Annotated in this window: 411 protein-coding genes, 5 pseudogenes and 2 riboswitches (1 of these 418 running past the window's edge); of the genes and pseudogenes, 226 read left to right on the top strand and 190 right to left on the bottom strand. The window is 63.5% G+C overall.

The window, feature by feature from the left end; all coding sequences use genetic code 11:
• The 4 genes from CN933_RS10805 to CN933_RS10820 form a co-directional block, all read left to right on the top strand.
• On the top strand, positions 1 to 127 hold the 3' end of the coding sequence (locus CN933_RS10805; RefSeq protein WP_102761478.1) for an MmgE/PrpD family protein. 1,241 nt of this gene lie to the left of the window's left edge; the window shows 127 of its 1,368 coding nt (coding positions 1,242-1,368); the start codon falls outside the window, past its left edge; its stop codon occupies positions 125 to 127.
• Positions 124 to 1,689, top strand: coding sequence for an ABC transporter substrate-binding protein (locus tag CN933_RS10810; RefSeq protein WP_102761479.1), 1,566 nt, complete (start codon positions 124 to 126; stop codon positions 1,687 to 1,689). The genes CN933_RS10805 and CN933_RS10810 overlap by 4 nt, the downstream gene beginning before the upstream one ends.
• 54 nt (positions 1,690 to 1,743) lie before the next feature.
• Positions 1,744 to 3,039, top strand: coding sequence for an NAD(P)/FAD-dependent oxidoreductase (locus CN933_RS10815; RefSeq protein ID WP_102761480.1), 1,296 nt, complete (start codon positions 1,744 to 1,746; stop codon positions 3,037 to 3,039).
• Between the two features lie 77 nt (positions 3,040 to 3,116).
• On the top strand, positions 3,117 to 3,485 hold the full coding sequence (locus tag CN933_RS10820; RefSeq protein ID WP_100670960.1) for a RidA family protein: 369 nt from the start codon (positions 3,117 to 3,119) through the stop codon (positions 3,483 to 3,485).
• Between the two features lie 60 nt (positions 3,486 to 3,545).
• On the opposite strand, the gene CN933_RS10825 is transcribed toward CN933_RS10820, so the two are convergent.
• Positions 3,546 to 4,925 (bottom strand): alanine/glycine:cation symporter family protein, encoded by a 1,380-nt coding sequence (locus tag CN933_RS10825; protein WP_102761481.1) that lies wholly within the window; start codon positions 4,923 to 4,925, stop codon positions 3,546 to 3,548.
• 206 nt (positions 4,926 to 5,131) lie between these two features.
• Between CN933_RS10825 and CN933_RS31475 the strand changes: the two genes are divergently transcribed.
• Entirely contained in the window at positions 5,132 to 5,389 is a 258-nt protein-coding gene (locus CN933_RS31475) for a hypothetical protein (protein ID WP_180980704.1), read from the top strand.
• A gap of 58 nt (positions 5,390 to 5,447) precedes the next feature.
• Here CN933_RS31475 and CN933_RS10830 read toward each other — a convergent pair whose 3' ends face one another.
• The gene (locus CN933_RS10830) at positions 5,448 to 5,657 is read right to left on the bottom strand and encodes a dodecin (protein WP_102761482.1); all 210 of its coding nucleotides are present in this window, start codon (positions 5,655 to 5,657) and stop codon (positions 5,448 to 5,450) included.
• A 263-nt stretch (positions 5,658 to 5,920) separates the two neighbouring features.
• Here CN933_RS10830 and CN933_RS10835 point away from each other — a divergent pair.
• Positions 5,921 to 6,491 (top strand): annotated as a pseudogene (locus tag CN933_RS10835) (dioxygenase family protein).
• A 103-nt stretch (positions 6,492 to 6,594) separates the two neighbouring features.
• Positions 6,595 to 7,041 carry a PPC domain-containing DNA-binding protein gene (locus CN933_RS10840; protein ID WP_018095982.1) on the top strand — a complete coding sequence of 149 codons (447 nt, stop codon included), beginning with the start codon at positions 6,595 to 6,597 and terminating at the stop codon, positions 7,039 to 7,041.
• Positions 7,042 to 7,044: 3 nt separating this feature from the next.
• Here the strand turns inward: CN933_RS10840 and CN933_RS10845 are convergent, their stop codons facing one another.
• The 11 genes from CN933_RS10845 to CN933_RS10905 form a co-directional block, all read right to left on the bottom strand.
• Entirely contained in the window at positions 7,045 to 7,230 is a 186-nt protein-coding gene (locus CN933_RS10845) for a hypothetical protein (protein ID WP_018095983.1), read from the bottom strand.
• Positions 7,231 to 7,406: 176 nt separating this feature from the next.
• Positions 7,407 to 7,805, bottom strand: a complete 399-nt coding sequence (locus CN933_RS10850; RefSeq protein ID WP_010974988.1) for a hypothetical protein — start codon at positions 7,803 to 7,805, stop codon at positions 7,407 to 7,409.
• A gap of 596 nt (positions 7,806 to 8,401) precedes the next feature.
• The gene (locus tag CN933_RS10865; protein WP_102761484.1) at positions 8,402 to 9,190 is read right to left on the bottom strand and encodes a class I SAM-dependent methyltransferase; all 789 of its coding nucleotides are present in this window, start codon (positions 9,188 to 9,190) and stop codon (positions 8,402 to 8,404) included.
• Positions 9,191 to 9,193: 3 nt separating this feature from the next.
• A complete protein-coding gene (locus CN933_RS10870) occupies positions 9,194 to 9,994 on the bottom strand; it encodes an ABC transporter ATP-binding protein (RefSeq protein ID WP_102761485.1) in 801 nt (266 codons plus the stop codon).
• Entirely contained in the window at positions 9,991 to 11,034 is a 1,044-nt protein-coding gene (locus CN933_RS10875) for a FecCD family ABC transporter permease (RefSeq protein ID WP_102761486.1), read from the bottom strand. The genes CN933_RS10870 and CN933_RS10875 overlap by 4 nt, the downstream gene beginning before the upstream one ends.
• Positions 11,031 to 12,098: an ABC transporter substrate-binding protein gene (locus CN933_RS10880; protein ID WP_102761487.1), complete on the bottom strand. Its 1,068-nt coding sequence runs from the start codon at positions 12,096 to 12,098 to the stop codon at positions 11,031 to 11,033. The genes CN933_RS10875 and CN933_RS10880 overlap by 4 nt, the downstream gene beginning before the upstream one ends.
• A 169-nt stretch (positions 12,099 to 12,267) precedes the next feature.
• Positions 12,268 to 12,497: riboswitch (cobalamin riboswitch) on the bottom strand.
• Positions 12,498 to 12,659: 162 nt separating this feature from the next.
• Entirely contained in the window at positions 12,660 to 13,034 is a 375-nt protein-coding gene (locus tag CN933_RS10885) for a DUF1850 domain-containing protein (protein ID WP_018095989.1), read from the bottom strand.
• Positions 13,031 to 15,145: a TRAP transporter permease gene (locus tag CN933_RS10890; RefSeq protein WP_102761488.1), complete on the bottom strand. Its 2,115-nt coding sequence runs from the start codon at positions 15,143 to 15,145 to the stop codon at positions 13,031 to 13,033. Before CN933_RS10890 ends, CN933_RS10885 begins: the two co-directional genes overlap by 4 nt.
• Positions 15,146 to 15,256: 111 nt before the next feature.
• Entirely contained in the window at positions 15,257 to 16,201 is a 945-nt protein-coding gene (locus CN933_RS10895; RefSeq protein ID WP_102761489.1) for a TAXI family TRAP transporter solute-binding subunit, read from the bottom strand.
• A gap of 256 nt (positions 16,202 to 16,457) precedes the next feature.
• On the bottom strand, positions 16,458 to 16,856 hold the full coding sequence (locus CN933_RS31480; protein WP_164866746.1) for a hypothetical protein: 399 nt from the start codon (positions 16,854 to 16,856) through the stop codon (positions 16,458 to 16,460).
• 544 nt (positions 16,857 to 17,400) lie between these two features.
• Positions 17,401 to 18,390: a GlxA family transcriptional regulator gene (locus CN933_RS10905; RefSeq protein ID WP_102761491.1), complete on the bottom strand. Its 990-nt coding sequence runs from the start codon at positions 18,388 to 18,390 to the stop codon at positions 17,401 to 17,403.
• Between the two features lie 148 nt (positions 18,391 to 18,538).
• Between CN933_RS10905 and CN933_RS10910 the strand changes: the two genes are divergently transcribed.
• Together CN933_RS10910 and CN933_RS10915 are read left to right on the top strand one after the other, a co-directional pair.
• Positions 18,539 to 19,366, top strand: a complete 828-nt coding sequence (locus tag CN933_RS10910) for an alpha/beta fold hydrolase (RefSeq protein ID WP_102761748.1) — start codon at positions 18,539 to 18,541, stop codon at positions 19,364 to 19,366.
• Between the two features lie 77 nt (positions 19,367 to 19,443).
• Positions 19,444 to 19,971 (top strand): hypothetical protein, encoded by a 528-nt coding sequence (locus tag CN933_RS10915; RefSeq protein ID WP_102761492.1) that lies wholly within the window; start codon positions 19,444 to 19,446, stop codon positions 19,969 to 19,971.
• 129 nt (positions 19,972 to 20,100) lie between these two features.
• Here CN933_RS10915 and CN933_RS10920 read toward each other — a convergent pair whose 3' ends face one another.
• The 3 genes from CN933_RS10920 to CN933_RS10930 form a co-directional block, all read right to left on the bottom strand.
• Entirely contained in the window at positions 20,101 to 22,062 is a 1,962-nt protein-coding gene (locus CN933_RS10920) for an elongation factor G (protein WP_102761493.1), read from the bottom strand.
• 119 nt (positions 22,063 to 22,181) lie between these two features.
• Positions 22,182 to 22,889, bottom strand: a complete 708-nt coding sequence (gene hutC / locus CN933_RS10925; protein ID WP_080636534.1) for a histidine utilization transcriptional repressor HutC — start codon at positions 22,887 to 22,889, stop codon at positions 22,182 to 22,184.
• Positions 22,890 to 23,057: 168 nt separating this feature from the next.
• Positions 23,058 to 23,246 (bottom strand): hypothetical protein, encoded by a 189-nt coding sequence (locus CN933_RS10930; RefSeq protein WP_102761494.1) that lies wholly within the window; start codon positions 23,244 to 23,246, stop codon positions 23,058 to 23,060.
• Between the two features lie 370 nt (positions 23,247 to 23,616).
• Between CN933_RS10930 and repA (CN933_RS10935) the strand changes: the two genes are divergently transcribed.
• The 3 genes from repA (CN933_RS10935) (at position 23,617) to repC (ending at position 27,284) form a co-directional block, all read left to right on the top strand.
• On the top strand, positions 23,617 to 24,810 hold the full coding sequence (repA, locus tag CN933_RS10935; protein ID WP_379942895.1) for a plasmid partitioning protein RepA: 1,194 nt from the start codon (positions 23,617 to 23,619) through the stop codon (positions 24,808 to 24,810).
• A 3-nt stretch (positions 24,811 to 24,813) separates the two neighbouring features.
• Positions 24,814 to 25,818 carry a plasmid partitioning protein RepB gene (gene repB / locus CN933_RS10940; RefSeq protein ID WP_102761496.1) on the top strand — a complete coding sequence of 335 codons (1,005 nt, stop codon included), beginning with the start codon at positions 24,814 to 24,816 and terminating at the stop codon, positions 25,816 to 25,818.
• A gap of 155 nt (positions 25,819 to 25,973) precedes the next feature.
• Positions 25,974 to 27,284: a plasmid replication protein RepC gene (gene repC, locus CN933_RS10945; protein WP_102761497.1), complete on the top strand. Its 1,311-nt coding sequence runs from the start codon at positions 25,974 to 25,976 to the stop codon at positions 27,282 to 27,284.
• Positions 27,285 to 27,744: 460 nt separating this feature from the next.
• On the opposite strand, the gene CN933_RS10950 is transcribed toward repC, so the two are convergent.
• Positions 27,745 to 28,584: a glycosyl transferase gene (locus CN933_RS10950; protein WP_102761498.1), complete on the bottom strand. Its 840-nt coding sequence runs from the start codon at positions 28,582 to 28,584 to the stop codon at positions 27,745 to 27,747.
• 376 nt (positions 28,585 to 28,960) lie between these two features.
• On the opposite strand from CN933_RS10950, the gene CN933_RS10955 reads away from it, so the two are divergent.
• On the top strand, positions 28,961 to 30,118 hold the full coding sequence (locus tag CN933_RS10955) for an RHE_PE00001 family protein (RefSeq protein ID WP_102761499.1): 1,158 nt from the start codon (positions 28,961 to 28,963) through the stop codon (positions 30,116 to 30,118).
• 23 nt (positions 30,119 to 30,141) lie between these two features.
• Here the strand turns inward: CN933_RS10955 and CN933_RS10960 are convergent, their stop codons facing one another.
• Positions 30,142 to 30,672: a hypothetical protein gene (locus CN933_RS10960; protein WP_102761749.1), complete on the bottom strand. Its 531-nt coding sequence runs from the start codon at positions 30,670 to 30,672 to the stop codon at positions 30,142 to 30,144.
• 188 nt (positions 30,673 to 30,860) lie between these two features.
• Positions 30,861 to 31,721 carry a DMT family transporter gene (locus CN933_RS10965; protein ID WP_102761500.1) on the bottom strand — a complete coding sequence of 287 codons (861 nt, stop codon included), beginning with the start codon at positions 31,719 to 31,721 and terminating at the stop codon, positions 30,861 to 30,863.
• An 81-nt stretch (positions 31,722 to 31,802) separates the two neighbouring features.
• On the opposite strand from CN933_RS10965, the gene CN933_RS10970 reads away from it, so the two are divergent.
• The gene (locus CN933_RS10970; protein ID WP_102761501.1) at positions 31,803 to 33,227 is read left to right on the top strand and encodes an aminotransferase-like domain-containing protein; all 1,425 of its coding nucleotides are present in this window, start codon (positions 31,803 to 31,805) and stop codon (positions 33,225 to 33,227) included.
• Between the two features lie 143 nt (positions 33,228 to 33,370).
• Here the strand turns inward: CN933_RS10970 and CN933_RS10975 are convergent, their stop codons facing one another.
• Both CN933_RS10975 and CN933_RS10980 read right to left on the bottom strand, forming a co-directional pair.
• Entirely contained in the window at positions 33,371 to 34,090 is a 720-nt protein-coding gene (locus tag CN933_RS10975) for a cytochrome c biogenesis CcdA family protein (RefSeq protein ID WP_102761502.1), read from the bottom strand.
• 3 nt (positions 34,091 to 34,093) lie between these two features.
• Positions 34,094 to 34,495, bottom strand: a complete 402-nt coding sequence (locus CN933_RS10980; protein WP_245425066.1) for a thioredoxin family protein — start codon at positions 34,493 to 34,495, stop codon at positions 34,094 to 34,096.
• 211 nt (positions 34,496 to 34,706) lie between these two features.
• Between CN933_RS10980 and CN933_RS10985 the strand changes: the two genes are divergently transcribed.
• A complete protein-coding gene (locus CN933_RS10985) occupies positions 34,707 to 35,159 on the top strand; it encodes a YHS domain-containing (seleno)protein (protein ID WP_102761504.1) in 453 nt (150 codons plus the stop codon).
• A gap of 15 nt (positions 35,160 to 35,174) precedes the next feature.
• Here the strand turns inward: CN933_RS10985 and CN933_RS10990 are convergent, their stop codons facing one another.
• Genes CN933_RS10990 through CN933_RS11000 form a run of 3 tightly spaced genes read right to left on the bottom strand, consistent with a single transcriptional unit; the run spans position 35,175 to position 39,234 of the window.
• Entirely contained in the window at positions 35,175 to 36,458 is a 1,284-nt protein-coding gene (locus tag CN933_RS10990; protein WP_018096018.1) for a CaiB/BaiF CoA transferase family protein, read from the bottom strand.
• A 9-nt stretch (positions 36,459 to 36,467) separates the two neighbouring features.
• Positions 36,468 to 37,625, bottom strand: a complete 1,158-nt coding sequence (locus CN933_RS10995; RefSeq protein ID WP_102761750.1) for an OpgC family protein — start codon at positions 37,623 to 37,625, stop codon at positions 36,468 to 36,470.
• Positions 37,603 to 39,234, bottom strand: a complete 1,632-nt coding sequence (locus CN933_RS11000; protein ID WP_102761505.1) for a thiamine pyrophosphate-binding protein — start codon at positions 39,232 to 39,234, stop codon at positions 37,603 to 37,605. The genes CN933_RS10995 and CN933_RS11000 overlap by 23 nt, the downstream gene beginning before the upstream one ends.
• 100 nt (positions 39,235 to 39,334) lie before the next feature.
• Here CN933_RS11000 and CN933_RS11005 point away from each other — a divergent pair, with 100 nt between their 5' ends.
• Positions 39,335 to 40,132 (top strand): CE1 family esterase, encoded by a 798-nt coding sequence (locus CN933_RS11005; RefSeq protein ID WP_102761506.1) that lies wholly within the window; start codon positions 39,335 to 39,337, stop codon positions 40,130 to 40,132.
• A gap of 17 nt (positions 40,133 to 40,149) precedes the next feature.
• Here CN933_RS11005 and CN933_RS11010 read toward each other — a convergent pair whose 3' ends face one another.
• The 8 genes from CN933_RS11010 to CN933_RS11045 form a co-directional block, all read right to left on the bottom strand.
• Positions 40,150 to 40,629 (bottom strand): hypothetical protein, encoded by a 480-nt coding sequence (locus CN933_RS11010; RefSeq protein WP_180980711.1) that lies wholly within the window; start codon positions 40,627 to 40,629, stop codon positions 40,150 to 40,152.
• Positions 40,630 to 40,694: 65 nt separating this feature from the next.
• On the bottom strand, positions 40,695 to 42,011 hold the full coding sequence (locus tag CN933_RS11015) for a tetratricopeptide repeat protein (RefSeq protein WP_102761507.1): 1,317 nt from the start codon (positions 42,009 to 42,011) through the stop codon (positions 40,695 to 40,697).
• The gene (locus CN933_RS11020; RefSeq protein WP_018096024.1) at positions 42,008 to 42,259 is read right to left on the bottom strand and encodes a hypothetical protein; all 252 of its coding nucleotides are present in this window, start codon (positions 42,257 to 42,259) and stop codon (positions 42,008 to 42,010) included. Before CN933_RS11020 ends, CN933_RS11015 begins: the two co-directional genes overlap by 4 nt.
• Positions 42,260 to 42,340: 81 nt before the next feature.
• Positions 42,341 to 43,018, bottom strand: a complete 678-nt coding sequence (locus CN933_RS11025; RefSeq protein ID WP_102761508.1) for an RNA polymerase sigma factor — start codon at positions 43,016 to 43,018, stop codon at positions 42,341 to 42,343.
• Positions 43,019 to 43,102: 84 nt separating this feature from the next.
• A complete protein-coding gene (locus CN933_RS11030; RefSeq protein WP_102761509.1) occupies positions 43,103 to 43,963 on the bottom strand; it encodes a shikimate dehydrogenase in 861 nt (286 codons plus the stop codon).
• Positions 43,964 to 44,045: 82 nt separating this feature from the next.
• Positions 44,046 to 45,062, bottom strand: a complete 1,017-nt coding sequence (locus CN933_RS11035; protein ID WP_102761510.1) for a TRAP transporter substrate-binding protein — start codon at positions 45,060 to 45,062, stop codon at positions 44,046 to 44,048.
• Between the two features lie 60 nt (positions 45,063 to 45,122).
• The gene (locus CN933_RS11040) at positions 45,123 to 46,403 is read right to left on the bottom strand and encodes a TRAP transporter large permease subunit (RefSeq protein WP_102761511.1); all 1,281 of its coding nucleotides are present in this window, start codon (positions 46,401 to 46,403) and stop codon (positions 45,123 to 45,125) included.
• Positions 46,404 to 46,413: 10 nt separating this feature from the next.
• A complete protein-coding gene (locus CN933_RS11045) occupies positions 46,414 to 46,977 on the bottom strand; it encodes a TRAP transporter small permease (RefSeq protein WP_102761512.1) in 564 nt (187 codons plus the stop codon).
• 296 nt (positions 46,978 to 47,273) lie between these two features.
• Between CN933_RS11045 and CN933_RS11050 the strand changes: the two genes are divergently transcribed.
• Together CN933_RS11050 and aztD are read left to right on the top strand one after the other, a co-directional pair.
• A complete protein-coding gene (locus CN933_RS11050) occupies positions 47,274 to 47,936 on the top strand; it encodes a TetR/AcrR family transcriptional regulator (protein ID WP_102761513.1) in 663 nt (220 codons plus the stop codon).
• Positions 47,937 to 48,159: 223 nt separating this feature from the next.
• The gene (gene aztD, locus CN933_RS11055) at positions 48,160 to 49,395 is read left to right on the top strand and encodes a zinc metallochaperone AztD (RefSeq protein WP_102761514.1); all 1,236 of its coding nucleotides are present in this window, start codon (positions 48,160 to 48,162) and stop codon (positions 49,393 to 49,395) included.
• Between the two features lie 23 nt (positions 49,396 to 49,418).
• Here the strand turns inward: aztD and CN933_RS11060 are convergent, their stop codons facing one another.
• The 4 genes from CN933_RS11060 to CN933_RS11080 form a co-directional block, all read right to left on the bottom strand.
• Positions 49,419 to 50,276, bottom strand: a complete 858-nt coding sequence (locus CN933_RS11060; RefSeq protein ID WP_018096032.1) for a sigma-70 family RNA polymerase sigma factor — start codon at positions 50,274 to 50,276, stop codon at positions 49,419 to 49,421.
• Positions 50,276 to 50,749: a carboxymuconolactone decarboxylase family protein gene (locus CN933_RS11065; protein ID WP_102761515.1), complete on the bottom strand. Its 474-nt coding sequence runs from the start codon at positions 50,747 to 50,749 to the stop codon at positions 50,276 to 50,278. Before CN933_RS11065 ends, CN933_RS11060 begins: the two co-directional genes overlap by 1 nt.
• 93 nt (positions 50,750 to 50,842) lie before the next feature.
• A complete protein-coding gene (locus tag CN933_RS11075; protein ID WP_102761516.1) occupies positions 50,843 to 51,316 on the bottom strand; it encodes a type II toxin-antitoxin system VapC family toxin in 474 nt (157 codons plus the stop codon).
• Positions 51,313 to 51,561 (bottom strand): type II toxin-antitoxin system Phd/YefM family antitoxin, encoded by a 249-nt coding sequence (locus tag CN933_RS11080; protein WP_102761517.1) that lies wholly within the window; start codon positions 51,559 to 51,561, stop codon positions 51,313 to 51,315. The genes CN933_RS11075 and CN933_RS11080 overlap by 4 nt, the downstream gene beginning before the upstream one ends.
• Before the next feature lie 292 nt (positions 51,562 to 51,853).
• Here CN933_RS11080 and CN933_RS11090 point away from each other — a divergent pair, with 292 nt between their 5' ends.
• Positions 51,854 to 52,828: a C45 family peptidase gene (locus CN933_RS11090; RefSeq protein ID WP_102761519.1), complete on the top strand. Its 975-nt coding sequence runs from the start codon at positions 51,854 to 51,856 to the stop codon at positions 52,826 to 52,828.
• Positions 52,829 to 52,873: 45 nt separating this feature from the next.
• Here the strand turns inward: CN933_RS11090 and CN933_RS11095 are convergent, their stop codons facing one another.
• From CN933_RS11095 to CN933_RS11110, 4 genes are all read right to left on the bottom strand, one after another.
• Positions 52,874 to 54,379 (bottom strand): tripartite tricarboxylate transporter permease, encoded by a 1,506-nt coding sequence (locus CN933_RS11095; protein WP_102761520.1) that lies wholly within the window; start codon positions 54,377 to 54,379, stop codon positions 52,874 to 52,876.
• Positions 54,380 to 54,391: 12 nt separating this feature from the next.
• A complete protein-coding gene (locus tag CN933_RS11100; protein ID WP_100671026.1) occupies positions 54,392 to 54,853 on the bottom strand; it encodes a tripartite tricarboxylate transporter TctB family protein in 462 nt (153 codons plus the stop codon).
• A 206-nt stretch (positions 54,854 to 55,059) separates the two neighbouring features.
• A complete protein-coding gene (locus tag CN933_RS11105; protein ID WP_102761521.1) occupies positions 55,060 to 56,037 on the bottom strand; it encodes a tripartite tricarboxylate transporter substrate binding protein BugD in 978 nt (325 codons plus the stop codon).
• Positions 56,038 to 56,270: 233 nt separating this feature from the next.
• Positions 56,271 to 57,101 carry a pseudouridine synthase gene (locus CN933_RS11110; protein ID WP_164866744.1) on the bottom strand — a complete coding sequence of 277 codons (831 nt, stop codon included), beginning with the start codon at positions 57,099 to 57,101 and terminating at the stop codon, positions 56,271 to 56,273.
• 147 nt (positions 57,102 to 57,248) lie between these two features.
• On the opposite strand from CN933_RS11110, the gene CN933_RS11115 reads away from it, so the two are divergent.
• Positions 57,249 to 60,866, top strand: coding sequence for a hydantoinase B/oxoprolinase family protein (locus CN933_RS11115; RefSeq protein WP_102761522.1), 3,618 nt, complete (start codon positions 57,249 to 57,251; stop codon positions 60,864 to 60,866).
• A gap of 138 nt (positions 60,867 to 61,004) precedes the next feature.
• Here the strand turns inward: CN933_RS11115 and CN933_RS11120 are convergent, their stop codons facing one another.
• Positions 61,005 to 61,571, bottom strand: coding sequence for a dienelactone hydrolase family protein (locus CN933_RS11120; RefSeq protein WP_102761523.1), 567 nt, complete (start codon positions 61,569 to 61,571; stop codon positions 61,005 to 61,007).
• Between the two features lie 532 nt (positions 61,572 to 62,103).
• Complete coding sequence (locus tag CN933_RS11130; protein ID WP_102761524.1) at positions 62,104 to 62,574, bottom strand: Lrp/AsnC family transcriptional regulator; 471 nt, start codon at positions 62,572 to 62,574, stop codon at positions 62,104 to 62,106.
• A gap of 116 nt (positions 62,575 to 62,690) precedes the next feature.
• On the opposite strand from CN933_RS11130, the gene CN933_RS11135 reads away from it, so the two are divergent.
• The 8 genes from CN933_RS11135 to CN933_RS11170 all read left to right on the top strand — a co-directional run bounded on the left by CN933_RS11135 (position 62,691) and on the right by CN933_RS11170 (position 73,003).
• Complete coding sequence (locus CN933_RS11135) at positions 62,691 to 64,769, top strand: dehydrogenase E1 component subunit alpha/beta (RefSeq protein ID WP_102761525.1); 2,079 nt, start codon at positions 62,691 to 62,693, stop codon at positions 64,767 to 64,769.
• Between the two features lie 2 nt (positions 64,770 to 64,771).
• Entirely contained in the window at positions 64,772 to 65,935 is a 1,164-nt protein-coding gene (locus CN933_RS11140; protein WP_102761526.1) for a dihydrolipoamide acetyltransferase family protein, read from the top strand.
• Positions 65,936 to 66,065: 130 nt separating this feature from the next.
• Positions 66,066 to 67,088, top strand: coding sequence for an ABC transporter substrate-binding protein (locus tag CN933_RS11145; RefSeq protein WP_018096043.1), 1,023 nt, complete (start codon positions 66,066 to 66,068; stop codon positions 67,086 to 67,088).
• A 169-nt stretch (positions 67,089 to 67,257) separates the two neighbouring features.
• Entirely contained in the window at positions 67,258 to 68,763 is a 1,506-nt protein-coding gene (locus tag CN933_RS11150) for a sugar ABC transporter ATP-binding protein (protein ID WP_102761527.1), read from the top strand.
• Complete coding sequence (locus tag CN933_RS11155; RefSeq protein ID WP_102761528.1) at positions 68,763 to 69,755, top strand: ABC transporter permease; 993 nt, start codon at positions 68,763 to 68,765, stop codon at positions 69,753 to 69,755. The genes CN933_RS11150 and CN933_RS11155 overlap by 1 nt, the downstream gene beginning before the upstream one ends.
• A complete protein-coding gene (locus CN933_RS11160; protein ID WP_018096046.1) occupies positions 69,752 to 70,708 on the top strand; it encodes an ABC transporter permease in 957 nt (318 codons plus the stop codon). Before CN933_RS11155 ends, CN933_RS11160 begins: the two co-directional genes overlap by 4 nt.
• Positions 70,705 to 71,706 (top strand): LacI family DNA-binding transcriptional regulator, encoded by a 1,002-nt coding sequence (locus tag CN933_RS11165; protein WP_102761529.1) that lies wholly within the window; start codon positions 70,705 to 70,707, stop codon positions 71,704 to 71,706. Before CN933_RS11160 ends, CN933_RS11165 begins: the two co-directional genes overlap by 4 nt.
• 52 nt (positions 71,707 to 71,758) lie before the next feature.
• Positions 71,759 to 73,003, top strand: coding sequence for a Gfo/Idh/MocA family protein (locus CN933_RS11170; RefSeq protein WP_102761530.1), 1,245 nt, complete (start codon positions 71,759 to 71,761; stop codon positions 73,001 to 73,003).
• A 143-nt stretch (positions 73,004 to 73,146) separates the two neighbouring features.
• On the opposite strand, the gene CN933_RS11175 is transcribed toward CN933_RS11170, so the two are convergent.
• Positions 73,147 to 74,373 carry an ROK family transcriptional regulator gene (locus CN933_RS11175; RefSeq protein WP_102761531.1) on the bottom strand — a complete coding sequence of 409 codons (1,227 nt, stop codon included), beginning with the start codon at positions 74,371 to 74,373 and terminating at the stop codon, positions 73,147 to 73,149.
• Between the two features lie 332 nt (positions 74,374 to 74,705).
• Between CN933_RS11175 and CN933_RS11180 the strand changes: the two genes are divergently transcribed.
• The 6 genes from CN933_RS11180 (at position 74,706) to CN933_RS11205 (ending at position 82,345) form a co-directional block, all read left to right on the top strand.
• Entirely contained in the window at positions 74,706 to 75,719 is a 1,014-nt protein-coding gene (locus CN933_RS11180) for a substrate-binding domain-containing protein (RefSeq protein ID WP_102761532.1), read from the top strand.
• 180 nt (positions 75,720 to 75,899) lie between these two features.
• Positions 75,900 to 76,799, top strand: coding sequence for an ABC transporter permease (locus CN933_RS11185; protein WP_245425067.1), 900 nt, complete (start codon positions 75,900 to 75,902; stop codon positions 76,797 to 76,799).
• Positions 76,799 to 77,584 carry an ATP-binding cassette domain-containing protein gene (locus CN933_RS11190; RefSeq protein WP_102761534.1) on the top strand — a complete coding sequence of 262 codons (786 nt, stop codon included), beginning with the start codon at positions 76,799 to 76,801 and terminating at the stop codon, positions 77,582 to 77,584. Before CN933_RS11185 ends, CN933_RS11190 begins: the two co-directional genes overlap by 1 nt.
• A 29-nt stretch (positions 77,585 to 77,613) precedes the next feature.
• Entirely contained in the window at positions 77,614 to 78,645 is a 1,032-nt protein-coding gene (locus tag CN933_RS11195; RefSeq protein ID WP_102761535.1) for a beta/alpha barrel domain-containing protein, read from the top strand.
• Positions 78,642 to 79,661: a carbohydrate kinase family protein gene (locus CN933_RS11200; RefSeq protein ID WP_102761536.1), complete on the top strand. Its 1,020-nt coding sequence runs from the start codon at positions 78,642 to 78,644 to the stop codon at positions 79,659 to 79,661. Before CN933_RS11195 ends, CN933_RS11200 begins: the two co-directional genes overlap by 4 nt.
• Positions 79,662 to 79,801: 140 nt before the next feature.
• Complete coding sequence (locus tag CN933_RS11205; protein WP_102761537.1) at positions 79,802 to 82,345, top strand: NAD-dependent epimerase/dehydratase family protein; 2,544 nt, start codon at positions 79,802 to 79,804, stop codon at positions 82,343 to 82,345.
• Between the two features lie 29 nt (positions 82,346 to 82,374).
• Here the strand turns inward: CN933_RS11205 and CN933_RS11210 are convergent.
• The 5 genes and pseudogenes from CN933_RS11210 to CN933_RS11230 form a co-directional block, all read right to left on the bottom strand.
• Positions 82,375 to 83,120, bottom strand: a pseudogene (locus CN933_RS11210) (ZIP family metal transporter).
• A gap of 28 nt (positions 83,121 to 83,148) precedes the next feature.
• Positions 83,149 to 84,228, bottom strand: a complete 1,080-nt coding sequence (locus tag CN933_RS11215) for an ATP-dependent DNA ligase (protein WP_102761538.1) — start codon at positions 84,226 to 84,228, stop codon at positions 83,149 to 83,151.
• A 25-nt stretch (positions 84,229 to 84,253) separates the two neighbouring features.
• Positions 84,254 to 86,371 carry a catalase gene (katE, locus tag CN933_RS11220; protein WP_102761539.1) on the bottom strand — a complete coding sequence of 706 codons (2,118 nt, stop codon included), beginning with the start codon at positions 86,369 to 86,371 and terminating at the stop codon, positions 84,254 to 84,256.
• 155 nt (positions 86,372 to 86,526) lie between these two features.
• Positions 86,527 to 87,483: a pyridoxamine 5'-phosphate oxidase family protein gene (locus CN933_RS11225; protein WP_102761540.1), complete on the bottom strand. Its 957-nt coding sequence runs from the start codon at positions 87,481 to 87,483 to the stop codon at positions 86,527 to 86,529.
• Between the two features lie 241 nt (positions 87,484 to 87,724).
• Positions 87,725 to 88,336: a glutathione S-transferase family protein gene (locus tag CN933_RS11230; RefSeq protein WP_102761753.1), complete on the bottom strand. Its 612-nt coding sequence runs from the start codon at positions 88,334 to 88,336 to the stop codon at positions 87,725 to 87,727.
• A gap of 114 nt (positions 88,337 to 88,450) precedes the next feature.
• Here CN933_RS11230 and CN933_RS11235 point away from each other — a divergent pair, with 114 nt between their 5' ends.
• Positions 88,451 to 89,356 carry a LysR family transcriptional regulator gene (locus tag CN933_RS11235; RefSeq protein WP_102761541.1) on the top strand — a complete coding sequence of 302 codons (906 nt, stop codon included), beginning with the start codon at positions 88,451 to 88,453 and terminating at the stop codon, positions 89,354 to 89,356.
• Between the two features lie 6 nt (positions 89,357 to 89,362).
• Here the strand turns inward: CN933_RS11235 and CN933_RS11240 are convergent, their stop codons facing one another.
• From CN933_RS11240 to CN933_RS11275, 8 genes are all read right to left on the bottom strand, one after another.
• A complete protein-coding gene (locus CN933_RS11240; protein ID WP_102761542.1) occupies positions 89,363 to 90,139 on the bottom strand; it encodes a pyrroline-5-carboxylate reductase in 777 nt (258 codons plus the stop codon).
• Between the two features lie 60 nt (positions 90,140 to 90,199).
• Positions 90,200 to 91,270: an ABC transporter ATP-binding protein gene (locus tag CN933_RS11245; protein ID WP_102761543.1), complete on the bottom strand. Its 1,071-nt coding sequence runs from the start codon at positions 91,268 to 91,270 to the stop codon at positions 90,200 to 90,202.
• Complete coding sequence (locus CN933_RS11250) at positions 91,267 to 93,531, bottom strand: glycoside hydrolase family 2 protein (RefSeq protein ID WP_102761754.1); 2,265 nt, start codon at positions 93,529 to 93,531, stop codon at positions 91,267 to 91,269. Before CN933_RS11250 ends, CN933_RS11245 begins: the two co-directional genes overlap by 4 nt.
• 8 nt (positions 93,532 to 93,539) lie before the next feature.
• Positions 93,540 to 94,358, bottom strand: coding sequence for a carbohydrate ABC transporter permease (locus CN933_RS11255; RefSeq protein ID WP_018096058.1), 819 nt, complete (start codon positions 94,356 to 94,358; stop codon positions 93,540 to 93,542).
• On the bottom strand, positions 94,355 to 95,251 hold the full coding sequence (locus CN933_RS11260) for a carbohydrate ABC transporter permease (protein ID WP_100671066.1): 897 nt from the start codon (positions 95,249 to 95,251) through the stop codon (positions 94,355 to 94,357). Before CN933_RS11260 ends, CN933_RS11255 begins: the two co-directional genes overlap by 4 nt.
• A 94-nt stretch (positions 95,252 to 95,345) precedes the next feature.
• On the bottom strand, positions 95,346 to 96,620 hold the full coding sequence (locus CN933_RS11265; protein WP_102761544.1) for an ABC transporter substrate-binding protein: 1,275 nt from the start codon (positions 96,618 to 96,620) through the stop codon (positions 95,346 to 95,348).
• A gap of 261 nt (positions 96,621 to 96,881) precedes the next feature.
• Entirely contained in the window at positions 96,882 to 97,940 is a 1,059-nt protein-coding gene (locus tag CN933_RS11270) for a LacI family DNA-binding transcriptional regulator (protein ID WP_102761545.1), read from the bottom strand.
• A gap of 71 nt (positions 97,941 to 98,011) precedes the next feature.
• Positions 98,012 to 98,953: an AraC family transcriptional regulator gene (locus CN933_RS11275; protein WP_102761546.1), complete on the bottom strand. Its 942-nt coding sequence runs from the start codon at positions 98,951 to 98,953 to the stop codon at positions 98,012 to 98,014.
• A gap of 195 nt (positions 98,954 to 99,148) precedes the next feature.
• Here CN933_RS11275 and CN933_RS11280 point away from each other — a divergent pair, with 195 nt between their 5' ends.
• From CN933_RS11280 to CN933_RS11350, 15 genes and pseudogenes are all read left to right on the top strand, one after another.
• Positions 99,149 to 100,621, top strand: a complete 1,473-nt coding sequence (locus CN933_RS11280) for an alpha-glucosidase/alpha-galactosidase (RefSeq protein ID WP_102761547.1) — start codon at positions 99,149 to 99,151, stop codon at positions 100,619 to 100,621.
• 288 nt (positions 100,622 to 100,909) lie between these two features.
• Positions 100,910 to 102,991: an ABC transporter substrate-binding protein gene (locus tag CN933_RS11285; protein ID WP_102761548.1), complete on the top strand. Its 2,082-nt coding sequence runs from the start codon at positions 100,910 to 100,912 to the stop codon at positions 102,989 to 102,991.
• A gap of 117 nt (positions 102,992 to 103,108) precedes the next feature.
• Positions 103,109 to 104,122: an ABC transporter permease gene (locus CN933_RS11290; protein ID WP_100671602.1), complete on the top strand. Its 1,014-nt coding sequence runs from the start codon at positions 103,109 to 103,111 to the stop codon at positions 104,120 to 104,122.
• Positions 104,119 to 105,246: an ABC transporter permease gene (locus CN933_RS11295; protein ID WP_102761549.1), complete on the top strand. Its 1,128-nt coding sequence runs from the start codon at positions 104,119 to 104,121 to the stop codon at positions 105,244 to 105,246. Before CN933_RS11290 ends, CN933_RS11295 begins: the two co-directional genes overlap by 4 nt.
• Positions 105,247 to 105,257: 11 nt before the next feature.
• A complete protein-coding gene (locus CN933_RS11300) occupies positions 105,258 to 106,928 on the top strand; it encodes an ABC transporter ATP-binding protein (RefSeq protein ID WP_018096067.1) in 1,671 nt (556 codons plus the stop codon).
• Between the two features lie 20 nt (positions 106,929 to 106,948).
• Entirely contained in the window at positions 106,949 to 108,322 is a 1,374-nt protein-coding gene (locus CN933_RS11305) for an alpha-glucosidase/alpha-galactosidase (protein ID WP_018096068.1), read from the top strand.
• Positions 108,323 to 108,629: 307 nt separating this feature from the next.
• Positions 108,630 to 109,144 (top strand): annotated as a pseudogene (locus CN933_RS11310) (DUF992 domain-containing protein).
• 191 nt (positions 109,145 to 109,335) lie between these two features.
• Positions 109,336 to 110,256 (top strand): phenylacetic acid degradation operon negative regulatory protein PaaX, encoded by a 921-nt coding sequence (paaX, locus tag CN933_RS11315; RefSeq protein WP_102761550.1) that lies wholly within the window; start codon positions 109,336 to 109,338, stop codon positions 110,254 to 110,256.
• Positions 110,257 to 110,460: 204 nt separating this feature from the next.
• Positions 110,461 to 111,459: a 1,2-phenylacetyl-CoA epoxidase subunit PaaA gene (paaA, locus tag CN933_RS11320; RefSeq protein ID WP_102761551.1), complete on the top strand. Its 999-nt coding sequence runs from the start codon at positions 110,461 to 110,463 to the stop codon at positions 111,457 to 111,459.
• A gap of 19 nt (positions 111,460 to 111,478) precedes the next feature.
• Positions 111,479 to 111,763, top strand: a complete 285-nt coding sequence (gene paaB, locus CN933_RS11325) for a 1,2-phenylacetyl-CoA epoxidase subunit PaaB (protein WP_100671085.1) — start codon at positions 111,479 to 111,481, stop codon at positions 111,761 to 111,763.
• Positions 111,763 to 112,548 carry a 1,2-phenylacetyl-CoA epoxidase subunit PaaC gene (gene paaC / locus CN933_RS11330; protein ID WP_102761552.1) on the top strand — a complete coding sequence of 262 codons (786 nt, stop codon included), beginning with the start codon at positions 111,763 to 111,765 and terminating at the stop codon, positions 112,546 to 112,548. Before paaB ends, paaC begins: the two co-directional genes overlap by 1 nt.
• Before the next feature lie 9 nt (positions 112,549 to 112,557).
• Positions 112,558 to 113,082 carry a 1,2-phenylacetyl-CoA epoxidase subunit PaaD gene (gene paaD / locus CN933_RS11335; protein ID WP_100671089.1) on the top strand — a complete coding sequence of 175 codons (525 nt, stop codon included), beginning with the start codon at positions 112,558 to 112,560 and terminating at the stop codon, positions 113,080 to 113,082.
• 23 nt (positions 113,083 to 113,105) lie between these two features.
• On the top strand, positions 113,106 to 114,182 hold the full coding sequence (gene paaE, locus CN933_RS11340) for a 1,2-phenylacetyl-CoA epoxidase subunit PaaE (RefSeq protein ID WP_102761553.1): 1,077 nt from the start codon (positions 113,106 to 113,108) through the stop codon (positions 114,180 to 114,182).
• A gap of 50 nt (positions 114,183 to 114,232) precedes the next feature.
• Positions 114,233 to 116,299, top strand: a complete 2,067-nt coding sequence (paaZ, locus tag CN933_RS11345; RefSeq protein ID WP_102761554.1) for a phenylacetic acid degradation bifunctional protein PaaZ — start codon at positions 114,233 to 114,235, stop codon at positions 116,297 to 116,299.
• A complete protein-coding gene (locus CN933_RS11350) occupies positions 116,299 to 116,799 on the top strand; it encodes an acyl-CoA thioesterase (RefSeq protein ID WP_018096076.1) in 501 nt (166 codons plus the stop codon). Before paaZ ends, CN933_RS11350 begins: the two co-directional genes overlap by 1 nt.
• Before the next feature lie 87 nt (positions 116,800 to 116,886).
• Here CN933_RS11350 and paaG read toward each other — a convergent pair whose 3' ends face one another.
• Positions 116,887 to 117,678: a 2-(1,2-epoxy-1,2-dihydrophenyl)acetyl-CoA isomerase PaaG gene (gene paaG / locus CN933_RS11355; RefSeq protein WP_102761555.1), complete on the bottom strand. Its 792-nt coding sequence runs from the start codon at positions 117,676 to 117,678 to the stop codon at positions 116,887 to 116,889.
• Positions 117,679 to 117,766: 88 nt separating this feature from the next.
• Between paaG and CN933_RS11360 the strand changes: the two genes are divergently transcribed.
• From CN933_RS11360 to CN933_RS11370, 3 genes are all read left to right on the top strand, one after another.
• Positions 117,767 to 119,083 carry a 3-hydroxyacyl-CoA dehydrogenase family protein gene (locus CN933_RS11360; protein ID WP_102761755.1) on the top strand — a complete coding sequence of 439 codons (1,317 nt, stop codon included), beginning with the start codon at positions 117,767 to 117,769 and terminating at the stop codon, positions 119,081 to 119,083.
• A 120-nt stretch (positions 119,084 to 119,203) separates the two neighbouring features.
• Positions 119,204 to 120,301, top strand: a complete 1,098-nt coding sequence (nspC, locus tag CN933_RS11365) for a carboxynorspermidine decarboxylase (protein WP_102761556.1) — start codon at positions 119,204 to 119,206, stop codon at positions 120,299 to 120,301.
• Between the two features lie 43 nt (positions 120,302 to 120,344).
• Positions 120,345 to 121,586, top strand: a complete 1,242-nt coding sequence (locus tag CN933_RS11370) for a saccharopine dehydrogenase family protein (RefSeq protein WP_100671101.1) — start codon at positions 120,345 to 120,347, stop codon at positions 121,584 to 121,586.
• A gap of 81 nt (positions 121,587 to 121,667) precedes the next feature.
• Here the strand turns inward: CN933_RS11370 and CN933_RS11375 are convergent, their stop codons facing one another.
• On the bottom strand, positions 121,668 to 122,495 hold the full coding sequence (locus tag CN933_RS11375) for an alpha/beta fold hydrolase (protein ID WP_102761557.1): 828 nt from the start codon (positions 122,493 to 122,495) through the stop codon (positions 121,668 to 121,670).
• Between the two features lie 81 nt (positions 122,496 to 122,576).
• The gene (locus CN933_RS11380) at positions 122,577 to 123,668 is read right to left on the bottom strand and encodes a helix-turn-helix transcriptional regulator (protein ID WP_180980706.1); all 1,092 of its coding nucleotides are present in this window, start codon (positions 123,666 to 123,668) and stop codon (positions 122,577 to 122,579) included.
• 392 nt (positions 123,669 to 124,060) lie between these two features.
• Here CN933_RS11380 and CN933_RS11385 point away from each other — a divergent pair, with 392 nt between their 5' ends.
• The 6 genes from CN933_RS11385 to CN933_RS11410 all read left to right on the top strand — a co-directional run bounded on the left by CN933_RS11385 (position 124,061) and on the right by CN933_RS11410 (position 131,215).
• The gene (locus CN933_RS11385) at positions 124,061 to 125,020 is read left to right on the top strand and encodes a LacI family DNA-binding transcriptional regulator (RefSeq protein ID WP_234841195.1); all 960 of its coding nucleotides are present in this window, start codon (positions 124,061 to 124,063) and stop codon (positions 125,018 to 125,020) included.
• 51 nt (positions 125,021 to 125,071) lie between these two features.
• Positions 125,072 to 126,307, top strand: coding sequence for an ABC transporter substrate-binding protein (locus CN933_RS11390; protein WP_102761560.1), 1,236 nt, complete (start codon positions 125,072 to 125,074; stop codon positions 126,305 to 126,307).
• Between the two features lie 90 nt (positions 126,308 to 126,397).
• A complete protein-coding gene (locus tag CN933_RS11395) occupies positions 126,398 to 127,315 on the top strand; it encodes a carbohydrate ABC transporter permease (protein WP_018096085.1) in 918 nt (305 codons plus the stop codon).
• Positions 127,312 to 128,175, top strand: coding sequence for a carbohydrate ABC transporter permease (locus CN933_RS11400; RefSeq protein ID WP_102761561.1), 864 nt, complete (start codon positions 127,312 to 127,314; stop codon positions 128,173 to 128,175). Before CN933_RS11395 ends, CN933_RS11400 begins: the two co-directional genes overlap by 4 nt.
• Positions 128,176 to 128,194: 19 nt before the next feature.
• Positions 128,195 to 130,117, top strand: coding sequence for a glycoside hydrolase family 127 protein (locus CN933_RS11405; protein WP_102761562.1), 1,923 nt, complete (start codon positions 128,195 to 128,197; stop codon positions 130,115 to 130,117).
• Between the two features lie 12 nt (positions 130,118 to 130,129).
• Positions 130,130 to 131,215, top strand: a complete 1,086-nt coding sequence (locus CN933_RS11410; protein ID WP_102761563.1) for an ABC transporter ATP-binding protein — start codon at positions 130,130 to 130,132, stop codon at positions 131,213 to 131,215.
• 266 nt (positions 131,216 to 131,481) lie between these two features.
• Here the strand turns inward: CN933_RS11410 and CN933_RS11415 are convergent, their stop codons facing one another.
• Positions 131,482 to 132,117, bottom strand: coding sequence for a DUF1062 domain-containing protein (locus CN933_RS11415; protein WP_102761564.1), 636 nt, complete (start codon positions 132,115 to 132,117; stop codon positions 131,482 to 131,484).
• A gap of 507 nt (positions 132,118 to 132,624) precedes the next feature.
• Here CN933_RS11415 and CN933_RS11425 point away from each other — a divergent pair.
• Together CN933_RS11425 and CN933_RS11430 are read left to right on the top strand one after the other, a co-directional pair.
• Positions 132,625 to 132,894: a CopG family ribbon-helix-helix protein gene (locus tag CN933_RS11425; protein WP_102761566.1), complete on the top strand. Its 270-nt coding sequence runs from the start codon at positions 132,625 to 132,627 to the stop codon at positions 132,892 to 132,894.
• Positions 132,891 to 133,199, top strand: coding sequence for a type II toxin-antitoxin system RelE/ParE family toxin (locus CN933_RS11430; RefSeq protein WP_018096091.1), 309 nt, complete (start codon positions 132,891 to 132,893; stop codon positions 133,197 to 133,199). The genes CN933_RS11425 and CN933_RS11430 overlap by 4 nt, the downstream gene beginning before the upstream one ends.
• A gap of 178 nt (positions 133,200 to 133,377) precedes the next feature.
• Here the strand turns inward: CN933_RS11430 and CN933_RS11435 are convergent, their stop codons facing one another.
• Entirely contained in the window at positions 133,378 to 134,364 is a 987-nt protein-coding gene (locus tag CN933_RS11435) for an AraC family transcriptional regulator (RefSeq protein ID WP_018096092.1), read from the bottom strand.
• Between the two features lie 75 nt (positions 134,365 to 134,439).
• Here CN933_RS11435 and CN933_RS11440 point away from each other — a divergent pair, with 75 nt between their 5' ends.
• Positions 134,440 to 135,645 (top strand): MFS transporter, encoded by a 1,206-nt coding sequence (locus tag CN933_RS11440; protein ID WP_102761567.1) that lies wholly within the window; start codon positions 134,440 to 134,442, stop codon positions 135,643 to 135,645.
• A 125-nt stretch (positions 135,646 to 135,770) separates the two neighbouring features.
• On the opposite strand, the gene CN933_RS11445 is transcribed toward CN933_RS11440, so the two are convergent.
• Genes CN933_RS11445 through thiC form a run of 5 tightly spaced genes read right to left on the bottom strand, consistent with a single transcriptional unit; the run spans position 135,771 to position 140,157 of the window.
• Positions 135,771 to 136,376 (bottom strand): thiamine phosphate synthase, encoded by a 606-nt coding sequence (locus CN933_RS11445; RefSeq protein WP_102761568.1) that lies wholly within the window; start codon positions 136,374 to 136,376, stop codon positions 135,771 to 135,773.
• Positions 136,373 to 137,146, bottom strand: coding sequence for a thiazole synthase (locus CN933_RS11450; RefSeq protein ID WP_102761569.1), 774 nt, complete (start codon positions 137,144 to 137,146; stop codon positions 136,373 to 136,375). Before CN933_RS11450 ends, CN933_RS11445 begins: the two co-directional genes overlap by 4 nt.
• 2 nt (positions 137,147 to 137,148) lie before the next feature.
• Positions 137,149 to 137,346, bottom strand: a complete 198-nt coding sequence (gene thiS, locus CN933_RS11455; RefSeq protein WP_102761570.1) for a sulfur carrier protein ThiS — start codon at positions 137,344 to 137,346, stop codon at positions 137,149 to 137,151.
• A complete protein-coding gene (thiO, locus tag CN933_RS11460) occupies positions 137,343 to 138,320 on the bottom strand; it encodes a glycine oxidase ThiO (protein WP_102761571.1) in 978 nt (325 codons plus the stop codon). Before thiO ends, thiS begins: the two co-directional genes overlap by 4 nt.
• A gap of 1 nt (position 138,321) precedes the next feature.
• The gene (gene thiC / locus CN933_RS11465; protein ID WP_102761572.1) at positions 138,322 to 140,157 is read right to left on the bottom strand and encodes a phosphomethylpyrimidine synthase ThiC; all 1,836 of its coding nucleotides are present in this window, start codon (positions 140,155 to 140,157) and stop codon (positions 138,322 to 138,324) included.
• 98 nt (positions 140,158 to 140,255) lie between these two features.
• Positions 140,256 to 140,367, bottom strand: a riboswitch (TPP riboswitch).
• A gap of 160 nt (positions 140,368 to 140,527) precedes the next feature.
• Here thiC and CN933_RS11470 point away from each other — a divergent pair.
• The gene (locus CN933_RS11470) at positions 140,528 to 142,570 is read left to right on the top strand and encodes an aq_1923 C-terminal domain (RefSeq protein ID WP_102761756.1); all 2,043 of its coding nucleotides are present in this window, start codon (positions 140,528 to 140,530) and stop codon (positions 142,568 to 142,570) included.
• 100 nt (positions 142,571 to 142,670) lie between these two features.
• Here the strand turns inward: CN933_RS11470 and dctD are convergent, their stop codons facing one another.
• Both dctD and CN933_RS11480 read right to left on the bottom strand, forming a co-directional pair.
• Positions 142,671 to 144,041: a C4-dicarboxylate transport transcriptional regulatory protein DctD gene (gene dctD, locus CN933_RS11475; protein WP_102761573.1), complete on the bottom strand. Its 1,371-nt coding sequence runs from the start codon at positions 144,039 to 144,041 to the stop codon at positions 142,671 to 142,673.
• Positions 144,042 to 144,044: 3 nt separating this feature from the next.
• A complete protein-coding gene (locus CN933_RS11480) occupies positions 144,045 to 145,910 on the bottom strand; it encodes a sensor histidine kinase (protein WP_102761574.1) in 1,866 nt (621 codons plus the stop codon).
• Positions 145,911 to 146,139: 229 nt separating this feature from the next.
• Between CN933_RS11480 and CN933_RS11485 the strand changes: the two genes are divergently transcribed.
• On the top strand, positions 146,140 to 147,465 hold the full coding sequence (locus CN933_RS11485; RefSeq protein ID WP_033047415.1) for a dicarboxylate/amino acid:cation symporter: 1,326 nt from the start codon (positions 146,140 to 146,142) through the stop codon (positions 147,463 to 147,465).
• A gap of 136 nt (positions 147,466 to 147,601) precedes the next feature.
• On the opposite strand, the gene CN933_RS11490 is transcribed toward CN933_RS11485, so the two are convergent.
• Positions 147,602 to 148,531, bottom strand: coding sequence for a response regulator transcription factor (locus CN933_RS11490; RefSeq protein ID WP_100671168.1), 930 nt, complete (start codon positions 148,529 to 148,531; stop codon positions 147,602 to 147,604).
• On the bottom strand, positions 148,518 to 151,898 hold the full coding sequence (locus CN933_RS11495) for a hybrid sensor histidine kinase/response regulator (protein WP_102761575.1): 3,381 nt from the start codon (positions 151,896 to 151,898) through the stop codon (positions 148,518 to 148,520). The genes CN933_RS11490 and CN933_RS11495 overlap by 14 nt, the downstream gene beginning before the upstream one ends.
• A 179-nt stretch (positions 151,899 to 152,077) precedes the next feature.
• Here CN933_RS11495 and CN933_RS11500 point away from each other — a divergent pair, with 179 nt between their 5' ends.
• The 9 genes from CN933_RS11500 to CN933_RS11540 all read left to right on the top strand — a co-directional run bounded on the left by CN933_RS11500 (position 152,078) and on the right by CN933_RS11540 (position 160,058).
• Entirely contained in the window at positions 152,078 to 152,416 is a 339-nt protein-coding gene (locus CN933_RS11500; RefSeq protein ID WP_102761576.1) for an ArsR/SmtB family transcription factor, read from the top strand.
• Between the two features lie 32 nt (positions 152,417 to 152,448).
• Positions 152,449 to 152,913, top strand: a complete 465-nt coding sequence (locus tag CN933_RS11505) for an SRPBCC family protein (protein WP_102761577.1) — start codon at positions 152,449 to 152,451, stop codon at positions 152,911 to 152,913.
• Entirely contained in the window at positions 152,910 to 153,359 is a 450-nt protein-coding gene (locus CN933_RS11510; protein WP_100671176.1) for a GFA family protein, read from the top strand. The genes CN933_RS11505 and CN933_RS11510 overlap by 4 nt, the downstream gene beginning before the upstream one ends.
• Before the next feature lie 211 nt (positions 153,360 to 153,570).
• Positions 153,571 to 154,863 (top strand): urea ABC transporter substrate-binding protein, encoded by a 1,293-nt coding sequence (urtA, locus tag CN933_RS11515; RefSeq protein WP_102761578.1) that lies wholly within the window; start codon positions 153,571 to 153,573, stop codon positions 154,861 to 154,863.
• A gap of 142 nt (positions 154,864 to 155,005) precedes the next feature.
• Positions 155,006 to 156,619 (top strand): urea ABC transporter permease subunit UrtB, encoded by a 1,614-nt coding sequence (gene urtB / locus CN933_RS11520; protein ID WP_102761579.1) that lies wholly within the window; start codon positions 155,006 to 155,008, stop codon positions 156,617 to 156,619.
• Entirely contained in the window at positions 156,616 to 157,791 is a 1,176-nt protein-coding gene (urtC, locus tag CN933_RS11525) for an urea ABC transporter permease subunit UrtC (RefSeq protein ID WP_102761580.1), read from the top strand. The genes urtB and urtC overlap by 4 nt, the downstream gene beginning before the upstream one ends.
• Before the next feature lie 5 nt (positions 157,792 to 157,796).
• Positions 157,797 to 158,549: an urea ABC transporter ATP-binding protein UrtD gene (urtD, locus tag CN933_RS11530; protein ID WP_102761757.1), complete on the top strand. Its 753-nt coding sequence runs from the start codon at positions 157,797 to 157,799 to the stop codon at positions 158,547 to 158,549.
• 18 nt (positions 158,550 to 158,567) lie between these two features.
• Positions 158,568 to 159,263: an urea ABC transporter ATP-binding subunit UrtE gene (gene urtE / locus CN933_RS11535; protein ID WP_100671186.1), complete on the top strand. Its 696-nt coding sequence runs from the start codon at positions 158,568 to 158,570 to the stop codon at positions 159,261 to 159,263.
• Positions 159,264 to 159,629: 366 nt separating this feature from the next.
• The gene (locus CN933_RS11540) at positions 159,630 to 160,058 is read left to right on the top strand and encodes a BRA0787 family protein (RefSeq protein ID WP_018096119.1); all 429 of its coding nucleotides are present in this window, start codon (positions 159,630 to 159,632) and stop codon (positions 160,056 to 160,058) included.
• 138 nt (positions 160,059 to 160,196) lie between these two features.
• Here CN933_RS11540 and repB (CN933_RS11545) read toward each other — a convergent pair whose 3' ends face one another.
• From repB (CN933_RS11545) to CN933_RS11555, 3 genes are all read right to left on the bottom strand, one after another.
• Positions 160,197 to 161,258, bottom strand: coding sequence for a plasmid partitioning protein RepB (repB, locus tag CN933_RS11545; RefSeq protein ID WP_018096120.1), 1,062 nt, complete (start codon positions 161,256 to 161,258; stop codon positions 160,197 to 160,199).
• A gap of 3 nt (positions 161,259 to 161,261) precedes the next feature.
• Entirely contained in the window at positions 161,262 to 162,521 is a 1,260-nt protein-coding gene (gene repA, locus CN933_RS11550; RefSeq protein WP_018096121.1) for a plasmid partitioning protein RepA, read from the bottom strand.
• Positions 162,522 to 162,667: 146 nt separating this feature from the next.
• The gene (locus CN933_RS11555; RefSeq protein ID WP_018096122.1) at positions 162,668 to 163,087 is read right to left on the bottom strand and encodes a DoxX family protein; all 420 of its coding nucleotides are present in this window, start codon (positions 163,085 to 163,087) and stop codon (positions 162,668 to 162,670) included.
• A gap of 328 nt (positions 163,088 to 163,415) precedes the next feature.
• On the opposite strand from CN933_RS11555, the gene CN933_RS11560 reads away from it, so the two are divergent.
• Entirely contained in the window at positions 163,416 to 166,268 is a 2,853-nt protein-coding gene (locus CN933_RS11560) for an FtsK/SpoIIIE domain-containing protein (protein ID WP_102761581.1), read from the top strand.
• 51 nt (positions 166,269 to 166,319) lie between these two features.
• Here CN933_RS11560 and CN933_RS11565 read toward each other — a convergent pair whose 3' ends face one another.
• The 3 genes from CN933_RS11565 to CN933_RS11575 form a co-directional block, all read right to left on the bottom strand.
• Complete coding sequence (locus tag CN933_RS11565; protein ID WP_102761582.1) at positions 166,320 to 166,637, bottom strand: cupredoxin domain-containing protein; 318 nt, start codon at positions 166,635 to 166,637, stop codon at positions 166,320 to 166,322.
• A gap of 7 nt (positions 166,638 to 166,644) precedes the next feature.
• A complete protein-coding gene (locus CN933_RS11570; protein WP_100671196.1) occupies positions 166,645 to 167,169 on the bottom strand; it encodes a DUF4142 domain-containing protein in 525 nt (174 codons plus the stop codon).
• Between the two features lie 77 nt (positions 167,170 to 167,246).
• On the bottom strand, positions 167,247 to 167,930 hold the full coding sequence (locus CN933_RS11575; RefSeq protein ID WP_018096126.1) for an RNA polymerase sigma factor: 684 nt from the start codon (positions 167,928 to 167,930) through the stop codon (positions 167,247 to 167,249).
• Positions 167,931 to 168,348: 418 nt separating this feature from the next.
• Here CN933_RS11575 and CN933_RS11580 point away from each other — a divergent pair, with 418 nt between their 5' ends.
• Positions 168,349 to 168,633, top strand: a complete 285-nt coding sequence (locus CN933_RS11580; protein ID WP_348627601.1) for an acylphosphatase — start codon at positions 168,349 to 168,351, stop codon at positions 168,631 to 168,633.
• Here CN933_RS11580 and pcaF read toward each other — a convergent pair whose 3' ends face one another.
• From pcaF to CN933_RS11595, 3 genes are read right to left on the bottom strand one after another with little or no spacing between them, the layout of a single operon-like run.
• A complete protein-coding gene (gene pcaF / locus CN933_RS11585) occupies positions 168,634 to 169,836 on the bottom strand; it encodes a 3-oxoadipyl-CoA thiolase (protein ID WP_102761584.1) in 1,203 nt (400 codons plus the stop codon). It lies immediately after the preceding gene.
• Positions 169,836 to 170,621, bottom strand: coding sequence for a CoA-transferase subunit beta (locus CN933_RS11590; RefSeq protein ID WP_018096129.1), 786 nt, complete (start codon positions 170,619 to 170,621; stop codon positions 169,836 to 169,838). Before CN933_RS11590 ends, pcaF begins: the two co-directional genes overlap by 1 nt.
• A gap of 14 nt (positions 170,622 to 170,635) precedes the next feature.
• Positions 170,636 to 171,496 (bottom strand): CoA transferase subunit A, encoded by an 861-nt coding sequence (locus tag CN933_RS11595; protein WP_102761585.1) that lies wholly within the window; start codon positions 171,494 to 171,496, stop codon positions 170,636 to 170,638.
• 130 nt (positions 171,497 to 171,626) lie between these two features.
• On the opposite strand from CN933_RS11595, the gene CN933_RS11600 reads away from it, so the two are divergent.
• Positions 171,627 to 172,382 (top strand): IclR family transcriptional regulator, encoded by a 756-nt coding sequence (locus CN933_RS11600; RefSeq protein ID WP_102761758.1) that lies wholly within the window; start codon positions 171,627 to 171,629, stop codon positions 172,380 to 172,382.
• 507 nt (positions 172,383 to 172,889) lie between these two features.
• Here CN933_RS11600 and ggt read toward each other — a convergent pair.
• Both ggt and CN933_RS11620 read right to left on the bottom strand, forming a co-directional pair.
• Positions 172,890 to 174,635 (bottom strand): gamma-glutamyltransferase, encoded by a 1,746-nt coding sequence (gene ggt, locus CN933_RS11615; protein WP_102761586.1) that lies wholly within the window; start codon positions 174,633 to 174,635, stop codon positions 172,890 to 172,892.
• Positions 174,636 to 174,842: 207 nt separating this feature from the next.
• A complete protein-coding gene (locus CN933_RS11620) occupies positions 174,843 to 175,523 on the bottom strand; it encodes a sulfite oxidase-like oxidoreductase (protein ID WP_419183643.1) in 681 nt (226 codons plus the stop codon).
• A 154-nt stretch (positions 175,524 to 175,677) separates the two neighbouring features.
• Between CN933_RS11620 and pobA the strand changes: the two genes are divergently transcribed.
• From pobA to CN933_RS11635, 3 genes are all read left to right on the top strand, one after another.
• Positions 175,678 to 176,850, top strand: coding sequence for a 4-hydroxybenzoate 3-monooxygenase (gene pobA, locus CN933_RS11625; RefSeq protein WP_102761587.1), 1,173 nt, complete (start codon positions 175,678 to 175,680; stop codon positions 176,848 to 176,850).
• A 90-nt stretch (positions 176,851 to 176,940) separates the two neighbouring features.
• Positions 176,941 to 177,861 (top strand): LysR family transcriptional regulator, encoded by a 921-nt coding sequence (locus CN933_RS11630; RefSeq protein WP_102761588.1) that lies wholly within the window; start codon positions 176,941 to 176,943, stop codon positions 177,859 to 177,861.
• Between the two features lie 145 nt (positions 177,862 to 178,006).
• Positions 178,007 to 179,896, top strand: a complete 1,890-nt coding sequence (locus CN933_RS11635; RefSeq protein ID WP_102761589.1) for a bifunctional sugar phosphate isomerase/epimerase/4-hydroxyphenylpyruvate dioxygenase family protein — start codon at positions 178,007 to 178,009, stop codon at positions 179,894 to 179,896.
• Positions 179,897 to 179,925: 29 nt separating this feature from the next.
• Here CN933_RS11635 and pcaQ read toward each other — a convergent pair whose 3' ends face one another.
• Complete coding sequence (gene pcaQ, locus CN933_RS11640) at positions 179,926 to 180,867, bottom strand: pca operon transcription factor PcaQ (protein ID WP_026168720.1); 942 nt, start codon at positions 180,865 to 180,867, stop codon at positions 179,926 to 179,928.
• Positions 180,868 to 180,960: 93 nt separating this feature from the next.
• On the opposite strand from pcaQ, the gene pcaD reads away from it, so the two are divergent.
• From pcaD to CN933_RS11665, 5 genes are all read left to right on the top strand, one after another.
• A complete protein-coding gene (gene pcaD / locus CN933_RS11645; RefSeq protein ID WP_102761590.1) occupies positions 180,961 to 181,767 on the top strand; it encodes a 3-oxoadipate enol-lactonase in 807 nt (268 codons plus the stop codon).
• Positions 181,764 to 182,171, top strand: coding sequence for a 4-carboxymuconolactone decarboxylase (pcaC, locus tag CN933_RS11650; protein WP_102761591.1), 408 nt, complete (start codon positions 181,764 to 181,766; stop codon positions 182,169 to 182,171). The genes pcaD and pcaC overlap by 4 nt, the downstream gene beginning before the upstream one ends.
• A gap of 18 nt (positions 182,172 to 182,189) precedes the next feature.
• A complete protein-coding gene (pcaH, locus tag CN933_RS11655; protein ID WP_102761592.1) occupies positions 182,190 to 182,951 on the top strand; it encodes a protocatechuate 3,4-dioxygenase subunit beta in 762 nt (253 codons plus the stop codon).
• A 10-nt stretch (positions 182,952 to 182,961) separates the two neighbouring features.
• On the top strand, positions 182,962 to 183,576 hold the full coding sequence (pcaG, locus tag CN933_RS11660; protein WP_102761593.1) for a protocatechuate 3,4-dioxygenase subunit alpha: 615 nt from the start codon (positions 182,962 to 182,964) through the stop codon (positions 183,574 to 183,576).
• Positions 183,577 to 183,658: 82 nt separating this feature from the next.
• Complete coding sequence (locus tag CN933_RS11665) at positions 183,659 to 184,714, top strand: 3-carboxy-cis,cis-muconate cycloisomerase (RefSeq protein ID WP_100671224.1); 1,056 nt, start codon at positions 183,659 to 183,661, stop codon at positions 184,712 to 184,714.
• Positions 184,715 to 184,724: 10 nt separating this feature from the next.
• On the opposite strand, the gene CN933_RS11670 is transcribed toward CN933_RS11665, so the two are convergent.
• Positions 184,725 to 187,346, bottom strand: coding sequence for a malto-oligosyltrehalose synthase (locus CN933_RS11670; RefSeq protein WP_102761594.1), 2,622 nt, complete (start codon positions 187,344 to 187,346; stop codon positions 184,725 to 184,727).
• Positions 187,347 to 187,526: 180 nt separating this feature from the next.
• On the opposite strand from CN933_RS11670, the gene msuE reads away from it, so the two are divergent.
• The 10 genes from msuE to CN933_RS11720 all read left to right on the top strand — a co-directional run bounded on the left by msuE (position 187,527) and on the right by CN933_RS11720 (position 197,047).
• Positions 187,527 to 188,084, top strand: coding sequence for an FMN reductase (gene msuE / locus CN933_RS11675; protein WP_102761595.1), 558 nt, complete (start codon positions 187,527 to 187,529; stop codon positions 188,082 to 188,084).
• Between the two features lie 84 nt (positions 188,085 to 188,168).
• Positions 188,169 to 189,518 carry an LLM class flavin-dependent oxidoreductase gene (locus CN933_RS11680; protein ID WP_102761596.1) on the top strand — a complete coding sequence of 450 codons (1,350 nt, stop codon included), beginning with the start codon at positions 188,169 to 188,171 and terminating at the stop codon, positions 189,516 to 189,518.
• A 16-nt stretch (positions 189,519 to 189,534) separates the two neighbouring features.
• A complete protein-coding gene (locus CN933_RS11685) occupies positions 189,535 to 190,380 on the top strand; it encodes an ABC transporter permease (protein ID WP_102761597.1) in 846 nt (281 codons plus the stop codon).
• A gap of 96 nt (positions 190,381 to 190,476) precedes the next feature.
• Positions 190,477 to 191,469 (top strand): ABC transporter substrate-binding protein, encoded by a 993-nt coding sequence (locus CN933_RS11690; RefSeq protein WP_102761598.1) that lies wholly within the window; start codon positions 190,477 to 190,479, stop codon positions 191,467 to 191,469.
• 10 nt (positions 191,470 to 191,479) lie between these two features.
• A complete protein-coding gene (locus tag CN933_RS11695; RefSeq protein WP_102761599.1) occupies positions 191,480 to 192,250 on the top strand; it encodes an ABC transporter ATP-binding protein in 771 nt (256 codons plus the stop codon).
• Positions 192,251 to 192,427: 177 nt separating this feature from the next.
• The gene (locus tag CN933_RS11700; protein ID WP_018096150.1) at positions 192,428 to 193,600 is read left to right on the top strand and encodes an ABC transporter substrate-binding protein; all 1,173 of its coding nucleotides are present in this window, start codon (positions 192,428 to 192,430) and stop codon (positions 193,598 to 193,600) included.
• Positions 193,601 to 193,726: 126 nt separating this feature from the next.
• Positions 193,727 to 194,590: a branched-chain amino acid ABC transporter permease gene (locus CN933_RS11705; protein WP_102761600.1), complete on the top strand. Its 864-nt coding sequence runs from the start codon at positions 193,727 to 193,729 to the stop codon at positions 194,588 to 194,590.
• 6 nt (positions 194,591 to 194,596) lie between these two features.
• The gene (locus tag CN933_RS11710; RefSeq protein WP_102761761.1) at positions 194,597 to 195,598 is read left to right on the top strand and encodes a branched-chain amino acid ABC transporter permease; all 1,002 of its coding nucleotides are present in this window, start codon (positions 194,597 to 194,599) and stop codon (positions 195,596 to 195,598) included.
• Complete coding sequence (locus tag CN933_RS11715; protein WP_102761760.1) at positions 195,595 to 196,359, top strand: ABC transporter ATP-binding protein; 765 nt, start codon at positions 195,595 to 195,597, stop codon at positions 196,357 to 196,359. The genes CN933_RS11710 and CN933_RS11715 overlap by 4 nt, the downstream gene beginning before the upstream one ends.
• Positions 196,340 to 197,047, top strand: a complete 708-nt coding sequence (locus CN933_RS11720; RefSeq protein ID WP_018096155.1) for an ABC transporter ATP-binding protein — start codon at positions 196,340 to 196,342, stop codon at positions 197,045 to 197,047. Before CN933_RS11715 ends, CN933_RS11720 begins: the two co-directional genes overlap by 20 nt.
• A gap of 42 nt (positions 197,048 to 197,089) precedes the next feature.
• Here the strand turns inward: CN933_RS11720 and CN933_RS11725 are convergent, their stop codons facing one another.
• The 3 genes from CN933_RS11725 to CN933_RS11735 form a co-directional block, all read right to left on the bottom strand.
• Entirely contained in the window at positions 197,090 to 197,689 is a 600-nt protein-coding gene (locus CN933_RS11725; RefSeq protein ID WP_234841193.1) for a hypothetical protein, read from the bottom strand.
• 489 nt (positions 197,690 to 198,178) lie between these two features.
• A complete protein-coding gene (locus CN933_RS11730; protein ID WP_102761602.1) occupies positions 198,179 to 200,128 on the bottom strand; it encodes a CHASE2 domain-containing protein in 1,950 nt (649 codons plus the stop codon).
• The gene (locus CN933_RS11735) at positions 200,128 to 203,745 is read right to left on the bottom strand and encodes a FecR domain-containing protein (protein ID WP_102761603.1); all 3,618 of its coding nucleotides are present in this window, start codon (positions 203,743 to 203,745) and stop codon (positions 200,128 to 200,130) included. Before CN933_RS11735 ends, CN933_RS11730 begins: the two co-directional genes overlap by 1 nt.
• Positions 203,746 to 203,873: 128 nt before the next feature.
• Between CN933_RS11735 and CN933_RS11740 the strand changes: the two genes are divergently transcribed.
• Positions 203,874 to 204,419, top strand: a complete 546-nt coding sequence (locus tag CN933_RS11740) for a Pycsar system effector family protein (protein ID WP_018096159.1) — start codon at positions 203,874 to 203,876, stop codon at positions 204,417 to 204,419.
• Positions 204,420 to 204,487: 68 nt separating this feature from the next.
• Here CN933_RS11740 and CN933_RS11745 read toward each other — a convergent pair whose 3' ends face one another.
• Positions 204,488 to 205,174 (bottom strand): GntR family transcriptional regulator, encoded by a 687-nt coding sequence (locus CN933_RS11745; protein ID WP_018096160.1) that lies wholly within the window; start codon positions 205,172 to 205,174, stop codon positions 204,488 to 204,490.
• 193 nt (positions 205,175 to 205,367) lie between these two features.
• Here CN933_RS11745 and CN933_RS11750 point away from each other — a divergent pair, with 193 nt between their 5' ends.
• The 6 genes from CN933_RS11750 to CN933_RS11775 all read left to right on the top strand — a co-directional run bounded on the left by CN933_RS11750 (position 205,368) and on the right by CN933_RS11775 (position 212,390).
• Positions 205,368 to 206,414 carry a 4-hydroxythreonine-4-phosphate dehydrogenase PdxA gene (locus CN933_RS11750; RefSeq protein ID WP_102761604.1) on the top strand — a complete coding sequence of 349 codons (1,047 nt, stop codon included), beginning with the start codon at positions 205,368 to 205,370 and terminating at the stop codon, positions 206,412 to 206,414.
• Between the two features lie 75 nt (positions 206,415 to 206,489).
• Positions 206,490 to 207,476: a tripartite tricarboxylate transporter substrate binding protein gene (locus CN933_RS11755; RefSeq protein WP_018096162.1), complete on the top strand. Its 987-nt coding sequence runs from the start codon at positions 206,490 to 206,492 to the stop codon at positions 207,474 to 207,476.
• Positions 207,477 to 207,581: 105 nt separating this feature from the next.
• Positions 207,582 to 208,082: a tripartite tricarboxylate transporter TctB family protein gene (locus CN933_RS11760; protein WP_026168722.1), complete on the top strand. Its 501-nt coding sequence runs from the start codon at positions 207,582 to 207,584 to the stop codon at positions 208,080 to 208,082.
• Between the two features lie 34 nt (positions 208,083 to 208,116).
• Positions 208,117 to 209,655 carry a tripartite tricarboxylate transporter permease gene (locus CN933_RS11765; protein ID WP_018096164.1) on the top strand — a complete coding sequence of 513 codons (1,539 nt, stop codon included), beginning with the start codon at positions 208,117 to 208,119 and terminating at the stop codon, positions 209,653 to 209,655.
• Positions 209,656 to 209,713: 58 nt separating this feature from the next.
• Positions 209,714 to 210,655, top strand: coding sequence for a sugar phosphate isomerase/epimerase family protein (locus tag CN933_RS11770; RefSeq protein WP_018096165.1), 942 nt, complete (start codon positions 209,714 to 209,716; stop codon positions 210,653 to 210,655).
• Between the two features lie 16 nt (positions 210,656 to 210,671).
• Positions 210,672 to 212,390 carry a dihydroxyacetone kinase family protein gene (locus CN933_RS11775; RefSeq protein WP_102761605.1) on the top strand — a complete coding sequence of 573 codons (1,719 nt, stop codon included), beginning with the start codon at positions 210,672 to 210,674 and terminating at the stop codon, positions 212,388 to 212,390.
• 106 nt (positions 212,391 to 212,496) lie between these two features.
• On the opposite strand, the gene CN933_RS11780 is transcribed toward CN933_RS11775, so the two are convergent.
• From CN933_RS11780 to phnG, 7 genes are read right to left on the bottom strand one after another with little or no spacing between them, the layout of a single operon-like run.
• The gene (locus CN933_RS11780; protein ID WP_018096167.1) at positions 212,497 to 213,111 is read right to left on the bottom strand and encodes a DapH/DapD/GlmU-related protein; all 615 of its coding nucleotides are present in this window, start codon (positions 213,109 to 213,111) and stop codon (positions 212,497 to 212,499) included.
• On the bottom strand, positions 213,108 to 213,815 hold the full coding sequence (gene phnL / locus CN933_RS11785; protein ID WP_018096168.1) for a phosphonate C-P lyase system protein PhnL: 708 nt from the start codon (positions 213,813 to 213,815) through the stop codon (positions 213,108 to 213,110). Before phnL ends, CN933_RS11780 begins: the two co-directional genes overlap by 4 nt.
• A 33-nt stretch (positions 213,816 to 213,848) precedes the next feature.
• A complete protein-coding gene (gene phnK, locus CN933_RS11790; RefSeq protein ID WP_011969858.1) occupies positions 213,849 to 214,625 on the bottom strand; it encodes a phosphonate C-P lyase system protein PhnK in 777 nt (258 codons plus the stop codon).
• Positions 214,622 to 215,515, bottom strand: coding sequence for an alpha-D-ribose 1-methylphosphonate 5-phosphate C-P-lyase PhnJ (locus tag CN933_RS11795; protein ID WP_018096169.1), 894 nt, complete (start codon positions 215,513 to 215,515; stop codon positions 214,622 to 214,624). Before CN933_RS11795 ends, phnK begins: the two co-directional genes overlap by 4 nt.
• On the bottom strand, positions 215,512 to 216,618 hold the full coding sequence (locus tag CN933_RS11800; protein WP_018096170.1) for a carbon-phosphorus lyase complex subunit: 1,107 nt from the start codon (positions 216,616 to 216,618) through the stop codon (positions 215,512 to 215,514). Before CN933_RS11800 ends, CN933_RS11795 begins: the two co-directional genes overlap by 4 nt.
• 4 nt (positions 216,619 to 216,622) lie before the next feature.
• A complete protein-coding gene (gene phnH, locus CN933_RS11805; protein ID WP_018096171.1) occupies positions 216,623 to 217,225 on the bottom strand; it encodes a phosphonate C-P lyase system protein PhnH in 603 nt (200 codons plus the stop codon).
• Positions 217,225 to 217,689 (bottom strand): phosphonate C-P lyase system protein PhnG, encoded by a 465-nt coding sequence (gene phnG, locus CN933_RS11810; RefSeq protein WP_164866742.1) that lies wholly within the window; start codon positions 217,687 to 217,689, stop codon positions 217,225 to 217,227. Before phnG ends, phnH begins: the two co-directional genes overlap by 1 nt.
• A gap of 125 nt (positions 217,690 to 217,814) precedes the next feature.
• Here phnG and phnF point away from each other — a divergent pair, with 125 nt between their 5' ends.
• Positions 217,815 to 218,549, top strand: coding sequence for a phosphonate metabolism transcriptional regulator PhnF (gene phnF / locus CN933_RS11815; protein WP_018096173.1), 735 nt, complete (start codon positions 217,815 to 217,817; stop codon positions 218,547 to 218,549).
• Positions 218,550 to 218,569: 20 nt separating this feature from the next.
• On the opposite strand, the gene scpA is transcribed toward phnF, so the two are convergent.
• From scpA to CN933_RS11830, 3 genes are all read right to left on the bottom strand, one after another.
• Positions 218,570 to 220,708: a methylmalonyl-CoA mutase gene (scpA, locus tag CN933_RS11820; protein ID WP_102761607.1), complete on the bottom strand. Its 2,139-nt coding sequence runs from the start codon at positions 220,706 to 220,708 to the stop codon at positions 218,570 to 218,572.
• Positions 220,709 to 220,931: 223 nt separating this feature from the next.
• Positions 220,932 to 222,944, bottom strand: a complete 2,013-nt coding sequence (locus CN933_RS11825; protein WP_102761608.1) for an acetyl-CoA carboxylase biotin carboxylase subunit — start codon at positions 222,942 to 222,944, stop codon at positions 220,932 to 220,934.
• Positions 222,945 to 222,956: 12 nt separating this feature from the next.
• Positions 222,957 to 224,489, bottom strand: a complete 1,533-nt coding sequence (locus tag CN933_RS11830; RefSeq protein ID WP_018096176.1) for an acyl-CoA carboxylase subunit beta — start codon at positions 224,487 to 224,489, stop codon at positions 222,957 to 222,959.
• A 151-nt stretch (positions 224,490 to 224,640) separates the two neighbouring features.
• Here CN933_RS11830 and CN933_RS11835 point away from each other — a divergent pair, with 151 nt between their 5' ends.
• The 4 genes from CN933_RS11835 (at position 224,641) to mmsB (ending at position 229,341) form a co-directional block, all read left to right on the top strand.
• On the top strand, positions 224,641 to 226,059 hold the full coding sequence (locus CN933_RS11835) for a helix-turn-helix domain-containing protein (RefSeq protein WP_018096177.1): 1,419 nt from the start codon (positions 224,641 to 224,643) through the stop codon (positions 226,057 to 226,059).
• Between the two features lie 123 nt (positions 226,060 to 226,182).
• On the top strand, positions 226,183 to 227,325 hold the full coding sequence (locus tag CN933_RS11840; protein ID WP_164866741.1) for an isobutyryl-CoA dehydrogenase: 1,143 nt from the start codon (positions 226,183 to 226,185) through the stop codon (positions 227,323 to 227,325).
• Between the two features lie 12 nt (positions 227,326 to 227,337).
• Positions 227,338 to 228,399 carry an enoyl-CoA hydratase/isomerase family protein gene (locus CN933_RS11845; RefSeq protein WP_018096179.1) on the top strand — a complete coding sequence of 354 codons (1,062 nt, stop codon included), beginning with the start codon at positions 227,338 to 227,340 and terminating at the stop codon, positions 228,397 to 228,399.
• Between the two features lie 45 nt (positions 228,400 to 228,444).
• Positions 228,445 to 229,341: a 3-hydroxyisobutyrate dehydrogenase gene (mmsB, locus tag CN933_RS11850; protein WP_018096180.1), complete on the top strand. Its 897-nt coding sequence runs from the start codon at positions 228,445 to 228,447 to the stop codon at positions 229,339 to 229,341.
• Between the two features lie 35 nt (positions 229,342 to 229,376).
• Here mmsB and CN933_RS11855 read toward each other — a convergent pair whose 3' ends face one another.
• Both CN933_RS11855 and CN933_RS11860 read right to left on the bottom strand, forming a co-directional pair.
• The gene (locus CN933_RS11855) at positions 229,377 to 230,126 is read right to left on the bottom strand and encodes an SDR family oxidoreductase (protein ID WP_018096181.1); all 750 of its coding nucleotides are present in this window, start codon (positions 230,124 to 230,126) and stop codon (positions 229,377 to 229,379) included.
• A 132-nt stretch (positions 230,127 to 230,258) separates the two neighbouring features.
• Positions 230,259 to 231,734, bottom strand: coding sequence for a mannitol dehydrogenase family protein (locus CN933_RS11860; RefSeq protein ID WP_018096182.1), 1,476 nt, complete (start codon positions 231,732 to 231,734; stop codon positions 230,259 to 230,261).
• 464 nt (positions 231,735 to 232,198) lie between these two features.
• Here CN933_RS11860 and CN933_RS11870 point away from each other — a divergent pair, with 464 nt between their 5' ends.
• Both CN933_RS11870 and CN933_RS11875 read left to right on the top strand, forming a co-directional pair.
• The gene (locus CN933_RS11870; RefSeq protein WP_018096185.1) at positions 232,199 to 233,263 is read left to right on the top strand and encodes a glycosyltransferase family 2 protein; all 1,065 of its coding nucleotides are present in this window, start codon (positions 232,199 to 232,201) and stop codon (positions 233,261 to 233,263) included.
• 147 nt (positions 233,264 to 233,410) lie between these two features.
• Positions 233,411 to 234,085, top strand: a complete 675-nt coding sequence (locus CN933_RS11875; RefSeq protein ID WP_102761610.1) for an HAD family hydrolase — start codon at positions 233,411 to 233,413, stop codon at positions 234,083 to 234,085.
• Positions 234,086 to 234,105: 20 nt separating this feature from the next.
• On the opposite strand, the gene CN933_RS11880 is transcribed toward CN933_RS11875, so the two are convergent.
• Positions 234,106 to 234,291 carry a DUF2735 domain-containing protein gene (locus CN933_RS11880; RefSeq protein WP_018096187.1) on the bottom strand — a complete coding sequence of 62 codons (186 nt, stop codon included), beginning with the start codon at positions 234,289 to 234,291 and terminating at the stop codon, positions 234,106 to 234,108.
• A 563-nt stretch (positions 234,292 to 234,854) separates the two neighbouring features.
• Here CN933_RS11880 and CN933_RS11885 point away from each other — a divergent pair.
• Entirely contained in the window at positions 234,855 to 235,889 is a 1,035-nt protein-coding gene (locus CN933_RS11885; protein ID WP_018096189.1) for a glutamine synthetase beta-grasp domain-containing protein, read from the top strand.
• A 478-nt stretch (positions 235,890 to 236,367) separates the two neighbouring features.
• Here the strand turns inward: CN933_RS11885 and CN933_RS11890 are convergent, their stop codons facing one another.
• The 5 genes from CN933_RS11890 to CN933_RS11910 all read right to left on the bottom strand — a co-directional run bounded on the left by CN933_RS11890 (position 236,368) and on the right by CN933_RS11910 (position 241,071).
• The gene (locus CN933_RS11890; RefSeq protein WP_018096190.1) at positions 236,368 to 236,532 is read right to left on the bottom strand and encodes a hypothetical protein; all 165 of its coding nucleotides are present in this window, start codon (positions 236,530 to 236,532) and stop codon (positions 236,368 to 236,370) included.
• 163 nt (positions 236,533 to 236,695) lie between these two features.
• Positions 236,696 to 238,213, bottom strand: a complete 1,518-nt coding sequence (locus tag CN933_RS11895) for a tripartite tricarboxylate transporter permease (RefSeq protein ID WP_018096191.1) — start codon at positions 238,211 to 238,213, stop codon at positions 236,696 to 236,698.
• Positions 238,214 to 238,336: 123 nt separating this feature from the next.
• On the bottom strand, positions 238,337 to 238,828 hold the full coding sequence (locus CN933_RS11900; RefSeq protein WP_018096192.1) for a tripartite tricarboxylate transporter TctB family protein: 492 nt from the start codon (positions 238,826 to 238,828) through the stop codon (positions 238,337 to 238,339).
• Entirely contained in the window at positions 238,825 to 239,769 is a 945-nt protein-coding gene (locus tag CN933_RS11905) for a Bug family tripartite tricarboxylate transporter substrate binding protein (protein WP_018096193.1), read from the bottom strand. The genes CN933_RS11900 and CN933_RS11905 overlap by 4 nt, the downstream gene beginning before the upstream one ends.
• A gap of 234 nt (positions 239,770 to 240,003) precedes the next feature.
• On the bottom strand, positions 240,004 to 241,071 hold the full coding sequence (locus tag CN933_RS11910) for an ABC transporter substrate-binding protein (protein WP_018096194.1): 1,068 nt from the start codon (positions 241,069 to 241,071) through the stop codon (positions 240,004 to 240,006).
• 77 nt (positions 241,072 to 241,148) lie between these two features.
• Between CN933_RS11910 and CN933_RS11915 the strand changes: the two genes are divergently transcribed.
• Both CN933_RS11915 and CN933_RS11920 read left to right on the top strand, forming a co-directional pair.
• A complete protein-coding gene (locus CN933_RS11915; protein WP_018096195.1) occupies positions 241,149 to 241,826 on the top strand; it encodes a response regulator in 678 nt (225 codons plus the stop codon).
• Positions 241,823 to 243,214: a sensor histidine kinase gene (locus CN933_RS11920; protein WP_018096196.1), complete on the top strand. Its 1,392-nt coding sequence runs from the start codon at positions 241,823 to 241,825 to the stop codon at positions 243,212 to 243,214. Before CN933_RS11915 ends, CN933_RS11920 begins: the two co-directional genes overlap by 4 nt.
• 148 nt (positions 243,215 to 243,362) lie before the next feature.
• On the opposite strand, the gene CN933_RS11925 is transcribed toward CN933_RS11920, so the two are convergent.
• From CN933_RS11925 to CN933_RS11935, 3 genes are all read right to left on the bottom strand, one after another.
• Positions 243,363 to 244,313: a substrate-binding domain-containing protein gene (locus CN933_RS11925; RefSeq protein ID WP_026168723.1), complete on the bottom strand. Its 951-nt coding sequence runs from the start codon at positions 244,311 to 244,313 to the stop codon at positions 243,363 to 243,365.
• Positions 244,314 to 244,378: 65 nt separating this feature from the next.
• The gene (locus CN933_RS11930; protein WP_018096198.1) at positions 244,379 to 245,389 is read right to left on the bottom strand and encodes an ABC transporter permease; all 1,011 of its coding nucleotides are present in this window, start codon (positions 245,387 to 245,389) and stop codon (positions 244,379 to 244,381) included.
• Positions 245,390 to 245,466: 77 nt separating this feature from the next.
• Positions 245,467 to 246,993, bottom strand: coding sequence for a sugar ABC transporter ATP-binding protein (locus CN933_RS11935; RefSeq protein ID WP_026168724.1), 1,527 nt, complete (start codon positions 246,991 to 246,993; stop codon positions 245,467 to 245,469).
• Between the two features lie 267 nt (positions 246,994 to 247,260).
• Here CN933_RS11935 and CN933_RS11940 point away from each other — a divergent pair, with 267 nt between their 5' ends.
• Positions 247,261 to 248,286, top strand: coding sequence for a LacI family DNA-binding transcriptional regulator (locus CN933_RS11940; RefSeq protein ID WP_018096200.1), 1,026 nt, complete (start codon positions 247,261 to 247,263; stop codon positions 248,284 to 248,286).
• A gap of 79 nt (positions 248,287 to 248,365) precedes the next feature.
• Here the strand turns inward: CN933_RS11940 and CN933_RS11945 are convergent, their stop codons facing one another.
• Entirely contained in the window at positions 248,366 to 249,262 is an 897-nt protein-coding gene (locus tag CN933_RS11945; protein WP_018096201.1) for a DMT family transporter, read from the bottom strand.
• Positions 249,263 to 249,430: 168 nt separating this feature from the next.
• Here CN933_RS11945 and CN933_RS11950 point away from each other — a divergent pair, with 168 nt between their 5' ends.
• Positions 249,431 to 250,321 carry a LysR family transcriptional regulator gene (locus tag CN933_RS11950; protein ID WP_026168725.1) on the top strand — a complete coding sequence of 297 codons (891 nt, stop codon included), beginning with the start codon at positions 249,431 to 249,433 and terminating at the stop codon, positions 250,319 to 250,321.
• Positions 250,322 to 250,424: 103 nt separating this feature from the next.
• A complete protein-coding gene (locus CN933_RS11955; RefSeq protein ID WP_102761611.1) occupies positions 250,425 to 250,913 on the top strand; it encodes a GNAT family N-acetyltransferase in 489 nt (162 codons plus the stop codon).
• Positions 250,914 to 251,320: 407 nt separating this feature from the next.
• On the opposite strand, the gene CN933_RS11960 is transcribed toward CN933_RS11955, so the two are convergent.
• From CN933_RS11960 to CN933_RS11990, 7 genes are all read right to left on the bottom strand, one after another.
• On the bottom strand, positions 251,321 to 252,346 hold the full coding sequence (locus CN933_RS11960) for an ABC transporter permease (RefSeq protein WP_018096205.1): 1,026 nt from the start codon (positions 252,344 to 252,346) through the stop codon (positions 251,321 to 251,323).
• Positions 252,347 to 252,438: 92 nt separating this feature from the next.
• Entirely contained in the window at positions 252,439 to 253,980 is a 1,542-nt protein-coding gene (locus tag CN933_RS11965) for a sugar ABC transporter ATP-binding protein (protein WP_026168727.1), read from the bottom strand.
• A gap of 131 nt (positions 253,981 to 254,111) precedes the next feature.
• On the bottom strand, positions 254,112 to 255,041 hold the full coding sequence (locus CN933_RS11970) for a sugar ABC transporter substrate-binding protein (RefSeq protein WP_100671316.1): 930 nt from the start codon (positions 255,039 to 255,041) through the stop codon (positions 254,112 to 254,114).
• Between the two features lie 239 nt (positions 255,042 to 255,280).
• Positions 255,281 to 256,093 carry a TIM barrel protein gene (locus tag CN933_RS11975; protein WP_102761612.1) on the bottom strand — a complete coding sequence of 271 codons (813 nt, stop codon included), beginning with the start codon at positions 256,091 to 256,093 and terminating at the stop codon, positions 255,281 to 255,283.
• A gap of 197 nt (positions 256,094 to 256,290) precedes the next feature.
• A complete protein-coding gene (locus CN933_RS11980) occupies positions 256,291 to 257,178 on the bottom strand; it encodes an NAD(P)-dependent oxidoreductase (protein WP_102761613.1) in 888 nt (295 codons plus the stop codon).
• Positions 257,179 to 257,350: 172 nt separating this feature from the next.
• Entirely contained in the window at positions 257,351 to 258,613 is a 1,263-nt protein-coding gene (locus tag CN933_RS11985) for a DUF2254 domain-containing protein (RefSeq protein WP_102761614.1), read from the bottom strand.
• Positions 258,614 to 258,832: 219 nt separating this feature from the next.
• Positions 258,833 to 259,390 (bottom strand): DNA-3-methyladenine glycosylase, encoded by a 558-nt coding sequence (locus CN933_RS11990; protein WP_102761615.1) that lies wholly within the window; start codon positions 259,388 to 259,390, stop codon positions 258,833 to 258,835.
• A 211-nt stretch (positions 259,391 to 259,601) separates the two neighbouring features.
• On the opposite strand from CN933_RS11990, the gene CN933_RS11995 reads away from it, so the two are divergent.
• Both CN933_RS11995 and CN933_RS12000 read left to right on the top strand, forming a co-directional pair.
• Complete coding sequence (locus CN933_RS11995; protein ID WP_102761616.1) at positions 259,602 to 260,153, top strand: methylated-DNA--[protein]-cysteine S-methyltransferase; 552 nt, start codon at positions 259,602 to 259,604, stop codon at positions 260,151 to 260,153.
• A gap of 1 nt (position 260,154) precedes the next feature.
• Complete coding sequence (locus tag CN933_RS12000) at positions 260,155 to 261,420, top strand: adenylate/guanylate cyclase domain-containing protein (protein ID WP_018096213.1); 1,266 nt, start codon at positions 260,155 to 260,157, stop codon at positions 261,418 to 261,420.
• A gap of 47 nt (positions 261,421 to 261,467) precedes the next feature.
• On the opposite strand, the gene CN933_RS12005 is transcribed toward CN933_RS12000, so the two are convergent.
• From CN933_RS12005 to glgA, 3 genes are all read right to left on the bottom strand, one after another.
• Entirely contained in the window at positions 261,468 to 262,244 is a 777-nt protein-coding gene (locus tag CN933_RS12005; RefSeq protein WP_102761617.1) for an ABC transporter substrate-binding protein, read from the bottom strand.
• 133 nt (positions 262,245 to 262,377) lie between these two features.
• On the bottom strand, positions 262,378 to 263,289 hold the full coding sequence (locus CN933_RS12010) for a DMT family transporter (RefSeq protein WP_026168730.1): 912 nt from the start codon (positions 263,287 to 263,289) through the stop codon (positions 262,378 to 262,380).
• A gap of 314 nt (positions 263,290 to 263,603) precedes the next feature.
• Positions 263,604 to 265,064 carry a glycogen synthase GlgA gene (gene glgA, locus CN933_RS12015; protein ID WP_102761618.1) on the bottom strand — a complete coding sequence of 487 codons (1,461 nt, stop codon included), beginning with the start codon at positions 265,062 to 265,064 and terminating at the stop codon, positions 263,604 to 263,606.
• Positions 265,065 to 265,386: 322 nt separating this feature from the next.
• On the opposite strand from glgA, the gene CN933_RS12020 reads away from it, so the two are divergent.
• On the top strand, positions 265,387 to 265,848 hold the full coding sequence (locus CN933_RS12020) for a YbhB/YbcL family Raf kinase inhibitor-like protein (protein WP_018096218.1): 462 nt from the start codon (positions 265,387 to 265,389) through the stop codon (positions 265,846 to 265,848).
• Positions 265,849 to 265,899: 51 nt separating this feature from the next.
• On the opposite strand, the gene CN933_RS12025 is transcribed toward CN933_RS12020, so the two are convergent.
• Positions 265,900 to 267,495 (bottom strand): winged helix-turn-helix domain-containing tetratricopeptide repeat protein, encoded by a 1,596-nt coding sequence (locus tag CN933_RS12025; protein ID WP_102761619.1) that lies wholly within the window; start codon positions 267,493 to 267,495, stop codon positions 265,900 to 265,902.
• Positions 267,496 to 267,750: 255 nt separating this feature from the next.
• On the opposite strand from CN933_RS12025, the gene CN933_RS12030 reads away from it, so the two are divergent.
• The 6 genes from CN933_RS12030 (at position 267,751) to CN933_RS12060 (ending at position 274,742) form a co-directional block, all read left to right on the top strand.
• A complete protein-coding gene (locus CN933_RS12030) occupies positions 267,751 to 268,503 on the top strand; it encodes an SDR family oxidoreductase (RefSeq protein WP_102761620.1) in 753 nt (250 codons plus the stop codon).
• 78 nt (positions 268,504 to 268,581) lie between these two features.
• Positions 268,582 to 268,995 carry a cupin domain-containing protein gene (locus CN933_RS12035; protein ID WP_102761621.1) on the top strand — a complete coding sequence of 138 codons (414 nt, stop codon included), beginning with the start codon at positions 268,582 to 268,584 and terminating at the stop codon, positions 268,993 to 268,995.
• An 87-nt stretch (positions 268,996 to 269,082) separates the two neighbouring features.
• Positions 269,083 to 270,180 (top strand): HlyD family secretion protein, encoded by a 1,098-nt coding sequence (locus CN933_RS12040; RefSeq protein WP_026168731.1) that lies wholly within the window; start codon positions 269,083 to 269,085, stop codon positions 270,178 to 270,180.
• Positions 270,177 to 271,829: an MFS transporter gene (locus CN933_RS12045; protein WP_102761622.1), complete on the top strand. Its 1,653-nt coding sequence runs from the start codon at positions 270,177 to 270,179 to the stop codon at positions 271,827 to 271,829. Before CN933_RS12040 ends, CN933_RS12045 begins: the two co-directional genes overlap by 4 nt.
• Before the next feature lie 151 nt (positions 271,830 to 271,980).
• Positions 271,981 to 273,675, top strand: a complete 1,695-nt coding sequence (locus CN933_RS12055) for a M20/M25/M40 family metallo-hydrolase (protein WP_102761623.1) — start codon at positions 271,981 to 271,983, stop codon at positions 273,673 to 273,675.
• Positions 273,676 to 273,935: 260 nt separating this feature from the next.
• Complete coding sequence (locus tag CN933_RS12060) at positions 273,936 to 274,742, top strand: glucose 1-dehydrogenase (protein WP_102761624.1); 807 nt, start codon at positions 273,936 to 273,938, stop codon at positions 274,740 to 274,742.
• 214 nt (positions 274,743 to 274,956) lie between these two features.
• On the opposite strand, the gene CN933_RS12065 is transcribed toward CN933_RS12060, so the two are convergent.
• The 14 genes from CN933_RS12065 to CN933_RS12130 all read right to left on the bottom strand — a co-directional run bounded on the left by CN933_RS12065 (position 274,957) and on the right by CN933_RS12130 (position 292,264).
• Positions 274,957 to 276,225: a TRAP transporter large permease gene (locus tag CN933_RS12065; RefSeq protein WP_018096226.1), complete on the bottom strand. Its 1,269-nt coding sequence runs from the start codon at positions 276,223 to 276,225 to the stop codon at positions 274,957 to 274,959.
• Positions 276,222 to 276,716 (bottom strand): TRAP transporter small permease, encoded by a 495-nt coding sequence (locus tag CN933_RS12070; RefSeq protein ID WP_102761625.1) that lies wholly within the window; start codon positions 276,714 to 276,716, stop codon positions 276,222 to 276,224. Before CN933_RS12070 ends, CN933_RS12065 begins: the two co-directional genes overlap by 4 nt.
• A gap of 76 nt (positions 276,717 to 276,792) precedes the next feature.
• Entirely contained in the window at positions 276,793 to 277,752 is a 960-nt protein-coding gene (locus CN933_RS12075) for a TRAP transporter substrate-binding protein (protein ID WP_102761626.1), read from the bottom strand.
• Between the two features lie 184 nt (positions 277,753 to 277,936).
• Positions 277,937 to 278,878 carry an ABC transporter permease gene (locus tag CN933_RS12080; RefSeq protein WP_102761627.1) on the bottom strand — a complete coding sequence of 314 codons (942 nt, stop codon included), beginning with the start codon at positions 278,876 to 278,878 and terminating at the stop codon, positions 277,937 to 277,939.
• On the bottom strand, positions 278,871 to 281,351 hold the full coding sequence (locus tag CN933_RS12085; RefSeq protein ID WP_102761628.1) for an ATP-binding cassette domain-containing protein: 2,481 nt from the start codon (positions 281,349 to 281,351) through the stop codon (positions 278,871 to 278,873). Before CN933_RS12085 ends, CN933_RS12080 begins: the two co-directional genes overlap by 8 nt.
• Positions 281,352 to 281,422: 71 nt before the next feature.
• Positions 281,423 to 282,463 (bottom strand): ABC transporter substrate-binding protein, encoded by a 1,041-nt coding sequence (locus tag CN933_RS12090; RefSeq protein ID WP_102761629.1) that lies wholly within the window; start codon positions 282,461 to 282,463, stop codon positions 281,423 to 281,425.
• A gap of 82 nt (positions 282,464 to 282,545) precedes the next feature.
• Entirely contained in the window at positions 282,546 to 283,847 is a 1,302-nt protein-coding gene (locus CN933_RS12095) for a four-carbon acid sugar kinase family protein (RefSeq protein WP_102761630.1), read from the bottom strand.
• Entirely contained in the window at positions 283,844 to 285,664 is a 1,821-nt protein-coding gene (gene apnL / locus CN933_RS12100) for a D-apionate lactonase (protein WP_020487490.1), read from the bottom strand. Before apnL ends, CN933_RS12095 begins: the two co-directional genes overlap by 4 nt.
• Positions 285,657 to 286,694 carry a Gfo/Idh/MocA family protein gene (locus tag CN933_RS12105; RefSeq protein WP_102761631.1) on the bottom strand — a complete coding sequence of 346 codons (1,038 nt, stop codon included), beginning with the start codon at positions 286,692 to 286,694 and terminating at the stop codon, positions 285,657 to 285,659. Before CN933_RS12105 ends, apnL begins: the two co-directional genes overlap by 8 nt.
• Before the next feature lie 11 nt (positions 286,695 to 286,705).
• Complete coding sequence (locus CN933_RS12110; RefSeq protein WP_102761632.1) at positions 286,706 to 287,533, bottom strand: phosphogluconate dehydrogenase C-terminal domain-containing protein; 828 nt, start codon at positions 287,531 to 287,533, stop codon at positions 286,706 to 286,708.
• 26 nt (positions 287,534 to 287,559) lie between these two features.
• On the bottom strand, positions 287,560 to 288,540 hold the full coding sequence (locus CN933_RS12115; RefSeq protein WP_102761633.1) for an ABC transporter permease: 981 nt from the start codon (positions 288,538 to 288,540) through the stop codon (positions 287,560 to 287,562).
• Complete coding sequence (locus CN933_RS12120) at positions 288,537 to 290,057, bottom strand: sugar ABC transporter ATP-binding protein (RefSeq protein WP_102761634.1); 1,521 nt, start codon at positions 290,055 to 290,057, stop codon at positions 288,537 to 288,539. Before CN933_RS12120 ends, CN933_RS12115 begins: the two co-directional genes overlap by 4 nt.
• Before the next feature lie 8 nt (positions 290,058 to 290,065).
• Complete coding sequence (locus tag CN933_RS12125; protein ID WP_127708106.1) at positions 290,066 to 291,103, bottom strand: ABC transporter permease; 1,038 nt, start codon at positions 291,101 to 291,103, stop codon at positions 290,066 to 290,068.
• A 153-nt stretch (positions 291,104 to 291,256) separates the two neighbouring features.
• On the bottom strand, positions 291,257 to 292,264 hold the full coding sequence (locus CN933_RS12130) for a sugar ABC transporter substrate-binding protein (RefSeq protein WP_164866740.1): 1,008 nt from the start codon (positions 292,262 to 292,264) through the stop codon (positions 291,257 to 291,259).
• A 191-nt stretch (positions 292,265 to 292,455) separates the two neighbouring features.
• On the opposite strand from CN933_RS12130, the gene nanR reads away from it, so the two are divergent.
• From nanR to CN933_RS12150, 4 genes are all read left to right on the top strand, one after another.
• Positions 292,456 to 293,169, top strand: a complete 714-nt coding sequence (gene nanR, locus CN933_RS12135; RefSeq protein WP_102761637.1) for a transcriptional regulator NanR — start codon at positions 292,456 to 292,458, stop codon at positions 293,167 to 293,169.
• Between the two features lie 107 nt (positions 293,170 to 293,276).
• Positions 293,277 to 294,563 carry a ribulose-bisphosphate carboxylase large subunit family protein gene (locus CN933_RS12140; protein WP_210204016.1) on the top strand — a complete coding sequence of 429 codons (1,287 nt, stop codon included), beginning with the start codon at positions 293,277 to 293,279 and terminating at the stop codon, positions 294,561 to 294,563.
• Between the two features lie 60 nt (positions 294,564 to 294,623).
• A complete protein-coding gene (locus CN933_RS12145; RefSeq protein WP_102761639.1) occupies positions 294,624 to 295,469 on the top strand; it encodes a phosphogluconate dehydrogenase C-terminal domain-containing protein in 846 nt (281 codons plus the stop codon).
• A gap of 59 nt (positions 295,470 to 295,528) precedes the next feature.
• Complete coding sequence (locus tag CN933_RS12150; protein WP_234841191.1) at positions 295,529 to 296,320, top strand: sugar phosphate isomerase/epimerase family protein; 792 nt, start codon at positions 295,529 to 295,531, stop codon at positions 296,318 to 296,320.
• 143 nt (positions 296,321 to 296,463) lie between these two features.
• Here the strand turns inward: CN933_RS12150 and xth are convergent, their stop codons facing one another.
• From xth to CN933_RS12180, 6 genes are all read right to left on the bottom strand, one after another.
• Complete coding sequence (xth, locus tag CN933_RS12155) at positions 296,464 to 297,237, bottom strand: exodeoxyribonuclease III (RefSeq protein WP_018096238.1); 774 nt, start codon at positions 297,235 to 297,237, stop codon at positions 296,464 to 296,466.
• A gap of 7 nt (positions 297,238 to 297,244) precedes the next feature.
• Positions 297,245 to 297,886 (bottom strand): alpha/beta hydrolase family protein, encoded by a 642-nt coding sequence (locus tag CN933_RS12160; protein ID WP_102761641.1) that lies wholly within the window; start codon positions 297,884 to 297,886, stop codon positions 297,245 to 297,247.
• Position 297,887: 1 nt separating this feature from the next.
• Positions 297,888 to 298,973 (bottom strand): tetratricopeptide repeat protein, encoded by a 1,086-nt coding sequence (locus CN933_RS12165; protein ID WP_018096240.1) that lies wholly within the window; start codon positions 298,971 to 298,973, stop codon positions 297,888 to 297,890.
• Positions 298,973 to 299,857, bottom strand: coding sequence for a non-homologous end joining protein Ku (ku, locus tag CN933_RS12170; RefSeq protein WP_018096241.1), 885 nt, complete (start codon positions 299,855 to 299,857; stop codon positions 298,973 to 298,975). Before ku (CN933_RS12170) ends, CN933_RS12165 begins: the two co-directional genes overlap by 1 nt.
• A 90-nt stretch (positions 299,858 to 299,947) precedes the next feature.
• The gene (gene ligD, locus CN933_RS12175; protein WP_102761642.1) at positions 299,948 to 302,404 is read right to left on the bottom strand and encodes a DNA ligase D; all 2,457 of its coding nucleotides are present in this window, start codon (positions 302,402 to 302,404) and stop codon (positions 299,948 to 299,950) included.
• Positions 302,405 to 302,441: 37 nt separating this feature from the next.
• Complete coding sequence (locus CN933_RS12180) at positions 302,442 to 303,278, bottom strand: bifunctional allantoicase/(S)-ureidoglycine aminohydrolase (protein WP_102761643.1); 837 nt, start codon at positions 303,276 to 303,278, stop codon at positions 302,442 to 302,444.
• Between the two features lie 133 nt (positions 303,279 to 303,411).
• On the opposite strand from CN933_RS12180, the gene CN933_RS12185 reads away from it, so the two are divergent.
• On the top strand, positions 303,412 to 304,305 hold the full coding sequence (locus tag CN933_RS12185) for a LysR family transcriptional regulator (protein ID WP_102761644.1): 894 nt from the start codon (positions 303,412 to 303,414) through the stop codon (positions 304,303 to 304,305).
• Between the two features lie 118 nt (positions 304,306 to 304,423).
• On the opposite strand, the gene CN933_RS12190 is transcribed toward CN933_RS12185, so the two are convergent.
• Positions 304,424 to 305,245 carry an IclR family transcriptional regulator gene (locus tag CN933_RS12190; protein WP_018096245.1) on the bottom strand — a complete coding sequence of 274 codons (822 nt, stop codon included), beginning with the start codon at positions 305,243 to 305,245 and terminating at the stop codon, positions 304,424 to 304,426.
• A gap of 169 nt (positions 305,246 to 305,414) precedes the next feature.
• Between CN933_RS12190 and gcl the strand changes: the two genes are divergently transcribed.
• The 7 genes from gcl to CN933_RS12225 all read left to right on the top strand — a co-directional run bounded on the left by gcl (position 305,415) and on the right by CN933_RS12225 (position 312,504).
• A complete protein-coding gene (gcl, locus tag CN933_RS12195; RefSeq protein ID WP_102761645.1) occupies positions 305,415 to 307,199 on the top strand; it encodes a glyoxylate carboligase in 1,785 nt (594 codons plus the stop codon).
• A 54-nt stretch (positions 307,200 to 307,253) separates the two neighbouring features.
• Positions 307,254 to 308,069 carry a hydroxypyruvate isomerase gene (hyi, locus tag CN933_RS12200; protein WP_102761646.1) on the top strand — a complete coding sequence of 272 codons (816 nt, stop codon included), beginning with the start codon at positions 307,254 to 307,256 and terminating at the stop codon, positions 308,067 to 308,069.
• Between the two features lie 5 nt (positions 308,070 to 308,074).
• Positions 308,075 to 308,959, top strand: a complete 885-nt coding sequence (locus CN933_RS12205) for a 2-hydroxy-3-oxopropionate reductase (protein WP_018096248.1) — start codon at positions 308,075 to 308,077, stop codon at positions 308,957 to 308,959.
• Between the two features lie 113 nt (positions 308,960 to 309,072).
• Entirely contained in the window at positions 309,073 to 310,341 is a 1,269-nt protein-coding gene (locus CN933_RS12210; RefSeq protein ID WP_102761647.1) for a glycerate kinase type-2 family protein, read from the top strand.
• 47 nt (positions 310,342 to 310,388) lie between these two features.
• Entirely contained in the window at positions 310,389 to 310,880 is a 492-nt protein-coding gene (locus tag CN933_RS12215; RefSeq protein ID WP_018096250.1) for an ureidoglycolate lyase, read from the top strand.
• 98 nt (positions 310,881 to 310,978) lie between these two features.
• The gene (locus tag CN933_RS12220; protein WP_102761648.1) at positions 310,979 to 311,902 is read left to right on the top strand and encodes a DUF930 domain-containing protein; all 924 of its coding nucleotides are present in this window, start codon (positions 310,979 to 310,981) and stop codon (positions 311,900 to 311,902) included.
• A gap of 26 nt (positions 311,903 to 311,928) precedes the next feature.
• A complete protein-coding gene (locus CN933_RS12225) occupies positions 311,929 to 312,504 on the top strand; it encodes a DUF1349 domain-containing protein (RefSeq protein ID WP_102761649.1) in 576 nt (191 codons plus the stop codon).
• Positions 312,505 to 312,538: 34 nt separating this feature from the next.
• Here the strand turns inward: CN933_RS12225 and CN933_RS12230 are convergent, their stop codons facing one another.
• The gene (locus CN933_RS12230) at positions 312,539 to 313,558 is read right to left on the bottom strand and encodes a LacI family DNA-binding transcriptional regulator (RefSeq protein ID WP_102761650.1); all 1,020 of its coding nucleotides are present in this window, start codon (positions 313,556 to 313,558) and stop codon (positions 312,539 to 312,541) included.
• A gap of 211 nt (positions 313,559 to 313,769) precedes the next feature.
• On the opposite strand from CN933_RS12230, the gene CN933_RS12235 reads away from it, so the two are divergent.
• The 3 genes from CN933_RS12235 to CN933_RS12245 are packed head-to-tail and all read left to right on the top strand — an operon-like array spanning position 313,770 to position 317,634.
• Entirely contained in the window at positions 313,770 to 315,350 is a 1,581-nt protein-coding gene (locus tag CN933_RS12235; protein WP_102761651.1) for a sugar ABC transporter ATP-binding protein, read from the top strand.
• Complete coding sequence (locus tag CN933_RS12240) at positions 315,347 to 316,669, top strand: ABC transporter permease (RefSeq protein ID WP_102761652.1); 1,323 nt, start codon at positions 315,347 to 315,349, stop codon at positions 316,667 to 316,669. The genes CN933_RS12235 and CN933_RS12240 overlap by 4 nt, the downstream gene beginning before the upstream one ends.
• Positions 316,666 to 317,634: a substrate-binding domain-containing protein gene (locus tag CN933_RS12245; protein WP_102761653.1), complete on the top strand. Its 969-nt coding sequence runs from the start codon at positions 316,666 to 316,668 to the stop codon at positions 317,632 to 317,634. The genes CN933_RS12240 and CN933_RS12245 overlap by 4 nt, the downstream gene beginning before the upstream one ends.
• Positions 317,635 to 317,749: 115 nt before the next feature.
• Here the strand turns inward: CN933_RS12245 and otnK are convergent, their stop codons facing one another.
• Genes otnK through ltnD form a run of 3 tightly spaced genes read right to left on the bottom strand, consistent with a single transcriptional unit; the run spans position 317,750 to position 320,724 of the window.
• Positions 317,750 to 319,027, bottom strand: coding sequence for a 3-oxo-tetronate kinase (otnK, locus tag CN933_RS12250; protein WP_018096257.1), 1,278 nt, complete (start codon positions 319,025 to 319,027; stop codon positions 317,750 to 317,752).
• A gap of 3 nt (positions 319,028 to 319,030) precedes the next feature.
• Positions 319,031 to 319,807 (bottom strand): 2-oxo-tetronate isomerase, encoded by a 777-nt coding sequence (gene otnI / locus CN933_RS12255; RefSeq protein ID WP_102761654.1) that lies wholly within the window; start codon positions 319,805 to 319,807, stop codon positions 319,031 to 319,033.
• An 11-nt stretch (positions 319,808 to 319,818) separates the two neighbouring features.
• Positions 319,819 to 320,724: an L-threonate dehydrogenase gene (gene ltnD, locus CN933_RS12260; RefSeq protein ID WP_102761655.1), complete on the bottom strand. Its 906-nt coding sequence runs from the start codon at positions 320,722 to 320,724 to the stop codon at positions 319,819 to 319,821.
• A gap of 142 nt (positions 320,725 to 320,866) precedes the next feature.
• Here ltnD and CN933_RS12265 point away from each other — a divergent pair, with 142 nt between their 5' ends.
• From CN933_RS12265 to CN933_RS12305, 9 genes are all read left to right on the top strand, one after another.
• Positions 320,867 to 321,871 carry a LacI family DNA-binding transcriptional regulator gene (locus CN933_RS12265; protein ID WP_102761656.1) on the top strand — a complete coding sequence of 335 codons (1,005 nt, stop codon included), beginning with the start codon at positions 320,867 to 320,869 and terminating at the stop codon, positions 321,869 to 321,871.
• 15 nt (positions 321,872 to 321,886) lie between these two features.
• Positions 321,887 to 322,564 carry a 3-oxo-tetronate 4-phosphate decarboxylase gene (gene otnC / locus CN933_RS12270; RefSeq protein ID WP_102761657.1) on the top strand — a complete coding sequence of 226 codons (678 nt, stop codon included), beginning with the start codon at positions 321,887 to 321,889 and terminating at the stop codon, positions 322,562 to 322,564.
• Positions 322,565 to 322,753: 189 nt separating this feature from the next.
• Positions 322,754 to 323,518: a FadR/GntR family transcriptional regulator gene (locus CN933_RS12275; RefSeq protein ID WP_102761658.1), complete on the top strand. Its 765-nt coding sequence runs from the start codon at positions 322,754 to 322,756 to the stop codon at positions 323,516 to 323,518.
• Positions 323,519 to 323,561: 43 nt separating this feature from the next.
• The gene (denD, locus tag CN933_RS12280; RefSeq protein ID WP_102761659.1) at positions 323,562 to 324,545 is read left to right on the top strand and encodes a D-erythronate dehydrogenase; all 984 of its coding nucleotides are present in this window, start codon (positions 323,562 to 323,564) and stop codon (positions 324,543 to 324,545) included.
• A 1-nt stretch (position 324,546) separates the two neighbouring features.
• Positions 324,547 to 325,323, top strand: coding sequence for an SDR family oxidoreductase (locus tag CN933_RS12285; RefSeq protein WP_102761660.1), 777 nt, complete (start codon positions 324,547 to 324,549; stop codon positions 325,321 to 325,323).
• Between the two features lie 84 nt (positions 325,324 to 325,407).
• On the top strand, positions 325,408 to 326,475 hold the full coding sequence (locus CN933_RS12290; protein WP_102761661.1) for an ABC transporter ATP-binding protein: 1,068 nt from the start codon (positions 325,408 to 325,410) through the stop codon (positions 326,473 to 326,475).
• 134 nt (positions 326,476 to 326,609) lie between these two features.
• Positions 326,610 to 327,914 carry an ABC transporter substrate-binding protein gene (locus CN933_RS12295; protein WP_102761662.1) on the top strand — a complete coding sequence of 435 codons (1,305 nt, stop codon included), beginning with the start codon at positions 326,610 to 326,612 and terminating at the stop codon, positions 327,912 to 327,914.
• Positions 327,915 to 328,003: 89 nt separating this feature from the next.
• On the top strand, positions 328,004 to 328,936 hold the full coding sequence (locus CN933_RS12300; RefSeq protein WP_010976183.1) for a carbohydrate ABC transporter permease: 933 nt from the start codon (positions 328,004 to 328,006) through the stop codon (positions 328,934 to 328,936).
• Positions 328,937 to 328,949: 13 nt separating this feature from the next.
• A complete protein-coding gene (locus CN933_RS12305) occupies positions 328,950 to 329,849 on the top strand; it encodes a carbohydrate ABC transporter permease (protein WP_003526374.1) in 900 nt (299 codons plus the stop codon).
• Between the two features lie 7 nt (positions 329,850 to 329,856).
• Here the strand turns inward: CN933_RS12305 and CN933_RS12310 are convergent, their stop codons facing one another.
• Positions 329,857 to 330,513: a DUF6064 family protein gene (locus CN933_RS12310; protein WP_102761663.1), complete on the bottom strand. Its 657-nt coding sequence runs from the start codon at positions 330,511 to 330,513 to the stop codon at positions 329,857 to 329,859.
• A 37-nt stretch (positions 330,514 to 330,550) separates the two neighbouring features.
• The gene (locus tag CN933_RS12315) at positions 330,551 to 331,465 is read right to left on the bottom strand and encodes an aldo/keto reductase (protein ID WP_102761664.1); all 915 of its coding nucleotides are present in this window, start codon (positions 331,463 to 331,465) and stop codon (positions 330,551 to 330,553) included.
• A gap of 310 nt (positions 331,466 to 331,775) precedes the next feature.
• Between CN933_RS12315 and CN933_RS31485 the strand changes: the two genes are divergently transcribed.
• Complete coding sequence (locus CN933_RS31485; protein ID WP_180980708.1) at positions 331,776 to 332,297, top strand: hypothetical protein; 522 nt, start codon at positions 331,776 to 331,778, stop codon at positions 332,295 to 332,297.
• 273 nt (positions 332,298 to 332,570) lie between these two features.
• Here CN933_RS31485 and CN933_RS32230 read toward each other — a convergent pair whose 3' ends face one another.
• Positions 332,571 to 332,693, bottom strand: coding sequence for a hypothetical protein (locus CN933_RS32230; protein WP_013850378.1), 123 nt, complete (start codon positions 332,691 to 332,693; stop codon positions 332,571 to 332,573).
• A 354-nt stretch (positions 332,694 to 333,047) separates the two neighbouring features.
• Here CN933_RS32230 and asnB point away from each other — a divergent pair, with 354 nt between their 5' ends.
• The 9 genes from asnB to CN933_RS12375 all read left to right on the top strand — a co-directional run bounded on the left by asnB (position 333,048) and on the right by CN933_RS12375 (position 341,986).
• Positions 333,048 to 334,985 (top strand): asparagine synthase (glutamine-hydrolyzing), encoded by a 1,938-nt coding sequence (gene asnB, locus CN933_RS12330; RefSeq protein WP_102761666.1) that lies wholly within the window; start codon positions 333,048 to 333,050, stop codon positions 334,983 to 334,985.
• 26 nt (positions 334,986 to 335,011) lie between these two features.
• Positions 335,012 to 335,278 (top strand): acyl carrier protein, encoded by a 267-nt coding sequence (locus CN933_RS12335; RefSeq protein ID WP_010976177.1) that lies wholly within the window; start codon positions 335,012 to 335,014, stop codon positions 335,276 to 335,278.
• A gap of 27 nt (positions 335,279 to 335,305) precedes the next feature.
• On the top strand, positions 335,306 to 336,853 hold the full coding sequence (locus tag CN933_RS12340; RefSeq protein ID WP_102761667.1) for a class I adenylate-forming enzyme family protein: 1,548 nt from the start codon (positions 335,306 to 335,308) through the stop codon (positions 336,851 to 336,853).
• Positions 336,850 to 337,854: an NAD(+) synthase gene (gene nadE / locus CN933_RS12345; protein ID WP_102761668.1), complete on the top strand. Its 1,005-nt coding sequence runs from the start codon at positions 336,850 to 336,852 to the stop codon at positions 337,852 to 337,854. The genes CN933_RS12340 and nadE overlap by 4 nt, the downstream gene beginning before the upstream one ends.
• 777 nt (positions 337,855 to 338,631) lie before the next feature.
• Positions 338,632 to 338,883, top strand: coding sequence for a YjiS-like domain-containing protein (locus tag CN933_RS12355; protein ID WP_102761669.1), 252 nt, complete (start codon positions 338,632 to 338,634; stop codon positions 338,881 to 338,883).
• Positions 338,884 to 339,204: 321 nt separating this feature from the next.
• Positions 339,205 to 339,954, top strand: coding sequence for a septum site-determining protein MinC (minC, locus tag CN933_RS12360; RefSeq protein WP_018099068.1), 750 nt, complete (start codon positions 339,205 to 339,207; stop codon positions 339,952 to 339,954).
• Between the two features lie 92 nt (positions 339,955 to 340,046).
• Complete coding sequence (gene minD, locus CN933_RS12365; RefSeq protein WP_003526353.1) at positions 340,047 to 340,862, top strand: septum site-determining protein MinD; 816 nt, start codon at positions 340,047 to 340,049, stop codon at positions 340,860 to 340,862.
• Complete coding sequence (minE, locus tag CN933_RS12370; protein ID WP_003526351.1) at positions 340,859 to 341,122, top strand: cell division topological specificity factor MinE; 264 nt, start codon at positions 340,859 to 340,861, stop codon at positions 341,120 to 341,122. Before minD ends, minE begins: the two co-directional genes overlap by 4 nt.
• A 390-nt stretch (positions 341,123 to 341,512) precedes the next feature.
• On the top strand, positions 341,513 to 341,986 hold the full coding sequence (locus CN933_RS12375; RefSeq protein WP_102761670.1) for a hypothetical protein: 474 nt from the start codon (positions 341,513 to 341,515) through the stop codon (positions 341,984 to 341,986).
• Here the strand turns inward: CN933_RS12375 and CN933_RS12380 are convergent.
• A complete protein-coding gene (locus CN933_RS12380; protein WP_102761671.1) occupies positions 341,976 to 342,635 on the bottom strand; it encodes a LuxR C-terminal-related transcriptional regulator in 660 nt (219 codons plus the stop codon). The genes CN933_RS12375 and CN933_RS12380 overlap by 11 nt on opposite strands.
• Positions 342,632 to 344,044 carry a sensor histidine kinase gene (locus tag CN933_RS12385; RefSeq protein ID WP_018099065.1) on the bottom strand — a complete coding sequence of 471 codons (1,413 nt, stop codon included), beginning with the start codon at positions 344,042 to 344,044 and terminating at the stop codon, positions 342,632 to 342,634. The genes CN933_RS12380 and CN933_RS12385 overlap by 4 nt, the downstream gene beginning before the upstream one ends.
• A gap of 275 nt (positions 344,045 to 344,319) precedes the next feature.
• On the opposite strand from CN933_RS12385, the gene CN933_RS12390 reads away from it, so the two are divergent.
• The 3 genes from CN933_RS12390 to CN933_RS12400 all read left to right on the top strand — a co-directional run bounded on the left by CN933_RS12390 (position 344,320) and on the right by CN933_RS12400 (position 346,836).
• Complete coding sequence (locus CN933_RS12390) at positions 344,320 to 345,078, top strand: hypothetical protein (RefSeq protein WP_102761672.1); 759 nt, start codon at positions 344,320 to 344,322, stop codon at positions 345,076 to 345,078.
• A 21-nt stretch (positions 345,079 to 345,099) separates the two neighbouring features.
• Complete coding sequence (locus tag CN933_RS12395) at positions 345,100 to 345,927, top strand: EAL domain-containing protein (RefSeq protein ID WP_102761673.1); 828 nt, start codon at positions 345,100 to 345,102, stop codon at positions 345,925 to 345,927.
• Between the two features lie 177 nt (positions 345,928 to 346,104).
• Positions 346,105 to 346,836, top strand: coding sequence for a L,D-transpeptidase (locus CN933_RS12400; protein WP_102761674.1), 732 nt, complete (start codon positions 346,105 to 346,107; stop codon positions 346,834 to 346,836).
• Positions 346,837 to 346,972: 136 nt separating this feature from the next.
• Here the strand turns inward: CN933_RS12400 and CN933_RS12405 are convergent, their stop codons facing one another.
• Together CN933_RS12405 and CN933_RS12410 are read right to left on the bottom strand one after the other, a co-directional pair.
• On the bottom strand, positions 346,973 to 348,094 hold the full coding sequence (locus tag CN933_RS12405) for a GNAT family protein (RefSeq protein ID WP_102761675.1): 1,122 nt from the start codon (positions 348,092 to 348,094) through the stop codon (positions 346,973 to 346,975).
• Complete coding sequence (locus CN933_RS12410; protein ID WP_026169049.1) at positions 348,091 to 348,825, bottom strand: N5-glutamine methyltransferase family protein; 735 nt, start codon at positions 348,823 to 348,825, stop codon at positions 348,091 to 348,093. Before CN933_RS12410 ends, CN933_RS12405 begins: the two co-directional genes overlap by 4 nt.
• A gap of 216 nt (positions 348,826 to 349,041) precedes the next feature.
• Between CN933_RS12410 and CN933_RS12415 the strand changes: the two genes are divergently transcribed.
• Positions 349,042 to 350,352, top strand: a complete 1,311-nt coding sequence (locus CN933_RS12415) for a lipopolysaccharide biosynthesis protein (protein ID WP_018099060.1) — start codon at positions 349,042 to 349,044, stop codon at positions 350,350 to 350,352.
• Positions 350,349 to 351,494, top strand: a complete 1,146-nt coding sequence (locus CN933_RS12420) for a hypothetical protein (RefSeq protein ID WP_018099059.1) — start codon at positions 350,349 to 350,351, stop codon at positions 351,492 to 351,494. The genes CN933_RS12415 and CN933_RS12420 overlap by 4 nt, the downstream gene beginning before the upstream one ends.
• Before the next feature lie 161 nt (positions 351,495 to 351,655).
• Here CN933_RS12420 and CN933_RS12430 read toward each other — a convergent pair whose 3' ends face one another.
• The gene (locus CN933_RS12430; protein ID WP_026169048.1) at positions 351,656 to 351,904 is read right to left on the bottom strand and encodes a FitA-like ribbon-helix-helix domain-containing protein; all 249 of its coding nucleotides are present in this window, start codon (positions 351,902 to 351,904) and stop codon (positions 351,656 to 351,658) included.
• Positions 351,905 to 352,075: 171 nt separating this feature from the next.
• On the opposite strand from CN933_RS12430, the gene CN933_RS12440 reads away from it, so the two are divergent.
• Complete coding sequence (locus tag CN933_RS12440) at positions 352,076 to 352,972, top strand: dihydrodipicolinate synthase family protein (protein WP_102761676.1); 897 nt, start codon at positions 352,076 to 352,078, stop codon at positions 352,970 to 352,972.
• Between the two features lie 52 nt (positions 352,973 to 353,024).
• On the opposite strand, the gene CN933_RS12445 is transcribed toward CN933_RS12440, so the two are convergent.
• On the bottom strand, positions 353,025 to 353,501 hold the full coding sequence (locus CN933_RS12445; RefSeq protein ID WP_018099057.1) for a LysE family translocator: 477 nt from the start codon (positions 353,499 to 353,501) through the stop codon (positions 353,025 to 353,027).
• Between the two features lie 379 nt (positions 353,502 to 353,880).
• Here CN933_RS12445 and CN933_RS12450 point away from each other — a divergent pair, with 379 nt between their 5' ends.
• The 8 genes from CN933_RS12450 (at position 353,881) to CN933_RS12485 (ending at position 363,841) form a co-directional block, all read left to right on the top strand.
• Positions 353,881 to 355,497 carry a GumC family protein gene (locus CN933_RS12450; protein ID WP_033047838.1) on the top strand — a complete coding sequence of 539 codons (1,617 nt, stop codon included), beginning with the start codon at positions 353,881 to 353,883 and terminating at the stop codon, positions 355,495 to 355,497.
• A gap of 12 nt (positions 355,498 to 355,509) precedes the next feature.
• Positions 355,510 to 356,841, top strand: coding sequence for an O-antigen ligase family protein (locus CN933_RS12455; protein ID WP_102761677.1), 1,332 nt, complete (start codon positions 355,510 to 355,512; stop codon positions 356,839 to 356,841).
• Positions 356,834 to 357,589 (top strand): polysaccharide deacetylase family protein, encoded by a 756-nt coding sequence (locus CN933_RS12460; RefSeq protein ID WP_102761678.1) that lies wholly within the window; start codon positions 356,834 to 356,836, stop codon positions 357,587 to 357,589. Before CN933_RS12455 ends, CN933_RS12460 begins: the two co-directional genes overlap by 8 nt.
• A 10-nt stretch (positions 357,590 to 357,599) precedes the next feature.
• Positions 357,600 to 358,829, top strand: a complete 1,230-nt coding sequence (locus CN933_RS12465) for a glycosyltransferase family 4 protein (protein WP_102761679.1) — start codon at positions 357,600 to 357,602, stop codon at positions 358,827 to 358,829.
• Positions 358,830 to 359,056: 227 nt separating this feature from the next.
• Positions 359,057 to 360,226 (top strand): glycosyltransferase family 4 protein, encoded by a 1,170-nt coding sequence (locus tag CN933_RS12470; RefSeq protein WP_102761680.1) that lies wholly within the window; start codon positions 359,057 to 359,059, stop codon positions 360,224 to 360,226.
• Complete coding sequence (locus CN933_RS12475; protein ID WP_102761681.1) at positions 360,223 to 360,612, top strand: hypothetical protein; 390 nt, start codon at positions 360,223 to 360,225, stop codon at positions 360,610 to 360,612. Before CN933_RS12470 ends, CN933_RS12475 begins: the two co-directional genes overlap by 4 nt.
• A gap of 29 nt (positions 360,613 to 360,641) precedes the next feature.
• Entirely contained in the window at positions 360,642 to 361,685 is a 1,044-nt protein-coding gene (locus CN933_RS12480) for a glycosyltransferase family 2 protein (RefSeq protein ID WP_102761682.1), read from the top strand.
• A complete protein-coding gene (locus CN933_RS12485) occupies positions 361,682 to 363,841 on the top strand; it encodes a glycoside hydrolase (RefSeq protein WP_102761683.1) in 2,160 nt (719 codons plus the stop codon). The genes CN933_RS12480 and CN933_RS12485 overlap by 4 nt, the downstream gene beginning before the upstream one ends.
• Positions 363,842 to 363,843: 2 nt before the next feature.
• Here CN933_RS12485 and CN933_RS12490 read toward each other — a convergent pair whose 3' ends face one another.
• The 3 genes and pseudogenes from CN933_RS12490 to CN933_RS32540 all read right to left on the bottom strand — a co-directional run bounded on the left by CN933_RS12490 (position 363,844) and on the right by CN933_RS32540 (position 370,041).
• Entirely contained in the window at positions 363,844 to 367,059 is a 3,216-nt protein-coding gene (locus CN933_RS12490; protein WP_102761684.1) for an efflux RND transporter permease subunit, read from the bottom strand.
• A gap of 3 nt (positions 367,060 to 367,062) precedes the next feature.
• Positions 367,063 to 368,181, bottom strand: coding sequence for an efflux RND transporter periplasmic adaptor subunit (locus tag CN933_RS12495; protein ID WP_102761685.1), 1,119 nt, complete (start codon positions 368,179 to 368,181; stop codon positions 367,063 to 367,065).
• 330 nt (positions 368,182 to 368,511) lie between these two features.
• Positions 368,512 to 370,041: pseudogene (locus CN933_RS32540) on the bottom strand (M10 family metallopeptidase).
• Positions 370,042 to 370,135: 94 nt separating this feature from the next.
• Between CN933_RS32540 and CN933_RS12510 the strand changes: the two are divergent.
• Positions 370,136 to 370,393: a hypothetical protein gene (locus CN933_RS12510; protein WP_164866823.1), complete on the top strand. Its 258-nt coding sequence runs from the start codon at positions 370,136 to 370,138 to the stop codon at positions 370,391 to 370,393.
• Positions 370,394 to 370,836: 443 nt separating this feature from the next.
• Here the strand turns inward: CN933_RS12510 and ocd are convergent, their stop codons facing one another.
• Positions 370,837 to 371,904, bottom strand: coding sequence for an ornithine cyclodeaminase (gene ocd / locus CN933_RS12525; protein WP_102761763.1), 1,068 nt, complete (start codon positions 371,902 to 371,904; stop codon positions 370,837 to 370,839).
• A gap of 126 nt (positions 371,905 to 372,030) precedes the next feature.
• On the opposite strand from ocd, the gene CN933_RS12530 reads away from it, so the two are divergent.
• The 3 genes from CN933_RS12530 (at position 372,031) to CN933_RS12540 (ending at position 373,971) form a co-directional block, all read left to right on the top strand.
• Complete coding sequence (locus tag CN933_RS12530) at positions 372,031 to 372,492, top strand: Lrp/AsnC family transcriptional regulator (protein ID WP_018099044.1); 462 nt, start codon at positions 372,031 to 372,033, stop codon at positions 372,490 to 372,492.
• Between the two features lie 76 nt (positions 372,493 to 372,568).
• Positions 372,569 to 373,189 (top strand): DUF922 domain-containing Zn-dependent protease, encoded by a 621-nt coding sequence (locus CN933_RS12535; protein ID WP_180980709.1) that lies wholly within the window; start codon positions 372,569 to 372,571, stop codon positions 373,187 to 373,189.
• Positions 373,190 to 373,431: 242 nt separating this feature from the next.
• Positions 373,432 to 373,971 (top strand): DUF992 domain-containing protein, encoded by a 540-nt coding sequence (locus tag CN933_RS12540; RefSeq protein ID WP_102761688.1) that lies wholly within the window; start codon positions 373,432 to 373,434, stop codon positions 373,969 to 373,971.
• Here the strand turns inward: CN933_RS12540 and CN933_RS12545 are convergent.
• From CN933_RS12545 to cyoA, 5 genes are all read right to left on the bottom strand, one after another.
• Positions 373,955 to 374,752 (bottom strand): SURF1 family protein, encoded by a 798-nt coding sequence (locus tag CN933_RS12545; protein WP_102761689.1) that lies wholly within the window; start codon positions 374,750 to 374,752, stop codon positions 373,955 to 373,957. The two genes, CN933_RS12540 and CN933_RS12545, sit on opposite strands and share 17 nt — an antisense overlap.
• 114 nt (positions 374,753 to 374,866) lie before the next feature.
• Positions 374,867 to 375,268, bottom strand: a complete 402-nt coding sequence (gene cyoD / locus CN933_RS12550) for a cytochrome o ubiquinol oxidase subunit IV (RefSeq protein WP_102761690.1) — start codon at positions 375,266 to 375,268, stop codon at positions 374,867 to 374,869.
• Positions 375,265 to 375,897: a cytochrome o ubiquinol oxidase subunit III gene (cyoC, locus tag CN933_RS12555; protein WP_102761691.1), complete on the bottom strand. Its 633-nt coding sequence runs from the start codon at positions 375,895 to 375,897 to the stop codon at positions 375,265 to 375,267. Before cyoC ends, cyoD begins: the two co-directional genes overlap by 4 nt.
• Positions 375,894 to 377,903, bottom strand: a complete 2,010-nt coding sequence (gene cyoB / locus CN933_RS12560; protein WP_102761692.1) for a cytochrome o ubiquinol oxidase subunit I — start codon at positions 377,901 to 377,903, stop codon at positions 375,894 to 375,896. The genes cyoC and cyoB overlap by 4 nt, the downstream gene beginning before the upstream one ends.
• A gap of 37 nt (positions 377,904 to 377,940) precedes the next feature.
• Entirely contained in the window at positions 377,941 to 379,101 is a 1,161-nt protein-coding gene (gene cyoA, locus CN933_RS12565; protein ID WP_102761693.1) for a ubiquinol oxidase subunit II, read from the bottom strand.
• A gap of 298 nt (positions 379,102 to 379,399) precedes the next feature.
• Between cyoA and CN933_RS12570 the strand changes: the two genes are divergently transcribed.
• The 3 genes from CN933_RS12570 to CN933_RS31495 all read left to right on the top strand — a co-directional run bounded on the left by CN933_RS12570 (position 379,400) and on the right by CN933_RS31495 (position 381,503).
• Complete coding sequence (locus CN933_RS12570; protein ID WP_102761694.1) at positions 379,400 to 380,740, top strand: MFS transporter; 1,341 nt, start codon at positions 379,400 to 379,402, stop codon at positions 380,738 to 380,740.
• 202 nt (positions 380,741 to 380,942) lie between these two features.
• Positions 380,943 to 381,131, top strand: a complete 189-nt coding sequence (locus CN933_RS12575; protein ID WP_003526298.1) for a DUF3008 family protein — start codon at positions 380,943 to 380,945, stop codon at positions 381,129 to 381,131.
• Positions 381,132 to 381,344: 213 nt separating this feature from the next.
• Positions 381,345 to 381,503, top strand: coding sequence for a hypothetical protein (locus CN933_RS31495; RefSeq protein ID WP_018099036.1), 159 nt, complete (start codon positions 381,345 to 381,347; stop codon positions 381,501 to 381,503).
• Positions 381,504 to 381,541: 38 nt separating this feature from the next.
• On the opposite strand, the gene CN933_RS12585 is transcribed toward CN933_RS31495, so the two are convergent.
• Positions 381,542 to 382,063, bottom strand: a complete 522-nt coding sequence (locus CN933_RS12585; protein ID WP_018099035.1) for a sigma-70 family RNA polymerase sigma factor — start codon at positions 382,061 to 382,063, stop codon at positions 381,542 to 381,544.
• A 232-nt stretch (positions 382,064 to 382,295) separates the two neighbouring features.
• On the opposite strand from CN933_RS12585, the gene CN933_RS12590 reads away from it, so the two are divergent.
• From CN933_RS12590 to CN933_RS12610, 4 genes are all read left to right on the top strand, one after another.
• Positions 382,296 to 382,577 carry a DUF1236 domain-containing protein gene (locus CN933_RS12590; RefSeq protein WP_018099034.1) on the top strand — a complete coding sequence of 94 codons (282 nt, stop codon included), beginning with the start codon at positions 382,296 to 382,298 and terminating at the stop codon, positions 382,575 to 382,577.
• A 132-nt stretch (positions 382,578 to 382,709) separates the two neighbouring features.
• On the top strand, positions 382,710 to 382,973 hold the full coding sequence (locus CN933_RS12595) for a hypothetical protein (protein WP_102761696.1): 264 nt from the start codon (positions 382,710 to 382,712) through the stop codon (positions 382,971 to 382,973).
• Between the two features lie 296 nt (positions 382,974 to 383,269).
• Positions 383,270 to 383,746, top strand: coding sequence for a CBS domain-containing protein (locus tag CN933_RS12605; protein WP_018099032.1), 477 nt, complete (start codon positions 383,270 to 383,272; stop codon positions 383,744 to 383,746).
• Positions 383,740 to 384,000 carry a DUF982 domain-containing protein gene (locus CN933_RS12610; RefSeq protein ID WP_018099031.1) on the top strand — a complete coding sequence of 87 codons (261 nt, stop codon included), beginning with the start codon at positions 383,740 to 383,742 and terminating at the stop codon, positions 383,998 to 384,000. Before CN933_RS12605 ends, CN933_RS12610 begins: the two co-directional genes overlap by 7 nt.
• A gap of 29 nt (positions 384,001 to 384,029) precedes the next feature.
• Here the strand turns inward: CN933_RS12610 and CN933_RS12615 are convergent, their stop codons facing one another.
• The 7 genes from CN933_RS12615 to CN933_RS31500 form a co-directional block, all read right to left on the bottom strand.
• Positions 384,030 to 384,332: a DUF6074 family protein gene (locus CN933_RS12615; RefSeq protein ID WP_018099030.1), complete on the bottom strand. Its 303-nt coding sequence runs from the start codon at positions 384,330 to 384,332 to the stop codon at positions 384,030 to 384,032.
• A 399-nt stretch (positions 384,333 to 384,731) separates the two neighbouring features.
• Positions 384,732 to 385,514 carry an SDR family oxidoreductase gene (locus tag CN933_RS12620; RefSeq protein WP_102761698.1) on the bottom strand — a complete coding sequence of 261 codons (783 nt, stop codon included), beginning with the start codon at positions 385,512 to 385,514 and terminating at the stop codon, positions 384,732 to 384,734.
• Entirely contained in the window at positions 385,511 to 385,882 is a 372-nt protein-coding gene (locus CN933_RS12625) for a hypothetical protein (RefSeq protein WP_164866837.1), read from the bottom strand. The genes CN933_RS12620 and CN933_RS12625 overlap by 4 nt, the downstream gene beginning before the upstream one ends.
• A 103-nt stretch (positions 385,883 to 385,985) precedes the next feature.
• Positions 385,986 to 386,408: a low affinity iron permease family protein gene (locus CN933_RS12630; RefSeq protein ID WP_102761700.1), complete on the bottom strand. Its 423-nt coding sequence runs from the start codon at positions 386,406 to 386,408 to the stop codon at positions 385,986 to 385,988.
• Between the two features lie 157 nt (positions 386,409 to 386,565).
• Positions 386,566 to 386,814 (bottom strand): DUF982 domain-containing protein, encoded by a 249-nt coding sequence (locus CN933_RS12635; protein ID WP_013850416.1) that lies wholly within the window; start codon positions 386,812 to 386,814, stop codon positions 386,566 to 386,568.
• Entirely contained in the window at positions 386,792 to 387,073 is a 282-nt protein-coding gene (locus CN933_RS12640) for a DUF982 domain-containing protein (RefSeq protein WP_003526277.1), read from the bottom strand. The genes CN933_RS12635 and CN933_RS12640 overlap by 23 nt, the downstream gene beginning before the upstream one ends.
• A 109-nt stretch (positions 387,074 to 387,182) precedes the next feature.
• Positions 387,183 to 387,434, bottom strand: a complete 252-nt coding sequence (locus CN933_RS31500) for a DUF982 domain-containing protein (RefSeq protein WP_180980712.1) — start codon at positions 387,432 to 387,434, stop codon at positions 387,183 to 387,185.
• 354 nt (positions 387,435 to 387,788) lie between these two features.
• Here CN933_RS31500 and CN933_RS12650 point away from each other — a divergent pair, with 354 nt between their 5' ends.
• The 4 genes from CN933_RS12650 (at position 387,789) to CN933_RS12665 (ending at position 392,759) form a co-directional block, all read left to right on the top strand.
• The gene (locus CN933_RS12650) at positions 387,789 to 388,886 is read left to right on the top strand and encodes a DUF475 domain-containing protein (RefSeq protein ID WP_018099027.1); all 1,098 of its coding nucleotides are present in this window, start codon (positions 387,789 to 387,791) and stop codon (positions 388,884 to 388,886) included.
• A 206-nt stretch (positions 388,887 to 389,092) separates the two neighbouring features.
• Entirely contained in the window at positions 389,093 to 389,437 is a 345-nt protein-coding gene (locus tag CN933_RS12655; protein ID WP_102761764.1) for a hypothetical protein, read from the top strand.
• Between the two features lie 257 nt (positions 389,438 to 389,694).
• Entirely contained in the window at positions 389,695 to 391,443 is a 1,749-nt protein-coding gene (locus tag CN933_RS12660; RefSeq protein WP_018099025.1) for a type I secretion system permease/ATPase, read from the top strand.
• Positions 391,440 to 392,759: an HlyD family type I secretion periplasmic adaptor subunit gene (locus CN933_RS12665; protein ID WP_102761702.1), complete on the top strand. Its 1,320-nt coding sequence runs from the start codon at positions 391,440 to 391,442 to the stop codon at positions 392,757 to 392,759. The genes CN933_RS12660 and CN933_RS12665 overlap by 4 nt, the downstream gene beginning before the upstream one ends.
• A 44-nt stretch (positions 392,760 to 392,803) precedes the next feature.
• Here the strand turns inward: CN933_RS12665 and CN933_RS12670 are convergent, their stop codons facing one another.
• Positions 392,804 to 393,577 (bottom strand): GntR family transcriptional regulator, encoded by a 774-nt coding sequence (locus CN933_RS12670; RefSeq protein WP_102761703.1) that lies wholly within the window; start codon positions 393,575 to 393,577, stop codon positions 392,804 to 392,806.
• Positions 393,578 to 393,789: 212 nt separating this feature from the next.
• Between CN933_RS12670 and CN933_RS12675 the strand changes: the two genes are divergently transcribed.
• The 10 genes from CN933_RS12675 (at position 393,790) to CN933_RS31505 (ending at position 403,198) form a co-directional block, all read left to right on the top strand.
• Entirely contained in the window at positions 393,790 to 395,175 is a 1,386-nt protein-coding gene (locus CN933_RS12675; RefSeq protein WP_102761704.1) for a 6-phospho-beta-glucosidase, read from the top strand.
• Positions 395,166 to 396,101, top strand: a complete 936-nt coding sequence (locus CN933_RS12680; RefSeq protein WP_102761705.1) for a carbohydrate kinase family protein — start codon at positions 395,166 to 395,168, stop codon at positions 396,099 to 396,101. Before CN933_RS12675 ends, CN933_RS12680 begins: the two co-directional genes overlap by 10 nt.
• A gap of 35 nt (positions 396,102 to 396,136) precedes the next feature.
• Positions 396,137 to 397,399 (top strand): ABC transporter substrate-binding protein, encoded by a 1,263-nt coding sequence (locus CN933_RS12685; RefSeq protein ID WP_102761706.1) that lies wholly within the window; start codon positions 396,137 to 396,139, stop codon positions 397,397 to 397,399.
• A gap of 90 nt (positions 397,400 to 397,489) precedes the next feature.
• Entirely contained in the window at positions 397,490 to 398,602 is a 1,113-nt protein-coding gene (locus CN933_RS12690) for an ABC transporter ATP-binding protein (protein ID WP_102761707.1), read from the top strand.
• Positions 398,599 to 399,492, top strand: coding sequence for a carbohydrate ABC transporter permease (locus tag CN933_RS12695; RefSeq protein WP_102761708.1), 894 nt, complete (start codon positions 398,599 to 398,601; stop codon positions 399,490 to 399,492). Before CN933_RS12690 ends, CN933_RS12695 begins: the two co-directional genes overlap by 4 nt.
• A 10-nt stretch (positions 399,493 to 399,502) precedes the next feature.
• A complete protein-coding gene (locus tag CN933_RS12700; RefSeq protein ID WP_102761709.1) occupies positions 399,503 to 400,378 on the top strand; it encodes a carbohydrate ABC transporter permease in 876 nt (291 codons plus the stop codon).
• A 144-nt stretch (positions 400,379 to 400,522) separates the two neighbouring features.
• Positions 400,523 to 400,960 (top strand): hypothetical protein, encoded by a 438-nt coding sequence (locus CN933_RS12705; protein ID WP_018099016.1) that lies wholly within the window; start codon positions 400,523 to 400,525, stop codon positions 400,958 to 400,960.
• A gap of 306 nt (positions 400,961 to 401,266) precedes the next feature.
• Positions 401,267 to 402,544 (top strand): DUF763 domain-containing protein, encoded by a 1,278-nt coding sequence (locus CN933_RS12710; protein ID WP_102761710.1) that lies wholly within the window; start codon positions 401,267 to 401,269, stop codon positions 402,542 to 402,544.
• A 130-nt stretch (positions 402,545 to 402,674) separates the two neighbouring features.
• Complete coding sequence (locus CN933_RS12715) at positions 402,675 to 402,944, top strand: hypothetical protein (protein WP_086017526.1); 270 nt, start codon at positions 402,675 to 402,677, stop codon at positions 402,942 to 402,944.
• Between the two features lie 77 nt (positions 402,945 to 403,021).
• Positions 403,022 to 403,198 carry a hypothetical protein gene (locus tag CN933_RS31505; protein WP_164866835.1) on the top strand — a complete coding sequence of 59 codons (177 nt, stop codon included), beginning with the start codon at positions 403,022 to 403,024 and terminating at the stop codon, positions 403,196 to 403,198.
• A 10-nt stretch (positions 403,199 to 403,208) separates the two neighbouring features.
• Here CN933_RS31505 and CN933_RS12720 read toward each other — a convergent pair whose 3' ends face one another.
• Positions 403,209 to 403,541, bottom strand: a complete 333-nt coding sequence (locus CN933_RS12720) for a hypothetical protein (protein ID WP_102761711.1) — start codon at positions 403,539 to 403,541, stop codon at positions 403,209 to 403,211.
• A 141-nt stretch (positions 403,542 to 403,682) separates the two neighbouring features.
• On the opposite strand from CN933_RS12720, the gene CN933_RS12725 reads away from it, so the two are divergent.
• Positions 403,683 to 403,898, top strand: a complete 216-nt coding sequence (locus tag CN933_RS12725; RefSeq protein WP_026169042.1) for a hypothetical protein — start codon at positions 403,683 to 403,685, stop codon at positions 403,896 to 403,898.
• Positions 403,899 to 403,915: 17 nt separating this feature from the next.
• Here CN933_RS12725 and CN933_RS12730 read toward each other — a convergent pair whose 3' ends face one another.
• Positions 403,916 to 404,455: a cupin domain-containing protein gene (locus CN933_RS12730; protein ID WP_102761712.1), complete on the bottom strand. Its 540-nt coding sequence runs from the start codon at positions 404,453 to 404,455 to the stop codon at positions 403,916 to 403,918.
• A gap of 140 nt (positions 404,456 to 404,595) precedes the next feature.
• Between CN933_RS12730 and CN933_RS12735 the strand changes: the two genes are divergently transcribed.
• Positions 404,596 to 405,318, top strand: a complete 723-nt coding sequence (locus CN933_RS12735) for a glutathione S-transferase (RefSeq protein ID WP_102761713.1) — start codon at positions 404,596 to 404,598, stop codon at positions 405,316 to 405,318.
• 3 nt (positions 405,319 to 405,321) lie between these two features.
• Here the strand turns inward: CN933_RS12735 and CN933_RS12740 are convergent, their stop codons facing one another.
• Together CN933_RS12740 and treZ are read right to left on the bottom strand one after the other, a co-directional pair.
• The gene (locus CN933_RS12740) at positions 405,322 to 405,963 is read right to left on the bottom strand and encodes a UdgX family uracil-DNA binding protein (protein WP_102761714.1); all 642 of its coding nucleotides are present in this window, start codon (positions 405,961 to 405,963) and stop codon (positions 405,322 to 405,324) included.
• Positions 405,964 to 406,049: 86 nt separating this feature from the next.
• Complete coding sequence (treZ, locus tag CN933_RS12745; protein ID WP_102761715.1) at positions 406,050 to 407,855, bottom strand: malto-oligosyltrehalose trehalohydrolase; 1,806 nt, start codon at positions 407,853 to 407,855, stop codon at positions 406,050 to 406,052.
• A gap of 142 nt (positions 407,856 to 407,997) precedes the next feature.
• On the opposite strand from treZ, the gene glgX reads away from it, so the two are divergent.
• Both glgX and CN933_RS12755 read left to right on the top strand, forming a co-directional pair.
• A complete protein-coding gene (glgX, locus tag CN933_RS12750) occupies positions 407,998 to 410,094 on the top strand; it encodes a glycogen debranching protein GlgX (protein ID WP_102761716.1) in 2,097 nt (698 codons plus the stop codon).
• The gene (locus CN933_RS12755) at positions 410,087 to 411,229 is read left to right on the top strand and encodes a DNA topoisomerase IB (RefSeq protein WP_102761717.1); all 1,143 of its coding nucleotides are present in this window, start codon (positions 410,087 to 410,089) and stop codon (positions 411,227 to 411,229) included. The genes glgX and CN933_RS12755 overlap by 8 nt, the downstream gene beginning before the upstream one ends.
• Positions 411,230 to 411,421: 192 nt before the next feature.
• Here the strand turns inward: CN933_RS12755 and CN933_RS12760 are convergent, their stop codons facing one another.
• Positions 411,422 to 412,159: a BON domain-containing protein gene (locus tag CN933_RS12760; RefSeq protein WP_102761718.1), complete on the bottom strand. Its 738-nt coding sequence runs from the start codon at positions 412,157 to 412,159 to the stop codon at positions 411,422 to 411,424.
• A 169-nt stretch (positions 412,160 to 412,328) separates the two neighbouring features.
• On the opposite strand from CN933_RS12760, the gene CN933_RS12765 reads away from it, so the two are divergent.
• From CN933_RS12765 to CN933_RS12780, 4 genes are all read left to right on the top strand, one after another.
• Entirely contained in the window at positions 412,329 to 412,493 is a 165-nt protein-coding gene (locus tag CN933_RS12765; protein ID WP_018099003.1) for a hypothetical protein, read from the top strand.
• Positions 412,494 to 412,587: 94 nt separating this feature from the next.
• A complete protein-coding gene (locus CN933_RS12770) occupies positions 412,588 to 412,887 on the top strand; it encodes a DUF2934 domain-containing protein (protein WP_102761719.1) in 300 nt (99 codons plus the stop codon).
• Positions 412,888 to 412,960: 73 nt separating this feature from the next.
• The gene (locus CN933_RS12775) at positions 412,961 to 413,401 is read left to right on the top strand and encodes a CBS domain-containing protein (RefSeq protein WP_010976090.1); all 441 of its coding nucleotides are present in this window, start codon (positions 412,961 to 412,963) and stop codon (positions 413,399 to 413,401) included.
• Between the two features lie 73 nt (positions 413,402 to 413,474).
• Positions 413,475 to 413,843 carry a hypothetical protein gene (locus tag CN933_RS12780; protein ID WP_018099001.1) on the top strand — a complete coding sequence of 123 codons (369 nt, stop codon included), beginning with the start codon at positions 413,475 to 413,477 and terminating at the stop codon, positions 413,841 to 413,843.
• Between the two features lie 111 nt (positions 413,844 to 413,954).
• Here CN933_RS12780 and CN933_RS12785 read toward each other — a convergent pair whose 3' ends face one another.
• On the bottom strand, positions 413,955 to 414,389 hold the full coding sequence (locus CN933_RS12785) for a DUF4168 domain-containing protein (RefSeq protein ID WP_100671545.1): 435 nt from the start codon (positions 414,387 to 414,389) through the stop codon (positions 413,955 to 413,957).
• Positions 414,390 to 414,696: 307 nt separating this feature from the next.
• Between CN933_RS12785 and CN933_RS12790 the strand changes: the two genes are divergently transcribed.
• The 5 genes from CN933_RS12790 (at position 414,697) to CN933_RS12810 (ending at position 419,342) form a co-directional block, all read left to right on the top strand.
• Positions 414,697 to 415,089 (top strand): RidA family protein, encoded by a 393-nt coding sequence (locus CN933_RS12790; protein WP_102761720.1) that lies wholly within the window; start codon positions 414,697 to 414,699, stop codon positions 415,087 to 415,089.
• Between the two features lie 135 nt (positions 415,090 to 415,224).
• The gene (locus tag CN933_RS12795) at positions 415,225 to 416,223 is read left to right on the top strand and encodes a TRAP transporter substrate-binding protein (protein ID WP_102761721.1); all 999 of its coding nucleotides are present in this window, start codon (positions 415,225 to 415,227) and stop codon (positions 416,221 to 416,223) included.
• A gap of 84 nt (positions 416,224 to 416,307) precedes the next feature.
• Positions 416,308 to 416,784, top strand: a complete 477-nt coding sequence (locus CN933_RS12800) for a TRAP transporter small permease (RefSeq protein ID WP_102761722.1) — start codon at positions 416,308 to 416,310, stop codon at positions 416,782 to 416,784.
• On the top strand, positions 416,781 to 418,061 hold the full coding sequence (locus CN933_RS12805; RefSeq protein ID WP_102761723.1) for a TRAP transporter large permease: 1,281 nt from the start codon (positions 416,781 to 416,783) through the stop codon (positions 418,059 to 418,061). The genes CN933_RS12800 and CN933_RS12805 overlap by 4 nt, the downstream gene beginning before the upstream one ends.
• Positions 418,062 to 418,097: 36 nt before the next feature.
• A complete protein-coding gene (locus CN933_RS12810; RefSeq protein WP_102761724.1) occupies positions 418,098 to 419,342 on the top strand; it encodes a Zn-dependent hydrolase in 1,245 nt (414 codons plus the stop codon).
• A 53-nt stretch (positions 419,343 to 419,395) separates the two neighbouring features.
• Here CN933_RS12810 and CN933_RS12815 read toward each other — a convergent pair whose 3' ends face one another.
• Entirely contained in the window at positions 419,396 to 420,316 is a 921-nt protein-coding gene (locus CN933_RS12815; protein ID WP_102761725.1) for a LysR family transcriptional regulator, read from the bottom strand.
• 158 nt (positions 420,317 to 420,474) lie between these two features.
• The gene (locus tag CN933_RS12820) at positions 420,475 to 421,284 is read right to left on the bottom strand and encodes a class I SAM-dependent methyltransferase (protein ID WP_102761726.1); all 810 of its coding nucleotides are present in this window, start codon (positions 421,282 to 421,284) and stop codon (positions 420,475 to 420,477) included.
• A 105-nt stretch (positions 421,285 to 421,389) separates the two neighbouring features.
• Here CN933_RS12820 and CN933_RS12825 point away from each other — a divergent pair, with 105 nt between their 5' ends.
• From CN933_RS12825 to CN933_RS12840, 4 genes are read left to right on the top strand one after another with little or no spacing between them, the layout of a single operon-like run.
• Positions 421,390 to 422,514, top strand: a complete 1,125-nt coding sequence (locus CN933_RS12825) for an ABC transporter substrate-binding protein (RefSeq protein ID WP_102761727.1) — start codon at positions 421,390 to 421,392, stop codon at positions 422,512 to 422,514.
• A gap of 53 nt (positions 422,515 to 422,567) precedes the next feature.
• Positions 422,568 to 423,704: an ABC transporter substrate-binding protein gene (locus tag CN933_RS12830; protein ID WP_102761728.1), complete on the top strand. Its 1,137-nt coding sequence runs from the start codon at positions 422,568 to 422,570 to the stop codon at positions 423,702 to 423,704.
• Positions 423,701 to 424,771, top strand: a complete 1,071-nt coding sequence (locus tag CN933_RS12835; protein ID WP_033047834.1) for a FecCD family ABC transporter permease — start codon at positions 423,701 to 423,703, stop codon at positions 424,769 to 424,771. The genes CN933_RS12830 and CN933_RS12835 overlap by 4 nt, the downstream gene beginning before the upstream one ends.
• Positions 424,765 to 425,526 (top strand): ABC transporter ATP-binding protein, encoded by a 762-nt coding sequence (locus tag CN933_RS12840; protein ID WP_018098989.1) that lies wholly within the window; start codon positions 424,765 to 424,767, stop codon positions 425,524 to 425,526. The genes CN933_RS12835 and CN933_RS12840 overlap by 7 nt, the downstream gene beginning before the upstream one ends.
• A 24-nt stretch (positions 425,527 to 425,550) precedes the next feature.
• Here CN933_RS12840 and rfbC read toward each other — a convergent pair whose 3' ends face one another.
• Positions 425,551 to 426,090, bottom strand: a complete 540-nt coding sequence (rfbC, locus tag CN933_RS12845) for a dTDP-4-dehydrorhamnose 3,5-epimerase (protein ID WP_102761729.1) — start codon at positions 426,088 to 426,090, stop codon at positions 425,551 to 425,553.
• A 201-nt stretch (positions 426,091 to 426,291) separates the two neighbouring features.
• Here rfbC and CN933_RS12850 point away from each other — a divergent pair, with 201 nt between their 5' ends.
• The 3 genes from CN933_RS12850 to CN933_RS12860 are packed head-to-tail and all read left to right on the top strand — an operon-like array spanning position 426,292 to position 428,400.
• On the top strand, positions 426,292 to 426,780 hold the full coding sequence (locus CN933_RS12850; protein ID WP_018098987.1) for an acyltransferase: 489 nt from the start codon (positions 426,292 to 426,294) through the stop codon (positions 426,778 to 426,780).
• The gene (locus CN933_RS12855; protein ID WP_102761730.1) at positions 426,780 to 427,622 is read left to right on the top strand and encodes an NAD-dependent epimerase/dehydratase family protein; all 843 of its coding nucleotides are present in this window, start codon (positions 426,780 to 426,782) and stop codon (positions 427,620 to 427,622) included. Before CN933_RS12850 ends, CN933_RS12855 begins: the two co-directional genes overlap by 1 nt.
• Before the next feature lies 1 nt (position 427,623).
• Entirely contained in the window at positions 427,624 to 428,400 is a 777-nt protein-coding gene (locus CN933_RS12860; RefSeq protein WP_102761731.1) for a cephalosporin hydroxylase family protein, read from the top strand.
• A 521-nt stretch (positions 428,401 to 428,921) separates the two neighbouring features.
• Here the strand turns inward: CN933_RS12860 and CN933_RS12865 are convergent.
• Genes CN933_RS12865 through rfbF form a run of 3 tightly spaced genes read right to left on the bottom strand, consistent with a single transcriptional unit; the run spans position 428,922 to position 431,995 of the window.
• On the bottom strand, positions 428,922 to 430,154 hold the full coding sequence (locus tag CN933_RS12865) for a class I SAM-dependent methyltransferase (protein ID WP_102761732.1): 1,233 nt from the start codon (positions 430,152 to 430,154) through the stop codon (positions 428,922 to 428,924).
• 6 nt (positions 430,155 to 430,160) lie between these two features.
• Entirely contained in the window at positions 430,161 to 431,231 is a 1,071-nt protein-coding gene (gene rfbG, locus CN933_RS12870) for a CDP-glucose 4,6-dehydratase (RefSeq protein ID WP_102761733.1), read from the bottom strand.
• Entirely contained in the window at positions 431,228 to 431,995 is a 768-nt protein-coding gene (rfbF, locus tag CN933_RS12875) for a glucose-1-phosphate cytidylyltransferase (RefSeq protein ID WP_026168955.1), read from the bottom strand. Before rfbF ends, rfbG begins: the two co-directional genes overlap by 4 nt.
• A gap of 242 nt (positions 431,996 to 432,237) precedes the next feature.
• Here rfbF and CN933_RS12880 point away from each other — a divergent pair, with 242 nt between their 5' ends.
• From CN933_RS12880 to CN933_RS12900, 5 genes are all read left to right on the top strand, one after another.
• Positions 432,238 to 433,677: an FAD-binding oxidoreductase gene (locus tag CN933_RS12880; protein ID WP_102761734.1), complete on the top strand. Its 1,440-nt coding sequence runs from the start codon at positions 432,238 to 432,240 to the stop codon at positions 433,675 to 433,677.
• A gap of 42 nt (positions 433,678 to 433,719) precedes the next feature.
• Complete coding sequence (locus CN933_RS12885) at positions 433,720 to 435,141, top strand: pyridoxal phosphate-dependent decarboxylase family protein (protein ID WP_102761735.1); 1,422 nt, start codon at positions 433,720 to 433,722, stop codon at positions 435,139 to 435,141.
• A gap of 168 nt (positions 435,142 to 435,309) precedes the next feature.
• Positions 435,310 to 435,777: an EF-hand domain-containing protein gene (locus tag CN933_RS12890; RefSeq protein WP_164866832.1), complete on the top strand. Its 468-nt coding sequence runs from the start codon at positions 435,310 to 435,312 to the stop codon at positions 435,775 to 435,777.
• Between the two features lie 81 nt (positions 435,778 to 435,858).
• A complete protein-coding gene (locus tag CN933_RS12895; RefSeq protein WP_102761737.1) occupies positions 435,859 to 436,224 on the top strand; it encodes a DUF488 domain-containing protein in 366 nt (121 codons plus the stop codon).
• A gap of 337 nt (positions 436,225 to 436,561) precedes the next feature.
• A complete protein-coding gene (locus tag CN933_RS12900) occupies positions 436,562 to 436,837 on the top strand; it encodes a hypothetical protein (RefSeq protein ID WP_018098276.1) in 276 nt (91 codons plus the stop codon).
• A gap of 332 nt (positions 436,838 to 437,169) precedes the next feature.
• Here the strand turns inward: CN933_RS12900 and CN933_RS12905 are convergent, their stop codons facing one another.
• A complete protein-coding gene (locus tag CN933_RS12905) occupies positions 437,170 to 437,970 on the bottom strand; it encodes a class I SAM-dependent methyltransferase (protein ID WP_018098277.1) in 801 nt (266 codons plus the stop codon).
• A gap of 336 nt (positions 437,971 to 438,306) precedes the next feature.
• Here CN933_RS12905 and CN933_RS12910 point away from each other — a divergent pair, with 336 nt between their 5' ends.
• The 4 genes from CN933_RS12910 to CN933_RS12925 all read left to right on the top strand — a co-directional run bounded on the left by CN933_RS12910 (position 438,307) and on the right by CN933_RS12925 (position 442,952).
• Positions 438,307 to 438,963 carry a hydrolase gene (locus CN933_RS12910; protein WP_146032664.1) on the top strand — a complete coding sequence of 219 codons (657 nt, stop codon included), beginning with the start codon at positions 438,307 to 438,309 and terminating at the stop codon, positions 438,961 to 438,963.
• 138 nt (positions 438,964 to 439,101) lie between these two features.
• Positions 439,102 to 439,350 (top strand): XapX domain-containing protein, encoded by a 249-nt coding sequence (locus CN933_RS12915; RefSeq protein ID WP_102761738.1) that lies wholly within the window; start codon positions 439,102 to 439,104, stop codon positions 439,348 to 439,350.
• Positions 439,347 to 441,284 carry an amidohydrolase gene (locus tag CN933_RS12920; RefSeq protein ID WP_102761739.1) on the top strand — a complete coding sequence of 646 codons (1,938 nt, stop codon included), beginning with the start codon at positions 439,347 to 439,349 and terminating at the stop codon, positions 441,282 to 441,284. The genes CN933_RS12915 and CN933_RS12920 overlap by 4 nt, the downstream gene beginning before the upstream one ends.
• A 78-nt stretch (positions 441,285 to 441,362) precedes the next feature.
• Positions 441,363 to 442,952: an MFS transporter gene (locus CN933_RS12925; protein WP_102761740.1), complete on the top strand. Its 1,590-nt coding sequence runs from the start codon at positions 441,363 to 441,365 to the stop codon at positions 442,950 to 442,952.
• A 45-nt stretch (positions 442,953 to 442,997) separates the two neighbouring features.
• Here CN933_RS12925 and CN933_RS12930 read toward each other — a convergent pair whose 3' ends face one another.
• From CN933_RS12930 to CN933_RS12945, 4 genes are all read right to left on the bottom strand, one after another.
• Positions 442,998 to 443,927 (bottom strand): LysR family transcriptional regulator, encoded by a 930-nt coding sequence (locus CN933_RS12930; RefSeq protein WP_102761741.1) that lies wholly within the window; start codon positions 443,925 to 443,927, stop codon positions 442,998 to 443,000.
• A gap of 215 nt (positions 443,928 to 444,142) precedes the next feature.
• Positions 444,143 to 444,961, bottom strand: coding sequence for a non-homologous end joining protein Ku (gene ku / locus CN933_RS12935; protein ID WP_018098283.1), 819 nt, complete (start codon positions 444,959 to 444,961; stop codon positions 444,143 to 444,145).
• 122 nt (positions 444,962 to 445,083) lie between these two features.
• The gene (gene ku, locus CN933_RS12940) at positions 445,084 to 445,968 is read right to left on the bottom strand and encodes a non-homologous end joining protein Ku (RefSeq protein WP_102761742.1); all 885 of its coding nucleotides are present in this window, start codon (positions 445,966 to 445,968) and stop codon (positions 445,084 to 445,086) included.
• A gap of 170 nt (positions 445,969 to 446,138) precedes the next feature.
• Positions 446,139 to 446,792, bottom strand: coding sequence for a hydrolase (locus CN933_RS12945; RefSeq protein WP_102761743.1), 654 nt, complete (start codon positions 446,790 to 446,792; stop codon positions 446,139 to 446,141).
• A 155-nt stretch (positions 446,793 to 446,947) separates the two neighbouring features.
• On the opposite strand from CN933_RS12945, the gene CN933_RS12950 reads away from it, so the two are divergent.
• Complete coding sequence (locus CN933_RS12950) at positions 446,948 to 447,841, top strand: LysR family transcriptional regulator (protein ID WP_102761744.1); 894 nt, start codon at positions 446,948 to 446,950, stop codon at positions 447,839 to 447,841.
• A gap of 80 nt (positions 447,842 to 447,921) precedes the next feature.
• On the opposite strand, the pseudogene CN933_RS12955 reads toward CN933_RS12950, so the two are convergent.
• Positions 447,922 to 448,036: pseudogene (locus CN933_RS12955) on the bottom strand (IS5/IS1182 family transposase); the annotation flags it as partial.

Here is a 448,036-nt window from a genome sequence, read left to right on the forward strand (position 1 = left end):
CGACATTCTCCCGGCACTCGACGGGATTCTGGACCATGGCTTTGGGCCGCTTTTCTCCGTGCTGAACCCTCGCCAATACAATCTGAACAAACGCAACATCATGCTAATCAAGGAGGTAGCGCAATGATGCAATTCAAGTTCCCGAGGGCTCTGGTCCTGGCGGCGATTATGGCTGGCAGCGCGCTCGCTCCCTTGCCGGCGATGGCCGCAAAGACGGAGCTCACTCTCGGCGCGGCAGCAGCCGACATCGGCAATCTCGATCCTCATTATTCGGCGAGCACCACCGACCGCACCTTGGTCGCCTGGATATTCGGCGGCCTGGTCCGCTTCGCTCCCGGCACGACCGACCCCGCCTCGATCGAACCGGACCTTGCCGAAAGCTGGGAATCCAGCCCCGACAAGCTGGTCTGGACCTTCAAACTGCGCAAGGGTGTCCAGTTCCACCACAACTATGGTGAAGTGACCGCCGAGGACGTCGTCTTCAGCCTGCAGAAGGCAGCGGATCCCGAGCGTTCGGCCTTCGCCACCGACTACGCCTCCTTCGACAAGATCGAGGCAGTCGATCCCTATACCGTACGCATCACGCTGAAGAACGCCATTCCGAGCGTGCTGGGTCCGTTGGCGAACTATGCCGGCGGCTTCATCGTCAGCAAGAAGGCCTACGAAGAACGGGCGGAGAGCTTCTCGCGCCGTCCGGTCGGTTTCGGTCCGTTCCAGCTCGACTCGATCGAGCCCGGCGTGGCCGTGCATTTCAGTGCCCACAAGGATTATTTCCGCGGCGCGCCGAAATTGACGAAGGTGACGTATCGCTTCCTCAATGCTGCGGCTGCGCGCGATCTGGCGTTCCTCGCCGGTGAAGTCGACGCGGCCACAGGGCTTGCGGACCCGAATTGGCTGAAACGCACCCTGGCGGTCGACGGCACCACCGTGGACATCTTCGATCCAGCCGAATTGACCGTGCTGCACATCAACACCAAGAAGGCGCCGTTCGACGACATCCGGGTCCGTCGTGCCTTGGCCCACGCCGTGGATCCGAGCCGTGTCGCCGCCTATCGCGGATCCGAATTCACCCGCGTGGGAAAGTCGGTCATTCCCTCGAACAATCTCGGCTACACCGAAGACAACGGCCTGGTAACCTTCGATGCGGAAAAGGCCAAGGCACTGCTTGCCGAGGCAGGCCATCCGGACGGCATCACGGTCAAGATGATCTCGAGCCAGCTGCCGAGCTATGAATCCTCGAACCAGATCCTTCAGGCTCAGCTTCGAGAGGCAGGCTTCAATCTCGAGCTGCAACCGGTCGAGCACGCCACCTGGCACCAGATGATCCGCCAGGACCTGAGCCCGCTCGTGACCTATGGCGCGGCTCGCTTCCCGGTAGCGGATGTCTATCTCAGCCAGTTCTTCCATTCGAACAGCGCCATCGGATCGCCCGCTGCCGTGACGAACTTCAGCCATTGCGACGTGGCCGACAAGCAGATCGAGGCAGCTCGTGTCGAAACCGATCCGGAAAAGCAGCTGGAGCTGTGGCACGAAGCACAGCGGCTGATCATCGAGGCGGTCTGCGGGGTTCCGATAACCGAGACCGCAGGTGTTTGGGCGCGGCGCAAGAACCTGGACTGGGGCTTCGACTTCAAGGGCTCGATGTCGCTCGGGCCGCTGGTGACCGAACTCACTCATTTCACGGAATAACAATCCACGGGCTGCGGGAAACCGCAGCCCAAATCATTGTGTGATGAACCCATCATGTCCAAAGAGATTTTCCCGATCTATTCCAGCCCATGCGGCTGGAACGCAATGCTCCCGAAGCGCACACCCCGCTCCCCGTTGCAGAGCGACCTTACCGTCGATTATGCGATCGTGGGTGCCGGCTACACCGGCCTGGCGATCGCACGCCGGCTCCGTGAACTCGATCCGCAGGCAAGGATTGCCGTGCTCGAGGCATCATCCGTCGGAGAAGGATCTTCGGCCCGCAATTCCGGTTTCACCGGGTCCGAAGTGCTGCCTCGCACCGCCACCCTTGCCGGCGCCGAGAAAGCGCGGCGTCAAACGGCTCTGATGAGGGAAGCCTTCGACTGGCTCAAAAGCATGATTGCAGGTGCCGGCATCGAATGCGAGCTGCAGAAAGTCGGATCGATCCGCGCTGCGGCGACGGAAGCCGGCGAGGCCTCGCTGAGACAGGTCGTCGAAGTCGCGAAAGCCAACGGAATAAGCCACACGGTGCTGGGGCGGAACGAAATAGCCGAGCGCATCGGATCGGATTATTACCGCTTCGGCCTCTACCTGAACGACACCTATTTGCTGCAACCGGCAGCCCTCATTCGCGGCCTGGCCGACTCCCTGCCGGACGGCATCGATCTATACGAAGATACGGCGGTCCAACGATTGAAGCGGAACGGCGGGAGCTGGGAGCTCCTGACCGATGGCGGCGTCGTGCGCGCGCGAAACGTCGCTCTCGCAAACAACGGGTTCATCCGGCGTTTCGGCTATCTCAAGCTCCGCATGACCACGATCTTTACCTATGCCGCGGTGACGTGCCCGGTCCCCGAGGCCGACCTCGGCCATCTCGGCCAGTCGCCGGCATGGGGTCTCCTGCCCTCTCATCGGCTTGGGACGACTTTGCGGCGTATCGGGCGCGACCGTCTCATGGTGCGCTCCCTTTATGCCCACGAGCACGAAGTGCCCGTGGAGGAGGCGTCGGCGAAGTTGCGCGACCGCTTTGTTCGGCGGTGGCCGGGTTTGGGCCATGTGGACCTGGAATATGTCTGGGGCGGCGCGACGGCGTTCACCATGAATGGCGCGCCGTGGTGGGGCAAGCTCGATGACGGCCTTTTCGCGTCCGGCGGTTGTAATGGCAGCGGGATAGCGAAAGGCACGATGCTCGGCCGGCATCTCGCCGAGCTGATGCTCGGCACCGGCGATCCGGCAAAGGTCAGCAGCGCGATGGGAACGGCCAGCCTGATCGCCCCCGAACCCTTCCGCAGCATTGGCTTCCAGATCGTCTCGGCGATCGAGAGCCGCAAAGCGGGCCTGGAAGCCTAGAAAGTTTGAACGACGCACTTCCGGACGGAAAGCCGATTCGCACTTTTCCTGGAAGTCCTCTAAGGGAAGAACCGATCATGAAAGTGGAACGATTTGACGTGAACGCACGCAGAAGCCGCCTCGTGAAATACAACGGCGTCTGTTACCTCTCCGGCCAGTTTTCCGACAATGCCGGTGACGTCGCCACCCAGACGCGGGAAACGCTGGCGAAGATCGACGAGTTGCTTGCACGCGCAGGCACGGACAAGTCACGCCTTCTGACCGCCGAAGTCTGGATTACCAGCATGGCCGATTTTGCCGCCATGGATGCGGTCTGGAAGGAATGGGTGGCGCCGCAGAATCCGCCAACCCGATGCTGCTGCGCCGTCGAGCTCGGCGACCCGGACATGCGGGTAGAGATCATGGTGACCGCAGCCTTCGGCGATGCGGAGGTGATGGAGCTTTAGAGCAAGCCAGCGCGCGTGCGGGAACGCTTTGCGAACCTTCCCGCACGCACGCTTGGCCAGCTAGCTCCGGCTGCGCGACGACGCTCCCGTGGCGGCGCCTTCTTCGGCAAAGTAGTCACGCGTCATTTGGGCGATGACCGGGGACAGGAGCAGCAACGAGATAAGGTTGGGAATAGCCATCAGTGCGTTCAGCGTGTCGGCCACCAGCCAGGCAAAGTCGAGGCTGAGGGTGGCGCCGAAGAACACCGCGACGGTCCACACGATGCGGAACGGTATCGCGCTCACGGTTCCGATCAGGTATTCCCAGCACTTCTCGGCATAATAGGCCCAGCCGAGGATCGTCGTGAAGGCGAACAATGCCAGCGAAATGGTCACGAGATAATTCCCATAGCCGGGCAGCGCCGCTTCGAAGGCCGCAGAACTCAGCACAGCTCCGGTTTCGCCCGAGGCCCAGACGCCCGACACCATGATCGCCAGACCTGTCAGGGTGCAGACGATGATCGTGTCGATGAACGTCCCCATCATGCCGATGACGCCGGAGAAAACGGGATTGGCGGTCGAGCCGGCAGCCTGTGCGATACCGGCGGTACCGAGGCCCGCCTCGTTCGAGAAGATGCCGCGCGCCACACCCATGCGGATCGCCATCAGTACAGTGGAGCCGAGGAAACCGCCGGTGGCCGCCGTGGGACTGAATGCCTGGGTGAAGATGGTGGCGATGGCCTCGGGGATGTTGCCGGCAAAGACGATCAGGACGACGACCACACAGGTGAGATAGAAGATCGCCATAAAGGGCACGACCTTCTCGGCCACCGCGCCGATGCGCTTGATGCCGCCGAGAATCACCGCACCCGTCAAGACGGTCATCACGATGCCGCTGATCCAGGTCTCGATGCCGAAGGCGTTGTCGACCGCACTGGCGATACCGTTGGCCTGGACCATGTTGCCGATACCGAAACCCGCCAGTCCGCCGAAGATGGCAAAGGCGGTGCCCAGCCATTGCCAGTGCTTCCCGAGCCCATTCTTGATGGCGAACATCGGTCCGCCGGCGTGTTCGCCTTTGTCGTCGACCTCGCGGTATTTCACCGCTACGACGACCTCGGCGTATTTCGTCGCCATTCCGACGAAGGCGGTAATCCACATCCAGAACAGCGCACCGGGTCCGCCCACCGCGATAGCGGTAGCGACGCCGGCGATGTTGCCCGTGCCGATGGTGGCCGAGAGCGCCGTCATCAGCGCGGCGTAGGGCGTAATCTCGCCTTCGGCGGCCCTCCCCGGCCTGCGGCTTTTCAAGATCATGCGGAAGCCGTAGCCCACTTTGCGGATCGGCATGAAGCCCAGGCGAAGCTGAAGATACAGACCGGTGCCAATGATCAGCACGATCATGGGCACGCCCCAAACGATGCCGTTGAGCCAGTTGAAAAATTGGTTGAGTGCTTCCACGAGACTGCTTTCCTCCCTGGTGCCTGTCTTTCCGCGAGCCTGCGCACGCCTGCGGCCTGACTAACTTCACCGACGAATATTGCAAGCCGTCTTGTTCATGGGCCACAGGCACCTTGATTCATTTCGATCGAGGACGCCTGGGTGTCCCCCGTCTGCGAACACGCAGGCGGTACCCGTGGAGCCGGTTCGTCAGGCGCGATAGGTACATGCAGGCCCCTCAGGAGCCGCGATCATACATAGAAGTCGAGGTTGGTGAATTTCATTGTTCGAATGCTTTTATTTATGAAATTGATGATGGCCGGCAGATCGGCATGGGAAAGCCGCGCGGCCGGCTCGAAGTTGTCAGGACTCGGCGCGCGAACATACATACCCATCCGGTTCAGCCGGCCTTCCCAGCGGCCACCACCCGCATCGCCGGCTTCCTCATCGGTGCCGGCGTCTCTTCTCCAATCGCAGGCAGTTGAAACCCGCAGAACAAGTCAGGGCGGAACGTCGAATCCCGCTCTCGGCGCCGCGCGCGCTTCAATCGTCGATGCGGAAGCCCACCTTCATCACCACCTGGTAATGCGCGATCTTGCCATTCACGATCTGGCCGCGGACCTGGTCCACTTCGAACCAGTCGAGATTCCGGGTCGTCTTCGAAGCACGCGAAATCGCGCCTTCGATGGCCTCGTCTATCGAGTTCGGCGAACTGCCGATCAGCTCGATCTTCTTGTAGACGTGCTCGCTCACGGTTTCCTCCTGAAGCTTCTAGGTTGATTCCAGGCTCGCCGGGTCTCCTTGTGGGGGCGGCAAGGGACGGCAGCGCGATCGCCGCCAGGGGCAATCATGCTCTCGTTCGGCGCGAACCGCCAGCGTTCGGGGAAAATCGGCCTGTGCCGCGCCAGGCGGCCGGCTGCCCTCGGAATGAAAAATGCTCTATGCTCGTGTCACTGGCCATGTCCGAACGCGACGCTCCGCCAAGGACGCGCGAACGCTCCACGAAGGAGGCGACCATGCTGCCGACCCGACGTTCCCTGCTGAGGGCGTTTCTGGCCTTGCCCGCCCTGCCCGTCGCCGATCGCGCAGCGACCCGCATTGCCGCTCACGCCCGCCTGCGACGACGATGACGACCTGACGCCCGCGCTGACGGCGGGCCCTTTCTACAAGCCCGATGCGCCGCTCAGGCACGAACTTTCCGGCGACGCCCCGAACGGCGAACGCATCACCATTGCCGGCTACGTGCTCGACGGCAATTGCCGGCCGATTGGCGGCAGTCTCGTCGAAATCTGGCATGCGGACGAAACCGGCGCCTACGATACACGCGGCTACAGGCTGCGGGGTCACCACATGACCGACGAACGCGGGCGATGGTGGTTCAGCACCATCGTCCCGGCACTCTATCCCGGCCGCACCCGTCACTATCATTTTCGGGTGCGCCGTCCCGGCGCGGTGGTCCTGACGACGCAACTCTTCTTCCCGAACGAACCTCAGAACGACCGTGATCACCTTTATACGCCGTCGCTGCTGCTTGACATTCGCGACACGGAGGACGGCAAGTTCGGGCGTTTCGATTTTGTAGCCTGACGCGCTCGCGGAGGTGACCGGCACGGGATGAACGATCCGGCGCTTCGCTGAATTCGGAACAGATCGCCGTCGTACAGGTTCGGGCGGAGACGAGGACGAATTGATGAAGCAGAAACTTTTGGCGCAAGACGCGAGCGAACGCACCTTCATTCTCATACTCGAGGAGGGCGACGAAGCATTCTCGGCCATTTCGGCCTTCGCAGCGCAGGCGGGCATCGCCGGCGCATCGGTGACGGCGATCGGCGCCTTCAGCAGCGCGACGGTGGGCTTCTTCCGTGTCGAAAGCAGAAATTACAGGAAGATCCCCGTAGCTGAGCAATCGGAAGTTCTGAGCGCGATCGGCGACATTGCCCGCGACGAAGCCGGCCGCCCGAGCCTGCATTTGCATGCGGTTCTGGGGTTGGAAGACGGGTCGACCCGTGGCGGGCACCTTCTGGAGGGTCGCGTCCGTCCGACCCTGGAGGTCATCATCCGCGAAAGCCCGACTGGATTGCGCCGGCGCAAGCGACCGGAACTCGGGATAGCGCTCATCGACCTCGACGCTGAATGAGGCTCAGCTTTTTGCGCTCGAATTGGGGTTGCGCTTGTCTTCCCGACTGATGTCGCCTTTCGAAGCCTTGGAACCGCCGCCCCATTCCTGAGCCTTGCGGGTCCCGTCGCCGCCAACGTGACCCGGTTGGTTCTTCTTGGCGGTGCCGCTTTCGCCCTTGGTCTTGGCACGGTTCGATTTGTGTTCCATCTCGGTGCTCCATTCCTTGTTTCTGGCCGGCACGCGCCGTCAACCTTCGACACGGAGACCGAACAAGCGAGAAACCGATCGGTTCCTCGCAAAGCATGCCGCCGCCGGATCTTCCGATTGCGGCAGGACTCTTTTCCAAGAGTCGCACATCGTCTCCGGCAGGAGGGGTGCAATTTTCACCAGGGCCGCCAGCCGCTTGACCAATAACGGCCCTTCAGATCGCTCAGCCGATCCTCGATATCGGCGATCAGGTCCTCGATGCGCGAGGAGCTTCGCGAATGCCAATAGGGCCGGCTGGTTCCTGCAATGAGCAGCCCCAGAAGACCGACTACGGCGAGCGCCGTCCAGGCGGGATGTTCCCTTGCCATCTCGCCGGCCCTGCGGCCCGTATCCGCGATGGCCCTGCCGGAATAGATGCCGAGATCGGAGAGCTTTTCGGTCAGCGCATTGACCTGCTCGCGCAACGATCTGACTTCCTCTTCCATGCTTGCCTGGTCCGGAACGCCTACCGATCCGTTCTTCGTATCGACCACGCCGCGCGGTATGGTGGATCCGAGTCGCTTTTCCTGTGCCATATGCTCATCCTCCGTGTCTGGGTCCCAACTTGTCAGAGACAGCAACCCGGAAACGGCGGCCGGGGGCCGGGAGTTCCTTTTGAGGGTGAAATTGGATCTGACGAGGGGCGAGCAGGCGGACCAGGCAACCGCGACTTTGGAGTGGGATGAGGAAAAGTGTATGCGGTTTTCCACCCGCATCCCGCGTCTCAACTTCATGGAACCGATCACGGTCATGTTCCGGGCCCCACCTGAAAGCATCGTGGCCTAAGGCCTGTCAAGATTCGGGCCACCCGCGGCGGCTTGTTTGATTTCCTGTGCTCGTCACTGGGATCCAGCCAGACCAGGTCCTTGGGCTGAAAGAGCGCTTCCCGCGCCGCGGACGCGGCGCTGCTCTCATCCCTGTGACGAGCACAGGGATGGGGGAGGAGAGATTGCAGCCCTCCGATAGGCCTCCTACAGCGCCGCGCGTCTTATGAGACGCGCAAATGTCGCTGTAGCACTTTGCAGCGGACGCACGGTCGGTACTCAAGGAGTTCAAGCGCATCGCCATGCGTTCCGACAAATCCGACCAGAGCTTCAACGCCATTGTCCATCCCGCGGCAGCCGTCATAAACTCAAAATGAATCTCCCGAAGGCCGCGAGCAGACGAGGAAGAACCTGCGGTAGAGGAATGTCCTCAGCCTGTTCCTGAGATCAGCATTCCTGCGCTGGGCCGCCGCGATCGGGCGGCGGGACGGCAACTCTATGTTCTGGAATCCCGCCTCTTCGATCAAGGGAAGAAGTCTTTCGACGGTGAGGCCATCGCCAAAGGGCAGACGCTCCATGATCTTTGCGTGGCGTTCGCTCATGGCGCCGTCGTAATGCGGGTCATGGCCGATGATCCGCTCGAGGGCAGCCACCGCGACAGACGCCAGACGGCCGAGTGGCGTCGGTTTCGACCAGTCCCCGTCGAAGACGAGCAGCCTTCCGCCCGGTTTCAGCAGGCGGAACCATTCGGCGAAAGCCTGCTCCGGCTCCGTCAGCGTCCAGACGAGATGCCGGCAGACCACGGCATCATAGGTCTCGTCCGGCTCCATCGTGTGCTCGGCATCGGCCAGAATGAAACGAACCCTTTCGTTCCCTGCGTGCTTGCGCCGCGCTACCGCGAGCATGGCCTCGGAGAAATCGAGCGCCGTCACTTCGTGGCCGAGCGAAAGGAGCACGTTGGTCACCTCCCCCGTCCCGCAGGCGAGTTCGAGAACCTTCAGCGGCCTCGCCCCGAGTGCGCTGCGCATCGCTGCCGCCCAGGCGTCGAGCTCCGGTCCCGGCGGGATGCGATGGCCGAAGGCGAGGTCGAACGTTTCCGACCGCTTCGACCAGTATTCGCGGATATCTTCCTTCAGGTGGTGGTTGCGCATGTCCATGGGTCAGGTTCCGACGGCGGAGATTGCGGCAAGCGGACGCGGGCGTCTGGCGCGATAGCGGATGGAGCAGCTTCCATCGAAGTCGTGCTCGACCTCGACTTCGATCCCGAACACCGCGCGGATGCGCTCGACCGTCAGTACCTCCCGCGGAGGCCCGAGCGCCACCAGCCGGCCGGCCTGCATCACCGCGATCCGGTCGCAGAACATAGCGGCGTGGTTGAGATCGTGGAGCGCTGCGACCACCGTCAGGGCCTGGCGGCGAACGAGGTCGAGCAGGCTGATCTGATGACCGATGTCGAGATGGTTGGTCGGCTCGTCGAGAAGCAGGATCTTCGATTGCTGCGCCAGCGCCCGAGCAATGTGCAGCCTTTGCCGCTCGCCGCCGGAGAGCGTGTGCCACAGGCGATCGGCAAGATGCGCCATATCCACGTTTTCGAGCGCCGCCTCGACGATCGCATCGTCCTCCGGCGACCAGGGCGAAAGCGGCCCGAGATAAGGCGTGCGGCCGAGCTCGACCGCCTGGCGCGCGGTGATCCTCTCGCCGGTGTCGGCCTGCTGCTCGACCAGAGCGAGCCTTTGCGCGACCGTGCGGCGTCCGAGCGTCCCGATCGGAGAACCGTCCAGTAGCACCTCCCCCTTCTTCGGCTTGCGGATGCCCGATATGAGCGACATCAGGCTCGTCTTGCCGGAACCGTTCGGGCCGATGATGCCGAGGAACTCTCCCGTCTCGACCGTGAGGGAAACCTCCTTCAGTATGTCCACCCCGCCGGCCGACCATGAAACCCCGCGCGCCGAAAGCGTCATGCGCGGTCCCTCCTTTGTCCGAGTATCAACGCGAAGGCCGGAGCGCCGACGAGCGCCGTGATCACGCCGATCGGCAGGACCTGGCCGGGAATGAGAACGCGCGACAGTATGTCCGCGAGGATCATGAACACGGCGCCGATGAGCGCCGCAGCCGGCAGCAGGACACCGTGACGGACGCCGACGAGCATGCGGGCCGCATGGGGGATGACGAGGCCGACGAAACCGATCGACCCGATGATGGATACCATCACCGCCGTCATCATCGCCGAGACGCCGACGAGCGCGAAATAGGTTCGCCTGACCGAGATGCCGAGCGAGGCGGCCGATTCCGACCCGAAGGTAAACGCGTCGAGGGGACGGGCATGCCAGAGACAGACGACGAGACCGAGAAGCGTCGCCGGCACGGCGAGCCAGGCATCCGGCCAGCGCACGCCCGAAAGGTTGCCAAGCAGCCAGAACATGATGCCGCGCGCCTGCTCGGCCGTGGCCGCCTTGGTGACGATGAAGGAGGTCAGTGCGTTGAAGAGCTGTGACCCCGCCACACCTGCCAGGATGATCGCCGCGGTGCCGCGGCCGGCCTTCACCGCCAGCAGGCTCACCAGGACGAAAGCGACCAGCGCGCCGATGAAGGCGCCGAGCGGCAGCGTCAGCATCCCGGCACCCACACCGAGGATGGCGACGCTGACCGCGCCTGTCGAGGCGCCGGCGGAGATGCCGAGAATATAGGGATCGGCGAGCGGATTGCGCAGCAGCGATTGCAGCACGGCTCCGGAGAGCGCAAGCGCCGCCCCGCAGGAAGCGGCCACGACCGCCCGGCTCAGTCGGTAGCTCCAGATGATGCCCTCGTCGATCGGGGCTAGCGGATAGCCGGCGTTCCACAGCCGATTCGCGACCGTCTGCGCAACGGTCTTGAACGGGATCGCCGTTTCGCCGATCGCAGCGCCCATCCAGAGTGCCGCGAACAGGATCACGAGCGCGGCGATGGCCGCGCCGACGCGTCCCGTCCCCGTTCGCCCGGCCAGGGTCAGCACGCGGCTCACTTGCCGAACCCACCCTTGGAAGCCGGCCCAGCCTTGGGCGCAAGTCCGGCCTCGGCGATGGCATCCGCCAGCGCTTCGATGCCTTCGATCGTGCGGATCGTCGGGTTCATCGCCTGCGCATCCATGTCGAACACATAGCCTTTGGCGACTGCCGGCATGAGGCTCGCCACGGGATCGGTCTTCAGGAATTCGAGTTTGGCGTCGAGGCTGTCGAGCGGGTAGCGTCGACGCTCCATGGAACCGGCAACGATCATGGTCGGCTCGGCCTTGGCGATGGTTTCCCAGCCGACCGTCGGCCATTCGTCCTCTGTGTCGATGATGTTTTCGATGCGGAGCGCCGCCATTATGTAGCCGGGTGCGCCGTTCCTGCCGGCGACATAGGGGTCGGCATCGGCAGCGCTGGAGAACCAGAAGACCGCCGAGAGTTTGTCCCCGGCCGAGGCGACCTTGGCGCGCGCCGCCTCTTCTCGGCTTTTCAGCTCGGCCACGACCTTCTCGCCCTTGTCCTGAACATCGTAAATCTGCGCCAGCTCGCGAATTTCCCGATAGACGAGATCCATGGTGAAGACCTGCCGGCGCACGCCGTCGCTCGCCGCCGAATTCTCCTTGCCGGTGCAATCCGAAGGCGATGTGTAGACCGGAATGCCGAGCTCCTCGAACTGCTCCGGCCGCGCGACCACGCCTTCCGGGCCGACCTGCCACTGAAATTGCACCGCCACCATGTCCGGCTTCTTGGCAAGCACGCTTTCGAAGCTCGGATCGTTGTCTGCCAGGCGCTCGACCTTGGCGTTGACCTCCTCGTAACCTTCAAGGACGGGGCCGACCCAGAGGGCGGTGCCGGCGACCCTGTCCGCAAGGCCGAGCAGATAGAGGATCTCGGTGCTGCTCTGGCCGATCGAGACGGTGCGCGTCGGCGTCTTGTCGAAGGTGATCTGCCGTCCACAGTTCTCGAGTGTCAGCGGATAGATCGTCTCGGCAGCGAAGGCGGGACGGTCAAGAGCCGCTGCGCCTGCGGAAAAGGTGATGAGACCGACAATGAGCGGTCGTTTCCAAAAGCTGTTCATGAATGGTCCCCGAATGTGAGGCCGCTATGCGGCCGTGATCGTCAGTCTGCCGATCGGGTTCGATCGGACGTGTGACGGCTGGATCTCGGGGAAACTGACGAAAGCGTGCGCCGCAAGGCGCGAAAGATGGTCATGGCTTGCTCCTGTTCCGGGCATCCCCGCCCGTGACGTTGGATCTGATTTGACGGCAGGTCTCCTGGCTCACGGACAGAAATCGCTCATCTGCCTTCCCGCGCAACGCGCAGTGGCTGGCGCCAGGGCGCCACGAGGATGAACGACGATCCGCTTACAGTTGCGGGGGCAGCCACGGTTTTGGTCCCTCTTGGGTCGTCCGCACCGTGTTCCCTATTAATCCCCTCCACCTCACGGGTAGGGGAACCGTCAGGCTCAGTTAATTTAGAATGCAGCCTCCGGTCAAGGTGAAACGCGACGCCGCTGCACAGGGGTTCAATATGTTATGTTATTACGCTCGTCAACAAAAAGTTATGTAATACCATTTCATAAGCGTACCGGACTGTTCCGATGAGCCTTCAACCGGTGCCGCCAGATCGGCATCGGCCATTATGGCTTTGGGCCATCGCATGGCCGCAGGACGATTGGTTCCCGGCTTTGCGCCGCGAGTTCGCGGCAGCCGCCGGTGTCGCAAAGCGTCCAGCCGGAGACGGTCGCTCCGGAGGCGGCCAGGACCAGCTCGGGAAGCGGCGGCAGGTCGGGCTTCCAGACCCACCAGCGGCCCTGGCGACGGGCATTGTCTCCCGGCTCCATTCCCGCCCCCGAACCCTGCACGCGCGCCTCCTCGAGAACGAGACCCTCGGCCGTGACGGCCCAACGCTCCTGCCATTCGGTCTTCTCGACCGAATGGGTCCAGCCGAGGGTGAAGACACCCGCAGCAACGGCGACAGCCTTGCCGCCGATGATGCAGGCAAGCGCGCTCATGCCGGTTTCGCCGTCTGCCGGCCAGCCTGGCGGGCGCGCCGCCAGATCACGAAGGCGAAGAGCGCGGAGAGTGCAAAGCCGACCTCATCGGTGATCGGCAGCGCCGCCAGCAACGTGAAGGCGGCCGCGGCCGCGAGCACCCGCTCGAAAACCCCGAGCCGGACTGCGGCGAAGCCCACCACGGCGGCACCCCAGAGCGCGATCGCCAGACCGGTCTTGACGACGATATAGGCGACGGCAACCGGATAGCCCACCGATGCGGCCATCGCGCCGCCATCCTGCAGCATCAGCGCCGGCGAATAAACGGCCATGAACGGGATGACGAAACCGGCCGCCGCCACCTTGATCGCCTGGATCGAGATCTTCAGCCCGCCTTCACGCGCGATCGGTGCTGCCGCGAAGCAGGCGAGCGCCACCGGAGGCGTCAGGTCGGCAAGAATCCCGAAATAGAAGACGAACATGTGGCTGACGATAAGCGGTACCCCGAGTTCCAGAAGCGCGGGCCCGGCGATCGATGAGGTGATGATGTAGTTCGGGATCGTCGGTATGCCCATGCCGAGCACGAGGCAGGTGACCATCGTCAGAAGCAGCGACAGAAACAGGCTTTTGCCCCCGACCGAGACGATGAACTGGCCGAAGGTATTGGCCGCTCCGGTCAGCGTCATCGTACCGATGATCACGCCGACGAGCGCGCAGGCGATCGCCACAGGAAGGGCCGTCTTCGCCCCTTCGGCAAGCGCGTCGCGACATATCACCAGGGTCTCCCGGCCGCCCTTCAGGAAGGCGTTGCCGGCAATCAGCAGCGCCAGCGCTGCGACGATCATGCCGATGCCGAACTGGAAGAAGGCGGCCGCCACCAGCCCGAGGCCGACCCAGAAGATGATGCGTATGAGACCGGCGGGAAGGCCGAGTACGAGCGAACTGCCGAGGATCAGAAGGCCGGTGAAGGCGAGGCCGACCGTACCGGCGAAAAGCGGCGTATAGCCGGAGAACAGCAGCCAGACGAGCGCGGCGAGCGGCAGGATCAGATGCCATTGTTCGAGGATTGCCGCCTTGGCCGAAGGCAGCTGGTCCTTGGGCAGGCCGAGCAGCCCGTGCTTGCCGGCTTCGAGATGGACGATCCAGAAGGCCGACGCGAAATAGAGGATCGCCGGTATGACCGCCGCCTTGACGATCTCGTAATATTCGACGCCGAGCGTCTCGGCCATGATGAAGGCGACCGCGCCCATGACAGGCGGCATGATCTGCCCGCCCATCGAGGCCGTTGCCTCGACGCCGCCTGCAAAGGCCGCCCGATAGCCGAACTTTTTCATCAGCGGGATGGTGAACTGCCCGGTCGTGACGACATTCGCGACGCCGGAACCCGAAATGGTGCCCATCAGGCCCGAAGAAATGATCGCCACCTTCGCGGCTCCGCCGCGCCTGTCGCCGACCAAACTCAACGAGACATCGTTGAAGAGCCGGATCATGCCGGCCTTTTCGAGGAAGGCGCCAAACAGGATGAAAAGGAAAATATAGGTCGAGGAGACGAAGGTCGGGATGCCGTAGATGCCTTCCGTGCCATAGGCCATATGGTCGATCACCTGCGAAAAGTCGTAGCCGCGGTGGTCGAACGGCGGCGGCAGATACTCACCCAAAAGGCAATAGGCCAGGAACACGCCGGAAATGATCGGCAGGGCCGGCCCCATCAGCGCCCAGGCCGCGGCAAAGACGACGGCGAGCGCGACCACCCCGAAGAAGATGTCGCGCGGCAGTGGATCGCCGGCACGCACCAAGAGTTCCGCATATTCGTAACACTGGTAGAAGGCGACCGCTGCGCCAAGGAAAGCAAGGCTCCAGGCGAAGATTTTTGCAACCGTGCCGCGGCCTGCGAGCGTCGCCAGCAGGGGAAAGACGAGAACCGTGACAAAGCCGACGTGCACCACGCGCACGATCTGGCTCGCGAAATCGACGAGATGCGCCGCGGTGGCGATCTGGAACACTGAAAAGGCAAGCGCGATGGCAAACAGGATCCGTCCGTCCCATGTCGCCGGAAACGCCCGGGTCAACGCGTCGTGCCGGTGCAGTTCGGCCGACGCAGTTGCGCTTTGTTCATTGGTATTGTGGATCATGATTCCTCCCCCGAATTCCTGAAGCCCGTCGCATTCAACCGAATTCCGCGACGCGCTTCAGGGTGTCTGCCTGTCGCCTTAAAACCGCTTTACGGTTTCGGGCGACATGGGTCAGAGCAGACCCTTTTCCTTATAGTAGCGCTCCGCCCCCGGATGCAGAGGAATAGGCATTCCCTTGAGCGCATCCTCGGTGCGGATATTCTCCGCCGCCTTGTGAGCCGCCGTCAGGGCGGGGATGTTCTCGAAGAGCTGCTTCGTCATCTGATAGGCGGTTTCGTCGGAAACCTCCGAATGGGTGACGAGAAAGTTGACGACGGCGACCGTCTGCACATCGCTGTCCTGCCCCTGGTAGGTGCCGGCGGGGACGGTCGCGGCGATGTAAGGCGCGCCGAGCTTGGTGGCGATCTCTTCGGGGACGGCGACCATCTGCACGTCGAGCGAGGTCGCCAGGTCCTTGAACGAAGAGACGCCGAGGCCGGCCGACTGCAGCGTCGCATCGAGCTGCCGGTTCTTCATCAGCTCCACCGATTCGGCGAAGGGCAGGTATTCGGTCTTGCCGAGGTCGTCATAACTCATGCCTGCGGCGCCGAGGATCGCCCGGGCATTCAATTCCGTGCCCGACTTCGGTGCGCCGACGGAAAGGCTCTTGCCCTTGAGATCGGCGACGGTCTTGATGCCCGACTCCTTCGACGCCATGATCTGGATATAGTTCGGATAGATGGCGGCGATACCGCGCAGCTTGTCGAGCGGTGCCTTGAAACCGGCATCCGTATTGCCTTCCCAGGCAAGCTTGACCGAATCGCCGAGCGAAAAGGCGATCTCGCCGCGCCCCTGCTGCAAGAGGTTGAGGTTCTCGACCGAAGCCTTGGTCGCCTGCACCTGCGTGCGTACGCCCTCGATCTTGTCGCCATAGATCTTCGAAAGCGCGACGCCGAGCGGGTAGTACACCCCGGAAGTGCCGCCAGTCAGGACGTTGATGAACTCGGCTGCGCCTGTCGAAGCCGCGGAAAGGGTGATGGACGCACTTGCGATCGCCGCGATGGCGGCGCGTTTCAATGTTCGATTCACAGAGATTCCTCCCAATCATTCAAATCTGGCGCGGAAGACCGTTCCTCCGGAAAGGGGCCGCGGCGTTACACTAGCAAGAGATCGGCTAACTCTAAATGATTGATTTTGTGGAAGCGCAATCGACAACTTCGCCGATGCGGGCGGATCTTGCCGGTGCCCCGCAGCAATCGGCGACAATCCGCCTTCCGCTGGCTTCGGACAAATTCCTGCGCAAGCGCCGCGCGTCCGGCGACGCGATACGATTTCAGCGGCGGCAGCTGTCGGCCGCGCGTCCCCTTGCAGCGGCGGCGATATTCGACCGAGCCGCTCCTCCCGTCAGGCCGCGTTTGCGTTGCAATGTCAGGCTCCAACCGTTTCCCCTGGCCTGCCAGCCTCCGGCGGCCGATTCCGAGCGGCCAACCGTGGCGTCCCGTCTTGCGGAGTGGGCTTTCAATCTAGATGCAATTTCTGCAGGGTCGATCAGGATCACCATCATGAAGCTGATCGGCGCGAGCACGTATGGGGGAATGCCTGTCGGTACGCTCGCGAAAACGGCGATCGACACGGCCACGATAATGCAGATCAGGTTCGTCAACGGGTGGGTGATCGTTCTGAAACAGGTTTCAGAGACAGTGTTGTTCCGTCCGTAGTCCGACAATGCCATGGGAGAGATCCATCGTTGAGTTGTTCCCCTGCCGAGATCACGATGACTTTAGGCCCCGTTGACCCAAAATCATGGAACGTGATCGTGCAAGGAGCCAGAGCAGAAATGCCGGCGGCAGACCGCACACTGTTCCGCTCCAGGCTCCCGCGGCGCGAATGCTGCAATATGTACCCTGAGACTCAGCTGGCAACGGGTCTAGGACCTTTGCCCTTAGGGGGTCGGACCAAGGTCCTATAGATGGGCGCGGATGGCACTCTAGCTTCCTGGCTTCCCACCTATACAAGGACCTAGATCTTTTCAGCGACACTTGAGGCGGGGCCTCGCCGCTTTGCGGGGTCCCGCTTGCGTCGTCAACCGAGGGCGGGAATCGTTTCGCAGACATGCGAGTGCCCGCGCAGGGGACGACGCGGGCACTGCAACAGGTTGGGGTCCTGAATGTCGCTGGGGGACAGAAGCGACACCTGTTAATTCTTCAGACGAAATTTTGTTCCGCAGCCGCGGGCGCGAAAAAGCGACGCCGGCACGCCGCCGTCCTGCGCGCAGACTATCCGGCAGCCGCTACGGCGAAACGGTGCCGGTAGTCGCCCGGCGACAGCCCGACGATGCGATGGAACAGCTTGCGGAAAGCTGCCGCATCCTCATAGCCGACGGTCCAGGCGATCTGTTCGACCGAGCGTTTGGTGAACTCCAGGAGCTCACGCGCCTTGCCGACGCGCAGATGCTGCGCATATTCGATCGGCTTCATACCTGTCGCCGCCTTGAAGCGGCGCAGGAACGTGCGCTCCTCCATCGCCACCACTTTGGCCATCTCCGCGACACTGACGGCGCGGGCCTCGCGCGCCTGCAGCCAATGCTGCACCTTGAGGATCGCCTCGTCGCCGTGATTGAGACGCGGCGAAAAGCTGGAATAGTGCCGCTGCTCGCGTCCGGCCGGATCGATGAGCAGGAAGCGCCCGGTCTCGACCGTCACCGTCGGACCGAACAGGCGGTCCACGAGGCGCATGCCGAGGTCCGTCCACGCCATGAGGCCGCCGGCTGTGATGATGTCGCCGTCCTCGATGACGATCTTGTCCGGATCGAGCCGGACGTCGGGGAAACGATCGCGGAAGGCGTTGGCGAACAGCCAGTGCGTCGTCGCCGGGCGACCCTTGAGCAGGCCCGTCGCCGCAAGCACGAAAGTCCCGCCGCAAGACGATGCCAGCGTCGCCCCCTGGGCATGCCGGTCGAGCAGCCAGCGCGCATAGGGCGCTGCCTCCTCTGCTTCCATCGGTCCCGTCAGCCGGCCGGGGACAAGCAGGATCTCCGGCGCCTCCCGGAACCCGAGTTCGGGATGGGTGTCGAAACATCGTGCAAGACAGCCGTCGTCCTGAAGCCGCCAGTGACTGACTCGCGCCACCGGTCCGCCGCGCTCGGCGGAGAATTGACCGGCTATGCCGATGAGATCCGTCATGCCGTGGACCATCGCCATCTGGCAACCCGGATAAAGCATGAGGCCGATCTCGGCTCTCGCTGGCAGTGCTCGTCCCTTCGCCATGTCGCCCCTCTTTGTCGGTTTCGGCCCGCCTAATGTCCGATCCGCCAATCCCGATCATTTCGCAATCGGCCTAAATCTTCAAGCACGGGGCGCGACAAGTAAGGCACCCCACCCGGCAGTCTTCCAACCCGCTGAAAGGATGAAGAAAATGGCTACGATCACCACCAGGGACGGCACCCGCATCTTCTACAAGGACTGGGGCTCGCGCAATGCTCAACCCGTCCTCTTCTCCCATGGCTGGCCGCTCACGGCCGACGTATGGGATGCGCAGATGGTCTTCTTTGCAAACAAGGGCTATCGCGTCATCGCCCACGACCGCCGCAGCCACGGCCGTTCTGACCAGGTCTGGGACAACAACACAATGGACCAGTACGCCGACGACCTTGCCGAACTGATCGAGGCGCTGGACTTGCGCAACGTGATCCTTGTCGGGCATTCGACAGGCGGCGGCGAGGTTACCCGCTACGTCGGCCGGCACGGCACCGGGCGCGTAGCGAAGGTGGCGCTGATCGGCGCGGTGCCGCCGCTCATGCTGAAAACCGAGGCCAACCCCGGCGGCCTGCCGATCGACGTCTTCGATGGCATTCGCAAGGGCACCTATGACGACCGCTCGCAATTCTTCAGGGATCTGACGATCCCCTTTTACGGCTACAATCGCGAGGGTGCCGCCATCTCGGAGGGAATCCGCGAGAGCTTCTGGCTGCAGGGCATGATGGGCGGCCTCAAGGGCCAGCTCGACAGCATCCGCGCCTTCTCGGAAAGCGACTTCAATGCCGACCTGGCGAAGTTCGACAAGCCGACCCTGGTCCTCCACGGCGACGACGACCAGATCGTGCCGATCGGCGCCTCTGCGCTTTCGACCGTCAAGATCGTCAAACATGCCGTGCTGAAGGTCTACGAGGGTGCCGATCATGGCCTGACGCAGACCTATCAGGACCGCTTCAACGCCGACCTGCTCGAATTCATCGAAGCTTGACTTCAACGCCGGCGAGGCGCGGCGGCGGTGCCGTCGCCCTCCCCCAGCTTCGTCCCCCTGCCTCCAGGAGATGCGCTATGATCCCCGGATTTTCCATCGAGACCCTTCTTGCCCTGCATGTCGCCGTCAGTCTGATTGGCATTGCGAGCGGCCTCGTCGCCCTGCCGGCGCTCGCCGCCGGCCGCTGGCTCGGCCATTGGCACGCAGTTTTCCTCGTCACCACCGCGGCCACCAGCATCACCGGCTTCCTCTTTCCCTTCAGTGGGATCACGCCCGCACTGGTGGTCGGGGCGATTTCCGTCCTCACTCTCGTCATCGCCTTTGCCGCGCTTTATGCCTTCACGCTCCGCGGCTGGGCGCGGCCGGCCTATGTGGTGAGCGCGACATTCGCGCTCTATCTCAACCTCTTCGTTCTTATCGTGCAGAGCTTCCTCAAGGTTCCGGTGCTGCAGCCGATGGCGCCGACGCAAACCGAGGCGCCCTTCGTCGCTGCGCAAGCCCTGTTGCTGGCGGCAAGCATGGTGCTCGGCGCAACGGCGGTCATCGGGTCGCGACGGGCGGCGTTGCCGCTGCCCGTGCGCCCGAGGTCCAGGAAAAGTGCGTAGCGGTTTTCCGTCGGCAGTGCGTAGTTTCAAAACGTTGGAGCGTTCGGTGTTTCAGGAAACACTGCAACGCTCCAGGCAAGGAATGACCCAACAAGCGCCGTATCGATACGGCGCGCTTCGTGCTGTCGGTCAATGCTCGCTGGCCGGCGTTCCGTGAGCGGTGACGATCGCCTGGGCTTCCTTGCCGTAGAGTTCCTCGAAATGATCGAAACTCTTGGAAAAATAGCCGATGCCCTGGGTGGCGGATCTGAGCGAGCGCGCCAGGTCGTCGAGCGCGCTGCCGGGTAGAAGGGCGCGGAAGATGTCCCAGCCTTTCGCCGCTTCGTCCCGATCGAAGCCCAGCACCTGGCCCTTCAACGAGGCAACGATCGGCACGAGACTTCCCGAATAGACCGACGGGACATGGATTTCGACGCGAAAGACCGGCTGCATCAGTACGGAGGCGGCCTGCGACAGCGCCTGCCGGACGCCAAGCTTGCCGGCCGTGCGGAACGCATATTCCGAGCTGTCGACCGAATGGTGCTGGCCGTCGGTGAGCAGCACGCCGACATCGATGACCTTGAAGCCGAGGGGTCCCTTCTCCATCGCCTCGCGTGCGCCCGCCTCGACCGCAGGGATGTAATTGCGCGGCACGGCACCACCCTTGACCGTCTCGGCAAAGGAAAATCCGTCGCCTCGCCCGTTCGGATGGACGCTGAGCTTCACATCCGCGAATTGCCCTGCCCCGCCGGTCTGCTTGCGATGGCGGTAATGAACGTCCGAGGACCTCGAAACGGTCTCCCGGTAGATCGGGCTCGGCGGCCGGTCGCTCACCTCGACATGGAAAACGTCCGACAACGTCCTGCAGACCTCGCGCAGGTGCACCGGGCCCTGGGCGCAAACGAGCTGCGCCCCTGTCCCCTCCTCCTGCATCACCTTCAGGCCGCGATCTGTCTCGGCGAGTTTCGCAAGGGTCTCGGAGAGCTTGGTCTCGTCGCGTTCGCTCGCCGGCACCAGTATCCGCTCGAGCATGGGGTTCGGGGGGGTCGTCCAGTCGGGCGGAGCGAGGGCGGCACCGGCCGTCAACAGCGAGGGGACCGGCAGGTGGTCGGATTTGACCGCTCCGAAGAGCTGGCCCGCTTCGGTCACACCCGAGCCGATGGGCCGGCCGCTTGCGGGATCCTGCAGAGCGCCGAGACTTCCGCCGCCCAGCGTCGCCCCCTGCTTCACTCCGTTCTGGAGAGCGCGGGCAAGAACCGTCTTGCCGACGCTCTGGCGATAATGGGCATGGAAACTGACCGCGAGGAGCGTCGCCTCGTCGACGCCGGCACCCGCGGCAAGGCGTTTTCTCAGCGCCTCAGCGCGCGGGGCCTCGTGGCGGAGCGCCTTCATCAGCCGCATCAGGCCGTTGCCGTGGCCGGCAGAGCCGAGGAGCACCGGAATGATCTTGTTTTCGTTCAGAACCCGTGTCGAGATCGAATAGATCGCGTCGCTGGCCGGCTCGCGGTCCTCGATGAGCTCTTCCAGCAGCCAATCGTCGAATTCCGAAAGGTGCTCGAGAAGCTCCGCGCGTGCCTCGTGTTCGCGCTCGACCGCGCTTTCGGGTATCTCGAAGAGAGAGGAAGGCTGTCCCTCGCGATAGCGCCAGGCCCGCTCCGAAATCAGGTCGCAGCTGCCGATGATCCTGTCGCCGTCGCGGATGGGAATCTGCCTCAGGATGAGCGGGCGGCTGCAGAAATCCTGCAGGGCGGCGACGATGTCCCTTATGCGCCCTCGCGGCTCGTCCATGCGGTTGATGAAGAGGATGCATGGCGTGCCGGACGCCTCGATCATGCGCAAGTAAGGGGCGGCGAGAACCGCCTCGTCCAGTATCGGCGAAACACAGAGAACACATGCGTCGCTCGCGAGCAGCGCATGCTGCGCATGCGCCAGGGCCTCGTTATTGCCGGGAACGTCGAGGGCGCACCAGGCCTCGCCGCCGAATTCGAATTCGGTGAGGCCCAGTCCATATGGCGTAACTGATTTTTTCGGCTCGCCTCCCAGCGAGCCCACCCTCTCCACGAGCGTGGATTTTCCGATCTGCGAAGGACCGAGTACAGTAAAGCAGCGCATCGGCGTTCCTCCCTCTGCCAGGATGACACTGCAGACAGGATGCCCTTCGACGAGCCAAAGCGCCAGAGATTGGTGCTTTTTCTTGCAAAAATTGCGCCGTTAGCAGGAATTGACGCGGTCTATGCGGGCGCGCTCGGCGCGAACTCCGCAATGAGCTCGTGGCGATCTCCGGGATAGGTGAGCAGCACGCTGGTGACCGGTACGCCGCCGCTCCAGGTCCGTCGCTCGATGACGAGACAGGCCGCGCCGACCGCCACTTCGAGCGCCTGGGCCGTCGGGCGGCTCGCCGCGACGGCCCTGATGCGATGTTCCGCGGTGCTCCAGGGCACTTTACCGAGCAGCCACGAGCCCGGGGCAGCGGTCTCGAAGGTCTCGGTCTCGGCTTCCGGCACCGCCGAAAGATTGATCAACCGCTCCTCGAGGCAGAAAACCCGGCCGCCGGCAAAATGGCGGCAGGTGATATCGAGAAGCCGGGACGAGAGAGGCAGATCGATGCGCCCCTCATCGCCGGCACGCATCTTGCGCACCGCTCGCTCGCCGAGGCGGTAGGCGTAGTCGAGCCCGAGGGACTGCACCTCCCGCTTGACGTCGTGAATTTCCATCACTGCGGATTGGACCTGCGGAAAGCTGACATAGCTTCCAGACTTGCGCCGCCGCTCGATCAGTCCCCGCTTCACGAGCTCGCTCAGGGCCTTGTTCACGGTCATTCGCGAACAGCCGTATTGCTCCGTGAGTTCGTGCTCGAAAGGAATGCGGTACCCCGGCGGCCAGTCGCCGGAAAGAATGTGGCCCTCGACCTCGCTCAGAATTTTCTGATGCAGCGACAGAGGCTGTTCCTGACGTTTTTCTTCGGTGTAGGCACGATTGCTGGAAATGGCGGGACCCTCGCTCGTAAACGACCCCGTACCTTACCCATTTCGCGCCAAGACGACAGCCCTCCCGCATGTTTCCCGACGCATCGTCGCTTCAAGAGAAGGACTTGCGGCAGAGGCGTTTCAATAGAAGAGGTGCCACGGCGCCAGGAAGGCGCGAGCCCACTCCCGATCCCCTTCGCCGTCACCCGGCGCGTTCTCCCGGTCGGGACGGTCGTTCGCCGGCTCCTTGCTCGCCAAGGGTTTGCGGGCCGCGCCGGTGCGCCGGGGTGGGACGAGGTAGCCGAGGGTCATTCCGCCGAGATAGAACATGCCTTATCCTTCTCTTATCCGACCTGCCGCGCTCGATCCTGTCACAATCCGGTCCACTGTCAATAGTCTACTAAAATTATGATCTATAGCGGCCCCGTGTGGGTTGCACAGTCAGGAGGAGATTTGCTCGACCGCTCGGTTGCGCGACGCTTCGCCAACGCAAGTGTCGGCCGGATCGGTCCGGCTGGGCTGCCGGCGAGTTGTCCGCGGACAACCAATGAACTGCCGGATGACAAAACTGCAGCGCTCCGGCAGCACAACCAAGCTTTTTGTTAAGCGTTTGTAAAATGGCAACGAATCGGCGCATAGTATAACTGCGCAGATCAGCTCTCATTGGGGAATTTTGCGCAGTTTTTGGAGAATAGGAATGTTGCAACAGAGAATCCAGAGCCTTGAGGAGCAGGAGCATCTGCCGTCGCTCTTGTCTGCCGACGCTCAGGAACTCGCACACCAGTTGCAGGAGCATCAGAAGAAGATCTTTTCTCCGTCGGCGCAAAAGACGATGCGGCTCTTCAGTCCGGCAGAGGCAGCGGCCTTCATCGGAATCGGCGAAGGTTATCTGCGCCAGATCGCCTCAGAAGGCCATGGCCCGCAGCCGCTGTCAAACGGCCGCCGCATGTATGCGATGGAGGACATCGACCGTATCCGCCGAGTCCTCGACGAAGGCAGCAAGACCGGAAAATATATTCCGCATCGCCGACCAGGCGAGAAGCTGCAGGTCATCTCCGTCATGAATTTCAAAGGCGGTTCAGGCAAGACGACGACATCCGCTCACCTCGCGCAGTATCTCGCCTTGCGCGGCTATCGGGTGCTGGCGATCGATCTCGATCCGCAGGCCTCCCTCTCCGCCCTCTTCGGCCATCAGCCGGAACTGGACGTCGGCGAAGGGGAAACGCTCTACGGCGCCATACGCTACGAGGCCCCCCGGCCGATCGCGGAGGTGGTTCGGTCGACCTATACCGCCAATCTTCACCTCATTCCGGGCAATCTCGAACTCATGGAATTCGAGCACGAGACTCCGAAGGCGATGATCGCGGGCTCCACCGAGACCATGTTCTTCGCGCGGATCGGCGAGGTGCTTTCCGAGATCGAGAGCTTCTACGACATCGTCGTCATCGACTGCCCGCCGCAGCTCGGCTTCCTGACCATGTCGGCGCTTTGCGCCGCGACCTCCGTGCTCATCACCGTGCACCCGCAGATGCTCGACGTCATGTCGATGTCCCAGTTCCTGTCGATGACGAGCGAGCTCATGGCCGTTGTCGAGAACGCCGGCGGGCGCACCAGCTATGACTGGATGCGCTATCTGGTCACGCGTTTCGAGCCGAACGACGGACCGCAGAGTCAGATGACCGGTTTCATGCGCGCGATCTTCGGTAACCGCATGCTGCAGAACGCGATGGTGAAATCGACTGCGATTTCCGACGCCGGCGTGACCAAGCAGACGCTCTATGAGGTGGAGCGCTCGCAATTCATACGCGGTACCTACGATCGGGCGATGGATTCGCTCTCCCTCGTCAATGCAGAGATCGAAGAGATGATCCGCAGGGTCTGGGGGAGGAAGTAACCGATGGCCCGCAAGAACCTGATCGGCATTTCCGACAGCCCCCTCTCCTCCGAAGACGGGGAGCGTCCGGCTGTCGGTCGTCCGATCGCGGGTCTTGCGCCCGCCCAGCGCTCCAATGGCCTCGTCGGCGGCATCACCAGATCCCTTTCGAACATCACCCAGAAGGTCGAACGAGCGGAGGAATTGGAGCGCCAGCTTGCCGAGGGGCACGCGATCGTCGAACTGGACCCGGAGCTGATCGATTCCTCGTTCATCATCGATAGGCTGGGTGTCGCCCCCGAGGTTCAGGCCATGCTGGTTCAGCAGATCCGGGACCACGGACAACAGGTTCCGATCCTCGTACGGCCGCATCCGGCGGAGAGCGGCCGATATCAGGTCGCCTACGGCCACAGGCGGCTTGCGGCATTGCGCGAGATCGGCACCAAGGTCAAGGCGGTCATCCGGAACCTGAACGACGAGCAGCTCGTCATTTCCCAGGGGCAGGAAAACAACGCCCGCACCGACCTCTCCTTCATAGAGCGGGCCTTATTCGCAACGCGTCTTGAAGATCGCGGCTTCTCGCGGGACACGATCATGTCGGCCCTCGGGGTGGACAAGGCGGCGCTCTCCAAGATGATTGCCGTCGTCCGCCGATTGCCGTTGGAGATCATCGAAGCCATCGGTGCCGCGCCGGGTTTCGGCAGGAGGCGGTGGATCGAACTCGCCGATCTCATCGACCGCGATGACTGGCGTCCGAAGGCATTGGATTTCATCGATGCGCCCGAGTTCAAGGCGCTGGAGAGCGATCAGCGTTTCGAAAAGCTGTTTGCCTTGCTGAGCCTCGCCAGGAAGCCCTCAAAGGCGGAAACCTGGATTGCTCCGGACAGGAGCCGCGCCGTGCGGATTCGTGAAACGGATGCGGAAACGACGCTGGCCTTCAGCAAGAAGGCGGCACCGGGCTTTGCAGAATTCGTGAGGAAGAGGCTTGAAGCGCTCTACCTCGAATATCAACGGGAAACAGGAGACTAAACAGAGCAAAAGAAAAAGGCTTCCGAACGACTAGCGCTGCGGAAACCCTTCTCTCGTGTAGCAACTAGAGAATCCCATTTCCGCGAATCAGTGTCAAGCATTTTTGACGTCGTTTCGGCGAACGAATTTCTTTTGCCTTGGAAAAGGTGAAGAAAATGGAACGTGGAAGTGTGACGACGCCCTTTGGGCGGCGGGCGATGACGCTTGGCATGCTCGCAAGTCAGATCGCCGCCGGCAACGTCCCGCCGGACCGGTCGGTGGACAAGTGGAAATTGTTTCGTTCTCTCTGTGAAGCGAAGACGGTGATCGGCGTGTCCGATCGTTCGCTTGCGGTGTTGAACGCCCTTTTGAGCTTCTATCCGGGAGCCGAGCTCTCGGCCGAAAATGGCCTCGTCGTTTTCCCCTCCAATGCGCAGCTCTCGCTCCGAACCCACGGAATGGCGGGCACCACGCTCCGCCGGCATCTTGCATGCCTCGTGGAATCGGGTCTGATCCTGCGGCGCGACAGCCCGAATGGTAAGCGTTACGCTCGAAGGAACCGCAATGGTGCGGTAGGCGAAGCCTTCGGATTCGACCTCTCCCCACTCGTAGCCCGGGCCGATGAGTTCAAAACCGCCGCTGCCGAACTTGCCGCAGCCAACCAGTATCACCGTCAGATGCGCGAAAGGTTGAGCCTCTGCCGGCGCGACATCGCCAAGCTGCTCGAGCTCCTCCGTGAATCTGGCGTGCCAGGCGGCTGGGAGCAGCAGCAGCGGCGATATGAAGAATTGTCTGCGCCTCTCTCGCGCAAGGCATCGGTCAGCGACGTCGAGGCCCTTCACGACGCTATGGCGGAAATTCGTGCCGATCTGTCCAATCAATTGGAAAAACTACTTAATTCGGAAAAAATGGATGCCAATGATCGCCATAATGGGCGGCACATACAGAATTCACATCCAGACTCTCAATTTGAATCTGAACCTGGCTTGGGAAAAGGCTCGGGGAAATTTCCGGCAAGCGCCCAAAGCTGCAAGGCGGATCCTGTAACGCCGAAGGCGAAGCTCTCGGAGGTCGCGACCCATGTCGATGTGCAGACCCCTGTCAGCCCGGCGCCTCCATCTCTGCCGATCTCCCGCCTCGCCCGGGAAGTTCCCCTGCCCGTCCTCCTATCCGCTTGCCCGCAGATCACCGATTACGGACCACAGGGCCGTATAACGACCTGGAAGGAGCTGCAGACCGCGGCAGTCGTCGTCAGGACCATGCTGAACGTGAGCACGGATGCCTATGACGATGCATGCACGGTCCTCGGCCAGGAAAATGCTGCGACCGTCATCGCCTGCATCCTGGAGAGAGCCGATTGCATAAGTTCGCCGGGCGGGTATCTTCGGGTTCTTACCGCGAGAGCGCGGTGCCAGGCTTTCTCTGTTGCTCCGATGGTTGCTGCACTGAGGCGCGCGCGAGGGCCAAGCATGCCGCTTGCCGGTTGACGCCTCTCGCTCAGCGGAGACCTATTAGCAGGGTCAAGCGCACTGCAGGATTTGTCTGTCGTAAGGTTGGGTCTGGCTTGCGACGCGGACCACTCGCGGTTGCCTTGACGCTCCAGATAGGGGAAACTCGCCTCAGTTGGGGATTCGCATTCGTTTTTGATTTACCGCCTTGGTGTCTGTTTCTTAACAATTTTGCTTCTATCGTAAGGTATTGGCGAACAAAGCGATAAATCGGCAGTGCGGAAGCTAAATCGCCAATAGGTTCCGTCACGCGGACGGCCTTATTTCGAGGGTTGGTGACCGCAACGACGGCGGCCAACCACCTCCCCTATTCTCCAGTCGATTGAACGTCGTGCGGGCGGCCAACCAACTCGGAAGCATGGCAACCGGCCATATGCAGGTGTCGATCCCTGCTGCCGTTTCCCCAGTTGACAGCTGTCAACAATGCGAACTTTGCCGCTCACTCGCGCCAGTGTTCCGCGACCCATGGGCTCGGGAGAATATAGTGCCGGAGGTAGCGGAACGGGCTCTTTTCTCTTCTGCCTGGAGAGAAGAGCCCGCGAATATGATCGATCGGCGTCGCCACCCGCCCCTTGTAGCCGAACTGACCGTCTATCGCATGTTGCGGCAGCAGACCACGCGGAAAAATAACCACGCGTGCATCCGCCGGCAGCTGTGGCGGCAGGAAGTAGTTCAAGGGGAATGGCCGCCGACAGTCCTGGCGGAAATGTAGAACGAAACGCCGCGGGAAGAATTTCGCACCTCCTGGCGCGTTGCGCGTCACGAAGCGTTGCTCGAATTCATATTCGTCCGCCACCTGTTGCGGGTCGGCGCGGAACTTCTCCTGCAATGGGACCAGCTTTCCGACGGGGAAGCGGAACAGCGACGTCTGCCCGAGACGCTCAAGCGGCGTCGTCTGATTGCGGGTCATCACGATATCATTGGGACCGCCGATCTCGAAAAACGCGTCGAGCGATCCGACGACCACCAGATCGAGGTCGAGAAAGAGTACCGGTCCCTTGAGGCTGCCGAGTTCCGGGCCCCACAGGCGCGCCTTGGGCCAGATTCCCTTGGTATTCACCGGCATCTCGACATCGAGCGGCGGAAGGTCCTCGCAGAGTATTTCCGACCGAAGGCCTTCCCTATTGTCGGTAAAACAGGTGAAGGTGAAAGGCGGCGTGATGTTGCGGGCGACCATCGCGAAGAGGCGGTTCACGAAAGGCGCGCCGTATTTCGTTCCCCAATTTATACAGATTACCTGCTTGACGCCGCCGGAAGCGGCGAGAATATCGGATACCATAGACGCTTGCCTTTTCCTTGTGTCTAACGGCGCATCCGCACAGCCGAGCTTTGCCGAGGGGCGATTTCCTCCGGTCCGGAACGCTCCCGCTGCGCAGACAGCCGTTACCTTGTGGAGTTCCGGGGCGGCGTCGGGAGACCCGCGATCAAGGCGCTCCACAGTGCCGGCCCGGAGTTGACAGCTGTCAACTCCATCAAGTTGGTTGGTCTTAGGCCGGTCTTAAGATCAACGCCGCCGGCGCGCAAGCGTCCTCGTGGACAGCGTGCGGGGAACAGATGTGAGCGGAGCACAATAGGGGTGGAAAACCTTCGAATAGCTGTGCCGGAACGAATGCGCGTGTTACCTTCCGTTTCACCGCCAACGCTTTGCTTTCAAAATGAGATATGAGATCCCTGATCCGCTCGATCCGGCGCTGCTGCCGGTCCTGATTGCCGCCGAAGACGGGCTCGCCCGGCTCGACGAGCGGGCAGGGCGTCATGCCGTCGCCGAGGGCTTTCGGGAGCGCGGCCAGTTTTTCGACGCGGCGGCGGCGCTTTGGGTCGCCGGTGAACTGGTCCATGTCGAGGACCTGGTTCTACACGATTCGCATATGGACGCGCGCGCTCCGTCGCACGAGCTGACCATCGCGCACGCGGTTCTGAGGGCGCGGCGACGATTGGATTTGGCCGATACCGACTGGGCCTTGTCGCCACCCGGGCTGAGCGCGTTGCGCGGCGAGGGGGGCCCGGCCGTCAGGCATGACTCCCCCGACACTTCGGCTTTCCGGGACGATCCGGACGAAACGGATGCACCCGACATGGCGGACGGTCCGATGGACAGCTCCCTTTCCGACGCATTCGCCGAGATCGATGCGGCGATCGCCCGGTCCGCGCGGTTGCTGGACATTCATGCTGGAAGCGCGGCCATGGCAGAACAGCCCGCAATCGAAACGCAGTCGCAAAGAGTAGAGCCGACGGGCCAACTCGGCCTGCTCTTCGATGACGACTGGGATGAGGCCGCCCGGCTCGACGCGTGGCGCGCCGTGCTGCCGGTTGCCGACCAACTGCCCGCCGCGCTTGGGGCTGCCGTTCTTTTCGATGCATGGGAGCGCATCGAGCCGTTGCGCCGGCAGCACTGGCTCGGCTCGCTTCTCGTCGGCGCCTATCTTCGATTTCGCGGCAAGGTCGGTTCGCACGTGCTCGCCTATAACACCGGCCTGAAGACGATCCGCCACGAGCGTCGACGCTCAAAGGACCGGCTGACGCGTCTCACCGGTTTTCTGGAGGCGATGTCCGCGGCGGCCGAACTCGGCATGAAGGAACTCGACCGTCTGTCGCTCGCCAGGACGCAGATGGAAATGCGGATCAAAGACCGCCGATCGAACAGCAATCTCCCGGGCCTGATCGAACTCGTTCTGTCGCGGCCGATCGTCTCCGCACCCCTGATCGCGCGCCATCTCGGGGTCACGCCGCGCGGCGCCCTCAATCTGGTGCGCGAACTCGGGGTACGCGAAATGACGGGCAGGGGGCGCTACCGCGGCTGGGGCGTGCTCTGAAAGAGCGAGGGGAAACGACCGCTTCAGCTCCGCCGCAGATTGAGCTCGCTCGTCACCACGCGTTTTCCTGTCGCCGGATCCACGTCGACAGTACTGAGGCGCATTCCGTTCTCGCCGCGTTTCTGCACGATGAGCGTCGCCCTGCGATCGCCGTTGACTTCCCTTGCCCAGGTGACGGTCAGATTGATGGCGTTGCCGCGGCGGCTCCCGGACAAGGCGGACCTTCCGCCTCTCGGGCCGACATAGATGCCGGTGTAGCGGGCGCCGTCGGATCGCAGATCCGCGCTGATCGAGCGCGACACCACGAGCAGGCCGCGGCAGGTTCCTCTCATGGCGAGGGCGGTGCCGGTCGCATCCGAGCTGAAATTGCACGAGACATTGATCGGTCCTCGGTCGATGCGAAGCAGCACCGTGCCGCCGCCGGTCCATCGACCCTCGAGCGAATTGAGAAAAGCCGCCTCGTCGGCGGGGGCAGCGCTCGTCTCCGAGGGAAGTATCCCCCCGACGAGCACGAGCCCTGCAAGCACGAACCGGGATATCTTCCGCCGCATCATCGTCATAGACCTCCCGTTCTGGAGCGGAATGAGGAAAAGGCACGCGGTCTTCCGCAGACTCGTCGCGCGACCGGTCCGAATGAAACGGCGGATCGCCGCGAAGGTTCCGGCGTGCCGTTATCGCAACAGTATCACCGATCGAGGGCTGCGGGCAGACGCCGGCCGACTTGAGGAACGGTCGCCGGAGGTCAGGCGAATTTTCTTGCGCCGGCAACGCAGGCGACGATGGCGACCGTCGCGGCGAGCATGCCCCAGCTCACGGATTCGCCGAGCAATGTCGAAGCCAACGCAAGACCGAAGAAGGGCTGCAGCAATTGCAACTGGCCGACCGCCACTATCCCTCCCAGCGCCAGGCCGCGATACCAGAAGATGAAGCCGATGAGCATGCTGAAGACGGAGACGTATCCGAAGCCGAGCCAGGAAGCGACGCTCGGTCCCGCAAGACTCGACGGCATGGTGGCGAGCATCAGGGCCGTCATGATCGGAAGGGAGAGGACGAGGGCCCAGGAAATGACCTGCCAGCCGCCGAGCCTGCGCGACAGCTTCGCACCCTCCGCGTAACCGAGCCCGCAGGCGACGATGGCGGCGAGCATCAGGAGATCTCCGATCGGCGAGGCGGAAAAGCCCTGCCGTGCCGCGAAGCCGACGACGATCGCGCTGCCGAGGCCGGAGAACACCCAGAAGGCGGGGCGTGGACGCTCGCCGCCGCGAAGCACGCCGAAAATCGCGGTTGCAAGCGGCAGAAGGCCGATGAAGACGATGGAATGGGCGGAGGTCACGTGACGCAGCGCAAGCGCCGTCAGAAGCGGGAAACCGACGACGACACCGAGCGAGATCACGGCCAGCGATGCGAGGTCTCCGCGGGCAGGTCGTCTTTCTCGGAACGCGAAGAGCAGACAGAAGGCGAGAAGTCCGGCGATCGTCGCCCGTGCCACGGTCAGGAAGATGGGGTCGAAGTCCATCACTGCGATGCGGGTCGCCGGCAACGAACCGCTGAAGATCACGACGCCGATCAAACCACTCATCCAGCCGCTTGCTGCCTTGTTCATACCTATGCTCCTTTTTCTTCGGTATCGGGCTGGATCGCTGGCCGTTCCAGAGACAGTAGGGTACAGTTGATAAGAACTGTCATGGAGAAAGAGCCAGTACGGATGCAGCTGAAAGCGACGAGTGCCGCTGGCGAAAGCCTGATCACCAGGGTGATGGGCACGGTGAAGCACCGGATAGCCGCGCGGAGTTTGACGCCCGGCGCGAGGCTCCCGTCCATCCGTTCCTTCGCTTTGACGATGAAAGTCTCCAAGTCCACGGTGGTCGAGGCCTATGAGCGCCTTCAGGCCGAAGGTGTGATCCGCTCGCGGCCGGGCTCGGGCTTCTTCGTAGCGGCGCCGCTCGCGCCGCTCACGCTTGCCGAGATCGGCCCGCGCGTGGACCGGGCCGTCGATCCCCTGTGGATCTCGCGCCAGGCCCTTGAGCCGGGGGAGGGGGTACTGAGGCCCGGATGCGGCTGGCTGCCGCCGCATTGGATGCCGGAGGAAGGATTACGGCGGGCGTTGCGGGGCATCGCCCGCGGCGCCGCCGCCACGCTCGTCGACTATGGTTCGCCACTCGGATTGCTGCCGCTGCGTCAGCTTCTGGCACGGCGCGTGGCGCAGCACGGCATAGAGGCGTCGCCCGATCAGATATTGCTCACCGAATCCGGCACGCAGGCGATCGATCTGCTTTGCCGTTTCCTGCTGAAGCCGGGGGATGCGGTGCTCGTCGACGATCCGTGTTATTTCAATTTCCACGCACTCCTCAGGGCGCATCAGGCAAAAATCGTCGGCGTTCCCTATACGCCCGGCGGGCCGGACATCGGCCGCTTCGCCGAAGCGCTCGCAGAGCACAAGCCGCGGCTCTACATCACCAATTCCGCCATTCACAATCCGACCGGCGCAATGCTGTCGCCGCTCGTCGGCCATCGTCTGCTCAAGCTTGCAGAGCAGGCCGGGCTGACGATCATCGAGGACGATATCTTCGCCGATTTCGAAGAGACGCCGGCGCCGCGCCTTGCGGCTTTCGACGGGCTCGAAAGGGTGGTGCACATAGGCAGCTTCTCGAAAACGCTGTCGGCGGCGGTGCGCTGCGGCTTCATCGTGGCGCCTCGCGGATGGGTGGAGGCGTTGACCGACCTCAAGATCGCCACGTGCTTCGGCGCCGCCGGCTTCTCCTCCGAACTGGTGCTGACGCTCCTGAAAGACGGCAGCTATCGCAAGCACATGGAGACGGTGCGTCAGCGCCTGGCAGGGGCGATGGCCGAGACTGCCCGAAGACTCGCCCGGATCGGGATCACGCCATGGATCGAGCCGCAAGCGGGCATGTTTCTCTGGTGCCGGCTGCCGGACGGCATCGATGCCGCAAAGCTAGCGAGGCAAGCGCTCGCCAGAGGCATCGTGCTCGCGCCGGGCAATGTCTTCAGTCATACGCAGACGGCCAGCGGGTTCTTGCGCTTCAATGTCGCCCAGTCGGAAGACGAGCGGCTTTTTCGCGAGCTTGCAGCACTCCTGGCCGCTGCGTAGATCACGATCATTCCAGGCACGTTCTAAGGCCTGTTGCGTCTCGTAAGACGCGCGGCGCTGTAGGAAAGTTTTCGGAGGCCTGCAGCCTCTCCTCGTTCAGTGACAAGCCCATGCCTGAACCGGAGAAACCGTGCAGGCCCCTGTCAGAAACGCGTGGTCAGGCTCGTGAGCCAGGCCGGGGAAGCCTCGACCAGCGCGGCCTCCAGCTGCTTGTCCACGCCTGTCAGGATGGCGATCCCGATCACCAGCAACACGGCGCCGAATACGGCTTTTGCGACCTTGCCAAAGCCCAGCATCCGGTCCCGCCAGCGGTTGAGGACCTCACGCGACAGCTGGCCGAGGAGCAATAGCGGCGCGGCGGCCCCAAGACCGAAGGCGGCCATGGTCAGGAAGACCTGAGTGAGGTTCTCGCCCCGCGCTGCCATCAGTGACGCGGCGCCGAGGGTCGGACCGACGCAGGGGCTCCAGACGGTGCCGAGCAAAAGGCCGACGACGAATTGGCCTCTCCAGCCATCGCCATGTTGACCACCGAAGCGGCGCTCGGTCCAATTGCCGATCGGCCCCGCTGCCGTAGCGAACCGGAGCTGCATCGAGGGAAGGATGAGGACGACGCCGAGGCCGATCATCAGCAACGCGCCGAACGAGCGGAAAAAGTCGAGGTCGAGCCCGATACCGAAGCCGAGCAAGGCGACGAACATCCCGATCGCCACGAAGGAGCCGGCCAGCCCTGCCGCAAGTGCAAGATGGCCATAGCGGTGCTTGCCGATGGCGGTCGCGAGCACGATAGGTACCAGTGGAAGAACGCAGGGCGACAGGATGGAAAGCACCCCTGCGATCGTCGCGAAAATCAGCGTTGAAATCATCGTTCAATTCGTCAATGCCGATCTGAACAATGTCTCGATCGAGGCCGGGTCGGTATCGCCGACCGAGCGGGCCGTCTCGGAAGCTCCCTTGAAGGCGATCAGCGTCGATTGGCGCTGTGCACCGAGCGCCTGCACGACGTCCTTCTGCTTGTCGAAATCCACCTTGAAGACCGTTACGTCCGAGAAATCGGGCGATGCGGCCAGCTTTTCGACAATTGGTTCCTGGGCGGCGCAGGTCGGGCACCAGCTCGCCCAGATATCGACGACGATCGGGTTACCCGCCTGCTGCGCCGCCTCGAAAGCCGTGGTTTCGAAGGGTTTCAGTTCGCCCGCGAATGCGGTCGCCGCGGTCAGGGCGACGAATGCGGTACCGGCAAACGCTGCCATGCGTGTGAAAGCTCTCATCTTTGATCTCCTCTCATGAGCCGCTACCCACGAAGCGGCCGCTGCCGAGCGGCGGCTCGGGAGGGGGAATGCCCCGAAGCGCCGTTCAGTGGATTCGACAGGCCATGGCGGGGAAACGTTACGCTTTGTGGAACACAAGATCGTGATCGGCGGCGGCGAAACGGCAAGCGGCTTTCGTTGGTCTCATCCTCGGAATTTCAGGAGGATATGCATGACAAATTTCCACTGCACGCGCGCCGTTGCCGCCGCCTGCCTGTCGCTCGCCCTTGCCGCTGCTCCCGCAGCGGCCGGGGAAATCTTCGAGCTGAACGGCGTGGCCATCTCGGGCTACGATCCGGTCAGCTATTTCTCATCCGGCGGGCCAACCAAGGGCTCGCCCGAAATCAACGCTGCCTACAAGGGTGCGACTTTCCATTTCGCGACGGCGGGCAACCGCACGCTCTTCATAGCGGAACCGGAGAAGTACCTGCCGCAATACGGCGGCTACTGCGCCTACGGCACCGCGCGCGGCTACAAGGCGCCCACCGAGCCACATGCATTCACGATCGTCGGTGGGAAACTCTACCTGAACTACGACGCGGCTATTCAGGACACCTGGCGTGAGGACAAGGCGGGCTACATCTCCAAGGCGGACCAGAACTGGCCCGCGGTCAAGGATCAGTAGGCTGGAGGAGGGCTGTCAGGAGCCCGTTCGGCGATCCGGCTCGATATCGCGGGGATGCGGGCGCGGCCTCCCTTCGCGGATCATCCCCCGGTCGCAGTGGGCCACGTCGCTGCCTTCGACCAGTCCGATGATTTCGGCGCGATGCTGGTCGAGATGCGGCGGAGGGTGCTGATAGGCAACCGGGGTCGCGGAAAGCTTCAGCGGATTGCCGAGGAGACGCACCGGCCGCCCGTCCTCCTGCTCCATGGTGATGACCATGTCCCGTGCCAATGTGTGCGGGTCGGCGAGTACTTCGTCGACACCGGCGACCTGCCCGGCAGGAACGCCCGCCTTCAGAAGGCGCTCGACCCAGACGTCCGCACCATCCGCCCGGAGCGCTTCAGTTATTATCTTCGCCAGGTCGTTCCGGTTTTCGACACGGTCGCAGTTGGCGCGGAAGCGGGCGTCGCAGCCCAGTTCCGGCAGGCCGATGGCGCGGCAGAAGCGCTTGAACTGCTCGTCGTTCCCGACGGCCACCGCGAGGTCACGATCGGCCGTGGGGAATGTCTGGTAGGGAGCGATGTTCGGGTGGGCATTTCCGATCCGCTCGGGTCGTTTCCCCGATACCAGATGGTTGGTGGCGGCGTTGATGAGCCAGGCGACCTGCGTGTCGTAGAGGGAAAGATCGATATATTGGCCCTCTCCCGTCGTCTCCTTATGCCGGAGCGCCGCCAGAATTCCGATCGTGGCGTACATTCCGCACATGACGTCGGCGATGCCCACGCCGACCTTCGTGGGCTGCCCTCCCTCTTCGTCCGGGTGTCCGGTAATGCTCATCATCCCGCCCATTGCCTGGATCAGGAAGTCGTATCCGGTCCTGTCCCGATAGGGGCCGGTCTGGCCGAATCCGGATATGGAGCACCAGACGAGGTCGGGTTTGATGCGCGCCATGTCCTCGTAGCCGATGCCGCGGCGGGCGAGGTCTCCCGGCTTGTAGTTCTCGATCACGACGTCCGAGATCGCCACGAGTTTTTTCACGAGTTCGACCTGGGCCTTGTCGGTAATGTCGATGGCAATCGATTTCTTGTTGCGGTTGGCGGAAAGGAAATAGGCGCTGAGGTCGCTATCCGCTCCTTCCGCGCCGGGCACGAAGGGAGGCCCCCAGCGCCGGGTATCGTCGCCGAAAACCGGCCTCTCCACCTTGATGACCTCGGCGCCGAGATCGCCCAGCAACTGCGTCGCCGTAGGCCCGGCGAGAATCCGCGAAAGATCGAGGACCCGAATACCGGCGAGTGCGCCTTTTTTGCTCTGTTCCACCATAAAACTCCTTCACGCCGTCCAGGGCGCCCGCTTGAACCAGGCCGCCACGTGGGCTGTCGCCACCAGAATTGCGAAACCGGCGAGATTGGCAGTCGCGACCGCCAAGGCGCCCCGCCCGGAATGGTCAAGCGCGATGCCGATGAGTTGGGCGACCACCATGCCCGTCATGAAGACCGGAAGGGATTGCTGGCCGACCCTGATCAGGATCGCGGTCAGCGGCCGGACCGCCGGATGATGAAGCCGCGCCCCCTTTTCGCCGACGACCAGCATGGCGATCTGCGCAAGGGCCAGAAAATGGACCAGCCGCAGGATACCGAAATCGGTCTTGCTCGTGAGCGGGCCGATCGCCTGCGCTACCTCCCGGAAGAAGGGCGAAGCCGAAAGGATCACATGCCAGGCGAAGGGAACGGTGACGACGACAAAGGCGACCGAAGCGATCAACAGCTTGCGGCTCCCGACCGGCAGCTTCACCGTCCCGCGCATGAGGAAAAAGCCGAGGAAGAAAATGAGCTGCCAGCCGAACGGGTCGAAGAACCAGGGACGGTCGCTCCAGGGCTCGGCCTGGAGGTGAGCGAGGCCGAACTGAGCCGACAGCCACAACGCCGCCATCAGGAAGAAGGGCAGCCAGGCGGCGACGCGCTCGGCGATGAGCATGACCGGCATCAGCGCCAGGATCACCATGTACATCGGCAGGATGTCGAAGTAGTTCGGCACATAGGTGAGCGTCATCAGGCCGATGAGCAGTGGTCCGGGATCTTCGAAGAAGCGGACGAGGTTGAGGCTCTGGATATAGGAGGTGCCGTCAGGCTTGTGCCCCGCCGCCGCCATGATGGTTGCAACCGTCAGGAAGACGGCGATATGCGCCCAATAGATCTGCCAGCACCGGTGAACCACGCGCGCGGTCAGGAGCCCGAAACCTTTCCGGTCGAACAATCTGCCGAAGGCGATCGCCGAGGCCATGCCCGAGAGGAAGACGAACATCTCGGTCGCGTCGGAAAAGCCGAAGCGCGCCGGTATCCAGAGCGCCCAGGGGTCGTTCGGCACATGCGCAAGAAGGATGATCAGCATGCCGATGCCACGGAAGACATCGAGCCGCGGATCGCGGGCGCGCTTGCCCGCAATGCCTGAAGCCGGCAGCGTCAGTTCAGAAGGCGTCTTGGTAAGCATCCGCATCAAACCGGCAACTGATGAGAGTGAAGGTCGAGCGGCTTTCGGCCGCCCCGAGTTCGCGCTGCAGGGCAGGGGCATCGTCGACATTGACGCCGTAACCGCCGAACCCCTCGGCAATCCTCGCAAAATCGGTCTGGCCGAGCGCGACGCCGGCGGGCGCGAGCCCGCTTGCCCGCTGCTTCAGGGCTATCAGGGCAAGGCTGCAGTCCTGGAAGACGACGACCGTCAGGGGAAGCGCCAGATCCCGGAGCGTCGCCAGCTCGCCGAGCCCCATCTCCAGGCCGCCGTCTCCCATGACCGCTATGACGCGTTGCGACGGATCGGCCACCTTCGCGCCGATCGCCAGCGGCAGCGCGGCGGCCATGGTGCAGAACCCCGCCGACTGCAGGAGCGAAAGCGGGCGCCGGCAGACCCATTTCTGGGAAAGGAGTATGCGGTGGGCGCCACTGTCCACCGTCACGAGGGCGTCTGATCCGGCCATTTCGTTCAGCGTTTCGATGATCGCATGCGGCCCCCATGCGCGAGGCGCGAGAAAGATGCGCTTCAGTTCGTTCGCGGCCCTTGCGGGTTCCTGTTCGGGCCATGACGGGTGGCCGGCAACCGTCTCCGCGAGCACTTGCACCGTTGCTGCCGTATCCGCAACGAAACGGGAGCCGCAGTGATGCATGGCATGGTTGGGGGCCGCTGCCGTCAGCTCGACGATGCGGGCGGAATCAGCTGCATCGAGCCAGCCGAGACGCATTTCGATCGGATCGTAGCCGACCATCAGGACGAGGTCGGCCTCGTTGAAAAGGGCGAGCAGGACCCGGTCCGCGGCGGGCGAGAGCCCGGCCGCACCGAGCGAAAGCGGGTGCGTCTCATCGATCAGGCCCTTGCCCTTGTAGGTTGTGACCACGGGGGCCTCGATCTTCTCCGCCAGAAGGCGGATGGCCTCTCCGGCTCCCTCGCGGGCGGCTTCGAAGCCGGCGAGGATGATCGGTCTGCGGGCCGCATCCAGGCATCTGGCAAGGCTTGCGACAGCCCCGTCGTCGGCGCCGACCGAGGGGCGGCGGACGGTCGGCGGCCCGACGATGCGAGGGGCTGGATCGTCCATTGCCGCTACCGCCGGTGAGAGGTCGAGATGCACCGGTCCCATCGGTTCCGCCCTCGCGATGGCGAGTGCACGCGCAACCGTGGAAGCGGCGCTCTCCGGCTCGACTTCGAAGCTTGCCTTGACGATCGGTCGGAGGAGAGCGGCGTGGTCTATCACCTGATGGGTGTAGCGCGCCCGGGTGGAGCGATCGACGACACCCGAGAGTACGACCAGCGGAACGCGTTCCTGCAGGGCGTCCGCAATGCCGTTGACTGCATTCGCAAGGCCCGGGCCGACCGTGGTGACCAGGATGCCGGGCGCGCCCCTCGCAAGGCCGGCGCCGGCAGCCATCGAGGCTGCTGCCGTCTCGTGGCGGGCCAGTTGAAAGCGAATGCCGGCTCTTTCCAGCGCGTCGACAAGCGTCACCACCTCGCCGCCCGGCATGCCGAAAGCATGCCGGGCGCCATGCGCGTGCAGGGTTGCGGCAATGGTGTCGGCTACTCTTGGAACTGGTCTTTCGCGGCTTTCACTCATGGGGTCGAATACCTCTCGCGACGACGTGAGCGGACGTGAAATTGTTGGTTCGCGGAAAAGGCGCTATGTCTGCGGCTGTCCCGCCGACGGAGATCAACGCATGCGCATCGCTCCCCCGGCCGTTCTGGCCGCAATCTGCTTTCTTACGACGGGAACCGGCGCCGTCGCCTGCGGAGGCTCGGTCCCATGCCCCGTCGAAGGCGGTTCTTACCGGATCGAAATGCCCGAGGGCGGCAAGCCCAAGGGCGCTTATGTCTTCTTCCACGGCTATCGCAGCTCCGCGGAACTGCAGATGCGGCATCGGGCGCTGGTCGACACCGCGCGCCGGCACGGCCTGGCCTTCGTCGCGGTGGACGGGGTGCAGGGAACCTGGTCGCATCCGAATGCGCCGGGGCACTATCGCAATGAAGCAGCCTTCGTGCGCCGGGTTCTCGACGACCTCGACAAGCGTTTCGATTTCGACCGTTCCAACACGCTGGTCGGTGGCTTCTCGCAAGGCGCCTCCATGGCCTGGTACAGCCTCTGCCGTTCCGGCGACCGGCTCGCAGGTGCCGTCACCTTTTCCGGCGTCTTCTGGAACCCGCTTCCGAAACCTGAGGACTGCGTACCGGACCTGCCGCCGATCATCCACTTCCATGGACGGCAGGATGGAACCTTCCCTCTCGCCGGAAAAGCGATCGGGAGGAGGTTCCATCAGGGAGATACGTTCAAAACCGTCGCTTTCGCGCGTGAGGCCGCCCGGTGCGAGGGAGATGTCGAGGCTATCGAAGTCGCCGACCTTTCCTGCACCGTGACCGTCGGCTGCGTTCGCGGAGAGGTGACGCTCTGCCTCTACGACGGGGGACATCAGGTGAGGCCGGAATATCTCGACAGGGGCCTGACACGACTCGGATTCTGAACCTTGGGCGCTGGTGGTCATTTCCCGCTCTCGCGCCAGTCGACCACAAAGGCGACGACGACGCCGAAGAGGAGGTGGCCGGCGAGCGACACCCAGGTCAGCGGTATGAAGCCGAGGAAGGCGGGAAGTCCGGCGATGAGGTGCGCCATCACGTAGAGCGCGAATATCCAGAGGCCGGTCCCGAAGCCGAGCGCGGTCAGGATCAGGGGCAGTCCGGGCAGAATGAGCCGCTGAAGCGGACGCGCGATGAAGAGATAGCCGATCGGATAGAAGACGACGCCGACGACCGCATGGATGGCTTCCGCCAGGAAACGGTTCTGGAAGCCGAAGACGCTCTGGACGAGAGCCGCCGGCTCGAGCGGGCCGCCGACCAGCATCGGCGTGATGACGCGCGCCCAGAACTCCCAGGCGAGATCGGCGGCAAGGCCGGCGAGAACGATGGTGGGGAGCAATCTTGCGGAAACTGTCGGGAAAAGCGCCCCCCGCCGGGCAGTCATCGTGTGCATGTCGGTATCTCCGATACTGGTGGGGTGAACAGGCGTCCTGTGTCACGGCTCTCGTTTCACAGGGAGGCATGGGTCTCGATGGAGCCCAGCAGCCGGTCCTCGACTTTGAGGTGGCGGCGCACGCTGCAGATGCGCGAGAATGCGGCTCTGTCGCCATTGGCACCGGCGGCCTTGGCAAGGGCGAGAACGAAGAAGTCGCGTTGCGCATTGCTGCCGCCGATCTTGGGCAGGTCGGCGAGGATCGCGTCGAGCGAGCGGCGATCCCTGCCCGTCGACAACCCCGCGATGATGCGGGCAAGGGGCAGCCCGACATCGGCCGCGACGCGCGCCTGCTCGCCGGTGCCTCTGGCCTTCAAGGCGAGTTCCTCGACCATCTCTCGCACGCTGTCGGTTTCGCCGAGGGCGACCAGGGCCGCGAGCGTGTGCAGGGCGGCAAAGACGAGAGTCGTGTCGCGGCGCCGGCTCAGCGCCGTCTCCGCCAGGTCCGACCAGCGCGATCCGACATCGACACCCGTCTGGCCGAGGCGCCAAAGAAGCGAAACGGCATTGGCCATGTCGCGGAAATCGTCGGTCTGCCGCGGGCGAACCTCGTCGTCGTAGATTCTCAGGACCTGATCATGATCGCCTTGCTCCAGATGCAGAAGCGCCAGATGCCAGGCCATGTGGAAGGAGAAATTGTTGCACCGGGTCCAGGACGCCCGGCCGTGTTCCAGCCAGTTTATCCCCTTCGCCGCCTCTCCGCGCATCTCGTAGACGTGCGACACGGCGTGGCGACCCCAGGCATCATCGGGCTCCAGTCCGACCGCTTGCCGGCCGACCTCCTCGGCCGCATCGTAGAAGCCGAGCTCTTCGAGCGCGAAAGCGTGGCAGCCGAGCATGAATCCGGCAGCCGGCGTGTCCGTGCTCCACTGCTCCATGACACGGGAACTGGCCGACAGCATGCCGGCAGCATCCCCCAGCATGAACCGCAGCGCATGGGAGATCTTGAACGGCAGAAACGTTGTCGCCCGTTCGGAAAACCCGTCATCGAGCAGTCTCGCCGCCTCGGAGAAGGAGCCGCCGACCGCTCTGTCCAGAGACTCGACGAGAATTCGCTCGTCACGCGTGCCGCCGTCACGGCTGGTCATCGCGCGCCTTGCGGCGATCAGCGCCTGACCCGCCGGCGCGACGAGTTCCGATCGGGCAAGGATCAGGCTTGCAAATCCCTTGAGCGCAAGCGCCGCCACATGCCCGGGATCTGCCTGCAGTGCCGCGTCGAGGGCGGCACCCGTCGTCGGACGGTGGGCAGCCAGGCCGTAGACGGCTTGCTCGAACGCGGTCTGCGCCTCTTCGCTCGTCGTGCTGGTGGAAAGATTGAAGGCATCCAGTCTCATCGCTTCGGCTCCTGTGCAGGACCTTCGCGATCAGGTGCAGTCAGGCCGAGCTTCGCATAGAGATCGCCTGGAACGTCGTCGTCCAGGCTGGCTGCGGCAAGCCTCGTGACGATCTTCATGCCCCGCACATAAGTGCGGCAATTTCGGCACTGCAGGAGATGCAGGGCGACCAGCAGATTGGTCCGCTTCGAGCCGTCCCGGCTGACGAAGTCGCTGGCAAGATCCGGTATTTCCCTGCATTTCAGCATATTGCTCGTCTCACGATGAAGAACCTGATCGGGTCCTTCCCGTGAGACCGGCGAACTGGCCGGACGTTACAGGACAGGGGGTCACGCTTTCGTGAGCGCTGTCCGGTCGCCGGTCAACTGCGTCTCGATCTCGTCGCGGATGCGCGTACGTGCCCGATGCAAAAGGGTCCGCTGGTTCTCGGGAGTAAGGTCCAGGAGGCGGCAGGTTTCCGCAGCGTCTGCCCCTTCGACGTCGCGCATCACCAGGACCGCCTTCTGGGCTGGCGGCAAGCGATCGATCATCTGCCGCACATGCTCCCAGAGATGGCGCCCGGCGACGATCCGCTCCGGCGTGAGACCATCGAAGGAGACCGGCGCCTCGCTCCAATGGCCGCTTTCGTCGAATCGGCTGCGCAGCGTCTGCTCCGGATCCCGCCCCGAGTCTTCCCCCTTTCCCAATGCGGCATAGCGGCTCTCGCGCTTCGCGTGGTTCTTCGCCTTGTTCAGGAGGATGGAAATGATCCAGGTGGAAAGGGCCGATCTGCCTTCGAAGGACCCCAGGTTGGCGATGACGGCGAGCCAGGTTTCCTGGGCGACTTCCTCCGCGACGGCCCGGTTCCTGACAATGCTGTCCGCCAGCCTGACCAAAGCACCGTGGTGCCGTGCAATCAGCTCACTCATCGCCTTCTGGTCTCCCCTGCGGAGGAGGCTCAGAAAATGCTCGTCTATGCTGAACTTGACGGCGAACGCCGCCGCCGATAACCAGAATGTAAGCCCCATCACAACCGCCCGTTGCCCCGTGCCTCCTTGAATGACACGCTACACAAGCCGGTCGTCAAATGAAACCTGCGTGACCGGGCGCCTTCAGCCGGTCATCGCCCTGAAGTGGCCGAGCATCCGCGCCGCGTCGGGTTCGAGCCCGGTGAACAGCCGAAACGCGCCGACCGCCTGGAACACCGCCATGCCACCGCCGTCGAGCGTTTTGCAGCCACGCCGCCGGGCCTCCCCGAGAAGCGCCGTTTCCAGCGGAAAATAGACGATCTCGGCGACCCAATGGCTTCGCGAAAGAAGCTCCGCGTCGAGCGGCAATCCGGGATATTTCGCCATGCCGGTCGGCGTCGCGTGGATGAGGCCGGCGGCATTTCCCATTTCCGAGGGGAGGTCGGTGCCGGCCGCCACCTCGGCTTTCGGAAAGAGAGGGGAGAGCATGCGGGCGAGCGCCTGCGCGCGGCCGGCCTCGCGGTCGAACACGACCAGCCGCTGCAAGCCGAGCGAGAGCGCGGCATAGGCCGTGGCGACGCCTGCTCCGCCGGCGCCGAGCTGCACAGCGCAGGAGAGGTCGGCATCCGGCAGGCCGCGCCGGAAGCCTTCGGCAAAACCCCACCAGTCCGTATTGTGGCCGTAGCGCCGTCCGCTTCTGAGGACCACCGTGTTGACGGCGCCGAGTTGCCGTGCCTCGGGGGCGAGCTCGTCGAGATAAGGAATGACCGCCTGCTTGCAGGGATGGGTGATATTGAGCCCGGCAACCCCCCGCCGCTCGGCGTCGGCGAGCAGGCGCGGCAGGTCCTTCTCGCTCGCCCCCAGCACGTTGAGATCGATCAGCTCATAATCGTAGCGAATGCCCTGCGCCGCACCTTCCGCCATGTGCATCGCCGGCGTCAGCGATGCCTGGATGCCCGCGCCGATCAGGCCCGCCTTCAAGGATCTCACAAGCGTTTCGGTCATGCGTCGGGTTCCGGTTGTTTCGGTTTTCGGCCGCGGCCACGGCGCGCCGGCCCGTCCGGTTGCGGGCGAACCGGCATGACGATCACTGGCCGCGGGCGGTGCCGATTTCCTTGAAGAGCGCCTCGACCGTCTCCTGGCCGATATCGGCACTGAACTTCTCGATCATCGGCTTGACGGCATCGCGCAGCTTCTGCGTTTCCTCGGGGCTCAGTTCGCTGACCTCCATCCCCGTCTTGCGGATCTCTTCGAGTGCTGCGGCATCCTGCTCGCGCGAGACCTTGCGCTGGAAGTCGCGCGCTTCGACGGCTGCCTGTTGCAGCACGGCCTTCTCCTCGTCATTGAGGCCGTCCCAGAACTTCTTGCTGACGAGCACGATCTGCGGATTGTACTGATGACGGGTGAGCGTCATGTACTTCTGCACCTCGTAGAATTTTGCGTTGATGATGTTGGCGGACGGATTCTCCTGGCCGTCGACCGTTCCCGTCTCGAGCGCGGTATAGAGCTCGGTATAGGGGAGCGGCACCGCATTGGCGCCGAGCGCGTTGAAAAGCTCGACCGGGATCGGCGACTGAATGGTGCGGATCTTCAGGCCCTTGATGTCTTCGAGCTTGGTCACCGGATGCCGGTTGTTGGTCAGGTTGCGGAAACCGAGCTCCCAATAGGCGAGGCCTACGAGCCCGGTGTCGGGCAGGCGTTCCATCAGGCCGGTGCCGAAGGGACCGTCCATCACCTTGTCCGCCTCCTCGCCGCTGTCGAACAGGAAGGGGAGGTCGACCGCGCCGAACTCCTTGACGTTGCTCGCCAGAATGCCGGCGTTCAGCACCGTCATCTCGATGACGCCGCCCTGCAGCGCCGAAACGGTCTGGACGTCGCCGCCGAGCGTCCCACCGGGGAAGAGCTTCACCTCGATTTTGCCGCCGCTCTTCTCCTTCACGAGCTCGGCGAATTTCTCCATGCCGGTCACCTGCGGATGACCCTTGTTGTTCGCCGAGGCGAATTTGACCGTCTGATCGCGGATTTCCGCGAATGCCGGGCCCGCCGTCATGAGTGCCAGTGGCACGGCCAGGCCCAATGCCATTTTGGTCAGTCTGTCGAACATGTTTTCCTCCCAGGTTGGGCCGGTATCGTGCCGGCCTTGTTGACAGTCGAAAATCGCGCGTCAGCGTCCGAACCAGGAGACCGGAACGGTCACCAGTTCAGGGAACAGGACGAGCAGGAAAAGAACGATCAGTTCCGCGAAGAGGAAGGGCATCACGCCCTTCATCAGATTCTCCATCGAAAGCTTCGACACGCCGCAGATGACGTTCAGGACGGTGCCGACCGGAGGGGTGATCAGGCCGATCGAGTTGTTGATGATGAAGAGCACGCCGAAATAGACCGGATCGATGCCCGCCTGCTTGATGACCGGCATCAGCACCGGCGTCATGATCAGGATCGTCGGCGTCATGTCCATCGCGGTGCCGACGATCACGATCAAGACCATGATCGCGATAAGCAGAGCCGTCTGGTTGCCCATCAGGGGTTCGAGGAGTGCGGCGAGCGCGCCGGGAACGTCGGCAACGGTGATCAGCCAGGCCGAAACCGCCGCGCAGGCGACGAGGAACATCACCACGGCGCTGATCTTGGCGGCCGAGACGAAGACGTGGAAGAGTTGCGCCGGCGCCAGTTCGCGATAGACGACCATCGAAACGAAGAGCGAATAGACGGCGGCGATGACACCCGCCTCCGTCGGGGTGAAGACGCCGAACTTCAGACCGACGATGATGATGACGGGCAGGAAAAGCGCCCAGAGGCTGTCGACGAAGGCCCTGAGCCGCAGCCTGCCGCTCTGCCGCGGCGGCAGTTCGAATTGCTCCTTGCGGGCGACGATCAGCCAGGTGATCGAAAGCGCCGCGGCGATCATCAGTCCCGGGAATATGCCGGCGAGGAAGAGTTTGGTGATGGAGACGCCGCCGACCACGCCGAAGAGGATGAAGCCGATCGAGGGCGGTATGATCGGGCCGATGATCGAGGCGGAGGCGATGAGCCCGCCGGCGCGCGCCGGGTCGTGGCCGCTTTTCAGCATCATCGGCAGAAGCAGCGCGCCGAGTGCGGCCGCATCGGCGACCGCCGAACCGGAAAGACTGGAGAGAATGCAGGCCGCGAAGATCGCGACGAAGCCGAGCCCGCCGCGGATATGGCCGACCATGGCCATGGCCAGTGCGACGATGCGACGGGAGAGGCCGCCCGTATTCATGACCTCGCCGGCAAGCAGGAAGAAGGGAACGGCCATCAGCGGGAAGCTGTCGGCACCGTTCAGCACGTTCTGCGCCACGATCTGGGCGTCGAAGAGGCCGAGATAGAGCATCAGCGCCACGCCGCTCAGGATGAGGGCGAAGGCGATCGGCACGCCGAGCGCCATGGGTCCGAGAAGGGCGCCGAGGAAGATGGATACGGTCATCGCCGCCTCCTCAATGCTTCGCCGAAAGCGGACCGATTGCGGGGGAAGAAATGTCGTCGAGTGCTGCTTTGTCCTCGCTGTCGCGTACGAGATCGGTCGTGGTCACGTCGATGCGGCCGGTCGCGATCGCGAAGGCATCGGCGAGCAGGATCAGGAAGGCCGGAATGCCGAAGGCGAGGCCCGCTCCGTAGAAGAAGGCCATGGAGATGCCGGTCGCCGGCGCGCCGACATGGAGGTTGATCAGCGTCTGGGTCCAGCTGCCGCTGATCACCAGCCAGATTGCGAAGAGCATCAGCGCGTGGCCGCAGAGCACGGCCGCCTTCGCGGCGCGCGGCGGCAGGCGCTTGATGAGCGAGTCGACGCCGAGATGGCCGTGCTCGCGCATGGCGACCACGGCGCCGAGAAAGGTGAGCCAGACGAAAAACATCCGCGACAGCTCCTCCGACACCGTTATTCCCTGGTTGAAGGCATAGCGCAGCACGACATTGCCGAAGACGAGGACGACCATGCCGGCAAGCAGCAGCGCGATCGTCACCTTCAACGCGAAGAAATAGAAATCGATGATGCGGCTCATCCGCTCCTCCCAAGCGACAGGCGAGCGACAGCGCAAGGCGCAGACCTGTCGCAGGCTTCTCCTCCCAACCAGGCGGTCGCCCGGAGCCTTCCACCACGCTCCTTCGTGGCGTTCGGCATGTCTCGTTGCAAAATGTACTAACTAGTTCGGAAAATCAATCCCGCGAGGTTGAAAGGGCTCGGCAAGGTGATATGTCTTGATCCATCGTTCGGGAGGTCCGTGGTTCGACCGCCGCCTCGCTTCGGCAATTGGATCGGTAAACGGCTTGAGGGAGAGCGGGGGGCAGCGCGGTGAAAATGGCGGAGCGGCAGGCAAACGGCAGGAAGAACGATCCGCAGCGGACGCAGGACGACATCCTCGAAGTCGCGACGGAGGAATTCTCCACCCATGGCCTCGCAGGCGCGCGCGTCGATCAGATCGCCGAGCGCACCCGCACTTCGAAGCGGATGATCTATTATTACTTCGGCAGCAAGGAAGCGCTCTATCTCGCCGTCCTCGAGCGGTCCTATCGCAAGATCCGCACGCTGGAGGCCGACCTGGAGCTTGCGAACCTGCCCCCGGAAGAGGCGCTTCGCACGCTGATCGCGACCACCTTCGACCATGACGAGGCCAATCCGGACTTCGTCCGTCTGGTCAGCATCGAAAACATCCATCGCGCCGCCCACATGCTGCGCTCCGATGCGATCCGCGACCTCAACGTCTCGGTGATCCAGATGATCGACGCAATCATCGAGCGCGGCCTCGGCGACGGGACCTTCCGCCGCAAGGCCGACCCGATCGACGTGCACATGCTGATCAGCGCCTTCTGCTTCTTCCGCGTGTCGAACCGCTACACCTTCGGCACGATCTTCCGCCGCGACTTGTCGGAGCCCGAGACGATCGCGCGGCATCGCACGATGATCGCCGATGCCGTGGTGAGCTATCTGAAGGGCGACGAGCCCGGCGCGGCGCGTCGCTAGATCCTCTCCGATTTCATTTCTGCGACCAGCAGGGGAACGAGGGCGAAAAGCATTCGCTTGTAACGTTCTCGGGATTGACAGGCACGGCTTTGGTAATGTTATTACGTCGCTATCGAGTAATGTAATAACATAGCGACTCCGGGAATATCCGCTGTGCGATAGGCCCGGCCGTGCCGACGGACTGCGCGGACGAAGACTGTTTCAAACAAAGAAAGGACCCCCCATGATATTGTCTCTCACCCGGGCCCGCCTGATGGCAGCAGTGGCGACCGCTTTCGTCCTGGCCGCACCCGGCGCACGCGCGGATGATCATGAGACGAAGGAGGCCTGGCGCCTGTTCGTCGCCGATCACACGCAGCCGGTGGTACGCGCCATCGACTTTTCGAACGGCAAGGAACTGGGCCGCTACGACACCAAGGGATATGCAGCCCTGACGGTCAGCGCATCCGGTCAGACGGTCTTCGCCGCGCAGTCGGAAAAGGACATCGTACACGTCATCAAGACCGGCATCGGGTTCTCGGATCATGGGGAGCATCGCGACCTGGAAGTCTCCGATGTGGCGCTTCTTCCGGTGGCGCTCGAGGGCAAGCGCCCCGCCCATGTGGTGCCGCATGACGATCACGCGATCATTTTCTACGATCGCGGCGGCAAGGCCGACATCGTCGATGAAGCCGCACTTCTCGAAGGCAAGGCGCAGGTCAGGACCATCGATACGACCAGGCCGCACCATGGTGTCGCCGTGAGCATGGGGCGCCACGTCCTCGTCTCGGTGCCGGACACGGAAATCGAGCCGAAGCCGGACGAACTGCCGCCGCGCGGCGGCGTGCGTGTGATCGACGAGAAGGGCGGGCAGATCGGCGAGATCAGCAAATGCACCGACCTGCATGGCGAGGCCACATCAGCCCGTCTCGTTGCCTTCGGCTGCAAGGAAGGGGTGCTCGTCGCCCGCCCCGGCGGTATCGACGGGCCGAAGCTCACAATGCTTCCCTACCCCTCGGATTTCCCGAAGGGTCACACCGGCACCCTGCTCGGAGGCAAGGCGATGCAGTTCTTCCTCGGCAATTACGGCGACGATAAAATCGTGCTCATCGATCCCGACAGCAGCGAACCGTATCGGCTGATCACGCTGCCGACCCGGCGTGTCGACTTCCTCCTGGATCCTGCAATGCCGGCCAATGCCTACATCCTGACGGAAGACGGCGACCTTCATGTGCTGGACGTGATCAAGGGGGAAATCCTCCGCAAGGGCAGGGTCACCGAGCCATACAGCAAGGACGGCCATTGGCGTGATCCGCGCCCGCGCCTGGCGGCAGCCGACGGCCAGATCGTGATCACCGACCCGCGACACGCGCTCCTCCGGGTGATCGATGCAGAGACTCTCAAGGAGACCCGCACGATCCCCATCGAAGGTCAGCCCTTTGCGATCGTCGCCGTCGGCGGTTCCGGCGCCTCGCACTGATTTCGAGCGCTTTCACGTCGGGCTCAGTGCAGGTGCCTCAGCTTGTCGGGGTTCCTTACGACATAGATCGCAGCGACTTTGCCGCCCTCGATATCGAGGGCGGTGGTCTGGATTTCGCCGTCGGCTTCCATCGTGATGAAGCCGGGCAGCCCGTTGACGAAACCGATGCGCAGCAGTTTCGAGCCGTTCGCCCGAAAAAGCGCAGCCAGCTTCTCATGGACCTTCATAACGGCATCAAAGCCGACGATCGGCATGATCGCTGCCGAGCGCTTGCCGCCGCCGTCCGCATGGATGCTGACATCGGCCGCGAGCATTGCGCCGAACGCGTTCATGTCCCCGCTGCGCGAGGCCTTGAAGAAGGCCTCCGCAAGCTGGAGGCCGCGCTCCTTCTCGACGTGAAAGCGAGGCCTTGCCTCCCGGACATGCGAGCGCGCGCGGGCGGCAAGCTGCCGGCAGGCGGCGGCGTCGCGCTGGATGGTCGCCGCGACCTCCTCGAAACCGAGCCCGAACACGTCGTGCAACAGGAACGCTGCCCGCTCGAGAGGGGACAACCGCTCCAGCGCCAGCATCAGCGGCAAGGTGACGTCTTCCTCTTCCTCCTCCTCCACGACGGGATCGGGAAGCCAAGGCCCCACATAGGTCTCGCGCTGGCGCCGAGCCGATTTCAGCTGATCGAGGCAGAGCCGGGTGACGGTGCGGCGCAGGAAGGCCTCCGGTTCGCGCACCGCGGCGCGGTCGGCCCCCATCCAGCGGATGAAGGCCTCCTGCACCATATCCTCGGCGTCGGCAACCGAGCCGAGCATGCGATAGGCGACGCGCATCAGCTTCGGACGCAGCGGGTCGAAACTCGCTGCCGCATCCGCTTGCGTAGCCTGTGTCATCAGGCGACCGCCTTCTCGGCGATTGTCTTCGCGGCTGCCGGTTCGACCCACAGGCCGAAGCCCACGGCGAGGCGGTTCCACCCGTTGATGACATTGATCATGAGCGTGAGCTTCACCTGCTCCTCCTGCGTGAACTCGGCCTTCAGCGCCTCATAGGCGGCGGCGTGAGTATGGCCCTCCGACAGCCGCGTCAAAGCTTCCGTCCAGGCGAGCGCAGCGCGCTCGCGGTCGGTATAGCACGGCGCCTCTCGCCATGCCGAGAGCAGGTAGATCCGCTGCTCGCTCTCGCCCTTGGCACGCGCCTCCGTCGTATGCATGTTGATGCAGTTTGCGCAACCGTTGATCTGCGAAGCGCGGATCTTGACGAGTTCGATAAGGCTCGACTCGAGGCTCGAAGCGATCGTGGTCGAGATGCTGAACCAGCTCTTCATCAGCGAAGGGGCGGCGGCAAAGGGATCAAGTCTGGCAGTCATGGTCGGTCTCCTTTTGTTGGTTCCGACACCATGACGAGACAGCATCCGCCGGTGTGACATCGATGCGAAATTTTTTGTGCGTGGACCGAACTTTTACTGTTCCAGCGAACCGCCGGAGTTCCTCGTATCGTCCGCCCCGGGAGCCATCACGCCAACCCCGAAGGGTTCGAAGTGCTTAAGATTCCTAGTGACCACGACCAGGTCATGGACTTTCGCTGTGCCGGCGATCAGCGCATCGGCCATGCCGGGACTGTGACCGGCCGCGACCGCGATTGCTTCCAGTTGGCCCGATATTGTGGAAACGGTCGTGTCGATCGACAGGATCCTGTCGTCGTAGGTCGACACAAGGCCGGAAAGCCAGAGCCGAAGACTTGCTCCTCTCGCCGTGGCTCCCTTCCGCTCGAGCAGGGCGACGCCCTTTTCGATTTCGTGAACTGTCACCACGGACAGGAATATCGTGCCTTCCGCATCGGCCGCCTCCAGCCAGCGGATAAAACCCTCCGGCACTGCCGGCTTGGATGGCGAGAACATCGAAATGACGTTCGTGTCGAGGAGATAACCGCTCACAGATCGACATCCCGGGATGGTGAACTGTTGCGTTCGAACTCACCGCCGGGAAACTTCTGGAGATGCGAGGCCAGGCTGGGCCGGATCCTGTTTAGGGCCTTGCGTGCAATCTCCGCTGCCGCAAGCGGAACCAGCGCTGCGACGGGCTTTCCGTGGCGGGTGATCGTTACGAACTCGCCGGCGATCGCCTCGTCTACATAGGCCGACAGGCCGGCCTTGGCATCTTTGAGGCTCACGGTCGACATGATTCCATCCCAGGCATATAGTCACATGTGACCATATATGCGCCTGCGGGCGGAGGAATTCAAGGCTCGATCTCGGGCTCGGCCCCGCGGCGGGAAGACGACGACGACGGCAACCGCGATCCTGATGGCCGAGAGGACAACACAGGTGCGATCGCGGCCGCCGAGCCGTGTGCGATAGGCGACGCGCGGAAGAACCGTCGCCGGTGCTTCGCTGGATGTCTCCCGCGGGCGGAAAGCGGGCAACAAGGCTGCGTTGCAAAGCCGCTCACTCCGTCCTTATACTCCTCCCGCTATGGAGAAGACCTTCGTCGCGGCGCAAGAGGAACGGCCTGGGGAAGCTTGGCTTTCGCGGTTTGCCGCCGGTCGAGCCGAGGCGGAGAGCTGGTATTTCGGGCGGGCCCGACGAGCATCGGGTCCAAGCGCCAAAGAATGTCGCGAGGCCTTACGGCAGTACATGCCGGAACTCGTTCCTCACTATGAGCACGCCTGCGCTCTCGTTGGAGATGATGAGGTTGCTCATCGGATGCTCAGTCACTTTCGACCCGCGCCGGATGCTTACGGCTGCAGTCAATCTGTCTGGCTCGGGGAAGGGGGCCCGGCACTGATCCGCAATTTCGACTATCCGCCGAGTGTCGCCTCCGATCGTTTCGAAATGACCCGGTGGTCCGGGTTGAAGGTGATCGCGAAGGCGCAACGCCCTTGGGGAGGCTGCGTGGATGGGATGAATGAGAAAGGACTGGCCGCAAGCGTTACTCTTGGGGGCGGACGTTCTCAGGGCAGGGGGTTCTCGATCATCCTCGTGATCCGCTACGTGCTGGAGACCTGTCAGCAGGTCGAGCAGGCTGTCAAAGCTCTATGCCGAATACCTGTGGCGCTCGCGCAGAACGTCACCGTACTGGATAGGGCCGGCAATTATGCCACTCTGTTCCTCGGACCGGGCCAGCGCCCGATCATTACGCGCCTGAAGGCATGCGCAAATCATCAGCGGGCGGCACGACCGTCATCATTCTCGGTGGCTCGACAGCAATTTATTCTGCAAGCACTAGAGGATCCTTCCATGTCGCTGGAGAAGCTGACGGATGGCTTCCTTCGGCCGCCGCTTTATTCCGTGAGCGGCTCCCATCCCACCCTCTACACAGCCGTCTATCGACCTGCAAAAGGCAGAGTAGATTATATCTGGCCGGGGAAACGCTGGTCTCAGCGTTTCGAGGATTTCCGGACAGGCGAATACACGCACACCTTCACCGATCGATTTCCCGGTCAGTGAGCGGGCGCATGGGGCCATGCGCCCGGTGCACCAGACCGATCCGGTTCAATCCTCCTCAACGAAGACCTGCTCGCGCTTTTTCTTGATGCTCGGCAGGAAGACGACGACGAGTACGGCGAGGGCGATGAGGAGCAGGGTCGCACTGATCGGCCGGGTGACGAAGGTCGTCGGGTCGCCGCGAGAGAGGATCATGGCGCGCCTGAGGTTTTCCTCGAGCAGGGGGCCGAGCACGAAGCCGAGGAGCAGCGGCGCCGGTTCGCAGCGCAGCTTCAGGAGCAGGTAGCCGACGAGGCCGAAGAAGGCGACGGCGTAGAGGTCGTAGACGTTGGAGTTGACGCTGTAGACCCCGATCGAGCAGAAGGCCATGATGATCGGGAAGAGCACGAAATAGGGGATCTTCAGGAGCTTCACCCAGAGGCCGATCAAGGGCAGGTTGAGGACCACCAGCATCAGGTTGCCGATCCACATCGAGGCGATGATGCCCCAGAAAAGCGCCGGCTGCTCCACCGCCACGTTCGGGCCGGGCACGATGCCCTGGATGATCATCGCACCGATCATCAGAGCCATCACCGGATTTGCCGGAATGCCGAGGGTGAGCAATGGGATGAACGAGGTTTGCGCGCCGGCATTGTTGGCGCTTTCAGGTCCGGCGACACCCGCGACCGCGCCGCGGCCGAATTCCTCCGGTCGGTCGGAGAGGCGCTTCTCCACCGTGTAGGAGGCGAAGGCGGCGAGGATCGCGCCGCCGCCGGGCAATACGCCGAGCGCCGAGCCGATGGCCGTGCCGCGCAGGACCGGCGCGGCCATCTGCCTGAAGTCCTCGCGCGTCGGCATCAGATCGGTGACCTTCGCCATCAGCACTTCGCGCGTCTTCTCGCTTTCGAGATTGCGGAGGATTTCGGCGATACCGAAGACGCCGACCGCCAGCGCCACGAAATTGAGGCCGTCCGAATATTCCCGGATGCCGAGGGTGAAGCGCGGCGTGCCGGTATAGATATCCGTGCCCACGAGGCCGAGAAGCAGGCCGAGCGCCACCATGGCAAGCGCCTTGATGACCGATCCGTGCGCAAGCGCGACCGAGGAGACGAGGCCGACGATCATCAGCGAGAAATATTCCGCCGCGCCGAACTCGAGCGCAATCTCCGTCAAAGGCGGCGCGAAGAGCGCGACCAGGAATGTCGAGACCGTGCCGGCGAAGAACGAGCCGAGCGCCGCGATCGCGAGCGCCGTGCCGGCGCGGCCCTTGCGCGCCATCTGATACCCGTCGATGGCGGTGACGGCAGACGAGGATTCGCCGGGCATGTTGATCAGGATCGCCGTGGTCGATCCGCCATATTGAGCGCCGTAATAGATGCCGGCGAGCATGATCAGCGAAGAGACCGGCTCAAGCTGGAAGGTAATCGGCAGCAGCATGGCGATGGTCGCGGTGGCGCCGATGCCGGGCAGCACGCCGATCAGGGTTCCGAGGAGTACGCCGATCAGGCAAAAGAGCAGGTTCGCCGGCGAGGCGGCTGTGGCGAAGCCGAGGGCAAGATTGCTGAAGAGTTCCATCGTCGCCGACTCCTAGAACCGGGTCCACGGGCCGAACCGCTCGAATGGCAGGTTGAGACCGTAGCTGAAGACGCCGACCGAAAAGATGGTCAAGGCAAGCGAGAGGGCGATCGCCCAGAGCGGCTTCATCCGGCTGGAGGCGAAACAGGCGATCAGCGCCGTGAAGAAGAGGGAGGGGACGAAGCCGAGGCCGCGCACCGTCAGCCCGAAGAAGATCGGCGCCGGCAGGATGAAGACGATGCCGCGGATGGCGATCGGCCCCATCGGCTCGCCGTGAACGCGCGCCGATTGCACCAGGATGATCAGGCCGAGCAGGATCAGCACGGCGGAGAGAACCAGCGGGAAATAGCCGGGGCCCATGCGGAAAGCAGTGCCGAGCTCGAGCCCGAGCGACTGCCAGGCGAAGAACAGCCCGACGGCCGTCAGAATGCCGCCGCACAGCGCGTTGGTCGTGTCGAAAGAGATGGATTTCATCGTTTCCCCATTATTTCCGTGTGCGCCGATCCCTTTTCCGAGGAGCGTGCCGCACCGGTTCTTGGCGAATATCTTCGCATGTTCTGCTGGCTGATGCATGTCGCCCGAAAGCGGGAAGCCGAGGCATCGCCTGTTGACAGCTGTCAACGCCGGTGCGGGCGCATCCTCGATAGGCGCCCGCACCGGATTGAAGGCCTGACGCGCGATCAGTCGGCGTACTGGCCGGCGGCCTCGATCACCGGCTTCCAGCGGGCGATCTCGCTTTCGAGCTTGGCCTTAAGCGCCGCCGGGGTTGCGTCGGCTTCGCTCGACGGCTCGGTGCCGAGCTCGCCGAAGCGGGCAACCACGTTCTCGTCCTTGAGTGCCTTCTGCAGCGACTTGGAGAGGCGGTCGGTGATTTCGGCCGGCGTGCCCTTCGGCGCATAGATGCCGTGCCAGATGCCGACCTGGAAGCCGGCAAGGCCCGCTTCCTCGGCGGTCGGCAGATCGGGGAAGATCTTGAGGCGCTGCGGCGAGGTCACCGCATAGGCCTTGATCGTGCCGCCCTGGATCTGCTTCGTCGTGTTCGTCGTCTGATCGCACATGATGTCGACCTGGCCGCCGAGCAGGTCGGTCATCGCCGGGCCGGTCCCTTTGTAGGGCACGGTCGTCAGCGGCGTTTCGATCGCGCTCATGAACATCATGCCGCAAAGATGCGACGCCGCGCCGATGCCGGCATTGGCGACCGTCACCGTGTCCTTGTTCGCCTTGACGTGTTCGATCAGGCCCTTGAGGTCGGTCGGCTCGAAATCCTTGCGGGCAACGATGGTCATCGGAACTTCGGTGACGAGGCCGACATATTCGAAGGCATTCAGCGTGTCATAGGCGAGCTTGCGATAGAGCGTCGCGCTGGTGGCCATGCCGATGTGGTGCAGAAGCAGCGTGTAGCCGTCCGGATCGGCCTGAGCGACGCGGCCGGCACCGAGCGTCCCGCCGGCGCCGCCGACATTCTCGACGATGATCTGCTGGCCGAGATCCTTCGACATGGACTCGGCGACGAGGCGGGCAACCGTATCGGTCGGGCCGCCGGCCGAGAACGGCACCACCATGGTGACCGTGCGCTCCGGATAGGTTTGGGCGTTCGCCGAAGCGGCCAAAAGGGAAACGGCGGCGGCTGCGCCCAGAAGCGCGTTAAGGATTTTCATCTTTTCCTCCCGGATGAAATTATCGACCAGCCGGCATGGTTCCTCCCGCCGGTTCTGGGTTCACCCATTAGCAAGCCGGATTTTAGCACAGACAACCGCTGCCCGACGCCGTTTCATGCATTTACCGACTATCGGCGCGTCAAATGGGTGGATTTGGAAACAAAAGCGCCTGTCGGTGGGTGGATTTCCGGACATCGAGCTTGCCGCGCCGGCAAGCCGGGGAAAGCCTCTCGTCAGAGCCCGGTGCGGTGTCTGAGATAAACTATCTCCGCCTCGGTCAGCGGCCGGCTTGCTCCCTTCGGCAGGTCGCCGAGGCGTATGTCGCCGATCGAGACGCGAAGGAGACGCAGGCACTCGAAGCCGAGCGCGTCGAGCATGCGGCGGATCTGGCGGTTGCGTCCTTCGTCAAGCTCCACCTCGATCCAGCTGTTCCTGTCTCCGCTTTTCAGGAGCTCGACCCGCACGGCGCGCAGCAGTTCGCCACCCTCCGTAACGCCTTCCAGCATCCGTGCGGCCATGGCCTCGCCGAAAATGCCGCGCACCTGAACATGGTATACCTTGCCGAGATGGGTCTCCGGATCGAGCAGTCGCTGCGCCAGAACCGTGTCGTTGGTGAAGAGCAGAAGCCCCTCGCTGGCCTTGTCGAGCCTGCCAACCGGCGAGAGGGACGGAACGTCGACATTGTCGAGGCAGCTGAAGACAGTCGGCCGTCCCTCGGGATCGTCGCGGGTGGTCACGAGGCCGCGCGGCTTGTTCAGCATGAGATAGACTCTGGCTTGCGCGGCAATGACGGTTCCGTCGACGGCGATTCTGTCCGTTTCGATGTCGACCCAATGGGAGAGATCCGTGATCTTCCGGCCGGCGACGCTGACACGCCCCTCGGCGATCAGCTTTTCGGCCTGCGTCCTCGAGCAGTAGCCGAGCTTCGAGAGCGCCCGGGCGAGCGTCACGCGCTTGCCGGGCAGTTCGCCGGCTTTCGCGCCTCCGATCCGCCTTTTCGCCGTAGGGTGGCGCTGTTTCACCGTTTCCGCCTCCGCGCTGTTGGATCGTGCCTCCTCTGACATAAATGGCGGTGGTAGGCCAGAGATCCGGCAGAGGTATCGGCTCCCTTTTCGGTGGTGGCGCGCCTCTTCTTCCCTTGCCTGCCGATCGTGGCCGGCTCATAAAAAGCGCCCATGGAAGCGGCGGGCAGATTTGTGGAGGAACTGGAGATGAGCGTGACGGGAGCTTGGGATTTCTGGGTGGATCGCGGCGGTACCTTCACCGACGTGGTCGGCCGCGATCCGGCGGGCGCCTTGCACGCGCTGAAGGTCCTTTCGGAAAATCCCGGCGCCTATCGCGATGCGGCGGTCCACGGCATCCGGCAGCATCTCGGCCTCGGCCCCCGCGATCCGGTTCCGGCGGGCGTGGTCGGCGAGGTCAGGATGGGCACCACGGTTGCCACCAATGCTTTGCTGGAGCGCAAGGGCGAGCGGCTGGCGCTCGTCACGACGCGCGGCTTCCGCGATGCGCTCAGGATCGGGTATCAGGAACGCAAGAAGATCTTCGCCACCGAAATCATCAAGCCCGAGGCGCTCTATTCGGAGATCGTCGAGCTCGACGAGCGGGTGCTCGCCGACGGCACGATCGAGCGGCCGCTCGACGAGGCGGCAGCGCGCCGGGCGCTCGAAGGCTTGAAAGCCAATGGCTACGGGGCGGTCGCTATCGTCCTGATGCACGCCTACAGATATCCCGCCCACGAGGCGATCGTCGCCCGCATCGCACGATCGATGGGATTCGAGCAGGTATCCGTCAGCCACGAGGTCTCGCCGCTCGTCAAATATGTCGGCCGTGGCGATACGACCGTGATCGACGCCTATCTCTCGCCCGTGCTCGGGCGCTATGTGGCGCAGGTTTCGGAAGAGCTGGACGTCGCCCGGTCCGGCGCCCGGCTCATGTTCATGATGTCGTCCGGCGGGCTTACGGCGGCAGAGATGTTCCAGGGCAAGGATGCGATCCTCTCGGGACCTGCGGGCGGTGTCGTCGGTCTGGCGCGGACGGGCGAGGCGGCCGGATTCGGCCGCGTGATCGGCTTCGACATGGGCGGAACCTCGACCGATGTCGCCCATTTCGACGGCGAGTACGAGCGCGCCTTCGAGACCGAGGTTGCCGGCGTGCGGGTGCGGGCGCCGATGATGCTGATCCACACGGTTGCCGCCGGCGGCGGCTCGGTCCTCCATTTCGACGGCGAGCGCTTCCGTGTCGGTCCGGATTCGGCCGGCGCCAATCCAGGTCCGGCCTGTTACCGCAACGGCGGACCGCTCGCCGTCACCGATGCGAATGTCATGCTCGGCAAGCTATTGCCGGAACACTTTCCGGCGATCTTCGGACCGGAACAGAATCTGCCGCTCGACGTGGAGACCGTGCGCGAGCGTTTCGTCGCGCTAGCGGCCGAGATCGGCGACGGGCGGAGCCCCGAGGACGTCGCCGACGGCTTCATCCGCATCGCGGTCGCCAACATGGTCGAGGCGATCAAGAAGATTTCCGTAAGCCGCGGCTATGACGTGACGCGCTATGCGCTCAACTGCTTCGGCGGCGCCGGCGGGCAACACGCCTGCCTGGTCGCCGACGCGCTCGGCATGAAGAGTATTCTCCTGCACCCGATGTCCGGGCTGCTCTCAGCCTATGGAATGGGCCTTGCCGATATTCGCGCAACGCGGCAGAAGGCGCTCGGGGCCGGTCTCGACGAGGCCGCACCGAGGGCGCTTGCCGCACTTGCCCGAACACTGCAATCGGAATGCCTGACGGAACTCGAGGCGCAGGGGATTTCCCGTGAGCGGATACGCACACATCTGCGCGCGCATATCCGCTATGCCGGAACCGACACGGTCCTGCCGGTGGAAGCGACCTTCCCGGATGAGGACGACCAGGCGCGGCTCCGCGGTGAATTCGAGCGTCTGCACAGGCGCCGCTTCGGATTCGTCGCCGAAAACAAGGCTCTGGTGATCGATGCGGTCGAGGTCGAAACGGTCGGCGGCGGGGCTGCGGAAATGGAAGCGGAAGGTCTTGCCGTGACGGCCGGAGATGTCGCCCCGAACCGGCGGACCCGCTTCTATTCGCAGGGTGCGTTTCACGACGCTCCGGTGGCGCTGCGTTCGCAAATCAGGCCCGGCCAGAAGCTCACCGGGCCCGCGATCATCATCGAAGCCAACCAGACGATCGTCGTCGAGGACGGCTGGCAGGCGGAACTGACGGCGAAAGACCATATCGTCCTTAGGCGGATCAAGGCGCTGCCCGAGCGCACCGCGATCGGCACGAAGGCCGATCCGGTCATGCTGGAGATCTTCAACAATCTCTTCATGTCGATTGCCGAGCAGATGGGGGTGACGCTGCAGAACACGGCCTATTCGGTCAACATCAAGGAGCGGCTCGATTTCTCCTGCGCGGTCTTCGACAACAGGGGAAATCTGGTCGCCAATGCGCCGCACATGCCGGTGCATCTGGGCTCCATGGACGCTTCGGTCGCGACCGCGATCCGTGAGAACCCGGTCATCCATCCCGGCGATGTGTTCCTGATCAATGCGCCCTACAACGGCGGCACGCATCTGCCGGACCTGACAGTATGCACGCCGGTCTTCGACGAGGAGGGCCACGAAATCCGCTTCTGGGTCGCAAGCCGCGGTCACCATGCGGATATCGGCGGTATCTCGCCGGGCTCGATGTCGCCGCTGGCCACCAATATCGAAGAGGAAGGCGTCTATATCGACAACTTCAAGCTCATCGACCGCGGCCGCTTCTGCGAGAACGAACTGGAGAGCCTCTTGAACGGAGCGCGCTATCCGGTGCGCAACATCCTCCAGAACGTCAACGATCTCAAGGCACAGGTCGCGGCCAACGAGAAGGGCGTGGCGGAACTCACGAAGATGATCGCGCAATTCGGAGAGGATGTGGTCGAGGCCTATATGGGTCACGTCCAGGACAATGCGGCCGAAAGCGTGCGCCGCGTGCTCGACCGATTGCCGGACGGCGAATTCTCCTACGAGATGGACCAGGGCTGCCGGATCGTCGTGAAGATCTCCATCGACCGCGAGAGCCGGGAAGCAACGGTCGACTTCACCGGAACGTCGCAACAGCGCTCGGATAATTTCAACGCGCCGGAGCCGGTGACGCGTGCCGCCGTGCTCTATGTCTTCCGGGTGCTGGTCGAGGCCGACATCCCGATGAATGCCGGCTGCCTGAGGCCTATCCGCATCGTCATTCCGCAAGGCACCATGCTTTCGCCGCGCTACCCAGCGGCGGTCGTCGCCGGCAATGTAGAGGTCAGTCAGGCGGTCACCAATTGCCTCTTCGGCGCGGTCGAGGCGCAGGCCGCCGCGCAGGGAACAATGAACAACCTGACTTTCGGAAACGCCGACTACCAGTATTACGAGACGATCTGCTCCGGCGCGCCGGCCGGCCCCGGCTATGACGGCGCCGATGCGGTTCACACGCACATGACCAATTCGCGCCTCACCGACCCGGAAATCCTGGAGACGCGCTTCCCGGTCGTGCTCGAAGACTTCCACATCCGCAAGGGCTCGGGCGGGCGCGGCAAGTGGTCGGCGGGCGACGGTACACAGAGGACGATCCGCGCGCGCGAGCGGCTGGATTTCGCGATCCTTTCCGGCCACCGCCGCATCCGGCCCTTCGGCCTGAAGGGCGGCGAGGCGGGGGAAACCGGCCGCAACTTTGTCCGCCGCAATGACGGCCGCATCGAAGAGCTGCCGGGCTCGGCTCATACGGTGCTCGAGGCGGGCGAGACTTTCACCGTCGTGACGCCGACGGGCGGAGGTTATGGGAAGGCTTCGTAACGTCAAAGCCTCACGGATCGCCCCTCTCTCCCGGTTATGACGGAAAGGGGATCCAAGAACGTGCGGCTTGCTCCTTACTCCCCGCCTGCGGGGAGAAAGTGGCGGTAGCCGGATGAGGGGCAGACTTCGAGTGTCCGCTCAAAGTGCTGCAAGGCAACGTTCGATGCGGCTCCAGGTGAGCCGGGCCGCCTCGGAGTCGTAATCGGCAAGCGTGGCGTCGGTATAAAGATGCCCGGCACCGGGATATATGAAGACTTCCAGTGCCACCGGCGTCCGCTCGGCATCAGCACGCCAGGCGGCGACCTCGTCTGCAGGCTCGAAGGTATCCGGGTCGGCGAGATGGACCTGCACCGGCAGCCCGCGACGTGCATTTGCCGGAATTTCGGCGATGCTGTGCAGAAAGAGAATTCCGGCCGCTTCGGGCCGCTTCGGCCACAGGCTGGCGGCGACAGCAGCGCCCATGGAAAAACCGCCGAGAACGGCATCGGCAGCCAGATCCGCGACCGCCCGCTCGGCGCGCTCGCAAAGGGTGCTCCAGCCGATCTCTTCCTTCAGGGCAAAGCCCTCCTCCATCGAGGAAGCAACCCGGCCTTCGTAGAGGTCGGGCGTGAACACCTCGTGGCCTGCGACAGTGAGGCGCTCGGCGACGCCCCTCTCGAACGGGCGCAGGCCATAGACGGAATGGAAAAGGATCACTGTCGTCACGGCACGGTTCCCTGGGCTGTTGGCGCAGGATGCACTTGATCACGCGGAGCCAGCGACGGCAACGGTGCATCCATGACCTGCAGTCCGTTTCGAAGAAGCGATGGCGGCGCCCCCGAGGGAGGAGAAAGGGCGCCGCCTGTCGGTCGACTCTTCGGGGAGGGGGGAGGGAATGACGAGCCGACCCTCTTACGCTTCCAGTCGCTTCGGGCAAAAGCGACCGCGTCTAACGTCTCGCCCGGCGGATGGTTCCGAGAAATCGTGACATGTGACGGGACGTTCGGCGCCGTAGACGGAAGAAGAGCGGGAATGCTCGAAGCGAGGGTCGCAGAGCGATACAGTTGGGGCTGGGGCGTCTTCGCTCTGCGACCCTCGCGCGCCCGGGCGGCAGTTGGGGCTTTCCGTTATCCCGAGAACGCGCAACCACCGGCATAGGTTATGGGAACTCGGCACGCAACGGTCCTAGGACCTATGGCCGGAAGCGTCGGACTAAGGTCTTAGAGCATTTCCAGGAAAAGGGCGCAGCTTCAATGATCTAGACGGGAACGGCAGTGGAGTATTTGACGCTCTTCAACGCGAAGTGAGACGACGAGTTCGCCACTGCCTCGTGGGTGAGGATGCCGCGCATCAGCAGGCGCTCGTAGTCGGCGACATCAGCAACGAGGACCCGTAGCAGGTAATCCCAGTCGCCCGACATGGAATAGCATTCGAGAACTTCCTCGTGGCTTTCCACGAAGCGTTCGAAATTTCGGCGCGCAACCGGATCATGGGACTTCATGCGCACCTGGCAGAAGACGTTCAATCCGCGTCCGACCATGTCGGGATTGACGAGGCTCACGGTCTTGACCAGCACCCCCGCCGTCTCGAGCGCCTTGATGCGCCGCCAGCAGGAGGCCGGCGAGGCACCGACCGCCTCCGCCAAGGCTGCATGGCTGATGTCGCCCCGGTCCTGGAGGATCCCCAGAATCTTTCGGTCGATCGCGTCGAGATTGAATGAATTCATCATGAATCCCTCGAATCCGAAACAGCTTCATCAAAGCCTAGCCAAAAAACGACCAGATTGAAACCGTTTTGCGCTTCGAGCGGCGTAGTCTTGATCTCGGAGGACTGGAGGAGACCCTGATGGCCCAGGCCGCACTCAAAAAAGACCGGCGCAACGCACCGGACGAGAGCATCGAATGGAAGAAGGTCGTGCAACTTCTGCTTCTGTCGCGCGCCCTCGACGAGATGGAAGAGCAGCGCCTGGTCCCGGAGAAGAAGGTCCTCTACCAATTTTCGGCCCGCGGGCATGACATGGCCCAGATTCTCCTGGGGCTTCACCTCACGGGCAGGCATGATGCGGCATGCGGCTATTATCGCTCGCGCCCGCTGCTGCTCGCGCTCGGCGTCGATCCGGCGGACGCGCTCGGCTCGGCGATGGGGCGCGCGGGCGGATATTCCGACGGCCGGGATATCGGTGTCGTTTTCAACTATCCCAACCCGCACGGCGCCTCCGCCCTGCCGATGTGCGGCGGCGTGGGCACCCAGTACACGCCGACGGCCGGCTGGGCGCAGGCGATCACCTATTTCAGCGAAGTTCTCGGAAAAGAGGAATATCGGAAGGATGTTGCCGTCGTGCTGGGCGGTGACGGTTCCGTTGCCTCCAACGGCTTCTGGTCCGCTCTGACGATCGCGACGACGCAGGGCCTGCCGCTGCTCTTCTATATCGAAGACAACGGCTTCGGCATCTCCGTTCCCTCGAGCTTCCAGACACCCGAAGGCAATATTGCCGGCAATCTCGCCGGCTGGAAAAACTTGACCGTTCTCGACGGCGACGGCTCGGATCCCGAAGAGGCCGCCCGGCTGACGAAGGGCGCCGTGGAACTGGTGCGCGAAGGGCGGATGCCGGTGCTGCTCAGGCTCGAGGTGCCGCGCCTCGAAGGGCACAGCGTCCAGGATACCCAGACCTACAAGAGCGAGGAGCTCGTCAGGAGCGAATGGGCACACGATCCTCTGCCGCGGTTGAGGGACTATCTCGTCCCCGCCCTGTTGAGTTCAGAGGAATGGAACGAAGCTGCGAGAGATGCGAAGGCTGCCGCCGAACGGGCGCGCATGGAGGCCGAATCCCGGCCGGTCGCCGACCCCGAAACCGTCACCAGCAATGTCTTCTTCGAAGGCCAGATGCAGGTCATGGGCGGACAGCACTCTGCCGGCTACCGTCCGCCGGAAACGACGGAAACCGCGACGGGCGACGGCCAGAGGATCAACATGGTGACGGCGATCCGCCGCACGCTTGATCACGAGATGTCGGTGAACGAGCGGGTCGTCCTCTTCGGCGAGGATATCGGCCCGAAGGGCGGCGTCCATGCCGTGACCCTCGGGCTGCAGGAGAAATACGGTACCGCCCGCGTCTTCGACACGTCGCTCTCGGAGGAGGGCATCATCGGCCGGGCGGTGGGCATGGCGCTCGCGGGGCTCGTGCCGGTGCCGGAAATCCAGTTCCGCAAATATGCCGAGCCCGCGATCGAGCAGCTCAACGATTGCGGCACGATCCGCTGGCGGACCAGCAACCGCTTCGCCGCCCCGATCGTCGTGCGGATGGCGGGGGGATTCTTCAAATGCGGCGATCCGTGGCACAGCCAGACGAACGAGGTCGCCTTCGTCCACCAGCCCGGCTGGAAGATCGCCGTTCCCTCCAATGCCGAGGACGCCGTCGGGCTCCTGCGCACCGCCTTGCGCGGCAACGACCCGGTGATTTTCTTCGAGCACCGGGCCATGCTCGACCATCCCTGGGCGCGGCGGCCCTATCCCGGCGATGCCTTCGCCCTGCCTTTCGGCAAGGCGAAGTTCACGCGTGAAGGACGCGACATCACCATCGTCACCTGGGGGGCCATGGTGCCGCGTTGCGAAGAGGCGGCCGAGGGGATCTCCGCCGATGTGATCGATCTGAGAACCCTGATGCCCTGGGACAGGAAAGCGGTCATCGCTTCCGTGCGCCGCACCCGCCGGTGCCTCATCGTCCACGAGGACCTCGCAACGGCGGGTTTCGGCGCGGAGATTGCCGCAGCGGTCGCCGACGAAGCCTTCATCGATCTCGACGCGCCGATCTCGCGTCTCACCATGCCGGATATTCCCAGCCCTCATAATCCCGTCCTGCTCGACTGGGCGGTTCCATCGACGGAACGCATACGCCAGAAGATCACCGACCTTCTGGAGTTCTGAGCATGGGCGATCTCATCGACATTCAGGCTCCGCTGGAGCAGGAGGGGACCAAAGCGGTCGTCCGCAATTGGCTAAGGAAGATCGGCGAGACGGTCAAATCGGGCGATCCGCTGGTCGAGCTCGAGACCGACAAGGTGACCCAGGAGGTGTCGGCGCCCGCCGACGGGGTGCTCGCGGAAATCCTGATGCGAAATGGCGACGATGCCCCGCCCGGCGCCGTTCTCGGCCGGATCGGCAGCGAGGCTGCCGGGGCGGGACACGCGCCGCATTACTCGCCGGCCGTGCGGCATGCAGCGGAAGAATATGGCCTGGATCCGGCCACCGTCACCGGCACCGGCAGGGGTGGTCGCGTCACGCGCGCCGACATGGACAGGGCGTTTACGGCCCGGCAGGAAGGCACTGCTTCGGTCGCGGCTGAGGTTGGCGACAGGGGAGCGGCACCGAAGTCGCGCAGGATACCCCATAGCGCCATGCGTGCCGCGATCGCCGAACATATGCTCACCTCCGTCACGACGGCGCCGCATGTGACGGCGGTGTTCGAGGCCGATTTCTCGGCGGTGATGCGCCATCGGGACGAACATGGGAAGAGGCTTGCGGCTGACGGCGCCCAGCTCTCCTATACGGCTTATGTGGTTTCGGCCTGCGTGGCGGCGATGCGCGCGGTCCCCGAGGTCAACAGCCGCTGGCACGAGGATGCGCTCGAAACATTCGACGACATTAATATCGGCGTGGGTATTTCCCTCGGGGACAAGGGCCTGGTCGTGCCGGTCCTCCATCGGGCGCAGGACCTGTCGCTTGCCGAGATTGCGGCCCGGCTGCGGGACCTGACGACACGCGCGCGTTCGAACGCGCTCTCCCGCGCGGACGTGACGGGCGGCACCTTCACCATTTCCAATCATGGCGTCTCCGGATCGCTGCTCGCGGCGCCGATCATTATCAACCAGCCGCAATCGGCGATCCTGGGCGTGGGCAAGCTCGACAAGCGGGTGGTCGTGCGCGAGGTGGACGGCGCCGACACGATCCAGATACGCCCGATGGCCTATGTGTCGCTGACGATCGACCATCGTGCGCTGGACGGCCACCAGACCAATGCGTGGCTGACGCATTTCGTCCGCGTGATCGAGACCTGGCCGACTGATCGGGGCCGATTACAGGCCACAGATTAAAGAACTTTGCGCGTCTGATAAGACGCGCGGCTGTAAATGACCCTCCCGGCCCCTGATAGTCGCCCAAAACGGCGATTGAAATCGATTACATTTTCTGGCTTCATGTGCCGGCAAGATTTGGGAGGATCTTATGAAGAAACTTATCGCATTTGCGCTGGGCACCGTCGCGTCCATCGTCCTGTCGGCATCCGCTCACGCCGAGACCTTTAAAATAGGTCTCTCCAACGGCTGGGTCGGCAGCGAGTGGCGCACCCAGATGATCGACGAGGCGAAGGCCGCCGCTGCGGAATGGAAGGAAAAAGGCGTCGACGTCGAGGTCTCCGTCCAGAGCGCCAATGTCGACGTACCCGGGCAGATCGCGCATATCCGCAACTTCATCGCGGAAGGGGTGAACGCCATCATCGTCAACCCCAACAGCCCGACCGCCTTCGATCCGATCTTCGCCCAGGCGAAGGAAGCCGGCATCCTGGTGATCGCCACCGACGCGGAAGTCTCTTCGCCCGATGCCATCTATGTCGGCATCGACCAGACCGCCTGGGGTGCCGCGGGCGCCAAGTGGCTCGCCGAAACGCTCGGCGGCAAGGGCAAGGTGGTTGCGATCAACGGCGTCGCCGGCCATCCGGCGAACGAGATGCGCGTCGCCGGCTACAAGAGCGTCTTCAAGGATTATCCGGATATCCAGGTCGTCAACGAGGTCAATGCCAACTGGGACCAGGCGCAGGGCCAGCAGGCGATGCAGAACATTCTTGCCACCTATCCGGACATCAACGGCGTGCTGGTGCAGGACGGCATGGCGGCCGGCGCCTGGAAATCGATCATGGACGCCGGCAAGGCCGGCGAAATCGCGGCGACGGGCGAAATCCGCAAGGACTTCATCGACCTCTGGATCAAGGAAAAGCTGAACTCGGGAGCGACCGTGAATCCGCCCGGCGTCATGGCGAGTGCCCTCAACGTCGCCGTGCTGATGCTGCAGGGCAAGGAACTGAAGGAGCCGGCAAAGGCCGGACAATACGGCAACGCGCTTTACCTGCCGATTCCCTTCATCGACTCGAAGAACGTGGCGGAGGCCGCAAAGCAGCTCGAGGGCAAGCCCGGCTATTATTCCTATACGAGCTCGCTTTCGATCGAGGAGGCGGAAGCGCTGTTCAAGTGAGCCTTCGGCAGGGCGCTGAGGCATTGCGCGTCCCGTTGGGCGCGCATGCTCCCGGTAACACTTTGTCTTGCTGCATGTTTCTATCCCTAAATCCGCCAGGATTTGAGGAAACATAAAGTAGCCGATCCCGGCCAGCGCCCGCCAAACCGAAGCGAACGGACGAGTTTCCATGTCGAAATTGAAACTGAGCGGCGTGAGCAAGGCTTACGGCGCGACCCTGGCGGTCCGCCGTGGCGATCTTGAGCTCATGGCCGGCGAGGTCCATGTCCTGATGGGTTCCAACGGCTCGGGAAAAAGCACCCTCTGCAAGATCATTGCGGGCAGCGTGCGGCCCGATGGCGGCAGGATCCTGGTCGACGACCAGCCGGTGACGATCAGCGGACCGCGCTCGGCGCGAGCCCACGGCATCGGCATCTTCTATCAGGAACTCAGCCTCGCCGCGCACCGCTCGGTCGAGGAAAACATCTCGCTCGGCAAGCTGCCGGTCAAATCGCGGGTCTTCATCGACCGCTGGGAACTCCGGCAGCGCGCGGCGCGCTATATCGGCCTTTTCGACGGCGTCTGCGGCGAAGGGTTTTCCGCCGACACACTCGTCGGCAACCTGCGCCCCGACCAGCGTCAGCTCGTCGAGATCATGAAGGCGCTCGCCAGCGAGGCGCCGCTCCTCATCTTCGACGAGCCGACCTCGGCGCTCGACCGAGCCCAGGTGGAACGCTTCTTCGAAATCCTGCGCGATCTCAAACGTCGCGGGCGCGGCATCATCTTCATTTCGCACCGCATGGACGAGATCAAGGCGATCGGCGATCGCGTCACCATCATTCGCGACGGCGAGACCATCACCACGCTCAACCTGGGCGACACGGATCCGGCAACCGTGATCCGGCTGATGGTCGGCGGTGCCGGCGACATGCCGGCGACGCAATCGTCAGTGCCGGCGGTGGTGGAGGGTGAAGGAGGCGCCGCGCTGACGGTGCGCGATCTTTCCGGCCGCGGTTTCCGCAATGTGAGTTTCGAGGTTGGCCGCGGCGAGATTCTCGGCTTCGGCGGGCTGCACGGCCAGGGCCAATCGGCGGTGCTCAGAGCGATCTTCGGCGCCGGCTCGATCGCGTCGGGCGAAATCCTCATCGGCGACAGCCGCTTCGACGCTTCGAACCCGCGTGACGCGATCCGGCGCGGCTGCGCCTATGTCTCCGGCGACCGCAGCCGCGACGGCGTCATCAGCGGAAGACCGATCATCGAGAACGTCACGCCGATCCACTATCTGCGCGACCGGCTGATGATCGCTCGGCCGGGCAAGCTGCGCGACAGGGTGGCGCCGGCGCTGGAAAGCATGCACACCAAATTCGCGAGCCTCTTCCACCCGATCGGTTCGCTTTCGGGCGGCAATCAACAGAAGGTGATCATCGCCCGCTGGCTGATCGACCGCCCCGACGTGCTGCTGCTCGACGACCCGACCAAGGGCATCGACCTGTCCGCCAAGGCGGACCTCTTCGCGCTGATCCGGCAACTGGCGGCGGAGGGGCTCGGCATTGTCCTCTATTCTTCCGAGGATGCCGAACTGCTCGGCAACGCCAACCGCATTCTCGTCTTCAACGGCGGATCGGTCAGCCGGGAGCTCACGGGGGCGGACCGCACCCGCTACAATCTATATCAAGCCGCTTACGAGGCCGCGTGATGGCAGAGACCGCAACCGTCCCGACATACCGGCGCGCCGGCGGCATCGGCAGGCTGCTGGAGCGCTATCCTTTCCTACCCGCGCTCGTGATCGTCGCCGTACTCCTTCTCCTCAACGGCTTCTTTTCGCCGAACAGCCTGACATTTCGGGCTCTGACCGGGCTGCTCAGCACCTATATGGCGCTGATCCTGCTCGCGATCGCACAGACCTACGTCGTCTATGCCGGCGATATCGACCTCTCTGCCGGCGCGATCCTCTCGCTGGTCAATGTCGCGATCGTGGTTCTGATGGAACGCTGGGGAGGGGGGGCCGGCGCGGTGTTCCTGGCGCTGGCCATAGGTCTCCTGCTCGGGCTGGCCTGCGGGCTCGTGAACGGCCTCGTCGTCGCGGCTTTGCGGCTGCAGGCGATCGTCGCGACCTTCGCGACCAGCATCTTCTTCACGGGCCTTGCGCTTTACATCCTGCCCGTTGCCGGCACCCCGGCGCCGGCGCTCTTCTGGCGCACCTATGGCGGCCGGCTTTTCGGGGTTCCCTTCGTCTTCTACATCCTGGCGGCCCTCGTCATCCTCCTCGCTGTGATGAGCCGCACCAGGCTGGTCACGCAACTGCTTGCCGTCGGCGACGACCAGCAGTCGGCCTACCAGACCGGGCTGCCTGTCATAGCGACCCGGATCAAGGGCTATGTGCTCTGCGGCCTCTTCTCCGCGCTCGCCGCCTTCTGCATCACAGGCGATACTGCAAGCGGCGATCCGCTGGTCGGCGGCAAGATGACGCTCTACAGCGTCGCGGCGGTCGTGCTCGGGGGCAGCGCGCTCTCCGGCGGCTGGGGCACCGTCGTCGGCTCGCTGCTCGGGGCGCTGACGATAGGGCTCATCAACTCGGTCGTCTTTTTCATGGGCACGCCGTCCGAGTGGCAGAACTTCGTGCAGGGCCTCGCGATCCTCCTCGTGCTGATGGCGGGCGTGCTTGCCGGCAGGAGGGCGCGCTCATGAGCCGAGTGGTGTCCTTCGTCCGACAGCCGATCGTCGTCGCGCTCGTGCTCATCGTGCTGCTCCTCTATCTCGGCGAGGCGCTGTCGCCGGGCTTTGCGACCGGCGGCCAGATCCTGAGGCTCCTGATCGTCGCCTCGCTGCTCGGCATCGTCGCGGCCGGTCAGAACGTCGTCATCCTCGGCGGACGCGAAGGAATCGATCTCTCGGTCGGCGGCGTCGTCTCGCTCTCGGCCATCCTCGCGGGCAACGTCATGAACGGCGCCGATGGCGGCATCTTGCCGGCCGTCGCCGCCTGTCTTGCGGCCGGCGCCTTCTTCGGCCTCCTGAACGGGCTCGGCGTCACGCTTCTCAGAATCCCGCCGCTGGTGATGACGCTCGGAATGCTGGGCGTGCTGCAGGGGCTTCTCGTCGTCATCCGGATGGGAATTCCCTCCGGCCAGGCCGCGCCCGCGCTCTCGCGCTTCGTCACGCAACCGCTCGCCTATGGCATTCCCGGCATCATCTGGCTCTGGATCGTGATCGGCATCCTGATGGCGCTCATGCTCAACCGCACCGTCTTCGGCCACCGCATCTATGCGATCGGCTCGAACGAGCACGCGGCCTACATGGCCGGCGTGCCGGTCAAGCTGGTCCGCATCGCGCTCTTCATGATCTCCGGCATGTTCGCCGCGATCGCCGGCCTCTGCCTGCTCGGCTATTCCGGCACGTCTTTCGCCAATGTCGGCGAGCAGTACATGCTCCCCTCGATCATCGCGGTCGTCTTCGGCGGCACATCGCTTGCCGGGGGCAAGGGCGGCTACACCGGCACCATGGCGGGCGCGGTCCTGCTGGTCATCCTGCAGAGCATCCTGACGACGATCAACATCGAGGAGTCCGGACGCCAGATGGTGTTCGGCGCGACGCTGCTCCTGCTCATGATGTTCTATGGGCGCGGCCGGGCGATGCGCGCATGAGGAACCGGCCGAAGATCAAGGACATTGCCGAGAAGGCGGGCGTGTCGGTGGCCACCGTCTCGCGCGCCCTGGCCGCTTCGACGCTGGTGACCGCCGAGACGCGCCAGCGCGTGCTCGACCTGGCGCGCGAGCTCGACTACCGGCCGAATGTCAGCGCCCGGAACCTGCGCACCCGCAGGTCCATGACGGTGCTGATGGTCGTACGCGACGTCGGCAATCCCTTCTACCTCGACATCCTCAAGGGCGTCGAAGCGACGGCGCGCGAAGCCGGCTATGCCGTGCTGATGGGCAATACCGAGGACGACCCGGCCCGCGAGACCGAATATTTCAACATGCTGCGCGACGGGCATGCCGACGGCATGATCCTGATGACCGGCAAGTTGCCGCCTGACGGCGGCTGGAACCATCTGCCCGTGGTGGTGGCGCTGGAAATGATCGAGGGCTCGGGCCTGCCGCATGTGCAGGTCGACAATGTCGCCGCGGCCCGCGGTGCCGTCGAGCACCTGATTTCACTCGGCCATCGGAGGATCGCTCATATATCCGGGCCGGTGCCCGAGCCGATGAGCGTCTATCGGCGGGAGGGGTATCGCCTGGCGATGCGCGCTGCCGGGCTGACGGTTCCAGCCGGCTACGAGGTGCGGGGCGACTTCCTGATCGAAAGCGGCGGGGAATGCTGCCGCTCGCTCTTCTCTCTTTCCGATCCGCCGACCGCGCTCTTCGTCGCCAATGACGAAATGGCCTATGGTGCCATCCACGAGCTGAGACGGATCGGACGCGACGTGCCGGGCGACGTTTCGGTCGTCGGCTTCGACGATCTCTATCTGAGCAAGGCCTTCTATCCGCCGCTGACGACGGTCGTCCAGCCTCGCTCCGAGATCGGCCGCACCGCCATGGCGGTGCTCCTTGGAATTCTGGCGGGCGGCTCGGAGGGAGCCGAACCGATCCTGCTGCCCACGGTCCTGAAGGTACGGGGCAGTACGGCGCCGCCACTTATCTGAAAGCACATGCGGGCGGCTGGAAGCGTCGCCGCTGGACGTCGGGGAGGAAAGAATGACCACATTACCGAAACAGACCCTGCGAGTGGGCTTCGTCGGCACCGGCTTTATCGCGCATTTCCACCTGAAATCGCTCATCGGAGTACGCAATGTCGAGGTGACCGGCGTCTACAGCCGCAATCCCGAAAACCGCGCACGCTTCGTGAGCGAAGTCGGGGCGCTCGACCTCGGCGCGTGCCGTGCGCATGAAAGTCTCGAATCGCTCCTGTCCGCCGGCGACGTCGACGCGGTCTGGATTCTGTCGCCGAACTACACGCGGCTCGACGTCATGCGGACGCTCCACGGGGAGATCAAGGCGGGACGCAGCAAGATCTTCGCCGTCGCCTGCGAGAAGCCGCTTGCGCGCACCGTAGCGGAGGCACGCGAGATGCTGCACCTGGCCGAGGATGCGGGTCTCAACCATGGCTATCTCGAAAACCAGGTCTTCTGCACGCCGGTGCTGCGAGGCAAGGAGATCATTTGGCGGCGCGCCGCCTCGACCACCGGCCGGCCCTATCTCGCACGCGCCGCGGAAGAACATGCCGGTCCGCACGAGCCCTGGTTCTGGCAGGGCGACAAGCAGGGCGGTGGGGTGCTTTCCGATATGATGTGCCACAGCGTCGAGGTGGCGCGCCATCTGCTCACGGCGCCCGGCGCACCTCGAAATTCGTTGAAGGTCAAATCGGTGAACGGCACGGTCGCGAACCTCAAATGGACGCGGGCCGGCTATGCCGATGAGCTGCGCCGCCGCTTCGGTGAGGATGTCGACTACCGTCGGCGCCCTTCGGAGGATTTCGCCCGGGCGACCGTGATGCTGGAGGACGAGGAGGGCAACGAACTGATGATCGAGGCAACGACCTCCTGGGCCTATGTCGGCGCCGGCCTGCGCATTCAGCTCGAGCTCCTCGGCCCCGAATATGCGCTGGAGTACAATTCGCTCGGCACCGGCTTGAAGATCTTCCTGTCGCGGGCCGTGCAGGGCACAGAGGGCGAGGACCTCGTCGAAAAGCAGAATGCCGAGCAGGGCCTGATGCCGGTGCTGGAGGACGAAGCCGGCGTCTACGGCTATACGGACGAAAACCGCCACATGGTCGAATGCTTCCGCAAGGGGATAAAGCCGCTCGAAACCTTCGAGGACGGCCTGGCGGTCGTCGAAATCCTGATGGGCCTCTACCGCTCCGCCGAGATCGGCGCGACGCTGCATTTCCCGGCGCCGGAGCTCGAAAACTATATTCCCGTCGTGGCGCGCGTGGGGGCGTGAACGGCCGTTGAGACGCCGCCTGACGACGCCACGCCTCCGAGGGCTCTGGATTACGATGTAGGTTGGATCGACCTAAAACATGAACCTGAGCGATTCCGATAAGTTGAAACGCTGGATGAAGGCGGAAAGCCGCACAGGTTTCCTCATCCCGTTCTGGTAGACGGGGCGGCGGCCGCAGCGTATCGTGCGAGAAGTTCACCGGTCTTCGTCGGGGCGAAGATATCGTCCAACAGCAGGTGGGCGGCGCCGTACAGAGCGCTGTCGTCTTGGATGCTGGACAGCTCTATCGAGAGGTTTCTGGTGGCGAGCGGCAGGCAGCGCTGATAGACGAGCTCGCGGATGCCCGACAGCAGCAAATCGCCGCCGCGCGCCAGAGTACCGCCGACGACGATCAGGCTCGGATTGATGATGCTCACCGCATCCGAAATGACCTCGCCGACCGTTCGCCCGGCAGCGCGCAGCAGCATCAGTGCCTCTGGCTTGCGCTGTTCGACGAGGTCGAGCACATCGCGGGCGGTTTCGGCGCGAAAGCCGCGGGAGGAGAGGTCGCGGGCGATCGCCCAGCCGGCGGCGCGCGCCTCCACGCAGCCGAATTTGCCGCAACGGCAGAGCGGTGCGTCATCCGACAGGAACTGGATGTGGCCGATGTCGCCGGCAGCGCCCTGGGCGCCGCGGAAAAGGCGTCCGCCTGCGATCAGGCCGCTGCCGATGCCCGTGCCGACCTTCACGAAGAGCATGTCCTCAACGGTCGGCAAGCGACGCTTGTGCTCGCAGATCGTCATCAGGTTCACGTCGTTCTCGACATAGACCGGCACTGAAAACCGGGTGTTGAGACGGCCGATGATGTCGAATTCGTCCCAGCCGGGCAACACCGATGGGCCGACCACGCAGCCGCGCTTGAAATCCACCGGCGTCGGCAGGCTGAGCCCGATGCCGAGGAGGAAACCATGCGTCTTTTCGGCCCCTGCCGCCAGCGCGGCGAAGGCTTGGCCAATCTGCTCCAGCGTCACCTCGGGGCCGCTTGCCACGCAAAAGGGCAGCGTCGTCTGGGAGATGATCGCCGGCTTCAGATCCATGGCGGCGAGATGGATGTGCGTCTCACCGACATTGGCGACCAGCAGAAAGCCGCTCGTGGCGTTGATCGCGAGCACACGCGTCGGCCGTCCGCCGCTGGGCAGGGTCTCCTCGGTCTCGCGTACCAGCCCGCTGGCGAGGAGCGCGCTCAGCCGCTGCGTCACCGTCGCCCGCGACAAGCCGGAGGCGGCCAGCAGTTCGGCGCGCGAGACGGCGCTGCCGGTCGCGATGAGGGAAAAGATACCTCCGGCGCCTTCCAGAGTGGGTCTGTCGGGCCCCTGTACCGGCCGTGCCATGCAAAACTCCGTATTCGGCCCGGTTTAGCGGCAAAGCGGCGCGCGAGAAAGCACCGAACCTCAGAGATCATAACTTATGGGAAATAAGATACATAAGTCCTCCCTGGCGTTTATCCGCATCGCTGCCTCTGACGCGCGTCCGTTCTCATCGGGTAATCGTTCCGCGAGAACCTCGTCGCCCGTTTTGTATAAAAATATACATAAGATTGGCGATATTAAGTTGACTTTATCTAAAATGGCTGAGTTAATCCCTGTGGCCTTTGAGGAGAGGCCGTCCACGCCGAAAGAGCCGGAGGGGTTCATGGCGTCTTTGGATTTGGGAGGAGGATCTAATGGCACTTCACAATATTAGCGCGTCCTCGCGCTCTGCCGTCCTGCGGGGCGGCATCGCCGCCGGCGTACTCGTTTTCGGCCTCGCCTTCGGCCCGGGCTCCGCCGCCGCCAGCGAGGTAATCGTCGGACTGGTCACGAAAACCGAGGTCAATCCTTTCTTCGTCAAGATGCGCCAGGCGGCCGAGGCGCGTGCCAAGGAGAAGGGCGTGAAGCTGATCGCCCGCGCCGGCAAGTTCGACGGCGATAACGAAGGACAGGTCGCCGCCATCGAGGACCTGATCAGCGCCGGTGCCAAGGGCATCCTGGTCACGCCGAACAATTCTTCCGGCATGCTCGACATCATCAAGAAGGCCCGCGATGCCGGCGTGCTGGTGATCGCGCTTGATACGGCGACCGATCCGGCCGATGCGGTCGACGCCACCTTCGCCACGGACAATTTCGAGGCCGGCGTGCAGCAGGGCGCCTACGCCCGCAAGGCGATGGGCGACAAGCAGGCGGTCGTCGCAATGCTGGACGGCACGCCCGGCGGTACGGTCGATACGTTCCGCCACGACGGTTACCTGAAGGGCTTCGGAATAGCCGAGGGTGACCCTTCCATAGCAGGCGCGGCCATCACCAATGGTGCGCAGGACAAGGGTCAGATCGGCATGGAGAATTTGCTCTCCAAGAACGGCGAGATCAACGCCGTCTACACGATCAACGAGCCAGCGGCGGCCGGCGCCTATGCGGCGCTCAAAGCCTTCGGCAAGGAAGGTGACGTGATGCTGACCTCGATCGACGGCGGCTGTGCCGGCGTGCGCGACGTCAAGGACGGCAAGATCGCCGCGACGGTGATGCAGTTCCCCTACAAGATGGCGACCATGGGCGTCGACGCGGTGGTGGAATATGCGGCTACCGGCAAGAAGCCGAGCGGATTCGTCAACACCGGTTCCGTCCTCATTTCCGACAAGCCGGTCGAAGGGCTGGATTCGAAAGATACCTCCTGGGGCCTCGAAAACTGCTGGGGCGACTGATCCGCTACCACGGCGGGATCGCGCGACGCCCTGCGCCGCAGCGATCCCGCGGGCGAACGGCCGCGCAACAAAACCCTGAGGCACGGGACGTCCATGAACACAGCAACCGTATATCCAGCTGAGGCGCCGCGAAGCCTGAAAGCCCGTATATTGGGCAGCCCGTCGGCGGGACCTCTTCTGGTGCTGCTCGGATTCTGCGTGATTTTCGCGCTGACCAATCCCCGCTTTCTCGCCACCCACAACTTGTCGATCATCCTGCAGCAGACAGTCGTCATAGGCGCTCTGGCGATCGGTCAGACGCTCGTGATCCTGACTGCCGGGATCGACCTTGCCGTCGGCGCCATATGCGTGCTGGGAACGATCGTCGCGGGAAAGCTTGCCAATCTTGGCTATGATCCGGTTCTCTCCATGGGCATTGCCGTGCTCATATGCACGGCCGCCGGCCTTGCCGCGGGGGGCCTCGTCAGCGGCCTCAGGCTCCCGCCCTTCATCGTCACACTTGGCATTCTCGGCATCCTGACCGCGGCGCTGCGACTCATTTCCGAGGGTGGCGCCTTCCCGGTACGCGATCCCTTCCTGGCCTGGACGGGCAATACGATGAAGATAGGCGGCTTCGTGCTCACCTATGGCGTGCTGATCATGTTCATGCTCTATGCGAGCGTCTGGTATTTGTTGAACCAGACGAAATGGGGCCGGCACGTCTATGCGATCGGCAACAATGCCGAGGCCGCCCGGCTGGTCGGCATCCCAGTACGGCGCCACCTGCTCTCGGTTTATGTATTGGCCGGCCTCATCTACGGGATTGCCGCCTGGCTCGCGCTCGGGCGTATCCCAAACGCGGACCCGAATGCCATGCAGAGCGCCAATCTCGATTCGATCACCGCGGTGGTGATCGGTGGCACGAGTCTTTTCGGCGGCCGAGGCGGGCTCGTAGGGACATTGATCGGCGCGCTCATCGTCGGCGTTCTGCGCAACGGCCTGACGCTCGCAGGCATCGACCCGCTCTGGCAGGACCTCATAACGGGCATCCTCGTCATCATCGCCGTCGCGCTCGATCAGCTGTCCCGGAGGAAGCGTTGATGCCAGCCGGTTCCCCCATCGAAGAGCCTTCCGCGCGCCTGGTTCTCGAAGCGCGCAACGTGGTGAAGACCTACGGCCACGTCACTGCGCTCGACGGCGTCGACTTCGAACTCAGGGCCGGCGAGATCCTTGCCGTCGTCGGCGACAACGGCGCCGGCAAGTCGACGCTCATCAAGACCCTGACCGGCGCCGTGCGCCCGACCAGCGGTGAAATTCTGCTCGACGGAGTGCCGATCCACTTCAAGGGACCTCTCGATGCGCGCCATGCCGGAATCGAGACGGTCTATCAGGACCTCGCCGTGGCGCCTGCGCTCGATATCGCCGCCAATCTCTTTCTCGGCCGGGAGCTGCGCGCACCAGGGCTTCTCGGAAGCCTTTTTCGCCGCCTCGACAAAAAAGGCATGCGCGAGGAAGCCCGCCGGGCCATGGGAGAACTCAAATTTCGACTGCCGGCGATCGACAATCCGGTGGAATCGCTCTCGGGGGGCCAGAGGCAGGGCGTGGCCGTGGCCCGTGCCGCGCTTTTCGCCCGCAGACTGGTGATCATGGACGAGCCGACGGCGGCACTCGGGGTGCGTGAAACCGGGCAGGTGTTGCAACTCATCCGCTCGATACGGGATCGCGGCCTGCCCGTCGTTCTGATCAGCCACAACATGCCGAACGTCTTCGACATCGCCGACCGCATCCACATCATGCGCCTCGGCCGGCGCGCCGCCGTGGTTACCCCGAAGACCCATTCCATGAACGACGTCGTTGCCATCATGACCGGCGCAGCGACTGCCTGACCCTCTTGTCCCGAAATAGGAGTGAGACCATGTATCGCCTCGACCGGAAGCTCGCGCGCATCCGCGCTGGCCAATATACCCGCAGCGACTTCATCATCGCCGACGCCAAGGACGGCGACATGGGTCCCTCGATAACCTCCTGCGGTCCCAAGCGGGAGAAGGACGGCAGCTGGTCACGCCACTATACCCGCCCCGAATTTCTCGAAAATATCCGCGCCGTTGTGGAGCAGGATATCGTGGACATCATGCTCACCTCCGCCTCCAACATGGAGGCGCTGACCGAGATGGGCGTCTATCGCGACAGTGCCGTCAAGCCGGCAATCCGCGCCAACGATACGACGGACATCTGGGTCGGCCGCGGTGCGACCTATGTGAAGGCAGCCTCGCGCCCCTTCCGCACCGCCTCCCTCTCGCGCGTTACGACCGGGTCCGTCGATCCCGCGCCTGGCGCGCCGATCACCGGCACCGATCTCGGTCTTTATTCCATCACCTTCAACAACGATCTGGACCGCGACTATGAGGCGCTCGAAGCCTTCCGCGCCTTCCGCGAGGATGCGGCGCGCAACAGGTTCAAGTATTTCCTTGAAGTCTTCAATCCCAACGTCGCCTGCGGCATCGACCCTGAGGTACTGCCCCACTATGTCAACGACGTGATGACGCGCTGCCTTGCCGGCGTCACCCGGGAAGACCGGCCGCAGTTTCTGAAGATCCAGTTCAATGGAGCCAAAGCGATGGAGGAACTCGCCTCCTACGATCCGAGCGTCATCGTCGGCGTGCTCGGTGGCGGCGCCGGCACGACGCGCGATTGCTTCGAGCTGCTCCACCAGGCCGAGCGATTCGGCGCGCGAGTGGCGCTGTTCGGGCGCAAGATCAACCTTGCCGAGGACCCGCTGTCGATGGTGCGATTGCTGCGCGAGGTTGCCTCCGGTACGGTCTCGCCCTCAGAGGCAGTGAAAGCCTATCATGCGGGTCTTGCCACGGAAGGCATCACGCCGCTGCGCGATCTCGCCGCCGACAACGTCGTCACCGAAGCGGTGCTCAAACAGGAAGAGAGCAGATGAGCGGTGGCCGGCGGGGGATCGTCACGGGCGGAACGTGGTGCGCAGACTACAACCGCACCGTCAGCCACTGGCCGGGCGAGGACGGCCTTGCCGAACTTCTCGAGGAAGAACGCCACGGCGGGGGCTCGGGCTGCAACCTTGCGCTCGACATCAAGCATCTGGACCCGTCCGTCCCCGTCGAGACGATAGGTCTCGTCGGCGACGACGACGACGGCCGCTACCTGAGGGAGACGGCAGCTGCCGCCGGCATCGACATCAGTCAGATGATGGTGACTGAGGCGGCCGCCACCCAGTTCTGCGATGCTTATGTCTCGCTGCGTTCCCACCGGCGCACGCACATCTTTCACGCCGGAAGCGGAGCGCTGCTGACGCCGGATCATTTCGAATTCTCTTCAACGCGCATGCGCTATCTGCATCTCGGCCTGCCGGGCGTGCATCGCATTCTCGATGCTCCCTGGCAAAACGAGCCGAATGGCTGGGTGGCGGTGCTCAAGAAGGCGCGCGCTGCGGGCCTCGAAACCAACCTGGAGCTGGCGAGCATCGACCGCGCTTTGATGGCGCGGCTGGTCGGGCCCTGCCTGCCCCATCTCGATTTCCTCATCGTCAACGACCTGGAAATCGGGGCGATCGCCGGCGTTGAAACAATTCTGGGCGACGCACCCGACCAGGCGGCATGCATGCGCGCAGCGCGTGCCGTGCTGGAGCGCGGCGCGCTGAAACTTGTCGCCGTGCATTGCCCCGCCTTTGCCATCGCCGTCACCCGCGAGGGGGAAGGCGTGGTGCTGCCGTCCGTCGCCATCCCCGAGGCGGAGATCAAGGGGGCGAACGGGGCCGGCGATGCCTTCGCTGCCGGGATGCTCTACGGCATCCATGAAGGCTGGAGCGTGAAGCAGGCTCTCCGGCTGGCGCATGCAACAGCGGCCGCGTCCTTGCGCAGCATCTCGACTACCGGCGCGGTCTTGCCTTGGAAGGATTGCCTGGCACTCGCGGACAAATGGGGCCCCCGAGACCACTGATGGGTGCGCCGAGCCGGCTTGGTGGTGTCTGCGGGCGCGACTGCGCAATGGATCCGAAACTCTGCCCCTGAACTCGGCGAAGTGCTGACCTATGACGCCGCGACCGGGAACCTTCCTGCCTGAGCGCGGTTTGCTTCGGCATGCCGAAAGATGCAAATCAGCCGACCGTTCTCATTACCGGCTCGAGCGGCTTTCTGGGCCAGGCGATCGCGCATCGCCTGAGGGACCGGTATCGCGTCATCGGGCTCGACCTGTCCCCTCCGAAAGGCAAGTCCGAGACCGAAGAGACGATCAAATTCGACATCACCTCCGACGAAAGCGTGAGAGAGGCGATCGAGACGGCGGGTAAGCGCAGCGGCCGGCGCCTTGCTTCCGTCATTCATCTCGCCGCCTACTACGACACCACCGGCAAGGACAATCCCAAATACGATGCCGTCAATGTCGAGGGCACGCGCCGGCTATTGGAGGCGCTCCAGGGTCTTCCCACCGAACAGTTCATCTATGCAAGCACGCTGCTGGTGCAGGCGCCCAGTCCGGCCAAGGGTGCGCGGATCAACGAGGATGATCCGCTGGACCCCGCCTGGGCCTATCCCAAATCGAAGGCCGAGACCGAGGCGGTGATCGCCAGACATCGCGGCGCGATCAGGACCGTGACCCTCCGTCTCGCCGGCGTCTATGACGAGGACTGCCGAGCCGCTTTCATTGCCCAGCAGATCGCCCGCATCTTCGAGCGGCTCCCGACCGCCTATCTGTTCAGCGGCGATCTGGACGCAGGCCAGCCCTATCTGCACAAGGACGATCTGGTCGAGGCTTTCGCGCGCACGGTCGACCGTCGCAACGACTTGCCCGATGATTGCGCGTTGCTGATCGGCGAGGAGGAAACGCTCTCCTATGGCGACTTGCAGAAGCGCATCGGCCGGCTGATCCACGGCGAGGACTGGCGCACGCTCGCTCTGCCCAAGAGCCTCGCAAAGCCGGGGGCTTGGATGCAGACCGAGGTGCTCGACCAGGACTCGGAGATCAAGCCCTGGATGGTCGAGAACTCGGACGATCATTACGAGATCGACATCTCTCGTGCCCGCAACAAGCTCGGCTGGGAGCCGAGGCACAGCCTGGCTGCGACGTTGCCGGAAATGATCCGGCGGCTGAAGCAAGACCCGACCGACTGGTACGCGAAGAACAAGCTGGAGCCCTCCGTGGTCGCCGCCTCGGATCCCGAGATCGAGCAGGCGGAGAAAAGGCTGGCGGAGCCGCTGGAGCGCAGTGACGCCGAAGTCGAAGCTGCCGTGGAAGAGCACCGGCTGCGCACGCTCTGGGCGCCGCTGGCAAATGTCGCTCTCGGCCTGTGGCTCGTCTCCTCGCCGGCGACGCTCGGCCTTTTCGATCCTGTCAGCGTACCGCTGCCACCGGCGCTCGGCCACGAGATCGACGAACCCGCCATACGCAATGCCCGTCTCGGGACAAGCGAGATCCTGTCCGGATTGCTCGTTGCCGCATTCGCGCTTTTCGGCATGTACCGGCGCTGGTCTCATGCGCAATGGATCACGGCCGCGCTCGGCGTCTGGATCATGCTGGCTCCGCTTGTCTTCTGGACGACGAGTGCCGCGGCCTACGCCATCGATACGCTTGCCGGCATGCTGATCGTGGCCTTTGCGGTGATGATTCCGCCGACGCCCGGAATAAGGCTGCGGGCGCTCGCGGCCGACGACGACCGGCCCCTCGGCTGGAGCTATTCGCCGTCCTCCTTCACGCAGCGCATGCCGATCGTCGCGCTCGCCTTCGTCGGCCTCTTCGTCTCGCGCTATCTCGCCGCCTATCAGATGGGCCATGTCGACGGGCTGTGGGACCCGTTCTTCGGGCCTGGCGAGGCACCCGTCCGCAACGGCAGCGAGGCGGTCGTGACGTCCTGGGTTTCCAAGGGCTTTCCGATCGCCGATGCCGGCCTCGGCGCCTTCGCCTATGCGCTGGACATTCTGGCCGGCGCGATCGGAGACAGCCGCCGCTGGCGTACCATGCCCTGGATGGTGCTCCTCTTCGGCCTGCTGATCGTGCCCCTCGGCGTCGTCAGCGTCTCCTTCATCATCATCCAGCCGCCGCTTATCGGCGCACTCTGTACGCTCTGCATCATCCAGGCGGCCGTCACCGTCGTGCTCATCCCCTATTCGATAGACGAGGTGCTCGCCACCATCCAGTATCTCTGGCGCGTAAGGAAGGCGGGCGAGCCGTTCTGGCGGACGTTCTGGATGGGCGGCCCGGCCATTTCGGAGGATCAGACGCCGGCGCCCGATCTCAACCGCCCGGCCACCGAGCTGTTGAAGGAATTCATCGTCGGCGGCGTCAACTTTCCCTGGACGCTGGTCGCCAGCGCATTACTCGGCGCGGTCCTGATGACGACGCCCTTGATGTTCGGCAGCGTCCCGCCGCTCTATCACAGCGACCACATTCTCGGCTGCGTCGTGATCCTGGTTGCCGTCACCGCCATGGCGGAGGTCGTCCGGCCGGTGCGCTTCCTGAATGTGCTGCTCGGCGCCTGGGTGGCGGCCTCGCCCTTCCTGCTTGCCGGCGGCAGCACGGTCGCCACCCTTGCCGACGTCGCGATCGGCTTGGCACTGATCGCGCTCAGCCTCCCGCGCGGGACGCGCAGCGAAGAACATTATGGCGGCTGGGACCGGGCGATCGTCTGACGGACGCGCCTCAAGACGCGGTGGTCCAGTCAGCTCATCTGGGGAAGCACCATGACGAGCAGGAAGCGGCGGCGTTGGCGATCGCCGAAGACTGCTGGGATTGATGCGACTCCGCTTCCGGCACGAGGTCGGTAATCGTCAGGTAGAACATCCCGCCCGCTCCCGTCGCGAAGAGAAAACCGGTGACCGGCTGGACCAGGCCTTTCAGCAGGAACCACCCTGCAACGGCGGACACGAAAAGGGAGAGGCCGATGAGGGAGGTCCATCCGAGCGCTTCGCGTTCTTCCGCTCCTCGTCGAGCGTCAATTCGCCGATGCTCATTCCTTCGCTGAAATTATCGATGCAGATGGCGAGGCCCACGATAAGCGCCACTTTCGGCTCGAAGGTGGCGCCGAGGCCGATCGTCATGCCTTCGATCAGCTCTTCCGCACTCGTGCCGCCGGCGAGCACCGCCAGATTGCTCCCGCGAGGCTTGCGCCTCCGGTGCAACCGATCGACCTCGGCCTTTTGATCCGCTTCCGGCCGGCCATTTTCCAGCGGTTGACGTAGAGGTCGAGAATATAGACGAGTACCAGGCCGAGCAGAAACCGGCAACGGCAAGCGGAAGACCCGCAAGTTCCATGGAGGTGGGCATCATCTCGAAAGCGAAGGTGCCCATGAGGACGCAGGCCGCGAAGCCGACCGCGATCGAGAGCACGAGGCTCGACGGCCTGAGCGAGATCGCCGCCAGGCCGCCCAGGGGCGATGCGACGGCCGCCGCTGCCGCGAAGATCATTGCTCATCGCTGCCCGGATTCTCGGTTTTCAAGGCGATCCTTCGGGACGTACGATCTGCTCGTAGGTACATTGGCGCGGGTCCTTGTCCGGCCGCCAGCGCATGAGTTTCGTACCGTGGCGGAAGCGCCGGTTGCTGACATGGTCGAACCGGACTTCGACGACCAGTTCCGGCCGAACCGGCTGCCATTCGCCGCTGCGCTCGCTGCTCCAGCGGCTGGGCCCGCCCGGTGCCTTGCCGGTGAAGCCCGGCGGCTCCTGCAAAGCTTCGAGCTGGCGCGTCAGGGCAGGCCGCTCCTTGTCCGAGATCGTCGCGGTAAAGCCCACATGGTTCAGCAGTCCCTCGGTGTCGTAAAGGCCGAGCAGAAGCGAGCCGACCAAAGAACTGTCGCTCTCGTAGCGGAAGCCGCCGACGACGCAGTCGGCCGTCTTCAGCCGCTTGACCTTCACCATTGCCCTCTCGCCGCATTCATACGCGCCGTCGCGCCGCTTTGCGACGACCCCGTCGGTGGCACCCGCCTGCCATGAGGTGAGCCACCTCTCGGCCTCCTTAATGTCGAGCGTGAAGGGCGAAAGCTCGAGCATCTCCGCAGCCGCGTTCTCTTTGGCGAATGTCTCGAGGCGGGCGCGCCGTGCTGTCAGAGACTGGTCGGTCAGGACCGTTCCGCCGGTGCCGGCCAGCATGTCGAACAGGATGAGTTTGGCCGGCGTCTCCTGCGAGAGCTTCTGCACGCGGCTTGCCGCCGGATGCAGGCGCATCTGAAGAGCGTCGAAGGAAAGGCGCCCGTCGACCTCGATCACCAGTTCGCCGTCGAGGACGAACATGTCCGGCTCCAGTCGGCGCAGCAGGGCGAGGATCTCGGGGAAGAAGCGCCCGAGCGGCTTGCCGGATTTCGCCCTTATGTCGACTTCCTCGCCGGACTTGAACGCAAGGCAGCGAAAGCCGTCCCACTTCGGCTCGTACTGCCATGCGTCGCCGCCCGGAAGCCCGGTCGCGGAACGGGCTTCCATCGGCGCCGTGCTGACGGGCAGGGGATAGCCCTCTGCCTTCTTCGCCGCGCTTGACGGAGCGGCCTTCTTCGTCGGCTTTCCATGTGCGGGCGACGCCATCGTCCACTCCGTCTAAGCCGTCGACCTATTTCAGCTTGACCGAGGGCTCTCTTCCCCAGACACGCAACTTGCCGAGCTCCTTGAGGAAGGCGGCCGCACTCGCAGCGTCGGTGAGTTCGATCGTTCCCTCATCGAGCAGCTCCGCAATGCCGGCCCTCTCGAGAAGGGGAACGGCGGCGCCGGCATAGCCGATATATTTGCAATGGGCGAAGGCGTCGGCCACGAAATCGCGTGCGGTGGCGACGTCGATCAGATCCGCGACGGCGTCTGCGGAAGGAAGCAGGACCACCGCGTCGTAGAGTACCGACGGGCCGCCGTCGAGCATCTGGTGGGCGGCGATGCGCTTTCCGTCGGAGGCGGTAAAGCCGCCGACTTTCGGGGCGATCAGCTCGAAGACCGCCTTCTCCTTCTCGACAGCCGCTATCAGGGCGTCGAGAAGCGCGGCGTCCGCGCCGTCCGTCGCCAATATTCCGAGCTTGCGGCCCTCGAAACGCTTCGGCCCACGCTGGATGATGCTGAGGGCCGGCGAGGGGTCGAGGTCCTGGCGGGTGGCAACGGCCGCATCCGCCGGTTTCGGCATCGTCTCCAGGCCGAGGGCGTGGCCGACCTTTTTCCCCAGCGTTTCATCGATATTGAGAAGATGCGCGACCATCCGTTCGCGGATCACCGGCGTCTCCACCTTGCTCAATTCGAAGGTCAGGGCATCGGCGATGTGGCGCTGCTCGGGTGGCGTCTGGCTGATGAAGAACTGACGGGCCTGGCTGTAATGGTCGGCAAAGCTCTCGGCGCGGATGCGCAGCTTCGGGCCCTGCTCCTCGGAAGGAAAATGGCGGAAACCTTTCATGGGCGACTCGCGCGGACCCTCGCCCCAGGAATTGGGCTGGTAGTTCACGCGTCCTACCGGGTTGCGCATGGCCATGTGGCCGTCCTGCTGAAAGTGCTGGAAGGGACATTTCGGCGCGTTGATCGGAAGATGGGTGAAGTTCGGGCTGCCGAGCCGCTTCAGCTGCGTGTCGAGATAGGAGAAGTTGCGCCCCTGCAGCAACGGATCGTCGCTGAAGTCGATGCCGGGCGGCACGTTCTGCGTCATGAAGGCGACCTGCTCGGTTTCGGCGAAGAAATTCTCCGGCATGCGGTCGAGTACCAGCCGGCCGACAGGCTTCGTCGGCAGCACTTCCTCCGGGATGATTTTCGTCGGATCGAGGATGTCGAAATCGAACTTGTCGGCGAAGTCCTGATCGAAAAGCTGCACATGCAGTTCCCATTCCGGGAAGTTGCCGGACTGGATGGCTTGCCACATATCGCGCCGGTGGAAATCAGGATCGGCGCCATTGATCTTCACGGCCTCGTTCCAGACGACCGACTGGAGACCGAGCTTGGGCTTCCAATGGAATTTGACGAAGGTGGACTCGTCCTTGGCATTGACGAAACGGAAGGTGTGGACGCCGAAGCCTTCCATAAACCGGAAGGAGCGCGGGATCGCCCGGTCCGACATGACCCACATGACCATGTGCATGCTTTCCGGCGTCAGGCTGATGAAGTCCCAGAAATTGTCATGCGCGGACTGCGCCTGGGGAAACTCCCGGTCCGGTTCGGGCTTTACCGAGTGTATGACGTCGGGGAACTTGATCGCGTCCTGGATGAAGAACACCGGGATGTTGTTGCCGACGAGGTCCCAATTGCCTTCGTTTGTGTAGATTTTGACCGCGAAACCGCGAACGTCGCGGGCGAGGTCGAACGAGCCCTTGCTTCCGGCCACCGTCGAGAACCGCACGAAGGCAGGGGTTCGTTCGCCCGGTCGCTGGAACAGATCCGCCCGGGTGTAGGCTGCAAGCGACTCGTAGGTTTCGAAGAAGCCGTGCACGCCGTAGCCGCGGGCATGCACGACGCGCTCGGGAATGCGTTCGTGATCGAAGTGGAAGATCTTCTCGCGGAAGTGGAAATCCTCGATGAGCGTCGGGCCGCGTTCTCCGGCGCGCAGACTGTTCTGGTCGTCGGCGACGGGGCCGCCCTGAGCCGTCGTCAGGACGGGCGTGTCGCCTTCGGCGATCTGGTGAAGTTCTCCACCGTTGCCGCGTGTCGCTTTCTGGTCATGAATGGTGGCCGGTTTCGTATTGTTCGGCGCAGAGGGTTTCTTGGCCATTGCAGCACTCCTTGGTCGGGGGCGGATGGGCACGTAACCTTGGCGAGGGAGGTTGGTTCCCCTGCACGCCAAAATTACCCGGACATCCGGCCTGCTGCTACCGCCGATTCCAAGAGGTGGAGCGGGATGCCGTCGGAAAACCGCACGCACTTTCCTCATCCCGCTCCGGCAAGGTCGTAGCGAACAGGTAGTGCGTCGGCCCGCCATACGCTGCGGCGCGGACGGAAACGCCAATAGCGCTCGGCGCCGTCGAGAGGCACGCCGTCCGGAGCTTCGGACAGGAGCTCGGCCTCGCCGGTCATCTGCAGGAGGCCGCCCGTGGAGAAGTCCGGGAAAGTGAGCCCGGCGCGCGGATTGAGCGCGATGTTGCCGAGCGTGTTGAAGAAGCGGTTGCCGACGAAATCCGGGATTACCAGCCAGCCGTCTTCCCCGACATGCACGAATCCGGCGTGTCCGCCGCGATGGGAGACGTCGATCTGCCGGCCGCCGGCGAGATCGGCATAGGTTGCGACGAAGAACGTGTCCGCCTGCGCCACCAGAGCACGCGCGGCGGCGTTGAGCCCGAAGCTGGAAACGGGCGGTACGGAAGGTGGCACGGAAGGGTCGCGCACGAAACGGGCCTGGCGGAGCTGGATGTATTTCGGACAGTTGCCGAAGCTCTGGTCGACGCCGAGATCGAAACCGCGGGCATGCCGCTTAAGCGTGCCGTTCAGCCGGTTGCGCCGGCGGGTGCCGAGATCGATTCCGAGCAGGGCGAGGGGAGCGCCGTCCTCCATGCCCGCCTCGGCGGGGTCCGTCGGCTCCCGCGGGAGCTCGACGGTAAGCCTTTTTTCGTCCGGCGCGTGGAGGAAGCCGGGTTCGCCCGCCCTGAGCGTCGCCCAGGCGTCGCCGTCGCGATCGACCGAGCCCAACACGACCATCGGCAGAAGGGGATAGAATTCCCGGTGCTGCTCGATCAGGTGGTCGCGCATGACGCGGCGTCCGATCTCGTCCATGCGCGTTTCCACACCCAGCCTCTTCTGCAGGGCGATTTCGCCCTCATGCCAGGGCGAATGTGCGAGGATGGGAGCCTCCATGACGATTGTTTCCTTGGTTGCGTGAATGTTGGGCATCTAGGGGCTTGTTCGCGGGCGATAACATCCGCCCCCGGCCCAAACTCCCTCATTCCTGTGCCTGTCCAGGAACCCAGCAGGCCAAGTCATTGGGCTGAAGGACTCCTCGCACCGCAGACGCGGCGCTGCTCTCATCCCTGTGACAAGCACAGGGAAGAGGGTGGTTGCAGTCCTTCGATACGCTTAAAAGCACGTGCCGTGCGAGAAGGCTTCCCGCAAGCGGACGTCGTCATAACGCTCGCTAAGCCGCCAACCCCACCGGCGTCTTTGCGAACTCGACGAAGCCCGGCAATGCCTCGATGCGGGCGAGCCAAGCGCGGATCTCCGGATAGGGCTGGAGATCGACATCGCCTTCGGGGGCGCGCGCCACGTAGCTGTAGAGCGCGACATCGGCGATCGTCGGCCGGTCGGCGGCAATCCAGCCTCTGCCTTTGAGCTCCTGCTCGATCAGCGCCAGGATCGCATGCGAACGAGGGATCACCTCTTCCGGTCGGTAGGGCGCCTTGAACACGTTGATGAGCCGCGCCTGGGCCGGACCATGGGCGATCTGGCCGGCAGCCACCGAAAGCCAGCGCTGAACGGCAGCCGCCCCCGCGGCGTCTTCCGGCAGCCAGTCCGTGCGGCCGGTCTTCTTTGCCAGATAGACGAGAATTGCGCTTGAGTCCGAGATGATCGTGCCGCCGTCGTCGAGCACCGGGACCTGACCGAAGGAATTGAGCTTCAGGAAATCCGCTTGCTTGTGCTCTCTCCTGGCGAAATCGACGACCACCAGCTCATGCTCGATACCGAGCAGCGAGAGGAACAAGCGGGCGCGGTGCGCGTGGCCGGAGAGGGGATGGTGATAGAGTTTCATGTCGGCCTCGTTGAATGATGGAACGAAACCAAGATGATTGTTATCCACGGAGTTGATAAGCTCCGACAGAGGCACTAGACCGTTTCACTTGCTGAAATAATTGAGGAGCATTCGATGGATCGCTGGCAGGCGATGCGGATCTTCGTGCAGGTGGTGGAAAGCGGCGGCTTCACGGCGGCCGCCAAGGTGCTGCATATGAGCCCGCCATCGGTCACCCGGGCGGTGGCGAAGCTGGAGGACCTGATCGGGACGCGGCTTCTGGTGCGCACCACGCGCTCGCTGAAACTGACTGCGGCGGGCGAAGGTTACGTGGCCGATTGCCGGCGTATCCTCGGGGAGATCGCCGAGGCGGAAGCCAATGCGGCGGGCAGCTTCACCGCCCCTGCGGGGTTGCTCACGGTAACGGCGCCCGCGCTCTTCGGGCGCATCCACGTGCTCCCCGTCATCCTCGACTTTCTCGATCACTATCCGGCAATGCAGGTCAAGACCGTCTTCGTCGACCGCGTGACCAACCTGGTCGACGAGGGCCTGGATGTGGCGATCCGCATTGCCTCGCTCCCGCCCTCCGGGCTCGTTGCGCGCCGGATCGGCTCGGTCCGGCAGGTGCTTTGCGGCTCGCCGGATTATTTCGCCCGCTTCGGCGAGCCGGGCAGCCCGCAGGAGCTTGCCCGTCATCGCATCATCGGGCGAGAGGGCCTCTTCGGCCACTCGGAATGGCTCTTCGGACGCGACAACAGCATCCGCGTTCCGATCAGCCCTCGTCTCATCTGCAACACCAATGACGCGGTCCTCTCCGCCGCTTTGGCGGGCTGGGGATTGTCGCGGTTTCAGTCCTACCAGGTGGCACCCGACGTGAGAGCCGGCAGGCTCAAGGTCGTCCTTGCCGACCACGAGCGCGAGCCGGTGCCGATCCACATCGTGCATGCGGAAGGCCGCATGGTCTCTGCAAGGGTGCGCGCCTTCGTGGACTTCGCCGCCGGGCGTTTTCGTCGCCACGCGGGTCTTGGCATCGAGCTTTGAAGACCTCTACCGGTCGTCGCCGCGCACCCGCAGCAGCACGCGTTCGAGCGCATCCGTCAGCGCCCGGTGACCGCCGCCGCGGTCGAAGTCCGTCAAAACCTGCTCGTTCAATCCGCCGGCGGTCGAAAATTCGCGGGCGAGTTCTTCGAGCGGCGTCCCCCCGTCCCTGATCGCCCTCTGCGAGAGACTGGCGAAGAGCGGCGCGATATAGGCGCGTGCCTTGTCGCGGTCGAGACCCTTTTCGGCGAACCAGCCGGTCGTCCGGTCGAGGATGCCGAGACAGGTCGCCATCAGAGCGCTTCCGACGGCAAGCAGGTCATATTCCTCCTTGGTCTCGCATTCGACCGCCGTTCCGAGTGCCGCAAAGATCGCGGCAACGGCGCGGTTCGGTGGATAGATCGCCGTCACGCCCTCGCGCTCGGCGACGAAGGGCAGGGGGATTGCCTGGGTGAGCTCCACCTCCTCGCTGATCCAGCCGAGAAGCTTGGAACGATCGGTAGCGGCAATGACGCTGACGACCTTCTGACCCTTGCGGAATTTGAGCTTGGGGATCACGTCCTCGGCGATTTGAGGACGAACGGCGAGGAACAGCACGTCGGCCGCGTCCACCGCTTCCTGATTGTCCTTGGCGATCCGCACGAGCAGGAAGCGGCCGGCAAGCCGGGCAGCAATTTCCCGGTTGCGCGGGGAGACGAGGATCCCGGCGACGTCGAGCCCGGAACCGACGATGCCCGTCACCATCGCTTCGGTGATGGCGCCGGTGCCGATGAAGCCAATACGCATCGCTGTTCACTCCCCTGATTCGTACCGGCGACATTAGAACAATTCCGGGAAATTGCGTCACTAACGCAGCCGTTTTCCCTCTCCGTCGAACACCAGAACCGAAACCGGATCGAAGCGGGCCGTCAGGCGGTCACCGGCCTTGAGTCCGCGGCCGTTCTTCGTTTCGACCACGATGAGCTCGCCGTTGCCGTGGCGGGCATAGGCGAAGGTCTCTCCGCCGAGATGTTCCAGCATGTCGATCGTGAGGGCTAGCCCTGCAGGACCGTCTTCATTGAAATGCTCGGGCCGGATGCCGATCGTCACCGCAGTTCCCGCCGCCGCCTGCAGGGTGACGGGGATCTTCGCGTCTCCGTGGTCCGGCAGGCGCGCATAGGGCCGGTCCTGGTCGATTTCGATCACGCCCTTCAGGAAGTTCATCTTGGGCGACCCGATGAAGCCGGCGACGAAGAGGTTGGCCGGGTCGTCATAGAGGTCGAGGGGCGAGCCCACCTGTTCGACCACGCCGGCGCGCATGACGACGATCTTGTCGGCAAGCGTCATGGCCTCGACCTGGTCATGCGTCACGTAGACGATGGTGGTGGCGAGCTGCTTGTGCAGCCGTGCGATCTCGATGCGCATATGCACGCGCAGCTCCGCATCGAGGTTGGAAAGCGGCTCGTCGAAGAGGAAGATCTTCGGATGGCGGACGATCGCCCGGCCGATCGCCACGCGCTGGCGCTGGCCGCCCGAAAGCTGCTTCGGTTTGCGGTCGAGCAGCGCGCCGAGTTCCAGGATATGGGCGGCCTCGTTCACCCTCTTCTCGATCTCGGCCCTGGGGACACCGGCGAAGCGGAGGGCAAAACCCATATTCTCGCGCACCGTCATATGCGGATAGAGTGCATAGGACTGGAACACCATGGCGATCCCGCGCTTGGACGGATCGACATCGTTCATTCGGCTATCGTCGATCGTCAGGTCGCCGGAGGTGATCTCCTCAAGCCCGGCGATCATCCGGAGCAGCGTGGACTTGCCACAGCCGGAAGGTCCGACGAAGACGACGAACTCGCCGGATTTTATGTCGAGATCGACGCCCTTGATGACCTCGAGGCCACCATAGGATTTACGGACATCGCTGAGTTGGAGTTGGCTCATGCGCTCGCCGCTCCTTCCGCCAGGGCGACGAGCTCGAGCTTCGCCGCGCCAAGGCGCGTCGAAGCGACCGAGACGACGACGGCGCCGGCGGGGCCCGTGGACTCCAGCCAGAAACCGGCGGAACCGCCCTGAAGGACGAGGCGGGCCGATCCGACCAGCCGCGCCGGACCATGAACCTCGACGTCGACTGCATCGTTCAGGAAGGGCAGGACGTTGCCGGCCTGGTCGAGCGCGCGCAGGATGACGCGAACGCTGTCGCGGCCTTCCGCACGCAGCGTCTTGCTATCCGCCTCGACGTGAAGCGTCGTAGGCACGGGGTCGGCGGCCATGCGGAGATCGGCGACCGGCTTGCCGGCGACGAAGCCGGTAAATTCCGCGCTTTCCCACTTCATGCCCCAGACTCCGAGCTCGTCCTTGGTGAAGTGGCGGTGGTCGATGACGACCGGCGGATGCGGCAGGTGCGGGAAATTCTCGCGATCCGGGCCGACGCGCTTGGAAAGCGAGCCGTATTTCAATTCGACCTCGTCGCAATTCGTCAGCACGATTAAGGGCAGCACGCCGCCTATATTGCGCTCGCCGCGCGCCCAGAAGGTCACCGGCTTCATCACGACTTCCTCGGAGGGATCGCACTGGCTGGCATAGACATAAGCAGCGAATTTCGGCTCGCGGAACATGTCCATGACGCCGTGATAGCAGATCCGGTCCCCGGAGCCGAAATCCTTGTGGGTGTTGTAGTCGAACATGCACCAGCCGATCGCACCGGAAATGCCGGGATCGCCATAAGCCGCATTCAGCACTTCCAGATGCCGGCGAACATGTTCGGCCTGGCGCTGCTCCTGGTCATAGATCTTCGTCGGATACATGTGCCCGCCGAATTCGGTGATGAGATAGGGCACCTTGCGGGCAAGCCCGGTGCATTCCTGCTGCGGGCGAAGCGCCGTGCGCGGCCGGTTCGAGCCGGGCAGCTCCTCGTTGCCGAGGATGAAGTCGTTCATCGTGTAGACGTCTTCCAGAAATTCGCTGTCGGTAATGTATCGCACGCCGCCCGTCTGCCGTGTCGGGTCGAGCTCGCGGGCGAGGCGATTGGTCTCGGCATAGAAGTCGTGCGAATCCTGTGACTCGTTGATGCGCACACCCCAGATGACGATCGATGGGTGGTTCCAGTCGCGCTCGATCATGCGGCGGACATTGCGGATCGCCTCCTGTTTCCATTCCTCCCCGCCGATGTGCTGCCAGCCAGGAATTTCCTCGAAGACGAGGAGCCCCATGCGGTCGCAATGGTCGAGGAACCATTTCGACTGCGGGTAATGCGAGGTGCGCACGAGATTGCAGTGAAGCCTGTGCTTCATGATCTCCGCGTCGCGCTCCTGGGCGGTGCGCCCCATGGCGTAGCCGACATAGGGGAAGGCCTGATGACGGTTCAGCCCGCGGATCTTCAGCGGGCGGCCGTTGAGCCGGAAGCCTGCGGTCGTGAACTCCGCGGTGCGGAAACCGAAATGCGAGGCCAAGCGGTCGGAGCCCTGACGGGTCCGGAGCTCGGCTTCGATCTCGTACAGCACCGGATCGTCGATGTCCCAGAGCGAGAGGCCCTTCAGGCCTTCCATCTCAAGGGTGAGGCTCTCGCCGGCCGTTTCGCCGGCGACCTCGGCCAGCACTTCGCCCGCCGCATTCTTGAGGAGCGCCGAGACCGTACCCGAGAAGGGCAACCCTTGCGGATTGGAAAGGTCGCACCGGACGGAAACGGCCTTGTTGTCGGAGAGCACGTCGCGGGTTTCGATCTTGATATTGGCGATCGAAACCGGATCGGTGACCTTCAGCCAGACGTCGCGATAGATACCGGCATAGGTCAGATAGTCGATCCGGCCGCCGAAAGGCGGGATCTCCGGATTCTCGCTGCCGTCGATCTTCACCGTGATGAGATTGTCGCCTTCCTGGAGCCTGTCCGTCAGGCGTGCCTCGAAAGGCGTGTAGCCGTCCTTATGCGCCAAGATCTCTTCGCCGTTGAGATAGACGACCGCATCGGCCATTGCCGCGTCGAAGACGAGCGAGACCTCCCGGCCGGAGAAGTCCGGGCGCCAGGCAAGCACCTTCTGGTAGGTGAAGGCGCGCTGGTAGCATGTCTCGTCGAAATAGTTGAACGGCAGTTCGACGGCGTTGTGCGGCAGGCTGATCGGCTGACCCGCCCGGAGCGTTCCGGCGTCGGCGGCGTCGAAGCCTTCGGAGAAGACCCACGAATTATTGAAGGAAGTAACAGAGCGCATCATCGTTCCTATTTGACTGAGCCCAGCATGCCCTGGACGAACTGGCGTTGCATGAAGAAGAAAACGGCTAGCGTCGGCAGTGTCGCGAGAATCGTCCCGACCATGACCACGCCGTAATCGGGGTAGTAGGCGGAGGCGAGCGACGAGATGACCAGCGTGATCGTCTTGGTTTCGTTGGTCTGGAGCACGATCAGCGGCCAGAGATAGTTGTTCCACGCGGTCATGAAGACGATGACGAAGGCGGCCGCATAGGTCGAACGCATGACCGGTACGTAGATGAAGAGGAAGATCTGCCATTCCTTGAGCCCGTCGACCTTGGCCGCGTCGCGGAGCTCGGAGGGGAAGGCCTTGGTGCTCTGCCGGAAGTAGAAGATGACGAAGGCCGATCCGATCGTCGGCAGGACGACGGCGAGATGCGTGTTGATGAGACCCGCCTTCCCCATGATGACGAAGAGCGGGATCATCAGCGCGGCGAAGGGGATCATAAGGGTGAGCAGCATCGCCCGGTAGACGCGCTCGCGTCTTCGCGAGCGGAACATCTCGAAGCCGTAACCGGCGAGCGAGGAGACCGCGAGCGTGAGCACGGTCGCAAGGATCGCGATCTTCGCCGAGTTCCAGAAGACGAGCGGCACGTTTACCAGCGTGAAGAAGTTGCCGACATTGGTGGCAAAGGCTGCGCCCGGCAGGAGTTTGCCCTTGATGATGTCTATCGATGAATTGGTTGCGCCGAGCACCATCCAGATGAACGGAAAGACGGAGAGGAAGGCCATCAGGCCGAGGAAGCCATAGGTGGCCGCCATCGCCGCGAAACGTCCAAATCCGTTCATCGGTCACGCTCCCTTGCTGCGAAGAACTGCACGAAGGCGAGGAGCGCGACGAGGACGACGATGACATAGGAGACCGTCGCCGCATAACCGAGATTCGGCATGAAGCGGAAGGTCAGGTTGTAGATGTAGAGCGACAAGGTGAGCGTGGCATTGGACGGGCCGCCCTTGCCCTCGGTCAGGTTATAGACCTCGTCGAAAAGCTGCAGCGTGCCGATCGTCGAAATGACTGTCGTGAAGAGGATGACGGGCTTCAGCAGAGGGATGGTGAGGTGGGTGAAGCGCGCCCAGGCCGGAACGCCGTCGATGCGCGCCACCTCGTAGATCGACTTGTCGATGTTCTGAAGTGCCGCAAGATAGAAGATCATGTTGTAGCCGGTCCAGCGCCAGGTGATGGCAAGAATGACGAGAACCTTCGCCCAGAAGGGATGCGTCAGCCATGGAATGGGCGAGGCGGCGAGACCGATCGCCTGGAGCGTCGAATTGACGATCCCGTCGGTTGCGAACATGCCCTTGAAGAGCACCGAATAGGCGACCAGCGAACTGACGCAGGGCAGGAAGATCGCCGTGCGGAAAACCCCTCGGCCGACGAGCCGCGGGTTGTTGAGGAGCGACGCCAGGATCAGCGCGAGCAGGATCATGATCGGCACCTGCACGACGAAATAGGTCATCGTGTTGGTGAGGGCCTTGATGAAGACCGGATCGTTCCAGAGCCGAACGATGTTCGCGAAGCCCGCGAACTTCATGGTCATGCCGCGGCCGGACTGGAACGACATCCAGAGGGACCACGCGATGGGATAGACCATGAACAGGGCGATCAGCCCGAGGGCCGGCGCGACGAACAGCCAGCCATTGACGTCGTAATATCGGCCGATACCGCGGCGCGCTCGAACCATGTTCCCCTCCTGGAAGGCCGGACAGCCGGAAATTTGGCCGCGGCAAGAGCCGCGGCCGGAAACAGCGGGCGCATGCCCGCCGCCATTCACCGCATCACTGGATCTGTGCGCTGACCTCGGCCTCGATCGCCTGCAGCACTTCGTCGACCGGTGTGCCCTGCGTCACGGCCGGGAGTTGCGCAGTGACGGCAAGGTCCGCCTCGTTGGTGAAGATGCCGTAATTGACCGAGGGGACCTTCGCCAGCCAGTCGGAGAAGTTCTGCCAGACCTTCTCGCCGCCGAAGAAGGGGTCTGCCGCCTCATAGGCCGCGCCGCCGCGGGCGGCGAGCAGCGAGCCGACCGCACCGCGGTCCTGGAGGATCTTCTGATAGAAATCGATGTCCTTGGCGTAGATCTCGTTCAGGAAGTCGATGGCCTCCGCCTTCTCCTCGGAGCTTTCGAGCACGTACCAGCTGGAGCCGCCGAGATTGGAGGCATGCGTCGCGCCTTCGATCGAGAGCGCCGGAATGGGGGCGACGCCCCAGTTGCCGGACTGGTCCGGCTGCGCCTTGACGGTGCCGATGATCCAGACGCCCGTGACGACGGTCGCGACGTCGCCGGAGGTGAAGGTGCCCACCCAGTCGGACCAGCCGTTGGCAGGCTTGTAGATATTCGCCTGCATGATCTTGCCGATGGTTTCGAGGGCCGCCTTCAGCGCCGCATTGCCGGTGATGTTCGGTTTGCCTTCCTTGTCGAAATACCATTGCCCGGCCGACTGCATGATGATGCGCACGAGACCGGCGTCGTTCGGGTCGAGGCCCATCATCTTCTTGCCGGTCTTCTCTTCGACCTGCTTTCCGATCTCGATGAAGCGGTCCCAGGTGAGATCCTGCATGTCCTGCGGCTTGAAGCCGGCGGCTTCCAGATAATCCTTGCGGTAATAAAGACCCGTGACGCCGGAATCGAAGGGCATTCCGTAGACTTGCCCGTCGAGCGTCATGAGCTCGACCTTGTAGGGGGCGAAACCGGAATAATCGACGGTGCCGGACAAAGGCGCGAAGGCGCCCGGGAAGGATTGAAGGTATTTCTGAGCGCCGTAATCCTCGATGAGCACGATGTCGGGGAGCGCGTCGGCAGTGCCGGACGAAAGCCCGGTCTGCAGCTTCTGCTCGACGTCGAGCTTGGCGAAATCGACGATGTTGAAGGTGACGTCCGGATGCGTTTTCGTATAGCGGGCGCCCGCCTCCTTCATGATCGCGACATTGAAATTCGGGTCCCAGCACCAGATGGTGATTTCCTTGGCCTGCGCCGCGGTAACCCCCAGGAAGCTTGCGCCCGCGAGAGCCAGAGCGGCGATACGCGGCAGATAGGCACGCGCCTGAATGTCCATTGTTTCCTCCCGAAATCGTGTTCCCCGAGACAGTCCTCTCTGTCCCGGCGGCGAGTATTTCTCAAAACTCGAGTGGGCGCAATTATTTTCAGTAAATTTTTACTTGGCACTTGCGACGCGTGCTTTGAAGGCACGTTAGCCGTCACGACCGCGCGCCAGTCGGCGCCTGATGGCATGATTGCCGCTATGGCCAGAGTGAACGCGGGCGATTGGCTACACGCGACGTTGCGGATATCGTCCAGTCGATTTCGACCCGGGATTCTAGAGCCGGCCCGCCATGTCATCTTCCTTGTTCGCTGTCTCGGCCGGTGCCGGCGTGCTGCCGCGCCAGACGATTTCCGTGCCGAAAACCACCTTCTTGGCGACCTCTCGGCCCGAAAGGCGCTCCAGCAGCAGGTCGACGGCGGTCTCGCCGATGAGCTCCGCCGGAATCTTCACCGTGGAAAGCGGCGGCCCGAGAAACTGCGCGACCGGAATGTCGTTGAAGCTCGCGACCGCGATATCCTCGGGAATCCTGAGCCCCATCTCGTGGATGGCCCTGTAGGCGCCCAGCGCCATATTGTCGTTGCAGGTGATGAGGATCTTCGGTGGATTGGGCTTCGATAGCATCGCCCTGGCAAGCTTGTAGCCGCTGTCGGGCGTCATCGGCTCGACCATGCACAATTCCGGATCATAAAGCCCGGTCTTGGTCATCCAGTCGATATAGGTGCGGCAACGGCGCTCCGAATGGATGTTGTCGGGCCCGTAGAAAGCGTCGATCCAGCCGATGAAGCCGATGCGCCGGTAGCCCATGGCATGCACCGCCTCCAGGAGCCGGGTCATCGCCAGCGAGACGTCGCTGAGCACGGTGTCCTCCATGTCTCCGGCCGGTGCGTAATCGGCAAAGACGAGGTGGCGGCTGTGGCGGCGCAGCCATTCGAGCTCGTCGCCGTAATAGTGGCCGACGGCCACCACACCCGAGGCGCCCTCGAGGATCGTCGCTTCCGGAGGGTTGCCGGTGAGGAAGACCTTGACGACTTCGCTCTTCAGCGCCTGGCAGCGGCTTTCGATGCCGAGGCGGACACCGACATAGTAGGGATCGGCGAGTTCCTGGGCGGGGTCGAGGAAATGCACGAGCGCGATCTTCAGTCCGACGCCGACGCCATGCGCTGAGGCGCGGCTGCGATTGCGCGGCGTCGCATAGTTGAGCGCCTCCGCCGTTTCGATGATCGCCTGGCGCTTCCTGTTGGAGATCGACAGCGTCGGGTCATAGTTGAGGACGCGTGAGACAGTTGCCGAGGATACGCCGACGGCCGACGCGATTTCCTTGATTGTGACCATTCGGGTTTCGCCTGTCCTTCTGCCGTGCCGCGCTCGAGTATCCTGTTTAGTAAATTTTTATCGCAGCTTTTTCAATCGCAAGCCGCAGCCAAGGTGGTCACGGATTCGTTGGTCCTCGCATTGCGGCCCGTGGCAGATACGCTCGCATACATGCCTGTGGTGCGGAACTCGGTCGGGCTCGCGCCGAAGACGCGGCGGAATACCTTGGCGAAGTAGTTGGGGTCCTCGAAGCCGGACAGGATGGCGACTTCCTTGACCGGCAGGTCCGCGGTCTTGGTCAGCAGCTTTACCGCCCTTTGCAGGCGCTTCTGCAGCACGAATTCCGCCGGCGGCATGCCTTCGCTGGCGGCGAAGACTCGGGAGAAATGGGCGCGGCTCAGGCCCGAAATGCGCGCGAGCTCCTCGACCGGAAGGGGCTTGTCGAGATTGCCCAGCACATGATCGATCACGTGCTGCATCTTCCGGTATTCGTCACTGAGAACCGGATGCGATCCGAACACGTCGTCATAAAGCGCCATCGCCGCCTCATAGGCGATCGCCGAGGCGCTGCCCGGGGTGTCGCCGCCGGCCATGAGGCGCAGGCTGCAGTCGGCAAGATGTTCGACGGTTTCCGGCTGCAACCTTATGATGGGACCGGTGACGGCGAGAATGGCGCGGTGGATCCTCAGCGCCTCCTCGCCGTTCATGGAGATCCAGAAGAACTCCCAGCGCCCGCCTTCCTCAAGCCAGTAGCGATGATTGTGGGGCACGAGCAGGAGCAGCGTCTCGCCCGGACGCACGCGGTGACTGCGGTTTTCATATCGCAGGTTGCCGGCCCCGCCGATCGTGTACTGCAGCACGGTGAACGGGGTTTGGCCGCGCTTGCGACCGTCCCAATCGTAGCTTGCATCGGTCCTGATCTCGTAGCCGGTGCTCGTCGGCATGGTGTGCAGGCTCTGGCGTCCCCGCGGCAGTGAGACCGTCCGCATCGCGGGCCCCCGGGCGATCAGTTGCTGCAGCATAGAATTACCCATGAAAGCACAATACCTCTCTAGTCGTGCATCCGATTATACACATAATGCCCCCAGATCGCGCAAGACATGCGGTTGATACGGCGTTTGACGAGGGTTTGCCGAGGAGGGCACCGCTTCGCCGATCCAGGCCAGTTCAATGAATGGATTTTACCCTTTTAGCGCGAAGGTCGCAGTCTGAGGAGGAATAGCACGGCCATGGCCAGCTTTAAGATCGCCATCATCGGCGCCGGCAGCATCGGCTTCACCAAGAAGCTCTTCACCGACATCGTTTCCGTGCCGGAGCTCCGGGACGTCGAGTTCGCGTTGACGGATCTGAGCGAGCACAACCTCGCCATGATCAAGTCCATCCTCGACCGGATCGTCGAGGCGAACAAACTGCCCACGCGCGTGACCGCGACGATCGACCGCCGCAAGGCGCTGGAGGGCGCGCGTTACATCATCAGCTGCGTGCGCGTCGGCGGCCTCGAGGCCTATGCCGACGATATCCGCATACCGCTGAAATACGGCGTCGACCAATGCGTCGGCGACACGATCTGCGCCGGCGGCATCCTCTACGGTCAGCGCAACATTCCGGTGATCCTCGATTTCTGCAAGGACATCCGCAAAGTGGCCGAGCCCGGCGCCAAGTTCCTCAACTATGCCAACCCGATGGCGATGAACACTTGGGCGGCGATCGAATACGGCAAGGTCGACACGGTCGGTCTCTGCCACGGCGTCCAGCACGGGGCCGAGCAGATCGCCGAGATTCTCGGCGCCGGGGAAGGCGAGCTCGACTACATCTGCTCCGGCATCAACCACCAGACATGGTTCGTCGATATCCGCCTCAACGGCCGTACGGTCGGCAAGGACGAACTCGTCGCCGCCTTCGAGGCGCATCCCGTCTTTTCAAAGCAGGAGAAGCTTCGGATCGACGTGTTGAAGCGCTTCGGCGTCTATTCGACCGAAAGCAACGGACACCTGTCCGAATACCTGCCCTGGTATCGCAAGCGTCCGGACGAGATCTCCAGATGGATCGACATGTCGGACTGGATCCATGGGGAAACCGGCGGGTATCTCCGCTATTCGACCGAGACCCGCAACTGGTTCGAGACCGAATATCCGCGCTTCCTCGAAGAGGCGGGCCGGCCGCTGGAAACGATCAGGCGCTCGAACGAACATGCGAGCCGCATCCTCGAAGCGCTGGAGACGGGTCGGGTCTATCGCGGCCACTTCAACGTCAAGAACAACGGCGTGATCACCAACCTTCCGGCGGATGCCATCATCGAATCGCCCGGCTTCGTCGATCGTTTCGGCATCAACATGGTGGCAGGCATCACATTGCCTGAGGCCTGTGCGGCCACCTGCATCTCGTCGGTCAACGTCCAGCGCATGTCCGTTCATGCGGCGATCACCGGCGACATCGATCTTCTGAAGCTCGCCGTGCTGCACGACCCGCTGGTCGGCGCCATCTGCACGCCGGAGGAAGTCTGGCAGATGGTCGACGAAATGGTCGTCGCGCAGGCCAGATGGCTGCCGCAATATGCCCATGCGATCGACGCTGCCAAGGAAAGGCTCGCCCGCGCCACGGTCGCCACCCGGGAGTGGAAGGGCGCCGCTCGGCGCGAAGTGCGCTCGATCGAGGAGATCCGCGCGGAGAAGGAAGCGGCGAAGCTGCGCGTGGCTGGGTAGAAGAGTGGCTATCTCTGCCCGGAATTGCCCCCCACCCTAACCCTCTCCCCGCAGGCGGGGAGAGGGGACTTCGGCGAGCGCTGCTAGTCCCCTTCTCCCCACTCGCGGGGAGAAGGTGGCCGGCAGGCCGGATGAGGGGCAATCCCCCGGTCGGGGCGGATAGCAGGGCAAAGCGCCCGCAAATTGAGGAATGCGCGAGGTCACCTGCGTGAGGAGACGCGAGTGCCACGAAGGAAGAGGAGCGCCGGCCGCCCCGGCCCGGCGAAGACAGGAGGGAGAACCTGGGACATGAAAACGCATCGACTGAATATGACCGCGAGCCTGCTGATCGGCATATCCGCCTTTGCCGTGCAGGCCTTCGCATCCGAGCCGACCGTGGTGCCGGAGCAGCCGCCCTTTCCGGCGCAGGGCAAGGTCACCTATGTGTCGCGCGATTCCATTCTCGAGTTCAAGGCGCTGCCCGAATACAGGGAGCCCGAATGGGTCACCGAGAAATTCGTCAAGGCCGGCAAGCTGCCGCCGGTGGCCGAGCGGCTTCCGAAGGAACCCATGGTCTACAAGACCGGCAACATGCCCGATGGCATGGGCGTTTATGGCGATGTCATGCGCCACGTGATCGGCGGCCGGCCGGAAGGCTGGAATTACAGCGCAGGCCAGACCCAAGGATGGGGCGGCATCGACATCGGCATGTTCGAGTGCCTGACGCGCACCGCGCCGCTCTTCCAGGTCGAGGCCGACGATATGGAGCCGCTGCCGAATCTCGCGAAAAGCTGGGATTGGTCGGAGGACGGACGCAAGCTGACCATGCATCTGATCGAGGGCGCGAAATGGTCGGACGGCGATCCTTTCGATGCCGATGACGTCATGTTCTACTGGGAGGACAATGTCCTCGACTCGAGCGTTTCACCCTTGAACGGGGCGACGCCCGAAACCTTCGGCGAGGGCACGACCCTCAAGAAGATAGACCAGTATACGGTCGAATGGGTCTTCAAGGAGGCCTTCCCGCGCCAGCATCTTTTCGCGATGGCCTACGGTACCTTCTGCCCCGGCCCGTCGCATATCCTCAAGACCAAGCATCCGAAATATGCCGGCACGACCTACAACGAATACAAGAACGGCTTCCCCGCCGAATATATGAACCTTCCGGTGATGGGTGCATGGGTGCCGGTCGCCTATCGTCCTGACGACATCATCGTGCTGCGCCGCAATCCCTATTACTGGAAGGTCGACGAGGCCGGCAATCAGCTCCCCTATCTGAACGAAGTCCATTACAAGCTGTCGACCTGGGCCGACCGCGACGTGCAGGCGATCGCGGGTTCGGGCGATATTTCGAACCTCGAACAGCCGGAAAACTTCGTGGAATCGCTGAAGCGCGCCGCCAATGAGAGCGCGCCGGCGCGGCTTGCCTTCGGTCCGCGCGTCATCGGCTATAACATGCACATGAACTTCTCCGGCAATGGCTGGGGAGACCCGGACGAACGCGCGAAGGCGGTGCGAGAGCTCAACCGCAACCTGGACTTCCGCAAGGCCGTCACCATGGCGGTCGACCGCAAGAAGCTTGGCGAAGCCCTGGTGAAGGGTCCCTTTACGGCGATCTATCCGGGCGGGCTTTCCTCCGGCACGAGCTTCTACGACCGGAACTCCACCATCTACTACCCCCACGATCTCGAAGGCGCCAAGGCGCTTCTCGAAAAGGTGGGGCTCAAGGACACGGACGGCAACGGCTTCGTCAATTTCCCGGCCGACAAGCTTGGCGGCCGCGACGTCGAAATCGTTCTGCTCGTCAATTCCGACTACAGCACCGACCGTAATCTTGCCGAAGGGATGGTCGGGCAGATGGAGAAGCTCGGGCTCCGGGTCGTCCTCAATGCACTCGACGGCAAGCAGCGGGACGCCGCCAATTATGCCGGCCGCTTCGACTGGATGATTCATCGCAACACGGCCGAATTTGCTTCCGTGGTGCAGAACACGCCTCAGCTCGCCCCGACCGGCCCGCGCACGAGCTGGCATCACCGCGCTCCGGAAGGCGGCGAAGTCGATGTCATGCCCCACGAGCAGGAGCTCGTCGACATCGTCAACAAGTTCATCGCCAGCAACGACAATGACGAGCGAACGAAGCTGATGAAGCAATACCAGAAGGTAGCCACCACCAATGTCGATACCGTCGGCCTGACGGAGTATCCGGGCGCGCTGATCATCAACAAGCGCTTCTCGAACATTCCTCCGGGCGCGCCGATCTTCATGTTCAACTGGGCGGAAGACACGATCATCCGCGAACGGGTCTACGTTGCCGCCGACAAGCAGGGCGACTACGAACTCTATCCCGAGCAGCTTCCCGGCAAGCCGGGCGAAAGCGGCCCGATCAACTGAAGCTGAACCGCCTCCGCCGGCTCCGAGGAAAGGAGCCGGCGAGGGTGCAAGCCCTTCACGCCGCCGCGAGCCGATACAGGCATGGCTCTCGCGGAACTCGAGACAGAAGGAAACGGCATGTTCAGATTTCTGCTTGTCCGAATCGCCTCTGCCATTCCGGTGCTGCTCGTCCTGAGCGTGGTGACCTTCGGCATCATCCAGGCGCCGCCGGGAGATTACAGCGACTACATCCGCTCGCAGCTCATCAATCAGGGCGGCGCTTCTTTCGAGGAGGCGGATGCTCAGGCGCAGGCCTACCGCAAGGAGCACGGCCTCGATAAGCCGCTGCCGATCCAGTACGTCGACTGGATAACGGGCATCGTGACGCGCGGCGATTTCGGCCACAGCCTCTACTACAACAAGCCCGTGGCCGACGTGGTCGGCGAGCGCCTGCCGCGAACGCTGGCGCTGGCGCTCGTCTGCCACATCCTGGCTTCGGTGATCGGCATCGCTTTCGGCATCATCGCGGCGACGCGGCAATATTCCTGGATAGACAGTCTGCTTTCGACCGTATCGTTTCTCGGCATGACGGTGCCGCGCTTTCTTATGGCGCTGATCATCGTCTATATCCTCGTCTTCCATTTCAATGTCAGCGAGATCAACAGCTTCCATTCCGCCCGCTACGGCGGGGCGCCCTGGTCCTGGGACAAGTTCGTCGACCTGGTCAAACATGTCTGGCCGGTCGTGGCGATCGCCACCTTCGGCGGGCTCGCCTACAATATGCGGGTGATGCGGGGCAATCTCCTCGATACGCTGAACGCGCAATATGTCGAAACGGCACGCGCCAAGGGCCTGAGCGAGGGTGCGGTCGTCATGCGCCATGCGGTGCCGAACGCCTTGCACCCGCTGATCATGTACCAGGGCGTCGTGCTTCCCTACATGCTGACCGGCGAGATCGAGACGGCGATCATCTTCGCGCTGCCGACCGTCGGGCCGGCGATCGTCGGTTCCATGTGGGTGGGCGACGTCTACGTGACGGCGACATTCATGCTGGTCCTCTCCGCAACGCTGATCGTCGGCAACATCATCGCCGACATGATGCTCGCCGCGCTCGATCCGCGCGTGCGCATGGGAGGGGGGGTATACGCATGACAGTCGAAGCCGAAGGCACTTTTCCGGTGGCGATCGAGCCCGAGGAAAAACACCACCACGAGAGCTACTCCGCCCTCGTCTGGCGGCGGCTGAAGCGTTCCTGGACCGGCCTGCTCGGCCTTGTCCTCGTCTGCCTCCTGATCCTTATGGCGGTCTTCGCCGAGTTCCTGTCGCCCGTCGATCCGAAGGCGACGGACGTGGCCTTCGCGCAGCCGCAGACGATCAGCTTCCGGGACAAGGAGGGCAATTTCGTCTTTCCGCCGAGGAGCTATCCGGTGCGAGAGACGGAGGAGCTCGATCCGGTCACCTTCCAGCCGATCATCGGACCGGATTACGACAACCCGCAGGTCCTCGGCTTCTTCGTCAAGGGCGCACCCTACAGGCTCTTCGGGCTGATCCCGGCCGAGCGGCATCTGTTCGGCGCCGTCGACGGTACGCCGGTGCATCTGCTCGGCACCGACAAGTTCGGCCGCGACGTGCTGTCCCGCATCCTCTACGGCTCGCGCATCTCGCTGATGATTGCCCTCACCGTCGTCTTCATCGTCACCGTGGTCGGGACGACCGTCGGCATGGTGTCCGGCTATTACGGCGGGCGCTTCGATGCCTGGGTGCAGCGTTTCGTCGAGCTGGTACTCGCCTTCCCGCAATTGCCGCTCTATCTGGCGCTCGCCTCGCTGATCCCGGTCACCGCGCCGACCAATGTCTTTCTCGCCTTCGTCATCATCGTGATGTCCGCGCTCGGCTGGGCGCAGATGTCGCGCGAGGTGCGCGGCAAGACCCTGGCGCTTGCCCGGATCGAATATGTGCGGGCGGCGATCGCCATCGGCGCCACGGACCGACGCATCATATTCCAGCACATCTTCCCGAACGTGATGAGCCACGTCATCGTCGCGGTGACGCTCGCCATCCCGCAGGTGGTGCTGCTCGAATCGTTCCTCGGGTTCCTCGGCTTTGCGGTCAAGCCGCCGCTGATCTCCTGGGGGCTGATGCTGCAGGACACGGCGAATTATTCCGCGATCGGTTCCTATCCCTGGATCCTCTCGCCCGTCGCCTTCGTGCTCGTCACCGTTTTCGCCTTCAATGCGCTGGGGGACGGCCTGCGCGACGCAATCGACCCCTATTGAGGAGCATGCCGATGGTAACGATCGAAAGTGTTGTCCCGGCACCCGAGGAACGGCGCGACCGCGATACGAAGGATGCGAGGCCGGTGATCGATGCCCGAAAGGTGGCGGTATCCTTCAAGGTCGAGAACGGCACCGTCGAGGCGGTGAAGGATGTCTCCTTTCAGCTTTACCGCGGCGAGACGGTGGCGATCGTCGGCGAATCCGGCTCCGGCAAGTCGGTGACGGCGCGCACCGTCATGGGGCTCTTGTCGAAGCGCGCTACGATCGCGCCGCAGGCACGCATCGAATATGACGGCAGGGACGTGTTGAAATTCTCGAAGAGAGAGCGCCGGGCGCTGCGCGGCGATCGTATCTCGATGATCTTCCAGGAGCCGATGAGCTCCCTGAACCCGGTCTACACGATCGGCAGCCAGATCATCGAGGCGATCCGGGCGCATCGCCGCGTCAGCCGGCGCGCCGCCGCCGAGCGGGCGCTGGAGCTCTTGCGTCATGTCCAGATTCCCGACCCGGAAGCACGGCTCAACCAGTATCCGCATCAGCTTTCCGGCGGTCAGCGCCAGCGCGTGATGATCGCCATGGCGCTTGCCAACGATCCGGACGTGCTGATTGCCGACGAGCCGACGACGGCGCTCGACGTGACGGTGCAAGCGCAAATTCTCAACCTCATCCGCAAGCTGCAGCAGGAGCTCGGCATGGCGGTGATCCTGATCACCCATGACCTGACGGTGGTCCGCCAATTCTCCGATTACGTCTATGTCATGCAGCTCGGCGAGGTGAAGGAACACAATACGACGGAGGCGCTGTTTGCCGATCCGCAGCATGCCTATACGCGGCGGCTGCTTTCCTCCGAACCCTCCGGTTCTGCCAATCCGTTGCCGGACGACGCGCCGATCCTGCTCGACGGCCGCAATGTCCGTGTGTCCTTCACTTTGAAGAAGGGTGGGTTCTTCAGGCCGGATTTCAAAGAGCTCGTCGCGGTCGACGGGCTCAGCCTCAATCTTCGCCGGCACGAAACGCTCGGGCTGGTGGGCGAGTCCGGTTCCGGCAAGACCACTTTCGGTCAGGCCCTGATCCGGCTTCTCAACACCGATGGCGGGGAGATCTATTTCGAAGGCGAGCCGATCCACGACAAGGACCGCAAGGGCATGCGGCCGCTTCGCTCGAAGATCCAGATCGTCTTTCAGGATCCCTTCTCCTCGCTCAACCCGCGAATGTCGGTCGGCCAGATCATAGAGGAGGGTCTGATCGTCAACGGCATCGGTGAAAACCGAAAGGACAGGCTGAAGCGCGTCGAGGACGCGCTCGTCAGCGCCGGCATGCCGTCGAACATCCTTTCGCGCTTCCCGCACGAATTCTCAGGCGGCCAGCGCCAGCGCATCGCGATCGCCCGGGCCGTCGCGCTGGAACCGGAATTCATCCTGCTCGACGAGCCGACCTCGGCGCTCGACCTTTCGGTGCAGGCGCAGATCATCGAACTCCTGCGCCGGCTGCAGGACGAGCGCGGTCTGAGCTATCTCTTCATCTCCCACGACCTGAAGGTCGTGCGCGCGCTCTGCCACCGCGTGGTCGTCATGCAGGAAGGCAAGATCGTCGAAGAGGGGCCGGTGAGCGAAATCCTCAACAATCCCAAGACTGCCTACACGAAGCGGCTGGTTAAGGCCGCCTTCGAAGTGGCCGCGTGAATTCAAACAGAGGCTATCCCATGACGAGACGACCCAGGATTACTTTCATCGGCGCCGGTTCCACCGTTTTCATGAAGAACATCATCGGCGACATTTTGCAGCGGCCGGCGCTTTCGGCCGCAACCATCGCCTTGATGGACGTCAACCCCGAGCGGCTCGCCGAAAGCGAGATCGTCGCCGGCAAACTCGCGCGCACTCTTGGCGCCGATGCCAGGATCGAAACCCATTCGAACCAGCGCAAGGCTCTGGAAGGAGCGGACTTCGTCGTCGTCGCTTTCCAGATCGGCGGTTACGAGCCTTGCACCGTCACCGATTTCGAAGTGCCCAAGAAATACGGGCTGCGTCAGACGATCGCCGACACGCTGGGCGTCGGCGGCATCATGCGCGGGCTCCGCACCGTGCCGCATCTGTGGAAGATCTGCGAGGACATGCTCGAGGTCTGCCCCGAGGCGATCCTTCTGCAATATGTGAATCCGATGGCGATAAACACCTGGGCGATCGCCGAGAAATATCCGGCGATCAAACAGGTGGGCCTCTGCCATTCGGTGCAGGGCACGGCTTTCGAGCTTGCCCGGGACCTCGACATTCCAGTCGAAGAGATCCGCTACCGCGCCGCCGGCATCAATCACATGGCGTTTTATCTCAAGTTCGAGCACCGTCAGAAGGACGGCAGCTATCGCGATCTCTATCCGGACCTGATCCGCGGCTACCGCGAGGGCCGTTTCCCGAAGCCCAGCCACTGGAATCCGCGCTGCCCGAACAAGGTGCGCTACGAAATGCTGACGCGGCTCGGCTACTTCGTCACCGAGAGCTCGGAGCATTTCGCCGAGTACACGCCCTACTTCATCAAGGACGGGCGCCCCGATCTGATCGAGAAATTCGGCATTCCGCTCGATGAATATCCAAAGCGCTGCGTCGAGCAGATCGAGCGCTGGAAGGGACAGGCGGCCGCCTTCAAGGAAGCCGAGACGATCGAAGTCGCGGAGAGCCGTGAATATGCCTCCTCGATCATGAATTCGGTCTGGACCGGCGAACCTTCGGTCATCTACGGCAACCTCAGGAACAATGGCTGCATCACCTCGCTGCCGGAAAACTGTGCGGCGGAAGTGCCCTGCCTCGTCGATTCGTCCGGCATCCAGCCGACCTATATCGGCGCCTTGCCGCCGCAGCTCACGGCCCTGATCCGCACCAACATCAACGTCCAGGAGCTGACTGTCCAGGCGCTCGTCACCGAGAACCGCGAGCACCTCTATCACGCGGCGATGATGGATCCGCATACCGCCGCCGAGCTCGATCTCGACCAGATCTGGTCGCTCGTGGACGATCTGCTGGCGGCGCACCGCGACTGGATTCCGGAATGGGCGCGTGTGACGAAGAAGGTAGCGGCCGCCTGATTTCTTCTCCCGGTCAGGCGACCAGACGGCCCCGGAACCGATCGGTTCCGGGGCCGCATCGTTATGCGGACTGGCGCAACCGCCGCACTCGAGATTTCTGGGTTTTCATGGTGAAGGCCTAAGACCGGGCGCAAGCCCGTAGTCCAATAGACGTGGTCTGGGAGATGTGGGACAGCGGCTATACGGAGCGCACGCAGGCAAGATGTTTTGCGACAGGCAGCGCTTTCCGAAACTGGTCTTGGCGGCTTCAAGCCTGCTTTCGACAATGCCTGACTCAAAGGCCGTAACCCACAGTAAGGAAGCATTAATGATTGAACGATTCCGTAACGTCCTGATCCGCGCGACAGTTGGCGGCCTCGCTTTCAGCGCTATCGCAGTGTCCGGCGCGACGGCCGAGGAGGCCAAGGGGCAGGCTCAGGCCGAGTTCGTAAAACGCGGCACACTCTCCTGCGACATTGCGGCAGGTATCGGCCTGGTCGTGGGTTCGTCGAAAGCGCTGACGTGCGTTTTCGAAGCAGACGGACAAAAGTCGCCTTACAAATATAGCGGCACGATCGACAAGCTGGGCCTCGATATCGGCGTGACGGCGGAGAGCCGCGTCGTGTGGTCGGTCTACGCGAAGCCAAAACCAAGCTCAAGGGCGCTCTTGCCGGCAACTATTTCGGCCTTTCCGCCGAATTCGCAGCCGGACTCGGGCTGGGCGCGAAATCCCTGGTCGGCTCGAAAAAGGAAATCGCGCTGCAGCCGGTGAAGATTGACGGCCAGACCGGGCTGAATGTTGCTGTTGGAATTGCCAGCGTGAAACTGACCCTGGTGAAATAACGGCATAAGGCCACCCGCCGCATTGGCCCTGCCGGTTGCGAACACCGCAACAGGCTCGGCACCGTTCACGCCAGCGCCACGCATCTGATCAGACGCGCGGCGCTGGCTTTCTTTGATCTGCTGCATGTTTTTGTTCTTTAATCGGCTACGGTTTAAAAACACGCAGCGGGTGGGGCTCGGAAGGCGGTCGGATGCAGGCGAACGGCGAAAATTCGGCAGAGCAGGGCTCTAGGATCATCCGGGCAATTCTGGATGAAACGCCGCTCAGGGCCGCAAGCTTCATCGTCACCATCTATGGCGACGTGGTGGAGCCGCGCGGCGGCGCGATCTGGATCGGCAACCTGATCGAGATCTGCGCCGGAGTCGGCATCAGCGAGACGCTTGTGAGAACCGCCGTATCCCGTCTCGTCGCCGCCGGCCAGCTCGCCGGAGAGCGGGAGGGACGGCGCAGCTTCTATCGGCTGACGGATGCCGCACGCGCGGAATTCGCCGCGGCGGCGCAGGTGATCTTCGGACCTCCGGAGGAAGCGAGCTGGCACTTCGTGCAGCTGATGGGTTCGTCGGCCGAGGAGCGGATGCAGGTGCTCGAGCGCTCCGGTCATGCGCGCCTGGGCCCCCGGCTCGCGGTCGGCGTGCGGCCGTTTCCGAGCGCGATCATGCCCGCCGTGGTCTTCCGCGCGGAGCCTGCCCAGGGCGCGAGCGAGTTGAAGGCCTTTGCCTCGGACTGTTGGGACCTCGCACCTCACGCGCAGGCCTACCGGCGGTTCCTTGCCTGCTTCGGCAGGCTCGCCGATCTTCCGGATACCGCTACGGCGATTGCTCCCGCTGAGTGCCTCTCTGCACGCCTACTCATGGTACACCAGTTCCGCTTCGTGACGCTCCGCGAGCCGCGCCTGCCAGCCGAAATTCTGCCCGCCGATTGGCCGGGGGACGAAGCCCGCCGCCTGTTCGCCCGGCTATACCGCAGCCTGTCTCCCCAGGCGGACCTGCATGTCGGGCGGAACTGCGTCACTCTCACCGGTCCGCTGCCGAAGGCGACCGGCGCGACGGAGCATCGGCTTCAAATGCTGAGCGGCGAAGCTGCGCCTGGGAAAGCCGGCGGCCCCGGTTGACCTGCCGCGCTCCTTCGTTCCTCATTCCTGCGACGCGTACGAAGACGGACGAAAATACCCGCCCCATCTCATTCATTAAATGTCACAGAAAAATGTGTAAATGACGTTGAAGTGTGACATGTCCTGCGCTAAATTCTAACCGATCGGTCAAAAGGAACTGCATCGACATCACTCCCGAACGCCCCTGGCGGAGGAGAGAGCAGCATGTATGCTCAGATGGTGAAGACGGATGCCCCGCGGGTCAAAAGCCGCGACGATATGGACCCGCAAGAGCGCGCTTTCCAGGAGCGGATCGACGCGGGTCAGAAGATCGAGCCGAAGGAATGGATGCCGGAAGGCTATCGCAAGACGCTCATCCGCCAGATCAGCCAGCACGCCCATTCCGAGATCGTCGGCCAGCTTCCCGAAGGCAACTGGATCACCCGTGCGCCGACGCTGGAGCGCAAGGCGATCCTGCTCGCCAAGGTTCAGGACGAGGCGGGGCATGGTCTCTACCTCTACTGCGCCGCCGAGACGCTGGGGGTGAGCCGCGACGCGCTTTACGAGCAGCTCCATTCCGGCAAGGCCAAGTATTCGTCGATCTTCAATTATCCGACGCTCAGCTGGGCGGATATCGGTGCCATCGGTTGGCTCGTCGACGGCGCGGCGATCATGAATCAGGTGCCGCTGCAGCGCTGTTCCTACGGACCCTATTCGCGCGCGATGATCCGCATCTGCAAGGAAGAGAGCTTCCATCAACGGCAGGGCTACGACATCCTGATCAAGATGATGAAGGGCACGCCTGCCCAGAAGGCCATGGTGCAGGACGCACTGAACCGCTGGTGGTGGCCGTCGCTGATGATGTTCGGCCCGTCGGACGACGCCTCGGTCCACTCGGCCCAGTCGATGGCCTGGAAGATCAAGCAGAACTCCAACGACGAACTCAGACGGAAATTCGTCGACCAGACGGTACCACAGGCAGAATATCTCGGACTGACCATCCCCGATCCGGATCTGAAGTGGAACGAGGAAAAAGGCGGCTACGATTTCGGCGAGCCGGACTGGAACGAATTTTTCGAGGTGATCGCCGGCAATGGCCCCTGTAATGCCGAGCGTCTCGGCGCGCGCAGGACGGCCTGGGAGGACGGCGCCTGGTTCCGGGACGGCCTGACGGCACATGCCGAAAAGGCCGTACGTCGCGCGCAGCCGGTCGCCGCCGAATGAACATCGGGAGCGAAACGTTATGTCCAGCGAATGGCCCCTCTGGGAAGTCTTCATCCGCGGCCAGCACGGCCTGAGCCATCGCCATGTCGGCAGCCTGCACGCGCCGGATGCCGAAATGGCGATCAACAACGCCCGTGACGTCTACACCCGCCGCAACGAGGGCGTCAGCATCTGGGTGGTGCGTTCGAGCGACATAGCGGCAAGCGCGCCCTCGGAAAAGGGCCCGTTGTTCGAACCTGCGAATGCGAAGGTCTACCGTCACCCGACTTTCTTCGACATTCCGGATGAGGCAGGGCATATGTGATGGTTCAGACAACCGCGATGCAGGCGGCCGTCGACCGGGCCGCGCTTTTCGATTTCCTGCTCGGCATGGGCGACAATACGCTGATCCTCGGCCATCGCCTTTCGGAATGGTGCGGCCACGCCCCGGCTCTCGAAGAGGACATCGCGCTCGCCAACACGGCACTCGACCTCATCGGCCAGACGCAGCTCTGGCTCGGCCTTGCAGGCGAGGTCGAGGGAAGGGGCCGCAGCGCGGACGATCTTGCCTATCTCCGAGACGTGCGAGACTTCCGCAACCTGCTGCTTACCGAGCGGCCAAACGGCGATTACGGCGAGACGCTGATGCGCCAGTTCCTGTTCGATGCATGGCACTATCTCGCACTGAAAGGCCTTCGCGGCTCCCGCGAGCCGCGCATTGCCGGGATAGCCGAGAAGGCGTCGAAGGAGGTGGCCTATCATCTCGAACGGAGCCGCGATCTCGTGATCCGCCTCGGCGACGGAACGGCGGAAAGCCACGCCCGGATGCAGGAGGCGCTGGACGATCTCTGGCCCTATACCGGCGAGATGTTCGTGAGCGAGGCGCACGACCTCGCCCTTGCGGCTGCCGGCGTCGCGCCGGAACCGGAGAGCTTGAGGGCCGATTGGGAGGCGCTGGCCGCCGAGACACTGCGCGCGGCGACGCTCGAAAAACCGGAGGACCGCTATATGCACGGGGGCGGCAAGCGCGGCCTCCATACGGAGCATCTCGGCTATGTGCTCGCCGAGATGCAGTTCCTGCAGCGCGCCTATCCCGGCGCCAGCTGGTAGGAGGCTCGCATGGCAACGGCGATACGCCCCTCGATCGCGGATGTGTGGCACTGGCTCTCGCAAGTGCCGGACCCGGAAATTCCGGTCATCTCCGTGACCGACCTCGGCATCGTCCGCAACGTCGGCTGGGATGGCGAAACGCTGGTGGTGACGGTGACGCCGACCTATTCGGGCTGTCCCGCCACGGCGGTCATCAATCTCGATATCGAGCGGCAGCTCAAGGAGAACGGCATCGAGAGTGTCAGGCTCGAACGCCAGCTCTCGCCCGCATGGACCACCGACTGGATCAGCGCCGAGGGCCGCGAAAAGCTTGAAAGCTACGGCATTGCGGCTCCCGTCGACGGCACCGGTGCCGAGGGCAGGCTGTTGAAACGGATCGAAGGCCTCTCGGGCGGCGCGGCGCAGACGGTCTCCTGTCCGCGTTGCGGCTCCGCCCGGACCGAAAAGGTCAGCCAGTTCGGATCGACGCCCTGCAAGGCGAGCTATCGCTGCCGGGACTGTCTGGAGCCCTTCGATTATTTCAAATGCATCTGAATACGAGGCGGAAGAACGCTCATATGGCACGCTTTTATCCTCTTCAGGTCATCGACGTCCGGCGTGATACGCGCGATGCCGTGGTCGTGACGCTCGAGCCGCGCGAGGAGGACCGCGCCGCCTTCGATTTCAAGCAGGGGCAATATCTGACGTTCCGCCGCCTCTTCGGCGGCGAGGAACTGCGCCGTTCGTATTCGATCTGCGCCGGTCTCGACGAAGGCGCCCTGAAGGTGGGCATCAAGCGCGTCGATGACGGCTGCTTCTCCAGCTGGGCGAATGAGGAGCTCGCGCCCGGCGACACGCTGGAAGCCATGCCGCCGATGGGGGCCTTCTTCACGCCTATCGAGCCGGAGGCCGCCAGACACTATCTCGGCTTTGCGGGCGGCAGCGGCATCACGCCGGTGCTCTCGCTCATCAAGACGGTGCTCGCGCGGGAGCCGCGGTCCGCGTTCACGCTTGTCTATGCCAACCGCCACTTCAGCTCGATCATGTTCCGCGAGGAACTGGACGACCTCAAGAACCTCTATCTGGGGCGGCTTTCCGTTCTGCACGTCCTCGAGAACGAAGCCCAGGAGGTCGACCTGTTCAGCGGCCGGCTCGATCAGGAAAAATGCACTGCCCTCTTCCGGAGCTGGATCGATGTAAGGTCGGCTGATACCGCCTTCATCTGCGGGCCTGAGCCGATGATGCTCGCGGTTGCCGCAGCACTTCGCGCGCATGGCCTTGGCGACGATCGGATCAAGTTCGAGCTGTTCGCCTCCTCCCAGCCCGGCCGTGCCCGGCGCAAGGTCGAAAGCGCCGCCGGCGCCGATAGCCGGGCGCGCTGCGAGGCGACCGTGATACTCGACGGCGCCACGCGCAGCTTCACCTTTCCGAAAGAGGGGCTGAGCCTGCTCGAAGCGGTGCTCGAAAACAGCATGGACGCACCATTTGCCTGCAAGGCGGGGGTCTGCTCCTCATGCCGCGCCAAGGTGCTTGAAGGCGAGGTGGAGATGGAGAGCAACAACGCGCTCGAGGACTACGAGGTAGAGCAGGGCTATGTGCTGACCTGCCAATCCTATCCGCTCAGCGACCGGATCGTGGTCAGCTACGATCAGTGACCGCCGATGCCGAGCCGACGCTGAAGCTGAACTGACGGGAGGACCATCCGATGAACGCAGTGGCGGACCGGCCGCGCCGGCTCGAAAGCTATATCGCCGGCACCTGGATGCGCGGAGCGAAGGACGGCGTGACCCTTTGCGACGCCGCGACCGGCGCGCCGGTGGCGCTCGTCGATTCCGGCGGCATCGATTTCGCCGCCGCGCTTGCCTATGGACGCGAAAAGGGCGGGCCGGCGCTTCGCCGGATGTCGTTCCACGAGCGGGCGATGATGCTGAAGGCGCTTGCCCAGGTACTGATGGAGCGCAAGGAGGAATTCTATGCGCTCTCCACCGCCACCGGCGCCACGCGTGCAGACAGCTGGATCGACATCGAAGGCGGCATCGGGACACTCTTCTCCTATGCGTCGAAGGGCAGGCGGGAGCTACCGAACAGCCGCGTCCTCCTTGACGGCGGCGTCGAGGCGCTGTCACGCGACGATACGTTTTCCGCCCAACATATCCTGACACCGTTTCAGGGCATCGCGGTGCACATCAATGCCTTCAACTTTCCCTGCTGGGGCATGCTCGAAAAGCTCGCGCCGACGCTGCTGGCGGGGATGCCTGCGATCGTCAAGCCTGCGAGCCAGACCGCCTATCTCGCCGAGCTGGTGGTGCGGCGGATCGTCGACACCGGTTTGCTTCCGGAAGGCGCGCTCCAGCTCGTCTGCGGCTCCTCGCGCGATCTTCTGGATCATGTCGGCGACCAGGACGTGGTGACCTTCACCGGTTCGGCCACGACCGGGCGCAAGCTCAAGACCCATCCCGCGATCGTCGGCAATTCGGTGCGCTTCACCATGGAAGCCGATAGCCTCAATGCGGCTGTCCTTGGGCTCGATGCGGCCCCTGGAACGGAGGAATTCGATCTTTTTATTCGCGAAGTCGCCCGCGAGATGACGTCCAAGGCCGGGCAGAAATGCACGGCCATTCGCCGGGTGATTGCGCCGCGGGCCCATTGCGACGCGCTGGTCGCCGCTCTCGGCGAGCGGCTTGCCAAGGTTCCGCTCGGCGATCCCGCCGACGAGAACGTGCGGATGGGGCCGCTCGCAAGCCTCGGCCAGCGTGAAGAGGTGAGGGCGCGCATCCGCGATCTCACAACGGATGCAGAGATCGTTGCAGGCGATCCGGCAAGGCCGCAGCTCGTCTCCGGCGATGCGGAGGCGGGGGCTTTCCTCAACCCCGTTCTTCTCTATTGCGATCGTCCCGGCGCAGCGCGGTCGGTCCACGACGTCGAGGCCTTCGGCCCCGTGAGCACGATCATGCCCTATGATACGGCGGAAGAGGCGGTTGAACTCGTCCGGCGCGGAAGGGGGAGTCTCGTCACCTCCGTCTTTACCAATGATCCCGATATTGCGCAGGAGCTGGTGATCGGCATGGCGCCGTTCCATGGCCGTGTGATGATCGGCAACCGCCTGAGCGCGAAATCCTCGACCGGGCACGGCTCGCCCTTGCCTGGTCTCGTCCATGGCGGCCCGGGCCGGGCGGGCGGCGGCGAGGAACTCGGCGGCATGCGGGGCGTCAGGCACTACATGCAGCGCACGGCCGTTCAGGGCGCGCCGGCTCTCGTCTCGGCGGTCACCGGCCGCTGGATGGAGGGTGCGCCGGCGCGAGCCGGGGGCGAGCACCCCTTCCGCAAGTCGCTGGCAGAGCTGCGGGTCGGCGACCAGATCGTCACGGCGACGCGCACCGTCAGGCTCGAAGACATCGAGCATTTCGCCGAGTTCACCGGCGATACGTTCTACGCGCATATGGACGAGGAGACCGCCCGCGCCAATCCGTTCTTCGACGGGCGCGTCGCGCATGGTTATCTCGTCGTTTCCCTGGCCGCCGGTCTCTTCGTCGATCCCGCCCCGGGGCCGGTGCTCGCAAATTACGGCGTCGACGGGCTGCGCTTCCTGACGCCCGTCTATCCCGGCGACACGCTTCAGGTCCGCCTCACCTGCAAGGAGATCAGCCCGCGAATGAATGCCGACTATGGGGAGGTGCGATGGGACTGCCGCGTCTCCAACCAGACTGGCGCAACCGTCGCGCAATATGATGTATTGACCATGGTGGCGAAGACCGGAAGCGGGGAAGAATGATGACGGAGCAGGAGACGCGGCATCTGGTGATGACCGTCCTGATGACGCCGGACATGGCGAATTTCAGCGGCAAGGTGCATGGCGGTGCGCTATTGAACCTGCTCGACCGAGTGGCCTTCTCCTGCGCGTCGCGCTTTTCCAAGCAATATGCGGTGACGCTCTCGGTCGACCAGGTGATCTTCAAGGAGCCGATCCATGTCGGCGAACTCGTCACCTTCCGCGCGGCGATCAACTATGCCGGCCGTACCTCGATGGAGGTCGGAATAAGGGTGGAGGCGGAAAACATCCGGGCGGGCACGCGGCGGCACACCAATTCCTGCTATTTCACCATGGTCGCCGTCGACGAAGCGGGCCGTCCCGTCACGGTCCCGGAGTACCATCCGGAGACGGCAACCGAAAAACGCCGCCACCAGGCGGCCGAGCTGCGCCGCACGCTTCGGCGGGAATTCGCCCATCGGCTGAAGACGGTCGCGGAAACGGGGCGGGATGTTGGGGAGTAGACGGACTCCGATCGGATGGCGTCGATACCCTCTCCGCCCTGCCGATCCAATTCAGAGGGGGGCCGGCGTCAAGCTCCGCCGCATCGGTCAGCGACCCCTGAATTCCGGGTTGCGCTTCTCCAGGAAGGCTGCCACGCCCTCTGCATAGTCGGCGCTGCGGCCGGCTTCGCGCTGCAGGTCGCGTTCGAGGTCGAGTTGTTCGTCGAAGGAATGGGTGGCGGCGGCGTGGATCGCGCGCTTGGTCAGACCGAGCCCCCTGGTCGGCCCGGCAGCGAGCCGCACGGCAAGTGCGGAGGCCTCGTCCATCAGCGCCGCGTCGTCGACGGCGCGCCAGATCAGGCCCCAGCTCGCCGCCGTCTCTGCGTCCAGCGGTTCGGCCGTCATCGCCAGCCCCTTGGCCCGCGCTTCGCCGACGAGCCGCGGCAGGCTCCAGGTTCCGCCGGAATCGGGCACCAGTCCGATTTTCGCGAAGGCCTGGATGAAGCGGGCGGAGCGGGCGGCAAGCGTGATGTCGCAGGCGAAGGCGATGTTGGCGCCGGCCCCGGCGGCAACCCCGTTGACGGCGCAGACGACGGGCTTTTCCAGGCTTCGGATCAGCTTCAGGAGCGGATTGTAGAAGGTCTCGATCGTGTGGCCGAGGTCCGGCGTGCCGCCCTTGCGGGGATCGCGGTCGCCGAGATCCTGGCCCGCGGAAAAGCCGCGTCCCGCTCCCGTCAGCATCACGGCACGCACATCGTCGTCCGATCCGGCGCGCTCGAAGCCGGCGCGCAGTGCCAGATGCATTTCCTCGTTGAAGGCATTGAGCTTGTCGGGCCGGTTGAGCGTCAGGCGCAGGACGCCGGCTTCAAGCGCCGACAGCACGGTGTCGGAATCGGACATGTTTCCTCCCTGCACCCTCGGTCCCGCCCATAAAAGCCTTGCATGGACCGACCCGCCGGTCAATCATGACGCACGGAGGACGAGCATCGTGCCCCTCAGCATCGTGCATAGAGACGGGGTCGCCGTCGTCGCCACCGGCAACCCGCTGCGCCACGTTTATCATGCCGAGCGCGCCGCACGCCGTCCGCCGGCGCTAGCCGGCATCGAGCCGCGCCCCATCCGTTCGGCGGCGGTGATCGGCGGCGGCACCATGGGAACCGGCATCGCCGCGGTCCTGCTCAACGCCGGAGTTCCGCTCGTCCTGGTCGAGCGCGACGAGGCGGCGGTGGAACGGGCGCTTGCCAGGCTGCGCGCAATCTTCAACGGCGCGGTGAAGCGCGGACGCATCTCCGTGAGGCTTGCGGCCGAGCGCCTGGCAGCCGTTACCGGCACGACGCATTATACGGCGCTCGCCGAGGCGGACCTGATCATCGAGGCGGTCTTCGAGGATCTCGACGTGAAGCGCGATGTCTTTCGAAGGCTCGCCGCCGTCTGTCGCGCTGACGCCATTCTCGCGACGAACACGTCCTATCTCGATCCCGAACGGATCGCCGCGGACATCGGGAGCCCGGAGCGGTTTCTCGGGCTGCATTTCTTCAGCCCCGCGCAGGTGATGAAGCTTCTCGAAATCGTGCCCACGCAAGCGACGGCGCCCGAGGTGCTGGCGACCGGTTTCGCGCTGGCGCGGATGCTGAACAAAATCCCCGTGCGCGCGGGTATCTCGGACGGTTTCATCGGCAACCGGATTCTCAAGGTGATGCGGGCCCAGGCCGAGCGGCTGCTGCTCGGCGGCGCGACACCCGCCGCCGTCGATGCCGCCATGCGCGCCTTCGGGCTGCCGATGGGGCCGTTCGAGGCGCAGGACCTCGGCGGGCTCGATATCGCCGCCTTCCAGCGCCGTGCCGCCCGCGCCCGCGGCGAGACGGCTTTTGCGCCGGTCGCCGACCGTCTTTCGGAGATCGGGCGCTTCGGCCAGAAGAGCGGCGGCGGCTGGTACGACTACGCGCCCGGCGACCGAACGCCACGGCCCTCCGCGACGGTCGCCCGCATCATCGCGGACGAGGGTCGGGGCCGGCCCCGAAGCGTTTGGGACGAGGCCGCCATCGCCGACTGCATCTTTTGGCCGATGGTCAACGAGGCTACGCGGATTCTCGAAGACGGAACGGCTCTGAGGGCCTCCGATATCGATCTCGTGGAGATCCATGGCTACGGCTTTCCGCGCTGGCGGGGCGGGCTGATGCATCATGCCCAGGCGCACGGCCTTCACAAGGTCGCGGAGGCGCTGAGTGCGCTTGCGGAGGCGGGATTCGCCGATCCCCCTTGCGACCCGCTGCTCCAGGCTGCCGCGCGAGGCAGCTTCCTTTGACGGCGCGCCCCGCAAGGCCACGGGGCGGGCATTTTGTCTCGGCCGGCCGAGCCGGGTTGCGCAAACGGCCACGTTTTCCTAGGAGGACCGTTTCGGATTTAAGAACAGACAGGTCCTGCCTTGATCGAGACCCCATACTACCTCATCGACAAAGCCAAGCTTACTCGCAACATGGAAAGGATCGCCCATGTGCGCGAGAAATCCGGCGCCAAGGCTTTGCTGGCGCTGAAGTGCTTCGCCACCTGGTCGGTTTTCGACCTCATGCGCGACCATATGGACGGCACCACGTCTTCCTCGCTCTTCGAGGTGAGGCTCGGCCGCGAGCGGTTCGGCAAGGAAACCCATGCCTATAGTGTCGCCTATGGCGACAACGAGATCGACGAAGTGGTCTCTCACGCCGACAAGATCATCTTCAACTCGATCTCGCAATTGGAGCGTTTTGCCGACCAGGCGGCGGGCATCGCGCGCGGACTGCGGCTCAACCCTCAGGTCAGTTCCTCTAGCTTCGACCTGGCCGATCCGGCGCGTCCCTTCAGCCGGCTCGGCGAGTGGGACGTGGCGAAGGTCGAGCGCGTCATGGACCGGATCAACGGCTTCATGATCCACAACAATTGCGAGAACAAGGATTTCGGTCTCTTCGACCGGATGCTCGCTCGGATCGAGGAAAGGTTCGGCTCGCTCATCGCCCGCGTCGATTGGGTAAGCCTCGGCGGCGGCATTCACTTCACCGGGGACGACTATCCCGTCGAGGCCTTTTCGGCGCGCCTCAGGGCATTTTCCGACCGCTACGGCGTTCAGGTCTATCTGGAGCCGGGCGAAGCGTCGATTACGAAGAGCACGACGCTCGAAGTGACGGTGCTCGACACGCTCTATAACGGCAAGAATCTCGCCATCGTCGACAGTTCGATCGAGGCGCACATGCTTGACCTGCTGATCTATCGCGAGGCGGCCAAGGTTTCGCCGAACGAGGGGCCGCATAGCTACATGATCTGCGGCAAGTCCTGCCTCGCCGGCGACGTCTTCGGCGAGTTCCGCTTCGCCGAAGAGCTGAAGGTCGGCGACCGCATCTCGTTTCAGGACGCCGCCGGCTACACCATGGTCAAGAAGAACTGGTTCAACGGCGTGAAGATGCCGGCGATCGCCATCAGGGAACTTGACGGAAGCGTCAGGACCGTCCGCGAATTCACCTACGCGGACTACGAGCAGAGCCTCTCCTGAGGCTTCGCGCAAGCAAGACGGGTAGAAGGAGATATCCCCCGAAATGAAAAAGAACGTTCTCATCATCGGCGCCGGTGGCGTGGCACAGGTCGTGGCGCACAAATGCGCCCAGAACAGCGATGTATTGGGAGATATTCATGTTGCCTCACGCACGGTCGACAAGTGCCGCAAGATTATCGACTCCGTACGCGAAAAGAACAGTCTGAAGACCGAGGTGAAGCTCGAGGCGCATGCGCTCGACGCGCTCGACGTCGAGGCGACGAAGGCGCTCATCGTGAGCACCGGCTCTCAGATCGTGATCAATGTCGGCTCCGCCTTCGTCAACATGTCGGTGCTGCGCGCATGCATGGACACGGGTGTGGCCTATATGGACACGGCGATCCACGAAGAGCCGAACAAGATCTGCGAGACGCCGCCGTGGTACGGGAACTATGAATGGAAGCGCGCCGCCGAATGCAGGGAAAAGGGCATCACCGCCATTCTCGGCGTCGGCTTCGACCCGGGCGTGGTCAATGCCTATGCGCGCCTCGCCAAGGACGAATATTTCGACAAGATCACGGATGTGGACATCGTCGACATCAATGCCGGCAACCACGGCAAATATTTCGCCACCAATTTCGATCCGGAGATCAACTTCCGGGAATTTACCGGCGTCGTCTATTCCTGGCAGAAGGGCGCCTGGCAGACGAACCGGATGTTCGAGGTCGGCAAGGAGTTCGACCTGCCCGTCGTCGGCAAGCGCAAGGCCTATATGACCGGCCATGATGAGGTTCACTCGCTGTCGAAGAACATGGACGGGGCCGACGTGCGCTTCTGGATGGGCTTCGGCGACCATTACATCAACGTCTTCACGGTTCTGAAGAACTTGGGCCTCCTGTCAGAGCAGCCGGTCAAGACGGCCGAGGGCCTCGAGGTGGTGCCGCTGAAGGTGGTCAAGGCAGTCCTGCCGGACCCGGCGTCGCTCGCGCCCGGCTACGAGGGCAAGACCTGCATCGGCGATTTCGTGAAGGGCCTCAAGGACGGCAGGGAACACGAGGTGTTCATCTACAACGTCGCCGACCACCGGCAAGCCTATGAGGAAGTGGGCTCGCAGGGCATCTCCTATACGGCCGGCGTTCCGCCGGTGGCCGCCGCGATGCTGATCGCCAGCGGCGAGTGGGATGTGAAGCAGATGGCAAATGTCGAAGAACTGCCGCCCCGGCCCTTCCTCGACATCCTGAACCGCATCGGCCTGCCGACGCGCATCAGGGACGAGCAGGGCGACCGGGCACTCAGCTTTTCCTGAAAGACGCCGGGGCCCGGACGGGAGTCCGGTTGCAGCCCGGCCGTCATATGACGGCCGGGCTGCAATCGCCGCGACGCCCCCTCATTCCCGGCCCAGGAAATGCAGGATGTGATCGGTAAATTGCTCCGGATCCTGAAGCAGCGAAAAATGGCTGACTTCCGGCTGGATCAATAAACCCGCTGCGGGAATGCTGTCCGCGATGAACAGCGTGTCTTCTCGCCTGACGACCTCCTCATGGTCACCATCCACGACCCAAACGGGAACGGCGATGCTGCCGAGAGCCTCTGCGGTGAGGTTCGGTTGCGATTCCCACATCCGGTCCATCTGCTTACGGAAGTCGCCGTAGGCGCCCGGTGTGGGAGACAGTTTCACATATTCTTCGCGCGCCCTGTCGAGATAGGCTTTGAACAATACGTTTTGGTCCAGTGGGTAGAGGCCTGACGGCTTGCTGTTCGCTGCGAAAGCGAACACCCTGCTTATGCGTTCCGCATGGTCGGTCGCGAGCTTCAGTCCGATGATCGCACCGTCGCTCCAGCCGACGATGGCGGCTTTCTGCAGGCCGAGGAAATCCATCAGCGCCACCACATCGGTCGCCATGAGGTCATAGCTCAAGGGTCGTTCATCCCGGGTGCTGCGGCCATGGCCGCGGCTGTCCATGACGATGACCTGATAGGAGCCGGCGAGCGTGGAAATCTGGTTTCCCCAATAGCTCGAATTGCCGAGTCCGCCGTGGAGCATGATGACGGGCTCGCCGCTGCCGTAGACCGCATGCCAGATCTTGATGCCGTTCACCGGCGCCTCTCCCTCGCGCCCTGCTGCGGGAAGGTCCGGCGTTTCCGGCAGCATCTTCCATCTCGGCTCCGCCATCGCCGTGCCAAGCGAGGCAGCGCCCGCAATCAAAGAGTACATGATTTTCGTTCCCCAGCGCTTCCCACGACCCGACTGGGTCGGGCTCTCTATTGTCGCCATCGTTTCCCCCGCCAGCGATTGTCAGTTTTCCATTCGCAGCAGCCCGCTTATTCGAAGAAGCTCCATCTGGCTTCTGACGCCGAGCTTGCCGTAGAGGCTCTTCACCTGGGTCCTGACCGTCTCCCGCGAGATGCCGGCGGCATCGGCGATCCGCGCCGCATTCTGCCCCGAGATCAGACCCTGCATTGCCCGCAACTCCGCGGCCGTCAGACCATTCGCGCTTGCAAATCCCCTGAGATCCAGGGGCGGCTCCTTTGCTTGGGATTCGATCAGCACGATCACGGAAGGGCCTTCGAAATAGGCAGACTCGCAGTCCTTGCACGTGCGAATGAGCGTGAGCTTCGTCGAACCGAGGACGAAGGTCGTGGCCGTCTCTCCGTCGAAGCCGCGGCGGAGCATCCCATGGAGTGCCGCGTCAGCATCGCTGTCCCGGATATGCAGTTTTCCCCCGGGGGTCAGCCTCAGGACCCGTCCCGCTTCGACCATCGCCTGGCCCTGGGCGCCGAAATTGATCGCGCGAGCGCCTTCGTCGACGACGACGACGCCCAGCTCACTCTTCTGACATACGGAACGGCCAAGTTCGGACGCGACGGCGCTCCGCCGGTTGGCGTACCGGAAGGCCCGCCGCAGATGCGGCGCCAACCGCGTCAGCAGATCGGCCACGTCCCGGTTCTTCTCGGGATCGGCTCTCGAGGTGGTAATCGACAGCAGCATTGACTGTCCGCGCTCTCTGGCGAGCGTCACGCCGACCGCGCTTTCCCCGACCATCGGTCGAAAGAAGTCGTTGTAGAAGGGTGTTTTCACGAATTGCTCGCGTGGCAGCATCTGCTCGGCGACGATACCGATCCCGATCTTCCGCCGAGAGGCTGCGGGCATCCACGGATTGAGCTTCGCATAGTGGCTGGCGTAGTCCGAGACGACGTCGGCCGGCAGACCCGATGTAAGCTCCCATGCCCCAGCCCCACTGTCGACGTCGTGATAGAACAAGGTCGATCGGCCGTCCGGAAGCGTAGCGGCCAAGCCGTCGAGAAAACTCTGCCACGTCGTCTCGTGAAGCAATGCGGAATAGATCCGGTCGGCAAGCCTGCTCTCGACTGCAGCTTCGATGCTCATGGCGGCCCCTCCTGCATAGTGGGCAGACCTGCTCCGGACTGCAGGTCCCCCGCCTGCAGTTCCTGAGCAGCCCAGGCTCTGACTATAGGCGATCAACCTCGACCTGGCATCACCCCGCGGGGTGAGCGTCTCGGCCGCTCGTCTGCGGAGCTCTCGGGGGAGCGTATCGTCCCGCGAAGGCGGGCTTCGCTCGCGCCGCGGGATGAGCCAGCGGATCGCTAACGCGGAACGGGAAAAATCATACTTTTTCGTGAGAAAACCTTTTCTCATCTTGACGGACTCGCTGAGAAAAGGTTTTCTCACGTCAGCTTATCTCAAAGGAGGCGAAGCTGAGTTCGCAGCGCGGCAAGGGACATCGGGTCACGATTCACGATCTGGCAAGGGTTGCCGGCGTGAGCGTTTCGACCGTGTCCAAGGCTCTCAACGACAACGGCCGCATGGCCGCCGGAACGCGTGAGCGTATCAAGAATCTCGCGGCGGAAATCGGCTTTCGTCCGAATGCGCTGGCCCGCGGCCTGCTCAGCAACCGGAGCTTTACAGTCGGCCTTCTGACCAACGACACCTATGGCCGCTTCACCCTTCCGGTAATGGCCGGCATTTCCGAGGCGCTGGTGGATCATGGGGTTTCGGTCTTCCTCTGCGCAATCGAGGACGACCCGGCGCTCGGGAAAATCCATGTCGACGCCATGCTGGACAAGCAGGTGGACGGCATCATCGCGACAGGCAAGCGGGTCGACAGGTCTCTCCCGGTCGATCTCGCCGGCCTGCCGGTGCCCGTCGTCTATGCTTTCACCAAGGGCGAGCCCGGCAGCGTGACGCTGACCTCCGATGACGGTCATGGCGCGAGGCTGGCGGCAGGACGGCTGCAGAAGATGGGCCGCAAGCGGCTGTTGCACATCACAGGCCCGCTGGAATTTACCTCCGCGGTCGAGCGCGCCGAGGCATTTCGGGCCGTCGCCGGCGATGGGGCGCCGGTCCTGCATGGGGTCTGGTCGGAGGCCTGGGGTCACGAGGCGATCGGCCGCATCTGGGATGCGGGCGGTGAGAGGCCCGACGGCGTCTTCTGCGGCAACGACCAGATCGCCCGCGGCGTGGTCGATGCGCTGCGCGAGCGCGGCGTCAGGGTGCCGGAGGATGTCTCCGTCATCGGCTTCGACAATTGGGAGATCATGGCGGCGCAGACGCGGCCGCCGCTGACGACCGTCGACATGAACCTGAAGGAGCTTGGGCGGGAGGCCGGGCTGATGGTGCTTGCACTTGCAGAGGGGCGGACGATCGAGCCCGGCCTGCGCAAGCTGCCCTGCCGGCTTGTCGTACGGGACTCCTGCGGAGGCGGGGGACGACAGAATTGATTGAGGAGATGGGGTCACCCGGAGTGGCCCCGCATTTGGGAGGAATGCGAAATGTTCACGAAACTGATGGCAGCGACGGCCCTCATATCGGCCAGCATGATCTCGGTCGCATCGGCCGAGACGATCAGCATGTGGGTCCGCTCGGGTATCGGCGACTCGTTCAAGGAAGTCGTCAAGGCCTACAATGCAGGTCACGAGCACAAGGTGGAGCTCACCGAGGTGCCCTTTGCCGAGCTCGTGCAGAAATATGCCACTGCGATCGCCGGCGGCCAGGCGCCGGACGCGCTTTCGCTCGACCTGATCTACACGCCGGCATTCGCCGCCGCCGGTCAGCTGGAAGACCTCACCGACTGGGCGAAGGCGCTGCCCTACTTCAATTCGCTCTCGCCCTCGCATGTGAAGCTTGGCACCTATGAGGACAAGATCTACGGCCTGCCGCTCACGGTCGAGACCTCGATCTTCGCCTGGAACAAGGACCTCTACAAAAAGGCCGGCCTCGACCCCGAAAAGGCACCGGAGACCTGGGAGGAGATCACCGCCAATGCCGAGAAAATCCGCGCGCTCGGTGGCGACACCTACGGCTTCTATTTCTCCGGGGGCGGCTGCGGCGGCTGCATGATCTTCACCTTCACGCCGCTGACCTGGGGCGCGGGCGCCGATATCCTTTCAGCCGACGGCAAGACCGCGACGCTCGACACGCCGCAAATGCGCAAGGCCGTCGACATCTACCGCAACATGGTCGAGAAGGATCTCGTTCCCGCGGGCGCCGCGAGCGACAACGGCGTGAATTTCCTCAGCTTCACCAATGGCAAGATCGGCCAGCAGAGCCTCGGCGCCTTCGCCATAGGCACGCTGGTGACGCAGCATCCGGAGATCGATTTCGGCGTGACGCTGATCCCGGGCGTCGACGGCAAGCCGTCCTCCTTTGCCGGCGGCGACAACTTCGTCGTCACCAAGGGCACGCCGAAGCTCGAAGAGGTGAAGGAATTCCTCGAATATACCTATTCGCCGGAAGGCCAGAAGATCATGGCGAAATTCGGCAGCCTGCCCACCCGCGGCGACATCGCCAATGAGGTGCTCGAAGGCCTCGACCCGCGCCTCAAGGTCGGGATGGAGGCGATCGCCGTCGCCCAGACGCCTTATACGCTGCAATTCAACGACCTGATCAACAGCGCCAACGGGCCGTGGGCGACCTTCACCAGTGCTGCGATCTATGGCGATGACGTCGACGGGGCGTTCTCGAACGCACAAGACGAGATGCAGTCGATCATCGACGCCGGGCAGTAAGGCGGACACGAGGAAACTGCCGCTTCGCGGATGGCGGGTGGGGATAACCCCCTCCGCCACCAGTGCCCCGAAACTCTCGAAAGTGCATACATGACGACGTCAGCGCTCACATCCGCCAGGCACCGACGCCGCCCGAAGCGGCAACCCGGCTGGCGCGGGCTCATCTATATCGCGCCGGCGATGGCGCTCGTCACGCTCTTCTTCGTGCTGCCCGTGCTGTTCACCCTGTGGATGAGCCTGCACAAATGGCCGCTGCTCGGCGAGCCGGCCTGGATCGGTTTGCGCAACTATACGCGGATGTTCACCGATGCGCGGTTCTTCAACGCGCTCGGTTTCACCGCCCACTATACCCTGATCGTCACGATAGCGATTTTCGCGGTCGCCTTTCCGCTGGCGATTTTCGTGGAGAAACAAAGGCCGTTGGTCTCGCTCTACCGGACCATCGTCTTTCTGCCTGTCGTCGTGGGGCTCGCATCCGCCTCGCTGCTCTGGGTGTGGCTCGCCAATGTCGACAGCGGGCTTTTCGCGCCGCTCTTCGATATGCTGGGCCTCACCTCCGGACGGATCAACCTGCTCGCCAAGTTCGATACCGCGTTTCTGACCATCATCGTCATGGTGGTCTGGAAGATCGCCGGCTTCACCATGATCATCCTGCTGACGGGGCTGCAGGCCATCCCGGCCGAACTGACCGAGGCCGCGCGCATCGACGGCGCCGGCCGCTGGCAACGCTTCCGCCACCTGACGCTGCCCCTGATGCGCCGGACCATGGCGCTGGCGCTCATCCTTTCGGTCACCGGCTCGATCCTCGCCTTCGACCAGTTCTACATCATGACCAGCGGTGGCCCGCAGAACAAGATGATCTCCGTCGTCTACTATATCTTCAACCAGTCCTTCGTGTCTTTCAATCTCGGCTACGGTGCGGCACTGTCGATCGCGCTCCTCCTGATCCTGGTGACGCTCAGCGTCGTCCAGCTCTGGCTGCTCAAGGTGGGGGACGAACGCCCATGAGGACGCGCCGCGAAATCCGCGCCCGCAAGGCGCTCCGGGACAGGATCGTCTACCACGGCATCGGCATCGGCACGGCCTTCTTCTTCCTGGCGCCCTTTGCCGTTTCCTTTCTTGCCTCCTTCCGGCCGAACAGCGAGTCCGGCAGGCCGCCGCTGCCGCCATGGCCGATCTCGGGGCTGAGCTTCGACGCCTACCGGGCGCTCGACAGCTTCGGTGCCGGCATCTGGCAGCACATGTTCAATTCGCTCCTCGTGTCGATCGGAACGGTCGCCCTGACCGTCGCGGTCAGCGTGCTCGCCGGTTACGGCTTCTCCCGCTACCGCTTCCCGTTCAAGAACGCGCTTTTCGTGCTGATCATCGCGACGCTGATGATCCCGTTCCAGTCGATCCTGACGCCGCTCTTCATCATCCTGGCGCGGCTCGGGCTCAACAATTCGCTCATCGGGCTGATGCTCGTCTATGTGACGCTGCAGCTTCCCTTCTCCGTCTTCATGATGCGCAACGCCTTCGATGCCGTGCCGAAGGAGATCGAGGAGGCGGCACGCATCGACGGCGCCCGCGACGTGAAACTGCTCGTGCGGGTGTTGCTGCCGCTGGTCATGCCCGGGATTGCGACCGTGTCGATCTTCGCCTTCCTCAATGCCTGGAACGAATTCTTCGCCGCGCTCGTCCTTCTGTCCAGCAACGACAATTACACGCTTCCCGTTCTGATGACCGCCGTGCGCGCCGGCCGTCTCGGTGCGATCAACTGGGGCGCGGTGCAGGCCGGCGTCGCGGTGATGGTCGTTCCCTGCCTGTTCGTCTTCCTTCTTCTGCAACGCTATTACATGCGCGGGCTGATGGCCGGCGCGGTGAAATGATCCGAGAGAAAGAAACCTCATGACAAAGACCGTGAAAGACCGCCAGTTCCGCCCCGTTGCCGTTCCCGATGTCGAACTCGGCGGATTCTGGGGCAAGTGGCAGGATGCCGTCTGCCAATCCACCGCCGAAACCCTGCTCGACCGCTGCGTCGAGGCTGGCATGATCAAGGCGATCGACGTCAGTGAGCCAAGCCCCGGTGTCGTCATCCCCATCCAACCCTGGGGCGGTACCACCCAGATGTTCTGGGACTCCGACCTCGGCAAGTCGATCGAGACGATCGCCTATTCGCTCTACCGCCGCCCCAATCCGGAACTCGAGGCGCGTGCCGACCGGATCATCGACATGTACGAGAAGCTGCAGGACCAGGACGGATATCTCAATGCCTGGTTCCAGCGCGTTCAGCCCGACAGGCGCTGGACCAACCTGCGCGACCACCACGAGCTCTATTGCGCCGGCCATCTGATCGAGGCTGCCGTCGCCTATTACCAGGCGACCGGCAAGCGCAAGCTTCTCGACATCATGTGCCGCTTTGCGGACTATATGATTACGGTCTTCGGGCATGGCGAAGGGCAGATTCCGGGTTATTGCGGCCATGAGGAGATCGAGCTCGCGCTCGTCAAGCTTGCGCGCGTGACGGGCGAAAAGAAGTATCTCGACCTTTCGAAGTTCTTCATCGACGAGCGCGGCACCGAGCCGCATTTCTTCACCGAAGAGGCCAAAAGGGATGGCCGCGATCCGGAGAGTTTCATCCAGAAGACCTATGAATACGGTCAGGCGCATCAGCCGGTGCGCGAGCAGAAAAAGGTCGTCGGCCACGCCGTGCGCGCGATGTATCTCTATTCCGGTATGGCCGACATCGCGACCGAATACAGGGACGACAGCCTGACGGCGGCCTTGGAAACGTTGTGGGACGACCTCACCACGAAGCAGATGTACATCACCGGCGGTATCGGTCCGGCAGCCTCGAACGAGGGTTTCACCTGCTATTACGACCTGCCCAACGACACGGCCTATGCCGAGACCTGCGCCTCCGTCGGCCTTGTCTTCTGGGCGAGCCGCATGCTCGGCCGCGGCCCGAACCGCCGCTATGCCGACGTCATGGAGCAGGCGCTTTACAACGGCGCCTTGCCGGGCCTTTCGATCGACGGCAAGACCTTCTTCTACGACAACCCGCTGGAAAGCACTGGCGGGCACCACCGATGGAAGTGGCATCATTGCCCCTGCTGCCCGCCCAATATCGCGCGGCTCGTGACCTCGATCGGTTCCTATATGTATGCGGTCGCGGAGGATGAGATCGCAGTCCATCTCTACGGCGAAAGCACGGCGCGGCTGAAACTCGCGAACGGCGCCGAGGTCGAGCTCAGGCAGGAGACCAGCTACCCCTGGGAGGGGGCGATCGCCTTCACGACGAAACTCGCCAGGCCGGCGAAGTTCGCGCTGTCCTTGCGCATACCGGAATGGGCGGTCGGCGCGACGTTAAGCGTCAACGGTAGGATGCTCGATCTCTCGGCTCATTTGACCGGCGGCTATGCCCGCATCGAACGCGAATGGTCGGACGGCGACCGGGTGGCGCTTTATCTGCCGCTGGCGCTTCGGCCGCAATATGCCAATCCGAAGGTCCGGCAGGATGTCGGCCGCGTGGCGCTGATGCGCGGTCCGCTGGTCTATTGCGTCGAAGCCACGGACAATGGCGAGGATCTGAACGCAATTGTGCTTCCCCGCGAACTGCCGGCTGCCGAAACGGTCGTGCTCGATGATCTGAACGGTGCGATTGCCATCGACATTTCCGTCGAGCGCGAGGAAACGGAGGACTGGGGAAAGGCGCTTTACCGACAGACGAGGCCTGAGCGCCGCCCGCACAAAGCGCGCTTCGTGCCCTATCATCTCTGGGACAACCGGGCGCCGGGAGAGATGCTCGTCTGGGTCCAGTCGGAAAAGTAGGCGACCTCCAGGATGGCGAACGGCATCAGCAACAAGAGCGTCGTGCTCAGCGACATAGGCAAGAGTTATGGCGGCCTGGAGGTTATCCATGGCATCGACCTGACGATCGAGGAAGGCGATTTCGTCGTCTTCGTCGGCCCGTCGGGCTGCGGAAAATCGACCCTGCTGCGAATGATCGCAGGGCTCGAAGAGGTGACCGAGGGGGAGATCGCAATCAAGGGCAGGGACGTGACAGACCTCGACCCCTCCGAGCGCGGCATCGCCATGGTCTTCCAGTCCTACGCGCTCTACCCGCATATGAGCGTCAGCGACAATCTCGGCTTCGGGCTCAAGATGGCGCGAACGGATTCGGCCGAAATCGAGCGCCGCGTAGCGCAGGTCTCGTCCATCCTCAAGATCGACCATCTGCTCGACCGAAGGCCCGGCCAGCTTTCCGGAGGCCAGCGCCAGCGCGTGGCGATCGGCCGGGCGATCGTGCGCAAGCCCGACGTCTTCCTGTTCGATGAGCCGCTTTCCAACCTCGATGCGGAACTGCGCGTCTCGATGCGCATCGAGATTGCCCGCCTGCACCGCGAGCTCGGCAACACGATGGTCTATGTCACACACGATCAGACGGAAGCGATGACGCTGGCCGACCAGATCGTCGTGCTTCGGGACGGCCGGATCGAGCAGGCCGGCAGCCCCCGCGACGTTTACGAGGATCCGGCCAACATGTTCGTGGCAGGCTTCATCGGTTCGCCACGGATGAATTTTCTCGATGCGCAATGGCAGGGGGACGGGACGATCCGGGTCGGCGAGACCACACTCGAGGCAGCGATCGACGGCGGCAGCCTGAGGCACGGCGAGCGCCTGCTTTTCGGCATAAGGCCCGAACATATCGCCGTGGCGGAGCCGGGACCGGAACGGATCACTGCCCAGGTCGAGTTCTCGGAATATCTCGGTGGAACGCGCTACCTCTACTGCCAGCTCGAAGACGGCCAGAGCCTCGTCGTCGAACAGCGCGAGGGCCCGAACTGGCAGGCAGGGGAAAGACTTTCTTTCGCCGTACCGGAGGACCGAAGGCGGTTCTTCGCCGAAGACGGGCGGCGTTTGCGGTAGCGAGCCGCACCGCTCTCAACTGCCGCATGGCCGTGCTTGGTTATGCAGATGCAGGGGGCTACATTTAAAGAAGCGATCCACATGGAGGGCCGGCGTGCCGATCAATGTCAACAACCCCGAGGCGGATGCCCTGGCGCGCAAGGCGTACCGATCCTGGCCACCGACGACGAGTTTCGGCAGAGCGCGCTGATTAAGTGCAGCCGGAGTGTCTTCCATCGGAAAGCACCGCAAGGGGTCCTGAAGTTCCCGCCCTTGGGGGGCTCCTTCTATGAAGTATTTTCAATAGCAGCCGGCTTCCACACCAGATCCTTGTCGGCTACACCTGAAAGATCCAAGGTTACCCGAATACCGTTCCTGATTCGCCGTCGTAAGAGATCGGTGCGATCAGGTGCCGTCCGAAGCAAAGCGCTCCGATGGAGTGCGCTCAACTGAGAGCGCGAGATTCTTAGCTCCAAGGCAAGTAAGCGATCCAGGCGCGTACTGCTCGGGAATGGAACCGAAAGCTCGATCTCCAAGTGCACCCAATCAGCAACCTCGTGCAGCAGCTCCTTTCGAACCTCGAATTCGGAAAACTCATCGATCCTTTGCGACTTCCGCCTGAGTGCTTCGAGATTGAAAGTCTCCGCTTGAATCCAAGAGGGATCGTTGGACTGTAGTGCGTCGAGGACAGCGGGACGGATGTCGCGAACATTTCGGCGTTCGAATATTGGGCGGTTCCAGGTCCTGTCGCACGTCGAGCATTTGTAGATAAGCCATGCATCAAGCTTCCGACCATTGGCATTAAGCCTGATCTTGTTGCTGCTTTCGAAGGCTCTAACGCCGCCGCATCCGCTGCATGCTACCCAAGGCTGAGGGGGGATTAGGGGAATGATGGTCCAACGGACCTGAAGTGTATTGCACATACCGTCTTGGCCTTCCTTTCGGAAGTCCACCAAGATGGGAGCGTGAGAAAGCCCTTAGGGCACGGTATGGCGGCGTTCGGGGGGTGAAGAGCTGAGACAGCGGGGCTGCACTTGGCACATTTAAACGATGCCAGACCGGTCTCATGCCACCACCCGATGAACACATTCATACCCCACCGACTCTCGTCGGCCGGCGGCAATACGGGTGAGAAATGGATTGAGACCGGTTTTTACTTAGGCAAAGTGGACCTCTGCATGCCAACGCTCTTCACCAAAGCGATAACAAATGATCCGCTTGAGATGGAGTCCTCGTTACGGCAGAACCGACAAACATGTCGCGTGCTGCATTTTTGCAACTCTGCGATGTGGTCGGGTCGTGTAGCGCACTCGTTTTCCGCGTCTGATGACTGCGTCCACGGCGGCCGTGTTCACACGTCTTAGGAAGGTAGATTGGACGGTTTCGCTACCTTGTGTTAGCGTGTACACAACCGAATACAGGATAATGTCATGCCCGTCAGCACCACCATGACCATTCGGGTCAGCCCCGAGTTAAAGAAAAAGCTCGATCGGATCGCTAGCGCCACTTCGCGCAGCCGCTCCTTCCTCGCGGGCGAAGCCCTGGCTGCCTATGTGGACCGGGAGCTTGAAATCATCGACGGGATCAAGCGCGGCATGGCTGATGCCGAAGCTGGCCGCCTCGTTCCGCATGAAGAGGCCATGGTTGAAATTTTCGGCTTGATCCGGAAGGCCGAGGCCGGCAAGGGCGATAAAGTTTGAGGCGGCCTGTTCAGTGGTCGCGTGCAGCTCTGGATGACCTCAAGGATCAGGTTTTCTTCATTGCACGGGAAGACCCGGATGCAGCGGCAAGAGTGGCGGGCCGGGTCCGCGATACGGCCGCAGCACTCGGCGAGATGGCGACCGGGAGGCCGGGGCGGGTGATCGGCACGTACGAGAAGTCCATCACCCGCTTGCCCTATGTAATCGCATATGCACTGATGAACCACGGCGGCCGCGAAAGCGTCATGATCCTGCGCGTCATCCACACCGCGCGGGAATGGACAGCCGAGGAGTGGCCGCCTTAAAGCACGTCCAGGAAAAGTGTGTAGCGGTTCTCCGGTCGGAAGTGCGTTGGGTCAAATGCTCTACAGCGCCGCGTGTCAGACACGCAAAAGTCGCTGCAGCACTTTGATCTGCTGCATGTCTTTGCTCTTCAATCGATTACGATTAAGGAACGTGCGGTAGGTCTACTTTGCCTCTCGCTCAGCCCTCGCCGATGGTAAACGTCGGTGCTTCTGGCGGTTCGGAGCCGCGATAGTGGCTTGGCGGCAGGCCGATCACACGCTTGAAGGCGCGGCTGAACGAGGCTTCCGAGTCATAGCCGAGGCGGCGCGCGACGACGGAGATGCGCATGCGGTCGCGGGTCAGCCATTGCCGTGCCTGATGCATGCGCACCTGCGTGAGGTAGCGGGCCGGCGTCTCGCCAACCACGGCGGCGAACTGCTGCGCGAAGCCGGAGCGCGAGGCGCCCATGAGCTTGGCGAGGGAATCCACGGTCCAGCTCTTTTCCGGATCGAGGTGCATGGCCGCGATTACGCGGCCGAGCCCGGGATGGCGGACCGCCGCCACCCAGCCATTGGTATTGCCGCATCCGTGCTCCACCCAGGAGCGGATGATGAGCGCCGCGAGCACGTCGGCCAGCCGCGCAAGCACGCCGCCGGAGCCGACGCGGCTGGCGCCGACTTCCCGCGCCATGGCGTCGAGCATGTGCGGGATCGCCGGCTCGCTTGCCGTCAGGGCGTCGATGCGCATCACGTCCGGCATCATGCGCAACAACGGATGCATGGCATCCATGTTGAACCGCAGACTGCCGCAGAAAAGGATGGTGGTCTTGCCGCGCCCGCCCCCGCAGACGTCGTAGACGCAATGGCATACCTCCTGGACCGAATAGGCTTCGAGCGGCGACAGCTTCTCGCCGGGCGCACTCGCCAGCGCATGCGCGCCGCCACGCGGCAGAAGCACGGCATCGCCGCGCTTCAGTTCGATCCAGTCTCCGTCGGCCACCCGCAGCCAGCAGTCTCCGCAGATGAAGTGGAAGCGTGCCGCCTCCTGCGCCGGAAATGAAATTCCCCAGGGCGCGGTCAATTCGCAACGGACGTAATCGACGCCGTCGAGGCGCAGTCCGCGCAGAAGTTCGCTGAGAAAATCCTCCGAAGCGGAGGAGGATGTTTTGGACGAATGATCAAGCATTGCGGAATTTCTAGCATGGAATGTCCAGGGCGTCACGCCTTATCTAAGCCGGACCCTCTCAAGGAGACCGCTCTTATGACAGATACAGCGACCACTTTGGACGCCACGTTTATACCGGAAAGCGAGGAGCGAATCGATCCGGCATGGGCCGGGGTCGGCTCCCTCGCGCTCGGCGTGTTCGGCCTCGTCACCGCAGAATTCCTCCCCGTCAGCATTCTCACGCCGATGGCCGCCGATCTCGGTATCAGCACGGGCACAGCCGGCCAGGCGGTGACGGCGACCGCCGTCGTCGGCGCGGTCGCCGGGCTGACGATCGCCATCGCCACGCGCCGGTTCGACCGCCGGCTCGTGCTTTGGGGCTTCACCCTGGCGCTGATCGCCTCGAGCCTGCTTGCGGCTTTCGCCACCAATCTCGCCATGCTCCTTGCCGCACGCGTCGTCCTCGGCATCGGGCTCGGCGGCTTCTGGTCGATGATGGCGGCGATCGCCTTGCGCCTCGTGCCGATGTCGCTCGTGCCTCGTGCCATGTCGATCGTCTTCACCGGCGTCTCGGTGGCGACGGTCTGTGCGGCGCCTTTAGGCGCCTATATCGGCGATCTCTGGGGCTGGCGAGCCGCATTCCTGATGGCTGCGGCGGTCGGTGCCGTAACGCTGATCGTGCAGATGGCGACCATACCGCGCCTGCCGCCGCAGTCGGCGCCGAGCATGAAGCTTCTGTTCGACCTCATGCGCATGCCGAGCATCCGAATTGGGATCATCACCGTCCTGCTTTTCGTCTCCGGCCACTTCGCCGGCTTCACCTATGTGCGCCCGTTCCTCGAAAACGTCCCGGAGTTCGGCATCGAGGCGATTTCCCTGATCCTGCTGGCTTACGGCATCGGCGGCTTCTTCGGCAATCTCGCCGGCGGGCTCATCATCGAACGCAGCATCACGGCGGCCGTGAGCCTCGGAACGCTGCTCATCGCGGCGATGGCGTTCGCCCTCGTGACCTTCGGTTCGCTCGATGTCGTGTCGGCCGTGGCGGTGACCCTGTGGGGCTTCGCGTTCGGGGCGCTGCCCGTCGCCGTCCAGACCTGGATGGTGCGAGCCGCACCCGACCATGCGGAAAGCACAGGCGGTCTCATCGTTGCGACCTTCCAGGTCGGCATCGCCAGCGGCGCTGTTCTCGGCGGGCTCTTCGTGGACAGCTTCGGCCCGCTCGGTGCCATCACCTATTGCGCCGTCGCGACGCTCGCGAGCGGGCTCTATGTCATGGCCTCCCGGCGCAGCATAGCCTTCTAACGGGGCCTCGGCGTGTCGGAAGGAAAACCGACATTCGCCTGCGGGCACCTCCCTGCAAGCGGAGCGAAGAAACAAGCGGCGACCTCCCTCTCCTCGGGTTTAACGAGGAGAGGGCAGCCACGACTTCATCTCCACGCCTCCGTCTTCCGTATCCACTCCCTTGTCCTTCCCTCCGGATCGGCATTCAGCGTGATGTCCGTCACCACGGCGGCGCTGTCGGCGCCGTGCGCGAAGACGCCTTCGATCCGCTCCGTATTGAGGCCGCCGATGGCGACGAGCGGGAGCGGGTGAACGCGCTCGCGCCACCATGAAAGCCGCTCCAGCCCCTGGGCCGCCCACTTCATCTTCTTGAGGATCGTCGGATAGATGGGTCCGAGCGCGACGTAGTCCGGTTCGGCTGCGAGCGCGTTTGCCAGTTCCGCCTCGTCATGGGTGCTGACGCCGAGCTTGAGCCCTGCGGCACGGATGGCGGCAAGATCGGCCTCCGCCAGATCCTCCTGTCCCAGATGGATGAAATCGCAGCCTTCCGCTATCGCCAGCTGCCAGTAGTCGTTGACGATCAGCTGGCATTCATGGTCGGCGCAGACTGCCCTGGCGACCCGTAGCTGGCGGCGGATGTCTTCCTCGTCCCGGTCCTTGATGCGGAGCTGGACGAGCCTGACGCCGAGCGGCACCAGCCGTTCGATCCATTGGGCGCTGTCGACGATGAGATAAAAGGGATCGAGCTTCACGAGAAGACTGCCTTTCCGATGACGGGGGTGGACGGGACGGCCATGTCGCGCGGCTCGAGCATGCCGGCGCCGTGAGCCGCGTGCCCGGCATCGATTGCCTTGGCGAAGGCTTCGGCCATGGCGGCGGGATCGGCAGCGCCGGCAACGGCGGTGTTGAGCAGGACCGCGTCGTAGCCGAGCTCCATCACGGTTGTCGCATGTGACGGGCGGCCGATGCCGGCGTCGACGATCAGCGGCACGTCGGAAAATTCCGAGCGCATGGCGCGCAAGCCCTGCACGTTCTGCGGTCCCATGGCGCTGCCGATCGGCGCGCACCAGGGCATCAGCACCCGGCAGCCCGCCTCCAGCAGCCTTTCGGCGACGACGAGGTCGTCCGTCGTATAGGGGAAGACCTGGAAACCTTCCCCGGTGAGGATGCGGGCCCCCTCGACGAGGCCGAAGACGTCCGGCTGCAATGTGTCCTGGTGACCGATCACTTCGAGCTTGATCCAGCTCGTGCCGAAAACCTCGCGTGCCATCTTCGCGGTCAGCACCGCCTCCGAGACCGAATGGCAGCCGGCCGTGTTCGGCAGCACGCGCACGCCGAGTTCGCGGATCAGCTCGAAGAAGGCGCCGCCCTGGCGCCCGCCGGCCGTCTCGCGGCGGAGCGAGACCGTGACGATATCGGTGCCCGACCGCCGCACCGCCTCGGCGAGCACGGCCGGCGAGGGATAGCGGGCGGTTCCGAGCAGCAGTCTCGACCGGATTTCTGTTCCATAGAATAGCGGCATCGTCAGCCTCCCTGCATCGGCGACAGAATCTCGATCCGGTCGCTGTCCTGCAGCCGGTAGCTGGATCGGTCTGCCTTCTGGACCAGTTCGCCGTTGACGGCGGTCGCCAGCCAGTCGCCTTCGAAATCGAGGCGCTGCAAGACCTCGGCGAGTGTAGCGGCCTGAAGCTCCTGTTCCTCGCCGTTGATGGTCAGCTTCATCGGGAATCTCCTTTGCGTGTCTCGTCGCCCAGGGCCAGCGCCGCCACTTCCCGGGCCGTGGCCGGGGAGAGCAGGAAGCCATGACGATAGAGACCATTGACGGTGATGGTATTTTCGCGGCGCGAGGCCCGCGGCAGGTTGTCGGCAAAGGCGGGGCGTACGCCCGTGCCGGTCTCGATCAGGCGCGCTTCGGCGAAAGCCGGATGGAGCGCATAGGCGGCGTTCAGCAGTTCCATCAGCGAGCGGGTGGTGATCGGGCCGGCGTCGTCGCTTTCGATCATCGTCGCGCCGCACATGAAGAGCCCTCCGTCGCGCGGCACGATATAGAGCGGGATGCGGGGATGCAGCATGCGCACCGGACGCGAGAGCGTCACCTCGTCCGTCTGCAGATAGGCCATCTCGCCGCGCACCCCGCGTAGCCCGTCGATCTCGCCGACCCTCGACGCGCCGGTGCAATCGACGGTGAGCGCGAAATCGCGATCGTCCATGTCCTCGCCGGCGAATACCGCGCCGCGTGCCGTCAGCCCTTGCCGGAGCGCCGAGAGTGCCCGGCGCGGGTCGAGATGCGCCTCCTGCGGAAAGAACAGCGCCTGCCGGAAACGGCCGGCGAGAGCCGGCTCCAGCGCTGCGATCTCCTCTGCATCGAGCGAGCGGAAGCCGGAGGTGCGGGAGGCGAAACGCTGGAGTTCGGCTCCGTCACGGGGTTGCGCGACGACGAGCGTGCCGTTGCGATGAACGGAACCGGCAGGGAGCGCGGCTTCCCACCAGTCGGCGGCGCCGATCCCCAGCCTCAGGACGGTTTCCTCGGCACTTTCGCGCTCGCACCAGGGAGCGAGCATGCCGCCCGCATACCAGGAAGCGGCCCCGGGAAAGCCGGCGGCATTTTCCATGATCGTCACTGCGGCGCCGCGCCCGAGAAGTTCATGGGCGGCGGTGAGGCCGGCGACGCCGGCCCCTCTGATCAGCACGCGCATTTCATTCTCCAGCGGGTGCGGCATTGCTTTCATCGACCGGCATATAGAGGTCGCCGCCGTCGCGATATCTAGCGGCCATCGCCTCGAGGCCCTCCTTCTGCGCCTCGGCGCGGATATCGTGGGAAATCCGCATCGAACAGAATTTCGGTCCGCACATGGAGCAGAAATGCGCGACCTTGTGCGCCTCCTTCGGCAGCGTCTCGTCGTGGAAATTGCGCGCGGTCTCGGGGTCGAGCGAGAGGTTGAACTGATCCTCCCAGCGGAACTCGAAGCGGGCTCGTGACAGCGCGTCGTCGCGGGTTCGGGCGGCCGGGTGTCCTTTGGCGAGATCGGCGGCATGAGCGGCGATCTTGTAGGTGATCACGCCGGTCTTGACGTCGTTGCGGTCGGGCAGGCCCAGATGTTCCTTCGGCGTCACGTAGCAAAGCATGGCGGTGCCGAACCAGCCGATCATAGCCGCGCCAATGCCTGACGTGATGTGGTCGTAGCCGGGCGCGATATCGGTGGTGAGCGGCCCGAGCGTATAGAAGGGCGCTTCTCCGCAGACGGCGAGCTGCTTGTCCATGTTCTCCTTGATCTTGTGCATGGGCACATGGCCCGGCCCTTCGATCATCACCTGGCAATCCTTGGCCCAGGCGATCTTCGTCAGTTCGCCCAGCGTTTCGAGCTCGGCGAACTGGGCCCGGTCGTTGGCGTCGGCGATGGAGCCGGGACGCAGGCCGTCGCCGAGCGAGAAGGAAACGTCATAGGCGCGGCAGATGTCGCAGATCTCCTCGAAATGCTCGTAGAGGAAGCTCTCGCGGTGGTGATGCAGGCACCACTTCGCCATGATCGAGCCGCCGCGCGAAACGATGCCCGTGACGCGATCCACGGTGAGCGGGATATAGTGAAGCCTGACCCCGGCATGGATGGTGAAATAGTCGACGCCCTGTTCCGCCTGCTCGATCAACGTGTCGCGGAAGACCTCCCAGGAAAGATCCTCGGCAATGCCGTTTACCTTTTCCAGCGCCTGGTAGAGCGGCACGGTGCCGATCGGTACCGGCGAATTGCGGATGATCCATTCGCGGATGTTGTGAATGTTGCGGCCGGTGGAAAGGTCCATGACCGTGTCGGCGCCCCAGCGAGTCGCCCAGACCATCTTCTCGACCTCCTCGGCCATCGATGAGGTGACGGCGGAATTGCCGATATTCGCGTTGATCTTCACCAGGAAGTTGCGGCCGATGATCATCGGCTCGGCTTCCGGGTGGTTTATATTGGCCGGAATGATGGCGCGGCCGCTCGCCACTTCCTGGCGCACGAATTCCGGCGTCACGAAATCGGGGACCGAGGCACCGAAGCTTTCGCCGTCTCGGGCAAGCGCCTCCTTCGCGGCCTTCCGGCCGAGATTTTCGCGGATGGCGATGAACTCCATCTCCGGCGTGACGATGCCGGCGCGGGCATAGGCGAGCTGGGTTACCGCTTTTCCCGGCTTAGCCTTGAGCGGCTGGTGGCGAATCGGGAATTCCGGCGTCAGCCTTTCGCCGGTCGCAAAGCCGTTGTCTTCGGCCTTCACCGCACGGCCGTCGTAGCTTTCGACATCGCCGCGCTTGAGAACCCAGTCGCTGCGAAGGCGCGGCAGGCCCGCGTCAATGCGGATATCGGCGTTTTCGACCGTGTAGGGGCCGGAGGAATCGTAAACAGTCACCGGCGGCTCGCCGGAGGTCGGATGCAGCGCGATCTCGCGCATCGGCACGCGAATGTCCGGGTGGATCTCGCCCGGCTTGTAAACCTTGCGGGATGCCGGGAGCGGTCCTTGCGTGACCGAGGGCGCCGCGGGGAGAGGCTTGATTAGATTCATCTTGAGGCTCCAATGTTTTCGCGTTGGAGACCCAGTTCTGAAGCCGGAAGGATGAAAAGACGTATCGCCGATGAATTGCCGGTAAACGGAATCCTCGCTGCTGCACGTCTGCACCGTCCCTACGCCAGTATGAACTGGATCAGGTTCAACGGGTCACTGCGCGCGCTAGCAGTATCTCAGCCCCTTGCCGGGACCCCCCTGGTGAATGGCGCAATTAGGGACGGTTATCGCCGCGGCGTCAAGATGGTTTTTGCACCGGCCAAATCCCGTGCGCAGGGCTCGCGGCATGCTTGCAAATGCAAGGTTCTAAATCTACTTACCGTCCGAGTCTGAAGCGCCATGATGCGCATAGCGAAAAAGGGTGAAGGTCTTGGGGCAGGCGGAGACGGGGACCAGGAAAAGGGGACGCAAGGCGCTTTGGGCAGCCGTTGCGGTCATCGCAATCGCGGCCGCAGGCGCGACCGGTTACAAGATTGCTGTCGAAAAGAGCGTGAGCAGGCTGATCGCCGAGCGGGGCGGCAGAGTGGGCACGGTCGAAGCGGACTTTTTCGGGCGCGTTCATCTGCGCGACGTGACGCTGCCGCTGAAGGAAGGGTCCGAACTCCGCGTCGCCGCAATCGACGGGCGGCCCAGGATCCTTTTCCTGGAGGGCATGCTCGAAGTCAGCGGCGTGGAGCTCGATATGCGCCCGGGCAAGATCGCCGTGCCGAAGGTGATTGTCGAGCAGGCGGAGTTCGGTCGCGACACGCTGGCGCAAATGTTCGGCGCGGGAAGCGACCTTTCGCTGCCGAAACAGCTGGCGCTTTTTACGGCAAAGAGCGCCACCGCCCCTGAGGTGATCATCACGCAGACGGTTGCCGGTAGCGAGCAGAAGCTGGTCTACAAGAACGTGGTCTCGGAAGGTATCGTGGATGGCCGCATCGCGCGCTATTCGGCGAGTGGTGCGAGCTTCGAAGCCGGCATAGGCGCCTCCGATGGAGAGGGCGGCGAGAAGAAGCGGCTGACGGGCTCCCTCGGAGCCATGACGGGGCAGGACGTCGATGCCGCCTATCTGGCCCGCATCTATACTGAAAAAGCCGGGCCGGGCGACGAGCAGGCAAGGCCTGTTTATGGGCCATTCTCGATCAAGGATATAGCCTTTTCGGATGGCGAGGCGAGCTTCGGCTATGACGAGGTTCGCAGCAGCGGCGTAAGCATGCGGATGCTGGACGAGCCACTTCGCGAGACTCTGGAGAAGCTCAACTCGGTCTCGTCGCCCGAGGATCTGCCCGTGGCGGAGCGTCAAGACTATTTCGCCCGGATTCTGTCGGTCGCCGATTTGACGAGGAAGGCCGACATGGAAATGCTGGGTCTGAAGATCGACGCGCCGAACAAGGATGGTGAAGAGGGCGAGAGGATCAGGCTTGCGATGGATCGCCTCACGCTCCGGCTGGATGGCCGGAAGCTCGACGCGTCGGTGAATGGCTTCTCGATGGCGGAGGGCGCGGACTACGTCAAAGTCTCCGAAGCAAGCATTTCGGGCTTTTCCTGGGATCCCAGCGTGGAAGCGCTGAAGAAGTTCGTCGCCCTGCAGGATGGGCAGCATGAGAACTTCCCTTTCACGACGCTGCTGCCGGAGTTCGGAGCGTTCCGCGTGGCGGGAATCGATGCGGATCTGCCTGACTCGGGCACCGGCGTGGAAGACTGGGACGAATACAACGACACTCCGGATGCTGGAGAGGGCGCTCGGCCGCAGCGCATCCGCTTCACGATGAAGGGATACGAGCTTGCGCTCGCGAAACCGCGAAACGGCATTCCGACTGACGTCCGCGCCGGATACCAGGACTTCGCCCTTCAAATCCCGGAGCATACGCAGGACGAGACTCTCGCCAAGCTTCGCAAGCTGGGCTTCAACGAGTTGGTCCTCTCCTCCAACCTCGAAGCCGCCTGGGACGAAGCGAACGAGACTCTGGTCATCAAGGATATTTCCACGAGCGGAAAGGATATCGGCCGCTTTTCCCTCTCCGGCCTTCTGGGAGGCGTGAGCGGCGACTTCTTTTCGGGCGACGCGGCTAAGGCGCAGGCGGCGTTGTTCGGCCTCACCGCGCGGGAAGCAAGCCTGCAGATCGAGGACAAGGGCTTCACCGCCAAAGGGATACAGGTCTATGCCGAACAAAACGGCATGACGGAGGATCAGGCACGCGGCATGCTGGAAATGACGGCGTCGGTGATGCTGCAGCAATTTGCCGCGCAGGAGCCTCGGCTGCGGAATGTGGTGGATGCAGTTTCGCGGTTCATCGCGAAACCGGGGACATTCACGCTGACGGCCAAGTCCAAATCCGCCAGCGGCATCGGTGCGCTCGAATTCGCGGTTGCTTCGCAAAATCCGCTTCTGCTTCTCGACAGGGTCGACTTCGAGGCGACGGCGGAATAGCGGCCTTCTCGCCGCAAGCGGGGCGAAGAGGGCTCGCAGCGCCGCCTCAACTCCCCTCCGGTCGAACGGGGAGGGGTCGGAGTGGGGGCAAACTATCCACCTACGCGTCGCCACTCTTCGCGCCTGCCCGGTCGATAAAATCCGCCCGGTTGATCCCATGTCGCTGCAGCTTGTCGTAAAAAGTCTTGCGGGGGATTCCGAGGGCCTGCAGGGTCTCCTTGACGTCGCCGCGGTGCGCCGTGAGGGCCTGCTTGAGGATATCGGCCTCGTAGCGTTCCAATCTTTCCGGCAGGGTTGCTCCGCTTGAGGCGGGCGCTGCGGCCGGAGCTCCCAGGTTGCCCTCCACCCCCAGCGCGACCCGTTCGGCGAAGTGCGAAAGCTCGCGCACATTGCCCGGCCAGGAATGCGTGGCCAGGTAGGCGCGCATGGCAGCCGAGATCGCGGGCACGTCGCGGCCGAAGCGTTCCGAGGCGCGGGCCAGGAAATGGGAGAAGAGGAGGGGGATGTCGTCGCGCCGTTCGCGCAAGGGCGGGATCGAGAGCGTCACGACGTTCAGCCGGTAATAGAGATCTTCGCGGAAATCGCCGCGCGCGGCCGGATCGCCGAGGTCGACCTTGGCTGCGGCGACGACGCGGATGTCGACGGGACGGGTCAGGTTGGTGCCGAGCGGGGTGATCTCGCGTGCTTCCAGCACGCGCAGCATCTTCACCTGGGTTGCCGGCGGCATCGCCTCGATCTCGTCGAGGAAGAGGGTGCCGCCGTTCGCATGCTCGATCCTGCCGACCCGCTTCTTGACGGCGCCGGTAAAGGCGCCGGGCTCGTGGCCGAAGAGCTCGCTTTCGATGACCGTTTCCGGCAGAGCGCCGCAATTCAGTGCGACGAAGTTGCCGGTTCTGCGCCGGCTCCATTGGTGCAGCAGCGTGGCGACGACCTCCTTGCCGCTGCCCGTCTCGCCGGCGACCAGCACATCGACATCGGTGTCGGCGATGTGTTTCAAGGTCTGGCGAAGCCGCTCCATGGCCGGCGTCTGGCCGATCAGCGGCAGTCCTTCGGAGGCGGCCTCGGCCGCGCGGCGCAGCGCCCGGTTCTCCATGACGAGCCGCCGTTTCTCCTCTGCGCGCCGGGCGCTCTGGACAAGACGGTCGGCGGCAAACGGCTTGGCGATGAAGTCATAGGCGCCGTCCTGGATCGCCTGCACCGCCATCGGTATGTCGCCGTGTCCTGTGACAAGGATCATCGGCAGGTCCGGATCGAGCGCCAGAACCTTGCGGAAAAGGGCGAGCCCGTCCATGCCCGGCATGCGGATATCGCTGATGACGACGCCCGCGAAGTCGGCGGAAAGTTCGGAGAGCGCCTCCGTCGCGCTGGCAAAGGACGAGACGGTGAAGCCCGCGAGCTCGAGCGTCTGCTGCATCGCCTTGCGCAGATCGCGGTCGTCATCGATCAGGAACACGGATCGGGCGGCGCTCATCGCTCAGGCCTTCTTGAGATTGACGGTAAATATTGTTCCGGAGGGACTGCTCTCGACCTCGATCGTGCCGCCATAGTCGGAGACGATCTCCTTGGAGATCGCGAGACCGAGGCCCAGCCCGTCTTCCTTCGAAGTGTTGAACGGCGTGAACAGCTCTTCGCGGACATCGGCCGCAATCCCCGGGCCATTGTCGGCGACGGTCAGCGCGATACCGCCGGCCACGTCCTCGCAGCGCACTCGGATCGCGCCGTTCTCGCTGTCGCCGATCGCTTCCAGCGCATTCTGCAGAAGGTTGATCAAGACCTGCTCCAGCCGGATGCGGTTGCCGAGTGCCTGGAGGTCATCGGGCGGCAGATCGATGCGTATTGCGTCCATCCGTCCGGCAAAACGGCTTCGGAGCAGCATGAGCGCACCCTCGACGACCTCCTTCATCGCGGTCGGCCCGGCGGCGAAATGGCCCTTGCGGGCGAAGCGGCGCAGTTCGTCTGTGATGGCGCCGACACGGTCGGTGAGTTCGGCGATGCTTTCCATGTTCTCGGCGGCGGTGGTGCTCTGGCCACGCTCGAGAAAGGTGCGGGCATTATCCGCATAGGCGCGGATGGTGGCGACCGGCTGGTTGATCTCATGGGCAACCCCGGCCGCGACCTGGCCGAGGATCGCCAGTCGGTTCGCCTGGACGAGGTCCTGCTGCACGGCCTGGAGCTTCTCGGTGGTCTGCCGGTGGTCGGCGATCTCGGTTTCGAGACGGTCGCGCGCCATGCGCAGGTCGCGCGTCCGCTCCTCGACACTCGCCTCAAGCGCGTTGCGGGCCAGCCGCTCCTCGGCGCTGCGCATGGCGACGACCTGGCGACGGCGCAGGAGCAATGCGGCAAGTGCGAGAAGCGGTACGAGCGTGGCAAGGGTGAGGAGCTGCGCTTCCCGCGCACCCGCGGCAAGCGGTGCCTTCAGCGGCGACAACTGCTCGAGCCGCCAGTTCGTCGACGGCACCATGGTTTCCACGCGCAGGAAGGCTGCGTTGGAGTCGCCCGGAAGCAGGGCGTCCAGCGTGGAGGAGCCATCGGGCCGCGCTTCGATCTTCCGGAAAGGCAGCGGCAGCAGCGGTGCATCGCCGAACTGCAGGCTTTCGCGGATGGGTGCGAGCCGGTCTTCGGGGATCGGCTTCGTCGTCATGAAGCGCCAGGAGGGCAGGCTGGTGATGAGGACGATGCCGCGCCGGTCGGTGACATAGGCCGGCTTGCCGGAGACCTGCCAATCCGCCTCGACCCCGTCGAATTCGAGCTTGGCGACGATCACCCCCAGCGGACCGCCGGGCCCGTCGACGCGCCGGGAAATATAAAGCCCGGGCCGCTTGCTGACCGTGCCCATGGCGAAGTGTTCGGCCATGCCGTCGCGCACGGCGAGCCGAAAATAATCGCGGAAGGCATAGTCGTTGCCGACGAAACTCGTCGGCTCCTGCCAATTGCTGGCCGCGACGGCCACGCCGCTCCGGTCGATCAGATAGATGACCGCGGCTTCGGCGCTTGTCGCCAGGGCCTCGAGCTTGCGGTTGATACGGTCGAGCGACTGCCTGTCCGGCGAAAGCAATGCCCCACGAATGGCTGCGTCGTCGGCGAGGACAAGCGGCAGGGCGCGCTGCCGTTCCACGACTGCCCGAAGAAGCGAGGCTTTCAGGCTGGCGTCGATCCGGCTCTGGCCGGCAAGGCCGGCGAGCGCCTGCGACCGCCCGTAGTCTCGCGCAAGAAGAAGGCCGGCCGCCAGAAGGACCAGCGCGACTGCCGCGAAAACCAGCCAGGACCGTCGGGCCCGGCTGCGAAGCGCATGCGGATCGCTCGTATCTGCAGGAAGTCTGACCATGCGAGCATTGTGCATGATTTCGCCCAGCACGCCAGCGTGTCTGTGCGGAAATCCGCACATATCCACGAACAGCAAGCGTGCGCCGCTCCCAAAAATCTTATGAATTCAATCGCATCGGCCTCCGCGGCAAACTGGCACGCATGTTGCTCATCAGCTCCACAAGGCAGCCTTTGCTGTCGATCTTCGGAAAGCGGCCCGGGAGGCCGGCATGTTGCCGGACTGGGCCTGCCACGTGGAGGACATCATGATCATCGAACATTCCGCGGAGGTCCGCGGCAAGACACCCCTTTACCGCCATCTCTATGTCCAGGTGCTGGCCGCGATCGCCGCGGGCATCCTGCTCGGGCATTTCTATCCGGACATCGGCACGGAGCTCAAACCGCTCGGCGACGCCTTCATCAGGCTCGTGAAGATGATCATCGCGCCGGTGATCTTCCTGACGGTCGCGACAGGCATTGCCGGCATGACCGATCTCGCCAAGGTCGGCCGCGTGGCCGGCAAGGCGATGATCTACTTTCTCGCCTTCTCCACCCTTGCCCTTCTCGTCGGCCTCGTCGTCGCAAACGTGGTCCAGCCGGGCGCGGGAATGCATATCGATCCGGCCTCGCTGGACGCCAAGGCGGTCGCGACCTATGCCGAGAAGGCGCACGAGCAGTCGATCACCGGCTTCCTGATGAACATCATCCCGACGACGCTCGTCGGCGCCTTCGCCGAGGGCGACATCCTGCAGGTCCTGTTCATCTCGGTGCTCTTCGGTATTTCGCTGGCGATCGTCGGCAAGAAAGCCGAGCCCGTCGTCGATTTCCTGCAGGCGCTGACGCTTCCGATCTTCCGGCTCGTTGCGATCCTCATGAAGGCCGCCCCGATCGGCGCCTTCGGCGCCATGGCCTTCACCATCGGCAAGTACGGCATCGCCTCGATCGCCAATCTCGCCATGCTGATCGGTACCTTCTATCTGACGTCGTTTCTCTTCGTCTTCATCGTGCTCGGCGCGGTCGCACGCTATAACGGCTTCTCGATCCTCTCGCTCATCCGCTACATCAAGGAGGAGCTGCTTCTGGTGCTCGGGACGTCTTCCTCGGAGGCGGCGCTTCCGGGCCTCATGAACAAGATGGAGAAGGCCGGCTGCAAGCGCTCGGTCGTCGGTCTCGTCATTCCGACCGGCTATTCCTTCAACCTGGACGGCACCAACATCTACATGACGCTTGCGGCCCTGTTCATCGCCCAGGCGACCGATACGCCGCTCTCATACGGCGACCAGATCCTGCTGCTCCTCGTCGCCATGTTGAGCTCGAAGGGTGCGGCCGGCATTACGGGCGCCGGCTTCATCACGCTTGCCGCAACGCTCTCGGTCGTTCCCTCCGTGCCGGTCGCCGGCATGGCGCTGATCCTCGGCATCGACCGCTTCATGTCGGAATGCCGCGCCCTGACCAATTTCGTCGGCAACGCGGTTGCGACGATCGTCGTGGCGAAGTGGGAAGGCGAGCTCGACCAGGCGCAGCTTTCCGCAGCTCTCGGCGGCGGGGCGTCTGCCGAGGCCATCCCGGCGCTCGTCCAGCCCGCCGAATAAGCTAGCCTCCCAAGGCGAGACCGCACGCCGGTGCGGTTGGCGCGGTCCGGTTCTCCGGGCCGCGCTTTTTTGCGATGGCGTGCGGCTCCGCAATCCTCTCGGGGCTTTTCGGGACGGTCCCCGCCGCACGGGCCGATCAGATCCCGTGCAGCACCTGCGTCGCCTTCACTGCCGCCGAGGCCCGGTTTTCGACGCCGAGCTTCACATAGATCTGTTCGAGATGCTTGGTGACGGTGCGCGCGCTCAAGCCCAGGATTTCGCCGATGTCGCGGTTGGATTTCCCTTTGGCGATCCACAGCAGCACCTCGGACTCCCGCTGGGTGAGCCGGAAGTGCTGGCGCAGCGTTTCGTCGTCGCTCAAGCCGTTCTCGGCCGTCAGCCGGAAGAGGTATTCATTGGCGCCGACCGCGCCGAGATAGGAGATCTGCAGGCCCGTCTGGCTGGCGCGCTGCAGGGTGAAGGTCCCTTGCCTTTCGCCGGGACTGGTTTCCCGCTCCCGCATCCACTCGGCAATGCGCCCGGCGACGAAGGCGAGACCGTCGTCGCTGCCGGTGGCCGCGTTGACGAGACGGGTCGCCTGCGGCGTCGACCAGCGGACCGTTCCATCGCCTCGCACCGCCAGCAGATGCCGCCCCGCCGCGTCCAGTGCGACGCGGGCGCTCTGGGCGGAGCGCGCATTGGAGAGATGGACGCGGATGCGGGCGCGCAGCTCGTCGATATTGATAGGCTTGGTCAGGTAATCGACGCCGCCGGCTTCGAGCGCCCGCACCACATGCTCCGTCTCGGTAAGGCCGGTCATGAAGACCACGGGCACCTGGGCGACGGAAGCATTCGCCTTCAGCCGGGTGCAAGTGTCGAAACCATCCATGCCGGGCATGACCGCATCGAGCAGGATGATGTCCGGCGTGATGCGCTCGGCGATGTTGAGCGCCGCGTTGCCGGAGGTCGCGATCAATACGGAAAAGCCGGACTGTTCCAGCGCTTCGGTCAAAAAGCCGAGCGCCTCCGGTGAATCGTCGACGAGGAGTACGATATCTCGCACGTTCGCTGCCTCAGGCACGGGCATTCGCCTCCCCGGCGAGCAGGCGTTTGAGGAAGGCGTCATAGCCCGCGAGATCGAATGCCCCGACATAGGCGCGCGCCGCCTCGGCGAAGGCTCGGTTGTCCGGGTTCAGGGCGATCTCCGTCAATTTTGCTTCGATGCCCCTCACGTAGCCGATTTCGCCGAGCTCGATCAATTCCTTCAAATGATGATGGCCGGGGCTCGCCACCGCAGGGGTCGTGCCGGTGTCGGACGTTTCCTGCGGGCCGTCGTCGTAGATCCATTCGAGTTTCAGGTGGACCGCAAGCTTGTCGGTGAGCTGGCGCAGGCCGAAGGGCTTGGCAAGCGCATCGTTGTGGCCGATGGCGCCGGCGGCCGAGCCGTCACCGATATTGGCCGAAAGCATGATCGCCGGCGCGCTCTGGCCGCCTTCCCTCAGCCGCATCACCAGATCCCAGCCGCTCATGCCGGGCATGGAGATGTCGATCAGGAACAGGTCCGGTTTCGTATGTTCGACGAGCGCCAGGCAGGCCGCCCCGCTCGCCGCCGCAAGAACGGTGAAACCGAGCGGCGCCAGCAGCTCGCCCATCAGGTCGCGGTGGTCCGCATTGTCGTCGACGACGACGATCGTCCGACGTGGCCCTCGATAGGACTTGATCCTGCGGACCGGGTCCTTGAGCGCGGCGGGCCGGTCGACGGCAGAGAGCATCAGCCGGACCTTGAAGGCCGTGCCCTTGTCCTTCTCGCTGGTGACGGAGATTTCGCCGCCGAGCGTCTGGGTGAGCAGGCGCGTGATGGTCAGGCCGAGGCCGAGGCCCGGCATGCGATATTCCGCCTCGCCGCGCTGAAAGGGCTCGAAGATCCTGGGCAGGTCCTTCTCGCCGATGCCGCGGCCGCTATCCTCGATGGTGAAACTTGCAACCTGGCTGCGATAGGCGACGTCGAAGCGGATATGCCCCCGTTCCGTGAACTTCAGGGCATTGGAGAGCAGGTTGACGAGGATTTGCCGCAGGCGCTTGTCGTCGGTCCGCACATATTGCGGCAGCGAGGCTGCGCGGTTGTGCTCGAAGGCGATGCCCTTGGCCTGCGCCTGCGGGCGGAACATGTCGACGATCTGGTCCAAAAAGTCCTGAATGTTGATCTCGTTGGAATAGACCTGCAGCTTGCCGGCTTCGATCTTGGAAATGTCGAGGAGGCCGTCGATCAGTCCGGAGAGATGGTCGGCGCTGCGCCTGATCGCCTTGATCGCGCCCTGCCGCGGCGGCGGTATCGTCTCGTCGCGCTCGAGGATCTGGGCGTAGCCGAGCACCGCATTGAGCGGCGTGCGCAGTTCGTGGCTCAGGCCCACGACATAGCGGCTCTTCGCGCGATTGGCCGACTCCGCCCTTTCCTTCGCGTCCTGCAGCGCCGCGTCCGTCTTCTTGTGGGCGGCGATCTCCTTCAGAAGAGCCGTGTTCTGCCGGGAGGATTCCTCTTCCGCAACAACCCGGCTGTCATGGGCAAGCACGTAGAACCAGGACACGACGCCGGCAAGAATGGCGAAGACGAAGAAGACGATGGCGATGGTCCGCTGGACGACGTCGGCGGTCTCGGGAGAGGCGGCCGTGGTCTGGTGAGCGATCATCGCCAGGATGACCCCGATGCCGGTAATAGAGATCACCGCCGAAATCGCGTAACGGCCGAGCCTTGTCGCGAGCTTTGCGACGACCGTTTCGGGCAACACCGCCTTGGCCACGGTCGCGACCTGCGCCTTCAGACGCGCCTTCGGCTTGCACATGTCGTGGCAGCGGCTGTCGAGCGAACAGCAGAGCGAGCAGATCGGCGCCGCATAGGCCGGGCACCAGGCCATGTCCTCCGGTTCGAAGGGGAGCTCGCAGATCGAGCAAGTGATCTCGTTTTCGCGGAGCCAGCTCTTGCGCGGCTTGCGGGCGAGATAGAATTTCCCCTCCGTCCACCAGGCGATCAGCGGCGAGACGACGAAAGCCGTGACGAGTGCGATATAGGGTGCGAGCGAGGCGGCGATTTCGCCCGCCGCGCCGAAATGCGCGACGAGGGCGAAGAGCGTCGACACGCCCATGGTGCCGAGACCGACGGGATTGATGTCGTAAAGATGGGCGCGTTTGAACTCGATTCCGGGCGGGGCGAGACCGAGCGGCTTGTTGACGAAGAGATCGGCCGAGATCGTCGAGAGCCAGGCCATGGCGACGATCGAAAAGATACCGAGCGTCTCCTCCAGCAGACGATAGATGCCGAGCTCCATCAGGAGGAGCGCGATCGCCACGTTGAAGACCAGCCAGATGACGCGGCCCGGATGGCTGTGGGTGAGCCGCGAGAAGAAGTTCGACCAGGCGAGCGAGCCCGCATAGGCGTTCATCACGTTGATCTTGAGCTGCGAGACGACGACGAAGGCTGCCATCAGCAGGAGCGCGGCCGTGTCCGATGGGAAGATGTAGCCGAAGGCCGTGTAATACATCTGCGCCGGGTCGGCGGCCCTGGTCGAGGGAACGCCGGTACTGAGCGCCAGGACGACGAGAAAGGAGCCGGCCAGCAGCTTCGGCGCGCCGACGATCACCCAGCCGGAGCCGGCAAGAAAGACGGCGATGCGGTGGCGGAGCTTGCGTTCGCCGTCAGGCGGCAGGAAGCGGAGGAAGTCCACCTGCTCGCCGATCTGCGCCGTCAGAGCGAAGATGACCGCCGAGGCAGCGCCGAATTCGACGAGATGGAACGGCGCGAGCGTGCCAGGAGGCCCCGATGTGTGATGGATGCCCGCATAAGCGAGCCACAGGCCGACCTTCTCCCAGTCCGCGAACGCGATGAAGACGAAGGGAAGAATGTTCAGGACGATCCAGAAGGGCTGCGTGACGAGCTGGAACCGGCTGATCAGCTTCACGCCATGGGTGACCAGCGGGATCACCATGACGGCGCTGACGATGTAGCCGATCCAGAGCGGTATGCCGAACGCAAGCTCCAGCGCCCCGGACATGATCGAGGCTTCGATCGCGAAGAGGATGAAGGTGAAGCTCGCATAGATCAGCGAGGTGATCGTCGAGCCGATATAGCCGAAGCTCGCGCCGCGCGTGAGAAGGTCGATGTCGACGCCGTGACGAATGGCATAGCGGCTGATCGGCAGGCCGACGAGAAGGATCATCAGGCTCGCGACGAGGATCGCGACGATGGCGTTGGTCGTGCCGTAGGACATGGTAATGGCACCGCCGATGGCTTCCAGCGCCAGGAAGGAGATGGCGCCGATCGCCGTCTGCGAAATGCGCGCCGAGGAGAAGCGCCGCGCGCTCTTGGCGGTGAAGCGCAACGCATAGTCTTCGAGCGTCTGGTTGGCGACCCAGCGGTTATATTCTCGCCGAACGGGAATGATGCGCTGGCGTGCCGCCATGGTCCCTCGTCATCTCGCAGTGCCGGCCGAATGCGCCAGCCGCCCCTGTCGTAACACGGACGAGCGCCCCGGGAAATTGTTGCATTGCGGAAAACGCCGCAGACCGATCCCAGCTCTTGACAGAACGCCACGCTGCTGCAATAAACCATCAAGTTAATTAACCTGATGGTTTATCAATCATGGATCAACTCAGCTGCACCCTCTCGGCATTGGCCGACCCGACCCGCCGGGCCATCGTTGCGCGCCTCGCCGCCGGCGAGGCGACGGTGAACGAACTTGCTGCTCCGTTCGATATGAGCCTGCCGGCGGTTTCCAAACATCTGAAGGTCTTGGAACGTGCGGGGCTGATATCCCGGGGCCGCAAAGCCCAATGGCGGCCCTGCCGGCTGGAGGCGGCGCCGCTCAAGGAAATCGCCGATTGGGTCGAGCGCTACCGCCACTTCTGGGAGGGCAGTTTCGACCGGCTCGACAGCTATCTTCATGAGTTGCAGCGCAACGAAAAATCGGATCACGACTGAACCGGGTTCGCCCGACCGCAAGGGAGAAGATCATGAATGCCCCGTCTCCGAAGGAAGAGATCGCGCTTACCATCACGCGCGTCTTCGACGCGCCCACCAACCTCGTCTTCAAGGCCTGGACCACACCCGAACACCTGGTGCGCTGGTGGGGCCCGAAGGACTTCACGGTGCCCGCGATCACTGCGGATTTCCGTGAAGGCGGCGCCTGGCGCGGCTGTATCCGCTCGCCTGAGGGCCAGGACTACTGGGCGCACGGCATCTATCTCGAGATCGTGGAGCCGAGCCGTATCGTCCTCAGCTTCGCCTGGGAAGAGGAGGGCGCCATCGACACGCTGATCACGGTAACCCTTGAGGACGTGGCGGGCGGCACGCGTCTCACCTTCCGCCAGGCGCCGTTCACGAGCGCCGAGAGCCGCGATTCTCATGCGGAAGGATGGGGCGAGTGCATGGACCGGCTCGTTTCCTATGTCGCTGCCCGGAAGGAGGAAATGCAATGAAGAAGACCTATCACGGGAGCTGCCACTGCGGCGCGGTGCGCTTTTCCGCAAATCTCGACCTCGCTCCGGAGGGAAAACGCTCCCCAGCGCCGCGGCCCGGCGTGTGGTGGACGACAACCTTCCGCTGCAACTGTTCCTCCTGCCTCAAGACGCGATTCTGGAAGGTGTTCGTCACGCCCGAGGATTTCTCCTTGCTTTCAGGCGAAGAGGCCCTGGCGGAGTACCGCTTCGGCGAGCGCATGATCCGCCACGTGTTCTGCCGGCACTGCGGCGTCCACCCCTTAGGCAGCGCCGACTTCGAGATCATGGGCGGGCCGTTCCATGCGGTGAATATCGCCTGTCTCGACGACGCGACCGACGAGGAGCTGGCGAATGCCCCGATCGTCTATGAGGACGGGCGCCATGATGCATGGGACCGGCCACCCGCGGTGACGGCCTATTTGTGAGGAGCGTGCCGCTCCTTCGCGTCTGCCGCGGTAGCGACCTGGATCCGCGGCAGAAAACCCCGGGCGGTAAGCCCAAGCTTCCTTCTTCCCCCCGGCACCTACGTAGAATGACGTATGTGCAGTGCAGCGCGGCTGCCCGATGATCCCCGAGCAACGGCCATGGAGAACGGCCACTTGCCTTGCGGCGATCAGAACAAGGGGGTTCAATCAGATGACTATCAGGGCACGCGTCACCGGCGCATTTCTCGCTGCCGTCCTTTCGGCGACGGCGTTCAACGGCGCCTTTGCGGCCGACGACACGATCAAGGTCGGCATCCTGCATTCGCTTTCCGGCACCATGGCGATCTCCGAAACGACGCTCAAGGACGCCATGCTGATGCTGATCGAGGAGCAGAACAAGAAGGGCGGCCTGCTCGGCAAGAAGCTGGAAGCGGTCGTCGTCGACCCGGCCTCGGACTGGCCGCTCTTTGCCGAAAAGGCGCGCGAGCTCGTCTCCGTCGACAAGGTGTCCGCCGTCTTCGGCTGCTGGACGTCGGTGTCGCGCAAATCCGTGCTGCCGGTCTTCGAAGAGCTGAATTCCATCCTCTTCTATCCGGTCCAGTACGAGGGCGAGGAAAGCCAGCGCAACGTCTTCTATACGGGCGCCGCTCCCAATCAGCAGGCTATTCCCGCCGTCGACTATCTGATGGAGAACGAGGAAGTCGAGCGCTGGGTGCTCGCCGGCACCGATTACGTCTATCCGCGCACGACCAACAAGATCCTCGAGGCCTACCTGATCTCCAAGGGCGTCGCGCCCGAGGACATCATGATCAACTACACGCCTTTCGGCCATTCCGACTGGCAGACGATCGTTTCCGACATCAAGAAGTTCGGCTCGGCCGGCAAGAAGACCGCGGTCGTCTCGACAATCAACGGCGACGCCAACGTGCCGTTCTACAAGGAGCTTGCCAACCAGGGGATCAAGGCCGAGGACATCCCGGTCGTCGCCTTCTCTGTCGGCGAGGAGGAACTTGCCGGCCTCGATACCGGACCGCTCGTCGGACACCTCGCTGCCTGGAACTATTTCCAGTCGGTCGACAACCCGGCCAATGCCGAGTTCATCGAGACCTGGCAGGCCTACACCAAGAACGACAAGCGGGTCACCAACGACCCAATGGAAGCCCATTATATCGGCTTCAACATGTGGCTGAAGGCAGTCGAGAAGGCCGGCACCACGGATACCGATGCCGTGCTTGACGCCATGATCGGGGTCTCGGTACCGAACCTTTCGGGCGGCTATTCGACGATGATGCCGAACCACCACATCACCAAGCCCGTGCTGATCGGCGAGATCCAGTCCGACGGCCAGTTCGAAACGGTCTGGGAAACGCCCGGCCTCGTCGTCGGCGACGAATGGTCGGACTACCTGCCGGACTCGAAGGACCTGATCTCCGATTGGCGCGCGCCCATGTCCTGCGGCAACTTCAACGTGGCCACCGGCAAGTGCGGCGGCAAGGGTTCCTGATTTCATGACGAAAGACTTGCTAAGGAAGCGGCCCGGGTCGGGTCGCTTCCCCGAACGCCTCTTTTCATGACGCACCGCTAGCTCGAAATCCCCTCCGTCCGAATGCTTTCCTTCGGACGGAGGACTGCAAGGCGAGAGACGAATGTACCGCATCATCCAAACCGTGCTGGCTGCCCTGTTCCTCTTCGTTGCGATGGCTCCGGGGCTTCGCGCGGAAGAGGGACTGCGCGATCTGGTGAACGCGCTCGGCGAGGCGAAGCTGTCCGAGATGGACGAGCATATCGCGGCACTGGCAAGAACCGGAAAGCCCGAAGCCGTCGCCATCCTCGAGGCGCTCGGTGAAGGCGGGCTCTATGCCCGCAAGGCGGACGGCCAGGTCTTCCTGACGAAGGAGAGCGGTTCGAACCTGACCCTCACGGATCCGATCTCCGGCGACAGCGCCGGCGAAGCGCCGAAGGCGGCACTTTCGAAGATCAGGGTGAACAACAGCGTGCGGCGCGCCGTGCGCACCGCCCTCGGCAGCCTGACGCTCCTCAGTCCCGATCGAAATCAGCGGCTCAGGGCTGCGCAGTCGGTGCTGCAATCGGCCGATCCCGACGCGCTTGGCGCCATCGAGAATGCGCTGGCTGCCGAGAAGGACGGAGCCGTTCGTGCGGTCCTCGAACAGGCGCGCGCCACGATGCTCCTTTTCTCCGACCGGCCGGTCGAGGAGAAGAAGGAGGCGGTGAGGCTGCTGGAGGAAAGCGGCGGCCGCGAGGCGCTGCCGATCCTTTCTGCCGCGCTAGGCTCCGCCGACGAAAGCCTGAAGCCGGACATCGAGGCGGCGCTTGCCAGCATCGAACAGGCGCAAGCCTTCTGGAATGCGGGCCAGAACCTATGGTACGGCCTGTCGCTGGGCTCGGTGCTGCTGCTTGCGGCGATCGGCCTCGCCATCACCTTCGGAGTCATGGGCATCATCAACATGGCGCATGGCGAGATGGTGATGCTCGGCGCCTATACGACATTCCTCGTTCAAGATGTCGTGCGCACCTCCTTTCCTCATCTTTTCGATTGGTCCCTGGCGATCGCGCTGCCGCTCGCCTTTCTTGTCACAGGCGCCGTGGGCCTCGCACTGGAACGCGGCGTCATCCGCTTCCTTTACGGTCGCCCGCTCGAAACGCTGCTTGCCACCTGGGGCATATCGCTCATCCTGCAGCAGACGGTGCGGACGATCTTCGGCCCCACCAACCGCGAAGTCGGCAATCCGTCCTGGATGTCCGGCGCCTTCGAGATCGGCGGACTGGCGATCACCTGGAACCGCCTCTGGATTATCGTCTTTGCGCTTGCCGTGTTTGCAGCACTTCTCTTTCTTCTCAAGAAGACGCCGATGGGCCTGCAGATGCGCGCCGTAACGCAAAACCGGCGCATGGCCTCCTCCATGGGCATCCGCACGCCCTGGGTCGATGCGCTGACCTTCGCGCTCGGCTCCGGCATTGCAGGCATTGCGGGTGTGGCGCTTTCGCAGATCGACAACGTCTCGCCGAACCTCGGGCAGGGTTACATCATCGACAGCTTCATGGTCGTGGTCTTCGGCGGCGTCGGCAATCTCTGGGGAACGCTTGTCGGCGCCTTCTCGCTCGGCATCCTCAACAAGTTCCTCGAGCCCTATGCCGGCGCCGTGCTCGGCAAGATCCTCGTGCTCGTGCTGATCATCCTCTTCATCCAGAAGCGGCCGCGGGGGCTCTTCGCACTCAAGGGCCGGGCGGTGGAAGCATGATCACCTCGTTTCTCATCAAATCGCTGGATCGGACCATCGTCACGGCCGTCGCGATCCTGCTGGCGCTGGCCGTCATCGTTCCCGCGCTCAATCTCCTGACCGCCCCGGACCACCCGCTGCATGTGCCGACCTATCTGGTTTCACTCTTCGGCAAGTACCTGACCTATGCGCTCCTGGCTCTGGCGCTCGATCTCGTCTGGGGTTTCTGCGGCATTCTCTCGCTCGGGCACGCCGCCTTCTTCGCGCTCGGCGGCTATGCCATGGGCATGTATCTGATGCGCCAGATCGGTTCACGCGGCTCCTACGGCGATCCGCTGCTGCCGGACTTCATGGTCTTTCTCAACTGGAAGGAGCTGCCCTGGTTCTGGCACGGCTTCGACATGTTCTGGTTCGCAGCGCTGATGGTGGTGCTGGTGCCGGGCCTCCTTGCCTTCGTCTTCGGCTGGTTCGCCTTCCGATCGCGCGTCAACGGGGTCTATCTCTCGATCATCACCCAGGCGATGACCTATGCGCTGCTGCTCGCCTTCTTCCGCAACGACATGGGTTTTGGCGGCAATAACGGGCTCACGGATTTCAAGGACATCCTGGGCTTCAACATCCAGGCAGACGGAACGCGTGCGGCGCTTTTCGCCGCCTCCGCGCTGGCGCTCGCCGTTTCGCTCGTCGTCACCTCGGGCATCGTCCGCTCGAAATTCGGAAAGGTGCTGGTGGCGCTGCGTGACGCGGAAAGCCGCACCCGCTTCCTCGGCTATCGCGTCGAGCACATGAAGCTCTTCGCCTTCACGGTCTCGGCAATGATGGCGGGCGTCGCCGGCGCGCTCTACGTACCGCAGGTCGGCATCATCAATCCGGGCGAGTTCGCCCCCGCCAATTCGATAGAGGTGGTCATATGGACGGCGGTCGGCGGGCGCGGCACGCTGATCGGACCGATCGTCGGCGCGATCCTCGTCAACGGCGGAAAAAGCATCTTCACCGCCGCCTTCCCCGAATTCTGGCTCTTTGCGCTCGGCGGCCTCTTCGTCCTCGTCACGCTTTTCCTGCCGAAGGGCGTGGTCGGCACGGCGCAGAACTATCTGGCAAGCCGGCGCGCTTCCCACGCGGCGGCCCGGAAGCAAAGCGAGAGCGAAAAATCGGCGACCCTTGCGGACGCCGAAACGATGGCCGCGGAGTGATCGCCATGACCGGAAAGAAGCCCAGGAACCTGCTCTATCTCGATGGCGTCTCCGTCTCCTTCGATGGCTTCAAGGCGCTGAACTCGCTCTCCTTCGTCGTGGAGCCGGGGGAATTGCGCGCCATCATCGGCCCCAATGGCGCCGGCAAGACGACGATGATGGACATCATCACCGGCAAGACGCGGCCGGATGAGGGCGAGGTCTTCTTCAAGGGAGACATCGACCTCACCAAGAGGGACGAAGCGGCAATCGCCGAGCTCGGCATCGGCCGCAAGTTCCAGAAGCCCACCGTCTTCGAGAACCATACCGTCTGGGACAATCTGGAGCTGGCGCTGAACCGCAGCCGCGGCGTCTTCGCGACGCTGTTCTATCGGCTGACGAGAGAGGACGAGAGCCGCATCGAGGAGATCCTTTCGACGGTGCGGCTCACGGCGCGCCGGGACGAACTCGCCGCCAATCTCTCGCATGGTCAGAAGCAATGGCTGGAGATCGGCATGCTGCTCGCCCAGGAACCGGAACTCCTGCTCGTGGACGAGCCGGTGGCCGGGATGACCGATGCGGAGACGGCGGAGACCGCGATCCTCCTCAAGGAAATCGCCAGGACGCGCTCGGTGATCGTCGTCGAGCACGACATGGGCTTCATCCGCGATCTCGGCGTCAAGGTCACCTGCCTTGCGGAAGGCTCGGTGCTGGCGGAAGGCTCGATCGATTTCGTCAGCAACGATCCGAAGGTGATCGAAAACTATCTCGGCCGATGAGCGGGAGGAATTGAACCGATGCTGAACGTCGAAAACGTCAGCCTGCATTACGGCGCCGCCCAGGCGCTTCGCGACGTCTCGTTCAAGGCGGAGATGGGCAAGATCACCTGCGTGCTCGGCCGCAACGGCGTCGGCAAGTCGAGCCTGCTCAGGGCCGTCACCGGCCAGCATGCGGTGACGAGCGGCACGATCTCTTTCAACGGCACGCCGCTCGACGGCATGGCGCCCTTCCGACGCGCCAAGCAGGGCGTCGGCTACGTGCCGCAGGGCCGCGAGATATTTCCCCTGCTGACGGTGAAGGAGAATCTCGAAACCGGCTTCGCTCCGCTGAGGCGGGCTCAACGCTCGATCCCCGACGATATCTTCAGCCTGTTTCCGGTGCTTCAGACGATGCTCGGCCGGCGGGGCGGCGACCTTTCGGGCGGCCAGCAGCAGCAGCTTGCGATCGCCCGCGCGCTCGTGACACGCCCGAAAATCCTGGTGCTGGACGAGCCGACCGAGGGTATCCAGCCGTCGATCATCAAGGACATCGGCCGCGCAATCAAATATTTGCGGGATTCGACCGGCATGGCGATCCTGCTCGTGGAGCAATATCTCGATTTCTGTCGTGAGCTTGCCGACCACGTCTATATCATGGACCGCGGGGCTTTCGTGCATGAGGGGCCGCCGGAGACGCTCGACACGCCGCAAGCGCGCCGGCATTTAACCGTTTGAAGCCGCATGGCGAGCCTGCGCGCGGTTTTCCACAGACCCGAAATTAGTCATCAAAGTCAATGGTTTGCGCCGGTCGTCTGATCTCAGGTGCGCCTGCGGGCGGCAGAAAAATCCACTTCTTTTGTGGATTGCGTTTGCCCGCTCAAGCGCTTTGACCCATACTGCACATGCATGTTCGATGATTGCTCCTGCGTGGTTCTTCGACCGGAACCGGTTGAAGGGTTAGCCAATGCAGCAGTTCAAAGTGTCACGGCGCGTTCCATGTCTCCGGACGAAGCATGGTGCCGTGGCGAGTTTCGCAATCACATCCCGCTGACAGAATTGGCCATTTCGCGTTTCCGGCCTATCCAATCGGAGGAGACCCTAATGACGAATTTCCTGCCCGCCCTTCACGAAGGGCACGCCCCCATTACGCTCCAGACGCTCTTCAAGGACGCCCTCGAAGCCTATGACGATTGGGAGGAGGGCATGCCCGAACCCATCGTTTCCTTCGAGGACAAGGTGCTTCCGGTCAGTGCCGTTTTCGAATGGATGAGACCCTGCACGGACCTCATGCCGGCCAATATGATCGGTATAGTCACCGATCGGCTGACGAAGCCCTGGAGCGGCGCCGGACCGCTGGACGCAATGACCTTCTCGACCGCCGCCCGGGTCATGTCCATTCTGGTGCGGCGGCGCTTGAGACGCTTCGGGCGCGGCTCCATCGAGGCCTTTGCCGACCGCTTCAGCCATCCGATGCATTCCGTTCCGTCGCCATCGCCGGTTTCGGCGGGATCTCGATCGGCACGCTTATAAAGCCACCGCTCACGACCGTGGCGATGCCCGATCTGGTCATCGTTGCGGTCGAGCTGCGTCGCTCTAGGGCCTGTTGATATCCGGATACCCGCCGCGGCTTGTCGATCGCCTCGTCCCCATGCGCGCCACCATGGCGGGCTAAGTCTTCTGGTTCTCGACGAAGGAGGCATGCCACTTGGCGAGCATCGACACGGCTTCCTGGACGACGGCCGGATGGGTGCCCGGGAGGAACTCGATCCTCGGCGCTTTCCCGTCGCGCTTCAGCCGAGCGAAGACCCGCCCTGCCGCGTCCTTCAGTTCCTCCGGCTTTTCCGGTTCCGGCTTGTCGCTTTGCGACAGACGATTGAAGACGAGCTGAAAGCGCTGGTCTGAATCGACGGCGCGGAAGCGTGGCGAAGCGATCTCGTCCTGGGCTCTGGCGCGCGCCTCTTGCCTTTCAAGCAGCGTCCCAATCGCCATCCAGCGCTCGCGCCCGGCCTTTGGCGCCGGGCCGATGGCGCGGGCGACTTCGTGCGGCACGCCGTCGGCCACCTGCAGGAGGCGCGAAAGCTCGCTTTTCTGCACCGCAAGCGCATCGCCGATCACCTTGCGGTCGAAGCCGCGCGCTACGAGCGCAGCGGCGAAAAGCGCCCGTTCGATGAAGGAAAGGTTGCGCCGTTCGGCATTTTCCTTGCCTTGGGCAAGCACGAGCTCGTCATCGGTCAGCGTCCGGACGATCGCCTTGACCTGAAGCTCGAGGCGGCGCACCGCCTTCAGGCGCCGGTGGCCGTAGGCGGTCTGGTAATGGCCCCGCTTTTCCGGGTGCGGCCGCACGAGGATCGGCGATTGCTGGCCATTCTCGCGAATGCTCTCGACGAGCGCGAGGAAATCCGCATCGTCTACCTCGCCATCGGTCAGCCGATCCTCGACGAAGGAGCTTTCGACCAGAGCCGGATCGAGCGAAACGACGCGTTCTCCCTGGGTCAACGCCTCCCTGAGCACCCGTGCTTCCTCGGCCTCGCGGGTGATGCTGCCGAGAGAAAGCCCCATGGCCTTCACTGCGCCGGAAGCCGCACGGGGCGCATCGAGCGGGGCGGCGGGCCTGGCGTTGACAGGTGTCAACTCGGCCGGCGCCGCTTCGGCGGGGGCTTGCTGATCGCCGGCAGGCGCGCTTCCCGAAAACAGCGCTCGCAATTCGTTTTTCCGGTTGTTGCCAGCCATGACTCAGCGCCCCCATGCCGTGTGAATGAGAGCCTCGATCTCGCCGTTGACCGCGTTCAGCGATTCGATCGCGCGGTCATAGGTCGCGCGGGTGAAATTCTCCCGGCCCACCTCGTAGAGCGTCTGCTTGGTGAGACCTGCATCCGAGATCGCGGTCGATTTTACCATGGCGGAGGTCAGCACCCGGTCGCCGAAGAGCGAGCGCATGAAGCCGACAATCTGCGCCTGCGGTCCGTCATTCGGCTCGAAGCGGGTGACGAGATAGCGCAGGAAATCGAAATTGAGCTCGCCGCCGGCCTCGCGCACGACGCTGAGCAGGTCCGAAGTCATGTAGAGGAACTGGTTCATAGATGCGACGTCGAGCATCTGCGGATGCACGGTGACGATGACCGATGTCGAAGCGCAGAGCGCCGAGAGCGTCAGGTAGCCGAGCTGCGGCGGGCAGTCGATGACGACGACGTCGTAGTCGTCGGCGACGCTTGCCAGCGCCGCCTGCACCCGTGCGAAGAAGAGCGGCCCCGCATCGGCACCGCTTTGCCGCGCACTGAGCGCCTGCGGCGTCGTGTGTTCGAACTCCTGCAGTTCGAGGTTGCCCGGCACCAGGTCGAGCCCGTCGAAATAGGTCTTGCGGATGATGTCCTTCAGTGGCCGCGCCTCGGCGTCGTAACGGATTGCGCCGTAGAGCGTGTCGTTGCCGGTCAGGTCCAGTTCCGGCTGGTAGCCGAACAGCGCCGAAAGCGACGCCTGTGGGTCGAGGTCGACCGCGAGCACCCGGTGCCCGGTCAGAGCGAGATATTGTGCGAGATGGACCGATGAGGTCGTCTTGCCGGAGCCGCCCTTGAAGTTGGTGACCGAGATCACTTGCAGATGCTCGCTTCTCGCGGCATCGCGCCATTTGAGATAACCGCGCGCCTTGGCGTCATTGCCTTTGGCAATCGCCTGTTCGGCCAGATGTCGACGCAACGCGTTGATATCGCAGAGCGAATAGGAGCGTCGTCCGCCGGCGCCGGTGTCGGGCTGCGGTCCCTCGCCAGCCAGCGACAGCTGGCGCAAGTATCCGTCGGAAACCCCGATGAGCTTGGCTGCCTCGCCGGAGGTGAAGCTCCGGAGCGTCTTCCTCGCTGTCGGCGCAAAGAGCCGGTCTCGCATCGCCTTCAGCTGTTCGGAAAGCGCCCGCGCGTCGGCGGCGATCGCCTCGTCTGCCGGTTTGCGCAATGCCCCGCCGCTCGCGCCTGCCGTCGCCGCTGCCGTCATCATATCCATGGTCTAAACTCCTCGTGCCCGCATGGCGCCCCGCCGCCGTGCAGATGCGCCTGCCGCATTTCCTGACAGAGCAATCGCTTAGCTACGCCGAAATGCGAAATATGCGGTCTATTCCGTTAGAGGAATGATTCATCCTCTGATTCGCGTCAACCCATTTCTCGGTTGGCGCGGCCGACCCGGCCGTCCAGGCTGAAGGCACCCGCGCCGAAGGCGGCGATCTGAAGGAAGCCGCCGGTGATCGCCAGGTTCTTCATGAAGTGGATCATCTGGTTCTGGTCGGCAAAGTCGGTGTGAAAGCCGATCGCCGAGGCCAGGGTGAAGGCTGCAAGGATCAGCGCCACCCACCGCGCCTGATAGCCGAGGACGAGGAGGATGCCTGCGCCGATCTCCACGACAAGAGCAATCGCATAGGCGACCGGAGGCAGGGGCAGCCCCGCCGAGGCGATGTAGCCGATCGTGCCGGATGGATCGCCCAGTTTCCCGAAGCCGGAAAGAATAAACATGGCGGCGAGAAGCAGGCGGCCGATGAGGGCCAAGGAGCCTTGAAGTGCGGGATTGTCGCTCATGTGACGTGCCTTTCTTCACTATGGCCTGATCGCGGACGCATACCCGCTCCGGGCCTTCGGAACGGCGGCAGGCGTTCGCTGCTCCATGATTGTAAATGCAGAGCCCGCGGATCGGAAATTTTCCACAGCTGAAACAGAAATTGAACGGAACGGAATTGCATCGTCAAAGCGCGGGAAAGCCTTGCACCGCGAGCACGGAACAGCACTCGGGAGGGTTTTCAAGGCGGCCCGGCGCCCTGCCGGCGAGGCTCCCGGAAGGAAGTTGTTAACCTTCATTTCCTATTCCGTAGGGCAGCCCCTTCGATGATGAATTTCGAGTTTTCAGGCCATGCGCATTCCCCGGACAAATTTCTCGCCTGCAGCTTTGTATGACGCAAATCACGCGGTTGATTTCGAGGACCCGCATCCGGTTGCGCAAGGTTCCGCGGACGCTTCGGCGCCTGAGGCGGCCGCTCACGACCATCTGTTCGAAGCACCGGAAGCGCCGCGGCGCGCGCCCGGCCATCGGGACCAGGAGACAGGCTATGCGGGACGCGCCGCGCGCCTCTACGGTCATGGCTCCGCCTATGCTCCGGCCGAGGTTACCGTCTCTACGCGCGATCCGCTTCCCACGCTTGCCGAGATCACCGGCCTATCCGGCGAGCCGAGCTGGGAGAGCCATTTCTTCCTGTCGCCGAACGTGCGCTTCACGCGCACGCCCGAGCGCGAACTCATGAAGCGTCACCCGCCGGCGCCCGAAGAAACCCGGGCTGAGGCCGACGAAGCTGCGGCGGAAGCGTCCGATGCCGAAACGGTGATGGCCGTGGTACCGGCCGACTCCGCTCCGTCGGTGGTCGAAACGGAACTGCCGTCCTACAGTCCGTCCGAGCTCCTGCGGGTGCTGACGCAGCAGCTGCCCTCCTGGAGCGCTGCACGCTCGCCGGCGCCGGAAGCGAGCACCACCGAACCGGCAACCACCGAAAGCGCGGCCGTGACGGAGGAAGAGCCCGCCACTCCTGAAACACCATCGGCGCTGCCGGTAGCGGACGAGGTGCCTGTGGTTCCGCATGCACTGCCCGTTGCGAACCTTGCGCCCCGGAGTGCCGGAGTGGAGGAGGATGTGCCCCGGCAGGCAGAAGCGCATCTGGCCTATCTGTCCGATTTTGCGTTTTTCGAGTTCATGCCGCTCGAAGCGGCGGCTGTTCCGCCGGCTGCCGCGGAACCTCTGAAGGAAGCCGCGCACCTTCGCGCGCCGGTCGCAGCCGCGCCGAAGGTCTCGCCACCAAAGATCGCCGCCGCGACGCCTGTCGAAATCCGGCCGCAGCCGCCCACGGCGATAAGCTCGATGTTCCGTGTGGTGGAATGCCGGCGGCCCGAGCCCGCCGCTGCCGAACCGGCTCCGGCAGCGCCGCAGGCTCTTGCCGCTGACCCGGCCGTCGTCGAGACAGCCGCCCCGGTTATAGCCGAAGCACCCGCTCCGGCACCGGCCGACCCCGTCGCGCCCGCCATCGTGCCCGCCGTCGTGCCCGCAAGCGAACCGGCTCCCGAAGCGCCGGTGACCAGGGCGGCGATCACCATGCCGGCCGTGATACAGCGTTCTTCGCCGTCTCTGCCGCCCATCGGCGCCATCGAGCCGCTGCAGGGCGGCGACGCCTACGAGTTTCCTTCGAAGGAACTTCTGCAGGAGCCGCCGCAAGGCCAGGGTTTCTTCATGACGCAGGAGCAGCTCGAGCAGAATGCCGGACTGCTCGAAAGCGTGCTCGAGGATTTCGGCGTCAAGGGCGAGATCATCCATGTCCGCCCCGGCCCTGTCGTCACCCTTTACGAATTCGAGCCCGCGCCGGGCGTCAAGTCCTCGCGCGTCATCGGTTTGGCCGACGATATCGCCCGCTCGATGTCGGCGCTCTCTGCCCGCGTCGCGGTGGTGCCCGGCCGCAACGTCATCGGCATCGAGCTGCCGAATGCCACGCGCGAAACCGTCTATTTCCGCGAGCTGATCGAATCCGGCGATTTCCAGAAGACCGGCTGCAAGCTGGCGCTCTGCCTCGGCAAGACGATCGGCGGCGAACCGGTGATCGCCGAACTCGCAAAGATGCCGCATCTGCTCGTCGCCGGCACCACCGGCTCGGGCAAATCGGTGGCGATCAACACCATGATCCTGTCGCTGCTCTACCGGTTGAAGCCGGAAGAATGCCGGCTCATCATGGTGGATCCGAAGATGCTCGAACTCTCCGTCTATGACGGCATCCCGCATCTGCTGACCCCCGTCGTCACGGATCCGAAGAAGGCCGTAATGGCGTTGAAATGGGCGGTGCGCGAGATGGAGGACCGCTATCGCAAGATGTCGCGGCTCGGTGTGCGCAACATCGACGGCTACAACCAGCGCGCGGCGGCCGCGCGGGAAAAAGGCGAGCCGATCCTCGCGACGGTGCAGACCGGTTTCGAGAAGGGCACCGGCGAGCCGCTCTTCGAGCAGCAGGAAATGGACCTTTCGCCGATGCCCTATATCGTCGTCATCGTCGACGAGATGGCCGACCTGATGATGGTTGCCGGCAAGGAGATCGAAGGGGCGATCCAGCGGCTTGCGCAGATGGCGCGTGCTGCCGGCATCCACCTGATCATGGCGACCCAGCGTCCCTCGGTCGACGTCATCACCGGCACGATCAAGGCGAACTTCCCGACCCGCATCTCCTTCCAGGTGACCTCAAAGATCGACAGCCGCACCATCCTCGGCGAGCAGGGGGCCGAACAGCTCCTCGGCATGGGCGACATGCTGCACATGGCCGGCGGCGGCCGCATTGCCCGCGTCCACGGTCCGTTCGTTTCCGATCAGGAAGTCGAGCATGTGGTCGCGCATCTGAAGACGCAGGGGCGTCCGGAATATCTCGAGACGGTGACGGCGGACGAAGAGGAGGAAGAGGTCGAGGAGGATCAGGGCGCCGTGTTCGACAAGAGCGCGATCGCCGCCGAAGACGGCAACGAGCTCTACGATCAGGCGGTGAAAGTGGTGCTGCGGGACAAGAAGTGCTCGACCTCCTATATCCAGCGCCGCCTCGGCATCGGCTATAACCGCGCCGCCTCGCTGGTCGAACGGATGGAGAAGGACGGTCTCGTCGGCCCGGCGAACCATGTCGGCAAGCGCGAGATCATCTACGGCAACCGCGACAATGCGCCGAAGCCGGAAAGCGACGATCTGGACTGAGTTGTCGGTTGCTTCAGCTCCCTCCGCCTACGGGCGGGAGGGAGCTGCGGGTCACGGCCGCACGGTGATGTGGCCCTTCATGTTGGGATGGTAGCGGCAGATATAATCGAAGCTGCCCGCCTCCTGAAGCACCAGCCGGCCGGATTTCTTCGCCGGCAGAAGCACGTCCGCGCCCCCTTTGACGGTCGCCGTGTGGACGAGCGCATCCTTGTTGATCCACTCGACCTCGTCGCCCACCTTCGCCTCGATCTCCACGGGCAGGTAGACGAGGCGATCGATCGTCACACGAATGGTTTCGGCCTGAGAAGGACTGGCCACGACGGCCGCTCCCATCGAAAATAAGACAGTTGCCGCTCGCGCCATGAACATCGCGGTCTCACTTCAATTCGGCCGCGACGTGTTCGGCATGCTGCTGATGTCCCTGGAACAGCTTAAGCCCGGTCTCGAGCAGCGATTTGAGTTCTGCATTCTGAGCCGACGGTATCAGCAGCGTTTCCAGCGCGCCGTTGACCTGCTTGTGGTAGGCGACCTCATGCGCGATATAGGCCTTGTCGAATTCCTCGCCCTTGAGCTTCGCAAGCTCCTGCCGCTTCGCCTCGGCCGCTTGCGAGAGGGTCTTGCTCGTATCGTTGTCCTCAGGCGTGACGTTGAGCTTCTTGACCAGATCGAGGGCTTGCTTGTTAACCGACTCGTGGTCGCGCAGCATGCTCTCGGCGAATTCGACGACGGTCTCGTTCTTCGACGTCGCGATCGCCTGTTTGGCGGCTTCGATATCGAGCACGCCGGCAGTGTAGGCGATATGGGCGATCTGCGGGTCGGTCGGCTTGTCGTTGCCGAGTGCCCCGCCGGTGCCGAAAAGGAGGGCGATCACGGCCGTTGCGGTCGTCAGTCTGATGGTCATGGGATGTTCCTTTCCTCGAAGATCAAAGCGTGTTTGAACGCCACGCTTTGGATGCTTCGCGGCTCGAAGCGTTCCCGCTATTTTCCGTCTGTTTCCGGCGACCGAGGCGAAATGCGGGCAAGAACGGACTCGGTCAGACGCTCGCAGCGCTTTCCCGCGAAGGGAAAGGCATCCAGCAGAACCGGGCCGATCTGCCGCTCCAACTGCTCTTTCAGGATGCGGCGCGCCCGGTGCAGCCTTGTGCGTGCCGTTTCAGGCTTGAGACCAAGCAGGGCGGCCGCCTCGTCGTTGTCGAGCCCTTCGATGACGCGCAGCACGAATACGGTGCGGTAGGTGTCCGGGAGATCGTCCGTCAGCCTTTCGACGAGGTCGAGGATTTGTCGCTGTGCCATCGTCTTTTCCGGATCGCCGATGCCTGAGTTGAGGGGAAAGGCGATGATCTCCGCCTCTTGCGACTGCCGCATATCCTCGGCAAGTTTCATCAGCCGCCGTTTTTTCCGCAGGCGGCCGAGCGCCTCGTTGATGACGATCCGGGCGAGCCAGGTCGTGATCGCCGCATCGCCGCGAAAACCCTCAAAGCGCGTGAAGGCACGGACATAGGCCTCCTGCAGCACGTCTTCCGCATCGCTGTCGTTGCGCAGGATGCTCCGGGCGATCCGGTAAAGCTTGCGGTTATGTGCCTGCATGATCGCGCGGAAACGGGAGAGGTCCTGCGCAGGTGGCGGCGCATTCAGGCAAAGCTCGGTTTCAGCGATAGGCATGGTCGGGCTCCTTCTCGGATATTGGATGCCCCATCTCCGGAAATGTTCCCAGCTATGTGCCGGCCATGTTTCGTATCTTACCGCGGTCTAGTCTTGCAGGGATAACGGAATTCGGGATCGCGCTGGCTCGACGCCTCGGCTGAAAGAGAAAGCCCGGCGCGGGAGGAGGTGCGCCGGGCTTTCGATCCTGACCGGCAACTGGGAGGAGGAGGGTTGCCGATCCCGCGATGGAACTGGGAGGAGGAGTGTTCCATCGACAGTTACATAATAATGCTGCAGTGCAGCATCTTCAAGACCGAAAGTGAAATTTTTTCCGTCTGATAAAAGAAAGGCCGAGGTGCCGCACCGGAGGCGTCAGGAAGACGCTTGCCTTAGCCGCCATATGCGCCAGATTCGAAGCGGAAAGGAGGCCAACGCCATGACGAAGGACCGCAGGGCCGCTTTGGTCAGAATTACCGGACGGGTACAGGGCGTGTGCTTTCGCGACTGGACACGCGAGGAGGCCGAAAGGCTCGGCCTTGACGGCTGGGTTCGCAACGAGAGCGACGGCTCGGTGACCGCCCTCATCGCCGGGCCGGACGGCGCCGTGAGCAGAATGCTGGATCATTTCTGGAAAGGGCCGCCCGGCGCTTCCGTCGCCGACGTCGCAAGCGAGGAGACTTCTTCCGTCGAAGCGCCGGCGGGATTTCGCATTACACGATAACTACACCCGCTCCAGCGCCACCGCGATGCCCTGGCCGACGCCGATGCACATGGTGGCAAGCGCGGTGCGGCCACTCGTTTCCGCGAGCTCCAGCGCTGCCGTTCCGGTGATGCGCGCACCCGACATGCCGAGCGGATGGCCGAGTGCGATGGCGCCGCCGTTGCGGTTGACGCGGGGATCGTCGTCGGCGATTCCCAGCGCGCGCAGGACCGCAAGTGCCTGGCTGGCAAAAGCCTCGTTGAGTTCGATGACGTCGAACCGATCCTGCGTCACGCCGAGCCGTGTCATGAGCCTCTGCGAGGCGGGCACCGGTCCCATGCCCATGATGCGCGGCGGCACGCCTGCCGAAGCGCCGCCGAGGATGCGGGCCAGGGGTCGCAGCCCATATTTTCTGGCAGCCTCCTCCGAGGCGATGATGAGCGCCCCAGCGCCGTCATTGACGCCCGAAGCGTTGCCGGCGGTGACGGTGCCGCCCTCCCGGAAGGGAGCCTTGAGCTTGGCGAGCGCCTCGATCGTCGTGGCGCGCGGATGCTCGTCGCGGTCGACGACGACGGGTTCGCCTTTCCTTTGGGGGATGGTGACGGCGACGATCTCGCTCGCAAGGCGGCCGCTCGTCTGGGCGGCCGCGGCCTTTGCCTGGCTGCGCAGGGCGAAAGCGTCCTGGTCCTCGCGCGAGACCTTATAGTCTTCGGCGACGTTCTCGCCGGTCTCCGGCATTGAGTCGACCCCATATTGTGCCTTCATCAGCGGATTGACGAAGCGCCAGCCGATCGTCGTGTCGTGAATTTCGGCATTGCGCGAAAAGGCGCTCTCGGCCTTCGGCAGCACGAAAGGCGCCCGCGACATGGATTCGACCCCGCCGGCGATCATCAGTTCGGCCTCGCCGCATTTGATCGCCCGCGCGGCCGCAAGCACCGCATCCATGCCGGATCCGCAGAGCCGGTTGATCGTCGTGCCGGGAACGGCGACGGGCAGCCCCGCAAGTAGCAGCGACATGCGCGCGACGTTGCGGTTGTCCTCGCCCGCCTGGTTGGCGCAGCCGAAGATCACGTCATCGACCGCTTCCCAGTCGACCGACCTGTTGCGGTCCATCAGCGCCTTCAGCGCAATGGCGCCGAGGTCGTCGGCGCGCACCGACGCGAGCGAGCCGCCGAAGCGGCCGATCGGAGTGCGGATATAGTCGCAGATATAGGCTTCGCGCATCAGGTGGCCTCCCTTCCCGCGGCCTCGTGGGCTTTTTTGGTGCGGGCGTTGATGTCGCGCAGAACGACAAGCTCGGTCTCGGTCGGTGCCGGTGTTTCGATGACGTTCTCCGCGAACTTGATCGGCCAGCCGCAATTTCCGGCGATCTGATCCCGGGTGACGCCGGGGTGCATGGAAACGACGGTCAATTCCTTCGTCTCCGGATCCGGTTCCAGAATGCAGAGATCGGTGACGACGCGGGTCGGGCCGCTGGTCGTCAATCCAAGCCGCTCCCGATGATTGCCGCCTTCGCCGTGCCCCATTGAGGTTACGAAGGGCAGCCTCTCCACGAAGCTGCGCTTCGTCAGCGCCATGGTGATGAAGATGCGGCCGCAATTGGAGGCGATTTCCGGCGCGCCGCCGCCTCCCGGCAGGCGCACCTTGGGATGGTCATAGGGGCCGACGACGGTGGTGTTGAGATTGGCGAAACGATCGATCTGGGCGCCGCCGAGAAAGCCCGTGGTTATCCGGCCGCCCTGGAGCCAGTAGCGGAACATTTCCGGCACCGAGACGGTGAAAAGCGCGGTATCGCAAAGCTCTCCGTCGCCGATCGAGAGCGGCAGCACGTCGGGCCTGGTACCGACGGTGCCGCTCTCATAGATCAGCGTGATATCCGGCGCATGCGTCAGCCGCGCCACATTGCAGGCGGCGGACGGCGCGCCGATGCCGACGAAGCAGACGTCGTCGTTGGAAAGCGCGCGCGCCGCGGCGACCGTCATCATCTCTATGGGGGTGAAATCAGTCATTCTTCGCTTTCCCCTCAAGCAACCTTGGCCGCTGTCTTCGCGGCGTGGCGGGCGAAGTCCTCGGGTTTGGCGGCAAGGACGTTCTCCCTGATCCATGCGTTGAAGGTCTCGCGTTCGCGCGCAATCTCGTCCCAACGGATGTAGAAGGCGTTGGAGCGGGGATAGTAACCATGCGCATAGGACGGGAAGGCGCCCCCCGGCACATGCGCGACGGCGGTCACCGCCCACTCCGGCAGCACCACCGAATTGGGGGAGGGTGGGTCGAGTTCGTCGACGATCTCCTCGACCGTTACGATCGAGCGCCTGGCGGCGAGCACCGCTTCCTTCTGCACGCCGACGATGCCCTCGATCAGGACGTTGCCCTTGCGGTCGGCGCGTTGGGCATGGATGATCGTGACGTCCGGGCGGATTGCAGGCACCGCGGCGAGCACCTCGCCGGTGAAGGGGCAGGTCACGCTTCTGATATTGAGGTTCACCTTGGACAGGTCGGCGCCGATATAGCCGCGGAAGGCCGCAAAAGGCAGGTTCGCGGCACCCGCCTCATAAGCATTGGCCATGGCCGCATGCGAATGTTCCTCGATCTCGATCGGCCGCGGCCATTGGTTCTCGACCGCATCGCGGAAGCGGTGCAGCGAGCCGACGCCCGGATTGCCGCCCCAGGAAAACTTCATGCCCCGCGCCGCACCGACGCCGATCAGTTGGTCGTAGAGGATGTCGGGCGTCATGCGCACGAGGAGCAGGTCCTTCCGGCCCTGGCGAATCACCTCGTGTCCCGCGGCATAGGGGATCAGGTGCGTGAAGCCTTCCATCGCCACCGTATCGCCATCCCTGACATTCTCCGCCACCGCCTCGGCGAGAGAGACTATCCGCGCCATCGTTTTCCTCCAGTGATGTTCGACCCGAATAAGCGCCTGTTCCTCCCAGGCGTCAATTTCTTTTGTGCGAAATTTGACATTTGTTCGTATGTCGCACAAAATCGCAGGCCAGAAACCGGCGGGAGACACGATGCGGGAAACGGATTTCGTCAGCGGCTTTGCGCGCGGTCTGAGGGTGATCGAAGCCTTCGGCGAGGCGCAGCCGCGGCTTTCGATCGCCGACGCCGCGAAGATCACCGGGCTCGACCGGGCGACCGTCAGGCGATCCCTGCTGACGCTGTCGCAGCTTGGTTATGCCAATTACGACGGCAAGTTCTTCACGCTCACACCGAAGATCCTGAGGCTCGGCCATGCCTATCTTTCGGCGACGCCGCTGCCGGCCATTGTCCAGCCTTACCTGGACCAGCTCGCGGAAAAAGCCGGGCAGAGCGCTTCCGCCTCGGTGCTCGACGGGACCGAGATCGTCTATGTGGCACGCGCGTCGCAGCGCCGGGTGATGTCGATCAACCTGACGCCCGGCTCGCGTCTTCCCGCCTATTGCGCCTCGATGGGGCGGGTGTTGCTGGCCGCACTACCCGAGACCGAGGCACGCGAAATACTCGGACGTTCCGACTTGAAGGCGAACACACCGCTGACGAGAACCGACCCGGAAGAGCTGGTGGCGGAATTGCGGCGGGTTCGCGACGAGGGCTATGCGATTATCGACCAGGAACTGGAGCTCGGCCTCTGCTCGATCGCGGTACCGGTCGCCAATGATCGCGGGCAGGTGCTCGCGGCCGTGAACATCGGTGCATCCGCCGCCCATGTGCCGGCCCGCGAGATGGCCGAGCGCTTTCTGCCTCTGCTCAGGGAAACACAAGCCGCATTGCGGCTTGTGTTGCGCTAAGGCCTGTTGAGATCGGATACCCGCGGCGGGTTGTTTGATTCCTCATTCCTGTGACGAGCACAGGGGCGAGGGTGGAGAGGGTGCGGTTCCTCGGCGCGCTTCATAGACCGTGAAGATGGCGAGGCGGCGCGGGTCCCGCCCGTATATAGCGTTCCGCTTCGCTTCGATGCGAGAATGTAGACGTAACCTTTCATTGCGTGACATATCCCCGGTCCCTCATTCCTGTGCTTGTCACAGGAATCCAGCCAGCCCAAGTCCTTGGGCGGGAAAGGCTCTTCCGCGCCGCAGACGCGGCGCTGCTGGATCTCTGTGACAAGCACAGAGATGAGGATGAGGAGAGATTGCAGCCCTCCGAAAAGTTTCCTGCAGCGCCGCGCGTCTTATGAGACGAGCAAAGGTCACTGTAGCCCTTTGAGCTGCTGCATGTTTTGTCCATTGACCGGCTACGAGCGGGATGGGAGCGGAAAACCGCACGCATTTTTCCTCATCCCGCTTTAGCCGTTGCCTTCAATATCCTCGCGCCGCACCTGCGCCGATGCGGCTGTCGACGGCGCCGTTGTAGCGGGCGCCGCCGCCCGCCTCGATCTCGGCAACGTTCTCGCCGCCGACGAGGATGCCCGCTGCCTGACCCCAGATCATCCAGTTCTCGTCGACCTGAACGTCATGGCCCATGGCGGAAAGCAGTTTGCGCGTATCGGGCGAGAGAGCATAGGGCTCCATGAAGACCTTGTCCGGAAGCCACTGGTGGTGGACGCGCGGCGCGTCGACGGCCTCCTGGATGTTCATGCCGTGGTCGATCACGTTGATGATCGCTTCCAGCGTGATGGTGATGATGCGGGCGCCGCCGGGGCTGCCGATCACCATGAAGGGCTTGCCGTCTTTCGAGATGATCGTAGGGCTCATCGATGAAAGCGGCGTCTTGCCGGCTTCGATCGCATTCGCCTCGCCTTGCACGAGGCCATAGAGATTGGGGGTGCCCGGCTTGGCGGTGAAATCGTCCATCTCGTTGTTGAGGAGGATACCCGTGCCGGGCGCGACGACGCCCGCGCCGAAGGAGCCGTTCAGCGTGTAGGTCACCGCAACCGCATTCCCCTCGTCGTCGATGATGGAATAATGGGTCGTCTCCTTGCTTTCGGTAAAGCCCGCCGGCATCAGCTCCTGGGAAACGCCGGCCTTGAAGGGGTCGATCTTGGCGCGGATTTCTTTCGCGTAGCTCTTGTCGACGAGCTTTGCGACCGGGTTTTCGACAAAGGCCGGATCGCCGAGCGCGGTGTTGCGATCGACATAGGCATGGCGCATCGCCTCGATCATCGCATGCACGGTCTCGGCCGAGCCGTAACCGAGATAGGAGAGCGGGTAGCCCTCGAGGATGTTGAGAATCTCGCAGATGATCAATCCGCCTGACGATGGCGGCGGCGAGGAGACGATGTCATAGCCGCGGTAGTTGCACTTGACCGGCTCGAGCTCGCGAACCTGATAGCGCTCGAAATCCTCCTTGGCGAGAATGCCGCCCTTATCCGTGCTCGCCTTGACGATCGCGTCGGCGATCGCGCCCTTATAGAAGGCGTCCGTGCCTTTTTCGGCGATGCTCGAAAGCGAAACGGCAAGATCGGTCTGGACCAGCCGGTCACCGGCCGCAAAAGGCTTGCCGTCCGGCTTCAGGAAGATGGCGGCGGCCGCCGGATCCCTGGCGAGCCGCTCGGTCTCGCCGTCGAAAGACTCGATGTCACCCTGTTCGAGCACGAAGCCCTCGCGCGCGAGCTTGATCGCCGGATCGATCAACTCCTTCAGCGGCCTTGTGCCGTAACGGCTGCGGGCGAACTCGAACCCCATGACCGGTCCGGGCACGCCGACTGCGAGATAGCCTTCGGTGCTCAATCCCTCGACGAGATCGCCCTTGTCGTCGAGATACATGGTCTTGGTGGCGGCGAGAGGCGCGCGCTCGCGAAAATCGAGGAAGGTCGTCTTGCCGTCCTTGAAGCGGATGGTCATGAAGCCGCCGCCGCCAATGTTGCCGGCCGTCGGGTAGACAACGGCGAGGGCATAGCCGACCGCAACCGCCGCATCGATCGCATTGCCGCCCTTCTTCAGGACCTCGACGCCGATGTCGGATGCAAGATGCTGGGCGGTCACGACCATGCCGTGCTCGGCCTTGACCGGCTCTGGCGAGGCCGCCGGGGCCGGCCGCGGTGAGAACGTACTCAGCGCGACGATCAGGGTAATGGACAGGGATTTCAGGCAGGGACTGCGCATGCTTTCCTCCCGGACAGGAATGTTGGCTTCAAGTTCGGCGCGGGGATGCGTTACCGCCCCCTCAACCGGGGACTGTAGCATCAAAAATCACGAGTTGCAGTCGAAGACGAGAGCGTCAGAGCATTTCCGTTTTTCTCCGAATCGCGGACACTCTCTAATGCTTTTCCGCAATCCCGGACGGAAAACCACACTCATCCCGCGCTGGCGTCAATCGCCGGAATAGCGCTCCTCGAGCCAGGGATCGCCCCGCATGTGGTAGCCGTTCCGCTCCCAGAAACCTGCCGAATCGGCTGCGCGGAAATCGATGCGCTGCAGCCATTTGGCGCTTTTCCAGAAATAGAGATGCGGGACCACCAGGCGCACCGGCCCGCCATGGGCCCGCGTAATCGGCGCGCCCTCCCAGGCGGTCGCGAGGATCGCATCCTCGGCGGCAAAGTCGGCGAGCGGCAGGTTGGTGGTGTAGCCGTCAAAGCTCGTCAGCATGACAAAGGCGGCCTCCGGCTTCGGCATGACGCGATCGAGAAGATCGCGCGTGGATACGCCACGCCAATTGTTGTCATAGCGCGACCAGGTCGTTACGCAATGGATGTCGGAGAGGCTGTCGCTGTGAGGCAACGCCTGGAAGGCGTTCCAGTCGAGCGAGAGCGGGTTCTCGACGAGGCCGGTGACGTCGAGCCGCCACGTCTCGTGGGTCAGGTGCGGCTGCTGCCCGAGGTCGAGAACCGGCCAGTCCCTGACGAGATGCTGACCGGGCGGCAGGCGATCCGTCTCCGGACGGGCAATGCGGCCGGTGAGAAACTTGCCGTCGGCCGCCCAGCGGCGCTTCGTGGAAGTCAACTTGGTTTCCGGCGCCTGTGTTTCGTCGGCCACGACTGCTCTCCCCTGCATGTTTCCTTCGATCGTATCGCGATTGAAGGAAAAAAGCATGCAGCAGATCAAAGCGCTACAGCCGAGCCGCCGGCGATGTACGATAGCTGAAAGAATTCGCGTGCCGATTCCAGCGGGCCAGCTGCAATTTCCCGGGGGAAGTGGGAGGACAATCATGCGCACTCAGGTCGTCATTATCGGCTCCGGGCCTTCCGGGCTCCTGCTCGGGCAATTGCTGACGGGAGCGGGGATTGCCAATGTGATCCTCGATCGCGCGACCAAGGATCACATTCTCGGCCGTGTGCGCGCCGGCGTTCTGGAGGAAGGCACGGTGCGGCTGATGGAGGAGGCGGGCTGCGGCGCCCGCATGCATGCCGAGGGCCTCCCCCATGACGGCTTCTCGCTCGCCTTCGACGGGCGCGACCATCGCATCGACCTCTTCGGCCTGACCGGCGGAAGGAGGGTGATGATCTACGGGCAGACGGAACTCACTCGCGATCTGATGGACCACCGGGAACGGGTCGGGGCGCTCTCGGTTTACGAAGCGGCGAACGTGATGCCGCGGGATTTCGACGGGCGGACACCGCATGTCGCCTATGAGAAGGACGGGATTGCGCAGCGCATCGACTGCGACTTCATTGCCGGCTGCGACGGCTTTCACGGGGTCAGCCGACGTTGCCTGCCGGAAAGGGCCATCCGCAATTTCGAGAAAATTTATCCCTTCGGCTGGCTTGGCATCCTTGCCGACGTGCCGCCGGTCGATCACGAACTGGTCTATGCCAACCATCCGCGCGGCTTCGCGCTCTGTTCGATGCGCTCGCACACGCGCAGCCGCTATTACATCCAGTGCCCGCTCGAGGAGAAGCTCGAGGACTGGGACGATCAGCGCTTCTGGGACGAATTGCGCCGCCGCCTGCCCGCCCATCACGCCGAGCGCGTGGTGACGGGGCCCTCCTTCGAGAAGTCCATCGCGCCGCTCCGCTCCTTCGTCGCCGAGCCGATGCGGTTCAACCGGCTGTTTTTGGCGGGTGACGCCGCCCATATAGTTCCGCCGACCGGCGCCAAGGGCCTGAACCTTGCGGCGAGCGACGTGCACTATCTGTTCGAGGGATTGCTCGAATACTATCGGGACCGCTCGAATGCCGGCATCGACGCCTATTCGGCCCGCGCACTCGCCCGCGTCTGGAAGGCGGTGCGCTTCTCCTGGTGGATGACGACGATGCTGCACCGCTTTCCGGAGACCAGCGACTTCGACCAGCGAATCCAGGAGGCGGAACTCGATTATCTCACCCACTCGCGCGCGGCGGCGACCGCGCTCGCGGAGAACTATGTGGGGCTGCCGTTTTGAGGCCGCACGCAAACTCCCTGGACGCTACTTGCGCGCGGATACCGGCTCTGCTCGACTGCCGCCGGTGAGGCAGCCGCCAGGGAGGGTGCGATGGGGCTTACGCTACGCCAGATCGAAGTGATCCGGGCGGTGATGATCGCCGGCACGATCGCCGGCGCGGCGCGTCTGATGAATGTCGCCCAGCCGGGGGTCAGCCGGACGATGAAGCATATCGAAAGCGCGCTGGGGATAAAGCTCTTCGTCAAGAAGGCCGGGCGTTACGTGCCGACCGACGAAGCGCGCGACATCTTCGCACAGCTCCAGGAGGTCCATCGCAAGGTCGACGACCTGCAATTTTCCATCCGTCAGCTGGAGCGAGGACGAGGTGTGGAACTCGCGCTCGGCTCCGTGCCGAGCATTGCGCATGCAATGATGCCGGAGGCCATCGCCGGGCTTATGCGGCTCTACCCGGACATCCGCATCAATTTCGATATTCTGAGGATAGAGGAGGCGATCGATTACCTGTTGCTCGGCAAGGGAGAGCTGGTCGCGATGAGCTATCATCTCACCCATCCCTCGATCACGTTCGAGCCCCTGTCCAAAGGGCACCTCGTCTGCATCGCCGCCAGGGAGCATCCGATTGCCGGCCGGACCGAAATTTCCGCCCGCGAGATCGCCGAGCATCCGCTCATCGGTATCGACCCGCGCGATCCCTACGGGGCGATCATGGCGGGCATATTCGAGAGGGAGAAGCTCGAATATCGCACCCCGATCAGGGCGCGTTTCGGCACGACGGTTTGTGCGCTGGTCAAGCGGAATCTCGGCATTGCGGTCATCGACGCCTTCACCGTGGGCCATATCGCCGACCAGGAAATGGCCGTCATTCCGATCAGCGAGGATACGGAATTCCAGACCTATGTCGCCTATCGCGCCGACGCCGCGCTCTCCAGCTATGCCGAGCGGCTGGTCACGACGCTGCGCCGCGTCATGGATGAATCGACCCGCCGTTCGCGCGGCGGCCGAGATACATAACAACAGGGTATGGAGGACGAAAGAAACGGTATTTGCGGTATAGACAGGAAGTGACCATCATCCTTCGACGCTTCGCCTTTTTTCCAAGCATGCCGGCCCTCCCACGCGGACCGGCAAAGGACGAGGCCGGCGAGAGGAGATCGGCATGAAGACCTCGATCGCGACCGTTTCGATCAGCGGCACTCTTTCGGAGAAGCTCGCTGCCGTCGCTGCGTCAGGCTTCGATGGCGTGGAGATATTCGAGAACGATTTCCTGACCTTCGACGGCTCGCCGGCGGAGGTCGGCCGCATGGTCGGCGATCACGGGCTGGAGGTGACGCTTTTTCAGCCGTTCCGCGATTTCGAAGGTCTGCCGGAACCGCACCGGTCGCGTGCTTTCGACCGGGCGGAGCGCAAGTTCGACGTGATGCAGGAGCTTGGAACGGAACTGATGCTCGTCTGTTCCAGCGTTTCCCCGCTGGCATTGGGCGGCATCGACCGCGCTGCCGACGACCTTCGGGAACTGGGCGAGAGGGCGGCCAAGCGCGGCTTGCGCGTCGGCTACGAGGCGCTTGCCTGGGGCCGCCACGTCAACGATCATCGGGATGCTTGGGAAATCGTGCGGCGGGCGGACCACCCGAATATCGGGCTGATCCTCGACAGTTTCCACACCCTGTCGCGCAATATCGACCTGCGGTCGATCCGCTCCATTCCGGGGGACCGCATCTTCATCGTTCAGCTCGCGGACGCGCCGCGAATCGACATGGATCTGCTTTATCTCAGCCGCCATTTCCGCAACATGCCCGGCGAAGGCGATCTTCCGGTCGTCGATTTCATGCAGGCTGTCGCCGCGACCGGCTATGACGGCGCCCTATCGCTGGAAATCTTCAACGACCAGTTCCGTGGCGGATCACCCAGGGCGATCGCCGACGACGGACATCGTTCCCTGGTCTATCTGATGGATCGGGTGAAGCGGCGCGAACCGGTCGCGAAGAGCGCGGAGGCAATGCCCGACCGCGTCGAGGTGCTGGGCGTCGAATTCGTGGAGTTCACCGCCGATCGGGCAGAGGCGGAGGCGCTCGGGTCGCTTCTGGGAACGATGGGTTTTCACGCGGTTGCCTCACATCGCGAGAAATCGGTGGCGCTATGGCGCCAGGGTCGCGATCGTGGAGGCGTAAACATCGTCATCAACACCGAGCAGCATGGCTTCGCTCATTCGAGCTACCTGGTGCACGGGGCATCGGCCTATGCGATCGGCCTGAAAGTGCCCGATGCCGCGGCCGCCGTCGAACGCTCGGGCGCGCTCGGGGCCGAAATATTCCGGCCCGAGGCAAACGAAGAAGAGGGGGCGATGGCCGCAATCCGCGGCATCGGCGGCGGCTTGATCTATTTCCTGAACGAGGCCGACGACGTCTGGTCGCGCGAGTTCGTCCGGTCGGGAAAGGCGCCTCAGGGATCATCGCCCCTCGTCGCCATCGACCATGTGGCGCAATCCATGCAGGCGGAGGAGCTCCCGAGCTGGCTGCTTTTCTACACGTCTATCCTCGATGCCGACAAATCGGCAGAGGTCGATATCGTCGATCCTGCCGGTCTGATCCGCAGCCAGGTCGTGGAGAATGCGAGCGGGACGCTCCGGCTGACATTGAACGGAGCGGACAACCACCGCACGCTGGCAGGCCACTTCATAGCAGAGAGCTTTGGCTCGGGTGTCCAGCATGTGGCCTTCCGCACCGACGATATCTTTGCAGCCGCCGACCATATGCGCCGCAGCGGCTTTCGCCCATTGGCAATTTCGCGCAACTACTATGACGACATCGAGGTGCGGTTCGGGCTCGAACCTGACTTCGTCGATCGACTGAGGGAAGAGAGCATCCTCTATGACCGCGATGAAGACGGCGAGTATTTCCAGATCTACGGCCCGACCTATGGAGAAGGCTTCTTCTTCGAAATTGTCGAGCGGCGCGCCGGCTATCGCGGCTACGGCGCAGCCAACGCGCCCTTCCGCATCGCCGCTCAGAAGCGCTCGCTTCGACCCGCCGGAATGCCGGCTCTTTAGGGTTGGCGAGGGGTTCAATTCCCCGGGTGCTACGCCGTCCTCTTTGCTTCCGCAGCCATCGCCGTCCCGGCCGCCTCGCGCAGCGTCTGCATCAGGATCGAGAGCGGCAGCGACGGGATAGCGTCGGTCCGCATGGTAAGCCCGACGGGTCCCCTCGTCTCGCTCGTGTCGACCGGCAGCGCCGCCAACACACCATCCGCGATATCCGTGGCGACGACGCCCGCCGATATGATCCAGATGGCGTCGCTGGAGCGCACGAACGCCCGGCCGAAGGAGTCGGAAACGGTCTCGATCTGGTTCGCAAGGCCGGCGATGCCGTTGGCGATCAGGAAATGCTCGACGAAGGGGCGGATGATCGAGGCGCGGGTAGGCATCAGCACCGGATAGTCGCTCAGATGCGCGAACACAGATTGTTTGCCGGAGATGAGCGGATGTCCGGCGCGCACCGCGAAGACCACCTGTTCCGAGTAGAGATGCTCGAACGAGAAGCCGGTCATCTTGTCCGGAGCGGCGAGCCTGCCGACGACGAGGTCGAGATCGCCCACGCGCAATTGTTCGAGAAGCACTGCGTTTTCACCGGTGACGATCTTGATGCGTGCGCCGGTCTTCTCTTTCAGGAAGAGCGCGATGGCGCGCGGCATGATGCGGGTCGAAACGGTCGGAAGCGCTCCGACGCGGATCGGCGGACCTTCGCCTGACCGCTCCTGCGAGACGGAATCGAGGCCTTGGCGCAGCGCCGTCAGCGCGGCGCCTGCATGGCGCAGAAAGACCTCGCCGTAGCGCGTGATCTTGATGCCGCGCCCCTCGCGCTCGAAAACCGCGACCCCCAGAACCTCTTCGAGTTCCCGGATCGTCTTGGTGACCGCCGGCTGCGTGACATGCAGGAGTTCGGCCGCCTTCACCACGCTCTTCTGACGCGCGACCTCGACAAATGTCTGCAGATGGCGAAACTTAACGCGAGCGTCGATCACGGATCGCATAACCCTCTGGTTAAGGGAAAGCCACGAAATATCATTTTACCTAACCAGATGAAACATCCAATTTGACGACGGAGGAGAGCTGCCGTGCAATTCACCCGCATCAACGACGTCACGATTCACTATCGCGTGGTTGGCGCGGTCACGGAAAGGCCCGCGCTCGTCTTCATCAACTCGCTCGGCACGGATTTCCGCATCTGGCGCGATGTCGTCCTCCGACTGGCGGGCGATTTTGCCATCGTGCTCTATGACAAGCGTGGCCACGGGCTGTCCGATATCGGCCAGGTCCCCTATTCCATCGAGGACCATGCGACCGATCTCGCCGGACTCCTCGATCGCCTCGCCGTGAAACAGGCGATTGTTTGCGGACTTTCGGTCGGCGGGCTCATCGCGCAATCGCTCTACGGCCGCCGCCCCGACCTCGTGCGGGCGCTCGTGCTTTCCGACACCGCCCACAAGATCGGTACTGCCGAGTTCTGGGACGCCCGCATCGCGGCGATCGAGGCGCATGGCATCGAGGCGGTCGCCGACGGCGTGCTCGAGCGCTGGTTCACCCCGGCCTTCCGGCGACCCGAAAACCTCGCCTTCACCGGCTACCGCAACATGCTGGTCCGTCAACCGGTGCCGGGCTATGTCGGCACCTGCGCCGCCATCCGCGACGCCGATTTCACGGAAGCCGCGGGCAGGATCGCGGTTCCGGTGCTCTGCGTCGTCGGCGACCAGGACGGTTCGACCCCGCCCGACCTGGTCCGCTCGACGGCCGATCTCATTGCGGGCGCGCGCTTCGAAGTGATCCGCGGAGCGGGACATATCCCCTGCGTCGAGCAGCCGGAAGCCTTGACGTCGGTGCTGAAACGCTTCTTCCGATCCGTGTTGTCTGGAGGCAAACCATGAGCGATGCCCTTGCGCCTTCCGGGCGCTACCGACAGGGAATGGCGACGCGCCGCGCCGTTCTAGGCGACGATCACGTCGACCGGGCAGAGTCGGCATCGACCGATTTCGACCGTCCTTTCCAGGAGCTGATCACCGAGGCGGCATGGGGGCATGTCTGGTCGCGTCCCGGCTGGACGAAGCGGGAGCGGTCGATCGTCACCATCGCCCTGCTCGCCGCGCTTGGACAGGACGAGGAGGTGGCCATGCATGTCCGCGCCACGGCCAATACCGGGGCGACGCGCGAGGATATTTGCGAGGCGCTGCTGCATGTTGCCATCTATGCAGGCGTTCCGGCGGCCAATCACGCGATCAAGATCGTCAAGCAGGTTTTTGCGGACATGGATGCCGGCACGGCTGCTCGATAGGGGCGAGGGAGAAGGACGATGTCCGACAATCAAAATGGCAGACGGAAGGCCCAGCCCGAAACGGGCGCCTTTTTCGCCCGCGACCGCGCCTGGCACCCGCCGGCCTTCGCGCCCGGTTACAAGACCTCCGTGCTGCGTTCGCCGCAGAAGGCGCTGCTGTCGCTCGACGGGACCATATCCGAGATCACCGGCCCGGCCTTCGGCCATTCGATGCTGGGCGAGCTCGACAACGACCTGATCCATAACTTCGCCAATCCCGGTGAAAGCGCGATCGGCGAACGCATCATCGTCCATGGCCGCGTCCTCGACGAACGCGGCCATCCGGTTCGGGGTGTGCTCGTCGAGTTCTGGCAGGCGAATGCCGGCGGACGCTACCGTCACAAGAAGGAAAGCTATCTCGCGCCGCTGGATCCGAATTTCGGCGGCTGCGGCAGAACGATCACCGACGAGGAAGGCCGTTACTGGTTCCGCACGGTCAGGCCCGGAGCCTATCCCTGGCCGAACGGCGTCAACGACTGGCGGCCCGCACATATCCATTTCTCGGTCTTCGGCCACGGTTTCGCCCAGCGCCTGATCACGCAGATGTATTTCGAGGGCGATCCGATGATCTGGAAATGTCCGATCGTCGGCACGATCCCCGACCGCCGGGCGATCGAGCAACTGATCGCGGCTCTCGACTGGGGCAACACCGTGCCCATGGATGCGCGCGCCTACAGGTTCGACATCGTGCTGCGTGGCCGCCGCTCGACCTTCTTCGAAAACAGGCCGGAAGGGAATTGAGGAGGCACCGATGGTTCAGGATCCAGGCACCCTCAAGGAAACGGCGTCGCAGACGGCTGGCCCCTATGTCCATATCGGCCTGACGCCGAATTTCTGCGGCATCGGCGGCGTATATGATGGCGACCTCGGCGCTTCGATGGTCAACGACAAGACGCTCGGGCAGCGCATCACCGTGACCGGTCGCGTCATCGACGGCGCCGGAATGCCGCTCAGGGACGCACTTCTCGAAATCTGGCAGGCGGACGCAGCCGGGCTCTACAATTCCCCGTCGGATCTGCGCGGTACGGCAGACCCGAACTTTACCGGCTGGGGACGCTCACCGACGAGCGACGAGGACGGTGTCTTCACTTTCGAGACGGTGAAGCCGGGCCGCGTTCCATTCCACGACGGCCGGCTGATGGCCCCGCATGTCAGCTTCTGGATCGTCGCGCGCGGCATCAACATCGGCCTTCACACGCGCATGTATTTCCCAGACGAGGCGGCGGCGAATGCCGAAGATCCGTTGCTTGCCCGCATCGAGCACCGCCACCGGGCCAAGACGCTTGTCGCGGCGGGTCAGGCGCCTAATTATGTCTTCGACATTCATCTCCAGGGCGAGAAGGAAACGGTCTTCCTGGATATATGATCGTTCGGCAGCCCGCCCCCGCGTTGCCGCATGCGTGTGAGGCTCCCTTCGAATCGAAGGGAGCGAGAGCTGGAGATGCGGCATGACCTATTCGGCCTTCGATCACCCCTATCTTTCCGGCCTTCTGGGAGACGAGGCGGTGGCGGCGGAATTCTCCGTCGTCGCCGATGTTCGCGCCATGCTGGCCTTCGAGGCGGCGCTTGCGCGTGCCGAGGCGCGCCACGGCGTCATCCCCGAGGCGGCCGCCAATCGCATTGCCGAGGCATGCCGTGGCTTCTCTCCGGACGTCGGCGCCATGCGCCGGGCAACCGCCATCGACGGTGTCGTCGTTCCCGAGCTCGTGCGGCAATTGCGCCGGGCGGTCGGCGAAGAGGCGGCGGAACATGTCCATTTCGGAGCCAGCAGCCAGGACGTGGTCGATACCAGCCTCATGCTGAGGCTGAAGGCGATCGCGGAACTCTTCTCCGGCCGGATCGGCGACGTCGTGACGGCGCTCGAAGCTTGCGGGAGGCACTGGGGCGAGCGTACGCTGACCGCCCATACGCGGATGCAGCCGGCGATCCCGATTACAGTGGCCGACCGCCTGCGGAGCTGGATCGAGCCGCTGTTCGACCATCAGGACAGGCTGGATGCCACGGGAACGGACATTTTTACGGTGCAGTTCGGAGGAGCCGCCGGCACCCTCGAAAAGCTCAAGGGCAAGGCCGACATCGTCCGCGCGACGCTGGCGGAGGAACTCGCGCTGGTCGACTGCCCGCAATGGCACAGCCAGCGCCTGCCGATCGCTGATTTCGCCCACCTCCTGTCGCTCGTCACCGGCAGCCTCGGCAAGTTCGGTCAGGACGTGGCGCTGATGGCGCAGGCGGGAGACGAGATCGTGCTTGCGGGCGGCGGCGGCTCCTCGGCCATGCCGCACAAGCAGAACCCGGTCGCCGCGGAGGTGCTGGTGACGCTCGCCCGCTTCAACGCGACGCAGATTTCCGCCATCCACCAGTCGCTGGTGCACGAGCAGGAGCGGTCGGGCTCCGCCTGGACGCTTGAATGGCTGATCCTGCCGCAGATGGTCGGCGCTACGGCGGCCGCATTGAGGCTCGCCGCCGAGCTCGCCGGCAATGTCCGGCGGCTGGGGCGGGTGTGAGGTAGATGCCTCACGCCTCGACCAGCAAGGCGACAGGGAAGTCCCGCAGGATGTCCGCCAAGGCGAGAAGAGGCCGAGGCTCGGTGACGCCGCCGGTCAGGAGATTGCACATGGGCTTGAACTGGCAGCCCTCGGGCAAGGCGAGGAAGGCGTTTCGCCACAGTTCCGGACGGATGGACAGGCGGCCGTCGACCGTCTGGCCGAAGACAAGCCGTGGGACGACTGTGAGCGCAAAGCCATTCCCGCTGCGACGCATGAAAGCGGCGGCGTGACGGGCGCCCCGACCTTCGACGCGCACCGCGCGATATTCGCCTCTCGCAAGACAATCCGCGCCGCGCCCCCGGCGATAGTTCAGGCCTATCGAGATCAGCGTCTGCTTGCAGTCCTGGAAATCGCCGATCGGCGGCGCTTGCGGCAGCCGGGAAGGCGAGGGGCGCGGTGAAAAGCCGCGGCGGTTGTCGGGATCGACGAGGGAAAGGTCGACGCGTTCGCTGCCCTGATAGATATCGGGAATGCCGGGCGCGGTGAGCTTCACCAGCGTTTGCGAGAGGCTGTTGATCAGGCCGGCATGGATGAACGGTGCGGCCGTTTTCTCGAAATCGCCGAGGAAGGACCGGTTCCGGCGATCCAGGAGATCGCCGAGAAAGGCCCTGATCGCTGCTTCATAGCGCTCGTTCGGATCGTCCCAGCTTGTCCTGAGCTTTGCCTCCCGCAGCGCCTTAACGGCGAAATCGAGCATCCGCTCGTGCAGAAAGATCAGGTCGTCTTCGTCACCGAGCGGCGCTATGGGCCAGGCACCGAGCAGGCTCTGATAGAGGAATTGCTCGACCGAAGCGTCCGGTTCCTCGCCGGCCGGGAGTCGGCCCATGCTTTCCGCATTCATCCCGTGCCAGCGGTCCACCGCTGCGGCCCAGACGTCCGGTGCCTCGCTTATGACGTGGAGCCGGGCGCGCGCATCTTCACCCCGCTTGGTGTCGTGCGTGGAAGTCGCCGACAGGCCGTGCGGCATCCGGCTTGCGCGATCCTGCATCGTCGCATGAAAGCGGCCGACGCCGCCGGGCGTCCATAAGGGGGAGGCACCCACCTCGTTCGCCGCGAGATAATCGCCTCTCCGATAGAAGAAGGTATCCTCGACCGCCTTGGCCATGACCGCGCCGCTCAACTGCTGAAAGCGCGTACGGAATTCAGACCGCACCTTGCCGTCGGCCGAGTCGATCGGCAGCCTGAGTGCGGGAACGATCGCTGCGATCTCGGCGCCGACGGCGGGCGCGCGCGCCGCTGCCTTCGCTGCGGCTGCGTCGAGGATGCGGCTGTCGCGCGCTCCGGCCCCCCGGTCGCCGACATAGGTCCGATAGACGGGCAGTGCAGCCGTCAGCTGGGAAATGGCCTCACCGGTCCGCTCGTTCTGGTCCGGATCCTCATCGCTTGTGAAGCGAGCGGCCAGTCCGGTCAGCCGCCGGACTTCCGTATTGAAATTGCGGCTCAGGACCTGGAGCTTGCATCCCGTGACCGCCTCTTCGGCCGCCGATCGCCTTTCCTCGCTCGAAAGCCACGAAGACGGAGTGTCGTCGGAAAGGAGATCCGCGAGGGCCGATATGAACTCGTAGCCCGTGGTTCCGTCGACCGGCCAGTCGGACGGCAGCGTTTCGTTCTCGCCGAGTATTTTCTCGACGACGATATAGGTGCCGTCGCCGGCCTCCCGGCGGAGCCGGTCGAGATAGCCCTTGGGATCGGCCAGGCCGTCGATGTGATCGATCCTGAGCCCATCGATCAGGCCTTCCCGGACCAGGGCGAGCGCAAGCCGGTGGGTATCCGTGAAGACCGCGTCATCTTCTACGCGCATGCCGATGAGGCCGGCGACCTCGAAAAACCGCCGGTAGCTGAGCTTGTCCCGGGCCGTCTGCCAGCTCATCAGCCGCCAGGATTGTCTCCGATGCAGCCGGTCGAGTGTGTCTGCGGAGAACCGGGCGAGACATTGGTCGAGTTCGGCAGCGAGCGATGGCGTCGCGACGACAGAGGCGATTTCCGCGTGGAACTGTGCGGCGGTTTTCCGTTCGACCGTGCCGGCGGCAGCCGCGAGCCTTTCGAGCACGGCATTGCCGTTGCGCGGGATCGCCGCATAGCTGGCGGGATTGAGCGGATAGAGAGCCTCGTAATAGCGGAGCGCCAGGCAGCGGTGCTCGTGGTCGTAAGCAAGGCGCAGATTGCCGGCTGCGACCTCTTCCTCAAACGACCGGCCGAGGAAGGGGAGCGTAAGCGGCTCCCGCCAGTCGATGTCGAAATAGTCGGCAAATTCGCTAAGGCGGCCCCATTCGATCGCGCTGTGCCACCAGTCATTCTCGAGATGCGCGGCCATGTGGTTCGGGACGATGTCCAGAATGAGACCGAGTCCTTCGGCTTTCAGCGCATGGGCGAGCAGCACAAATCCGTCGTAGCCGCCCAGGTCCGGGTCGATCTCGTTGTAGTCGACGATGTCGTAGCCATGGGTTGACCCTCGGACCGCGGTGAAAACGGGCGAGGCGTAGAGGTGAGATATGCCGAGCCCGACGAGGTGCGGGATCAACTCCACGGCTTTTGCGAAGTCCATCCCGTTGCGGAATTGGAGACGGTAGGTTGCGTCGGGCAGATGCATGGCGGTCTTGCGCTTGTCTGGCGGTAACCCCGCGGCCGGTGCTTTGTTCCCCCAGGGAAGCCTCGAAAGCAAAGTCTTCTTGTTCGCGCATCGGGAATAGAACGGCGTTCCTTTAGTCTACTAAGATTATAGATTTTGATGAGTATCACGAAAGCACGGATCTCACGAGGAGCTAAAGCGATGCCGCAGACACGAGTGGTGGGTATTTCAGGCAATATCACGCGTCCGTCCAGGACACGCGCATTCGTGGACCATATCGTCCACCGGCTGGCGGTCGATGCAGGGGCGTCGGCGCAGACCTTCGATATCGAGGACTTCGGGGCGTCGCTGCTCCCCGCGAGAAGGCTCGACGAACTCGCACCGGAAGCGCGATATGTCGTTGGCCAGATGCTTGCAGCCGACATTCTGGTGGTGGGGTCGCCGACCTTCAAGGGAAGCTATACCGGCCTCTTCAAGCACGTCTTCGACCTGCTCGATCCCTCCTCGCTTCGCGGCAAGCCCGTCATCCTCGCCGCCACCGGGGGCGGGGAACGCCACTCGCTGATGGTGGAGCATCAGTTGAGGCCACTGTTCGGCTTCTTCGAGGCGTTGGCGATCCCGACCGCGATCTACGCCTCCGACAAGGACTTTGCCGACGGCTCTCTCGCCTCCGAGGCGATCCATGACCGCGTCGGCAGGGCGGTCGGCGAGGCAACGCAGGCGCTCGCGCGCGCCGCCAGGGCAAGCCTGGCGGCTTAACCGCAATTTCAACCCAACCCGGTTTGCGTCGGCAATCGAGGCGAAGTGACGCCGGCCGGCGAAGCAAATCCAACGGAGGCAGCAATGACAAGACAGATCAAGCTTGGAGCCTTTCTTCCCGGCGGCGGCCAGCATATTGCCGCCTGGAGGCATCCGGGCGCTCCGGCAGATGGTGCCACCAATTTCGAATTCCACAGAAGGCTCGCCGAGACCGCGGAGCGCGGCCTGTTCGACGCCTATTTTCTCGCCGACAACCTCTCCGTCGGGCTTGGCGGCCGCGAAGGCGGCAATGCGAAGATAGCCGGTTTCGAGCCTGTCACCCTCTTTGCAGCACTCGCACCGCTGACGACCCATCTGGGCTTCATCGCCACGGCATCGACGACCTATGAGGAGCCCTACACGCTCGCCCGCAAGTTCGCCTCGCTGGACCTTCTGTCCAACGGGCGGGCAGGCTGGAACGTGGTCACCTCCGCCGGCGACGAGACGGCGCGCAACTTCAACAGAGAGACGCAGCCGAGCCACGCCGAACGATACGAGCGCGCGCACGAGCACGTCGAGACCGTCAAGGCTCTATGGGACAGCTGGGAAGATGATGCCTTCATCCGCGACAAGGCGACCGGCCGCTTCTTCGATGCCGGCCGGGTTCACGACATCGACCACAAGGGCAAGCATTTCAGCGTCAAGGGACCGCTGAACGCGCCGCGTCCCGTCCAAGGACATCCGGTCGTGGTGCAGGCGGGGCAATCCGAGGACGGACGCAGGCTTGCGGCGGCCAGTGCCGAGGTGATCTTCACCGCCCATCAGAACCTCGCTTCGGCGCAGGAATTCTACCGCGACATAAAGGCACGCGTGAAGCACGCCGGGCGCAACCCCGACCATGTGCTGATCATGCCGGGGGTGGCCCCCTTTGTCGGCCGGACCGAAGAGGAGGCGCGCTCCAAATATGAAGAGCTGAATGCGTTGATCGTGCCGGAGGACGGCGTGGCGCTGTTGAATGGCCTGACCGGCGGCACGCTCGACCTGACGGGATTTCCGCTCGATGGGCCCTTGCCCGTCAGCAATGAGACAGAAGGAATGAAAAGCCGGCAGGCGCTGATCCGAAAGATCGCGGACGAGCATGGCTTCACCATCCGCCAGCTCTATCAGTGGATCGCGACCGCACGCGGTCACTGCACCGTCGTCGGCAGCGCCGAGCAGGTCGCCGATCAGCTCGAGGAGTGGTTCCTGAGCGAAGCGGCCGACGGTTTCAACATCCTGCCACCATGGCTTCCGGGCGCGCTCGACGATTTCGTCGATCTGGTCGTCCCCATACTGCAGAGGCGCGGCCTGTTCCGCACCGCCTACGAGGGGCGGACGCTGCGGGAAAATCTCGGACTTCCCCGTCCGGCGAACCCGTGGACTTTGGCGCGCGCGGCCGTTCAGGCGGCCGAGTAAGAGGGGAGCCACGAAAATGAGCTTGCAGGAACTCGACAGGTCGATCATCCACGAAGGCGGCAGCGTCAGCGCAAAAGCGGACGAGTATCTCCGCCGGTCAGCCGCCGCCGCCGGCAGCTGGCTGTCGCGCTACGGACTGCTCATCGCCTTTCTTGCGCTCTGGCAGGCGGCCAGCACCGCCGGCTGGATCAATCCGGCCGTGTTTCCGTCCGTCGGCGCCATCCTTTCCGCCCTGTGGACGGGAATTTCCGGCGGAGCCTTGCTCGACGACATCGCGATCAGTCTTCAGCGCTCCGGCACCGCCTTCGTCGGCGCGGTGGTCCTGGCCATACCGCTCGGTCTCTTGATGGGGCAGGTGCGTCCGATCGAGAACGCGCTCGATCCCGTCCTCCAGCTTTTCCGCCAGACGTCCGCGCTCGCTCTCTATCCGGTTTTCATTCTGCTTCTCGGACTCGGCGAGGCGTCGAAAGTCTTCGTCATCTTCTGGGCGACGCTCTTCCCGTTGCTTCTGAATACCATCAACGGGGTCAAGGAAGTGGATTCGAAACTGATCGAGATGGCGCGCGTCTATGGCGCGTCGCGTCTCACTGTGTTCCGTCGCGTGGTTCTTCCGGGCGCTGTTCCTTCGATCTTCGTCGGCCTGCGCCTGAGTGCGACGACTGCCCTGCTGCTGCTCATCGCATCCGAGATGATCGGGGCCAATAAGGGCATCGGGTTCCAGGTCATGAACGCCCAGTACAATTTCCAGATTCCCCTGATGTTCGCGGCGATCTTCATTCTCGCCGGGCTGGGGCTCGTCTCCAATTACGCGCTGGTCTTTGCGCAGCGCCGCCTCTGCCGCTGGAGCGACGCCTCGAACTAGAGCAATTCCAGAAAAAATGCGCAGCGGCCTTCCGCCCGGAACTGCGGCAAAACGGCCTCGACATTCGAAACGTCCAGATCATGGAAAAGGTGACATATGACGATTTCCATTCGTGCCCTCGCATTCGGCAGCCTGTTGTCGATCGGGCTTTCCAGCCTTGCAGCAGCAGAAGCTCCGGAACCGGTGACGCTGCGGTTCCTCGCAAGCCAGGGCAGCCTGTCGCCGCACGAACTCGCCTATGAGCTCGGCTATTTCGACAGCCTCGGCATCAGGCTCGAGAATGTCGGTTATGCGGGAGGCGGGCCCGCATCCCTGTTCGCGCTTGCCTCCGGCAGCGTCGACATCGGCTCGGCGGCGACCGCAGCCGTCATCAACTCGATCGCCGGCGGAAACGATTTCGTCGCGGCCTTTCCGACCAACGGCATCAACGAGCAGGTCAAGAGCATATTCTACGTGCTCGAAGACAGCCCGATCAGGTCCATCGGGGATATCGCAGGTAAGACGATTGCGGTGAATACGCTCGGGGCGCATCTCGACTATGCGGTACGCGAGGCGCTGCACACCAAGGGTTTGCCCGAAAACGCAGCAAACCTCGTCGTCGTACCCGGGCCGCAGCTCGAGCAGACGCTCCGGTCGAACCAGGTCGACATCGCCGCCGTGGGATACTGGCAGGCGACCGTCAACGGCCAGATATTGGATCACGGCGGGGTGCGCGCGGTCTTCGACGACACGGATGTGCTCGGCGAAATTGCCGGCGGTTTTGCGGTTCTCAGGCGGGATTTCGTGGAAAAGAATCCGGAGGCCGCCAAAAACTTCGTTGAACAATCCGCGCGCGCCGCCGACTGGTCACGCGAGCATCCGGAAGAAGCGCGCGCCGTGCTCGCCCGTATTCTGACCGAGCGCGGCGAAAACGGCGATCTCGCGAGGCATTGGACGGGGTTCGGTCTGCGAAAGGGCGCGCAAGCGACCGAGCGCGATCTGGATTTCTGGATCGGCGTTCTCGAGCGCGAGGGCAGCCTGCCGCAGGGCAAATACAGGGCTTCCGATCTTCTGTTCCGGCCGGACGCGACGTCCGCCGCGGCGAATTGAGGGGGTGAAAATGGCTGAAGTCAGAAGCCTGCGCAAAGGGGAGGTGGCGTTGCGCGATCTCTCGAAATCCTTCCGGATCAACGGGCGGCGGCTCAGCGTCCTCAGGAACCTCGATCTGGACATCCGGTCCGGGGAGTGCCTTGCGATCGTCGGGGCGAGCGGATCTGGCAAGACGACATTGCTGCGGGTTCTCGCGGGTCTCGAGACGGCCGATGCGGGCCGGGTATTGATCGACGGCCGGCCGGTTGCCGGTGTCGGCAAGGAGCGCGCGGTCATATTCCAGGAGCCGCGGCTGCTTCCCTGGCTGACGGTTCTCGGCAATGTGGCCTTCGGCCTGAAGGTGCGAGGCGAGGATTCCGGACGCGCCGAGGAGCTTGCACGTCACTACATTTCGCTTGTCGGCCTTGCCGATTTCCAGGATGCCTATCCGAAGCAACTTTCCGGTGGAATGGCGCAGCGGGTCGGGCTTGCGCGAGCGCTGACGGTAAAGCCCGAGATCCTGCTGCTGGACGAGCCGCTGGGCGCCCTCGATGCGATGACGAAACTGACGATGCAGCAGGAGCTCGAGCGCATCTGGCGGGAGGAGAACGTGACGATGGTTCTGGTCACGCATGATCTCGAGGAGGCCGTCTATCTGGCGGATCGTGTCCTGATACTGCCGAAGCAACAGGACGGAGCGCCGAGAGCGATCGACATCGACCTGCCCCGGCCGCGCGATCGCAGCGGCGCACGCTTCGTGCGCTACAGGCAGGAACTGCTTCGGGAATTCGGGCTGCACTGACGCACGCGCGCTTCCTCCATAACCCCCGGACAAAACAATAACCGGGGGATTATGGATTTCCGCCCATATTTCATTTTTGCATCACCGTTTGACATGGCAGACTGCCCGCTGTCGATTGCGATTGATGTAAAAGGAAGCGATGCCGGCCGGGAGTAGCGGCGTCGCGGGGGAGGAAATATGACAAGGCTCATTCTGGCCGCGCTCGCGGCTCTGGCAACGAGCGTCGCGGCGCAGGCGGATACGATCAAGGTCGGCGTCGTCGGACCGTTTTCCGGTCCCTTTGCGCTGCAGGGCAAGAACTTCAAGGCAGGCATCGACGCCTATATGGCGGTGAACGGCGCCAAGGTCGGCGACGACGATATCGAAATCCTATACCGCGACGTGCCGCAGGCCGACCCGGCCCAGTCCAAGGCGCTGGCGCAGGAGCTGGTCGTAAAGGAAGGCGTGCAATATCTCGCCGGCTTCTATTTCACGCCCGACGCGATGGCCGTCACGCCGCTGCTAGAGCAGGCGAACGTGCCGCTGGTGATCATGAATGCCGCCACGTCGGCGATCGTCACCAAGAGCCCGCTCGTGGTGCGCACCTCCTTCACGCTCTGGCAGACATCCACGCCGATCGCCAAGGTGGCGAAGGATGCCGGCGTCTCGAAGATCATCTCCGTGGTCAGCGATTACGGCCCGGGTGTCGATGCGGAGAACGCATTCAAGGCCGGCTTCGAGGCGGTGGGCGGCGAGATCGTGGAGGCGATCCGCATGCCGCTGTCGACCAACGATTTCTCGCCGATCATGCAGCGCATCAAGGATTCCGGTGCCGAAGGCGTCTTCGCCTTCCTGCCGTCCGGCCCGACGACGCTCGGCTTCGTCAAGGCGTTCAACGAAAACGGCCTCAAGGATGGCGGCATCAAGTTCTTCGCGCCGGGCGACCTCACCCAGGAGTCCGACCTGCCGGCGCTGGGCGACGCCGCGCTCGGCCTGCAGACGACCTTTCACTATGCCGTTTCGCATGACTCGCCGGAAAACAAGGCCTTCGTCGAGGCGGCCGCCAAGGCGATCGGCAATCCGGCCGAGCTCTCCTTCCCCGCGGTCGGGGCCTATGACGGCTTGCATGTCATCTACAAGATGATAGAGGCGACGGGGGGCGAGCAGGATGCCCAGAAGGCGGTCGATGCCGTGAAGGGGCTCTCCTGGACAAGCCCCCGCGGGCCGGTGTCGATCGATCCCGAATCGCGCCATATCACTCAGAACATCTATCTGCGCGAGGTCGCCAAGGCCGATGACGGAACCTATTACAATAAGGAAATCCAGACCTTCGAGAAACAGGGCGATCCGGGTCTTGCCGCGGTGAAATGATCGGCGGCCATCATCTCGACCGGTTCATCGGAGCCGCCATATGCGATGGTTGCATTGCTGGTTCGGCGGAAGCCTTCCGGAATGAGGATCGAGGGTGAAGCCTTGCCACACCGTTAGGATGCGCTCATGCAAACCATCTCCAGCATAGCCGTCGATGCGCTCGCCTATGGCATGGTGCTGTTCGTGATCTCGATCGGCCTTTCGGTCACGCTCGGCCTCATGCGCGTCGTCAATCTTGCCCACGGCGCCTTTGCGATGATCGGCGGCTATATCGCATCCTATGCGGCGCGTGATCTCGGGCTCGGCTACGGAGTCGCGGTGCTGATCGCGGTCTTCGGCACGATCGTCATCGCCATCCCGATCGAGCGCCTGCTCTACCGCCGCATCTACGGCCAGCCGGAGCTGACTCAGGTGCTGATGACGATCGGTATCACCTTCTGCATCATCGGCATTGCCAACTACGTCTTCGGCCCGACTCTCAAGACGATCCCGCTGCCGCCGAGCCTCGAGGGCTCCGCCGATCTCGGCTTCCGCTCGATCGCCGTGCACCGGATCTTCGCGATCGTCTGCGGCCTCACCGTTGCCGGAGCCCTCTGGTTTGCCATCGAGAAAACCGCCTTCGGGGTCAAGCTCCGCGCCGCCGTCGACAATGCGGCGATGGCGGCGGCACTCGGAGTGCGCACGGACGTCGTCTATGCCGTGAGTTTCGCCGTGGCCGTGGGGCTTGCCGCGTTCGGCGGCGTCGTCGGCGCGGAACTGCTGCCGGTCGAGCCCTATTATGCGCTCAGATACATGGTCACCTTCCTGGTGGTCGTTTCCGTCGGCGGAGCAGGGTCGATCCCGGGTGCACTTGCCGCCTGCCTCCTGCTCGGCGGCATCGATACGACGGGGCGCTATCTGATGCCGGAATTCGGAGAGTTCTTCTTCTATCTCGCCGTCATCGCCATCGTCTGCGTGTTTCCGCGCGGCCTTGCCGGGAGGATGAAGTAGGTGACCATGGCAACGATGAACGAAGCAGCCACGGCACTTTCTGCGGGCAGGCGGGGGTTCGGCCACGATCTTGCCGGCCTCGCCCTGATCCTCGTGCTGGCCGCCATCGGCTACCTGCTCTTTCCGAACAATCTCGCGCTGCTCACCCGCATCATAGCGATCGCGCTGCTGGTCCTCTCGCTCGATCTCGTCACCGGCTATTGCGGCGTCGCGACCCTCGGCCATGCCGCGCTGTTCGGCAGCGGTGCCTATGCCGCCGGGATCGCGGCCGTGCATTTCGGCATTACCGATCCGCTCCTCATGGTCGCCGCCGGTATTCTCGGCGGTGCGGTGGCGGGGCTCGCCTGCGGGGTAGTGATCCTTCGGGCGCACGGTCTGCCGCAGCTCGTGCTCTCGATAGCGCTCATCCATCTGTTCCATGAATTCGCCAACAAGGCCTCGTCCTGGACGGGGGGAAGCGACGGACTGGCCGGCATCGCGCCCGATCCGCTCATCGGCCTTTTCGCCTTCGACCTCTGGGGCCGCACGGCCTATGTCTTCGGCGTCGTGCTGCTCGCAATCGTCTTCGTGCTCCTGCGCCTCGTCGTGCGCTCGCCCTTCGGCATGCTCTGCCGCGGCATCAAGGAGGACCCGATCCGCATTCGGGCGATGGGCGCGTCGCCTACGATCGCCATCCTCAAGATGTATGTGATTTCCGGCGCGGTCGCCGGCGTCGGCGGGGCGCTCAACGCCGTCTCGACGCAGGTCGTCGGTCTCGACAGCCTCTCCTTCACGCTCTCGGCCGAAAGCCTGGTGATGCTCGTGCTCGGCGGTACCGGCTCGCTCTTCGGGGCGCTTACCGGCACGATCGTCTTCATGTTCTTCGAAGATCTCGTCTCGGCGGCCAACCCGTTCCATTGGCTGACCATGGTCGGGGCCCTGTTGATCGCGGTCGTGCTCTTTGCGCCGAAAGGGCTTTACGGCACGGTCGCAGAAATCCTCGCGCGGCGATGGGGGGCGGGCCGATGAGCGCCATATTCGAAGCCAGAAATCTCAAGCGCTCCTTCGGCGGTCTCGCCGTCACCAACGATGTCAGCCTTTCCATGGCACCGGGCGACCGCGTCGCCCTGATCGGCCCGAACGGTGCCGGCAAGACGACCTTCGTCAATCTCGTCACCGGTAATCTGAAGCCGGATGCCGGAGAGGTGCGGATCGGCGGCGAAACCGTCACCCATATCGACGCGATCGGCCGCGTGCACCGCGGCCTCGTGCGTTCGTTCCAGGTGACGCGCCTTTTCCAGGACATGACGCCCGCCGAGCACGTGGCGCTCGCGATCCTGCAGCGCGACGGCCGGGCGGGCCGCATGTTCGGCAATTTCCTGGCGATGCCCGGGGTGATGGCAGAGGCCGGTAGCCTGCTTGGCAAGCTTGGCCTTCGCGATCTGGCGCACCGGCCGGTGCGCCAGATCGCCTACGGCCAGCAGCGGCTGCTGGAGATCGCGGTGGCGCTGGCGCTCAAACCTAAGGTGCTGCTGCTCGACGAGCCGGCAGCCGGCGTGCCGCAGAGCGACACGGGCCGCATCGAGCAGGCGCTCGCCGAACTTCCCGATGACCTTGCCGTCCTGATGATCGAGCACGACATGGATCTCGTCTTCCGCTTCGCCAAGCGCGTGATCGTGCTTGCTGCCGGCATGGTCATCTTCGACGGCTCTCCAGCCGACGTCACCAAAGATCCGCGTGTGCGCGAAGCCTATCTCGGGAGCTATGCCGATGCCGGCAGCGCCGCTTGAGGTCGACAATCTCTCCGCCGGCTATGGGCCGACGCGGGTGCTGGAGGGGATTTCCTTTTCGGTGCCTGCTGGCGCGCGGCTTGCGGTTCTCGGCCGCAACGGCATGGGCAAGACGACGCTGCTCGCTACGCTCGCCGGGCAGACGCGCCGTTACGGCGGACGCATCCGTATCGGCGAGGCCGACGTCACCACGCTGCCGAGCGCATCACGCGCGCTGAAAGGCCTCGGCTTCGTGCCGCAGGCGCGCTGCGTCTTCCCGTCCCTGACGGTTGAGGAAAATCTCTTCGTCGGTCTCAAGGGCCGGCCGAAGACGGCGCTGAGCGAGGCCTATGAGATGTTCCCGCGCCTCTACGAGCGACGCCGAAACCTCGGCTTGCAGCTTTCCGGCGGCGAGCAGCAGATGTTGTCAACCGCCCGCTCGATCCTCGGCCGCCCCTCGGTCCTGCTGCTCGACGAGCCGCTCGAAGGACTGGCGCCGGTCATCTGCGAGGAACTGATGAAGGCTTTCGCCGAGCTCGCGAAAACCGGCGACATGACCATCCTGCTGGTGGAGCAGCGCATCCAGAGCGCCCTTGATTTCGCCGACCGGGTGATCATCCTGGAGCGCGGCAGGCTCGCCTGGAGCGGAACGCCGGAGGCGCTGGCGAAGGAGCAGGCCACGGTCGAGCGGCTGCTGGGGGTCTCTTGATCTCGACCGCTCCGGCGCTCGTCTCGAGTTGCCCGTGAGCACCTACACGGGGAGATGGCCCGCAAGGGCCTGATCGAATATGGAAACGCCGGCAGCGTCTTTGATGATTACCGGGGTGGCAGGGTAGGCGGCAAGCGCATGGGTCGTGATCCACGCGGACGCGACCGGAGACATCCATGCGGTGAGGTTCAGGATGTCTTGGTGCAATGTCGGAATCGGTTGAGCGAGAATGGGCTCATAGTGGGCGATCCGATTACGCAGCCGGCGAAGGTCACGCAGCTTCTGCGCGATGATCGCGCGCTTGAGGCCGGCGGTCTGAAAGATCGGGCGAAGCGTTCCCCAGAGGTGGTTCGAGGAGCGACCGAACACCGAACTCCAGAACCCGAAATTCAGTTCCGCGATCATCTGGCTGTGGGTGGCGGCTTTGCCGTCGCGGAGAAGCGTCTGCTCGGCCTTCGCCACGCAATCCTGCTGGTACTTATCAGTCAATACGGCGGGGTTATGGAGCCACGCTGCGCCATGCATAGCGGTCAAGGCACCGTCCACCTTGTTCCGCAAGGCGACCTCCATCATATGAAGAGAGGCGTAGAAGTCGGCGGATAGTCGAACGTTATAGCTATACAGGCGCTCGCCCAAGACCATGTCACCCTGAGCCCACCCCAAGTAGGTGGAGAAGCGATCCGCAGAGAGAATGTCGGCAAGGGGCAGGTGGAGGGATTGCGGTCTGGTTGCTGAAGGACAGCTGCTAAACTAGGTGTGGGTCTTGTAACGAGACGGTCTCCGTGCCATATAGAGCACGTATCCCCCGGCTGGTCACTGCTCCGCACACCGCCGGGGCAAGTTTTTTCTGGGGTAGACAGCAGCGTCCCCAAGTAGAAGTAGAGAACCTTCTACTCACCACAAGGCTCGCTTCCCGCTCGATGAATGCCTCCCCGCGGACGTGCATGGCGTGAGCATCGCCGCGCTCTTCACCACCGAAAAGCCGTTGAGGTGAGACGCCTTTCTGCGGGCGCTGAGCCGCATCAGTAAAGCCCCTTCTTTTTCGGTTGATCCTTTCTGACCTGGAGGGTTTTCGCGGCCGGCTTCGGCGGCTTGCATTGAGCGCCAAGCCCGTGATTTGCCCCTTATCTGCTATTTCAGCAGCCGTTCCCGCTCGCGCTCGTAATAGCGCGCGAGCGGCGGCAGCGCCGCCTTGAGTTCACCGAACAAACCGTCATCGGCAGCGATCTCGCCGCTGTATTTCCCGGCGAGGTAGGCGCGGTGGCGTGCGAGCGCCGGTTCCGAAGCCCCGTCGACCAGGGTGAAGACGGGGGAGACCGTGCTGCGTCCCTTGACGGTGATGCGGTCGAGCTCGGCAACCGCAAATTTCCGGGCGGCGAGTGTTGCAGTAGTTTCGCCGAGGAGCAGCGGCACACCGTAGTCCTTGGAGGCACCTTCGAGGCGGGAGGCGAGATTGACCGCATCGCCCAGCGCCGAATAATCGAAGCGGCGGGCCGAGCCCATATTGCCGACGACGCATTCGCCCGTGTTGATGCCGATGCCGATCCTCAGCGCCTTCGGCGGACGCCCCGCCGCTTTCGCCTCGGCTTCCAGCTCTGCGTTGAGACCACCGAGGGCGGCAAGCATGTCGCGCGCCGCCTGAACGGCATGGACGGCATGGTCCGGATCGTCGAGGGGAGCGTTCCAGAAGGCCATCAGGCAGTCGCCGATATATTTGTCGATCGTGCCGCGTCGGTTGAGCACCGCCTCCGAAAGAGGGGTCAGGAGCCGGTTGACGAGCGTCGTCAGTCCCTCGGGATCGTCCTTCATGTCCTCCGATATGGTGGTGAAGCCGCGAACGTCGCAGAAGAGGACCGTGAGCGTCCGCCTTTCGCCGCCGAGCTTCAGCTGGGATGGGTCGCTTGCCAGCCGCTCGACGAGGGCCGGCGAGAGATACTGCGCGAAGGCACGGGTGATTTCCCGCCGCCGCCGCCGTTCGTCCGCGTAGTCGAGTCCCGCCTGCCCCACCGCCACGGCGAGAAAGGCGAGTGCCGGGGCGAGGGGCGAGACGAACGCATGGCCGAGGCGCATCAGGCCGTAGCTCGCAAGAAAGATCAGAGTAAGGGCGAGGGCGCCGTAACCGAGCGTCTTCCAGCTGGTCGACCTGAGGACGGCAAGGGCTGCGGCCAGGCTGGCGAGGATGATCGCCGCGATGGCAATGCCCGCGCCTGCCTGCCTGACGAACAGCCGGTGCACGAGATTGTCGTAAATGGTCGCCTGGATTTCGGCACCGGCGACGCGGCCGCGTGAGAAGACCGTGTCGGAGGTGGGGAAGGCATCGACGCCACCACCCGCGATGGTGGGCGCGTTCTGCAGGCTCAGGCCCACGATGACGACCCTGTCGCGGAAGGTGCCCGCCGGCAGGAAATTCTCGGGATCGAGCGCCTGATAATAGGAAACGGTCGGATAGGTCCGGGCCGGGCCGAAGGTCTGCATCAGCGCCTTTCTCGGCGGCACCGCCGGCTCGGCGCCGGCGACGGTCGCGAGCGTTGCGGCGAAACCGTCCGGATAGGCGGGGATCTGCCGGAGCGCTCCGTCGCCGCTGAGGCCGACCGAGGCGATGCCGACCTTCGCGCCCCGTGCCAGAAAGGCGGGTAGCGGCTCGATGCGCACGAATTGCTCGGCCTGCGGCGTGCGGATCAGCGTCTCGTCGCCGGCAAGCACCACATCCGGCCCGAGAACTTCGGCAAGCGCCTGATCGTTCTCCGGCGCGGCGGCCGGTTCGGCGAAGATCACGTCGAGGCCGATCGCCCGGGCGCCGGCGGCCCTCAGGGCTTCGATCAGGCGGGCGTGCAGCGCGCGCGGCCAGGGCCATTGACTGCCGATCTCCGCCATCGAGGGTTCGTCGATGGCCACGATGACCGGGCCGTCTTCCGGTAGCGATGGCCGGCCGAAGATCGAGAGATAGTCATAGGCGCGCAGGTCCACCAGCGACCACGTACCGGTCAGCGAGACAGCCGAGACGAGGGCGGCCACGACGGTCGTCAGGGCGGCAAGCTTTACCCGCCGGGAGGAAAGGCGAAGCTCGCGAAAGTCGTTCATCAGAACCGCACTTTGACGGTGCCCTTGACCGTGGGACCCCAGCCGGGCAGCCCGTCGCGCACCTCGAACTCCTCGTCCAGAAGATTGAAGCCGGCGAGCTCGACTTCGAACCGCTTGTCGAAGGGCTCCCATTGGAGAGCGGCGTCGAGCGTCCAGAAATCGTCGTGGGTTATCGGACCTACGGCCCGCTCGCCTATATAGTTGGCGGCGACGGTCGTTTTGACATTGGCTGTGCTGACAAAGGTGAGTGCCACCTGGCCTGAATATTCAGGCAGAAAGGGTAGATCGCCGCCGGCGCCGGTCGAGAGGTCCTCGCTTTCGATCCGGGCCACCGTCGCCGACAGGCCGAATCCATGTCCGAGCGCCATGTTGGCGGTTACTGCCACGCGGTCGAGGCGGCCCTTGTCGAAGTGGAAATCCGTCAGTGGGAGGAAGGGGCTGGTAACTGGGGTGGCAATCGAACCGTCGCGGATTTCCTGGTGCTGGTAGTCGACAGCGGTGAAGAGCCAGTCGCTCCATTCGGCATCCCAGCGCAAGGCCAGCGTGTCGGCATAGCCTTCCGTGCCGATAAGGAACTGGTTGGGCTGCAGCCCGACGATGCCGACCGGCGCAAGCGTAGCAGAGCCGAAATTATACCCTTCGCGCTGAATGGCGGCGCGCAACCAATGGCCCTCCGATGGTGCCCAGGCGACCCCGAGCTTCGGTTCGAGCCGGATGTCGTCGTCGTTAACGTCCTCTATGTAACGGGCAAACAGCGCGCCTTCTATCTTGAGGTCGGGGGTAATTTCGTACAGGCCGTCGATATACGCCTTAGCCACGGCGTGCGTGTCAGAATCATATTCATAGTCGTCCACAACTTCTGAGGGGGGCGGTAGGACCAAACTGAAATGGGTACGGGTGTCTGCTCGAATCTTCCCGCCCTCGACGCCATAGCGCCACGTCAGGTCGCCATCTCCATACAGATGGTTAAGGGCCGCGATGTAAGTCCGCTCTCTTGCGTCCAGATCGAGATTGGTTTCAGTGCCCGCCCCATCCAGAATGCTCAGGCTGTCCCCAGAGCGAAGTTCTTTGAAGAAGAGTGCGGCGTTTCCGACGTTGCGGTATCCGAATGTATGGCTCCATGCGAGCCCGGAAATGAGGCCGGAAGACTCGTCCCCTATCTCAAGGTCAGGCGGAACGGGCAGAAATTGCTGGGTCTCCTCGATATCGGAATAGTTCGCGAAGGCTACAATGCGGTCATCGGGCGTCGGACTGGCCGTAACGTAGCCGTTGCCTCCGATTATCCGCAGGTCACGTTCCAGGCGCGCGCCTCCGGATTCAACCGTATCCCGCGGCTCCTCCCACTGGAACGTACCGTAGACGCTGATGGGGAACGGCGAGACCGTAAATCCGCGAACCGCAGCTTCCCCGACCCATCCGGTATGGTCCTCATTGGCGATGAACCCGCCGCCGAGCTCCGTCTCGAAAAAGGGCGAACGCAGCAGGTTGACCGTTCGCTCGCGGCTGGCCAGCATATGCGGCTCGATCAGAAGCCCCTGGATGAGAGCGGAAAAGCTTGTGGTATTGACCGTGTTCGTGACGGCGTTGGCGGTGAAATCGTAAGCGTTGAAGAAGGGGTTGACGCTGCCGCGCACCGCCTGGTCGACATAGCTGGCGCCGGTGAAGGGATCGAAGACGGCGTCGCCGTAATATTGACCCCAGGCATCCAACCCCTGCAGGCGAAAGGCGTCGTTGAGCGTCGAACCTTGCTCCTGGTTGGCGCCGAGTGCCGCCGTGTCGCCGCCCTTGGCGCGGGTGCGGCGCAGGGCTTCCTGAGCATTGCGAATGGCCGCGTCGGCATCATAGGCATCGATCGCGATCGCGGTTCTGACCGTCGCCACGACGGGATCGTTCGGGTCGAGCCGGTCGGCATTGTCGAGCGCCTGAGCTGCCGGAACGCGGTCGCCCTTCTCGTAATGCGCGGCTGCGAGCAGCAGCTGTGCGTTCGAATAGGCCGGGTTGGCCGTCGAGCCGGCGAGCAGGTCTTCCACCGCCTTGTCGGCCTCGCCGTTCTGCATGTGGTAGCGGCCGCGCGCCACGAGCGCCACGTCGAAGGAGGGATCGACGGAAAGCGCGGCGTCGATCTCGCGCTTCGCCTCGGCCATCCGCATCTCGTCCATGTATTGTATCGCAAGGTTTGCGTGCGAGACGGGATCGAGCGGATCGAGCGCGATCGCCTGCTTGAAGGCGGCCTCGGCGGCACGATTGTCGCCGCGCGCGCCCTGGACCAGCCCGAGGGCGTTCCAGATCGACGAGGAGCCTGGGGCAGTCTCGAGCGCCCTGTTCAGGTCGGCAAGGGCGGCATCAAGATCGTTCTCGATGTAAGAGCGGTAATGTGCGCGCGCCTCGAGCGCCGTCGGGTCTTCAGGGTCGATCGCAAGCGCCCGCTCGACGCCGTCGCGAAGCTCGTCGCGATCGTCCAGCAGCAGGGCGAGCTGCGCGCGTGCCGCAGGCAGGGTCGGGTCGTCGGGATATTGCTGCTCGGCCCTCTTGATCACTGCGATCGCCGCCGGAATGTCTTCGCGGAAGCCGGCGGTCCAGGCCCTGACCATGCCCGCATAGCGGCCGCTGGCATTGCGCGGCGGCTCCTCGACGCGTTCGGGGTTCGCGAGCCCGCGCGAGAAATAGCCGCCATAGGCCGCGATCGTGCGGCGGCTCGGGTCGAGGCCGCGTTCGGCCCTGTCGAACAAGCGCGCCGCCTCTTCATACCGGTTGGACGAGCCGGCGATCAATGCGCGCACGAGATCGGCACGCGCTGCCTGGGACCGGCTCAGTCCCCGTCCCGCCGCTTCCGCAAGCGCGGCCTGAGCCTTGTGGCGGCCATCGAGCGAAAGATAAATTTCCGCAAGCGTCAGCCACTCCTCGGTCGTGCGCAAGCCTGCGGGTTTCGCTTCGACGCGCGCGCGCTCCCGACGCATTTCGGGAACACTGAAGGGCGTGGCCGGCATCCAGACGAAGGCGTTGCGGAGCGACAGATGAAAGAGCATCTGCTCGCGGTCCTTCGGCGTGACGATCACGATCTTCGTCGGTGCGCTGCCGATCGCCGCAACGGCGCCTTCGCCCTGCTTCACAGTCACGCTGCCATAGGCATTGCTGAGTTCGACGACGCCTTCGAGAACGACGAGCGAGGTCTTGCCGTCGGGGCCGACCGTCAGCGTCCAATCGGTACCGCGAATGGCGGCAGCCGCGGCCGGCGTGTCGATGACCAGGCCCTCGCCGCCGCGCTCGGCCCGAGCCCAGATCGTCCCCGATTCCAACCCGAATTTCGTGTCGCCCGCGCCGATTTCCTTGACGCGAAGCGCGGTATTGCGCCCCAGTCTTATCTGCGTGTGATCTCTGAAGAGGACCGCGAGCGCGCCGGTGGCATTGGTGCGCAGCACATCGCCGGGAATGAGATCCTGGGCGAGGTCGACGACCCGCCAGCTGGAAACGTCGACGAAACGCACCTCCTCGCCGGACTTGCGGGCGATAACGGAGCCGGCGGCCGGCGAGGGGCGCGGTACCGGCTCGGCTTGCGCAGACAAGGGCGCAAAAAACGTCGCCGCGGCAAGCAATGCTCCCGTTCTTCTTCCCCGCATTCTCTGTCACCCCTCGTTATACTGAATCCAGTGAATTTAGAGGGGAGAAATGTCAAGAGCCCAGTTTTGGGCGGATGTTTTTACTCGTCGAGTGTAATAAAGAGGAGACGAATAAAGGGGAGTGGCGAATGGAAGCCGGGGGTAATCTGTACAAACTCGATCTGCCAAGTGAAGGAGCCGGGTCGGAAGTGGCACTCGGCGCCTATTACGATCACATCAGGAAGGTCAACGACGTCTTCGCCGATCAGATAAAGACGTCGGACCAGAAGGCGGCCTATATCTTCACCTTCATGTTCGCCTTTCTCGTCACTTCGCAAGAAGGGCGGAGCGTCTTTTCCTGGCAGCGTTACGCCGAGGGCGGCGGCGTGGCGCTGGCCCTGTCGGCAATGCTTGCGCTTGCTTCGGTCTTCTCCATCGTGTCGGCTATACTCGTGGTTCTGCCGAGGAAGAGCACCACCTCCACGACGCTGTTCTGGGGCGCCTGGTCCCGCCATCGCGACAGCTTCATCCGAGCGGCGGAGACCGGCGATCAGGCCTATCTCTTCCGCCAATATGCCGAGAATGCGGACGCGCTTGCGGCGATCGCCTGCGGCAAATACCGCTGTGTCAGCTTCGCTTTCCGTGGCCTGCTGGTAACGGTGCTTGCCTATATCTGCCTGCTGGCGGTGAAGTGATCGGCGCCGAGCGGTGATGCCCCCTGGCCGGCAGGCCAGAGGGCGTATTTCGCTTTTGCGTCGACGCTCTAGACCGCGTCGCGCACCCGTTCCCAGGCCTTCGTCAGATGGAGCCCCAGCACTTTCGATAGCCTGGCCTTGTCGCGCGCTTCGAGCGCGGTGATCATTTCCTGATGTTCGGCGACCGCGGCGGCCCATTTCTCCGGGCCTTCATGGCCGATGAAGCGGATGCGCTTCAGCCGCGTCTGCAGCATGGCATGCATGTCGGCGAGAGCCGCATTGCCCGAAAGCCGGGCGATGGCGGTGTGGATGTCCTGGTTGAGCTTGTAATATTGCATCCGGTCGCCCGCCTCGTAGCGGCGCACCATTTCGTCGTGGAGCGCCCGCACTTCGGCGATCTCTGCATCCGTCGCGGCCTCGCAGGCAAGCCTGCCAGCGAGCTCCTCCAGGGTCTGCAGCACGGTGAGCATGTCCTGAACATCCTTGGCGCTGAAGCGCTTGACAACGGCGCCGCGGCTCGGGACGAGCTCCACCAGGCCTTCGCTCGCAAGATACTTGATCGCCTCGCGCAGCGGCGTGCGCGATACGCCGAGCTGCTCGCCCAGTTGCCCCTCGTGCAGACGGGTTCCGGGCGGAAGGTCGCCCTCGATGATCATGTCGCGCAAATGGCTGACCAGCGTGTCGTGCAGTGCGGTGCGCCGGATGGGTCCCGGGCCGCCTATGGGCCGCTGATCCAGTGATTTGAGTTCGTTCATTTTTCTCGTCTGAACTTCGGGCCGCCGCGCGGCCCTTCTTGAGTGTGCGCGATTGAATCGGCGCCGTTCATTCAAGCATGGAGACTGCCCCGGATGTCGTCAACAGAAAATGCTGCATACAGAATACAAAAGACTTGATGCAGAATTTTGAATGACGTATGAGACATCGAAGCTGAAGCGGAGGACATCTCGAATGACGACATCAGGAGCGGACGGAACGAAGGAGCGGCGCCCTGTGATTGCGCTGGCTATGGGCGACCCCGCGGGAATCAGCCCGGAACTGACGGCGCAGCTTCTGGCCCTTTCCGACATTCGCGACGCGGCGCACATCATCGCCATCGGCGATCGCCGCATCCTCGACGAGGGCGCCCGGGTGGCCGGCGTCACGCTGAATCTGGAAGCCGCTTCGCTCGATGCGCTCGACGACGCCGGCACCATCCGCCACGTCTTCGTGGATCTCGCCCATCTCGATCCGGCCGATGTGGTTCGCGGCGAGGCGACGCTTGCCGGCGGCACCTTCGCCACGCGCAATTTCCGCACCGCCCTCGAACTCGCCCATGCGGGCAAGGCCGATGCCGTCTGCTTCACGCCCTTCAACAAGAAGGCGATGCGCTTTGCCTATCCCGGCTATGACGACGAGATCCGCTTCGTTGCCGATGTGCTTTCCTTCACCGGAAAAGTTCGTGAATTCAATGTTCTCGAGAAGGTGTGGAACGCGCGGGTGACGTCGCATATCCCGCTCAAGGACGTGGCCTCCCATCTGTCGGTGGAGGCGATCCTTGCCGAACTCAAACTGACGCAGGCCTGCCTCAAGGATGCCGGCTACGATGAGGCGAAGATCGCGGTTGCGGGACTCAATCCGCATGCCGGCGACGGCGGCAGCTTCGGCATGGAAGAGATCGACATCATCGAGCCGGCGGTCGCAAAGGCCAAGGCGCTCGGCTTCAACGTCGAGGGGCCGTTCCCGGCCGATACGGTCTTCCTCCGGGCGCTGAAGGAAGGCTTCAACGCGGTGATGACCATGTATCATGACCAGGGTCAGATCGCCATGAAGATCATCGGCTTCGACAAGGGTGTGACGATGATGGGCGGACTGCCGTTCCCGCTCTGTACGCCCGCCCACGGCACCGCATACGACATCGCCGGCAAGGGGATCGCCGATATAGGCGCAACACGCGAGGCGATCCTGCTTGCGGCCCGCATGGCGAAGAAAAAGAGGGCGCTTTCGGCTGCTGCCTGAATTCGCACGCTTTCGATGAATACCGGCGTGAGGGGAGGTCTCGCGCCGCAATCCAGCTCAAAGGGAGGACCACGCATGAAAAAATCCGTCTCCATCGCAGTAATCGCGGCCGCCGCATTCGGCCTTGCCGCGCCGGCATCGGCCTTCGAGCCGAACCGTCCGGTCGAATTCGTCGTCACCGCCGGCCCCGGCGGCGGCACCGATATCTTCGCGCGCACCATCCAGGCGATCATCGGCAAGTACGAGCTGATGAAGGCACCGGTCGTCGTCACCAACAAGGGCAGCGCCGGCGGCGCGGAAGGCTTCGTCTACACGGCTGGCTACAAGGGTGATCCCTACAAGCTCGCCTTCGGTACCAACAATGCCTATCTGCTGCCGGTCCGCGCCAAGGTGCCCTATACGTCCGAGGACCTGACGCCGGTGGCCTCGCTCGCGTCCGACGAGTTCGTGCTTTGGGTCAATGGCAAGGCGGACTACGCGACGGCTGCCGATTTCGTGGCCAAGGCGAAGGAAGGCGGCCTGAAGATCGGCGGCAGCCAGTCCAAGGATGCCGACCAGATCCTGACTTCGATGATCAACGACGCAACCGGCGCCAAGATCAACTACATCCCCTTCAAGAGCGGCGGCGAGGCGGCCGTTCAGCTTGCCGGCGAGCACCTCGACGCAAATGTCAACAATCCGAGCGAGAACCTCGGTCAATGGCAGGCCGGCATGATCAAGCCACTCTGCGTCTTCAAGAGCGCGAAGTTCACGAGCGACGCCAAGGTCGCCGGCGACAAGGCCTGGAGCGATATCCCGACCTGCAAGGAAGCCGGCATTCCGATCGAGAACTACTCGATGCCGCGCACCGTCTGGCTGCCGGCCGGAGTCGAGCCTGAGGTCGTCCAGTTCTATGCGGATGTCCTGCGCAAGGTCTCCGAGACGCCGGAATGGGCGAAGTATCTCGCCGACAGCTCGCAGTCTCCCGGCTATATGACCGGCGACGAACTCAAAGCCGTCATCGAAAAGGATGGCGCGACGATCGGCGAAGTGCTGAAGCGCGAAGGCTGGCTCGCCAACTAAGGACCGGTCGATGGGCGCCTGGGCCGGGGGGAGAGGATGCGGGCAGAACCGCATCCATCCTCGGCCTCTCAGGACGCCCATTCTCCGCTTGGAAAGGTCACGATCATGAGTGAGAACAGTGCGAATGGGATCAGCCGCTTTGCGGTGGAAGTCGGCGTCGCCGCGCTGACGGGTGCCTTCGGCATCGCTGTCTGCTACGGCTCTCTCGACATCGGTGCGGGCTGGACCGACATGGGGCCGGATGCGGGCTATTTCCCCTTCTATATCGGTCTGCTCATCGTTCTCGGCAGCCTCGCCAATATCGCGCATGCATTCTTCAAGCATCGCGGTACAGGCGAGATCTTCCTCGACGGCGCCCGCGCCAGGGTGGTCGCCTCTTTCCTGCTGCCGATTGCGGCCTTCGCTGCCGTTTCCGCCTGGCTGGGACTCTATGTCGGAACGGCGCTCTACATCGCCGCGACCATGCTCTTCCAGGGGCGTTACAAATGGTGGATCGCGATCCCCGCAGGACTCGGCGTCTCGATCTTCTTTTTCATCGTTTTCGAAATCGGCTTCCAGGTTCCGTTGCTGAAGGGACCGGTCGAAGCCTGGTTCGGAATTTACTGACCCGCAAGGGTGCAGTGCTTGCGGGAGGAATGACATGGAAAATATCGGTCTTCTGATCGATGGCTTCGGCCACATCCTCAGCTGGAACCACATCCTGCTGATGATCGTCGGCGTGACGCTCGGCATCCTCGTCGGCGTGCTGCCGGGCCTCGGTGCGCCGAACGGCGTGTCGCTGCTTCTGCCGCTTACCTTCTCCATGGACCCGATCTCGGCGATCATCCTCTTGTCCTGCATGTATTGGGGCGCGCTTTTCGGCGGCTCGACGACGTCGATCCTCTTCAACATTCCGGGCGAGCCCTCCTCGGTCGCCACGACGTTCGACGGCTATCCCATGGCGAAAGCCGGTCATGCGAGCCGGGCGCTCACGCTTGCCTTCGTTTCGGCCGGCCTCGGCGCCCTTGCCGGCGTCGTCATGATCACGCTGCTTTCGGGCTGGGTGGCGAACTTTGCACTCAAATTCTCCTCGCCCGAATATTTCGCCGTCTATTTCCTCGCCTTTGCGAGCTTCATCTCCATGGGCGCGCAGTCGCCCTTCAAGACGCTCGTCTCGATGATGCTCGGCTTCGCGCTCGCCTCGATCGGCATGGATACGATCTCGGGCAATCTGAGGCTCACCTTCGACATTCCCGAACTGATCAAGGGCGTGAGCTTCCTGATTGCCGTCATGGGACTCTTCGGCATCGGCGAACTGCTGCTGACGACGGAAGAGGGGCTGCGCTTCGAAGGCATCAAGGCGCGGGTGCGTCTCTCCGAGATCGGCAGGACGCTGATCGAGATCCCGCGTTACTGGCTGACGATCGCCCGCTCGACGATCATCGGCATCTGGATGGGGATCACGCCGGCCGGCCCGACCGCCGCCTCCTTCATGAGCTATGGCGTTGCCCGGCGCTCGGCGCGCGACAAATCGATGTTCGGCAAGGGTGATCCGCGTGGCATCGTCGCGCCCGAGACGGCCGACCATTCCGCCGGCACATCGGCCCTGCTGCCGATGCTGGCGCTCGGCGTCCCGGGGTCCGCCACCGCCGCGGTGATGATGGGCGGGTTGATGATCTGGGGCCTGACGCCCGGCCCGATGCTCTTCACCGATCGTCCCGACTTCGTCTGGGGTCTGATCGCCTCCATGTATCTCGGCAATGTCGTCGCCGTCTTCCTCGTGATCGCGACGGTGCCGCTTTACGCCTCGATCCTGCGCGTGCCGTTCTCGATCATCGGACCGATCATCGTCGCGGTCATCTTCTCGGGGGCCTACCAGGTCGCGAACTCCGTCTCGGACATCTTCATGGTGATCGGCTTCGGTCTCCTGGGTTATATCTTCAAGAAGCTGGACTATCCGCTGGCGCCGCTGGTTCTCGCCATGGTGCTCGGCGACAAGGCGGAAGACGCCTTCCGTCAGTCCATGCTGATGTCGGGCGGCAGCCTCAACATCTTCTGGTCGAACGGCCTTGTCTCTGCCCTGATGGCCGTTGCCCTTGCGCTGCTTCTCTCCCCGCTCTTCTTCTGGCTGATCGGCACATTGCGCAGGCGCAAGAACGAGGTTGCCGCTTCGAGCGGCGACGGCAACGCGGCGGCCTGACCGGCCGCCTCGTCCCGTACCCCCAGATCCAATTTCTTCAAATCCCGAGGAGTCCGCCATGGCGCCGCGCAAATGGAACCGTGACAACTGGCCGATTGCGGCCGCGATGATCCAGTATCCCAACCTTTTGCCGGACGGCCGTTCGGTGCAGGACCAGCCGGTCGAGGAGTGGGCGGCGACGCTAGCCGACGTGGTGGATGCCGGCTTCACCGAACTGGATCCGACCGACAGCTGGATACGGCTGGCGGACCTTTCGGCGGAGCGTCTGGATCAGTTCGTGGGCCTGACACGGTCTCTCGGCCTCACGATACCGGCGATCTCGACCTCGCGTCGCAGCCTCATCGACCCGGAACATGGCGAGGAATACCTTGCTTACGGACACCGGGTCGTCGAGGCGGCTGCCGCCGTAGGCGCCGGCTCCGTGTCCTTCGGCTTCTTCGGTCCGCTGACGGAGGCGCAGAAGAAAGTCCTCTGGTTCTGGACGGTTGACGGCGTGAAGAACCCCGACGATGCGGGAACCTGGCAGTTGGCGGTTTCGCGTGTTCGCGAACTCGGCCGCCATGCCGAAGAACTCGGCATCGAAGTCTCGCTGGAGATGTACGAGGATACCTATCTGGGCACGGCCGACAGTTCAGTGCGCTTCGTTCAGGAGGTAGGCCTCGCTAATGTCGGCATCAATGCGGATCTCGGCAATCTCATCCGCCTGCACCGGCCCGTGGAACATTGGCAGGAAATGATGGCGAAGGTTGCGCCTTTTGCCAAATACTGGCACGTCAAGAACTACAACCGCACGGAAGATCCGACATCCGGCGTCATCGTCACCCATCCGGCCCCGCTCGAATTCGGCCTTATCAACTATCGGGCGGCAATTCGCATGGCGCTGGCGAATGGCTTCGACAGTCCCTTCCTCTGCGAGCATTACGGCGGTGACGGCCTTTCCGTCAGCGCCGCCAATCGGGACTATCTGAGGCGCATCCTGCCTCGACAAGAAGGACATTGAAGGGGACATTGAAGCGATGACCACGATCTTTGACGCTCCGGAAGATTTCGCCACGACCGCACTCGCAGGTTTCGCAGCGATCTATCAGCGCAACGTCCGCCTGGTGAAGGGCGGCGTCGTGCGCTCGACCAAGGTGCCGAAGGGCAAGGTCGCCGTTGTGGTCGGCGGCGGCTCGGGACATTACCCGGCCTTTGCGGGCTATGTCGGGCCGGGGCTCGCCGACGCGGCGGTCGCAGGCGATGTCTTTGCCTCGCCCTCGACGGCCGCGGTAGCCCGCGTCTGCCGCCATGCCGACCAGGGCGGCGGTGTATTGCTCGGCTTCGGCAACTATGCGGGCGACGTTCTGAATTTCGGGGTTGCGGCCGAACGGCTTCGCTCCGAAGGCATCGACGTGCGCATCCTGCCGGTGACCGATGACGTGGCGAGTGCGCCCGCGGAGACGTCGGCCAAGCGCCGCGGGATTGCCGGCGACCTCGTCGTCTTCAAGATCGCGGGCGCGGCAGCGGAAGCTGGCAAGTCGCTCGACGAGGTCGAGCGGCTCGCGCGTCACGCCAATGAGCGGACGGTATCCTTCGGCGTCGCTTTCGGCGGCTGCACGCTTCCGGGCGCCACCGGTCCGCTTTTCACCGTGCCGAAGGGCCAGATGGCGCTCGGACTCGGCATTCACGGGGAACCGGGCGTCAGCGAAGAGACGATCGCGACGGCGAGCGATCTCGCGAAGCTTCTAACCGGCAAGCTTCTTGCCGAGCGCCCCGCAGGCTCCAGGAAGGTGGCGGCAGTGCTGAACGGTCTCGGCTCGACCAAGTATGAAGAACTTTTCGTGCTTTGGACGGCGATCGCCAGACAGCTCAGCGATGCGGGCCTCGAAATCGTCGACCCCGAATGCGGCGAATTCGTCACCAGCCTCGACATGCAGGGCTGCTCGCTCACCCTTCTCTGGCTGGACGAAGAGTTGGAGGCGCTCTGGCGCGCGCCCACGGATGCGCCGGTGCTGCGAAAGGGTGTGATCATTGCCGCCGAACCCGCGACCGACGAGATCGTAGACGCCGACGGCCCGCAGTCTTTCGGCCCCGCAGCGGAAGCCTCGAAGGAAAGCGGCAAATGCATAGCCCGGCTGATCGGTAACATTGCCGAGGCGCTGAAGGACGCGGAGGAGGAACTCGGCCGCATCGACGCCTTTGCCGGCGACGGCGATCACGGCCAGGGGATGCGCCGCGGTTCGGCCGCCGCATTCGACGCAGCAAAGGCGGCGGTCGCGGCTGGGGCAGGGGCCGCAAGCGTGCTTGCTGCCGCGGGCGACGCCTGGGCGGACCGCGCCGGCGGCACCTCGGGCGCGATCTGGGGCCTGGCCCTGCGCTCCTGGAGCAACGCCTTCAGTGATGAGGATAAGGTGAGCGACGCGGCGATCGCGAAGGGCTCCCGCCTCGCACTCGACGGGGTCACGCGTCTCGGCCGCGCGCGCGTGGGCGACAAGACGCTGGTCGACGCGCTGGTGCCTTTCGTGGAGACGCTGGAAAGGGAATCCGCCGCCGGCAGGCCGCTTGTGGAAGCCTGGAACGCGGCGGCCAAGGCCGCTCAAGAGGCCGCCGATGCGACCTCCGCGCTGACCCCGAAGCTCGGCCGCGCCCGGCCGCTGGCCGAAAAGAGCATCGGCCACCCGGATGCGGGTGCGGTTTCGCTGGCGCTGGTGGCTCGGGTCGCGGGTGCGTTTTTGAGGGAAGCTGCGGCCGCCTGATACGCTTGCGGCGGCGGATTTACCCCTCTCCCGGGGTTGTACCTTCTCCCCGTCGAAACGGGGAGAAGATCGCGGCAGCGGGATGAGGGCATCATACGCGCGGCGCCTAGCTATACCGCACAAGAAACTCCTCCGCCGTCAGTTCCCGGAAATCGTCCAGCGCATGGCGTAGCTTGGTGTGGTCCCAATCCCACCAGGCGAGCTGATCCATGGCTTCGCCGACCCGGGCCGTGAAGCGATCCCGGATCAGTCTCGCAGGTACCCCGCCGACGATCGTGTACGGTGCGACGTCCTTGGAGACGACGGCGCCGGCGCCGATCACGGCTCCATTGCCGACACTCACGCCGGGCAGGATCGTCGCGCCATGGCCGATCCAGACGTCATGGCCGATCGTCACCCGGTTCTGCCGGCGCCAGGCGAAGAGATCGTGGTCGGGCTCCGCATCGTCCCAATACATCGGTGCGCGATAGGTGAAGTGATGCAGCGTCGCCCGCCAGGTGGGATGGTTGGTGGCGTTGATGCGCACGGCTGCGGCGATGTTGACGAATTTGCCGACCGTCGCGCACCAGATCGAGCCGTCCTGCATGATGTAGGAATAATCACCGAACTCCACCTCGTCGAGGCGCGAGCGTTCCCGGATTTCGGTGTAACGGCCGAGCGTCGAATTCACGACGCTCGCTGTCGGATGGATGGCGGGTTCGAGGCCGAGTTTCTGGCTCATGCTGCGTATTTCCTCGGAGAGAATTCCGATACGTCGATGATGCGGTCGGCGACCGCCTCGCGTACCTCCTCGTCATGAAAGATACCGATCAGCGCCGTGCCGGCGGCCTTCTTCCCTGCGATCATTTCCACCACCACTGCGCGGTTCTTCGCATCGAGCGAGGCCGTCGGTTCGTCGAGGAGCAGGATCTGATGGTCGGTGATGAAGCCGCGGGCGATATTGACCCGCTGCTGTTCGCCGCCGGAGAAGGTGGCCGGCGGCAGGGCCCAGAGTTCCCTCGGCAGGTTGAGCCTCGAAAGCAGTTCGGCCGCACGCTCCCGCGCTTCGGCCGCCGTCACCCCGCGCGCCTGCAGGGGCTCGGCGACGATGTCGAGGGCGGAGACGCGCGGCACGACACGCAGAAACTGGCTAACATAGCCGAGCGTCGTGCGGCGTACCTCGAGCACGGTGCGCGGCTCGGCCGTCGCGAGGTTCACCAGGCGGCCGTCATGTTCCACCAGGATCTGGCCTTCGTCGACGCCGTAATTTCCGTAGAGCATCTTGAGGATCGAGCTCTTGCCGACGCCGGAGGGGCCGCCGAGCACGACGCATTCGCCGGCCTTCACCGAGAAGGAGACATTCGCGACCACCGGCAGGCGCACGCCGTCGCGAAGGTGCATGGTGAAGCTTTTCGCGACTTCCGAGACAACGAGGGGAGTTGGCATGGTCTTTACTTTCCGTTGCGCATTGTCAATGCGTCACACCTGAAGAATCGAGGAAACGAGGAGCTGCGTGTAGGGCTCGCGCGGATCGTCGAGCACCCGGTCGGTCAGACCCTGTTCGATGACGGCGCCGTCCTTCATCACCATCATCCGGTGCGAAAGGAGGCGCGCCACGGCGAGGTCGTGGGTCACGATCACCGCCGCAAGGCCGAGGTCGTGGACGAGGCCGCGAACCAGATCGAGCAGGCGTGCCTGCACCGAGACGTCGAGGCCGCCGGTCGGCTCGTCCATAAAGACGAGGCGGGGCGAGGTGACCAGATTGCGGGCGATCTGCAGGCGCTGGCGCATGCCGCCGGAGAAGGCGCGCGGCTGATCGTCGATCCGGTCCTCTTCGATTTCCACGCGCCTCAGCCAGTCGCCTGCCGCCGCGCGGATATTTCCGTAGTGCCGGTCGCCGACCGCCATCAAGCGCTCGCCGACATTGGCACCGGCCGACACCGTCATCCTCAGCCCGTCCGCCGGGTTCTGATGCACGAAGCCCCAGTCGGTGCGCATCAGAAAGCGACGCTCGGCCTCGCTCATGCGCGCAAGATCCCGGTACTGGCCGTCGCGCATGTGATATTCGACGACGCCGGATGTCGGCATCAGCCGGGTCGAGAGGCAGGAGAGCAGCGTGGTCTTCCCCGAGCCGGATTCGCCGACGATGGCGAGCACCTCGCCCGGATAGAGCTCGAAGGAGACGTTGCGGCAGCCGATGCGACTTCCATAAAATTTCGAAACGTCACTGACTTTCAGAAGCGGCACGGCGCTCATACTGCAGCCTCCTGGCTTTCTTTCGCGGCGGGGGCGAGCATGGCACCGGCATGGCCGTGCGCCCGGCGATCCTCGCAATGGTCGGTGTCGGAGCAGACGAACATGCGCCCGCCCTTGTCGTCGAGAACGACCTCGTCGAGATAGACGTTCTCGGCGCCGCAAAGGGCGCAGGGCTTGTCGAATTTCTGAACCTCGAAGGGGTGATCCTCGAAATCGAGGCTGACGACTTCGGTATAGGGTGGCACCGCATAGATGCGCTTCTCCCGGCCGGCGCCGAAGAGTTGGAGGGCCTCCGACATATGCATCTTCGGATTGTCGAATTTCGGCGTCGGCGAGGGGTCCATCACATAACGGCCCTCGACCTTCACAGGGTAGGCGTAGGTCGTGGCGATATGGCCGTTGCGGGCGATGTCCTCGTAGAGCTTCACATGCATGAGCCCGTATTCCTCGAGCGCATGCATCTTGCGCGTCTCGGTTTCGCGCGGTTCGAGGAAGCGCAGCGGTTCCGGAATGGGCACCTGGTAGACGAGCGTCTGCCCCTCTCTCAGTTGCTCCTCGGGAATGCGGTGCCGCGTCTGGATGATCGTCGCCTCGGTCGTCCTCGTGGTGACGGCGACATCGGCGACCTTCTGGAAGAAGGCGCGGATCGAAACGGCGTTCGTCGTGTCGTCGGCGCCCTGATCGATCACCTTAAGCACGTCGTCGGGTCCGAGGATGGAGGCGGTCACCTGCACGCCGCCGGTGCCCCAGCCATAGGGCATCGGCATTTCGCGGGAGGCGAAGGGCACCTGATAGCCCGGGATGGCGATCGCCTTCAGGATCGCGCGGCGGATCATCCGCTTCGTCTGCTCGTCCAGATAGGCGAAGTTGTAAGTTGCGAGGTCGTTCATTCGGCGGCCTCCTTCATGCCGTCCCTGCCGCCGGCCTGGGCGGCGTCGTGTTCCCGGCGCATGCGCCTGACCAGGTCGAGCTCGGCCTGGAAGTCGACGTAATGCGGCAGCTTCAGATGTTCGACGAAGCCGGTCGCCTGGACGTTGTCGGCATGCGAGATGACGAATTCCTGATCCTGGGCGGGGGCGACGATGTCCTCGTCGAATTCGTCGGTCCGGAGGGCCCGATCGACCAGCGACATCGACATCGCCTTGCGCTCGCTCTGGCCGAAGACGAGTCCGTAGCCGCGGGTGAATTGCGGCGGCTGCTTGGCCGAGCCCTTGAACTGGTTGACCATCTGGCATTCGGTAACGCGGATGACCCCAAGTGAAACGGCAAAGCCCAGCTCCGGCAGTTCCAGTTCGACCTCGACCTCGCCGATCCTGACCTCGCCGACGAAGGGATGCGTGCGGCCATAGCCGCGCTGCGTGGAGTAGGCGAGCGCCAGCAGGAATCCTTCGTCGCCACGGGCAAGCGCCTGCAGGCGGAGATCGCGTGCCATCGGAAATTCCATCGGCTCGCGCGTGAGGTCGCCCGCCACGTGACCTTCCGGCATCCGGCCGTCGCCCTCGATCAGACCTTCGCCGTCGAGAATGTCGGAGACGCGCATGACAGGTTCGCCCGGCTCCTTGAGCGCCGGCTCATCGACCGGCTCTTCGCCGATGAGCGACGGGTCGAGAAGCCGGTGCGTATAGTCGAAGGTGGGGCCGAGCAGCTGGCCGCCGGGGAGATCCTTGTAGGTTGCCGAGACGCGCCGCTCGACCTTCATTTTCGCGGTGTCGACCGGTTCGGAACAGCCGAAGCGCGGAAGGGTCGTGCGGTAGGCGCGCAGGATGAAGATCGCCTCGATCATGTCGCCGCGCGCCTGGCGCACGGCAAGGGCCGCAAGCGCACGGTCGTAAAGCGAGGCCTCGGCCATTACGCGGTCGACCGCGAGCCCGAGCTGCTCGACGACCTGTTCTATGGTGATCGCGGGCAGCGCCCGGTCGCCGCGCCGGCGATCGGCCAGCAGCCGGTGAGCATTGGCAATGGCGGCTTCTCCGCCCTTGACAGCTACATACATGCGCTTACTCCCGCTCGAGTTTGGTGGTGCGCGGCAGGCAAAGCACTGCCTCGCGCGCCGTCAGGACGAGATCGATGCCGCGCGGAAAGATCGCCCGGTTGGCGGCCCAGAGGTCGAGGAACACGTCGGGCAGGCCCTTCGGTGCGATGACGATCCCGCTCTTGATTCCCGGTCCCCGGCCGATCAGCGGCCGCCCGCCCTCGAGCGCTTCCACCTCGACGACGAGCGTGGTGGAACGGTCGGGATATTCCTGCGTGCCGAGGGCGAACTGGTCGAAGCCCGGCACAGCCGCGCCCTTCTCGAAGAAGGCAAAGCGGGCCTCGTCCTTCGTCTCGGTGACGCCCGCGCCGGTGTGAAACGCGATCCACTTCGGCGCCGAGGATTTGGAGAGCGCCGGCGATAGCCAGACCGGCGTGTCGTGGTCGCAGAGCGTGAGCGCGACGGCTCCGCTTGCCTCTCCGAGTGGCGCCGGCGGGGCTGCTGCAGTGGAAAGCCGGCCGACGGTGCCCGGGCGGGCGAAGCAGTCCATCAGGCTGCGGAACACGGACTGCGCCTCGAAGACAGGATCGGCGAAGGCGCCGCTATAGATTTGCGATTGGGCAGTCATCAATCCTCTCCGCGGACCATGGTGAAGAAGTCGACGCGGGTCGCAGCCGTTTCCTCGGCCTTGCGACGGTCTTCCGCTTCAAGACGAGCGGCCACCTGCTCGTGCAGCGCCTCGACGCTTGCGCGATGCGCAGCGCTCTGAAAAAGCGCGTCGAAGATCGCGGCAAAGCGGGCGCGTGCCTTGTCGGTGCCGAGCAGCTGGCCATGGCCGATCTCTCCGGTCGAAAGCCGCACGGTGGCGCGTGAAACGGTGGCCTCGCCGAGGTTGAAAGGATCGCCGCCGCCGCCGATCTTGCCGCGCACCATGACGAGCCCGGTTTCCGGACCGCGCACCGGCGCGACCTCCGGCTTGTCGTCGATCGCGTCCCAGGCCATGGAAAGTTCGCCGAGCGTCGCGCGCGCCAGAAGCCGCATGCCTTCCCGGCGCTGAGCGACGGCTTCATCACTTATCTTCGCTGCGTCCATCATCTCACTCCAAAATGTCTATTGATCTAGACAACTATACATCTTATACCTTTCCATAGCCTTCGCAAATGACAGGCTTGTGACATTTGCCAAGAAGCTGGCGGCAAAGAAGTGGGGCGAAGAAGATGGTGGCGAAGGTCGTCGAACGGCAGATGGGCGTGGCGCTGTGGCGGCAGATTGCCGACAGAATACGGCTCGCGATCAGCAACGGCGACTATGACGCGACCGGCATGGTGCCGCCGGAGACGGCCCTTGCAGCGGAATTCGGCGTCAATCGCCACACCGTCCGCAGCGCGCTGGCAGCACTCGCGGAAGAAGGTCTGGTGCGGGCGGTGCAGGGGCGCGGCACGATGATCGAGCGCAAGGATCGTGTGAGCTATCCGATCTCGCGGCGCACTCGCTTCTCCCAAGGTCTCGGCCGCCAGGTGAAGGAAATCGGAACCGAGCTCCGGGGACATCGCCAAGTGTCGGCAAGCGGCGAAATCGCCGCTGCGCTCGGCGTTCCCCCGGGCACCCCTCTGATCGAGCTCAGCACCGTCAGCAGCGGCGACGGGCGGCCGCTTTCGACGGCGGTCAGCTACTACCCCGCCGAGCGCTTTGCGAGGATGGCGGAGGAGTATGCGCGGCTCGGCTCGGTCACCAAGGCCTTTGCCGTGCATGGACTCGACGACTACGTCCGGGTCTCGACGGAGATCGTCGCGCGGCACGCGGACGCAGAGGAACTCTCGCTTCTGAAACTCTCGCCGGGGGCGATCGTCATGGAGACGCAATCGGTCAATGCGGATCTCGGAGGCCGCCCGGTCGAATATTCGCGAACGCGCTTTGCCGCCGACCGGATGAAGCTCCGGATCGAGACCTGAACTCGGCCGGACGCCGGGGACTACACGTTTCGCCGCCTGCCTTCGATCAGATCCAGCACGGCGCGCGCGGCGTCGAGCACCTGGGTGCCGGGTCCGAAGACGGCGGCGACGCCGTTCTCCATCAGATAATCATAGTCCTGCCGGGGAATGACACCGCCGCAGACGACGATAATGTCCTCGCCGCCGCGCTTCTTCAGTGCCTCTGCGAGCTGCGGCATCAGCGTCCTGTGGCCGGCGGCAAGCGATGAAACGCCGATAACGGTGACCTCTTCGGCGAGCGCCAGATCGGCGGCTTCTTCCGGCGTCTGGAACAAGGGGCCTGCGACGACGTCGAAGCCGATATCGCCGAAGGCGGATGCGATCACCTTGGCGCCGCGGTCGTGTCCGTCCTGGCCGAGCTTGGCTACCATGATCTTCGGCTTGTGGCCGAGCCGTTTCGTCGCTTCCCCGAGCCGCCCGGCGAGTACGCCGAGTTCCGGATCTCCTTCATAAGCCTTGCCGTAGATGTCGGTGACGACTTCCGGAATGGCGGTGTAATCGCCGAAAGCCTCCCGCATGGCATCGGTGATTTCGCCGACGGTGGCGCGGGCCCGGGCGGCCTCGACGGCGGCGGCGAGCAGATTGCCCTTGCCGCTGCGCGCCACGTCGGCCAGCGCGTCCAGCGCTTCCTTCATCTTCCGTGAGTCCCGCCGGCGCCTCGTCTCCTCGATCCGCTTGATCTGAGCCGCCCGAACTGCGGCATTGTCGATCTGGAGGATGTCGATCGGCTGCTCGTTCTCGAGCCGGTACCGGTTGACGCCGACGATTACCTCCTCGCCGCGGTCTACGGCGGCTTGCCGTCGGGTCGCGGCCTCTTCGATCAGCCGCTTCGGCAGGCCGGTATTGACGGCCTTCGTCATGCCGCCCAGCGCCTCCACTTCCTCGATCAGGGCCCAGGCCTTTTCGGCAAGCTCGTTCGTCAGGCTCTCGACGTAATAGGAGCCGGCAAGCGGGTCGACGACCTTCGTCACGCCGGTCTCGTGCTGCAGGATCAATTGCGTGTTGCGGGCGATGCGGGCGGAGAAATCCGTCGGAAGCGCCATCGCCTCGTCGAAGGAATTGGTGTGAAGCGATTGCGTGCCGCCGAGCACGGCCGACATCGCCTCGAAGGCGGTGCGGACGATGTTGTTATAGGGGTCCTGTTCCTGAAGCGACACGCCCGACGTCTGGCAATGGGTCCGCAGCATCAGGGAGGATGCCTTCTCGGGCTTGAACTCCTTCATGATCCGCGTCCAGAGGAGCCGTGCCGCGCGCAGCTTCGCCGCCTCCATGAAGAAGTTCATGCCGATTGCGAAGAAGAAGGAGAGCCGGCCGGCGAAGTCGTCGACGTTGAGCCCCTTGGCGAGTGCTGCGCGCACATATTCGCGCCCGTCGGCAAGGGTGAAGGCGAGTTCCTGCACGAGCGTCGCGCCGGCCTCCTGCATGTGATAGCCGGAGATCGAGATCGAATTGAACTTCGGCATCTCCTTCGCCGTATATTCGATGATGTCGGCGACGATCCGCATCGAGGGTTCCGGCGGATAGATGTAGGTGTTGCGGACCATGAACTCCTTGAGGATGTCGTTCTGAATGGTGCCGGAGAGCTTGTCGCGGCTGACGCCCTGTTCCTCGCCGGCAACGATGAAGGAGGCGAGGATCGGGATCACCGCACCGTTCATGGTCATGGACACGGAAATCCTGTCGAGCGGGATGCCGTCGAACAGGATCTTCATGTCCTCCACCGAGTCGATCGCGACCCCGGCCTTGCCGACATCGCCCTCGACGCGCGGGTGGTCGCTGTCATAGCCTCGGTGCGTGGCGAGATCGAAGGCGACAGAGACGCCCTGCTGGCCGGCGGCGAGGTTCCTGCGATAGAAGGCGTTGGACGCCTCGGCCGTCGAGAAGCCGGCATATTGCCGGATCGTCCAGGGCCGGCCGGCATACATGGTGGCCCGCGGACCGCGCGCAAAGGGTTCGAAGCCGGGGAGCGCGTTCAGATGACCGATGCCGGAGATGTCGTCGTTCGTATAGAGCGGCTTGACGTCGATGCCCTCGGGCGTGTGCCAGACGAGGCTTTCGGGGGAGGCCTTGAGTTCTTTTTCGGCAAGGGCTTCCCAGTCCTTGATGGTCTTGTCGGTCATTGTTTCACTCCGAATAGCTTTGGCCGGGGCTTGGCCCTCGTCGGTACCGATGAAACCGCAAGCCCCTCATCCGCCTGCCGGCACCTTCTCCCCGCAGGCGGGGCGAAGGAGACTCGCGGCGCAGTCTTAAGTCCCTCTCCCCGCGTGCGGGGAGAGTGCTAGGGTGAGGGCAAAGCTGCCGCTCCTTACGGCGGCATCTCAGCGCATCCTCAACGCTGCACCATCACTCGAACTCCATGATCAACTCGTCCACCGCGAGGCTCGCGCCGGCTTCTATCGCCACACGCTTCACGATCGCACGCTTTTCCGCCCGCAGAATATTCTCCATCTTCATCGCCTCGACGACGGCAATCGCCTGTCCGGCCTCGACCGTGTCGCCGGGCTTGACGCTGATCGAGGTCACCACCCCGGGCATCGGGCAGAGCAGCATCTTGGACGTGTCGGGCGGAAGCTTCTTCGGCATCAGGCGGGCGAGCTCGGCAACGCGAGGGCTTCTTACCCTTGCGACGACGTCGATCCCTTGCCAACGCAACCTTATGCCCGAGCCGGCGAGCTCGACCTTCACGCTCATGGGCTGATTGTCGATATTGAAAGCGGCGCGGGTGCGGCCGGGCGCCCAGTCGGTTGCGACGGAAATGGATGTCCCGTCGGCAAAGCGGACATAGGTGCCGTCGGCGGATGCCTCGCATGTGATCTGAATGTCGTGCCCGTCGAGGCTCGCCACCCATTCATGGCCGACGATCCGGCGGTGGTTGCCGATGGTGCCGGAAATCCGGCTGGCGCGCTCCTGGAGCGTCTGGTTGACCGTAGCCGCGACGGCGGCGAGCTTGCGTGCCGAAGTCTCGTCCGGCGCCACCCCTTGAAACCCGTCCTTGAATTCCTCGGCGATATAGGCGGTGGTCAGCCGTCCCTCGCGGAAACGGTCCTGCTGCACCACGGCCGAGAGGAAGGGCAGGTTATGGCCGATCCCTTCGACTTCGTACGCGTCGAGTGCATCCGCCATCGCATGCACGGCCGTCGGCCGGTCCGGTCCCCAGGTGCAGAGCTTGGCGATCATCGGATCGTAATACATCGAGATCTCGCCGCCCTCGCAGACGCCGGTGTCGTTGCGGATGACGGTACCGTCGGCCTGCACGCCTTCCTCCGGCGGACGATAGCGCGTCAGCCGGCCGATCGATGGGAGGAAGTTGCGATAGGGGTCTTCCGCATAGAGCCGGCTTTCAATTGCCCAGCCGTCGAGCTTCACGTCTTTCTGGGTGAAAGCCAACTTCTCGCCGGCCGCGACGCGGATCATCTGCTCGACCAGATCGAGGCCGGTAACGAGTTCCGTCACAGGATGCTCGACCTGCAGCCGGGTGTTCATCTCGAGAAAGTAGAAGTTGCGGCCGGCGTCCACGATGAACTCTACCGTGCCGGCCGAGTGATAGCCGACGGCCTTTGCCAGCGCGACCGCCTGCTCGCCCATGGCGCGGCGTGTCTTCTCGTCGAGGAAGGGCGAGGGCGCCTCCTCGATGACCTTCTGGTTCCGCCGCTGGATCGAGCATTCGCGCTCACCGAGATAGACGATATTGCCATGTTTGTCGCCGAGCACCTGGATCTCGATGTGGCGGGGCTCGGTCACGAATTTCTCGATGAAGATGCGGTCGTCGCCGAAGGAGCTTTTCGCCTCGTTCTTCGACGACTGGAAGCCCTCTCGTGCCTCGCGCTCGTTCCAGGCGATCCGCATGCCCTTGCCGCCGCCGCCGGCGGAAGCCTTGATCATCACCGGAAAGCCGATCTCAGCGGCGATGCGCGCGGCCTCGTCCGCATCCTCGATCAGCCCCATATGGCCGGGAACGGTGGAGACGCCCGCTTCCGCGGCGAGCTTCTTCGAGGTGATCTTGTCGCCCATCGCCTCGATCGCCCCAACCGGCGGACCGATGAAGGTCACGCCTTCCTTCTCCAGAGCCTCGGCGAAGGCGGCGTTTTCGGAGAGGAAGCCGTAGCCGGGATGAACGGCATCGGCCCCGGTCCTGCGGATCGCCGCGAGGATATTCTCGATGACGATGTAGGACTGGCTGGAGGGGGAGGGGCCGATATGGACGGCCTCATCCGCCATGCGTACATGCATTGCGTCGCGGTCGGCATCCGAATAGACGGCAGCTGTCGCTATGCCGAGCTTCTTCGCGGTGCGGATGACGCGGCAGGCGATTTCACCACGATTGGCGATGAGGATCTTCTTGAACATGTTTCCCATCGGGTTCTCCCGTCAAAGCGGGATGGTGTCGTGCTTGCGCCAGCGGGTCTCGACCTGCTTGTTGCGCAAGGAGGCGAAGGCGCGGGCGATGCGGCGGCGGGAGGAGTGCGGCATGATCACCTCGTCGATGAAGCCTCTCTCGGCGGCGACGAAGGGGTTGGCGAAGCGCTCTTCGTATTCCTTCGTCCGGGCTGCGATCTTCTCGGGATCGCCGAGGTCGGAACGGTAGAGGATCTCGGTCGCGCCCTTGGCGCCCATCACGGCGATCTCGGCCGTCGGCCAGGCGTAGTTCACGTCGGCGCCGATGTGTTTGGATGCCATGACGTCATAGGCGCCGCCATAGGCCTTGCGCGTGATCAGCGTCACCATGGGGACCGTCGCCTGGCTATAGGCGAAGAGCAGCTTGGCGCCGTGCTTGATGACGCCGGCATATTCCTGGGCGGTGCCGGGCAGGAAGCCGGGCACGTCGACGAGCGTCAGAATCGGGATCGAGAAGGCGTCGCAGAAGCGGACGAAACGCGCCGCCTTGCGCGAGGAGTCGATGTCGAGGCAGCCGGCGAGAACCATCGGCTGGTTGGCGACGACGCCGACGGTCTGGCCTTCGATGCGGATGAACCCGGTGATGATGTTGCGGGCGAAGCTTGCCTGGAGTTCAAAGAAATCGCCCTCGTCGGCAATGGCGAGGATCAATTCCTTCATGTCGTATGGCTTGGCGGCACTGTCCGGGATCAGGCTGTCGAGCCGCATTTCGATGCGCGAGGGGTCGTCATGGAACGGCCGCACCGGCGGCTTCTCGCGGTTGTTCAGCGGAAGGAAATCGAAGAGCAGGCGGACGTGCTCTAGCGCCTCGACATCGTTTTCATAGGCGCCGTCGGCGACGGAGGATTTCGTCGTGTGCGTGCGGGCGCCGCCGAGCTCTTCCGCGGTGACGATCTCATTGGTGACCGTCTTCACGACGTCGGGACCGGTCACGAACATGTAGGAACTGTCGCGCACCATGAAGATGAAGTCGGTCATCGCCGGCGAGTAGACCGCACCACCGGCGCAGGGGCCCATGATCACCGAGATCTGCGGAATGACGCCCGACACCTCCGCATTGCGGCGGAAGACCTCGGCATAGCCGGCGAGCGACGCCACGCCCTCCTGGATGCGCGCGCCGCCGGAATCGTTGAGGCCGATCACCGGCGCACCGTTGCGCGCGGCCATGTCCATGATCTTGCAGATCTTTTGGGCATGGGTCTCGGAGAGGGAGCCGCCGAGGACCGTAAAGTCCTGGCTGAAGACATAGACCTGGCGGCCGTTGATGGTGCCCCAGCCGGTGACGACGCCGTCGCCGGGGATCTTCTGGCCAGCCATGCCGAAATCGACGCTGCGATGCGTCACATACATGTCGTATTCTTCGAAGGAGCCCTCGTCGAGAAGCACGTCGATGCGCTCGCGTGCCGTCAGCTTGCCCTTGCCGTGCTGCGCGGCGACCCGGCGTTCACCGCCGCCCGCCCTCGCTTCGGCCCGGCGGGCTTCCACCTGTTCAAGTACGGCGCGCATCGCTCTCCTCCATTTTTGCTGATTGTGCAGAGGCTTGCCTGCCTTCGCAATAGCGCCGAAGGCCTGATGGAAAAACCGCCGATGATGTGCAAATGTGGAACATATAAAAATGCGAAGCGCAAACTGCAAAGTTGCGAATACGAGTGCAAGGATGGCGATCGGGAAGCTCTATATCGGCCGCAAGGTCAGGGATCTCAGGGATGGCAAGCGACTGACGCAGGGGCAGTTCGCCGAGCGCATCGGAATTTCGACGAGCTATCTCAATCAGATCGAGAACAATCAGCGTCCCGTGTCCGCGGCGGTGCTGCTCGCACTGGCGGAGAAGTTCCAGATCGACATCGCCGAACTTTCCTCGGGCGAGAGCGACCGATTGCTCTCGGCACTGTCGGAAGCTTTGAACGATCCGCTCTTCGAAACCTATTCGCCGAGCCTGCAGGAGCTGAAGCTCGTCGCCCAGAATGTGCCGGGGCTCGCCCATGCGCTGATCTCCTGTCATCAGGCCTATCGGCGCAACAGCGAGCAGCTCGCCAGCATCGACGACACGATCGGTCGTGGTGCGTCCCTGGTGGAGACGACGCCCTATGAAGAGGTGCGCGACTTCTTCCATTTCGTCGACAACTATATTCATGAAATCGATACGCTCGCCGAGACGCTTGCGGGCGAGCTCGGCCTCGGCGATGGCGACAACCATGCGGCCCTCGCCGCCTATCTGGAGGCGCGCCACGGGATACGTGTCGTGCGCGGGGCAGCGGGCGACGAGGCGATCCGCCGTTTCGATCCCCGCGCCCGCCTACTCACGCTCAATCCTTACGCGCCGGCGGCGACACGCGACTTCCAGCTCGCATTGCAGATCGCACAGATGCACGCCCGCGAGGAGATCGACCGGGTGGCGGGAAGCGCCGGCTTCCGAACGGAGGAAGCCTATGAGATCTGCCGCATCGGTCTGCAGAACTATTTTGCGGGCGCCTTGATCCTCCCCTACCAGCCGTTCTCGAAAGCCGCACGCGACCTGCGCCACGATGTCGAGCTTCTTGCTGCCCGTTTCGGTGCCTCGCTGGAGCAGGTCTGCCACCGGCTTTCGACGCTGCAGCGGCCGGGGCAGAAGGGTATTCCGATCTTCTTCGCGCGGATCGACCGGGCCGGCAACATCACCAAGCGGCACAGTGCCGCCAAGCTGCAATTCGCCCGCTTCGGCGCAGCCTGCCCGCTCTGGAACGTGCATCAGGCCTTCGAGACACCGGGCCGCATCATCCGCCAGCTTGCGGAGACGCCGGACGGCGTGCGCTACCTCTGTCTCGCGACCCAGATCACCAAGGGCGGCGGCGGTTACCGGGCCGCGCATCCCCGCTATGCCTTGGCGCTGGGCTGCGAAATCTCCTACGCCGATGCCTTCGTTTATGCCGACGACATGGATCTCGGGAACCGCGCCGCCTACGATCCGATCGGCATTTCCTGCCGCATCTGCGAGCGCACCAGATGTGCGAGCCGCGCCGTGCCGCCGCTGAAGCGCAAGCTCATCGTCGATCATGACATGCGCGGCGCTCTGCCGTATCGTCTTAGCGAGACGTAGAGCCGCGCCCAGCGTCCTGTTCGTTTCTGAACAGATACTGTGTGCATTTGCGTCTGTGCCTGTGCGGGTTTTGCTGTAACTAAGCATTGCAGCAGCGATATGCGGGTCAGGGAGGACATGCATATGGATTTTCGCCTTTCCGAGGAACAGCAGGCCATCCGCACGATGGCGCTCGATTTTGCCCGGGACGAGATCGCGGCCCACGCAATCGAGTGGGACCAGCAGAAGCATTTTCCGGTGGAGACTTTGCGCGCGGCGGCCGCGCTCGGAATGGCCGGCATCTATGTCCGCGACGACGTCGGCGGAACGGGACTTACCCGTCTCGACGCGGCAATGATCATCGAGGCGCTCGCGACCGGCTGCCCCGCGATCGCCTCCTTCGTTTCGATCCACAATATGTGCGCCGGCATGATCGATCGCTACGGCACGGACGCGCAGCGCCGGCGCCTGCTTCCGCCGCTTCTCACGATGGACGTCCTGGCGAGCTATTGCCTGACGGAGCCCGGCTCCGGCTCGGACGCGGCCGCGCTCAAGACAAAGGCGGTGCCCGAGGGTGACGTCTATCTGCTTACCGGCCAGAAACAGTTCATTTCCGGTGCCGGCGAGTCCGGCCTTTATATCGTCATGGCACGCACGGGCGAGGAAGGGCCGAAGGGGATCTCCGCCTTTGTCGTCGAGAAGGACGCTCCTGGGCTCACCTTCGGCGCCAATGAGAAGAAGATGGGCTGGCATGCCCAGCCCACGCGGGCGGTGATGCTCGACAATGTTCGCGTTCCCGTCGAGAACCGCTTGGGTGCCGAGGGCGAGGGCTTCAGGATCGCCATGGCCGGTCTCGACGGGGGCAGGCTCAACATCGCCGCCGCCTCGCTCGGCGGCGCGCAATCCGCTTTCGACAAGGCGCTCGCCTATGTCCAGGAGCGCCGTGCCTTCGGGAAGGCGATCGGCGAATTCCAGGCGCTGCAGTTCCGCCTCGCCGATATGGCGACGGATCTGGAAATCGCTCGGACCTTCCTCTGGCGGGCGGCCTGCGCCCTCGATGCGGCGGACCCGGAGGCGCCGAAGCTCTGCGCGATGGCCAAACGTTTTGTCACAGATCGCTGCTTTGCTGTCGCCAATGACGCACTGCAATTGCATGGCGGCTACGGCTATCTCGCCGACTACGGCGTCGAGAAGATTGTCCGCGACCTGAGGGTGCACCAGATACTCGAAGGTACGAACGAGATCATGCGGCTGATCGTGTCGCGTGCGATCATGGGACGGAACTAGGAAGGATTTTCGATGGAGATGCAGACCACGCTTCCGGAGGTCATTGTCGAGCGCCAGGGCGCGATCGGCAGGCTGCGGCTCAACCGTCCGCGCGCACTGAACAGCCTCAATCGCACGATGATCCGCGCGATCGCTGCGGCGCTGACCGAGTTCGAGCGCGACCCGGAGATTGCCGCAGTGCTTGTCACGGGCGAGGGCGAACGGGGCCTCTGCGCCGGCGGCGACATCCGGATGATCTACGAGAGCGGCCGCGAACGGCCTGAGGAAGGCGCGCAGTTCTGGCGCGAGGAGTTCATCGTCAACAGCCGAATTTCAGCCTATTCCAAGCCCTATATCGCGATCATGGACGGGATCGTGATGGGCGGCGGCGTCGGCGTTTCCTCCCATGGCAGCCATCGGATCGTGACCGAGAGGACGCGCTTCGCGATGCCGGAAACGGGGATCGGCTATTTCACCGATGTCGGCGCGACCTGGCTCCTGCCGCGCGCGCCCGGCGAGTTCGGTACCTATCTCGGGCTGACGGGCCGCGATATCGGTGCGGCGGCGGTCATCCATGCGCGGCTCGCCGACCGTTTCGTTCCCTCCGAGAGGATAGGCGAGCTCATCGCCTCGCTCTCCACCTCGGCCACGGCCGATGACGTTTCGGCGGCGATCCGCGCCGTTTCGAGCGAACCCCCGGCATCGGCCCTGCTCGACCATCTGTCCGTCATCGACCGCTGCTTCGCCTTCGATGCCGTGGAGGAGATCCTCGCGGCACTGGAGAAGGACGGGTCGGATTTCGCGCGCGAGACGCTCGAACTCCTGAAGACCCGATCGGCGATCAGCCTCAAACTGACGCTGTCGCTCCTAAGGGCAGGGCGCGCCAGCGCAACGCTCAACGAATGCCTCGAGCGGGAATATGCCGCCACCCTCGCCATGCTTTCCAACCCGGATTTCTACGAGGGCGTCAGGGCCGCGGTGATCGACAAGGACAGGAATCCGAAATGGTCGGTCGGGCTTTCGGAAGCTACCCCCCAGATGCTCGCCCGCTTCGGGAGGAATGACGGCGCGCCGCTCTTCGCCGGGAAGGCGTAAGGCGCGGGCAGTTCGCGACAGTTTCAGTTGAGGAGGAGAGGCAAGATGACGAAGATCGCCTTTATCGGGCTTGGCAACATGGGCGGACCTATGGCCGCCAATCTGGTGAAGGCGGGCCACGCGGTCGCCGGCTTCGACCTTTCGGAAGCCTCGCGCAATGCCGCCGCCAAGACGGGCGTCTCGGTCGCCGGCTCGATCGCGCAGGCCGTGCGTGAGATGGAATGCGTCATCACCATGTTGCCGGCGAGCGCGCATGTCCTTTATGTGTGGGACGAACTGCTCGGCTTCGTCGATCCCGGCACGCTTCTAATCGACAGCTCGACGATCGACGTCGAAAGCGCGCGCAAGGTTCACGGCCTTGCCGAAAGGGCTGGCTGCCCTTCGCTCGACGCGCCTGTTTCCGGCGGCACGGCGGGGGCGGCGGCCGCTACGCTGACCTTCATGGTCGGAGGGAGCGAGGGCGCCTTCTCGCGCGGCAAGCACCTGCTCGAAGCCATGGGCAAGAAGATCGTCCATTGCGGCGACGCCGGCGCCGGCCAGGCGGCGAAGATCTGCAACAATATGATCCTCGGCGTTTCCATGGCGGCGGTCTGCGAGGCCTTCGTGCTCGCCGAACGGCTCGGCCTCTCGCATCAGGCGCTCTTCGACGTGGCCTCTACCTCGTCGGGCCAGTGCTGGTCGCTGACGACCTATTGCCCGGTGCCCGGCCCGGTTCCTACTTCGCCTGCCAATGGTGGCTACAAGCCCGGTTTCGCCGCGAGCCTCATGCTCAAGGATCTGAAACTCTCGCAGCAGGCGGCCAGCGCCAGCGGTGCGGCGACGCCGATGGGGGCACAGGCGACACAGCTTTACAGCCTTTTCGAGAAGCTCGGTCACGGGGCAGAGGATTTCTCGGCGCTGATCCATCTGCTCAGGGGGAACGAGGAGGCGAAGGAGGGGTAGCTTGCCCCCTCTGGCCTGCCGGCATCCACCAATCCTCACATCTGCACGGTCATTCCGCCGTCGACGGTGAGCGTGATTCCGTTGACGAAGCTCGCGGCCGGCGAGGCGAGGAAGACGGCGGCGGGGGCGATCTCTTCCGGCCGCCCCCAGCGCTTCAGCGGAATGCGGACGTCGACGAAGGCTTTGAGCGCCGGATCGGCTGCGAGATGCGCATTGGTCTCGGTTGCAAACCAGCCGGGCGCGATCGCGTTGACGGTGAGATTGTCGGCGCCGAGTTCGACCGCGAGCGAGCGCGTCAGTGCGGCGAGCCCGCCCTTCGCCGCCGTATAGGCGGGATCGCCGGCCCGCGCCGCGAAGGCGGCGATCGAGGTCACGAAGATCAGCCGACCGGCCGCGGAGCGCCTGAGATAGGGAAGGGCGGTCTTTGCCATGGCGTAGGCCGCGGTCAGGTCGGTGTTCAACAGAGCCGCAAATTCGTGCGGTTCCATCGCTTCCGTCCCGCGGCGGTCGCGTTCGCCCACCGCGTGGATGAGAATGTCGAGTCCGCCAGTCTTTTCGACCGTGGCGGCGATGATCGCCGGCGCATCGCGGGTTATGTCGCCGGCCGCAATCCCGATCTCGATACCGTCGCCTTGGAGCCGCTTACGCGCCTCTTCAAGGCCTTGGCCGTTGCGGCCGTTGATCACCGTCCAGGCGCCGGCCCTGGCAAGTGCCTTCGCCATCTCCAGCCCGAGGCCGCGTCCGCCGCCGGTAACCAGAGCCGTCCTGCCGCTGAGATCGAACATGGCCTTCCTTCGCCCGTCCTTAGATCACGATGTTTTAAGTCGGGTCGACCAAACAGGACCGTGATCGGTTCCAAGAAGTTGAGACGCGGGACGCGGGTGGAAACCGGACACACTTTTTTGCCTCGTCCCGCTCTAAGCCCCGTAGCTTCGAAGCGTTGCCGCCGACCCGTTCCGGAGGAGTCCATCCAGCGCCTTGATCAGCGCGGCGCGAAACGGAGCGCTCGCCGGAAGGTCCGTGCCGAAGACGTCCGTCATCGTCAGAAAGGCATCGACGATGCGATCCGGCTCATCAATTCCCTGCGCAAGCCCGGCAATCCGGGCAGCATGCGGATCGCGAACGTCGATGGGACGCCCCGCCTCGTCCAGGCCGCGCGCATAACGCATCCAGGCGGCGACCCCGAGCGCGAGCCGGTCATAGCCGGCCTCGGCGTGCAGCCGGTCCCTGATCGAGCCGAGGAGGCGCTGCGGCAGCTTCTGCGAGCCATCCATGGCGATCTGCCAGGTGCGGTGGCGAAGCGCCGGATTGCGAAAGCGCTGAAGGAGTTCGGCCCGATAGGCCGGAAGGTCGAAGCCGGGCAGTTCGGGAAGGGTGGGGCTCACCTCGTGGCGCATCAACCCTTCGACCAAAGCTTCCATGCCCGGAAGGGACATGGCATCCGCCACCGTCTCGGCACCGGCGAGATAGCCGAGATAGGCAAGTGTGGAATGGCTTCCGTTCAGAAGCCGGAGCTTCATGAACTCGAAGGCGGAGACGTCTTGGACGAAGAGCGCTCCCGCCTTTTCCCATGCCGGGCGGCCGAGCGGGAAATCCTCCTCGATCACCCATTGCCGGAAGGGTTCGGTCATGATCGGCCAGGCATCTTCGAGCCCCATTGCCGCTGCGACCGCACTCCGGTCGCCGTCGGTGGTGGCCGGAACGATGCGGTCCACCATGGTCGAAGGCGACGCGACGTTGCGGATGACGGCGGCGAGGGCCGGATCGCGCAGTTCCGCGAACTGCGTGACGATACGCTTCAACACATGGCCGTTCCCCGGAAGATTGTCGCAGGAGAGCAGCGTGAAGGGGGCGATACCGGCGCTGACGCGACGCGAAATCGCCTCGACGATGAAGCCGATTGCCGATCGCGGCCGCGCGGGGTTTGCGAGATCGTGAACGATGTCCGGGTGGCCTTCGTCGAGCGTGCCGGTTGCCGGATTGTGGCAATAGCCCTTCTCGGTGATCGTCAGCGACACGATGCGCGTGGCGGGGTCTGCCATGCGGCGAAGAACGGCTTCCGGGTCCTCCGGCGCGCAAAGGAGCTCGACGACACTGCCGATCACGCTGAGATCGGAGCCTTCGCCGTCCTGGACGGCGAGGGTGTAGAGCCCGTCCTGCGGTTGAAGCGCGTCGCGCGTTTCCGGGCTGCGCAGCGAGACGCCGCAGATGCCCCAGGACGGATTCTCGGAGAGCAGCGCATCGGTGTACGCCGCCTGGTGCGCGCGATGAAAGGCACCGATGCCGAGGTGTACGATGCCGACGGTAACTGGACCGAGGTCGTAATCGGGCCTTTTGACGGTGGGCGGCAGGCGGTCGATCGTCTTTCTCGAAAGCCGCATCAGAAGGCCCATCCGTTTCCGGTGCCTGCTTGTCCGGTGCCTGCGACCGGCATCGCGTTCGCGGGCTGCAATGTTGCGCCTCGCGCCGTCAATCGCGTGGCGATCACCTTCATGGTGTTGGGGTGTCTGGCATCCACGCGGCTTCCTCCCTGCGTCGTTCTGGCTGCAAAACTGGTATATCAGCCGCCGGAGGCGCGTCAACCGAGGTCACTTTGCTGCCTATCCGGGCATAGGTTCGACCATCGGCACGGTAAGGCTGCAGACCGACGTGCCGCCGCCGCAGCGGTCACTCAAATGCCACAAAACTCAGGAGGCTCATGCAGGATCGAGCACGATCTTCGCCGCCCGCCCGGCGCAACCGCGCCGTTGTCTTCACCGCAGCCCGAGAGGCTGTGCTTTCGGGACGGGCATCACCCTCAAGGACCTGCATGAGAAGGTTCGCCGCGACCAAAGCCGAAAAAGCGAGGTTCACTGCGATGCATTCCATCCGAGACCATCTTCCTGTCTCCATCATCATAGCGAATTACAATTATGCGCGGTTCCTGAGCCGCGCGATCGACAGCGCCCTCGACCAGGACCACGCGCAGGTCGAGGTCATCGTCGTAGACGATGCGTCGACCGACGGGTCGGCGGAGGTGATCGCGTCCTACGGCGGACGGATCAAGGCCTGCCTGCGGGAGGAAAATGGCGGTCACGCAGCCGCTTTCAACACCGGCTTTGCGGCAAGTCGCGGGGCGATCGTTCTCTTCCTCGACGCCGACGACTATCTCTACCCGGCTGCCGTTTCCGAATTGCTTGCCCAATGGAGCGACGACACGGCCCAGATGCAGTTCCGGCTGCATCTGGTGGACGAGGATCTGCGCGTCAAGGACATCTTCCCGCCCCCGGAGGTCCCGTTCGACTCCGGTGACGTAACGCCGCAACTGGCGAGCCGCGCACGATACCAGACGACGGTCACCAGCGGACTGGCTTTTGCACGCTCGGCTCTCGATGTCATCATGCCGGTTCCGGAAGCCGAGTTCCGGCAGGGTGCAGACGGCTACCTTGTCACGCTCGCCCCGCTCTACGGGAAGGTGACGTCGCTCGAAGCCTGCCTCGGCGCCTACCGAATGCACGGCAGCAATCATTCTGTCTTTGCCGAAAAACTCGGGCAGAGGGCGCGCTGGCGGGTGGAGCATGATTTTCACCGACTGAATGCCCTCAACGAACAGGCGGTCGATGCAGGTCTATCGGTTTCGCCGAAAGCGAACCTGCGCGACCCGGTGCATCTGGAGGAGCGTCTTGCATCGCTCTGCGTGGACGGCGCACGCCATCCGGTGGCTGCGGATTCGAGGCTCGGCCTCGCCGCTCACGGTGCCGTCGCCAGCATGCAGATGAACGTCTCGCTGCGCCGTCGTGCCATGCTGGCAGCCTGGTTCGTCTCCGTCGGGCTGCTGCCGCGGCGCATGGCGCAGGCGGTCCTTTCATGGAAGCTCGTCGCTTCCTCACGGCCAGCCTTCCTGACCCGGATTTCGAGAACCATTCGCCATGCAATGGGGTAGTTACACTTGCACGCAGATGCGATCAGGGTTCACAAAGGAAAAGTAGACAGGCTGTCTGTTCGGCTGCGAAACCTGACCCATATTTCCGCAGGTGACGGCGCCATGGCCCGTGCGTCCGATCGGACGCGCGTTACCGGGAGAAAGAGCATGCGCATCGAACCCGTCTTCCTGTTCGATCTGGACGGCACACTCGTCGACAGCGTCTACCAGCACGTGCTTGCCTGGAAGGAAGCCCTCGACGCGGAAGGGATCGACCTTTCGGTCTGGCGCATCCATCGCAAGATCGGCATGAGCGGCGGGCTCTTCACCGACCAGCTCCTGCGCGAGACGAATATGGAAATCAGCGGTGACAGGGTTGCGCGATTGCGTCAGCGCCACGCCGACGCCTATAGGCGGCAGGCAGACAGCATAAGACCGTTGCCCGGCGCGCGCGAGCTTCTAACGTGGCTCACTGATGCGAAGATCTCTTATGCGATCGCCACGAGCGGGCGGATGGAGACGGCCGCCGTCAATCTCGCCGCTCTCGGCGTCGATCCGGCGGTCGTGCCGGTCGTGACGCGGGACCTCGTCAAATATGCCAAGCCCGATCCGGATCTCTTTCTCGCCGCCGCCGAACAGCTCGGCGCCCCGATCGAGACGGCAGTGGTGGTCGGCGACAGTATCTGGGATATGCTGGCGGCGGTGCGCTCCCGTGCCTTGGCCATCGGCTTGCTGAGCGGAGGCTACGGACATGAGGAACTGCGACAAGCCGGCGCTTACCGCATTTTCGACGACCCGGCCGATATGTTGCACCATATCGACGAGGTCGGCGGGCGGCGGTGAGCGGGAATGACCGCTCCGCTTCAGTGCTTCGTATCGTCGCTCAGGGCTTCTTCGTGATACCAGCAGCCATCGACGGCGGCGCAGACGTCCGACGGTGCGAGGTCCAGTTTGCGCTGGGCTTCGGAGCGCCGTTCCTCGGCCTTCCGTGACACAGCGGCCGGAAACTTCAGGATCGTCGCAGACTTGCCGTAAAGACTCGTGGCCATGCTCTGGTCTCCCGTGAGTTCTGGGGAGAAACATAGTGCAACCAGGCAGGATTTGCACATGATTTACGCGAATTGCCGAAATTTCGTTCAATTCCGTGCCGGAATTGCGAGCATTGTCCGGAGCATTCACGGATGCAACGGGCGCAAGTGCGATTTTTTAGGCAGCGGCGCCTGTCAAATAATTTCTGGGCAGAAATGTTCGGGCCGCGGACGCCGATATGGATGAGCAGGAGAAGCGGCTCCAGGCACCTTTCCGCAAGTGAGGAGACCGCGGTATCGATTTGAATTGCTGCTTGTTTTTCTGCCCAGGCCGGCCCCGAACCGCGTAAAAATGCCGGGCTTTGCGGGTCCCGCCGACGATCTTTTCCGGCTGCGTCCGCGGGGCGCGTCCGCGCCGATTCGCCCCGCCGCGGTGCCGCCGGCGGAAAAAAGTCTCTCTCCGGCGCCCAACTGGCACGCTTGATGCTTCATGGTATCCGATCCCTGGCGGTTGGGCGTTGTGTAGCGCTGAAGCTGTCAGGATTTGCTCAAACCATGCAGCACCACGTTAGAGAGATTCGCTAATGACCAAGTATAAGCTCGAGTACATCTGGCTCGATGGCTACACGCCCGTCCCAAATCTCCGCGGGAAGACGCAGATCAAGGAATTCGACGCGTTTCCGACGCTCGAACAGCTTCCGCTCTGGGGCTTCGACGGCAGCTCGACGCAGCAGGCCGAAGGGCGCAGCTCCGATTGCGTGCTGAAGCCGGTTGCGGTCTATCCCGACCCGGTCCGCACGAATGGCGCATTGGTCATGTGCGAGGTCATGATGCCGGACGGCAAGACGCCGCATCCGTCGAATACCCGTGCAACGGTCCTCGACGATGAAAGCGCCTGGTTCGGCTTCGAGCAGGAATATTTCTTCTACAAGAACGGCCGCCCGCTGGGCTTCCCGGAGCAGGGCTATCCGGCGCCGCAGGGCCCGTACTACACCGGCGTCGGCTACAAGAATGTCGGCGACATCGCGCGCCAGATCGTCGAAGAGCATCTCGACATCTGCCTGGCCGCGGGCATCAACCACGAAGGCATCAACGCCGAAGTGGCCAAGGGCCAATGGGAATTCCAGGTTTTCGGCAAGGGCTCCAAGAAGGCTGCCGATGAAGTCTGGCTGGCGCGCTACCTTCTGCTGCGCCTGACGGAGAAATACGGCATCGACGTCGAGTTCCACTGCAAGCCGCTCGGCGACACCGACTGGAACGGCTCCGGCATGCACGCCAACTTCTCGACTGCCTATCTGCGCGAAGTCGGCGGCAAGGACTATTTCGAAGCGCTGATGGCCGCCTTCGAGAAGAACCTGCACGACCACATCAACGTCTACGGCCCGGACAACCACTTGCGCCTGACCGGCAAGCACGAGACGGCGCCGTGGGACAAGTTCAGCTACGGCGTGGCTGACCGCGGCGCCTCCATTCGCGTTCCGCACAGCTTCGTCAACAACGGCTACCGCGGCTATCTCGAAGATCGCCGCCCGAACTCCCAGGGCGACCCCTACCAGATCGCTTCGGTCATCCTGAAGACGATCGCGAGCGTACCGACGGCGGTTGCCAAGGTCGCTTGATCTCTTGCGGAATGCCCACGTGACCTCAAAGCGCGCGGGCCTGTAAAATCTTCGTGGCGCCGGCCAGTTTGCCGGCGCCATTTTTATTTGAAGATCTTCCCATTCCGGCGCCTTTTCACATTCCCTGCCTGTTCGAGACGGACAGCGGAACCGACCTGTTCGTGACGGAACCGTTGAACAGGCCGAAGGACGGCATCGGATATCATCGGGAGGGATTGGTCGCCCTGCACACTCACCATGAACCGGCAGTTCACCCGGGCAGGGCATGAGGTCGGGTTCGAAGCGGCGAGCGGATCCGTCGCGTCTCTCCCGTTTCGTGCGGGGGCTCGGCGTCATGGGCCGGAGGATCATCGCGTCCGGTTGAGGTTGAAGCCGTTCGGACGACGGTCGCAATGGGAGGGCAGTTCCCTGAAACAGGATCGCGTCGCCTGATGGCGACGCGATCCTGTTTCAGGCTGAGGCCTGGACGTCGGGCAGGTCAGCCCTGGCGATTGCCCGGGAAGGCTGCGGGATCGATGCCGAGGGTGCGGAGATCCTGTGCTTTGGGGCGGCGATGGCCTTCGACGGCGGCGGCAGCAGCGGTTGCGGCGCCGAATACGGCGAAGGCGCGGCCGATGAAGCCCATGCGGTTCTTGCTGGTCATCTCTTGCTCGCTTTCGTTTTCTATTCGATGAGCAAAAGATGGGTCCGGCGGGGTTGTTTTGCAATGCACAAAACCTCAGCCCAGCCATGCAGCGAAAGCAGGCCCGCACGCGTCCAGCAATAGGGGCGGCAGCCGATCGGCCTGCCAGATCGTCGGAAGCCGCTCAGTCTTCGCTGGCGGCGAGTTGTGCGAGCACTTCGCCGCGGCCGCGGGCCCTGAGGATCAGCGGCACGACAAGGGCGAGCGCGGCGATCACCAGGAGCACGGCCGCGATCGGCGACGTGAAGAGCACTGTTATGTCGCCCTGGCTGATCGAGAGCGCTCTGCGGAGCTGCTGTTCGGCGAGCGGCCCGAGGATCAGGCCGACGACCACCGGCGCGATCGGATAGCCGAAGACGCGCATGACGTAGCCCAGCAGGCCGAAGGCCAGCAGCATGCCGAGTTCGAAGACCGAGGGATTGGCGCCGATGGTGCCGAGCGTTGCGAAGAGCAGGATGCCCGCATAGAGCCACGGTTTCGGGATCGTCAATAGCCTCACCCAGAGGCCGATCAGCGGCAGGTTGAGGACAAGCAGCATGAAATTGGCGATGAGGAGGCTGGCGATCAGACCCCAGACCAGCTGCGGATTGGTGGCGAAGAGCAGCGGCCCCGGCTGCAGCCCGTATTGCTGGAAGCCGGCGAGCATGATCGCGGCCGTCGCCGTGGTGGGCAGGCCGAGCGTGAGGAGCGGCACCAGCGTGCCTGCAGCGGATGCGTTGTTGGCGGCCTCCGGGCCCGCCACGCCTTCGATGGCGCCGTTGCCGAATTCCTCCGGATGTTTGGTCAGGCGCTTCTCCGCCGCATAGGAGAGGAAAGTGCCGATCTCGGCGCCCCCGGCCGGCATGGCGCCGATGGGAAAGCCGATGAAGGTGCCGCGCAGCCACGGCTTCCAGGAGCGCGCCCAATCCGTGGCGCTCATCCAGACCGAGCCCTTGACCGCTTCCACCTTGTCCGGGCCGCGGTCGCCTTGCGCGGCGATGAACAGCGTCTCGCCGATCGCGAACATGGCGACGGCGAGAGTCGTCACCTCGATGCCGTCGAGGAGGTCGGGCACGCCGAAAGAAAGGCGCGCCTGGCCGGTCAGCTGGTCGATGCCGATGCAGGCAAGGGTCAGGCCGACGAAGAGCGAGGTGAGCCCCCGAAGCGTCGAGTCGCCGAAGGCGGAGGAGACGGTGACGAAGGCGAGCACCATTAGCGCGAAATATTCGCGCGGGCCGAAGACGAGCGCCAGCTTGACGATATAGGGAGCAATGAAGGCCAGTCCGAGCGTGGCGATGAGGCCGGCGACGAAGGAGCCGATGGCTGCCGTGGCAAGCGCCGGACCGCCGCGGCCGGCACGCGCCATCTTGTTGCCCTCGAGGGCGGTGACGATCGAGGCGCTTTCGCCGGGCGTGTTGAGCAGGATCGACGTCGTCGAACCCCCATACATGCCGCCATAATATATGCCGGCGAACATGATGAGCGACCCGGCCGGATCGAGCTGATAGGTGACCGGCAGGAGCAGTGCGACGGTCAATGCAGGGCCGATGCCGGGCAGCACGCCGACGGCGGTGCCGAGCGTTACGCCGATGAGTGCGTAGAGAAGGTTCATCGGCTGGGCAGCAACCAGCAGCCCCTGCAACAGGAAATCGAAAGTACCCATGGTCGTCGGCCTTCTTTAGATCACGGTGATTCCAGGATCGAACCTGAAATCATGAACGTGATCGATCTGATAGGTTAAGAGCGGGATGCGGGCGGAAGACCGCACACTTTTCCTGATCCCGCTCTAGAAGAACAGGCGTTCCAGCGGCCCTGCGGGCAGCGACAATTGCAGGAGCTTGGCGAAGATAGCCCAGACGATGAAACTGAACACGACGCCGATCGGCACGGTCAGCCACAATTTGCGTTTGCCGAAGCCGCGGGCCGTGAGGGCGAAGAGAATGCCGGTCGCGATCGAGAAGCCCAACGTGTTCAAGAGCAGCATCTGCGCCGCAAGCCCGGCGACGATCCAGACAACCGGACCCGCCTGCTGGTGCTCGCGTTCGGGAAAGTCGCCCCGCCAGGCTTCGACCGCCGTCCAGACCGCAAGCGCCATGAGACAGCAGGCGATCGCATAGGGCACGGTCATCGGCCCGACTTGCGAGTAGCCGGCAAGGCCGCTCAGGCGCGACACGTCCCAGAAGATCACACCGGCGATTGCTGCCAGAACGGCGGCGATGACCAGCGCCGCCCGGTCGGGGCGGCGCGTTTCGACCGAAGGGTTGGTCCCCTTGTTCATTTGACCAGCCCGATGTCCTTCAGGACGGTTTCCGTGGCGGAAATGTCCTTGGCGAGCTGCTCGTCGAAGGCGGCGCCGGCGAGATAGGTGTCCTGCCAGCCTTTGGTCTTCAGCACTTCCTGCCAGCCTGCGGATTTTGCAAGCTTCTCGATGTCGGCGGAGACTGCGGCCTTCTGTTCTTCCGTGAGGCCCGGGGCAGCGGCGACCATGCGCCAGTTTTCGACCACGACGTCGACGCCGGATTCCTTCAGCGTCGGCGCGTCGATACCCTCGAGGCGCTCGGCGCTGGAAACCGCGAGCAGGCGGAGCGTTCCGGCCTTCACCTGGGACTCGAATTCACCGTAACCGGAAATGCCGGCGGTTACCTGGCTGCCGAGGATCGCGGCAAGCGCCTCGCCGCCGCCGGAATAGGCGATGTAGTTGATCTTGGTCGGATCGACACCAGCGGCCTTGGCGATCAGGCCTACCGCGATATGGTCGGTACCGCCGGCCGAGCCGCCTGCCCAGGAAACCGCGCCCGGATCCTTCTTCAGCGCCTCGACGAGATCTTTCATCGTCTGGATCTCGGAGGCGGCGGGAACGACGATCGCTTCGTATTCGCCCGTAAGCCGCGCGATCGGGGTCACGTCCTTGAGGGTGACCGGCGAGTTGTTGGTGAGGATGGCGCCAACCATGACGTAACCGCCGACGAGGAGCGCGTTCGGGTTGCCCTTCTGCTGGCTTGCGAACTGTGCAAGGCCGATCGTGCCGCCGGCGCCCGGAACGTTCTGGACCTGCACGTTGCCGGAAATGCCCTCCTGCTGCAGGACGGTCTGCATCGAACGGGCGGTCTGGTCCCAGCCGCCGCCGGGATTGGCCGGCGCGATGATCGTGTAGTCGGCGGCATAGGCCGGCAGAGCAATTGCGCCGGCGAGAATGGATGCGAGGAAGAAGTGTTTCAAGGTCGGTCCTCCGTGAGGCGCGCTTCGTCACGCGCACATTGATTATCGTTCGCGAAGGGGAGAAGCGGCTGGTCGACATCGACGGCGACCTTAGACCGGACTTGTGGATCCTCCCGATACGCTGCCGGCGGTCCGCCTCCACGGTTCGCCGGCGACCTTAAGCAACATAGAAAGCTGACATTAACCTGACATCAAGTCCGTTTCGCGTAAATGACTTGTTTGCCTGCTTATTATTCACTGCAGGCGCAGCATTTCGTTCCAGCGGGCAATCAGCCGCGCCCGCTTGACCTGGTCGAGATAGACCATCAGCCCGGGACTGACCGGTACGGGTTTCAACTGACCTCCGAGCATTTCCCGCATGGTGTTCGCGGTGTTCTCGCCGGCGACTTCGGGGCTCACCGCCGGGATCTGCAGCTCCCGCGCCATGATCGTCTGGCCCTCCTTCGACATGAAGAATTCGAGATAGCGGCGGCCGAGTTCGGGGGCGGCTGCGGCCTGCGGCACCAGCCCGATGCGCGACATGACGACCGTATAGTCCTTCGGCAGCACGATGCCGACATCCGGATGCCGCGATGCCCAGTCGGCCGCGTAGGAGCCGAGGATGTTGTAGCCGAGCACGAAGCGTCCGTCGGAAATCCTCTCCAGGATCGCCTGACTGGTCGAATAGAGCTTCACGCCGGCAGACCCCATGGTGCGGATCACCGTCCAGATGTCGCCGAACTGCTCCTGGTCGCGCGACATGAAGAGGAAGCCGACGCCGGAACGTTCGATGTCGTAGGTGCCGATGCGGCCGAAGACGGCGTTTCCTTTCCGCTTGAGGTAATCGACGAATTCGGCGCGCGTCGCCGGCGGCTGCTCGTGCCGGAAGCTCGGCTTGTGGTAGACGAAGACGGCCGGCTCGAAGGTGAGAGCGTAAGCCGTGTTGCGCCAGTTCGCCCAGGCCGGCCAGCGTCCGCTCATAGGCAGGTCGCTGCGTTGCGCATAACCGTCATTGCTGAGCTTGACCTGCAGGTCCATGGCGGAGGAAAAGGCGAAATCGGCGGTCTTCTCGCCGGCATCGGTCTCCTTGACGATCCTGTCGTAGATCTCGCCGGTCAGCATGTCCTCGTAGCGGACCGCGACATCCGGATTGGCCTTCTGGAAGCCGTCGATCATCGGTCTCGCCAAGGGTTCGTCGAGCGAGGAATAGACGGTCAGGACCGGTGCGGCTCCGTCACCGGAGAGAGCCGGGAAGAACGTCGGCGCGGCCTTAGCGACCGCGGCCGACAGGATCAAAAAACCGAGAGAAATCAAGAACCGCATGAATTCACAATGCCTGAGAGCGCTGCCGTTCACAAGCAAGCTCGCGAGCGATAGAGTGATCCCGGGGAGAGGCGATATTGCGTATTTTGCTGGTTGAGGACAATCGGGCCCTGGCGGAGGGCCTTTCGACGCTTCTGCGGGGCAGCGGCTATGCCGTCGACGTCGTGAGCGACGGCGCATCCGCGCATGCGGTTGCTGCGGCCGAGAGCTTCGATCTGGTGATCCTCGATTTGAACCTGCCGGAGATGGATGGACTGGACGTGCTGCGTGCCATGCGGGCACGGCAGAACCGCGCGGCGGTTCTCATCCTGACGGCGCGCGGTACGCCGGAGGAGAGGATCAAGGGACTCGACCTCGGCGCCGACGATTACCTGATCAAGCCTTTCGATATCGGCGAGTTCGAGGCGCGCGTGCGCGTCCTCCTGCGCCGGCAGGCGGGGTTGCGCGCCTCCGTCGTCAGCTATGGCAATGTCTCGCTGGATCTCACCTCGCGCAGTTTCTCCTCGGCAGGCATGCCGATCGAAATTCCGGCGCGCGAGCTCGGTCTTCTCGAGCTTCTGTTCATGCGCGCCGGTAAGGTCGTCGCCAAGGACGCCATCGTGCAATCGCTGACGGGCCTTGACGACGATCTGAGCCCCAATGCGATCGAGCAATATGTGAGCCGGCTGCGCAAGCGGCTGGCGCCCTTCGGGCTGACCGTACGGACCGCCCGCGGCATCGGCTATTATCTCGACAAGACGGCCGGTCCCGAATGACAGCCGCCCCCGGAAAGGTCGTCTATTCGCTGCGGCGCAGGCTGCTCGGCTGGCTGCTGATCTCGACAGCCGTAATCGGCGTCGTCGCGCTGGCGGATACCTACCGGGAAGCCGTCAAGACGGCAAATGCCGTCTCGGACCGGGTGCTTGCCGGATCGGCGCTGGCGATCGCCGAGCGCGTGGTCGTCGCCGAAGACGGCTCGTTGCAGGTCGACATCCCCTATGTTGCGCTCGAGATGCTGACATCGGCGGCGCAGGACCGGGTCTTTTACCGGGTGGACGGCCCGCCCGGCGAGTTCATCACCGGTTACCAGACCCTGCCTTCGCTTTCCGAAAGCACCGGTCAATCGACGAGCTTCGCAGATGCCGTCTTTCGCGGCGAACCTATCCGCGTCGCGGCACTCAGACGCTCCGCCTCGACCGGGGTCAATTCCGTTCCCTTCGTCGTCACCGTCGCGGAGACGACGATCGCCCGGCGCCAGCTCGCGCAGACCATCATCATCCGTTCCGCCCTGCGTCTCGGGCTGATGATCGCCGGGGCGGCGATGATCGTCTGGGTCGCCGTCACCTTTTCCCTGAGGCCGCTCTATCGGCTTGGCGATGCGATCGCCGAGCGCAGCCCCGACGATCTGCATCCGATCCGCGAGCAGGTGCCGAACGAAGTCCAGGGGCTCGTCGATACCGTGAACTCTTTCATGGTCCGCCTGCAATCGGCTCTCGATGCGCTGCGGCACTTCACCGGCAATGCCAGCCATCAGCTCAGAACCCCGCTTGCTATCATCCGCACGCAGCTTGCGCTTGCGCAGCGGGCGACGACGATCGAGGAAACCCGGGCGGCGGCGATGAAGGCGGACGAGGCCGTCGCCAATGCCGAACGCATTCTCGCGCAGCTGCTGCTGATGGCCAAGATCGATGCCGCGGGCCGAGACGAGGCGCGAGGATTGGAGCGGGTCGAACTCGTCGGGCTTGCCCGCGCCGTCACGGGGGACCACGTACCGGCGGCGGGCGAAGCCGGCATCGATCTCGGCTTTGCCGGCGAGGGCGAGCACTGGATCCGCGCCGAGCCCCTGCTTGTCGGCGAACTCCTGAAGAACCTGATCGGCAATGCGTTGCTTTATGCCGGCCGCGGGGCGGAGGTGACCGTGCGCGTCGGGAGCAGGGACCACGCGGTCCTGCTGGAAGTAGAGGACAATGGCCCGGGCATTCCGGCGGAGCTGCGCGAGGCGGCGCTCAAGCGTTTCCGGCGCGGCGGCGAGGAAGCCCCCGGTACCGGACTGGGCCTCCCGATCGTCGAGGAAATCGTCGGGCTTTACGGGGGGACCATGCGGCTGGACGAGGGTGACGCCGGTCGAGGGTTGAAGGTGGTGGCGGCGTTTCCGGCGGGGTGAGGCTGATTAGAGGCGGCCGCGAACGCGCCAACGGACACCCCCACTGCCCGGCAGGGCGGAGGGGGTGTCCGTTGTATAAACGCCAAAGAAAAGACCCGCCCGAGGAAAGCCTCAGGCAGGCCGTGTCTTGATTAGCTCCGACGTCCGGTCAGAACGGCGAATCGGGGAAATAGAAGTCCTTGGCGTTTTCCTTCGTCACCAGCGTCGCGTCGATCGTGTAGGTGCCGCGAACCGGGACCTGGCCGTAGAAGTTGGCAACGGTCATTTCGAGTGCCGTGCCGACCATTGCCGGCGGGTAGAGCACGTCGACCGGGATCATCTTGTCGCCATCCATGACCCTCTTGATCATGTCCTTCGAACCGGCTCCGGCGACCACATACTGGATGTCGGTGCGCTTGGCCTGGTCGATCGCCTGCAGCACCCCGACGGCCATGTCGTCATCCTGGCACCAAACCACGTCGATCTGCGGATACTTGGTCAGATAGTCCTGCATGACCTTGAAGGCGTCGTCGCGATTCCAGTTGCCGTACTGGCGGTCCAGGATTTCGACCTTGGAGCCGGCGATGCCCTTGTCGAAGCCGTCCTGGCGCTGCTGGTCGATCGGGATCGGCAGGCCGCGAATGACGACCACCTTGGCTTCCGGCGTCGTTGCCTTGATGTATTCGCCGGCGACCTGGCCGAGTGCCGGGTTGTTGCCGGCGACATAGAGGTCACGCACGCTGTTGTCGTTGGTCGAGGGCGCGCGGTCCACCAGCGCCACGAAGGTGCCCTTGCCCTTGATTTCCTTGATCGCATTGACCAGCGGATCGGGGTCGGTCGGCAGGATCACGAGGGCGTCGATCCCCTGCGTTTCGAGGTCCTGCACGGCATTGGCCTGGCTCGCCGGATCCGGCGAGGTCTTGACGATGACGTTGAGGCCCGGATGCTGTTCCATGAGCAGCTTGGCAACACGCTCGGCGTGGAACACCACGCCGGCGGTCCAGCCATGGTCGGCCGCCGGGATCGACACGCCGATCGTGACGTTCTTGTCTTGTGCATGGGCTGCACCCGTCAGTGCCATCATCGTGACGGCGGCAATGCCCATTAATCCCTTTCGCATGCTTCTTCCTCCCAATGATTCTAAGTCTTGGTTGATGTGGCCGGATCGCGCTCGATCCGGCTTGGTCACGATTTGCGTACCAGCGAGCGCTGGACGAGCATCGCGATGATGATGATCGCACCCTGCATCGCGCCGATCAGGTATTCGCTGATGAAGTTCGACAGGAGCATGATGTTTCCGACCAATTCGAGAATGAAGGCACCGCAGATCGTGCCCCAGACGCGGCCGGCGCCGCCCTTGAGCGCCGTTCCGCCGACGACGACGGCGGTGATGGCCTGCAGTTCCCAGAGGATACCGGTCGTGGCCGAGGTGGATCCGAGCCGCGGCACGTAGAGCAGCACGGCGACGGCGACGCAGAGTCCCTGGATGACGAAGGCGATGGTGCGCACGCGATTGACGGCGATGCCGGAATAGCGAGCCACGTCGCTGTTGGAGCCGACGGCGACCACGTGCCGGCCGTAACGCGTGCGATAGAGGATGAAGGCGGCGACGGCAGTGACCGCGAGGATGATCGCGATCGGCACCGGCACGCCGAGAATGCTGCCGAAATAGGCCGGGCGATAGAGCTCCTGTATTTCCGGCTCGCGCAGGGTGATCGCGCCGCCTTGCGAAAGCCAGGTGGTAAGGCCGCGATAGATGCCCATCGTGCCGAGCGTCGCGATGAAGGGCTCGATCCTGCCGACCGTGGTGATCAGCCCGTTGGCGAGCCCGCAGGCGCTACCGGCGACGACCGCGAAGAGGACCGCGGCCGTGAGCATCAGTGCCGGATCGGCAATCACGCCGGAATTCATGAACAGGATCATCAGGCTCGCCACGAAGGCGACCATCGAGCCGACGGAAAGGTCGAGGTCGCCTGCGGAAATGACGAAGGTGGCGCCAACAGCGATGATGGCGATGAAGGCGCTGCGGGTGGCGACGTTGGCGAGGTTGTTGAGACTGATGAAGTTGGGGTTGACCATGGCACCGACGATCAACAGCAGTGCAAGGGCGGCAAACGGCGCCACGGCCCTGAGATCGACGTCCCGCCACGTCCGGCGGTGCGTTGTGCTTTGGATGCTTTCCTCGTTCACGCTCATGTCCAGATCAACCTCTCCCGCCCCCGAGCCGGGGGAATTCCTTTTCCTGTGCCTGCCTTCGCCGCGCGTCCAAGCGGTCAGGCGGCAGCCATTTTCTTCAGTCCGGCTGCGTAGCGCATGATCTCCTGCTCGGAGATCTCGTCTCCCTCGAGCATGCCGACGATGCGTCCCTCGCGCATCACCGCGACCCTGGTGCAAAGCCCGATGACCTCGGGCATTTCGGAAGAGACGACGATGATCGAGCGGCCGTCGCGCGCGAGCGCCGAGATGAAATGATAGATCTGCTGCTTGGTGCCGACGTCGATGCCGCGTGTCGGCTCGTCGATGATGATGATGTCCGGTTCCGTTTCCATCACCTTGGCGAGCAGCAGCTTCTGCTGATTGCCGCCGGACATGCGCCTGGCGACGACATTGCCGTCGCGCACGCGGATGTCGAAGCGGCGGCGGGCCCTTTCGAGTGCAGCCGCCTCGCTGGCCGGGCTGAGATAGCCGATGCGGGCATGCCGGCCGAGCGACTGCAATGTCAGGTTCGTCGTCATGCCGGAGTTGAGCAGCAGGCCCTTCGCCTTGCGGTCCTTGGTCATGTAGGCAAGACCGCGCCGGTTGGCCGCGTGCACGTCGCCTGAAGGCGCGGTCTCTCCACGGATCGTCACCTCGCCCGACAGGCGGGGCCTGAGGCCGGCGACCGCTTCCATGAGTTCGGTGCGGCCGGAGCCGATCATGCCCGAAAAGCCCAGTATCTCGCCTTTGCGCACCTCGAAGCTGGCGTCCTTCACATAGTCGGTCGAGACGGCGTCGACTCGCAGCACGACCTCTTCGTCGACGTTCGGCTCATTCTTGGCGGGATAGAGACTCGACATTTCGCGGCCGACCATGAGCTGCGCAATCGACTCGCCGTCGAGCATCGATGTCGCGGCGGTCTTCACCCACTGCCCGTCGCGCAGCACCGTCACCCGGTCGGTCAGTTCGATGACTTCGTCGAGCTTGTGCGACACGAAGACGAAGCTCGTGCCCCTGTCGCGCAGCTTGCGCACCTGCCGGAAAAGGAAGTTGGTCTCCTCGCGGGAGAGGACGGCAGTCGGCTCGTCCATGAAGACGATCCGCGCGTCGCGGCTGATGGCCTTGGCGATCTCGACCATCTGTTTTTCGGCGATTGAAAGACTGCCGATCAGCGCGTTCGCGTCAACGTGGCAGCCGAGCAGATCGAGAACCCGGCGCGCCTCCGCGCGCATATACTTGCGGTCGAGCACGCCGAAACGCGTCACCTCGCGACCGAGAAACAGGCTTTCGGCAACAGTCAGATGTTCGGCGAGATTGAATTCCTGGTGGATGATGACGATGCCCAGCGCTTCGGCCGCGCCGTTTGCAGGAAGCGTTACCGGCTGGCCATCGAGCAGGACCTCGCCCGAGGACGGCTGCTCGAACCCTGAAAGAATCTTGACGAGGGTCGACTTGCCGGCGCCGTTCTCGCCCATCAGGGCATGGATCTCGCCGGCGCGAAGCTCGAAATTGACACTGAAGAGCACCTGCACGCCGCTGAAGGACTTGCTGATCCGCCGCGCCTCCAGCACGACGCGCGCGGCGTCTACCGTCTCCGGATTCATCGATTCCCCCATTGCGGCTCCCGACCGCCCATGGACGCTATGTAAACCTTTACACTCCCTATGTAAAGGTTTACATAACGGCATGCACAGGAATTTGCCGGACCGCCTTTGACGTTGCCCGCGGTGTGTGTAGTGTCCCGCCGTGAACAGCCGCGCGTTCTTGTCAGATACGCAAAGGCCGCCGTCGCAGATTGATTAGCTGCTTGTTTTTATCTCTAAATCGGGATTTAGGGAAACACGCAGTAGGGAGACGCAAGGCAGAGCGCAGTGTCGGATTCCACGCCCGCAACCATCGAAGACGTCGCCAGGATCGCTGAAGTTTCGATCGCGACGGTATCGCGGGCAATCCACAACCCGGAGAAGGTCGCTAAATCCACGCGGCTGAAGGTCAACCAGGCGATCGCGATCACCGGCTATACGACCAATGCCATGGCTCGCAGCCTGCGCCTCGGCCGCTCGAACATGATCCTGGTCGTCGCCCCGGATATCGGCGATCCAAACTTTTCGAGCATTCTGGTCGGCCTCGAAAACGAGGCACGGTCGCACGGATACGGCGTGCTGATCGGCCATACCCAGAACGACGCCCAGCGCGCGGTCGAATATCTGAAGTTTCTCAACTCCAACCAGGCGGCGGGTCTGATCCTCTTTACCGGCATCCTGCCCTTCGGTCACGAGACGATAGCAGCGCGGCTGCCGCCGAGCGTCGGCATATTCGAGCCCGTCTTCAACGGCGGCATACCCTATGTGGGTGTCGACGATGTCGAGGGCGCCCGCAAGGTGGTCGACCTCCTCATCGCCGAAGGTCATCGGAAGATCGCTTTCATCGGCGATTCGCGGACCCGCCTTGCCTATAAGCGGCGCCGCGCCGGCTATGATGCGGGCCTCGATGCGGCGGGGGTGCCGGCGGAACTTCGGCTGGTCCAGGAGGGCGATGGCACGCTCGAGAGCGGCAGGGCTGCCGTCGAGCGGCTCTTCGTGCGCGACACGCTGCCGACGGCATTCATGTGCGTCAACGATCAGACGGCACTCGGCGTGATGATCGGGCTGAAGGCACGCGGCTATGACATACCGCGCGATTTCTCGGTCACAGGCTTCGACGACGTGCCGCAGGCGACATTCATGACGCCGGCTTTGACCACGATCCGCCAGCCGCGCACGCTGATCGGCAAACACGCCATGGCGCTTCTCTTGGAGCTTCTCTCCGACCGCAGCCCGGCCGAGACCGAGATCTTCCTCAGGCCCGATCTCGTGGTGCGAAACTCCGTATCCTCACCGTCCGCACGATGGGCTTGAGAAGGCTTCACTGCTGCCCCGCTTCAGCCTGTTGAAACACGCAGTTCCGCATCAAAGATTCTCGAGGGCTCAGCCGCGCTCAGCCGCGCGAGGTCATCCAAACGCCGACCAGCGTCACCGCCAGCCCCATCAAGACAGCCGGGGTCAGCGGCTCGGAAAACAGCGCCCAAGCCCACAGCATGGTGACAGGCGGACTGAGATAGATCGCAGCGCTGACCTGGGCCACCGGGAAGAGACGCAAGCTCGTGTAGTAGACCGAATAGGCGGCAAAGGTTGCGAACAGAACCAGCCAGACCATCCCCACGCCGAAAGCGGGCGTCAACGGCGGGGCGAGGTTCCCTTGCATCATAGCGCACAGCCCGAACAGCACCGAACCGGTGAGGGTATGGATGCAAAGGCTCTGGTGCACGGGCATGTGCCGGGTGCGCCGTCGCTTGTGCAGAACCGAGGCGAGCGCAAAAACAAGCATGGAGCCTACCGTCAATCCATAAGCCCACAACGGGGCCGTGCCGAAGCTGAGGCTGTCGAACGAGACGATCAGCACACCGAGAACGGCGATTGCCGTTCCGAACCATTGCCGCGCGCTCAGGCGTTCGCCCAAAACGGGTTGCGACAGGGCGGCAATCGCCAACGGCAAGAGGTCCGAGATGAGTGCGACCAGTCCTGTCGGAACCCGCTGTTCGATGGCCAGTGCGAAGCCACCGAGATAAAGGAAGACCGACATGACGCCGAACAGCATCTGTTCCACGACGCCGCGCATCCGCAGCCGCGGACCGATGATCAGCGCGAAGGGCAGCAGGATCACTCCCGACAAAAGCGTGCGCCAGAACAGAACCAGCATTACGCTCGCCTCTTCGCTTGCATAGCGAATGCCGACGAAGCCGGAACTCCAGCCGACGACCAGTAGCGTCGCCATGAGTGGCCAGAGGAGACGATGCTGTTTCGGTGCGGGCAGCGAGATGGGCTGGTGGGTCATGGCGCTCTCGGGCGTGTCGTTCGTTCCCCAGCCTTAGGTGGCGGCGATCCCTTTTGCACATGACAAATTTCGATAGGAACATGACATCGCAGCCGGATCGGCAATGTGAAATTGCCAAATGAGCACTTGGTCCGCATAATTCACGCAATATTCATGACGGGGATCGCGATGAAAGAGCTCAACGGCCGACGTTTGGAAATCGATGCGCTGCGCGCCTTGTGGGCGATCCGCCATCACGGGGGGATCACGCGCGCGGCCGAGGCCCTGGGTTTGTCGCAGTCAGCCGTCAGCCACAAGGTCAAACGGCTCGAGACGAGCCTCGATTGCGACCTGCTCGGCCGCAAGCCGGGGGGAGCGATGTTCACCGCGGCCGGGGAGGATTTGCTGGACTATGCCGGGCGAATCCTCGGGCTGCATGACGAGGCGCTTCTGAGTTTGTCGAAAACGTCGCTCAAGGGGCGCATCGCTCTCGGCCTGACCGAAGACACCGCCTGCAGCGATCTTGCGCGCATATTAGCGAGATTTCGCCGCCTGCATCCTCACGTCGCCGTCCGCACCAAGGTCCGCATGAGTCTGGTCCTGCGGGCAATGCTGGATCGGGGCGAATTGGAGGCTGCGATCCTGCAGGTCTTCGCTCATGAGGTCCGACCGACCGACGTCGTCCTGTTCCGCGAGGAGCTTCACTGGGTCAAGCATCCGGAATTATCGCTGCCGCAGCAAGGCCCGATACCCTTCCTGTCCTTCGATGACGAATGCTTCTACCGAAGATGGGCGCTCGATATCGGACAGGACGGAGGGGTGGTTCTTGAAACCGTGTTCGAATGTGCAAGCGCGGCCGGCATCGTGGCCGCGGTAAATTCGGCCATGGGCGTAGCGCTTCTGAGCGGCCGCCACCTGCGCCCCGAGATGCAGATCGTCTCCGAGCACCTGCCGGCGCCGCCTGCCGTGGCCTATGTCGTGCGCCGCGCCAGGAAGGCGAGAAATTCCGCGCTCGAAACGCTCGTCGCCGAAATCGAGAAGGAAATCAGTCGTTACGGAGGGCTCGTCCTGGCGAGCTAGGTGGTGGCTCATTAAACGCTCAGCGAGAGTCGCATGGCTGCGAGCGTAACGGAAGCGAGGTAGGGCCTGTTTCTACCGGCCAGCGGCGTGCTAAGTTCGTTGAATGACGGCGGCCGACCGATACAGTTTTCGCAAAGCGACGGTGAATGATCTCCCTTTGCTCGCAGCATGGCGATCGAACCCGCATGTCCGCGCATGGTGGGGCTCGGATGGGTCGCACGATGCAGCAGACCTGGCTGATCCTCGCGTGGCGCGTTGGATTGTTTCAACCGCCGAACGCCCCTTTGCGTTCATGCAGGACTATACCGTCCACGGCTGGGAAAATCACCATTTCGCCGAGCTTCCCGAGGGATCGCGGGGGATCGATCAATACATAGGAGACCCCGAAATGATCGGGGTTGGACACGGGACAGCGTTTATCGGGGCGAGAATGAGGGCTCTCTTCGATGCGGGGGTACCGGTTATCGGCACCGATCCGCACCCGGCCAATGAACGGGCGATTGCCGTCTACAGGAAACTGGGTTTCGAACCGTTGGGACCACCTCAAGAGACGCAGTGGGGCTTGATTTTGCCGATGACTGCGAGGCAGTGAGCGGCACACCATCAATCGCCCTCGACCGCTGAGACATGGTCGGCAGCGCAGTCCCTATCCGCTCGGTGGCTTCGGGATCTGTCCTAACGTTGGCGGGAGCTGAAGAGGGCCGCCGTTTCGCGGGTCTGGACCCGCATCATCGCGCTCCAGAGTTGGAGGAGGAAGCTGGTGCGGGCTTGTTTCGCAAGCTGGCGCTGCGAGGACATGGTAATTCTCCGATAGTTTTTCGTTTCGGCGATATAGTCTATCGGCGCAGCGGAAGCCATAGGGCAGCCAAAGGGTCTGCCTTGCAAGACGAGCATATGTCGTTCGCGACAATATAGCGGCCCAGTACCATGACGAAACAAGAAAAAGGCCGGGATGAATGTGTTCGTCCCGGCCAGTTCTTTCGAGGAGGAGCAGTATTTTTATGCTTTTTTGCGGCCTTTCTGGCGATAGACGTCGACGACCACCGCAGCGACGATGATGATGCCCTTGACGATCTCCTGGTAGTAGGCGTCGACCCGGAGGAAGGTGAAGCCTGACGTCATCACGCCGAGGATCACCGTGCCGATCACCGTGCCGGTGATGCGGCCGACGCCGCCGGTGAGCGACGTGCCGCCGATGACGGTCGCGGCGATCGCGTCGAGTTCGTACATGACGCCCATGCCGGCCTGTGCCGTCTGGGCGCGGGCGGCGGTGACCACGCCTGCGAGGCCCGCAAGCATGCCGGCGATCGCATAGACTTTCACCAGATGCGCTTCGACATTGATGCCGGAGACGCGCGCGGCCTGGACATTGGCGCCGATCGCGTAAGTGAACTTGCCGTAGCGGGTGTAGCGCAGCGCGATGTGGAATATGAGCGCCACGACGAGGAACACGATCACCGGCCAGATGCCCGTGCCGATGAAGTTGAACTGCTCGGTGAGGCCCGAGACCGGCTGGCCCTTCGTGTACCACTTGGAGACGCCGCGGGCCGAAACCATCATGCCGAGCGTGGCGATGAAGGGCGGGATCTTGGTCCTGGCGATGAGCTGGCCGTTGATGAAGCCGGCGAGAAGACCGATCCCGACGCCAAGGCAGATCGGCACGATGGCCGGCAGGTCGGTCAGGGACGGATAAAGCGCCCGCGGCCAGGTGGAGGCCTGCGCAACGCTCGCCGAGATCATCGCGGTCATGCCGACGACCGAACCTGACGAGAGGTCGATGCCGCCCGTGATGATAACCTGCGTGACGCCGACGGCGATGATGCCGATCACCGATACCTGCAGGATCATGATCGTCAGGCGTTGGGAATTCATCAGGAAGCTCTGGCCGACGAAGAGCCAGCCGAGAACCTCGTAGACGAGCGCGATACCGATCAGCACCAGAAAGATGTTGAGCTCGGGCGGCACGCGCCGTCTCGAGCGGGCGAGGGATGAGCTCGTGCCCTGCGCTGCGACATTGGTATTCATCTTCTTTCCTCCCTGCGGTCGGCAGTTCGCCTTGATCGGTTCCAAAGGTCCGAGCGGAATGCGGGCGGAGGGCCGCACGCACTCTTCCCGCTCTATCGCGCCGCAAGCTCCATGACCTTGATTTGGGTAGCTTCCGCCCTGTCGAGAAATCCGGTGACCCGGCCCTCGTGCATCACCATGATCCGGTCGCTCATGCCGAGCACTTCCGGCATTTCCGACGAGATCATGATGACCGCGACGCCGTTGCGGGCGAGTTCGGTCACCAGGCGGTGGATCTCCGCCTTGGCGCCGACATCGATGCCACGCGTCGGCTCGTCGAGGATCAGGATGCGCGGATTGGTGAGCAGCCAGCGGCCGATCAGCACTTTCTGCTGGTTGCCGCCCGAGAGATTCTCGACGCGCTCCTGCAGGTTCGGCGTCTTGACCCGAAGCTTGCGGCTCATCTCCTCGCAGGCGGCGGTGACCTCCCTCTCGCTGACGAAGCCGCCCTTGACGAATTTGTCCTGCAGCACGGCGATCTGCATGTTTTCGAGAATGTCGAGGATGAGCAGACAGCCGGTGTCCTTGCGATCCTCGGTCAGAAACGCCATCCGATGGCGGATCGCCTTATTGGCGCTGTCGATCACGACCTCTTTCCCGTCGATCGCGATCGTGCCCGAGCTGGCCGGCGTGACCCCGAAGAGCGTCTCGGCGACGTTGGAGCGACCGGATCCGACGAGGCCTGCGACGCCGAGGATCTCGCCGGCGCGCACATCGAAGGAGACGTCGCGGAAGACGCCGTCGAGGGTCAGATTCTTCACCGACAGCACCACGTCGCCGATCGGCACCTCCTCCTTCGGGAACATCTGGGTGATTTCACGTCCAACCATCATGCGGATGATGTCGTCGCGGGTGACCTCGTTCGAGAGGTGGGTGCCGATATATTTGCCGTCGCGGAAAACCGAGAACTCGTCGGCGATCTCGAACAGCTCGTTCATCTTGTGGGTGATGTAGACGATGCCGATACCCTGCGAGCGCAGGTCACGGATGATCTCGAACAGATGGGCCACCTCGCGTTCGGTGAGCGCCGAGGTGGGCTCGTCCATGATCAGCACGTCGGACTCGTAGGAGACCGCCTTGGCGATCTCGACCATCTGGCGGTTGGCGACCGAGAGGTGACGGACCTCGATCTCCGGATCAAGATCGATCTTGAGCCGCTCGAAAAGCTTTGCCGTCATGCGGTGCATCTCGCCATGGTCGACGAAGCCGAAGCGGTTCTTGGGTTCCCGGCGGATCCAGATATTCTCGGCGACGGTCATGAAAGGCATCAGGTTCAGTTCCTGATGGATCATGGCGATGCCGTTTTCGAGCGCGTCGAGCGGCGACTTCAGCCGGATGCCGGCGCCCCTGAGTTTCACCTCGCCCTGATCGGGATGATAGATCCCGGCGAGGATCTTCATCAAGGTCGACTTGCCGGCTCCGTTCTCGCCCATGAGCGCATGCACGGTGCCGCGCTTCAGCTTGAACTCCACGTCGTCGAGTGCGACCACACCCGGAAATTCCTTGCGAACGCCTTCTGCAGTCAGAAGGTATTCGGATTTGGGAACGGCGCCGCTGGCGCGCACGGCTGCCATTGTCGTGGGACTGAGTGTCATTCTCGTTGCCTCCCATGTTCCGGTTCAACCGGAATGTCCACGCGGTGGCGGAGCATGCCTTCCCCGGTGCGAACCCGAAGCAGGCGTGGCGTTCGGGAGCGCGGCATTGCCGCGCCCCCAGGCAGCGCCGGTCAGTTCTTCGCCTGATATTGCTCCAGGTTCTCCTTCGTGACGAGTTCGAAGGGGATGTAGACCTTTTTCTCCACCGGCTCGCCCTTGGCGAGCTTCAGCGCGGCGTCTACCGAGCCCTTGCCCTGGCCGGCGGCGTTCTGGAAAACGGTCACGTCGAGGTCGCCGGCGGCCATGGCCGCGAGCGCGTCCTGGGTTGCGTCGATCCCGCCGATGACGACGGAATCCATCGAGCGGCCGGCCGCCTTCAGCGCCTGGATCGCGCCGATGGCCATTTCGTCGTTGTTGGAGATGACGGCGTCGAATTCGAGGCCGGCGGAGAGCCAGTTCGTCATGAGGTCCGAGCCCTGGGTGCGCGACCAGTTCGCAGTCTGCTCCTCGACGATCTCGATGCCCTTGCATTCGTCGGTCGCGATCACGTCGTGGATGTCCTTGGTGCGCATGCGGGCAGCCTGGTTGGAGAGTTCGCCCATCATGACCACGGCCTTGCCCTTGCCGCCCAGCATCTTGCAGATTTCCTTTGTCTGCAGCGTGCCGGATTCCTGTTCGTTCGACGCGACGAAGGCCTGCTTGTCCGGAAGCGTATCGACGTTCACCGGCTCGCGGTTGACATAGACCAGCGGAATGCCGGCATCCGCGGCGATCTTCGACATGGCGGCGGTCGCATCGGTGTCGACCGGGTTGACGATGATGGCATCGACCCCGGCGGCGATGAAATTCTGGATCTGGCTCTGCTGTTTGGCGACGTCGTTCTGCGCGTCTTCGACCTGCAGCTCGACGCCGTCGAGCGTCTTGGCGTAATCCTGCATGCCGGTGCGCAGCACCGTCAGGAAGTTGTCGTCGAAGAGCGCCATCGACACGCCGATGGTCTCCGCATGCGCGGCCGTCGACATCACGACGGCCATCGCAGTGCCTATGAAAAATTTCTTCATTGTTCTTCTCCTCCACTTGGTGCCGGCCACACCTTCTTCGGCCGGGAACGCGACCTTCTTCCCGAGATCGCGTTCAGACTTCGACCGTAAGCGGCACTCCCGCTACGCTTCCGATCAAAACGGAATAAAAAAACCAGTGTTTTGACATTACGGAATATGTATTCCATTTTATCGGGATGCCGTCAAGAGCGCCCGGGCGCGCCGGTTTGGAATCCAGCTCTTTCCACTGCCGGTGGCGATTAGCTCCGCGACCGAAGGTAGTCCATGCTCTCTCGCAGGGCATCCGCCGGGTCCGCAAGTCCGTGCACCGAAGGGGCAAAGGGCTCGAAGGAGAAGGGGCCAGCATAGCCCTCGTCCCGCAGCCGGCGAATCTGGCCTTGATTGTCCAGCCTGTCGGCGGCGTCGACGAGAACGCGATGCGGATCGCGCATATCCGAGACGGCCAGGTTTTCGTCGATGACGCCGGAGATGTGTACGAGGCCGGTGAGATCCGCAAAAAACTGGTCTTCGCCGGCAAGGTGATGGTGGAACGTGTCGTGCACCAGGCGGAAGCTCGATTGACCCGAGACTGCCCGGATCGCTTCGGCGGCCTCCGCCTTGGAGCGCAGCGAACAGATCTCGAAGCCGAGCGGCTCCACGAGACCGATCACGCCGGCCGCGTCGAGCATCGGCTTCAGCGCCCCAAGCGCCTGCCGAAGGTTGGTTTGCCGCACGCCGTCCTCCTTGCCGCTGCCGTCATTGACGGGCACCAGCACCAGAGCCTTCGCACCGCAGTCGCGTGCATAGGAGATGAGTTCGCGCGCTTCGGCTGCCCGTTGCTCGTTCCATTCGTTGAAGCGCTGCAAGGCGTTGATCGAGACGATCGTCAGACCGTGCTTCTCCGCAAGGGCTTTCACCTCCTCCGGAGGCGTCCCGTCGGCAATGGCGTTGGCGGTCAGGTCGTTGCGGATTTCGACCAGGGAAATGCCGAGCGATCTCGCAAGCGAGAAGAACGCGTCGACCGGGAGGCCGGGAGCGGCCATATGGTTGAGGGCGAAGGGGAGGGCGGTCATGCCGGAAGTCTCCTGGGGGAATAGTGATGCGGTAATTCCGGAACGTTTGTTCCATTTGCAGGCGCAGCCACATTCACCATTCCGCGAGACTCAGTCAAAGGCGCAGAGCAGCGGCAATGTTGCATCCCTGCAAGATTGCATTTCACCGCTGATGGAATTCTGTCATGGCGCCCGGCGAGGGGCGCTCGCCCCCGCTTTCACTCGAGACCGTTCGCCTCGGCGATGAAATCCGACAGCATCGGCACATAGTCCTCGCCGCGGCCCGCGCCGACCGCCTGTGCAAATGAGTTCCGGACGGCCGCCCCGACCGGATTGGCGGCGCCGGCGGCAATGGCGTAGCCGGCAAGATAGCTCATGTCCTTGAAGCCGTTGCGGATCGCGAATTTATGGGCGTTCGGGTCGCGTTCCAGGACCCAGCGGAAGAAGGTCTGATAGAAGGGGCAATCCATCCGGCCGCCGCGAATGACGCTGTCGAAGACCTCGGGCGTCAGCCCGGCCTTGCGTCCGAGCATCAGCGCTTCGGAATAGAGCGCCGCGTAGCCCATCGACAGGAAGTTGTTGAGCAGCTTCATCGTGTGACCGGAGCCGGTCGGCCCCGTGTGAATGATCCGACCGGCGAAACATTCGAGTACCGGCCACACGCGCTGTACGTCTGACTCCGCGCCGCCGACCATCACATCGAGCGTGCCCGCGGCGGCATCGGCCGGCGTACGGCTGAGCGGCGCATCGACAAGCGTAAGGCCGCTTGCCGCGAGATCGGCTGCAAGCTTCGTCGTGACGGAGGGATCGGATGTGGAACAATCGACGATGGTGACCGGCCTGCCCGCGCTCGCAATGCCCTCCGGGCCACCGATGACCGAAAGGACCTCAGGCGAGCCGGTAACGCAGAGGACGATGACGTCGCATTGCTCCGCCATCTCGCGCGGCGTCCTGACTTCGCGTGCGCCCTCCGCAATGAGCGTCTCCACCGGCGCCCGGTTGCGATGCGCCATCACCTGGAGCGGCCAACCCTTTTTCAGAATATTTGCCGCCATCCCTTGGCCCATCAATCCGAGCCCGATGAAGCCTATGTTCGATTTCGTCATCTAATCGCCTCCTCTACCTTCATGTTCCGGACGTTGAACGACTGTATCCACGATCTTAGAGAATTCGAGCGGGATGCGGGCGGAAAACTGCGGGCGCCTTTTTCCCGGAATTCGTCTCGCGCGACTTTTCCAAGCGGCCATGGCGTGTTGTTTTCTGGGACACCGGAAGATTTCAGCCATTCCCGACCTTGTCAGCCTCCCGCCTCAGCCTCTGCAGATCGCTGGCAATGCCAAGTGCCGCTTCCGCTCGCTCGAGCGCTTCTTTCGAATGCCGCATGGCTGCATCGCGAAACCGGTCCTGGTTGAACTTGGCGAGTGTGCCGAACGCCTTCTGGAGGCGGACTCCTATTTCGACGATAGCAGCGCCGTCCCGCGCGATCGGCGTGAACAGATCGTCGAACACTTCGTCGAGCTCGATCGCCGGCACGTAGACCTTTGGATAGAGCACCTCGTCCTGCAATGCCTTCTCCACGGGCTCGGTCCAGACGGCCAACACGCGCAACGCACGGCTGATGACGTCGATTGCGGTCCCGGGGTCGTTGACGGCCGGCGACAGGGCGCGCGACGCTATTTCAGCCAGCACCGCCGCTCCGAACCTCGGATCCTGATCGAACGAACGCGTATCTCCCACCGAGAAGCACCTGGCGATCTCGGCAAGGACATGCTCGTCCCGTGTGCCGTCGACGGAAGCGACGGGTCGGTTTGGATCGACAAGCTGGCCCGGTATCAACCGGACGAATATGCAGGTCTTCCTATCGTTGGCGATGGCGGAAAGCCCGCTTACGTCGAGATGCTGGATGTAACCGATCCTGTCGATAAAGACCGGCGTGGCGGATGCCGGGATGCGTGCGGCATCGTCCAACCGGTTTCCGCCGAGGTAAGGTCGTAGCCGCCGCGATCGCATTGCCTCGATCGTGACCGCCTCGACCTGTTCCGTCGTCTCGGTGACGCGTCCGAGGCGCGAGAGATGATCGATCCAGCGCAGCAGCGTCACGATGATCAGGACGATGACGCCGATCGTCACCACGAACAGAATAAGGCGGCCCTGGTCGCCGTAGGCGCCGGTGCTGAGAGCGATGATGCCGACGAGGCTGAACAGAAACGACCCGATGAAGGTCGCGAGCACGTTCTGTGTCGTGCTGTCTTCCATGAGAAGCTTCGTTGCCCGTGGCGTAACGCTATTGGTTGCCGCCGAGTAGGCCGATACCATCGTGCTTAGCGAAAATGTCGAGACCGTCAGCATGCTGGAAGCGATGATCCCCAGCACGTTGTCGACTGCGTGCGCTCCTATTCGGTTCGGAAGATCTCGCGGAATGAACGGGCCAAGGAAAATTGCGATGAGTGCGGTTATAATCGCAAGAATGGAGAAAAGCGTGGCTCGAAACCAGATCCGCCGCGTGATCTGCGAAAACAACCATGTCCATCGTGATGTCATCAAACTCGTCCACTTACGATCAGCTCTGATCGAACTGTCGATACATTTGTCCTTTAATCTATCCGACCGGAGGACAACGACATGCAGAAGATCAAAGTGCTACAGCGATATTTCGCGTACGATAAGACGCGCCGGAGTGTAGCTTAAGGACAGAAGCGGGTCTCCGTGTCAACTTGAACGGGAACCGGGGAACGGCTTCACCGGACCGGCGAAGCTGTTTCAGAATTTGCGGCTCACGAAGGATGAGCCGGCCAGCCCGAACCGCCAGGGCTGTTCTGCCGCCTTGGTTATGCCGACGCGGATGCCGGTGGCGACCGGCGGCTTCGTGGAGGGCGGGGTGAGGCGGAACGGATCCTCTCCGAGCGGCAATCCGTCCAGCTCCCGGCTGATCGCCAGCGCCTGTCCGACACGTCCCGGCCCGGAACACAGCAGCCTCTCTTCGCGGACACCACGTCTCGCCCGCATCGTCTCTATGCCCCATTTCGGTTCGATCGCGCGGATCAGGACGGCGCTGCCGGGCAGGCAGACGAAATTCAGGCACCAGTGCAGGCCGTAGGAGAGATAGATGTAGGCATGCGCCGGCGGACCGAACATGGCGCGATTGCGCGCCGTGGTGCCCGCAAAACTGTGCGACGCCGCGTCGTCTGGAAGATAGGCCTCCGTTTCGACGATAATGCCGCCGACACCGGAAACGGTGAAATCGGCGCCGATCAAATCAGCCGCCACCTGGACTGCGCTGCGCGCGAAGAAGTCGACATCTGAGGTCAAGCGATGCACCGGTTGGTTCGAGTTATCCGCATCCTCGCAAGAGATCCGGCGAGCGCCAAGGCATGAATGACGAAAATCGGATCGTCTTTTTTAGCCGGCCCCTAGGGAAAACGGGTTGAATTGAAGGCTCGGGCGCACGATTCTCCATGAAGGAATTCGAAGCGCTACAGCGACCCGGCGTGCCTCGAACGGCCATGCGGTGCTGGAGGAGAGCGAACTCATGAACCACTACCATATTTTCGAAACCGTGCGTGGTTTCTGCGGCATCGCCTGGAGCGATGCAGGCATCACGCGCTTCCAACTGCCGACGCGAAGCGCCGAATCCACCGAGCGACTGCTTCTTCGGCGTTTGCCGGACGGAGCGCCGCAAGAGCCGCCGCCGAGGGTTGCCGAAGCGGTTGCGGCGGTGAAGGCCTATTTCGAGGGAAAGGAGACCGATTTTTCCCGCTTCGATCTCGATCTGCAGGGACAGGACACGTTCTTCGAGAAAGTCTATCAGGCCGCGCGAAAGATCCCGTGGGGAAGCACGACGACCTACGGCGCGCTTGCAAAGGAGCTCGGAGCAGGTCCGGAGGCGGCCCGGGATGTCGGCCAGGCGATGGCGAAAAATCCCGTGGCATTGATCATCCCCTGCCATCGGGTTCTCGCAGCCGGCGGCAAGATCGGCGGCTTCTCGGCGCCGGGCGGTTCATCCACGAAGCTCGGAATGCTCGAAATGGAAGGCGTCAAGGTCGCTCCGCCGGAGCCCGCGCAGCAATCCCTGGGGTTTTGAAATGGCCATCACGAATCCGAGCGAGGCGAACGTCGCGGTTCAGCCTCCGACGGAGCCACACCCGCCTTTGCCCGGCGAAAGCGAGGGAACATGGCCGGCGCGGCGGCGCCGGATCATCGACTGGCTCGTCATCGAGACGCGCGATGAACGCTTCATCGACAACATCTTCGTGGAGATGTGCGACAGGCTGGTGGAGGCGGGCGTGCCCGTCGCCCGCGCCACCCTTCATTTCAGAATTCACCACCCGCAGTGGATCGGTGCACGGATTCTGTGGCGAAAGGGCCTGGCGGAGGCGGAGCTCGATACCTATGCCTATGGCGTCGAGGACACCACCCAATATCTGAGCAGCCCCTTGCGCGATTTCAACGAGGGGGCGGAAGAGGTGCGCAGACGCCTTGACGACCCGACGTCCGCGGGTCCGGATTACCCGCTCTATGACGAACTGCGCGCGGAGGGACTGACCGAGTACATCATCTGGCCCTTGCTCCATACGCTCGGCAAGCGGCACGCGGTGACCTTTGCGAGCGACAGGCCGGGCGGATTTAGCCCCGATGATCTCGCCTTCCTGAAGGACATTCTGCCGGCCCTGGCGCTTGTCAGCGAGATCCGGCTGAAAAACCGCTTCGCCCGCACGCTTCTCGAGACCTATGTCGGGCCGCATGCGAGCGAGCAGATCCTTGCTGGAGCGACCACGCGCGGCAGCGGCGTGACGGTGGGTGCCGCGATCCTCATCTGCGATCTGCGCGACTTCACGAAGCTGTCGGACCTGTGGCCCCGCGACGACGTCATCGAACTCCTCAACGGCTATTTCGATGCCATGTCGGAACCGATCGAGCGGCACGGCGGGGAGATCCTGAAATTCATGGGCGACGGGCTTCTGGCGATCTTTCCGCTCAGCAATCCATGTGCCTGCAGTCAGCTTCTCGGAGCCATCGGCGAGGCACAGGCCGCTCTTGCCGTTCTCAACGAGGAGAACCTGCGCAAGGGCCACGATCCGCTCGGCTACGGCATCGGCGTCCATGTCGGCGATGTGATGTATGGCAATATCGGCTCGCGCAGGCGTCTCGATTTCACGGTGATCGGACCGGCGGTCAACATCGCCTCGCGTCTCGAAACCCTTACGAAGGAGTTGAAGCGTCCGGTGCTGCTCTCAAGAGCCTTCGTCGAAAAGGCAGGCTGTAGAGGCCAGATGGAAAATCTGGGTTCCTATGTCTTGCGGGGGCTCGACGAGCCGGTCGATGTGTTCGCGTTCTCGGGGAAAAAATAGATTCTGCCTCTCATCCGGCCGGCAGGCCGGATGGGAGGCATGCGCCGTCACTTCATAGTATAGACGTCGATGGTGAAATACTTGTCGTTGATTTTCTTGTAGGTCCCGTCGGCGCGGATCTCGTCAAGTGCCTTGTTCAGCCTCTCGCGCAGTTCGTCGTCCTCCTGACGGACAGCAATGCCGACGCCGTCGCCGACGAATTTTTTGTCGGTGATCGGCTCGCCGATAAGCTCGCAGCAACCCTTGCCGTCGTCATTCTTGGTGACCCAATCGAGCAGCGGCAGCATGTCGCCGACCTGCAGGTCGAGCCTGCCGTTGACCATGTCGAGATTGGCTTCGTCCTGGGTGGGATAGAGCTTGATCTCGGCATCCGGGTAGACGGCGGCGATATAGTCGGCCTGGGTCGTGCCGGCCTGGGCGCCGATCACCTTGCCCTTGAGCGCCTCGTTGCTGAAGTCGTTGATGCCGGCACCCTTTGGTGCCGCATGGGTCATCGCGGCGAGGTAATAGGGATTGCTGAAAGCCACCTGCTTCTTGCGCTCCTCGGTGATGAACATCGAGGCGATGATCATGTCGTACTTCTTGGCAAGCAGGCCCGGAATGATGCCGTCCCAATCCTGGGCGACGACTTCGCACTCGACCTTCATGCGCTCGCAGAGCGCGAGGCCGATCTCCACGTCGAAACCGCCGATCTTGCCGCTGGAATCGACGAAGTTGAAGGGCGGATAGGCGCCCTCGGTTCCGATCTTCAGCTTTTCCGCAGCAAGGGCGGAAGAAGACAGTGCAGTGCCGGCGAGTGCCAGTGCCAGAATGAGTTTTCGCATGTTCGTTCCCTCGGTTGCGCCTTTGTGCGGCGCTTCCAAAGAACTTTAGGGACAGATGTTACATAAGCGAAATCGATAGGCGCGATAACCGATATTCTTCGCGTTGATGCAGGCGGGGAACGGCGACGGGCACTCAGCCTTTCAGCCGCCCCTGCCTTTTCAGCTGCTGTTCGCGGAAGAAAATGAAGAGGCCCGAGGCGACGATGAGGGCGGCGCCGATCACCATCGACAACCGCGGCGTATCGCCGAAGATCAGCCAGCCGAAGAAGATTGCCCAGAAGAGCAGCGTGTACTGCAGCGGGGCGACCGTTGCGGCGTCGGCGAGCTTCAGCGCCCGGTTGACGAGCACATGGGCGATCATTGCGACCGCGCCCAGCAGGCAGATGAGCGCCGTGTCGACCGGTTTGAGAGGTGTCCAGTCGAAGGGTGCCCAGACGAGGCCGGCGACCGCGGCACCGACGATCTGCCAGAAGGCAAGCGTCGTATCCGGAGTGCCGCGCAGGGACCGCCCGGAAATCATCATGAAGGCGAAGGTCATGCTGCCGAGAATCGAGATGACCGCCGGCAGCGTGAAGGCCTGTGACGACGGTTCGAGCGCGACGACGACGCCGACAAAGCCGATGCCGATCGCCGTCCAGCGCCGCCAGCCGACAGGTTCCTTCAGCACCAGCGGCGAAACGGCCGCGACATAGATCGGCGCCGCCAGCCAATAGGTCATGACGTCGGCCAGCGGCAGATAGACGACAGCGAAATAGAACGCGACCACTTCCGCGGTCGAGGCGACGACGCGGGCAAACTGAAGGCCGGGCCGCTCGAGGGTGAAGAGCTTTCTCGGGCCGCTCACCCACAGAAAGGGCGCCAGCAGAAGGGCAGCGGCGATGCTGCGGATCAGCACCACCTGCCCGACCGAGTAGGTGGCGACGAGCCACTTGCCCATGACGTCGTTCACCGAGAACATCAACATGCCGAGGAGCATGACGACCACGCCGGCGCGGGCGGCGCCGTTTTCACGGGAAAGGTTGCCGGGGACGCTGTCGACGGCCATGGGTGCGAATTCCTTCAGAGCGGGACCGCGTTTTCCGCGGAACATTTGCGGACAGGAGCTCGGGCTTCAGCGAATCCGGCGTTCTGGCCTGCCGCAGCCATTCGCATATTCGGGCGGCGCAATCCATGCCGCACTGCTTATCAATTCATCACCTTTGCGAATGATAGCATTCCGCGAAATTGCGGATTGCGGGAAAGGCAGGGCACGCGCCCGGTATCGCGCTGGCGCATTTCTGCTTTCCTCCGAATGCTCAGCCCGTTGCTTTCGAAGCTCCGGACGGAAGACCGCTGCGCCGTTTTCCTGGAATTTCCAGGTCAGGCGCTGCCGACCAGACGCATGTCGGGATTGAGGAGTTCGCTGTAAAGCTCCGCATAGCGGGCCGCACTGCGATGCCACGAGCAGTCGGTTTTCATACCTTGCCGGCGAAGTCCCTCCCAGACGCGTCGCAGCCGGTAGAGCCGGAAGGTGCGGCGCAGTGCGTGGCGTAGCCCGTCCTCGTCGATGGGCGCAAACTGTATGCCCGTCGCGACATGGGCATGGAGCGCGGCATCGTTGGCATCGATGATGGTCTCAGACAGGCCGCCCGTGCGGGCGACGACCGGTACGCAGCCGTAGCGCAGAGCGTAAAGCTGCGTGAGGCCGCAGGGCTCGAACCGGGACGGAACGAGCATCGCATCCGCGCCGGCATGGATCCTGTGGGCAAGCTGCTCGTCATAACCGATGCTTACGCTTATGTTTTGCGGGTACCGTCGCATGAGATCCATGAATGCGGCCTCCAGCTTCTCCTCGCCTTGCCCATGGATGATCAGGGTGCCGCCATTCTTGACGATCTCGCCGGCGGTCGCAGCGAGCATATCCATGCCCTTCTGCCATGTCAGTCGGTTGACGCTGGCGAAGACCGGACCGCAGGTGTCCGGCAGGCCGAAATGCCGGAGCAGCACCTGCCGGTTGGGCAGGCGGCGAAGCGGCACGCGTGCCGAATAGTGATGCTCGATGCAGGGATCCGAGGTTGGATCCCACACTTCCAGGTCTATGCCGTTGACGATGCCCACGACATCCGCATGCCGCTCGTTCATCACGCCTTCGAGCCCCATGCCGAAGGCCGGAGACATGATTTCCCGCGCATAGGTGGGGCTGACGACCGTGATCGCATCGGCTGCCTGCAGGCCGCCCTTGAGGAACCCGATATCGCCGTAATATTCGACGCCGTCGATCGAATAGGCTTCCGCCGGGAGGCCGAGCTCGGGGAAGTAGTGGGCCGGGAATTGCCCCTGGAACGCAAGGTTGTGCACGGTCAGGACGCGAGGAATGATGTCGTCGCCTGCGTATTTCAGATAGACGAGGCTCATCGCCGCGTGCCAGTCATGTGCGTGAATGATATGCGGTCGCCAGTTGGGAACGAGCCCGCGCGCGATTTGCGATGCGACCAGCGAAAAGGCGGCGAAGCGCTTCCAGTTGTCCGCATATTCCCGGCCATGCCTGTCCACGTAGAGAGCGCCTTCCCGGTCATAGAAGGCCGGCGCATCGAGCACGAAGAGATCCAGCCCCTGAGCCCTGGCCGCAACAAGGGTGGCGCGTTCGCCGAACAGGTTTTCGAACGCGGCGACGGGGGTCGCGTTGCTGAGCGCGCGCATGACGCCGGGGTAGCCCGGAACGAAGCTGCGCGTGTGGATGCCATGAGCCCTGAGTGCTTTGGGGAGCGATCCCGCTACATCTGCCAGGCCGCCGGTCTTGACGAGCGGAAAAATTTCGGCCGTGACAGACAGTATCTGCATCGCTCATGTTCCGGGAAACGTGTTGACTGCAACCGGCCCACTCGCCGCCGATGTGCCCTCCATCAACACAATCACGAGCATCAAAGTTCCGGTCGTCCGGCGAAATTTTATCCGCTTTATCGGGCGCCGTCCGCGCGGCCCGGATTTGCGGCGCCTGCCGCCTTCGGGAACACAAGTCGCGGCTCTTGGTTCTCCTATTCGCGCGAGGAGGCGCCAATGGGCAATGCCCCGCGCTCTCGTTTCCGTAGCAGCCGCGCCGTGCGTCCCGCCGGACCTGCAAAGATTGCTGCGGCATTTGCTTGTACATGGAAGGAGGCAACTGATGACCTTCAGTCTGATCAGTCCCGTATTCGCCGACGGCCAGCCGATACCGCAGAAATACACCCGTTTCGGCGAGAACCTGTTTCCCCCGCTGAAATGGACGGGCACGCCCGAGGGAACTGAGAGTTTCGCGTTGATCGTGGAGGATCCGGATGCGGTGAGCGGTTTGTTCCGCCATTGCGGAATTATCAACATTCCCGGCAATTGGACCGAGCTCCCGCAGGCCGTCGATACCGGCCCCGAACGTGGGATCAAGTTCATGAAGAACGATTTCGGTAACGCCCGTTACGACGGGCCGCAGCCGCCTTCCGGAACAGGCGTGCACCGTTACCGATTTAGGCTCGCCGCCCTCGACGCGGCCAATCTTTCGATCCCCGACGACGTGGGCGCGGCGGAAGCCTGGGAGAGGGCCTGCAAACATCTCGTTGGAGAAGCGGAGATCGTCGGCACATACGAAGGCTAGATGTAAGCACTTCCAGAAATGGTGTGTCCATCGGCTTTCCGCCGCATCCGGTCACTCGGGCAACCCGGCCAGCCGCAGTCCGTCCGCGAAGCGCGCGAGATCCTCCGGGCGATGGATCGGCAGCCAGTCCTGGAGGTCGGAAAGGCGCAGCGACGGGTCGAGCCGGCGCAGGCGCTGCATCGCCCGTTGCGCTTCTTCCGTGCGTCCGGCGAGGGCATGGCTCGCCGCCACCAGGGCGACCGCGACCAGCAGGCTGGGCAGGTTCCCCAGCGCCCTTTCCGCCCAGACGAGGGCGGAATCGAAACGGCCGGCGAAGAAATGCGCGAGTGCCGTTCCGGCCTGCATCCGAAACATTTCCTGGTCCAACGGGCTCAGACGGGCTGCGTGCTCGATATGCTCGATCGCACTCTCCGGTTCACCACGGAAAACGCGCAGGAAGCCGCCTAGAAACCAGGCGGGGGCGAAGTTGGGGTTGAGCAGCCGTGCTCTGTCGATGAGCGCGATGCCGCCGTCCAGGTCTCCGACGAGATGTCCGAGCGCGTGCCCGCTTCTCGTCAGCGCTACGGCATCGTCGCGGCCGAGTTCGACCGCCCGCCGCGCCAGGCGCGCTCCCTCGGCTATTTCTTCGCCCCGATCGACCATCCAGCCGTTCAATTTGCGCCAGAAATAACACCAGGCCGCCCCGGCATAGGCGGACGCAAATTCCTGATCGAGCTCGATCGCCCGATAGAACAAGGGCAGTGCGGCCTCGATTGCTTCATGGGTTCCGCTGTGCAGTTTTGCCATTCCGCGTAGATAATAGTCGTGGGCGTCGAGGCTTTCCGTCGGCTTGCGCTTGGCGCGCTCCATCTCCGCCCGTTCGACCTGCGGTGCGATAGCGCCGACGACGCTTTCCGCCATCCGGTCCTGCAGCTCGAAAATATCGTCCAGGGTGCCCTCGAAGCGCTCCGCCCAGAGGTGCGTCCCGGTCGTCGCGTCGATGAGCTGCCCGGTTATGCGCACCCTGTTTCCGGATTTGCGCACGCTGCCTTCCAGCACGTAGCGCACGCCAAGCTCCCTGCCGACGTCCTTCACCTCCACCGCCCGGCCTTTGTACCTAAAGCTCGAATTGCGCGCGATGACGAACAGCCAGCGGATGCGCGAAAGGGCGGTGATGATGTCCTCCACGATGCCATCCGCGAAATATTCCTGCTCCGGATCGCCGCTGAGATTCTGAAAGGGCAGGACGGTGATGGAGGGTTTGTCCGGAAGGACGAGCGCGGAGGGCGTTTCTCCCGATCCGCCGGAGGCCTCTAAGGCGACGCCTGCACCGACGGGCTGTCGGACTTCTGCGATCCCGCCGACCCTGATGTCGCCGACGAAGCGGAAGCCCTTGCGGGCGACCGTCCGGATCAGGCGCTGCTCCCCGCCGGTGTCGCCCACGGCTTTGCGAACCGCATTGATGTGGCTGGTGATCGTCGATTCCGAGACGATGCGGCCGCCCCACACCGCCTGGAGCAACTCGTCCTTGCTCACGACGCGGTCGCGGGTGCCGACGAGATGCAGCAGGAGGTCGAAGACCTGCGGTCCGACGGACACGACCTCTCCGCGCCGGGTGAGTTCCCGGCGCTCCTGGTCGAGCACGTAGTCTCCAAACATGAATTGCACTTCGGCATCCCCTGGCCGATTGCCTTCGGTTCGCTATCCGGACAACCGGCGAATAATATCTGATAGCACGCCATCGCGTAACTGGCTGCTCCGCCGGCAGCAAGGCATGCCGGTCGAGCAACCGTTCTTTGGACGAAAATTCAAGCTTCCTTGAAGGGCAATTCAAGCCCGCCACAGGGACTTCCCTGACGCGCGCAGGCACTCTTTCTTCAGACCGACGGCAATGGTTGCAGTCGAGAGAAGCGGAGACTAGCGATGAAGATCGTCGTTATCGGAGGCACCGGCCTCATCGGATCGAAACTTGTGAAGAACCTTCGCGAGCGCGGCCACGATGTGCTCGCTGCCTCCCCCAACACGGGCGTGAACACCATCACCCGCGAGGGCCTCGCGGGGGCTCTGGACGGTGCGGATGTCGTCGTCGATGTGGCGAACGCGCCGGTGTGGGAGGACAAGGCCGTCCTCGAATTCTTCGAGACGTCGGGGCGCAACCTGCTGGCTGCGGAAGCTGCCGCCGGCGTCCGCCACCATATTGCCCTGTCGATCGTCGGCAGCGAACGTCTTCCCGACAACGGATATTTCCGTGCGAAGGTCGCGCAGGAAAACCTCATCAAGGCATCCGGCATTCCCTACACCATCCTGCGTGCCACGCAGTTCTTCGAGTTCGTCGGCGGCATTGCCGAGTCGGCCGCCGTCGGCGACGAGATACGCCTGTCGCCGGCGCTGATCCAGCCGATCGCCTCCGACGACGTGGTGGCAGCGCTCGCCGAGGTTGCGGTCGCACCGCCGGTCAACGGCACGCTCGAAGTCGCCGGGCCCGAGGCGATACCGCTCGATGAACTGGTCAGGCACTTCCTGAGGCAGACCGAGGACCCGCGCAAGGTCCTGCCCGATGTCCACGCGCGCTACTTCGGCGCCGTGCTTGACGATCAATCGCTGACCCCCGGCAAGAACCCGCGCCTCGGCGCGATCCGCTTCGAGGATTGGCTCGGCCGCCAGGCCGCGGGCTGAGGCTCCCGCAAACAGTCGAAAAGCGGACGCGGCACCGGGCTGCGCCGACACCACAAGCGCTCTCAAAGGAGAACTGAAATGTTCACGCGATTTCTCTCGGCCGTTGCTCTTGCAGCGCTCTCGTTCACTGCAGCCTCGGCAGGCGACCGGCCTGCCGGCAAGGTGACCGTCGTATTCGATCACGCCCTTCCGAACGTGCCCGGCAAAAGCATGCGGGGCGTCCTTGTCGAATACGGACCGGGCGGCGGGTCGCCCGCCCACACGCATCCGAAGTCCGCCTTCATCTATGCGACGGTGCTCGAAGGCGCGATCCGCAGCAGCGTCAACGGCTCCCCGGAAAAGGTCTATCAGGTCGGCGAAAACTTCTACGAAGATCCAGGCTCCCGACATCAAGTCAGTGCGAATGCCAGCGATACCGAACCTGCACGGCTGCTGGCGGTGTTCGTTCTCGACACCGAGGAAACGGAGCTGACGACACCCCTCAAGGAGTGAATGGGAAGAGCGCTCATCAACGCTGCAGCTCTGGCGCAGACCCCTGCGGCAGGGCTGCGGCAACCGGCACCAACAGGAATTGAGAAGATGAAATCGCTCGAGGACAAGATCGCGATCATCACCGGCGCAAGGTCCGGGAACGGTGTCGCCGTGGTACGACCCGACAGGAAAAAGATGATCGGCCTGGCGCTGTGCCTGGGGGCGGCCGTCGTCGTGGTTGCCGGATGGGCCTGGGCCCGCGAGAGCGGAGCGGCGTCGACAGACAACGCCTATGTCCGGGGGGATGTTACCGCGATTGCCCCAAAGGTCGCGGGCTACGTCACGGCGGTCGAAGTCGAGGACAACCAGGCGGTCCGGGCGGGTGAGGTGCTCTTCCGGATCGACGATCGGGACTACCGCGCAAAGCTCGCGCAAGCGGTGGCCAATGTCGAAGCGGCCAAGGCGAGGCTGGCCAACGTCGATGCGGAGATGGCGCTTCAGCATTCCCTGATCCGCCAGGCCGAAGCGCAGCGACGTTCGGTCGTGGCCGAGTTGAACTTGGCGACCAAGGCCTCTGACCGCCGCCGCGAGCTTATCCGCAGCAACACTATCAGCCAGGCACATGTCGATGAAAGCGACGCGGCGAAATCGAGGGCCGAGGCGAACCTGTTGGCGGCTTCCGCAACGGTGGAGGCTCAGCAGCAGCGCATCGCCGTGCTTGCCGCACAACGCGAAGCCGCGGTTGCTGCGGTGGCGCAGGCGGAGGCCGCGCGCGACCTCGCCGGGATCGATCTCGAGAGCACCGTGGTGCGCGCGCCCGTCGGCGGCGTCATCGGCAACCGGCAGGTCCGCGTCGGCCGGCTCGTTGCGCCGGGCGCTTCGCTGCTCGATATCGTTCCGCTCGGCAATGTATGGATCGTCGCGAATTTCAAGGAAACCCAGCTCGAAAATATCCGGCCCGGTCAGCGTGCCAGCATCACCATCGATGGTTACCCGAGCGGAACGCTTGAAGGCGTGGTCGACAGTTTTGCGCCCGGCAGCGGCTCTGCCTTCAGCCTGCTGCCCGCAGACAACGCCACGGGGAACTTCGTCCGCGTCGTCCAACGCGTTCCGGTGAAGATCCGGTTTGCCGGCAATCCGCTGTCGGGCCGCCTCGTGCCGGGCCTGTCGGCGCGCGTCGAGATCGATCTGGAGAGCGGTTCATGACCATCGCCACCGCCACGCCGGGCCGCGACACATCCATGGCAGGCGGTCTTCTCGTCGCCGGCATAGTCCTTGCGACGCTGACCGAGGCGATCGCCAGCACCGTGCTCTCGCTCGGGCGCGGCGATATCATCGGCGACACATATGCGACGCCCGACGAGTTCGCCTGGTTGGATGTCGGCTACACGGCTTTCAAGCTTATCGGGTTCATGGCCGCCTCGTGGCTGATGAACCGCTTCGATCCGCGCAGTCTGATCGTCGGCTCGACACTGGTAATGGGCATGGCGTGCGGCATCGCCGCCATGACGGCCCGGCTGGACCTTCTCGTCGCCCTTCGAATGATTCAGGGCTTTTCCGGCGGCACCCTGCTCGTTGGAGGCCAGGCGATCATCTTTCTCGCTTTTCCGCGGTCCCGCCAGCCGGTCCTCCAGGCCCTGTTCGCGATGGGGTCCGTCGTCGCTCCCGCGACGATCGCCCCGGCGCTCCAGGGCTGGCTGCTCGATAGCCAGTCCTGGACATGGATCTTCTTCAGCATCGTTCCGCTGGCGCTGGCGGCTGCCGGGCTTCTGCTAATCGCGCAAGCCCCGATGCCCGCACGAGGCGGGCGGCGGCCGTTCGACTGGATCGGCTTGTCCCTGATTTCCATTGCGCTCTTCTGTTTCACCTACGTGTTCAGCCAGGGCAGCCGGTGGGACTGGTTGGAAGAGCCCCGGATCCTGTGGCTGGCCGTGATCGGTACAGCCACGCTTCTGGCCTTTCTCGGTCAGCAGGTGCTCGCCGAGGGACAGGGCCTGTTGGACTTTACCCTGTTCGAAACGGAGGATTTCTGCTTCGCCTTCATCGTCAGTTTCGTCGCCGGCGCCGCATTGTTCGGGAGCGCGTTCCTGATCCCGTCCTTTGCCGTGGCCGTCCTTGCCTTCACGCCGACAGACGCCGGGCAGCTCCTGTTGCCGAGCGGTGCGCTCTTCATCGGTGCGCTCCTCATCGCCGCCTTTCTCATGCAGCTCCGCCGTGTTCCTCCTGTCGCCACCGTGCCCTTCGGCATCCTGATGATCATGGCGGCGATGTGGATGCTTTCCGGGTCGACCAGCGAAAGCGGCGCGGGCGACATGATGGCTGCCCTCCTTTTGCGCGGTGCCGGCCTTGGCTTCCTTTTCCTGTCCATCACCCTGATCGCTTTCAGCAATCTCAACAGCCGCAATCTCGCCTCCGGCATCGGCCTCTTCAATACGGGCCGCCAGCTCGGCGGCCTCGCAGGGGTCGGCGCACTCCAGACGCTGATCGAGCACAACGTCTCCCACAACCTCGCAGTCCTCGGCGCCAGCGTCACCGCAGGAGCCCCCAGGGTCGCCGAGCGGCTGACGACCACCGCTGGCATGCTGACGGCAAAAGGAATGGACGCGGCTGCCGCAAGCCGCGGGGCGGCGAGCCTCCTCGGCCGGGCTGTGGCAAGTCAGTCCACCGTAATCGCCTTCGACACCGCCTTCAACGCGATCGCCCTCCTCTTCGTCATCGCCGCCCCCGTGCTGGTCGGCATCAAGATCGGCCTCTCGCGCTATGCGAAAGCGCGTGCTGAAAAAGGCCGCGCCGGTGTGGCGGCCAAACCATCGGGTCACCGGACCTTTCCGACCAAGCGCGTCCCAGCATCATAAAGGTCTCGCTTTTCGAGACACCGTCAGTTACCCGTACCGTCGAGATCAGCTCGTTCAGTTCCAACGCAATCATGTCCCCCGCACCGTTGGTGAAGACCGAATGCGTGGGCTCTTTCGAAGGTACCTGTCGAACTGAAGACGGAGAATTGCGATGACGAGTGCACAAGAAAAGACTGCCTCTCGGGCTGGAAGTCGGATCGACAGCAAGCGCGTCCGGCAATTCGCTCTGCGCATGACGTCCTGGCCGAGCGAAACCGGCACGCCGGGTGAAGCATCCTTCGCGGATCGCCTCCATGGTCTTCTTGGCGAACTCCCCTATTTTCGGGAGCATCCGCAGGACCTGCGCCTCGTCGCAAGTCACGGCGAACCGCTGACCCGCAATGTCGTTGCGCTCGTTCGCGGCACGGGTAAGCGAACGCTGGTCATGGCCGGCCATTTTGACACGGTTTCGACCGACAACTATCACGAGCTCAAGGCCCTCGCATGCGACAGCCTGGCGCTCAAGGATGCACTCATCGAAAGCCTGTCGGCGCGCACCGACCGATCCGAACAGGAAGAGCGGGCCTTGCAGGATCTGGCGAGTGGCGACTTCCTCCCCGGCCGCGGTCTGCTCGACATGAAGAGCGGACTCGCCGTGGCCATCGCCTGTCTCGAACAATTCGCGGCCGACACGGACCGACAGGGCAATCTCATGCTGGTCGCCACCCCCGACGAGGAACGCGAAAGCCGGGGAATGCGATCGCTCCGGGATGCGTTGCCCGGTCTGGTCAGGGATTTCGACATCGAAATCGCCGGGGGCATCAACCTCGACGTGACCTCGGATCAGGGCGACGGCAGCGAAGGACGGGCCGTCTACGCCGGCACGATTGGCAAGCTTCTACCCTTTGCCCTGGTGATCGGCTGCAGCTCTCATGCGAGCTATCCGTTCGAAGGGGTGAGCGCACAGGCCATCGCGGCTGGGATCCTGGCACGCCTGGAAGGGAACGCCTCTCTGGCGGATCGAGACGACAACGACATCTCGCCGCCGCCGATCTGCCTCGAGGCGAAGGATCTGCGCGACGGTTACGAAGTGACGACGCCGGAGCGTTTCTGGATCGCTTTCAACTGGCTCTACCATTCGATGACGGCGGACGCACTCTTTGCGCGCTTCCGAGAGGAAGTGCTGACCGGGGCGAACGAGGCCGTCGAGAAGTTTGCGGCACAGTCGGCGGAATACGGCAAGCTCGTCGGCGGAAGTGCGGGCGCCATACCGGCGAGGCCGCGCCTCCTGTCGTTCAAGGATTTGCGGGCGGCGGCAGCACGCGTCTTCGGAGACGGCTTTGAAGCCCTCTATGCCGAGAAGGAACGAGAATTCTCTCAGAGCGACAATCCGCTCGTCGCTACGCGGCAACTGACGGAGTGGCTCGTCGGTCTCGCGCGCCTTTCCGGCCCCGCCATCGTCATCGGCTTCTCCGGCCTGCAGTATCCGCCCAGCCATCTGCGCCTGACCGAAGGGAACGACCGCTCCCTTGATCAGGCGATCGAGAAAGCCCGTGCCGGTCTTGGCAACGATCCCGCGCGAAGCCTCGTCTGGAAGCCGCATTTCTACGGAATCTCGGACATGAGTTTCCTCGGGCTTGCCGCAAGCGGCAGCCAGGTCGTTTCGGACAACACCCCGATCGCGCGCCTGGTCGATCGGCCACCCGAGAACGCGCTGCGGTTCCCGACAGTCAATCTCGGGCCTTGGGGACGAGAGTTCCACCAGAAGTTCGAGCGCGTCCATGAACCCTATGCCTTCGGGGTTCTCCCGGATATCGTCTCCGAAATCGCCAGGACCTTCCTCGGCGACCACGGTCACCGAGACTGACGCTGCACGCAGATCGGCAGGAAATCGTCAGCCAACCCTCGCGAGGATTCCCGCCGCGCGACAGCAAGCCTTTGGGAATGTTCTGCTTTCTCGCGCGCATCCCCGCCGGCCTCTGGGGCCGACCCGAGGACTTTGCCGGCCCGCCGGTCAGGAACTGTACCGCCGCCCTGTTTGCTCCTATGTTCGGGGTGGCAGCGGAGCCAAAGCTGCGCCATGCCCCCCGTGCCGAGAGTGGCACGCCCGCCCAAGGAGCCCGACACATGATAGATGGTGCCTCAAACGCCGCGCCGCGGATAAATGGCCTTCCCGCACTTTTCGATCTGAGCGGCCGGATTGCCCTTATTACCGGATCGAGCGGCGGGCTCGGCCTCACCATGGCGCGCGCTCTTTGCGAGGCGGGGGCGTCAGTCATCCTCAACGGTCGCGACGAGGCGCGCCTTGCCGGTGCACGGGCGGAACTCGAAGAGCACGGCTTCACCGTGGGAGCCTCGGCCTTCGACGTGACCAAGTCGGCCGAGATCGGCCAAGCGGTGGCCGATATTCTCGCCGAGCGAGGCCGTATCGACATTCTGGTCAACAATGCCGGAATACAGCACCGCACGCCGCTTCACGAATTCCCGGAAGATGCCTTCAGGCGCGTCATCGAAACCAATCTGACGAGTGCCTTTCTCGTCGGCCAGGCGGTCGTTCAGGGGATGATCGAACGCCGCGAGGGGACGATAATCAATATCTGTTCTGTGCAGAGCGAACTCGCGCGTCCCTCGATCGCGCCCTATGCTGCGTCTAAAGGCGGGCTCAAAATGCTGACTAAGGGCATGGCGCTCGACTGGGGCCGATACGGCATCCGCGTCAACGGGCTTGCGCCGGGCTACTTCAAGACGGAACTGAACAGTGCGCTGGTTTCGGACGAGAAGTTCTCGACATGGCTCGAGCAGAGAACGCCGCTTGGCCGCTGGGGCGATACCGGCGAGCTGGCAGGGGCCGCCGTATTCCTGGCATCGGCCGCATCGAGCTTCGTCACCGGTCACATACTCTATGTCGACGGTGGCATCACCAGCTGCCTTTGAAACAGGCATTTTTCCATTGCAACCGAAAGAAGGCCGTGAGGACGCTTCCAAGCGCTATGGCATCAATCAGAAGACGGCGCCAAGTGGCGCAAGCGAACGTCGTTCGAGGACCTTCCAACCGGTCCGAGGATCCCGCGACCGGGAAGCGCTCCGGGAGCTGCCGATCCGCATCGACAGCCTTCTTAATGACCGGGGGAGATATGAGGGGCGACGTTCACATTCGAGATGGCAACCACGTCGCGATCGCAGGGACGAAGATAACGAGTACAGCCAGCGCGGCGAGCGCCACAACGAACGGCAAGACAGCTTTGGAGCCTTCCAGCAAATTCACTCTTGCAATGCCGCAACTGATGAAAAGGCTGGCGCCGACCGGGGGAGTTATTAGGCCGATTGCGAGCCCCATGACCGTTATGATGCCGAAATGGACCGGGTCGATGCCTACCTTCTGCGTAAGGGGCCAGAGGACCGGCACGAGAATGATGATTGCGGCTCCGAGATCCAGGACGGCACCGGCAACCAGATAGAGCGCGAGGATGAGCAGGAGGAGGATCTGCGGATTCGTGGTGATCTGCAGGATCATCTCGGCTGCCTGCTGCGGTATCTGCTCACGGGTAATGATCAGCCCATAGAGTGTTGCGCCGGCGATCAGCAGCATCACGATCCCGGTCGTCATTGCCGCGTCGAGCACGATGCGCGGCAGGTCCCGGACGTGGATTGTACGGTACACCACCATGCCAACAACGAGTGCATATGCGACGGCGATGACGGACGCTTCCGTCGGGGTGGCGATGCCGTAGCGAATGGAGCCGATGATGATGACCGGCATGACGAGGCCCCACAAGCTGGCGCGGAAGGCCTTGAGGAACGAGGCAAACTGCGGCTTCGGCCCCCGGGGATATCCGGCACCGACCGAGCAGAGCCAAGCCACAGTGATCAGCGTCGCGGCCATGAGCAGACCCGGTACGAGCCCCCCGACGAAGAGCCTGCTGACCGATGCACCGGTCACCACGCCGAATATGATCAGCGGTACCGAAGGGGGGATGAGAACCGAGATGAGCGAACCGGACGCCACGACGGCAGCCGAGAAGCTGCGTGCGAAGCCCTTATTGACCATTTCGGGGATCATGACGCCACCGATGGAGGATGCCTCGGCGACGGCCGAGCCAGTCATGCCGCCCATAATCGTGCCGCCGCCAATGCTCGCATGGGCGAGGCCGCCGCGCATCCAACCCAGGGTCGCGTTGGCGAGATTCATGATGTCTCGCGCAATCCCGCTCTTGGACATGAGATGACCTGCCAGCAGGAAAAAGGGAATGGACAGCAGGATAAAGCTGTCGATTGCGGCCGTCATGCGCTGCCCTACCAGCGCCGGCGGGATCCCGCCGTAGAGGATGGCGGCGAGCGAGGCCAGGATCAAGGCAAAGGAAACCGGGACGTTAATGAGAAGAAGGGCGATGAACCCCAGGCCGAGGATTGCCGTCACTGTGTTTTCTCCGAAAGATCGAGCGCGCTGTCGCGCTTGCCCGTGATCCAGGCACTGACAATGTCGCAGGCGATCAACAGGGTCATCACGCTGTAGCCGGCATAGATCCACCCCATTGGTATCTGCAGGATCGGCGAGGGCTGGGTCAGCGCGAGGCGGATCAGGGAAATGTTGGTCCAGAACGTGTAGACGCAGAGCGCCAGCACGAGGCCCTCGACCAGCATTCTGGACCAGCGATGAAGCTCCGGGCTGTCGATGTAAATGACGGCGTCGACCGCGATATGCAGCCGGTATTTCCAGGCGAGCCATGCGGCGAGATAGCTCACCCAGACGAAGATGAACCGTGCCAGTTCCTCGGTCCAGTTCAGCGGGTGATGAAAGAAATACCGGGCAACCACCTGCCCGAGGCAGGCGACGACCATGATGGCGACCCCGATGATCAGCAGAGCCTGCATCAGGCGTTCGATCCATTTCCAGCCAGTTATGAGCATAAGCGTCCCATCTTTTTATTGGGGCGGTGGCGCAAGCCTGCGCCACCGCCCGAGAAGGTCGTGGTTGGGCCTTGCGCTATTGAACCGACTGGATCTTTTCCAGAAGGGCCGGGTCGATGTTCTGTTGCGACGCCGCAAGATCGCGAAGCGCATCCCGGAACGACGTGGTGTCGATTTCGACCACCGTCATGCCCTTTTCCTTCAGCTTGGCGAGATAATCCTTCTCAAGCTCGGCAGCCTTCTCGCGCTGAAATCCGGTTGCCTCGGCGGCTGCTTCGGAGACGGCCGCCTGCTGTTCCGGCGTCAGGCTGTCCCATTTCATCTTGCTGAAAAGCGCAACATGCGGGCCATAGACGTGTCCGGTCAGCATGAGATGGCTTTGAACTTCCCAGAGCGAATTGACGTAGATGACCGTAATCGGGTTTTCCTGCGCATCAATGACGCCTTGGCCAAGGCTGGTGAAAACCTCACCCCAGACCATGGGCACGGGAGATGCGCCAAGTTTCTCGAAGGCGGCCATGTGCACCGGGTTCTGCATGGTCCGCAGCTTGAGGCCCGTCAGGTCTTCCGGCTTGGAGATTTCCTTCTTCGCCGTCAGGTGGCGCCAGCCGTTCTCCCACCAGGCCAGACCGTGAATGCCCCTGGTGTCAAACTTGCCAAGCAGGTCCTTGCCCACATCGCCGTCGAGCGTTGCATAGACGTGCGGGGAATCTCGGAAAAGGAAAGGCAGGTCGACAATGCCGATCTCCGGCGCAAAGGCCAGAAGCGGGCCGGTCGAGACGACCGCCATGTCGACGGAGCCGAACTGCAGCCCCTCGACCATTTCGCGTTCTTCGCCGAGCTGGCGGTCGGGGTAGACTTCGACTTTCACTTCACCATTCGTCTTTTCGCTCACGAGTTCGGCAAAGCGAACGAGCGCGAAATGCGTCGGGTGGCCCGTCGTTGTGCCGTGCCCTGCTTTGATGACGGTTTCGGCAGCGGCAGGAAGCGCCAGTGTGGTTGCAAGTGCGGCGGCGCACAACAGACGTCTGAACATGAAGATTCCTCCCAGTTGGGCGGGGGTCCTCCTCAGACTCCCCGCGAAGATGTATGCTTATAGGCTTATCATACGAGTGTACTGTGCTCTCGATGATCTTTGGCGTCAGAACCCCCCAATTTCCGGGCCGGAAGTTCGGGCGTACTTGCCTCCCGGTCCGAGATCGGGAGGCGGTGAAAGACTTCTATCGCATCCTCCCTCCCGGGCCGGCCACGGCGAGAACGGCGATGATGACGACGCCCTGAAGAATATCCTGGATACCGGGGGGCAACCCCGCGATCTGCAGGGTGGTAACGATCATCACGAGAAGAACCGCCCCGAAGAGCGTGCCCATTGCAGTTGCACTGCCGCCGGCGATCAAGGTTCCGCCGAGCACGACGGCGCCGACGGATTGCAACAGATACGGCGTGCCCATCTCGAGAAATGCACCTGCGGCGTAGCCGGAAAGCAGCATTCCGGTCAGTGCGGAGAGAAGTGCGCTTGTCACGAATGTCGAGCAGACGATGCGGCCGGTGCGGATGCCGGTGAGGCGTGCGGCCTGGACGCTCTGGCCGAGCGCGAGCAGCTTTCGACCATGGGCGGAAAAGCCAAGCATCAGGCCGATGAGGATGGTCAGGGCCAGTACGATGAGGAAGATCAGCGGGAAGCCGCCGATTTTGGCGGTAGCAAGCCATGCCAGAAGGGGCGGTGTCCCCATGCGCGTCACCATCGCATTCACGACGAGGGTGAGGGATGCAAGGATGTAGCCGGTTGCAAGCGTCGCGATCATGGCCGGGATGCGCATCAGGACGACAAGTCCCGCGTTGACGAGGCCTATCGCCAGCGCGGTGCCAAGGACGGCGCCGGTGGCCGCCGGAAGGCCGGCATCGGTGCCGCCTGACATCACGACCGAGATGTAGGCGCTCAAGGTCACGGTGCTCGGGATCGAAAGATCGATGTTGCCGCGGCCCGTCGTGATGACGAGCATCTGGCCAAGGGCCGGAAACAGCAGAAAGGACGCTGAGGTCGCCACGCCCGTCAGGCTGTAGATGCTCAAGCGCTCCGTCAGCATGACGAGGGCTGCCCATAACAGCAGGATGCCGGCAAGCGGCAGGACCCAGCGGCGCTCCGCGATCTGATCAAGCATTTCTGTGCCTCCTGACGAGAAGCGCCTGGAACCCGAGGATCAGGATCAGCAATCCTCCCTGGACGGCGGCGTTTACATCTGTGCTGACCCCGAGGGAGGCGAGAAGCGCGCCGATCAGGGAGAGCGTCACGGCCCCTGCTACGACGCCAGCCGGCGCGATCATGCCGCCGAGCAGCTGGCATCCCCCCATGACGACCGCAGCAATGCTCAGAAGCGTAAAGGATGAGCTCGCATTGATATCGCTGGCATTGTTGGTGGCGGTGACATAGAGCCCGGCCACCATTGCGAAGATGCAGGCGATTGCATAGCGATAGACGGCGTATCGGACGGGCGACCAGCCCGCACGTGTAAGCGCCGAAGCATTGGCGCCGAACCCGCGCAGGATGGTGCCGAGGGCCGATCCGTCGACGAAGAGCGCGGCCGCGGCCGCGAGGAGGATGAGAGCGAGGGGGGGCGGCAATCCCGGAATGCTCCACGAAAACAGCGCCGTCAGCCATTCCGGACTGCTGCCTCCGGGAGACGCTTGCAGCGTCTGCCCCGTCCCGATCCAGATGAAGGATGCGCCGAGCGTCACGACGATGGCAGGGATGGCGCGCGCCTGGATGAGGATGCCCATGAGGGCATAGCCGGCAAGGCCGGCCGTTAGCGCCGCAGCGCCGAGGAAGGGGCTGGCCACCAGCAGCGTAGCGCTGATGACGTTGACGAGGCCGGCAAAGGCGCCCGCGCCAAGATCGATCTCACTGCCGCCCACCACGAACATCTGGGCAAGGGCGATGAGCACGAGCGGCACGGCAGGTGCCAGAAGGAGTTCCAGGCCGAAGGAGGATGCGACCAGCGGGTTCTTCATCGACATCGCGGCGAAGACGAGGATAAGGCTGGCAAACGGGATGGCCTTCATGATCGTGGGGCCGAGGCGTCGCGGCGCGTTTCCGTCCTGTCCCGGTTCTTCGCTCGTCTTTCCGTGCTCGGCAAAGGACGATGCGACGATGGTGTCCTCGTCAATGTCCGTTCCGTGCAGTTCCCGGATGATGCGGTTCTTGGAAAAGACGAAGACGCGGTCGCATTCCAGGAATTCGAGATCTTCGGTCGAATACCAGATCACGAGGCGGCCGGCCTTCGCGATCTCTCGCACCAGGCGATAGAAGTCACGCTTCGCCCCTATATCGACGCCGCGAGTGGGGTCGTCGAGCAAAAGGACGTCGAAATCATCAGCGAGTGCCCGGGCAACGAGCGCCTTCTGCTGGTTGCCCCCGCTGAGTTCCAGAATTTTCGAGCCGAGGCGATTTTCATCGAGCCGAAGCCTTGCGGCAAGCGAGGCAGCGGCGGGGCGTTCGACTGCATCGCGAACCGCAGCGAAAGGACCGCGTGCCGCAATGCTGCCGATGGAAATATTCTGCAGCACCGTCCAGAGCGGAAAGACGCCCTCATTGGCCCGATCGCCGGATATGTAGCGGACGCGGCTTCCGGGTTTGAGGCCGCTCGTCCGGGGCTGCGAGAAGAGAGCCTGGAGCAGAGCTCGCTGGCCGCTGCCTTCGAGGCCGGCGAGGCCGACAACTTCACCACTCCGGAGTAGGAGAGCCCCCACCTGTTCCGTTGTGCGGGAGCGATCGAGCGTCACGAGAGCGTCGCCCGTGGCGGCCGCTCCGCTCCGCGCTTCGCGCTGCGGTGTGTCGTGCGCGCCGGGGCCGCCCATCGCCTCCACCATTTGCGGAACGGAGGCCTCTGCCGAAATCGCGCGCCAGACGATCTGCCCGTTCCGCATCGCGATGACGCGGTCCGATACGTCCAGCACCTCCGCCAGTTTGTGGCTGATGAAGATGGTGGCCAGGCCTTCCGACGCTCGCTGCCGGATGTAGCGGCGAAGCTGCGCGCTGCGCTCGGCGCCAAGCGAGGACGTCGGCTCATCGAGGATGAGGAGGCGCAGCGAAGGGTCGGCGGCGACGCGGGCAATTTCGACCATCTGCCGTTCGGCAAGGCTGAGATCGGCGACGAGCGCGCTGGTGGAAACTTGTGCGCCGGGAAAGATCGCCTCGATGCTGGCGCGGGCGAGGTTGTGATAGACGCGGCGCCATAGCGGACGGCGGCCGGCAAGCTCCGGGCGTTCAACGTAGAAATTGTCAGCGACGCTGAGATTGCCGCAAAGCGACAGTTCCTGCCAGACGATCCGGACGCCCTGGCTCTGCGCAACACGCGCCGAGAACCTGTGGGGATCGAGGGCAGTGCCGTTCCAGTGCACCGAGCCCTCGTCCGGCCGCGTCACACCGCAGACGATGCGCATCAGGGTGCTCTTGCCTGCACCGTTGGCGCCGATCAGGCCGATGACCTCGCCGGGGTGGACGTCCAGCGTGAGATTGTCATTGGCACGGGTGCTGCCATAGGCCTTGCCGATGCCCCGAAGCGAAAGCAATGCGGGTCGGTCACCCTCTGACGGGCGATAGTCCTCAGCTGGGGATATGGCGGCAGTCGGCTGCATGCTAGGTCCTCTTATGTCGCGAGATGTCCCGCCGCCGCATTGCGAGGGCGGAACATCTCTTCCTGCGCTTTTTATTTTGCTGTCTTGATCAGGTTCTCGTTCACCCATTCCTGGCTGAAGCTCGGGCTGATGATGAGGCCGGGCTTCAGGTCTTTCGCGGTCTCTGCGAGGTTGCTTTCGTCAACGGTGGCAACCGGCATGGTCATCTCCTTGGCGGGCGTCGCGCCCTTGACGATCTCGTAGGCAAGCCAGAATGCGGCGCCGCCGATGCCGGGCGTCGTGTTCATGGATGTCGTCTTGTAGCCCTTGGCTGCCTGTTCGGCCCACCAGATCACGAAATCGCTGGAGCCACCGCCCTCGATGACCGGGAGCTTTTCAGCATAAGGACCGCCGGCCTGAACGAAGGCCTGCGCAATGCCATAGTCGTCGCTGCCGCCCTGGCCGAGAACCGCGTCCACCTGGCCGAGGCTCGGCAGGACATTGGCGATTGCCGACTGCGCGACGGATGCCGTGGCTTGCCCGAAAACTTCGGCAACGACCTTGACGTCCGGATTGGCGTCTAGAACGGCTTTCTGGGCGCTGTACATCAGGTTGTCGGGACCGGAACCCTTGACGCCGCGCACAACGATGACGTTGCCCTTGTTGCCGATCAGTTCGAGCGTCTTCTTGGCCTGTTCGGTCTTGTAGCCCGTGAAGTCGAAGGAGAGCTTGTAAGCGCAGTCTGCTGTCAGGAGCGAATCGAACGCGATGATCTTGATGCCGGCGGCGCATGCCTTCTCGGCAAGGCCGTTCAGCGCGGTTTCCGAGGCGGCGTTGATGGCGATCGCATCCACGCCGCGCAGGATGAGCTCCGCCATCTGGCTGTTCTGCTGGTTGACGCTGCCATCGCCGTTCAGCACGACGAATTCGGCGATCTTGCCGTCGGCCTTGGCTTTTTCAGCCTCGGCTGTGAAGGCGTCGACCATCTGGCGGCGCCAGGTGTTGCCGTAGAACGAGTTGGACAAGGCGATTACCGGCTTGTCTGGCGAGGCGACGGCGACCTGAGGTGCTATCGCCAGCATCGAAATCGATGCCAGGCAGGCGAATGTGAAGCTGCGACGCAATGTGGACATGGAGACCTCCCGTTCCGTGTGTCAGGCCGTCTTTCCGCGATCGAAAGACTGCCTGGGTTTCTGCTAAGTTTCCCTTGGCGGATCAGATGTCGCGAACGACCGTAAAATAGGCATCCGTGCCTACCTGGCCGCCCTTGAATGCGATCTCTAGTTGTTCTCCCTCCGTCTTCAGGAATCCGGTGCAAAGCGGCGAGCCGGGGCATGCCGGCAGTGGCGCGAGCAATTCGAGTGCGAGTATGGATAGCTGCTTGATCGCGTGGCTTGACGTGTCGCCACCCGCGACGACGGCTCGCTTGAGGCCGTGGCGACGCACGAGCCCGGCAAGGATCAGTCCCAGCCCCTGTCCGATCAGGTGTCCCTCAAGCCCGGCGACCCGCATGTCTGCAATGCCGAGTGCGGTGTAGAGAAGGGGGCTTCGGCCGCTGCGGAGCACGGCGCTCGCCGCCTCGATGGCGGCTTGAACGGTCGCCTCGGTCTGCGTCGTCAGGGCGGAAGCATCGACATGGATGCCATCGAAGCCGTTGTCGATCGCGTGCCGGATCTGCCGTTCCGTGGTCGGTGAGCAACTGCCGGAGACGACGGCAATCGGCCCCCGGCCGCCCGGGCCCGCAACGGATCGAGCCTCGGCGCTGAGTGGCGTTCCGGCGTCCTTAGCCACGAGCGCGTACTCGACGCCCGAGGAACCGGTGACGAACCGGCACTCTTCTCTGAGCGACCACAGATGGCGGCCCGTTGCGGCCTTGGTTTCCTCGTCGAGCACGTCGAAAAGCAGGATGTCTTCCTGTCTGGCACGCAGCGACAGCTCTTCCGGTGCCAGACCGTTCTTCAGACGCAGGAAGTCGATGAGGCCTATGGACTTGTCCGTCTGGCGGCCGAGATGGACGCGCAGGTCGGCCTCATCCATCGGCGTCACGGGATGGCGGTTCATCACGGGATGCCGATCGATACGAAACACGTCCGGCCCGAAATGGGCATAGAGATTGCCGAAGGCGGTATAGCGCTTGAGTTCCGGCGCGCCGACGACGAGCGGCATGCAGGTCTGCCGGAAGACGGAAGCCGCGATGTCCATCGCCCTGCCGATACTGCCGACGGCGGGGCTGGAATCGAAGGTCGAGCAGACCTTGTAATGGCAGAGGGCCGCGCTGGAATGCTTCATCCATTCAAAGACCGGCGGCAGGTTCTCGTCCATCCACTCCGGCGTTTCGCTGCGGCTGGTGCCGGCAATGCCGATGACCCTTCGGCCAGGGAAGCGTTTCATCTCGTCGGCCGTGGGTATCGCGGTGAAGAGGATCGTCGGCGTGCCACGTGTCGCCAGCGCCTCCATCACATCGGTGGAGCCGGTCAGATCGTCGCCGTAGTAGCAGAGCAGGAGATCACCGCTCACGAGACGCCCTCCAGCCGGTGTTTCGCAATGCCGTAGGGGCCGAGTTCGATGGCTGTCGCACCGTCGACGATGACACGCACCTTGTCAGGGGTGATATTGGCGACGAGCACCGTATCGCCGCCGCCGACGGCGAGAACTCTGCTGGGGTCCGAGCTTTCGATGTGCACGGCGTCACGTCCGGCAAGGGAGCTGATCCACTGTGCCGCCTTGAAGGCCGGATTCGGGCTTCCCGCCTCGAGAACGCCGAAAGGACCCGTCAGACTGCCGAGCGAAAGCACGTCCAGCGATGCGTCGGCCGTCGCCGCGGCATATCCGACCATCCAGGCGGCCGCGAAATCCGTCGGCTGCCGCGGGTCGTCGGCCGTCATCGTCATGCGCCGGCGATCCGGGTTGGCGCTGAGCGATGCGCCATAGGGGTTGCTGCGCATGCCGATGGACGACGGCCCGATCCGGTAGCGCATGTCACCGGCGAAAGCGCGGACGGACGCGGTGATGAAGGGCAGGGCCTCCAGCGTCTCCATCACGCTGCGATCGTCTGCGGCATGCACTAGCGGCGACGTCGTGTGAGTGATGAAGTCAAGCCGATCAAGGGGTGGGCGCTTCCTGTTGAGTTCGGTGAAATAGCTGAACATACCACCGCCGAGCAGCAGGTCCGGGAAGGCCTCTCTTGCAGCCGCATAGACCTCGTCCAGCGCCGGGCAGTCCGGCCATGCGCTACCGGGTGGCGTCGATCTCAGGTCTGGCGCCGGGCTGACAGCGATCGCCGAAAGGCCGAGCCCCGCGTCGCGAACCCGTCGCGCGAGATGGGTCAGTTCAACCCGCGGTGACTGCTCGCAGGCCAGCACATATTCCAGCGTCGCTGCCGCGGGATAGGCCGAGAGGAGGCGGGCATATCCTTCAAGGGCGGAGACGCTGTGCCCGGCCAACGGGTTGAAGGCAAGGATGAGGTGCTGCGGCGCAATCGCCCTCAGTTGATCGATATTGTCCAGCGTATCCGCCAGGTCCTCCGGACGGACGCCAAGGCCAAAGTCCGGGTTGCGGCCGGCTCTGGCGACGGTCGAGAGATTGACGACCTCGTCCCGTTGCGCGTGGGTCTGAACGATGTCCGGCTCCCCGCTGAAGATCACGGTGATTGTCTGGCGCACCGGCACACCTTCGGGGAGCGTGTAGGGCCAGGGCAGGGCGAGGGGGCGGACATAGGTCTTGTAGGAGGCATCCGACCAGTTGCGCTGGTCCTCCATCTCGAACGTGTCGCCATCCATCCGGCACTGCGCCGTCATGCCCGGCGCAATCTCATGGGTGATCGCACGCAGATCGAAGAACGGCTGCGCTGGCGCGATGACATCGGGAAAATGTGCCTCTTCCCTACAGCCGTCCGTGTGTTCGACAACGACCGGCTGCCCTGCCACGCCCACGATGGGGTGGAGGATGCAGAAGCCGCAGCGGTTGGTCACGAAGTCGCCGTTCGGAACGGCCTCTGCATCGAAGACCAGCTTGCCGCCGGCGCTTCCGGAGATATGGACGTCGATGGCGAGGCCGGCGCTATCGCTCTTGCACTCGGCCCTGTAGCGAACAGAAAAGTCGGCCCTGGTTTCCTTGATGCTTAGCCCGGAAATGGCGAGCGCATGATTGCCCCAGTTGGCATCGCGAACGAGATAGGAGATGGCCCGAATCGCTTCCTTGCCATGCCACCGAACGGCACGAAGGTTGCCGTCCTCCAGCTCCACGGACAGTGGTCCGGCTGTCAGGCGCTGGACGGTGCCCGCCTCGTTGTTGCCCGCCTGGGGGGTCGGATAGGCTTCGACCATGTCAGACATCCCTCAACTGGATGGTCGCGCCCGTTGCGGCACTTTCATAGGCGGCATTCACGAGCGCGAAGGTCTTCAGATTGTCGTCACCCGACGCGCTGGGTCTCGTTCCCGCAAGCAGGCACTCTACCCAGTGTTTCTGGATCAGCAGGACGCTCTCCTGCACATTGTGCCAGGGCTTGCTCGCCCAGGGGAGCAGCGGCGGGGAGAGATCGTGTCTTTCGACACCTCCCGTACGGCTGGTGAGCGTGAGCTGGTAGCCGGCAGACAGGCGCAGCGATCCTTCGCTTGCATCGATCTCGACGAGCGTTTGCGGAAAGAGCTCCTCTTCCAGCCTGGTCGCGTAGCTGCAGTCCACAACGGACGTTACGCCGTTTTCGTGGGCCAGCATCATGGTCGCGACGTCCTCGCCGGCGATGTCCGGGTTGACGCGGGCGAGCCGGGCCGTGAGGCCCAGAACGTCGCCGAACAGGAAGCGGGCCACATCAAGGACATGGACGCCAAGATCTTCGACGATGAACCGCTTGCCCGTCGCAAGATAGGGCTGGCCTGCATAGACGTCGAACGCCGACCGGAAGGAGACCCGGCCCCAGAAGGGGCGGCCGATGCGCCCGCTTGCAAGAATATCTCTCACGGCCATGAGGGGCGACTGCCAGCGGAAGTTCTCGTGAACCATCAGCGGAATCCCGGCCTTGTCGCAGGCATCGACGATCGCGCGCGCATCCTCGATGGTCGGAGCGAGAGGCTTCTGGCAAATGGTCGGCAGCTTCCTCGATGCGGCCAGTTCAACGAGCGCGCGGTGGCTGGGAGCGGTCGTGCAGATATCGACGAAGTCCAGGGTTTCCCGCTCCAGCATTTCGGCCGCGTCGGTATAGGTGCGGGAAATTCCGAACGCGGCGGCGACCTCCCCAAGTCGCTCGGCATTGGTATCGCAAAGAGCGACGATGTCGGCGCTGCCATCACGCGCGGCGATGTCGCGCCAGGCATTCAACTGATTGATCGCGAAAAACCCGCAGCCGATGAGGGCGCCATGCAACATGCCGTTCGTCCTCACGTGATCCGCCGAATGCTTTCGGTCAGCTCATCCCGGTTGAAGATGCGCTTCCAGTCATCCTTCATGAGAACGGGGATGCCGAATTCGATCGCCTTGTTGCAGGCATCGGAAAAAACGCCCGGCGTTTCCTCGAAGATCACGGCGCCGAGCACGTTCATGTGGCCGAGCAGGAAGTCGCGAGCCGCCTCCTTTGGAACCCCTCGCGAAACGCACTCGTCCATCGCCTGGCGCATCACCATGAGCAGGCTGGCGCACAATGTTTCCGAAAGGCCCGGCTCCAGCATCGCCATCTGCTCGACGGTGATGCGGTGCGACCGCATGACGGGCGCCCAAATGACTTTGGCGATCTCCTCGCCAAGCGCATAATGCGCCTCCGGTCCCTGCATCAGCGCCGAGACGATGTGCTGCTTTGCAGCCACGCCGCCGAAGAAGTCTCGCTTGGCGGCGGGATCGGTCTCGTCGTTGAAGATCGGTGGATGGCAGGGATGGGTGACGAAATAGGTCAGGTCGCCGCGGTTCGGCAGGTGGCCGGCAAAGGGAGCGGCGGCGTCGAGAATGACAAGCATCGTGCCGGCGGCGAGCTTGTCCGCGATCCCGGCAGCGACCTTGCCTATGGCTGTGTCCGGCACGGCGAGAATGACAGCGTCGGCGCCATCCAGCGCGGCGTCCGCGGGAAGTGTGGAGAGCCCCAGCTCGGTTTGGAGGCGAGCCTTCCCCGCCTCGCTCACTTCCACATGGCGCACGTCGAAGCGCGAGCCTTGGAGATTCTTTGCAAGACGGCAACCCATCTTGCCGCCGGCGCCGAACAGGGCAATCGAAGTCATTGGGAGATGTCCTTTCGTTATTCCGTTCACCTGTCTGTCAGCGGACGGACGGTCCGCCGCTCCAGCTTGTCGATGATCCGTGTGCGCAGGCCGTCGATCGCAACGGCGATGAAGATGATGGCCGCGGTTACCAGCGGGTAGATGTACGGGTCGGCATTGATGATGTTCAGGCCGTTCTGCACGGTCTTGATGAGGATCGCCCCGAACACGGTGCCAATCACGCTGCCCCGTCCGCCAAAGAGCGAGACGCCCCCGAGAACGGCCGCCGCGATTGCCGAAAACTCGATCTGGTCTCCATATTTCGGGCCGACTGCACCGATCTGCGTGATCGAGACGAAGCCGCCAATGCCGGCGCAAAGCCCTGCGATGATGAAGCAGAAGAGGACGATACGGCGAACCGGGAGCCCGGCCTTTCGCGCCGCTTCGGTGTCGCCACCGACCGCATAGACCTGACGGCCGAAGGCGGTCTGATGCAGGATCAGCCAGGCGGCCGCAAATACGGCGACGAAGGCAACGATGGCGGACGGAATGCCGAGCACGGAGGTGCGGTTCAGGTCGGTTATCTGGTCGGGAAACATGAGCGTCCGGGTGTTGGACAGCCACATCGCGATGCCGCGCAGGATGAAGAGCGTGGCGAGTGTCACGATGAAAGAAGCGACGCCGAGCCGGGTTACCACGCTACCATTGACCGCGCCGATGACGCCCGCCATCGCCATGACCGCCAGAAGCCCGAGCGGCCACGGAATGCCGGGCAGGTAGATCGCCAGAACGCTCGCCGTGAGATACATGCTCGCGCCGACCGACAGGTCGATCTGGCCCGTAAGCAGCACGAACGTCATCCCGATGGCCAGGATCGCGATCGGGGTCGCCTGTATGACGATGTTCCGGAAGTTGGCGAAGGCGAGGAAGCGGTCGGAGACGAGCCCGAACAGGATCAGGAGAACGATGAAGAGAATATAGGGCGCGTTCTGCAGGAGCAGCAGGACAAGTCGGTTGCCTGTTTTCATGCCTGCACCTCTCTTGGCCCGGAAAGGCCCGTGGCAGCGGTCATTATGGCCTCCCGGTCGAAGTCACGGCGCGCGAAGCTGCCGGTCAGTTCGCCGCGGTTGATGGTGAGGATGCGGTCCGAAAGGCCGATGAGTTCCTCGATCTCGGACGAGATGAGCAGAACGGCGCTTCCGCTCTCAACGAGGCTGTTGATGATGCGGTAGACTTCCTGCTTCGCCCCGACGTCGATGCCACGCGTCGGCTCGTCGAGGATGAACAGGCGAGGCTGGCGGAGAAGCCATTTGCCGATGACGACCTTCTGCTGGTTGCCGCCCGACAGGTGCTTGACCATCGTGTCGTCGACCTTGGCCGTCGAAAGATGCATCGCGCGGCCCATCTCGGCCGCGACGGTGCTGATCCTCCTTCGATCGACCAGGCCGAATGCGCCGGCGACCGTCGGCAACGAAGCGAGCACCATGTTCTCGGCGATCGTGAAATCCATAACGAGGCCCTCGCCGCGGCGGTCCTCGGTCAGGAACGCGACGCCGGCGGCCATCGCCGTTGCAGGCGTCGGATCGACAAGCAGCCTGCCGTCGATGCGGATTTCCCCGCGCGCAAATCGATCGAGGCCGAACAGCATTCGAGCGAGTTCCGATCGACCGGAACCCATTAGCCCTGCGAGGCCCACGACCTCCCCGGCGCGAATCTCGAAGGTGATGTTTTCCGCCACGCCAGGCTGGCTGAGGCCCGAGACGGAAAGAACGATGTCGCTCGTCGGTTTGACGGAGCGCTCCGGGTAGATGGCGTCGATCGACCGCCCTACCATCAGGGAGATGATGCGCTGCACGTCGATCGCAGTTGTTTCCGCGGTGCCTGCGACATGCCCGTCACGAAGGACTGCGATGCTGTCGCAGACCGCCATCACGTCTTCCAGCGCATGACTGATGTAAATGATGCCGATGCCACGGCTCTTCAGCCGGCCGATGATGGCGAACAGGCGTTCGACTTCCGGGCGCGTCAGAGAGGTGGTCGGCTCGTCGAAAATGATGAGCCTGGCATTGCGCGACAACGCCTTGGCAATCTCGACGAGTTGCCGCTCACCCTGGCTGAGTTTCGACACCGGCGTCGATGGCCGGTGCGAAATATCGACCTGCGCCAGGTACTCTTCCGTCTGCCGCCGGATCTGCGCACGGTTGATGAAGGGCAGGATATTTCGCCGGGGGAACCTGTCGATGAAGAGGTTTTCCTCGATCGTCAGGTTCGGGAAGAGGTTGAGCTCCTGGTGAATGAACGCGATTCCGGCCGCCGAAGCATCCTTCGGATCGGCCGGGGCATAGATAGCGCCATCGAGCCGCATACTCCCGGCGTTCGGCTGGTGGACCCCGCCGAGGATGTTCATGCTGGTCGACTTGCCGGACCCGTTTTCACCGACAAGCCCCAGTGCCTTGCCCTTTTCGACCGAGAAGCCGACGCCGTGCAAGACGGTTACCCCGAAGAACGATTTGGTCAGGCCTTCGACTTCCAGAAGTTTCGTCATCGCCCGTCCTATCGGTTTACCAGGAGGTGATGGCGAAACGTGTCGACCGTCGCTGCAAGCAGGATGACGCCGCCCTTTATGATGTAGATCATGAAGAGCGACGACCCGAGCAGCTTCATCGACGTGTCGATGAGCAGCAGGAAGAGCACGCCGAATACCGTCCAGACGATCTTGCCCTTGCCGCCGAAAAGGCTCGTGCCACCGATGACCACCGCGCCAATGACGTCGAGCAGGATGTTCTCGCCGGCGATCGGGGAGCCGGTCTGCATGCGCGAGGCGTACATCATCGCTGCGACGGAGGCGCAGACGCCGCTGATGAGGAAGGTCAACAGGATGGTGCGGCTGACCGGCACGCCGGAAATCCGGGCGGCGCTGGAATTTGCGCCGACCGCATAGACCCACCGCCCGAACTGTGTGTGCGACAGCAGGACATGGGCAGAAAGGCCGATAGCGACGGCGAGTGCCACCGTGTAGGGAACGCCGAGGACGGCGCCGGTCGCAAAGGACGTGAAGCCCTCCGGAAGATTTGCGATGGAGGACGAGGTCGAATGGAAGGTCACGTACCAGATTGCGAGACCTGCGAAGAACATTCGCGTGGCAAGCGTGACGATGAAGGAGGGCATGTTGAGCTTCACGACGGAGAGCCCGTTGACGGCGCCGACCAGCACCCCGACGGTCAGCATGGCGACAATTGCGGCGGGAACGGCGAGGGCGGAGCCCGCCAGATAGCCGTCCGTGCCCGTCATCACCGAGGCGCCGACGACGGCCGCCATGGAGATGATCGCGGTGATGGAGAGGTCGATGCCGGCAATGATGAGGACGAAAGTCTGTCCGATGCCGACGACCAGCAACGGCATCATGTCGCCCAGAATGTTAGACGCCACCTCCCAGGAAAGGATCTCGGGCACGAAAGGGTAGATTGCCGCTACGTAGACGACGCAGAGGACGAGGACGAAATATTCCGAGAGAAGGATTTTCGCCCAACGCAGTGCTCTCGGTCGCTCCGTAGGTGCCGCAAGCGTGTCGCTTGACGCTGAAAGTGGCATTTCGGCCTCGTTGTCGAACTCATCGAATGGTGGGCGGACACGCGGCTCCACCTGTCTGCTATGGACTGCAGCAGGAGGAGCCGCGCCGCCCGGGAGAATGGTGGCGGACCGGAGATCGGCGGAACGCGCGTCCGCGTGCCGGAAGCCCGGAAATCAACCGGGGTTCTTTTCCTTCCAGAGAACGTAGCCCCACATCGCGGCCGCCTTCTCGCTCATGTTGGCCTGGGTGATCGCGAAACCGGGATCGAGGAGCAATCGATCGACCGTCTTGCCCTCCTGCAGGTCCAGAATGGCCTGGATGGCGAGTTCGGTTTCGAAGAACAGGTTCTGAACGCCGCAGGCATCCATGTAGCCGTCCTTCATCAAGGCATAGGCATCCGGGAAACCGTCGAAGCCGGTGAAGATGACGTGGCCTTCTTCGCCGACCTTGTGCCACTTGTCCGCAGATTTCAGCGCCTGCTGGATCTGCGGGATCAGGAAATCCGATGATGTGAACAGGAACGAAATGTCTGGATTGGCCTGCAGGGCATTGGTCAGGCCCGCGAAGGCGGTGTCGGCGTTCCATTCCGTCGGGATCTTGGCGACCACCTCGATCGTGTCGGCGAACTGGGCGACCGCTTCTTCGAAACCGTCGCGGCGCTGGATGGCGTTGGGATCGCCGAGATCGCCGATCAGGATTGCGGCCTTGTGCTTCTGACCGGATTTCTTCGCCACCTTGCATGCGTAAGTCACGGCATCGCGCGCGATCTTCTGGTTGTCCGCCTGAATGGCGACCGAGAAAGCCTCCGTCTTGGCCGGCGGGCGGTTGAAGTGCACCATCGGGATCTTGGCCTCGTTGGCAGCCTTGATCGCCGGGATGACCGCGTTGGAATCCGTCTGTACGATGATGATGCCGTCTACCTTGCGGGCGATTGCTGCACGAACCTGCTCGAACTGCTTGTTGTCGTCCTGGTCGGAGATCGCTTCCATGATCTCGAAGCCGCGCTTCTTGAGATCGTCGCGAATGATCTGAATGCCCGCCACCCAGAATTCCGAGTAGAGCCCGTCGAAAAGGACGGCAATCGTCTTCTTGCCCTGCGCCCGGACAGCAAGGGTCATGCCGCTCGTCGCCGCAAGCCCTGCCAGTGTGGCGACGGTGAATTCACGTCTTGTCAGTGTCATTGCGCTCTCCTCCCAAAGAACTTGTTCAGATGGCACCGCCATCTACCGATCGGGTTCTCCTCAATCGTGTACGGCTGGACGTTAGGTCATCATATATGTAATGTCAATCTTGCTCCACGCCTGTTTGCCGCGGAGATTCGGATTGCTATGAAGAACGCGGCAAGGTGGTTGCGCCGTCTTTGGAGAGTCGAATGGAGCCAGTTCAAAAAAAGAAGCTTTACGTCGAGGTGCTCGACCGGCTGATGGAGGCGATCTCGACCTCTGAGTTTCCGCCTGGCTCGCAGCTCCCTTCGGAAAAAGAGCTGATGAGCATGATCGGCGTCGGGCGCCCCTCGATTCGCGAGGCCATGCTGGCGATGCAGCAAATGGGGCTGATAAAGATCTCCCACGGGGAAAGGGCGCGCGTCATCAACCCCACGCCGGACGTCATCGTTGCTCAGATCTCGGCGGCGATGATCATGATGCTGGCCACCAATCCCAGGGGCTTGCAGGAGTTGAAGGAGGTGCGGCTCCTGCTCGAAACCGGTCTGGTGCGGGTCGCGACACGGCGTGCGACGGCGCGCGACCTCGATCGTCTCGCTGACTCCATCCGTCAGCTTCAGGAGGCTCGGGGCGACCAGGCGCGCTTCGTCGCTGTCGATATGCAGTTCCACGTGATCATCGCCGAGATGAGCGGAAATTCGATGATCGCTGCCGTTTCGAAAGGCATGCTCGACTGGCTTTCGCGCTTCAAGCGCGACCTCGTCGCCATGAAAGGCGCGGAGCGCCTGACGATCGAAGAGCATGAGCGCATCTACAAGGCAATCGCCGGCGGCGACGCGGAGGCCGCCGCTGCGGCGATGGCCGAGCACATCGATCGGGCAAACGAGCTCTATTCGAAACTGAAGACCTCCGCACAGCCTTGAGCACTCATGCCGGCCTCAACAAAATTCGTGGCCGGCAAACTCATATGATGACATAAACTCTTTTTGGTGCTACTTCCTCCGTATAGTGATGCGGTCAGCGCCAGGAAGTGCCCGTGGAATCTCGAATTGTCGCCACCTACCTCATTGAAACGCGCTATCCCCTGGAGGTTGCCGCGGCCGCCATGGCCGGTGAGCAGTCGAGCGGAACCTTCCGCCCCCTTCCGGGCGAGACCCCGGAGCTCCTGAGCCGGTACGGGGCGCGAGTCGAGGCGATCGACGATCTTGGCGAGGCGGATGTCCCGTCCCTGCCTCATTCCCGCCCGCCCAAAGGTCATTCTTCTGCCCGGCCGCGGCGCGCCAGGGTCACCCTGTCCTGGAACCTCGACAATACGGGCACGATCCTTTCTTCTGTCTGGTCCACGGTGCTCGGTAATCTCTTCGAGCTCCACCACTTCTCGGCGATGAAGCTTCTCGATCTGGTGCTGCCGGACGCCTTCGCCGATGCCTATCCTGGGCCTGCCTTCGGCATCGAGGGGACGCGGCGGCTGACCGGTGTCACCGGCCGACCGATCATCGGCACGATCATCAAGCCGAGCGTCGGGCTGACGGTCGAGGCGACGGCTGCGCTTGCAGACACGCTCGTCTCCGCGGGACTCGATTTCATCAAGGACGATGAACTCATGGGTGATCCGCCGCACTCACCGTTCGCCGAGCGTTTCGGTGCCGTCATGGACGTTATCGACCGCCATGCGGACCGCACCGGCCGCAAGGTCATGTTCGCCGCCAATATTTCCGGTGACATGGACCAGATGCGCCGTCAGCTGGACCTGATTAAAAAGCGTGGCGGCACCTGCGCCATGCTCGTCCTCAACTCGGTCGGCCTGCCGGGCGTCATCGACGTCCGGCGCCACTCTTCAGTTGCAATCCATGGACATCGCGCCGGCTGGGGTCTCTTCAGCCGCTCCCCCGATCTCGGCGTCAGCTACACCGCATACCAGAAGTTCTGGCGCCTGGCGGGAGTCGACCACATGCATGTCAACGGCCTGTCGAACAAGTTCTGCGAAACCGACGCCTCCGTCATCGACTCCGCCCGCTGTTGCCTGACCCCGATGTTTTCCCGTCCCGACCGCCCGGACACGGTGATGCCCGTCTTCTCCTCCGGTCAGTCGGCGGTGCAGGCGGAGGCGACCTATGCCGCGCTTGGAACCAACGATCTCATCTATTGCTGCGGCGGAGGCATCATGGCCCATCCGGGCGGGATCGCGGCAGGCGTGCGCAGCCTTCAGGAGGCATGGGAGGCGGCCGCCAGGGGTATTCCCGCCCGCGACTACGCGGCAACGCATCAAGACCTCGCCGCAGCGCTCGAGACCTTCGGCGCGGGTGCCGGACGATGACAGTTCACGAGGATACCGGCGCGCAACATCGAAGCGCCGGAGCAACATGGGAGAGAAACGATGACGATTTCTGTGGCAGTGCTCGGTGCAGGCGGCAAGATGGGATTCCGCGTCACCCGCAAGCTTGTCGAAGCGGGATATGATCTTCGTGCCGTCGAGATCGGCGATGCCGGCCGCGACCGCCTGTTGGAGGCGAACATTAAGCCGGTTACGTCGGAAGAGGGCATTCCCGGCGCGAAAGTCGTGGTCATGGCGCTGCCCGACAACGTAATCGGGGAGGTCGCGCGGCAGATTTCGCCGATGCTGCAATCCGGCGCGATGCTGCTTATCCTCGATGCCGCGGCACCCTACGCGGAGGACCTTCCGAAGGATCGTCCCGACCTCACCTACTTCGTCGGCCATCCTTGTCATCCGCCGCTATTCAACGACGAGACGGAATGGGACGCGCGGCGGGACTATCACGGCGGCATCGCCAAGCAGTCGATCGTATGTGCGCTGATGCAAGGACCGGAGGAGCACTACGCGCTCGGTGAGGAAATCTGCAAGGCCATGTGGTCGCCGATCATCAACAGCTACCGCGTCAGCGTGGAGCAGCTCGCCATCCTGGAACCGGGCCTGTCGGAAATGGTTGCCATGCCGTTCGTCGACACGATGGTCGAGGCGGTCGAAGAATGCGAGAAGAAGTACGGTATCCCGCGCGAGGCCGCGCTCGATTTCCTGATCGGCCACCTGAATGTCGAGATCGCCATGTGGTTTGGATATTCACCGAAGGTGCCTTCCGATGCGGCGCTACGCCTGATGCGTTTCGCCAAGGGCGTCGTGGTGAAGGACACCTGGCGCGACGCGCTTTCACCTGCGAGGGTCAAAGAAGCATCTGAACTCATCGTTTACGGCAAGGGAGCCTGACGCTGGCCTCCAACTCTCGCATCGTTTCGGTTTCGACGGCGCTCTTCGACGGCTACCCCATGGAGATGGCAGTCGAGGAGATCGCCGACGCCGGTTGCCTCCACGTAGAACCAGCCTTCATCAAGGGCTACGTCGATTTCGATGAAACAGCGTTCTCGCCTTCGGCCGCCGCGCGCCTCAGCAACCTTGCGGTTGCCAGAGGGGTGCGCATCCACGCGGCCTCGGCACATCTGGACCTATCGGAGCCGGATGCTGCGGCGGCCCTGGTCCGGCGGCTCGATTTCGCCGCGGATCTCGGTGCTTCATTCCTGATCACCAATTCCGGACCGGCAGGCAAGCGCGATGCCATCAGAGCGACGGTGGAGGCAGTGATCCCCAAACTGGAGGCAAGCGGCCTCACCCTCGCCCTCGAGAACCCGGGACACGGAAGCGGCAATCTCACGGGTATCGTCTCTGATGCGGCCATTTTCCTGGGCGAAATCGGGTCACCGCGCGTCCGTCTCAATCATGACACGGGAAATGTCTTCACCTACAGCAGCGAAACACGCCAGCCTGCGGAGGATCTCGCCGCGGCGCCGAATTTGGTGGCGCATGTTCATCTGAAGGACGTGAAGTCTACGAATGAGGGCTGGGTGTTTTGCGCACTCGGCGATGGCGACGTTGATCTTGCGAACTACTGGTCGGCGATGCCCGTAGGCCTCCCCGTCACCATCGAGCTCCCACTTCGCCTTGGCCGGCCACGGCGAGCTGATCCGCAGAGGTATCCAAGGCCGCTGGACCTTGCCACGATACGAAGAGAGCTGACAGCCTCACTTCGGTATATAGGCACCCTTGAGGCTGTTCCGGACTGATTGGCGGACGTTTTATCTGTTGTGCCTGGCTCGTCGCTGCGTTCAAAGCTCACCTTGGCCGTTGAAGTGGTGGCTGAGAATGGTTTTCTTCAAAATCGTATGCCGATCATCCTTGATCCGTCAGTGATGCCGGGACTGAACATCTAATCCCGCAGCGACACCCATACCGGCGCGTGGTCGCTCGCTCCTTCAAGCGCACGGATTTCCCGGTCGATGCCGGCGCCGGTCAGGCGGCGCCGGAGCTTGCGGCTCAAGAGAATGTGGTCGAGGCGAAGGCCGGCGTCGCGCTGCCAGCGGTTGCGGCGGTAGTCCCAGAAAGTGAAGAGCTGATCTTTCGGGTGGATCTTGCGCAGCGCGTCGAGCCAGCCCTGGTCGATGAGGCTCCGGAAGGTTGCGCGGCTTTCCGGCTGGACGAGGGCGTTGTCGTCATAGGAGCGGGTCGGATAGATGTCGCGCGGTTCCGGAACGATGTTGTAGTCGCCGGCGAACACCACCGGCACCCCCGTCTCGAGCAGCGCGGCGGCATGCTGATTGAAGCGCCAGTGCCAGGCGAGCTTGTAGTCGAATTTCGGCCCGGGCTGCGGATTTCCGTTGGGCGCATAGAGCGACGCAATCAGAATGCCGTTCACCGCCGCCTCGATGTAGCGGCTCTGCGTATCCGAGGGGTCCCCGGGCAATCCGGTTCGCGTGAGCACCGGCTCGCAACCGCGGGCGAGAATGGCAACACCGTTCCAGGCGGCTTGGCCCCGCCAGACGGCGCCGTAGCCGGCTTCCTCGATCGCGGCCTTCGGAAACTGTCCGTCCGTCGCCTTGAGCTCCTGCAGGCAGACCACGTCCGGCTCGGCCGCAGCGAGCCAGGTCAAGAGGATGTCGAGCCGCTTGTTCACACCGTTGATGTTGAAGGTCGCGATCTTCATGAGGAGCTCAAGGGGCGAGGCGATCCGCCCATCGCGCGACCGCTTCGGCCAGCGTCTTCAGGTGATCTGCGGTCGAGAAGCCCGAGACCTTCTTGCGCGGCTTCAGGTCGTGGTCGCCGTCCTCCAGCCAGAGAAGTTCGATCCTGTCGGAGAGCGCGCATCGCGAAACCTCGTCGCGGGTGCCGAATTCGTCGCGGGTCCCTTGGCAGATCAGTGCAGGCGTCTTGAGATCGGCGAGATGCCGGGTGCGCAACTGCTCCGGTTTTCCGGGGGGATGGAAGGGATAGCCGAGGCAAAGGAGCCCGGCGATCTTCCCTTCGGCATGAAGGTCGTCGGCGACCATGCTGGCGACGCGGCCGCCCATGGACTTGCCGCCGATCACGAGAGTGCCCTGGGCGCCGAGTTCGGCAATGGCCGCCCGATACTCCGGATTGAGCGTTTCCGCACGGGGCGGGGGCTTGCGTCCGTCGGCAGTGCGCCGCGCTGCCATATAGCCGAACTCGAAGCGGGCGACGCGAAAACCCACCCCTGCAAGCGCCAGGGCGGCCGCGGTCATCGAGGTCGAATCCATCGGCGCGCCGGCTCCATGCGCGAGGAGGATGGTGACGGGCGCATCGCCCGGCCCGTCGAACAGGAATTTTCCGTGCATGTCAGCCAGCCGTTCTGGAGAGGAGATGAAGGTTCACGAACTGTACGCCGCGTTCTGCCGCGCGTGCCCATTCGGAATGCTGATCGAGCTCGAGGTAACGCGTCCACCAGCGGCGGGCCTCAGTGAGATTGCCGGCATCGAACTCCAGCTTCGCCAGATTGAAGATGGCATCGGCGTAATCGCCATCGATTTCGATCGCTCTCCTCAGATGCCGCCTGGCCGTGTCCGTGCGGCCACGTTCGCCCATCAGTCCGGCCAGGTTGAACCAGGCCTCGACGAAGCAAGGATCGAGCTTGATGGCGCGGACATAGTCCTGGGCCGCTTCGGCCTCCCGCCCCGCGGCCCTCAGGCAGTTGGCGCGGTTGAAGGCTGCAACCTCGTCGGTGCGGTCGATGCCGAGATAGCGCTGGTAGAACGCGGCCGCCTGGTCGTATTCCCCCGCTTCTTCGGCCGCTTCGGCCTGAGCGAACAGATCTTCGAGCGCCTCCTCGTCGGGCGAGCCGATGTCGAGCAGCAATTGACCGTCGAGCTCGCTCAAGCCTTCGGCGCGTCGCGCATAGATCGCATCCTTGCGTTCATGGTGCAGCGAGAGCGCCGTGAGGGAGGCAACGTTTCCGGAGCGGTGGACCGAGCGCGCGATCGCGCTCCAGCCGGCGCCGCTGGCCATCAGGCCGGCATATTTTCTGGCGAGGATCAGATCGCGGAAAGAATAGGGCTCGCCGTCATGCTCGAAAGCGTCGAACAACGACAGAAGATCGAGGTGGCGCGGGGAGATGCCGGACTGGTCGACGAGCGATTGCCGCGTCAGCGCCGATGTTTCCGGGGCGCTCGCCAGTCCGAGCAGGCGGAGGAAGCCGTTCTCGCTGAACACGCTCCGACGCTGCCCGCTTTCGCTGTCAAAGCGGGCCTCGATCTCCGCTTCGGACGCCTTTGCGAGCAGCCCGCGCCCGAAGACCACGAACTTCGTCTGCCTGTTGACACCGCGCCTGAGGTGTCCGCCCTGGCGCTCGACCTCGCGCGCCGCCAGCCGCCGCGGAAAGGCGGCGAGCGCGCCCACGATACCGAATGTCCGACCGGCAACCGCCATCAGGCTTTCTTCTTGGCCGCGGGTTTAGCCGTCACGCGTTTCGCCGCCGCGGCTTTGGCAGCGGGCTCCTTTGCCGCGGGCTCCGCCTTGGGCTTGCTCCTGGCGGGCGGTTTGGCCTGCGAAAGGCTCGCCTTGAGGGCATCCATGAGATTGACGACGTTGCCGCGTTCGGGCGCCTGCGCGATGATCGGCTTGTGACCCTTGAGCTTCTCGCGGATCATCTGCATCAGCGCGACCTCGTAGCGGTCTTCGTACTGCTTCGGATCGAAGGTCGTCGTCTTCTGCTCGATGAGCGCTTCGGCAAGCTGCAGCATCTCGGGATCCGGTTTGCCCACCGGAATGTTGCCGAAATAATCCGCCGTGCCGCGCACCTCGTTGGGATTGCGCAAGGTGCAGACGAACATTCCGGTCTCGCGCGGACCGATGGTCACTACCCTTTCGCGGCTGGACAGCACGAGGCGGGCGATCGCGAGCTTCCCGCTTCGGCGCAGAGCTTCACGCAGGACGACGAAGGTTTCCTCGGCCATGGCCCCGTCCGGCGCCAGATAATAAGGGGCGTCCTGGTAGATCACGTCGACGGAATCGGCATCGACGAAAGCCTCGATGTTCATGGTGTGATTGGATTCGATCCGGACGCTTTCCAGATCCGAGTCTTCGATGATGATGTATTTCTTGTCTTCGTATTCATAGCCCTTCACGAGGTCCGAACGCTCGACGAGGCCGAGCTCCGGATCGACGGGCTTCATGTTGATCCGGTTATGGGTGTCCTTGTGAAGCTGATTGAAGGAAATGCGCTCGCTTGCGCTGGTGGCGGGGTAAAGCCTCACCGGACAGCTCACGAGACTCAGTCTGATATAGCCCTTCCAACTTGCCCTGGGTGCCATGGTTGTCTCCTACGCGGCACTACGATCACATCTGCCAGAGCGGGATGAGGAAAATGCATGCGGTCTCCGCCTGCATCCCGCGCTCAACGACTACAGTATAGACAGATCCCTCGCGAAGTGGTCGATATCGGCCCAGGGATCGCCGGACGTGGCCAGAAGGCCCGGCAGCGAAGAATAGTTCAAATCCGCCGGAGCGTCGATAGTCTCCAGATCCGCCCAGCTGAGCGGGGTCGAAGCGGGCAGATTGGTGCGGGCGCGCAGCGAGTAGGGGGCTGCCCAGGTATGGCTGCGGGCGTTGCGATGGAAGTCGATGAAAATGCGCCTTACGCGGTTGTCCTTGCCCATGGTGGTGGTGAAGGTGTCCGGAGCGGTGGCCGCGAGACGGGTCGCGAGCGCGCCCGCCGCCTGATGGAATTTTTTCCAGTCGAGCTTAGGCACGACCGGTACGACGACGTGCACTCCCCTGCCGCCCGATGTCTTTACGAAGGGCACGAGGGCAAGCGCCTCGAGTTCGGCCTTGATGTGGATCGCGGCCTCGACCACCTCGCGCCAGGCGATGCCCTCGCCGGGATCGAGATCGAAGACGATGCGATCCGGCTTGCCGAGCAGCTTGCGTGTCGTGCCCCAGTTGTGGAATTCGACGACGCCGAACTGCGCCAGCGCCAGGTATCCTCTCGCGTCTTCGACCGACAGGTATGTTTTCGCCTCGCCTTCCGAGTTGGTTGCCTGGAACGTCGCGACCGAAGGCGGCATTCCGGTAAAGGGATGCCGCTGGAAGAAGCAATCCTGCGTCCGGCCGGTAGGGCAGCGTACCAGCGAAACGGGACGGCCGAGAATATGCGGCAGCATGAAATCCCCGATCATCGCGTAGTAGACGGCGAGGTCGAGCTTGGTCGGGCCGGACTTGCCGAAGAGCCGACGGGTCGGGTTGGTGATCGATATGCCTGCGAGGTCCGCGTCCGAGATCAGGCGCTTTCTCGACATGGAAACCGGCGTCGACAGCTCGACGTCGCGCAGCCCCTTGAAGACGGCGTGACGCAGGACGTTGTCGGTTGTCCGGTTGCCGTAGTGGACATGCGCCCGGAGCAAGGGCCGCACCCAGATGATCTCCCGGGGCGCTCCTTCGAGCGTTGCGGCGCCGGCCCGCAAGGGCTCGAGCCGCACAAGCAACTCCTTGAGCATCTGCGCGTCGAAGCCGGTTCCGACCTTGCCGCGATATTCCAGCTCGCCGTCGGCCCACTCTCCGAGGGCAAGCGACGCAATGCCCTCGGCCGCCTCCGAAACGGTGTAGCCGACGATCACGAAATCCTCCGCCTTCAGCGCCTTCGTCTTGGTCCAGGTCTTCGACCGGCCGCTTCGGTAGGGGGCGGAGACGCGTTTGGAGACGATCCCTTCCAGGCCCATCTCGGAGGCCCGGTCGTAAAGCGCGCGTCCTTCGCCCACCACATGATCGCTGAACTGGATCGCCGAGCGGCTTGGGATCTGCCCTGCAAGCAATTTCTTCAGCAGTGCCTTGCGCTTTTCGAGCGGGACGTCGAAAAGATTCCAGCCGTTGAGATGCAGGAGGTCGAAGGCGTAGAAGACGAGGCTGTTGCCGGCGCCGGTGGAAAGCGCATCCTGCAACAGCGCGAAGCGGCTGACCCCCGTCTCGTCCAGCACGACGATCTCGCCGTCGATGACGGCATCGCGGCACGGCAGCCGCCGGAACGCCTCCGGCAGGTCTCCGTAGCGCTTCGTCCAGTCGAGCCCGCCGCGAGTGACGAGGCGCACCTTTCCTTCCGCAACGTGGGCCATGGTGCGATAGCCGTCGAACTTGATCTCGTGCAGCCAGAGCTCGGGCTTTTTCGCGTTCTTTTCGGCTTCCGGGGGGAGAATCGTCTGTGTTGCGAGTTGAGGTTCGATGCGTTCGGGTGGTGCGCCCTTGGCCGCACCGGCCAGCGCGCCGGGATTGAGCTTGACCGCCTTTGGAGGTTCCTTCGGCTTCTCCACCAGTTCCTCGATCCGCCGGCCGGATTTGACGCTTTCCGGCCGGGCGGCAAGGATGTCGATCGATGTGTCGGCGGCCGGATCGCGCTCCTTGAAAAGGAGCCAGTTGCGCTGATCCTCTTCTCCCGGGCGAGGCTTCAGACGGGCCAGCATCCATCCGCCGTTAAGCTTCTCCCCTGCCAGGCGGAACTTGAAGGCGCCCTTGCGCAGGTCGTCTTCGACATCGCCCATCGGCGCCCAGACGCCTTTGTCCCAGACGATCATCGGACCGCCGCCATATTCGCCTTCGGGGATCACGCCCTCGAAGTCGATATAGTCGAGGGGATGGTCCTCCGTCTCCACCGCCAGCCGCTTGTCGGCCGGGTTGAGCGACGGACCCTTCGGCACCGCCCAGCTTTTCAGGACGCCGTCGACCTCGAGCCGCAAATCGTAGTGGTCGGCGGTCGCATGGTGCTTGTGCACGACAAATCGGTTGCCGCCGCCGGTCAGATTTCCGACCGGCTCCGGCGTCTTCGAAAAATTCCGCTTCTTGCGGTAGTCCTCCAGCTTCGGCGTCGCCATGCACCCAAGCTATGGCGGATCACGGCAGGCTGCAATATCAGGCGAGCCTGCCCGGATTGCCGAGCGTCATATGGCGGTTCACGTCCTTGTAGAGCAGATAGCGGAATTTGCCCGGTCCGCCGGCATAGCAGGCCTGCGGGCAGAAGGCCCTGAGCCACATATAGTCGCCGGCTTCCACCTCCACCCAGTCGTTGTTGAGGCGGTAGACGGCCTTGCCTTCGAGCACGTAGAGTCCGTGTTCCATCACATGGGTTTCCATGAACGGGATGACGCCGCCGGGCTCGAAGGTCACGATCGTGACATGCATGTCGTGGCGCATGTCGGAAGGATCGACGAAGCGGGTGGTGGCCCAGCGCCCGTCCGTTTCCGGCATGGGCGAGGGGGGGATGTCGCGCTCGTTGGTGACGATCGGTTCGGGAAGGGGAACCCCGTCGACTTCCTCATAGGCCTTGCGGATCCAGTGGAATCGCGCCGGCGCATCGGATTCGTTTCTGAGGCTCCATTCGGTGCCGGGCGGAATGAAGGCATAGCCGCCGGACTGCATCAGATGCGTCTCATCGCCGAGCGTGAGATGGAACTCGCCGTCCACCACGAACAGCACGGCTTCGGCGCGGGGATCCGTCTCCGGCCGGTTGCTGCCGCCGGAAGGGCCGACTTCCATGATATATTGCGAGAAGGTCTCGGCGAAGCCGGAAAGCGGGCGCGACAGCACCCAGAGCCGTGTATTCGTCCAGAAGGGCAGATAGCTCGTCACGATGTCGCGCATGACGCCCTTGGGAATGACCGCATAGGCCTCGGTGAAGATGGCGCGGTCGGAAAGCAGGCTGGTCTGAGGCGGGTGGCCGCCTTCCGGAAAATAGTAGTTCTTCTGCATGTGAATCCCATCGAATGCCAGGTGAAACGGGTTCTTCCGCCTCTCCACCAGAACTTTACAGGCTTGATCCGCGATACGTCCAATATATTGTTCCACTCGATCCAGAGGAATGATGTATAGATAGGACTTCGTGATGGAGCTACGTCACCTGCGCTATTTCGTTGCTGTCGCCGAGGCCGCCAGTTTCACGGCGGCAGCGAGGAGTCTCAACATCTCCCAGCCGCCATTGAGCCAGCAGATCAGAGATCTGGAGGCGGAAGTCGGCACGCGGCTGTTCGAGCGTTCCAGCCGCAATGTCGAACTGACCGAGGCGGGCGCCGACTTTCTCGAACACGCCCGGATGATTCTCGGCCAGGTGGAGCATGCGACCCGCCAGGCGCGCGCCATCGGTTCCGGGCAGGTAGGAGCGCTGAACATTGCGACGACCGGCTCGGTGCTGCTGGGGCCGTTGTCCAACCTGATCGCGCGGTTCCGGGATGCGTGGCCCGGCGTGTTCGTCCGTATCCATGAAATGGACCCCGAGGCGCAGGAGGCGGCCTTGCTGTCCCATCGCACCGACCTCAGTTTCGTGCGCAGGCCTCGAAACCATCCGGATCTCGTCGCGAATGTCGCCTGGCATGAGAAGGTGGGTATCGCCTTGCCTGAGCACCATCGCCTGGCGGATTTCGGGAAAATCGCGCTCGGCGACCTGCGGCAGGAAAGTTTCGTCTTCCTGAGGCTCGCGGACTCCCGCTTTGCCCGCTACCTGCATGATTGCTGCGTGGCGGCGGGATTCGTACCTGATATCACGAACGAGGTCGTGGAATCCTATTCCCTCACCAGCCTCGTTGCCGCGGGGCTCGGCGTCGCACTCGTCCCGGAATGCATAAGGACTCTTTCGCGACCGGGGGTCGTCTACCGGCCGCTCGCCGACCCCGCGCCGGAAGCCGACGTGTACGTCATCAGCCGGCCGAACCCCGGACCCGTCATCGCAGCCTTTCTGGAGGCAGCGCAAGGCTCGCCGGGCAAAAGGACCGATTCCGGGTGAGATAGGTCGAGGCGGAGCCGCTCGCCCTCGCTTCCGCTTCCGCGTTCTGCCTGTGGCATCCGCCGCGGATACGGACTTCGAAGCATGACACACCAGACCAGATGGATGCGGAGCGCCTTCAGCCTTCCTCCGGCCTATGCCCGCCGATCGCGCGCGTCAATTCGTCCGCCGTGCGGCGCACGGCGGGGCCGAGGATGCCGAGTCTCTCGTCGTCGATACGGACGGTGGGGCCGGAGATCGAGATGCCGCCGATCGCCTCGCCGTACTCGTTGAAGAGCGGGGCTGCGATGCAGCGCATGCCGAGCGTGTGCTCTTCGTCATCGACCGACCAGCCGCGGAAGCGGATCTCCTGAACATTGCGTATCAGGTCCTGCAGCGTGGCGAGCGTCCGACCGGTAAAGCAGGGGAGCGTTCTGCCACTCAAAGTCTTGGCGATCTCCGTATCGGACCAAGTCGACAGAATGGCCTTGCCGATGCCGGAAGCGTGGATCGGGCCCCGCCGCCCGGGACGGAAGAAGGCGCGCATCGGCGCGTGGCTTTCGACCTGGGAAATGAAAACGACGTCGCCGTCTTCCTCAATGCCGATATTCGCCGTCTCGCCGCTTTCGTCCATGAGCCGCTTCAGGAAAGGACGGCTGATCGTGCCGAGCTTGCGGAAGCGCAGGAAGGCGTTGCCTATCTCGAAAGCCTTGACGCCGACGGTCCACGTGCCGGCCTCGGCGTCGTTCGCCACCATCCCGTGCTGGGCGAGCGACGTCAGCAGCCGGTGCACGGTCGAAGGCGCCATGCCTGAGCGCTCCGAAAGCGCGGTCAAGGTCGAGCCGTCCCCTTCGGCGATGATCGCCAGCAGGGACAGGCTCCTGTCCAGCACCTGAACGGAAGCCGGGGCGGCGTTCTCTCCCGCCTTGCGCCCTCTCTTTCCCCTGCCGTTCGCCTCCATGCCAGTCTCCAAATCAGTTGCCGCCTGAGATCATGCTCTACAGCCATTGCATCCGATTTTCTCCTATTTGTTGAAAATCTTTATTTCCATATGATGGGAATGATTTCCATAAACTCGTTGAAACAGGGGCGGCATGGATTTACCTTCCAATCAAACAGGAGGAGTTCCCATGGCCAAGATGCGCGCAGTCGACGCAGCGGTTTATGTTCTGGAAAAAGAAGGGATTGATTGCGCCTTCGGCGTACCCGGCGCGGCGATCAATCCATTCTACTCGGCCCTCAGGGCGCGCGGATCGATCCGTCACATCCTCGCTCGCCACGTCGAGGGGGCTTCGCACATGGCGGAGGGCTATACCCGCGCCAAGCACGGCAATATCGGTGTCTGCATAGGCACCTCGGGCCCGGCCGGCACGGACATGATCACCGGCCTCTACTCGGCATCCGCGGATTCGATCCCGATCCTCTGCATCACCGGGCAGGCGCCGCGTGCGCGTCTCGACAAGGAGGATTTCCAGGCGGTCGACATCGCAAAAATCGCGGCGCCGGTCACCAAATGGGCGGTCACCGTCATGGAGCCGGCGCTGGTCCCCTTCGTCTTCCAGAAGGCCTTCCATCTGATGCGCTCGGGTCGGCCGGGGCCGGTCCTCATCGACCTGCCGGTCGACGTACAGCTTGCCGAGATCGAATTCGATCCGGAAACCTACGAGCCGCTTTCCGCCTACAAGCCTTCCGCCACCCGTGCGCAGGCCGAAAAGGCGCTTGCCATGCTCAATGAGGCAGAGCGGCCGCTGATCGTCGCCGGCGGCGGCATCATCAATGCGGACGCTTCGGATCTTCTCACCGAATTCGCCGAGATCACCGGCGTTCCGGTCGTTCCGACACTGATGGGCTGGGGCGTCATCCCGGACGACCATCCGCTGATGGCCGGCATGTGCGGCCTGCAGACCTCGCACCGTTACGGCAATGCGACGCTGCTCGCCTCCGATTTCGTCTTCGGCATCGGCAATCGCTGGGCAAACCGCCACACCGGTAACGTCCCGACCTATACGGAGAGCCGCAAGTTCATCCATGTCGATATCGAGCCGACGCAGATCGGCCGCGTCTTCGCGCCCGATTTCGGCATCGTCTCCGACGCAGGCGCCGCGCTCAAGCTCTTCCTCGACGTCGCGACCGAATGGAAGACTGCCGGCAAGCTGCGCGACTGGTCGGCCTGGGCCGAGGAGTGCCGCGAGCGCAAGCGGACGATGCTGCGCAAGACCCATTTCGATCAGACCCCGCTGAAACCCCAGCGTGTCTACGAGGAGATGAACAAGACTTTCGGCCGCGACACCTGCTACGTCTCGACCATCGGCTTGAGCCAGATTGCCGGCGCGCAATTCCTGCACGTCTACAAGCCGCGCAACTGGATCAATTGCGGCCAGGCCGGTCCGCTCGGTTGGACGTTGCCGGCAGCTCTCGGCGTGCGGGCCGCCGATCCGAACCGGAAAATCGTTGCGCTTTCCGGCGATTACGATTTTCAGTTCCTGATCGAGGAGCTCGCGGTCGGCGCCCAGCACAAGCTGCCTTACCTGCATGTGGTCGTGAACAATTCCTATCTCGGGCTGATCCGTCAGGCCCAACGCGGCTTCAACATGGATTTCGAGGTCAGTCTGGCCTTCGACAACATCAATGCCGACGGTGACGCGGAGAAGGGTTACGGAGTCGACCATGTGGCGGTTGCCGAGGGGCTCGGCTGCAAGGCAATCCGCGTCAGGAGCCCGAATGAATTCGCCGATGCCTTCGATCGGGCGCAGGCGCTGATGGAAGAGCACCAGGTGCCCGTCGTCATAGAATTCATCCTGGAGCGCGTCACCAACATCGCCATGGGGGCGGACATCAACGCGGTCGTCGAGTTCGAGGAACTCGCCGAGCGCGGCGAGGATGCCCCGACCGCGATTGCCGCCCTTCTCGATTGAAGAACGTCCTGCGCGGTTCCGCCCGCATCCCGCTTACCACAGAGGAGTGATCGCATGCCGAGATTTGCTGCGAACCTGACGATGCTGTTCAACGAGGCGCCGTTCCTCGACCGTTTCGCACTGGCCGCCAATGCGGGGTTCGAAGGCGTGGAATATCTCTTCCCCTACGAATTCGAGAAGGTGGCGCTGCGCGGCGAACTCGACCGCCACGGCCTAACGCAAGTGCTGCACAACCTGCCGGCCGGCGACTGGGCCGGTGGCGAGCGGGGCATCGCGATCCTGCCGGATCGGATCGACGAATTCCGCAAGGGGGTCGCAACGGCCATCGACTATGCGACCGCGCTCGGCTGCCGTCAGGTCAATTGCCTCGTGGGGATTGTCCCGGACGGTGTGCCCGACAGCGTGCTGCGCACGACCCTCGTCGCCAATCTGAAGCTTGCGGCGGCCGAACTCGGCAAGTGCGGCATCCGCCTCCTGATCGAACCGATCAACCGCTTCGATATTCCCGGCTTTTATCTCAACACGGTCGGGCAGGCGGCGTCGATCATCGAGGAGGTGGGGAGCGACAACCTCTTCGTCCAGTACGACCTGTACCACCAGCAGCGCACCGAAGGCGAACTCGTCGGCACCTACAGGCGCTACCGAGAAAAGATCGCGCACATACAGCTTGCGGACAATCCCGGACGCAACGAGCCGGGGACCGGCGAGATCAACTACCCCTTCGTCTTCGACGCGCTGGAAGCCGCCGGCTACGACGGCTGGATCGGGTGCGAATACAAGCCGCTGACGACCACCGCGGAAGGACTTGGGTGGCTTGGCACCGAGCACCGGCGCAAACAATCCGCAGACATCATCCAAATCAGGAGCTAAGCACGATGGCATCTATCGGTTTCATTGGACTGGGTATCATGGGCACGCCGATGGCGCGCCACCTTCAGGATGCCGGTCACAAGATCATCACATCCAAATTCGCCATCCCGCCGCGTCAGGAGCTCGTCGACAACGGACTGGAAATCGTCGAAACGCCGAAGGCGCTCGCGGAAACGGTCGACACGATCATCCTGATGCTGCCGGATACGCCGGAAGTGAAGGATGTCCTGTTCGGTGAGAATGGCGTCTATTACGGCCTGGGCGAGGGCAAGCTCGTCATCGACATGAGCTCCATCTCGCCGATCGAAACGAAGGAGTTCGCCAAGAAGATACGCGAAACCGGTGCCGAATATATCGACGCGCCGGTTTCCGGAGGCGAGGTCGGCGCCAAGAACGCCTCTCTCAGCATCATGGCCGGCGGCAAGCCGAGCTCCTTCGAACGCGCCCTGCCGCTCTTCAAGCTGATGGGCAAGAACATCACGCTCGTCGGCGATTGCGGCGACGGTCAGGTCACCAAGGTCGCAAACCAGATCATCGTGGCACTGACCATCGAGGCAGTCTCCGAGGCGCTGGTCTTCGCGTCCAAGGCAGGAGCCGATCCGGCCCGCGTCCGCGAGGCACTGATGGGCGGATTCGCATCGTCGCGCATTCTCGAGGTCCATGGCGATCGGATGATCAAGCGTACCTTCGAGCCGGGCTTCCGCATCTCGCTGCACCAGAAGGACCTGAACCTCGCGCTGCAGGGAGCGAAAAGCCTCGGCATCTCGCTGCCGAACACGGCGGCAACCCAGGAGCTCTTCAACAATTGCGCCGCCAATGGCGACAGCGGGCTTGACCACTCCGGGCTCGTGCGGGCGCTCGAACGGATGGCAAACCACGAGGTCGCATAAGTCGCGATCGAGGACGCGCATGATCGGCCGACGGCCTCATCCGTCGGGGAGATCATGCATCCGGGCGGCGGAAGGAGGAGCCGCCGCCCGCGTATTTCTAAACGGGAGGAACAATGGCCGCCATCGCCAACCCGCGTCAATTCCTGGAAAGCCTGTTCGCCTCTGCGGTGTCCGCCGCTGATCCGGAACGCGTCATCGCCGCAAATCTGCCGGAGCGGCCGAAGGGGCGCACGGTCGTCATCGGAGCCGGCAAGGGCGCCGCTCAGATGGCCCGGGCGTTCGAATGCGCCTGGGAGGGGCCGCTCAGCGGCGTGGTCGTCACGCGCTACGGTTTCGGCGCGCACTGCAGGCAGATCGAGGTGCTCGAAGCCTCCCATCCCTTGCCGGACGAGGGCGGGCTGAAGGCATCGAAGCGGCTCCTCGCGGCGGTCAGCGGCCTGACCGGGGATGACTTGGTCGTGGCGCTGATCTGCGGCGGCGGTTCGGCGCTCCTACCGGCACCACCACCGGGGCTTTCGCTCGAGGATGAAATCGCCGTCAATCGAGCGCTACTTGCGTCGGGCGCGCCGATCAGAGCGATGAACGCGGTACGCAAGCATGTTTCCTTGATCAAGGGCGGCCGCCTTGCCGCCGCGGCCCATCCGGCCAGGGTCGTCTCTCTCGTCGTCTCCGATATTCCCGGCGACGACGCGGCGCTGGTCGCATCCGGCCCGACGGTCGCCGACGCAGCCATCCGTGACGACGCCCTGAAGATCGTCGAGCGCTATCGCCTCGCTTTGCCGGAAAAGGTCATGCGCTGGCTGGCGAGCGCTGCGGCGGATGCGCCGAGACCTTCCGATCCGCGCTTTGCCCGCGACGAGGTGCGACTGATCGCTTCGGCAGGCGTCTCACTGGAGGCCGCGGCATCCAAGGCCCGGTCCGCGGGCGTAGAGGCCGTCATTCTTTCCGATGCGATCGAAGGGGAGGCACGCGATGTCGGGCTCGTTCATGCGGCCATCGCGCGCGAGACGGCGCTGCGCGGCCGCCCCTTTCCGAAGCCCGCCCTCATCCTTTCCGGCGGCGAAACGACGGTGACGGTCCGGGGCGAAGGTCGCGGCGGGCGCAACAGCGAGTTTCTGCTGTCGCTGGCGCTCGGCATCGACGGTATCGGCGGGATCTCGGCGCTCGCCGCGGATACCGACGGCATCGACGGATCCGAGGACAATGCCGGCGCCTTCGCCGATCATACGACGATCGCGCGCCTGCTGGCGCGGCGCCTGGATGCCGCAGCGCTGCTTCAGAAGAACGACAGCTGGGCGGCCTTCGATGCGCTTGGAGACCTTTTCAAGCCGGGGCCCACGGGCACGAACGTCAATGATTTCAGGGCGGTGCTGATCCAGTGATCGGTGCCGGCGCCCAAAGGCAATTGGTCAACCAGGGAGGAAAGACCATGATACCTCTACCGATCCGCCCGCTTTCACACGGCGAGTTCGCGCCCTTCGGCGACGTCATCGAGCCTGACGATGCGAAGAGCTTTCCGATCAACGCCGGCAAATGCATCCGCTATCACGACCTTGCGAAGGTGGAGACGAGCGGCCCGGAAGCCCGAACGCTGGTCAGTCTCTTGAAGGGCGAGCCCTACGACATCCCCCTGACGCTGAAGATGGTGGAACGGCATCCGCTCGGAAGCCAGGCCTTCATCCCGCTGACGGGAAATCCCTTTCTCGTGGTCGTCGCGCCCGACGAAGGCGGGGAACCCGGAGAGCCGATCGCCTTCGAGACCGCGCCGGGGCAGGGGGTCAACATCGCGCAAAATGTCTGGCACGGAATTCTGACGCCGCTCCGTTCGACCTCTGAATTCGTCGTCATCGACCGCGGCGGCAGCGGGTGCAATCTCGAGGAGCATTTCTTCGAAAAGCCTTATCAGGTCGAATACGCTTGACCGACGCGCGTCCCGCACTTGTTGCGGGGCGCTCGAACTCTTAGGTTCGGTGCTTCCGAGTCCGTGATCTTTGAGCAATGCAGCACTTCGCCAGGAAAATGTGGGGAGAAACCGGTTGGGGCATGCCGACCTCGCTCGCCCTGCACCTGGCGCTCGCCTTCTTGCTGCTGGTTCGGCCGCCGGAATTGTCTGCGCCGGCAAAGGAGCAAAGCGTCAGCGTCGAGCTCGTTGCGCAGCCGAAGAGTGCGGAAAAGCCCGAGCAAAAGCCGAACGTGGCCAAGAGCGAGCAAACGCGTCCTCAGCGTGAGGCATTCGAGTCGGCCGCAGCGCCGGTCGAAACGGAAAAGCCGCCTCGGCCCGAATTGCCTCCGGCCGCGCCGAAGAAGTCCGAAACGCCGAGCGAGACGCCGGAGGCCTCGCGGCCCGCCCCGGCAAAAACGGAAAACACCGCCAGCGAAAAGCCGGCGGAAAGCAGGACCGCGCTTGCGGAATTGCGCGTCGATGCCCGGAGCGCAGCGAACGAGGCGGCCGATGCCGCAGCCACGCCGCCGGCTGCAGCTGTTCCCCAGGAGAAACCGGTTCTGGAGGAAGCAAGGGCGGACCCGGCGCAAAAGTCGGCCGAGGCCATGGCCGAACGCCAGTCGAACCAGCTCGTCCAGGCGAAGGAACTCTATTCTGAAAACGCCCTGTCGGACCCCCGCGTGAAACAGGCGATCGGCAGGCTGCCGCCGAAAAAGCGGATCGTGCAGCTCTGCAGCATCGAAGCGCTCGAGCAGGTGCGGCGTGAAATGCCCGGCGCCTTTCCGGACATGCTCGTTCCCTTCGGCCCTTCCGGGGGCTTCATCTCGCCGACGGGCCTGAACGCAGATGGCGGCGCCTTCCGCAGCCGGTCGACATGGTACGCTATCGACTTCGAATGCGAAGTGAGCCCCGAGACGACATCGGTCACTTCCTTCAGCTTCGCAATCGGCGAGGCGATCCCGAAGAGCGAGTGGGGTGCGCGACAACTGCCGAGCAATTAAAACACTGGGACGGATGGAGGGACAGAATGGCAAGCGCCTATCGCTGGCTGAACGAGCCGGCAAGCTGGGAGGGCGACGAACGCGATCTGTCGCTCAAGACCGACGCCAAGACGGATTTCTGGCGCGAAACCTTCTACGGCTTCGTGCGCGACAGCGGACATGCCTATCTTCGTCCGGTTTCGGGCGATTTCACCGCTTCGGCGACGATCGTCGGCCAGTATGAGCAGCTTTACGACCAGGCCGGTCTGATGCTGCGGCTCGACGAACAGAACTGGATCAAATGCGGTATCGAATATACCGACGGGCTGATGCATTTCAGCGTGGTCGTGACGCGCGGCGTATCGGACTGGTCGGTCATTCCGTTGCACGCAAGGGCGCCTTCGGACCCACTGGAGGTGCGGCTGACGCGGCATGGCGATGCGGTGCGGGTGCAATTCCGCTTTGGCGAGGAACGCTGGCAGATGGCACGGCTCTGTCCCTTTTCCGCCGCCGATGCCGATGCCGGCGTCACGGCCTGTTCGCCGGAGCGCGCGGGCTTTGCGGCAAGGTTCCGCGACTTGAATTTCGGCCCGCCGATCGCTCGCGCCTTGCACGACGACTGACGCCCCGATAGCGCGATCCTTTTGCGAAAATGGGTCAGGCGATCGCGCGCGGCGCCAGGCTGCCGGCCGGCCGGCAGGAGTCGCGAATCACCAGTCTTCCCTGAAGCACGAGCCGGCGCGGCGCTTCCGGGCTAGCGCCGGAAAGGCGGTCGAGCACGAGCTGCGCGGCCTGTTCGCCGATCGCCTGGACCGGCTGGGCGATCGTCGTCAGATGCGGCTGGAAGACGTCGGCCCAGGGAAAATCGTCGAAGCTTGCGACCGAAACGTCGTCCGGGCAGCGAAGGCCGATGTCCCGGATCGCCTTCATCACCCCGATGACCATCAGGTTGTTGGCTGAGAAAACCGCCGTTGGCCGCTCGGGACTCGTCAGCAGCTGGATCGCCGCAGTGTAGGCGTCCTTCTCCCGAAAATTGCCGATCCGGATCAGGTCCTCCTCGCAGGGGAGGCCCGCCGCTTCCAACGCTGCCCGATAGCCGGCAAGACGCTCCCGCCCGGTCGAAGTGTCGAGCGAGCCCGAAATATAGCCGATGCGCCGATGGCCGAGGCCGAGCATATAGACCGCTGCGTCCTGAACCGCGCGACGATTGTCGAGCACGACCGCATCGGTGTCGATGCCGTCGCAAAGCCTGTCGATCAGCACGGTTGGAAGATTGGCGCTCGCGATCATGCGCTTCAGCGTCTCGTCGTCTCCGGCCGGCGCGATGATCAGGCCGTCCACGCTCCGGTCGATCAACAGGGCGATCTGCTCGTCCTGCAAGGCAACGTCCTCGTCGTTGCAGCAGAGCATCACGGCGTAGCCGGCCCGATGCAGCACGTCCTGGATCACCGCCACGACATCGGTGAAGAAGGGATTGGTGATATCAGCAACCATCAGGCCTACGGTGCGGGTCGTGCCGAGCTTGAGGCTGCGGGCGATCGCGTTGCGCTTGTAGCCTATGAGGCCGATCGCCTGCTCTATGCGGCTGCGCAATTCCGGACTGACCGGGGCCGAGCCGTTGATCACGGCCGAGACCGTCGCCACAGAGACATGCGCCGCCTTGGCGACGTCGAGCATGGTCGGTGCACCGGATTTCCGTGAATTTCGTCGCTGCTGCATTTCTTCTGAAACGTTTCGATGGTTCGCTTGCGAAACTCTATTTGAAATGCAGGAATTAGGCAATCGAGCCCGGAACGGCCTGCTTGACAGCATCGAAACGTTTAGAATAGGCTACGGGAAATAGGTGAATAGAGCGTCAGATGTCGGCGGTAGGGAGGCTGCCAATATCATGCGCGATGCTATCCCCCGTGATTCGGTCACCAAAGAATCCGGCCGGCCAGTTCTGGCGGCCGAAGCGGTTTCGAAATCGTTCGGCGGCGTCGCGGCGCTCAAGGATGTGCGCTTCGAACTGCGCGCGGGCGAAATCCATGCGCTCATGGGCGAGAATGGCGCCGGCAAGTCGACGCTGATGAAGGTCCTGTCCGGCGTCTACCCTGACTACGAGGGCACCTTCCGCGTCGATGGAGAAACCGCCCGCTTCTCCAATGTGCGCGATGCCGAGGCGGCCGGGATCGCCATCATCCATCAGGAACTCAACCTCGTCCCCGAACTCGGCGTCGCCGACAACATCTTTCTCGGCCGCGAACGGGTGATCGCCGGTCTTTTCGTGGATCGCAAGGCGAGCCTGGAGGCCGCACGAGGGCTGTTGAACCGTCTCGGCATCGAACTCGACCCGGAGGCGCGCGTCGGGCAGTTGCGGGTGGGCGAACAACAGCTCGTCGAGATCGCTAAGGCCCTCTCCGTGGAAGCGCGCATTCTGATCATGGACGAACCGACCTCGGCGCTTTCGCCCGGCGAGTGTCGGCGCCTCTTCAAGATCATGCGGCAACTCGCGGCCGACGGTGTCGGCATCATCTATATTTCGCACCGGATCGACGAAGTCATGCAGCTCAGCGACCGGGTCACCGTCTTCCGCGACGGCCGGCATGTCTGGACCCGGCCGATGGCCGGACTGGACGAGAATACGATCATCGCCGCAATGGTGGGCCGCAACCTCCTCGACGCGCACCCGGCCGACCGGGGCAAAGGCGGCGGCGAGCCCGTCCTTTCGGTCAGGGACCTGTCGCTTGCCGTTCCCGGACGTCATGGCTGGCGCGACGTGCTGAAGGGCGTGTGCTTCGACGTTCGCGCCGGCGAGATCCTCGGCATCGGCGGCTTGCTCGGCGCGGGGCGCACGGAAATCCTGGAGACGATCTTTGCATCGAATGAAGGCCTTCGCGGCGGTGAAATCCGGCTGGACGGCATCGCCGTCGATATCCGCTCGCCACGCGATGCTCGCCGCCTCGGTTTTGCTCTGGTGACGGAGGACCGCAAGGCGAAGGGGCTGCATCTTCACGAATCGATCAGAGACAATGTGGCCCTGCCGCTTGTTGGAAGGCTCGCCCGATTCGGGCTGCGCTCCTTCGGAGGCGAGCGCGCGCTCGCGAAAGGGGCGGTCGATGCGCTCGGCGTGCGCTGCGCGAGCACCGATCAGGCGGCCGGAACCCTGTCCGGCGGCAACCAGCAGAAGGTCGTCATCGGCAAGTGGCTGGCGACCGGTCCGCGTGTCCTTCTTCTCGACGAGCCGACGCGCGGCATCGACGTCGGTGCGAAGCGCGAGATCTACGATCTCATTTTCAAGCTCGCCGGCGACGGGCTGGCGATCGTGGTGGTCAGTTCCGAATTGCCGGAACTCCTGCTCCTCGCCGACCGGATTCTGGTGATGGCCGAGGGACGGCAGACCGGGCTCGTCTCCCGGGAGGAGGCGAGCGAGGAGCGCATCATGCAGCTCGCCGCTCCGCGGAGCGCACGCGGAAGGGCGGTTGCATGAATTTCCTGAAGGCTCTCTCCCGTACGAAACTCTATTGGGGGCTGATCGCCATCTTCCTGATCGGAGTCCTGTCCTCGCCGGTAACGTCGTCGGGCAGGAACATCTTTCTCTCCTCCGGCAATCTCCTCGACGTGTTGCGGCAGGTATCGACCACCGGGCTGATCGCCACCGGCATGACGGCCGTCATTCTGACCGGCGGCATAGACCTTTCGGTCGGCTCGCTGATGGCGATCTGCACCGTCGTCTGCGCGATGCTCCTGACCGTCCCGGGGGACACGGCCGCCCTCTATCTGGGGCTGCCGTCCGTCGGGCTTGCGGTTTTAGTCGGCGGTGCGGCGGCAGTACGCTTCGTCTTCCTCAATATCGAGAAATCACGGGCGGGCGTGACGCATGTCCGCGACATCCGGCTTGACCGGACCCGCGGTACCGTTCTGCCCGCCGCAGCCGGCATCGTCCTCTGTGCCCTGGTTCTAAGTTTCCTCTTGCCTCAGATGCAGACCAAATTCGGCGTGCTCGGCGTTCTGCTCGTGGCGCCGGCGGTCGGACTCATGTTCGGCGCGGTCAATGGCGCGATCATCGTGGTCGGACGATTGCAGCCCTTCATCGTCACGCTCGCCATGATGGTCACGGCGCTCGGCATCGCCCGGCTCACCGCCGGGCAGAACAATGCCGTTCTGCCGGTCTATACCGGCACCAATGCTACCGCAGATTTCGATATGCTGCGGCAGCTCGTCTTCGGCGTCGTGCCCATGCCCGGCATATTCTTCATCGTCGCGATTCTCATCTATGGTGCGGTGCTGCGGTTCACCCCCTTCGGCCGCTATGTCTATGCGATCGGGGGAAACGAGGAGGCGGCGCGCCTTTCCGGCATCAATGCGGGCCGGGTGAAGATCGTCACCTATGCGGTATCGGGTCTTCTCGCGGGCATCGCCGCGGTCCTCTATGTGGCGCAGTACCGCCAGGGCAAGCCCGACGCCGGCGCGGGCCTCGAACTGGATGCGATCGCGGCAGTGGTCATCGGCGGGACGAGCCTGATGGGAGGGCGCGGGAGCCTTGCCGGGACGTTCTGCGGCGTCCTGATCTTCGGCCTGCTCTCCAACATCCTGCAGCTCCACAACATCAATTCCAATCTTCAGCTGGTGCTGAAGGGCGTGATCATCATCGGGACGGTGCTCGTTCAGGAGCGCAATGCCTACGACCTTCTCGCGCAATTGCGGCTGCCGGGCGCAAGCCGGCGCCCGGCTCAAGGAGATACGTCCGCCGAGGAGCGGACGTCGGGAGAGACGTTATCCATGACAATGGGAGGAAAGAAGAAATGAAACGCCGTGACATCATCAAACTGACGGCGGTCGCCGCCGTCCTCGCCGCGACGACCGTGCTCATGCCGGCGCACGACGCCGTGGCTCAGGACAAGAAGTTTCGCATCGGCTTCAGCCAGGCGACGACGATCGAACCGTGGCGTGCGCAGTTCAATAAGGACATCATCGCCGAGGCGGCAAAGCATCCGGACGTCGAGCTGATCATAACCGACGGTGAGGACAGGACGGAAAAGCAGGTGGCCGACGTCGAGAACCTCGTTCGCCAGGAGGTGGATGCCTTGCTCGTGTCGCCGAAAGAGTCCGCAGGGCTCACCGGCGTGGTGCAGCAGGCGATCGATGCCAAGATCCCGGTCTTCGTTCTCGACCGAAACGTCGAGACCGACCAGTACACCCAGTTCGTCGGCGGCGACAACAAACTGATCGGCCGCGCGGCCGGCGAATATGCGGTCGAGCTTCTCGGAGGAAAGGGCAAGGCTCAGGGCAATATCGTCGAGATATGGGGCGGCATGGGCACCCAGCCGGCGCACGATCGCCACGACGGCTTCCACGAGTTCACCGACAAGGAGCCCGGCATCAAGAACCTGCTCGATCAGCAATCCGGCGACTGGAAGCAGGACCAGGCCTACAACATCATGGCGACGGCGCTGCGCAACAACGAGAAGATCGATCTCGTATACGGCCACAACGATCCGATGGCCTATGGCGCCTATCTGGCGGCGAAGGACGCAGGTCGTGAGAAGGAAATAAAGTTCATCGGCATCGACGCGCTCCCGAACGAAGGCGTGACCTGGGTCAACAACGGCGAACTCACCGCGACTTTCCTCTATGCGACGCCGGGAGCAGAGGGTCTCCGCCAGGCGGTGAAGTTCCTGAAGAGGGAAAAGGTCGAAAAGACCGTCACGCTCGACACGATGAAGGTGACCAAGGAAAACGCCGCGCAGATCCTGAAGGACAACGGCCTGTAAGAGCCGTCGCGCGGACGCGCTGCGGCAAACGCAAAGTCTGCATGCTCTACTCGGTCCGATTTGAGGAAGCGTGCAGCGGGGGGGCGGCGGACGAGGGGACCGCCCGCCTTCCCTCTCACCGCATCATCGACAGTGCCGTGGCGAAGAAATCCTCGCCGCCGAAATTGCCGGATTTTAGCGCCAGCAACATGTCGTTTCCGGCAGTGCCGATCGTCCTCAGCACGGGGACGCCGGGCGCGATTTCCGGACCGATCAGGAAAGCCGGAATGCCGAGCCTGTCGACGGTCGCGCCGGAGGTCTCTCCGCCGGCGACGACGAGGCGTCTCACGCCGCGCTCTACCAGTTCGCCGGCGATCGCGGCGGTTGCCGTCTCGATCGCGTGCCCGGATGCCTCTCGCCCGTAGCGCGCCTGCAGACGCGAAACGACCTCGGGCGCGGCACTCGCGGCGATGGCGACGGGGCCTTGGGCAATCCGTTCCCCGGCCCAGGCGACGGCTGCGGAAATCTCGTCCGATCCGGCGAGGAGCTTTTCCGTGTCGAGCCGCAGCACCGGCATATGGCGTTCCGCCGCGTCGAGTTGCTTCAGCGTTGCCGCCGAACAACTGCCTGCGACCACCGCGGCAAGACCGCCGACGGAGCGGATGGCGTCGCTTTCCCCGTCGCTTGCCGAAGCCCGGCCGGAGCGCAGAATCGCGCGGGCGAGGCCGAGACCCAGGCCGGACGCGCCGGTGGAGACGGGCATTTCGAGCGCCGCTTCGCCGAGCGTTTCGAGATCGCGTTCGAAGACCGCATCCGCGATAGCCGCGGCGGCGCCTTCGGCGCGTAACCGATCGAGCCTCGCCTTTATCGCATCGGCTCCGCGCGTGACGGTCGGCAGGTCGATGAGGCCGGCCTTGCCGCGCGACTGGCGGGTGAGCACCCGCACCAGATTGGCATCGCGCATCGGGTTGAGCGGGTGGTCTTTCAACGGACTTTCGTCGAGCGGCTGGCCATTGACGAAAAGATGGCCGAGATAGACGGTTCGCCCCGTTTCCGGAAAGGCCGGCGTAACGAGGGCGATGTCGCCGCCCGAGACGCTCAGAAGCGCTTCGGTCACCGGCCCGATATTGCCGAGATCCGTCGAATCGAAGGTGGAGCAGATCTTGTAGAGCACATGGGCGGCGCCTCGGCCGCGCAGCCAGCTTTCGGCCGCGAGGGCGGCGGCCACGGCCTCCTCCGCTGCGACCGACCGGATCTTCAGGGAAACGACCACTGCATCGACGTCGGGCAGGGCGAGCGACGGATCGGGAATGCCGACCGTCTGCACGGTGCGAAGCCCATTCTTCGTCAGCGTATTCGCAAGATCGGAGGCGCCCGTGTAGTCGTCGGCGATCGATCCGAGCAGGATTGTCATGGGTCAGCTCCGTCGAAAGGGTTTGAACCAGCCGAGGCCGTCCAGCGTCCGGCCGCGCGGGTTATATTCGCAACCGACGAAGCCGCCATAGCCGAGCCGGTCGATTTCATCAAAGAGGTAGCGATAGTTCAACTCCTCGCCATCGGGCTCGTGCCGCGAGGGCACGCTGGCGATCTGGATGTGGCCGGTGACCGGCATCAGTTGGCGGAGAGCCATTGCGACGTCGCCGTGCAGGATCTGCCGGTGATAGATGTCGAATTGCAGCTTCAGGTTGGGGAGCGCCAGTTCGGCGATGAGCCGCTCGGCGGTCCCGAAATCGTTGAGGAAATATCCCGGCATGTTGCGCCCGTTGATCGGCTCGACGAGGAGATCGATGCCCTCGTCGGCCAGGCGCCCGGCGGTATAGGCGACCGAGCGGCGGTAACGGGATGCGGCGTCCGGGTCGCGCGGATCAGCAAGACCAGCCATCAGGTGCAGGCGCTTGGCGCCGGTCGCCGCCGCGTAGTCGAGCGCCTTGTCGACATCCGATTTCAACCCGTCGAAGCGGCTGGGCAGGGCGGCGATTCCGCGCTCGCCGGCTGCCCAATCGCCCGGCGGCAGGTTGAACAGCGCCTGCTCGAGCCTGTTGCGGGCAAGCCGTTCGGCGATCGCTTCCGGAGGCACCTCGTAGGGAAAAAGGTACTCGACGGCGGCGAACCCGGCGTCGGCGGCCGCGTCGAAGCGGTCGAGGAACGGCCACTCGGTGAACATCATCGTCAGATTGGCGGCAAATACGGGCATGCGCGTTTTCCTTAGGGGTTATTCGTGCCGGGCAACGTGGCCCCGGAGAGCTGGGCGTAGAGCCGCGCGAGGGAGGAATCGTCGTCGCGCCCCATGCCTGTGCCCGAGGCTGCAAGATACATCTGCAGTGCGGCCGCCACGAGCGGCACCGGATAGCGCTCCGCGCGCGCCATATCCTGGACGATGCCGAGGTCCTTCACAAAAATCTCGATGGCGCTCAGCGGGGCGTAATCTCCCGCCAGCACATGCGGGATGCGGTTCTCGAACATCCAGGAATTGCCGGCCGAGGCGGTGATCACCTCGTATACTTTGTCGAGGTCCAGCCCTTGTTTCGCCGCAAAGGCGATCGCTTCGCAGGCGGCTGCGATGTGCACGCCGGCGAGAAGCTGGTTGATCATCTTGAAGGCGGCGCCGGTCCCGGCGGTCTCGCCGAGTTCGTAGACCTTGGCGGCCATGGCGTCGAGGGCCAGTCGGGCGGCGGCGAAGGCCTGCGGCGATCCCGAGGCCATGATCGTCAGTTCGCCCTTCGATGCCTTTGCCGCGCCGCCTGAGATCGGCGCGTCGAGATAGTGAAACCCCAGTCCTTCGAGCCGCTGCGCCAGGTCGCGCGCGATCGCCGGATCCATTGTCGCGGACGATATGAAGACGGCGCCGGGCTTCATCGCGTCTGCAACACCATCCCGGCCGAACAGAACGGCTTCGGTCTGCGCGCCGCTCACGACCACCGAAACGACGATGTCGGCGCCCGTCACGGCTTGGCCTGGCGTGCCCGCTCCGCGACCGCCTTCGGCAACGAAACGTTCCACTGCGGGCGGGGCAACGTCGTAGCCAGACACGTCGAGGCCCGCGCTTTTCAGCGAGCACGCCATTCCGAAGCCCATCGAGCCGAGCCCGAGCACTGCGATCTTCGATGCCATTTCGTCTCCTCCAGTTGCCGGTCACTCGTTCTAGGGATTATTGGCAGCGCTGCCAACCAATATTGGTAGCGCTGCCAAAAAAATCCGCCTATGAAGTCGATGAGAGCCGTGAACGGTCTCGTTAAACTGGAACAGGCGCGAAGTGGCGACGGACTTCAAGCAGCAGACACCCGTAACGCTCGCAGAGGTGGCGGAAGCCGCGGGCGTGGGTGAAAGCACGGTTTCCCGCGTGCTGCGCAATCACGGCTCGTTCTCCGGCAAGGCCCGCGAGCGCGTGTTGGATGCGGTCGAGCGGCTTGGCTACGTGCCGAACCGGATCGCCGGAACCTTGGCCTCGGCCGGGTCCCGCCTCGTCGCCTTCGTCATCCCGTCGCTCACCAACATCGTGTTCCCGGACGTGCTGCGGGGGGCAGGCGCCGTTCTGGAGGAAAATCGCTATCAGGCCGTCTTTTCCGTGACGGACTATGAGCCGGAGCGCGAGGAGGCCCTCGTCGCCGCCATGCTCGCCTGGCGGCCGACGGCGGTGATGCTTGCCGGCTTCGAGCATACGGAAGGCACGCTCAAGATGCTGCGGGCGAGCGGCTGTCGCGTCGTCGAACTGCTCGACATCGACGGGAGCGCCATAGACCTGGCGGTCGGCTTTTCCAATCGTGAGGCGGGTCGGGCGAGCGCCGAATTCCTGTTGAAGCGCGGTTATCGCCGGATCGGCTATGTCGGCCACGATCTCGACCGCGACACACGCGCCGGCAAACGCTTCGACGGCTTCCGTGAAGCGCTGAACCTGGCCGGCGTCGCCCTTGTGGATCGGGAAATCCGTCCGGGCGCTTCTTCGGTTGGAAGCGGGCGGACGGGGCTCGATCAGCTTCTTCGAAGGGCGCCGGGACTCGATGCGGTCTATTTCTCGAACGACGACATGGCGCTCGGCGGATATTTTCATTGTCTTGCATGCGCCATTTCCGTCCCAACCAGGCTCGCCCTTTTCGGCCATAACGGCCTCGATATCGGCCAGGCCACGCCGCAGCCTCTGACGACCATTCGCACGCCTCGCGTCGCGACGGGAAAGCTGGCGGCCGAGTTGGTCATCAACGATCACCCGTCTCACATCGCCGATCTTGGATTTGAACTGATGGAAGGCGATACAGCCTGAACGAAAGGACCACCAATGTCCGAAACGCGTCTTCGCGAGGAAATCTGCCGCTACGGCCGCTCTCTCTTCGAGCGGGGCCTGACCCCCGGCTCTTCCGGAAACATATCGATGAAACTCGATGACGGCGGCTGGCTGGTGACGCCCACCAATGCCTCGCTCGGCTTCCTCGATCCAGCGCGTATTTCGCGCCTCGATGCCGGCGGCCGGCTTGTCTCGGGCGACAAGCCGACCAAGGAGATCCCGCTTCATTCCGCCCTCTACGAGACTCGCGGCAGCGCCCGTGCCATCGTGCATCTCCATTCGACCCACGCGGTCGCGCTGACGATGCTGCCGGAGATCGATCCGCAAGCGGCCCTTCCGCCGATGACGCCCTATTACCTCATGCGGGCCGGGGAGACTGCGCTCGTGCCCTATTACCGCCCCGGAGACCCGGCCGTCGCCGATGCGATCCGCGGGCTTGCGGGCAAATATTCCTCCGTGCTGCTTTCCAATCACGGTCCCGTCGTCGCCGGCGACAGTCTGGAGGCCGCGGTCTTTGCGACGGAGGAACTGGAAGAGACCGCAAAGCTCTACCTGCTGCTGCGCAACCTCAATCCCCGCTATCTCAGCTCGCAGCAAGTCGCCGATCTTGCCAAAACCTTCAGCCTCGACCTGCCGTCGCTCGGCGACCATGAGGGACATGATCACGGATAGAGTGCCTCCTTGCATCTATTCACAACCGGGCTGGTTCCGCGTTTTGCCGCTCACACGGCGCCGCACAACGGCGCCGTGCATTATTGGTGCGCTGCCGCAACGAACATGTCTTGACCGCACCTTCCGACAAGCCCTCTATTCGTCATACTGATCTGCTGGACCAACCAGTGGATCAGTTGGGAGGCCGCGGTGAACGGAAGTCCAATCCTCACGCATATGCCGAAAGTCGGGAAGAGCCTCGAGCGCCGTACCGCGCGCGACCTCATCGCCGACAAGCTTATGGTGCTGGTTGCGACCAACATGCTGAGGCCCGGCGACGTGCTGCCGGGCGAACGCGAGCTTGCGAGCGTGCTCCATGTGAGCCGCGAGACCGTGCGCGGCGCAATCCAGACGCTGGCGGCGCGCGGTGTGGTCGAGGTGTCGCAAGGAAGCCGAACCCGCGTCGGGAATGTCGATCTCAGCCATGTCACGGTGACGATCGCTTCTCCGAACGCGATCGACAGCTACGATCTCGAGGACGTTCACGCCGCAAGGCTCCATATCGAGTTGAAGGTGGTCGGCGACGCGGCCGAAAACATCGACGAAGAGGCGCTGCGCAAGCTTGACAGCCTTCTCGATGCGCAGAAGATCTGCGGTGACGACGCAATGCGCTTTCTGATCTGCGACCGCGAGTTCCACGTGGCGATCTACCGGGCCTGTGGCAATCCGCTGCTCTCCGATTTTGTCACCGACCTTTACACCTATATGATGGATTACCGGCGCAGCGCCATGTCACGGCCGGGAGCAATCGAAGCGAGCTACAAGGATCACAGCGACATCGTCGCCGCCTTGAGGCGGCATGACCGGGCGGCCGTCATTGCCGCCTTTCACCATCATCTGATCCGGATCTATGAAACGACGAAGGCTCTGCTGGCGGACGAGGAGGCAGACGGAACGAACAGAAAGTCAAGCTGAGCAGGACCGACCGGGTGGCTGAACAGGAGGAGGTTCGCCGAAAATGCATGTAATGGTCATAGGTGCCGCCGGCATGATCGGCCGGAAGCTGGTCGAAAGGCTGGCCGCGGAGCCCGGATGTCTGGGACGCGAGATCGCCAGCCTGACGTTGGCTGACGTGGCTGAGCCGCCCGTGCCTCCGGCGCTTTCGTCGCTTGCGACGACGCTTGCCATCGACCTGTCTACCGAGGGCAGCGCAGAGCGCCTGATCTCGTCGCGGCCCGACGTGATCTTCCACCTCGCGGCGATCGTCTCGGGAGAGGCGGAGGCCGACTTCGACAAAGGCTACCTGGTCAATCTCGACGGCACGCGTGCGCTCTTCGAGGCGATCCGCCGCGAGGGACAGCGCGAGCGCTACCTCCCGCGCGTCCTCTTCGCCTCCTCTATCGCCGTCTTCGGCCAGCCGTTCCCGGAAAAGATCGGCGACGAATTCCTCACGACGCCGCTCACCAGTTACGGGACGCAAAAGGCGATCTGCGAGCTGCTGCTCGCCGATTATACCCGCCGCGGCTTCTTCGACGGTATCGGCATTCGGCTGCCGACCATCTGCATACGGCCCGGAAAGCCGAACAAGGCCGCATCCGGCTTCTTTTCCAACATCCTGCGCGAGCCGCTCGTCGGCCAGGAGGCTATCCTGCCGGTGGACGAGAATGTCCGGCATTGGTTCGCGAGCCCGCGCTCGGCCGTGGGCTTCTTCATCCATGCGGCGCGAATGGATACCGATATCATCGGACCCCGGCGAAACCTCACCATGCCGGGGCTTTCGGCGCTGGTCGGCGAGGAGATAGAGGCGCTCGGCCGCATTGCCGGCCGGAAAGCCGTGAGCCTCATCCGCCGCGAACCGGACCCGGTGATCCGCACGATCGTCTCCGGCTGGGCAACCGACTTCGATGCTCGCCGTACCCGAGAACTCGGCTTTACGGCCGAAAGCAATTTCGACGAGATCATCCGCATCCATATCGAAGACGAACTCGGAGGAAGGATCTGAGATGGCGCAGGCGAAGGGATCGGGCGAGGGCAGGATCGCGCTGGTCACGGGCGGCGGGACCGGTGTCGGCCGGGGCGTTGCCCAGGCCTTGAGTGCGGAAGGCTACAGCGTCGTCATCACCGGCCGCCGTCCGGATGTACTCGAGGCTGCGGCCGGCGAAATCGGCGGGCGGACCGGCAATATCGTCCGCGCGGTCGTCTGCGACGTCGGCGATCCGGATCAGGTCGCGGCTCTCTTCGCCGCCGTCCGGGCGGAATTCGGCCGGCTGGACCTCCTCGTCAACAATGCCGGCTCGAACGTGCCGCCCGTGCCCCTCGAAGAGGTGAGCTTCGAACAGTGGAACGGTATCGTCGCGGCGAACCTGACGGGCGCCTTTCTGTGTACGCAACATGCCTTCCGGCTGATGAAGGCGCAAACGCCGCGGGGCGGCCGGATCATCAACAACGGCTCGATTTCCGCGCAGACGCCGCGGCCCAATTCGGCGCCCTATACCGCGACCAAGCACGCCATTACCGGCCTCACGAAATCGACGGCGCTCGATGGCCGGATGCACGACATCGCCTGCGGTCAGATCGACATAGGCAATGCTGCGACCGACATGACGGCGCGGATGAGCACCGGCGTGCTGCAGGCCAATGGCGAGGTTGCGGCGGAGCCGACGATACCGATCGAGCACATCGCCGAGGCGGTCGTCTACATGGCGAGCCTGCCGCTCTCGGCCAATGTTCTCACGATGACCGTGATGGCGACCAGGATGCCGCTGGTCGGCCGCGGATAAAAAGAGGTTTTCAGCCTGGCGCGATCGCGCAAACGATGAATTTGGCGGCCGCAAGGGTAAAGATCAGTTCTGGGAGGAACGCAAATGGCAGGCGTGGATTTTGTCGATGTTCGGAAGTCCTTCGGTGCTTTCCCTGTCATCAAGGGCGTGAACATCGAGATCGAGGACGGCGAGTTCGTCATTCTCGTCGGCCCTTCCGGTTGCGGCAAATCCACCTTGCTGCGGATGCTGGCGGGTCTCGAAAACATCACCGCGGGCGAAATTCGCATCGGCAATCAGGTGGTCAACCGATTGCCGCCGAAGGACCGCGACATCGCCATGGTGTTCCAGAACTACGCGCTCTATCCGCATATGACTGTCGCCGACAACATGGCCTTCTCCCTGATGCTGGCAAGCAGACCCAAATCCGAAATCGACAAGCGCGTCGGCGTGGCGGCCGAAATCCTCGGCCTTTCGAAGCTGCTTGACCGTTATCCGCGTCAGCTTTCCGGCGGTCAGCGACAGCGTGTCGCCATGGGGCGGGCGATCGTGCGCGACCCGCAGGTGTTTCTCTTCGACGAACCGCTTTCCAATCTCGATGCGAAGCTGCGCGTCGCCATGCGGGCCGAGATCAAGGAATTGCATCAGCGGCTGAAAACCACGACCGTCTACGTGACGCACGACCAGATCGAGGCGATGACCATGGCCGACAAGATCGTCGTCATGCATGACGGCATCGTCGAGCAGATCGGCGCACCGCTCGAGCTCTACGACAACCCCGCCAACCTCTTCGTGGCCGGTTTCATCGGCTCGCCTGCGATGAACATGCTCAAGGGCCGCCTCGATCCGGACAATCCGAATGCCTTCCTCACGGCCGACGGAACGGCTCTGCCCGTGGCGCGGCCGGCGGCAGCCGCCCAAGGTCGTGATCTCGTCTACGGTCTTAGGCCCGAATACATGGCGCTCGACCCGAACGGGCTGCCGGCCGAAATCGCGGTGATCGAGCCGACCGGCTATGAGACGCAGCTGATCGCAAGGCTCGGTGGGCACGATGTGACCTGTGTTTTCCGCGAGAGGGTGAATGCCAAGCCCGGCGAAACGATCCATCTCGCGATCGATGCCGCGCATGTGCACTTGTTCGACGCCGGAACGGGACGGCGGCTGGTCGGCTGACGTCGCTGACGAAGGGAGGAGCCTTCGCGGCCCATAAAGATGCCAGGCAACGGCCGGCATCGCTCAAGCCGCATTCGCCAAGCGGGACGGTGAATGCCGGAGGAAGACGCTCCCGCATTTTGAGGAGGAGTAGCATGCCGATAAAGAGACGTGATTTTCTCGCAACCTCCGCCGCACTCGCCGGCGTTGCGGGTCTGGGCATCCGCCCGTCCTTCGCGCAGGCCGAGCCGAGCTACAAGCCGGAGGAGGGGGCAAGCCTCAGGCTTCTCAGATGGACGCCCTTCGTCAAGGGCGATGAAGACGCCTGGATCGCCAACACCAAGAAGTTCACGGAAGCCACGGGCGTCGAAGTCCGCATCGACAAGGAAAGCTGGGAGGACATCCGGCCGAAGGCGGCGGTTGCCGCCAATGTCGGCTCCGGTCCTGATATGGTGATGTGCTGGTTCGACGACGCACATCAATATCCCGACAAGCTCGTCGACCTGACGGAGCTCGCCGACTATCTCGGCAACAAATATGGAGGATGGTACGACGGCCTGAAGGGGTATGCGAGCCGCGACGGCCAGTTCATCGCCATGCCGCTGGCCGCGATCGGCAACGCCGTCTGCTACCGCGAGAGCCACATGAAGGCGGCCGGCTTCAGTGAGTTCCCGAAGGATACAGCCGGCTTTCTCGAACTCTGCAAGGCCCTCAAGGCCAAGGGAACCCCGGCCGGTTTCCCCCACGGCAAAGCGGTTGGCGACGGCAACAACTACGCCCATTGGCTGCTGTGGAGCCATGGCGGCAAGATGGTCGACGAGAGCGGCAAGGTCACGATCAACAGCCCGGAGACGCTCGCAGCGGTCAACTACGCAAAGTCGCTATACGAGACCTTCATCCCGGGCACCGAAAGCTGGCTCGACATCAACAACAACCGCGCCTTCCTTGCGGGCCAGGTATCGCTGACGGCAAACGGCGTCTCGCTCTACTATGCGGCCAAGAAGGACGAGGCCCTTGCGGAGCTTGCGGCCGACATCCGCACGACCAACTTCCCCGTCGGTCCGGTCGGCCAGAGCGTCGAACTCCACCAGACGAGCTCGATCCTGCTCTTCAAGCACAGCAAGTATCCCGAGGCCGCCAAGGCCTATCTCAAGTTCATGATGGAAGCCGACCAGATGAACGCCTGGATCGAGGGATCGAGCGCCTATTGCTGCCAGCCGCTGAAGGCCTTTGCCGACAACCCGGTCTGGACCTCGGACCCGATCCACGCGCCCTATGCGCGCGCCTCGGAGACGCTGCGGCCGAACGGCTACGCCGGACCGCTCGGCTATGCCTCGGCAGGCGTAATGGCCGACTACGTCCTGGTCGACATGTTCGCCAGTGCGGTCACCGGCCAGGCAACGCCGGAAGACGCCATCATCGAGGCCGAACGGCGGGCGAACCGCTATTATCGCGTCTGACCCCCCGCGGCCCACGGGCCGCCTCAAAGCCGGCAGCAAACGCTGCCGGCAAATGCCTCGAGATCCGTTCCTCCAGCCGGAGAAGCCCGATGTCCTCCATAACGCCGTCCGGAAAGCCATCCACCACGGCTTCGCTGATGCAGAACAACAATGTGCTCGGCTTCCTGTTCATGCTGCCGGCAGCCGTCTTTCTGATCTGCTTTCTGACCTATCCGCTCGGGCTGGGCGTCTGGCTCGGCTTCACCGACACACGCATAGGCCGCGACGGCGTCTTCATCGGGATCGAGAACTACGAGTTCCTGGCCCGGGATTCGGTCTTCTGGCTCTCGGTCTACAACACGCTGCTCTACACCTTCGTGGCGTCGATCCTGAAATTCGTGCTCGGACTCTGGCTGGCGCTGCTGCTGAACGAAAACCTGCCTTTCAAGTCCTTCTTCCGCGCGATCGTGCTCCTGCCCTGGGTCGTGCCGACGGTGCTTTCGGCGCTCGCCTTCTGGTGGATCTACGATTCGCAGTTTTCCATCATCTCCTGGTCGCTGATGCAGCTCGGGATCATCGACGGGCCGATCAACTTCCTGGGCGACCCGAACAACGCGCGCGCTTCCGTTATCGCCGCCAATGTATGGCGCGGCATTCCCTTCGTGGCGATCTCGCTTCTGGCCGGCCTGCAGACGATCCCGGCTTCGCTGCAGGAGGCAGCCTCGCTCGACGGCGCCACCAGCTGGCAGCGTTTCCGCTATGTAACCCTGCCGATGCTGACCCCGATCATCGCGGTCGTCATGACCTTCTCGGTGCTCTTCACCTTCACCGATTTCCAGCTGATCTACGTGCTGACCAAGGGCGGGCCGGTCAATGCAACCCACTTGATGGCGACGCTCTCGTTCCAGCGCGGCATTCCGGGCGGGCAGCTCGGGGAGGGGGCGGCGATCGCCGTCGCCATGATCCCCTTCCTGCTTGCCGCCATCATGTTCAGCTTCTTCGGTCTGCAACGCCGCAAATGGCAGCAGGGCGGCCAGGATTGAGCGGGAGGACAAAATGAACACGACCACACGAACCGACGACGAGGTGCTCACCGACACGGCCGAGGGCATGAGCTATCTGAACCGCCTGCCGCGGCGGATCGTCGTGCTTTACCTGCCGATGGCGGTCTTCGTCTTCGTATTGCTCTTCCCCTTCTACTGGATGGCGATCACGGCGGTGAAGCCGAACGCGCAGCTGACCGACTACAACAATTACAGTCCTTTCTGGGTGGTCCGTCCGACGCTCGACCACATCAAGTATCTGCTCTTCGAGACCTCCTATCCGGGCTGGCTCTGGAACACGATGCTGGTGGCCGTAGGCTCGACCATCCTGTCGCTGGCTGCATCGGTTTTCGCGGCCTATGCGATCGAGCGGGTGCGCTTCACCGGCGCGCGGCCCGTCGGGCTGCTAATCTTCCTCGCCTATCTGGTGCCGCCGTCGATCCTGTTCATTCCGCTCGCCTTCATCGTCTTCAAATTCGGCATCTACGATTCCAAGCTGGCGCTGATCTTCACCTATCCGACGTTCCTCATACCGTTCTGCACATGGCTCCTGATGGGCTATTTCCGCTCGATCCCCTTCGAACTGGAAGAAAGCGCGCTGGTGGACGGAGCCACGCGCTGGCAGATTTTGGTCAAGATCATCCTGCCGCTCGCCGTGCCGGGCCTGATATCGGCCGGCATCTTCGCCTTCACGCTCTCGTGGAACGAGTTCATCTACGCGCTGACATTCATCCAGTCCTCGGAAAACAAGACAGTACCGGTCGGCGTGCTGACGGAACTGGTGCGCGGCGACGTCTTCGAATGGGGCGCACTGATGGCGGGCGCACTCTTCGGTTCGCTGCCCGTGGTCATTCTCTACTCCTTCTTCGTCGATTATTACGTCTCGTCGATGACGGGAGCGGTGAAGGAGTGAGCTTCCGTCAACGTCTGACGACGAGGAGGACAGATGTCGCGACGATCACCGCGAATGGCACCCAGGCGCCTGCATCCTCCATGGCCAGAAGGGTGAGTGCGCTGAAGACGCACCAGAGGACTGGAATGGGCAGAAGCAGCCACAGCTTCTGCGGCATGAGCGCCAGGAGGGCGCCGAGGGTCACGGCAACGGTCGGGTCCGGCATTGCCCCGAAGATTTCGGCCGAGGCGGGCGCGCGGCCGGCAAGCAGCGGGCCGAAAGGATAGCCGAGCGAGCCGAAGACCATCAGGCCGATGCCGCCACGGCGGCGCAGTCTGTTCGCGGGCAATACGCCGCCTTGCGTCCACCGGACCGCGAGAAGCAGCAGACCGGCCTGCAGCATGAAGGCCGCCGTCGCATAGGACATTGCCCAGTTTATGGTGGAGTAACGCAGCCAGAGAAATTGCCACGCGCAGAAGAGCCAGGCCAGGGCGAGCGTCGCCATGGCCGCGGCGCGGGCGCGCCGTCCGTCCGTCGCAGTGGCGAAAAGGATGGCAAGCGCGCCCGCGACGAAGACCGGCTGAAGCGGCCAGAGTCCCTGATTGTAGCGTTCGACAAGGCGGAAATAGACGCGCGGCGAAAACATCAGGAAATCCGCGAGCGTGTAGGTCCCCCAGTCCGACATCACGTCAAATCCGTATCATGCGCGACAGGATCGTGCTTCACAGCGCCTCCACATAGGCGGCCATGCGGCGGCGCAACTTCTCGTCGGGCAGGATGCCTCTGGTAGCCTCCAGGTTCTCCCGTACATGGTCGACGCGCGTAGTCGCGGGGATTGCGCAGGTGACCGCCGGATGCGAAATGATGAACTTGAGGAGAAACTGCGCCCAGCTGCGGGCCCCGGTCTCGGCAAGCCAAGCCGGCAACGGTTCGTCTTCGACCTGTCGGATCAGATCGCCCTGTCGGAACGGCCGGTTGACGATCACGGCAATGCCCTTCTCCTGCGCCAGCGGCAAGATGCGCTCCTCCGCCTCGCGGTCGAGGATATTGTAGGTGACCTGGACGAAATCGATCGGCCGGGTCGCCATGACCTGCTCGATCTCGCGGTGCCTGCGCCCCTCCGAGGTGGTGATGCCGACATAGCGCAGCCGGCCTGCCGCCTTCATGTCGAAGAGCGCGGGCAGGTGCTCTTCCCAGGAGACGAGATTGTGAACCTGCATGAGATCGAATTTCTCGACGCCCCAGTATTCCTTCGATACCTCGATCTGGGCCGCGCCTTCGCCGGGGTCCGATATCCAGACCTTTTCCGCCGAGAAGAGCCGCTTCGGATGTCCGAGCTTACGGAGGCCGTAGCCGATGGTCGGCTGGGACGATCCGTACATCGGCGAGGAATCGATCATCCGACCGCCGCCTTCGAAGAAGGCAGCGATCACGGCGGCACATTCGTCCATCAGGACGGGGTCGTCTCCGACGTTGAAAGTGATCCAGGTGCCGAGGCCGACCAGCGGCAGCGCTTCTTTGCTCTTCGGTATGACCCGCGTCGTGAGGTCGGCAGCCTGGCCCCACGCCCGCGGCATGAGCGGCAGCGACATACCGATACCTAGCCCCTGAACGACTGCGCGCCGCGTGAAGGTCATCGCTCGCTCCCTTCGGCCTGAAGCTCTGAAGCCTGTGGCTCATGGGGCGGGATATTAACCCCTGCGGCGCTACTCTGCAGCCACGAAGTCGTGAGCGCGGTGCCGTTAAAGACGTGGAAGGATCGGGAGGCTGGCTCCGAGCACGGTGAAATTCTGGTCGTGGTGCCTGAATTCGATCACCGTGACGCTGCCCGGCGGACTGCTGGTGTTTCGGCGGGCGCGGTGGTGCCGCCCGATATGGCGGAATTTCGGATCGTCGATAGTGGAACGCGATGATCGGTAATCTGGGGGACGAAGCGGACTAGCTCCTATGCGCGTTCCGCGGAATCGCGGAGGGCTCCAGTTCATTGATACCGTCGATGCGCTGATCGTTCGCAGGAACGGCCTCGATCTCGAGATTGTGCTTTGCATGGCGCATGTGCTGCCATTCCTTCTCGAGGCGCAGGAATACGTCCGTCGGCATGAATTTTCTCTGCATTCGACCCTCCACGCGGCTGCGTCGAAGAACACGCAAGGAACTGCTTTGTTCCCGCGCCATTACGCAAAACGTGAAAATATAGCGTCGTGGTATGCCTCGAACTGGCCTGACCCGATAGGTGAACCCGCGCTGCTGCTGATCGGTTATGCGGCGGGGTCCACCTATCGTCCCCTCGAAACTGGTGAGGCCGCCTCCTCAATAGCATTCGGCGGTCGGCCTCAAGGCATACGCCTCAACCCGGATTTCACTCCCGGGGCGCGCTCGCGTCAAGGTTTAGCGTTTACTCAATTCGAGTTAGAAAAGATGTATCGGGCGCGTTTGCCTGCCGGGCAAGCCGAATGCGCGACGGCCTAAGTCCTGTTGAGTTTCGGCCACCCGCCGCGGTTTGTTTGATCGCCTCATTCCTGTGCTTGTCACAGGAATCCAGCCAGACCAAGTCCTTGGGCTGAAAGAACGCTTCCCGCGCCGCAGACGCGGCGCTGTTCTCATACCTGTGACGAGCAAAGGGACGAGAACGGAGGAGAGATTGCAGTCCTCCGAAAAGTCGCTGTAGCACTTTGAGGTACTGCATGTTTGTCCTTTGATCGGCTACGATCAATAGAAACATGCAGTGGCGCTCGCTCGGGCCTAGATGGTCTGCAGCGTCCAGGATGCCGCGCCGGCGATAAGCCCAAGGGCGAGGGCAATGGCGATCGCATATCTCATCATCTTCATCCGACGTGTCCGCTCGCCGGTCCAATCGTAGCTCATCATGTGCTCCGAGATGTGCAGCTCAAACGTTAAGATTGGACGCTTTTTCTTAACAAAATGGAAACTGCGCGGTTCCACGCCTCGACTCCTGCAATGTGAAAGAACCTGGGCGGCGCGCGGTCCCGTTATCCATCCGTTAAGATTGCATGATTTGTTGGTGCGTCCAATTTTAGTAAAATATGCGTAAAAACGTATCAAAGTAAATGTGAATATTAGGCGGGCAAGGATGCGGTGATTATTATCGAGGTCAAGAAGACAATTTACCATTATTGAAAAAAGCCCCGCTGATTAACTATTCTCGCCGGTATTCAGTCTATATTTAGGGTGTCATTGCGGGCGTGAGAGCGAATAGGCATGTGCGGACTCGGCGGGTATTTTGGTTCAATACGGGACGGTAAGCCCCTTCTCGAGAGGATGACGGCCGCGATCGGCCACCGCGGGCCGGACGAGCGTGGGCTCTTCACCGTGCCGGGTGCGGGCCTCGGTCATGTTCGGCTATCGATTGTGGGGCTCGGGGACGGCCAGCAGCCGATGTCCGACCCGAGCGGCGAGCTGACGATCGCCTTCAACGGCGAAATCTTCAACTATGTGGAGTTGCGCGACGACCTGCGCGCCAGGGGCCGCCGTTTCCGCACCTCCAGCGATACGGAGGTGATCCTCCATCTTTACGAAGAGATGGGCGCGGACTGTCTTTCCCTCCTCAACGGCGACTTCGCCTTTGCGATCTGGGACGCACGCCTACGCCGGATGGTGCTCGCGCGCGACCGCATGGGTGTGCGTCCACTGTTCCACACGTTGAAAGGCGGCACGCTCTATTTCGCATCCGAGGTCAAGGCGCTCCTCGAAGTTCCGGGGGTCTCCGCAGAGATCGACCCGATCGCGCTCGACCAGATATTCACCCTGTGGGCCCCGATCGCGCCGCGCACACCCTTCCGTGACATCCACGAGCTCGAGCCCGGGCATCTGATGATCGCCGATCAGAACGGCATCACGACACGGCCCTATTGGCAGCTCGATTATCCGGACCGCGACGAGCGCTCTGCCTACGCGGAGGAAAGCCGCGCTGCGGACGAACTGCGCGCGCTCCTGACGGACGCGACGCGGATCCGCATGCGGGCCGACGTGCCCGTCGGCGCCTATCTTTCCGGCGGCCTCGATTCGTCCATAATCTCGGCGTTGGCGGCCGGGATGACGTCCCAAGGCTTGCGCACCTTCTCCGTCACCTTCGACAGCGCGGAGCATGACGAAAGCGCCTTCCAGGAGGAGATGGCAGCGGCACTCGGAACCGAGCACAGGGCTGTCGCATGCCGCGCCGGCGACATCGCCAGGGACTTTCCCGATGTCATCCGCTTTACGGAGAAGCCGATCATCCGCACGGCGCCCGCACCGCTCTACAAATTGTCCGGCCTGGTGCGGGAAGCGGGTCTGAAAGTGGTGCTGACGGGCGAGGGCGCCGACGAGGTGTTCGCCGGTTACGATATCTTCAAGGAAGCGCGCGTCCGCCGCTTCTGCGGCCGGCAGCCCGGCTCGCGCCTCAGGCCGCACCTCTTCCGCAAGCTCTACCCCTATCTGCCCGGTTTGCAGCAGCAGTCGGCCGAGTACCTCGCCGCCTTTTTCGGCGCCGGCGACGTTGCTCTCGACGACCCGCTCTTTTCGCATCGGCCACGCCTCAAGGGCACGGCGGCAACCAAGATGTTCTTCTCCTCGGATCTGCGCGCCGAACTCAAGGGTTATGATGCGGCGGAAGAATTGGTCAGCCGGCTCCCCGCCGCCTTTGGCCGCTGGCATCCGCTGCATCAGGCCCAATATCTCGAAAGCCGCTTCCTGCTGCCCGGATATATTCTCTCGAGCCAGGGCGACCGCATGGCGATGGCGCATGGGATCGAGGGCCGTTTCCCGTTCCTCGACCACCGCCTCGTCGAATTCGCCGCAAAGCTGCCGCCGGACATGAAACTCAGAGGGCTCGTCGAGAAGCATATCCTGCGCGAAGCGACGAAAGATCTGCTGCCGCCGGCGATCGGCCGGCGGACGAAGCAGCCCTATCGCGCTCCGGACAGCCACTCCTTCAGCGGCGCGGGCGAACTCGATTACGTGCGGTCGGCCATGAGCGAGGACGCGGTCGCCGCCGGTGGGCTCTTCAACGCCAAAGCGGTAACGAAACTCTACGAGAAATGCCAGTCGCGCCCGGCCTCCGGTTTCCGCGACAACGCGGCCTTCGTCGGCGTCCTCTCGACGCAACTCTGGCTGCAGACATTCACCGGCACCAGCCTTCGCAAGGCTGAGGCCGCGTAAAAACCCTTGGAGAAAAGGAAAGTGGAATGACCCAAGCGATTAAGGACAAGGTCAAGGCATTCGTCATCGAGAACTTTCTCTTCGGCGACAGCGCATACGAACTCGCCGACGACGCTTCGCTGATCGAGAACGACATCATCGATTCGACCGGCGTTCTGGAACTGGTGGCCTTCATCGAAGACGATTTCGGGATCGTGATGGCCGATGCCGACATCGTCCCGCAAAATCTCGACTCGCTCGCGCGGATTTCGGCGTTCATCGAAGCGAAAGCCGCCGTGCCGGTCTCGGCGTAAGCGGCGAAGGGCGGGGGCATCACCATCATGCGGTTCGAGCAATTCCTCATCAGGAACGCCGCGGCAAACGGGGCAAAGACGGCGCTGGTCACCGATCGCCGGCGGCTGGGCTATGCCGAACTCGACGATCTTTCGAGCCGCCTCGCCGCCGCTCTTGCCGAAAGCGGCGTGAAGCGGAACGACCGGGTTCTCGTCTTCATGGACAATTGCTGGGAGGCGGCCGTCGCGATCTTCGCGATCCTCAAGGCCGGTGCGACCTTCAGCCCGATCAATGCTTCGACCAAGGCGGACAAGCTTGCCTATATCGTCGCCGATTGCGAGGCGGCGGCTATCCTGACGCAGGCCAAGCTGATGCCGGTCGTTGCCGAGGCGCTGGCGCTTGCTCGGGGCCATGCGCCATTCGTCGCCTCGACCGCGGCTCCGGGGGGCCGCATCCCGGACGGTGCCGCTTCCTTTGAGGAGTGCCTGACGGTTGCGCCCGCACCCGTCCGCCACGGCGGCATCGACGTCGACCTCGGCATGCTGATCTATACCTCGGGGTCGACGGGCCGTCCCAAGGGCGTGATGATGACGCATCGCAATATCGATGCGGCTTCGGAGTCGATCACCTCCTATCTCCAGAACACGCCTGACGACATCATCCTGAACGTGCTGCCGCTCGCCTTCGACTACGGGCTCTATCAGCTGCTGATGGCGATCCGGCTCGGCGCGACGCTCGTACTCGAAAAGTCATTCGCCTTCCCGCAGGCGATCTTCGACCGTATCCGGACCGAAGGGGTTACCGGCTTCCCGCTGGTGCCGACCATGGCGGCAATGATCTTGCAGATGCGTGACCTCGAACCCGGCTTTCTCCCGAGCCTTCGTTTTCTCTCCAACACCGCGGCAGCACTGCCGCCGGCGCATATTGCCCGCCTGAGGGAGCTTTTCCCGGGCGCCCGGCTCTATTCCATGTACGGACTGACGGAATGCAAACGCTGCACCTATCTGCCGCCGGAAGAGCTCGACCGGCGGCCGGGTTCCGTCGGGATCGCGATACCGAACACCGAAGCCTTCGTGGTCGATGACGAGGGAGACCGGGTACCGCCCGGTGTACCTGGCGAACTGGTCATTCGCGGCCCGCATGTGATGCAGGGCTACTGGCGCAATGACGCCGCGACCGAGCGCATGCTCCGCCCCGGCCCTAATCCATGGGAAAAGGTGCTTCACACCGGTGACCTGTTCCGTACCGACGAGGAGGGTTTCCTCTATTTCGTCGGCCGCAAGGACGACATCATCAAGACGCGCGGCGAAAAGGTGGCGCCCAAGGAGGTCGAGACCGTGCTGCATGCGCATCCCGGAATTGCCGAGGCCGTGGTCATCGGTGTTCCCGATCCGGTGCTTGGGGCCGCGATCGGCGCTCTCGTCGTGTTGTCGGACCCGACGCTGACGGAGAAGGACATCATCCGTCATTGCAGCCGCCATCTCGAGGATTTCATGGTGCCGAAGATCGTCGAATTCCGCACCGAATTGCCGAAGACGGATACAGGAAAAGTCAGCCGCCGCCTTGCGGCCGAAACATTGGAGCCCGCAGAATGAATATCCGACCGGACCAGAACAGGCTCGTCTTCTCGGCCGACACGCTGAAAATCGACGAAGCTGCGGAAGCCGAACGTATAGTTGCCGGATTGCGGGCCCAGTTGCGCAGCCTGCGCAAACGCGGCCTCGTCCTCGGCCTTTCCGGCGGCATCGATTCGAGCGTCTCGGTCGCGCTGGCCGTGCGCGCCGTCGGTGCGAAGAACGTCTTCTGTCTCTTCATGCCGGAAAACGATTCCGATCCGGAAAGCCTGCACCTCGGCCGGCTGGTCGCCGAGACGTTCGGTGTCGAGGCGGTGGTCGAGGACATCGGACCGACGCTCGACGCCATGGGCTGCTATCAGCGGCGTGACGCCTTCATTCGCGAACTCGTCCCGGATTACGGGCCGGGCTGGGCGTCGAAGATCGTCATCGCCAGTGCCCTCGAAGGTAACGGCTACAACATTTCCTCGCTCGTGGTGCAGGATCCCGAGGGGAAGCAGACGAAGCTGCGCATGCCGCCTTCCGTCTATCTCGGCATCGTCGCCGCGACGAACATGAAGCAGCGCACCCGCAAGCAGATCGAATACTACCATGCCGACCGGCTGAACTTCGCCGTGCTCGGCACGCCGAACAGGCTGGAATACGATCAGGGCTTCTTCGTCAAGAACGGCGATGGCGCGGCGGACGTCAAGCCGATCGCCCATCTTTACAAGTCGCAGGTCTATGCGCTTGCCGGTTATCTCGGCGTTCCCGAGGAAATCCGGCGTCGGCCGCCGACCACCGACACCTATTCGCTCGAGCAGACGCAGGAAGAGTTCTATTTCTCGCTGCCTTATGACCGAATGGATCTGTGCCTCTTCGGCCTCAACAACGGGCTCAGCGCCGACGAGGTCGGACGCGCGGCAAATCTGGGCGCGGCTCAGGTTGAGCGCGTCTGGGCGGATATTGCCGCCAAGCGCAAGGCCACGCGCTACCTGCATCTGGGGCCGCAGCTGGTGCAGCCGGTCGAGGAGATCGAGTAAGAATCCGATCGCACGCCCCGTCCCTGAACGGGGCGTGCGATCGGCCGGCTTTATTGAGAGGGTGCAGGTGTCGTCGGTGCCGGTGCCGGTTCTGTGGGCGCGGGCTCCGTCGTCGCGGGGGGAGTCGTTTCAGTCGCCGGGGGCGTTTCAGCCGTCCCGGGCATGAAGAATATGACCGCGAGAATGATAATCGCGAGCACGATAATGCCAATGATAACGTTGCGGTTCATGATGTTTTCTCCGCTGCTGACGATCATCTTCGATTGACTGCACGACGGCGAGTAGAGAAGCGGCCGCCCTGCGTTCAACCGGAGATGCGCCGTTAGCGTAACATGAGTCTCGCCAAGCAATAATAGATGCAGTTGAACGACGTGCCCTGCCGCACGGATGCGCCTTCTCATGGGAAGACTGTTGTATTCCCGCAACAGGGATGAAGCACCGATTGCAATTCGAAATTGAGTACTTGCCGATCGGCCGGTCTCGTGCGAGGATCACCCCATCCGCAATTCAAATCAGAGGAGGCGTAAGATGAATTCCAATCTCGTGTTTGTGCGCCTCTGTGGCGGAACGGCTATCGTGCCTTCGATGCGACGCGCATCTGGCTTCAGCCGCTACTGATCTGAGGGCCTCAAGCCCGCATCTCCGCCATTTGGCGCTTCCCTTTTAACTGACGTGACCGGCTGACGGGACAATTGTTCGCATTGTTGCGTTCCGCATCCGCACGTCTTTTGATCCTCGAAAGGACCTGGCTGCATCACCGCGCCGGGACGGACAGTCATGCGTGAACCACAAGCAATAGTTGTCGAACCCCTCGCGGCGGCGGCCGATGAGCTTTACCGCAAATTCGGCGTCTGGAAGACCGCACGGGCACTGATGTCGGCCGCATGGAGGCGCCGTCAGGTACAAAACCAGATCTCTCACCTGTCGAATCGGATGCGCCGCGATATCGGCTTTCCGGAGGCGGAGGAGGAGTTTCCAATCTGGGACACAGACGCCTTCATCCAGGCCAGGGCAAGGCGTCCGGATTGACCTGGAGGCAAGCCCTGAGAAGTGCGGGGGGAGAGGTTCACAGGGTTTCTCTCCCCCCGATTTCTGAGGCAGCGGTCAATTCTTCCCGCATGGGAATCCCGCCTTCGTCAGCCCTGTGCAAGCTCCCCTCGTCACCATGCTGCCTAGAACTGGTCGCCGGTTCCGTCGAGCCTCATCTTGGGCAGGACGGTCTTGCGCGTGACGGAAATCTTCACGTCGTGCAGGGGCGAAACGGACCGAAGATCAGGCAAAGAAGGAGGCCCGGTTAACTGTTTGTTAACCATGGCTCGCCTACATCTTGGCAACCAAAAATTAACGAAGATGACCAAAGTGCTAACAGACGCTCGCTCGATCCGCATCAAGGGCCGCTCCTTCCTGGCGCTGGTGCTTTCCCCGGAACTGCCGCTCGACTGGTGGCTTGGCCGGCTCGATGACCTCGCTTCGCGTTCGGCGGGCTTCTTCCTGGGGCGCCCGGTGGTGCTCGACGTGGCGGATCTCGAGATCGACCGGAAACAGTTGAAGAGCCTGCTCGACGAGCTCGGCCAGCGCAATGTCAGGGTCATGGGGATCGAAGGCGGACGTCCCTCGCTTTTCGAGCCCGGGATGCCGCCTGCCATGAAGGGCGGCCGGCCGGCTCCCGATTTCGAAGTGCCCGAGGCCGATCCGGCCGATCCGCCGAAGGCCGGCAAGGGAAAGGCCGCTGCGCCGGTGACATCGGAGGACGTTCAGCCGGTTCGCGCGACGGCATCGATCATCGTCCGGGAACCGGTCCGGTCCGGACAGTCGGTCATCTTCCCGGAAGGCGACGTGACGGTGGTCGGCTCCGTCGCATCCGGCGCGGAGATCGTCGCAGGAGGTTCGGTCCATATCTACGGGACGCTTCGAGGGCGGGCGCTGGCAGGCTCGGTCGGAAACGCGTCTGCGCGCATCTTCTGCCGCCGGCTCGAAGCGGAACTGCTGGCAATCGACGGCGTCTACAAGACGGCCGAGGACATGGCCCCCAATCTGCGAGGGCAGTCGGTCCAGCTGTGGCTGGAAGGCGATTCGATCATGGCAGAAAGACTGAACTGAGCCGGTCGCCGGCTGATTTATAGAATTAGAGCGGGGATGCGGGCGGAAACCGCTCACAGTTTTCCTCCCGCTCTGACAACAGGAGCGGGAAGATGGCGAAAGTAGTTGTAGTTACATCTGGAAAGGGCGGCGTCGGCAAGACGACGTCAACCGCCGCACTGGGTGCGGCGCTGGCGCAGCGCAACGAGAAAACGGTCGTCGTCGATTTTGACGTCGGGCTGCGCAATCTCGACCTCGTCATGGGCGCCGAGCGCCGGGTCGTCTACGACCTCGTCAACGTGATCCAGGGCGATGCGAAGCTGCCGCAGGCGCTGATCCGCGACAAACGGCTCGACACCCTCTTCCTGCTGCCGGCATCGCAGACCCGCGACAAGGACAGCCTGACCCCCGAGGGCGTCGAGCGGGTGATGGAAGAGCTCAAGAAACATTTCGACTGGATCATTTGCGACAGCCCGGCCGGGATAGAGCGCGGCGCGACGCTCGCGATGCGCCACGCCGACCTCGCCGTCATCGTCACCAATCCGGAAGTCTCCTCGGTCCGCGACTCCGATCGCATCATCGGCCTCCTCGATGCCAAGACGGAAAGGGCAGAGCGCGGAGAGCGGGTCGAGAAGCACCTGCTGCTGACGCGCTACGACGCCGTCCGCGCCGAGCGCGGCGACATGCTCAAGGTCGATGACGTTCTCGAGATCCTGTCCATCCCGCTCATCGGAATCGTTCCCGAGAGCATGGACGTTCTCAAGGCTTCCAACCTCGGTGCCCCGGTGACGCTCGCCGACAGCAGCAGCGCTCCGGCACGCGCCTATCTGGATGCCGCGCGCCGCCTTGCGGGGGAAACGGTGCCGATGACCATTCCCGGCGAGAAGCGCGGCTTCCTGGGCAAGATATTCGGACGGAGGGCAGCATGAGCATTTTCCGTTTCTTCAGTAAGCAGACCTCGGCGCCGACGGCGCGCGAGCGCCTGCAGGTGCTGCTGGCGCATGAGCGGGCGTCGGTCGGCCAGTCGGACCTCGTGGCGGTGCTCCGGGAAGAAATTCTCGCGGTCATCGCCAAGCATGTCCAGGTCGACCGCGACAAGGTCAACGTCACGATGGAACGCGGCGAGCACGTCACCACGCTCGAAGTCGACATCGAAATCCCGATGAAAGCGGGCGTGCGGGCGGCCTGATCCGGCCGCGTCGGCCGGCCGCAGCGCCACCATGGCCCGGCCAGGTTGCGCGATGGCAACCGCATGGATATCCCTTCCTGCAGCCTCTCGTTCGGGAGGCTGCAGTACGGCTTTCGCCTGGCCACCCGCCCGTCGTCGGACTTTGGTCCGAATCATATCGGACAATCGTCCGGCCGGCGAAAGCGAAACGTCTGAGACACCCCGATTGCAGTTGACGCACCGGTCAGACCGTGACCAAAGATGGCGCAACAGCCGGCGAAAGCGAATGTCGGGCTTTCCCGGTGGACTGTTGTCGGGTCGGCGGCGACGCCGACGGTAGGTGATAGCGTCAAGGCATTCGCGAGACCGCGATCAGGCGCATCCCGGTAAAAACTCTTCAGGAGGAGCGTGATGGTCACGCGTCGAAACTTTCTTGCAGCACTGTGCTGGGTTTCGGTCGGCCTTCCCATCGCCGTATCGCCTTACAAAATCGCGCTGTCGGGCTCAGGCATTGAACTGGAACCGCAATCCGCTCTCGCCAAGGGAGGTGGTAGCGGCGGCGGGCGCGGCGGTGGTGGCGGCGGTGGCGGCGGCGGACGAGGCGGTGGCAATGGCGGCGGACGAGGCGGTGGCAACGGCGGCGGAAACGGGGGCGGCGGCGGAAACGGTAAGGGCGGCGGCAATTCGAATTCCGGCCGGGCAAGCGGAAGAGCAACGACGTCCGTGGAAGGGGGCGGCTCCATCCTGCGCGTACGTCACCGGGACGGCATCAGCGAGGTGATCGAAGACGCCCGTTACATCATGAAGGATTCGCGCGGGCGCACTATTGTCAACCGGCGGGCAACGTCGGCCGACCGGAGACGGCTTCTCTCCTTCATTGACTGACCGGACGCCAGTCGAGCGCGTCGCGCAGCACCATGGCGGCCTCCGTCCGGTTGGCGACGTCGAGCTTCGCCATGATCTGCGTCATGTGATGTTTCACCGTTTTCTCGTGCAGATCGAGCTTTCGGGCAATCTGCTTGTTGCTCATTCCCGAGGCGACGAGGTGAAGGACCTCCTGTTCGCGCCGCGTCAGCTCGGCAACGAGGTTGGATTTGGCCGGTGCGGGATTGGCCAGCTGGCCCGTCAGCAGCTTGGCGGAAAGGGTGGGGGCGACATAGCTCTCGCCTGAGGCCACAGTGCGAATGACGTCCGCCAGCGCCCTCGCACCGATCCCCTTGAGAATGTAACCCTTCGCGCCCTCCTTGAGAGCTGCAGCGACGTCGTCATTCGCCTCGGAAACGGTCAGCATGACGATCCTTTGTGAGGGCGCGACGCTCAGGATCGCCGGAATGGCGTTCAGCCCGCCGCCCGGCATGGAGATGTCGAGCAGCATCACATCAGGGTTGAAATTTTGCGCAATCGCGATCGCCTCGTCCCGCGACCCGCCTTCGGCGACGACCTCGAACCCGTCGATCTCCGACAGGCTCCGTGTCACACCCTCCCTGAACAAGGGGTGGTCATCGACCACGGCTACTCGAATTCCCGTCATCATGCCTGCTCCGTTTCCTCAAAACCGATCGACATCCGGACAATCGTGCCGGGCGCGTTGGGGTTGATCTCGAATGTTCCGCCGAGGCTCTCGACCCGGCCTTCAAGGCCCGCGAGGCCGAGGCTCGTCGGCCGTACGTCTTTGGGATCGAAGCCCGGCCCGCCGTCTGCAACCTCGACGGTAACCTTGTCACCCTTCGTGCTCTGCGTCACGCGCTGCGCGATGCCGCCGCCGTGACGGTAGGCATTGTTAAGCGCTTCCTGCACGAAACGGTATATGCAGATCTTCGCCGATGCCGAAAGGCGCTCGGGCGGGTCGGTCATCGACAACTCCACGGTGGTTCCCGTTCGTTGTTCATGGGCGTGGACGCAGCGCTCCAGAATTTTCCTCAGGCCGGCGGTCTCTATCTGCGGCAGGACCAGCCCGCTGCACAGCGTTCTGATCTCGTTCATCGCCTCGTCGAGGCTGCCCTTGATGGCGGCGATCTCACGCTCGCGCAGTTCGGCGGGCGTCTTGGGGCTGACAAGCTTGTTGCTGTCCAGTCGCAGCGAAGCATAGGCCACGAGTTGCGCCGGCCCGTCATGCAGATCGGCGCCGATCCGCCGCAACAGGGTCTCGTTCAGCGCGGTCGCTCGCTGGGAGGCCTGGCGCAGGCGCCCGCGCAGTGTCTCGTTCTGCGCAAGCAGCGCCGAAAGCTCGTCGACGCGCTGCGCAAGCGCATGGCGCTGCTTCTCTATCGTTCTGCTGCCGCGCAGGACGATGGCCGAAAGGGCGATGAAGAAGGCGAGCGTGAAGCCGGCAACGGCGAGCCACGTGTGAAGCCTCGCCCGATTGAGGCTCTGCTCGAATTCGTCGGCAATCTCGTGGAACTCCGAGACGGCGACCACCTCGCCGGACCAGGGTTGGAGAAGGGGATTGTAGATCTCCAGGAGAGGACTGCTCGAAAGGCGCTCCGTCTCGCCGTCGGCCTCGTCGAGAGGCATGAAACGAGCGACCATGCCGCCGTCGAATGCTGCCGTCAGCTCCGGACCCAGCTCATACTTCTGACCGACCATGGCCTTGTCGCTCGAATAGAGTACGGTGCCGTCGGCGCGCCAGAGGCGAAATGACGCAAGCCGATCACCCAAAGCGCCCTGCCCAAGCGTTTCGTCAAGCGCCCGTGCCACCGAATCGTCGAGCACCTGCGTCGTTTGCATGTCAGGCAGGAGCGGCGCAATCACGCTGTCGACATAGAGCGCCGTGGTGGCCGCGGAGTTGCGCGTCACTGCGTCCTCTATAAGGCTCGTCACGAAGGCGCCGACGACGAGCATCGCCGCAGCGGCTACCGAGCCACCGATAATGAGGAACTGCTTCGCCAGCGGCTGAGAGTTCCACCGTCTGATGAGGTCGTCGACGTGCACGAGAGATCTCACGATGGCCCGCTCAATTCGTCGCCGGCACTGCTGCGTTCTTTGCAACCGCCAAATTAGCATTTCCGGCCGGCCGGTCAACGCGCGCCATCCCTTACCCCTTGGTCATAGCGCATCTTGGGACTTTTGACGACCGGGCCCACGGACCTAAGTCCAATCAACCGGCGCATTGGTCCGGCGGCGGTGGAACCCGCACCAGTTGCACGCTATCGCTTAATCAATTGCAGCACAAAATCGGCCGCAGCAACAACGGCCGCGACTTTCGATAGGAGGCCCTCATGCCTATTTCCAAATTCGTCGGACGAGGTCTTATTGCGCTGGCGCTCGCAGGCGCTCCCCTGGCGGGCCTTGCACCCGGCATGTCGGACATCGCATTCGCCAAGGGCGGCAATGGCAACGGTGGCGGCAATGGTGGCGGCGGCAACGGCAATGGTGGCGGCAATGGCGGCGGCCAAGGCAATGGCGGCGGCCACGGCAAGAGCGGAAGCCACGGCAATAGCGGAAGCCACGCGAAAGCCCGATCCGATTCGGGCAGATCGGGCGGCGAGCGCGTGGGCACGCCGCGCTTCCTCCAGGACCTGTTCAAACATGGCAGGAAGTCCGGAAAAGCGGCGACCGGCAAGTCCGGGAAGTCCGGCAAGGTCGTCAAGGCCAGGGCCACGGAAAAGGCTGTCCCGACGCCGAAGCCCAAGACTCCGCGGGCCGAAACGGCAAAGCTGAGCTCGCTCGGGCGGAACTATCACGCCTACCTGAACTCGAACGATCCGCGGATGGCGGCAATCTCCGCCTATGCGATCGCCTATGCCGAGTTCGAGGCGGAGTTCGGCTCGGACGTCATTCCGACCGATCCGGCTCTCAGCGATGAAGCGCTGCGCGAGGCGATTGCGAGCTTCACGAATGGCGGCGAAGTGACGGATGCGACACTTGAGGACGTCAAGGAAACGCTTGGCGTCGGATCGTCCGTCGGGAAGATAGACGATATTCGTGAGCACCTTCTCGACACGACGCCCGATGAGGACGTCGTGATCGAAAACTGACCGAGCGAGGCGCGTCGCCGGATGGAACATCTGAGAAGATTCGACCGTGTCGTCGGCGCCGTGACCCAAGCGATGCGGGAGGGGCGGATAGGCTTCTCGCTGCAGCAGGTCAATGCGGTCGGCGATACGGGCGAGGTGCTCTATTCGGAATGCCTCGGCAGACTCGTAGAACGTGACGGAGCGGTCAGGACGAGCGAGGAATTCACGGCTTTTCTCGAAGCGTCGGGACGCGTTGCGTCATTCGATCGATACATGCTCGGTCTCGCATTCGAGTGGCTCGACTGCAATCCGTCAGGCGTGTTGGGTTGCGATATCTCGGCCGGGAACATTCTCGACGAGAACACTTGGTCGGAACTCTACGATCTGCTCTCGCGAAATCGGGAAATGGCCTCGCGCCTGGTTCTCGAAATAACGGAGTGCCTGCCGCTGGCCACCCTGCCGATGGCCGCGGAGTTCATCGAAGGCGCGCGCGAACTGGGCTACAGAATCGCTCTGGACAGTTTCGGAACGGGTCACTCGACGCCGGAATCGCTGTTGTCCGTCCCCGTCGACATCGTGAAACTGGACGCATTCTTCATCGGCCGCGGCCAGAGCGGGGGCCAGGGCCAGGGCGGGAGCAAGGGGTTCCTGCATCATTTGGTGGGGCTCGCTTCCTGCGTTGCGCCGACGGTGGTCGTCGACGGCATCGAGACCTACGGACAGCTCGAAGCCGTCAAAAAGGCCGGCGCAACGCATGTGCAGGGCTTCCTTCTGTCCGAGCCGACGCTTTACCCCGTCTATTGCGGCCAGCCGGCGCCGCTGCCGGCCGCCATACGCAGATCTGCGGGATCGCGGCAGCTGCATTCCTAGGCACGATGCTTTCAGGCCGGGTCGGCGGGCTGCCGACTTCGTCACTTCTAAATCTCCGACGACCCTCCGCGCGATGCTGCAGATATCGCACATGTGATTGGCCGTGAGTTTGGCAATCCAGGCGAGTCGGCTACACGTCTACACCCGACCCCTTTTCTCTCTTCGTACCTGCTTGAGATGTTTAGCAAAATTCAATTACGACGACGCACGATTCTTCTGGGAGCGATCTCCGCAACAGCAGCCGTCGCGGGGTGCTCGACCTCTGCGCCGCAAGGCCAGCGCGCTCCCGTGCCGCGTCTGGTGAGCCGCCCGATCGGGGTGGCGAGCGATGCAGAACTGGAAGCCAGATATGCTGCCGTCGAAGATGGCGGACATTTCATTCCGGCAGTTCCCTATAGGGAGATGGATCCGAAATATTTTCGCCAGCGGGTGCCGGACCCCACCGGCGAACCGGCGGGGACGGTCGTCGTAGACACGCCCGGGCGGTTCCTCTACCTCATCGAGCCTGGCGGAACGGCGATGCGCTACGGCGTCGGAATTGGGCGCGAGGGCTTCGCCTGGCAGGGCGAAGGGATCATACACTGGCGCCAGCCCTGGCCCCGGTGGAAGCCTCCGGCCGATATGATCGCCCGCCGGCCGGAACTCGAAAAATACTCCGTCGCAAATGGCGGCATGGCCCCCGGCATAGACAATCCCTTGGGTGCCCGCGCGCTCTACATCTTCCAGAACGGGCAGGACACGCTGTACCGTCTGCACGGCACGCCGGAATGGAAATCGATCGGCAAGGCAGTTTCGTCAGGGTGCGTTCGGCTGGTGAACCAGGACGTCATCGATCTTTACAAGCGTGTACCCTATCACGCCAGGATCGTCGTCTATCAAAAGCCGCTCGCCGAGCAGCTTCAAGTCTGAGGCCTGTTGAGATTCCGGATACCCGCCGCGATTGTTTGATGATTTTAGGTCGACCCGGCCTGAAATCATCGTGATTTAGAGCACTTCGAACGGCGCACCCCCGGACGCAAGACCGCTGCGCCTTCCTGGAAGTGCTTTAGATCCGGTTGAACGTGCCGCCGATCAGCCGGCTCCAGTGTTCCCCCGCCAGCCCGTTGATGAACCCTCGTGCGTGACGGAAAGCGTCGACGAGTTCCTCCTCGCGGGAGTGGACGACGGTCGAGGCGGCATGGACGAAGCCGATACGGCGGCCCATCATGGCCTCAAGCAGCGCCGGCTGGGTTCGACCGCGAACAGCAGCGGCGCCGCGCGCGGCCGCGTGCTCTATCAGGCAGTCGAGGATCGGCCCGGCCTGTCCCGGCTGGGCGAGTACCTGGAGAACCCTGGCAGTTCCGCCGGGCTGCAGGTGGTAGAAAAACGCTCCGACGGGCGCACCACTTCGCGTCCTGACGGCCGCAAGCACCGGCTCGCCAAATTCCGGCTTCTTCTCCGCGTCTTCGAGGATATGGTCTAGCTGACCCTCGGTCCAGGCCGGCTGCACGGCAAACTGCCTGGTCAATGGTGCGAAGAGCTCGGCAAAGCCATGCCGGTCGATGTCGGCGACCTGCAACGGTCCCTGGGGGGTGGCGGCCTCGGGCACGCCCGACCAGCGCAGCTCGCCGCGTCGCAACTTGCCGCGATGGCGGCGGTCGAATGCATGAGCCAGCGGCCGGAGTGCGCGGGCGGGTCCGAACCGGCTCGCGACCAGATCGAGGCCGAAGGATGCAGGCCGGATGACGCGTACCCAGTCGAGGCTGTATTGCGGCAGCACGACGCCCCGCAGCTTCGTCCACATCTGCGTCGAAACTTCGCTCGCCGTTTCGCTGAAAGAAAGGTCCTGCGGTCCTGCAAGGAACGCTTTCAGCAGCCGCGCGCCGGCCATCGGATCGCTTTCGCGCCCTTCGACCATCAGCGAGCCGCAGATGGCGGCGCGCAATGCCCTGCCGCGATATGTCATGGCCAGAGTGTTCGCTCCGACGAAGCCGGAAATCCGGCCGTCATCGTTGCTATACACGAGCGGGCGTATTTCCGGGTCGTTGCCCGGGGCATCGATATAGAGTTGCCGAAGATATTCGATGAACGCAGGCGGCGGCTCCTCCGCGCTGTTGCGGAAGACCTTCTGGAAAAGCCGCGCGACAGCCGGGATATCCTCGGCTGCGAGCGAACGGATGTCGCTCATCTGTCTGCCCCGTCAGCCGCGGCGGCTGCGGCTGCATCGCCCAGCCTGCGCGCCAGTGCGACTCGTGGCTTTCCGGCCGAGTCCTCGGCGAATGTCACGGCCTCATAGGCCTTCGTTCGGGCGAGAAGCGCCGTGGCCTGGCGATCCTGTCCCTCTCCGAACTCGAAGAGAAGCCAGCCGCCCGGCTTGAGGAAGGCGGCGGCTTCGCGGATCAGCCGCTGATGGATGGATATGCCGTAGGGCCCGCCGTCGAACGCCTCCCGCGGTTCGCTTGCGAGAAGATGCGCGCTGTCGCCCTCCAGGCGGGATGTCGAGATATAGGGCGGGTTGCAGACGATCATGTCGACGGCACCCGCGAGGTCCTCTCCCGCGAGGGCCGCGAACAGGTCGCCCTGGCGGATGACGACGCGGTCTCCAAGCGAGAGGCGCTCGACATTGCGCCGCGCAAGCGCGACCGTGCTGTCGGTGAGGTCGGCACCCCAGACACGCGCGAGCGGCACCTCCGCGGCGATCCCCAGAGCGAGGTTCCCGGATCCGCAGCACATGTCGATCACGGTCGCCGGTCCGGCGCGCTCGGTCAGGATCGCTGCTGCGTTGCGCCCGAGGAGTTCGGTCTCCTCCCTCGGCACGAGCACGTCCGGCGCCAGTTCGAGGTCGACGCCCATGAATCGTACGATCCGTGGCGCGCGACCCTCGGTCTGGCCGTCAAGATGATTGTCGCCCTGCAGCACGACGGCTCCTTCGGTTATCGGATGGGATGTCGGTCCGGCGCACACTAGCGCGTGCAGGTAAACGGAAGCTGAAATGCAGGGCGTCCGACAACACATGGCGTCACAAAGCTTATGTTAACCGGCCAATCACTTATCCTCGCTAGTGTGCGCCTCAATCGGCGAGGTGCGGGTCGCCGCCCGGTGCCGGCCCCTAATCTATTTGTCAAGGCAGAACGGATGGTCTCGGAAGGTGTAACGGAACAGCGCGGTGACAGACCATTCCTGCCGATGGTCATGTCCTATCTCGCCTCCGGCGGCAGTCTGGTTCTCGGTTCTGCGGCGCAACTCCTTACCTTTGCTATCCTTGCCCGCTGGCTCGGCGTCCACGAGTTCAGCGTTTTCGTCGCAATTACTGCGGTCGCCAATATAGCCGTCCATCTCTGCGGGCTCGGGGCGATGGAATGCCTGGTGCGTCGGGTCGCGCGCGACCGCGCGATCTACCCGCAGATGCTCGGACACAATGTCATCCTGACGGTGGCGAGCGGGGCAGCCCTGGTCCTGTTGGGAGCGGTGGTCCTGCCGTTCTTCTTCACCCTTTCGCCGGATCCCGTGACGAACGTCGCCGTGATCACGCTGATGCTCGTCACCAATATCCTGCTGGTCCGGGTCATCGTGCTCACCGAGCAGATCTTTATCGCTCACACGGATTTTGCCTCCGCCAACAAGGTCGTCGTCGGTTTTGCGGCGGCGCGCACGGTTGCGGCGGCACTTGCCTGCATCGCCTTCGGCGTCACCAGCGTCGCATCCTGGGCGGTGTGGCAGTTTCTGTGCCATGTCCTCGTGGCGCTCTTGTGTATGCGGGCAATCCGGAGACTCGGTGCGCCGCGCTACCGCATCGTGCGGGAGGAACTCCCGCAAGGCCTTTACTTCAGCATTCCCTTCATCCTGCGTGCGCTGCGCCAGAATGCCGACCTGCTTGTCCTGAGCCTCGTCACCACCGCCGAGGTCGTCGCAAGCTACAGTGTCGCTCGCCGCATGCTGGAGAGCAGCTATCTTTCGGTGGAAGCGCTCAACCGGCTCATCTACCCGGGTTCGGCGAGGGCGACGGCGGCGGGGCTTCACCACGCCCTCCATCGGGTGCGCCGGGTGCTCGCTGCCGCAATCGTCATCAGCCTGGCTGCGGCCGTCACCGTCTTCGTTCTGGCGCCGGTCCTGCCCTACCTCTTCGGCAAGGACTATCTCTCGCTGGTCGGCTTCGTCAGAAGCCTCTGCTGGGTCGTGGTGCCGCTCGCTATGTGGTCCGTCGCGGTCGAGGCGCTCGGTGCCTCCGGCGCACACGCCGCCCGCGCGACCGTCATGGGGCTCGGCAGCATCGCCGGTGCCGGCCTTGCCGCATGGGCAAGCTGGTACGCCCCGCCGATGGGAACTTTCCTGTCCTTCTACGCAATCGAAATCGCGATGGTCGTCGCCTCCTGGAGCGTGTTCCTGCACTTCGTGCGGCGCGACCGCCGCCAGGCTGCGCTCACTCTTGGAGCGGGCGCCATATGACGATGGAGGCGAATGAACTACGCGTATCCGAGAGCGTGCCGGCCGATGCAGGGCAGCGCCGCGGTACGCGGCCCATGGCGCCCGACGACGTTCCGGCGGTCGGACGGCTTTTCAACAGGATTTTCCGAAGGCACGATCAGGCATCCGATGACCTCGGATGGTATCTCGAGACCGTCTTCTTCGGCAGCCCTCACTATTCTCCGGAACTCGGCAGCGTCGTGCACGAGAACGGTGCTAACGGCATAGACAGCGCCATACTCTCGGTACCGATGGCGTTTATGATCAATGGCCGCCCGACCATGGCCCGCCTTCTCTGTGCCTTCATGGCGGATGGCAAGGCCGGCGCCGTTGGAGCGGCACGTCTTGCGCGCACCATGCGGGCGGCTCGCCAGGACATGTGCTTCTCCGACAATGCGTCGCCGGTCAGCGCCGACCATTGGGTTGCGGGAGGCGGCATCGTCCTGCCGATCCAGAGCCTCGAATGGCAGCGCTCGTTTCTGCCGTTGACCGCGGCGGCGATCCTTGCGGGCCGTCACTTCCCAATCGCGCGCTCGCGTGTTCTCGTCGGCGTCCTCAGGCCGATTGACCGTGCACTGCGCCGGTTGCGGCCCTCCATGCGCCCGACGGCCGAGGGGGAATGCAGGAGCGAGGCAGCGGGCGTCGAAGAGTTCCTCCAATGCGCGAGCCCGATGCTGGAACGCTTTGCGATCCGCCCGGCCTGGTCGCCAGCCGAATTCGACTGGCTCGTGCGCGTCGCTTCGATGAACCGCAACCTCGGGACGCTCCAGTGCAGGAAAGTCGTTCTGCCGGACGGTCGCACGATCGGCGCCTTTCTTTTCTTCGGCAAGCAAGATGCCGCGGCCACGGTGCTCAATCTCGTCTGCGAGGAGGGGCGTGAACGCGACGTCGCCGCGGCGATGTTCGCGCAGCTCGATGCGGAAGGCTATGCCGTGGCGGTCGGCATGGCTCAGCCGTTCCTGATGAACGCTATCTCGCGCCAGCGATGGCTGTCATTCCGGCACCGCGGTTACTTCTGCATGGTGACCCGCCATGCGGACCTCAAGGAAGCGGCAGAGCGCAACGACATCTATATCGGCGGCCTCGCCTCGGAGACCTGGAGCCGGCTGCTGACGGATTTTTAGCGTTGGTATTTTCAGGGCCGATGATCCGAGGGATTGATGATAGTTACACCGGTGTCGGCGAAATCCGCGACATTACGGGTTGCCACGGAGGCGAGCCAGGCTCTACCGCGACGGAGAGGGTGGGTGCCAACAGCTCCGACGGCACATTGGTATCGAGATAATCACTCGGAGAAATCCGGTGCGTAGCGGATGGGCTCGCGCTGCGGAAGGTCAAGTGTGACGCCTGCGAGAGGCGCCATTCGGATGCGGATTACTGTAGCGAGATTGGCCGGTCGGTTTTCGGTAGTCGAAAGCGCGGCGCGAAGGATGTCCCGCGCTTCGTCCTCCATCGAACGCCCATGCTCGGCGGCGCGAATGCGCAGGCGCTTCTTGAGCCCGTCATCGAGGTTGCGGATGGTCATGTTCGCGATGCGGCTTCCTTTCTTCATTGATGGCAATTTATCGTTGACTGCAGCGGGCGGCAACACGCCTACGAGTGACCCGGAGCCGGCTGCCGACGGATTTTTGCTTGCATGTCTTGCGGGCGATCATTCGCGGTTATAGAGCGAGGCCTGTTCTGACGCAGTCGATGGGAAATGACGATGGCACCTGCGGCTTTTTTTGATGGCCTGTCAGCGTTCCCGCCCACACCCGCCGATGTGGGCGGCAAAGTTTCGGAAGAGGCGCTGTCGCGACTGCTCGAGCGTATCCGACTAGCACGCGCGGACTCGATTGGATTGCTCGGCAGTACAGGGGCTTACGCATTTCTCTCGCGCGGTGAACGGCGACGGGCAGTGGAGATCGCTGTGGAATGCGTGGGAGGCAGAGTTCCCCTCATCGTCGGCGCACTCAGGACCGACGAGGCTCAGGCGCTCGCGCGCGACGCGAAGGAAGCCGGGGCAGATGGACTTCTCCTGGCTCCCGTATCCTACACGCCTCTGACTGAGGAGGAAGTTTATCAGCATTTCGTTGCCGTTGCCGGCGTTTCCGACTTGCCGCTCTGCATCTACAATAATCCGGGCACGACCAAGTTCGTTTTCAGCGAGGAACTGATCATACGGCTCTCGAAGGTGCCGAATATTGCCGCAGTGAAGATGCCGTTGCCTGCCGACGGAGATTTCGCGGGTGAGATCGCTCGACTCCGTGCGAACACGTCTGCAGCTTTTGCTATTGGCTATAGCGGCGATTGGGGCGCAGCAGGTGCGCTCCTGTCCGGTGCTGATGCGTGGTTCAGTGTCGCGGGCGGGCTTTTGCCCGTGGCTGCAACGAAACTCACTCGGGCGGCGAAAGGGGGCGATCGCGCGGAAGCGCATCGGATCGACACCGCATTTCAACCCTTATGGGCACTGTTCAAGGAGTTCGGCAGTTTCCGCGTGATGTACGCTGTCGGGAGCATCCTCGGGCTGTTTCATGCATTGCCCCCGCGGCCGATTTTGCCGCTCGGACCTCGTGACAATGTACGGGTAGAGGAAGCTGTTCAGAAACTGATCGACTTTTAAGAGTGCTCTTGAGGAATTACGCTTTACCCGGAAGTGCTCCAGCCGGTCCTGATCATCGGTGAAGGGCGGGCGCGACTGGAGAAAGCAGCAACCGTATGCCAAGCGCGATCATGATGCTGCCCGCAATGCGCTGCTGCCACGCCACAAAGGCACTGCTGTGCGACAACCAATTGCTGAATGTGCCTGAGGTGAGGGCCACCGCACCAAGGACCAGCAGCCCGGTGGCTTTCATCGTCACTCCGAGGATGAAGAATTGCAGGGCCGGCGATCCGGCGGACGGTTCCACGAACTGCGGAAGGATCGCGAGCATAAAGGAAAGCGACGTCGGATTCGTCAGATTGCAGATCACACCCTGCCTGAAGGGGGCGAGAAGCGATGAAGACGTGGCGCGGCCCGGCGCTCCGGGCAGGAAGATCTTACTGCTGGCCGCCAAGAAACGCACCCCGACATAAATCAGATAGGCCGCTCCGATAAATTGCATGGCCTTGTAGAGGAGCGGCGAGGACGCCACGACCGTGGCAAGGCCCATGGCAAGCAAGGGTATCTGGCGAGGCCCGCCGCGACGCATCCGATAGCGGTTGCAAGCGCAGCCTGTCGGCCCTGGCCGATGCCGCGGCTGATGACAAGCATCATGTCCGGGCCGACTCCGGACAATTGATAGGCAAGCACGGCGGCCAGAAACGCGGCATAGCTGGTCAGGTCGGGCATCTACAGAAACTGTGGAAGCAGGTCGAAGTTCCCCAGCGGAAACGAACCAGTGCCCGTAGAGGAGCATCGGCCTGCCCAAAAGGTTACCGCCCGAACAGTTCCGCTTAACCGAATATTCACCCTGCCGGCCCTAAATCTGCATGGGAATTGCTTATACGGCAATAAGCACCTTGGTGGCTCCGGGGGGATGGGGAAAGCGGATGTATCGGCGCAGCGAGCCCGAGGGATTGGGATTACGCCTTGAAAGGCCACATCAGCGCCTTCGCGCGGGCGGAGGGTCGTTGCTCGACCTCGTGCCCGCGGTAACGGAAGAGGCCGCCGCTCGCGAAGAGGCCCCCGCGGAGGCAGAGGATGGCGCCTCCGCCCGCGTGGTTGATATTCCCGGTCCCGCCCACCAGGCGCGCGCTCTTGAGGAGCAGCCGTCCTCCGTCGCGGATTTCTTCCCGCAACTCCACCTCCTGGGCAGCATCGGGGTCAATGATCTCATTGCGTGGCTGCGCAACGGCGCCCGCTGGATCGTGCTCGCGCTCGTCCTCTCGGTTGCCGCCGCCTTTGCCTATGCCGTGGCGGCGACGCCGCGATACACGGTCTATACCGATCTCGTGGTGGACCCTTCCAATCTCAACGTCGTCAGCGACGACGTCTTTACGACCAATCCTCAGCGCGACGCGCAATTGTTGGAGGTCGAAAGCAAGCTCCGGATACTGACCTCGCGCAACGTCCTCCAACGCGTCATCGACGAGCTGCGGCTTGCGGACGATCCCGAATTCGTCAGGCCGACATTCCTCGACTGGATGAAGACGCTCATTGCCCCGCGGGACGCCAAGGCGGACAAGGAACTGGCGGCCATGCGCGCTCTGTCCGAGAGGGTCGAGGCGCGCCGGGAGGAACGTTCCTTCGTCGTGATCCTGAAGGTGTGGAGCGAAGAACCGGCCAAGGCAATCGCCCTTTCGGACGCGATCGTCGAGGCATTCGAGGCGGAACTCTTTCAGTCGGCCGCCGAGAGCGCCGGCCGGGTGGCGCAGAACCTGAACGAACGACTCGATGAGCTGCGGCGCAACGTCACCGAAGCGGAGAAGAGGGTCGAGGATTTCCGGCGTGAGAACGGCCTGCAATCCACCAATGGTGAGCTCGTCAGCAATCAGCTTTCGAGTGAGCTCAACACCCAGGTTCTCGACGGTCAGCAGCGTTTCATCCAGGCGGAAACGCGTTACAGGCAGATGAGTGCGGCCGTTGCCGAGGGCCAGACCGCCAGCGCCTCGGTGTTCGAGTCGGCAAACATGACCAATCTGCGCCAGCAGTATAATGCCTTGCAGCAGCAGATCGGCTCCATGCAGCTCACTTATGGCGAGCGGCATCCGCGGCTCGTTGCCGCGCGCTCGGAGCGCACGGCGCTGGAAGCGGCGATGAAGGATGAAGCCCGCCGCATTCTGGAGCGCGCGAAGGCCGACTTCGACCGGGAGCAAAAGGCGCTCGATGCGCTCCGCGGCAAGGCGGATGACGAAAAGTCGAACGTCTTCACCGACAACCAGGCCCAGGTGCAGCTTCGTGACCTCGAACGCGACGCGCGCAGCAAGGCGGCGATCTACGAAACCCATCTGGCACGCGCGCAGCAGATCACCGAACGCCAGCAGATCGACACCACGAATATTCGCGTCATCTCGCGGGCCCTGCCGCCCAATGCGCGAAGCTGGCCCCCGCGTACCTTGATCCTGCTGATCGGCGGCGCCGTTCTGGGTCTCGCAATCGGCATCGCCGCGGCACTTGCCCTCGGCCTCTGGAAATTCCTTCGCGGCAAAACCCACGTGGCTGCCTGAGGAGCCCGGGAGATGGATCGCGCGGGCTACGGAGAGGTCGAGCCGACGAATGCGGTAAAGGCGCGTGTCGGTACCGTGCTGTTCATGGCGATCTTCCTGTTCTTCTGGATCTCCATCAATCCATTCGTGGATCTGACGGGCGAGGCGGTGCTGGACCCTTCCGCCGGCAATTCCAACCGGCTGAACCAGATCATCTCGCTCCTGCTTTTCACCGGAATGCTGGGCTACGGCCTGGTCCACCCTTTGCGGCAAACGATCCTGCAGCCGCGCGCGCTGCTGGCGATTCTCCTTTCCTGGTTCATCCTTGTTTCGCTGTTGTCGGCGCATCCGATGCTCGGCATCAAGGGTGCGATCCTCGCGTTGATGGTTACCGTCAATGCCAGCGTCTACCTGTTGTTGCCCGCTTCGGAACGCCATTTCGCCAAGATGCTCGGCATCGGCATCCTCATCATGCTCGCGGTCGCCTACTACGGCATCGTCTTCAAGCCGTTGCTCGCGATCCATCAGGCGTCAGAACTGCGCGAGCCGATGAATGCCGGCCTGTGGCGCGGCCACTTTCCCCACAAGAACAGCGCCGCGGCTGCCATGGTGATCGCAGCCTTCATCGGCCTTTACGTCATGAACGTCTGGTCGAGGTTTGCCGGGATCGTCATCCTCGCGCTGTCCTTCGTCTTCCTCGTCAATACCGGGGGTAAGACGTCGACCGCAATGCTGCCGGCCATTCTGCTGCTCGCGCTCATATTCGAGAAGGTGCGCTTTCTCCGCCTCCCGATTGCCGTCGGCGGCGTCGGTCTTTTTAATCTCTTCGCGGTGGGCTCCGCCGTCTTCTCCCCGCTCGGCGAATTCATCAGCGGGCTCGGCATCGATGCGACCTTTACCAATCGCGCCGATATCTGGCGTTTCGCCTTCGGTGCGCTCGCCGAACAGCCTCTCACGGGCTATGGCTTCAAGGCCTTCTGGCAGACGGAAGAACTGGTCTATAGCGGCGGCTCGGTCGAGACCTGGGCCGTCGCTGCCGCCAACGGTCACAATTCCTATCTCGACATTGCCTTGATGACAGGCTTCCCGGGCCTCGCCCTGACCCTGATCTGGATCCTTTTCCTGCCGCTTCGAAAGATCGCCCGCATCGCTCCGGAGCGCGAGCATTCGCATCTGACTCGGCTGTTCGTCCGCATATGGCTCTACACGATCTTCAACGCCGGCCTCGAAAGTCTCTTCTTCGAGGGCGGGAGCCTTCTGTGGTTCACATTCATGGTCGCGCTCTATGGACTGTCATTGCAGTCGAGCGCGGAACTGGCGGCTGCTCCTGCACGCGTTCGTCAGGGGAGGGTAGCGCATGCGTGAGAAGCTGAGCGGGCTCGGTCCGCTCGTCGACAGGCTGGCGAACCGGGCGATCTGGAAGCTGGCGGGAGCCCGGCGCCGGTTGGAGACGGAGGTTCCGCTCGTCTCCTTCACCTTCGACGATGTCCCCGACAGCGCACTTGGCGCGGGCGCAGCCATCCTCGAGAAGTATGGAGTCCGCGGCACCTTCTATATTGCGGGCGGGCTAGCCGGGCAGGTGGAGCCGGATCGAAGGCTGATCACGCCCGAAGGGTGCAGCGAGTTGCTCGCCCGCGGACACGAAATCGGCTGCCACACCTTCGCTCACCGAAGATTGCGTGACATTGCCGGCCTTGGCACCGATCTCGACCGTAATGCCGAGTACCTGAAGCAGGTCGGCGTTTCTCCGGCTGCATCGAATTTTGCTTTCCCCTACAACGCTGCCTGGCCGTTGGCACGGGCCGAGCTCCGCCGCCGCTACCGAACGTGCCGGGCAGGGGGCGAGGACATCAACCGCGGTGCCGTCGACCCGATGATGCTAAAGGGCGTCGAGATACGCCAGCCGGAGGATGGGGCGCGCGCGCTGACGCGTTGGATAGACGATGTCGCCGAGCGTCCCGGCTGGCTGATCTTCTTCACTCACGACATTGCCGCGCAGCCCACGAACTACGGCTGCACACCCGATACCTTCGATCATCTGGTCCGCTACGCCGCCGAAAAGGGATGCTGCATCCTGCCCGTCGACAGCGCCGTTGACCGGATCGGCTGGTAAGGAGGCTCTGGTGACCGGGAAGCGCCTTCTTGCGATCAACAACTATTTCTACCGCCGCGGCGGAGCGGAGGCGGTCTTCTTCGACCATATGAGCATGTTCGGCGAGATCGGCTGGGACATCGTTCCCTTCGCCATGCAGCATGATCTCAACGAATCCTCGCCCTGGTCGGATTATTTCGTCTCGGAGATAGAATACGGCCGCCGAACCGGTCTCCTGCGGAAGGCCGTCCAGGCGGCGAGCGTCATCTATTCGCTCGAGGCGCAGCGCAATCTCGGCCGGCTCATAGAACGCGCCCGCCCTTCGGTCGCCCACGCGCACAATGTCTATCATCACCTGTCGCCGGCGATCTTCTCGACCCTGAAAGCCGCCGGTATTCCGGTGGTGATGACGGTCCACGACCTGAAGCTCGCCTGCCCCTCCTACAAGATGCTTCGGGACGGCAGGGTATGCGAGGACTGTCGCGGCGGCAGGGTCTACAATGTCCTGCGTCATCGCTGCGTGAAGGGTTCGGCCCCTCTGAGCGCGGTGGTGCTCGCGGAAACGGTGCTGCACCGCTTACTCGGGCTCTACCGCGACAAGGTGGACCGGCTGGTCGTGCCAAGCCGCTTCTATCTGGAAAAGCTCGCCGAATGGGGCTGGCCGCGCGAGAAGATGGTTCATATCGCCAATTTCGTCGATGTCACGGCCCTTTCCGGTGATTGGCCGGAGGGCGATTATTTCGCCTTTGCCGGCCGGTTGGCGCCGGAAAAGGGCCTCACGACCCTGATCAAAGCGGCGGCTTTGTCCAACCAGCGGCTGGTCATCGCCGGCACCGGTCCGGAGGAGCAAACACTTCGCCGCCTCGCGGCCGAGCTCAAGGCGGACGTGACTTTCGCCGGCTATCTCTCGGGCGAGAAGCTGCACAGGCTGATCGGCGAGTCCCGCGCGCTCGTGCTGCCGTCGGAATGGTACGAAAACGCGCCGATCAGCGTGCTCGAAACCTACGCGCTCCGGCGACCGGTGATCGGCGCGGCGATCGGCGGGATTCCGGAAATGGTCAAGGAAGGCGAGACCGGTCTGCTTGCGGCTCCGGGAGACGCCGGGGACCTCGCCAGGGCCCTGCGCGAAATGGCGGCACTTTCGCCGGCGGAACGCGCCCGCATGGGGGCGGCCGCCCGGTCCTGGGTCGCGAGCGAATTCTCCGCCGCCGCCTACCGCGAGAGGACGCTCGATCTATATGGGACGATCGGCGTCGCCTGAGGCTTCTCTTCCGTTCCTCATTCCTGTGACGAGCACATTCGCAACGCTCGCCCATCACCGTCTGTTTTTCGGTCAGACCTCTACGAATCTAATGACCGTCTTACCGGGATGGTAAGTCTTTTGCTCGTAAAAGATGCGAATTGGGTTATCGCTGGGGCGCAACAACCATGAGCAGAAGATCGGGGATTTCCCGAGATCGACCTTCGGCAGGGCCGGATGCGTCGGCAATGCCGGGCGGGGCAACCGCGAGCATGCCTGCAAGCGCTTATCGTGCACTGCCGACAGAGCGCCGCCGCGTGATGATGCTCGGGCTTCGTGGCATTCCGAACGTTCAGGGCGGCGTCGAAAAGCACGTGGAGATGCTCGCAGGCAGGCTGGTCGCGCATGGTTGGGATGTCGAGGTCGTCGGACGCCGGCGCTATCTTCCGGTTCCCGCGCCGCAATCCTGGAACGGAATTCGCGTCACTCCCCTCTGGTCTCCACGTATGATGGCGCTCGAGGCCATCGTCCATACCTTCTTCGGTGTATGCTATGCGGCGCTGCGGCGCCCGGATATCCTGCACATCCACGCCGTCGGCCCGGCGCTCCTGGTACCGCTCGCCCGGCTGATGCGCCTGAACGTCGTCGTGACCCACCACGGCTACGACTACGACCGACAGAAATGGGGGGCTTTCGCCAGGAGGATGTTGCGAGCGGGTGAACGCATGGGCATGCGGCTCGCGCAAGGCCGCATCGCAATCTCCAGGGATATCGCCGACACGATGGGCGAACGCTATCGCGTACCGGTGTCTTTGGTGCCGAATGGTGTCACCGTTTCGCGCCCCGGCGGCGAAACCGGCATTCTCGGCGAATTCCGTCTGTTGCGACGGCGCTATATCCTGCTTGCGGCGCGGCTTGTTCCGGAGAAGCGGCAGATCGATCTCATCCAGGCATATGCAAAACTTGAAAATAGCGGATTCGATCTCGTGCTTGCGGGCGGTGCGGAATTCGCGGGCGCCTACGAAGAGGAAGTACGGGCGCTGGCCAGCCGCGTGCCGGGCGTCGTCCTGACGGGGTTCCAGACTGGCGATCGCCTGGCGGAACTCTTCGCCAATGCGGCGCTCTTCGTGCTGCCGTCGAGCCATGAAGGCATGCCGATCGCGCTTCTGGAGGCGATGGCCCATGGTCTCCCGGTTCTGGCAAGCGACATCGTTGCCAACCGGCAGCTCGGTTTGCCCGCCGACGATTATTTTCCGCTGGGGAACGTCGACGCGCTTTCGTCTGCCATCGCCGAAAAGATCGCCAATCCCCCCGACGAACAAGAGGTGCTCGCGCAGACCGAGCGCGTCGAAACCGTCTATAGCTGGTCGAGCGTGGCACTGAAGACGCTCGACGTCTACCGGGCGGTGACGAAATGAATGTCAGGCGCATCGCATCGGTACTTGCGTGGCTGCTTCTTGGCGTCATTGCCTATTCGACCCTCTCTCCGCTCGACCTGCGCCCGCACATGGGCAGCTCGGTGCAGGTTGAACGGTTCGGAGCATTCGGGCTGACGGGTCTCATGTTCGCGATCGCCTATCCCCGGCACGTGTTCGCCGTTCTGGCGGCTATGCTCGCGGCTGCAATCGGGCTGGAACTCACGCAGATGCTTGCCGCCGACCGCCATGCACGGTTGATCGACCTTTCGGTCAAAATGGCGGGGGCCGGCTGCGGCGTCGGCGCCGGCTGGCTGCTTGTCCACCTTTGGTACCGGTTCCAGCCGAAAATCGCGGGCATGAACCAAAGCGCAAACCACCGCGGATAGATCTTCGCCGCGCGATTTCGGGGGCTCTCTTGACCATATCCATCATCATCAAGACATTGAATGAAGAGAAGCGGATTGCCGCAACCGTCGAGAGCGCGCTCGCAGCGCTTCAGGACATGGGCGGCGAGGTCATCATCGCCGACAGCGGCTCCTGCGACCGCACGGTCGAGATCGCCTCGCAGTATCCCGTCATCATCGCCCAGATCGCCCCGCCCGCGCGACCGAGCTGCGGCATCGGCCCGCAGCTCGGCTTCCAGCATTCCCGCCATGATTACGTCTGTCTCATCGACGGCGACATGCTGCTCGATGCTGCCTTCCTCAAAGACGCCGTCCGCTTCCTGGCCGACAATCCGGCCATGGCGGGCGTTACCGGACATGTGGAGGAAATGCACATCTCGAACCTCGAATTCGCGCGTCGCGTCAGCCGCAATGCGCCGGAGAACCGGACGGGTCCGATCGATCGCATGAACGGCGGCGGGCTCTACAGGCGCAGTGCCGTCGAGGACGTCGGCTACCTCTCGGACCGCAACCTGCACGGCTACGAGGAGTTCGATCTCGGCATTCGCCTCAGAAGTGCCGGCTGGGGGCTTTACCGGCTCGACCGCCGTTTCGTGCAGCACTTCGGCCACACGGTCAATTCCTACCGGCTGCTCGTTCGACGCTGGAAGACCAAATATCTTTGCGGGATAGGCGAGCTTCTGCGCGCTTCTCTCGGCAAGCCCTATTTCTTTCAGCTGTTGCGGGAACTGCCGGAGCTGAAACTCTGGGCTCTCGTCTATCTCTGGTGGCTCGCCTGCCTCGGCCTGATCCTGCTGCTGCCCGATACGCTCACGGCCCTCGCCGCCGTCTGCGCGAGTTTCGCGGCCGCCGTTCTCGCCGTCAGCTTCCGAAAGGGCGGCCTCAGCATGGGCCTCTATACGGTCGTCGCCTGGTTCTTCCATGCGGCCGCCCTTCCTGTCGGATTCCTGCGAAGCCGGCGGCTGCCTGCCGAACCGATCGAAAGCACGATCCTCGCAAAGACCCCTCTCGGGGAGTCCTCTCCCCGTGAACCGGTTCTCGGAAAGACGGCATGAGGAGGCCATCGCTCGCGGCGGCGCTGCTTTGCACGTGGCTGTCCCCGGCCGCAAGTGCCTCTGAATGGGTGCCGGTTCGCGAGGTCTCGCTCGAAGTCCGCGCCGGCAGTCCGCTCGATTTCTCGTCCTTGCTGCCGAACGCTTCGATCGACGCGAACAGCCGCCTCGTTGCAGGTCCGGATGGCCGGCTGGCCTTTGCCAGGGCGCCGGAACAACCGGTCAGAATGCTATGCGCGTCGCTCGCCTGGAGTCCGGCATCCGGCGGCTTTCCGAACCATGACGGCGCCGAGCGCTACGCCCGCCAGCTTGCGATGCACGGATACAACATCGCCCGGCTCCATTTCGTCGATGCCAGCCTTATGTTCGGCAGGCAGAAGGATTTCGATTTCGATCCGGAGACGCTGGATCGTGTCCACTACCTGCTGGCGGCGCTGAAGCGCAACGGCATCTACTGGATCATCGATGGACTTTCGTCTCCGCGCGGCGCCTACGGCGGCCACGACGACCGATGGGATGCAAACGGCGATCTCAAGCTCCGGCTGCATCTCGACGAAGAGGCCGTTGCACACTGGAGCAAGCTGCAGGAGACGTTTCTCGCGAGCGTCAATCCCTATACGGGGACGGCGACCATCCGCGACGACGCGCTCGCGCTGGTGATCCTTGCCAATGAAAACGGCATGGAGTTCGACAGCGTCGTGCGTGAGCGGCCCGAAAAGCCCGCCTATGACGAGGCGCTGGCGGAACCATTCAACCGCTGGCTTTCGGCACGCTACGGCACGACGGAAGCGCTCGCGAGCGCCTGGGGAGATCTCGGTGCCGACGAGCGGGTCGAAACGGCATCGGTGAGGCTTCCCGCCAATCGCTACGCAGACGGTCCGCGGATGCGCGATCTTCAGGCCTTCTTCGTCGAGACCGAGCGCGCCTCCGCCGCACGCATGAGCCAGGTCCTGCGCGATTTGGGCTATCGCGGCCTGATCAGCACCTACAACAATTGGCCGACGGTGCAGACGGCGCTCAGCCGGCTCGATCTCGACGCCGTGACCATGAACACCTATCACGATTGGGTGGGGGGTTATTCTGCGGGAAGCGCTTTGACGCAGGCAAGTTCGCTTGCAGACGGCGCCAACTACATGCGCATGATCGCCGCGGCGCGGTGGCTTGGAAAACCTTTCATCGTCAGCGAATACGACCATCTCTTCTGGAACCGCTATCGCTACGAGGCGGGCCTGACAATGCCGGCCTACGCTGCACTCCAGGGCTGGGACGTGCTTTGCCGTCACGGCCACGGGCCGATCGCGCTCGCCTATGGCGAACCGTTTCCGCACAAGAAGGCGATGCTTCCCTATGCGATTGCGCTCGATCCCGTGGCGCGTGCCGGCGAGACGCTCAGCGCACTCGTCTTTCGTCGCGGCGACGTGACGACCTCCGCCATCACGATCCCCTTCTCAGTTCGCGGCGAGGAGGATCTCGGCGAGGACATGCAGGCCCGCGAGCCGGAGCGATTGACTGATCTGGCGCTGGTCGGGCGCATCGGCCTGCTGCGGGCAGACCCGTCCGGTGGAGAAAGCGGTGTCACGCAACCACGCGACCGGGAGGCCGGAACAATCCTTGCCGCACTCCGCGACGAACATATGCTCGCGACCGAAAATCGCACCGACACCACAAGCGGAGTCTACGAAAGCGATACAGGCCAGGTCCTGCTCGACCGCCGGGCAGGGCAGCTCCGTGTTTCGACGCCCGCTACGGAAGCTGCAGCCTTCTCCTCTCTGCGTGAACCGATCGATCTCGGTCTCATGCGCATCGGACAGGCGGACGGCAACGGTCTCGTGGCGCTTTCGGCTATCGACGCTGAAGGCACGCTTTCCGAAAGCCGGCGCCTTCTTTTGATCTTTGCAACCGATGCGCAGAACACCGGCATGGTCTTTCGCGACAGCGAAGAGAAGGTGATCGAGGATTTCGGCGCGCTGCCGGTGAGAATCCGGAAGGGCTATGTCGATCTCGAACTGGCACGAACCGCTGCCAGATGGAGCGTGTCACCGGTAGGCCTGGACGGCACCGTCTATCCGCCCGTCGACAGCGGCAGCGGGCGCGTCGCCTTCCGCCTCTCGAACGACACGCCCTATGGGCCCACTCCCTATTTTCTGGTGGAGATGTAGGCTCAGCCGGCAGCGCCCCGGTCGTGTCCGGCGGGCCGAGCCGGTTCGGCTCCCTTTTGGTGCCTGGCATCTTCTGCCGCATCGCCTGCCGTGTGTGACGACAGGCCGGCGAGCTTGTGGCCCCTCTCGCGCAGCCACTGGAATACGACATAGAGCGCCGGAATGATGAAAATTCCGAGGAGCGATGCGGCGAGCATGCCCCCGGCAACCCCCGTACCGACGGCACGGCGGCTGAGCATGCCGGCGCCCTCGGCCGTGACGAGCGGGATCAGCCCCATGATGAAGGCGAAGCTGGTCATCATCACCGCACGGAAACGGGTACGCGCGCCCTCCACAGCGGCATCGACGATCGGCACCCCCTTCTCCCGCTGGAACTTGGCGAATTCGACGATCAGGATCGCGTTCTTGGACGCGAGCGCGATCAGCACGACCAGGCCGATCTGGGCATAGATGTCGAAGGAGAGCCCTGCCAGCAGCACGGCGACGAGAGCGCCTGCTACGCCGACGGAGACCGAAAGCAGAACCGGTATGGGGATCGTCCAGCTTTCGTAAAGAGCCACGAGGAAGAGATAGGCGAAGAACAGGGCCAGCGCGAGGATCACCGTCGTCTGGCCCGCGGCTTCGAGTTCCTGCAGTGCCGTCCCCGTCCACTCGAAGCTGTAGCCCGGCGGCAGGGTGGCGGCGGAGACCTGTTCCATTGCGGCCAGCGCCTCCCCTGAGGAGACGCCCGGCGCCGGCTGGCCGTTGAGCGTGATGGAGCGGTAATTGTTGTACCGCACGATCGATTGCGGCCCGACGATGTAGTCCACGCGCGCGACCGAGGCCACCGGGACCATATCGCCCGCGGCATTGCGTACATGCAGCCGGGAGATGTCGTCGACCGCATCGCGATCCGCTTCGGCCGCCTGCATGGTGACTTTCCAGCTCCGGCCGAAAAGATTGAAGTCGTTGACGTAATAGGATCCGAGCGTGCCCTGCAGCGTCGCGAAAAGATCGCTCACAGAGACACCGAGCGCCTGCAGGCGATCGCGGTCGAGATCCAGATAGAGCTGCGGCGAGCTCGCGGAATAGGTGCTGAATGTAGGTCCGAGCTGCGGATTCTGGTTGGCGGCAACCATCAATCCGCCTGCCGTCGCGGCAAGCTCGGCCGGCGATCGGCCCTGGAGGTCAAGCAGCTGATACTCGAAGCCGGAGCCGGTGCCGAGACCGATAATGGGCGGCAGGTTGAAGGCGAAAACCTGGGCATTGCGGATTGCCGCACCCTTGGCCATCACCGTGCCGATCGCGGCATTGACAGATGCGCTTTCGCTCTGGCGTTCGGCGAAGGGCTTCATGGTCACGATCGCAAACGCGCTGCTGGATTTGGCGATTCCGTCGAGGAAACTGTAGCCGGTGACGGTCGTGACGTTCGCCACGCCCTCGATTTCACCGAGCATTGTTTCGACCTCGCGCACCACGGCGTCGGTCCTGTTGAAGGAGGCACCTTCCGGAAGGCGGATTTCGGTAAAGAAGGCGCCCTGATCCTCGCTGGGGAGGAACCCGGTCGGCACAACCCGGAACAGCCAGCCGCTGGCGCCGATCGCAACGGCAAGGAGGACCAAGCCGATGACGGCCCTGCGCGCAATGCCGCCTGCGACATGCGCATAGCCGTTGCGGGTACGGTCGATACCCTGCGAAATCCATCCGAGGACGCCGCGCTTCGGCCCATGATGGGGCTTCAGGAGGATCGCGCAGAGGGCCGGGCTGAGGGTCAGTGCGTTGATCGCGGAAATGACCATCGACACCGAGACGGCGACGGCGAACTGCTGGAAGAGCTGCCCGCTCAGGCCAGGAATGAATGCCACCGGTACGAATACCGAAAGCAGCACGAGCGTGATGGCGACGATCGCCCCGGTGATTTCCCCCATGGCGAGGCGCGCGGCCTGCGCCGCGCTCATGCCGGGGTTTTCCTCCATGACGCGCTCGACGTTTTCCACCACCACGATCGCATCGTCGACGACGATGCCGATGGCGAGCACCAGCGCCAGAAGCGAAACCGTGTTCAGCGAAAAGCCCATCGCCAGGATCACGGCGAAGGTGCCGACGAGCGCCACCGGGACGGCGATGAGCGGAATCAGTGTTGCGCGCCAATTGCCGAGAAAGAGGAAGACGACGACGATGACGAGTACGAAGGCTTCGAACAGGGTGTGCTCGACATTCTCCACGCTCGCTTCGACGAAATCGGACGTGTCGTAGGAGACCGTATAGGTGAGCCCCTCCGGAAAAGCCTGGGCCAGGCGCTCCATCGCCTGCTGCACGCCCTCCGTGGCGGCGAGCGCATTGGCGCCCGGCGCCTGATAGGTGCCGATCATCGCCACAGGCTTGCCGTTGATGCGGGCGGTGGAGTCGGAGGTCACCGAACCCAGTTCGACGCGCGCGACGTCGCGGATGCGCACGAAAGACCCGTCCGCCTCTGCCCGAAGCACGACGTCCTCGAACTGGGCGGGGTCGGTGAGCCGGCCCTGCGTCTGTATGTTCAGCTGGAACAGCGGATCGTCGGTCATCGGCTGCGCGCCGATGCGGCCGATCGCCGCCTGGACGTTCTGGGTCTTGAGGGCGTTGACTACATCCGTCGGCGTCAGCCCCAGATTGGTCAGCCGATCGATGTCGAGGACGATCCGCATCGAATAGTCCTGGGCACCGAAGAGCGTCGCGTCGCCGACCCCCGGCACGCGCTTGATCGTGTCGAGCACGTTGATTGTGGCGTAGTTCGAGAGGAACAGATTGTCGAACTCGTCATTCTCGCCGTGGATGGCGATCACCTGCATGAGCGAGGATGACTGCTTCTTGACGCTGACGCCGCTCTGCTTGACTTCGGCCGGCAGCACCGGCTCGGCAAGCGCGACGCGGTTCTGCACGTTGACGGTGGCGATGTCCGGATCGGTGCCGACCGCAAAGGTCACCGTCAGCGAATAGGTCCCGTCGGCGCCGCTCGTCGATTTCATGTAGAGCATGTTGTCGACGCCCACGACCTTGCTTTCCAACGGCTGAGCGACGGTGGCCTCGACCACGTCGGCGCCTGCGCCGGGATAGCTCGCGGTCACGCTGACCTGCGGCGGGACGATATCGGGGAACTGTGCAATCGGCAGCCTCGTCAGGGCGATCAGCCCCGCGAGCGTGAGCACGATGGAAATGACCGCGGCAAAGCGCGGACGATCGATGAAGATCCCGGAGATCATGGCTCAGCCACCCGTCGTGGTTGCGGCGACGGCGTCCACCACGATGCCCGGCCGGACCTTGCCCACACCCTCGGTTATGACGTTTTCTCCCTCCTTCAGTCCCTTGGCGACGACGGCCTGGCCGCGGCTGGAGCGGCTGACGTCGACGCGGCGAAGCTCGACCTTGGAGTTGGCGTCGACCACCATGACAAAGGCGCCCTGCTGGTCGCGCTGGACCGCCTGTTGCGGTACGGCCAGCACGTCCTGCCGATCGGACTGCTCGAGAACGACCCTGACGAGCGTCCCGTCGAGAAGCGTCCCACCGGGATTGGGAAACTCGGCGCGAACCGTAACGGTGTCGGTCCCTTGCGAGACCGTGCTCGCGACGAAGTCTATTGTGCCTTTCTCCGGATAATCGGTACCGTTCGGAAGCGTGATGCTGACATTGGCGCCGCCGGACATCTCACCCTTTTCGACGCGCTCGCGGTAGGAGAAATAAAGGGATGTCGCGACGGGAAACTCGACATAGATCGGGTCGAGACGCGTCAGCGTCACAAGCGCTCCGCTGTCCGGCGTGACGAGGGCGCCGACATCGACGCTGGTCAGGCCGACAACGCCGTCGAACGGCGCGAGGATCTTCGTGTAGGAAAGATTGAGTTCGGCATTCTGCTTACTGCCCTTGAGGCGCAGTATATCGGCTTCGGCCTTTTTCAGTTGCGCATTCGCAGTGTCGAGCGTCGCCTGCGCGACCGTATTGGTGGAGATCAACCGCTGGGCACGGTCACGTTCGAGAACGGCGAGGTCCCGTTGAGCCTCCGCTGCCGCGATCGAACCGTCGATCTCCTGCAGCGCGGCGCGATAGGCACCGTCTTCCACCTGGTAAAGGACCGTTCCCGCCGAGACCTTCTGCCCATCCTCGAAATTGACCTTCTCGAGAAATCCGGACACGCGGGCGCGGATGTCCACCTTCTGAACAGCGACGACCTTGCCGGTCAGGTCGACGCTTTCGCGCAGGTCCATGACCGCGGCCGGCGCGACGGTAACCGAGGGAGGCGGCTGTTGCGCATTCGCATTTTGCGCCATGACGCTGACGGCGAGCAGTCCGCAAGTCAGACCGGCAGCCAGAATTCTCGAAATACGCATGCAATGCTCCCCTCAAGCGGACCCCGCACGCGTCGCGTGGATCACACCATCTATCTCGGCTCAAGCCACCCCTTCACTTCGAACGGCGCAACTTGAAATTGCTTCTCTTTCTCATGCTAGCGGGGCTGCGGCAAATAGGGAAGCGGGTTTGTCACTGCAAATCAGGCCGATGGGATACTCCGATGCCCGTCGACGCCGGCCGCAGGCGTCGCGTTGAACGTCCTGCGGTGCCGCGCCCCCTGCAGCTGCGCAGCCACTTGCTTTCGAATGCAAGATGCGATGCTGCAAGGAGTGGGTGCGTCCTGCGTGTGTCCAGCCGGTTCAGGCGGTCTAGAGGACGAAATAGCCCTTCTGGAGGGTGACGGCATCATCCAGGTGAATCGCGAAATCCGCCTTCCTGTCGCCGTTCACATCGCCGTAGATATAAGTTGTCGGAGACATCGCGGACATAGCGTAGCTCACCCTTCTTGCCGCCGAAGGCGGCGCTTCCGACGAAGACAAACGCCTGGTCGCCGGCGGAGGAGGTATTGGCATCGATCGCAGAGAGATCGATCCTGTCGGACTTTGCCGTGAAATCGAAAATGGTGTCGCGCCCGGACTTTGCGACCGTCGAATCGGAGAGCGCCTTGAACGTGAAGCTGTCGCTCCCGCTGCCCCCGTTCAGACGGTCCGCGCCCGCGGCGGCATAGAGCAGGTCGTTGCCGGATTCGCCGTAGAGCTTGTCGTTGCCTTTTCCGCCGTAGATTCTGTCGGAACCGGAGCCGCCATAGAGCGTGTCGTTGCCCGTGTCGCCGCTAAGCCTGTCATTGCCCCCGTAACCCCACAGCACATTGGCTGCCTGGTTGCCCATGATCGAGTCGCCGGACGAGCCTCCCTTGACGTTTTCGATCAGCGAGCGCGCATCGCCATGGTAAAGCAGCGCATTGAAAATGTTCCGGCGGCAAAGCCGCCATTCGGACCACCGCCGAGCCAGGCCAGCTGGTCGATGCCGAAGGTCGAAGCGCTGCCCGGCCTGAGATCGATCTTGAGGGCATTGGTATAGGCGCTCAAATCGTAGGTGTCGTTGCCGCCGCCGTCCCAGATGGTTGCGAAGATGCGGTTCGCGCCGGGCGAGATCCCGGATCCGCCGTTCACGAAAGTGGTGCCGCTGCCCGGCGTCCACTTATACACCGTATTGCCGGCATTGGTCGTGAAATCGGCGCCGTACATTTCCTGAAGCGCGGCGCTGTCGGCCATCATGAGGTCTGCGGCGCGCCGAACTGCTCGTAATATTAGCCCTCGTCGGCGCCGATATAGCCGCGATAGGTAATGATCGAATATTCGATCGAGTCGTATCGTGCGGGCGAGGCGCCGTAGACGTCCCCTTCATGGCCGTGCTTCAGGCCCAGTGCGTGGCCGAGCTCGTGCAGGAGCGTGTGCCATGCGTAATTGCCCGCGACCGGCTTGCGGTAGTCGTCCGCCGTGCCGGCATAGGCCGTGCCGAACCAGATGTCGCCGCCGGAGGCATCGAGCGCCGGCAGGTAAGCATAGGCGGTGTCCGGCAGCCACGATTGCGCGAACAGGATCGTCGCGTGCTGGCGCTTCCCGCCTTGAAGCTGGCATTGGTGAATCCTCGACCGAAAAGCCGTCATTGGCCGCCGAACCGTAGGATTGCTCCATGGCGAAAAGCGCTGTTTTCGCCTGTGCCGCCGATATCGAAGTAAATCCGTAGTATTTTTCGAACCCGTAGCCGTAGCCTCCGCGCCATGTCGGGAATGCGTAGGTTATCGTGCCGACCCATGCGTCTCCTGTCAGCAACGAATCAACGACGCTGTTTCCGGTTGCTTTGACGAACTTAAGAGACTTTCCGGTGCCGCTCATTCGAAATTCCCGCTATTGTTGTATGTTCTGATTAGCAATTATCAGCGACATTGGCTACTATTGTCGTAGGGATGCCGTAAAATAGGATCGGTTCGTGACATTTCGCAAAATTGCGCAGTTGCTTGTGCTGGGATTTACGGCAATGTCTCCGGCCATGGCGCAAGGCGCGATGAAGCCAAGCGGAGCGGATATGCAGAAGCCACCCGACTACGAGCGGGCCGTGCGATCGGAGTTCGAGGCCGCACAGGCGGAAAATACGGTGGAGGCCTACGAGCGCTTCATCCGCCGTCATCCCGGCCATGCGCTCGTCGAGGATGCTCGAAAGGCGATGTTGCGTCTGCAGGCCAGGTGAAGCGGTGCCGCCCGGGCGGGGAATGGTCAACCTGTGACGCAATGAAAGGTTACGTCTACATTCTCTCATAGAAGCGAAACGGGACGCTGTATACGGGCGTGACCCGGGACCTTCCGCGCCGCCTCACACCCTCTCCGCCCTCACCTCTGTGCTCGTCACAGGGATGCGAGCAGCGCCGCGTCTGCGGCGCGGGATGCGCTCTTTCAGCCCAAGGACTTGGTCTGGCTGGATTCCTGTGACAAGCACAGGAATGAGGACCGGGGATGTGTGGTTCCTACGACATTCGCTTGGGAATATGCCAGGGATGGTCGACCTGTGACGCAATGAAGCGCGCCGACGGACCGCACCCTCTCTACCCTCATTCCTGTGTCCGGGCTAGACAACGAGCACGGGAATGAGGCGACCAAACAAGCGGCGGCGGGTGGCCCGAACCTTGACAGGGCTTAGACGGCTTCTTCGCTCTCTTTTGCCCGCAGAAGCATACCGAACAGGTCGCGCGGGTCATCCGGGTCGGCGATCATGTCGAGGTTCTGATAGAAGTCGGTTCCGGGGAGGCGATCGCGGACGTAGCGGAGCGCAGAGAAATCCTCGATTGCGAAGCCGACACTGTCGAAGAGGGTGATCTGGCGGGCGTCGCGCCGGCCCTGCGCCTCGCCCGTGACGACCTTCCAGAATTCGGTCACGGGAAAATCGGGTGCCATCTGCTGGATTTCGCCCTCGATCCGGGTCTGCGGCGGATATTCGACGAAGACGTCCGAGCGCTTCAGGATATCGCAATGCAATTCCGTCTTGCCGGGGCAATCGCCGCCGATTGCGTTGATGTGGATGCCGGCGCCGACCATGTTGTCGGTGAGAATCGTGGCGAACTGCTTGTCGGCCGTACAGGTGGTAACGATCTCGGCGCCTTCGATCGCTTCCTGCGCGGACCTGCAGGACACGATCTTCAGCCCGGAACCGTCGAGGTTGCGGGCGGCCTTTTCCGTTGCACGGGGGTCGATATCGTAAAGGCGGATGCTGTCGATGCCACAGACGGCCTTCATCGCCAGGGCCTGGAACTCGGCCTGCGCGCCGTTGCCAATCATAGCCATGGTGCGTGCATTCTTCGGCGCCAGGTGCCGGGCAGCCATTGCCGAGGTTGCGGCAGTTCTGAGTGCCGTCAGTATCGTCATCTCGGTCAGCAGTGCCGGATAGCCCGTCGAAACCTCGGCGAGCAGCCCGAATGCAGTCACCGTCTGCAGCCCCTCGGCGGTGTTCTTCGGGTGACCGTTGACATATTTGAAACTGTAGATTCTGCCGTCGGAGGTCGGCATCAGCTCGATCACGCCGTCGCGCGAGTGGCTGGCGACGCGCGGCGTCTTGTCGAAACTTTCCCAGCGGCGGAAATCCGCCTCGATGGCATCCGTGAGTTCCGCCAGAACCGTTTCCACACCGAGGTGATGCACGAGGCGCATCATGTTGTCGACGCTGACGAAGGGCACCATGGCCTTGGCTGAAGGAAGCGGGGAGAACATGGAGATTCCTCTTGGCGGCTTGCTGTACTCCAGGACAGGGTAGCGATTGCGGGCGCTGGTCGAAAGCGCAAACATGTGCTATTTTCGGCACCGAATTGAGCGATTTTTCCAGTCGGATTGTGCAATATGAGCAGAACAGCGGTGGGCGATTCCGTCGTTGCAAAATACACTCCGGATGATCTGGACCGCCGGATCATTGCGCATCTGCGCGCCGACGGCCGGGCATCTCTTTCCAAACTTTCCGACGCGCTGGGCGTGGCGCGTGGCACCGTGCAAAATCGCCTGGATCGCCTGCTGGAGACCGGGACGCTTCTCGGATTCACGGTGCGCGTCAGGGAAGACTACGACCTCAACACGGTTCATGCGGTGATGATGATCGAGGTTGTGGGGAAGTCGACGACGCAGGTTGTTCGCAAACTGCGTGGCATGCCGGAGATTTATACGCTGCACACCACCAACGGCAACTGGGATCTGGTCGCCAACATACGGGCAGCTAATCTCTCCGAATTCGACCGGATCCTGCGCGAGGTGCGAATGATCGACGGCGTGGCCAACAGCGAGACCAGTCTCCTGTTGAGCAGCGTCTGACCGGCAGCTGCCGCGAAGGGGCAGATCGGGACGATTGAATGCCGGACCCATCCCCGTTAGGTTGCGCCCGCATTCAATGAAGGTTTTCGTGGGGGTTGGCTTGGCGGGCCGTCGAACTTGTTTTCTGTTGGCCTGTCTTCTGCTGGTGCCGGCGGCCGCCTGCGGGGAATGGCGGGCGGTCGAAAAGACAGAGACTTACGCGATCACCGGGCAGTCCGGGCCGGAGCTCTATGCTTCCATCGGCGAACGAGGACCGCAGGTGGGCGGCCTCGGGCGCGCGATCGCCCATACGAGCTTCAAACTCACCTGGAGGCGGAAATATGAGGAGCGAGACGGGGCCTGCGTGCTCGCGTCGGCGCTGCCGAAGCTCACCATCACCTATACGCTGCCGAAGCTTGCCGGAAAGCTGCCGGCTAATATTGAGGGCCGCTGGCAGACCTTCATCGCCGGCGTGAGAAAGCATGAGCTGGTCCATGGCGACTTCATCAAGGAGATGGTGAGCGCCATCGAGGCCGCCACCGTGGGCCTCACCGTTGCCGACGATCCCCAATGCCGCAAGATCAAATCCGAAATGACGAAGCGGCTCGGCGAAATCTCCCGCATGCAAAGACAGAAGAGCCGCGACTTCGACAGGGCCGAGCTCAGCGACGGCGGCAATGTTCACCAGCTCATCCTCAATCTCGTCAACGGCGGCTGATGCGCGTGGCAAATCGTTTCGAGGCGTCGCGCTTCAGGCTTTGGCCGAAAGGCAACACTTCTGCGCAAAAGTAAGTTGTTGTCGAGCCTGCCTCCGAATCGTCTCAATGCAACGAAAACGTGAGCCCGCCTGAGTGGCAGGCATAGCGGCACGATAGCTTTCCGTGCGGCTGACATTACTGAATTTGTTTCGGACGATCGGCCGGGGTTTCTGCCGATCATGAGCCGAAAAGGAGAAGATGCATGAAAAAGACTCTCGCCAAGGCGTTTTTCGCGGTCACGATCGCGTTTGCCGCCGCGGGCGCCAATGCCGCCGATGCCGCCGATCTGACCTATCGGGAGCCGGCGCCGCCGCCGGCGGTGCAGGACGCGCGCGGCGGTGTGAAGATAGGCTATCTGGAATGCGACATCGGCGGCGGCGCCGGCTACGTGCTCGGTTCGTCCAAAGAGGTCGAGTGCGCTTTCCGGTCGCTGGGCGGCGACATGATCGAGGATCGCTACACGGGAGAAATTCGCAAACTCGGGATCGATGTGGGTTTCACGATGCGCAGCCGGTTGATCTGGGCCGTGTTCGCGCCGACGGCCGGCTACCACCATGGTTCTTTGAGCGGTATCTATAAGGGCGCGAGCGCCGAGGCGACGCTCGGTGCGGGCGTGGGGGCCAACGTCCTTGTCGGCGGCACCTCCGGCTCTATCCACCTCCAGACGGTCAGCGTTACCGGCCAGCTCGGTCTCAACGTCGCGGCCGCGGGCACATCGATGACCCTCAACTCCGCGAATTGATGTCTTGGCCGGCGCGGCCGTTACGCCGCGCCGGGGCCGATCTCCTCGCCGACCTCCACAAAATCACCAGCATACCCGCCGTCATGGCCGCGAGACCGTACCATGTGACGGCATAAACGAGGTGATTATTGGCGAAGACGACGCGCGTCAGGCCTCCGACGGGAAGCCCGCCGCGATTGGGGACAGCATCCGCGTCGACAAAGTAGGGCGCGACCTCGGAGAGGCCGCGCGCCGCAGCGATCGCACCCACGTCGCGCGAATACCAACGGTTTTCCCCGGCCTTGTTCGACTGAAGGAGTGAACCGTTCGGCTCGTCCATGCGCATCAGGCCGGTGACCTTCGCCTCGCCCTCGATCTGGCCTTCCCGCCGCGTCGATGCCTCACGCCTTTCCGTCGGAACGAAGCCGCGGTTCACGAGCACGGTCGTCCCATCGGCAGCCGCAAGGGGCGTCACAACCCAATAGCCGGCACCGCGCTCGGTTGCGGCATAGACCAGCGTTTCCTTCTCGTGGAGGAAGCGGCCGTGGAGAGTGACGTGCCGGTATTCGTCTCGCGCGGCGCTGATGTTCGGCCAGTCGCTGCGGGGCGGCACAGGCACGGGTGCCGCCTGGACGCGCTCCTCGACCCGTGCGATCAGGTCGAGCTTCCAGGAGAGGCGTTTGAGCTGCCACGTGCCGAGCGCAGCAAAAGCCGCGATGAGCAGGAGGCCGAGGATGCTGAGGATCGCAAGAGAGAGCCGGGAGTGCTGTCGGGATGCGGCTTCGACTTGAGAATCTACCATTGCAAGGTTGTCATTGAATTCGATCTGCTGGCGCCCCTCATCCGCCTGCCGGCGCCTTCTCCCCGCAGGCGGTCGCAGGCGGGGAGAGGGTCCAGTGAGGGGCGAAGCTCCGCTTCACGGCATGTTCTTCATCATTTCCGGGCTCATCGGCATCATGTTCGTGTTCAGGTGATGCATGACCCAGAGCGATCCGGAAAGCGCGATGGCGACGAGAAGGATCGTGAAGATCAGCGCCATCATCGTCCAGCCGCCTTCCGAGCGGGTGTTCATGTGCAGGAAGAAGATCATGTGGACGACGATCTGGACGGCCCCGAGAGCCATGATGATCGTGGCGGTGAGGACGGCGCTGTCGAGAACGTCGGCCATTACCAGCCAGAAGGGGATCGCGGTCAGGATGACGGAGAGGACGAAGCCGGTCACGTAACTCTTCAGCGTTCCGTGTCCCGCGTCGTGACCATGGCTGTGGCCATGATGGGCCTCGAAAGCGTCCTCGTGCGAAGGTGCGTGCGTACTCATCCGAGAACTCCCATCAGATAGACGAAGGAAAAGACGCCGATCCAGACGACGTCGAGGAAGTGCCAGAACATCGAAAGGCACGTGAGGCGGCGCTTGTTTTCCGGGATCAGCCCGCGCTTTGCGACCTGCGCCATGAGCACGAACATCCAGACGATGCCGGCGGTCACGTGCAGACCGTGCGTGCCGACGAGCGTGAAGAAGGAGGACAGGAAGGCGCTGCGCTGCGGTCCGGCGCCCTCATGGATCAGATGCGCGAATTCGTAGAGCTCGAGCCCGACGAAGGCGATGCCGAAGAGCGCGGTGACCGCCATCCAGGCGAGCGTCGCTTTTTTCTCGTAGCGTTCCATCGCCAGCATGGCGAAGCCGTAGGTGATCGAGGAAAAAAGCAGCATCGACGTGTTCACCGCGACGAGCGGCAGGTCGAAGAGATCGGCGGGCGAGGGGCCTGCGGCATAGTTGCGGCCGAGAACCGCATGGGTGGCGAAGAGAACCGCGAAGATCAGGCAGTCGCTCATCAGATAGAGCCAGAAGCCGAGCATCGTGCTCCCTTCGGGGTGATGTTCCTCCGTCAGGTAGAAGGTCGGCGCCTCGTCCGCATCACGCGCGCGTTCGGTACGGAACTCGGTCATGCTTGCACCTCGGCGGCAAGCACTTCTGTGCGCTTGCCCTCTGTGTCGGCGACGACGTTTGCAGGAATGTGGAAGTCGCGGTCATAGTTGAAGGTGTGACCGACGGCGATCACCACCATGGCGACGAAGGAGAGGATCACCAGCCACCACATGTACCAGACCATGGCGAAGGCGAAGACGACGCTGATCGCCCCGAGGATGACGCCTGTGCCGGTGTTCTTCGGCATGTGGATCGGCTTGAAGCCTGCAAGCGGCCGGCTGTGGCCGCGCTTTTTCATGTCCCACCAGGAGTCCTGATCGTGGACGAGCGGGGTGAAGGCGAAATTGTAATCCGGTGGTGGCGAGGCGGTCGACCATTCGAGCGTGCGCCCGTCCCAGGGGTCGCCGGTCGTGTCGCGCAGTTCTTCGCGCCTGACGAAACTGACGACGAGCTGGATCAGCATCGACAGGATGCCGAGCGCGATCAGGAAGGCGCCGAAGGCCGCGATGACGAACCAGATCTGCAGCGAGGGATCCTCGAACTGGCTGACGCGGCGCGTGACCCCCATGAGCCCGAGCACGTAGAGCGGCATGAAGGCGAAGTAGAAGCCGGTCAGCCAGAACCAGAAGGACATCTTGCCCCAGAACGGATCGAGCCTGAATCCGAAAGCCTTCGGGAACCAGTAGACGACGCCTGCCATCAGCCCGAAGACGACGCCGCCTATGATGACGTTGTGGAAGTGGGCGATGAGGAACAGCGAATTGTGCAGCACGAAATCGGCAGGCGGAACGGCAAGCAGAACGCCGGTCATGCCGCCGAGCACGAAGGTCACCATGAAACCGAGGGTCCAGAGCATCGGCACCTCGTAGCGGATGCGGCCGCGATACATGGTGAAGAGCCAGTTGAACATCTTCGCTCCGGTCGGGATCGAGATGATCATCGTCGTGATTCCGAAGAAGGCATTGACGCTCGCACCCGAGCCCATGGTGAAGAAGTGGTGCAGCCAGACGATGTAGGAGAGGATGGTGATGACGACCGTTGCATAGACCATCGAGGCATAGCCGAAGAGCCGCTTGCCGCAGAAGGTCGCGACGACTTCCGAGAAAATGCCGAAGGCCGGCAGGATGAGGATGTAGACCTCCGGATGGCCCCAGATCCAGATGAGGTTGACATACATCATCGGATTGCCGCCGAGGTCGTTGGTGAAGAAGTTCGTGCCGGCGTACCGATCGAGCGTAAGCAGCGCCAGCGTCGCGGTCAGCACCGGGAAGGTGGCGACGATCAGCACGTTGGTGCAGAGCGAGGTCCAGGTGAAGACCGGCATCTTCATCATCGTCATCCCGGGGGCGCGCATCTTCACGATGGTGGCGATGAGGTTTATCCCCGACAGGGTCGTTCCGATGCCGGCGACCTGCAGGCCCCAGATGTAATAGTCGACCCCGACGCCGGGGCTGTAGTCAGCGCCCGACAGCGGCGGATAGGCAAGCCATCCGGTCCGCGCGAACTCGCCGACGAAGAGCGAGAGCATGATGATGATCGCGCCGGCCGTCGTCATCCAGAAGCTGAAATTGTTGAGGAAGGGGAAGGAGACGTCGCGGGCGCCGATCTGCAGCGGCACGACGAAGTTCATCAGCCCCGTCACGAAGGGCATCGCCATGAAGAAGATCATGATGACCCCGTGTGCGGTGAAGACCTGGTCATAATGATGCGGCGGCAGGTAGCCTTCCGAGCCGCCGAAGGCCATCGCCTGCTGCAGCCGCATCATGATCGCGTCGGAAAATCCGCGCAGCAGCATCACCAGCGCGAGGATGATGTACATGATGCCGATCTTCTTGTGGTCGACGCTCGTCAGCCAGTCGCGCCAGAGCGTCCCCCAGAAGCGGTAATAGGTGATGAGCCCGATCAGCGCGATGCCGCCGAGCGCGACCGCGAGAAAGGTCACGACGAGGATCGGCTCGTGATAAGGGATTGCGTCGAGGGTAAGCCGGCCGAAGATGAGCTTCAGAAAATCTGGATCGGAGAACATGGGAAACCTGTTCAATCGTTGGCGCAACGCGCCGTGTTCAATGGTTGAGCTGCGGCGGTGCCGGATCGCTCTCATGGTTCATGCCCGGCATCGAGTGTCCCTCGTGTCCCCCCATGGGCATATCGTGCTGCATCGACTCCTCTTCGCCGGTGCCCTGCGGCTCCTGCTGGCTGCGCGCAGGTGTGCCCGTTGCCGGGTGCGTTGCGGCCGGCGCTCCTTCCGCAAGGGAATGCCTGTTGTCGTATTCCAGCTTTTTCCGGTTCTCGGCGCTCTCCTTGCCGGCGCCCCCCATCATGTCGATGTGCATCATCTCCTCCATGCACATCTTGCCGGGTGCGACGCATAGGTTGAGGATTGCCCGATACAAGCCGTCCTCGACCGCGGCGTAATAGCGGACCGGCTCCCTTTCGCTCGGCTTTTCGAGCTTCAGATAGGCGTCGCGGTTGAGCGCGGTCCCCTGCGCCTTCACCCGCGCCACCCAATCGTCGAAGCCCTGCCGGTCGAGCCCGTGGAACTTGAAACGCATGTGGGAGAAGCCGTCGCCACTGTAATTGGCCGAGAAGCCTTCGTATTCGCCCGGCTTGTTGATCACCGCGTGGAGCTTCGTTTCCATGCCCGGCATCGCATAGATCTGGCCGGCAAGGGCCGGAATATAGAAGGAGTTCATCACCGAGGAAGCGGTGATCTTGAAGTGGATCGGAACGTCGACTGGGGCTGCGAGCTCGTTGACGGTCGCGACCCCGAGGTCGGGATAGAAGAACAGCCATTTCCAGTCGAGCGCCACGACCTCGACGGTCAGCGGTCTGGCGTCCGCGGGTATCGCCCTTTCCGCATCCAGCCGGTCGAGCGGCCGATAGGGGTCGAGCTTGTGCGTGCTGATCCAGGTGATCGCCCCGAGCGCGATGATGATCGCAAGCGGTGCCGACCAGATCACCACCTCGAGCGCCGTCGAGTGGTGCCACTCCGGATCGTAGGTGGCGCTGGTGTTGGACCGGCGATACCGCCAGGCGAAGAAGAGCGTCAGGAATACGACCGGGACGATGATCAGCAGCATGAGGAACGTCGATATGACGATCAGATCGCGTTGCTGCGCAGCGATATCGCCGGACGGCGACATCACCACCATGTCGCATCCCGCGATCACGAAGAACAGCGGCAAAACGGCGAGGCGGCGGGAAAACTTCAACAGTTCTGGCACGGCTCGAAGCTCTATTTGTTTCGACGGCTCTGCGACTAAAGTAGAGTGGATGGGAAAGGTATGAGGTCGATGGTCGCACTGCAGCAATCCGCCGCAGTCGTTTTGCGGCGCAGCATCTTCCGCCGCTTGCAGGTAGTGAGGACGTGAAACGCAATATTTCGCGTTTCTCCCCTTGATATGAGCGGTTGATTGGTCAAGATCCCTCCAAGGGGGCCTTGCGCTCTCACCTTGAGAGTACGAGCGGGTGCGGCGGAACACCGCATGTTCCTAGCCCCCGTGCGAGCGCGGGAGGCGTTTAATGAGCAGTGCAATGCAACAGTCCCTGGGACCGTCGTCTTCTTCGATGGAGCGCGACGCGCGGCGCATTCACGACGACACCTCCGTATCTGCCGGCAATATCGCCATCGGCGTGGTTATCGGCCGGGCAGCGGAATTCTTCGACTTCTTCGTCTATGGCATCGCCTCGGTGGTCGTCTTTCCGCAGCTCTTCTTTCCTTTCGCCCCGGATCGGCTGACGGCAACGCTCTACTCCTTCGCCATTTTTTCGCTTGCCTTCGTTGCAAGGCCGGTCGGTTCGCTGGTCTTCATGGCCATCGACCGCACTTACGGCCGAGGCGTCAAGCTGACGATCGCTCTTTTCCTCCTCGGCGGCTCGACGGCATCGATCGCCTTCCTGCCGGGCTATGCGACACTCGGCGCCTGGTCCATCGCGCTGCTTGCCGTCTTTCGTCTCGGTCAGGGATTTGCGCTTGGTGGCGCCTGGGACGGGCTCGCCTCGCTTCTCGCTCTGAACGCGCCGCAGCACCATCGCGGCTGGTACGCGATGATTCCGCAGCTGGGCGCGCCCCTTGGCTTCATGCTCGCCAGCGCCCTCTTCGCCTATTTTCTCGTTTCGATTTCCGAGGCGGACTTCCTAGCCTGGGGTTGGCGCTACCCGTTCTTCGTAGCCTTTGCGATCAATGTCGTCGCGCTGTTCACGCGCCTGCGGCTCGTCATGACGAAGGAATTCGGAACGCTGCTCGACATGCACGAGCTTCAGGCGGCCCGGGTCACGGAAGTGCTCAGGGCAAATGGAGGCAACGTCCTCATCGGCGCCTTCGTCCCGCTTGCAAGCTTCGCTCTCTTCCATCTGGTGACCGTATTTCCGCTCAGCTGGGTGGAAATCTACACGGATCACGGCGCAAGTTCGTTCCTGATGGTGCAGTTCCTCGGCGCGGTCTGCGGCATCCTCGCCATCGTCGCTTCCGGGCTGATTGCCGATCGCATCGGCCGGCGCAATCACCTCGGAATTTGTGCGGTCCTGATCGCGATTTTCAGCTTCGTCGCCCCGATGCTGCTCCAGGCTGGCGCCACCGGTCGCGACGTCTTCGTGATCGTCGGTTTCACGATCCTCGGCCTCTCCTTCGGCCAGGCCGCCGGAGCCGTCGCGTCGCGCTTCGGCAAGGCGTACCGCTATACGGGGGCGGCGCTCACCTCGGACCTGTCCTGGCTGATCGGCGCAGGCTTTGCGCCGCTGGTGGCACTAGGGCTGACCAGCCGCTTCGGGCTCGCCTTCGCGGGCTACTATCTTCTCTCCGGCGCTCTTTGCACGGTCCTCGCGCTGGTCTTCAGCAAGAAGCTCGAGATCGACAACGAATAGAGCGAAGGAGAGAGGGTCGGAAAGCCCCTTCGTTTCCGTCCCGCCATGCACCCCCGAGCTTCCGTCATTGTTTCCGCTTGAACCGTAAAGCTGGCTCGAGCGGCGGAACATAATCGAGTCTCGCCGGTTCCGGCAGCGACGCGTGCGGGAGCGAACTCCGTGCATTGCGGTGAGTGCCATGCACCGAAAGGAGAAAGGAGCCATGCCTGCAAAATCGAAGGCGCAGCAGAAGGCTGCCGGCGCGGCCCTTGCCGCCAAACGAGGCGAAAAGAAGAAGAGCGAACTCAAGGGCGCCTCCAGGGGCATGGAAGAGTCCATGACCGAGAAGGAACTCGAGGAAATGGCATCGACCAAGCGCAAGGGAAAGAAGGAACACGTCTCGGACAAGTAACCGCGCATGCTGAAAGCGCATTGCGCTTGCGGAACGCGTCGGTAAACGGTATTCGGGCCGAGGTATAAAGTTCCCGGTTTGCCCACACGGTCGGAAGAATGTTTCAGCTCACCATGGCTGTAGCCCTTTCACGCCCGCCGTTTTGATGATGTACAGCGCCGAGCGGGAACAATATTCTGTAGCAGGATCCGGGTCGTGGTTAAGGACGGGCGAATGGACGATAGCAGGGTTTCCGCGGATGCGGACGCGGAAAAAGCCGTTGATGAGCGGATTGCGTCGCTCGTCCAGAAGATGCGCAAGGAAGCAGTCCCGGAGCGACTTCTCGAACTGGCGCGGGAGTTGCAAAAGGCCCTTGACGAGCGGAAGCGCTGACCGGAAGCCGGTTTGCTCTCGTTGAGCCGCTCGTCCGCTCAGTTCAGCGGATTGCCGTGCATTTGCGCCGTCAGTTCGTCACGTGCCCGGCTGAGCCGGCTCTTGATCGTACCGATCGCGCAGTCGCATATGTCAGCGGCTTCCTTATAGCTCATGCCGAATCCGGCAACGAGCACGAGGACCTCGCGGTGCTCCGGTGAAAGAGCCCCAAGCGCGCTGCGCAGCTCGCCGTTGAGGACGGACCACTCCTGCGACGGCGCCGTTGGAATCGGCAATTCGGCGCAATTGGTGCTCCCCGGGCTTTCCCGCGTGCGGATCTTGTACTGAGTACGAAATGCATTTCGCATGATCGTGAACAGCCAGGACTTGAGGCTCGTACCGGGCTCGAACTGCTCGATGCTTCTTAACGCCCGGAACAATGTCTCCTGAACGAGGTCGTCGGCCTCGAACGACGCTGACGTGAACGTTCGAGCGAACGCCCGCAGAGCGGGAATCAGATCGACGACTTGCTCCTCAAGCAGCGGTGATTGTTGCGATGCGTGACCGCCGATAGCAGGCATGTCGAATATTGCCCTTCTGCCTATGAAGATTTCTCTAGGTGACGTTGGGAAATGCCTTTCCGGCCCTTTGGTTCCTGAGAGGCGGGGGATATTTCCCCGACACGCTCAATGCGGCATCTGATCGCGCGGCCGTACACCGGGAGAGATCTCCACCGCTCGACCACGGGAACCAAAAGCGACATTACCAGTTTGAGTGGTCTAGGGACATTCAGTTGAGTGGAAGGAGAACGCCATGAAGAGATTTGCATCTATGACTGCCGCACTGCTTTTGATCGGTTCATCGGCCGTCGCGCAGACGACAGTCGTCCTGCCGGGCGAAGTGAGAACCTATGTGATGGAGCAGAACACGCCTTCTATCACCTATGAAGGCGAGATTGTCGTCGGGCAACCGATTCCGGAAACAGTGGAGATCCACACGATCCCGGACCAGCCCGATTTTGCCTATGCGATCGTCAACGAAAAGCGCGTCGTGGTAAATCCGAAGACGCACACGGTCGTGGAAGTCTTGGAGTAGCATTGCGTCTCTGACGGAGACGCGGCGCTGGAGGTGCGCAGCATGCATGCGCAAGTCTGCTTCGTGCGGCTCCTGTCCCTGAATCACGAGCGTGGCGGTATGCGCCGCCACGCAAGCCGTTGAGGGCGATAGATGGAAAATCAAAGCATCGAGTTTCGCCTGGCGGCGCACAGAGAAATCCTCGTTGCCGTTCTATCCGCGCTTTACCGCCACAAGGACGTCTGGGCGGAAATCAACCGCGCCCTGGAAGAGGTGCCCATCGTTCAGGATCATGAGGAAGATCCCGGCGTCGTACCCTCGGAAGCCTTTGCCAGGCAGAACGCCATGACGTCGGAAATCGCTTCCATCCTGCAGGATGCGAGGGACCGAACGGATCTGGACCCTGAGCCGCCTTGAGACGCCTGCCGGGGCAATTAAACCGGAACCCCTTCTACCTTCGTGCGTTAATCGAAAGGCTGCGTTTTCAGCCCCCGCATGTCCACGCAAGAGAAGGGAGCGTATCGTGCGCGTTCGACTGAAACAGAAGCGTCCGAACTTTGCCCGGCCGCCTGAAAATCCAAATCCGAAGAAATCCGGGCGGAATACCTGGCAACCTCAGGTCATTGGCCCTTACCGTGTCGACCTCACTCCAAAGAAGTCGACCGCAGATGAGGTGGCAATTCCGGCCTCGATCAATGGGAGGAGCCTCATCGATGGCCGGCCATGAGGACAAGATGGTCCGTGTGCGGGACGTAATGTCTCGACAGGTTTTCACCGTTTCTCCCACCGATACGGCGCAGTCCGTCGCCCGGCTCATGGCCGAGACAGGGGTTGGCGCGGTGCCGGTGGAAACGCCGGGTGTCGGAACGATCCTCGGGATCGTCACCGATCGGGATATCGTTACCTCCGTTGTCGCGCAGGGGCTGTCCAGTTCCACGGCCGTGTTCGAGTTCATGACAGTCGCTGCCGAATCCTGCGAGGAGGACGACAGCCTCCTGCTTGCCGCCCAGAAAATGCACGACCTGCGCATCCGGCGCCTCGTCGTCGTCAACGGGAAGCGACACGCGGCCGGTATCGTGGCTCTTGCGGACATCAGCCGGGTCAATCCGGAACTCGGCGGTCTCGTTCTCGAGGGAATCAACCGGCCCGCGCCCGTCGATAACCAACTTGAAGGAATGTCGACATGCTGACGCAGGATCGCCTCTGGAGCGAGGCGGTGATTCTCGAGGCCGGTGAGAACCGCGTCCTACGGGTACAGAGCACCCGCGACGCTTTTCTTTGCCTCAAAAATCACTGGCCGGTTGCCGACGGAGACGCAAAGCGCGAGGCCTTTGCAGCATGCGAGCGCGTGATCGACGGCGATGACGAGCCCGATGTCGCACGTGCCGCCTTCATCAAGGCCGCCGAGGAAGCGCAGTTCAGCGTACACAGCTGGACCGGGTGATTTAATCCGGCGTTACAAAGATCGAGGCATCATGGGCGGCTGTCGGAGCGGTTCCGGGCCGCAGGCTCCTGATAGCGTTCGGCGATAGCAATCTGGACTTCCGCCTGGAACGCGAGGACCTCGTTTCGTATATCGTCCTCCCGTAGACCCAGTGCGGAAAGCTGCTCGGCGAGCTTTCGGCACTCGCTCTTCCAGTAGTGGACGGCAGCGGGCCCGTGTATCAGATCGAGTTCGCGTGCGCAGCGCTCGACATCGCCTGCGCGTGCCGCCAAAGGAAACGCGACCACTTCGCCGCCCCGGACCATGGCTCGTTCACCAAACTCAGCTGCCATCGAATCACCCCACGTTCATCACCAGCCACCTCTATCGGCTAGATGGTTAACGATTCATTCGCCGCCATCGCTTGCCCTCGTCGGCGGTATCGTCCGGGAAAATACGGACGCGACAACATTATTCGGTGCGAAGGGAACAAACGCATCGCTGCACGGTTTGATAGTCGGACCGCGTGGAATCAAGTTCCCTCTCCGCAAAGCCCCTACGGATCCACGCGCTCCTCAATAATAACGAACAAAATACTGGGCCCCGCCGCCCCGGGCGGGGCCCTTTCCTGTGCGGCTTTGCGTGTGGAAGTGTCGCGAGGGGAACGCATCTCGGGCGAGACCGGGAAAGACGGCCGGCGAGCGAGCGCGGAACGCATTCTTGTCGATCATGATCGGTGACGAGGGGAGGGACTATCGCAGCAGGCCCTGGCCGCCGTCGATCCAGACGGGGCTTCCGGTCACGTGGCGCGCGCGCTCGGAGACGAGAAAACGGATAAGCTCCGCCACGTCTTCGCTGCGTCCCGGTTGCCCGTCGGTGATAGGCACCTGCCCCTCCGGCCATTCGACGGGAATTGCCGTTTCCGCTTCGTGGCGCAGCTTGGTGTTCTCGTTGATGTTCGTCTCGATCTCGCCGGGGCAAACGGCGTTGACCCGGATGTGGTGCTTGCCGAGCTCCAGCGCCAATTGCTGAACGATCGCGACCTGCGCCGCCTTCGTGGCAGTGTAGGCCGTGGCGCCCGGTGTCGTGAAGGTGCGGGTGCCATTGATCGACGAAACGACCACGATGGCGCCGCCTCCGCGCTGTTTCAGGTAGGGGACCGTCAAATGCAGGGTCAGGAACGTGCCGCGCAGGTTGACGGCGATCGTCTCGTCCCATTCGAAAGGCTTCAGGTCATCGATCGGCGCCCAGACGCCGTTGATGCCGGCATTGGCGACGACGATATCCAGTTGGCCGAACTTGAGCACGAGATCTCTGACTGCGTTGCGCATCTGCAGCTCGTCGGAGATATCCGCCTCCAGCGCGATCGCCTGTCCGCCGGCACCGACGATCTCATCGGCGACTTCCTCCACCTCCATGCGGGTGCGCCCCAGCGCTCCTACCTTCACGCCGTCTGCGGCAAGCGCAAACGCGGTGGCTCGGCCGATGCCGGACCCGGCACCGGTGATCAAGGCGACGGGCGAGGACTGGTTCATGGCTGGCCGTTCTTCGCGCGGTCGGTCGGGATGGTGGAAACCGTAACGGATACCGGATCGCTGGCGGGGAATGTGTCCTCGAGGCCCTCGTCGAGCTGCCTTTCCATTTCATCCGTGTCTTTCGCGCCGCGTGCGCTGCGGTGGATTTTCGAGGTCTCCTGGGACTCCTCGATCGCGCTGCAATCGGCAGACGCGAACTCACGCATGACGGCTTGCGCCTTTTCGATGGCGTTGAGCCGATTGAGGTTCGCGGCCGCGTCGTTGCGCATCGTGACCGAAACGATCTCGCCGCCGTCGCCGACGAATTCGACCGTGAAGCCGGCTTTCCCGGCCTGTTCGGGGATCACCTGTGTACCTACAAGATGCATATGGCACCTCCTCGCTCGCTGCGGCGCTTCCATGCCGCATTGGGTTATGCGGTTGCCCGCCATTCGTCAGGCAAACGGATGCGGTGTGTTTTGGTTCCGACGCCTAGCTCCGGACCGGCGGCCGCCGGCTGAGAACGTCCGCGACCTTTTCCCGAAGCGTATGATCGTCTTCGTCGTGAGCGTGCTGCTGGAGTATCTCGCCCAGGCGTTTCAGCTCTTTCTCGTCGAGCCTTTCAATGCCTACGTAACGGTTCTCAGCCGAGCTGGTCAGAATGAGCTCGTCGAGCTTCGTCTGAAGCGCCCGGCCGTCCCGGTTCTGCGTGTTCTGAAGGACGAAGACCATCAGGAAGGTGACGATCGTCGTGCCGGTATTGACGACGAGTTGCCACGTCTGGGAGAAACCGAAGATCGGACCTGTGAGGGCCCATACGGCTATCAATACAAGGGCGAGGACAAAGACGGCGGGGCGCCCGGCATACTCCGCCACCGTACTTGCAAACCTGCTGAAACCATTGGCCTTTGGCATCGGATATCCCACGTTTGTTGATCCGCTGATCAACACGCAAGCAGGCGAAGAGTTCCCATTCGACGCCAAGCTCCGTCTGGCGCGCAACGCTTCGTAGGCACGTTGAATCGGGGGTGCGCGGGAAGCCGCAGGCGGTGTCCTCCCGCTCATATATCGGTCAGCTTACGATATTGACCTGCGCCTCTTTCGCGGCAGCGACGAAGGCCGCCCGCGCGACATAGGCGGGGGACTCGCGTTCGAGCACCGCCATGCAGATGTCGATTGCCGCCTGGTAAGCCTGGCCGTGGCTGACCGGCCACCGCTTCGTCAGCAACTCGACCGCCTGTCGGGTGTTCGACACCATGTGGATCTGCGGATCATCGGGCATCCGCACGGGGACGCATTCATTCCAAGGGCCGGGGTCCATGACCTTCCTCCTGCAGCGGCACGACCGTCAGAAAGGCCTCCCGCAAAGCGGCGATGAAAGCAGCCCGCGCATCTTCCGGCCTCTTTCTGCGCTTGAGCGCCGCATTGCATGCACGGATGGCACAACCGTAATAGGCGCCGTCCCGCACCGGCCATTCGCTTTGCAGGCAGTGCATCGCGTCGAGCGGGCCGACAACCGTGCGGCACCTGCCGTCGAGCATGTTGATATTGACGGGCTTGCTCCATGGAATCTCGTACATCGTTCTTCCTCGCCCAATCCGAAGGCCGCCAGCACCGCGCCTCCCGCGTCCCACTCCGAAACTCGATCGACCGCGTCTTTCGACGCGTTGGAATCTGAATTGTCCTGGTCTAATGGCTGCGGATCGAAATATGTGCCTCTTCCGCTGCCTTTATAAACGCCCTGCGGGCCCTTTCGGTCTTTACCTTGCCGTCCAGAGCCTGGAGGCATACGCGCTTGGCTGCGGCCAGGGCCGGGCCATCCCGGCGCGGCCATCGCTGCAACAGGCATTCTACGGCCTCGCGCGTGCTTTTCACGTCGCGATATTTGCCCTCGGTTCCGAGTTTCAATTCGACACTCTTATCCCACCAGAAACAATGCATGACGCTAGCCTCGCGGGGTTGTTGCCGGCTGGAAATGAAACTTGGGAAACGGGCTTTTGGTTCCGCTGCGAGCACGCGCCTGCCCCTTGACGCAAGGCGCGGCATCGCTAAGTAAGAGACGTCCCGCTCTTGGACATCGGAATGCGGGATGAACATTGGTGCCGGGCCCCTCTGGCGAGAGTTTACGGCGCTCTCGTGATGTCGGTACCGCCAGCAAGTCACGCCGGCGGATATAGCTACCATGAAAACTGATCTCATGCCTCACGCATGTGCCCATACGGCCGTGCGTTTTTTCGTCTCCGGAAATCTCCCTTTCGCCCACGCTTCCACAGCGCGTGGAGGGGAGGTTCGCCCATGACCGGATCCAGCACACAGACAACCGCCCTCGGTTATTTCAAATGGGCGTTCATCGTTACGGCTGCCGGGCTTTTGCTCGGCGGATGGCTCGGCTGGCAGTCGACCGGCACCATCGGCGGAATGATGACGGTGTTCTTCATCTGCACCGTGCTTGCCGTCCTGGAAATCTCGTTGTCCTTCGACAACGCCATCGTCAATGCCAACAAGCTCAAGGACATGACTCCCGTCTGGCAGCAACGCTTCCTGACCTGGGGCATCCTCATCGCCGTTTTCGGGATGCGTATCGTCTTTCCGCTGCTGATCGTGGTCATCGCCGCGGGTATCGGTCCGATCGATGCCGTAATTCTCGCAGCCGCCCGGCCCGAGGAATATTCCCGGATCATGCACGAGGCGCATCTGCCGATCGCCGCATTCGGCGGTACGTTCCTGATGATGGTCGGTCTCACCTATTTCTTCGATCATGAGAAGGACGTTCACTGGATTGCATGGCTGGAGAGCCGGATGGCACGCTTTGCGACCATCAAAGGCGTCGAAATTGCCTTCGTGCTGGCGCTCATACTCGGCTTTTCGAGGCTGCTCGAAGCGGAAGAAGCCGTGGTCTTCGTTCATGCCTGCGTTTACGGCCTCCTCACCTTCCTGGCCGTCGAGGTGATCGGCGGTCTGCTCGACGCCTCGCAGCAGACGATGAGCGCCGCGGCGAAGGGGGGCTTCGGGGCTTTCCTTTATCTGGAAGTGCTCGACGCCAGCTTTTCCTTCGACGGGGTGATCGGCGCTTTCGCTTTGACCCAGAACCTTTTCATCATCGCCATCGGGCTCGGCATCGGGGCGATGTATGTCCGCTCCATGACGATCATGCTGGTCGAGAAGGGCACGCTCAGTGAATACCGTTACCTGGAGCACGGCGCTTTCTACGCTATCCTGATCCTTTCAGTGGTCATGTACTTCCAGACGCTGATCCACATTCCCGAAGTCATTACCGGCCTCGGCGGGGCGGGCCTCATCGGTCTTTCGCTCTGGTCTTCGATCCGGCACAACAGGCGGGAAATGGAGCAGGTCGAGGGCGACACGGGCGGGCGCAGACGCCTCGAGGCCTGAGCCAAGCACGGGTCATTGGATCCATCCGGCCGAAAGGTCTCATCAGGACGAGGAACGACCCGGCGGATATTCCGCCGGGTCGTTCCTTTTCGTGCGCCGCATTTTCTCCCGCCTTGCCGGAAAAGTGCCAAAGTCTTGGGCAATTGGGGCCGGCCCTGCCGGCCGCGAGTCCCTGCGCCGTCGGGCTGAAGAAATTGCGCGGAGGAATGCTTGTGAACGCCAGTCCGAACGATCTTGCCCTGATTGCGGTAATGCGCCGGTATTTTTCGCTGAAGGAGGAGGCGGGCGCCTTGAAGGGGCGGCTCGAGGCCGCCCGCAGGAGCGCCGGCGACGAGATAGGCCGCTTCTATGATCCGCGCACCAATGCGACGCACGCGGACGAGATCCTCGCATGGCATCGGCTCCGGCGGGAAATGGATGAACTGATGAGCCTTGCCGCGACATGGGGAAGGGGCGGCAGCATCGAGGGAAGCCCTCTGGCAGCGGCGGTCGAGCCCATCCCTCCGACCGTATCCGCCCCTCTGGCGGAGGCCGCAGCTTCGATGGAGTGATGGCGCGAGTGCCGGCGGCAAAGCGCGGGATTCGCAGTGACCGGTAGTCAATTAAGCAAGTTTGGCGTACATCATTATATTTTCGGGAACAACTCTTCCTTGCGAGCTTTGGAAGTATGAGCCGGCACGATCCAGACAACGGGACAAAAAAGCGTCGATGCGGATGGCCGGTCTGCGGTGTTCGGCGGCGGATGAAGAGAAAAGGAGCCGCATGCACCTGAAACCCGATAGCGAGATATCAGCCGGTGCCTGAGTTCATGGCTACATCCAAGGGCAGGAATGCCGATCCAGCCGCCGCACTTCGCGATTGCCGGGCGGCCTTTATCGGCGTCGGCATCGCCAGCGCGCTCGTCAATCTTCTCTATCTCACCGGTTCGTTCTTCATGCTCGAAGTCTACGACCGGATCCTGCCGAGCCGCAGCATTCCGTCGTTGATTGCCCTCTCTCTCCTCGCGCTGTTGCTCTATGCCTTTCAGGGAGCCTTCGAGCTCATCCGCGGGCGGATGCTGGTGCGCATCGCCGGCGCCCTCGACGAGAGCCTGAACGGACGCATCTACCGCGCCATCGTGAAGGCGCCGTTGAAGCTCAGAATGCAGGGAGACGGCCTCCAGGCGCTGCGCGACTTCGATCAGGTCCGGTCGTTCCTGTCGGGCGTCGGTCCGGCCGCGCTCTTCGACCTGCCCTGGCTGCCTTTCTACATCGCGATTTGCTTTCTTTTTCACCCGGTCATCGGGTTGATCGCGATCATCGGCGGGTTGATCCTGACGTTGCTCACCTATCTCACCAACCGCGGCACGCAGGCGCCTGCCAAGAAAGCGTCCGAAGCCGGAGGGCTGCGCAACGCCTTCGCTCAGGCGTCCCAGCGCAATGCCGAAGTGGTGCATGCCATGGGCATGTCCGCGCGGCTCACCGCGCTGTGGGAGCGCCGCAATACGGAATTCCGCGACGAGAACCGGCGTACGTCCGACATCGGCAACGGCTATGGCGCGTTGTCGAAGGTTTTCCGCATGGCGCTGCAATCCGGCGTTCTGGCGGCCGGCGCCGTTCTGGTGATCCGCGGCGAAGCTTCGCCCGGCATCATTATCGCCGGCTCGATCCTGACGGCCCGGGCTCTTGCGCCCGTGGAACTTGCGATCGGCAACTGGCGCGGTCTTGTCGCGGCACGTCAGAGCTGGCAGCGTCTCAAGGAATTGCTCAAAGCCCTGCCGGAGGCCGACGCGCCGCTCCAGCTTCCGGACCCGCGCGAACGCCTCACGGTCGAGGGGCTGGCAAGCGGTCCGCCTGCGGCACAGCGCCTCATCGTCTCTGATGTGAACTTCACCGTCCGTGCCGGCGGAGCCGTCGGCGTGATCGGCCCGAGTGCCTCGGGAAAATCGTCTTTGGCGCGCGCCATCCTCGGAATCTGGCCCGCCTATCGCGGTTCCGTTCGGCTCGACGGCGCGGCGCTCGACCAGTGGGACAGCGACGCGCTCGGCAAACATGTCGGATACCTGCCGCAGGACGTGGAACTGTTCGCCGGGACGATCGCGCAGAACATCTGCCGCTTTGCCGAAGACGCGACATCGGAGGCGATCGTCGCCGCCGCGAAGGCGGCGCGTGTCAACGATCTGATCCTGCGCCTGCCGAACGGCTATGACACCGAGATCGGCGATGGCGGCATGACGCTTTCGGCCGGCCAGCGTCAACGGGTGGCTCTGGCGAGGGCCCTTTACCGCGATCCCTTCCTCGTCGTTCTCGACGAGCCGAATTCCAATCTCGATGCGGAGGGCGAGCAGGCGCTCAGCGAAGCGATCATGAGCGTGCGCAGCCGCGGCGGCATCGTCATCGTCGTCGCCCATCGGCCGAGCGCGCTTGCAAGCGTCGATCTCGTGCTGATGATGAACGAGGGTCGCATGCAGGCCTTCGGGCCGAAGGAGCAGGTTCTCGGCCAGGTGCTTCGCCCGCAACAGGTGGAGCGACAGAATGCCCTGAAAGTCGTTACGGAAGGGCAGGAGGCGAAGCAATGAAGGGCTGGATCCAGCAGCAGAAGCCGACTGCACGGCGGTCGCTCTCCCGCCATTTGATCGGCGTCTCGGTCCTTGCGCTCGCCCTCGTTGCCGGCGTCGGCGGCTGGGCAGCGACGACGGAGCTGTCGAGCGCCATCGTTGCCGGCGGCGTCGTGATCGTCGACGACAACGTCAAGAAAGTCCAGCATCTGACCGGTGGCATCGTCGGCGAACTCCTGGTCAAGGAAGGCGATCGGGTCGAGGCGGGTCAGGTGCTGATCCGCCTGGACGGTACGACCGTGCGCGCCAATCTGGCGATCATCGAAAGCACGCTGGCGCAGTTCTACGCCCGACGCGCCCGGCTGCAGGCGGAGCGGATCGGCGCCGCATCCTTCGAAATCGAGGAGGATCTTGCCGAGTTCATCCCCGGCACGGCGGCGGCGAAGCTCATAGAGGGCGAACAGCGGCTCTTTGACAGCCGCCGGTCGGCGCTTTCCGGCATGAAGGGACAGCTCGAATCGAGAAAGGCGCAGCTCGCCGATGAGGTCGAAGGGCTCACGGTGCAGTTGAACGCGATCGAGGAGGCGCTGAAGCTGATTGCGGAGGAGCTGACCGGAGTCGATTCGCTTTTCGGCCAGGGGCTCGTGCCTATGCAGCGCGTAACGACGCTGAAGCGCCAGCGGGCGGAGCTGGAGGGTGGGCGCGGCAGGCACATCGCCGCCCGGGCCCAGGCGCGCGGCAAGTCGAGCGAGATCGACCTGCAGATCCTGCAGCTGGACGAGGACCGGCGCAGCGAGATATCGAAGGAACTGACGGACGTCGAGGCGAAGATCGCCGAATATGAGGAGCGCCGCACCGCCGCGACCGACCAGCTGCGCCGCCTCGATATCACCGCGCCGCTTCCCGGGCGCATTTACCAACTGGCGATCCATACCGTCAACGGCGTCATCAATCCTGGCGAAACGCTGATGCTTGTCGTGCCCGAGGCCGAGGACCTGACGGTCGAGGCAAAGGTAGCGACCCACGACATCGACCAGATCCGTGTCGGCCAGCCGGTCGAAATCCGCTTCAGCGCCTTCAACCAGCGCACCACGCCGGAGGTCGAAGCCGAAGTCGTGACCGTCGCTCCTGATCTCGTCACGGACGAGCGCACCGGCGCCAGCTACTACCCGCTGCGCATCCGGCCGAAAGCTGAGAGCCTCGCCAAGCTGAAGGGCCTTTCGCTCTATCCGGGCATGCCGGCCGAGGTGTTCATCAAGATCGCCGACCGGACGGTGATCTCCTATCTGATTAAGCCCCTTACCGACCAGATGCGGCATGCCTTCCGGGAAGATTGAGATCGGCGCCGGGCGGTATTGGACGTTTCCCGGAAGTGCTCTGGCTAGAAGCGCCGGTGCGACTGCCTAAGCGAAAGCGGATAGCGCGTCGGATGATAGGCTGCCGCGCTGATATTGACGGTACGGTTGTGATTGTCATAGGCGATCTGATCGAGCGTCAGGACGGCCGCCGGCCGCTCGAGTTGGAGCAGGGACGCCTCCAGGTCGGATGCAAGCCGCGCGCTCAAGGTCGATTGTCCGCGCGTCGGGACGATGCCGTAGCGGTTCTCGAATTCGCCGTAAAGCGACCTGTTCTCGACCGTCCAGTCGATGTCGAGAATGTCGGGCGCGAGCGAGGCGGAGAACCAGTCCCGCTGCACGACCACCGGTAAGTCGTCGAGAAGGCGCAGCCTCTCGAGAAAGACCACTTCGGCGCCGGTCGGCAGCGAAAGCGGTCTTGCGACCTCCGGTTCGGCCCGGACGATCTCCGCCTTGAGGAGCCGCATGCCGGGCTTGCGATTGTTTGCATGGGCCGTCTGGGTGAAGCTGCGAACGACTTCCAGTTCGTAAAACGGCGCGGGCGCTGTGACGTAGATGCCCTTTCCGGGCCGCGTCTGCAAGTAGCCGAGATTTTCGAGTTCCTTGATCGCCTGGCGCACGGTGATGCGGCTGACGCCGTAGGCGGCCACCAGCTCCCGCTCGGAAGGGAGCTTATCGTTCACCGACAGCTCGCGCCGCTCGATCATGCCTTTCAGTAGGTTTCGCAGCTGCGCGTAAAGCGCATCCGGATGGTTGCGATCGATTGGGCTTTCGTCCGGTAGGTTCGCTTGTCGTGCCATGCTCTCTTGTTTCAGCCGCCGGTTTCCGGATGTTCTTTTGCATTGCACCTGTCCGGACCGAAGACAAGTACCAAGCGGCTTTTCGGATCGCCGGCAGGCGCCGCTGACTACTCCGGCGATCGGCAGTGGAACCGGGAAAACGGCTTCTGCCCGAATTGACATAACTGGTTATATCCAGTAGCGATACCACGATCGGAACGGCGGAGTAAAGAATGAAACTGACCTTGATCGGCGGCGGCGGAGTCCGGGCACCCCTTTTTGTCGGTTCGGCGCTGAGGCGCGCGGAGAGAAGCGGCCTGACCGAGATCTGCCTGCAGGACATCAACGAGCGCAAACTCGAGCTTTTCGGGCGTATAAGCCAGGAACTGGCGCGGCGTATGCAGTCCCCGGTCCGGATCACCATGGCGGCCGACGCAGAACGCGCGCTCGACGGCGCGGCCTATGTGGTGACGACGGTTCGCCCCGGCAACGAGGATGGGCGTATCAAGGACGAGCGCATCGCCCTGGCCCACGGGGTGCTTGGTCAGGAAACCACCGGTCCCGGCGGGTTCGCCATGGCCCTTCGCAGCATTCCGGTCATTCTGAAATATGCCGAGATCCTGAAGAAGGTCAGTCCCGATGCGTGGCTGTTCAACTTCACCAATCCGGCGGGGCTCGTGACTCAGGCGCTGCAGAACGAGGGCTATCATCGTACCGTCGGCATCTGTGACGGGGCGAACGGTGCGCAGGAGGCGCTGGCGCACTGGCACAAGGTGCAGCAGAACGACGTGCGCTGCGAGGTCTATGGGCTCAACCATCTGTCCTTTACCAGGCGCGCGACGATCGACGGCAAGGAAGTCCTTCAGCCGCTGCTCGATGACGACGGCTTTCTTCGCTCCACCTCGCAGCGCATGTTCGATGCGAGCCTCATCAGAAGCCAGCGCAACTGGATCAACGAATATCTCTACTACTACTATTATGCGGAGAAGGCGGTCGAGGCGCTCAAGGCCGATGCACGCACGCGCGGCGAGGAGGTCAAGGACCTGAACGCAGCGCTGATCACGCGGCTTAGTGCGATGGATCTGAATACCGGCGCCGATGCGGCGCTCGCCGCCTATTACGCTTACGAGCGGCGTCGCAACGCCACCTATATGCATTATGCGCTGACGGACGCCCCCAGCATGGAAGAGGCCGACCGGCTGATCGAAGGCCTTGCCGCCGCGGAGACGGGAGAGGAGGGCGAGGGCTATGCCGGCGTCGCGCTCAATCTGGTCGATGCGCTTGAGACCGGCAAACCCTGCTATACCGGCCTCAACGTGCGCAACGAAGGCGCAATCGAAGGCTTGCGGGACGAAGATGTCGTCGAGGTGAGCTGCGTGGTCGATGGCGAAGGTATCCGGCCGCTGAAGATCGGTGCGATGCCGGAAGCGCAGTCGCAGCTCGTCCACAATGTGAAGCGCTACGAACGGCTGGCCGTGCGGGCGATCAGGGAACGCAGCCGCGATATTGCGGTCCAGGCGCTCATGGCTCACCCCCTTGTGCTTTCCTATTCGCGCGCCGTGCCTCTCGTCGATGAGTATCTGGCGGCACACGCCGAGTTCGCAGGGGAATGGTCGTGATCGGCGCCGGCCCCGGTTCGCGCAATGACGTGATGGTGGTCGGAGAATATTACTTCGACCTGATCTTCCGTGGCCTCCCGGAGGTGCCGAAGATCAGCGCCGATCTCTGGGCGGAGGAATTCGAGTGGGTGCCGGGCGCCGCCTATTCGACGGCGCTGGCATTCGCGCGGCTTGGAACGAGTGCCGGTTGGTGGTGCCAGTTCGGCAACGATATCTTCAGCCGCATGATCCTCGAGGAAGCGCGCCGCGAGAATATCGACGATCGCCTCTTCATCCATATCGACAGGCCGCTGCGCCGCGTGAGTGCAGCCTTTTCTTTCGCGCATGACCGCGGCTTCATCAGCTATGCCGAAGAGCCGGACCCCTTGCCGACGCCGGAGGATCTGGCGCGGATCAGGCCGCGCATACTGCTTCTGCAGGGGTTTTCGCTCGACAATGAAAGACGGCGCCTGATCGAGGCCGCGCGCGAACTCGGGATCACCGTCTGTTCGGACTGCCAGCATGTCGACTATCGGCTCTCGACGCCCGGAATGGAGGACATTCTGGGACTGATCGACGTCTTTCTGCCGAACGCATCGGAAGCGAAGGCGCTGACGGGCGAGGAGGACGTGGAGCATGCGCTGTCGTCGATCGCCCGCTTCTGCCCGACCGTCGTGATCAAGTGCGGAGCGGACGGAGCGATCGCATCCTCCAAGGGCCGGACGACCCGCGTGCCGGCGCTTGCCGTCGAGGTCTTCGATACGACCGGCGCAGGCGACAGTTTCAACGCCGGCTTCGTTCATGGGCTCCTCACCGAGCCCGACATCGGCAGCGCTATCGAACTCGGCGTGATCTGCGGCTCGCTGGCCGTGACGGGATATGGCGGCCGCAACCTGCCTTTCAAAGAGGATCTGATGAAATATCGGCGGCGGGAGGCCGCGATATAGCTTGCATTCACAAGCGAACAAACGAGGGAACGAACATGAAGCATATGTTGAAAACACTCGCAGGCATCACCGTTTTTGCCGTCGCATCGGCCTTTCCGGCAAAGGCGGACACCGTGTCGATGTTCTGTTCGGCGACCGATTACGAACTTTGCGAGAAGGCCGTCCAGAAATGGACGAAAGACACCGGGCACGAGGTGAAGCTCAACCGGATGCCGCAGAACCTCGACGACGCCATTCCGATCTATCAGCAATTGTTCGCGGCCCAGTCGTCCGACATGGACGTCCTCTATATCGACGTCATCTGGCTCGGAATGTTCAAGGATCATCTCCTCGATCTGACTTCTCTCGTACCCGAGAACGAGGTGAAGGCGCATTTCGCCTCTGCCGCGGATGCGGCGCGCCTCGACGGCAAGCTCCTGTCGATGCCCTTCTATATCGATACGGGCCTCATGTTCTACCGCAAGGACCTTCTGGAGAAATACGGCAAGCAGCCCCCGAAGACCTGGGATGAGCTGACGGCGACAGCCAAGGAGATCCAGGACGCGGAGCGCAAGGCCGGCAGCCCGGACATCTGGGGCTATTCCTGGCAGGGCAGGAGCTATGAGGGCCTGACATGCGATGCTCTGGAGTGGATCGCTTCCGCCGGCGGCGGCACCATTCTTTCCGACGACGGCGAGGTGACGATCAACAATCCGCAGACGGAGGCGGCGCTCACCCGTGCCCGCGGCTGGATCGGTACGATCTCGCCCGAGGGGGTCTTGAACTATGACGAGGAAAACTCACGTGCCCTCTTCGAGAGCGGCAATGCCGTCTTCCACCGCAACTGGCCCTATGTTTGGGGAACGTCGCAGGCCGAGGGTGGCAAGCTCGTCGGCAAGGTCGGAGTGAGCGCGCTTCCCGTCGGTGCGGACGGGCAGAAGTCGAGCGGCGCGCTCGGCACGGCCTATCTCGGCGTCTCCAAATATTCCAAGAAGCCGGAGCTTGCCGCGGAGCTGCTGCGCTATATGGTCGGCGCGGAAGATCAGAAGATGCGTGCGATCGAAGGCGGCTACAATCCGACCGTCGAGGCGCTCTACGAGGACGTCGATGTGCTGGCTAAGATCCCCTTCCTGGGCATGGCGAAGACCGCCTTCGAGGAATCGGTCGCACGTCCGTCGGCTGCGACAGGCAAGAACTATAACCGTGTTTCCCGCACCTTCTACCGGGCCGTACACGACATCATCTCCGGGAAGGACGATGTCGCCAAGGAACTCGCCGACCTCGAGCGCCGCCTCGAGCGCGACGTGAAGGCGAAATGACGAGAGCTCGCCCTCGGCCCGGCCGGGGGCGCCTCATCGAAACCGGCTGCGTTGGACGCGCTGCCGCGAAAGGCCTGGAAGGGAAATGGAATGGCTTCGGTCTCCCTGAAGAACGTCAGCAAGACCTTCGGCACCTATGACGTGATCCGCTCCATCGATCTCGAGATCGAGGACGGGGAGTTCGTCGTCTTCGTCGGCCCATCCGGTTGCGGGAAGTCGACGCTTCTGCGACTGATCGCCGGCCTCGTGCCGGTTTCCGGCGGCGACGTGTTTATCGGCGGCGACCAAGTGACGGACGTGCCGGCGTCCAAACGTGGACTGGCCTTCGTCTTCCAATCATACGCGCTCTACCCGCATATGAATGTGGCGCGAAACATCGGCTTTGCGTTGGAAACGGCGCGGCTCGGCAAGGATGAAATCCGTCGCCGTGTCGCCAGGGTCGCGGACATGCTGAAGATCGGTCACCTGCTCGAGCGTCGGCCGCGCCAGCTTTCCGGCGGTCAGCGGCAACGCGTGGCGATCGGCCGGGCGCTGGTCGGCCAACCGGAAGTCTTCCTCTTCGACGAGCCGCTTTCCAATCTCGACGCGGACCTGCGCATGGAAATGCGCTTCGAGATCGCCAAGCTGCACGCCGACGTCAAGACGACGATGATCTATGTCACCCACGACCAGACGGAAGCGATGACGCTCGCCGACCGGATCGTCATTCTCAACCACGGGCAGATCGAGCAGGTGGGGCGGCCGCGCGAGCTTTACGACCGGCCGGAAAATCGCTTCGTTGCCGGCTTCCTCGGCAGCCCGAGAATGAATTTCGCCCCGCTCGAAGCGACCGGCCCCGCCGCTACGGTTCTGAGGGGGGCTGGCGGCTTCGCCTACGCCGCAGAATATGCCGCGGCTGAAGGACGGCCTGCGGAAATCGGCTTGCGGCCGGAGGCTTTGAGGCTTGTCGGTGCCGACACGAAAGGCGCGATCCGCGGAACCTTCGAGCGGATCGAGGACCTCGGCTATGAATATGTCTGCTATGTGCGGCTCGCCGAGACGCTGGTCTGGACGGTTCGTTCGACGGGAAGTCCACCGCAAGTCGCCCCCGGCGACCCCGTCGGCCTGAGCTGGCAACCGGAAAGTCTCTATCTCTTCGGAGAGGATGGCCGGCGCATCGATCACCGCGCGAGCGTTCCATTGGCCCTTGGAGCCTCGTCGTGAACGCCGCCCGCCGGATGGAGCGGCAGCAACGCCGCACCGCATGGATATTCCTGCTTCCGTTGCTGCTGACGCTGGCGGCTGTGGCGATATGGCCGCTCGCCCGCAGCATTTTCTTCTCCTTCACCGACGCTTATCTCGATGCCCCTTCGGATTACGGATTCGTGGGTTTCGAGAATTTCGTGGAAGTTGCCGAAGACCCGGTGTTCTGGGGCGCGGTCAGCAACACGCTCGTCTTCACGCTGGTATCCGTCGGGTTGGAGACGCTTCTCGGACTTGCGATCGCCTTGCTCCTTCACCGCGCTTTTCCCGGCCGCGGCATCGTGCGGGCGGCGATCCTCATTCCCTGGGCGATGCCGATGGTCGTCTCGGCCCGGATCTGGGAATGGATGCTCAACGATCAGTTCGGCCTCATCAACAAGCTCCTGGTCGCGTTGGGACTCGTCGAAAAGGGCGTCGCCTGGACAGCCGATCCTTCGCTGATCCTCGGGACGGTGATCTTCATCGACGTCTGGGTGACGACGCCCTTCATGGTGCTCCTCATTCTTGCCGGCCTGCAACTGATCCCCGAGGAAATCTACGAGGCAGCGGACGTTTCCGGCGTGCCGCACTGGAAACGCTTCTGGTCCATAACCTTGCCGCTCGCGACGCCGGCGATCGGCGTCGCGATACTCTTCCGCGCGCTCGACGCGCTCCGCATGTTCGATCTGAGCTACGTGCTTGCGGCCAACAACGAAAACACGATGACGATGTCGATCTATGCGCGCGACCAGCTCATCAGCTTTCAGGACCTCGGCCTTGGAGCCGCTGCTTCCACCTGGGTGTTCATGATCATTGGGCTGATCGCCATCGTCATCGTCGGGCTTTTGCGCCTCGATCGGGCGACGGGCTGAGGGGGTATCGATGACGGTGAGCGCAGCCAGGACGAGACGCTATTCGAACGCGACGTACCGGACCTTGCGCCGCGTAAAGACGGCCGGACTCTATGCCGGCGTGGCGGCCGTCCTCGTCTACATGCTGTTTCCCTATTACTGGGCGATCGTCTCCTCGACCAAGACGGGGCAGGCGCTTTACCAGTTCACTCTGCTGCCGGCGCTCGATTTCAGCAACTACAGGCAATTGTTCGCCAACCCGGTATTCATGGGCGCGCTCGTCAATTCCGGCGTGGTCGCGCTTGTCAGCACGGCGATCTCCCTCGTCATCGGCATTCTTGCAGCTTACGCGCTCGGCCGCCTGCATTTTCCTCCGGGCCGCATCGTTCTGATCGCCGTTCTCATGATCTCGGTCTTCCCGCAAGTGGTGGTGCTTTCCGGAATGTTCGAGGTGATCGGATGGCTCGGGCTCTACAACCGGCCGTCGGCCCTGATCGTCTCCTATCTTATTCTCACTTTGCCCTTTACGACATGGATCCTGACGAGCTTCATCCGGGACCTGCCGAACGAATTGGAGGAGGCGGCGCTCATCGACGGCTGTTCGCGCCTGCGCATCCTCACCCATGTGCTGCTGCCTCTGATGGGGCCTGCGATTGCCAGCACCGGTCTGCTTTCGTTCATCCTCGCATGGAACGAGTTCCTTTTCGCGCTCACCTTCATCCTGACCGACGAGAACCGGACGGTTCCGGTCGCGATCGGCCTTCTGACGGGCAGCAGCCGCTATGAATATCCGTTCGGCCAGATCATGGCCGCGTCCGTCACGGTGACGCTGCCGCTGCTCGTTCTCGTCCTGATCTTCCAGCGCAAGATCGTGGCGGGGCTGACGTCCGGCGCCGTCAAGGGGTGACGAGCGCCGCCGCGTGCGGCGCCATGCGCCAAATTTGGCATGATCTATTTTCGTGATTGGACTTCCCGACCGGTTGGAGTCACGCTGATAAGGCCTACGAGGTGGAAATTGGGGGACCAACTATCGTAAGAGTAGGAGGTCGCAATGAAGCACCAAGCAATCGAGCAGTTACAGGGCGTCGCCGAGGTCAAGCAGGACCTGCCGCGACGGACGTTATCGCGCAAGGAGCGCCTTGAGCGTTGGGCGGAACTCCTGGAGCGTGATCCTCACAGACGCCTTTCGACACTGCACGAGACAGAGTATCAGCCGGCGAGAGTCCGCGCGGCCATGCGCGGCGACGGTTCGCCTATCTCCGTCGCCTTCGAGGATCCGGTCTTCCGGACCGCCGGGATGGAGAACGACAGCTACGGCGAAGCGAGGCGGTTCTTCGAGCTGAGCGACGAGCAATTACATAAGGTCATCTGCTATTGCCATTTCGGCGCGACGGTCAGCGCATCGACGGCCGCCCGCCACATCCGCGCAATGCTTGTCGAGAAACAGCCAGGCCTGTTTGCTCGGTTGCGCCAGATGTTTGTCGGCTAGGCAGGCGACGGCATATCGAGGGTCGTGATCGAAGGCGGCCGCCGGAGGAGGCGGGCCGCAGTGCGAAGGCTTAACGCGCTCGCACTGCGGTGCTCCCATCGCCTCCGGCTGGCGGATGGCCTTCGATCCGCGGCGTCGTCCTCCGGCGGCTTGGGTTCGCACTCGTTCTCAAGGTTGTCATCGCGTGCGGCGCGTCCTCGTGCCTGCGTTTTTCGCTTCGTGCTCCAATTTCCACTATGTTAAGTGGATCGGCGCGGCGTCTGATGGCGACGCGCCCTGTCGGTCGGGACGCAGAACGGAAACACTATGGCTCAAAGAGCAGGCAATGCGGATCTCCCGCTGCATGGCGGCCGCGTGCCGCGATGGCTCGGCGACCGTATGACGCGCCTCGGCGCGCTGGTCACCGAAGCGGTGGTTCATCACTATGGACGCGACGAGTTTCTTAGGCGGCTTGCGCATCCGTTCTGGTTCCAGTCCTTCGGTGCCGTCATGGGCATGGACTGGCATTCCTCCGGTATCACCACGAGCGTCATCGGTGCGTTGAAACGCGGTCTTACCCCGCTTGCCGGCGAGTTGGGCATCCATGTCTGCGGCGGCCGCGGCCAGCACTCCCGCAAGACGCCGGGCGAACTCATATCGATCGGCGATCGTGTCGGTTTCGATGGCGGCGCATTGGCAGAAGCGAGCCGCCTCGTCGCCAAGGTCGACAGTGCGGCCGTTCAGGACGGCTTCGATCTCTACCTGCACGGTTTCGTCGTCACGGACGATGCCAGGTGGGTGGTCGTCCAGCAGGGCATGAACGGCGACCGCCGGCAGGCGAGGCGCTATCACTGGCTCTCGGAGGGCCTGACAAGCTTCGTCGACGCGCCGCATAGCGCGATCGAAGGCAGAGAACAGGGCGAGATCGTCAATCTGGCCGACCGCCGCGCCGCCGCATCGAGGACTGCGCAGCTCGATCTCCTCCAGTCATTCGGGCCCGACGGGCTCTTGCGCGAGGTCGCCCGGATCGAGTCTCCTGGGGTTCCTGTGGCCTCGCCGGCACAGCCGATGCTGCCGCATCTCTTCATGCCTGCCCATCACGATGTACGCGAAAGCGATGTCAATCTCCGGCGCCTTCACGGCAACTTCGCCGCCGCCGCCGACCGTGGTCCGGCGGATTTCAAGGACCTGCTGCTGGTGCCGGGCGTGGGCGCGCGGACGGTCAAGGCGCTGGCGATGGTCGCGGAGGTGGTCCACGGGACGCCTTGCAGGTTCTCGGACCCCGCCCGCTTTTCACTCGCCCATGGCGGCAAGGACCGCCATCCGTTCCCCGTGCCGGTGAAAGTCTACGACGAGACGATCAGGATCATGAAGTCCGCGGTCAGCAAGGGCCGGCTCGGGCGCGAGGAAGAGCTTGCGGCTCTGAAGCGGCTCGACGAGCAATCGCGCCGGCTGGAGCGCTACGTCACCGGCCCCGACCTCAAGGAGATCGTCGCGGGCGAATTCAGGGACTCCGCGCGTTTCGGCGGGCGCAGCATATTCGGCTGGGAACCGCACGACGACGAGGCAACCGCCGCGGAGCCAAGCGACCGCGCACGGCGCTGAGGCGGAACAATAAGCGCAGCGATCGATTTACACAGCTGGGGCGCGTTGAGCGCACACCGCTTTCGCTGCCGCTGAGGATGGCGCTTCGGACACGGAGGCGCCGCCGGCATGCCAGTTGATGGAGTTTCCGATGACCGCTGCGATGACTACGATCGACCACGACACGATCCGCAATTGGATAGAAGCCCGCAAGGGGCAGCCGGCGCGCGTTAAGGGCGCAACCGAAGGCGGTGGGGGTCTGCTTCGCGTTGATTTCGGCAAACCGGAAGACACGCTGGAGAAAATTTCCTGGGACGAATTCTTCAAGATCTTCGACGACGAGAATCTGGCCTTCCTCCATCAGGACATGACTGACGACGGGCAACCCAGCCGCTTCTGTAAATTCATTAACCGGGACTGACCCGAAGACGGATCTCGGAGGAGGAAGCGGAAGGAGCACTGAGGCCGGAATGCCTTTACGGCGGAAAGGATCTCGCGATGCTTACGATCAAAAAACCGGAACCCGCGACGGAACGCGAAGGGCGCCCTGTGCCTCCTTTTACCGGCATCGAGCCGGCGCCTGCAAAGATCCGGAAGCCTTCGACCGACGACTGCGAGCGCCTCGATGACCCGGATTCGCTCTTCTGGCGCGGCGTATGGATGACCGTGTTTTAGGTCCGGCAAACTAGGCGTTACCGCCAAGTGTCTGCTCGATCTCTTCGAGACGCGCGGTCAGTCGCTTGATCTCGTCGCGCTTTTCGGCAACCACGTCTTTTGCTGTTTCGAGCCTGTCGCCTCCGGGCACCGTGCCTACGGCCGTGTGGGTCTCGGTCGCGATGGCGTCGATTTCGGATTGTAGCCGGGCGATGCGATCGCGTAGTTCGTCGAGTTGGTTCCCGACCCCCGGCGCGCTCTTCCGATCTCGCCCCCATGCGTCGATCGGCTCGTCGACGCTCGGTGGGTCGAGCGGGCGCGCATCAGCCCCCGGGCGCGGTTCTCCATGTTTGTTCGTGCTCATGACTGAACTCCCGTAAGCGTCATCAACTCGAAAGCGACGTCTATGTTCCGTCGGCGGCGCAGACCGTCGCAGCAATCGGCGGGCAGCATGGAACTTCCCGCGACGGCTGCCGTTTTCCTTATCGCCACCTAGGAGGGTTCCATGCATTCCGAAGAATACCTCGAGCTTCACTACGATCTGCTGAGCCACAGGGCGCTCCTGTCGTGTGGCCGTAAGGCATACGTCCTGCCGGACATCTACGAGACCAAGGAAATGGCACAGATCGCTGCCCAGAAATTCGCCTGGGAAAAACTGGGACTGAAAGAGCGGGCAGCGGGCTGCCGCACCGCCGCCGATCTCCCGGTCTGGCTGCGCTGACGAACTGCAGCAAGTGATCAGTGGCCCTGTGCTTCGCCGAGACCGCGCCCCGCATGCATGGCGGACTGCCACACGGTGACCGCAGGTCCTTCTGCGCCGAGAATGGGGTCCAGGCTCGGCAGCGGCACCGAGGCGATTGCCTTGCGGTCATCCGCGGTCGCGGTGCCGCTCTGGATCTCGGCATCCTGACCCGGCGGATAGCCGCCGACGACCAGGAAATCCACGCTAGCCTCGTTCCGGCGGTGGCCCGTACCCGCCGGCAGGAGGATGACGTCGCCGGCTGCGACCTCGACCTCCTGTCCCTCCGGCCCTCCGATCAGCAGCCGTGCCCGGCCTTCCGCGATTCCGAGAACCTCGTGCGCACCGCAATGGTAATGGTGATGGGCAAAGACGCCGTTGCGCCACAGGCCGCGCCAACCATTGGCCCGGAAGCGTTCCTCTATCCGTGCTGCTCCATTTTCGGTAACGTCGACCGCTTGACGATAGACCAGGACCGGCAGGCGCGGGTTGTTCGGTACGCCGCCGCTTTCGGCGAACATGAGCTCTTCGATTTTCATTGGTTTTCTCCTCGGCGCAGGGATGTTCCGTTCCCTGCCGAATCGGAACGAATTGCGCGGCTGTATGTTTCCTTCAATCGTGCTCAGAAAAGACTCCGGCCGCGAACAAAGATGAATGCTGGCAAAGAAGGGGACCTTTCATGCCATACAAGCTCTATTACTGGGACGGCATTCCCGGCCGCGGTGAATTCGTGCGCCTCGCGCTGGAGGAGGCCGGCGCGGATTACGTCGACATTGCCCGCCAGCCAGGCGGCACGAATGAAATGCTGAAGCTTATGAAGGAGCCCGGTGAGGCCGCCGCTCCCTTCGCTCCCCCGTTCCTCGTCGATGGCGACCTCGTCATAAGCCACGTCGCCAACATCCTTTTTTATCTCGGGCCGAGGCTCGGGCTTGTTGCCGAGGACGAGGGACTTCGAACTCTCACCAATGGTCTGCAGCTGACGATCACCGATTTCGTCGCGGAGATTCACGACACGCATCATCCGATCGCCCTGTCTCTCTATTTCGAGGACCAAAAGCCCGAAGCGCTAAGGCGGTCGGCCGATTTCCTCTCCGAGCGCCTGCCGAAGTTTCTCGGCTATTTCGAACGCGTGCTCACACAGAATCCCAAGGGGCCGAAACATATGGTCTCGGACCGGTTGAGCTACGTCGATCTTTCGCTTTTCCAGGTGATCGAAGGCCTCCGCTATGCCTTTCCCAAGGCGATGGATGCCCATGAGGCAAACATTCCCGGACTGGTCGCCTTTTATGATGCCGTTCGTGCACGCCCGAGAATTCTGAGCTATCTGGCCTCGGAGCGGCGGCTCGCCTTCAACGAATCCTGCGTCTTCCGCCACTATCCGGAACTCGACCGGCAGTCCTGACCGTCAACCGATGCGAGCCTTGACCTTGGCGAGATCGTCGACAAACCGGGCGCGTTCCGCTTCGGGGTCGGATCTGCCTCGGATTCTCAGAAGATAAGAGGGGTGGATGGTCACGAGAACGGAGAAGCCCCCGGGCGCCGTCAGAAGCTCGCCGCGGTTTCTGGTGACACCCACGCTTCGCCCGAGCAGGGACATCAGCGCCGTGGCCCCGAGCGCGACGACGATTTCGGGGCGGAGTTCATCGAGTTCGGCGCCGAGCCACCAGGCGCAGGCCTGAATCTCACCGGCATTCGGCCGCGAATGCAGCCGGCGCTTGCCGCGCTGTTCGAATTTGAAGTGTTTGACGGCATTGGTGAGATAGCACTCCGACCGATCGATGCCGGCTTCGTGCAGGCATTCGTCCAGGATGCGCCCGGCGGGTCCGACGAAGGGGCGCCCGGCAAGGTCCTCGCGGTCGCCGGGCTGTTCGCCGACGAGCACGACACGGGCGTCGACCGGGCCCTCGCCGAAGACCAGTTGGGTGGCGTTCTTGTAGAGGTCGCAGCGCTCGCAACCCTCCGCCTGCCGCCGCAGAGAGGCAATCGTCTTTGCCTCGGCGTGTTCGCCGGCAAGGGCCGGTCCAAGCTTCGCAGGCTGTTTCGGCATCGTTCCTCGAGGCGCTCCCCCTTTATACTCGCCGCGGCGTCTAACCGTGAGGCTCAAGGCATGTTCCCCTGTCTGCCGATGGCGTGTCACCGCGCAATGGCGACGGCGATGCCTGGACCGGCCAACTCGCTGTCGTCGACGGTCTCGCCCCCGGACGTGTCGCTCGTGAAGATCGGCTGACCGCGTATTGCGGGAACGGCCTGTGTCTCCTGCAAAAGATTGACGCGCAGTTCCAGGCAAGCCTCCCCGAACTGCCAGTCGACGGCGATGATGCCGTCCTTGGTCTCGTATGCACGGCAATCCGGTACGGCGGTGCCGGCGATCAGCGGCACGATGTGCCGCTGCCTTATCCCGGCGAGGTCGCGCATATAGGCAAGATATCGCTCGCCGGCAGGGCTTGTCGCGCGGCTCCAACGCAGCTTTGAGCCGGCAAAGACGTCCGGGTCAAGCGGATCGGGCAGATCATCCATCGTCTTGCCCTCTGGAAGGCCGCCGAAATTTTCGGCTTCGTCCCGGCGTCCCAGCCGGATAGCCTCGGCTATTTCCCCCTGGTAGTCGGCGAAGAAACAGAAGGGCTGCGTCTCGCCGTATTCTTCACCCATGAACAGGAGAGGGATTTGCGGCGTCAGCATGTGCATCGCCGCCAAAACGCGCAGCCTGTCCTCCTGGAGGAGCGAGGCGAGACGTTCGCCGAAGGCGCGGTTGCCGATCTGGTCGTGGTTCTGCAGGAAATTCACGCGGCCTTGCGGCGGCACGCGGGCTCGGCTCCCCTCAGGAGAGAAAATGTCATCCTTTGCCGGCACGGCGAAGCCATGGGCCAACGCGCTGCGGATCTTGCCCCAGGGCTCGTCGGCGAAGGGGCGATAGTGGCCCTTGGTCTCGCCGGTCGCCACGACGTGGAGAGCATTGTGAAGATCGTCGTTCCATCCCGCATCGAAGAGCATGCGCGTGCCGCTCGCGTCGCGCTGCAGAAGGCTTCTTCGGCGGTGAGCGTCTTCCAGCACCAGGTGGATCTGGCGCTCGGCGAACGTTTCCCGAACCTCGTGCTCCAGCGCGAGGAGAAAATGCGGCCGGGTCGTATCGCGGATCTGTTCGGTCGCATCGAGACGCAATCCGTCGAAACGGAATTCGCCGAGCCAGTAGAGCGCGTTCTCGATGAAGTAGCGCCGGACCGCTTCCTCCTCGAAGGCGATCGACGCTCCCCAGGGTGTCGGGCGATCCTTGTTGAAGAAGCGGCTCGCATAGCGGGAAAGGTAATTTCCCTCCGGCCCGAAGTGGTTGTAAACGACATCGAGCAGGACCGTCAGACCGAGCGAATGGGCCGCATCCACGAGCGCCTTCAGGTCATCCGGCTTGCCGTAGGCATTATGCGGAGCATAGTGCAGCACGCCGTCGTAACCCCAGCCCCGCACACCGGGGAATTGCGCGACGGGCATGATCTCGATCGCGGTGATTCCGGCCCCGGCCAGATGCGGCAAGCGCTCGATTGCAGCGCGGAAGGTGCCCTCCGGCGTGAAGCAGCCGACATGCAACTCCGAAATGACCGTCTCCTCCCAGGGCCTGCTGCGCCAGGAGGAAGCCTGCCATTCATAGGCAGCGTGATCGACGACGATCGACTTACCGGAAGCTTCCCGCTCCTGTGCCGAGGAGGCGGGATCGGCGACCTCGGTGCCGTCGGCAAGGCGGAAGCAATAGCGCTCCCCCGCCTTCGCCTCCAGCGTGATTTCGAACCAGCCGCCATCGAGTGACTGCATCTTATGCGCGGCCCCGCCGAGAACCAGATCGACGTCCCGCTCGTCGGGTGCCCACAAACGAAACCGGCATGTGTCCCCGTCGATGAAATTCGCGCCCCAGCTGTTTCTGAAATGTGCACGTGTCGAGTTCGCCGGCATCGATATGTCCCTCGAGATGAAAGGCGAGGAACTGGCCAAGGGCGGGGAAAGTTCCCCCGGCACTCGTCCGGGAACAGGAACAAATGCCTGCCCGTTGCGTTGCATCAAAGCTGCCGGGCAAGGCGGTAGAGGGCGCGACTGAATGAACCTGACTTTTTCCGAACTCGATTTCATAAAACCTGAACTCGGTGCAGAATACACCGGGCAAGGGACCCATTTTGCGGTTTTCTCGGCGCATGCGGAGAAGATCGAGCTCTGCCTGTTTTCCCCGGACGGGCGCCAGGAAACGGCGCGCATGCCGCTGCCGAAGCGCGAGGGCGACATCTGGTCCGGTTACATCGAGGGTATCGGTCCCGGCACCCTCTACGGCTACCGCGCCCACGGACCTTACGATCCGCACAATGGTCACCGCTTCAATCCGAACAAGCTGCTGCTCGATCCCTACGCCAAGCTGGTCGCGGGTGAGCTCATCTGGGACGATGCGCTCTTCGGATACACGATCGGCAGCCCCGAGGGCGATCTTTCCTTCGACGAGCGCGACAGCGCCCCCTTCATGGTGAAGGGCGTCGTTCAGGACCCGACTTTCGACTGGGCGGGCGAAGAAGCGATCCGCCGTCCCTGGACGGAAACGATCATCTACGAGACGCATGTCCGCGGCATGACCATGACGCATCCCGGCGTGCCGGACGAGCTGCGTGGCACGTTCCTCGGCATGGCGAGCGATCCGATCATCGAGCACCTGACGAAGCTCGGCGTTTCGGCGATCGAATTGATGCCGGTGCAATATTTCCTCGACGACCGTTACCTGGTAGAGCGGAATCTCAGAAACTATTGGGGATATCAGACGCTCGGATTCTTCGCTCCGCACGAGCGCTATCTCAAGGGCGACCGCTTTACAGAATTCAAGACGATGGTGAAGCGGTTTCATTCCGTCGGCATCGAGGTTCTGATGGATGTCGTCTACAACCATACGGCGGAGGGCTCGGAACGGGGCCCGACCTTGAGCTTCCGGGGGCTCGACAATTTCAGCTATTACCGTCAGTCGCCGGACGAGCCGCGCCACACCTACGACACGACCGGTACCGGCAACACGCTCAACGTTGCCCATCCCCTGGTGCTGCGCATGGTCCTCGACAGCCTGCGTTACTGGGTGGGAGTGATGCATATCGACGGCTTCCGCTTCGATCTCGCAAGCACGCTCGGCCGCGAATACATGGAGTTCGATCGCGAGGGCGGCTTCTTCGACGCGATCCGGCAGGATCCTATCCTGGCGGGTGTGAAGCTGATCGCCGAACCCTGGGACGTCGGCGAGGGCGGCTATCAGCTCGGCGGCTTCCCACCGCCGTTCCGCGAATGGAACGACCGGTTCCGCGACGACGTCCGGCGCTTCTGGAAGGGAGACGGCGGCATGGTTCCGGTGCTTGCCGAGCGCATTCTCGGTTCGCCCGTGCAGTTCAGGCACTCGGACCGTGCAGCGACCTCGTCGATCAACCTGGTGAGTGCCCATGACGGCTTCACCCTGATGGACACGGTCTCCTACGGCGAAAAGCACAACGAGGCGAACGGCGAGGAGAACCGGGACGGTCACTCCGACAATCATTCCGACAACATGGGCGCCGAGGGCCCGACCGACAACGGGGAGATCATCAAGGCGCGCAAACGGCGGCGGGCGGCCATGCTCGCCACCCTGATGATCAGCCAGGGCGTGCCGATGGTGCTCGGCGGCGACGAGTTGGGAAACAGCCAGCAGGGCAACAACAACGCCTATTGCCAGGATAACGAGATCGGCTGGCTCGATTGGAGCGGAGCGGAGGACGGCTTCGTGGATTTCTGCCGCAAGCTCCTCGCCTTCCGCAAGGACCATCCTGTCTTGCGGCAGGAGCGATTCCTCGACGGAGAGCCCGACGAGAATGGACGGGTCGAAATCGCCTGGTACAAGGCGGATGGCAGTCCCATGGACGAGGGCGCCTGGCACGACGCCGAGCTCCGCCTGATTTGCGCCTATATATGCCGCGTCGGGCAGGGCGAAGCTTCGCCGGCCGGCGAGATCGTCCTCGTGCTCAATGCAGGCGGTGATTGCGAGATAGCCCTTCCCCGCGGAAACGGAAGCAGGCGCTGGCTACGCGTGCTCGACACGGCAGCCGAAGAACCGTTCGGCACGTGCGCCAGCGCGGATCGCGACACTATCCCGGCGCAGAGCGTCGTCGCCTTCGTCCCGCAGGAGGGAGGCAATGGTTAGAGCAACGATGGTCGACGTGCTCGAACCTCCGCCTTGCGTGATCGCGAATGGTCCGCGGAACGTGGCGGCGGCCGGTCTCGTGCCCGAGGAAACCGGGCTCGTCTATGTCAGCGACAGCGAGCCGGGCATCCGGCGGCAAAGGCGTGGCAAGGGGTTTGTCTACCGAATGCCGGACGGCTCGATCGTTACCGATCCGTCGATCAAAAGCCGCATAGCGGCGCTGGGCCTGCCGCCTGCCTATGAAGACGTCTGGATCTGCCTCGAAGAACGGGGGCATCTGCAGGCCACGGGCTACGATGCACGCGGACGAAAACAGTACCGCTATCACAGCGCGTGGCAGGCTCTCAGGAGCGCCGACAAATTCGCGCAACTGGTGGAATTCGGTAAGGCGTTGCCCAGGATACGCCGCACGATACGGCGCCACATGCAGGGTGACGTGGAAAACATGCAAACCGTGCTCGCGGCGCTGGTCGCCCTGCTGGACGAAGCCCATCTGCGCACCGGCAACCAGGCTTACGTGCAGGCCAATGGGAGCTATGGTGCCACGACGCTTTTGAAGCGGCATCTCAGGCTGGGCGACGGCTTCATAGAGCTGAAATTCATCGGCAAGGGCGGCAAGCGCGTCCAGCGGCTGCTACGCCGCCCCAAATTGCAGCGGTTGCTCGAAGAGATCGCGGATCTGCCGGGCAGGCAGCTTTTCGTCTGGAAGGATGAAAACGACGCCCTGCGGCCGGTCGATTCCGGCCGGCTCAACCGGTACCTTTCAGAGGTGGCCGGAACAGCGGTTTCGGCAAAGACATTCCGGACCTGGGGCGGCACTCTCGCGGCTTTCACGGCCGCTCGCACCTCGATCGAACATGGTGAGTGGCCGACGATCAAACAGATGAGCGAAGCGGCGGCGTCCGTTCTTCACAACACGCCCGCCATCAGCCGGAGCAGCTACATTCATCCGGATGTGCTCGCTCTCGCCGACAAGTCGGCCTCGATCTCCGCGCGACAGCTTCAGGCGCGCGGGCGCTCGGACAGCGAACTGCGTGTGGAGGAACAACGCTTGCTGAGTTTTCTTCGGCGCTCGGCGCACTCGAGGGCGCGGCAGGCAAGATCTGCCGCGGAGCAGCGACGCGCTTCCAACTAAGGGCTGTTTAGGTTCACGGTGCCGACCGTGCGCCATTGATCGTAGCCGATCAATGGACAAAAACATGCAGCAGCTAAGACGCGCGGCGCTGCAGGAAACTTTTCCGAGGACTGAAATCTCTCCGCCTCGTCCCTGTGACGAGCACAGGGACGAGGCGAGCAAACACCCTCCGCTCTCACGCCCACAATCGCCTCAACTAAGATCGGTAAGGTTCGGGTTCTGCTGAATAGTGCCGGTATCCGCCGTCTCGATGCGCAGGTTGTTTTGCACATTCGTGACTCCAGATACATTCTCTGCACAGTCCTCGGCGCGGCGCTTCGCCCATTTGGAGCTCACCGAACCATTGAGCTGTACTTCGCCGTTCGACACGCTCACTTCGATGTTGGAGGCGTCGAGAGCGCCGTCGTCACTCAGGCGGTCGCTGACATCTTCCTGGATGCGGCCGTCGGTGCGCCTGTAGCCTTTCGGGCCCTTGCCGCGGTGCCGGTCCATCTCCCGCCTGCGTTCGGCATCTTCGTCACCGAACCAGGAAGCGACCTCGTCGCTGGCGCGGTCGAGAAAATCGCGGTCGTGGCGATAGTCGCGCGTTTCGCCGTAACCTCCGTAGCCGCGGTAACGGCCCTCGCCGCGATAGCCATAACCGGGGCCGTGATAATCCCTGAAATAGCGCTCGCGGCCCCTACGATCGTAGTCGTCGTCGCTCCAGCGTTCGCGTTCGCCGCCGCGGTAGCTCCCGGTCGGCCAGTTCATCGAGCTCTCGTAGTCGGCGCCACGCGGCTCGACATCTTCGTCGAAGCGGCTGCGCGCCCGACCGCGGCGCTCGGATCCATAGTTGTAAGGGTCGCGCTGGCGCTCGTTCTCCCAGTCGCGGCGGGCCCAATCGCGACGGCCGTAGGGATCGTATCTGCCATAGTCCGGATGTCTGGGCATGGGCTCTCTCCTGGCTTTTGCTCTTGCTGATGTTGGGTCAAACCCACGATCGCCCCAAAGGGTTCCGCGCTTCGCCCCCGTTCGCTGCGCCGCCGGCGGAACAATCGCGCACGGTCGGGATTGTCCCCGAAAGAGGGGTGTCGCCCCCGCATGCCCAAGGGAGACGAAAATGCCGAACCCGCGTCAGCCGGAGCCGGTACCGGAGCCGCCGCCGCCGGACTTGCCGCCCTGGTATCCCGAGCCGCCGATCGAGGAGCCCGATCCGGACCGCCTTCCGGATGAAATTCCGGTCCCTAATCCGGACGAAAATCCGGAGCCGCCAAAGCACATTTGAAGGTCCCGCGCGGATGGCGCCGCGGGCGGAACAAATGGACGGTCGCGCCGTTTGAAACTCGCCATCAACGAAGTCCAGCGGCGAGGTAAGGGACATGGACGAGCGAAGGGACACGGACAGCGAACGCGAAGAGCTCATCAGGCGCAGAGCCTATGCGATCTGGGAGCAGGAGGGCCGGCCGGACGGGCAGCATCAGCGCCACTGGGAGCAGGCCGCCAGAGAAATGCAGGGATCTGAAACGCAGGGACCGGAAACGCAGAGAGACGGCCCCGCGCCGGAGAGCGGGGGCCAGGCCAACGGCAGCAGGCGGCGCGAAAAGCAGACCGCGGCGGGGGCTGGGGCGCCCGCTTCGCCCGAAGGAAATCCGGCGGCCCGCCCGGACGGCGGGCGCTGAGCGGCCGTAACGGCGGCTCGAGCCTTCCCGGGCAGCCGATGAAACCGCCGACGAAACGTGAAGGAGAAAACAAATGCGTGTATCGGAGATCATGACAAGAGACGTTCATCTTGCAAGCCCCAACGACACCATAACGGCTGTTGCGCGGCAGATGGCGGAAAACGATATCGGCTTCATGCCGGTCGGAGACGATGACCGCCTGATCGGCATGATAACGGACAGAGACATCGTCGTGCGCGGCGTTGCCGATGGTATGGACCCGCAGGCACGGGTGGCCGACATCATGACCACGGACGTGAAATATTGCTTCGACGACGATGAGGTGGACGATGTCGCGCGCAACATGGGCGACATCCAGGTTCGACGGCTGCCCGTGGTGAACCATGACAAGCAGTTGGTCGGGATCGTTTCGCTTGCCGACGCGGCCCGCGAACAGCCGCAAATGGCCGGCACCGGCCTGAAGGGCGTGACCGAACCCGGTGGATCCCACAACCAGTCCAACCGAAGCGGCTGAACGGTCCGGCGGTTGGGCACGGATGGGGGCGCGATGGCGCCCCCTTTCTCATTTTGCAGAAGGGAGGCCGACTATGGCAGGGAAACAGGAAAGCATGCCGATCCGGACTGGTCTCGCTCCCGGCGGTGCCGCGGAGCCCGACGATCACGTCGCCGATGCCGGCGATGCAGGAAGCGGTGCGCCCTATCTCGGCGAGGTGGATCGGGCGCGCCCCGACCCGCCACAGCCGCATCCGCGCAATCTTAGTGGAGGCGACGGAAAGGTCGCGATGACGCTTACGAATACGCCGACCGAAGCGGGCGTCGAAGCGAACGACGCCACTGGCGGCGAATACTGGAATCGGGTGCTCGGCGACAATACGAACGCCGGCACGCTGCGTTTCCTCGCCGCTGTGGGACTGTTCGTTCTGATAGCCGCGGCACTGTTCTGGCTCGTGAGCTGAAGAGCTCGGTTCACGCAATGGTGAAACGATCTAAGTCTTTGAAATGCGCAACTCCGGACAGAAAATCGCCACGCGATCTTCTCGGAGCTGCTCAAAGGGTCGAAGCCGTGCTTATTGCTGCTGCGGCTGCTGCGGCGTGGACGTCTGGAGCTTTTCCTGAACCTTCTGGGCAAGCGCCGGATCACTCTGCGCAGCCTTGAGGATCGTCGTATACTCCTCCACCGACATGTTCGGCGCGGTCTCTACGGCCTTCACCATTTCCTGACTGGCTTCGTTCTGCAGCTTCGCCTTCGCAGCCTCGTCGGTGGTAGCCCCGATTTTCGTGGAGTACTCCTGCCTTACCTTGTCGACCTGAAGATAGGCCACTGCAAAGGCCTCGATCTTCTGATCGCTGATCGGGGCGCCTGTGCCGCCGGCGTCGGGTTGGGTCTGTGTCGGCTGCGCCTGTTGCGCCTGCGCGATTTCCAGAGCCGAAGCCGGGCTGAGAAGCATTAAGCTGGAGGCTGCAACGGTCAGCGATGCAACGAGTGTATAGCGAGTAATCATGTTCTGTCCTCCATGACGTGCATGACTTGATCGGCAGCAATACCGCCTTGCTCGTTCGCTCCGCCGTCGAAACGACGCAAGCGACTCGGGGAGCATGTACGCCCCGGAAGTGCTCGGTGCGGCGACGACGGGGCAATTTGCTGACCATTAGGCGGCAGCTTTGTGGCTCCCTCCGGGGCCATGTGGAACAAGATGCAGGGGCTTGGAACGCAATATACGCTACGGCTATACATTGCTCGAAACGTGGCGCGAACGGTATCTCCCACACGACCGGGTACGATCTGCGCCGATAAAAGGGTCATGCGACATGAAGCACGAAATCATTGAAATCCCTGTGATTTCCGAAGCAATCCGAAGACTGGGCGCGCCGACCTCCGCGTTGACCTGCGTCGGCGGTCTTCTCTATACGTGCGGGATGCCGCCGATCGACCTGAACACAGGCGAGATCGTCAGGGGGGACATGACCGTCCAGACGCGCGCCTGCATGGACGCGCTCTCGTTCACCCTCCGCCATGCTGGCTCCTCGCTCGACAATGTCTTCAAATCGCTCGTCTTTATCACCGATAACGATTTGGCGGCGGAGATGAATGCGGTTTATCGCGCGTATTTTCCGGGCGGCTTTCCGGCCCGCAGTTGTGTGGCGATCAAGCCTTGGACGCATTTCGATATTGAGATCGAATGTATCGCCACCGTGGAGTGATGCGATCTTTTCTCACAGGAAATCGCAGCCACTCCCATAAGCGGACTCAATGTTTGTCATTGAGTCCGGCTATTTGCGTTGCGGGCATCATGCCCGCCTAATATGCCCAGAATAAACGCAACAAATGAGGGCGCTATGAAACTGGGCATTTCGAAAATTTCCCGCGGTCTTGCCGCCACCGTGATCGCTGGCATCGTCGGACTTTCCGCTCATACGGCTGCCATGGCCGAAACAACGATCCGTCTCGGCCACGTGCTTGCCGACACCCATAGCTGGCACAAGGCCTCGACGGACTTCGCCAAGGAGGTCTCGGAGAAGACGGAAGGCCGCGTCAAGATCGAGATCTTCCCCTCCGGCCAACTCGGCACGGAGAAGGAAGTCATCGAGGGCATGCAGATCGGCACCATCCAGGGCGGCCTGATCGGCAGCGGCTCCTTCCAGTTCGTCGAACCGAAGTTCGGCATCATCGAAATGCCCTATGCCTGGACCAGTCGCGAACAGGCTTTTGCCGCGCTCGACGGCAAGCTCGGCACAGCGCTTGCCGATCTGCTTCGGCCGAAGGGCATCGAGGTTCTCGCCTGGTGGGAAAACGGCTTCCGCAACATCACCAACAACAAGCATCCGATCGTCAAGCCGGCCGATCTCGCCGGCATCAAGATCCGCGTAACGCCGGACAAGGTTCGGCTTGCGACGTTCGAACGTCTCGGCGCGCAGCCGGCGCCGCTGGCCTTCGGCGAGCTATACTCGGCCCTGCAGCAGGGCGTGTTCGACGCCCAGGAAAATCCGCTCTCGATCATCGATGCCTCGTCGTTCTACGAAGTACAGAAATACGTTTCGATGACCGGCCACATCTGGGGCGCCGCATGCCTGACGGTGTCGAGCATGACCTGGGCGCAGGTTTCCCCCGAGGACCAGGCCATCGTGAAGGAAGCGGCCGTCAAGTGGGGCAACGCTCAGCGCCAGATGGTTGCCGATAACGAGGTCGCGCTGATCGAGAAGCTGAAATCGAAAGGCATGCAGTTCAACGAGGTGGACAAGGCTGCCTTCGTCGACGCCCTGAAGCCGATCTGGGAAAGCGAGAAGGACGTTTTCGGTCCCGAGCTGCTTGAAGTCATGGACAGCTATCGCAAGTGATGCGGTCGTCCTGCCCGCCGGTTGCGGGCAGGACGTTTCCCATCGCCGGGCCATGTCCGTCCGTCCACATCCAGCGAGGCTTCCATGCAAGACGCATCGACACCGCGCCCGCGGATTTCCAATGCCATAGACAACGTAGCCCGCGCGGCGGGCGGCCTGGCCATCGCCACCTTCACCGCCATCATCGTCTACGTCGTCATTTGCCGTTATGCCCTTTCCTTCACACCGCGCTGGTCGGAGGAGATCCCGCGTCTTCTCTTGGTCTGGGTGACGTTCATCGGTGCGGTTTCCGCCTTCGTCCGCAACACGCATCTTTGCGCCGGCCTGACGGACCTGCTCGTTGCGCCCGGCCGGTTCCGTTCCTTCCTGGCCGTACTCGCGCGTCTGGCATCCCTCCTGTTCCTGGTCGTCGTCATCTGGTCCGGATGGAAGATAACGGTGCTGACATGGTCGCATGAAACCACGGTCCTGAGCTGGCCCGCCGGGCTCGTCTATCTCGCGCTGCCGGTCACCGGCGCCACCGCCCTCGTTGCCCTCGTTGCCGCGGAACTGCGCAAATGAGCCTTGCCCTTCTCGTCCTCTTTGCGGTCTTCATTCTTTTGCTCCTGATCGATGCACCGATCGCGATTGCGCTTGCGCTTTCCTCGGTCGCTTATCTGCTGGTCGGCGATGTCTTGCCGCTGATGGTGGTCGCGCAGCGCATGGTCGCGGGGATCGACAGCTTCACGCTGCTTGCAATCCCGCTTTTCCTGCTTGCCGGTTTGCTGATGGTGCATGGGGGGCTCGCCCCGAGGATCGTCAATCTCTGCGCGGCTGTCGTGGGACAGCGGACGGGTGGTCTCGCCATCGTGATGATTGCCGCCTGCATGATGTTCGGCTCGCTCTCGGGATCGGGTGTCGCGGACGTGGTGGCGATCGGTTCCATGCTGCTGCCGGCCATGAAGGAGCGCGGCTACGATCCGGGCTTCTCGGCCGCAGGTCTCGGCTGCGCCGGTTCGCTTGGCACGGTCATTCCGCCGTCTATTGTCCTGATCGTCTACGGAACGGCGACCGGAACGTCGATCGGGCAGCTTTTCATTCACTCCATCGGTCCAGGTATCCTGCTCGGGCTCGGGTTGATGGTCGTCGCGTGGTGGATTTCCCGCAAAAACGGTTGGAAGGGCGGGGAACCGTTCAGCTGGACTCGGCTGGGCACCGCTGTGCGCGAATCCGTGCTTGCCCTGCTCGCGCCGGTCATCATCGTCGGCGGCATCCGCTTCGGCATCTTCACACCGACGGAGGCGGCGGGCATCGGCGTCGCCTATGCGCTGCTCGTCGGGGCTTTCGTCTATCGCCAGCTGACGCTCGCCAAGGTCTTCGGCCTCTTGCGCGACACGACGGAAATGACCGGTTCCATCCTCATCGTCATCGCGGCCGCCTCGGTCTTCGGCTGGATCCTGACGGTCGAGCAGGTTCCGCAGCTCGTCGTCAATGCCATCACCGGCGCGACCGAGAGCGCCACGGTCGCTCTCATACTGATGATGGCCGCGGTCCTGGTCCTTGGCACTTTTATGGAATCGATCGCCATCATCCTCATCCTGGCGCCCGTTTTCCTGCCGGTGCTGCGGGTCTTCGAGATCGACCCGGTCTATTTTGGCGTACTCCTGACCATCAACCTGGCGATCGGCGCCAACACACCGCCACTCGGCATCGACCTGATGGCCGCGTGCCGCACCGGTGGCATTCCGATGTCGGCGTCCTTCCGCTACCTGCTGCCGTTCATCGGCGTCATGGCGCTCATCATGTTCCTCCTCATTCTCTTCCCGGGGCTGATGACACTGATGTCGCTCGGAATGTGAGCCGCTTCGTCCGCAATTGCATTTGAAAGGTGAACCATGTCGTTCGCATCGAACACCCGTGCCAACATCGATCGCTTCTGGTCGACCATCGAGACTTCCGCCGAAATCGGCCAGGGGCGGCCGGGCGGTCTCGCCCGCCTCACGCTGACGGACGATGATCGCAGAATGCGCGACCTGTTCGTCAACTGGTGTCGTGATGCAGGGCTGAGCGTCGAGATCGATGAACTCGGCAACATCTTCGGGCGGCGCGAAGGAAGCGACCCGTCGCTGCCGCCGGTGCTGATCGGCAGCCATCTCGATACCCAGATCAACGGTGGTCGCTTCGATGGGATTGCCGGCGTTCTTTCCGGACTAGAGGTGATCCGTACGCTGAACGACGTCGGTCACGTCACCCGCCGTCCGATCGTCGTCGTCAACTGGACGAATGAGGAGGGAGCGCGCTTCTCGCCGCCCATGGTTGCTTCCGGCTGCTTCGTCGGGGCCTATGACGGGGACTGGGTCAAAGAGCTCGTCTCCGACGACGGAGCGCGTTTTGGCGCCGAGCTCGAGCGCATCGGTTACAACGGAAACAAGCCCTGTCGTGCCGGTGAGATCGATGCCTATTACGAACTGCATATCGAGCAAGGGCCGATCCTCGACCTCGAGCAACGCGATATCGGAGTGGTGACGGGCGGATATCCGAGCTACGGGATGAGGGTGCGCTTTACGGGAAAGACGGCGCATACCGGCCCGACGCCGATGGACCTGCGCCGCAATGCGCTGATCGCGGGCGCACGCTGGCTGACTGCCGTGGACGACATCGGCTGGGACTTTGCCGTCGGCGACGGCAAGGCGACAGGCGCCCGGCTGGCGGCGTGGCCGAACAAACCGGGTATCCTCTCCGACACGGCCCAAGCGATCTGCGACGTTCGCCATCCCGATGCGGCGACCGCGCGCGTCATGGGTGAAAAGATGCGCCGTGCCGTCTTCGAAAGCGCCGCCCGCGCCGGCTGCGACGCGGTCATAGAGGACGAGTGGTTTTGGGGCGGGGACATTTTCGATCACGCGATGGTGGATGGAATCCGGGCGGAAGCGGTCCGGATGGGCTACGACTGGCGTGACATCCAGTCCCAGGCCGGCCACGATGCCTATTTCCTCGCGCGACATTGCCCGACGGCAATGATCTTCACGCCCTGCAAGGGCGGCATCACCCACAACAACGAGGAAGACTGCGACCGCGACGATCTTGCGCCGGGCCTCAATGTCCTGTTGCACGCGGTCGTGGCGCGCGCCGACCGCTGATCGATCGGAGCACTTCCAGGAAGATTGCGTACCGGCTTTCCGCCGGGACGCCCTCAGTGCATTTCCGGGTAGAGCGAACGTAGCTCCTGCATCAGGTCGATGAAATGTTGCTCGGCGCGGGAATAGTCACCTTCCGGGTGCGTCACCAGAAACACGTCCGCGCCGAGCGGATAACCCTTGATTTCGAGCGGCCAGAGAAGTCCGCTCGCGACTTCGTCGTGAACGGCCGTCAACGGGAGAATTCCGATCCCGAGGCCGGCGACGATCATGCGTCTCACCTCCTCGAGATTTGGGCTTTGCCCGCTTATCCGTTCGCCGAGACCGAGGCTTTGGCTGAGGACCGCCATCGGCTCGAGACCCATGCCTTCGGTGGCGCAGGTAAAGGAAACAAAGGATTCCTGCCGCAATTCCCTCTTCTCCACCTCCTTACGGCCGAAGAGGGGATGCTCAGCGCCGCAATAGACGCTGAATTCTTCGCGAAACAGCAACTGACAATTCAGGCTGAAGACGGGGCGCGACAGGAGACATAATCCTATTCCGCATTTCTCCGTCTGAATCCGCTTGACCGTGTCCTGGCTGTTCTGGACCTCCATCACCCAGGTTACGGAGGGATAGCGCTGATGGTAGAGACGCAACGCCTCGTTTATGAGCGGGGACTCGAGGTTCGAGATGATCTGGATGCGCACCTCGCCGAACTCCTCGGCGGTTCTTTCCTGCGTGAGCTGGCCAATCCGCTCGACGGCACGGAAGATCTCACTGCATTCCTCGTAGATTTTCTGTCCCCGGGCCGTCAGCTCGAACTTGCGGCTGCCGCGAAGAACGAGCTGACAGGCCAACTGCTCCTCCAGTCGTTGCAGCGCCTGACTGACCGATGGCTGGCTCATGTTCAGCCGGGCCGCTGCCCGCGTGAGGCTTCGCTCTTCGGCGATCATGAAAAACGACCGCAGGAGATTGAGATTGAGATCTGTCGACATCGTACGGGCCTATCCATTTGCAACTCCACTCACGTGGGTCGGCACCAGCTGCTGAACCACGATGGCAGTGCAGCTTCCCGGAGAGATAGAGCACCGACACGTCGAAGCTCAAGAGTGCTGAATTGGCCGGCCGCCGCGCGCAGCCTAGTAGGCCGGCATCAGATCACGGGTTTGCTTGCGCGGATAGCAAAGCGATGCTGGCTTCTGCGCGCAAGGCCCTTGAACAGATTCCAGTTCTTTGCCTGCATCCGGTGTATCTCTCCGAGATCGGTATCGACGGTGATGTCGGCGAAACCGGCGGCCCGCAGCAATTCGACGACGGCCTCGGCGCGCGCTCCTTGCGAGAAGTGGACGCGGGCAAGAATGCTTCGATGCGTTTCCAGCATCTCGCGCGGCTGTGATGGCGCCTCGGGTCTGAGAAGGCCGACACGCTGCCCCCAGGCGTTGAGCGACGAAAAGAACCGCTCGAGCCGGGTCGAATTAACGAAATCGCCGTCGACGACGAGAAGCCTGCCGCCGGGCTTGAGGACGCGAAGCCATTCCCTGAAGGCTGCGGCCGGGTCCACCAGCGTCCATACGAGATGCCGGTTCACGACGACGTCATAATGGTCGTCCGGCTCCATGGTATTTTCCGCGTCGCCAATGCGGAAGGAAATATCGCGTCCGCGGCTCTTCGCTTTTTGCCGCGCGCGTTCCAGCATCGGCTCGGCCCAGTCGATACCCGCCACCCGGAAGCCGAGATCGTCGAGAAGGTGCGAGACCACTCCGGTCCCGCTCGCAAGATCGAGCGCAGAGCGACCGGCTCCCTCGCCGAGATGGCGCAGGATGAGCCGATGCCAGGCGGCGCGTTCCTCCTCGGAAAAAATCTCGTGGCCGGGAGAGAGATCGAAAGTGGCCGCACGTTGCGACCAATAGGCTTTGATTTCGTCGCGAAGATCATAATTGGGCCGCGTTGCCACGTCGCTCATTTTCAGTCCCGGTATCGTCTGTTTGGAAGCGTTCTAAAAGATATATGTTGACTGGTAAAGTCATGAAATATTAGAAGGCACCGAATTTCGAAGGAGCAGGGAACGATGAAGGTTTTCAACATGGTGGCCGCTGCCGCCGCAGGTTTCTGCACGCTTGTTTCGAGCGCCGCGTTCGCCGACGCCATCAAGGTAACCGATGTCACCGGTCGCGAGGTCGAAGTCAATGTGCCGGTCGAGCATGTGATCCTCGGAGAGGGGCGACAGATCTACTTTGTCGGCGCTCTCGACAAGGACGAGCCGTTCAAGCGGGTCGTCGGCTGGCGCGACGACCTCACCAAGGCGGATCCCGAGACATACGCCGCCTTTCTCGAGAAGTTTCCCGATATTGCCAAGCTGCCGACCTTCGGCGGCATGAAGGACGGCACCTTCGACGTTGAGCAGGCGGTGGCGCTGAAGCCGGACGTCATGCTGATGAATATCGACGCAAAGACCGCAACCGAGGAAGCGGGCTACATCGAGAAGCTCGAAAAAGTCGGCATTCCGCTCGTCTATGTCGATTTCCGCGAAAAGCCGATGGAGAACACCGAACCGAGCATGCGCCTTATCGGCAAGCTGTTCGGTGAGGAGGCAAAGGCCGAGGAATTCATCAAGTTCCGTGCCGACAGCATCGCCAAGGTGACCGATACCCTCGCCAAGGCCGATCCGAAAAAGCCGCTCGTGTTCATGGAGCGCGCCGGGGGCTATTCGGATGACTGCTGCATGTCGTTCGGCAACGAGAACTTCGGCAAGATGGTCGAGCTCGCAGGCGGCGTGAACATGGCGAAGGACATCATTCCTGGCACCTTCGGCACCGTCAATCCGGAGCAGGTCATCGCGTCCAATCCCGACCAGATCATCATCACGGGCGGCAACTGGGAGGGTTACGTTCCTGGCGGGGCCTGGGTCGGTGTCGGCTACGGCGCGGACGAGAAGGAGGCGCAGCGCAAGCTCGATGCCCTCACCACGCGTCCTGCCTTCACCGGTGTGAAGGCGGTCAAGGACGGCAATGTCCATGCCATCTGGCATCAGTTCTACAACAACCCCTACCAGTTCGTGGCCATACAGCAGATAGCGAAGTGGCTGCATCCGGATCTGTTCAAGGATCTCGATCCGGAGGCGACGTTCAAGGAACTGCACGAGCGCTTCCTGCCATTGCCCTACAAGAGCGGCTACTTCGTCTCCCTGAAGTAAGGCTCCAAGTTCGGAAGGCGTCAGCCTTCCGATTTCCCGTTCGCGAGGTTCCGATGCGGATACTGAGGAAGGCTCTTCTTGCGCTTGCCGCCGTGGCATTTGCCGCGGCGCCGGTGACCGCGGCGGAAATCACCGACGTTACCGGACGAAAGATCGAACTCGATCTCCCGGCAAAACGGATATTGCTGGGAGAGGCGCGCCAGATTCACATCGCGGCGGCACTCAAGCGCGAATCCGTCTTCGATACGATCGTCGGCTGGCGCGACGACCTGATCAAGAAGGATCCGGACTCGTATGCGGGTTACCTCGAGCGCTTTCCGAAGATCGAAAAGCTGCCGCGTTTCGGTTACATCCCGAGCGGTGATTTCAGCCTGGAGGCGGCAATCGCGCTCAAGCCCGATGTGCTGACGCTCAATCTCGAAGCCGAAGAAGCAGTCGAGGAGTCGGGCTTCATCGAAAAGGCGGCAGCCGCGGGCATAGCCGTGGTCTATCTCGACTTCCGGGTGGACCCGTCGAAGAACAGTGAGAAATCCATCCGGATTCTGGGCCAGCTCTTCGGCGCGGAGACACGGGCGGACGAGTTCATCGAGTACCGGCGCGCCCAGGTCGCTGTCGTGAGCGAGCGGCTGGCCAAAGCCGGAGCGGTCGACCGCCCCACGGTCTTCATCGAGCGCTCGCCCGGAATAACGGGTGAGACGGCATGCTGTCGGACCTTCGGCCCGGCGAATTTCGGCGAGATGGTCGAAAAGGCCGGCGGTCACAATATCGGATCCGACGTATTCACGACCACGTTCGGCGATCTCAATCCCGAGCAGCTCGTCGTCGCGAATCCCGAGCATGTGATCGTCACCGGCAGCAACTGGTCGGCCGAGTCGGACCTGAACCAGTTCGTGAGCGTCGGACGCGGCGCCGATCCAGCGGCGGCACGGGAGCGGCTGAAGGGCCTGATGCAGCGGCCGGCTTTTGCGAACCTCGAAGCGGTGAGGGTTGGCAGGGTCTATGCCGCCTGGCACCAGTTCTATGGCGCGCCCTATGAGTTCGTGCCGATCCAGCAATTCGCCAAATGGTTCCATCCGGACCTTTTTGCGGATATCGATCCGGACCGGACCTTCCGTGAATTCCATGAGAAATTCCTTCCGGTTGCCTATCGGCCGGGCTATTTCGTGTCGCTCACCGACGGAGAGAAATGATGGCCGCTATCGCCGAGGAGACCGCAGGCATCGAAGGGCGCGGTCGGTACCGCGCTCTCGTCTTTCGCCGGCTCTTCATGCTGTCGGGACTCGTCGCCGCCCTGTTCATCTCCGTCGCCGTCGACATGGCGCTCGGCCCGGCCAATTATTCCCTTTCGGACGTTCTGACGGCCCTGTTTCATGCCGAGACGGTAACCGATCAGCTTCGCGTCGTGATCTGGGACATACGCATGCCCATCGCGCTGATGGCCGTGACGGTCGGCGCCTCGCTCTCTCTCGCCGGCGCGCAGATGCAGACGATCCTGGCCAATCCGCTGGCAAGTCCGTTCACGCTGGGCATCTCGGCCGCGGCCGGCTTTGGCGCGGCGCTCGGCCTCGTCGCGGGCGTTGCCGTCTTCCCGGTCGCCGTTCAGTACATGGTGCCGCTCAATGCCTTCCTGATGGCTATGATAGCGGCGCTCTTCATCCATTTCGCCTCCACCATGCGCGGGGTCACCGTCGAAACGATCGTCCTTCTGGGCATCGCGCTCGTCTTCACCTTCAACGCCGCGCTGTCGCTGCTCGAATATCTCGCTTCAGAACAGGCGCTTGCGGCGGTCGTTTTCTGGACGATGGGCAGCCTCACCAAAGCGACATGGCCGAAGGTCTGGGTCACGGCCGCCGTACTGCTCGTCGCGGTGCCGGTCTTCGCACGCCGCGCCTGGGCGCTGACGGCGCTCCGGCTCGGCGACGACAAGGCGGCGAGCTTCGGCATCAATGTCCGCCGCCTCAGGCTCGAAACGATGCTGACGGTCAGCCTGCTCGCGGCGATCCCGGTGTCCTTCGTCGGAACGATCGGTTTCGTCGGTCTCGTCGGACCGCATATCGCCCGCATGCTCGTCGGCGAAGACCAGCGGTTCTTCCTGCCGGCCTCCGTCCTTTGCGGCGCGCTGCTGCTCTCCGTAACGTCGGTGGTCAGCAAGATGATCATTCCCGGAGCGGTGCTGCCGATCGGCATCATCACCGCGCTCGTCGGCGTACCCTTCTTCTTCGTGCTGATTTTCACCAACAGGAAGCGCGCATGGTAAGCCTCGCCCTCAAGGATGTCGGCGCCACCTATGGCCGGCGTGTGGTCCTTTCCGACATCAACACAGGCACTTTGAGGGGCGGGCAACTCACCGCCGTCATCGGTCCGAACGCGGCCGGGAAGTCGACGCTGTTCAAGCGGATCGCCGGCCTTGCCGCCGGTCCGGGCCTCGTCCATCTTTCCGATACGGCCAAGGGCGCGGAAGCAATCTGCTACATGCCGCAGGATACCGGCGCCAATGCCGTCCTGACGGTCTACGAGTCGGTGCTGCTTTCCGCCAAACAGGGTTCGGGCTGGAAGGTCAAGGACGGCGAACTGGCGGAAATCGACCGCGTGCTTGCGGCGCTCAAGATCGAGGATCTCGCCTTTCGCGGCCTTGGCGAACTTTCCGGAGGGCAGCGCCAGCTCGTCTCCATCGCGCAGGCGCTGGTGCGCAAGCCCGAGGTCCTGCTGATGGACGAGCCGACTTCGGCGCTCGACCTCTTCCGCCAGATCGAGGTGCTCGGCTTCATGAAGCGGCTCGCCGCTCAATCCGGCATGGCGGTGCTGATCGCCCTGCACGACCTGAACCACGCGCTGCGCTATTGCGAGGATACGATCGTGATCAGCGGGGGATCGGTCGTGGCCAGCGGCCCGACCCATGCCGTCGTCACCGCCGACATGCTGAAAACGGTCTATCGCGTCGAGGCGCGCGTCGAAGCCTGTTCTCGCGGGCGGCCGGTCATCATCGTCGACGACTCCCTCGCCTTCGGGTGAAGTGCCGCCGCTGCGGCAGCGGCCTCAAGCGGAGATAAAGGCAAAGGCACGGTCGCGCTCCGACATCTGTGCAACTTCGAGCGGCCAGGAAATGGCGAGGTGCGGGTCGAGCGGATTGAGCCCGCCTTCCGCTTCGGGCGCATAGGGCTTGTCATGCAGGTAGACGAGTTCGCAATTCTCGCTCAGCGTCTGAAAGCCATGGGCAAACCCGCCGGGGATCATCATCGAGCGGGCATTCTCCGCGCTCAGGATTTCACCGTGCCATTGCAGATAAGTGGGCGAATCCGGCCTGATGTCGACGGCGACATCGAATACGGTGCCGGCCAGGCACGAGACGAACTTCGCCTCGTCATGGGGTGGCCGCTGGAAGTGCATGCCCCGGATCGTGCCCTTCGCTCGCGTCAGCGTGTGGTTGATCTGCGCGATCGTTCCGTCAGCGCCGAAATCGCGCAATTCGTCCCGGCAGAAGAAGCGTGAGAAAAAGCCGCGTTCGTCGCCGGTTTGCTTGCGCTCGACGACCGTGAGGCCGGCGAGAGACGTGGAGAGACGATTGAAGCGCGACATGAATTCCTCGATACAGCGTTCCCGACCGTTGCTTCTTGCACGATCCGGCGTTGACGCGGCAAGCGCTAACTGGAAAAGAGGACACCGAGACAACCCTCTATCGCGCCGAGCTTCTCATCAGATGCGCAAAGGTTGGAGCGGGATGCGGGCGGAAAACCGCACACACTTTCCTCATCCCGCTCTCGAAATATCGGAGTCATTATGATCGAGGTGCATCCCTCGGCTAAGATCAGCCCCCTCTGCGATATCGAGGATTCCGTGCGGGGCACACGAATCGTCGTCGGAGAAGCGTCGGTCATCGACAGCTTCGTCAAGATCAAACCGGTGGGCGGCACCGGCGACCTCACGATCGGCCGCTTCTGTTACGTCAACAGCGGCTGCGTCTTCTATACCGGTAACGGCATAAGCATCGCCGACAATGTTTTGATCGCGGCCAATTGTACCTTCGCTCCGGTCAATCACGCCTATGGCGACCGGGATCGCCTGATCCGGGAACAGGGCTTCCTGCCGAGCCGCGGCGGCATCGTCGTCGAGGAGGATGTCTGGATCGGGGCGAATTCGGTGATCCTCGACGGCGCCCTGTTGCGCAAGGGCTGTGTCATCGCTGCCGGGTCCATCGTGCGCGGCGAGGTCGAAGCCTACACCGTCTGCGGCGGCAATCCGCTGAGGCGGCTGGGGGTGCGATCGTGATGTTCACGGTTTTCGGCGGTTCCGGTTTCGTCGGGCGCAATCTCGTCCGCCGATTGCGCGAACGGGGTGCCGAGGTGCGTGTTCCCTCCCGCGCCGACATGCCGGCCTTCGGCGAGGATCTCGGCCATGTCATCTATGCCATCGGCCTTACGGCCGATTTCCGCACTCGGCCATTCGACACGATCGAAGCGCATGTCTCGCTCGCAGCGAAGGTCCTGCGTGAGAACGCGTTTTCGTCCTTTCTCTATCTCTCGTCCACTCGAGTCTATGCCGGCAGCGAGGATACGCGCGAGGAAGCCCGGCTGTCGGTCTCGCCTCTCGATCCTTCGGATCTCTACAATCTCTCCAAGTTGACGGGGGAAGCGATCTGCCTCGCCTCCGGCCGCGAGAAGGTGCGGATCGCGCGCTTGTCGAACGTCGTCGGGCCTGACGAGGCGAAGTCGGACACGTTCCTCGGCGCGCTGTGCCGCGAGGCGGGCAGCGGCCATATCCAGCTCCAAACCGCGCTCGATTCGAGCAAGGACTATATCTGGATCGACGATGCCGTGGACCTCCTCTTGCGGATCGCGCAGGAGGGCCGCAATTCCGTCTACAACGTCGCAAGCGGCCGTCAGACGAGCCACGCCGAGTGGTGCGCAGCCATCCAATCCCGGACGAAATGCTCCTTAGCTGTGGACGACGGTGCGCCGACAGTTTCATTCGCATCGATCTCTGTCGACAGGTCGAAGGAGGAGTTCGCTTTTGCCGCAGCACCTGTGCTAGAGCGCATCGCAGAAATCCTGGGCGAGGGAGAGCCGGATACCGGTTGCCACCCGCGGCCCTTCAGAAGAAGCAGGATCTGACATGGACCCTATCGAACAATTCCGCACCGAGCGGGCGGCCGCGATCGACGGCTACGGCCGTGACGGCGATTTCCAGGCGCTGTCGAACCAGTGGCGCGAAGCTTCTATGGCGAAGCGTTACGTCTATAATTTCGATTGGCTGGGGCGCCCGATCATTCAGTATCCGCAGGATATCCTGGCGATGCAGGAACTGATCTGGGCGACGCGTCCCGATCTGGTGATCGAGACGGGGATCGCGCATGGAGGCTCGGTGATCATGAGCGCCTCGCTGCTCGCCATGCTCGACATGTGCGATGCGATCGAGGCGGGCGTTTCATTCGACCCCGGCCGGTCCAAGCGCAAGGTCATCGGCATCGACATCGACATCCGCGCCCACAACCGCGCGGCGATCGAGAGCCATCCGATGGCGAGCCGCATCCAGATGTTCGAGGGATCGTCCATCGATCCGGACATTGTCGCGCAGGTGCGTGAGGCGTCGGTCGGCTACAGCCGCGTCATGGTATGCCTCGATTCCATGCATACCCATGCGCATGTGCTCGCCGAACTCGAAGCCTATGCGCCGATGGTGACGGCCGGCTGCTATTGCGTGGTCTTCGACACTCTGGTCGAAGACATGCCCGCGGGATTCTTCGACGACCGCCCCTGGGACGTGGGCGACAATCCGAAGACCGCCGTGCATGAGTATCTGAAATCGCATCCTGAGTTCGAGATCGACCGGTCGGTTCAGAACAAGTTGATGGTGACCGTTGCGCCGGATGGCTTCCTTAAGAGGCTTTGACAGGTCCGCTTCTGATCTAGGATCGACCTAAGTCATCGTGATCGATTCAAGAGGTTAGAGCGGGATGCGGGCGGAAAACCGCACTCACTTTCCAAAGTCCGTTGAGATCGGATACCCGCGTCCGCTTGTTTGACTTCCTCATTCCTGTGCTCGTCACAGGAATCCAGCCAGGCCAAGCCCTTGGGCTGAAAGAACGCTTCCCGCGCCGCAGACGCGGCGCTGCTCTCATCCCTGTGACGAGCACAGGGATGAGGGGAGGAGAGGTTGCAGTCCTCCGATACGTTTCCTACAGCGCCGCGTCTTATGAGACGCGCAAAGGTCGCTGTAGCACTTTGAGCTGCTGCATGTTTTTGTCCATTGATCGGCTACGATCAATGGACACATGCAGTGGCGCACGGTCGGTACTCAATGAATTCGCACGCATCGCCATGCGCGCCGACAAAACCGACCAGAGCTTCAACGCCATTTCCATCTCGCGGCAGCCGTCATAAACTCAAAATGGATCTCTTACAGGCCTTAGACTAGATCACCCGCACTTCCGGAATGGCGACGACGAAGCGGCCGCCCCAGGAACGGATATAGGCGTGGGCGGCGACGATCTCGTCGGTCAGGTTCCAGGGCAGGATGACGATATAATCGGGTTTTTCAGCCTCGATCCTGGCGGGATCGTAGATCGGAATGTGGCTGCCGGGCGAGAGCTTGCCCTGCTTCAGATCGTTGCGGTCGACGATGAAGTCGATATCCGACGCGGTGACCCCGCAGACGTTCAGGAAGGTGTTGCCCTTTGCTGCAGCGCCGTAGGCCGCTACGCGCTTGTTTTCGCTTCTGGCCTGCGCGAGAAACGCGCGGAATCCATCGCAGACCGCGGCGATGCGCCTCCCGAAGGCGGCGTAGGTGGGCATCTGCGTGAGCCCGGCGCTTTCCTCCTCGGCCCGTACTTCGGCGAGCTTCGCGGTCGCAGGTCTGTTTCCGGACACCGCCTGGGCGTAAACGCGCAGCGAGCCTCCATGGGTCGGCAGTTCCTCGACATCGAAGACCTTCAGCCCGCAAGCGGCGAAGATACGTTCGACGGCCGCGAGCGAGAGGTAGGAATAGTGCTCGTGATAGATCGTGTCGAATTGGATGCCTTCGATCAGCCGCAGGAGGTGCGGAAACTCGAAGGTAGCGACGCCGTCCGGCTTCAGGAGGATCGCAAAGCCGCTGACGAAATCCGCGATATCCGGCACATGGGCGAGAACATTGTTGGCGGCGGTGAGATCGGCGCGGATGCCGCGGGCGACGAGCGCGTTGGCCGTGTCACGGCCGAAGAAGGCGACATGGGTCGGCACGTTGCGGCCTTCGGCGATCCTCGCGGCATTGGCCGCCGGCTCGACGCCGAGCACGGGAATTTGCTTGGCCGCGAAATATTGCAGCAGGTAGCCGTCGTTCGACGCGACTTCCACCACCTGCGAGCTGCCGTCGAGAGCGAAGCGTTCGGTCATCGCCTCTGAATAACGGCGCGCATGGTCGAGCCAGCTCGTCGAGAATGACGAGAGATAGTGGTAGTCGGCGTTGAAGATTTCGTCCGCCGGGACCGTCTCGGTGGTCTGGACGAGCAGGCATTCGGAACAGACCATCACCTTCAGCGGAAAAGCCTTCTCCCGGGCGATCGCCTCCTCGGTCGGCTCGAGAAACGAGTTGGACCAGGGTGTCGCCCCGAGGTCGGCCACGACGGTTTCAAGCGGGGTCGAGCAGAAGCGGCAGGAGTGGGACATCGTGGATCAAAGGCCTTTCGTGAATGCTTCTATCTGGTCGAGCGTGAGTTGACGCGCAGCTTCGCCGCGGCGCCAACCGTCGTACCAGCGCGCGGTCCACTCGATCGCCTGCTTCTGGGCGAGGCGCGGGCGCCATGCGAGGTTCTCGCCGGCGAGAGCCGGATCGAGGCCGAGCGTCTGCATCTCGCGCGGTTGCTCGAGCGCAGAGACGTCGTCCCATTCGGGGTCGAGCCCCATCGCGGCCTGCACGGCGTTCGCCACGTCGCGCACGGGGATCGCCGGCTCGGATGGCGAGGGGCCGAAATTCAGCGCATCGACATCGCTCTCGCCCTCGTAGAGTGCCTCGGCAAAGAGAAAATAGCCGTTGAGACAATCAAGCACGTGCTGCCAGGGACGCGTCGCGAGCGGGCTGCGAATATTGAGTCGCGAGCCGGATAGGGCGGCGCGCACGACGTCCGGCACGAGCCGGTCGTCGGAGAAATCGCCGCCGCCGATCACATTGCCGCCTCGTGCCGTGGCGACACGAATGCCGCGCTCCTTAAGGTAGGCGCTGCGCCAGGTTGCGACGGCAAGCTCGCAGGCTGCCTTGGAGCCCGAATAGGGGTCATGCCCGCCAAGCGTATCGCTCTCCCGGAAATGCCGCCCGCTCTCGTCGTTGCGGTAGACCTTGTCGGTCGTCACGACGAGGACGGCCTTCACCGAAGGCGTCGCACGGGCCGCTTCGAGCAGCCGGACCGTGCCCATGACATTGACGTCGAAAGTCTCAGCAGGCTCCGCATAGCTTTCGCGGACCAGCGGCTGCGCCGCCATGTGCAGGACGATCTCCGGTTCGCTCTTGCGTGCGATCGTCGCGAGCGCTTCACCGTCGCGAATGTCGCCGAATTGACCGCCCGGTGCTCCGTTCGGATGCAACAGGTCGTGGAGCGACGGCCGAGAGGCGGGCGGCAGTGCATAGCCGGTCACATGCGCGCCCATCTCCTTGAGCCACACACCCGCCCAGCTTCCCTTGAAGCCCGTATGGCCGGTCAGCAGGACGCGCTTTCCCGCCCAGAATCCCGGATCAGGGAGACGGCTCATGCCCAGACTTTCCAGGGCGCGCGGTTTTGCTGCCAGAGCTCTTCGAGCTGGGTCTTGTCGCGCAGCGTGTCCATCGGGCGCCAGAAACCTTCATGCGGGAAAGCCATCAGCTGCCCGTCGCGCGCCAGGCCCTCGAGCGGCGCGCTTTCGAAGGGGACGTGATCTCCCGCGATGCGGTCGAGCACGGAGCGATTAAGAACGAAAAAACCGCCATTGATGCGGCCGTTGTCGCCGGCCGGTTTCTCGGTAAAGCTCATGACCTGCCCGGCTTCGGTGGCGAGCGCACCATAGCGCCCCGGCGGCACCACGCTCGTCACGGTCGCCTCGCGGCCGTGACGCAAATGGAATTCGGTGAGCGCGCGGATATCGACATCGGCGACGCCGTCGCCATAGGTCAGGCAGAAGGTCTCGCCGAGATAGCCGGCGACACGCTTCAAGCGGCCGCCGGTCATGGACTCCGGTCCCGTATCGACCAGCGTCACCCGCCAGGGTTCGGCACTCTTCGTGTGATAGGCTGTCTCGCCCGTCGTCATGTCGAAGGTGACGTCGGAGGAATGCAGGATATAGTTGGAGAAGTACTCCTTGATCATGTAGCCGCGATAGCCGAGGCAGATCACGAAATCCGAAAAGCCGTAATGGCTGTAGATCTTCATGATGTGCCAGAGGATCGGGCGCCCGCCGATCTCGATCATAGGCTTCGGCCTGAGGTGGCTCTCCTCCGAAATGCGGGTGCCGTATCCGCCGGCGAGAATGACCACCTTCATGCCCACGACTTCCCTCTCCATACTGCCTTCGACCGCCATTTCGCGGATTGCCGCGCCGGCGGTTCATTGGAGCATTTTAGCCGCGATTGCAAGAATCGCGCTGGCGGGAAGCCGTGTTGGCGCCCTGCAAGCTAACCCCAAAGGACTAGGGGCGGCGACCGCGGGTCTGCTTGCCGGGTTTAGGGCAAAGGCGCAGAATGCCCGCCGCTGGGGGCAATGGTTCACCGCGGGAGGAGCGAATCATGAACGACATGAGCCTCATCAATCTGCAAAACGGAATAACAATGATCAGCGCCGCGGCAATCGAGGCATTTGCCGCGCGCCTTCGCGGGCGCGTCCTGATTGCGACCGACGCCGCCTATGACGAGGCGCGCACGATCTGGAACGGCATGATCGACAGAAGGCCCGGGCTGATCGTGCAATGCGCCGGAGCGGCCGACGTCGTCAATGCGGTGCGCTTTGCTGCGGAGAACCGGTTGCTCGTCGCGGTGCGCGGCGGCGGTCACAACATCGCCGGCAACGCGGTCTGCGACGGCGGCATGGTGATCGACCTCACGCCGATGAAATCGGTGCGGGTCGATGCGACGACGAAGACGGCCTGGGTCGAGCCGGGGGCGACGCTTGCCGATCTCGACGTGGAGACGCAGGCCTTCCGTCTTGCATTGCCGACCGGCATCAACTCGACGACCGGTATCGCCGGCCTGACGCTCGGCGGCGGGTTCGGCTGGATCACGCGCAAATTCGGATTGACGATCGACAACCTGCTATCGGCCGATGTGGTCACGGCCAATGGCGAACTGGTGCGCGCGAGCCCCACCGAGCACCGCGACCTGTTCTGGGCCATCAGGGGCGGCGGCGGCAATTTCGGGGTCGTGACGGCCTTCGAATTCCGCCTGCACGAACTCGGCCCCGACGTGCTCTCCGGGCTCGTCGTCCATCCCTTTGCCGAAGCCGAAAGCGTGCTGCAGCAATACAGGCAGGCGCTCGAAAATGCGCCGGACGAACTCACCTGCTGGGTGGTGATGCGCCAGGCGCCGCCGCTGCCCTTCATACCGGCCGAATGGCACGGCAAGGAGGTCGTCGTGCTCGCCATGTGCTATTGCGGCGATCTCGAAGCGGGCGAGAAGGCAGTGGCGGAGCTGCGGGCGATCGGCAATCCGATTGCCGACGTGGTATCGCCGCATCCCTTCGTCGGCTGGCAGCAGGCTTTCGACCCCTTACTCGCTCCGGGTGCCCGCAACTACTGGAAGAGCCACGACTTCATGGAGCTTTCCGATCAGGCGATCGGCATTCTCACCGAATCGATCCGGCAGTTGCCGGGCCCGGAATGCGAGGTATTCATCGCCCATGTCGGCGGCGCCGCCGGCCGCGTTGCGGCAGAGGAAACCGCTTTCCCGCAGCGCAACTCGCACTTCGTCATGAACGTGCACGGCCGATGGCGGGACGCGGCGATGGACCAGGCCTGCATCGACTGGGCGCGGCATCTCTTCGAAGCAGCAAAGCCCTATGCCGCCGGCACGGCCTACGTCAATTTCATGCCTGAAGACGAGATGGACCGGGTCGAGGCGGCCTACGGCGCGAACTATGGCCGGCTCGTCGAGGTCAAGCGGCATTACGACCCGCTCAATCTCTTCCGGATGAACCAGAACGTCCGGCCGATAGAGGAACGCGGGGCGGCCTGAAGCGGGTGGCCTCGTTCGTAAGGCAACGCCTGGAGGCAGTTCATGAAGGAGCAAACGACCCGCGAAATTCTTCAACGCGCGGCGGAGCACGCCGCGCGTTTCCGCGACAAAATTACGGAGCTGCCGCAGCGGCCGGAGCAATCGTATCCCGCCGCATTGAAGATGTTTCGGGAAGCTCTGCCGGAACGGGGAAGCGCCGGTACCATAGTGATCGACGAGCTTGCCGCGAAAGCGGAGCCGGGGCTTCACGCGATGACGGGGCCACGCTTCTTCGGCTGGGTCATCGGCGGTTCGCATCCGGTCGGGGTTGCGGCCGACTGGATGACGAGCGCCTGGGGACAGAATGCCGGCAACCATCACGCGGCGCCGGCCGCAGCCGCCGCCGAGGCAATCGCGGCCAACTGGCTGCTCGATCTTCTCGACCTCCCGCGGGAGAGTTCCGTCGGCTTTGCGACCGGCGCGACGCTCGCCAATTTCATCTGCCTTGCCGCAGCGCGCGGAGAGGTGCTGCGGCAGGTCGGATGGGACGTCGAGGCGCAGGGCCTCTTCGGCGCGCCGCCGGTCGCTGTGCTGATCGGCGACGACGCGCATGCGACGGTCTTTTCGGCGCTGCAGTTCCTGGGCTTCGGGCACGACCGCGTGCTGCGCGTCCGGACCGACGACATGGGTCGCATCACCGGACCGGCTTTCGCCGAGGCAGCGGCGCAGGTCTCCGGTCCCTGCATTGCGATCCTGCAGGCAGGACAGATCAATACCGGTGCCTTCGACGACTTCGCCGGCATCATGCCGATTGCCCGCGACCTGGGCGCCTGGGTTCATGTCGACGGCGCCTTCGGCCTCTGGGCGCGCGCCACTCCCGGAAAGCGCGGGCTCACCGACGGGATCGACGAAGCACATTCCTGGGCGACCGATGGCCACAAATGGCTGCAGACCCCCTATGACTGCGGATATGCCATCATCCGCGATCAGGAAGCGCATCGCCGGGCGATGACGATCGCCGCGAGCTACCTGCCGCCGACCACCGAGGGCGAGCGGGACCCGAGCCATTTCGTGCCCGAACTGTCGCGCCGAGCCCGCGGTTTTGCCACCTGGACGATGATCAAGCATCTGGGACGCGAAGGCATCGCCGCCATGGTCGACCGGCATTGCCGCGTCGCCCGCGCCATCGCCGGGCGGCTGAGCGGCGAAGACGGCATAAACGTCCTGAATGAGGTGGTCCTCAATCAGGTCCTGGTACGTTTCGAAGCGGCGATGCCGGGCGATGAAGGCGACCGGATGACCCAGGCGACGATCGCCAGGCTGCAGGCCGACGGCATCCTGTTCGCCGGCGGCGCGGTCTGGCGCGGCCGCAAGGTGATGCGGCTCTCGGTCATCTCCTGGCTGACGGACGACCGCGCCGGCGAGAGGACCGCCGGGGCGATCATCGCTGCCTGGCGCGCCGTTCGTGATGACACTGAGGTGTAAGGCGTTTTTGCCCGGCACCGAAAGAAGGGCGGCCGGTATCGGAACCTCTCCACGCCCTTGCGGTTAGCAGGCGATGGGGCGGCTGTTTTATGCGGCGAAGCCGCCGCGCCGTCTGAGGACAATGCAGCCGCTACCGCACACCGACGTGCAACTCGAGGAGGAGCTCACATGTCACTGATGAAATTTCCGACCGTGACGGCCCTTGCCGCCATCATGGCCATCAGCGCCGCAACGAGCACTGCCGCCCAGGCACCCGCTCCGATTCCGCCCGCAGGAGAAATGCCGGCCCAGGACCAGGGCATTGAACCCGATATGCAACCCGGCGATCAGGGGGGCGGTGGAAGCGTCACCCAAGGCGATCAGCCAGACATGATGCGCGAGGACATGATACGTGGCGACGGGAAGCGCGGCGACCGGATGCGGCATCGCGACCGGATGCGGGGCATGATGATGCACCGGCAGACGATGCACCGTCAGATGATGAAAATCATGTTCGCCATCACCGATGCGGACAATGACGGCGCCCTTTCCTTCGAGGAGATCAGCACGATCCACAAGCGGGTTTTCGACAAGGTCGATATCAACCGCGACGGCAAGGTCACGCCGGAAGAGATACAGGGCTTCTTCCACGATTAGGAAGGCTCCGCTACGCTGGATGAAAGCAGTTTTCCTCCCCGGGACGGTTGCGGCCGCCCCGGCACGTATGGTGGGGACCCTATGGCATCACTCCAGTTGAAGCGTGTCTACCAGGCGCCCGGCGCGTCCGACGGTACGCGCATCCTCGTCGACCGGCTCTGGCCGCGCGGCGTCGCCAAGGAAAAGGCCGGCATCGACCTCTGGCTCAAGGACATCGCGCCGAGCGACGCGCTGCGCAAGCGGTTTCATGGGAAGCCGCAGGATTGGGATGCGTTCTGCGTCGCCTATGCGGAGGAGCTCGAGAGCGGGGCCGCGCAGGCGGCGGTAGCGGAGTTGCGCGAACGATGGAAAGAGGGGCCGCTGACGCTGCTTTATGCCGCGCGTGACGAGGCGCACAACAATGCGGTTGCGCTGAAGGCGTGGCTGGAGCGGGGAGGGGTCTCTTAGCCCCTATGATTTCAGGCCGGATCGGCCTAGAATCGTAACCGATTCTGGTAAGCAGGGCGGCATAGGGGCGGAAAACAGCACACAGTTCGCCTCGCCTCGTCGCTCCGAAGACGTGGACAGTGACCACCCTTGTTCACGCGACATTCCGTCCGAGGTTGCCGGTATCAACCCGGGCATGCGGTAGCCGCATAGTAGCCATTCCTTGCATTCGCCGTGCCTGATACCGATTTATGCAATGAAAGCTTCGACCCGTACTCCAACAATAAACGTGGCATACGTCCGCCCGGGCGACCGGCCGCGCCTGCGGAGGCCGCCTTAACGACCAAAGGAGCCAGCAATGCGGGATTCTGCCAAGACCCTGAATGAGATGACGCCTCGCGAGCGCGCAAACCTGATGACCCTTGTCGCGGACGCACTTGAAGCCACCGCGGACGAGGCACAGGAAATCGGCGATGATCGGTTTGCAGCAAACTCGATCAGTCTCGCCAGAATTATCAGCGGTTGCGCCGAAGACGTCGCGACAATGGATTTGCCGGCCGCGGAACTTCTTTTGCAGCACGGTATCTCGCTGATCGCCCTGTTCCGGCGTCAAGCGCCGCCTGTTCTGCATTAAGGCCTGTTGAGCAGCTCAAAGTGCTACGGCGACCTTTGCGCGTCTCACAAGACGCGCGGCGCTGTAGGAAACGTATCGGAGGACTGCAATCTCTCCTCCGTCCTCATCCCTTGTGCTCGTCACAGGGATCCAGCAGCGCCGCGTCTGCGGCGCGGGAGCGTTCTTTCAGCCCAAGGACTTGGTCTGGCTGGATTCCTGTGACAAGCACAGGAATGAGGAACTCAAACAAGCCGCCGCGGGTGGCCCGAATCTCAACAGGCATTAGTTCATGTGCTATGCTGGCCAGGCGGACCGGCTGAGAATGCCGGTGCACGCGATCGCGAGCGGCTCGATCACGGAACGGTGCCCCGGCAGGCCCAGGCGACGTTCGCAAAGGAGCGCGGACCGTCGGGCCGTCCGGCTTCGTAGGCGTCGCGCACGGCGGCACTGGTGCGTGACCGCTCCTCCGCATCGAGCGTTGCCACATATTTTCCGAGCGGCCCTTCGCCCGCGCCGATCGGCGCCCAGTAATCGTCGAAGTTCCGGTAATCCATGCGGATCATCAGCTCGGTTTCCGCAACGTTTGCGAGACCCTGCTCGACAAATGTCCGCTTCATTTCTCCCGGCCGCATCATCGGCTGGGAGCAGTAGCGGGCGCGAAGTGCGCGCCCGCCTTCGCCGAGCGCCGCCACCGTGTCGACCATCATGCGCATGCCGGGCATTCCGCCGAAATGGTCCCACACCGCCGCCGCGACGACGCCGCCGGGACGCACCGCGCGGCGCATCTCGGCCACGGCCTTGCCTGCTTCGGGTACGAAGTGGAGCACGAGAAGGGCGAAGGCGCGGTCGAAGGTCCGGTCTTCGAACGGCAGGGCGCAGGCATCCGCTTCTCTTATCTTTATGCGCGGATCGGTGTTGCGCCGGATCGCCTCCTCCACGAAGACGGGCGAATAGTCGATCGCGGCGATCTCTTCGAGCCTGGCGGCGTCGGCGAGTGCGAAGGTGAGACTGCCGGTTCCGCAGCCGACATCCAGAACCTTCTCTCCATCGGCGACGCCGGCAAAATCTATGAATTTCGGCGCAAGCTTCCGGCTCCAGCGGCCCATGAGCTGCTCATAACCGGCTGCATCATGCACGTTGAAGCTTGATGTCATAAGGGCCTCCCTCGCCGCGGGGAGCTAATCTAAACCTGTGAGAAGGGGTTGCCAAGGCGGCACGCATCACGCGCTTCGGCAGACCTGCGCCGTGCAGCTGCTGGGGGCGACGTGCTGATTTCTGAAGAAGCTCAAAGCCGCCGAGAGTCCGGCAACCGAACGAACTGAAGCCTATTTTTTCCTGCTGATGCTGCTTTTCAATTTTCTAGAACGAAAGCAGAGAAATTATACAACTACATGCACGCTCCGTCCCTTTGTAAATCATGGATCACGGTCTCGGCCCTGAAGAATTCGGGTCGGCCGAAACGAGTTAACAGCAGGAGATCTACGATGAGCATCACCGCCACCACGACGCCCGGCAAGACGTTGCTGTCCCCGACCGATCATGCGCTCGTCCTTATCGACTTCCAGTCGCAGATGGCGTTTGCGACCAAGTCCATCGCGCCGGAACTGCTTCGCAACAACGCGGCCCTCATTTCCCGCGCGGCAGCCGGCTTCGAGGTGCCCACCATCCTCACGACCGTCGCCGAAAAGAGCTTCTCGGGCCCGATGTTTGCGGAAGTCACGGACGCCTTTCCCGGCCAGCGGCTTCTTGACCGTACCTCGATGAACACCTGGGAGGATGCGGCCGTCATCGAGGAGGTGAACCGTATCGGCAAGGATCGGATCGTGTTCGCCGGCCTCTGGACGTCTGTTTGCATCGTCGGCCCGACGCTATCGGCGCTCGACCAAGGCTTTGAAGTCTATGTGATCACCGATGCCTGCGGCGATGTCTCGGCCGAGGCCCACGAGCGTGCGGTGGAGCGCATGGTCCAGGCCGGGGCCCGCCCGGTGACCTCGGTGCAATACCTTCTCGAATTGCAGCGCGACTGGGCCCGGGCCGACACCTACGAGCTCACGACCGGCATCGCGAAGAAGTGGGGCGGCGCCTATGGCATCGGGATCACCTATGCCAAGGCCATGTTCGGTGCCTCCGAGGGCGGTCACGGCTAGAGCGGAATGAGGAAAGGCGATCCTCGGCGCCGCAATCCGGCGGCAGGCCGACCGTGGTCCTCGGAAAGCGCGCGCCGCCTTCCGGGGGCGGGCGGAGCCATCCCGGAATCGATCTAAACGCAGGGAAGGAGAGACCGCATGAAGATCTACCTGCTCTCGCTCGGCGCCGGCCTGCTGGTGGGCGTAGTCTATAGTCTGCTCGGCGTCCGCTCGCCGGCGCCGCCCGTCGTCGCCCTCGTCGGTTTGTTCGGCATGCTGCTCGGCGAGCAGATGCTACCGATCGCCAAGCGTGCCTTCGCCGGACAGGGCGTGACTTCTTTCGTCAAGACCGGGTGCGCCGAGCACGTGCTCGGACCGATGCCTCACAATCGGGAGAAGGACTCATGAGCTTCACCCGTCGCCAGACCATCGCCGGCGTCGCCGCGGCGGCGCTCTCCTCGCCATTCCGCGCCTATGCCAAGGAGACTCCCATGCCCAATAATGACCTGGTCCTCGTCAACGCCAAGGTGACCACGCTCGATCGTCAAAACCCGTCCGCCATGGCCATAGCGATCCGCAACGGGCGTTTCCTGGCGGTCGGTCCCGAAGCCGAGGCGCGGGCCGCAGCACCCGATGCAAGCATCATCGACGTGAAAGGGCGCCGCGTCATTCCGGGGTTGATCGACAGCCACACGCACGTCATCCGTGGTGGGTTGAACTACAATATGGAGCTGCGCTGGGATGGCGTGCCCAGCCTCGCTGAGGCGATGGCGATGCTCAAGGAGCAGGTCGACCGGACGCCTGCGCCGCAATGGGTGCGTGTCGTGGGAGGTTTTACCGAACACCAGTTCGCGGAGAAGCGTCTGCCGACCATCGGCGAACTGAACGCAGCCGCGCCGGATACGCCGGTTTTCATCCTCCACCTCTACGACCGGGCGCTGTTGAATGCGGCGGCGCTGCGCGTTGTCGGCTACACGAAGGATACGCCCAATCCGCCCGGCGGCGAGATCCTGCGCGATACGGCCGGCAATCCGACCGGCCTTCTGCTCGCTCAGCCGAACGCGACGATCCTCTATTCGACGCTCGCCAAGGGGCCGAAGCTGCCGCCCGAATACCAGCTCAACTCGACCCGCCACTTCATGCGCGAGATCAATGCGCTTGGCGTCACCAGCGTAATCGACGCCGGCGGGGGCTTCCAGAACTACCCCGATGACTATGAGATCGTTGAAAGGCTGCACCGCGACGGCCAGCTTACCGTCCGCATCAGCTACAATCTCTTCACGCAGAAGCCCAAGCAGGAACTCGCCGATTTCTCCTCCTGGGTGAAGCAGGTCTCACCGGGTGAGGGAGATGACAGTTACCGGCATAACGGTGCCGGCGAGATGCTGGTTTACTCAGCGGCCGACTTCGAGGATTTCCGCGTCGAGCGGCCGGAGATGCCGCCGAATATGGAGGCTGACCTCGAGCCGGTCATTCGCCTGCTGGCGGAGAACCGCTGGCCGTGGAGGCTCCATGCCACCTATGACGAGACGATCGGCCGCGCGCTCGATGTCTTCGAGAAGGTGAATCGGGACATCCCGTTCACCGGCATCAACTGGTTCTTCGATCATGCCGAGACGATCAGCGATCGCAATATCGACCGCATCGCCGCGCTTGGCGGTGGCATCGCCGTGCAGCATCGCATGGCCTATCAGGGCGAGTATTTCGTCGAGCGCTACGGCGCGAAGGCGGCCGAACGCACGCCGCCGATCCGGAGAATGATGCAGGCAGGGATTCCCGTCGGCGCCGGAACCGACGCGACGCGGGTGGCGAGCTACAATCCCTGGGTGTCGCTCTCCTGGCTGGTGACGTCAAAGACCGTCGGCGGTCTGCGTCTTTATCCGCAAGCCAATCGCCTCGACCGCGAGACCGCGCTTCGGCTCTGGACCGAGGCCAACACCTGGTTCTCCGGCGAGCAAGGCAAGAAAGGCCAGATAAAGGTGGGGCAACTTGCCGATCTGGCTGTGCTCTCCGACGACTATTTCGCTGTGCCGGATGACGACATCGTGCATCTGCGGTCAGTGCTCACTCTTCTCGGCGGTAAGGTTGTGCATGGGGACGGCGAATACACCCCGCTTGCGCCGGAGCTTCCGAAACCGATGCCCGACTGGTCGCCGGTCAGCACCTTCGGCGGCTACCATAAGACGCCGGAGGCGCGCGCCAAGTTGTCGCTGCGCTGCGGATGCGCGAACGGCTGTGCCGTGCATGGCCACGACCACGCCGCCGCGCTCGGCGCCAGTGTTCCCACGGCCGATTCCAGAACGTTCTGGGGTGCATTTGGCTGCGGTTGTTGGGCAGTGTGACGTGACAGGCAATACGCTCCTCGAGCTGTCGCTTGATCGGGGAACTCATTTCGATTCCAGCCGTCGGACGGAGCTGACATGACTGCACACCAATCTGCCGCGGCAAGTAAGGCCGGCCCGCTGAGCTTTCCGGTTTTCCGGGCGCTGTGGATCGCAACCATCGTTTCCAACATCGGCACATGGATGCACGATGTCGGCGCCGGCTGGCTGATGACCTCGCTGTCGCCGAGTCCTCTGCTGGTTGCGCTCGTGCAGGCAGCGACCACCTTGCCGATGTTCCTGCTCTCGCTGCCGGCAGGCGCGCTGGCCGATACTGTCGATCGACGTCGCATGCTGCTGGCGAGCCAGACGCTCGGTCTGGTTGCCGCGGCAGTTCTGGCCGGGCTGACCTGGCAGGACCTGACGACGCCCTATGTGTTGCTGGCCGCCACATTGGTGCTAGGGATATCCGCCGCCCTTACCGCGCCCGTCTTCCAGGCGATTGTACCGGAACTGGTCGATCAGCCCACGCTGCCGGATGCGGTCGCACTCAACAGCCTTGGGATCAATATCGCCCGCGCGATCGGCCCGGCGCTCGGTGGTGTGATCGTTGCCGTGGCCGGAACCGCCGCTGTCTTTGCGCTCAATGCCCTATCGGTCATTGCGGTGCTCGTCGTGCTCATCAGATGGAAGCGTCCGGCCGACTCGCATGCCCTGCCGCCGGAGCACTTCGTCGGTGCGCTGAAGGCCGGATATCGCTATGCCCGGCATGCGCCGGCACTTCGTCTGGTGCTCGTCCGCGCCGTCGGCTTCTTCGTCTTCAGCAGCGCGCTGTGGGCCATGCTGCCGCTGGTCGCGCGGCGCGGTCTGGGGCTCGACGCAGCCGGATATGGCGCCCTGCTCGGCTGCATGGGTGCCGGAGCGGTTGTCGGGGCATTGCTGCTCAAGAAGCTGCGCCGGCATGTTCCTGCCAACACGCTCTCCATCGGCGCGACGCTGCTCTTCGCTCTGGCCACCCTGTTGCTGGCGATCACGTCGAACGCCTGGGCGGCGGGCGTCGTCATGGCGATTGCCGGCCTTGCATGGATCGCCATGCTGACATCTCTCAACGTCGCCGCGCAGATGGCCTCGCCCGGCTGGGTGAAAGCGCGAGCGCTTGCTGTCTATCTTCTCGTCTTCCAGGGAGCCATGACGGGCGGCAGTGTCCTGTGGGGCTCGGTCGCCGCACGGACCGATGTCACGACGGCGCTTGCCATCGCGGCAATCGGCCAGGCGGCGGCACTCGTTCTCGCGGCGATCTGGCGTCTTCCCAGGGATGCAGGCGTCGACTTGGCGCCCTCGCACCACTGGGCTGAACCCGTGGTCTCGGTACAGCCCGCCGGCGACCGCGGACCAGTTCTGGTCGAGATCGAGTATCGGATTGCACCCGAGAGGACGGCCGAGTTCGTTGCGGCCCTGCGTCGCTTCCGATCGGTACGGCAACGCGACGGAGCGATCCGCTGGGATGTGTGGGAAGACGTTGCCGAACCCGGGCGGGTTGTCGAGAGCTTCGTGGTCGAAAGCTGGCCGGAGCATCAGCGCCAGCACGCCCGCGTCACCCATGCCGATCAGATCGACCAGCAGACGCTCAACGCCTTTCATATCGGTGATCACCCGCCGATCGTGCGTCATCTGCTGAGACCATTGTAATCTTCACCCGAGACCACACCGGACGGGAACGCTTCTCCCGGTGCTCTAAATGTCGGAAAGTCCGGCTTCCTCGATGTCAGCGGCTCCGAGCGTCACGAACTGGTTCAGCAGCCACGCCGCGGCCGGTCCCGGCGGGGTATCCCGGCGCCAGATGCCGCCGAACCGGTAGATGCCACCCCTGTGGTCCGGCATGGAAAGCCGGAGCAACGCGCCGCTTGCCAGATCGGGTCGTATGAGTGGAAGAGGCATGTTTCCCCAGCCGATTCCCTCGCGCAGCAGCGCATGCTTCACGCCAAGATCCGCAAGCCGCCACGTACGCGGGCTGTGCACGAAAAAGTCCCGGCCTGCGGTAAAAGGGGAACGGTCCGTCAGCACAAGCTGGACGTGGTCGCGGGCATCGCCCGGCGCTATCCGCTCCATGCGCCCGAGCGGGTGATGGGGTGCCGCCACCGGGACCATTGATACGGAGCCTGCCGCGATGCACTCCACGCCTCGAACGCCGGTCGCTAAGGGACCGGAGATGCCGATCATGGCCTTGTGGTCCAGTACTGCCGCAGTCACCGCTCCGAGCGCCTCGACATGCAGTCGCAGCGATACCGTCGGAAAGGCTTCGGCGAAGGCTCGCAGCACCTTTCCCAGCCGCTCCGTCGGCAGCATCACGTCGACGGCCATATCCACTTCTGCTTCCAGGCCGTCATGCAGCGCCTTGACCTTGGCGCGCAGGCCCTCGATGCCCTCGGCGAGGCCACGCGCTTCGGCGAGCACTGCGCGCCCGGCGGCCGTGAGTTGCGGTTTGCGCGTGCCCTTGCGCTCGAACAGCTCGAGTCCGAGCTGCGCTTCGAGATTGGCCACGCCATAGGTTATCACAGAGACGGCGCGGTTGAGCCTGCGCGCGGCCCCGGCAAAGCTTCCGCTATCGACCACCGCCAGAAAGACGCGGAGCTGCTCGAAGGTCGGAGTTCCTGGATTCGACACTTTCCAACTTTCTGGAACAATACGAAGAAAACCATTCAATTATACCCAGCATATCGGCAAGGCTACACTTGCGATAGCCGCCGCACGGATGGCTGCGACCGCCCTGATAACCGCGGAGCGCAGGCCAACCTGGTTGACGACCTGGCGATGTTGGATGAACCGTTGTTGCCACCCTCGCGGTACCCGGATCGCTCCGGCAACGCAGGCCGCTCGACTCAAGACTTCTTGCCTCCGGGTTTCTTTTTCTCCAGGCTTCCCTTGAGCGCCGCCATGAGGTCGATGACGTTCCCGGCATGGACCGGCTCTCCCTCCTTGCCTTTCGGCTTGGCTACCTTCTTCGCAGACTTCCGCTTGCTTTCTATGATTTCGAGCAGCTTTTCCTGAACGGGATCGCTGACCATATCCGGGTTCCATGGCTTGCTGCGTTCTTCGATCAGCGAGGTGACGAGGCTCATCAGCTTCGGATCGTCATCCCCATCGCCAATATCGGCGAAATAAGTCTCCGGCTTGCGCACCTCGTCGCCATAGCGAAGGGTCCATACGATGATGCCTTTGCCGCACGGTTCCAGCATCACGGCGCGTTCGCGCCGGCCGATCACGAGCCGGGAAATGCCGGCGACCTTCTCGGCTACCATGGCGTCGCGGATCACGCTGAAAGCTTCGTGGCCGACCTCGTCCGAGGGCGTAAGGTAGTGAGGCTTCTCCAGCCAGATCCATTCTATCGCCTCGCGCGGAACGAACTTCTCGATGTCGATCGTCCTGGCGCTTTCGAGCGCCACGCTCTCAAGTTCTTCGTCCTCGATTACCAGGAAGTCGTTTTCGCCGCGCTCGTAACCTTTCACCTCGTCGTCGTCGTCGACCTCTTTGCCGGTCACTGCATCGACGTACCGGGAGACGACACGGTTGTTGGACTTGCGGTTGAGCGTGTGGAAGCGGACCTTCTCGGACTCGCTGGTCGCCGGCATCATCGAAACGGGGCAGGTGACGAGCGAGAGTTTCAGGTAGCCTTTCCAATATGGACGCGGGGGCGCCATCGTTCACCTCCCTGGATCATGATTGTTTTTAGGCCGGTTCGACCTGAAAACATGCACGTGACCGGTTCCAACAGGTAGAGCGGGATGCGGGCGAAAAATCGCAATACTTTCCTCATCCCGCTCTAGCTTGCGCGGCGGCGCTGGGCGGGCGCGCTCTTTGCAGCCGTTTTCGCCTTGGTCTTTGCCGCGCTTTCCTTGCTCGCGCGCTTCTTCGATGCCGCCGGCGGCTTTTTCATCCCGGCGCTCTGGCGGAGCGCCTCAAGCAGATCATTGGCTTTCGAGACCTTCGGCGGTGCGCGTTTCGGCAGCGACTTGCCTTCAAGCTTTGCCTTGATCAGTTCGGCGAGCGCAGCCTCGTAGCGGTCGTCAAATTCTTCGGCCGAGAAGGTGCCCTTCTTCATGCCGATGATGTGCTTGGCAAGATCGAGCATCTCGCCCTCGATCTTGATGTCCGGAATCTCCTTGAAGGCCTCCTTGGCGCTCCGAACCTCGTAGTCGAAGTTCAGGGTCGTAGCGATCAGGCCCTTGTCGTGCGGTCGAAGCAGAACGGTGCGCATGCGGCGGAAAAGGACCGTTTGGGCGATTGCGGCGACCTTCTTCTTGCGCATGCCTTCGCGAAGCAAGGCAAATGCGTCGGTGCCCATCTTGTCGGGTGTCAGATAATACGGCTTGTCGAAATAGACCTTGTCGACGTCGTCGCAGGTAATGAATGCCTGGACCCGCAACGTCTTGTCGCTCTCCGGAACGGCGGAGGCGACTTCCTCCGGCTCGAGCACCACATATCGCTCGTCGCCGATCTCGTAGCCCTTGACCTGATCTTCCTTTTCCACCGGCTTGCCGGAGACACTGTCGACGAACTCGCGCCGTACCCGGTTTCCGGTTTCGCGGTTGACCGTGTGGAAGGCGATCCGGTCGGAGGTCGATGTGGCGGTGTACAGCGCCACCGGCGCAGTGACTTCACCAAATCGGAGGTAGCCCTTCCATTGGGCTCGTGCCGAGACTGCCATGGCTAACTCCCTGTATATCCGGGGAGTCAACCGAATCGCATTCCGCTTTGTTCCGGTACGGAGCGAATCTCTCGGAAGATTTACGCAGCTCAGCAGAATGGGGATGACGAGGCTCGACGAACGATCGGCTCACAAAGCGTCGTTCAAGATTCTCGTCATCCCCGCTCGGATCAGTCCGCGTCCCGTGGTACCGGCGTGTTGAGCAGTTGCTGCTCCCACAGGAAGGCGATGCCGCTGCCGGCGGCATGCTGCACAAGCACCTCCGAAAGCTCGGCGGCATGCTCCGTGCGGGCCCAGTCGCGCTGCCATTCCGCAGCCACCGACAGCCACGTCATCATGTTTGCGCCAGCCATGATCATGCGCTGGATCGCGACCTCATGGGCCTCGACCGATGTGCCGCCGGATGCATCGGTGACAACCGTCACGTCCCAACCTTCGCCGAGCGCCTGGATCGTCGGCATCGCAACGCATATCTCGGTCCACAGGCCCGCGATGATGATCTGCTTGCGTCCGGTGGCCTTGACCGCGTCCACGACCTTCTCATCCTCCCAGGTGTTGATGAACGTTCGATCGATCACCTCTTGGCCGGGAAACACGTCAGTGATCTGGGGGAAGATACGGCCGCCCCGGTCAGCGATCACGCTCGTCAGAATCGTGGGCACGCCGAAGGCCTTGGCGGCCTTCGCCAGAGCCGCCGCATTGTTGACCACCATCTGCGGCTCGTGGCTGTTCACGTTTGTGAGCTGATAGGGCTGGTGGTCGATCAGAACGAGGACCGAGTCTTCGGGTCGAAGAAGCGAATCAAGTCCGTTACGAGGGGTCATCAAGACTTCCTTTCTCTGCCGCTATGGACGGCAACGGGTTTCACGGGAGACATGCGCCAGCGGGCGACGTTGCCTGGACTCAATTTGCTGTTCCTTGTGGTGGTGCGATAGTGCCATAGTCAGACAAGCTGTGTCGCGAAACGAGGAACGCCGGATTGGATATCGAGGATCTACAGACATTCGTGGCAGTGGCCGATGCCGGGGGCGTATCGGCTGCCGCGCGCCGGCTCGGCGTCTCCAAATCGATCGTCAGTCGGCGGCTCTTTCGGATTGAAGCGGAGCTTGGGGTCCAGCTTCTTGCACGAACGACCCGCGGCGCCGCGCTTACAGAAGCGGGAGTGACGTTCAGAGATCATGCGGCCCGAGCCAGCGCCGAGATCGATGCGGCCAGGGAAACGATCCTCCCTACCGGTGATTTGCGTGGCCGCCTGAGGGTTGCCATGCCGCTTTCTTTCGGCCCGACCCACTTCGCCCCCGTGCTTGCGGAAATGGCGCAACAACACCCGCAGCTGCACATCCATACCTCCTACAGCGATCGCTTCGTCGATCTCATCTCCGAAGGTTTCGATTGCGCGATCCGGGTTGGTTACCTTCAGGACTCCAACCTCATCGCGAAGCGCGTCGGACCGATCTATGGAAAGCTTGTCGCAAGCCCGGCCTATATCGAAGCGCACGGTTCACCTGAGACGCCGGAGCAACTGGTCAACCATCAGGCCCTGATGCAGGGAACGGAAACCTGGCAGTTCATGGATGGCAGCCGGATTGTCACGGTTCAGCCGCAGGGCAGGTTCAAGGCCGACAACGCTATGGCGCTTGCCGCTGCCGCCGCGGCAGGACTCGGCATCGCCTGGCTCCCCGATTGCATCACACACGAATATGTGGCCTCCGGCGCGCTCGTCCCGGTCATGAGGCGCTACCCCCCACCTTCGGCGGGCGCGTATGTCGTCCGACCGCCGGGTCAGCACCCCGCGCGGAAAGTCCGTGTTCTCGTAGAAATGCTGATCGAGTACTTCGCACGAAATCCGGACGTTTGGGGCCTCGGCCGTTAGAACACGAACGGGCGAAGCGCTTTGTCAATGAATTCGACGGTCGCTCTGCTGCGAGCTTCTTTACCGCCTAGGACGTCGACTCATAAACTCTGACACCATATCCTCGCGGCGACGAGCTTTACGGCGGCGAGGTAGTTTTCCGGGTGCTTATCGTATCGGGTTGCGATGCCTCGGAACTGTTTGATCCTATTGAAG

It is taken from the genome of Sinorhizobium sp. M4_45 (assembly GCF_002885915.1).
In the GTDB taxonomy this organism is placed as follows: domain Bacteria; phylum Pseudomonadota; class Alphaproteobacteria; order Rhizobiales; family Rhizobiaceae; genus Sinorhizobium; species Sinorhizobium meliloti_A.

Excerpts from the sequence above, each read along its gene's own strand:
- CN933_RS10810 (WP_102761479.1), top strand. The coding sequence starts at position 124 with ATGATGCAATTCAAGTTCCCGAGGGCTCTGGTCCTGGCGGCGATTATG.
- CN933_RS10815 (WP_102761480.1), top strand. The coding sequence starts at position 1,744 with ATGTCCAAAGAGATTTTCCCGATCTATTCCAGCCCATGCGGCTGGAAC.
- CN933_RS10820 (WP_100670960.1), top strand. The coding sequence starts at position 3,117 with ATGAAAGTGGAACGATTTGACGTGAACGCACGCAGAAGCCGCCTCGTG.
- CN933_RS31475 (WP_180980704.1), top strand. The coding sequence starts at position 5,132 with ATGCAGGCCCCTCAGGAGCCGCGATCATACATAGAAGTCGAGGTTGGT.
- CN933_RS10840 (WP_018095982.1), top strand. The coding sequence starts at position 6,595 with ATGAAGCAGAAACTTTTGGCGCAAGACGCGAGCGAACGCACCTTCATT.
- CN933_RS10845 (WP_018095983.1), bottom strand. The coding sequence starts at position 7,230 with ATGGAACACAAATCGAACCGTGCCAAGACCAAGGGCGAAAGCGGCACC.
- CN933_RS10850 (WP_010974988.1), bottom strand. The coding sequence starts at position 7,805 with ATGGCACAGGAAAAGCGACTCGGATCCACCATACCGCGCGGCGTGGTC.
- CN933_RS10865 (WP_102761484.1), bottom strand. The coding sequence starts at position 9,190 with ATGGACATGCGCAACCACCACCTGAAGGAAGATATCCGCGAATACTGG.
- CN933_RS10870 (WP_102761485.1), bottom strand. The coding sequence starts at position 9,994 with ATGACGCTTTCGGCGCGCGGGGTTTCATGGTCGGCCGGCGGGGTGGAC.
- CN933_RS10880 (WP_102761487.1), bottom strand. The coding sequence starts at position 12,098 with ATGAACAGCTTTTGGAAACGACCGCTCATTGTCGGTCTCATCACCTTT.
- CN933_RS10885 (WP_018095989.1), bottom strand. The coding sequence starts at position 13,034 with ATGAGCGCGCTTGCCTGCATCATCGGCGGCAAGGCTGTCGCCGTTGCT.
- CN933_RS10890 (WP_102761488.1), bottom strand. The coding sequence starts at position 15,145 with ATGATCCACAATACCAATGAACAAAGCGCAACTGCGTCGGCCGAACTG.
- CN933_RS31480 (WP_164866746.1), bottom strand. The coding sequence starts at position 16,856 with ATGGCATTGTCGGACTACGGACGGAACAACACTGTCTCTGAAACCTGT.
- CN933_RS10905 (WP_102761491.1), bottom strand. The coding sequence starts at position 18,390 with ATGGCGAAGGGACGAGCACTGCCAGCGAGAGCCGAGATCGGCCTCATG.
- CN933_RS10910 (WP_102761748.1), top strand. The coding sequence starts at position 18,539 with ATGGCTACGATCACCACCAGGGACGGCACCCGCATCTTCTACAAGGAC.
- CN933_RS10915 (WP_102761492.1), top strand. The coding sequence starts at position 19,444 with ATGATCCCCGGATTTTCCATCGAGACCCTTCTTGCCCTGCATGTCGCC.
- CN933_RS10920 (WP_102761493.1), bottom strand. The coding sequence starts at position 22,062 with ATGCGCTGCTTTACTGTACTCGGTCCTTCGCAGATCGGAAAATCCACG.
- CN933_RS10930 (WP_102761494.1), bottom strand. The coding sequence starts at position 23,246 with ATGTTCTATCTCGGCGGAATGACCCTCGGCTACCTCGTCCCACCCCGG.
- repB (WP_102761496.1), top strand. The coding sequence starts at position 24,814 with ATGGCCCGCAAGAACCTGATCGGCATTTCCGACAGCCCCCTCTCCTCC.
- repC (WP_102761497.1), top strand. The coding sequence starts at position 25,974 with ATGGAACGTGGAAGTGTGACGACGCCCTTTGGGCGGCGGGCGATGACG.
- CN933_RS10950 (WP_102761498.1), bottom strand. The coding sequence starts at position 28,584 with ATGGTATCCGATATTCTCGCCGCTTCCGGCGGCGTCAAGCAGGTAATC.
- CN933_RS10955 (WP_102761499.1), top strand. The coding sequence starts at position 28,961 with ATGAGATATGAGATCCCTGATCCGCTCGATCCGGCGCTGCTGCCGGTC.
- CN933_RS10960 (WP_102761749.1), bottom strand. The coding sequence starts at position 30,672 with ATGATGCGGCGGAAGATATCCCGGTTCGTGCTTGCAGGGCTCGTGCTC.
- CN933_RS10965 (WP_102761500.1), bottom strand. The coding sequence starts at position 31,721 with ATGAACAAGGCAGCAAGCGGCTGGATGAGTGGTTTGATCGGCGTCGTG.
- CN933_RS10970 (WP_102761501.1), top strand. The coding sequence starts at position 31,803 with ATGGAGAAAGAGCCAGTACGGATGCAGCTGAAAGCGACGAGTGCCGCT.
- CN933_RS10975 (WP_102761502.1), bottom strand. The coding sequence starts at position 34,090 with ATGATTTCAACGCTGATTTTCGCGACGATCGCAGGGGTGCTTTCCATC.
- CN933_RS10980 (WP_245425066.1), bottom strand. The coding sequence starts at position 34,495 with ATGAGAGCTTTCACACGCATGGCAGCGTTTGCCGGTACCGCATTCGTC.
- CN933_RS10985 (WP_102761504.1), top strand. The coding sequence starts at position 34,707 with ATGACAAATTTCCACTGCACGCGCGCCGTTGCCGCCGCCTGCCTGTCG.
- CN933_RS10990 (WP_018096018.1), bottom strand. The coding sequence starts at position 36,458 with ATGGTGGAACAGAGCAAAAAAGGCGCACTCGCCGGTATTCGGGTCCTC.
- CN933_RS10995 (WP_102761750.1), bottom strand. The coding sequence starts at position 37,625 with ATGCTTACCAAGACGCCTTCTGAACTGACGCTGCCGGCTTCAGGCATT.
- CN933_RS11000 (WP_102761505.1), bottom strand. The coding sequence starts at position 39,234 with ATGAGTGAAAGCCGCGAAAGACCAGTTCCAAGAGTAGCCGACACCATT.
- CN933_RS11005 (WP_102761506.1), top strand. The coding sequence starts at position 39,335 with ATGCGCATCGCTCCCCCGGCCGTTCTGGCCGCAATCTGCTTTCTTACG.
- CN933_RS11010 (WP_180980711.1), bottom strand. The coding sequence starts at position 40,629 with ATGACTGCCCGGCGGGGGGCGCTTTTCCCGACAGTTTCCGCAAGATTG.
- CN933_RS11015 (WP_102761507.1), bottom strand. The coding sequence starts at position 42,011 with ATGAGACTGGATGCCTTCAATCTTTCCACCAGCACGACGAGCGAAGAG.
- CN933_RS11020 (WP_018096024.1), bottom strand. The coding sequence starts at position 42,259 with ATGCTGAAATGCAGGGAAATACCGGATCTTGCCAGCGACTTCGTCAGC.
- CN933_RS11025 (WP_102761508.1), bottom strand. The coding sequence starts at position 43,018 with ATGGGGCTTACATTCTGGTTATCGGCGGCGGCGTTCGCCGTCAAGTTC.
- CN933_RS11030 (WP_102761509.1), bottom strand. The coding sequence starts at position 43,963 with ATGACCGAAACGCTTGTGAGATCCTTGAAGGCGGGCCTGATCGGCGCG.
- CN933_RS11035 (WP_102761510.1), bottom strand. The coding sequence starts at position 45,062 with ATGTTCGACAGACTGACCAAAATGGCATTGGGCCTGGCCGTGCCACTG.
- CN933_RS11040 (WP_102761511.1), bottom strand. The coding sequence starts at position 46,403 with ATGACCGTATCCATCTTCCTCGGCGCCCTTCTCGGACCCATGGCGCTC.
- CN933_RS11045 (WP_102761512.1), bottom strand. The coding sequence starts at position 46,977 with ATGAGCCGCATCATCGATTTCTATTTCTTCGCGTTGAAGGTGACGATC.
- CN933_RS11050 (WP_102761513.1), top strand. The coding sequence starts at position 47,274 with ATGGCGGAGCGGCAGGCAAACGGCAGGAAGAACGATCCGCAGCGGACG.
- aztD (WP_102761514.1), top strand. The coding sequence starts at position 48,160 with ATGATATTGTCTCTCACCCGGGCCCGCCTGATGGCAGCAGTGGCGACC.
- CN933_RS11060 (WP_018096032.1), bottom strand. The coding sequence starts at position 50,276 with ATGACACAGGCTACGCAAGCGGATGCGGCAGCGAGTTTCGACCCGCTG.
- CN933_RS11065 (WP_102761515.1), bottom strand. The coding sequence starts at position 50,749 with ATGACTGCCAGACTTGATCCCTTTGCCGCCGCCCCTTCGCTGATGAAG.
- CN933_RS11080 (WP_102761517.1), bottom strand. The coding sequence starts at position 51,561 with ATGTCGACCGTGAGCCTCAAAGATGCCAAGGCCGGCCTGTCGGCCTAT.
- CN933_RS11090 (WP_102761519.1), top strand. The coding sequence starts at position 51,854 with ATGGAGAAGACCTTCGTCGCGGCGCAAGAGGAACGGCCTGGGGAAGCT.
- CN933_RS11095 (WP_102761520.1), bottom strand. The coding sequence starts at position 54,379 with ATGGAACTCTTCAGCAATCTTGCCCTCGGCTTCGCCACAGCCGCCTCG.
- CN933_RS11100 (WP_100671026.1), bottom strand. The coding sequence starts at position 54,853 with ATGAAATCCATCTCTTTCGACACGACCAACGCGCTGTGCGGCGGCATT.
- CN933_RS11105 (WP_102761521.1), bottom strand. The coding sequence starts at position 56,037 with ATGAAAATCCTTAACGCGCTTCTGGGCGCAGCCGCCGCCGTTTCCCTT.
- CN933_RS11110 (WP_164866744.1), bottom strand. The coding sequence starts at position 57,101 with ATGTCAGAGGAGGCACGATCCAACAGCGCGGAGGCGGAAACGGTGAAA.
- CN933_RS11115 (WP_102761522.1), top strand. The coding sequence starts at position 57,249 with ATGAGCGTGACGGGAGCTTGGGATTTCTGGGTGGATCGCGGCGGTACC.
- CN933_RS11130 (WP_102761524.1), bottom strand. The coding sequence starts at position 62,574 with ATGATGAATTCATTCAATCTCGACGCGATCGACCGAAAGATTCTGGGG.
- CN933_RS11135 (WP_102761525.1), top strand. The coding sequence starts at position 62,691 with ATGGCCCAGGCCGCACTCAAAAAAGACCGGCGCAACGCACCGGACGAG.
- CN933_RS11140 (WP_102761526.1), top strand. The coding sequence starts at position 64,772 with ATGGGCGATCTCATCGACATTCAGGCTCCGCTGGAGCAGGAGGGGACC.
- CN933_RS11145 (WP_018096043.1), top strand. The coding sequence starts at position 66,066 with ATGAAGAAACTTATCGCATTTGCGCTGGGCACCGTCGCGTCCATCGTC.
- CN933_RS11150 (WP_102761527.1), top strand. The coding sequence starts at position 67,258 with ATGTCGAAATTGAAACTGAGCGGCGTGAGCAAGGCTTACGGCGCGACC.
- CN933_RS11155 (WP_102761528.1), top strand. The coding sequence starts at position 68,763 with ATGGCAGAGACCGCAACCGTCCCGACATACCGGCGCGCCGGCGGCATC.
- CN933_RS11160 (WP_018096046.1), top strand. The coding sequence starts at position 69,752 with ATGAGCCGAGTGGTGTCCTTCGTCCGACAGCCGATCGTCGTCGCGCTC.
- CN933_RS11165 (WP_102761529.1), top strand. The coding sequence starts at position 70,705 with ATGAGGAACCGGCCGAAGATCAAGGACATTGCCGAGAAGGCGGGCGTG.
- CN933_RS11170 (WP_102761530.1), top strand. The coding sequence starts at position 71,759 with ATGACCACATTACCGAAACAGACCCTGCGAGTGGGCTTCGTCGGCACC.
- CN933_RS11175 (WP_102761531.1), bottom strand. The coding sequence starts at position 74,373 with ATGGCACGGCCGGTACAGGGGCCCGACAGACCCACTCTGGAAGGCGCC.
- CN933_RS11180 (WP_102761532.1), top strand. The coding sequence starts at position 74,706 with ATGGCACTTCACAATATTAGCGCGTCCTCGCGCTCTGCCGTCCTGCGG.
- CN933_RS11190 (WP_102761534.1), top strand. The coding sequence starts at position 76,799 with ATGCCAGCCGGTTCCCCCATCGAAGAGCCTTCCGCGCGCCTGGTTCTC.
- CN933_RS11195 (WP_102761535.1), top strand. The coding sequence starts at position 77,614 with ATGTATCGCCTCGACCGGAAGCTCGCGCGCATCCGCGCTGGCCAATAT.
- CN933_RS11200 (WP_102761536.1), top strand. The coding sequence starts at position 78,642 with ATGAGCGGTGGCCGGCGGGGGATCGTCACGGGCGGAACGTGGTGCGCA.
- CN933_RS11205 (WP_102761537.1), top strand. The coding sequence starts at position 79,802 with ATGCCGAAAGATGCAAATCAGCCGACCGTTCTCATTACCGGCTCGAGC.
- CN933_RS11215 (WP_102761538.1), bottom strand. The coding sequence starts at position 84,228 with ATGGCGTCGCCCGCACATGGAAAGCCGACGAAGAAGGCCGCTCCGTCA.
- katE (WP_102761539.1), bottom strand. The coding sequence starts at position 86,371 with ATGGCCAAGAAACCCTCTGCGCCGAACAATACGAAACCGGCCACCATT.
- CN933_RS11225 (WP_102761540.1), bottom strand. The coding sequence starts at position 87,483 with ATGCCCAACATTCACGCAACCAAGGAAACAATCGTCATGGAGGCTCCC.
- CN933_RS11230 (WP_102761753.1), bottom strand. The coding sequence starts at position 88,336 with ATGAAACTCTATCACCATCCCCTCTCCGGCCACGCGCACCGCGCCCGC.
- CN933_RS11235 (WP_102761541.1), top strand. The coding sequence starts at position 88,451 with ATGGATCGCTGGCAGGCGATGCGGATCTTCGTGCAGGTGGTGGAAAGC.
- CN933_RS11240 (WP_102761542.1), bottom strand. The coding sequence starts at position 90,139 with ATGCGTATTGGCTTCATCGGCACCGGCGCCATCACCGAAGCGATGGTG.
- CN933_RS11245 (WP_102761543.1), bottom strand. The coding sequence starts at position 91,270 with ATGAGCCAACTCCAACTCAGCGATGTCCGTAAATCCTATGGTGGCCTC.
- CN933_RS11250 (WP_102761754.1), bottom strand. The coding sequence starts at position 93,531 with ATGCGCTCTGTTACTTCCTTCAATAATTCGTGGGTCTTCTCCGAAGGC.
- CN933_RS11255 (WP_018096058.1), bottom strand. The coding sequence starts at position 94,358 with ATGAACGGATTTGGACGTTTCGCGGCGATGGCGGCCACCTATGGCTTC.
- CN933_RS11260 (WP_100671066.1), bottom strand. The coding sequence starts at position 95,251 with ATGGTTCGAGCGCGCCGCGGTATCGGCCGATATTACGACGTCAATGGC.
- CN933_RS11265 (WP_102761544.1), bottom strand. The coding sequence starts at position 96,620 with ATGGACATTCAGGCGCGTGCCTATCTGCCGCGTATCGCCGCTCTGGCT.
- CN933_RS11270 (WP_102761545.1), bottom strand. The coding sequence starts at position 97,940 with ATGGTCACAATCAAGGAAATCGCGTCGGCCGTCGGCGTATCCTCGGCA.
- CN933_RS11275 (WP_102761546.1), bottom strand. The coding sequence starts at position 98,953 with ATGGGTAATTCTATGCTGCAGCAACTGATCGCCCGGGGGCCCGCGATG.
- CN933_RS11280 (WP_102761547.1), top strand. The coding sequence starts at position 99,149 with ATGGCCAGCTTTAAGATCGCCATCATCGGCGCCGGCAGCATCGGCTTC.
- CN933_RS11285 (WP_102761548.1), top strand. The coding sequence starts at position 100,910 with ATGAAAACGCATCGACTGAATATGACCGCGAGCCTGCTGATCGGCATA.
- CN933_RS11290 (WP_100671602.1), top strand. The coding sequence starts at position 103,109 with ATGTTCAGATTTCTGCTTGTCCGAATCGCCTCTGCCATTCCGGTGCTG.
- CN933_RS11295 (WP_102761549.1), top strand. The coding sequence starts at position 104,119 with ATGACAGTCGAAGCCGAAGGCACTTTTCCGGTGGCGATCGAGCCCGAG.
- CN933_RS11300 (WP_018096067.1), top strand. The coding sequence starts at position 105,258 with ATGGTAACGATCGAAAGTGTTGTCCCGGCACCCGAGGAACGGCGCGAC.
- CN933_RS11305 (WP_018096068.1), top strand. The coding sequence starts at position 106,949 with ATGACGAGACGACCCAGGATTACTTTCATCGGCGCCGGTTCCACCGTT.
- paaX (WP_102761550.1), top strand. The coding sequence starts at position 109,336 with ATGCAGGCGAACGGCGAAAATTCGGCAGAGCAGGGCTCTAGGATCATC.
- paaA (WP_102761551.1), top strand. The coding sequence starts at position 110,461 with ATGTATGCTCAGATGGTGAAGACGGATGCCCCGCGGGTCAAAAGCCGC.
- paaB (WP_100671085.1), top strand. The coding sequence starts at position 111,479 with ATGTCCAGCGAATGGCCCCTCTGGGAAGTCTTCATCCGCGGCCAGCAC.
- paaC (WP_102761552.1), top strand. The coding sequence starts at position 111,763 with ATGGTTCAGACAACCGCGATGCAGGCGGCCGTCGACCGGGCCGCGCTT.
- paaD (WP_100671089.1), top strand. The coding sequence starts at position 112,558 with ATGGCAACGGCGATACGCCCCTCGATCGCGGATGTGTGGCACTGGCTC.
- paaE (WP_102761553.1), top strand. The coding sequence starts at position 113,106 with ATGGCACGCTTTTATCCTCTTCAGGTCATCGACGTCCGGCGTGATACG.
- paaZ (WP_102761554.1), top strand. The coding sequence starts at position 114,233 with ATGAACGCAGTGGCGGACCGGCCGCGCCGGCTCGAAAGCTATATCGCC.
- CN933_RS11350 (WP_018096076.1), top strand. The coding sequence starts at position 116,299 with ATGACGGAGCAGGAGACGCGGCATCTGGTGATGACCGTCCTGATGACG.
- paaG (WP_102761555.1), bottom strand. The coding sequence starts at position 117,678 with ATGTCCGATTCCGACACCGTGCTGTCGGCGCTTGAAGCCGGCGTCCTG.
- CN933_RS11370 (WP_100671101.1), top strand. The coding sequence starts at position 120,345 with ATGAAAAAGAACGTTCTCATCATCGGCGCCGGTGGCGTGGCACAGGTC.
- CN933_RS11375 (WP_102761557.1), bottom strand. The coding sequence starts at position 122,495 with ATGTACTCTTTGATTGCGGGCGCTGCCTCGCTTGGCACGGCGATGGCG.
- CN933_RS11380 (WP_180980706.1), bottom strand. The coding sequence starts at position 123,668 with ATGAGCATCGAAGCTGCAGTCGAGAGCAGGCTTGCCGACCGGATCTAT.
- CN933_RS11390 (WP_102761560.1), top strand. The coding sequence starts at position 125,072 with ATGTTCACGAAACTGATGGCAGCGACGGCCCTCATATCGGCCAGCATG.
- CN933_RS11395 (WP_018096085.1), top strand. The coding sequence starts at position 126,398 with ATGACGACGTCAGCGCTCACATCCGCCAGGCACCGACGCCGCCCGAAG.
- CN933_RS11400 (WP_102761561.1), top strand. The coding sequence starts at position 127,312 with ATGAGGACGCGCCGCGAAATCCGCGCCCGCAAGGCGCTCCGGGACAGG.
- CN933_RS11405 (WP_102761562.1), top strand. The coding sequence starts at position 128,195 with ATGACAAAGACCGTGAAAGACCGCCAGTTCCGCCCCGTTGCCGTTCCC.
- CN933_RS11410 (WP_102761563.1), top strand. The coding sequence starts at position 130,130 with ATGGCGAACGGCATCAGCAACAAGAGCGTCGTGCTCAGCGACATAGGC.
- CN933_RS11415 (WP_102761564.1), bottom strand. The coding sequence starts at position 132,117 with ATGTGCAATACACTTCAGGTCCGTTGGACCATCATTCCCCTAATCCCC.
- CN933_RS11425 (WP_102761566.1), top strand. The coding sequence starts at position 132,625 with ATGCCCGTCAGCACCACCATGACCATTCGGGTCAGCCCCGAGTTAAAG.
- CN933_RS11435 (WP_018096092.1), bottom strand. The coding sequence starts at position 134,364 with ATGCTTGATCATTCGTCCAAAACATCCTCCTCCGCTTCGGAGGATTTT.
- CN933_RS11440 (WP_102761567.1), top strand. The coding sequence starts at position 134,440 with ATGACAGATACAGCGACCACTTTGGACGCCACGTTTATACCGGAAAGC.
- CN933_RS11450 (WP_102761569.1), bottom strand. The coding sequence starts at position 137,146 with ATGCCGCTATTCTATGGAACAGAAATCCGGTCGAGACTGCTGCTCGGA.
- thiS (WP_102761570.1), bottom strand. The coding sequence starts at position 137,346 with ATGAAGCTGACCATCAACGGCGAGGAACAGGAGCTTCAGGCCGCTACA.
- thiO (WP_102761571.1), bottom strand. The coding sequence starts at position 138,320 with ATGCGCGTGCTGATCAGAGGGGCCGGCGTCGCCGGCCTCACCGCCGCC.
- thiC (WP_102761572.1), bottom strand. The coding sequence starts at position 140,157 with ATGAATCTAATCAAGCCTCTCCCCGCGGCGCCCTCGGTCACGCAAGGA.
- dctD (WP_102761573.1), bottom strand. The coding sequence starts at position 144,041 with ATGAGCGCCGCCCGATCCGTGTTCCTGATCGATGACGACCGCGATCTG.
- CN933_RS11480 (WP_102761574.1), bottom strand. The coding sequence starts at position 145,910 with ATGCACAATGCTCGCATGGTCAGACTTCCTGCAGATACGAGCGATCCG.
- CN933_RS11485 (WP_033047415.1), top strand. The coding sequence starts at position 146,140 with ATGATCATCGAACATTCCGCGGAGGTCCGCGGCAAGACACCCCTTTAC.
- CN933_RS11490 (WP_100671168.1), bottom strand. The coding sequence starts at position 148,531 with ATGCCCGTGCCTGAGGCAGCGAACGTGCGAGATATCGTACTCCTCGTC.
- CN933_RS11495 (WP_102761575.1), bottom strand. The coding sequence starts at position 151,898 with ATGGCGGCACGCCAGCGCATCATTCCCGTTCGGCGAGAATATAACCGC.
- CN933_RS11500 (WP_102761576.1), top strand. The coding sequence starts at position 152,078 with ATGGATCAACTCAGCTGCACCCTCTCGGCATTGGCCGACCCGACCCGC.
- CN933_RS11505 (WP_102761577.1), top strand. The coding sequence starts at position 152,449 with ATGAATGCCCCGTCTCCGAAGGAAGAGATCGCGCTTACCATCACGCGC.
- CN933_RS11510 (WP_100671176.1), top strand. The coding sequence starts at position 152,910 with ATGAAGAAGACCTATCACGGGAGCTGCCACTGCGGCGCGGTGCGCTTT.
- urtA (WP_102761578.1), top strand. The coding sequence starts at position 153,571 with ATGACTATCAGGGCACGCGTCACCGGCGCATTTCTCGCTGCCGTCCTT.
- urtB (WP_102761579.1), top strand. The coding sequence starts at position 155,006 with ATGTACCGCATCATCCAAACCGTGCTGGCTGCCCTGTTCCTCTTCGTT.
- urtC (WP_102761580.1), top strand. The coding sequence starts at position 156,616 with ATGATCACCTCGTTTCTCATCAAATCGCTGGATCGGACCATCGTCACG.
- urtD (WP_102761757.1), top strand. The coding sequence starts at position 157,797 with ATGACCGGAAAGAAGCCCAGGAACCTGCTCTATCTCGATGGCGTCTCC.
- urtE (WP_100671186.1), top strand. The coding sequence starts at position 158,568 with ATGCTGAACGTCGAAAACGTCAGCCTGCATTACGGCGCCGCCCAGGCG.
- CN933_RS11540 (WP_018096119.1), top strand. The coding sequence starts at position 159,630 with ATGACGAATTTCCTGCCCGCCCTTCACGAAGGGCACGCCCCCATTACG.
- repB (WP_018096120.1), bottom strand. The coding sequence starts at position 161,258 with ATGGCTGGCAACAACCGGAAAAACGAATTGCGAGCGCTGTTTTCGGGA.
- repA (WP_018096121.1), bottom strand. The coding sequence starts at position 162,521 with ATGGATATGATGACGGCAGCGGCGACGGCAGGCGCGAGCGGCGGGGCA.
- CN933_RS11555 (WP_018096122.1), bottom strand. The coding sequence starts at position 163,087 with ATGAGCGACAATCCCGCACTTCAAGGCTCCTTGGCCCTCATCGGCCGC.
- CN933_RS11560 (WP_102761581.1), top strand. The coding sequence starts at position 163,416 with ATGCGCATTCCCCGGACAAATTTCTCGCCTGCAGCTTTGTATGACGCA.
- CN933_RS11565 (WP_102761582.1), bottom strand. The coding sequence starts at position 166,637 with ATGTTCATGGCGCGAGCGGCAACTGTCTTATTTTCGATGGGAGCGGCC.
- CN933_RS11570 (WP_100671196.1), bottom strand. The coding sequence starts at position 167,169 with ATGACCATCAGACTGACGACCGCAACGGCCGTGATCGCCCTCCTTTTC.
- CN933_RS11575 (WP_018096126.1), bottom strand. The coding sequence starts at position 167,930 with ATGCCTATCGCTGAAACCGAGCTTTGCCTGAATGCGCCGCCACCTGCG.
- CN933_RS11580 (WP_348627601.1), top strand. The coding sequence starts at position 168,349 with ATGACGAAGGACCGCAGGGCCGCTTTGGTCAGAATTACCGGACGGGTA.
- pcaF (WP_102761584.1), bottom strand. The coding sequence starts at position 169,836 with ATGCGCGAAGCCTATATCTGCGACTATATCCGCACTCCGATCGGCCGC.
- CN933_RS11590 (WP_018096129.1), bottom strand. The coding sequence starts at position 170,621 with ATGACTGATTTCACCCCCATAGAGATGATGACGGTCGCCGCGGCGCGC.
- CN933_RS11595 (WP_102761585.1), bottom strand. The coding sequence starts at position 171,496 with ATGGCGCGGATAGTCTCTCTCGCCGAGGCGGTGGCGGAGAATGTCAGG.
- CN933_RS11600 (WP_102761758.1), top strand. The coding sequence starts at position 171,627 with ATGCGGGAAACGGATTTCGTCAGCGGCTTTGCGCGCGGTCTGAGGGTG.
- ggt (WP_102761586.1), bottom strand. The coding sequence starts at position 174,635 with ATGCGCAGTCCCTGCCTGAAATCCCTGTCCATTACCCTGATCGTCGCG.
- CN933_RS11620 (WP_419183643.1), bottom strand. The coding sequence starts at position 175,523 with ATGCAGGGGAGAGCAGTCGTGGCCGACGAAACACAGGCGCCGGAAACC.
- pobA (WP_102761587.1), top strand. The coding sequence starts at position 175,678 with ATGCGCACTCAGGTCGTCATTATCGGCTCCGGGCCTTCCGGGCTCCTG.
- CN933_RS11630 (WP_102761588.1), top strand. The coding sequence starts at position 176,941 with ATGGGGCTTACGCTACGCCAGATCGAAGTGATCCGGGCGGTGATGATC.
- CN933_RS11635 (WP_102761589.1), top strand. The coding sequence starts at position 178,007 with ATGAAGACCTCGATCGCGACCGTTTCGATCAGCGGCACTCTTTCGGAG.
- pcaC (WP_102761591.1), top strand. The coding sequence starts at position 181,764 with ATGAGCGATGCCCTTGCGCCTTCCGGGCGCTACCGACAGGGAATGGCG.
- pcaH (WP_102761592.1), top strand. The coding sequence starts at position 182,190 with ATGTCCGACAATCAAAATGGCAGACGGAAGGCCCAGCCCGAAACGGGC.
- pcaG (WP_102761593.1), top strand. The coding sequence starts at position 182,962 with ATGGTTCAGGATCCAGGCACCCTCAAGGAAACGGCGTCGCAGACGGCT.
- CN933_RS11665 (WP_100671224.1), top strand. The coding sequence starts at position 183,659 with ATGACCTATTCGGCCTTCGATCACCCCTATCTTTCCGGCCTTCTGGGA.
- CN933_RS11670 (WP_102761594.1), bottom strand. The coding sequence starts at position 187,346 with ATGCATCTGCCCGACGCAACCTACCGTCTCCAATTCCGCAACGGGATG.
- msuE (WP_102761595.1), top strand. The coding sequence starts at position 187,527 with ATGCCGCAGACACGAGTGGTGGGTATTTCAGGCAATATCACGCGTCCG.
- CN933_RS11680 (WP_102761596.1), top strand. The coding sequence starts at position 188,169 with ATGACAAGACAGATCAAGCTTGGAGCCTTTCTTCCCGGCGGCGGCCAG.
- CN933_RS11685 (WP_102761597.1), top strand. The coding sequence starts at position 189,535 with ATGAGCTTGCAGGAACTCGACAGGTCGATCATCCACGAAGGCGGCAGC.
- CN933_RS11690 (WP_102761598.1), top strand. The coding sequence starts at position 190,477 with ATGACGATTTCCATTCGTGCCCTCGCATTCGGCAGCCTGTTGTCGATC.
- CN933_RS11695 (WP_102761599.1), top strand. The coding sequence starts at position 191,480 with ATGGCTGAAGTCAGAAGCCTGCGCAAAGGGGAGGTGGCGTTGCGCGAT.
- CN933_RS11700 (WP_018096150.1), top strand. The coding sequence starts at position 192,428 with ATGACAAGGCTCATTCTGGCCGCGCTCGCGGCTCTGGCAACGAGCGTC.
- CN933_RS11705 (WP_102761600.1), top strand. The coding sequence starts at position 193,727 with ATGCAAACCATCTCCAGCATAGCCGTCGATGCGCTCGCCTATGGCATG.
- CN933_RS11710 (WP_102761761.1), top strand. The coding sequence starts at position 194,597 with ATGGCAACGATGAACGAAGCAGCCACGGCACTTTCTGCGGGCAGGCGG.
- CN933_RS11715 (WP_102761760.1), top strand. The coding sequence starts at position 195,595 with ATGAGCGCCATATTCGAAGCCAGAAATCTCAAGCGCTCCTTCGGCGGT.
- CN933_RS11720 (WP_018096155.1), top strand. The coding sequence starts at position 196,340 with ATGCCGGCAGCGCCGCTTGAGGTCGACAATCTCTCCGCCGGCTATGGG.
- CN933_RS11725 (WP_234841193.1), bottom strand. The coding sequence starts at position 197,689 with ATGGTCTTGGGCGAGCGCCTGTATAGCTATAACGTTCGACTATCCGCC.
- CN933_RS11730 (WP_102761602.1), bottom strand. The coding sequence starts at position 200,128 with ATGAACGACTTTCGCGAGCTTCGCCTTTCCTCCCGGCGGGTAAAGCTT.
- CN933_RS11735 (WP_102761603.1), bottom strand. The coding sequence starts at position 203,745 with ATGCGGGGAAGAAGAACGGGAGCATTGCTTGCCGCGGCGACGTTTTTT.
- CN933_RS11740 (WP_018096159.1), top strand. The coding sequence starts at position 203,874 with ATGGAAGCCGGGGGTAATCTGTACAAACTCGATCTGCCAAGTGAAGGA.
- CN933_RS11745 (WP_018096160.1), bottom strand. The coding sequence starts at position 205,174 with ATGAACGAACTCAAATCACTGGATCAGCGGCCCATAGGCGGCCCGGGA.
- CN933_RS11750 (WP_102761604.1), top strand. The coding sequence starts at position 205,368 with ATGACGACATCAGGAGCGGACGGAACGAAGGAGCGGCGCCCTGTGATT.
- CN933_RS11755 (WP_018096162.1), top strand. The coding sequence starts at position 206,490 with ATGAAAAAATCCGTCTCCATCGCAGTAATCGCGGCCGCCGCATTCGGC.
- CN933_RS11760 (WP_026168722.1), top strand. The coding sequence starts at position 207,582 with ATGAGTGAGAACAGTGCGAATGGGATCAGCCGCTTTGCGGTGGAAGTC.
- CN933_RS11765 (WP_018096164.1), top strand. The coding sequence starts at position 208,117 with ATGGAAAATATCGGTCTTCTGATCGATGGCTTCGGCCACATCCTCAGC.
- CN933_RS11770 (WP_018096165.1), top strand. The coding sequence starts at position 209,714 with ATGGCGCCGCGCAAATGGAACCGTGACAACTGGCCGATTGCGGCCGCG.
- CN933_RS11775 (WP_102761605.1), top strand. The coding sequence starts at position 210,672 with ATGACCACGATCTTTGACGCTCCGGAAGATTTCGCCACGACCGCACTC.
- CN933_RS11780 (WP_018096167.1), bottom strand. The coding sequence starts at position 213,111 with ATGAGCCAGAAACTCGGCCTCGAACCCGCCATCCATCCGACAGCGAGC.
- phnL (WP_018096168.1), bottom strand. The coding sequence starts at position 213,815 with ATGCCAACTCCCCTCGTTGTCTCGGAAGTCGCGAAAAGCTTCACCATG.
- phnK (WP_011969858.1), bottom strand. The coding sequence starts at position 214,625 with ATGAGCGCCGTGCCGCTTCTGAAAGTCAGTGACGTTTCGAAATTTTAT.
- CN933_RS11795 (WP_018096169.1), bottom strand. The coding sequence starts at position 215,515 with ATGAACGACCTCGCAACTTACAACTTCGCCTATCTGGACGAGCAGACG.
- CN933_RS11800 (WP_018096170.1), bottom strand. The coding sequence starts at position 216,618 with ATGTATGTAGCTGTCAAGGGCGGAGAAGCCGCCATTGCCAATGCTCAC.
- phnH (WP_018096171.1), bottom strand. The coding sequence starts at position 217,225 with ATGACTGCCCAATCGCAAATCTATAGCGGCGCCTTCGCCGATCCTGTC.
- phnG (WP_164866742.1), bottom strand. The coding sequence starts at position 217,689 with ATGGACGCAGCGAAGATAAGTGATGAAGCCGTCGCTCAGCGCCGGGAA.
- phnF (WP_018096173.1), top strand. The coding sequence starts at position 217,815 with ATGGTGGCGAAGGTCGTCGAACGGCAGATGGGCGTGGCGCTGTGGCGG.
- scpA (WP_102761607.1), bottom strand. The coding sequence starts at position 220,708 with ATGACCGACAAGACCATCAAGGACTGGGAAGCCCTTGCCGAAAAAGAA.
- CN933_RS11825 (WP_102761608.1), bottom strand. The coding sequence starts at position 222,944 with ATGGGAAACATGTTCAAGAAGATCCTCATCGCCAATCGTGGTGAAATC.
- CN933_RS11830 (WP_018096176.1), bottom strand. The coding sequence starts at position 224,489 with ATGCGCGCCGTACTTGAACAGGTGGAAGCCCGCCGGGCCGAAGCGAGG.
- CN933_RS11835 (WP_018096177.1), top strand. The coding sequence starts at position 224,641 with ATGGCGATCGGGAAGCTCTATATCGGCCGCAAGGTCAGGGATCTCAGG.
- CN933_RS11840 (WP_164866741.1), top strand. The coding sequence starts at position 226,183 with ATGGATTTTCGCCTTTCCGAGGAACAGCAGGCCATCCGCACGATGGCG.
- CN933_RS11845 (WP_018096179.1), top strand. The coding sequence starts at position 227,338 with ATGGAGATGCAGACCACGCTTCCGGAGGTCATTGTCGAGCGCCAGGGC.
- mmsB (WP_018096180.1), top strand. The coding sequence starts at position 228,445 with ATGACGAAGATCGCCTTTATCGGGCTTGGCAACATGGGCGGACCTATG.
- CN933_RS11855 (WP_018096181.1), bottom strand. The coding sequence starts at position 230,126 with ATGTTCGATCTCAGCGGCAGGACGGCTCTGGTTACCGGCGGCGGACGC.
- CN933_RS11860 (WP_018096182.1), bottom strand. The coding sequence starts at position 231,734 with ATGGGCCTTCTGATGCGGCTTTCGAGAAAGACGATCGACCGCCTGCCG.
- CN933_RS11870 (WP_018096185.1), top strand. The coding sequence starts at position 232,199 with ATGCATTCCATCCGAGACCATCTTCCTGTCTCCATCATCATAGCGAAT.
- CN933_RS11875 (WP_102761610.1), top strand. The coding sequence starts at position 233,411 with ATGCGCATCGAACCCGTCTTCCTGTTCGATCTGGACGGCACACTCGTC.
- CN933_RS11880 (WP_018096187.1), bottom strand. The coding sequence starts at position 234,291 with ATGGCCACGAGTCTTTACGGCAAGTCTGCGACGATCCTGAAGTTTCCG.
- CN933_RS11885 (WP_018096189.1), top strand. The coding sequence starts at position 234,855 with ATGACCAAGTATAAGCTCGAGTACATCTGGCTCGATGGCTACACGCCC.
- CN933_RS11890 (WP_018096190.1), bottom strand. The coding sequence starts at position 236,532 with ATGACCAGCAAGAACCGCATGGGCTTCATCGGCCGCGCCTTCGCCGTA.
- CN933_RS11895 (WP_018096191.1), bottom strand. The coding sequence starts at position 238,213 with ATGGGTACTTTCGATTTCCTGTTGCAGGGGCTGCTGGTTGCTGCCCAG.
- CN933_RS11900 (WP_018096192.1), bottom strand. The coding sequence starts at position 238,828 with ATGAACAAGGGGACCAACCCTTCGGTCGAAACGCGCCGCCCCGACCGG.
- CN933_RS11910 (WP_018096194.1), bottom strand. The coding sequence starts at position 241,071 with ATGCGGTTCTTGATTTCTCTCGGTTTTTTGATCCTGTCGGCCGCGGTC.
- CN933_RS11920 (WP_018096196.1), top strand. The coding sequence starts at position 241,823 with ATGACAGCCGCCCCCGGAAAGGTCGTCTATTCGCTGCGGCGCAGGCTG.
- CN933_RS11925 (WP_026168723.1), bottom strand. The coding sequence starts at position 244,313 with ATGCGAAAGGGATTAATGGGCATTGCCGCCGTCACGATGATGGCACTG.
- CN933_RS11930 (WP_018096198.1), bottom strand. The coding sequence starts at position 245,389 with ATGAGCGTGAACGAGGAAAGCATCCAAAGCACAACGCACCGCCGGACG.
- CN933_RS11935 (WP_026168724.1), bottom strand. The coding sequence starts at position 246,993 with ATGAATCCGGAGACGGTAGACGCCGCGCGCGTCGTGCTGGAGGCGCGG.
- CN933_RS11945 (WP_018096201.1), bottom strand. The coding sequence starts at position 249,262 with ATGACCCACCAGCCCATCTCGCTGCCCGCACCGAAACAGCATCGTCTC.
- CN933_RS11950 (WP_026168725.1), top strand. The coding sequence starts at position 249,431 with ATGAAAGAGCTCAACGGCCGACGTTTGGAAATCGATGCGCTGCGCGCC.
- CN933_RS11955 (WP_102761611.1), top strand. The coding sequence starts at position 250,425 with ATGACGGCGGCCGACCGATACAGTTTTCGCAAAGCGACGGTGAATGAT.
- CN933_RS11960 (WP_018096205.1), bottom strand. The coding sequence starts at position 252,346 with ATGAATACCAATGTCGCAGCGCAGGGCACGAGCTCATCCCTCGCCCGC.
- CN933_RS11965 (WP_026168727.1), bottom strand. The coding sequence starts at position 253,980 with ATGACACTCAGTCCCACGACAATGGCAGCCGTGCGCGCCAGCGGCGCC.
- CN933_RS11970 (WP_100671316.1), bottom strand. The coding sequence starts at position 255,041 with ATGAAGAAATTTTTCATAGGCACTGCGATGGCCGTCGTGATGTCGACG.
- CN933_RS11975 (WP_102761612.1), bottom strand. The coding sequence starts at position 256,093 with ATGACCGCCCTCCCCTTCGCCCTCAACCATATGGCCGCTCCCGGCCTC.
- CN933_RS11980 (WP_102761613.1), bottom strand. The coding sequence starts at position 257,178 with ATGACGAAATCGAACATAGGCTTCATCGGGCTCGGATTGATGGGCCAA.
- CN933_RS11985 (WP_102761614.1), bottom strand. The coding sequence starts at position 258,613 with ATGACATCACGATGGACATGGTTGTTTTCGCAGATCACGCGGCGGATC.
- CN933_RS11995 (WP_102761616.1), top strand. The coding sequence starts at position 259,602 with ATGAACCACTACCATATTTTCGAAACCGTGCGTGGTTTCTGCGGCATC.
- CN933_RS12000 (WP_018096213.1), top strand. The coding sequence starts at position 260,155 with ATGGCCATCACGAATCCGAGCGAGGCGAACGTCGCGGTTCAGCCTCCG.
- CN933_RS12005 (WP_102761617.1), bottom strand. The coding sequence starts at position 262,244 with ATGCGAAAACTCATTCTGGCACTGGCACTCGCCGGCACTGCACTGTCT.
- CN933_RS12010 (WP_026168730.1), bottom strand. The coding sequence starts at position 263,289 with ATGGCCGTCGACAGCGTCCCCGGCAACCTTTCCCGTGAAAACGGCGCC.
- glgA (WP_102761618.1), bottom strand. The coding sequence starts at position 265,064 with ATGCAGATACTGTCTGTCACGGCCGAAATTTTTCCGCTCGTCAAGACC.
- CN933_RS12020 (WP_018096218.1), top strand. The coding sequence starts at position 265,387 with ATGACCTTCAGTCTGATCAGTCCCGTATTCGCCGACGGCCAGCCGATA.
- CN933_RS12030 (WP_102761620.1), top strand. The coding sequence starts at position 267,751 with ATGAAGATCGTCGTTATCGGAGGCACCGGCCTCATCGGATCGAAACTT.
- CN933_RS12035 (WP_102761621.1), top strand. The coding sequence starts at position 268,582 with ATGTTCACGCGATTTCTCTCGGCCGTTGCTCTTGCAGCGCTCTCGTTC.
- CN933_RS12040 (WP_026168731.1), top strand. The coding sequence starts at position 269,083 with ATGAAATCGCTCGAGGACAAGATCGCGATCATCACCGGCGCAAGGTCC.
- CN933_RS12045 (WP_102761622.1), top strand. The coding sequence starts at position 270,177 with ATGACCATCGCCACCGCCACGCCGGGCCGCGACACATCCATGGCAGGC.
- CN933_RS12055 (WP_102761623.1), top strand. The coding sequence starts at position 271,981 with ATGACGAGTGCACAAGAAAAGACTGCCTCTCGGGCTGGAAGTCGGATC.
- CN933_RS12060 (WP_102761624.1), top strand. The coding sequence starts at position 273,936 with ATGATAGATGGTGCCTCAAACGCCGCGCCGCGGATAAATGGCCTTCCC.
- CN933_RS12070 (WP_102761625.1), bottom strand. The coding sequence starts at position 276,716 with ATGCTCATAACTGGCTGGAAATGGATCGAACGCCTGATGCAGGCTCTG.
- CN933_RS12075 (WP_102761626.1), bottom strand. The coding sequence starts at position 277,752 with ATGTTCAGACGTCTGTTGTGCGCCGCCGCACTTGCAACCACACTGGCG.
- CN933_RS12080 (WP_102761627.1), bottom strand. The coding sequence starts at position 278,878 with ATGCTTGATCAGATCGCGGAGCGCCGCTGGGTCCTGCCGCTTGCCGGC.
- CN933_RS12085 (WP_102761628.1), bottom strand. The coding sequence starts at position 281,351 with ATGCAGCCGACTGCCGCCATATCCCCAGCTGAGGACTATCGCCCGTCA.
- CN933_RS12090 (WP_102761629.1), bottom strand. The coding sequence starts at position 282,463 with ATGTCCACATTGCGTCGCAGCTTCACATTCGCCTGCCTGGCATCGATT.
- apnL (WP_020487490.1), bottom strand. The coding sequence starts at position 285,664 with ATGTCTGACATGGTCGAAGCCTATCCGACCCCCCAGGCGGGCAACAAC.
- CN933_RS12105 (WP_102761631.1), bottom strand. The coding sequence starts at position 286,694 with ATGTTGCATGGCGCCCTCATCGGCTGCGGGTTTTTCGCGATCAATCAG.
- CN933_RS12110 (WP_102761632.1), bottom strand. The coding sequence starts at position 287,533 with ATGACTTCGATTGCCCTGTTCGGCGCCGGCGGCAAGATGGGTTGCCGT.
- CN933_RS12115 (WP_102761633.1), bottom strand. The coding sequence starts at position 288,540 with ATGAAAACAGGCAACCGACTTGTCCTGCTGCTCCTGCAGAACGCGCCC.
- CN933_RS12120 (WP_102761634.1), bottom strand. The coding sequence starts at position 290,057 with ATGACGAAACTTCTGGAAGTCGAAGGCCTGACCAAATCGTTCTTCGGG.
- CN933_RS12125 (WP_127708106.1), bottom strand. The coding sequence starts at position 291,103 with ATGCCACTTTCAGCGTCAAGCGACACGCTTGCGGCACCTACGGAGCGA.
- CN933_RS12130 (WP_164866740.1), bottom strand. The coding sequence starts at position 292,264 with ATGACACTGACAAGACGTGAATTCACCGTCGCCACACTGGCAGGGCTT.
- nanR (WP_102761637.1), top strand. The coding sequence starts at position 292,456 with ATGGAGCCAGTTCAAAAAAAGAAGCTTTACGTCGAGGTGCTCGACCGG.
- CN933_RS12145 (WP_102761639.1), top strand. The coding sequence starts at position 294,624 with ATGACGATTTCTGTGGCAGTGCTCGGTGCAGGCGGCAAGATGGGATTC.
- CN933_RS12150 (WP_234841191.1), top strand. The coding sequence starts at position 295,529 with ATGGAGATGGCAGTCGAGGAGATCGCCGACGCCGGTTGCCTCCACGTA.
- xth (WP_018096238.1), bottom strand. The coding sequence starts at position 297,237 with ATGAAGATCGCGACCTTCAACATCAACGGTGTGAACAAGCGGCTCGAC.
- CN933_RS12160 (WP_102761641.1), bottom strand. The coding sequence starts at position 297,886 with ATGCACGGAAAATTCCTGTTCGACGGGCCGGGCGATGCGCCCGTCACC.
- CN933_RS12165 (WP_018096240.1), bottom strand. The coding sequence starts at position 298,973 with ATGGCGGTTGCCGGTCGGACATTCGGTATCGTGGGCGCGCTCGCCGCC.
- ku (WP_018096241.1), bottom strand. The coding sequence starts at position 299,857 with ATGGCACCCAGGGCAAGTTGGAAGGGCTATATCAGACTGAGTCTCGTG.
- ligD (WP_102761642.1), bottom strand. The coding sequence starts at position 302,404 with ATGGCGACGCCGAAGCTGGAGGACTACCGCAAGAAGCGGAATTTTTCG.
- CN933_RS12180 (WP_102761643.1), bottom strand. The coding sequence starts at position 303,278 with ATGCAGAAGAACTACTATTTTCCGGAAGGCGGCCACCCGCCTCAGACC.
- CN933_RS12185 (WP_102761644.1), top strand. The coding sequence starts at position 303,412 with ATGGAGCTACGTCACCTGCGCTATTTCGTTGCTGTCGCCGAGGCCGCC.
- CN933_RS12190 (WP_018096245.1), bottom strand. The coding sequence starts at position 305,245 with ATGGAGGCGAACGGCAGGGGAAAGAGAGGGCGCAAGGCGGGAGAGAAC.
- gcl (WP_102761645.1), top strand. The coding sequence starts at position 305,415 with ATGGCCAAGATGCGCGCAGTCGACGCAGCGGTTTATGTTCTGGAAAAA.
- hyi (WP_102761646.1), top strand. The coding sequence starts at position 307,254 with ATGCCGAGATTTGCTGCGAACCTGACGATGCTGTTCAACGAGGCGCCG.
- CN933_RS12205 (WP_018096248.1), top strand. The coding sequence starts at position 308,075 with ATGGCATCTATCGGTTTCATTGGACTGGGTATCATGGGCACGCCGATG.
- CN933_RS12210 (WP_102761647.1), top strand. The coding sequence starts at position 309,073 with ATGGCCGCCATCGCCAACCCGCGTCAATTCCTGGAAAGCCTGTTCGCC.
- CN933_RS12215 (WP_018096250.1), top strand. The coding sequence starts at position 310,389 with ATGATACCTCTACCGATCCGCCCGCTTTCACACGGCGAGTTCGCGCCC.
- CN933_RS12220 (WP_102761648.1), top strand. The coding sequence starts at position 310,979 with ATGTGGGGAGAAACCGGTTGGGGCATGCCGACCTCGCTCGCCCTGCAC.
- CN933_RS12225 (WP_102761649.1), top strand. The coding sequence starts at position 311,929 with ATGGCAAGCGCCTATCGCTGGCTGAACGAGCCGGCAAGCTGGGAGGGC.
- CN933_RS12230 (WP_102761650.1), bottom strand. The coding sequence starts at position 313,558 with ATGCTCGACGTCGCCAAGGCGGCGCATGTCTCTGTGGCGACGGTCTCG.
- CN933_RS12235 (WP_102761651.1), top strand. The coding sequence starts at position 313,770 with ATGCGCGATGCTATCCCCCGTGATTCGGTCACCAAAGAATCCGGCCGG.
- CN933_RS12240 (WP_102761652.1), top strand. The coding sequence starts at position 315,347 with ATGAATTTCCTGAAGGCTCTCTCCCGTACGAAACTCTATTGGGGGCTG.
- CN933_RS12245 (WP_102761653.1), top strand. The coding sequence starts at position 316,666 with ATGAAACGCCGTGACATCATCAAACTGACGGCGGTCGCCGCCGTCCTC.
- otnK (WP_018096257.1), bottom strand. The coding sequence starts at position 319,027 with ATGACAATCCTGCTCGGATCGATCGCCGACGACTACACGGGCGCCTCC.
- otnI (WP_102761654.1), bottom strand. The coding sequence starts at position 319,807 with ATGCCCGTATTTGCCGCCAATCTGACGATGATGTTCACCGAGTGGCCG.
- ltnD (WP_102761655.1), bottom strand. The coding sequence starts at position 320,724 with ATGGCATCGAAGATCGCAGTGCTCGGGCTCGGCTCGATGGGCTTCGGA.
- otnC (WP_102761657.1), top strand. The coding sequence starts at position 321,887 with ATGTCCGAAACGCGTCTTCGCGAGGAAATCTGCCGCTACGGCCGCTCT.
- denD (WP_102761659.1), top strand. The coding sequence starts at position 323,562 with ATGCATGTAATGGTCATAGGTGCCGCCGGCATGATCGGCCGGAAGCTG.
- CN933_RS12285 (WP_102761660.1), top strand. The coding sequence starts at position 324,547 with ATGGCGCAGGCGAAGGGATCGGGCGAGGGCAGGATCGCGCTGGTCACG.
- CN933_RS12290 (WP_102761661.1), top strand. The coding sequence starts at position 325,408 with ATGGCAGGCGTGGATTTTGTCGATGTTCGGAAGTCCTTCGGTGCTTTC.
- CN933_RS12295 (WP_102761662.1), top strand. The coding sequence starts at position 326,610 with ATGCCGATAAAGAGACGTGATTTTCTCGCAACCTCCGCCGCACTCGCC.
- CN933_RS12300 (WP_010976183.1), top strand. The coding sequence starts at position 328,004 with ATGTCCTCCATAACGCCGTCCGGAAAGCCATCCACCACGGCTTCGCTG.
- CN933_RS12305 (WP_003526374.1), top strand. The coding sequence starts at position 328,950 with ATGAACACGACCACACGAACCGACGACGAGGTGCTCACCGACACGGCC.
- CN933_RS12310 (WP_102761663.1), bottom strand. The coding sequence starts at position 330,513 with ATGTCGGACTGGGGGACCTACACGCTCGCGGATTTCCTGATGTTTTCG.
- CN933_RS12315 (WP_102761664.1), bottom strand. The coding sequence starts at position 331,465 with ATGACCTTCACGCGGCGCGCAGTCGTTCAGGGGCTAGGTATCGGTATG.
- CN933_RS31485 (WP_180980708.1), top strand. The coding sequence starts at position 331,776 with ATGCGCGTTCCGCGGAATCGCGGAGGGCTCCAGTTCATTGATACCGTC.
- CN933_RS32230 (WP_013850378.1), bottom strand. The coding sequence starts at position 332,693 with ATGAGCTACGATTGGACCGGCGAGCGGACACGTCGGATGAAGATGATG.
- asnB (WP_102761666.1), top strand. The coding sequence starts at position 333,048 with ATGTGCGGACTCGGCGGGTATTTTGGTTCAATACGGGACGGTAAGCCC.
- CN933_RS12335 (WP_010976177.1), top strand. The coding sequence starts at position 335,012 with ATGACCCAAGCGATTAAGGACAAGGTCAAGGCATTCGTCATCGAGAAC.
- CN933_RS12340 (WP_102761667.1), top strand. The coding sequence starts at position 335,306 with ATGCGGTTCGAGCAATTCCTCATCAGGAACGCCGCGGCAAACGGGGCA.
- nadE (WP_102761668.1), top strand. The coding sequence starts at position 336,850 with ATGAATATCCGACCGGACCAGAACAGGCTCGTCTTCTCGGCCGACACG.
- CN933_RS12355 (WP_102761669.1), top strand. The coding sequence starts at position 338,632 with ATGCGTGAACCACAAGCAATAGTTGTCGAACCCCTCGCGGCGGCGGCC.
- minC (WP_018099068.1), top strand. The coding sequence starts at position 339,205 with ATGACCAAAGTGCTAACAGACGCTCGCTCGATCCGCATCAAGGGCCGC.
- minD (WP_003526353.1), top strand. The coding sequence starts at position 340,047 with ATGGCGAAAGTAGTTGTAGTTACATCTGGAAAGGGCGGCGTCGGCAAG.
- minE (WP_003526351.1), top strand. The coding sequence starts at position 340,859 with ATGAGCATTTTCCGTTTCTTCAGTAAGCAGACCTCGGCGCCGACGGCG.
- CN933_RS12375 (WP_102761670.1), top strand. The coding sequence starts at position 341,513 with ATGGTCACGCGTCGAAACTTTCTTGCAGCACTGTGCTGGGTTTCGGTC.
- CN933_RS12380 (WP_102761671.1), bottom strand. The coding sequence starts at position 342,635 with ATGATGACGGGAATTCGAGTAGCCGTGGTCGATGACCACCCCTTGTTC.
- CN933_RS12390 (WP_102761672.1), top strand. The coding sequence starts at position 344,320 with ATGCCTATTTCCAAATTCGTCGGACGAGGTCTTATTGCGCTGGCGCTC.
- CN933_RS12395 (WP_102761673.1), top strand. The coding sequence starts at position 345,100 with ATGGAACATCTGAGAAGATTCGACCGTGTCGTCGGCGCCGTGACCCAA.
- CN933_RS12400 (WP_102761674.1), top strand. The coding sequence starts at position 346,105 with ATGTTTAGCAAAATTCAATTACGACGACGCACGATTCTTCTGGGAGCG.
- CN933_RS12405 (WP_102761675.1), bottom strand. The coding sequence starts at position 348,094 with ATGAGCGACATCCGTTCGCTCGCAGCCGAGGATATCCCGGCTGTCGCG.
- CN933_RS12415 (WP_018099060.1), top strand. The coding sequence starts at position 349,042 with ATGGTCTCGGAAGGTGTAACGGAACAGCGCGGTGACAGACCATTCCTG.
- CN933_RS12420 (WP_018099059.1), top strand. The coding sequence starts at position 350,349 with ATGACGATGGAGGCGAATGAACTACGCGTATCCGAGAGCGTGCCGGCC.
- CN933_RS12440 (WP_102761676.1), top strand. The coding sequence starts at position 352,076 with ATGGCACCTGCGGCTTTTTTTGATGGCCTGTCAGCGTTCCCGCCCACA.
- CN933_RS12445 (WP_018099057.1), bottom strand. The coding sequence starts at position 353,501 with ATGGGCCTTGCCACGGTCGTGGCGTCCTCGCCGCTCCTCTACAAGGCC.
- CN933_RS12450 (WP_033047838.1), top strand. The coding sequence starts at position 353,881 with ATGTATCGGCGCAGCGAGCCCGAGGGATTGGGATTACGCCTTGAAAGG.
- CN933_RS12455 (WP_102761677.1), top strand. The coding sequence starts at position 355,510 with ATGGATCGCGCGGGCTACGGAGAGGTCGAGCCGACGAATGCGGTAAAG.
- CN933_RS12460 (WP_102761678.1), top strand. The coding sequence starts at position 356,834 with ATGCGTGAGAAGCTGAGCGGGCTCGGTCCGCTCGTCGACAGGCTGGCG.
- CN933_RS12470 (WP_102761680.1), top strand. The coding sequence starts at position 359,057 with ATGCCGGGCGGGGCAACCGCGAGCATGCCTGCAAGCGCTTATCGTGCA.
- CN933_RS12475 (WP_102761681.1), top strand. The coding sequence starts at position 360,223 with ATGAATGTCAGGCGCATCGCATCGGTACTTGCGTGGCTGCTTCTTGGC.
- CN933_RS12485 (WP_102761683.1), top strand. The coding sequence starts at position 361,682 with ATGAGGAGGCCATCGCTCGCGGCGGCGCTGCTTTGCACGTGGCTGTCC.
- CN933_RS12490 (WP_102761684.1), bottom strand. The coding sequence starts at position 367,059 with ATGATCTCCGGGATCTTCATCGATCGTCCGCGCTTTGCCGCGGTCATT.
- CN933_RS12495 (WP_102761685.1), bottom strand. The coding sequence starts at position 368,181 with ATGCGTATTTCGAGAATTCTGGCTGCCGGTCTGACTTGCGGACTGCTC.
- ocd (WP_102761763.1), bottom strand. The coding sequence starts at position 371,904 with ATGTTCTCCCCGCTTCCTTCAGCCAAGGCCATGGTGCCCTTCGTCAGC.
- CN933_RS12530 (WP_018099044.1), top strand. The coding sequence starts at position 372,031 with ATGAGCAGAACAGCGGTGGGCGATTCCGTCGTTGCAAAATACACTCCG.
- CN933_RS12535 (WP_180980709.1), top strand. The coding sequence starts at position 372,569 with ATGAAGGTTTTCGTGGGGGTTGGCTTGGCGGGCCGTCGAACTTGTTTT.
- CN933_RS12540 (WP_102761688.1), top strand. The coding sequence starts at position 373,432 with ATGAAAAAGACTCTCGCCAAGGCGTTTTTCGCGGTCACGATCGCGTTT.
- CN933_RS12545 (WP_102761689.1), bottom strand. The coding sequence starts at position 374,752 with ATGGTAGATTCTCAAGTCGAAGCCGCATCCCGACAGCACTCCCGGCTC.
- cyoD (WP_102761690.1), bottom strand. The coding sequence starts at position 375,268 with ATGAGTACGCACGCACCTTCGCACGAGGACGCTTTCGAGGCCCATCAT.
- cyoC (WP_102761691.1), bottom strand. The coding sequence starts at position 375,897 with ATGACCGAGTTCCGTACCGAACGCGCGCGTGATGCGGACGAGGCGCCG.
- cyoB (WP_102761692.1), bottom strand. The coding sequence starts at position 377,903 with ATGTTCTCCGATCCAGATTTTCTGAAGCTCATCTTCGGCCGGCTTACC.
- CN933_RS12570 (WP_102761694.1), top strand. The coding sequence starts at position 379,400 with ATGAGCAGTGCAATGCAACAGTCCCTGGGACCGTCGTCTTCTTCGATG.
- CN933_RS12575 (WP_003526298.1), top strand. The coding sequence starts at position 380,943 with ATGCCTGCAAAATCGAAGGCGCAGCAGAAGGCTGCCGGCGCGGCCCTT.
- CN933_RS31495 (WP_018099036.1), top strand. The coding sequence starts at position 381,345 with ATGGACGATAGCAGGGTTTCCGCGGATGCGGACGCGGAAAAAGCCGTT.
- CN933_RS12585 (WP_018099035.1), bottom strand. The coding sequence starts at position 382,063 with ATGCCTGCTATCGGCGGTCACGCATCGCAACAATCACCGCTGCTTGAG.
- CN933_RS12590 (WP_018099034.1), top strand. The coding sequence starts at position 382,296 with ATGAAGAGATTTGCATCTATGACTGCCGCACTGCTTTTGATCGGTTCA.
- CN933_RS12595 (WP_102761696.1), top strand. The coding sequence starts at position 382,710 with ATGGAAAATCAAAGCATCGAGTTTCGCCTGGCGGCGCACAGAGAAATC.
- CN933_RS12605 (WP_018099032.1), top strand. The coding sequence starts at position 383,270 with ATGGCCGGCCATGAGGACAAGATGGTCCGTGTGCGGGACGTAATGTCT.
- CN933_RS12610 (WP_018099031.1), top strand. The coding sequence starts at position 383,740 with ATGCTGACGCAGGATCGCCTCTGGAGCGAGGCGGTGATTCTCGAGGCC.
- CN933_RS12615 (WP_018099030.1), bottom strand. The coding sequence starts at position 384,332 with ATGGCAGCTGAGTTTGGTGAACGAGCCATGGTCCGGGGCGGCGAAGTG.
- CN933_RS12620 (WP_102761698.1), bottom strand. The coding sequence starts at position 385,514 with ATGAACCAGTCCTCGCCCGTCGCCTTGATCACCGGTGCCGGGTCCGGC.
- CN933_RS12625 (WP_164866837.1), bottom strand. The coding sequence starts at position 385,882 with ATGCATCTTGTAGGTACACAGGTGATCCCCGAACAGGCCGGGAAAGCC.
- CN933_RS12630 (WP_102761700.1), bottom strand. The coding sequence starts at position 386,408 with ATGCCAAAGGCCAATGGTTTCAGCAGGTTTGCAAGTACGGTGGCGGAG.
- CN933_RS12635 (WP_013850416.1), bottom strand. The coding sequence starts at position 386,814 with ATGGACCCCGGCCCTTGGAATGAATGCGTCCCCGTGCGGATGCCCGAT.
- CN933_RS12640 (WP_003526277.1), bottom strand. The coding sequence starts at position 387,073 with ATGTACGAGATTCCATGGAGCAAGCCCGTCAATATCAACATGCTCGAC.
- CN933_RS31500 (WP_180980712.1), bottom strand. The coding sequence starts at position 387,434 with ATGCATTGTTTCTGGTGGGATAAGAGTGTCGAATTGAAACTCGGAACC.
- CN933_RS12650 (WP_018099027.1), top strand. The coding sequence starts at position 387,789 with ATGACCGGATCCAGCACACAGACAACCGCCCTCGGTTATTTCAAATGG.
- CN933_RS12655 (WP_102761764.1), top strand. The coding sequence starts at position 389,093 with ATGCTTGTGAACGCCAGTCCGAACGATCTTGCCCTGATTGCGGTAATG.
- CN933_RS12660 (WP_018099025.1), top strand. The coding sequence starts at position 389,695 with ATGGCTACATCCAAGGGCAGGAATGCCGATCCAGCCGCCGCACTTCGC.
- CN933_RS12665 (WP_102761702.1), top strand. The coding sequence starts at position 391,440 with ATGAAGGGCTGGATCCAGCAGCAGAAGCCGACTGCACGGCGGTCGCTC.
- CN933_RS12670 (WP_102761703.1), bottom strand. The coding sequence starts at position 393,577 with ATGGCACGACAAGCGAACCTACCGGACGAAAGCCCAATCGATCGCAAC.
- CN933_RS12675 (WP_102761704.1), top strand. The coding sequence starts at position 393,790 with ATGAAACTGACCTTGATCGGCGGCGGCGGAGTCCGGGCACCCCTTTTT.
- CN933_RS12680 (WP_102761705.1), top strand. The coding sequence starts at position 395,166 with ATGGTCGTGATCGGCGCCGGCCCCGGTTCGCGCAATGACGTGATGGTG.
- CN933_RS12685 (WP_102761706.1), top strand. The coding sequence starts at position 396,137 with ATGAAGCATATGTTGAAAACACTCGCAGGCATCACCGTTTTTGCCGTC.
- CN933_RS12690 (WP_102761707.1), top strand. The coding sequence starts at position 397,490 with ATGGCTTCGGTCTCCCTGAAGAACGTCAGCAAGACCTTCGGCACCTAT.
- CN933_RS12700 (WP_102761709.1), top strand. The coding sequence starts at position 399,503 with ATGACGGTGAGCGCAGCCAGGACGAGACGCTATTCGAACGCGACGTAC.
- CN933_RS12705 (WP_018099016.1), top strand. The coding sequence starts at position 400,523 with ATGAAGCACCAAGCAATCGAGCAGTTACAGGGCGTCGCCGAGGTCAAG.
- CN933_RS12710 (WP_102761710.1), top strand. The coding sequence starts at position 401,267 with ATGGCTCAAAGAGCAGGCAATGCGGATCTCCCGCTGCATGGCGGCCGC.
- CN933_RS12715 (WP_086017526.1), top strand. The coding sequence starts at position 402,675 with ATGACCGCTGCGATGACTACGATCGACCACGACACGATCCGCAATTGG.
- CN933_RS31505 (WP_164866835.1), top strand. The coding sequence starts at position 403,022 with ATGCTTACGATCAAAAAACCGGAACCCGCGACGGAACGCGAAGGGCGC.
- CN933_RS12720 (WP_102761711.1), bottom strand. The coding sequence starts at position 403,541 with ATGAGCACGAACAAACATGGAGAACCGCGCCCGGGGGCTGATGCGCGC.
- CN933_RS12725 (WP_026169042.1), top strand. The coding sequence starts at position 403,683 with ATGCATTCCGAAGAATACCTCGAGCTTCACTACGATCTGCTGAGCCAC.
- CN933_RS12730 (WP_102761712.1), bottom strand. The coding sequence starts at position 404,455 with ATGAAAATCGAAGAGCTCATGTTCGCCGAAAGCGGCGGCGTACCGAAC.
- CN933_RS12735 (WP_102761713.1), top strand. The coding sequence starts at position 404,596 with ATGCCATACAAGCTCTATTACTGGGACGGCATTCCCGGCCGCGGTGAA.
- CN933_RS12740 (WP_102761714.1), bottom strand. The coding sequence starts at position 405,963 with ATGCCGAAACAGCCTGCGAAGCTTGGACCGGCCCTTGCCGGCGAACAC.
- treZ (WP_102761715.1), bottom strand. The coding sequence starts at position 407,855 with ATGCCGGCGAACTCGACACGTGCACATTTCAGAAACAGCTGGGGCGCG.
- glgX (WP_102761716.1), top strand. The coding sequence starts at position 407,998 with ATGAACCTGACTTTTTCCGAACTCGATTTCATAAAACCTGAACTCGGT.
- CN933_RS12755 (WP_102761717.1), top strand. The coding sequence starts at position 410,087 with ATGGTTAGAGCAACGATGGTCGACGTGCTCGAACCTCCGCCTTGCGTG.
- CN933_RS12760 (WP_102761718.1), bottom strand. The coding sequence starts at position 412,159 with ATGCCCAGACATCCGGACTATGGCAGATACGATCCCTACGGCCGTCGC.
- CN933_RS12765 (WP_018099003.1), top strand. The coding sequence starts at position 412,329 with ATGCCGAACCCGCGTCAGCCGGAGCCGGTACCGGAGCCGCCGCCGCCG.
- CN933_RS12770 (WP_102761719.1), top strand. The coding sequence starts at position 412,588 with ATGGACGAGCGAAGGGACACGGACAGCGAACGCGAAGAGCTCATCAGG.
- CN933_RS12775 (WP_010976090.1), top strand. The coding sequence starts at position 412,961 with ATGCGTGTATCGGAGATCATGACAAGAGACGTTCATCTTGCAAGCCCC.
- CN933_RS12780 (WP_018099001.1), top strand. The coding sequence starts at position 413,475 with ATGGCAGGGAAACAGGAAAGCATGCCGATCCGGACTGGTCTCGCTCCC.
- CN933_RS12785 (WP_100671545.1), bottom strand. The coding sequence starts at position 414,389 with ATGATTACTCGCTATACACTCGTTGCATCGCTGACCGTTGCAGCCTCC.
- CN933_RS12790 (WP_102761720.1), top strand. The coding sequence starts at position 414,697 with ATGAAGCACGAAATCATTGAAATCCCTGTGATTTCCGAAGCAATCCGA.
- CN933_RS12795 (WP_102761721.1), top strand. The coding sequence starts at position 415,225 with ATGAAACTGGGCATTTCGAAAATTTCCCGCGGTCTTGCCGCCACCGTG.
- CN933_RS12800 (WP_102761722.1), top strand. The coding sequence starts at position 416,308 with ATGCAAGACGCATCGACACCGCGCCCGCGGATTTCCAATGCCATAGAC.
- CN933_RS12805 (WP_102761723.1), top strand. The coding sequence starts at position 416,781 with ATGAGCCTTGCCCTTCTCGTCCTCTTTGCGGTCTTCATTCTTTTGCTC.
- CN933_RS12810 (WP_102761724.1), top strand. The coding sequence starts at position 418,098 with ATGTCGTTCGCATCGAACACCCGTGCCAACATCGATCGCTTCTGGTCG.
- CN933_RS12815 (WP_102761725.1), bottom strand. The coding sequence starts at position 420,316 with ATGTCGACAGATCTCAATCTCAATCTCCTGCGGTCGTTTTTCATGATC.
- CN933_RS12820 (WP_102761726.1), bottom strand. The coding sequence starts at position 421,284 with ATGAGCGACGTGGCAACGCGGCCCAATTATGATCTTCGCGACGAAATC.
- CN933_RS12825 (WP_102761727.1), top strand. The coding sequence starts at position 421,390 with ATGAAGGTTTTCAACATGGTGGCCGCTGCCGCCGCAGGTTTCTGCACG.
- CN933_RS12830 (WP_102761728.1), top strand. The coding sequence starts at position 422,568 with ATGCGGATACTGAGGAAGGCTCTTCTTGCGCTTGCCGCCGTGGCATTT.
- CN933_RS12835 (WP_033047834.1), top strand. The coding sequence starts at position 423,701 with ATGATGGCCGCTATCGCCGAGGAGACCGCAGGCATCGAAGGGCGCGGT.
- CN933_RS12840 (WP_018098989.1), top strand. The coding sequence starts at position 424,765 with ATGGTAAGCCTCGCCCTCAAGGATGTCGGCGCCACCTATGGCCGGCGT.
- rfbC (WP_102761729.1), bottom strand. The coding sequence starts at position 426,090 with ATGTCGCGCTTCAATCGTCTCTCCACGTCTCTCGCCGGCCTCACGGTC.
- CN933_RS12850 (WP_018098987.1), top strand. The coding sequence starts at position 426,292 with ATGATCGAGGTGCATCCCTCGGCTAAGATCAGCCCCCTCTGCGATATC.
- CN933_RS12855 (WP_102761730.1), top strand. The coding sequence starts at position 426,780 with ATGTTCACGGTTTTCGGCGGTTCCGGTTTCGTCGGGCGCAATCTCGTC.
- CN933_RS12860 (WP_102761731.1), top strand. The coding sequence starts at position 427,624 with ATGGACCCTATCGAACAATTCCGCACCGAGCGGGCGGCCGCGATCGAC.
- CN933_RS12865 (WP_102761732.1), bottom strand. The coding sequence starts at position 430,154 with ATGTCCCACTCCTGCCGCTTCTGCTCGACCCCGCTTGAAACCGTCGTG.
- rfbG (WP_102761733.1), bottom strand. The coding sequence starts at position 431,231 with ATGAGCCGTCTCCCTGATCCGGGATTCTGGGCGGGAAAGCGCGTCCTG.
- rfbF (WP_026168955.1), bottom strand. The coding sequence starts at position 431,995 with ATGAAGGTGGTCATTCTCGCCGGCGGATACGGCACCCGCATTTCGGAG.
- CN933_RS12880 (WP_102761734.1), top strand. The coding sequence starts at position 432,238 with ATGAACGACATGAGCCTCATCAATCTGCAAAACGGAATAACAATGATC.
- CN933_RS12885 (WP_102761735.1), top strand. The coding sequence starts at position 433,720 with ATGAAGGAGCAAACGACCCGCGAAATTCTTCAACGCGCGGCGGAGCAC.
- CN933_RS12890 (WP_164866832.1), top strand. The coding sequence starts at position 435,310 with ATGTCACTGATGAAATTTCCGACCGTGACGGCCCTTGCCGCCATCATG.
- CN933_RS12895 (WP_102761737.1), top strand. The coding sequence starts at position 435,859 with ATGGCATCACTCCAGTTGAAGCGTGTCTACCAGGCGCCCGGCGCGTCC.
- CN933_RS12900 (WP_018098276.1), top strand. The coding sequence starts at position 436,562 with ATGCGGGATTCTGCCAAGACCCTGAATGAGATGACGCCTCGCGAGCGC.
- CN933_RS12905 (WP_018098277.1), bottom strand. The coding sequence starts at position 437,970 with ATGACATCAAGCTTCAACGTGCATGATGCAGCCGGTTATGAGCAGCTC.
- CN933_RS12915 (WP_102761738.1), top strand. The coding sequence starts at position 439,102 with ATGAAGATCTACCTGCTCTCGCTCGGCGCCGGCCTGCTGGTGGGCGTA.
- CN933_RS12920 (WP_102761739.1), top strand. The coding sequence starts at position 439,347 with ATGAGCTTCACCCGTCGCCAGACCATCGCCGGCGTCGCCGCGGCGGCG.
- CN933_RS12925 (WP_102761740.1), top strand. The coding sequence starts at position 441,363 with ATGACTGCACACCAATCTGCCGCGGCAAGTAAGGCCGGCCCGCTGAGC.
- ku (WP_018098283.1), bottom strand. The coding sequence starts at position 444,961 with ATGGCGCCCCCGCGTCCATATTGGAAAGGCTACCTGAAACTCTCGCTC.
- ku (WP_102761742.1), bottom strand. The coding sequence starts at position 445,968 with ATGGCAGTCTCGGCACGAGCCCAATGGAAGGGCTACCTCCGATTTGGT.
- CN933_RS12945 (WP_102761743.1), bottom strand. The coding sequence starts at position 446,792 with ATGACCCCTCGTAACGGACTTGATTCGCTTCTTCGACCCGAAGACTCG.